The organism is Bacillus sp. EU55, from assembly GCF_038005925.1.
Lineage (GTDB): Bacteria > Bacillota > Bacilli > Bacillales > Bacillaceae > Bacillus > Bacillus velezensis.
On the sequence record NZ_JBBOUE010000001.1, the window covers coordinates 2,459,807 to 2,921,179 of the forward strand.

The 461,373-nt window shown below is 46.8% G+C and carries 447 protein-coding genes, 1 tRNA gene, 1 other RNA gene, 8 pseudogenes, 3 riboswitches and 4 other annotated features (2 of these 464 only partly in view); of the genes and pseudogenes, 85 read left to right on the forward strand and 372 right to left on the reverse strand.

Annotated elements, in window-relative coordinates:
- From NYE50_RS12585 to NYE50_RS12730, 30 genes are all read right to left on the reverse strand, one after another.
- A protein-coding gene (locus tag NYE50_RS12585; RefSeq protein ID WP_003153484.1) for a ubiquinol-cytochrome c reductase iron-sulfur subunit crosses the window boundary here: on the reverse strand, positions 1-37 show its 5' end (the start). 467 nt of this gene lie to the left of the window's left edge; only the first 37 of its 504 coding nucleotides appear in the window; it begins with the start codon at positions 35-37; the stop codon falls past the left edge of the window.
- Positions 38-174: 137 nt separating this feature from the next.
- Positions 175-621 (reverse strand): YpiF family protein, encoded by a 447-nt coding sequence (locus NYE50_RS12590; RefSeq protein WP_003153483.1) that lies wholly within the window; start codon positions 619-621, stop codon positions 175-177.
- Between the two features lie 54 nt (positions 622-675).
- Positions 676-1,215 (reverse strand): ReoY family proteolytic degradation factor, encoded by a 540-nt coding sequence (locus NYE50_RS12595; RefSeq protein ID WP_003153482.1) that lies wholly within the window; start codon positions 1,213-1,215, stop codon positions 676-678.
- A 73-nt stretch (positions 1,216-1,288) separates the two neighbouring features.
- Positions 1,289-2,560 (reverse strand): tetratricopeptide repeat protein, encoded by a 1,272-nt coding sequence (locus tag NYE50_RS12600; RefSeq protein ID WP_014418250.1) that lies wholly within the window; start codon positions 2,558-2,560, stop codon positions 1,289-1,291.
- A 317-nt stretch (positions 2,561-2,877) separates the two neighbouring features.
- Positions 2,878-4,164 (reverse strand): 3-phosphoshikimate 1-carboxyvinyltransferase, encoded by a 1,287-nt coding sequence (gene aroA / locus NYE50_RS12605; RefSeq protein WP_095272869.1) that lies wholly within the window; start codon positions 4,162-4,164, stop codon positions 2,878-2,880.
- Between the two features lie 11 nt (positions 4,165-4,175).
- Entirely contained in the window at positions 4,176-5,291 is a 1,116-nt protein-coding gene (locus NYE50_RS12610) for a prephenate dehydrogenase (RefSeq protein WP_172870081.1), read from the reverse strand.
- A 51-nt stretch (positions 5,292-5,342) separates the two neighbouring features.
- Positions 5,343-6,425, reverse strand: a complete 1,083-nt coding sequence (gene hisC, locus NYE50_RS12615; protein WP_014418253.1) for a histidinol-phosphate transaminase — start codon at positions 6,423-6,425, stop codon at positions 5,343-5,345.
- 11 nt (positions 6,426-6,436) lie between these two features.
- Complete coding sequence (trpA, locus tag NYE50_RS12620; RefSeq protein WP_017418034.1) at positions 6,437-7,234, reverse strand: tryptophan synthase subunit alpha; 798 nt, start codon at positions 7,232-7,234, stop codon at positions 6,437-6,439.
- The gene (gene trpB / locus NYE50_RS12625) at positions 7,227-8,429 is read right to left on the reverse strand and encodes a tryptophan synthase subunit beta (protein WP_172870082.1); all 1,203 of its coding nucleotides are present in this window, start codon (positions 8,427-8,429) and stop codon (positions 7,227-7,229) included. The genes trpA and trpB overlap by 8 nt, the downstream gene beginning before the upstream one ends.
- The gene (locus NYE50_RS12630; RefSeq protein ID WP_172870083.1) at positions 8,410-9,063 is read right to left on the reverse strand and encodes a phosphoribosylanthranilate isomerase; all 654 of its coding nucleotides are present in this window, start codon (positions 9,061-9,063) and stop codon (positions 8,410-8,412) included. Before NYE50_RS12630 ends, trpB begins: the two co-directional genes overlap by 20 nt.
- 4 nt (positions 9,064-9,067) lie before the next feature.
- Positions 9,068-9,820, reverse strand: a complete 753-nt coding sequence (gene trpC / locus NYE50_RS12635) for an indole-3-glycerol phosphate synthase TrpC (RefSeq protein WP_172870084.1) — start codon at positions 9,818-9,820, stop codon at positions 9,068-9,070.
- Entirely contained in the window at positions 9,813-10,829 is a 1,017-nt protein-coding gene (trpD, locus tag NYE50_RS12640) for an anthranilate phosphoribosyltransferase (protein ID WP_172870085.1), read from the reverse strand. The genes trpC and trpD overlap by 8 nt, the downstream gene beginning before the upstream one ends.
- Positions 10,801-12,348, reverse strand: a complete 1,548-nt coding sequence (trpE, locus tag NYE50_RS12645) for an anthranilate synthase component I (protein WP_159354319.1) — start codon at positions 12,346-12,348, stop codon at positions 10,801-10,803. Before trpE ends, trpD begins: the two co-directional genes overlap by 29 nt.
- A 223-nt stretch (positions 12,349-12,571) precedes the next feature.
- Positions 12,572-12,955, reverse strand: coding sequence for a chorismate mutase (aroH, locus tag NYE50_RS12650; RefSeq protein ID WP_003153463.1), 384 nt, complete (start codon positions 12,953-12,955; stop codon positions 12,572-12,574).
- Positions 12,952-14,040, reverse strand: a complete 1,089-nt coding sequence (aroB, locus tag NYE50_RS12655; RefSeq protein WP_014305310.1) for a 3-dehydroquinate synthase — start codon at positions 14,038-14,040, stop codon at positions 12,952-12,954. The genes aroH and aroB overlap by 4 nt, the downstream gene beginning before the upstream one ends.
- Positions 14,040-15,212: a chorismate synthase gene (gene aroC / locus NYE50_RS12660; protein ID WP_003153459.1), complete on the reverse strand. Its 1,173-nt coding sequence runs from the start codon at positions 15,210-15,212 to the stop codon at positions 14,040-14,042. The genes aroB and aroC overlap by 1 nt, the downstream gene beginning before the upstream one ends.
- Positions 15,213-15,283: 71 nt before the next feature.
- On the reverse strand, positions 15,284-16,054 hold the full coding sequence (locus NYE50_RS12665) for a protein-glutamate O-methyltransferase (protein ID WP_021494243.1): 771 nt from the start codon (positions 16,052-16,054) through the stop codon (positions 15,284-15,286).
- A 189-nt stretch (positions 16,055-16,243) separates the two neighbouring features.
- On the reverse strand, positions 16,244-16,690 hold the full coding sequence (ndk, locus tag NYE50_RS12670) for a nucleoside-diphosphate kinase (RefSeq protein WP_007409456.1): 447 nt from the start codon (positions 16,688-16,690) through the stop codon (positions 16,244-16,246).
- A gap of 120 nt (positions 16,691-16,810) precedes the next feature.
- Positions 16,811-17,773 carry a heptaprenyl diphosphate synthase component II gene (gene hepT / locus NYE50_RS12675; protein WP_003153454.1) on the reverse strand — a complete coding sequence of 321 codons (963 nt, stop codon included), beginning with the start codon at positions 17,771-17,773 and terminating at the stop codon, positions 16,811-16,813.
- A 28-nt stretch (positions 17,774-17,801) separates the two neighbouring features.
- Positions 17,802-18,503 carry a demethylmenaquinone methyltransferase gene (gene menG / locus NYE50_RS12680; protein WP_003153453.1) on the reverse strand — a complete coding sequence of 234 codons (702 nt, stop codon included), beginning with the start codon at positions 18,501-18,503 and terminating at the stop codon, positions 17,802-17,804.
- Positions 18,504-18,508: 5 nt separating this feature from the next.
- Positions 18,509-19,264, reverse strand: a complete 756-nt coding sequence (gene hepS / locus NYE50_RS12685) for a heptaprenyl diphosphate synthase component 1 (protein WP_021494244.1) — start codon at positions 19,262-19,264, stop codon at positions 18,509-18,511.
- A gap of 156 nt (positions 19,265-19,420) precedes the next feature.
- The gene (mtrB, locus tag NYE50_RS12690; RefSeq protein WP_003153449.1) at positions 19,421-19,648 is read right to left on the reverse strand and encodes a trp RNA-binding attenuation protein MtrB; all 228 of its coding nucleotides are present in this window, start codon (positions 19,646-19,648) and stop codon (positions 19,421-19,423) included.
- Positions 19,649-19,668: 20 nt separating this feature from the next.
- Positions 19,669-20,241: a GTP cyclohydrolase I FolE gene (folE, locus tag NYE50_RS12695; protein WP_003153448.1), complete on the reverse strand. Its 573-nt coding sequence runs from the start codon at positions 20,239-20,241 to the stop codon at positions 19,669-19,671.
- A gap of 186 nt (positions 20,242-20,427) precedes the next feature.
- Positions 20,428-20,706: a non-specific DNA-binding protein Hbs gene (gene hbs / locus NYE50_RS12700; RefSeq protein ID WP_003153447.1), complete on the reverse strand. Its 279-nt coding sequence runs from the start codon at positions 20,704-20,706 to the stop codon at positions 20,428-20,430.
- A gap of 374 nt (positions 20,707-21,080) precedes the next feature.
- A complete protein-coding gene (gene spoIVA, locus NYE50_RS12705; protein WP_003153438.1) occupies positions 21,081-22,559 on the reverse strand; it encodes a stage IV sporulation protein A in 1,479 nt (492 codons plus the stop codon).
- 185 nt (positions 22,560-22,744) lie between these two features.
- Positions 22,745-23,479 carry a hypothetical protein gene (locus NYE50_RS12710; protein ID WP_003153436.1) on the reverse strand — a complete coding sequence of 245 codons (735 nt, stop codon included), beginning with the start codon at positions 23,477-23,479 and terminating at the stop codon, positions 22,745-22,747.
- A 19-nt stretch (positions 23,480-23,498) separates the two neighbouring features.
- Positions 23,499-23,702 (reverse strand): DUF2768 domain-containing protein, encoded by a 204-nt coding sequence (locus tag NYE50_RS12715; protein WP_003153435.1) that lies wholly within the window; start codon positions 23,700-23,702, stop codon positions 23,499-23,501.
- 318 nt (positions 23,703-24,020) lie between these two features.
- Entirely contained in the window at positions 24,021-25,058 is a 1,038-nt protein-coding gene (locus tag NYE50_RS12720) for an NAD(P)H-dependent glycerol-3-phosphate dehydrogenase (protein ID WP_172870086.1), read from the reverse strand.
- Between the two features lie 17 nt (positions 25,059-25,075).
- On the reverse strand, positions 25,076-26,386 hold the full coding sequence (gene der / locus NYE50_RS12725) for a ribosome biogenesis GTPase Der (RefSeq protein ID WP_003153433.1): 1,311 nt from the start codon (positions 26,384-26,386) through the stop codon (positions 25,076-25,078).
- Between the two features lie 192 nt (positions 26,387-26,578).
- On the reverse strand, positions 26,579-27,181 hold the full coding sequence (locus tag NYE50_RS12730) for a YphA family membrane protein (protein WP_014418265.1): 603 nt from the start codon (positions 27,179-27,181) through the stop codon (positions 26,579-26,581).
- Between the two features lie 76 nt (positions 27,182-27,257).
- Here NYE50_RS12730 and NYE50_RS12735 point away from each other — a divergent pair, with 76 nt between their 5' ends.
- Positions 27,258-27,389, forward strand: coding sequence for a YpzI family protein (locus NYE50_RS12735; protein WP_003153429.1), 132 nt, complete (start codon positions 27,258-27,260; stop codon positions 27,387-27,389).
- 34 nt (positions 27,390-27,423) lie between these two features.
- Here the strand turns inward: NYE50_RS12735 and fni are convergent, their stop codons facing one another.
- The 17 genes from fni to NYE50_RS12820 form a co-directional block, all read right to left on the reverse strand.
- Positions 27,424-28,473, reverse strand: a complete 1,050-nt coding sequence (gene fni, locus NYE50_RS12740; RefSeq protein WP_014418266.1) for a type 2 isopentenyl-diphosphate Delta-isomerase — start codon at positions 28,471-28,473, stop codon at positions 27,424-27,426.
- Positions 28,474-28,487: 14 nt separating this feature from the next.
- Positions 28,488-29,636 (reverse strand): 30S ribosomal protein S1, encoded by a 1,149-nt coding sequence (gene rpsA, locus NYE50_RS12745; RefSeq protein WP_003153426.1) that lies wholly within the window; start codon positions 29,634-29,636, stop codon positions 28,488-28,490.
- Between the two features lie 227 nt (positions 29,637-29,863).
- Entirely contained in the window at positions 29,864-30,538 is a 675-nt protein-coding gene (gene cmk / locus NYE50_RS12750) for a (d)CMP kinase (RefSeq protein ID WP_014418267.1), read from the reverse strand.
- 78 nt (positions 30,539-30,616) lie between these two features.
- On the reverse strand, positions 30,617-30,793 hold the full coding sequence (locus NYE50_RS12755; RefSeq protein WP_014418268.1) for a YpfB family protein: 177 nt from the start codon (positions 30,791-30,793) through the stop codon (positions 30,617-30,619).
- A 46-nt stretch (positions 30,794-30,839) separates the two neighbouring features.
- The gene (locus NYE50_RS12760; protein WP_014418269.1) at positions 30,840-31,496 is read right to left on the reverse strand and encodes a flagellar brake protein; all 657 of its coding nucleotides are present in this window, start codon (positions 31,494-31,496) and stop codon (positions 30,840-30,842) included.
- 87 nt (positions 31,497-31,583) lie between these two features.
- The gene (gene ypeB / locus NYE50_RS12765; RefSeq protein WP_007409448.1) at positions 31,584-32,933 is read right to left on the reverse strand and encodes a germination protein YpeB; all 1,350 of its coding nucleotides are present in this window, start codon (positions 32,931-32,933) and stop codon (positions 31,584-31,586) included.
- A gap of 24 nt (positions 32,934-32,957) precedes the next feature.
- The gene (gene sleB / locus NYE50_RS12770) at positions 32,958-33,827 is read right to left on the reverse strand and encodes a spore cortex-lytic enzyme (protein ID WP_007409447.1); all 870 of its coding nucleotides are present in this window, start codon (positions 33,825-33,827) and stop codon (positions 32,958-32,960) included.
- Between the two features lie 130 nt (positions 33,828-33,957).
- Positions 33,958-34,614: a glutamic-type intramembrane protease PrsW gene (gene prsW / locus NYE50_RS12775; RefSeq protein WP_003153415.1), complete on the reverse strand. Its 657-nt coding sequence runs from the start codon at positions 34,612-34,614 to the stop codon at positions 33,958-33,960.
- A 96-nt stretch (positions 34,615-34,710) separates the two neighbouring features.
- Positions 34,711-35,694: a YpdA family putative bacillithiol disulfide reductase gene (locus NYE50_RS12780; RefSeq protein ID WP_014418270.1), complete on the reverse strand. Its 984-nt coding sequence runs from the start codon at positions 35,692-35,694 to the stop codon at positions 34,711-34,713.
- A gap of 105 nt (positions 35,695-35,799) precedes the next feature.
- Positions 35,800-37,074, reverse strand: coding sequence for an NAD-specific glutamate dehydrogenase (gene gudB / locus NYE50_RS12785; protein WP_003153413.1), 1,275 nt, complete (start codon positions 37,072-37,074; stop codon positions 35,800-35,802).
- A 160-nt stretch (positions 37,075-37,234) separates the two neighbouring features.
- A complete protein-coding gene (locus tag NYE50_RS12790) occupies positions 37,235-37,819 on the reverse strand; it encodes a genetic competence negative regulator (RefSeq protein ID WP_003153412.1) in 585 nt (194 codons plus the stop codon).
- Between the two features lie 151 nt (positions 37,820-37,970).
- Entirely contained in the window at positions 37,971-38,759 is a 789-nt protein-coding gene (locus NYE50_RS12795) for a metallophosphoesterase (RefSeq protein WP_022553024.1), read from the reverse strand.
- A gap of 86 nt (positions 38,760-38,845) precedes the next feature.
- Positions 38,846-39,304, reverse strand: a complete 459-nt coding sequence (locus NYE50_RS12800) for a YpbF family protein (RefSeq protein WP_007409443.1) — start codon at positions 39,302-39,304, stop codon at positions 38,846-38,848.
- Between the two features lie 68 nt (positions 39,305-39,372).
- On the reverse strand, positions 39,373-40,143 hold the full coding sequence (locus NYE50_RS12805) for a LysM peptidoglycan-binding domain-containing protein (protein ID WP_014418272.1): 771 nt from the start codon (positions 40,141-40,143) through the stop codon (positions 39,373-39,375).
- Complete coding sequence (locus tag NYE50_RS12810; protein ID WP_007409441.1) at positions 40,121-40,708, reverse strand: CPBP family intramembrane glutamic endopeptidase; 588 nt, start codon at positions 40,706-40,708, stop codon at positions 40,121-40,123. Before NYE50_RS12810 ends, NYE50_RS12805 begins: the two co-directional genes overlap by 23 nt.
- 14 nt (positions 40,709-40,722) lie before the next feature.
- On the reverse strand, positions 40,723-42,213 hold the full coding sequence (locus NYE50_RS12815) for a RecQ family ATP-dependent DNA helicase (RefSeq protein ID WP_014418273.1): 1,491 nt from the start codon (positions 42,211-42,213) through the stop codon (positions 40,723-40,725).
- Positions 42,206-43,264 carry a helix-turn-helix domain-containing protein gene (locus NYE50_RS12820; RefSeq protein WP_014418274.1) on the reverse strand — a complete coding sequence of 353 codons (1,059 nt, stop codon included), beginning with the start codon at positions 43,262-43,264 and terminating at the stop codon, positions 42,206-42,208. The genes NYE50_RS12815 and NYE50_RS12820 overlap by 8 nt, the downstream gene beginning before the upstream one ends.
- A 268-nt stretch (positions 43,265-43,532) precedes the next feature.
- Between NYE50_RS12820 and NYE50_RS12825 the strand changes: the two genes are divergently transcribed.
- Positions 43,533-43,781: a ferredoxin gene (locus NYE50_RS12825; protein WP_003153403.1), complete on the forward strand. Its 249-nt coding sequence runs from the start codon at positions 43,533-43,535 to the stop codon at positions 43,779-43,781.
- Between the two features lie 135 nt (positions 43,782-43,916).
- On the opposite strand, the gene NYE50_RS12830 is transcribed toward NYE50_RS12825, so the two are convergent.
- Positions 43,917-44,489: an ECF transporter S component gene (locus NYE50_RS12830; RefSeq protein ID WP_003153402.1), complete on the reverse strand. Its 573-nt coding sequence runs from the start codon at positions 44,487-44,489 to the stop codon at positions 43,917-43,919.
- A 147-nt stretch (positions 44,490-44,636) separates the two neighbouring features.
- Positions 44,637-44,771: riboswitch (FMN riboswitch) on the reverse strand.
- Between the two features lie 207 nt (positions 44,772-44,978).
- On the opposite strand from NYE50_RS12830, the gene serA reads away from it, so the two are divergent.
- Positions 44,979-46,556 (forward strand): phosphoglycerate dehydrogenase, encoded by a 1,578-nt coding sequence (serA, locus tag NYE50_RS12835; RefSeq protein WP_003153401.1) that lies wholly within the window; start codon positions 44,979-44,981, stop codon positions 46,554-46,556.
- A gap of 46 nt (positions 46,557-46,602) precedes the next feature.
- Here serA and NYE50_RS12840 read toward each other — a convergent pair whose 3' ends face one another.
- The 14 genes from NYE50_RS12840 to NYE50_RS12905 all read right to left on the reverse strand — a co-directional run bounded on the left by NYE50_RS12840 (position 46,603) and on the right by NYE50_RS12905 (position 59,565).
- The gene (locus NYE50_RS12840) at positions 46,603-47,667 is read right to left on the reverse strand and encodes a sugar dehydratase (protein ID WP_224988122.1); all 1,065 of its coding nucleotides are present in this window, start codon (positions 47,665-47,667) and stop codon (positions 46,603-46,605) included.
- On the reverse strand, positions 47,642-48,226 hold the full coding sequence (gene sigX, locus NYE50_RS12845; protein ID WP_014418276.1) for an RNA polymerase sigma factor SigX: 585 nt from the start codon (positions 48,224-48,226) through the stop codon (positions 47,642-47,644). Before sigX ends, NYE50_RS12840 begins: the two co-directional genes overlap by 26 nt.
- A 190-nt stretch (positions 48,227-48,416) precedes the next feature.
- A complete protein-coding gene (locus NYE50_RS12850; protein WP_224988088.1) occupies positions 48,417-50,198 on the reverse strand; it encodes an ATP-binding protein in 1,782 nt (593 codons plus the stop codon).
- The gene (gene resD / locus NYE50_RS12855) at positions 50,195-50,917 is read right to left on the reverse strand and encodes a DNA-binding response regulator ResD (RefSeq protein WP_003153397.1); all 723 of its coding nucleotides are present in this window, start codon (positions 50,915-50,917) and stop codon (positions 50,195-50,197) included. Before resD ends, NYE50_RS12850 begins: the two co-directional genes overlap by 4 nt.
- An 81-nt stretch (positions 50,918-50,998) precedes the next feature.
- Complete coding sequence (gene ccsB / locus NYE50_RS12860) at positions 50,999-52,174, reverse strand: c-type cytochrome biogenesis protein CcsB (protein WP_224988086.1); 1,176 nt, start codon at positions 52,172-52,174, stop codon at positions 50,999-51,001.
- An 18-nt stretch (positions 52,175-52,192) separates the two neighbouring features.
- Positions 52,193-53,821, reverse strand: coding sequence for a cytochrome c biogenesis protein ResB (resB, locus tag NYE50_RS12865; protein WP_224988084.1), 1,629 nt, complete (start codon positions 53,819-53,821; stop codon positions 52,193-52,195).
- Entirely contained in the window at positions 53,818-54,357 is a 540-nt protein-coding gene (gene resA / locus NYE50_RS12870; RefSeq protein WP_045925489.1) for a thiol-disulfide oxidoreductase ResA, read from the reverse strand. The genes resB and resA overlap by 4 nt, the downstream gene beginning before the upstream one ends.
- Positions 54,358-54,441: 84 nt before the next feature.
- The gene (rluB, locus tag NYE50_RS12875) at positions 54,442-55,176 is read right to left on the reverse strand and encodes a 23S rRNA pseudouridine(2605) synthase RluB (protein WP_016939136.1); all 735 of its coding nucleotides are present in this window, start codon (positions 55,174-55,176) and stop codon (positions 54,442-54,444) included.
- Positions 55,177-55,268: 92 nt separating this feature from the next.
- A complete protein-coding gene (locus NYE50_RS12880) occupies positions 55,269-55,805 on the reverse strand; it encodes a spore maturation protein (protein WP_224988082.1) in 537 nt (178 codons plus the stop codon).
- A gap of 4 nt (positions 55,806-55,809) precedes the next feature.
- On the reverse strand, positions 55,810-56,400 hold the full coding sequence (locus NYE50_RS12885; protein WP_224988080.1) for a nucleoside recognition domain-containing protein: 591 nt from the start codon (positions 56,398-56,400) through the stop codon (positions 55,810-55,812).
- Positions 56,388-57,539 carry a D-alanyl-D-alanine carboxypeptidase family protein gene (locus tag NYE50_RS12890; RefSeq protein ID WP_224988079.1) on the reverse strand — a complete coding sequence of 384 codons (1,152 nt, stop codon included), beginning with the start codon at positions 57,537-57,539 and terminating at the stop codon, positions 56,388-56,390. Before NYE50_RS12890 ends, NYE50_RS12885 begins: the two co-directional genes overlap by 13 nt.
- 112 nt (positions 57,540-57,651) lie before the next feature.
- Positions 57,652-58,137, reverse strand: coding sequence for a DUF3907 family protein (locus tag NYE50_RS12895; protein WP_017418059.1), 486 nt, complete (start codon positions 58,135-58,137; stop codon positions 57,652-57,654).
- 89 nt (positions 58,138-58,226) lie between these two features.
- A complete protein-coding gene (scpB, locus tag NYE50_RS12900; RefSeq protein WP_007409428.1) occupies positions 58,227-58,820 on the reverse strand; it encodes an SMC-Scp complex subunit ScpB in 594 nt (197 codons plus the stop codon).
- Complete coding sequence (locus NYE50_RS12905; protein WP_007409427.1) at positions 58,810-59,565, reverse strand: segregation/condensation protein A; 756 nt, start codon at positions 59,563-59,565, stop codon at positions 58,810-58,812. Before NYE50_RS12905 ends, scpB begins: the two co-directional genes overlap by 11 nt.
- 207 nt (positions 59,566-59,772) lie before the next feature.
- Here NYE50_RS12905 and NYE50_RS12910 point away from each other — a divergent pair, with 207 nt between their 5' ends.
- Positions 59,773-59,862, forward strand: a complete 90-nt coding sequence (locus tag NYE50_RS12910; protein WP_003153376.1) for a YjcZ family sporulation protein — start codon at positions 59,773-59,775, stop codon at positions 59,860-59,862.
- Between the two features lie 87 nt (positions 59,863-59,949).
- Complete coding sequence (locus NYE50_RS12915; RefSeq protein WP_072177659.1) at positions 59,950-60,471, forward strand: DUF309 domain-containing protein; 522 nt, start codon at positions 59,950-59,952, stop codon at positions 60,469-60,471.
- Positions 60,472-60,536: 65 nt separating this feature from the next.
- Here NYE50_RS12915 and ribT read toward each other — a convergent pair whose 3' ends face one another.
- The 10 genes from ribT to NYE50_RS12965 all read right to left on the reverse strand — a co-directional run bounded on the left by ribT (position 60,537) and on the right by NYE50_RS12965 (position 68,994).
- Positions 60,537-60,911 carry a GNAT family N-acetyltransferase RibT gene (gene ribT, locus NYE50_RS12920; protein ID WP_003153373.1) on the reverse strand — a complete coding sequence of 125 codons (375 nt, stop codon included), beginning with the start codon at positions 60,909-60,911 and terminating at the stop codon, positions 60,537-60,539.
- Positions 60,912-61,027: 116 nt separating this feature from the next.
- Positions 61,028-61,492 carry a 6,7-dimethyl-8-ribityllumazine synthase gene (gene ribH, locus NYE50_RS12925; RefSeq protein WP_003153372.1) on the reverse strand — a complete coding sequence of 155 codons (465 nt, stop codon included), beginning with the start codon at positions 61,490-61,492 and terminating at the stop codon, positions 61,028-61,030.
- Positions 61,493-61,524: 32 nt separating this feature from the next.
- Positions 61,525-62,721, reverse strand: a complete 1,197-nt coding sequence (locus NYE50_RS12930; RefSeq protein ID WP_224988077.1) for a bifunctional 3,4-dihydroxy-2-butanone-4-phosphate synthase/GTP cyclohydrolase II — start codon at positions 62,719-62,721, stop codon at positions 61,525-61,527.
- Positions 62,722-62,735: 14 nt separating this feature from the next.
- Positions 62,736-63,383: a riboflavin synthase gene (gene ribE, locus NYE50_RS12935; protein WP_224988075.1), complete on the reverse strand. Its 648-nt coding sequence runs from the start codon at positions 63,381-63,383 to the stop codon at positions 62,736-62,738.
- A 2-nt stretch (positions 63,384-63,385) separates the two neighbouring features.
- Positions 63,386-64,477: a bifunctional diaminohydroxyphosphoribosylaminopyrimidine deaminase/5-amino-6-(5-phosphoribosylamino)uracil reductase RibD gene (gene ribD, locus NYE50_RS12940; protein ID WP_224988073.1), complete on the reverse strand. Its 1,092-nt coding sequence runs from the start codon at positions 64,475-64,477 to the stop codon at positions 63,386-63,388.
- Positions 64,478-64,608: 131 nt separating this feature from the next.
- A riboswitch (FMN riboswitch) is annotated at positions 64,609-64,755 on the reverse strand.
- A 120-nt stretch (positions 64,756-64,875) separates the two neighbouring features.
- Positions 64,876-65,220 (reverse strand): hypothetical protein, encoded by a 345-nt coding sequence (locus tag NYE50_RS12945; RefSeq protein WP_016939146.1) that lies wholly within the window; start codon positions 65,218-65,220, stop codon positions 64,876-64,878.
- A gap of 311 nt (positions 65,221-65,531) precedes the next feature.
- Positions 65,532-67,100, reverse strand: a complete 1,569-nt coding sequence (locus NYE50_RS12950; RefSeq protein ID WP_340762868.1) for an IS1182 family transposase — start codon at positions 67,098-67,100, stop codon at positions 65,532-65,534.
- A 165-nt stretch (positions 67,101-67,265) separates the two neighbouring features.
- Positions 67,266-67,841 carry a signal peptidase I gene (gene lepB, locus NYE50_RS12955; RefSeq protein ID WP_014721447.1) on the reverse strand — a complete coding sequence of 192 codons (576 nt, stop codon included), beginning with the start codon at positions 67,839-67,841 and terminating at the stop codon, positions 67,266-67,268.
- A gap of 80 nt (positions 67,842-67,921) precedes the next feature.
- On the reverse strand, positions 67,922-68,413 hold the full coding sequence (locus NYE50_RS12960) for a CcdC protein domain-containing protein (RefSeq protein ID WP_061862349.1): 492 nt from the start codon (positions 68,411-68,413) through the stop codon (positions 67,922-67,924).
- Positions 68,414-68,562: 149 nt separating this feature from the next.
- The gene (locus tag NYE50_RS12965; protein WP_224988746.1) at positions 68,563-68,994 is read right to left on the reverse strand and encodes a peptidylprolyl isomerase; all 432 of its coding nucleotides are present in this window, start codon (positions 68,992-68,994) and stop codon (positions 68,563-68,565) included.
- Between the two features lie 284 nt (positions 68,995-69,278).
- Here NYE50_RS12965 and NYE50_RS12970 point away from each other — a divergent pair, with 284 nt between their 5' ends.
- On the forward strand, positions 69,279-70,181 hold the full coding sequence (locus tag NYE50_RS12970) for a DUF1002 domain-containing protein (RefSeq protein WP_159354331.1): 903 nt from the start codon (positions 69,279-69,281) through the stop codon (positions 70,179-70,181).
- Positions 70,182-70,225: 44 nt separating this feature from the next.
- On the opposite strand, the gene lysA is transcribed toward NYE50_RS12970, so the two are convergent.
- The 24 genes from lysA to NYE50_RS13090 form a co-directional block, all read right to left on the reverse strand.
- Positions 70,226-71,545, reverse strand: a complete 1,320-nt coding sequence (gene lysA, locus NYE50_RS12975; RefSeq protein ID WP_012117893.1) for a diaminopimelate decarboxylase — start codon at positions 71,543-71,545, stop codon at positions 70,226-70,228.
- Positions 71,546-71,669: 124 nt separating this feature from the next.
- A complete protein-coding gene (locus NYE50_RS12980) occupies positions 71,670-73,151 on the reverse strand; it encodes a spore germination protein (protein ID WP_017418066.1) in 1,482 nt (493 codons plus the stop codon).
- Positions 73,105-73,713 carry a stage V sporulation protein AE gene (locus NYE50_RS12985; protein ID WP_087920769.1) on the reverse strand — a complete coding sequence of 203 codons (609 nt, stop codon included), beginning with the start codon at positions 73,711-73,713 and terminating at the stop codon, positions 73,105-73,107. The genes NYE50_RS12980 and NYE50_RS12985 overlap by 47 nt, the downstream gene beginning before the upstream one ends.
- Positions 73,714-73,716: 3 nt before the next feature.
- Positions 73,717-74,067, reverse strand: coding sequence for a stage V sporulation protein AE (spoVAE, locus tag NYE50_RS12990; RefSeq protein ID WP_007409415.1), 351 nt, complete (start codon positions 74,065-74,067; stop codon positions 73,717-73,719).
- Entirely contained in the window at positions 74,068-75,084 is a 1,017-nt protein-coding gene (spoVAD, locus tag NYE50_RS12995; RefSeq protein WP_159354333.1) for a stage V sporulation protein AD, read from the reverse strand. It abuts the gene before it with no gap.
- Positions 75,085-75,095: 11 nt separating this feature from the next.
- Positions 75,096-75,548 carry a stage V sporulation protein AC gene (spoVAC, locus tag NYE50_RS13000; RefSeq protein WP_007612334.1) on the reverse strand — a complete coding sequence of 151 codons (453 nt, stop codon included), beginning with the start codon at positions 75,546-75,548 and terminating at the stop codon, positions 75,096-75,098.
- A 12-nt stretch (positions 75,549-75,560) separates the two neighbouring features.
- On the reverse strand, positions 75,561-75,986 hold the full coding sequence (locus NYE50_RS13005; protein WP_014418289.1) for a stage V sporulation protein AB: 426 nt from the start codon (positions 75,984-75,986) through the stop codon (positions 75,561-75,563).
- A complete protein-coding gene (locus tag NYE50_RS13010) occupies positions 75,976-76,596 on the reverse strand; it encodes a stage V sporulation protein AA (RefSeq protein WP_003153349.1) in 621 nt (206 codons plus the stop codon). The genes NYE50_RS13005 and NYE50_RS13010 overlap by 11 nt, the downstream gene beginning before the upstream one ends.
- Positions 76,597-76,722: 126 nt before the next feature.
- Positions 76,723-77,490, reverse strand: coding sequence for an RNA polymerase sporulation sigma factor SigF (gene sigF / locus NYE50_RS13015; protein WP_003153348.1), 768 nt, complete (start codon positions 77,488-77,490; stop codon positions 76,723-76,725).
- An 11-nt stretch (positions 77,491-77,501) separates the two neighbouring features.
- Entirely contained in the window at positions 77,502-77,942 is a 441-nt protein-coding gene (gene spoIIAB, locus NYE50_RS13020) for an anti-sigma F factor (RefSeq protein WP_003153347.1), read from the reverse strand.
- Complete coding sequence (spoIIAA, locus tag NYE50_RS13025) at positions 77,939-78,292, reverse strand: anti-sigma F factor antagonist (RefSeq protein ID WP_007409411.1); 354 nt, start codon at positions 78,290-78,292, stop codon at positions 77,939-77,941. Before spoIIAA ends, spoIIAB begins: the two co-directional genes overlap by 4 nt.
- A gap of 95 nt (positions 78,293-78,387) precedes the next feature.
- Complete coding sequence (locus NYE50_RS13030) at positions 78,388-79,557, reverse strand: D-alanyl-D-alanine carboxypeptidase family protein (RefSeq protein WP_029973633.1); 1,170 nt, start codon at positions 79,555-79,557, stop codon at positions 78,388-78,390.
- A 136-nt stretch (positions 79,558-79,693) separates the two neighbouring features.
- Positions 79,694-80,512 carry a purine-nucleoside phosphorylase gene (locus tag NYE50_RS13035; RefSeq protein WP_224988748.1) on the reverse strand — a complete coding sequence of 273 codons (819 nt, stop codon included), beginning with the start codon at positions 80,510-80,512 and terminating at the stop codon, positions 79,694-79,696.
- 11 nt (positions 80,513-80,523) lie between these two features.
- A complete protein-coding gene (gene deoB / locus NYE50_RS13040) occupies positions 80,524-81,708 on the reverse strand; it encodes a phosphopentomutase (RefSeq protein WP_015417748.1) in 1,185 nt (394 codons plus the stop codon).
- A 169-nt stretch (positions 81,709-81,877) separates the two neighbouring features.
- Positions 81,878-82,768 (reverse strand): site-specific tyrosine recombinase XerD, encoded by an 891-nt coding sequence (gene xerD / locus NYE50_RS13045; RefSeq protein ID WP_007612347.1) that lies wholly within the window; start codon positions 82,766-82,768, stop codon positions 81,878-81,880.
- Positions 82,769-82,775: 7 nt separating this feature from the next.
- Positions 82,776-83,003: a YqzK family protein gene (locus tag NYE50_RS13050; protein WP_003153331.1), complete on the reverse strand. Its 228-nt coding sequence runs from the start codon at positions 83,001-83,003 to the stop codon at positions 82,776-82,778.
- Between the two features lie 114 nt (positions 83,004-83,117).
- Entirely contained in the window at positions 83,118-83,567 is a 450-nt protein-coding gene (gene fur, locus NYE50_RS13055) for a ferric iron uptake transcriptional regulator (RefSeq protein ID WP_003153330.1), read from the reverse strand.
- Positions 83,568-83,679: 112 nt separating this feature from the next.
- Positions 83,680-84,324 (reverse strand): stage II sporulation protein M, encoded by a 645-nt coding sequence (gene spoIIM, locus NYE50_RS13060; RefSeq protein WP_007409404.1) that lies wholly within the window; start codon positions 84,322-84,324, stop codon positions 83,680-83,682.
- A 76-nt stretch (positions 84,325-84,400) separates the two neighbouring features.
- On the reverse strand, positions 84,401-84,628 hold the full coding sequence (locus tag NYE50_RS13065; protein ID WP_012117898.1) for a hypothetical protein: 228 nt from the start codon (positions 84,626-84,628) through the stop codon (positions 84,401-84,403).
- Between the two features lie 56 nt (positions 84,629-84,684).
- Positions 84,685-84,975 (reverse strand): hypothetical protein, encoded by a 291-nt coding sequence (locus tag NYE50_RS13070; protein WP_003153325.1) that lies wholly within the window; start codon positions 84,973-84,975, stop codon positions 84,685-84,687.
- 110 nt (positions 84,976-85,085) lie between these two features.
- Entirely contained in the window at positions 85,086-86,399 is a 1,314-nt protein-coding gene (locus NYE50_RS13075) for an NAD-dependent malic enzyme (protein WP_007409402.1), read from the reverse strand.
- Between the two features lie 12 nt (positions 86,400-86,411).
- Positions 86,412-87,818, reverse strand: a complete 1,407-nt coding sequence (gene nhaC / locus NYE50_RS13080) for a Na+/H+ antiporter NhaC (RefSeq protein ID WP_224988750.1) — start codon at positions 87,816-87,818, stop codon at positions 86,412-86,414.
- Between the two features lie 141 nt (positions 87,819-87,959).
- On the reverse strand, positions 87,960-89,387 hold the full coding sequence (gene aspA / locus NYE50_RS13085; RefSeq protein WP_003153322.1) for an aspartate ammonia-lyase: 1,428 nt from the start codon (positions 89,385-89,387) through the stop codon (positions 87,960-87,962).
- Positions 89,388-89,424: 37 nt separating this feature from the next.
- Positions 89,425-90,414: a type I asparaginase gene (locus NYE50_RS13090; RefSeq protein ID WP_003153321.1), complete on the reverse strand. Its 990-nt coding sequence runs from the start codon at positions 90,412-90,414 to the stop codon at positions 89,425-89,427.
- Between the two features lie 176 nt (positions 90,415-90,590).
- On the opposite strand from NYE50_RS13090, the gene NYE50_RS13095 reads away from it, so the two are divergent.
- The gene (locus tag NYE50_RS13095; protein WP_003153320.1) at positions 90,591-90,944 is read left to right on the forward strand and encodes a helix-turn-helix domain-containing protein; all 354 of its coding nucleotides are present in this window, start codon (positions 90,591-90,593) and stop codon (positions 90,942-90,944) included.
- A 12-nt stretch (positions 90,945-90,956) separates the two neighbouring features.
- On the opposite strand, the gene NYE50_RS13100 is transcribed toward NYE50_RS13095, so the two are convergent.
- Together NYE50_RS13100 and NYE50_RS13105 are read right to left on the reverse strand one after the other, a co-directional pair.
- On the reverse strand, positions 90,957-92,120 hold the full coding sequence (locus NYE50_RS13100) for a TIGR00375 family protein (RefSeq protein WP_224988752.1): 1,164 nt from the start codon (positions 92,118-92,120) through the stop codon (positions 90,957-90,959).
- A complete protein-coding gene (locus NYE50_RS13105) occupies positions 92,120-92,674 on the reverse strand; it encodes an NUDIX hydrolase (RefSeq protein ID WP_003153317.1) in 555 nt (184 codons plus the stop codon). Before NYE50_RS13105 ends, NYE50_RS13100 begins: the two co-directional genes overlap by 1 nt.
- 78 nt (positions 92,675-92,752) lie before the next feature.
- Between NYE50_RS13105 and mciZ the strand changes: the two genes are divergently transcribed.
- Positions 92,753-92,875 carry a Z-ring formation inhibitor MciZ gene (mciZ, locus tag NYE50_RS13110; RefSeq protein ID WP_003153315.1) on the forward strand — a complete coding sequence of 41 codons (123 nt, stop codon included), beginning with the start codon at positions 92,753-92,755 and terminating at the stop codon, positions 92,873-92,875.
- A gap of 62 nt (positions 92,876-92,937) precedes the next feature.
- Complete coding sequence (locus NYE50_RS13115; protein WP_110124237.1) at positions 92,938-93,858, forward strand: aldo/keto reductase; 921 nt, start codon at positions 92,938-92,940, stop codon at positions 93,856-93,858.
- Positions 93,859-93,890: 32 nt separating this feature from the next.
- Here NYE50_RS13115 and NYE50_RS13120 read toward each other — a convergent pair whose 3' ends face one another.
- Positions 93,891-94,115, reverse strand: coding sequence for a YqkE family protein (locus NYE50_RS13120; protein WP_007409396.1), 225 nt, complete (start codon positions 94,113-94,115; stop codon positions 93,891-93,893).
- A 122-nt stretch (positions 94,116-94,237) separates the two neighbouring features.
- Here NYE50_RS13120 and NYE50_RS13125 point away from each other — a divergent pair, with 122 nt between their 5' ends.
- Positions 94,238-95,152, forward strand: coding sequence for an alpha/beta hydrolase (locus tag NYE50_RS13125; protein ID WP_017418077.1), 915 nt, complete (start codon positions 94,238-94,240; stop codon positions 95,150-95,152).
- Positions 95,153-95,191: 39 nt separating this feature from the next.
- On the opposite strand, the gene NYE50_RS13130 is transcribed toward NYE50_RS13125, so the two are convergent.
- From NYE50_RS13130 to NYE50_RS13150, 5 genes and pseudogenes are all read right to left on the reverse strand, one after another.
- Positions 95,192-95,431: a DUF2552 family protein gene (locus tag NYE50_RS13130; RefSeq protein ID WP_003153307.1), complete on the reverse strand. Its 240-nt coding sequence runs from the start codon at positions 95,429-95,431 to the stop codon at positions 95,192-95,194.
- Positions 95,406-95,768, reverse strand: a complete 363-nt coding sequence (locus tag NYE50_RS13135) for an iron-sulfur cluster biosynthesis family protein (protein ID WP_174532500.1) — start codon at positions 95,766-95,768, stop codon at positions 95,406-95,408. The genes NYE50_RS13130 and NYE50_RS13135 overlap by 26 nt, the downstream gene beginning before the upstream one ends.
- Positions 95,769-95,842: 74 nt before the next feature.
- Positions 95,843-96,808: pseudogene (locus NYE50_RS13140) on the reverse strand (GNAT family N-acetyltransferase); the annotation flags it as partial.
- Complete coding sequence (locus NYE50_RS13145) at positions 96,805-97,149, reverse strand: antibiotic biosynthesis monooxygenase family protein (protein WP_017418080.1); 345 nt, start codon at positions 97,147-97,149, stop codon at positions 96,805-96,807. The gene NYE50_RS13145 and the pseudogene NYE50_RS13140, both read right to left, overlap by 4 nt.
- 12 nt (positions 97,150-97,161) lie before the next feature.
- The gene (locus NYE50_RS13150; RefSeq protein WP_014418298.1) at positions 97,162-97,632 is read right to left on the reverse strand and encodes a GNAT family N-acetyltransferase; all 471 of its coding nucleotides are present in this window, start codon (positions 97,630-97,632) and stop codon (positions 97,162-97,164) included.
- Between the two features lie 215 nt (positions 97,633-97,847).
- Between NYE50_RS13150 and NYE50_RS13155 the strand changes: the two genes are divergently transcribed.
- The 5 genes from NYE50_RS13155 (at position 97,848) to NYE50_RS13175 (ending at position 101,139) form a co-directional block, all read left to right on the forward strand.
- Complete coding sequence (locus NYE50_RS13155; RefSeq protein ID WP_224988754.1) at positions 97,848-99,074, forward strand: DNA polymerase IV; 1,227 nt, start codon at positions 97,848-97,850, stop codon at positions 99,072-99,074.
- A gap of 15 nt (positions 99,075-99,089) precedes the next feature.
- A complete protein-coding gene (locus tag NYE50_RS13160) occupies positions 99,090-99,434 on the forward strand; it encodes a YolD-like family protein (RefSeq protein ID WP_007409390.1) in 345 nt (114 codons plus the stop codon).
- Between the two features lie 100 nt (positions 99,435-99,534).
- Positions 99,535-99,741: a YqzH family protein gene (locus NYE50_RS13165; protein WP_224988756.1), complete on the forward strand. Its 207-nt coding sequence runs from the start codon at positions 99,535-99,537 to the stop codon at positions 99,739-99,741.
- Between the two features lie 73 nt (positions 99,742-99,814).
- Positions 99,815-100,885 (forward strand): AI-2E family transporter, encoded by a 1,071-nt coding sequence (locus NYE50_RS13170; RefSeq protein WP_129091128.1) that lies wholly within the window; start codon positions 99,815-99,817, stop codon positions 100,883-100,885.
- Between the two features lie 86 nt (positions 100,886-100,971).
- Entirely contained in the window at positions 100,972-101,139 is a 168-nt protein-coding gene (locus tag NYE50_RS13175) for a DUF4083 family protein (RefSeq protein WP_017418083.1), read from the forward strand.
- A gap of 1 nt (position 101,140) precedes the next feature.
- On the opposite strand, the gene NYE50_RS13180 is transcribed toward NYE50_RS13175, so the two are convergent.
- From NYE50_RS13180 to NYE50_RS13200, 5 genes are all read right to left on the reverse strand, one after another.
- A complete protein-coding gene (locus tag NYE50_RS13180; RefSeq protein WP_117364007.1) occupies positions 101,141-101,530 on the reverse strand; it encodes a VOC family protein in 390 nt (129 codons plus the stop codon).
- Between the two features lie 24 nt (positions 101,531-101,554).
- The gene (gene coaA / locus NYE50_RS13185; RefSeq protein ID WP_003153290.1) at positions 101,555-102,514 is read right to left on the reverse strand and encodes a type I pantothenate kinase; all 960 of its coding nucleotides are present in this window, start codon (positions 102,512-102,514) and stop codon (positions 101,555-101,557) included.
- Between the two features lie 75 nt (positions 102,515-102,589).
- Entirely contained in the window at positions 102,590-103,939 is a 1,350-nt protein-coding gene (gene dsdA, locus NYE50_RS13190) for a D-serine ammonia-lyase (RefSeq protein WP_224988758.1), read from the reverse strand.
- 16 nt (positions 103,940-103,955) lie between these two features.
- The gene (locus tag NYE50_RS13195) at positions 103,956-104,732 is read right to left on the reverse strand and encodes an SDR family NAD(P)-dependent oxidoreductase (RefSeq protein ID WP_017418085.1); all 777 of its coding nucleotides are present in this window, start codon (positions 104,730-104,732) and stop codon (positions 103,956-103,958) included.
- Positions 104,733-104,737: 5 nt separating this feature from the next.
- The gene (locus tag NYE50_RS13200; protein WP_224988760.1) at positions 104,738-105,697 is read right to left on the reverse strand and encodes an MBL fold metallo-hydrolase; all 960 of its coding nucleotides are present in this window, start codon (positions 105,695-105,697) and stop codon (positions 104,738-104,740) included.
- Between the two features lie 396 nt (positions 105,698-106,093).
- Between NYE50_RS13200 and proC the strand changes: the two genes are divergently transcribed.
- Positions 106,094-106,933 (forward strand): pyrroline-5-carboxylate reductase, encoded by an 840-nt coding sequence (proC, locus tag NYE50_RS13205; protein ID WP_021494272.1) that lies wholly within the window; start codon positions 106,094-106,096, stop codon positions 106,931-106,933.
- A 36-nt stretch (positions 106,934-106,969) separates the two neighbouring features.
- On the opposite strand, the gene NYE50_RS13210 is transcribed toward proC, so the two are convergent.
- From NYE50_RS13210 to fabD, 15 genes are all read right to left on the reverse strand, one after another.
- Complete coding sequence (locus NYE50_RS13210; protein WP_224988762.1) at positions 106,970-107,716, reverse strand: polyketide synthase; 747 nt, start codon at positions 107,714-107,716, stop codon at positions 106,970-106,972.
- Between the two features lie 59 nt (positions 107,717-107,775).
- The gene (locus NYE50_RS13215; protein ID WP_100261883.1) at positions 107,776-109,023 is read right to left on the reverse strand and encodes a hydroxymethylglutaryl-CoA synthase family protein; all 1,248 of its coding nucleotides are present in this window, start codon (positions 109,021-109,023) and stop codon (positions 107,776-107,778) included.
- 57 nt (positions 109,024-109,080) lie between these two features.
- Positions 109,081-110,235 carry a cytochrome P450 gene (locus tag NYE50_RS13220; RefSeq protein ID WP_003153276.1) on the reverse strand — a complete coding sequence of 385 codons (1,155 nt, stop codon included), beginning with the start codon at positions 110,233-110,235 and terminating at the stop codon, positions 109,081-109,083.
- An 81-nt stretch (positions 110,236-110,316) separates the two neighbouring features.
- The gene (locus NYE50_RS13225) at positions 110,317-116,532 is read right to left on the reverse strand and encodes a beta-ketoacyl synthase N-terminal-like domain-containing protein (RefSeq protein ID WP_340765076.1); all 6,216 of its coding nucleotides are present in this window, start codon (positions 116,530-116,532) and stop codon (positions 110,317-110,319) included.
- A complete protein-coding gene (locus tag NYE50_RS13230; RefSeq protein WP_224988766.1) occupies positions 116,529-122,684 on the reverse strand; it encodes a type I polyketide synthase in 6,156 nt (2,051 codons plus the stop codon). The genes NYE50_RS13225 and NYE50_RS13230 overlap by 4 nt, the downstream gene beginning before the upstream one ends.
- A gap of 22 nt (positions 122,685-122,706) precedes the next feature.
- Positions 122,707-130,425 (reverse strand): type I polyketide synthase, encoded by a 7,719-nt coding sequence (locus NYE50_RS13235; protein WP_224988768.1) that lies wholly within the window; start codon positions 130,423-130,425, stop codon positions 122,707-122,709.
- Positions 130,426-130,429: 4 nt separating this feature from the next.
- Positions 130,430-146,044: an SDR family NAD(P)-dependent oxidoreductase gene (locus NYE50_RS13240; RefSeq protein ID WP_340765081.1), complete on the reverse strand. Its 15,615-nt coding sequence runs from the start codon at positions 146,042-146,044 to the stop codon at positions 130,430-130,432.
- Between the two features lie 51 nt (positions 146,045-146,095).
- The gene (locus NYE50_RS13245; RefSeq protein ID WP_172869337.1) at positions 146,096-151,822 is read right to left on the reverse strand and encodes a type I polyketide synthase; all 5,727 of its coding nucleotides are present in this window, start codon (positions 151,820-151,822) and stop codon (positions 146,096-146,098) included.
- A 39-nt stretch (positions 151,823-151,861) separates the two neighbouring features.
- Positions 151,862-158,158 carry a type I polyketide synthase gene (locus NYE50_RS13250; protein WP_224988936.1) on the reverse strand — a complete coding sequence of 2,099 codons (6,297 nt, stop codon included), beginning with the start codon at positions 158,156-158,158 and terminating at the stop codon, positions 151,862-151,864.
- A gap of 18 nt (positions 158,159-158,176) precedes the next feature.
- Positions 158,177-170,767 (reverse strand): type I polyketide synthase, encoded by a 12,591-nt coding sequence (locus NYE50_RS13255; protein WP_340765086.1) that lies wholly within the window; start codon positions 170,765-170,767, stop codon positions 158,177-158,179.
- 39 nt (positions 170,768-170,806) lie between these two features.
- Positions 170,807-171,544 (reverse strand): SDR family oxidoreductase, encoded by a 738-nt coding sequence (locus tag NYE50_RS13260; protein WP_014418315.1) that lies wholly within the window; start codon positions 171,542-171,544, stop codon positions 170,807-170,809.
- 14 nt (positions 171,545-171,558) lie between these two features.
- Positions 171,559-172,923 (reverse strand): long-chain fatty acid--CoA ligase, encoded by a 1,365-nt coding sequence (locus NYE50_RS13265; protein ID WP_110124247.1) that lies wholly within the window; start codon positions 172,921-172,923, stop codon positions 171,559-171,561.
- Positions 172,920-173,192 carry an acyl carrier protein gene (locus tag NYE50_RS13270; protein ID WP_003153264.1) on the reverse strand — a complete coding sequence of 91 codons (273 nt, stop codon included), beginning with the start codon at positions 173,190-173,192 and terminating at the stop codon, positions 172,920-172,922. The genes NYE50_RS13265 and NYE50_RS13270 overlap by 4 nt, the downstream gene beginning before the upstream one ends.
- Before the next feature lie 24 nt (positions 173,193-173,216).
- Entirely contained in the window at positions 173,217-174,197 is a 981-nt protein-coding gene (locus NYE50_RS13275; protein WP_060562588.1) for an LnmK family bifunctional acyltransferase/decarboxylase, read from the reverse strand.
- A 40-nt stretch (positions 174,198-174,237) separates the two neighbouring features.
- Positions 174,238-176,496, reverse strand: a complete 2,259-nt coding sequence (gene fabD / locus NYE50_RS13280; protein WP_012117930.1) for an ACP S-malonyltransferase — start codon at positions 176,494-176,496, stop codon at positions 174,238-174,240.
- Positions 176,497-177,229: 733 nt separating this feature from the next.
- Here fabD and loaP point away from each other — a divergent pair.
- From loaP to NYE50_RS13305, 4 genes and pseudogenes are all read left to right on the forward strand, one after another.
- The gene (loaP, locus tag NYE50_RS13285) at positions 177,230-177,760 is read left to right on the forward strand and encodes an antiterminator LoaP (protein ID WP_007408401.1); all 531 of its coding nucleotides are present in this window, start codon (positions 177,230-177,232) and stop codon (positions 177,758-177,760) included.
- A 231-nt stretch (positions 177,761-177,991) separates the two neighbouring features.
- A pseudogene (locus tag NYE50_RS13295) lies at positions 177,992-178,204 on the forward strand (hypothetical protein); the annotation flags it as partial.
- 138 nt (positions 178,205-178,342) lie between these two features.
- Entirely contained in the window at positions 178,343-179,359 is a 1,017-nt protein-coding gene (gene namA / locus NYE50_RS13300) for an NADPH dehydrogenase NamA (RefSeq protein ID WP_003153250.1), read from the forward strand.
- A gap of 113 nt (positions 179,360-179,472) precedes the next feature.
- Entirely contained in the window at positions 179,473-180,246 is a 774-nt protein-coding gene (locus NYE50_RS13305) for an alpha/beta fold hydrolase (RefSeq protein ID WP_061862372.1), read from the forward strand.
- A gap of 49 nt (positions 180,247-180,295) precedes the next feature.
- On the opposite strand, the gene rpmG (NYE50_RS13310) is transcribed toward NYE50_RS13305, so the two are convergent.
- Positions 180,296-180,445, reverse strand: a complete 150-nt coding sequence (gene rpmG / locus NYE50_RS13310) for a 50S ribosomal protein L33 (protein ID WP_003153246.1) — start codon at positions 180,443-180,445, stop codon at positions 180,296-180,298.
- A gap of 78 nt (positions 180,446-180,523) precedes the next feature.
- The gene (gene rnz / locus NYE50_RS13315; RefSeq protein ID WP_159354351.1) at positions 180,524-181,450 is read right to left on the reverse strand and encodes a ribonuclease Z; all 927 of its coding nucleotides are present in this window, start codon (positions 181,448-181,450) and stop codon (positions 180,524-180,526) included.
- A 208-nt stretch (positions 181,451-181,658) separates the two neighbouring features.
- On the opposite strand from rnz, the gene zwf reads away from it, so the two are divergent.
- Complete coding sequence (zwf, locus tag NYE50_RS13320; RefSeq protein WP_012117935.1) at positions 181,659-183,128, forward strand: glucose-6-phosphate dehydrogenase; 1,470 nt, start codon at positions 181,659-181,661, stop codon at positions 183,126-183,128.
- A gap of 90 nt (positions 183,129-183,218) precedes the next feature.
- Here the strand turns inward: zwf and gndA are convergent, their stop codons facing one another.
- Together gndA and NYE50_RS13330 are read right to left on the reverse strand one after the other, a co-directional pair.
- Positions 183,219-184,628, reverse strand: a complete 1,410-nt coding sequence (gene gndA / locus NYE50_RS13325) for an NADP-dependent phosphogluconate dehydrogenase (RefSeq protein ID WP_159354352.1) — start codon at positions 184,626-184,628, stop codon at positions 183,219-183,221.
- 108 nt (positions 184,629-184,736) lie between these two features.
- Positions 184,737-185,981 carry a DNA polymerase IV gene (locus NYE50_RS13330; protein WP_029973901.1) on the reverse strand — a complete coding sequence of 415 codons (1,245 nt, stop codon included), beginning with the start codon at positions 185,979-185,981 and terminating at the stop codon, positions 184,737-184,739.
- A gap of 75 nt (positions 185,982-186,056) precedes the next feature.
- On the opposite strand from NYE50_RS13330, the gene NYE50_RS13335 reads away from it, so the two are divergent.
- Both NYE50_RS13335 and NYE50_RS13340 read left to right on the forward strand, forming a co-directional pair.
- Positions 186,057-186,338, forward strand: a complete 282-nt coding sequence (locus NYE50_RS13335; RefSeq protein WP_003153239.1) for a hypothetical protein — start codon at positions 186,057-186,059, stop codon at positions 186,336-186,338.
- Positions 186,339-186,370: 32 nt separating this feature from the next.
- Complete coding sequence (locus tag NYE50_RS13340) at positions 186,371-187,207, forward strand: membrane protein insertase YidC (protein ID WP_020956057.1); 837 nt, start codon at positions 186,371-186,373, stop codon at positions 187,205-187,207.
- Between the two features lie 115 nt (positions 187,208-187,322).
- Here the strand turns inward: NYE50_RS13340 and NYE50_RS13345 are convergent, their stop codons facing one another.
- Genes NYE50_RS13345 through mce form a run of 3 tightly spaced genes read right to left on the reverse strand, consistent with a single transcriptional unit; the run spans position 187,323 to position 190,393 of the window.
- A complete protein-coding gene (locus NYE50_RS13345; protein ID WP_003153237.1) occupies positions 187,323-188,438 on the reverse strand; it encodes a tripeptidase T in 1,116 nt (371 codons plus the stop codon).
- Between the two features lie 16 nt (positions 188,439-188,454).
- Entirely contained in the window at positions 188,455-189,978 is a 1,524-nt protein-coding gene (locus NYE50_RS13350) for an acyl-CoA carboxylase subunit beta (RefSeq protein WP_061862376.1), read from the reverse strand.
- Positions 189,965-190,393, reverse strand: a complete 429-nt coding sequence (gene mce, locus NYE50_RS13355) for a methylmalonyl-CoA epimerase (protein WP_021494289.1) — start codon at positions 190,391-190,393, stop codon at positions 189,965-189,967. The genes NYE50_RS13350 and mce overlap by 14 nt, the downstream gene beginning before the upstream one ends.
- A gap of 93 nt (positions 190,394-190,486) precedes the next feature.
- Between mce and prli42 the strand changes: the two genes are divergently transcribed.
- The gene (prli42, locus tag NYE50_RS13360; RefSeq protein WP_007408390.1) at positions 190,487-190,582 is read left to right on the forward strand and encodes a stressosome-associated protein Prli42; all 96 of its coding nucleotides are present in this window, start codon (positions 190,487-190,489) and stop codon (positions 190,580-190,582) included.
- A 13-nt stretch (positions 190,583-190,595) separates the two neighbouring features.
- On the opposite strand, the gene NYE50_RS13365 is transcribed toward prli42, so the two are convergent.
- The 6 genes from NYE50_RS13365 to brxB form a co-directional block, all read right to left on the reverse strand.
- Complete coding sequence (locus tag NYE50_RS13365; RefSeq protein WP_017418105.1) at positions 190,596-191,126, reverse strand: L,D-transpeptidase; 531 nt, start codon at positions 191,124-191,126, stop codon at positions 190,596-190,598.
- A gap of 69 nt (positions 191,127-191,195) precedes the next feature.
- Complete coding sequence (locus NYE50_RS13370; RefSeq protein ID WP_007408388.1) at positions 191,196-192,149, reverse strand: aromatic acid exporter family protein; 954 nt, start codon at positions 192,147-192,149, stop codon at positions 191,196-191,198.
- Between the two features lie 76 nt (positions 192,150-192,225).
- A complete protein-coding gene (locus tag NYE50_RS13375) occupies positions 192,226-192,948 on the reverse strand; it encodes an amino acid ABC transporter ATP-binding protein (RefSeq protein WP_071181838.1) in 723 nt (240 codons plus the stop codon).
- Entirely contained in the window at positions 192,941-193,600 is a 660-nt protein-coding gene (locus NYE50_RS13380) for an amino acid ABC transporter permease (RefSeq protein WP_003153227.1), read from the reverse strand. The genes NYE50_RS13375 and NYE50_RS13380 overlap by 8 nt, the downstream gene beginning before the upstream one ends.
- 61 nt (positions 193,601-193,661) lie before the next feature.
- The gene (locus NYE50_RS13385; RefSeq protein ID WP_014418331.1) at positions 193,662-194,429 is read right to left on the reverse strand and encodes a transporter substrate-binding domain-containing protein; all 768 of its coding nucleotides are present in this window, start codon (positions 194,427-194,429) and stop codon (positions 193,662-193,664) included.
- 244 nt (positions 194,430-194,673) lie between these two features.
- Positions 194,674-195,111 carry a bacilliredoxin BrxB gene (gene brxB, locus NYE50_RS13390; RefSeq protein ID WP_015417784.1) on the reverse strand — a complete coding sequence of 146 codons (438 nt, stop codon included), beginning with the start codon at positions 195,109-195,111 and terminating at the stop codon, positions 194,674-194,676.
- Between the two features lie 178 nt (positions 195,112-195,289).
- Here brxB and NYE50_RS13395 point away from each other — a divergent pair, with 178 nt between their 5' ends.
- Positions 195,290-196,186: a YegS/Rv2252/BmrU family lipid kinase gene (locus tag NYE50_RS13395; protein ID WP_022552989.1), complete on the forward strand. Its 897-nt coding sequence runs from the start codon at positions 195,290-195,292 to the stop codon at positions 196,184-196,186.
- Between the two features lie 43 nt (positions 196,187-196,229).
- Here NYE50_RS13395 and NYE50_RS13400 read toward each other — a convergent pair whose 3' ends face one another.
- The 8 genes from NYE50_RS13400 to NYE50_RS13435 all read right to left on the reverse strand — a co-directional run bounded on the left by NYE50_RS13400 (position 196,230) and on the right by NYE50_RS13435 (position 206,262).
- Positions 196,230-197,492: a dihydrolipoamide acetyltransferase family protein gene (locus NYE50_RS13400; RefSeq protein WP_029973898.1), complete on the reverse strand. Its 1,263-nt coding sequence runs from the start codon at positions 197,490-197,492 to the stop codon at positions 196,230-196,232.
- A 21-nt stretch (positions 197,493-197,513) separates the two neighbouring features.
- Positions 197,514-198,497 (reverse strand): 3-methyl-2-oxobutanoate dehydrogenase subunit beta, encoded by a 984-nt coding sequence (gene bfmBAB / locus NYE50_RS13405; protein ID WP_014418335.1) that lies wholly within the window; start codon positions 198,495-198,497, stop codon positions 197,514-197,516.
- A gap of 12 nt (positions 198,498-198,509) precedes the next feature.
- Positions 198,510-199,502 carry a thiamine pyrophosphate-dependent dehydrogenase E1 component subunit alpha gene (locus NYE50_RS13410; protein WP_014418336.1) on the reverse strand — a complete coding sequence of 331 codons (993 nt, stop codon included), beginning with the start codon at positions 199,500-199,502 and terminating at the stop codon, positions 198,510-198,512.
- Positions 199,503-199,524: 22 nt separating this feature from the next.
- Positions 199,525-200,946: a dihydrolipoyl dehydrogenase gene (gene lpdA / locus NYE50_RS13415; RefSeq protein WP_224988863.1), complete on the reverse strand. Its 1,422-nt coding sequence runs from the start codon at positions 200,944-200,946 to the stop codon at positions 199,525-199,527.
- On the reverse strand, positions 200,936-202,051 hold the full coding sequence (buk, locus tag NYE50_RS13420) for a butyrate kinase (RefSeq protein WP_094296029.1): 1,116 nt from the start codon (positions 202,049-202,051) through the stop codon (positions 200,936-200,938). Before buk ends, lpdA begins: the two co-directional genes overlap by 11 nt.
- Positions 202,052-202,068: 17 nt before the next feature.
- Positions 202,069-203,163: a branched-chain amino acid dehydrogenase gene (gene bcd, locus NYE50_RS13425; RefSeq protein ID WP_007612452.1), complete on the reverse strand. Its 1,095-nt coding sequence runs from the start codon at positions 203,161-203,163 to the stop codon at positions 202,069-202,071.
- A 13-nt stretch (positions 203,164-203,176) separates the two neighbouring features.
- Positions 203,177-204,070, reverse strand: a complete 894-nt coding sequence (gene yqiS, locus NYE50_RS13430) for a phosphate butyryltransferase (RefSeq protein WP_015417787.1) — start codon at positions 204,068-204,070, stop codon at positions 203,177-203,179.
- Positions 204,071-204,192: 122 nt separating this feature from the next.
- Positions 204,193-206,262, reverse strand: a complete 2,070-nt coding sequence (locus NYE50_RS13435) for a sigma-54 interaction domain-containing protein (protein WP_021494294.1) — start codon at positions 206,260-206,262, stop codon at positions 204,193-204,195.
- Between the two features lie 153 nt (positions 206,263-206,415).
- Between NYE50_RS13435 and NYE50_RS13440 the strand changes: the two genes are divergently transcribed.
- Positions 206,416-206,658: a DUF2627 domain-containing protein gene (locus tag NYE50_RS13440; protein ID WP_014418340.1), complete on the forward strand. Its 243-nt coding sequence runs from the start codon at positions 206,416-206,418 to the stop codon at positions 206,656-206,658.
- 28 nt (positions 206,659-206,686) lie between these two features.
- Here NYE50_RS13440 and prpB read toward each other — a convergent pair whose 3' ends face one another.
- From prpB to ytaF, 10 genes are all read right to left on the reverse strand, one after another.
- Complete coding sequence (prpB, locus tag NYE50_RS13445; protein WP_014418341.1) at positions 206,687-207,592, reverse strand: methylisocitrate lyase; 906 nt, start codon at positions 207,590-207,592, stop codon at positions 206,687-206,689.
- An 18-nt stretch (positions 207,593-207,610) separates the two neighbouring features.
- Positions 207,611-209,038, reverse strand: coding sequence for a bifunctional 2-methylcitrate dehydratase/aconitate hydratase (locus NYE50_RS13450; protein ID WP_172870048.1), 1,428 nt, complete (start codon positions 209,036-209,038; stop codon positions 207,611-207,613).
- Positions 209,039-209,063: 25 nt separating this feature from the next.
- Positions 209,064-210,161 (reverse strand): citrate synthase, encoded by a 1,098-nt coding sequence (gene mmgD / locus NYE50_RS13455; RefSeq protein ID WP_224988865.1) that lies wholly within the window; start codon positions 210,159-210,161, stop codon positions 209,064-209,066.
- 23 nt (positions 210,162-210,184) lie between these two features.
- The gene (locus NYE50_RS13460) at positions 210,185-211,318 is read right to left on the reverse strand and encodes an acyl-CoA dehydrogenase (RefSeq protein WP_224988867.1); all 1,134 of its coding nucleotides are present in this window, start codon (positions 211,316-211,318) and stop codon (positions 210,185-210,187) included.
- A 29-nt stretch (positions 211,319-211,347) separates the two neighbouring features.
- On the reverse strand, positions 211,348-212,199 hold the full coding sequence (locus tag NYE50_RS13465) for a 3-hydroxybutyryl-CoA dehydrogenase (RefSeq protein WP_224988869.1): 852 nt from the start codon (positions 212,197-212,199) through the stop codon (positions 211,348-211,350).
- A gap of 19 nt (positions 212,200-212,218) precedes the next feature.
- Positions 212,219-213,400 (reverse strand): acetyl-CoA C-acetyltransferase, encoded by a 1,182-nt coding sequence (locus tag NYE50_RS13470; protein ID WP_021494296.1) that lies wholly within the window; start codon positions 213,398-213,400, stop codon positions 212,219-212,221.
- Positions 213,401-213,541: 141 nt separating this feature from the next.
- Positions 213,542-214,279 carry a glycerophosphodiester phosphodiesterase gene (locus tag NYE50_RS13475; RefSeq protein WP_159354358.1) on the reverse strand — a complete coding sequence of 246 codons (738 nt, stop codon included), beginning with the start codon at positions 214,277-214,279 and terminating at the stop codon, positions 213,542-213,544.
- Positions 214,280-214,366: 87 nt separating this feature from the next.
- Positions 214,367-214,993, reverse strand: coding sequence for an N-acetylmuramoyl-L-alanine amidase family protein (locus NYE50_RS13480; RefSeq protein ID WP_159354359.1), 627 nt, complete (start codon positions 214,991-214,993; stop codon positions 214,367-214,369).
- Positions 214,994-215,012: 19 nt separating this feature from the next.
- Positions 215,013-215,330, reverse strand: a complete 318-nt coding sequence (locus NYE50_RS13485; RefSeq protein ID WP_014721488.1) for a hypothetical protein — start codon at positions 215,328-215,330, stop codon at positions 215,013-215,015.
- A gap of 308 nt (positions 215,331-215,638) precedes the next feature.
- Entirely contained in the window at positions 215,639-216,262 is a 624-nt protein-coding gene (gene ytaF / locus NYE50_RS13490) for a sporulation membrane protein YtaF (RefSeq protein ID WP_159354360.1), read from the reverse strand.
- A gap of 146 nt (positions 216,263-216,408) precedes the next feature.
- On the opposite strand from ytaF, the gene NYE50_RS13495 reads away from it, so the two are divergent.
- From NYE50_RS13495 to alr, 7 genes and pseudogenes are all read left to right on the forward strand, one after another.
- Complete coding sequence (locus NYE50_RS13495) at positions 216,409-217,041, forward strand: helix-turn-helix domain-containing protein (RefSeq protein ID WP_014418348.1); 633 nt, start codon at positions 216,409-216,411, stop codon at positions 217,039-217,041.
- A 158-nt stretch (positions 217,042-217,199) separates the two neighbouring features.
- Positions 217,200-218,746, forward strand: a pseudogene (locus tag NYE50_RS13500) (IS1182 family transposase); the annotation flags it as partial.
- A gap of 382 nt (positions 218,747-219,128) precedes the next feature.
- Entirely contained in the window at positions 219,129-219,266 is a 138-nt protein-coding gene (locus NYE50_RS13505) for a hypothetical protein (protein WP_014470646.1), read from the forward strand.
- Positions 219,267-219,359: 93 nt separating this feature from the next.
- On the forward strand, positions 219,360-220,478 hold the full coding sequence (locus tag NYE50_RS13510) for an NADH-dependent flavin oxidoreductase (RefSeq protein ID WP_159354361.1): 1,119 nt from the start codon (positions 219,360-219,362) through the stop codon (positions 220,476-220,478).
- 126 nt (positions 220,479-220,604) lie between these two features.
- Positions 220,605-220,817: a spore germination protein gene (locus NYE50_RS13515; protein WP_029973891.1), complete on the forward strand. Its 213-nt coding sequence runs from the start codon at positions 220,605-220,607 to the stop codon at positions 220,815-220,817.
- 125 nt (positions 220,818-220,942) lie between these two features.
- On the forward strand, positions 220,943-221,155 hold the full coding sequence (locus tag NYE50_RS13520) for a spore germination protein (RefSeq protein ID WP_014418351.1): 213 nt from the start codon (positions 220,943-220,945) through the stop codon (positions 221,153-221,155).
- Positions 221,156-221,329: 174 nt separating this feature from the next.
- A complete protein-coding gene (gene alr, locus NYE50_RS13525; RefSeq protein WP_159354362.1) occupies positions 221,330-222,511 on the forward strand; it encodes an alanine racemase in 1,182 nt (393 codons plus the stop codon).
- A gap of 147 nt (positions 222,512-222,658) precedes the next feature.
- Here alr and spo0A read toward each other — a convergent pair whose 3' ends face one another.
- The 26 genes from spo0A to NYE50_RS13655 all read right to left on the reverse strand — a co-directional run bounded on the left by spo0A (position 222,659) and on the right by NYE50_RS13655 (position 245,020).
- Positions 222,659-223,459, reverse strand: a complete 801-nt coding sequence (gene spo0A, locus NYE50_RS13530) for a sporulation transcription factor Spo0A (protein ID WP_003153177.1) — start codon at positions 223,457-223,459, stop codon at positions 222,659-222,661.
- Positions 223,460-223,739: 280 nt separating this feature from the next.
- Entirely contained in the window at positions 223,740-225,020 is a 1,281-nt protein-coding gene (gene spoIVB / locus NYE50_RS13535; protein ID WP_038461527.1) for a SpoIVB peptidase, read from the reverse strand.
- A 163-nt stretch (positions 225,021-225,183) separates the two neighbouring features.
- Complete coding sequence (gene recN / locus NYE50_RS13540) at positions 225,184-226,914, reverse strand: DNA repair protein RecN (RefSeq protein WP_007408359.1); 1,731 nt, start codon at positions 226,912-226,914, stop codon at positions 225,184-225,186.
- Positions 226,915-226,945: 31 nt separating this feature from the next.
- Complete coding sequence (gene ahrC, locus NYE50_RS13545; protein ID WP_003153173.1) at positions 226,946-227,395, reverse strand: transcriptional regulator AhrC/ArgR; 450 nt, start codon at positions 227,393-227,395, stop codon at positions 226,946-226,948.
- 96 nt (positions 227,396-227,491) lie between these two features.
- Positions 227,492-228,337, reverse strand: a complete 846-nt coding sequence (locus NYE50_RS13550; protein ID WP_014418353.1) for a TlyA family RNA methyltransferase — start codon at positions 228,335-228,337, stop codon at positions 227,492-227,494.
- Positions 228,334-230,235, reverse strand: a complete 1,902-nt coding sequence (dxs, locus tag NYE50_RS13555; protein ID WP_159354363.1) for a 1-deoxy-D-xylulose-5-phosphate synthase — start codon at positions 230,233-230,235, stop codon at positions 228,334-228,336. Before dxs ends, NYE50_RS13550 begins: the two co-directional genes overlap by 4 nt.
- A 143-nt stretch (positions 230,236-230,378) precedes the next feature.
- Complete coding sequence (locus tag NYE50_RS13560; protein ID WP_007408353.1) at positions 230,379-231,269, reverse strand: polyprenyl synthetase family protein; 891 nt, start codon at positions 231,267-231,269, stop codon at positions 230,379-230,381.
- Entirely contained in the window at positions 231,259-231,513 is a 255-nt protein-coding gene (locus NYE50_RS13565) for an exodeoxyribonuclease VII small subunit (RefSeq protein ID WP_007408352.1), read from the reverse strand. The genes NYE50_RS13560 and NYE50_RS13565 overlap by 11 nt, the downstream gene beginning before the upstream one ends.
- Positions 231,510-232,856, reverse strand: coding sequence for an exodeoxyribonuclease VII large subunit (xseA, locus tag NYE50_RS13570; RefSeq protein ID WP_159354364.1), 1,347 nt, complete (start codon positions 232,854-232,856; stop codon positions 231,510-231,512). Before xseA ends, NYE50_RS13565 begins: the two co-directional genes overlap by 4 nt.
- Positions 232,857-232,979: 123 nt before the next feature.
- Positions 232,980-233,831: a bifunctional methylenetetrahydrofolate dehydrogenase/methenyltetrahydrofolate cyclohydrolase FolD gene (gene folD / locus NYE50_RS13575; protein WP_159354365.1), complete on the reverse strand. Its 852-nt coding sequence runs from the start codon at positions 233,829-233,831 to the stop codon at positions 232,980-232,982.
- Between the two features lie 11 nt (positions 233,832-233,842).
- Positions 233,843-234,235, reverse strand: a complete 393-nt coding sequence (gene nusB, locus NYE50_RS13580) for a transcription antitermination factor NusB (RefSeq protein WP_022552975.1) — start codon at positions 234,233-234,235, stop codon at positions 233,843-233,845.
- Between the two features lie 264 nt (positions 234,236-234,499).
- Complete coding sequence (locus NYE50_RS13585; RefSeq protein ID WP_003153156.1) at positions 234,500-234,907, reverse strand: Asp23/Gls24 family envelope stress response protein; 408 nt, start codon at positions 234,905-234,907, stop codon at positions 234,500-234,502.
- A 21-nt stretch (positions 234,908-234,928) separates the two neighbouring features.
- Complete coding sequence (accC, locus tag NYE50_RS13590) at positions 234,929-236,281, reverse strand: acetyl-CoA carboxylase biotin carboxylase subunit (protein ID WP_007408348.1); 1,353 nt, start codon at positions 236,279-236,281, stop codon at positions 234,929-234,931.
- Between the two features lie 14 nt (positions 236,282-236,295).
- On the reverse strand, positions 236,296-236,775 hold the full coding sequence (gene accB / locus NYE50_RS13595) for an acetyl-CoA carboxylase biotin carboxyl carrier protein (protein ID WP_007612510.1): 480 nt from the start codon (positions 236,773-236,775) through the stop codon (positions 236,296-236,298).
- Between the two features lie 153 nt (positions 236,776-236,928).
- On the reverse strand, positions 236,929-237,579 hold the full coding sequence (locus tag NYE50_RS13600) for a SpoIIIAH-like family protein (RefSeq protein ID WP_095272363.1): 651 nt from the start codon (positions 237,577-237,579) through the stop codon (positions 236,929-236,931).
- A 3-nt stretch (positions 237,580-237,582) separates the two neighbouring features.
- On the reverse strand, positions 237,583-238,275 hold the full coding sequence (gene spoIIIAG, locus NYE50_RS13605; protein ID WP_159354366.1) for a stage III sporulation protein AG: 693 nt from the start codon (positions 238,273-238,275) through the stop codon (positions 237,583-237,585).
- Positions 238,268-238,888, reverse strand: a complete 621-nt coding sequence (spoIIIAF, locus tag NYE50_RS13610; protein ID WP_003153146.1) for a stage III sporulation protein AF — start codon at positions 238,886-238,888, stop codon at positions 238,268-238,270. The genes spoIIIAG and spoIIIAF overlap by 8 nt, the downstream gene beginning before the upstream one ends.
- Before the next feature lie 16 nt (positions 238,889-238,904).
- Positions 238,905-240,113, reverse strand: coding sequence for a stage III sporulation protein AE (gene spoIIIAE, locus NYE50_RS13615; protein ID WP_159354367.1), 1,209 nt, complete (start codon positions 240,111-240,113; stop codon positions 238,905-238,907).
- Between the two features lie 32 nt (positions 240,114-240,145).
- A complete protein-coding gene (gene spoIIIAD, locus NYE50_RS13620; RefSeq protein WP_071392571.1) occupies positions 240,146-240,535 on the reverse strand; it encodes a stage III sporulation protein AD in 390 nt (129 codons plus the stop codon).
- A gap of 12 nt (positions 240,536-240,547) precedes the next feature.
- Positions 240,548-240,754: a stage III sporulation protein AC gene (gene spoIIIAC, locus NYE50_RS13625; protein ID WP_003153142.1), complete on the reverse strand. Its 207-nt coding sequence runs from the start codon at positions 240,752-240,754 to the stop codon at positions 240,548-240,550.
- Between the two features lie 22 nt (positions 240,755-240,776).
- Complete coding sequence (gene spoIIIAB, locus NYE50_RS13630; RefSeq protein WP_007408343.1) at positions 240,777-241,292, reverse strand: stage III sporulation protein SpoIIIAB; 516 nt, start codon at positions 241,290-241,292, stop codon at positions 240,777-240,779.
- Positions 241,286-242,209 (reverse strand): stage III sporulation protein AA, encoded by a 924-nt coding sequence (gene spoIIIAA / locus NYE50_RS13635; RefSeq protein WP_159354368.1) that lies wholly within the window; start codon positions 242,207-242,209, stop codon positions 241,286-241,288. Before spoIIIAA ends, spoIIIAB begins: the two co-directional genes overlap by 7 nt.
- A 77-nt stretch (positions 242,210-242,286) precedes the next feature.
- The gene (locus NYE50_RS13640) at positions 242,287-242,568 is read right to left on the reverse strand and encodes a YqhV family protein (RefSeq protein ID WP_159354369.1); all 282 of its coding nucleotides are present in this window, start codon (positions 242,566-242,568) and stop codon (positions 242,287-242,289) included.
- A 146-nt stretch (positions 242,569-242,714) separates the two neighbouring features.
- Positions 242,715-243,272 (reverse strand): elongation factor P, encoded by a 558-nt coding sequence (efp, locus tag NYE50_RS13645; protein WP_003153123.1) that lies wholly within the window; start codon positions 243,270-243,272, stop codon positions 242,715-242,717.
- Positions 243,273-243,296: 24 nt separating this feature from the next.
- The gene (locus NYE50_RS13650) at positions 243,297-244,358 is read right to left on the reverse strand and encodes a M24 family metallopeptidase (protein ID WP_159354370.1); all 1,062 of its coding nucleotides are present in this window, start codon (positions 244,356-244,358) and stop codon (positions 243,297-243,299) included.
- Between the two features lie 131 nt (positions 244,359-244,489).
- Positions 244,490-245,020 carry a YqhR family membrane protein gene (locus NYE50_RS13655; protein ID WP_029973882.1) on the reverse strand — a complete coding sequence of 177 codons (531 nt, stop codon included), beginning with the start codon at positions 245,018-245,020 and terminating at the stop codon, positions 244,490-244,492.
- 221 nt (positions 245,021-245,241) lie between these two features.
- Here NYE50_RS13655 and NYE50_RS13660 point away from each other — a divergent pair, with 221 nt between their 5' ends.
- Positions 245,242-246,171: a DUF1385 domain-containing protein gene (locus NYE50_RS13660; RefSeq protein ID WP_224988470.1), complete on the forward strand. Its 930-nt coding sequence runs from the start codon at positions 245,242-245,244 to the stop codon at positions 246,169-246,171.
- Positions 246,172-246,205: 34 nt separating this feature from the next.
- The gene (locus NYE50_RS13665) at positions 246,206-246,601 is read left to right on the forward strand and encodes an SA1362 family protein (protein WP_007408340.1); all 396 of its coding nucleotides are present in this window, start codon (positions 246,206-246,208) and stop codon (positions 246,599-246,601) included.
- Here the strand turns inward: NYE50_RS13665 and NYE50_RS13670 are convergent.
- From NYE50_RS13670 to NYE50_RS13680, 3 genes are all read right to left on the reverse strand, one after another.
- Positions 246,598-247,473, reverse strand: a complete 876-nt coding sequence (locus NYE50_RS13670) for a patatin-like phospholipase family protein (protein ID WP_003153118.1) — start codon at positions 247,471-247,473, stop codon at positions 246,598-246,600. The two genes, NYE50_RS13665 and NYE50_RS13670, sit on opposite strands and share 4 nt — an antisense overlap.
- 114 nt (positions 247,474-247,587) lie before the next feature.
- The gene (gene mntR, locus NYE50_RS13675; protein WP_007408338.1) at positions 247,588-248,016 is read right to left on the reverse strand and encodes a transcriptional regulator MntR; all 429 of its coding nucleotides are present in this window, start codon (positions 248,014-248,016) and stop codon (positions 247,588-247,590) included.
- A 99-nt stretch (positions 248,017-248,115) separates the two neighbouring features.
- Positions 248,116-248,952: a lipoate--protein ligase family protein gene (locus NYE50_RS13680; RefSeq protein WP_003153114.1), complete on the reverse strand. Its 837-nt coding sequence runs from the start codon at positions 248,950-248,952 to the stop codon at positions 248,116-248,118.
- Positions 248,953-249,144: 192 nt separating this feature from the next.
- Between NYE50_RS13680 and NYE50_RS13685 the strand changes: the two genes are divergently transcribed.
- Positions 249,145-249,525, forward strand: coding sequence for a rhodanese-like domain-containing protein (locus NYE50_RS13685; RefSeq protein ID WP_007408335.1), 381 nt, complete (start codon positions 249,145-249,147; stop codon positions 249,523-249,525).
- 51 nt (positions 249,526-249,576) lie between these two features.
- Here the strand turns inward: NYE50_RS13685 and gcvPB are convergent, their stop codons facing one another.
- Genes gcvPB through gcvT form a run of 3 tightly spaced genes read right to left on the reverse strand, consistent with a single transcriptional unit; the run spans position 249,577 to position 253,506 of the window.
- Positions 249,577-251,052, reverse strand: coding sequence for an aminomethyl-transferring glycine dehydrogenase subunit GcvPB (gene gcvPB / locus NYE50_RS13690; protein ID WP_159354371.1), 1,476 nt, complete (start codon positions 251,050-251,052; stop codon positions 249,577-249,579).
- Entirely contained in the window at positions 251,045-252,391 is a 1,347-nt protein-coding gene (gene gcvPA / locus NYE50_RS13695) for an aminomethyl-transferring glycine dehydrogenase subunit GcvPA (protein ID WP_021494307.1), read from the reverse strand. The genes gcvPB and gcvPA overlap by 8 nt, the downstream gene beginning before the upstream one ends.
- Positions 252,392-252,405: 14 nt before the next feature.
- Positions 252,406-253,506: a glycine cleavage system aminomethyltransferase GcvT gene (gene gcvT, locus NYE50_RS13700; protein WP_061890721.1), complete on the reverse strand. Its 1,101-nt coding sequence runs from the start codon at positions 253,504-253,506 to the stop codon at positions 252,406-252,408.
- Positions 253,507-253,684: 178 nt separating this feature from the next.
- Positions 253,685-253,785, reverse strand: a riboswitch (glycine riboswitch).
- Between the two features lie 144 nt (positions 253,786-253,929).
- On the opposite strand from gcvT, the gene NYE50_RS13705 reads away from it, so the two are divergent.
- From NYE50_RS13705 to sinR, 4 genes are all read left to right on the forward strand, one after another.
- Complete coding sequence (locus tag NYE50_RS13705) at positions 253,930-255,600, forward strand: DEAD/DEAH box helicase (RefSeq protein WP_038461530.1); 1,671 nt, start codon at positions 253,930-253,932, stop codon at positions 255,598-255,600.
- A gap of 21 nt (positions 255,601-255,621) precedes the next feature.
- Positions 255,622-256,416, forward strand: coding sequence for a YqhG family protein (locus tag NYE50_RS13710; RefSeq protein ID WP_014418368.1), 795 nt, complete (start codon positions 255,622-255,624; stop codon positions 256,414-256,416).
- A gap of 176 nt (positions 256,417-256,592) precedes the next feature.
- Complete coding sequence (sinI, locus tag NYE50_RS13715) at positions 256,593-256,766, forward strand: anti-repressor SinI (protein ID WP_159354372.1); 174 nt, start codon at positions 256,593-256,595, stop codon at positions 256,764-256,766.
- Between the two features lie 33 nt (positions 256,767-256,799).
- Complete coding sequence (gene sinR, locus NYE50_RS13720) at positions 256,800-257,135, forward strand: transcriptional regulator SinR (RefSeq protein ID WP_003153104.1); 336 nt, start codon at positions 256,800-256,802, stop codon at positions 257,133-257,135.
- A gap of 47 nt (positions 257,136-257,182) precedes the next feature.
- Here the strand turns inward: sinR and tasA are convergent, their stop codons facing one another.
- From tasA to tapA, 3 genes are all read right to left on the reverse strand, one after another.
- Complete coding sequence (gene tasA / locus NYE50_RS13725; protein WP_017418136.1) at positions 257,183-257,968, reverse strand: biofilm matrix protein TasA; 786 nt, start codon at positions 257,966-257,968, stop codon at positions 257,183-257,185.
- A 64-nt stretch (positions 257,969-258,032) separates the two neighbouring features.
- Entirely contained in the window at positions 258,033-258,617 is a 585-nt protein-coding gene (gene sipW / locus NYE50_RS13730) for a signal peptidase I SipW (protein WP_012117977.1), read from the reverse strand.
- Complete coding sequence (tapA, locus tag NYE50_RS13735) at positions 258,589-259,260, reverse strand: amyloid fiber anchoring/assembly protein TapA (protein ID WP_014418371.1); 672 nt, start codon at positions 259,258-259,260, stop codon at positions 258,589-258,591. Before tapA ends, sipW begins: the two co-directional genes overlap by 29 nt.
- Before the next feature lie 258 nt (positions 259,261-259,518).
- Here tapA and NYE50_RS13740 point away from each other — a divergent pair, with 258 nt between their 5' ends.
- A complete protein-coding gene (locus NYE50_RS13740) occupies positions 259,519-259,848 on the forward strand; it encodes a DUF3889 domain-containing protein (RefSeq protein WP_012117979.1) in 330 nt (109 codons plus the stop codon).
- A gap of 40 nt (positions 259,849-259,888) precedes the next feature.
- Here NYE50_RS13740 and NYE50_RS13745 read toward each other — a convergent pair whose 3' ends face one another.
- From NYE50_RS13745 to NYE50_RS13785, 9 genes are all read right to left on the reverse strand, one after another.
- Positions 259,889-260,068: a YqzE family protein gene (locus NYE50_RS13745; protein WP_003153093.1), complete on the reverse strand. Its 180-nt coding sequence runs from the start codon at positions 260,066-260,068 to the stop codon at positions 259,889-259,891.
- A 56-nt stretch (positions 260,069-260,124) separates the two neighbouring features.
- Entirely contained in the window at positions 260,125-260,502 is a 378-nt protein-coding gene (comGG, locus tag NYE50_RS13750; protein ID WP_017418138.1) for a competence type IV pilus minor pilin ComGG, read from the reverse strand.
- Positions 260,503-260,898, reverse strand: coding sequence for a competence type IV pilus minor pilin ComGF (gene comGF / locus NYE50_RS13755; protein ID WP_021494311.1), 396 nt, complete (start codon positions 260,896-260,898; stop codon positions 260,503-260,505).
- A 13-nt stretch (positions 260,899-260,911) separates the two neighbouring features.
- Positions 260,912-261,226, reverse strand: coding sequence for a competence type IV pilus minor pilin ComGE (gene comGE, locus NYE50_RS13760; protein WP_017418140.1), 315 nt, complete (start codon positions 261,224-261,226; stop codon positions 260,912-260,914).
- Positions 261,210-261,647, reverse strand: a complete 438-nt coding sequence (comGD, locus tag NYE50_RS13765) for a competence type IV pilus minor pilin ComGD (protein ID WP_159354373.1) — start codon at positions 261,645-261,647, stop codon at positions 261,210-261,212. Before comGD ends, comGE begins: the two co-directional genes overlap by 17 nt.
- The gene (gene comGC, locus NYE50_RS13770) at positions 261,637-261,945 is read right to left on the reverse strand and encodes a competence type IV pilus major pilin ComGC (protein ID WP_159354374.1); all 309 of its coding nucleotides are present in this window, start codon (positions 261,943-261,945) and stop codon (positions 261,637-261,639) included. The genes comGD and comGC overlap by 11 nt, the downstream gene beginning before the upstream one ends.
- 4 nt (positions 261,946-261,949) lie before the next feature.
- Positions 261,950-262,987, reverse strand: coding sequence for a competence type IV pilus assembly protein ComGB (comGB, locus tag NYE50_RS13775; protein ID WP_053284924.1), 1,038 nt, complete (start codon positions 262,985-262,987; stop codon positions 261,950-261,952).
- Positions 262,974-264,044, reverse strand: coding sequence for a competence type IV pilus ATPase ComGA (comGA, locus tag NYE50_RS13780; protein ID WP_159354375.1), 1,071 nt, complete (start codon positions 264,042-264,044; stop codon positions 262,974-262,976). Before comGA ends, comGB begins: the two co-directional genes overlap by 14 nt.
- A gap of 192 nt (positions 264,045-264,236) precedes the next feature.
- Complete coding sequence (locus tag NYE50_RS13785) at positions 264,237-265,187, reverse strand: magnesium transporter CorA family protein (RefSeq protein ID WP_014418379.1); 951 nt, start codon at positions 265,185-265,187, stop codon at positions 264,237-264,239.
- Positions 265,188-265,332: 145 nt separating this feature from the next.
- Here NYE50_RS13785 and NYE50_RS13790 point away from each other — a divergent pair, with 145 nt between their 5' ends.
- Positions 265,333-266,634: a hemolysin family protein gene (locus NYE50_RS13790; protein ID WP_007408318.1), complete on the forward strand. Its 1,302-nt coding sequence runs from the start codon at positions 265,333-265,335 to the stop codon at positions 266,632-266,634.
- Positions 266,635-266,671: 37 nt separating this feature from the next.
- Here the strand turns inward: NYE50_RS13790 and NYE50_RS13795 are convergent, their stop codons facing one another.
- Complete coding sequence (locus NYE50_RS13795; protein WP_039254482.1) at positions 266,672-267,502, reverse strand: STAS domain-containing protein; 831 nt, start codon at positions 267,500-267,502, stop codon at positions 266,672-266,674.
- A 71-nt stretch (positions 267,503-267,573) separates the two neighbouring features.
- Here NYE50_RS13795 and NYE50_RS13800 point away from each other — a divergent pair.
- A tRNA-Gln gene (locus tag NYE50_RS13800) sits at positions 267,574-267,644 on the forward strand.
- Positions 267,645-267,708: 64 nt separating this feature from the next.
- Here the strand turns inward: NYE50_RS13800 and NYE50_RS13805 are convergent.
- A complete protein-coding gene (locus tag NYE50_RS13805) occupies positions 267,709-268,089 on the reverse strand; it encodes a Spx/MgsR family RNA polymerase-binding regulatory protein (protein WP_003153079.1) in 381 nt (126 codons plus the stop codon).
- A 236-nt stretch (positions 268,090-268,325) separates the two neighbouring features.
- On the opposite strand from NYE50_RS13805, the gene NYE50_RS13810 reads away from it, so the two are divergent.
- Positions 268,326-268,571 (forward strand): DUF2626 domain-containing protein, encoded by a 246-nt coding sequence (locus tag NYE50_RS13810; RefSeq protein WP_003153078.1) that lies wholly within the window; start codon positions 268,326-268,328, stop codon positions 268,569-268,571.
- Between the two features lie 39 nt (positions 268,572-268,610).
- On the opposite strand, the gene NYE50_RS13815 is transcribed toward NYE50_RS13810, so the two are convergent.
- Entirely contained in the window at positions 268,611-269,249 is a 639-nt protein-coding gene (locus NYE50_RS13815; protein WP_003153077.1) for an MBL fold metallo-hydrolase, read from the reverse strand.
- A gap of 154 nt (positions 269,250-269,403) precedes the next feature.
- Here NYE50_RS13815 and NYE50_RS13820 point away from each other — a divergent pair, with 154 nt between their 5' ends.
- Positions 269,404-269,577 carry a DUF2759 domain-containing protein gene (locus NYE50_RS13820; protein ID WP_003153076.1) on the forward strand — a complete coding sequence of 58 codons (174 nt, stop codon included), beginning with the start codon at positions 269,404-269,406 and terminating at the stop codon, positions 269,575-269,577.
- A 32-nt stretch (positions 269,578-269,609) separates the two neighbouring features.
- Here NYE50_RS13820 and NYE50_RS13825 read toward each other — a convergent pair whose 3' ends face one another.
- The 5 genes from NYE50_RS13825 to NYE50_RS13845 all read right to left on the reverse strand — a co-directional run bounded on the left by NYE50_RS13825 (position 269,610) and on the right by NYE50_RS13845 (position 273,456).
- Positions 269,610-269,924: an MTH1187 family thiamine-binding protein gene (locus tag NYE50_RS13825; RefSeq protein WP_061860712.1), complete on the reverse strand. Its 315-nt coding sequence runs from the start codon at positions 269,922-269,924 to the stop codon at positions 269,610-269,612.
- A 5-nt stretch (positions 269,925-269,929) separates the two neighbouring features.
- On the reverse strand, positions 269,930-270,967 hold the full coding sequence (locus NYE50_RS13830; RefSeq protein WP_159354376.1) for a YqgU-like beta propeller domain-containing protein: 1,038 nt from the start codon (positions 270,965-270,967) through the stop codon (positions 269,930-269,932).
- 72 nt (positions 270,968-271,039) lie between these two features.
- The gene (locus tag NYE50_RS13835; protein WP_159354377.1) at positions 271,040-272,167 is read right to left on the reverse strand and encodes a M14 family metallopeptidase; all 1,128 of its coding nucleotides are present in this window, start codon (positions 272,165-272,167) and stop codon (positions 271,040-271,042) included.
- Between the two features lie 82 nt (positions 272,168-272,249).
- On the reverse strand, positions 272,250-273,212 hold the full coding sequence (gene glcK, locus NYE50_RS13840) for a glucose kinase GlcK (protein ID WP_014418385.1): 963 nt from the start codon (positions 273,210-273,212) through the stop codon (positions 272,250-272,252).
- A gap of 34 nt (positions 273,213-273,246) precedes the next feature.
- Positions 273,247-273,456, reverse strand: a complete 210-nt coding sequence (locus tag NYE50_RS13845; RefSeq protein ID WP_007408313.1) for a YqgQ family protein — start codon at positions 273,454-273,456, stop codon at positions 273,247-273,249.
- Positions 273,457-273,653: 197 nt separating this feature from the next.
- On the opposite strand from NYE50_RS13845, the gene nhaC (NYE50_RS13850) reads away from it, so the two are divergent.
- Entirely contained in the window at positions 273,654-275,018 is a 1,365-nt protein-coding gene (gene nhaC / locus NYE50_RS13850; RefSeq protein WP_021494320.1) for a Na+/H+ antiporter NhaC, read from the forward strand.
- A 75-nt stretch (positions 275,019-275,093) separates the two neighbouring features.
- Here nhaC (NYE50_RS13850) and NYE50_RS13855 read toward each other — a convergent pair whose 3' ends face one another.
- From NYE50_RS13855 to rpmG (NYE50_RS13865), 3 genes are all read right to left on the reverse strand, one after another.
- Positions 275,094-275,267, reverse strand: coding sequence for a hypothetical protein (locus NYE50_RS13855; RefSeq protein ID WP_094296041.1), 174 nt, complete (start codon positions 275,265-275,267; stop codon positions 275,094-275,096).
- Between the two features lie 70 nt (positions 275,268-275,337).
- Positions 275,338-275,892 carry a 5-formyltetrahydrofolate cyclo-ligase gene (locus tag NYE50_RS13860; protein ID WP_017418150.1) on the reverse strand — a complete coding sequence of 185 codons (555 nt, stop codon included), beginning with the start codon at positions 275,890-275,892 and terminating at the stop codon, positions 275,338-275,340.
- A 78-nt stretch (positions 275,893-275,970) separates the two neighbouring features.
- Positions 275,971-276,120 (reverse strand): 50S ribosomal protein L33, encoded by a 150-nt coding sequence (gene rpmG, locus NYE50_RS13865; protein ID WP_003153056.1) that lies wholly within the window; start codon positions 276,118-276,120, stop codon positions 275,971-275,973.
- Between the two features lie 346 nt (positions 276,121-276,466).
- On the opposite strand from rpmG (NYE50_RS13865), the gene NYE50_RS13870 reads away from it, so the two are divergent.
- Both NYE50_RS13870 and NYE50_RS13875 read left to right on the forward strand, forming a co-directional pair.
- Positions 276,467-276,820, forward strand: coding sequence for a hypothetical protein (locus NYE50_RS13870; RefSeq protein WP_003153047.1), 354 nt, complete (start codon positions 276,467-276,469; stop codon positions 276,818-276,820).
- Positions 276,817-277,281: an endolytic transglycosylase MltG gene (locus NYE50_RS13875; RefSeq protein WP_022552954.1), complete on the forward strand. Its 465-nt coding sequence runs from the start codon at positions 276,817-276,819 to the stop codon at positions 277,279-277,281. The genes NYE50_RS13870 and NYE50_RS13875 overlap by 4 nt, the downstream gene beginning before the upstream one ends.
- A gap of 99 nt (positions 277,282-277,380) precedes the next feature.
- On the opposite strand, the gene pstB (NYE50_RS13880) is transcribed toward NYE50_RS13875, so the two are convergent.
- The 9 genes from pstB (NYE50_RS13880) to NYE50_RS13920 form a co-directional block, all read right to left on the reverse strand.
- On the reverse strand, positions 277,381-278,163 hold the full coding sequence (gene pstB / locus NYE50_RS13880) for a phosphate ABC transporter ATP-binding protein PstB (protein WP_159354378.1): 783 nt from the start codon (positions 278,161-278,163) through the stop codon (positions 277,381-277,383).
- A gap of 11 nt (positions 278,164-278,174) precedes the next feature.
- Positions 278,175-278,981: a phosphate ABC transporter ATP-binding protein PstB gene (pstB, locus tag NYE50_RS13885; RefSeq protein WP_014418390.1), complete on the reverse strand. Its 807-nt coding sequence runs from the start codon at positions 278,979-278,981 to the stop codon at positions 278,175-278,177.
- 18 nt (positions 278,982-278,999) lie between these two features.
- On the reverse strand, positions 279,000-279,884 hold the full coding sequence (gene pstA / locus NYE50_RS13890; protein WP_007408306.1) for a phosphate ABC transporter permease PstA: 885 nt from the start codon (positions 279,882-279,884) through the stop codon (positions 279,000-279,002).
- Complete coding sequence (gene pstC, locus NYE50_RS13895; RefSeq protein WP_007612605.1) at positions 279,884-280,813, reverse strand: phosphate ABC transporter permease subunit PstC; 930 nt, start codon at positions 280,811-280,813, stop codon at positions 279,884-279,886. The genes pstA and pstC overlap by 1 nt, the downstream gene beginning before the upstream one ends.
- A 48-nt stretch (positions 280,814-280,861) precedes the next feature.
- Positions 280,862-281,764, reverse strand: a complete 903-nt coding sequence (locus tag NYE50_RS13900) for a phosphate ABC transporter substrate-binding protein (RefSeq protein WP_007408304.1) — start codon at positions 281,762-281,764, stop codon at positions 280,862-280,864.
- Between the two features lie 155 nt (positions 281,765-281,919).
- Entirely contained in the window at positions 281,920-284,067 is a 2,148-nt protein-coding gene (locus NYE50_RS13905; RefSeq protein WP_159354379.1) for a peptidoglycan D,D-transpeptidase FtsI family protein, read from the reverse strand.
- A 101-nt stretch (positions 284,068-284,168) separates the two neighbouring features.
- On the reverse strand, positions 284,169-285,458 hold the full coding sequence (locus NYE50_RS13910) for an MFS transporter (RefSeq protein WP_159354380.1): 1,290 nt from the start codon (positions 285,456-285,458) through the stop codon (positions 284,169-284,171).
- Between the two features lie 119 nt (positions 285,459-285,577).
- Positions 285,578-286,183, reverse strand: a complete 606-nt coding sequence (gene sodA, locus NYE50_RS13915; RefSeq protein WP_060964747.1) for a superoxide dismutase SodA — start codon at positions 286,181-286,183, stop codon at positions 285,578-285,580.
- Between the two features lie 164 nt (positions 286,184-286,347).
- Positions 286,348-286,830 (reverse strand): DUF456 domain-containing protein, encoded by a 483-nt coding sequence (locus NYE50_RS13920; RefSeq protein WP_060964746.1) that lies wholly within the window; start codon positions 286,828-286,830, stop codon positions 286,348-286,350.
- Between the two features lie 160 nt (positions 286,831-286,990).
- Between NYE50_RS13920 and NYE50_RS13925 the strand changes: the two genes are divergently transcribed.
- From NYE50_RS13925 to ispG, 3 genes are all read left to right on the forward strand, one after another.
- Complete coding sequence (locus NYE50_RS13925) at positions 286,991-287,752, forward strand: DUF1189 domain-containing protein (protein ID WP_201448497.1); 762 nt, start codon at positions 286,991-286,993, stop codon at positions 287,750-287,752.
- A gap of 91 nt (positions 287,753-287,843) precedes the next feature.
- A complete protein-coding gene (locus NYE50_RS13930; RefSeq protein ID WP_025285006.1) occupies positions 287,844-288,146 on the forward strand; it encodes a LysM peptidoglycan-binding domain-containing protein in 303 nt (100 codons plus the stop codon).
- Between the two features lie 132 nt (positions 288,147-288,278).
- Positions 288,279-289,397, forward strand: a complete 1,119-nt coding sequence (gene ispG, locus NYE50_RS13935; protein ID WP_174994773.1) for a flavodoxin-dependent (E)-4-hydroxy-3-methylbut-2-enyl-diphosphate synthase — start codon at positions 288,279-288,281, stop codon at positions 289,395-289,397.
- 30 nt (positions 289,398-289,427) lie between these two features.
- Here the strand turns inward: ispG and NYE50_RS13940 are convergent, their stop codons facing one another.
- Entirely contained in the window at positions 289,428-289,805 is a 378-nt protein-coding gene (locus tag NYE50_RS13940; RefSeq protein ID WP_101605443.1) for a DUF308 domain-containing protein, read from the reverse strand.
- A gap of 133 nt (positions 289,806-289,938) precedes the next feature.
- Between NYE50_RS13940 and NYE50_RS13945 the strand changes: the two genes are divergently transcribed.
- Entirely contained in the window at positions 289,939-290,520 is a 582-nt protein-coding gene (locus tag NYE50_RS13945) for a 5' nucleotidase, NT5C type (RefSeq protein WP_060964742.1), read from the forward strand.
- A gap of 29 nt (positions 290,521-290,549) precedes the next feature.
- Here NYE50_RS13945 and NYE50_RS13950 read toward each other — a convergent pair whose 3' ends face one another.
- Positions 290,550-290,960 carry a Fur family transcriptional regulator gene (locus NYE50_RS13950; protein WP_003153018.1) on the reverse strand — a complete coding sequence of 137 codons (411 nt, stop codon included), beginning with the start codon at positions 290,958-290,960 and terminating at the stop codon, positions 290,550-290,552.
- 123 nt (positions 290,961-291,083) lie between these two features.
- Positions 291,084-291,965: a YitT family protein gene (locus NYE50_RS13955; protein WP_007408296.1), complete on the reverse strand. Its 882-nt coding sequence runs from the start codon at positions 291,963-291,965 to the stop codon at positions 291,084-291,086.
- 118 nt (positions 291,966-292,083) lie between these two features.
- Here NYE50_RS13955 and NYE50_RS13960 point away from each other — a divergent pair, with 118 nt between their 5' ends.
- Positions 292,084-292,338: a DUF2624 domain-containing protein gene (locus NYE50_RS13960; RefSeq protein WP_014418397.1), complete on the forward strand. Its 255-nt coding sequence runs from the start codon at positions 292,084-292,086 to the stop codon at positions 292,336-292,338.
- A 32-nt stretch (positions 292,339-292,370) separates the two neighbouring features.
- Here the strand turns inward: NYE50_RS13960 and NYE50_RS13965 are convergent, their stop codons facing one another.
- Both NYE50_RS13965 and NYE50_RS13970 read right to left on the reverse strand, forming a co-directional pair.
- On the reverse strand, positions 292,371-293,264 hold the full coding sequence (locus NYE50_RS13965) for a deoxyribonuclease IV (protein ID WP_014418398.1): 894 nt from the start codon (positions 293,262-293,264) through the stop codon (positions 292,371-292,373).
- Positions 293,265-293,274: 10 nt separating this feature from the next.
- Positions 293,275-294,591: a DEAD/DEAH box helicase gene (locus tag NYE50_RS13970; RefSeq protein ID WP_159354381.1), complete on the reverse strand. Its 1,317-nt coding sequence runs from the start codon at positions 294,589-294,591 to the stop codon at positions 293,275-293,277.
- 165 nt (positions 294,592-294,756) lie between these two features.
- Here NYE50_RS13970 and vrrA point away from each other — a divergent pair, with 165 nt between their 5' ends.
- Both vrrA and NYE50_RS13980 read left to right on the forward strand, forming a co-directional pair.
- Entirely contained in the window at positions 294,757-295,452 is a 696-nt protein-coding gene (gene vrrA / locus NYE50_RS13975) for a VrrA/YqfQ family protein (protein WP_029973410.1), read from the forward strand.
- 122 nt (positions 295,453-295,574) lie between these two features.
- Positions 295,575-296,519 carry a 4-hydroxy-3-methylbut-2-enyl diphosphate reductase gene (locus NYE50_RS13980; protein ID WP_029973409.1) on the forward strand — a complete coding sequence of 315 codons (945 nt, stop codon included), beginning with the start codon at positions 295,575-295,577 and terminating at the stop codon, positions 296,517-296,519.
- 20 nt (positions 296,520-296,539) lie between these two features.
- Here NYE50_RS13980 and NYE50_RS13985 read toward each other — a convergent pair whose 3' ends face one another.
- From NYE50_RS13985 to rpsU, 25 genes and pseudogenes are all read right to left on the reverse strand, one after another.
- Positions 296,540-297,661, reverse strand: a complete 1,122-nt coding sequence (locus NYE50_RS13985) for a Nif3-like dinuclear metal center hexameric protein (protein ID WP_029973408.1) — start codon at positions 297,659-297,661, stop codon at positions 296,540-296,542.
- On the reverse strand, positions 297,654-298,367 hold the full coding sequence (locus NYE50_RS13990) for a tRNA (adenine(22)-N(1))-methyltransferase (RefSeq protein WP_215522842.1): 714 nt from the start codon (positions 298,365-298,367) through the stop codon (positions 297,654-297,656). Before NYE50_RS13990 ends, NYE50_RS13985 begins: the two co-directional genes overlap by 8 nt.
- Positions 298,368-298,483: 116 nt before the next feature.
- Positions 298,484-298,846, reverse strand: a complete 363-nt coding sequence (cccA, locus tag NYE50_RS13995; protein WP_224988468.1) for a cytochrome c550 — start codon at positions 298,844-298,846, stop codon at positions 298,484-298,486.
- Between the two features lie 350 nt (positions 298,847-299,196).
- The gene (gene rpoD, locus NYE50_RS14000) at positions 299,197-300,318 is read right to left on the reverse strand and encodes an RNA polymerase sigma factor RpoD (RefSeq protein WP_003152998.1); all 1,122 of its coding nucleotides are present in this window, start codon (positions 300,316-300,318) and stop codon (positions 299,197-299,199) included.
- Positions 300,319-300,510: 192 nt separating this feature from the next.
- Complete coding sequence (gene dnaG, locus NYE50_RS14005) at positions 300,511-302,322, reverse strand: DNA primase (RefSeq protein ID WP_159354382.1); 1,812 nt, start codon at positions 302,320-302,322, stop codon at positions 300,511-300,513.
- Positions 302,323-302,343: 21 nt separating this feature from the next.
- Positions 302,344-302,850 carry a YaiI/YqxD family protein gene (locus NYE50_RS14010; RefSeq protein WP_014418404.1) on the reverse strand — a complete coding sequence of 169 codons (507 nt, stop codon included), beginning with the start codon at positions 302,848-302,850 and terminating at the stop codon, positions 302,344-302,346.
- Positions 302,851-303,105: 255 nt separating this feature from the next.
- Positions 303,106-303,918: a pyruvate, water dikinase regulatory protein gene (locus NYE50_RS14015; RefSeq protein WP_017418169.1), complete on the reverse strand. Its 813-nt coding sequence runs from the start codon at positions 303,916-303,918 to the stop codon at positions 303,106-303,108.
- A 25-nt stretch (positions 303,919-303,943) separates the two neighbouring features.
- The gene (gene ccpN / locus NYE50_RS14020; protein ID WP_003152989.1) at positions 303,944-304,582 is read right to left on the reverse strand and encodes a transcriptional regulator CcpN; all 639 of its coding nucleotides are present in this window, start codon (positions 304,580-304,582) and stop codon (positions 303,944-303,946) included.
- A 100-nt stretch (positions 304,583-304,682) separates the two neighbouring features.
- The gene (gene glyS / locus NYE50_RS14025) at positions 304,683-306,722 is read right to left on the reverse strand and encodes a glycine--tRNA ligase subunit beta (protein ID WP_159354383.1); all 2,040 of its coding nucleotides are present in this window, start codon (positions 306,720-306,722) and stop codon (positions 304,683-304,685) included.
- Positions 306,715-307,602, reverse strand: coding sequence for a glycine--tRNA ligase subunit alpha (glyQ, locus tag NYE50_RS14030; RefSeq protein WP_003152984.1), 888 nt, complete (start codon positions 307,600-307,602; stop codon positions 306,715-306,717). The genes glyS and glyQ overlap by 8 nt, the downstream gene beginning before the upstream one ends.
- Positions 307,603-307,903: 301 nt before the next feature.
- Positions 307,904-308,671 (reverse strand): DNA repair protein RecO, encoded by a 768-nt coding sequence (gene recO / locus NYE50_RS14035; RefSeq protein WP_007408287.1) that lies wholly within the window; start codon positions 308,669-308,671, stop codon positions 307,904-307,906.
- Positions 308,672-308,707: 36 nt separating this feature from the next.
- Complete coding sequence (locus NYE50_RS14040) at positions 308,708-308,851, reverse strand: YqzL family protein (protein ID WP_159354384.1); 144 nt, start codon at positions 308,849-308,851, stop codon at positions 308,708-308,710.
- Between the two features lie 155 nt (positions 308,852-309,006).
- On the reverse strand, positions 309,007-309,912 hold the full coding sequence (era, locus tag NYE50_RS14045) for a GTPase Era (protein WP_007408285.1): 906 nt from the start codon (positions 309,910-309,912) through the stop codon (positions 309,007-309,009).
- Complete coding sequence (locus NYE50_RS14050) at positions 309,893-310,303, reverse strand: cytidine deaminase (RefSeq protein WP_003152976.1); 411 nt, start codon at positions 310,301-310,303, stop codon at positions 309,893-309,895. Before NYE50_RS14050 ends, era begins: the two co-directional genes overlap by 20 nt.
- Positions 310,304-310,426: 123 nt before the next feature.
- Positions 310,427-310,801 carry a diacylglycerol kinase family protein gene (locus tag NYE50_RS14055; RefSeq protein WP_003152974.1) on the reverse strand — a complete coding sequence of 125 codons (375 nt, stop codon included), beginning with the start codon at positions 310,799-310,801 and terminating at the stop codon, positions 310,427-310,429.
- On the reverse strand, positions 310,782-311,255 hold the full coding sequence (gene ybeY, locus NYE50_RS14060; protein WP_224988466.1) for an rRNA maturation RNase YbeY: 474 nt from the start codon (positions 311,253-311,255) through the stop codon (positions 310,782-310,784). The genes NYE50_RS14055 and ybeY overlap by 20 nt, the downstream gene beginning before the upstream one ends.
- Positions 311,256-313,388: an HD family phosphohydrolase gene (locus tag NYE50_RS14065; protein WP_014418406.1), complete on the reverse strand. Its 2,133-nt coding sequence runs from the start codon at positions 313,386-313,388 to the stop codon at positions 311,256-311,258. It lies immediately after the preceding gene.
- Positions 313,389-313,468: 80 nt separating this feature from the next.
- Positions 313,469-314,428, reverse strand: coding sequence for a PhoH family protein (locus NYE50_RS14070; RefSeq protein WP_159354386.1), 960 nt, complete (start codon positions 314,426-314,428; stop codon positions 313,469-313,471).
- Positions 314,392-315,616 (reverse strand): annotated as a pseudogene (gene yqfD, locus NYE50_RS14075) (sporulation protein YqfD). The gene NYE50_RS14070 and the pseudogene yqfD overlap by 37 nt, the downstream one beginning before the upstream one ends.
- Positions 315,617-315,633: 17 nt before the next feature.
- Positions 315,634-315,915, reverse strand: coding sequence for a sporulation protein YqfC (yqfC, locus tag NYE50_RS14080; RefSeq protein ID WP_003152966.1), 282 nt, complete (start codon positions 315,913-315,915; stop codon positions 315,634-315,636).
- 56 nt (positions 315,916-315,971) lie between these two features.
- Entirely contained in the window at positions 315,972-316,406 is a 435-nt protein-coding gene (locus tag NYE50_RS14085; RefSeq protein ID WP_014418408.1) for a hypothetical protein, read from the reverse strand.
- 27 nt (positions 316,407-316,433) lie between these two features.
- On the reverse strand, positions 316,434-317,426 hold the full coding sequence (gene floA, locus NYE50_RS14090) for a flotillin-like protein FloA (RefSeq protein WP_014418409.1): 993 nt from the start codon (positions 317,424-317,426) through the stop codon (positions 316,434-316,436).
- Positions 317,427-317,450: 24 nt separating this feature from the next.
- Positions 317,451-318,767, reverse strand: coding sequence for an NfeD family protein (locus NYE50_RS14095; RefSeq protein ID WP_022552942.1), 1,317 nt, complete (start codon positions 318,765-318,767; stop codon positions 317,451-317,453).
- A gap of 122 nt (positions 318,768-318,889) precedes the next feature.
- On the reverse strand, positions 318,890-319,336 hold the full coding sequence (locus NYE50_RS14100) for a GatB/YqeY domain-containing protein (protein ID WP_007408278.1): 447 nt from the start codon (positions 319,334-319,336) through the stop codon (positions 318,890-318,892).
- Between the two features lie 14 nt (positions 319,337-319,350).
- The gene (gene rpsU / locus NYE50_RS14105) at positions 319,351-319,524 is read right to left on the reverse strand and encodes a 30S ribosomal protein S21 (RefSeq protein ID WP_003152957.1); all 174 of its coding nucleotides are present in this window, start codon (positions 319,522-319,524) and stop codon (positions 319,351-319,353) included.
- A 171-nt stretch (positions 319,525-319,695) separates the two neighbouring features.
- Between rpsU and NYE50_RS14110 the strand changes: the two genes are divergently transcribed.
- On the forward strand, positions 319,696-320,622 hold the full coding sequence (locus NYE50_RS14110; RefSeq protein WP_015240237.1) for a Na/Pi symporter: 927 nt from the start codon (positions 319,696-319,698) through the stop codon (positions 320,620-320,622).
- Between the two features lie 37 nt (positions 320,623-320,659).
- Here NYE50_RS14110 and mtaB read toward each other — a convergent pair whose 3' ends face one another.
- The 12 genes from mtaB to gpr all read right to left on the reverse strand — a co-directional run bounded on the left by mtaB (position 320,660) and on the right by gpr (position 334,579).
- On the reverse strand, positions 320,660-322,015 hold the full coding sequence (gene mtaB, locus NYE50_RS14115) for a tRNA (N(6)-L-threonylcarbamoyladenosine(37)-C(2))-methylthiotransferase MtaB (RefSeq protein ID WP_007408276.1): 1,356 nt from the start codon (positions 322,013-322,015) through the stop codon (positions 320,660-320,662).
- Entirely contained in the window at positions 322,015-322,785 is a 771-nt protein-coding gene (locus NYE50_RS14120; protein WP_007408275.1) for a 16S rRNA (uracil(1498)-N(3))-methyltransferase, read from the reverse strand. Before NYE50_RS14120 ends, mtaB begins: the two co-directional genes overlap by 1 nt.
- A 22-nt stretch (positions 322,786-322,807) precedes the next feature.
- Positions 322,808-323,743: a 50S ribosomal protein L11 methyltransferase gene (gene prmA / locus NYE50_RS14125; protein ID WP_159354388.1), complete on the reverse strand. Its 936-nt coding sequence runs from the start codon at positions 323,741-323,743 to the stop codon at positions 322,808-322,810.
- A gap of 23 nt (positions 323,744-323,766) precedes the next feature.
- A complete protein-coding gene (gene dnaJ, locus NYE50_RS14130) occupies positions 323,767-324,894 on the reverse strand; it encodes a molecular chaperone DnaJ (RefSeq protein ID WP_003152895.1) in 1,128 nt (375 codons plus the stop codon).
- Between the two features lie 185 nt (positions 324,895-325,079).
- Positions 325,080-326,918 (reverse strand): molecular chaperone DnaK, encoded by a 1,839-nt coding sequence (gene dnaK, locus NYE50_RS14135; protein ID WP_007408273.1) that lies wholly within the window; start codon positions 326,916-326,918, stop codon positions 325,080-325,082.
- A gap of 24 nt (positions 326,919-326,942) precedes the next feature.
- Positions 326,943-327,518: a nucleotide exchange factor GrpE gene (grpE, locus tag NYE50_RS14140; RefSeq protein WP_003152892.1), complete on the reverse strand. Its 576-nt coding sequence runs from the start codon at positions 327,516-327,518 to the stop codon at positions 326,943-326,945.
- A gap of 59 nt (positions 327,519-327,577) precedes the next feature.
- The gene (gene hrcA / locus NYE50_RS14145) at positions 327,578-328,609 is read right to left on the reverse strand and encodes a heat-inducible transcriptional repressor HrcA (protein WP_159354389.1); all 1,032 of its coding nucleotides are present in this window, start codon (positions 328,607-328,609) and stop codon (positions 327,578-327,580) included.
- A gap of 80 nt (positions 328,610-328,689) precedes the next feature.
- A complete protein-coding gene (gene hemW, locus NYE50_RS14150) occupies positions 328,690-329,829 on the reverse strand; it encodes a radical SAM family heme chaperone HemW (protein ID WP_159354390.1) in 1,140 nt (379 codons plus the stop codon).
- 59 nt (positions 329,830-329,888) lie between these two features.
- Positions 329,889-331,724 (reverse strand): translation elongation factor 4, encoded by a 1,836-nt coding sequence (lepA, locus tag NYE50_RS14155; RefSeq protein WP_014418416.1) that lies wholly within the window; start codon positions 331,722-331,724, stop codon positions 329,889-329,891.
- A gap of 132 nt (positions 331,725-331,856) precedes the next feature.
- Positions 331,857-332,195, reverse strand: coding sequence for a YqxA family protein (locus NYE50_RS14160; protein ID WP_007408270.1), 339 nt, complete (start codon positions 332,193-332,195; stop codon positions 331,857-331,859).
- Positions 332,196-332,211: 16 nt separating this feature from the next.
- Positions 332,212-333,405, reverse strand: a complete 1,194-nt coding sequence (spoIIP, locus tag NYE50_RS14165; protein WP_159354391.1) for a stage II sporulation protein P — start codon at positions 333,403-333,405, stop codon at positions 332,212-332,214.
- Between the two features lie 67 nt (positions 333,406-333,472).
- Positions 333,473-334,579, reverse strand: coding sequence for a GPR endopeptidase (gene gpr / locus NYE50_RS14170; protein WP_159354392.1), 1,107 nt, complete (start codon positions 334,577-334,579; stop codon positions 333,473-333,475).
- Positions 334,580-334,781: 202 nt separating this feature from the next.
- On the opposite strand from gpr, the gene rpsT reads away from it, so the two are divergent.
- Complete coding sequence (rpsT, locus tag NYE50_RS14175; RefSeq protein WP_003152876.1) at positions 334,782-335,048, forward strand: 30S ribosomal protein S20; 267 nt, start codon at positions 334,782-334,784, stop codon at positions 335,046-335,048.
- Between the two features lie 16 nt (positions 335,049-335,064).
- Here the strand turns inward: rpsT and holA are convergent.
- Positions 335,065-336,106 (reverse strand): annotated as a pseudogene (gene holA / locus NYE50_RS14180) (DNA polymerase III subunit delta).
- A 34-nt stretch (positions 336,107-336,140) separates the two neighbouring features.
- A pseudogene (locus NYE50_RS14185) lies at positions 336,141-336,297 on the reverse strand (hypothetical protein).
- A gap of 40 nt (positions 336,298-336,337) precedes the next feature.
- Between NYE50_RS14185 and NYE50_RS14190 the strand changes: the two are divergent.
- The gene (locus NYE50_RS14190) at positions 336,338-336,472 is read left to right on the forward strand and encodes a YqzM family protein (protein WP_003152870.1); all 135 of its coding nucleotides are present in this window, start codon (positions 336,338-336,340) and stop codon (positions 336,470-336,472) included.
- Positions 336,473-336,490: 18 nt separating this feature from the next.
- Here the strand turns inward: NYE50_RS14190 and NYE50_RS14195 are convergent, their stop codons facing one another.
- The 3 genes from NYE50_RS14195 to NYE50_RS14205 form a co-directional block, all read right to left on the reverse strand.
- Complete coding sequence (locus NYE50_RS14195) at positions 336,491-338,842, reverse strand: DNA internalization-related competence protein ComEC/Rec2 (protein ID WP_159354394.1); 2,352 nt, start codon at positions 338,840-338,842, stop codon at positions 336,491-336,493.
- Entirely contained in the window at positions 338,843-339,412 is a 570-nt protein-coding gene (locus tag NYE50_RS14200; protein WP_003152868.1) for a ComE operon protein 2, read from the reverse strand. It abuts the gene before it with no gap.
- Between the two features lie 66 nt (positions 339,413-339,478).
- A complete protein-coding gene (locus tag NYE50_RS14205) occupies positions 339,479-340,093 on the reverse strand; it encodes a helix-hairpin-helix domain-containing protein (RefSeq protein WP_015240245.1) in 615 nt (204 codons plus the stop codon).
- A gap of 58 nt (positions 340,094-340,151) precedes the next feature.
- On the opposite strand from NYE50_RS14205, the gene comER reads away from it, so the two are divergent.
- Positions 340,152-340,973, forward strand: coding sequence for a late competence protein ComER (comER, locus tag NYE50_RS14210; protein ID WP_159354395.1), 822 nt, complete (start codon positions 340,152-340,154; stop codon positions 340,971-340,973).
- Between the two features lie 68 nt (positions 340,974-341,041).
- Here the strand turns inward: comER and NYE50_RS14215 are convergent, their stop codons facing one another.
- The 8 genes from NYE50_RS14215 to NYE50_RS14250 are packed head-to-tail and all read right to left on the reverse strand — an operon-like array spanning position 341,042 to position 346,047.
- On the reverse strand, positions 341,042-341,779 hold the full coding sequence (locus tag NYE50_RS14215) for a class I SAM-dependent DNA methyltransferase (RefSeq protein WP_015417856.1): 738 nt from the start codon (positions 341,777-341,779) through the stop codon (positions 341,042-341,044).
- Positions 341,776-342,132: a ribosome silencing factor gene (gene rsfS / locus NYE50_RS14220; RefSeq protein ID WP_007408260.1), complete on the reverse strand. Its 357-nt coding sequence runs from the start codon at positions 342,130-342,132 to the stop codon at positions 341,776-341,778. Before rsfS ends, NYE50_RS14215 begins: the two co-directional genes overlap by 4 nt.
- Positions 342,133-342,149: 17 nt before the next feature.
- A complete protein-coding gene (yqeK, locus tag NYE50_RS14225; RefSeq protein ID WP_014418422.1) occupies positions 342,150-342,710 on the reverse strand; it encodes a bis(5'-nucleosyl)-tetraphosphatase (symmetrical) YqeK in 561 nt (186 codons plus the stop codon).
- Positions 342,700-343,269 carry a nicotinate-nucleotide adenylyltransferase gene (locus NYE50_RS14230; RefSeq protein ID WP_017418182.1) on the reverse strand — a complete coding sequence of 190 codons (570 nt, stop codon included), beginning with the start codon at positions 343,267-343,269 and terminating at the stop codon, positions 342,700-342,702. The genes yqeK and NYE50_RS14230 overlap by 11 nt, the downstream gene beginning before the upstream one ends.
- A gap of 10 nt (positions 343,270-343,279) precedes the next feature.
- Positions 343,280-343,570 carry a ribosome assembly RNA-binding protein YhbY gene (gene yhbY, locus NYE50_RS14235; protein WP_003152858.1) on the reverse strand — a complete coding sequence of 97 codons (291 nt, stop codon included), beginning with the start codon at positions 343,568-343,570 and terminating at the stop codon, positions 343,280-343,282.
- Positions 343,564-344,406, reverse strand: a complete 843-nt coding sequence (gene aroE, locus NYE50_RS14240; protein ID WP_003152856.1) for a shikimate dehydrogenase — start codon at positions 344,404-344,406, stop codon at positions 343,564-343,566. Before aroE ends, yhbY begins: the two co-directional genes overlap by 7 nt.
- Positions 344,407-344,425: 19 nt before the next feature.
- Positions 344,426-345,526 carry a ribosome biogenesis GTPase YqeH gene (gene yqeH / locus NYE50_RS14245; RefSeq protein WP_014418423.1) on the reverse strand — a complete coding sequence of 367 codons (1,101 nt, stop codon included), beginning with the start codon at positions 345,524-345,526 and terminating at the stop codon, positions 344,426-344,428.
- 2 nt (positions 345,527-345,528) lie between these two features.
- On the reverse strand, positions 345,529-346,047 hold the full coding sequence (locus tag NYE50_RS14250) for a YqeG family HAD IIIA-type phosphatase (protein ID WP_007408254.1): 519 nt from the start codon (positions 346,045-346,047) through the stop codon (positions 345,529-345,531).
- A 357-nt stretch (positions 346,048-346,404) separates the two neighbouring features.
- Here NYE50_RS14250 and NYE50_RS14255 point away from each other — a divergent pair, with 357 nt between their 5' ends.
- Positions 346,405-346,545: a sporulation histidine kinase inhibitor Sda gene (locus tag NYE50_RS14255; RefSeq protein WP_003152850.1), complete on the forward strand. Its 141-nt coding sequence runs from the start codon at positions 346,405-346,407 to the stop codon at positions 346,543-346,545.
- A gap of 132 nt (positions 346,546-346,677) precedes the next feature.
- Here the strand turns inward: NYE50_RS14255 and NYE50_RS14260 are convergent, their stop codons facing one another.
- The 3 genes from NYE50_RS14260 to NYE50_RS14270 form a co-directional block, all read right to left on the reverse strand.
- Positions 346,678-346,812, reverse strand: coding sequence for a hypothetical protein (locus tag NYE50_RS14260; RefSeq protein ID WP_003152848.1), 135 nt, complete (start codon positions 346,810-346,812; stop codon positions 346,678-346,680).
- A gap of 75 nt (positions 346,813-346,887) precedes the next feature.
- The gene (locus NYE50_RS14265) at positions 346,888-347,619 is read right to left on the reverse strand and encodes an SGNH/GDSL hydrolase family protein (RefSeq protein WP_159354396.1); all 732 of its coding nucleotides are present in this window, start codon (positions 347,617-347,619) and stop codon (positions 346,888-346,890) included.
- A gap of 69 nt (positions 347,620-347,688) precedes the next feature.
- Positions 347,689-348,423: a polysaccharide deacetylase family protein gene (locus NYE50_RS14270; protein ID WP_159354397.1), complete on the reverse strand. Its 735-nt coding sequence runs from the start codon at positions 348,421-348,423 to the stop codon at positions 347,689-347,691.
- Positions 348,424-348,656: 233 nt separating this feature from the next.
- On the opposite strand from NYE50_RS14270, the gene NYE50_RS14275 reads away from it, so the two are divergent.
- Positions 348,657-349,283 (forward strand): TVP38/TMEM64 family protein, encoded by a 627-nt coding sequence (locus tag NYE50_RS14275; RefSeq protein ID WP_053573178.1) that lies wholly within the window; start codon positions 348,657-348,659, stop codon positions 349,281-349,283.
- A 58-nt stretch (positions 349,284-349,341) separates the two neighbouring features.
- On the opposite strand, the gene NYE50_RS14280 is transcribed toward NYE50_RS14275, so the two are convergent.
- Genes NYE50_RS14280 through NYE50_RS14290 form a run of 3 tightly spaced genes read right to left on the reverse strand, consistent with a single transcriptional unit; the run spans position 349,342 to position 350,992 of the window.
- Complete coding sequence (locus tag NYE50_RS14280; protein ID WP_224988465.1) at positions 349,342-349,611, reverse strand: GNAT family N-acetyltransferase; 270 nt, start codon at positions 349,609-349,611, stop codon at positions 349,342-349,344.
- 18 nt (positions 349,612-349,629) lie between these two features.
- Positions 349,630-349,770 (reverse strand): hypothetical protein, encoded by a 141-nt coding sequence (locus NYE50_RS14285; RefSeq protein WP_224988464.1) that lies wholly within the window; start codon positions 349,768-349,770, stop codon positions 349,630-349,632.
- The gene (locus NYE50_RS14290; RefSeq protein WP_159354398.1) at positions 349,736-350,992 is read right to left on the reverse strand and encodes an MFS transporter; all 1,257 of its coding nucleotides are present in this window, start codon (positions 350,990-350,992) and stop codon (positions 349,736-349,738) included. The genes NYE50_RS14285 and NYE50_RS14290 overlap by 35 nt, the downstream gene beginning before the upstream one ends.
- 46 nt (positions 350,993-351,038) lie before the next feature.
- Positions 351,039-351,270 (reverse strand) — a binding site (T-box leader).
- A gap of 177 nt (positions 351,271-351,447) precedes the next feature.
- Between NYE50_RS14290 and sigK the strand changes: the two genes are divergently transcribed.
- From sigK to NYE50_RS14330, 8 genes and pseudogenes are all read left to right on the forward strand, one after another.
- Positions 351,448-352,176: an RNA polymerase sporulation sigma factor SigK gene (gene sigK / locus NYE50_RS14295; protein ID WP_016938880.1), complete on the forward strand. Its 729-nt coding sequence runs from the start codon at positions 351,448-351,450 to the stop codon at positions 352,174-352,176.
- A gap of 474 nt (positions 352,177-352,650) precedes the next feature.
- Positions 352,651-353,493, forward strand: a complete 843-nt coding sequence (locus NYE50_RS14300; protein WP_071181856.1) for a sialate O-acetylesterase — start codon at positions 352,651-352,653, stop codon at positions 353,491-353,493.
- Positions 353,490-354,017 (forward strand): PadR family transcriptional regulator, encoded by a 528-nt coding sequence (locus NYE50_RS14305; protein ID WP_021494341.1) that lies wholly within the window; start codon positions 353,490-353,492, stop codon positions 354,015-354,017. Before NYE50_RS14300 ends, NYE50_RS14305 begins: the two co-directional genes overlap by 4 nt.
- Before the next feature lie 545 nt (positions 354,018-354,562).
- A complete protein-coding gene (locus tag NYE50_RS14310) occupies positions 354,563-356,416 on the forward strand; it encodes a T7SS effector LXG polymorphic toxin (RefSeq protein ID WP_029973397.1) in 1,854 nt (617 codons plus the stop codon).
- 11 nt (positions 356,417-356,427) lie between these two features.
- Positions 356,428-356,883, forward strand: coding sequence for an SMI1/KNR4 family protein (locus NYE50_RS14315; RefSeq protein ID WP_003152829.1), 456 nt, complete (start codon positions 356,428-356,430; stop codon positions 356,881-356,883).
- A 131-nt stretch (positions 356,884-357,014) separates the two neighbouring features.
- Complete coding sequence (locus NYE50_RS14320; RefSeq protein ID WP_003152826.1) at positions 357,015-357,857, forward strand: hypothetical protein; 843 nt, start codon at positions 357,015-357,017, stop codon at positions 357,855-357,857.
- Between the two features lie 100 nt (positions 357,858-357,957).
- A pseudogene (locus NYE50_RS14325) lies at positions 357,958-358,074 on the forward strand (sigma factor-like helix-turn-helix DNA-binding protein); the annotation flags it as partial.
- Positions 358,075-358,307: 233 nt separating this feature from the next.
- The gene (locus NYE50_RS14330) at positions 358,308-359,180 is read left to right on the forward strand and encodes an AraC family transcriptional regulator (RefSeq protein WP_159354399.1); all 873 of its coding nucleotides are present in this window, start codon (positions 358,308-358,310) and stop codon (positions 359,178-359,180) included.
- Between the two features lie 98 nt (positions 359,181-359,278).
- Here the strand turns inward: NYE50_RS14330 and NYE50_RS14335 are convergent, their stop codons facing one another.
- Positions 359,279-360,178, reverse strand: a complete 900-nt coding sequence (locus tag NYE50_RS14335) for a LysR family transcriptional regulator (RefSeq protein ID WP_159354400.1) — start codon at positions 360,176-360,178, stop codon at positions 359,279-359,281.
- 131 nt (positions 360,179-360,309) lie between these two features.
- On the opposite strand from NYE50_RS14335, the gene NYE50_RS14340 reads away from it, so the two are divergent.
- Positions 360,310-361,566: an APC family permease gene (locus NYE50_RS14340; protein WP_224988463.1), complete on the forward strand. Its 1,257-nt coding sequence runs from the start codon at positions 360,310-360,312 to the stop codon at positions 361,564-361,566.
- 310 nt (positions 361,567-361,876) lie between these two features.
- On the opposite strand, the gene NYE50_RS14345 is transcribed toward NYE50_RS14340, so the two are convergent.
- From NYE50_RS14345 to NYE50_RS14375, 8 genes and pseudogenes are all read right to left on the reverse strand, one after another.
- Positions 361,877-362,095, reverse strand: coding sequence for a hypothetical protein (locus NYE50_RS14345; RefSeq protein ID WP_029973392.1), 219 nt, complete (start codon positions 362,093-362,095; stop codon positions 361,877-361,879).
- Between the two features lie 98 nt (positions 362,096-362,193).
- On the reverse strand, positions 362,194-363,570 hold the full coding sequence (tet, locus tag NYE50_RS14350) for a Tet(L)/Tet(K)/Tet(45) family tetracycline efflux MFS transporter (protein ID WP_095061043.1): 1,377 nt from the start codon (positions 363,568-363,570) through the stop codon (positions 362,194-362,196).
- Positions 363,571-363,603: 33 nt separating this feature from the next.
- Entirely contained in the window at positions 363,604-363,666 is a 63-nt protein-coding gene (locus NYE50_RS21995) for a tetracycline resistance efflux system leader peptide (RefSeq protein WP_368073677.1), read from the reverse strand.
- A 113-nt stretch (positions 363,667-363,779) separates the two neighbouring features.
- Positions 363,780-364,301 carry a streptothricin N-acetyltransferase SatA gene (satA, locus tag NYE50_RS14355; RefSeq protein ID WP_095272469.1) on the reverse strand — a complete coding sequence of 174 codons (522 nt, stop codon included), beginning with the start codon at positions 364,299-364,301 and terminating at the stop codon, positions 363,780-363,782.
- A 159-nt stretch (positions 364,302-364,460) separates the two neighbouring features.
- Entirely contained in the window at positions 364,461-364,958 is a 498-nt protein-coding gene (locus tag NYE50_RS14360; protein ID WP_159354402.1) for a DinB family protein, read from the reverse strand.
- A gap of 218 nt (positions 364,959-365,176) precedes the next feature.
- Entirely contained in the window at positions 365,177-365,509 is a 333-nt protein-coding gene (locus NYE50_RS14365) for a DUF2651 family protein (protein WP_159354403.1), read from the reverse strand.
- 106 nt (positions 365,510-365,615) lie between these two features.
- Positions 365,616-366,419, reverse strand: coding sequence for an HAD-IIB family hydrolase (locus tag NYE50_RS14370; RefSeq protein ID WP_159354404.1), 804 nt, complete (start codon positions 366,417-366,419; stop codon positions 365,616-365,618).
- Positions 366,420-366,451: 32 nt separating this feature from the next.
- Positions 366,452-367,263 (reverse strand): annotated as a pseudogene (locus tag NYE50_RS14375) (Cof-type HAD-IIB family hydrolase).
- 236 nt (positions 367,264-367,499) lie between these two features.
- Here NYE50_RS14375 and NYE50_RS14380 point away from each other — a divergent pair.
- Positions 367,500-368,225, forward strand: coding sequence for a MurR/RpiR family transcriptional regulator (locus NYE50_RS14380; RefSeq protein WP_159354405.1), 726 nt, complete (start codon positions 367,500-367,502; stop codon positions 368,223-368,225).
- A gap of 95 nt (positions 368,226-368,320) precedes the next feature.
- Here NYE50_RS14380 and manA read toward each other — a convergent pair whose 3' ends face one another.
- From manA to NYE50_RS14410, 6 genes are all read right to left on the reverse strand, one after another.
- A complete protein-coding gene (gene manA / locus NYE50_RS14385; RefSeq protein ID WP_159354406.1) occupies positions 368,321-369,268 on the reverse strand; it encodes a mannose-6-phosphate isomerase, class I in 948 nt (315 codons plus the stop codon).
- Positions 369,269-369,282: 14 nt separating this feature from the next.
- Entirely contained in the window at positions 369,283-371,241 is a 1,959-nt protein-coding gene (locus NYE50_RS14390) for a fructose-specific PTS transporter subunit EIIC (protein WP_224988461.1), read from the reverse strand.
- A gap of 152 nt (positions 371,242-371,393) precedes the next feature.
- The gene (locus NYE50_RS14395; protein ID WP_119001858.1) at positions 371,394-373,346 is read right to left on the reverse strand and encodes a BglG family transcription antiterminator; all 1,953 of its coding nucleotides are present in this window, start codon (positions 373,344-373,346) and stop codon (positions 371,394-371,396) included.
- Between the two features lie 229 nt (positions 373,347-373,575).
- Positions 373,576-374,493 (reverse strand): MBL fold metallo-hydrolase, encoded by a 918-nt coding sequence (locus NYE50_RS14400; protein WP_014418452.1) that lies wholly within the window; start codon positions 374,491-374,493, stop codon positions 373,576-373,578.
- Positions 374,494-374,539: 46 nt separating this feature from the next.
- The gene (gene ybaK, locus NYE50_RS14405) at positions 374,540-375,022 is read right to left on the reverse strand and encodes a Cys-tRNA(Pro) deacylase (RefSeq protein WP_014418453.1); all 483 of its coding nucleotides are present in this window, start codon (positions 375,020-375,022) and stop codon (positions 374,540-374,542) included.
- A 63-nt stretch (positions 375,023-375,085) separates the two neighbouring features.
- A complete protein-coding gene (locus NYE50_RS14410) occupies positions 375,086-375,970 on the reverse strand; it encodes a LysR family transcriptional regulator (protein ID WP_172870038.1) in 885 nt (294 codons plus the stop codon).
- A gap of 124 nt (positions 375,971-376,094) precedes the next feature.
- On the opposite strand from NYE50_RS14410, the gene NYE50_RS14415 reads away from it, so the two are divergent.
- The gene (locus NYE50_RS14415; protein ID WP_172870037.1) at positions 376,095-377,303 is read left to right on the forward strand and encodes an MFS transporter; all 1,209 of its coding nucleotides are present in this window, start codon (positions 376,095-376,097) and stop codon (positions 377,301-377,303) included.
- Between the two features lie 149 nt (positions 377,304-377,452).
- Here NYE50_RS14415 and NYE50_RS14420 read toward each other — a convergent pair whose 3' ends face one another.
- The 7 genes from NYE50_RS14420 to NYE50_RS14450 form a co-directional block, all read right to left on the reverse strand.
- Positions 377,453-380,614 (reverse strand): bifunctional cytochrome P450/NADPH--P450 reductase, encoded by a 3,162-nt coding sequence (locus NYE50_RS14420; protein ID WP_159354410.1) that lies wholly within the window; start codon positions 380,612-380,614, stop codon positions 377,453-377,455.
- Positions 380,615-380,641: 27 nt separating this feature from the next.
- Complete coding sequence (locus tag NYE50_RS14425; RefSeq protein WP_021494366.1) at positions 380,642-381,208, reverse strand: TetR/AcrR family transcriptional regulator; 567 nt, start codon at positions 381,206-381,208, stop codon at positions 380,642-380,644.
- A gap of 209 nt (positions 381,209-381,417) precedes the next feature.
- The gene (locus tag NYE50_RS14430) at positions 381,418-381,957 is read right to left on the reverse strand and encodes a class I SAM-dependent methyltransferase (RefSeq protein WP_007408228.1); all 540 of its coding nucleotides are present in this window, start codon (positions 381,955-381,957) and stop codon (positions 381,418-381,420) included.
- 172 nt (positions 381,958-382,129) lie between these two features.
- On the reverse strand, positions 382,130-382,285 hold the full coding sequence (locus NYE50_RS14435; protein ID WP_007408227.1) for a hypothetical protein: 156 nt from the start codon (positions 382,283-382,285) through the stop codon (positions 382,130-382,132).
- Positions 382,286-382,457: 172 nt separating this feature from the next.
- Positions 382,458-382,598: a YrzI family small protein gene (locus tag NYE50_RS14440; protein WP_003152787.1), complete on the reverse strand. Its 141-nt coding sequence runs from the start codon at positions 382,596-382,598 to the stop codon at positions 382,458-382,460.
- A 389-nt stretch (positions 382,599-382,987) separates the two neighbouring features.
- A complete protein-coding gene (locus tag NYE50_RS14445) occupies positions 382,988-383,788 on the reverse strand; it encodes a formate/nitrite transporter family protein (protein ID WP_007408225.1) in 801 nt (266 codons plus the stop codon).
- Between the two features lie 267 nt (positions 383,789-384,055).
- Positions 384,056-384,424 carry a DUF2294 domain-containing protein gene (locus NYE50_RS14450; RefSeq protein ID WP_007408224.1) on the reverse strand — a complete coding sequence of 123 codons (369 nt, stop codon included), beginning with the start codon at positions 384,422-384,424 and terminating at the stop codon, positions 384,056-384,058.
- A 306-nt stretch (positions 384,425-384,730) separates the two neighbouring features.
- Between NYE50_RS14450 and fdhF the strand changes: the two genes are divergently transcribed.
- Together fdhF and NYE50_RS14460 are read left to right on the forward strand one after the other, a co-directional pair.
- Positions 384,731-387,673, forward strand: a complete 2,943-nt coding sequence (gene fdhF / locus NYE50_RS14455; RefSeq protein WP_087920802.1) for a formate dehydrogenase subunit alpha — start codon at positions 384,731-384,733, stop codon at positions 387,671-387,673.
- Between the two features lie 17 nt (positions 387,674-387,690).
- Entirely contained in the window at positions 387,691-388,182 is a 492-nt protein-coding gene (locus NYE50_RS14460) for a DUF1641 domain-containing protein (RefSeq protein WP_172870036.1), read from the forward strand.
- Positions 388,183-388,222: 40 nt separating this feature from the next.
- Here the strand turns inward: NYE50_RS14460 and NYE50_RS14465 are convergent, their stop codons facing one another.
- The 5 genes from NYE50_RS14465 to NYE50_RS14485 all read right to left on the reverse strand — a co-directional run bounded on the left by NYE50_RS14465 (position 388,223) and on the right by NYE50_RS14485 (position 392,009).
- Positions 388,223-388,453 (reverse strand): YrhC family protein, encoded by a 231-nt coding sequence (locus NYE50_RS14465; protein ID WP_012118061.1) that lies wholly within the window; start codon positions 388,451-388,453, stop codon positions 388,223-388,225.
- 83 nt (positions 388,454-388,536) lie between these two features.
- Positions 388,537-389,679, reverse strand: a complete 1,143-nt coding sequence (locus tag NYE50_RS14470) for a bifunctional cystathionine gamma-lyase/homocysteine desulfhydrase (RefSeq protein ID WP_021494369.1) — start codon at positions 389,677-389,679, stop codon at positions 388,537-388,539.
- Position 389,680: 1 nt separating this feature from the next.
- Positions 389,681-390,604, reverse strand: coding sequence for an O-acetylserine dependent cystathionine beta-synthase (locus tag NYE50_RS14475; protein WP_061862423.1), 924 nt, complete (start codon positions 390,602-390,604; stop codon positions 389,681-389,683).
- 47 nt (positions 390,605-390,651) lie between these two features.
- Complete coding sequence (gene mtnN / locus NYE50_RS14480; protein WP_172870035.1) at positions 390,652-391,347, reverse strand: 5'-methylthioadenosine/S-adenosylhomocysteine nucleosidase; 696 nt, start codon at positions 391,345-391,347, stop codon at positions 390,652-390,654.
- Positions 391,348-391,367: 20 nt separating this feature from the next.
- A complete protein-coding gene (locus tag NYE50_RS14485) occupies positions 391,368-392,009 on the reverse strand; it encodes a class I SAM-dependent methyltransferase (protein WP_159354412.1) in 642 nt (213 codons plus the stop codon).
- 183 nt (positions 392,010-392,192) lie between these two features.
- Here NYE50_RS14485 and NYE50_RS14490 point away from each other — a divergent pair, with 183 nt between their 5' ends.
- Entirely contained in the window at positions 392,193-392,396 is a 204-nt protein-coding gene (locus NYE50_RS14490; RefSeq protein ID WP_003152771.1) for a YrzA family protein, read from the forward strand.
- Between the two features lie 39 nt (positions 392,397-392,435).
- On the opposite strand, the gene NYE50_RS14495 is transcribed toward NYE50_RS14490, so the two are convergent.
- The 13 genes from NYE50_RS14495 to NYE50_RS14555 form a co-directional block, all read right to left on the reverse strand.
- The gene (locus tag NYE50_RS14495; protein WP_069006945.1) at positions 392,436-393,152 is read right to left on the reverse strand and encodes a YrrS family protein; all 717 of its coding nucleotides are present in this window, start codon (positions 393,150-393,152) and stop codon (positions 392,436-392,438) included.
- A 63-nt stretch (positions 393,153-393,215) separates the two neighbouring features.
- Positions 393,216-394,970 carry a peptidoglycan D,D-transpeptidase FtsI family protein gene (locus tag NYE50_RS14500; protein ID WP_340765381.1) on the reverse strand — a complete coding sequence of 585 codons (1,755 nt, stop codon included), beginning with the start codon at positions 394,968-394,970 and terminating at the stop codon, positions 393,216-393,218.
- A gap of 53 nt (positions 394,971-395,023) precedes the next feature.
- The gene (gene greA / locus NYE50_RS14505; RefSeq protein ID WP_003152766.1) at positions 395,024-395,497 is read right to left on the reverse strand and encodes a transcription elongation factor GreA; all 474 of its coding nucleotides are present in this window, start codon (positions 395,495-395,497) and stop codon (positions 395,024-395,026) included.
- Positions 395,498-395,750: 253 nt separating this feature from the next.
- Positions 395,751-396,386 carry a uridine kinase gene (udk, locus tag NYE50_RS14510; protein WP_003152763.1) on the reverse strand — a complete coding sequence of 212 codons (636 nt, stop codon included), beginning with the start codon at positions 396,384-396,386 and terminating at the stop codon, positions 395,751-395,753.
- Positions 396,387-396,392: 6 nt separating this feature from the next.
- Entirely contained in the window at positions 396,393-397,661 is a 1,269-nt protein-coding gene (locus NYE50_RS14515; RefSeq protein ID WP_017418217.1) for a peptidase U32 family protein, read from the reverse strand.
- 17 nt (positions 397,662-397,678) lie between these two features.
- The gene (locus tag NYE50_RS14520) at positions 397,679-398,608 is read right to left on the reverse strand and encodes a peptidase U32 family protein (RefSeq protein WP_007408214.1); all 930 of its coding nucleotides are present in this window, start codon (positions 398,606-398,608) and stop codon (positions 397,679-397,681) included.
- A 6-nt stretch (positions 398,609-398,614) separates the two neighbouring features.
- Positions 398,615-399,268, reverse strand: coding sequence for an O-methyltransferase (locus NYE50_RS14525; RefSeq protein ID WP_007612793.1), 654 nt, complete (start codon positions 399,266-399,268; stop codon positions 398,615-398,617).
- A 151-nt stretch (positions 399,269-399,419) separates the two neighbouring features.
- Complete coding sequence (mltG, locus tag NYE50_RS14530; RefSeq protein WP_071181865.1) at positions 399,420-400,511, reverse strand: endolytic transglycosylase MltG; 1,092 nt, start codon at positions 400,509-400,511, stop codon at positions 399,420-399,422.
- A 110-nt stretch (positions 400,512-400,621) separates the two neighbouring features.
- The gene (locus tag NYE50_RS14535) at positions 400,622-400,903 is read right to left on the reverse strand and encodes a DUF1292 domain-containing protein (RefSeq protein WP_003152751.1); all 282 of its coding nucleotides are present in this window, start codon (positions 400,901-400,903) and stop codon (positions 400,622-400,624) included.
- A 12-nt stretch (positions 400,904-400,915) separates the two neighbouring features.
- Entirely contained in the window at positions 400,916-401,332 is a 417-nt protein-coding gene (gene ruvX, locus NYE50_RS14540) for a Holliday junction resolvase RuvX (RefSeq protein ID WP_003152750.1), read from the reverse strand.
- Between the two features lie 8 nt (positions 401,333-401,340).
- Entirely contained in the window at positions 401,341-401,607 is a 267-nt protein-coding gene (locus NYE50_RS14545; RefSeq protein WP_003152749.1) for an IreB family regulatory phosphoprotein, read from the reverse strand.
- 84 nt (positions 401,608-401,691) lie between these two features.
- Positions 401,692-404,328: an alanine--tRNA ligase gene (gene alaS / locus NYE50_RS14550; protein WP_085342225.1), complete on the reverse strand. Its 2,637-nt coding sequence runs from the start codon at positions 404,326-404,328 to the stop codon at positions 401,692-401,694.
- Positions 404,329-404,408: 80 nt separating this feature from the next.
- Positions 404,409-404,616: a binding site (T-box leader), on the reverse strand.
- 43 nt (positions 404,617-404,659) lie between these two features.
- Positions 404,660-405,721 (reverse strand): AI-2E family transporter, encoded by a 1,062-nt coding sequence (locus tag NYE50_RS14555; RefSeq protein WP_021494373.1) that lies wholly within the window; start codon positions 405,719-405,721, stop codon positions 404,660-404,662.
- Between the two features lie 220 nt (positions 405,722-405,941).
- On the opposite strand from NYE50_RS14555, the gene NYE50_RS14560 reads away from it, so the two are divergent.
- Genes NYE50_RS14560 through NYE50_RS14575 form a run of 4 tightly spaced genes read left to right on the forward strand, consistent with a single transcriptional unit; the run spans position 405,942 to position 408,900 of the window.
- A complete protein-coding gene (locus NYE50_RS14560; RefSeq protein ID WP_061862425.1) occupies positions 405,942-406,670 on the forward strand; it encodes an amino acid ABC transporter ATP-binding protein in 729 nt (242 codons plus the stop codon).
- Between the two features lie 20 nt (positions 406,671-406,690).
- Positions 406,691-407,518, forward strand: a complete 828-nt coding sequence (locus NYE50_RS14565; RefSeq protein WP_159354418.1) for a transporter substrate-binding domain-containing protein — start codon at positions 406,691-406,693, stop codon at positions 407,516-407,518.
- A 56-nt stretch (positions 407,519-407,574) separates the two neighbouring features.
- The gene (locus NYE50_RS14570; protein ID WP_044801639.1) at positions 407,575-408,225 is read left to right on the forward strand and encodes an amino acid ABC transporter permease; all 651 of its coding nucleotides are present in this window, start codon (positions 407,575-407,577) and stop codon (positions 408,223-408,225) included.
- 18 nt (positions 408,226-408,243) lie between these two features.
- The gene (locus NYE50_RS14575) at positions 408,244-408,900 is read left to right on the forward strand and encodes an amino acid ABC transporter permease (protein WP_015417903.1); all 657 of its coding nucleotides are present in this window, start codon (positions 408,244-408,246) and stop codon (positions 408,898-408,900) included.
- Between the two features lie 35 nt (positions 408,901-408,935).
- On the opposite strand, the gene NYE50_RS14580 is transcribed toward NYE50_RS14575, so the two are convergent.
- From NYE50_RS14580 to cymR, 8 genes are all read right to left on the reverse strand, one after another.
- Complete coding sequence (locus NYE50_RS14580) at positions 408,936-409,067, reverse strand: YrzQ family protein (protein ID WP_003152741.1); 132 nt, start codon at positions 409,065-409,067, stop codon at positions 408,936-408,938.
- Positions 409,068-409,088: 21 nt separating this feature from the next.
- Positions 409,089-409,280 carry a hypothetical protein gene (locus NYE50_RS14585; RefSeq protein ID WP_003152738.1) on the reverse strand — a complete coding sequence of 64 codons (192 nt, stop codon included), beginning with the start codon at positions 409,278-409,280 and terminating at the stop codon, positions 409,089-409,091.
- Between the two features lie 12 nt (positions 409,281-409,292).
- Positions 409,293-409,751, reverse strand: a complete 459-nt coding sequence (locus NYE50_RS14590) for a PRC-barrel domain-containing protein (RefSeq protein ID WP_007408205.1) — start codon at positions 409,749-409,751, stop codon at positions 409,293-409,295.
- A 118-nt stretch (positions 409,752-409,869) separates the two neighbouring features.
- Positions 409,870-412,248 carry an SF1B family DNA helicase RecD2 gene (gene recD2, locus NYE50_RS14595; protein WP_007408204.1) on the reverse strand — a complete coding sequence of 793 codons (2,379 nt, stop codon included), beginning with the start codon at positions 412,246-412,248 and terminating at the stop codon, positions 409,870-409,872.
- An 18-nt stretch (positions 412,249-412,266) separates the two neighbouring features.
- Positions 412,267-412,887 (reverse strand): tetratricopeptide repeat protein, encoded by a 621-nt coding sequence (locus NYE50_RS14600; RefSeq protein WP_088461189.1) that lies wholly within the window; start codon positions 412,885-412,887, stop codon positions 412,267-412,269.
- A gap of 87 nt (positions 412,888-412,974) precedes the next feature.
- Complete coding sequence (mnmA, locus tag NYE50_RS14605; RefSeq protein WP_128496748.1) at positions 412,975-414,090, reverse strand: tRNA 2-thiouridine(34) synthase MnmA; 1,116 nt, start codon at positions 414,088-414,090, stop codon at positions 412,975-412,977.
- A 36-nt stretch (positions 414,091-414,126) separates the two neighbouring features.
- Positions 414,127-415,266: a cysteine desulfurase family protein gene (locus tag NYE50_RS14610; protein WP_007612815.1), complete on the reverse strand. Its 1,140-nt coding sequence runs from the start codon at positions 415,264-415,266 to the stop codon at positions 414,127-414,129.
- A gap of 18 nt (positions 415,267-415,284) precedes the next feature.
- On the reverse strand, positions 415,285-415,701 hold the full coding sequence (gene cymR / locus NYE50_RS14615) for a cysteine metabolism transcriptional regulator CymR (RefSeq protein WP_003152730.1): 417 nt from the start codon (positions 415,699-415,701) through the stop codon (positions 415,285-415,287).
- Positions 415,702-415,895: 194 nt separating this feature from the next.
- Here cymR and NYE50_RS14620 point away from each other — a divergent pair, with 194 nt between their 5' ends.
- Entirely contained in the window at positions 415,896-417,164 is a 1,269-nt protein-coding gene (locus NYE50_RS14620; RefSeq protein WP_003152729.1) for a replication-associated recombination protein A, read from the forward strand.
- Between the two features lie 113 nt (positions 417,165-417,277).
- Here NYE50_RS14620 and NYE50_RS14625 read toward each other — a convergent pair whose 3' ends face one another.
- From NYE50_RS14625 to NYE50_RS14645, 5 genes are all read right to left on the reverse strand, one after another.
- On the reverse strand, positions 417,278-418,042 hold the full coding sequence (locus tag NYE50_RS14625; RefSeq protein ID WP_017418227.1) for a tRNA threonylcarbamoyladenosine dehydratase: 765 nt from the start codon (positions 418,040-418,042) through the stop codon (positions 417,278-417,280).
- Between the two features lie 71 nt (positions 418,043-418,113).
- Positions 418,114-418,305, reverse strand: a non-coding RNA gene (gene ssrS / locus NYE50_RS14630) — 6S RNA.
- A gap of 62 nt (positions 418,306-418,367) precedes the next feature.
- On the reverse strand, positions 418,368-420,146 hold the full coding sequence (gene aspS / locus NYE50_RS14635; RefSeq protein WP_007408199.1) for an aspartate--tRNA ligase: 1,779 nt from the start codon (positions 420,144-420,146) through the stop codon (positions 418,368-418,370).
- Between the two features lie 14 nt (positions 420,147-420,160).
- Positions 420,161-421,435, reverse strand: coding sequence for a histidine--tRNA ligase (hisS, locus tag NYE50_RS14640; protein ID WP_159354420.1), 1,275 nt, complete (start codon positions 421,433-421,435; stop codon positions 420,161-420,163).
- A 63-nt stretch (positions 421,436-421,498) separates the two neighbouring features.
- Positions 421,499-421,731: a binding site (T-box leader), on the reverse strand.
- A gap of 60 nt (positions 421,732-421,791) precedes the next feature.
- Entirely contained in the window at positions 421,792-421,962 is a 171-nt protein-coding gene (locus NYE50_RS14645; protein WP_087920774.1) for a YrzK family protein, read from the reverse strand.
- A gap of 130 nt (positions 421,963-422,092) precedes the next feature.
- On the opposite strand from NYE50_RS14645, the gene NYE50_RS14650 reads away from it, so the two are divergent.
- Positions 422,093-423,655: an SH3 domain-containing protein gene (locus NYE50_RS14650; protein ID WP_014418526.1), complete on the forward strand. Its 1,563-nt coding sequence runs from the start codon at positions 422,093-422,095 to the stop codon at positions 423,653-423,655.
- A 27-nt stretch (positions 423,656-423,682) separates the two neighbouring features.
- Here NYE50_RS14650 and dtd read toward each other — a convergent pair whose 3' ends face one another.
- The 8 genes from dtd to NYE50_RS14690 form a co-directional block, all read right to left on the reverse strand.
- Positions 423,683-424,126, reverse strand: a complete 444-nt coding sequence (dtd, locus tag NYE50_RS14655; RefSeq protein WP_007408194.1) for a D-aminoacyl-tRNA deacylase — start codon at positions 424,124-424,126, stop codon at positions 423,683-423,685.
- A 12-nt stretch (positions 424,127-424,138) separates the two neighbouring features.
- On the reverse strand, positions 424,139-426,343 hold the full coding sequence (relA, locus tag NYE50_RS14660; protein WP_003152716.1) for a GTP diphosphokinase: 2,205 nt from the start codon (positions 426,341-426,343) through the stop codon (positions 424,139-424,141).
- Positions 426,344-426,500: 157 nt separating this feature from the next.
- Positions 426,501-427,013: an adenine phosphoribosyltransferase gene (locus NYE50_RS14665; RefSeq protein ID WP_003152714.1), complete on the reverse strand. Its 513-nt coding sequence runs from the start codon at positions 427,011-427,013 to the stop codon at positions 426,501-426,503.
- 5 nt (positions 427,014-427,018) lie between these two features.
- Complete coding sequence (gene recJ / locus NYE50_RS14670; RefSeq protein WP_159354421.1) at positions 427,019-429,379, reverse strand: single-stranded-DNA-specific exonuclease RecJ; 2,361 nt, start codon at positions 429,377-429,379, stop codon at positions 427,019-427,021.
- A 55-nt stretch (positions 429,380-429,434) separates the two neighbouring features.
- Positions 429,435-429,761: a LapA family protein gene (locus NYE50_RS14675; RefSeq protein WP_159354422.1), complete on the reverse strand. Its 327-nt coding sequence runs from the start codon at positions 429,759-429,761 to the stop codon at positions 429,435-429,437.
- Between the two features lie 63 nt (positions 429,762-429,824).
- A complete protein-coding gene (locus tag NYE50_RS14680; protein WP_156735602.1) occupies positions 429,825-430,322 on the reverse strand; it encodes a cation:proton antiporter regulatory subunit in 498 nt (165 codons plus the stop codon).
- 129 nt (positions 430,323-430,451) lie between these two features.
- Positions 430,452-432,671, reverse strand: a complete 2,220-nt coding sequence (gene secDF, locus NYE50_RS14685) for a protein translocase subunit SecDF (RefSeq protein ID WP_159354423.1) — start codon at positions 432,669-432,671, stop codon at positions 430,452-430,454.
- Positions 432,672-432,702: 31 nt separating this feature from the next.
- Positions 432,703-432,999: a post-transcriptional regulator gene (locus tag NYE50_RS14690; RefSeq protein ID WP_003152702.1), complete on the reverse strand. Its 297-nt coding sequence runs from the start codon at positions 432,997-432,999 to the stop codon at positions 432,703-432,705.
- Between the two features lie 115 nt (positions 433,000-433,114).
- Between NYE50_RS14690 and spoVB the strand changes: the two genes are divergently transcribed.
- Positions 433,115-434,671, forward strand: coding sequence for a stage V sporulation protein B (gene spoVB, locus NYE50_RS14695; protein WP_007408188.1), 1,557 nt, complete (start codon positions 433,115-433,117; stop codon positions 434,669-434,671).
- Between the two features lie 7 nt (positions 434,672-434,678).
- Here the strand turns inward: spoVB and NYE50_RS14700 are convergent, their stop codons facing one another.
- Positions 434,679-435,335, reverse strand: a complete 657-nt coding sequence (locus tag NYE50_RS14700) for a DUF421 domain-containing protein (protein ID WP_003152699.1) — start codon at positions 435,333-435,335, stop codon at positions 434,679-434,681.
- A 166-nt stretch (positions 435,336-435,501) separates the two neighbouring features.
- Between NYE50_RS14700 and NYE50_RS14705 the strand changes: the two genes are divergently transcribed.
- Positions 435,502-435,888, forward strand: coding sequence for a TIGR04086 family membrane protein (locus NYE50_RS14705; protein WP_003152697.1), 387 nt, complete (start codon positions 435,502-435,504; stop codon positions 435,886-435,888).
- Between the two features lie 51 nt (positions 435,889-435,939).
- Here NYE50_RS14705 and yajC read toward each other — a convergent pair whose 3' ends face one another.
- The 13 genes from yajC to nadB form a co-directional block, all read right to left on the reverse strand.
- A complete protein-coding gene (yajC, locus tag NYE50_RS14710; protein WP_007408187.1) occupies positions 435,940-436,200 on the reverse strand; it encodes a preprotein translocase subunit YajC in 261 nt (86 codons plus the stop codon).
- Between the two features lie 30 nt (positions 436,201-436,230).
- Complete coding sequence (gene tgt, locus NYE50_RS14715; RefSeq protein WP_159354424.1) at positions 436,231-437,376, reverse strand: tRNA guanosine(34) transglycosylase Tgt; 1,146 nt, start codon at positions 437,374-437,376, stop codon at positions 436,231-436,233.
- 27 nt (positions 437,377-437,403) lie between these two features.
- Positions 437,404-438,432, reverse strand: coding sequence for a tRNA preQ1(34) S-adenosylmethionine ribosyltransferase-isomerase QueA (gene queA, locus NYE50_RS14720; protein WP_017418236.1), 1,029 nt, complete (start codon positions 438,430-438,432; stop codon positions 437,404-437,406).
- A gap of 25 nt (positions 438,433-438,457) precedes the next feature.
- Complete coding sequence (locus NYE50_RS14725; RefSeq protein ID WP_003152687.1) at positions 438,458-438,658, reverse strand: DUF2905 domain-containing protein; 201 nt, start codon at positions 438,656-438,658, stop codon at positions 438,458-438,460.
- Positions 438,651-439,655, reverse strand: coding sequence for a Holliday junction branch migration DNA helicase RuvB (ruvB, locus tag NYE50_RS14730; RefSeq protein ID WP_007408185.1), 1,005 nt, complete (start codon positions 439,653-439,655; stop codon positions 438,651-438,653). The genes NYE50_RS14725 and ruvB overlap by 8 nt, the downstream gene beginning before the upstream one ends.
- A gap of 10 nt (positions 439,656-439,665) precedes the next feature.
- Positions 439,666-440,271: a Holliday junction branch migration protein RuvA gene (gene ruvA, locus NYE50_RS14735; RefSeq protein WP_003152683.1), complete on the reverse strand. Its 606-nt coding sequence runs from the start codon at positions 440,269-440,271 to the stop codon at positions 439,666-439,668.
- 135 nt (positions 440,272-440,406) lie between these two features.
- Positions 440,407-440,916, reverse strand: a complete 510-nt coding sequence (locus NYE50_RS14740) for an intercompartmental signaling factor BofC (protein ID WP_159354425.1) — start codon at positions 440,914-440,916, stop codon at positions 440,407-440,409.
- A 131-nt stretch (positions 440,917-441,047) separates the two neighbouring features.
- Positions 441,048-441,167, reverse strand: a complete 120-nt coding sequence (locus tag NYE50_RS22000) for a hypothetical protein (RefSeq protein WP_373366015.1) — start codon at positions 441,165-441,167, stop codon at positions 441,048-441,050.
- Between the two features lie 132 nt (positions 441,168-441,299).
- Entirely contained in the window at positions 441,300-441,893 is a 594-nt protein-coding gene (locus NYE50_RS14745; protein WP_014721606.1) for a YhcN/YlaJ family sporulation lipoprotein, read from the reverse strand.
- A gap of 147 nt (positions 441,894-442,040) precedes the next feature.
- Positions 442,041-443,231, reverse strand: a complete 1,191-nt coding sequence (gene safA, locus NYE50_RS14750) for a SafA/ExsA family spore coat assembly protein (RefSeq protein WP_007612852.1) — start codon at positions 443,229-443,231, stop codon at positions 442,041-442,043.
- A 126-nt stretch (positions 443,232-443,357) separates the two neighbouring features.
- Positions 443,358-444,461, reverse strand: a complete 1,104-nt coding sequence (gene nadA, locus NYE50_RS14755; protein WP_014418538.1) for a quinolinate synthase NadA — start codon at positions 444,459-444,461, stop codon at positions 443,358-443,360.
- A gap of 1 nt (position 444,462) precedes the next feature.
- Positions 444,463-445,311 carry a carboxylating nicotinate-nucleotide diphosphorylase gene (gene nadC / locus NYE50_RS14760; protein ID WP_159354426.1) on the reverse strand — a complete coding sequence of 283 codons (849 nt, stop codon included), beginning with the start codon at positions 445,309-445,311 and terminating at the stop codon, positions 444,463-444,465.
- Positions 445,293-446,858 (reverse strand): L-aspartate oxidase, encoded by a 1,566-nt coding sequence (gene nadB / locus NYE50_RS14765; protein WP_159354427.1) that lies wholly within the window; start codon positions 446,856-446,858, stop codon positions 445,293-445,295. The genes nadC and nadB overlap by 19 nt, the downstream gene beginning before the upstream one ends.
- Positions 446,859-446,963: 105 nt before the next feature.
- Between nadB and NYE50_RS14770 the strand changes: the two genes are divergently transcribed.
- Both NYE50_RS14770 and NYE50_RS14775 read left to right on the forward strand, forming a co-directional pair.
- Complete coding sequence (locus tag NYE50_RS14770; protein WP_159354428.1) at positions 446,964-448,115, forward strand: IscS subfamily cysteine desulfurase; 1,152 nt, start codon at positions 446,964-446,966, stop codon at positions 448,113-448,115.
- On the forward strand, positions 448,112-448,654 hold the full coding sequence (locus NYE50_RS14775; protein ID WP_012118101.1) for a transcription repressor NadR: 543 nt from the start codon (positions 448,112-448,114) through the stop codon (positions 448,652-448,654). Before NYE50_RS14770 ends, NYE50_RS14775 begins: the two co-directional genes overlap by 4 nt.
- 25 nt (positions 448,655-448,679) lie before the next feature.
- Here the strand turns inward: NYE50_RS14775 and pheA are convergent, their stop codons facing one another.
- The 17 genes from pheA to NYE50_RS14860 form a co-directional block, all read right to left on the reverse strand.
- The gene (gene pheA / locus NYE50_RS14780) at positions 448,680-449,537 is read right to left on the reverse strand and encodes a prephenate dehydratase (RefSeq protein WP_095061089.1); all 858 of its coding nucleotides are present in this window, start codon (positions 449,535-449,537) and stop codon (positions 448,680-448,682) included.
- A 13-nt stretch (positions 449,538-449,550) separates the two neighbouring features.
- Positions 449,551-449,994, reverse strand: coding sequence for a transcriptional regulator ThrR (thrR, locus tag NYE50_RS14785; protein ID WP_007408173.1), 444 nt, complete (start codon positions 449,992-449,994; stop codon positions 449,551-449,553).
- Positions 449,995-450,047: 53 nt separating this feature from the next.
- Positions 450,048-451,334, reverse strand: coding sequence for a GTPase ObgE (gene obgE, locus NYE50_RS14790; RefSeq protein WP_007408172.1), 1,287 nt, complete (start codon positions 451,332-451,334; stop codon positions 450,048-450,050).
- Between the two features lie 31 nt (positions 451,335-451,365).
- Positions 451,366-451,944: a sporulation initiation phosphotransferase B gene (locus NYE50_RS14795; RefSeq protein WP_159354429.1), complete on the reverse strand. Its 579-nt coding sequence runs from the start codon at positions 451,942-451,944 to the stop codon at positions 451,366-451,368.
- 317 nt (positions 451,945-452,261) lie between these two features.
- The gene (gene rpmA, locus NYE50_RS14800) at positions 452,262-452,546 is read right to left on the reverse strand and encodes a 50S ribosomal protein L27 (protein WP_003152662.1); all 285 of its coding nucleotides are present in this window, start codon (positions 452,544-452,546) and stop codon (positions 452,262-452,264) included.
- A 12-nt stretch (positions 452,547-452,558) separates the two neighbouring features.
- Positions 452,559-452,900, reverse strand: coding sequence for a ribosomal-processing cysteine protease Prp (locus NYE50_RS14805; RefSeq protein ID WP_012118103.1), 342 nt, complete (start codon positions 452,898-452,900; stop codon positions 452,559-452,561).
- 2 nt (positions 452,901-452,902) lie between these two features.
- Complete coding sequence (rplU, locus tag NYE50_RS14810; protein ID WP_003152660.1) at positions 452,903-453,211, reverse strand: 50S ribosomal protein L21; 309 nt, start codon at positions 453,209-453,211, stop codon at positions 452,903-452,905.
- Between the two features lie 13 nt (positions 453,212-453,224).
- Positions 453,225-453,298, reverse strand: a sequence feature (ribosomal protein L21 leader region).
- A 58-nt stretch (positions 453,299-453,356) separates the two neighbouring features.
- Positions 453,357-454,223, reverse strand: a complete 867-nt coding sequence (locus tag NYE50_RS14815; protein WP_224988710.1) for a M50 family metallopeptidase — start codon at positions 454,221-454,223, stop codon at positions 453,357-453,359.
- A complete protein-coding gene (locus tag NYE50_RS14820; RefSeq protein ID WP_017418246.1) occupies positions 454,216-455,019 on the reverse strand; it encodes a M23 family metallopeptidase in 804 nt (267 codons plus the stop codon). The genes NYE50_RS14815 and NYE50_RS14820 overlap by 8 nt, the downstream gene beginning before the upstream one ends.
- Positions 455,020-455,146: 127 nt before the next feature.
- A complete protein-coding gene (gene minD, locus NYE50_RS14825) occupies positions 455,147-455,950 on the reverse strand; it encodes a septum site-determining protein MinD (protein WP_003152655.1) in 804 nt (267 codons plus the stop codon).
- A gap of 2 nt (positions 455,951-455,952) precedes the next feature.
- On the reverse strand, positions 455,953-456,633 hold the full coding sequence (gene minC, locus NYE50_RS14830; RefSeq protein WP_003152653.1) for a septum site-determining protein MinC: 681 nt from the start codon (positions 456,631-456,633) through the stop codon (positions 455,953-455,955).
- A 53-nt stretch (positions 456,634-456,686) separates the two neighbouring features.
- The gene (gene mreD / locus NYE50_RS14835) at positions 456,687-457,205 is read right to left on the reverse strand and encodes a rod shape-determining protein MreD (RefSeq protein ID WP_003152650.1); all 519 of its coding nucleotides are present in this window, start codon (positions 457,203-457,205) and stop codon (positions 456,687-456,689) included.
- Positions 457,202-458,065 carry a rod shape-determining protein MreC gene (mreC, locus tag NYE50_RS14840; RefSeq protein ID WP_007408166.1) on the reverse strand — a complete coding sequence of 288 codons (864 nt, stop codon included), beginning with the start codon at positions 458,063-458,065 and terminating at the stop codon, positions 457,202-457,204. The genes mreD and mreC overlap by 4 nt, the downstream gene beginning before the upstream one ends.
- Before the next feature lie 30 nt (positions 458,066-458,095).
- Entirely contained in the window at positions 458,096-459,109 is a 1,014-nt protein-coding gene (gene mreB, locus NYE50_RS14845) for a cell shape-determining protein MreB (protein ID WP_003152647.1), read from the reverse strand.
- A 91-nt stretch (positions 459,110-459,200) separates the two neighbouring features.
- The gene (gene radC / locus NYE50_RS14850) at positions 459,201-459,896 is read right to left on the reverse strand and encodes a RadC family protein (RefSeq protein ID WP_007408165.1); all 696 of its coding nucleotides are present in this window, start codon (positions 459,894-459,896) and stop codon (positions 459,201-459,203) included.
- Between the two features lie 31 nt (positions 459,897-459,927).
- Complete coding sequence (locus NYE50_RS14855; protein WP_070082167.1) at positions 459,928-460,497, reverse strand: Maf family protein; 570 nt, start codon at positions 460,495-460,497, stop codon at positions 459,928-459,930.
- 143 nt (positions 460,498-460,640) lie between these two features.
- Positions 460,641-461,373, reverse strand: partial view of an SPOR domain-containing protein gene (locus NYE50_RS14860; protein WP_224988709.1) — the 3' portion only. The gene runs 269 nt beyond the window's last position; 733 of the gene's 1,002 nt are visible here — the last part of the coding sequence; its start codon lies beyond the right edge, outside the window; the stop codon is at positions 460,641-460,643.

Sequence of the window (461,373 nt, forward strand, 5' to 3'; positions counted from 1 at the left end):
AAAATTGTCTTCTTGATATATCTTGTTTTCCGCCCATCTCTTCCCCCCCTAAAGATTGACCAAAAATTAACTAAAATAGAAAATAATTCAGAGATTTGACACCCTCATAATATATGAATCTTTCAGCAAGGTCAACAGAGGCAAAACGGGTGTTTTGCGGGATGTATGGAGTTTTTAAGAATTGTTCCACTTCTGTAACAAAACGTTCAAAATTTCTCCGCACTTGTCATCCGCTATTTTTCTCTTTAAAGAGTCTTTCATATGTTCAAACGGAACGGCAGGTATGTATATGACATCAGACCCTATTTCAGAATCCTTCCATTTTTCGTCTGCCGTCAGGAACAAGGCGTGCCGGAAGTTGGTCATCACCTCTTCTTTGAGTTTTTGAAGCAGGGCGATTTGTGATTGGTCTATATCAACATATGTATAAGAGGGGAATAAATATACCCGTCCCTTCAATTGGCGCTCAAGCTCTTCAGAAAGCAATTGGGTGCTTTCCCCCTGTTCAACGGCCTCTTTTAGGCCTCCTGAAGATGTTATGGAAATTAACGGAATGACAGCGGTATCAATGTAATCCGCAGATTGTAAATAGGCATCGGCATCAGCGGCCCTCCATCTCATGTCTCGTTCCTCCTCTTTACGCAACAAGCCTTGCATACTCTGCAAGGCTGTCATTTATGTGAGCTGATTCAATTGGCGGGAAAGCTTTTCAAATGTTTCTTTGTCGTGGCGGTCCAGCGCCTCGTCGATATCTTTAAGCAGCTTTTCCCGCTGGAAAGTGGAAATGGCATGTTCTAATATTTTTTCGGCCATTCCCTGATCCTGTTTATTTTCAAACAGGTCTTTCGGCAGATGCGGATTTGATTCAAGAACAGCGGCATATTCCGGTGAGCTGTAGGCCGAACGGAAATTCAGCTGGATAAATAAATCCTGCTGTTTATTTAACCGGATGTCGTGAAAAGATTTTTCCGCGTCCGTAGTCATGACATTTTCTTTGTAAAACCTAAACGGCACCTCATCAACGCAATGAGTAGACATGATAATGCCTCGCGGGCAAAATTCAGCTTGTTCTACAAAATGGACTTTTTCCATTAATGAATCATGACTCATTAAATAATTTAAAATCCAGACGCACTCCCGGCGTTTAAGCTGATAATGATTTAAAAACCAACGGATAAAATCCTTTTTTTCATTGACAGAAACAGGGGTCTGCATGTAATTCCCTCCTCTATCGATCGTATAATCTGACATCACTTATACATTCAGCAAGCATGGTCCAAAATCCTGCTTATCTTAAAAATTCATCCTCTATCCGTAAGATTGTTTCTTCAAGCTCTTCGTTTGTTCCATCCATTGAAAGCACTTGTTTTAAAAGCGGCAGCGCTTCTTTCTGGAGGCCCTCTTCCAATAAGAAGTGAGCGTATTCATATAAGAAATCCCGATCATCCTGATAATGGAGATACGCAGCTTCGAAGCTTTTTTTCGCTTCAGCGTATTGCTCAAGGCCTGTATAGGCACCCGCCAAATACCAATTGTATTTCGGATCTTCTTCTCCGTAGCCGCGGACTTCCTGAATCAGATCAATAATCTCTTCAAAGCTTTCTTCTTTATGATAGACGGCTAAAAGCGTATGGAGCGCTTCCACGTAACCCGGATCGAGCGCCAGCGCTTCCTGAAGAAGCTTTTTGCCTTCCTCTTCGTTGCCGAGCTTTAACGCCATTTTCGCCGCATAGAGAAAAAGCTCTTTATTGTATTCATCGTAAGTAATACCTTCTTTAGCGGTTTTTAATGCATCTTCATACATGCCTTCTGCCTCGTAGCTTTTTGCAAGCGGCATATAAAGCGATGAATAGGAAGGATCAAGCCCTTTTAAATCAGACAGCTGCTTGATGGCTGTTTTGACCATTCCCGCCTGATAGGCTGTGAACCCGTACCCGAAAATCGTATTCGGTTCTGTATGTTCTGCCGCCGCTTTTTCATACCATGAAATCGCTTCCTCAAATTCGCCCGCCGCGCTCAATGACTCAGCCAGCCTCTGATGAACATTTACGCCGCCGATTTCGTGCCGTTCTTTTGCCGTCTCTTCATAGTACGGAACGGCTTTTGCGTATGACCCCTGAGTGAAGTATAATTCCCCCAGAGCGAAATCAATAACAGGTTCATCTTGTAACATCGCTTTCGCCTGTAACAGCTTTTGCTCACTTACTTCAAATAAGCCCTGCATCTGATACAGATCAGCCATTAAAAGAAGGCTTTCCGCGTAAGACGGGTCTTCCGGAGAAATCGTCTCCAGCACCTCAAGAGCTTTTTCTTCTTCATCAATATCTATTAACAATTCGGCGTAAAAATTCGTCAGCTCAGACTCATCCGGATAAAGGTCATGCAGATCACTGATCAGCGCTAACGCTTTTTCGGCGTTTCCCCATTCATAGTAGAGCTGGGCTGCAATGGCTTTGTCTTCGTCATGAAGCTGCGTTTCAGCTTTTGAAAGCGCTTTGAGTCCCTTTTCGGTTTCACCTGCTTCAACTAATTTTATGGCTTCTTGAATCAATGTATTCAAATCAGACCGGTCCTTTCTTTTCCTATACCTCATCAACCAATGAAAAGGGTTTTTATTCGGGTTATTCTTATCATAATTCAGACAGGGCCTGCCCGCAAATAAGATGCTTCACCCGGCATTATAGTTTATCAGAAAATGGTTAAGAGGAAAACGGCAAAAAAGGGGACGGCATCTTTATACGCAAACAGCGCAATTTGTTCCGGCTGTTTCTGTAACGAAAACGCATTCCCCCTTTCTTTTATTTTTCTGTTTAAGACAAGCTATGTCAAAGCCCAAGATTTTATGACTCATGAAGAAAAAAGCCCGAAGAATCGTCTTCAGGCTTTTTTGGCTAATTGATCTAAATGCTCAAAAAATGACGGATATGAGACATGGATCGCCTCAGTATCACGGATGTCAATCGGCTCTTCTGTCAGGCATGAAGCGATACCGAGCATCATGCCGATGCGGTGGTCGCCGTGGCTTGACACATCGGCTCCGCCCGCAAGCATTTTTTTGCCGTGTATTTTCATGCCGTCTTCAGTCGGTTCAATGTCTGCACCGATTTTCCGGAGCTCTGATACGACGGTGTCGATCCGGTTCGTTTCCTTCACCTTCAGCTCCGCAGCGTCTTTTATGACAGTTGTGCCTTCAGCCTGCGTTGCCAAAAGGGCGATAATCGGGATCTCGTCAATTAAACGGGGAATGATTTCTCCGCCGATTTCTGCCGCTTTCAGATCTGAAGACTCAATAACCAGGTCTCCGTAAGGCTCCGCGCTGTCCGCTTCTGAAGGAATCACTTCAAGTGAAGCCCCCATTTGCTTTAAGACATCAATCATTCCCGTGCGTGTCGGATTCAGGCCGACATTTTTCAGCACAATCCGGCTTCCGGGAACGACAGCGCCTGCGGCGAGGAAAAAGGCCGCTGAAGAAATATCGCCGGGCACGAAAATATCAGCCCCCCGAAGCTTCTGACCGCCCGTTACGGAAGCGCTCGTCTCCGTTTCCGCAAGCTCGGCGCCAAAAGCGTTCAGCATCCGTTCCGTATGGTCTCTTGATTTATGAGGCTCAGTGACGGTCGTCGTCCCTTCAGCCTGCAATCCGGCAAGCAGCACGGCGGATTTGATCTGCGCGCTTGCAACAGGGGAGACGTAATCAATGCCTTTCAATTGTCCGCCTCTTACGGATAAAGGCGTAAATCCTCCGTCCGCTCTTCCGTCAATCGCGGCTCCCATCTGTTTTAAAGGCTCCGTCACCCTCTTCATCGGGCGCTTTGCAATACTTTCGTCGCCCGCTACCGTACTGTGAAATGGGCGTCCGGCTAAAATGCCGAGCATCAGGCGGATGGTCGTGCCGGAATTTCCGACATCAAGAAGGCTGTCAGGCTCACAAAGTGCGTCAATGCCCTTCCCGTATATCGTTACATCACTTCCGTTTTGTTCAATGGAGACACCCATTTTTCTGAAGCAGGCAATGGTGCTCAGACAATCGGCTCCGGGCAAAAAGTTTTTTACCGTTGTCGTTCCTTCCGCAAGCGCTCCGAACATAACAGAACGGTGGGAGATGGATTTATCCCCCGGAATATGAATTTCACCGTTTAAAGACGTCACTTTTTCTCTTTTCAATGTTTTCCACCTCAGTCAGCGTAAAATGTGTCATATTTAGCGCGGGATTGAATGCAGGTTTCCGCCCGCTTCCTGTCATCATCAGTCTGGAAACTGATTCTGAGAATTCCGTTAATATCTTCTCTTGTTTCGATAATGCGGATGTTGGTGATACTGATTTTTTCTTCTGCCAATATCGCCGTAATTTCCGAAATGACCCCCGGATGATCGGGAACATCGACATAAAGGTCATAAAAGGACGGGATCGCTCCTTTTTGACGGAGCGGCAGACCGTCGCGATAATCTTTCGCTTTTTTAAAATATCCGAACAGGCTGTCCGCATCTTCATTTTCTACATAAGATTCGATCGTGTCAATCTCCCGTTTCCATTCTTCGAAGCGGTCAAGCAGTTTATCTTTGTTATGAAGAAGTATGTCCCTCCACATCGCCGGACTGCTTGAGGCGATCCTGGTGATGTCCCGAAAACCGCCGGCTGCGAAACGTTTCAAAAACGGATAATCTTCTTCAGCATGATGAGCCTGATGTACGAGGCTTGCAGCAACGATATGAGGGAAATGGCTGATGACGCTCGTTACGCCGTCATGCTCCTCGGGAGTCATCTCCACAAAGTGGGCGTTTGCCGCTTTCAAGAGTTCCTTCAGATGCGTTACTGACTCTTTAGAAGTTGATTTTCCGGGTGTTAAAATGTAAAACGCATTTTCGAATAAAAATTCTTTCGCGGCAGCGGCCCCGGATTTATGAGATCCCGCCATCGGATGGCCGCCGACAAATTGATAGTGAGCCGGAAGCACTTTGTCGGCGTAGCTGACGACTTTCTGTTTCGTGCTGCCGACATCCGTAATCAGGAGTTCATGGGTGATGTCTGATGCGGCCAGCACATCGAGCATTTTCAGCGTTTGGGCGACAGGCGTGGCGATAATGACAACAGACGCTTGCTGCGCCCCTTCCGTAAATGAGCCGGCCCGCTCGTCAATAATTCCGAGCTTCAGCGCGGCAGTGAGCTGTTCTTCCGAAATATCCACACCGATAATCCGTTTATGCGGATGCTCCTTTTTGATGGCCAATGCGATCGATCCGCCGATCAGCCCGATCCCCGCAAGCAATATAGTATCCTTCATTTCACTCATTTCCTTTTTCAACTATTTTAATAGAGCAAAGAGGTGATGCCTGATCACCTCTTATAATATTGCAGCTAAAATTGTGAGAATTTCCTCATTCTGCTCTTTCGTACCGACCGTAATCCTTAACGCTGTCGGAAATCCGAGCGCCTGTCCTGAGCGGACGATATATCCTTTTTCCAACAGGGCTTGGAACAGTTCATCCGCCGGGCGGTTAAAATCAATGAGCACAAAGTTGGTTTGTGAAGGATAACAAGTTAATCCGTGAGTTTCTGCAAAATCATAATACTGCTTAAGGCCTGCTTTATTTTTCTCGACGCATTCCTGAATAAATGTCTGGTCATCAAGCGCTGCCAGTGCCGAAGCCTGACCGATTCTGCTCGTATTGAACGGCTCTCTCGCCGGTTCAATCTGGCGGATCAGCGCTTCGTCCGCAATGCCGTATCCGACACGCAGCGCGGCAAGTCCGTACGCTTTAGAGAAGGTGCGGAGGATCATGACATTCGCATATTGCTTTAAAAGCGGAATGCTTTCTGGGTAATCTTCCGCCGTAACATACTCGTAGTACGCTTCATCAAGTACAACGAGTATATGCTCGGGAACTCTGTTTAAAAAGGCAATTAGCTCTTGCTCAGAAGTATATGTCCCCGTCGGATTATTGGGGTTGCATACCCATATGACTTTCGTCTTGCCGTCAATTGCTTCCAGCATCCGGTCCAAATCATGAGCGCCGTCACTGCGGAGCGGCACCTCGCGCACCTCAGCGCCTTCAATCACCGCATTGTGTCTGTATTGCGGGAAAGTCGGGGCGGCGGTAATCGTGTTTGCCTGATCATTTAATAAAGAACGGCAGATAATCTGCACAAGCTCATCAGAGCCGTTGCCGAAAATAATAGAAGATTCACTGACCTGCAGATGCTCACTGAGCCGCGTTCTCAAAGCGGCACTGTAACCGTCGGGATACAGCGCAAGCTGCTCAATCTCCTGATGCAGCGCATCTTTAGCGGCCTGTGAACAGCCGAACGGATTTTCGTTAGAAGCGAGTTTTACTACTTTCTCAAGCCCGTATTCCATTTTCACTTCTTCTATTGGTTTGCCCGGCTGATACGGTTTCAGCTGCCGCAGCTGTTCTTTAATCTGCAAATCCAGTCACCTCATTTTACACTGTACAGTCGTCCGAACGTCTTTGCGTATTCTTCAAATTCAAGAAGCGCATCAGCTCTTGTTCCGGGATTCACAAGCTTTGTTTTAAGCTCTTCAACTTTTTTGACAAGCGCGCTGCCGACAACGACACCGTCAGATATTTCATTCATCCTGTCAACCTGTTTGCGGTTTGAAATGCCAAAACCGACCGCCACCGGAACAGAGCTGAATTCTTTCACCTTACGAATGAAAGAGTATACAGACGGATCGAATTCGCTGCGTACGCCCGTCACTCCTAAAGAGGATACACAATACACAAAGCCGCAGGCCTGTTCAGTAATTATTTTCAAACGGTCTTCACTTGTCGGCGCAACCAGTGAGATATAAGCGATGTTCTCCTTTTTGCATGTCATTTGCAAAAGGGCGCTTTCCTCTAATGGAAGGTCGGGTACAAGCAGACCGTCTATGTCGTTTTCCCGCAGTAAAGCGAAAAAGTATTCTTTTTCTAATTGTAACACAGGATTATAATACGTAAAGAGGATAATTGGAATATGAACGCCGTTTTTTTTCATTTTGCCGCCAAGTTCAATTGCTTTTACGATATTCATTCCGTTTTCCAGAGCCCGTTTTGAAGCCCGTTGTATGACGGGTCCGTCCGCGAGCGGATCTGTGTAAGGAACGCCGATTTCAAGGGCAGAAGCGCCTGCATTCTGCAATGATATTGCCAGCTCAACAGAAATGTCAGGAAGCGGATCGCCAGCTGTAATAAAAGGGATAAATAATTTTTCAGAATCTCGCAGATTAAACATGTGTCTCCACCCCGTTTTCCAAAACATTCATCAGCGTATGAACGTCTTTATCTCCTCTTCCCGATAAACTGACGAGAATGATTTTATCTTTATCCATGTCTTTTGCCATTTCAAACGCTTTTGCCAGAGCGTGGGCAGATTCAATAGCCGGAAGAATACCCTCTGTTTCAGAAAGCAGACGTAACGCGGCAATCGCTTCATCGTCTGTCACGCTTTCGTACGTTACACGGCCGCTTTTATGCAGATAGGCGTGCTCAGGGCCGATCCCCGGGTAATCAAGGCCTGCTGAAATGGAGTACGGTTCGATTATCTGCCCGTATTCATCTTGTATTAAATAGGTCATTGAACCGTGAATCACCCCGAGCGTCCCTTTTGCGATCGTTGCCGCATGCAGCGGCGTATCAATTCCTTTTCCGGCCGCCTCGGCGCCGATCAGCTCAGTATCTTCGTCTAAAAAGGCCTGAAAAATGCCCATCGCATTGCTTCCGCCGCCGACACATGCAACAATCTTATCCGGGAGCGTTCCTTCAACCCGGCGGAGCTGTTCTTTCGCTTCCTCGCCGATGATTTTCTGGAATTCGCGAACGATATACGGATACGGGTGCGGACCCACTACAGAACCGATAAGATAGAAATGATCTTCACAATGCTGGACCCAATACCTGATTGCCTCATTCGTCGCATCTTTCAGCGTGCCGTTGCCGCTTGTGACCGGCACCACTTCCGCACCGAGCAGTTTCATCCGGAATACGTTCAGCGACTGGCGCGCAACGTCTTCTTCACCCATAAAAACCGTACACTTAAAACCGAATTTTGCGGCGGCTGTCGCGGCAGCCACACCGTGCTGTCCCGCACCGGTTTCGGCGATGATTTTCGTTTTGCCCATCTTTTTGGCAAGCAGAATCTGGCCTAGCGCGTTGTTAATTTTATGAGAGCCGGTATGGTTTAAATCTTCTCTTTTCAGATAGATTTTCGCCCCTCCCAAATACTCTGACACCCTGTCTGCGAACGTTAATGCGGTCGGTCTTCCGGAGTAATCAAACAATAGCTTTTTATATTCGGCATGAAAAACGGGATCATTCTTTAATTCTGTGAAAGCCGTTTCGATTTCCTCAAGGGGCCGCATCAATGTTTCAGGGACAAATTTGCCGCCGAATTCGCCGTATCTTCCGATTTCATTTGGATATGGATACATAGTGATTCATCCTTTCTTCTAAAAGCCGGATCAGTGTTTGATCCTTTTGTCCGTTTTTTTCAATTCCGCTGGCAAGATCTATACCGCACGGACGCGATCTCAGTAAGCCTGTAATCGTTTCAGGATTAACGCCGCCCGCGATAAAACAGCGCTTGTTTGCATTTTGAGCCTGCTTTCGGTACAAGGGGACACGGGCCCATGAAAACGCGATTCCCGTGCCGCCTCTCATTCCTTTTACTGAAGAATCAATGACATAGCCGTCGACAGCAGGTGCAAATTGAGCCATCTGACGGAGCGTCCCTTCCCCGTGATGGAGCGCTTTCCATATCTCCGAGCGCACAAGCGGACGGAGGCGGCGGGCATCCTCAGGCGATTCATCACCGTGAAGCTGGATGACGTCAAGTGCCAGATCAGAGGCGATTTGCGCGATGTTTTCTATCGTTTCATTTACAAATACTCCGACATGTTTCTTGTCTGTCCGGACCTGCTCTTTCCATTTCCGGACCTCATCCGGCGTTACTCTCCGTTTGCTTGCGGCAAAAATAAATCCCAGATAATCCGCTTCTGAAGCTGCCGCAAGTTCATAATCACGCTTCGATCGTATTCCGCAGTACTTTAACTCAGGCTTTTTCATATCGTCACTCCCCGAACAGTCCGCGGATCGCCTTTTGCTGCGAATCCTCTCTCATTAAGGATTCTCCGGCCAATACAGCCTGCGCCCCGTGCTTGTTGACGAATTGCAGGTCAGCCAAAGAACCGATGCCGCTTTCGCTGACCAGCAGGCAGCCGTCCGGTACAAGCTGCGCTATTTTTTCCGTTTGCGAAACAGAAGTACGGAACGTTTTTAAGTCCCGGTTGTTTATGCCGAGAATGTCCGGCTGAAACACTTGTAAAATCCGTTCAAGCACAGTTTCATCATGGACTTCAACGAGAACGTCCATGCCCTTCTCGCGGGCTTCCAGATAAAGCTCATGAAGCTCTGAAGGTTCCAGCGCTTCCCCGATCAGCAAAATGGCATCGGCGCCGATCCTGAACGATTCCTCCACCTGAATGGAATCAATAATAAAATCTTTTCTCAGCACGGGAAGAGACACGGTTTGTTTAACATCTGTCAGAAATTGATTTCTCCCCTGAAAAAAACGGGTATCCGTGAGAACTGAAAGGGCGTCGGCTTTAGCCGCTTCATAATCCGCCGCAATCGTTTCCGGAACAAAATGCTCTTTAATCAATCCTTTAGACGGCGAAGCTTTTTTCACTTCGGCAATCAGCCCGATAAAACGGTTCGGGTTCAGGAGCGCTTTTTTAAAGGATCTCCGTTCAATTTGACAGGTTTCCGGCAGCACGATGGATTTAATTTCTTCTTTTTTCTGCTGAATGATTTGATCAAGCATACATTTCTTCCTCTTTCTGTTTCAGACGTTCGAGCTGCCTTTTGGCATCTCCGTTTTGAATCGCTTCTAAGGCGGTTTTCATTCCTTCTTTCAGATCGTTTGCAAGACCTGCCGTATAAATGGCCGCGCCCGCATTTAAGGCGGTAATATGCAGAGCGGATGACGGAGCTTTATTTGCAAAAATATTCTGAATGAGGAGCGCGCTTTCTTCCGATGAACTCACTTGAATATCCTTCAATGAACCTTCTGCAAAACCGAATTGTTCAGGTGAAACGGAATATTCCAGACGTTCACCGTTTTTCAGTTCAATGATATCGGTCGGTGCTGAGATGGACAATTCATCTAATCCGTCACGGGCAGAGACAAGCATGACGTGTCTGACATCAAATTGTTCCAAAGCGCTTGCCATCAGGCGCGCTTTATCAAATGAATAGACGCCGATCACCTGCCGCTTCACCTGCAGCGGGTTGCTGAGCGGGCCCAGCAGATTAAATACGGTTCGGAAGCCAAGCTCTTTTCTTGCGGCGGCGACGTGCTTCATTGACGAATGAAACAGCGGCGCAAACAAAAACCCCATTTGTTTCATTTCAATGCTGCGTTTAACGCTTTCTGGAGTGGCTTGAATGGAAACCCCCAGCTTTTCCAGCACATCCGCGCTGCCGCTTTTAGACGAAACGGAGCGATTTCCGTGCTTGGCAACTTTAGCTCCGGCGGCAGAAGCTGTAATCGCCGCTGCCGTGGATATGTTAAACGTAGAAATCCCGTCTCCGCCTGTTCCGCACGTATCAACGACATCCGCCAAGCCACCTGATGTCTGTGCCCGCGCCCGCATCACTTTTACAAATCCGGCAAGCTCCTCCGCCGTTTCACCCCGGTGGGCTAATACCGATAAAATCCCGCCGATCTCAGACTGCGACATGTCCCCGTTCATCATCATCTCCATCAGCTTTTCGGCTTCTCCAATTTTCAGCGTACGGCCATTAACGCACGATTGCAGAAATTTGTTCATCCGTCTTCTCCTCCCCGCCAGAAAAGATGTCTTCTGCGATTTGAATCGTTTTTAAAAGCGCCCCCGCTTTGTTACAGCTTTCTTCATATTCGGCTTCCGGGACGGAATCGGCGACTATTCCCGCGCCCGCCTGCACCGATGCCGTACCGTTTTTGACACTCATGGTGCGGATGGTAATACACGAATCAATCGACCCGTCAAATCCGATATAAGCGATACATCCGCCGTAGGTTTCTCTGGAAGTCGGTTCTAATTCATTTAAAAGCTGCATCGCGCGGATTTTCGGAGCGCCCGTGAGTGTTCCTGCCGGGAATGCTGACATCAGCGCGTCAACGGGATGGACGCCCTGTTTTAAACGGCCGGTTACAACAGAGATGATGTGCATCACATGTGAAAAAGAAACGACCTTTGTGAATTCCGGAACGGCTACGGAACCGTACTCCGCAACTCTGCCGATGTCATTGCGCGCAAGATCGACGAGCATGTAATGTTCAGCTTTTTCTTTTTCGTCATTCATCAGCTCTTTTTTCAGGCGTTCATCTTCTTTTTTTCCGGCGCCCCTTCTTCTCGTTCCGGCAATCGGATGAATTTCCAGGTGCCTGTCATGCACGCGGATCAGACGTTCAGGCGAACTCCCGACAATGTCTCTGTCAGGCAGTTTGATATAGTACATATAGGGTGAAGGATTGATGATGCGGAGCACCCTGTACAGCTCAAATGAATGTCTGGATACCGGAATGTCAAACTTTTGCGAAAGCACCCCTTGAAAAATGTCTCCCGCTTTTATATATTCTTTCAGTTTATTGACGCCGGCCATAAACTCTTCTTTCGTATAATTGGATGTCACATCGGCAAAACTTGGCGTGTCAAACGTTTCTTTAGAAAAAAACGGCTCTTTCATATCTTTCGATTCTGTCAAAATACCGATAAGCTTACGAAGCTCGGCGCAATTTTCTTTAAAAACGGCCCGCTTTTCTTCCTCCGTCTCCCGACCGTTAAGCTCCGCATATTGAATGAAATGCACTTGTTTCGTTTCGTGGTCGTACGCGATGATTTTCCGGCAGACAAACAGCATACATTTTTTGAAATCTGTTACTTTCGCGTGGCTTGGCACGGAAGGCTCAATCAAAGGAATCATGTCATAGCTCAGATAACCGACCGCCCCTCCCGAAAATGGGATATCAAGCTCGGGTGTTTTAATGCGGAAGCTCTCATTCATCCAGTCAAGCACGGCTTTTAATTCTCCGGCTTCAAACAGCGTATGCCCATTTGGATCAGCGGCAGTGAATGTGTTATGACTCTCTTTAATCGTGATAAAAGGATCAAGGCCGATAAAAGAGTATCTCGACCAGCTTGACGACTCATCCTTGCTTTCTAAAAGATACGTAATGTTTCTGTCCAGTTTTTCAACCATCTGAATGGGTGTGATCGTGTCGACCGTAAAAGTCTCTGCGATTGGAATGGTGCGGTGTGTCAGACTGTCCTTTAAAAATAAAGAAACATCCGATTGTAAATTCATGATTCTCCTCCTTACGGTAAGGAGAATGAGATGAAGAGTGAGAGGAGTCTTGCGTATAAGAAATAAACCCAAAAGAAAGGCTTCTTTTGGGCAGAATAAAAACGTGTTTATCTCAGCTCAGCTAAACTCATTCTCTGCTACCCTATTCTAAACTCAACTGTTCAATATCTTACTTACCAGCTCTATACACACTCTTGTGTATTTCTAAGCTTTGTTTATCGTATTACATGTCAGTATTTTTTGTCAATGATAAATCCGGCCTTAACACAACGGCTTTTTCTAAATAGACATGCTTGATTTCATCCTGAGGCGTATCCGTCTGAACCGTCATCAGGACACGGATACACTTTTGCAGAGCGCCGGTAACATCCATTTCCTGCATGCACGTCACCGGGACGTACTGCCACCCGGAAAGGCGGCGGACCGCTTTTGCCGGAAATACGGAATGGATATCAGGCGTGGCGGATAACAGGATCTGTACAACGTCTTCCGGCTTGCATCCATTTTGTTCAATGATTTTTTCAAGCAGCTGCTGTGTTTTTTCTAAAATTTCTTGTTCGGTGTCTTGTTCCACCGTTGTTGCTCCGCGAATGCCGCGTATCATCATGCTGTTTCCTCCATTCGCCATTTATTCAGCAAATTTTCGAGCTCATCTTTTGAAAGCATGCAGTCCCGCGCTTCGCCTAATTCCTTTAACACGATGAACTGTGTCATGCCTCCGCGCGTTTTTTTATCATTCATCATCCGGGCGGAGAGAACCGGCGTTTCAATATCTTGTCTGATGCTTCCCGGGTAGCCGAGCCCAATCAGCCATTGCGTGAGTTCTTTTCTGTTCATCTTGCATCCCGCAACCTGTTCACTCACGTAAAGGGCAAACTGCATGCCGAGGGCGACCGCATCTCCATGTGTAATCCGGCCGTAGCCGTATTCCGCCTCAACGGCATGGCCGAGCGTATGGCCGAAATTCAGAAAAGCTCTTATCCCCTCTTCCTTTTCGTCCTCACGCACGACGGCCGATTTGATTGAAATTCCTTTATAAATCATTTCATTCAGCTCAGCGCTTGTCAGTCCTTGCAACGTGTCAAACGTGAGAAGTTTTTCTAAAAAAGCATGATCGGCGATAAACGCGTGTTTGATCACTTCAGCCATACCCGATCTCAGCTCTTGTTCCGGCAGGGTTTTCAGTAGCTCCGTATCGTAAATCACCGCTTTCGGCTGATAAAACGCGCCGATTAAGTTCTTTCCGAGTTTATGGTTGACGGCCACCTTGCCGCCGACCGCGCTGTCATGGGCAAGCAGTGTCGTCGGCATTTGAATGAAATCAATTCCGCGCATAAAAGTTGCTGCGCAAAAGCCGGCCAAATCACCCGTCACGCCGCCTCCGAAGGCGATCATACATGAGGAGCGGTCCATATGGAAAGCGATCGCTTCCGTTTGAATCCGTTCATACTCTTTCAGAGACTTCGCTTCTTCTCCGCTTGGAACGATCACTTTTTTCACGGGCCATGTTTCGTTTAAAAGCCGGAACATCTCATCACCGTATAGCCGGTCAACTTCAGCATCGATGACGAGAAGGATCTTTGTCAGCGGCCTGTTCAGTGAAGACAAAAGGGCAGCGGCCTGTTTCCTTATGCCTTCACCGATATACACGGGATATGCGGAGGAAGCTGTCCGAACCTCAAGCTCTTTCATCAGAATTCCCTCGATAGTTTTTTCATGTTTTCAACATTTTCTTTAATGCGGTCGATCTGGTCAAGCCCGAATTGTTCGACGACGGCATTTGCGATTTCCCAGGCCACTGCTGCTTCAGCCACTACACTTGCTGCCGGAACCGCGCAGCTGTCTGAACGTTCAATGCTCGCTGTAAACGGTTCTTTCGTTTCAATGTCGACGCTTTTCAGCGGCTTGTACAAAGTAGGGATCGGTTTCATAACGCCGCGGACGACAATCGGCATTCCCGTCGTCATACCGCCTTCTAATCCTCCGAGCCTGTTTGTGGCGCGTGTATAGCCTTTCTCTTCATCCCATACGATTTCATCATGAACTTCACTGCCGTTTTTACCGGCCGCTTCAAAACCGATGCCGAACTCTACGCCTTTAAACGCGTTAATCGACAGAACGGCAGCAGCGAGCTTGCTGTCCAGCTTACGGTCATAGTGGACATAGCTTCCGACACCGACCGGCATACCTTCGACGATCACTTCAACGATTCCGCCGATCGAGTCGCCGTTTGCCTTCGCTTCATCAATGGCTGCCATCATTTGACGGCCAGCTTCTTCATCGTAGCATCTGACCGGTGATTCTTCCGTTACCCGTTTGAGATCCTCAATGGATGTGTAATCGGTTTTCTCTGCTTTTACGCTGCCGATTTGCAGGACATGCCCGGCGACTTTAATGCCAAGCTCCGCTAAAATCTTTTTAGCGACGGCTCCGGCAGCCACGCGAACCGTTGTCTCACGCGCGGAAGATCGTTCTAACACATTTCTCATATCGCGGTGATTATACTTAATAGCACCGTTCAAATCTGCGTGTCCCGGTCTCGGTCTTGAAATCTGGCGTTTCATTTCACTTTCTTCTTCTTCTGTAATCGGTGCGGCGCCCATGATTTTTGTCCAGTGGGTCCAATCTTTATTTTCTACAACGAGCGCGATGGGTGAACCGAGTGTCCGGGCATGCCGCACGCCGCTTGTGATCTTCGCTCTGTCCGTTTCAATCTGCATGCGGCGTCCGCGGCCGTGCCCTTTTTGACGTCTGGCAAGCTCAAAATTAATGTCTTCTTCAGTTATATAAAGCCCCGCAGGCACACCTTCTATAATTGTCGTCAGCTGCGGACCGTGTGATTCTCCGGCTGTTAAGTATCTCATTTCTTTTTTCTCCCTTCATCGCATTAACGCTTTTAAGTAAAACTATAACACAAGTTTTACTTAAATGTCTTCTATCTTTTTTGATAAAAAAATGTATCAGTGCTCTCAAGGCCGAATTTTTCCGGGCTGAAAATTTGTTCTGTACTGCCGACAAACAGAATTCCGTTCTTTTTCAGACTGCCCGCCATTTTCACATACAGCTCTTCTTTTGCTTTTTCAGTAAAATAAATAAAGACGTTGCGGCAGACGATCAGGTCAAAATCCTGTTCATAGCTGTCGGCAAGCAGGTTGTGCCGCTTAAACCGGATGTTTTTCTGAATCTCTTGTTTTACTTGATAGCTGCTGTCAGCCTGCTTGGTGAAATAACGGCTTTTCACGGAAGCCGGCACCTCTTGCAGCGAGCGTTCCTGATAGATGCCCCGCTTGGCTTTGCTTAGCGCCTTTTCATCAATATCTGTCGCCAATATATCAAATCCGGCCAGTCCCGTCTGCTGATTGAGAATCATAGCCAAAGTATAGGGCTCCTCTCCCGTTGAACAGGCCGCACTCCATATTTTTAACGGTTTGTTATGCTTTATTAACGGAAGAATTGAGGTTTCAAGAACTTCCCACCGTTTATAATTTCGGTAAAATTCAGAAACATTGATCGTCATTCTGTCCAATGTTTCGTTTAATAAAAGCTTGTCCTTTTCCAAAGCGGCGGCAAATTCCTGAAAATCTCTGAACCCCTTCTTTTCATAAAGGGACGTCAGCCGCCTTTTCATCTGTGCTTCTTTGTATAAAGATAAATCAACGCCGGTTATTTGTTTCCACTTGGTGATAAAAATGTCGTAAGGCTCCATTGCTTCTCTCCCAATCTCGCTGTCTTTTGTCCTAGTATAGCCTGTTTTCTGTCGAAATTGTACGATTTCAATAAAAAAATCAGCCCGCGGGCTGATTTGTGAGAAACGAAAAGACAGGGCGGCGCAGCCTCTGTCTTTCATAAATGATGTAAACCTTTTCATAATACGAGAAAAAGAAAGGCTGACGGCTTAGTACACCCAGTCGGCCATTAATTTTTGATACGGTACAAGCTCTTCCTGTTTAAAGAAAATGTGAATTTCCCGCTCAGCGCTTTCTAAGGAGTCTGAACCGTGAATGATATTTTTGCCGACAAACATGCCGTAGTCACCGCGGATCGTGCCCGGCAGTGCATCTTTCGGGTTCGTTTTTCCGATCAGCTGTCTTGTGATCTCTACTACATTTTCCCCTTCCCATACCATTGCAAATACGGGTCCTGATGTAATGAATTCCACAAGCTCGCCGAAAAACGGCTTCCCTTTATGTTCAGCATAATGGTTTTCAGCCATCTGTTCTGAAACTTGCATTAGCTTGGCTCCTGCCAATTGTAAGCCCTTACGCTCAAATCTGGATAAAATCTCTCCGATCAGCTGGCGCTGTACGCCGTCCGGTTTTACCATGATAAAAGTTTTTTCCATAAGATTCTCCACCCCATCATTATGTATAGGCTTTCAAGTTGCACACCGAAATCGTAACATCTTTCTGACAATTAATCAATCCAGGGCGGAGAATGTTCACATCTTGTTCGTAAAAGGAATTTAAAATTTCCGTTTGCCGATATATTTGGCGATGGCGGCCAATGATGAGCGCGCCCGTCCTCTCGGCAGTGTATTCAGTTTTTCAAACGCTTTTTTTAAGTACCTGTCACTGACGGCCATTGATTTTTCAATCGCGTCTGTGCGTTTAATATTTTCAATAATGGGGGCGAGCTGCTCCTGTGTTGTTTCACTGTTAATTAATTTCAGCTGATTTTTCAATTCAGGCTGACGGAGCGCGTACAAAACGGGCAGAGTGACATTTCCTTGCAGCAGATCCCCTCCGACCGGTTTTCCCAGTTCCTCTTCCGTTGAAGTGAAATCAAGAATGTCGTCAATAATCTGATAGGACATGCCCACGTAATAACCGAACCAATATAATGCTTTGTGAATCTTCTCATCAGCTCCCGAAGCGATGGCGCCGAGCTGGCAGCTGACGGCAATGAGAAGAGCCGTTTTCCGTTTGATGCGGCGCAAATAGGTTCTGAGGTTTTGCTCCATATTGTATTTATCTCTGATCTGTTCAATTTCTCCGAGGCATACTTCTACGATGGTTTTGGACAGGATCCGGTGGGCTTTCGGCTCATCCAATCTCGTCATCATCTCAAGTGAGCCCGCTAGCATATAATCACCGGTATACATGGCGATGCGGTTGTCCCACTTGGCTTTGATGGTCGGTTTTCCCCTCCGCAGCTCGGCGTCATCAATGACGTCGTCATGCACGAGGGACGCCATATGAATCATTTCCAGCGTCACCGCAACATATTTTATTTTATTAATGTCATAGTCGCCGAACATGCCGGAAAGCAATACGAAAACGGGGCGGATCCTCTTGCCTCCCGCCTGGAGCAGATGGAGCCCGGCTTCACTCAGCAAGGGATAGTCTGACCGCACCGTTTGCTCAAGCTCCCTTTCGATCACATCAATATCGTCATTTAAAAAAGAATAGGCCATTTTAAATTTCATATCATTCACCCAAACATCTGTATATTCATCATTTCCAACCGATATGCGTAGCGGCCACTCCGCCGGTAAACGAATGGTATTTGACATTCGTCAGGCCCGCTTCTTCAAACAGACGCGCAAGTTCTTTCATACCGGGAAATTCTCTTGCCGATTCTTGAAGCCAAGAATATTCTTTATAGCTCTTCGCAAACATTTTTCCGAAGAAAGGCATGATGTATTTAAAATAAAGAAAATATGCCTGTCTGAATCCGAACATTTCCGGCTGGGATGTTTCCAGACATACGACCTGCCCGCCCGGTTTGACGACCCGCCGCATTTCTTTCAGCACGGTCAGATAGTCGGGAACGTTTCGCAGCCCGAAGCCGATGGTGACAAAATCAAAAGAATCATCAGCGAAAGGAAGCTCCATCGCATTTCCGTGCAAAAGCTCAATTTGGCTGTAACCGCCCTCTTTCACTTTTTTCTCACCGATGCTCAGCATATTTTTGCTGAAATCCAGTCCTTTGATTTCGCCGCTTTTTCCGGCCGCTTCTGCGAGGGCAATCGTCCAGTCAGCCGTTCCGCAGCAGACATCAAGCGCTTTTGCGCCTTCTTTTACATTCATGATCTGCATCGTTTTATCGCGCCATTTTTTATGCTGCTGAAAACTGATAACAGAGTTCATTTGGTCATAATTTTTATAGATTTTTTCAAACACGCCGTGTACGCGCTGTTCTTTTGACTCCTGCATGTTGATTACCCTTCTTCCACTTTCTGATGATATGTTTTGTCCCGGCTGATCGCCGTAAGCCGGTTCAGCATTAGGTTTTGGATTGGTGAATTGAGCGGCAGCAGCGTTTCAATGCTTTGCTTTGCCTTTCGGAAGCTATCTTCCATTATGTCAGCCTTTGATTTCCCTGACTTTACAATATTGCCGATGACATCGAGAAATATAGCATTGCCGTTCATCAGCCGCTTATATACAAAAAAATCACTCGCCAGCTCTTTCCAGCGCGGAAGATTAAAGTGGTCTGACACTCTGTGAAACAGGGCCGCTTCCACAATCGCCATGCTTTCGATCAATTGATTCAAGTCATTGACAGACCGATCGTACAGACGGATTTTATGCTCATTGATTTCTTTAATTGCCGTAGCGAGCGTCCGTATCATATAGATATCCTTCATTTCAGATAAAAGCGAATAATACAGTCCGCTGAAATAGTCGCCGGCAAGCACGGTGAGCTGCCGGTTTTTATTTTCGTCTCGCTTTAACGCTCTGGCTGTTGTCACTTCATCGTGGGTATCAAGGGCGCTTTGGACAAGCATCGCAGTTACTATGTAATTTTCTCTGTCATTGTTCTTAATGTCCGCCTCTTCAAACAAAGCGTGAAAAAGAAGAAGCTTATCCTCATCGATTTTAGGCGCAGAAATATGTTTCGCTAAATAAGGATGAGACAGCTTTTGTTTTAATTTCGTATTTAGATTCGCTAAAGTTCCGTAGATGTCTTGCAAAAATATCACCCTTGTCCCCAAATTCACATTTATTCTAATATGTATGAGATTTACTCGTCATTATTATACGCAGGTATCATTATAGCATAAAAAAAAGAAATTGGCTGTATTCTCCCGCCGTTTGCGGGCATTTGGCAAAAGCGGGAAACAGCCGGCTTATTTTTTTTCGCTGTTCATTTCTCCGTAAGCGGTCTGGATGAGGGCGTTGCCTCTCACTTTGATGGCAGAGGTATGCTCAGTAAACTGAGCGATAATTACTTCGCCTTTGTCCAGTTTTTCGGAATGGTGAAATTTCGTATCCGTTCCTCTCGTTAAACCGATGACGTTCACGCCGTCCTCGACCGCTTTAATGACGACAAAATCACTTGAATGCTTTGAATTCATATCTGCACCCTCTATCATTATTAATCCGCACGTTTAATATGTTCTAACACTTCGGAACGCGCCGCTGCGTCATCTTTAAAAATACCTCTTACAGCGGAAGTCACTGTTTTTGCACCCGGCTTTCTTACGCCCCTCATCGTCATGCACATATGCTCAGCTTCGACGACAACCATGACGCCGTGGGGATCTAAGGTCTCTACGATGCTTTCTGCAATCGTTGAAGTGATGCGCTCCTGCAGCTGCGGGCGTTTTGAGACGGCTTCCACCGCCCGCGCCAATTTACTCAGGCCCGTCACTTTGCCGCCGCGCGGAATGTAGGCAATATGCGCTTTTCCGTAAAAAGGAACAAGGTGATGTTCACACATGGAATGAAACGCGATATCTTTTACAAGAACAAGCTCCTCATGGTCTTCTCCGAAAACGGTTTTAAAGTGTTCTTTCGGGTCTTCGTTTAATCCCGAGAATACTTCCGCGTACATTTTTGCCACGCGTTTCGGCGTATCTAAAAGCCCTTCCCGGTCCGGGTCTTCTCCAATCGCCTCTAAAATCTGGCGAACCGCCTGTTCAATCTGTTCTTTATTAACTTCTTTCATTGTCTGTGTCCTCCACCATTGAATACATTTAATTTCGATTCTAGCACATTTGCCGCGCCAAAAGCAAAACGAAAGTCCTGCCCGGTGACCGAGGCTGCTTAAATATGAAAAGCCCCTTTATCAAGGGGCTTTTCTGTGAAGAAACAAAGTGTATGTATCAGATGCATACACGATCTATATTCACAATTATTTTCCTGCAACAGCGTCTTTAAGAGCTTTACCTGGTTTGAAAGCAGGTACCTTGCTTGCAGGGATTTCGATTTCTTCACCTGTTTGCGGGTTACGTCCTTTACGTGCAGAGCGCTCGCGCACCTCAAAGTTACCGAAACCGATCAGTTGGATTTTATCACCGTTTTTAAGTGCATCTAAAATCGTATCAAAAACAGAATCAACTGCTTTTGTAGCGTCTTTTTTAGACAATTCGCTTGCTTCAGCAACCGCATTGATTAGTTCTGTCTTGTTCATGCCTTTCACCTCCTCCCAAAAGGGTATCAAATCAGCAGTTTATTATCATTTCTTCACAGTTCAGCCTGATTCTAAACCTGTCTGATAAAAAATCAAAGCAGGGAAGAACAGACAAGTAAACGGCTTTTCATAAGAAAACAGACACTTTGAGGAATGTTTGTCCAACAAAGTGAAGATTTTCTGTATGTAGAGTAACACATATAAAAAGCCATATCAAGCATTTTAAAGCCTCAATCCCTTGCTCGTCAAGGTTTTCACGTGTTTTACCGAACAAATATTCCTTTTTTTGCTTTTTTCCTCCTAATCCTTGATTGATTTCCAGTATCTAAAAAGAATAAAAAAAGACCCCCCGTTTCAGGAAGAGGTCCTTCAGCTTACAAAATAATGGCGATCAGGCCGCCTGAGCCTTCGTTAATAATTCTCTCCAGTGTTTCTTTCAGTTTATATCTCGCATTTTCCGGCATGAGTGACAGTTTTGCGGAGATTCCTTCTCTTACGATAGAGCTCAATGATCTGCCGAAAATATCGGAGTTCCAGATAGAAAGCGGATCATCTTCAAAGTCCTGCATTAAGTAGCGGACAAGCTCTTCACTTTGTTTTTCCGTCCCGATGATCGGCGCGAATTCACTTTCCACATCCACTTTGATCATATGAATAGACGGAGCGACCGCTTTGAGCCTTACTCCGAACCTTGATCCCTGCCTGATGATTTCCGGTTCATCAAGGCTCATATCGGTTAAGGCCGGGGCGGCAATGCCGTAGCCGGTCTGTTTCACCATTTTCAGCGCATCTGATACCTGATCATATTCTTTTTTCGCGTGGGCGAAGTCCTGCATTAATTCAAGCAGGTGGTCTTTCCCGCGGATTTCAACGCCGACCACTTCTTTTAAAATCTGGTCATATAAATGATCCGGCGCATACAAATCAATTTCTGCGACACCCTGGCCAAGTTCGATTCCGGCCAGACCGGCGCTTTCAATAAACTCAAATTCACTGAAGTGGCCGACAACCCGGTCGACATCACGCAGGCGTTTAATATCTTTTACGGTTTCTTTCACTGATTCCTGGTAGCTCTCTCTGAGCCAGTGATTTTCCTTCAGCACCATGACCCAGCTCGGAAGGTTGACATTGACTTCCAGCACAGGGAACTCGTAAAGCGCTTCTCTGAGGACGCTTAACACATCTGTTTCCCGCATGCTTTCAACACTCATGGCGAGGACGGGAATATCATATTTCGCGCTTAATTCAGCTCTGAGCGCTTCTGTTTCCGGGTGGTACGGTTTTACCGAGTTGATGACCATAATAAACGGTTTGCCGACTTCCTTCAGCTCGTCGATGACTCTTTCTTCCGCTTCCACGTAATCGCCCCGCGCAATATCGCCGATTGAGCCGTCTGTCGTAATGACGACCCCGATTGTGGAGTGTTCCTGGATGACTTTTCTCGTACCGATTTCCGCTGCCTCATGAAAGGGAATCGGTTCTTCGTACCAAGGTGTATTGATCATTCTCGGGCCGTTTTCATCCTCATATCCCTTCGCCCCGGGAACCGTATATCCCACACAATCCACAAGACGGATGTTGACATCAAGTCCTTCTGCGACATGAACGGACATGGCTTGATTCGGGACAAATTTTGGTTCTGTGGTCATTATCGTTTTTCCTGCTGCGCTTTGCGGAAGCTCATCCTGCGCCCGCGCTCGATCGGCCTCATTGCTGATATTCGGGAGCACCACGAGCTCCATAAATTTTTTAATGAATGTAGATTTCCCTGTACGGACAGCGCCAACGACTCCTAAGTATATATCGCCCCCTGTTCGTTCAGCGATATCCTTGAAAATATCGACCTTTTCCAAGTGATCCCCTCCCGGACTTCCTATCCTTATCATTTTTCATTCACCATTCTCCAATCAAATACAGGACACTATATGTGTATGACGTTGTCCTATTTCAATATGACATCTTTAGAAAATTTTCAGGCAGTCTTTTCTATCAAAATCAAAAAAACCTTTCTCCCTATTTGTATGCGCGGGAAAAAGGTTCATTCCTGTTTCGTTTGACTTTCTAAAAAAACGGGTTCCTGTTTTTCATTTACGGTGTATGTGACTGAAAAGGCCGGGACGAAAGGAGTCTCTTTCCATAAAATATCCTGAATTTCCGCGCCCGGTTTGATTTTCTTTTTGTTTTCCTTCAGGCAGCGGGCTAGATCGACGCGATAGTCGGCATAGATTTCTCCGTCAGCGCCGATTAAAAGCGGCAGAGACGTGCCTGAAACCGGACTTTTGACTGAAGGAGAGTCTTTCATGCCGAGCTTTTTTTTATTTAAAGTGAACAGCCCTTTTGAAACGGCGTCCTCATAGGGAGGATATGTATGCTTTTCCTGATACATTTTGACACGCAGCTTCATGTCGCGGATTGCTTCCGCCATTTGGAGATCGACCAGCTTGACGGTCGGCTTATTTTCCACGTCGACAAGCACGTATTGGTACATTCCTCCGCTTTCATAAGCTGAGGCCGGCGGCTCCTCTATGTATCTGGGCGCGAGCCGCTTAAAATCTATCGGATATTTTTGATAGAGCGGTGTTTTCATATCTTTTGTCTGAATCGGCAGAAGTCCGCCGTTCGCCTTTTTAAATTCATCCACTGCCGCTTGCACCTGCTGAAGCTGATGTTTGTAAGAGACTTTATTTTCAGTTTTTTTCGCTTCAGGGTACAGACAGCCGGACAGCAGAAGCACCGCCATTGCCGTTATGACGGCCATTTTTAACTTATGCATTCCGCGCCCCCTTTCGGCTTTATTCATTGACAGGCCCGCTGAAAACAACCATTAACACGATCAATCCCGAGATGACCATGCAGGCATAAGCGAGTGAAGAAACCGCTGCTTTTATCAGTTTGTTTTTCACTTTGTACCTGCTGACATAAATAGAGGCCACCGCAACAAACATTAATCCCATAGCACCAAGCGCAAACCACATTTTCATCAATGCCACACTCACGTTCGTGCCCCCCGTCCCATCATTGTAAGCGTTATATTTCATTTTAATATACAAATGTTGAAAAGATCAACAGGTTTTCCATCTATTGAAAAAACAAAAAAACTGAAGCAAAGAGGGGGACTTTGCTTCAGTCAAGTTGACTATATTCACCTGTACGTCTGAGATACACTCTCTTGGACTTCGATGCTATAGTATGCGTAGATGCGTACGTCTGCATCCTCTTCTGCCTAAATCAGCAAATGTTTTAAGCGATTTCAGCCGGAGAGTTCTGCGTTTTGGACTTTCGTCACTTCAGAATATGCTGACGGCATGTTATTGTCACTTCACCCGGTTTTCGAATGTGTTGACCAAGTCTTCCATCTCATGGGTTTTCACTCTGGCCATTAAGGATTCTACGGCCGTTTCTACCTTCTGCCCGTTAAATAATACTTGGTGAAGCGCCTCTGTGATCGGCATTTTCACTTGGTATTTTTGAGACAGCTGATACGCAGCTTTCGTCGTCCGCACGCCTTCAACAACCATCCCCATCTTATCCAGGACAGCTTCCAGCTTATATCCTTTGCCGAGCAGGTTGCCGGCGCGCCAGTTTCGGGAATGAACGCTTGTACACGTCACGATCAAATCGCCTACGCCGGTCAGGCCGGAAAAGGTGAGCGGATTTCCGCCCATCTTTGTGCCGAGTCTGGCGATTTCAGCAAGACCTCGGGTGATTAAGGCCGCTTTTGCATTATCTCCGTATCCCAATCCGTCTGTAATCCCCGCTGCAAGAGCGATGATATTCTTTAACGCTCCCCCTATTTCAACACCGATCATATCCGGATTGGTATAGACGCGGAAATGCTGGTTCATGAATAAATCCTGAACCGCTTCTGCAGCCTTGATATTTTTTGAAGATGATGTAACAGTCGTCGGGTGTCTTAATCCGACTTCCTCAGCGTGGCTCGGCCCTGAAAGCACGACGATGTCTTTTCTGTACTCCTCAGGCAGCTCCTCTTCCATTAATTCTGAAATACGGAGAAGCGAATCCGGCTCAATTCCCTTGCTGACATGAACAAAAATCGATTGTTTCGGGATGTACGGCAGAGCCTTTTTCAGCACTTCCCGAATGGCTTTTGTCGGAACTGCCACAATGATGAAGTCCGCTCCTTTTAAAGCCTCGTTTAAATCAGCTGTACCGATGATAGAACTTGATAGCTCCACCCCCGGCAGGTAATCTTTGTTTTCATGCAGTTCGTTGATTTGATCGATCAATTCGGCACGGTGTCCCCACATCATAACTCGATGTCCGTTATCAGCCAGCACTAAAGAAAGTGCAGTGCCCCAGCTTCCCGCTCCAAGCATTGCCACTTTTTTCATCTCTGTATCACACCTTTTTATTTTCTTGCTCTTGCAAATATTTTAATTGGCGTACCTTCAAATCCGAAAGCGTCCCGGATTCGGTTTTCTAAAAAGCGTTCATAAGAAAAATGCATCAGTTCCGGATCGTTGACAAAAACAACGAAGCTCGGCGGCTTAACAGCGACTTGAGTCGCATAATAAATTTTCAGACGGGAGCCGTTGTGCGTCGGAGTCGGATTCATGGCGACCGCATCCATGATGACATCATTTAAGACATTTGTCTGCACGCGGAGAGAGTGGTTTTCACTCGCTTTAATAATCGCAGGCATGAGTGTATGAATCCGCTTTGTCGTCAGTGCCGACATAAACAGCACCGGCGCATAATCAAGAAATTGGAAATGTTCCCGAATATTCTGTTCAAATTCTTTCATCGTGCGCTCGTCTTTATCAACGGCATCCCATTTGTTTACGATAATGACGACGGCTTTCCCGGCTTCATGGGCGTATCCGGCGATCCGCTTGTCCTGCTCAAGGATGCCTTCTTCTGCATTCAGCACAACGCCGACGACGTCTGAGCGGTCAATGGCTTTTAACGCCCGAAGCACACTGTATTTTTCTGTTGTTTCATATACTTTACCCTTTTTTCTCATTCCCGCCGTGTCAACGATTACAAATTCCTGCTGATTGTAGGTGAACGCCGTATCCACAGCGTCTCTAGTCGTTCCGGCTACGTTGCTCACGATAACCCGCTCTTCGCCGAGCATCGCATTGACAAGGGATGATTTTCCGACATTCGGGCGGCCGATCAGGCAGAATTGAACGACATCATCACTGTACTTCGTCTCCGGAATGTTTTTAAAATGCTCGGCACAAGCATCGAGCAAATCTCCCAATCCTAAACCGTGTGTGCCCGAAATCGGATACGGTTCTCCAAAGCCGAGCGCATAAAAGTCATAGATGTTCGCTCTCATTTCGGTATTATCTAATTTATTAACGGCTAATACGACCGGTTTTTTTGTCCGGTACAGTATTTTTGCCACTTCTTCATCCGCAGACGTCACACCTTCGCGGCCGTTCACCATAAAGATGATCACATCAGCCTCGTCCATGGCGATTTCAGCCTGCTGGCGGATCTGTGTCAGAAACGGTTCGTCTCCGATATCAATTCCGCCCGTATCAATCAGGTTAAAATCATAATTCAGCCATTCCGCCGAACTGTATATCCGGTCCCGCGTCACTCCGGGGGTATCTTCTACTATTGAAATTCTTTCACCCGCAATCCGGTTAAAGATTGTGGATTTTCCCACATTCGGTCTTCCGACAATGGCTACGACAGGTTTACCCATAGTACCCTTCCTTTCAATCCAGCCGCTTACATTTTCACAAAAAATTGTTCAACCGGTTATTAAAAATCATCTTCGCTATGAAAAGAACCCTTCAAACAGAAGGGCTTAACTCATTTATTATATCAGTTTTCACTGAGATCACAATGTATTCTTCAAAATGTTTCGCATTCATGTAACAGTCTTCGTCTGTTTTCAAGACATTTTTGTCGCTCCTTTGCCCTGCTTTTTGCTTTTTTGGCTGATGCGCGCCGCAAGCTGTTCATATGTAGTCAGTCCGACGAGAAGAATCACTCCCGCCGAACATCCTGAAAGCCATTGATAATCACCGACGGCTGCCGCACCCGCAATATTGCGGATGACCGCAGCATACAATAGTTCCCCCTGGCACATGCCGAGAACAAAAAGACAAAGCCTCTCAGGGAACCGCCCCTCAACGGAAAGCGTAATAACGGTAAGCAGTATAACCGCCGCCCATTCAGGTTTTATGATAAACCAAACAGGGTCATATAATGCAAAAAGAAAAATAAAGCCGTACGCCGCAGACGCCGTCAGATGAATCACAATATTACGGAGCCGTTTATGCATGCCGAGGCTTCCCGCATAAACAAATGCCGCAGTAAAAAACATGACATATGCCGCATTCAGCGTAAAATAAGCCGTAATCTGATGTATGCTTGCCATCATATTAGTCAAAATAAAGACTGATACGTAAAAACGGCTTTTCGTCTTGGCAAAAATAAAAGTCGCAAGTATCCATAAAAACCACATTGACCAGTAATAATAAAACGGTTCCATAATCGCTCCTCCTCTGATCAGTATGGAGCGGGAGCGCATTTTTTAAACCAATTATGCCTGAAAGGAGCGGATAAGGATGGGAAAAGACAGACAGGAGAAAAAACTGAAAGCCTCCCGACGAGTGGAATCTGATCGCGATGATTCGATTCACCATAAAGGAGCGACAAGCCTTGAGCAAAACGGGGAATTCCGAAAAAGAAAATCGTAAAAAACAGAAAAAGGCATGCGGGTCCGCATGCCTTTTAACGTCTGCTGAAACGGGATGTGTCAATTCCCCGTTCAGAAAGCCAGTGATGTGTGTCACCTTTTATGACCAAAGGCGCCTTTTGCAATTGGGCAACCGATTGGCATCCGAGGGCCGTCATAATCATTTTCAGCTCTTGTAAAAGCGCCGTCATCTCGTCAAACAGACCCTCTTCTCCTTTAGAAGTGAGAGCTTTCAGGAAAGTGCCCGCCATTCCCGCGCTGGAAGCGCCGAGGGCAATCGATTTGGCGACATCCAGGGCACTTTGCAGCCCGCCGGATGCGATAATTGATTGATCAGCGGAGAGCGAGTGGATTTCCGCTAAGCTTGCGGCAGTGGAAATTCCCCACGTATTAAAAAATTGAAGCGCCTTCTCTCTGCGCATATTTTCGATCTTAGAGAAATTTGTACCGCCGTATCCGCCGGCATCAACTGCTGCTGCGCCAGCATCAAATAACTGCCGTGCCGATTCCTTGCTCATTCCGAAGCCGACTTCTTTGACAAAAACGGGCACTCCCGTTTCCGCCGCAATCCGCTCAATACGGCCGAGAGCACCAGTAAAGCTTCTGTCACCCTCTGGCATGACGATCTCCTGAATCACATTTAAATGTATCTGGAGGGCATCTGCTTGAATCATATCAACTGCCCTTTTCGCCTGCTCGGCATCCGCCTCGCTGCCTAAATTGGCAAATATCAGCCCGTCCGGATTCTCTTTTCTGACGATCTCGTAAGAATACCGTTCGGAGGGATCTTTTAAAGCTGACATTTGCGAACCGACAGCCAGCGGCATGCCGGCTTTGCGCGCAGCTCTTGCCAGCGATCTGTTAATTTCGTATGTAAGCTGTCCGCCGCCGCCTGTCATCGCATTGATAAAAATCGGCGAACTGCTTGTGAGTCCGCCGATTTTCGTTGATATATCCACTTTTTCCAATGCTAGGTTCGGTAGACTGACATGAACAAACGTAATATCATCAAGCCCCGTTTCCCGGTTTTGGCCGGTAGACAGCGCATGATTTATATGTTCTCTTTTTCGTTCTGCTCGTGTCACGTTTTATCACCAATTTATTTTAATTTATTAAGCTTGTCTCCGATTAAATCGCCAAGCTGGAAGCCGGTGCTCGGCTCTTCTTTCGCCTGGTATTGGCGGAAGTCCTCCTGATCGGCTTTCGGCGCTTCTTCAAGCTCACGCATGCTTAAGGAAATGCGCTCTTCGCTTTCGTTCACGTCAAGCACTTTCACTTTAACAGTCTGTCCTTCTTCAAGCACTTCATGCGGCGTTCCGATATGTTTATTGGAAATTTGCGAAATGTGCACAAGTCCTTCCACGCCCGGAAGAATTTCAACGAAGGCGCCGAAGCTTACAAGGCGCTGCACTTTTCCTTCAAGCACATCTCCCTGTTTTACCTTTTCGCCGATCTGGCTCCAAGGTCCCGGCAGCGTTTCTTTAATAGATAAAGAAATACGCTCGTTATCGCGGTCTACGGACAGTACTTTCACTTTTACGTCCTGACCTTCTTCCACCACGTCAGACGGTTTTTCGACGTGTGAATGAGACAGCTGCGAAATATGAACAAGCCCGTCAATTCCGCCGATGTCGACAAATGCGCCGAAATCAGTCAGACGCTGCACTTTTCCTTCAAGCACGCTTCCAACCTCAAGCGTTTGGAGAAAATCATGCTTTTTGGCTGTCTGTTCTTTTTCCACTACAGCCCGGTGTGACAGAATCACCCGGTTTTTATCACGGTCGAGTTCAACGACGATAAGAGAGAGGGTTTTCCCTTTATAGTCAGTGAAATCCTCGACGAAATGAGCTTCGACAAGTGATGCGGGAATGAAGCCGCGAACGCCGATATCAACGACGAGACCGCCTTTCACCACATCTTTCACTTCAGCTTCAAACACTTCTTTTGTGTCGAATTTTTTTTCAAGGTCTTCCCAAGCGCGGTCAGCATCAACGGCACGTTTAGATAAAATCAAAGCATCGTCTTCCACTTTTGTTACTTTCAGGTCAAGCTCGTCGTCAACTTTTACGACATCCGATGCTTTCTCTACATGAAGACTTGATAATTCACTGATTGGAATGATTCCGGACTGTTTGACATTGACAATTTCGACATCTACATGCTTGTCCTCTACCTTTGTCACAATCCCTTTTACTACATCTCCAACCTCTGGCACTTGAACATCAATTTGATTCATTTCCTCTGTCATTTGAATAACCTCCTTGGTCCAAACCTACACAGCTTAATTAATACGGTTTGAAAGCTGAACATGTGAATGTCCGCTTTTCAGCCGAATATGTATTAAAGAATCATCCAAAAAAGATTTTGAATGATCAATAAAAAGTTTTATTAGTATTAACTTCTAATAAATGGACTGGTTTGTCAAGCAATAACATCTTGTCTTTCGAAAAAAATTATAAAGCGCTCCGCCCGGGCTTAACGTGATTTCTGATCGACGATCTCCAGAATTTTTCCTGCGACTTCGGCAATGCTTAGTGACGTCGTATCGATTTCAATCGCGTCTTCCGCTTTGCGCAGCGGGGAAACTTCCCTCTCTGAATCGAGTTTGTCGCGTCTGGCAATTTCTTCAATGAGCGTCTCGTAATTCACGTCATAGCCTTTTTTCTTATTCTCTTCATATCGGCGCTTCGCTCTTTCCTCTACGGACGCGAGCAGAAAAATTTTCACTTCGGCATCAGGCAGCACGTGAGTACCGATATCACGGCCGTCCATGACGACACCGCCTTTTTCTCCGAGCTGCTGCTGTCTTTTGACCATTTCTTCTCTGACGCCTTTATGCTTGGCGGCGATTGATACTTGGTTGCTGACTTCGTCTTTTCGGATTTCTTCTGTCACATCTTCTCCGTTTACCAGAACGATTTGTCCTTCCGGAGCGGATACAAGCTCAATTTCCGTATGCTTCAGCAGCTCTGTAAGCGCGGCTTCATCGGTTAAATCGGCATTCTGCTTGAGCGCCGTATATGTAATGGCACGATACATCGCTCCTGTATCAATGTACACATATGATTTTTTCTCAGCCACTATTTTAGCAACGGTGCTTTTTCCGGCAGCGGCCGGCCCGTCGATCGCAATTGATAATTTCTTGTCCATAATCTCTCTCCTTGCTCTTTACTCCTCTATGGATTGTATCATGAACTGCCGGAAAAGGGGCGAAAAAATTGAGCTGATTTACCGCTTTACCGTTTCAATCCATTCTTTTTTCTCCATTTTATCAACTCCCTCATATTTCACAGCTTTCGAAATATAAGGTTCAATAGGCTGATAATGAAGCAAAAACTGCACCGCGCCCAAAATGATAAGCTGAATGCAGACCAATTTGATCAGCAGACGTTCAAACGTTTTCATACACGCGCACCTCCATTAGGATTAGTATGGAAAAGTGCGCTGCTGTTTATTCCGACAGACTGTTTCTTCTCTGCTGCAGCTGCGCGCGCATACAATATTGGAGTAAAAGCTGCTGCGAAGCGGGAGCGATTTCTGCAAATTCAAGCGTCATTTTTTGTTTATCCGCCTTTTCATCATAAAAAATCCGCTGGATAACAGCCTCGGCAATAATATCCGCCGTATTTTCCTTGCCGGGAAGAGAAAATGAGACATACAGCTTTTCACCTGGTTCCGCGGAAATATGCTCAGGCATCACAACAGCGATTCCGCCGGCGCTGATATTAGAGGAAACCGTTTGGAAAGCGGTTTTTTTCGCTTCCATTTTGACGGATACATCCAATACTGCGTCTGCACGGACGTATCGGCGTCTTTGAATCCGCTTCATTTCCTCCTGAGGGGGGATGTCCAATCCGATCATCGGGATGGGGTCTTTTTTCTTTCCTTTGATTATGCTTTTAAATTGATACGGCACTTGGCCATTCCCCATAAATTCCGCTGTTATTTCCAATCCTTTATGCAAAAAGACCGTCCGTCCCGAATCCAGATCGACGGGATATGAGATGTGCAGTTCGCCGTTTTCAACGCTTACTGCTTTGCTCCTCGCTTTTTTGGGCTCATTGTTCTCTATGTATTCAATCCAAATATAATCTCCGACAGCTATCATGGGCCTTCACTCTTTCATTATTTATGCTTTTATTAAAGCATGTAACGAAAAAAAGGAAAAGACTTTTAGTCCTTTCCTCCTTTATTTTTATAGGTCTTTATATATAGGTTCTGCACTTTTTAACTTTTCTATTTTTTCCTCTTTTCCGTCGTCCGCATTAATGAACATTTGATACGTGTCTTTCCCGATCGTTCCGAGCATTTCATAGCAAAGCACTTCCTGACCGAGTTCATTCGTGATCAGCGCCTGCCGGGTCTCCCGCACTTCAACATTTTTATTCAGCTTCGCTTTCGCTTCATCAGCTGACAAAGCGGGAGCCGGAATCGTTCTCGTGCGGTGCGCCGCCAGGTAATCACGCGCGGAAAAACCGACGACTTCACCATCATCCAGCGCCACTTTCATTCGGATGGCTTCCGGATAAATGCGGACATTTTTCTCCACGGGGATAAAAGAAAAGACGCCGATGTTATTATATTGCGCGCTTTCATCAATTTCGAGGCCTTTTGTTTCATATCCATTTTTCTTTAAAAACGCGACGGCCCGGTTAGATGCTTCATTGAGGCTGATCTTTTGTTTCTTCACGGCCCGTTTTTGAATCAAATAGACCGGATGTCCGCCTTTTTGGGTAATATCCATATAGATAAAAGACTTGTTGTCGGCGTCTTTCATGCGGATGCTGTATACGTCCCGATTCGTCTTCCTGCCGCTTTTGACCACTTTAATTGAATAATTATGATCAGGCGCAAACCGTTGTGCGATTTTGACCGCTTCTTTTTCCGTAATTTGTTTTCCTTTCAGATGCGTAAAACCTTTTCGTTCTGTATTTGCTCCCGTAAATGTGGGGCTGATGCTGTCTTCAGAAAAAGCGCCTACATTTTTTTCGACTGTTTTAAAGCTGTCGACGATCGTATTATCGCTTTGTTTTTTGTCAGAGGCGAGTGCCATCTCAACATCCATCCACCGTAAATTTTTGCTCATGACGAGATGCTGAACGCTGCGGAGCTGGTTTTGAATGTTCTCCGCCTGTTTGTACAGGCTGTTCAGTGTTGTATATTCTTTCTTATCAAGCGGTTTTTGATCTAAATCCCGGACGGATGTTTTATAGCTGAAATCTCCTATGTTGGATAAAAACTCCTCCGTCTTATTAAAAGGCATGAGAGTCAGCGGCAGCTGGCTCACATTGTTATGTGCTTCAGATGTAATTCTCCATACATCAATGAGCGCCGGAGACAGAGATTTTTTACTGTTCATTGCAAGCGTCGTCCCGATTTTGTCGTGAAGCTGATCAACATGGTACGTCAATTCATGAAAAGCCCTCTGATAATTATTTTCCGCATGCAGAAGGACCGCATCTTTTTCCTGATGCTCTTTATATCCCCAGTATCCGGTTGCGGCGATCGCGACACCGAGAACAGCGATAATGATTCCTCTAATCATGTTAACACCTCATTTTGCGTACTTTTACTCACAGAAAATGTGTTTTCCGATTCTTTTTATCTGCGGACGTCCCCAAATCCATTTGCTTGTCGCCGTATCAGGATTGAAATAATAAATCGCGTTTTCAGAAGGATCCCAGCCGTTGATCGCATCAAGAACCGCTTCTTTTGCCCTTTCATTCGGCTGCATATATATTTGGCCGTCGGCAACGGCGGTAAACGCGAGCGGTTCGAAAATGACGCCGGCCACCGTATTCGGAAATAACGGGCTTTTAATACGGTTTAAAATAACCGCGGCGATGGCAACCTGCCCTTCAAACGGCTCACCGCGCGCTTCCCCGTACACAGCCTGTGCCAAAAGATTGATGTCGTTGTTTGAGAAACCGCCAGGCATATTGGCCGCTGTCGTATTTTGCTTTTGATTTGACTGACCGCCTGTATTGTTTTGCGGCTTTTGAGCAGGCTTATTCGTTCCCGCCGGCTTCTGCGTTCCGGCTCTCGGTTTTGTTTGGTTTTCCAATGGGACGTTGCCATAATGAGTGAACGTATTCCCTTTTTGGATCTGCTCCATTACATATTCACGGTAATATTTTGATTTTGAAATCAGCACCTGTTTGGTTTTCGCGCCGACGAGGCCGTCAACCGGCTTCATGCCGAATTTCTCCTGAAAATTTCTCACGGCCCAGTATGTGGTCCAGCCGTAAACACCATCGATTTTCCCGTTATAAAATCCGTTATATTGAAGACGGGCCTGCAATTCTATAACATCATCACCCGTCGCGCCTCTTTGAATCACTTGATTTGAAAACGCATGAACCGTTTCATGATGATCGAAGAAAGCGGCGGCGAAAGAAAATAGAATGAGACATGCCATAAAGGCTCCTTTGCACTTCATCTCTTCAAGCCTCCTACTGCAAAATTTAAAGTGTACCCGTATTGTCTGTCACGAGGTTATTTTTATGCACGTTTCCTTCTTATCCCCTGTCAAGGCATAAAAAAGAAACCGCACGCGACGCGCGGTTTCTTCACACTTGGATCATATTGACGGAGCGTGCTTTTTTTGCCTTTCGCAGCCCGAACCACCATAAAAACAGCATAAACGGCAGCATATAATATACCCAATGATTGAGGGCGGTAAGAATAAAATCGTAAGAACCGTGCAGACATGAAGGCACGGCCAGCGAAATCACAAGCCATTTGACACGGGCTTTTTTCTGCGAAAAGCGGGCTTTTCCGAGATAAAATCCCATAATCACTCCGATCAGCGCATGGCAGGAGACCGGCAGAAGCGCCCTGATGAAAGCATGCTCAACGCCGTGGCCGAATAGATACAGAATATTTTCAAGCGTGGCAAATCCTAAAGACACACTGGCCCCGTAAACGATTCCGTCATAATGCTCATCAAAATGAGCATGCGGATACACACTGATCATCAGAACGAACCATTTCACCGATTCTTCCAGAAATCCCGAAGACAAAAACGAAACGAAAAAGCTTCCTCCCCCCACATGCTCTTTTTCAAGAACATATTGGATAAACATGGTCGGAAACACAAGGACAACCCCGAGAAAAAAAGACCTCAGCACCATATGTACGGGTTCATTGTCATACTGATCTTTTAAATAAAAATAGCTTAACAGCGCAATGCCGGGAGCAATTCCTGCAGAGATGATTGCAAACATCAGGCAACCTCTTTCCTTTATATTCCTATATCTATGGTACCATGTTGTTCATATTTTTACATCTTTCAATTTTTTTAAAAAAGAGCATATGAATGATCATATGCTCTCTCTACCCAGCCGTTTTGATATTTCGTTTGCGATCAAGCCGCCGTGAAAACGGCCGTTCTCGATAAAAATTTCATTGGCGTTATTTCCAGCCGCAATGACTCCGGCGATAAAAACACCGTCAACATTTGTTTCCATCGTTTCTTCCCGGAAAAACGGCCGGCCTGATTCAGCATCAATCCGCACACCGATTTTTTCGAGGAAACCGTGATCGGGATGGTATCCCGTCATGGCAAATACGAAATCGTTTTTCAGCCGGACCGTCTCATTTCGGCCGGAGCGGAAAATGATTTCATCTTCCGTCACTTCTTCAAGACAAGCGCCGAATTCCATCCGGATTGTGCCGTTTCTGACAAGGGCCTCAAACTCAGGCAGAATCCACGGCTTGATGCTCGGAGAGTACTCATGTCCTCTGTAGAGCACAGTGACGCGCGCACCGGACTTCACCAGTTCCAAAGCCGCGTCAACACTTGAGTTTTTCCCGCCGATCACAGCAACATCTTTATCAAAATAAGGATGGCCTTCTTTAAAGTAATGAAATACCTTAGGAAGCCCTTCACCCGGGATGTTCATATAATTCGGATGATCATAATATCCTGTCGCAATGATACAAAACGGAGTGAGGTAGCGGTCTTTTGATGTTTCTACAAGAAAACGGCCGTCTTCCTGTTTCGTTACGCGCTCCACTGTTTCAAAGGCGTTTACGCGCAGCTCTTTTCTTCTGACGACCTCTCTGTAGTAAGAGAGAGCCTGTATTCGGACCGGTTTTCTGTTTTCCGTAATAAAGGCAACATCGCCGATCTCCAATTTTTCACTTGAACTGAAAAAAGTTTGGTGGGTCGGATAGTTATAAATGCTGTTTACGACATTCCCTTTTTCGATCACAAGCGCGTTCACGCCAATTTGCTTCAGATGTATAGCCGCCGATAATCCGCAAGGACCTCCGCCTATTATAATTGCTTTTTCTTCTGTCATGTCCTTCAACTCCTGCGATTGGCATTTCCATCATAAGTTTCCACTCATATAAAAAATCTCCTATATTATCATAGGAGATTTTTTTTGTTTATGCAAACGATTGGTTTATATCCAGCCTCTGAAACGCGAAGCCTCAGCCATTTTCCGCACACCGACCATGTAAGCCGCAAGCCTCATGTCAATCCGGCGGTTTTGGGACATTTCATAAATATTATTAAACGATTTTATCATCATATTTTCCAGTTTTTCCTCGACTTCTTCTTCACTCCAGTAGAAGCCCTGGTTGTTTTGAACCCATTCGAAATAAGAAACCGTTACACCGCCGGCGCTCGCCAGAACATCGGGAACCAGCAGCGTTCCTTTGTCTGTCAGGATTTTCGTTCCTTCCAGTGTCGTCGGTCCGTTTGCCGCTTCTACAACGATTTTCGCTTTGATGCGGTCAGCATTTTCTTCTGTAATTTGGTTTTCGATCGCCGCCGGGACAAGTATATCACAGTCCAGCTCAAGCAGCTCCTGATTCGTAATGGTGTCATTGAAAAGCTTCGTCACCGTTCCGAAGCTGTCTCTGCGGTCAAGCAGATAATCAATATCAAGACCGTCCGGATCGTAAAGGCCTCCGTACGCGTCAGAAATTCCGACAACTTTCGCGCCGGCGTCATGCATAAACTTGGCCAGGTAGCTGCCCGCATTTCCGAAACCTTGTACAACGACGCGCGCGTTCTGAATATCGAGACCTTTTTTCTTGGCCGCTTCTTTTATGCAGATGGTGACGCCTTTTGCCGTAGCTGATTCCCTGCCGTGGGACCCGCCGAGTACAAGCGGTTTTCCCGTAATAAAGCCGGGTGAGTTAAATTCATCAATTCTTGAATATTCATCCATCATCCAAGCCATAATCTGCGAGTTTGTAAATACGTCAGGTGCCGGGACGTCTTTAGTCGGTCCGACAATCTGACTGATTGCTCTGACATATCCCCTGCTCAGCCTTTCAAGCTCTCTGAATGACATATTTCTCGGATCACAAACAATTCCGCCTTTACCACCGCCATAAGGAAGATCAATAATTCCGCATTTTAAACTCATCCAGATGGAAAGTGCTTTCACCTCTTTTTCAGTTACATTCGGGTGAAAACGAATGCCGCCTTTTGTCGGACCTACGGAATCATTGTGCTGCGCACGATAGCCTGTAAATATTTTCACAGACCCGTCATCCATCCGAACAGGAATTTTAACCGTTAATAATCTGAGCGGCTCTTTCAGCAGTTCATACACTTCTTCTGGATACCCCAATTTTTCCAGAGCTTTATGTATTACGGTTTGGGTTGATTTTAATACATCATGTTTGTCTTCTTCATTATGACCGGTGAATCGATCGGCTGCCATTTGAGTTAACCTCCTAAAATCTTCTGTTTCTCTCATGCTCCCTTTCAGTGACTAGTATACACCTTCAATATCTCCGTGCATAGAAGAAAGACAATGATTTTTCCATTATTTCGCTTAAAAAAAGACGGCCGCTGAAAACAGCTGCCGTTTCAAATCTTTTTTATGAAAAATGTTTCTGGATGGTCTCCACAGCATTGCCGTCCATGATGAGTTTTCCGTACTCATGGAGTCTGTAAATCGTAATCGTCGCCGGGTGTCCGTATTCAGCCAGCACCGCGATGACGCCTTCGGCGGAACGGGAGCCGAGGTCTTCAAGGCTTACATAGTATTGGTTCTCATAGTGGTAGACGGTGCCGCCGGTAATCCCGATTCGGTGAAGGCTTCCGGCAAGCTGAATGATATCTTCAAACGAATGGAACTGATAAATAATATCCGGGCTTTCGTCAAGTTTGACCTGCATCTCGATATAATCATCGTCATATTCGTCATCTTCTGCGTCCGCGTCATGATTTTTCGTTACAATCACAACCATGCCTTGTGCCTGAAGAGAATATACTTCCACCGCGATCGGACCATTCGCTTCAAAGCCGAGCTCTGTATTTGCTTCATTCATCATATCTTTAAATAACTGGTGGACTTTAAACGAGTCCTTCCAGAGGTCTTCTTTTGTCAGTCCACGATCAGTCAAATCGTCGAGGGTTAAAAAGATTTTAATCTTATTATAGTTCAGACGCTCAAGCCGCATAATGTTCCCTCCTGCCTCTTCTTGCACACAAATCATATAACACAGTATATGAATAAATGAGTCATAGGTTCTTAATTTGTTATCAGTTTACACCGTGTACAGCGGGAAGACAAGCAGAATGCCGTTTTTTATCACCGCGGCCGGGTTTGTTTCAGGAAGACGGCTCATCCGGTCCGCACAGCGTAATCATATGCGTCTCCGGTTTCGCCCCGAGCCTCAGCGGAACTTTTGTCGTCCCGTAGCCGTTGCTGATCAGGTAATGCGCTTTTTTTACCGTTCCCGTCCCGCCCAATTCGTACGGCCCGAACCGGCCGAAACGGATTTGGCCGCCATGCGTATGGCCGCTGAACACAGCGTCAATCCCGTCTGACTCCCTCATCTGCTCATGGATGTCCGGGTTATGGCAAAGCAGGAGGTTTACTTTGTCAGCATCCGTATATCTGATTGCAGATTCGTAATCATCCATCATCATCCTGATATCATCCACCCCGCAGATCGTAACGGTTTCCCCTTTATAAGCAAACTGAACCGATTCATTTCTCAGCGGGATCACTTTATATGCCCGTAAAAGAGAGAGCAGTTTTTGCTGGCTGACCTCGTAATCGTTATTTCCCCACACATACATGACAGGCGCAAGAGCCGTCAGACGTTTGATGTTTTCTTCAATTCTGGCGTAAGGAACTCCGCCCTCCGCCAAATCACCGCCGAGCAAAACGGCATCCGGCTTATGAACTGCCGCTTCGCGGAGAAGCTTTTCATCAATTAAACGGCGGTGCACGTCAGATATAAAGAAGATGGTGAGCGGCTTCATCCCCTTCATTTTATCAAGCGTAAATGTATGTGTTTTCAGATGGCTGCCGTTTGCCGTTTTGTACATAACGGCCGCCATAACCGCAGCCGCTCCCGCCAATGAGCCGAGAATTCCCGCTGTAAGCTTCATAAACGCACTCTCCATTCTGTCATTGTCTTATATTAGACGGACAAACAAAAAAAGACGTTTCTATCCTTTCCGGAAAACGCCTCATTTTATTTGCTTTCAAAATAAAGATTGATATCATACCGATGTTTCATCAAGTGAAAAACAGATTCTCTCGCCCTCCATTTTTCAGGCTGGGGCCATAAATCCGTGCTTTTTTGGATAATTTCACATCTCAGTTTATGAAATTCACCCTCAGCTTTTTCTTCCTTTTTTTTAAAATAATAAGAAGTGCAATACGCAAAAGCGGAAGCCATAATCCAGCACAAGTAAACCGTATGGCCTAATATTTCCTGCAGAATCAGCTGCGGAGAGGCTTGGGGGGCATTAAAGCTTTTAAACATCAGCAGTATGCACATCAGGGAAAAACAAACGAGGGACGCCCACTGCCATCTTCGGCATTGTGCGGCATAATTTTCGTATTTTAATTTCCGTTTCACCAGCGCCTGAAGCATTTGTTTCGTCGGTCCGTCAGCAAATCGGTCTAATTGCTTCCATAAAGAATCCATGCGCTTCACACCTTGTCCGTTTTCATTGGTACACTATATGAAAAACACGGTGAAAACATGCATTTATTTTAATCAGACAGCGGAATGTTCAGAACCTGGCCGGTGTACACGTCGTTTCCGTTTAATCCGTTGTAGCTGCGGATTTTTTCTTCGCCCGCCCGGCTTTTATAATATTTCATTGAAATGCGGTAAAGCGTTTCTTTCGGCTGTACAGTATGCTGTACGGTCCGCACTTTTTTCGGGACAGTCCCGGCTTGATCACTCGCGGAAGCCGGAGCCGCTTTTTCACGGACAGCCGGCGGAGACTGCTGTTTTGTCTCCGCGTATTCGGTGTCTGTCGGCTTTACTTGTTTTTCTGAGGGCGTTTCCGTTTTTTCAGGTGTTTTTTCACTTGGTTTTTCTTTCGTTTTTTCAGATGCAGCCGCTTCTTTCTTATCTTTGTCGTCAGACTTTTTTTTCTGTTGTTCTAAAAGAGCGGTTTCTGACGTTTCTTTCTGAGCGCCTTTCGGAATAACGGCAGGCGCGCTTTCACTGTGGTCTATGAAGACATCTTCATAGTCCTTCGGGTCAAATCTGCTGCTGTTCGTCATATAAAGAAGACCGAAAAAGACACCGATTGTTACGATAATGAACAGGACGGTCAGAAAAGTGAACAGCGGCGTTTTTGTTTTGGTTTTTTCCTTTACCTGCTCTTCCTTTTTTTTACGCTCCTCTTTTACAGATTGTCTTGTCGGGAGGCTGTCTTCAAGATATTCAATTTGTTCATCCGCGGCCGCGGCAACCTGCTGCTCGGCACGCAGCTGAGCTTTTCTTCTTTCAACTCTTGACATTTCCGTCATGCAAACCCCTCCTAACATATTGAAAACGGATCTGACAGGCAAATACCGCATCAATAATAAAATGCGCTGTAACCGGAACGAATAAATTGCCGGTCCATTCATAGATAAGCCCCAGCAAAAGACTGATGCCCGCAACCATCATAAACAGAAGCCACTTCGCCAAGTATCTGAAATGAAGCACGGTAAAAATGAAGCTGGCGGCCCATAAGCCGATATGTGTCTGCAGAACACCTCTGAACAAAATCTCTTCGCTGAACGAAATGAGAAGCGTCAAAAACAAAATGTGCAAAACCGGCCTGTTCTTAAAAAGCAATACATTAATGCCGCCGTCATCATATAAATGCGAAGGACACCATTTCATCACCGCAAGATCGGCAAAAATGACAAGGACGGCAAGAGTTACACCGTACCATATGATATTATCGTCACGTATATGCCACAGCTTTAAAAAATCGTGAATGTCGGTGAAAAAGAAAAAGCCAATAACAGCTGAAACCGCCAATATGAGCAATTGGGTGGCATACAGCTGCATCACAATCTCCCGGTCTGAGAGCTGCCGGATCAATTCGCTTTGCCGTCTCAGCTGAACTCACCCGCAGACTCTGAACCGAAAATCCGGCCTAATTCCAGCTTCCAATCTTCAAACCGTTCCATGTTTTTACGTTCTCCTTTTTGCTCGTACGGAGCCAGATCAAGTCCGCAGCTGCTGCAGCATTGTCCGGTTTGACCATCAGGCTCATACGGTTCATCAAAATAAGACAGCAGCGCTTCTCTTATACATTCTTTCCGCTCTAATAACGCCGAAAAACGATTCATTTTACGCAGCTTTTTTTCCACGCGGTATGTCAGTTCTTCCTGCAGCTGCTCTTTTGTGGTTTTTCCTTGCAGATACAGATGGACGGCCGTTCGCGCCTGTGTTTCCTGGACGCCCTTATTGATCAGAACGTCCCGAAGCTTTCGCTCATCACCCGTACCGGCATCCCGTATGACGGCCAGAATGGCTTCCAGGTCATAATCAGACAGGCTTTCTGTCTGAATAATCTGCTGCTGAAGCTCGGTATCGCCGGGCGCCCTCAGCAAAATACTGACACTCGGGCTGCCGTCGCGTCCCGCTCTGCCGATTTCCTGCATAAAGGCCTCGGCCGTTTGGGGAGGATAAAAGTGAATGACAAAGCGGATATCTGACTTATCCACACCCATGCCGAACGCATTGGTGCAGCAGATGCAATCAAGCTGGTTATGGATAAATTGCTGCTGGATCAAGATTCTGTCCCCTGTATCCATTCCGCCGTGATAATAATCCGTCCGCTTTCCCGTTTTTTCATTCAGCTCAGCCGCAAGCTCTTCCGCCCATTTTCTGGTCGGACAATATATGATACCCGGGCCTTCAAGCTTTTCGGCAAGCTCCGTGAGCCTGCTTATTTTCTCGGCATTATCCGCCAAATGTTCTGCCGCCAGGAGAATATTCGGCCGGTTGACTGAATAAAGATGACGCACCGCATGCTCAAGGCCGAGCACATCCGTCACGTCTCTGAGCGTTTCTTTTGTCGCTGTTGCGGTCAGCGCCAATACAGGCGGCTTTCCGAGTGCCTGCCTGAAAGGTCCGAGCTTCGAATAATCAGGCCTGAAATCATGTCCCCATTCTGATATGCAATGAGCCTCATCAATAACAAATAAACTGACCGGGACATTTTTCAAACGGTTCAGCACATAAGGTGAAGAAAGGGCTTCAGGAGACATATAGAGAAATTTATACCGGCTGATGTTGCTGAGGATAAAATGCCGCTCTGCGGAATTCAGCATGCTGTTTAATGCCGCAACCCGCTTTTCCCCTTTCGCTTTCAGCTGCTGCACCTGATCTTCCATTAATGAAAGAAGCGGTGAAATAATCAGCACCAGCCCGTCCATCATGTAACCCGGGAGCTGATAGCATAATGATTTTCCCCCGCCGGTCGGAAGCATGGCGATCGTATCTTTTTTTTGGAGCACGCTAGTCATAATCTCTTCCTGCCCTTTTTTAAAGGAATGCAAACCAAAATACCTGGATAAAGCTTTATGCAGCTCAGTCATGCTGATTCACCGTCTTTGCCAGCGCCAGCCTGATCTGAAAATAGCTGAAGCGCATCTGCATTCCTTCGCGAATCCGTTTAATTTTATTCGTTTGATGCTGTTTTGCAAATGCCGTTATCATACGCTGTTCCTCTTCAGAAAGATACTGTTCTATAAAAAATGCAGGCTGGTGCAATGATATTTCTACGATATGATCTTCGATTGTGGCGGTTTTTAAATTTCTGACCGCGGCGATCCGTTCAATCGGAAACCCTTTTTCCAACAGCTCAAAGGTTTTTCTGGCAGACTGTGTCAGCGCGCTTTCCGCCTGCAGATCGGACAGCAGCTCGCGCAGAGCGGGATATGCACATTGCGGAAGCGATTGAATAACATAATGTACCGCTCCCCAAAACTGGACGGACACATACCATTCATCTTCGTTCAGCTGGAGAGCGAGCTGCTTATTCGTTTTGCCGATTCTGTTGAATGAAGTTAAAGAATAGACAAAAATAAGCGCCTGCCGTTCACTTACGCCTTGCAGAAGCTGAAACAGCGCGTCATGCATTTGGACGGAAAGCTCTTTAGCATCTCTGTTTTTCCGCATGAACCGTTTGACCCATCTCAGCGTCTGCACATCGTTGGTAACCGGGATATATTGACTGCATTGATGCTCTTTGTTTGACAGGACTTGAATGAGCAGGGAAAGCCGCCTCCACAGGGTGCCAGCAGGCGTTTGATAATTCGCGCCGTGGCAGTGCTTCGGCCAAGGCCGCTCGGCAAACGCCCGTTCAAGCTTTTGAACGCCGCGCGCAGTCACTTTCCACGTCCCCTCTTCTTTTCCGGCTGTGATGTATGAGCTCTCGGTGAGTTTATGCAAAGAAGCAGCAATATCGCCGCGTTCACACTGTGAAGCCATGCCGAAATATTTAGCGATCTGAAATAAGCCGGCATCCTGAATGGTTTGAGACGACTTTTTTCCTTTTAATAAATGAAACACAGCACTCGGAGTCCGTTCGCCGTCTATTTTGTCCAGACAGTCGAGAACCACGGTATCAAAGAAGTTTATCGCCAATCTAAACACACCTACATTTCTTCTGTGACAAGTTTCGTTTTTTGGTTCTTTTTATTTTAACAGATTTTCATATAAATTTGACGTTTAAAGTCATCTTTTAGGGGGAAGTGCTAAAGAGAATCCCTTATGTGATAAGCATTCTCAATCATTTTTCTGTTGAAATTTGACACTAACATCATTACAATAAGTAAGAGGAATAGGTGTTATATTTAAAAATATATAAGGTAAACCATTTGTTCCAACACGAACAATCTGGGAGGTTTTATTCATGGCAAAGTACACAATTGTAGATAAAGATACGTGTATTGCATGCGGCGCCTGCGGAGCTGCGGCACCAGACATTTATGATTATGATGATGAAGGCATTGCGTTCGTTACGCTTGACGAAAATAAAGGCGTCGTCGAAGTTCCGGAAGTTCTGGAAGAAGATATGATTGACGCATTTGAAGGATGCCCTACTGATTCAATCAAAGTTGCGGATGAACCGTTCGAAGGCGACCCGCTGAAATACGAATAAAAAAGCCCTCTCCGTGAGAGGAGCTTTTTCGTCCTGAATAAGACTCCGGCTGTTATCGGCCGGAGTCTTATTTTTTGCGATCAGCACAAACAAAAAAGCGTCCGGCTGTTTTCACAGAGCGGACGCTTTCAGTCTTTATTGTGTTTGGATGCTGCGTTTTTGTTCAATCCAAGGTTTCAGCTTCGTAAAGATGAACGTAAAGACGATGGTGATGATAATGCCTTTTACAATGTTAAACGGCAGAATTCCTGCGACAACCGCCGTTTTTAACTGGCTGTTTGACAGTGCCGGTGAATGTAAAAACCAAGTATACGCGGGCAGGATAAGAATATAGTTCAAAATACTCATCAGCACGGTCATCGCCGCGGTTCCGGCCAGAAGGCTCACCGCAAGACCTTTTGCAGAATTGAGCTTTTTAAACATAAACGCCGTCGGCAGAATAAACAGCGTTCCCGCGATAAAATTGGCTGCCTGCCCGACAGGCACGCCGGCCATGCTTCCTTGAATGATATACTGCAGAATATTTTTAATCGCTTCAACCGCAATCCCCGCCGCAGGCCCGTATACCAAAATGGCGATAATTGCAGGAACGTCACTGAAATCAATTTTCAAGTAATCCGGCAGACCCGGAAACGGGAAATTTAACAGCATAAGCACAAAAGCAATACTGCTAAGCATACTGATGACAACTAATTTTTTTACTTTCACAATGCTCTCTCCTTTTCGATCAAATCTCTCGAAAAGAGGAAAGGTTCTTTTGCGCCCCAATAAAAAAACCGCTTTTGTTAAAAAGCGGGAGCTTACTAAGGCTTGGCAAAGAAACGTTTGATATAAGCATCAAAACGTCTGCTGAACCTCCATCTTCTCCCATCCAGACTATACTGTCGGCTCCGGAATCTCACCGGATCCTGCCGCCGAAGCAGCTCGCGGGCTTAGAGCATGATGCTCATCACCGCCGGTAGGGAATTTCACCCTGCCCCGAAGATTGATCTTATGAATTTATTCACATTATATATGATCAAATTGCAATTGTATAGAGAACTGCTCAAATTTAAATAAAATATTGGGGAAGCCCGATTTTCAGCTGATTCTGCGGTGTCCTTTTCTCCTTTACTGCGTCACTACACATTGACACTCTATTGAGAATATGATAAATTATCAGATATTTAGTCAGCTAAACTAGGAGGAAATCTAACAATGTTTCGAGTTTTGGTCTCAGATAAGATGAGCAATGACGGCTTAAAGCCGCTGATGGAATCAGACTTTATAGAAATTGTTCAAAAAAACGTCGCGGATGCAGAAGATGAATTACATACCTTTGATGCCCTGTTAGTCCGCAGTGCCACGAAAGTAACCGAAGAATTGTTTAAAAAAATGACCTCTTTAAAAATCGTCGGCAGAGCCGGTGTCGGGGTAGACAACATCGACATTGATGAGGCCACAAAACATGGGGTTATCGTGATAAACGCGCCGAATGGAAACACCATTTCAACGGCAGAGCATACATTCGCGATGATTTCTTCATTAATGAGACACATTCCGCAAGCCAATATCTCAGTAAAATCAAGAGAATGGAACCGGACGGCTTTTGTCGGGGCGGAGCTCTACGGAAAGACTTTAGGCATTGTCGGTCTGGGCCGGATCGGAAGCGAGATTGCCCAGCGCGCCAGAGCGTTCGGTATGACGGTTCATGTATTCGATCCTTTCTTAACCGAAGAGAGAGCCGGCAAAATCGGCGTAAACAGCCGGACATTCGAAGAAGTGCTTGAAAGCGCGGATATCATTACCGTCCACACGCCTTTAACAAAGGAAACAAAAGGACTGCTTAACAGAGAAACCATTGCCAAAACAAAAAAAGGCGTCCGCCTTATCAACTGCGCAAGAGGCGGCATTATTGATGAAGCTGCGCTTTTGGAAGCGCTGGAAAGCGGCCATGTCGCAGGCGCTGCCCTTGACGTGTTTGAAGTGGAACCGCCAGTTGAATCAAAGCTTCCCGACCATCCGCTGGTGATCGCCACACCTCACTTAGGCGCTTCAACGAAAGAAGCACAGCTGAATGTCGCGGCACAGGTTTCTGAAGAAGTGCTGCAGTTTGCAAAAGGTCTGCCTGTCATGTCAGCGATCAATCTGCCTGCGATGACGAAAGATGAATTCAAAAAAATCCAGCCTTATCACCAAATTGCCGATAAAATCGGAAGTCTCGTGTCACAATGTATGAAGGAACCCGTCAAAGATGTTGCGATTCAATATGAAGGCACCATCGCCAAACTTGAAACATCATTTATTACAAAAAGCCTGCTGTCCGGTTTCTTAAAACCGCGTGTAGACTCAACGGTCAATGAAGTGAACGCCGGCGGTGTAGCAAAAGAACGCGGAATCAGCTTCAGCGAGAAGATTTCCTCCAATGAATCAGGATATGATAACTGCATCAGCGTAAAAGTAACCGGAGACCGGAGCACATTTACGTTAACGGCTACGTATATCCCTCACTTCGGTGAACGAATCGTTGAACTGAACGGCTTTAATATTGACTTAAATCCTGCCGGCCACCTCGTTTATATCCAGCACCAGGATACGACTGGTGTAATCGGACGCGTCGGACGCATCCTCGGCGATAACGATATCAATATCGCTACCATGCAGGTAGGCCGTAAAGAAAAAGGCGGAGAAGCCATTATGATGCTTTCTTTTGATAAACATTTAGATGATAAAGTCGTCAATGAGCTGACTTCAGTTCAGGATATTGTTTCCGTTAAACTGATTGACCTTCCGTAACCAACAAAAAACCCAAAACATTCATATGTTTTGGGTTTTTTTACGTTTAATGGCTTGGAAGCGGATTAGGCGCGGCAGGCACAGCGATAGGTTTTGTCACATCATAATTACCGATTTTCTTTGTATGCGCATGTGTGAACAGCACCTCAGAATAACCGAATTCCTTCGCGGTTAACAGAAGCCCTTCGATCATTAAAATCCCTTCCAGCGAATCTTCAACCTTATGTTTTTCGGACAATTGAATCCGCAGCTGCTCGCCGTCTTCCCTTTCCGATACCGATGCAATCGCACCTGCTTCTATAATGCTCGCGGTCTGTGAGCCTCCGTCTGTTGTCTTCATCCCGTCAATAGCCTGATATACTGAATAATAGGTTTGTTCAGACGGGATGAGATACTCTTGTCCCAGACTGTCGCTGTAAGAAAAATACGCCCGGTTTGTCTGTTTATGTACGGACATCTCAGCGGAAATGCCGTAAGATTTATAAAAATCCTGTCCGGCTCCGTTTTGAACCTTTTTCAATTTAATCCGCTCGTAAGGACTCCATGTCAAAGTCTCTTTCAGCATCTTTTTCAATAAGTCAGCATCGGCAACTGATTCGATAGAAAGCCGTCCGTTTACCTGCACAAGCAAATCCTTCTTATCCGCCGTTACCTGCACACCGTCCAAAAGGTTCGGCACAGAAAGGAAGGATTCGGGCACTTCTAGGTTTTCCGCTTCGGATAAAGCCTCTGATACCGATTCATCCGGCTTCTTTTTTTCAAAACTGACCGGAATGACGGCGGATGTTTCTGAATCGGCAAATGCCAAAGTAATGTAATTGTTTTTGTTTTGGTTTGAGACGACGAACGTCTTCTGATCCGGCGGCTTGACAGAAGCTGACTGACTGGCTTTTTCAGTCTGGCGGCTGTCAGCGGTCAGATCACCGGAAGATTTGTTTGTCATCAGGTGAGGAGATATAATCAGAGCGATGCACAATGCGCAGACGCCGGCTGCGGCGGGGCCGATCCAGCTTCGGGCCGGCTTTTCCCTGTACGGTTTACCCGTTTCAATATTCCGGTAAATGGCCTCGGGTGAACGATAATCTCTAACCGCCGGAAGTTGTCTTAACAACTCCTCTACTCTTTCTTCGTTCCAATATGACTTCATCATCCATTAGCTCCTCCCTCAAAAGCTCCATCTGTTTCCGAAGTATTTTGAGCCCTCTGTGTTGGGTCGTTTTGACTTTGCTTTCCGAGAAGCGGAGAGCGGCGGCTGTTTCCTGAATGGAATATCCCTGAATAAATCTCAAGATAATAACAGCTCTTTGATCAATGGTGCAATGATCAAGCGCGGTATAAATTTCCCGGACGTTTTCATGCTGTACGGCGAGTTCGTCCGGAAGCAAATGCTGATCTCTGACATCTTGTGTATCCCAATCAAACGTACCCATAATACGCTGTCTGATCGTCTGCTGCTTGCGGAACCAGTCAATCGCCACATGGCGTGCGATGGACAACAGCCATGTTTTTTCACTGCTTCTTCCTTCAAATGTATGATAGGAATTCAAGACGCGGATATACACTTCCTGCGCCAAATCTTCAGCCTGCGACTTATCTTTTACCATATAAAATAAAAATTGATATAAATCTTGATGGTATGCATCATATAATATCTGAAAGGTTTCTTCCATGGGAAACCCCTCCGTTCACTTTTTTGTCGTAAAAATGCGTTGAAAAGTTACATTACAACTATATTACAAGAAACTGGAATTTGGAAGGGAATTTATATTAACATATTCTTAAATTTTTTAAAGAAGAAATAAACAAAAACACCCGCATGTTCTGCGGGTGTTTCGTATGGAACAAGATTGTTCGTCAATTTCAGACGCCATCCTGCACTTTTGTCGGAATATAAAATGTAAATGTCGTTCCTTTGTCAATGCTGCTGTGCACCGCAATTGAGCCGCCGTGGGCTTCCACGATATTTTTCACGATGGCAAGTCCGAGTCCGGTTCCTGCCCTGCCCCTTGTTCTCGCCTTGTCCGCTTTATAAAAGCGTTCAAAAATAAAAGGCAGGTCCTCTTCCGGTATTCCCGAGCCGGAATCTTTGATATCGATTTTCAGTCCGTCTTTTACGGTCTGAGCCGCGATATGAACGCTTCCGCCTGACTCCGTGTGGCGCAGCGCATTATCTATAAGGTTGGTAAACACCTGTTCCATTTTATCTTCGTCAAAGACACACTCCGGCTGAGACACCGAGATGTCTTCTGTGAGCGAAACGCCTTTTTCCTTCGCTACCCCGGAAAATTTGCGGGAGATCTTCTCCAGAAATTCATGCAGGTTTACCGTTTCATAGTGCAGGCCCGTATGTCCGGATTCCATTCTGGCCAAATCCAGCAAATCATTGACGAGCCGGCCCATGCGAAGAGATTCATCATAAATGATCTGCGCGATTTCTTTTTTCTCCTCTTCGGTGCTTGCAATGTCGTCCACTATTGCTTCGCTGTATCCCTGCAGCATAGAAATCGGGGTTCTGAGCTCATGACTGACATTGGCAATGAAGTCTTCACGCAATTTATCGAGCCTGCGCTCTTCGGTCATATCACGGAGCACGGCCACGGCGCCGCGGACGTGTGATTCCGCATAAAGAGGCGACATCAATAAAACCCATGACCTTCCTTGAAGCGTCATTTCAATCATTTGCTCTTTTTCCGTGTTCACTGCATTTTGAAATAGCTCTTTTGCTTCAGGGGGAAGGTTGTCTCCTTCTTTAATGTTCATGTTCTGCTCATAATACCATGCCTGCAGAAAACGTTCGGCCGGCGGGTTGGTCACCAAAATGGTGCCGTCGATATTAATGGTAATGACACCGTCTGCCATACTGCTTAAAATATTGGACAGCTGTTCTTTTTCCTGATTCAGCGCGTTAATATGGAAATTGAGCTGCCGTCCCATCTGATTAAAGGCAATAGCCAGTTCCCCGATTTCATCTTGGGTCAGAATCGGAATTTTTGTATCAAACTTTCCTTTCGCCAAGTCTTGGGCGCCTTCCCGCATTTTCCGAAGGGGATATGTCACCCTGCTGGATAAAAAGAACGCGAAAAACGTTGTCAGGACGATGGCAATGCCCGCCGCAAGAAAAATATAGCGGGTTGTATGTTTCGTCGTATCTTTGACGGCAAGCAGCGATTGGGATAAAAAGACCATGCCTTTTTTGCCGTCTTTTTCATACGGCACTCCGACGATCAGCCGTTCGTTATCCGAACCGGCATTGTTGGGCACCGCACGTTTGCTTACTTTTTTGCGGTCTGTCAGCGCCTTGTGCAGATCCCGGTCATGTTTGATCTGCTCTAATGTAATAGAGGATAAATGATTATCGTCATTGGGCGAATACCAGACATGCTTATCATCCTGAATGATCGCGATGCTCGTTAAATTGTCCGCCAGTTCCCACGTGATGGATCTGGCAAGCGGCTGGTCTTCATGATTTTCTATTATGACCGCAATTTTATCGGCAAGCTGCGTTAAATCTTTTTCCGCTTCTTCAACGTGGTAATTTTCTATAAATTCCAGAAGCAGCACCGTTAAAATAAATAAAACAATTAACACGAGTGAAAGAATGGTAAACCAAAGCTTACCTACTACGCTTTTCCAAAACTTCATTCAGCGCCTACCTCAAATTTGTATCCGACTCCCCATACGGTGACGATTTTTTTCGCCGCTCCCGGGGATACTTTATTTAATTTTTCACGGAGCCGTTTGACATGGGTGTCCACCGTTCTGAGGTCTCCGAAAAATTCATACTGCCACACTTCTTTTAAAAGCTTTTCCCTGTCGTACACTTTGTCCGGTGTTTTCGCCAGGAAGTACAGCAGTTCATATTCCTTCGGCGTCAGGCTCACCTCTGTGCCGTCGGCAGTCACCCTGTGAGCATCGTGATCAATAGATAGATGCGAAAAGACGAGCACATTTTTTGTCGGGGTATTGGCTGTCAGATAAGATGTTTGGGAAGCCCTTCTTAAAAGCGCCTTTACCCGAAGCACCACTTCTCTCGGGCTGAAAGGCTTGACGATATAATCGTCCGTACCCGCTTCAAACCCCTGGACGCGGTTGGCTTCTTCCCCTTTTGCCGTCAGCATGATAATCGGCGTCGCTTTTTTTTCTCTGAGCTGCCGGCATACTTCTATTCCGTCCGTTCCCGGCATCATTAAATCCAAAAGCACCAGATCATAATCTGATGCCAGCCCCATTTTAATGGCCTCATCGCCGTTTTCCGCTTCTTCAATCACATAGTTTTCCCGTTCAAGGTACATTCTTAAAAGGCGTCGAATTCTGGCTTCATCATCTACTACTAATATTTTAGTTTCATTTGTTTGATCCATCGTTTTCCCCCTGCTTTCCTTCTGTTACTATCATTTTAACAAACTGTACCGCTGCTTGAGAACTGTATCGGCTTTCGGCATCTATGCGTACGAATGAAGTCCGGCAAGCACGAGATTCACAAAAATTAAGTTAAACATAATAATGGCGAAACCGATGACGGCAAGCCACGCGGACTTTTCGCCATGCCAGCCTCTCGACAGCCGCAAGTGCAAGTACGCTGCGTAAAATAAAAAGGTGATCAGCGCCCATACTTCTTTCGGGTCCCAGCCCCAAAAACGCGTCCATGCAAGCTGCGCCCAGATCATCGCAAACACAAGCGCGCCGAGCGTAAATACCGGAAAGCCGATAGAAACCGCGCGGTAGCCGACTTCATCTACCAAGTCCAGATTCACATTTTTGACGAGCGGACTTAAAAGAGCGCTGATTCTCTTTCTGAATATCAGCCTGAGGGCGCCGTATAAGACGAGACCCGCGCCAAACGACCAGATCACCGTATTGACCTTTCTGCCTGAAAAAATAGCCGGAAGCTCAATAAACGGCTTCATCGCGCCTTCTGTAAGCAGTTCTCCCTCATGCGGGCCGACAAGCGCAGGCATATCATATATCATGACGCTTTTGGCGTCTTTTTTATCCACCCAATTAAATTCGGCTTTGTAGTCCGCCAGCCGGAATGCCGACGTGACGGCGATAAATGCCACGGTCGTCACGAGTATAAACATGATGACTTCAAGCCAGAACGTTTTTTTGCCCGGTCTGGATTGGTCGACATGCTTTAACAGGAAAATGACGCCGGCTACAAAACTGATCGCAAGAATCGCCTGCCCGAGCGCCGCCGTTGTGACGTGAATGTACAGCCAATTGCTCTGCAGTGACGGAATAAGCGGCGTGATGTCTGTCGGAAACATGCTTGCATATGCGATAAGCAAAAGCGCGATAGACAATGTGAACATGCCTAATGAAGGCAGTCTGTAAATAAAGTAAATAATAATAAAAGCGAGAACAAGCATCATGCCGAATGACGTCGTAAATTCAAACATATTGCTGACAGGCGCATGTCCGCTTGCCGACCATCTCGCAATGAAGTAGCCGAGATGACAAAGAAATCCGACAATGGTTAACGTGATTCCGATAGCCGACCAGCGGCCCTTACCGTCCTTTGCGCCTTTTGTTCCCCGGATGGCGCCGCCGAAAACCGGGACGGCAATTAAATAAATCAAAAAGGCAGCATAAAGAAAATTTGCGCTCAGCTCCGCCATGACACCACTCCTTTTTCATTAGGCCTGATTTTTGACCAGTTCTTTTTGATCGGCCGGTTCTTTAATCTCCGTCCCGCTAAGAACATATCCGATATCCTTTTTCAAACCGAACCAGTTTTTGTTCGTATGTCCTGCCACAAGCACTTCGCAGTCACCGGTTTTGATCCAGATCCTTCTGTGCTGCCAGTACATCCCTTGAATGACACCGATCATAAATATCGCGCCCCCGACGGCAAGCACCCATAAGGTTAAATCTTTTCTGACGGTGAGACCTGTAATGTTTTTCGTTTCCACATGGTCGAATTTTAATTTGTACTTGTTATTTGCGGAACCTTCAACAGTCTGCTGAATCGCAACAAAGCTTTTCTCCCCTTTCGGCTTGTCAGGAGCCGTGACTTTAAAGACGAAAGCCGGATTGTTTGGGACCTTTGTTTTCGTGCTCGGTTCTCCGTCCTTATTAAAATAAAAATCAGGAAGATAACTGGCAACCTGCACTTTGTAACCGTTACCAAGATCATAGTCCGTGTCAGGATCAAGAAGATTGATCTTCAGTTTGCCGAATGACCGTTTTGTTTTTTGGTCGATCAGCTGAAATACCATCCGATCGAGCTGGTTTTCTTTATAGTCCACCTGATACACAGAATAGGAGTCAAACCGCAGCGGTTCATTGACGCGGATATCGTTTTCTTTGACTCTTTTAAGCTTTGGCTTTTCACCGAATACGATGTCGCCCTCCCTCTTGTACAAAACCGCATCCGTTGTGAAAGATTTTGCGACTTTGCCGTTTCCGGCTCTGTCAATGGCATCGGCGAATACTTTTTTCTCAGTGTTTTTATTATACGTCTCCATGGTGAATCGGTTGTTTTTTAAGTAATATTGGCCGTCGGTGCCGGGAATCTGGGCGGTTTCGCCTTCACGGACCCAGAGCGTTTCATCGACGTACATACCGGGTACAAATCTCAGCATGGCTCCGATCAGAAAAATGATCAGGCCGATATGATTAACGTAGGGGCCCCACCTTGAAAAACGGCCCTTTTCTGCGAGAATACTTCCCTCTTGTTCCCGCACTCTATAATGCTTTTTTTTCAATCGTGTTCTGATGCCATCAGCCGTATCTCCGCTCAGCTCAGTTTCTGTCCGGCTGTATAGACGCTGCCGTCTTAAAAAGACCGGATTCCGCTGAACGCCTTGATTTTTCAGCGCCCTGTACAACGGAATCACCCGATCCAGGCTGCAGATGACAAGTGATACGCCGATTGATGCGATCAAAAGCATATACCACCATGAGCCGTACAGGTGATGAAAGCCCAGCAGATAATACAATTGGCCGATTGCGCCGTACTGCTGTTCATAGTATGTATCCGGCTGAGCGCCCGGCGGCAGATAAGCTTCCTGCGGAAAAACCGTGCCGAATGCCGACGCCGCCAGAGTAATGACAATCAGCCATATTCCGACTTTAACGGAAGAAAAGAAATTCCATACCTTATCTACAATTGTTTTGTTATATGTTTGCGAACGTCTTGCGCTGCCGTCGTACCGCATATCGGCAAGCGGCGACTTTTGATCATCAAGCGGCTTTCCGCATGACTCGCACAATACCGTCCCGGCTGGATTCACGTGTCCGCATTCACATTTGACCTTTTTCATGAAGACGCCTCCGGCTTAATTAAATTCATATAGTCATGAACCATGCGTTCTGTCATCGTGCCGGTCACCACTTTCACGACTTTTCCGTCGGGATTGATCAAAAATGTCGTCGGGATAGGCGATACGCCGTACGCGTCCAGCACTTGCCGGTCAGTATCAAGCGCAACAGGGAAATTGACGCCGTATGTTTTCATAAAATTATGTACTGCAATTTTTGATTCGCCGACATTTACCGCAATCACCTCGACACCGAGGTCTTTAAAATGCTTGTATTGATTCTCCATATAGGGAAATTCCTGCTTGCACGGCTCGCACCACGTTCCCCAGAAATTCAGAAAAACACCTTTTCCTTTTAACTGACTCAGTTCTATGAGTCTGCCCTCTGTATCTTTCAGCGCGAAATTCGGGGCTTTGGACCCCTCAGATATACGCTCGCCGTTTGAGTAAACAGCATTATAGACCGTATATCCGAGCGCGCAGAGTAAGATGAGAAGGATGCCGGTCCGAATGAATAAACGCCGCCGTTTTTTGTTCATTGTACACTGCTCCCCTCCCCTGCCTGCAAATCCATTCAATTATATCATCTTCGCGTTTTGTAATTTTTGAAGGTTATGTGAAAATTAGAAAGCGTTTTTACCGTGTTCAGCTAAAGCCCGCAGCCTTTTCACCTCATGCGGCGTCAATTCTCTTGCGTCTCCTGTGTGAAGGCCCCTTAAATCTAAAAAGGCGTATTCTTCACGTTTGAGCTTCAGCACGTCATGACCGATCGCCTCAAACATACGGCGGACCTGTCTGTTCCGTCCTTCATGAATTGTCAGCTGAATAATGCTCGTCTGCTTTCTTTTGTCCAGAGAAAGCATTTTCGCTCTGGCCGGCGCTGTCTTGCCTTCTTCAAGCTGAATGCCGCGCTCAAGCTTCCGGAGAAGTTCCTTGGAAGGAATCCCCTTCACTTTGGCGACGTACGTCTTATCAATTTCGTATTTCGGGTGCATGAGTTTGTTGGCAAACTCGCCGTCATTTGTCAGTAATAAAAGACCGCTCGTATCATAATCAAGTCTGCCGATCGGATAAATACGCTGCGGCACTTCTTTGAAAAAGTCGGTTACCACTTTCCGCCCTTTATCGTCATCAGAAGCTGAGATCACTCCTCTCGGTTTATAAAGCAGAAAGTACACGGGTTCTTCCCGCTCCACCTTTAATCCGTTTACTTCAATCTGATCAGAACCGGTCACTTTTACGCCGAGCTCTGTTATTACTTTTCCATTCACCTTTACTTTTCCTTCTTTTATCAGCTCTTCTGCCTTTCTGCGTGATGCCACGCCGGCATGAGCAATAACTTTTTGCAGTCTTTCCATGTCGTTCACCTCAAGTATAATCTTACTTTTTTCCCCTTGAACAAACAAGCTTTTTCAAGGAGCATTATTCTGATATATAAAAAGCGCCTCAATCAGGCGCTTCCAAATAATAACGTAACTATGATGATTGATGCAACCACCCCGATCAGATCAGCAAGAAGACCAACCTTTAAAGCATCCCCCATTTTTTTGATGCCGACTGCACCGAAATACACAGTCAGGACATACAGCGTCGTGTCAGTCGATCCCTGCATGACCGAGGCCAGTCTGCCGATAAATGAATCAGGCCCGTACACGGCGATCAAATCCGTCGTCATGCCGAGCGCCGCCGTACCCGAAATCGGACGGATCAGAGCAAGCGGCACGACCTCTGCGGGAATGCCGAGCGCCGTAAAGAAAGGCTTGCAGAGCCCCATGACAAAATCAAGCGCGCCCGAGGCCCGGAATACGGTTATCGCCACAAGCATCCCGACCAAATACGGAATGATGGAAAACGCAATCTCAATTCCTTCTTTTCCGCCTTCAACGAATGATTCATATGTCGGCACTTTTTTGATTGTGCCGTATATCAATACACCGGCGATAATAATCGGAATCATGGCTAAAGACAGCCAATTCACCATTTCCATTCGCTTACCTCCCTTTTCTTTTGCGGCGGTACCAGAAGTAGCGGTCAATGAAAATCGCGCCGATACCCGAAATTAAAGTCGCTAAGATGGTCGGTCCGACGATATCGGTCGGTGATTTCGCCGAATAAGCCATGCGGACGGCAATGACGGTTGTCGGTATCAATGTAATGCTCGAAGTATTTACCGCCAAAAAGGTAATCATGGAACGGCTGGCCTCAGACTTGCCTCCGTTCAGCTTTTTCATCTGCTCCATGGCTTTAATGCCGAGGGGCGTCGCCGCATTTCCCAATCCGAAAAAGTTTGCCATGAGATTTGATAAGATGTATCCCATTGCCGGATGATCAGGGGGAATATCAGGAAACAGCTTAGAGATAAACGGACGGCACATTTTGCTGAATATATCCAAAAGGCCGGACTGCTCGGCTATTTTCATCAGGCCGAGCCAGAACACGAGGACGCTCATTAATCCGAACGAAATCGTAACCGCTTCTTTCGCTCCTTTAAAAACTGCTTCATTCACATCCTGCAAGGTTCCGTTAAACATCGCAAAGACCAGTCCGATTACCGTCAGACAGACCCAGATTAAATTGACCATGCTGAACCGCCCGCCGCGCTCATAAACAGGCTCGTAAACGTTTCAATGAAATGCTTTTTCGGTTTTTTAAGGTGCTCGTTTTCATAATAGACGGGGACCTTGGCGATCACTTTTCCATCATGCATTACAGTCATTCGGCCGACGACATCAGGAATGAGAGAGGCGTCCTTTTTCCAGGCTTTTTTCGGTTTTATTAAGGTTGTGCGGATTTTTACATCGTCGATTTCATCCTCTTTTAACAAATATTTGACATCCCGGGCAATAAAAGCGCGCTTTCCGTAAAACGTCTTTTTCAGCTTCGGGATGCCGCCTTTTTTAGCGACGACATAGGTTTTATAGTGCTCAAAGACATAATTAAACATATTCATATGATCATCCCAATCATCCGGATCATTTATGGTGACCGCGATGAGATCCGTTCCGTCTTTTGAGGCCGTCGAGACGAGCGTCCGTTTCGCGATTTTTGTGTAACCTGTTTTTCCGCCTGTGCTGTAACGGTAGAGCCCGGTCAGAAGCTTGTTTTTATTTTTCCATACCCGATCCATCGTTTCCGCCTTATACACTTTTGTGCCTGAAACGGTCCGGTATTCCTTGATTTTCATCGCGTATTTAGTCAAAAGCGCCATGTCATACGCCGTTGAATATAAATTTTCATGGTCGTCCAGCCCGTGCGGATTTTGAAATTTTGTATTTTCCATCCCGATTTGCTCGGCTTTTTTGTTCATCATAAATACAAAACCGTCAAGGCTTCCGCCGACATATTCCGCTATTGCCGCAGCGGCGTCATTTCCTGACCTTAGCATAAGCCCGTATACGAGATCTTTCAGCTTTACTTTTTGTCCCGGCTGAAGATAAATGGCTGAACCTTCCGTTTTTACGGCATTCGGGGAAACCGTCACGGTCTCTTCCATTTTCCCTGATTCAATCGCCAGCACCGCCGTCATGATTTTCGTAATGCTTGCAATCCGTCGCTTATGATGTTCATCCTTGGCGAATAACACCCGGCCAGATGCTCCGTCGATTATAATCGCGCTTTTTGCGCTGACATGTATTTGGGCATGTGCCGTATTGCCGTCTGCAATGGAAAAAAGAATAACAAAAGTCAAAAGAAATACGGCAGCTTTTTTGAGAAAGCGCATGAATGCTCACGTCCTTGTTGTGGGTTTGTACAAGTTTATGCGCATGTCCATGACTTATGAATACCAATTGCATCACTTTCACATAAAAAAACTCTCCCAAAAGGAAGAGTTTTTATCTGACTGGTGCCATATTTGAGCCTGATGCTTCATATTGCGCCAATTCTTCCCGCATGCGCAGAAATTCACTGCTGAGCGAAAGCAGAAGGCTCCGCAGCGAATCCGGCACTTGCTGGTAGAATTCAATCGCGCTTTGGCCTGTATAAGCGGCGCGGCTGTTTTCGTACCATGTATCCTTTTTCGGCATGAAAAATTCTTCCACGCACTGATGATACACTTTATACAGCGTTTTTTCCGCTCTCACCTCATGAAACGGCTCCTGCATTAAGAGCCGGCGGCAGGCTTCCTGGGCGCCTTCGCAAAAGACGGTCATCCTCCTCAGCACACTGAGCACGTCGCGGCAGTATGCCTCATCCGCCTCTCCTTGAGCCCGCATCTCCGGCAATGTTGTATGATTTAAATAGCTGCTGACCATCGTGACAACCTCGGCTAAAAATTCACCAGTTTCTTCAGTATGGGCCCTCACAATCGAATTTCCCATTTCCGTCCGTTTCCTTCCTCTCTTTTACTTCGTCATTTGCGTCATTCATCAATGGCCTTTCCCTACTATCGTATGATGAAAAACGATTATTATTTAATATCCTCAAAAGTTTGGTTGAAGTTTTCAAAGAATAAATCGGCTTCCTCCTGGAGAACGTCTTCCTCCGCATTTTCAGGAAGCGGCGGGAGCTCCTCCAATGTTTTTAAGCCGAATTGTTCAAGAAATACCGGTGTCGTGCCGTATAAAATCGCCCGGCCGGGACCGTCGGCGCGGCCCACCTCACACAGCAGCGCTTTTGACACGAGGCTGTGCAGAATCCGCTCAGACTTCACGCCCCGGATGTCTTCAATTTCCGCCCGTGTGATCGGCTGCTTGTACGAAACGATCGCCAGCACTTCCAAAGAAGCCTGTGACAGCCCTTTTGACGGCACTTCGATTAGTTTTTTCAAATAAGGCACGAATTCTTTTTTCGTTCCAAGCATATACGTATCCGCATATTCGGTAAGCTCGATGCCCCTGTCATCTTCCTTGTACTGAGCGGCCACTTCTTCCATGATTCCGGCCAGTTCCGCTTCTTCTATTTCAAGCACCGTCACCAATTGCTTTTTGGTCAGCCCTTCATCACCCGCCGCATACAGCAGGGCTTCCACAATCGCTTTCCAATTCACGATATCAAGCGCCATGAATGGATTCACTCCCCGTAATGTATATATCTGAAAAGTTTTCTTCCTGTTCAATGATAATCTGCTGATTTTTCATCAGTTCCAGGACTGCTAAAAACGTCACGACGAGATGGTCCTTTTGCCGAGAAGGAAAAAGCTCCGTGAAGTTTATTCTTCTCCCCGCCGTTTTTAAGCTTTTTACGATTTCGTTCATTCTGTCTTCAATCGGTATTTCCTGCCTTGTAATGGTCGTTTCTTTCGGCCGCGTGATTTTTTTACGCTGAAGCACCTTTTGAAACGCGCCGATCATGTCATAAACGGTCACCGACAGCTTCTGCTCGGTCTGTTTGATTTCTTTTGCATACTCACTTAAATCACTCGGCGGCTTGGTAAATGACTTTTGTCTTTCTTCTTCCCGCTCTTTTAAATCCTTCGCAGCGGTTTTATACTTTCTATACTCAATCAGTTTTTCAATCAGCTCGTCCCGAGGGTCTTCTTCTTCAAGCATTTCGTCTTCAAACAGCTCTTCTTCTTGTTTCGGAAGCAGCATTCTGCTTTTAATGCTGAGAAGCGTCGCCGCCATGACCAGATATTCACTGGCGACATCAAGTTCAAGCTCTTGCATTGTATGTACATATAATAAATATTGTTCAGTAATGGTTGCCACGGGTATGTCGTATATGTCGATTTCAAGACGGTTAATCAGATGAAGCAGCAGGTCCAATGGGCCTTCAAACGTATCAATTTTCACTTGATATTCTACCATTATCTCACCATTTTCAATATCACTCTCATTGCCGGAAAAACTGGCTACCCTTTAGTATAATCCACCGAAATGCTCTCGTCCAATACTTTTATACACGTCCTCCGTTATTTAGAAAATACTGAAAAAGAAGATATACGCCTATACCTTTAAAGGCGGATGCACATATGATAGCCGTGTAAACTTGAAACAAAGGGAGGCTGATTTCACATGAGCGGAGCTTGTTTCGGCGGAGGTTTTGCATTAATTGTCGTTCTGTTTATTTTGCTCGTTGTCGTAGGAGCATCTTACATCTGCTAGTTCCTCAGGCTTCAGGCACCAAGCCGCTCTTTTTTCCTTTTCATAGCGCTGTGGTACACTGGTTTTAGCATAAAAGGAGGAAGCGGCTTGTATCCTAAAGCTTATATCGGCTTTTTGGCCGAATTTCACGCATCAAGAGATTATTTTGAGTGTCATGAACTGTTAGAGGAATATTGGAAAGAAAACCCGGCTGAAAAGCGGAGCATTCATTGGGTCGGCCTGATTCAGCTTGCCGTCGCTCTGTATCACCAGCGCAGGGGAAATGAAGCCGGGGCGAAACGGCTGATTGCCAACAGCTTACGTATTCTCCGGTCTGAAAAGCAGGCGGTCTGTTCTCTCGGTCTCAGCCATCCGAAGCTGATTGAGCTGATAGAAACGCTGTCAGACGATATAGAAGCGGGCCTGCCTTACAGAAGTGTTATGCTGCCGATTACAGATGAAGCCCTGAAAGAAGCATGTCTTGCCGAATGCCGCCGAAAGGGCTATACATGGGGGCAAGACGGCGTATCAGATACCTTTCTTATTCATAAACACCGCCTGCGGGACAGGACGGATGTCATTAAGGAACGCGAACGGGAATTTGAGAGAAGAAAAAAAAGCAGAGGCTGACGGTCAGCCCTGCTTTTTCTATATCAAAACAGCTCCCGAAACCGTGAAGATTCCGGGAGCATTTGTCAGTTATTATATGAGATATCCTGATCTTTTTGATGTTGACAGCGTTCAAAAAAGCTTTGCGTTAATTCATTCGGAACGAGTGCCTCCGTTTTGAACAGACGTTTTAAGGCGTCCATCATTTGCTTTCCGATTCCTTGATGGCGGTGAGAAGGATTCACGCTGATATGCCGGATTTCAACTTCTGAGTCCTTTTTTTCGACTCCGATCGCTCCGACGATATCTTCATCCTCTTTCCAAAGAAAGAGCTGGCGGCCAGTATCCGTTTCATAGTCCTTTATTGTCTGCTGAAGCTGCTTGAGATCTTTTTCATTCGGCATAAATGACAGAAGACCCATCGCAATCTTTTCAAACGATTTTTTATAACGAATTAACATAAAAACCCCTCTATATCCAAAATGTCCATTCATGTCCTATCAAACGGATACATAAAGGCGATCCGTTTCCTCACATTATATCATTTTCGCCGCTGTTTTAAACGCTTTTCAACAAATTATTCAAATGAACGGTTTAAATTTGCCATTTCAATGGCAGATACTGCGCAATCCGCTCCCTTATTTCCGGCTTTTGTTCCGGCTCGTTCGATGGCCTGCTCAATGGTTTCAGTCGTCACAATGCCGAAGATAACCGGGACGCCCGTCGCCGTTCCCGCCTGGGCAATGCCTTTTGCCGCTTCATTGCAGACATAGTCATAATGCGTTGTCGCTCCTCTGATAACCGTGCCGAGCGTAATGACGGCATCGTATTTTTTCGTTTCCGCCATTTTCTTTGCCGCAAACGGGATTTCAAACGCTCCCGGCACCCAAGCGACGTCAATGTCGTTTGATTCTACACCGTGGCGAAGCAACGTGTCTTCCGCTCCGCTTAACAGCTTGCTCGTAATAAATTCATTAAATCTGCCGACGACGATTCCGATTTTAAGTCCTGTTCCTACTAGGTTTCCTTGTATGATATTCATATGTTATCCATCCTTTTTTGTGAGATTTGTTTTTAGAAATGAAGCAGATGTCCAAGTTTTTTCATTTTGGTCTGTAAATATTGCTTGTTATGCTCACTCGCTTCCATTTGAAGCGGCACCCGTTCTGAAATGCTGAGACCGTATCCTTCGAGGCCGGCGATTTTCCGGGGGTTATTGGTTAAAAGTTTCATATGCTGAACCCCTAAGTCGCGGAGAATCTGGGCGCCGATGCCGTAGTTGCGCAGATCAGGCAGAAAGCCGAGCGCTTCGTTCGCTTCAACCGTGTCATACCCCTCTTCCTGCAATCGATACGCTTTCAGCTTATTGATTAAACCGATTCCTCTTCCTTCCTGACGCAAATACAATAAGACGCCTCGGCCCGCTTCGGCAATTTGCGCAAGCGCGGCATGAAGCTGAGGCCCGCAATCACAGCGGTGGGATGCAAACACATCGCCCGTCAGGCATTCTGAGTGCACTCTGACAAGAACGGGTTCGCTGCTAAACGGGACATCGCCCATAACAAAGGCGAGGTGTTCTTTTCCGTCAACCTCGTTTGTATATCCGTAAACCCGGAACGTGCCGAAGTCAGTCGGCAGCGTAATGTCAACTTCTCGGTTCACAAGTGTCGTAATGTTGTAACGGTATTCTATTAAGTCTTTTATCGTAATCATTTTCAGCCGGTGGCGTTTGGCGATTTCTGATAACTCCGGCACTCTGGCCATTGTGCCGTCTTCATTCATAATTTCACAAATGACGCCCGCTCCTTGAGAGCCGCATGCTTTTGCAAGGTCAACGGCTGCTTCCGTGTGGCCCGCCCGCTTCAGGACGCCTCCTTTTTTTGCGATTAAGGGAAAAATGTGGCCCGGACGCTGAAAATCGTCAGACACAGATTCCTCGTTCAACAGCGCCTGAATCGTAAAAGAACGTTCTTGAGCGCTGATTCCTGTTTTTGTCAGTCTGTGGTCAATGCTGACCGTAAACGCGGTTTCGTGTGAGTCCGTATTATGATCGACCATCGGGTGAAGATCCAGCCGGGCGGCAATATCTTCAGAGAGCGGCGTGCAGATCAGGCCCCTCCCATGGGTCGCCATAAAATTGACCACTTCAGGTGTGGCATGCTCAGCGAGCGCTACGAAATCTCCTTCGTTTTCTCTGTCTTCATCATCGACAACGATGATGACTTCCCCTTTTTTCAGCGCCTCTAACGCCTCTTCTATTGGATGAAACATATTGATCTTCCTTTCTAAAAGCCGTTCTCGCTTAAAAAAGCTTCTGTGATCGTTTGATTGCTTTTCGTTTGTTCTGTTTTGTGCAAAAAGCGGTATAAGTATTTGCCGATCATGTCACACTCAATATTTACGGTCGAACCGACTGTTTTCGTCTGAAAAATCGTTTCTGAGATGGTATGCGGAATAACGGATACCGTCACGCTTTCATCTGATAAACCGAAAATCGTCAGGCTCACGCCGTCTACCGTAATTGAACCTTTCAAGACGAGCGTTTTCGTCAATTCAGGCGAAAGTTTCAGATCGTAATAAACCGTGTTGCTTTTTTTCTCAATCCGGGTAATTTCCGCCGTTCCGTCCACATGCCCGGATACAAAGTGGCCGCCGAAGCGTCCGTTGGCGGACATCGCTCTTTCCAGATTGACTTTGCTGCCTTTTGACAAGCCGTTCAGCGAAGTGGCTTTTACGGTTTCCGGCATGACATCAACCGTAAATTGTTTGTCAGAAAATCCGGTTACGGTCAGGCAGATGCCGTTTACCGCGATGCTGTCGCCAAGTTTCACATCGCTTGTCACTTTTGAAGCGGCGATGGTTAATGCCATGGAAAGGCCTGTCTTTTTGATTGCTTGGATCGTGCCTGTTTCTTCAACGATTCCTGTAAACATCGTCACCATCCTTTCCGTTTAGGTATGGCCGTCAGTTTTACATCCGGCCCGATTTGGGTGATTTGTGTGAATTGTAAATGGGGGACATCTTTCATTGATTGAAAACCTTCACCGGAGATCAAGCTGGGAGCAAGCGTTCCTCCGATTAATTTAGGGGCGAAATAGAAATGAAGCTCCTCGAAACAGCCTTCCTTGACAAAACTTCCGTGTACGGATGCGCCGCCTTCCACATAAACGGACATTATGCCGTTTTCAGCGAGAATGCTGAGCACCTCAGGAATGTGAATGCGGTCTGTTTCAAGCGAAAAGACTTTTATTCCTAGTGCGGTCAGCCGGTCTTTCTTTTGCACGTCAGCGTCTTTGGCCGTAAATATCCATGTCGGCGCGGCGCCGTCAGTGACCACATTTGCCGTTTCCGGAATGGTCAGCTTTGTATCGAGAATGACTCTGACCGGCTGCTTGACCGCATCGGGCAGCCTGCAAGTCAGGCTCGGATTATCGGCTTTGACTGTGCCTGCTCCGACAAGAATGCTTTGATGCGATTTCCTGTATTGCTGGGCATCAGTCCTTGCCGCCTCTGAAGTAATCCATTTGCTGTCACCGGTTTCAGTCGCTGTTTTCCCGTCAAGGCTTGCGGCAGCTTTCAAGGTGACATACGGAAGTCCGGTCCTCATGAAGTGAAGAAACATTTTATTCAGCTCTTCTGCCTGCTGCCTGAGAATTCCGGTTTTCACTTCGATGCCCGCTGCTTCCAGCATTCTGATGCCTTTTCCGGCGACTAGCGGATTTGGATCCGTCATAGCGACAAATACCCTTTTTATCCCCGACTTTATCATCAGTTCGGCGCATGGCGGTGTTTTTCCGTAATGGCTGCAAGGCTCCAGCGTCACATACATATCTGCGTCTTTTGCGTGACTGCCTGCCATATTGATCGCGTGCACTTCCGCATGGGCTTCTCCGTATTGCAAATGGGCGCCCATTCCGACGATCTGGCCGTTTTTGACGACGACAGCACCGACAAGGGGATTGGACTGCGTCTGCCCTTCACCGCGTCTGGCAAGCTCTATTGCCGTATTCATATAATATTCTTCCATCGTTATCCCTCCCTTCTTCCATGCAATTTGGCGTCAAAAAAGCCCCGAATGTTTACACAGTTCGGGGCTTTGCCAGTTTTAATCCATAGGAAATAAGACTATACAGTATGATTATTTTTTGCATAGCTTCTCTCATCCTTCTCCCATCCAGACTTTCACTGTCGGCTTCAGCTTTTCACTGAATCCACCGTATACAAATGCATACGGGTCACGGGCTGTAAAGCGCAAAACGCCTTATTACCGCCGGTCGGGATTTTCACCCAGCCCCGAAGGATACAATCAATATTTTTTTGTCCTTATCCGCTATTATAACATCCTTTGCGGCAGGCGCAATGAATTTGCACCTCATTTTTCAGAAAAAATAAAAAGCGCCCTTTTTCCAAAAAAGGCGCCTTTATTTATTCGTTTACTTTAACAACCTTCAATAAGCCGTCAATCCGGTTTGATTTGCTGAAATACGCTTTAATCTTATCTCCTTTTTTCACGTCGGAGAGATCCTGCTTCAGCTTGTCGCCGTTAAAAATGATTTTTGTGCCGTTTGCTGCCGTGCCGTGGTATTCGGTTCCTTCTATTTTCGTAATTTTATATGTTTTCACTGTATATTCTTCTTTTTCCTGAGACAGGGTTTGTCCGATAGCCGTCGGCACGTCTTTCAGCTCAATATCGTTTATGACCATAAAACCGCCCGCCAATAACAGCAGCAGTACAAGTAAAATGGCTGCTTTTGTTTTAATTCTTCCCATTTTTCTACCTCCAGCCGTATCAATCTATTCATTACTATGTCATATTCCTTTTTTTCATGAATAGAAAACCGTTCTTCCCTGCGTGAGTTATTCATATAACGTTTCGTCAAGGGAAGATGTTTCATGTATCTGTAAAACTTTCTATCTATTAAATAGATATACGAATTTATGTTCTGTTTTTGTGGGTGGGGAGATTAATTTATATAAAAAAAGTGGCTGGGACAAAACTAGCTTCAAATAATGAGAAAGGTGAATTTGGGGGTACTCAAATTCATCTTTCTTTATTTTTATGTATAAATTCTTCTATTACCTTAGAAGTTGGCAGTGAATTTTCTTAAATTCACTGCCATTAATGCGAGACCCATTTCGTTTGCTACCTTCGATTTTCCTCGTACAGAAAATCGAGTGAAACGCAAATTAGCCTTCAAGAATCCAAAAACTGGTTCCACATCGGTTTTACGTTTTCGATAGATGGCACTCGTTTTCTCTTCTGAAAGCTTCGCTCTCACATATTCTTTTTGCTGTTCCCATTTTTTGTTCACCATTAGTTTTCGATTGTTTCCTTCTTTTGCCTTGGTACATGATGAACGGAATGGGCATCCTGAACAGTCTTCGCACTCGTAGACTTTGAAACTCCTTTGGAAACCTGTAGCGTCCGTTCGGACAGAATGATATTGAAATTCTAAACGTTTCTGATTAGGGCACGTATATGTATCGGTTTCTTGATCATATACCCAGTTATCAGGATTAAATGTATTTTGTTTGTACTTTTTCTTTTGTTCCTTCAAAAACATGTTATATGTTATCAGTGCTTCTCGGTTTCTGTTTGAGAGAATATCACTAAAGTTTTGTTCACTACCATAACCTGCATCTGCAACTATATGTTTCGGTAACTCGAAATAATGTTGCTCGATCTCATCTAAAAATGGAATTAACGTACGTGTATCTGTTGGGTTTGGAAATAGACTATAAGCAAGCGCATATTGACCTTCCGTTGCGATTTGTACATTGTAACCAGCTTTCAATTGCCCGTTTTTCATATAATCATCTTTCATTCGCATAAATGTCGCATCTAGATCTGTTTTAGAATAGCTATTACGTGGTCCAAAGATTTTAAGATCCTGTTGGTACTTCCGTTTTCTTAGGATAAAATCAATCAACTGTTTACGCACTTGTTTCGGGTATTTTCGTTCCCTTCGTAAGGCTTTTCGTTCCGTAACGTCTGAAGATGCTTCTATTTGTTTATCATATTCGGTCACTACTTCGTCTACTTTTTGAACCATTTGAGTGAGCTCTCCAAATGATAGCTGTTCATCACTTTCCCGTTCCATTTGGGGTATGATTTCGTTCTCAAGCAACTCATTGTACAACTGGTTTGACTTATCAATTAAACGCTGATGAAATTTCTCAATCGCTTTCTTCCAGACAAACGTAAATTTATTCGCATTCGCTTCAATCTTTGTACCATCGATAAATATCGCTTCTTGATCGATCAGTTTTTCTTCAATCAATTGGCAGCGAAATTGGATGAAACATTGACGGATTAAATCTTTCACTACTGGTTGAACACGAAATCGGTTAATTGTACGGTAGCTTGGTTCATACCCTTGAGCTAACCACATCATACGGATACTGTCTTTTAATAGGGCCTCTATTTTACGCCCTGAAAAGACAGATTGAGTGTAGGCACATAGAATAATTTTAAGCATCATGCGTGGATGATAGGCAGGACAACCTTCATTTCGAAGAAATGGTTCAAACGCTTCTTGAGGGATACTTTCCACTAAATGATGGACATGGTAGGCAATATCATTATTTTGTAACTTTACTTCTAAATCTAAAGGCAAAACGATTTGATTCATGGTATAATCTTTAAACATAAGGACACTTCTTTCTGATTAGATTTTGTATGGTAACTTAATTTTATCAGAAGTTGTCCTTATTTTTTATTGTAAAATAATCAAAAACGGTGAAAGTTTACTCGTCGTAAAATTTCACCGTTTTTTTCGTCTTAGAGGTGGGTTTTGTCCCAGCCCCCGTACGGTTTATTTCGTCTTGCGAATTTCGTTAAACGGGAAGAAGACGAATTTTGATGTGCCCGCTATTTGTTTTTTCGTAAAAAGACCGAGGCCGTTGCGGCTGTCCATAGATTCTCTGCGGTTATCACCCATGACGAAATATTTGTCGTCCGGCACCTTCACCGGGCCGAAGTCTTCCGTCAGCCGGTCATAGCCGTCTTGCTTCGCTTTTTTCTTGTTTGCCGCTAAATACGGTTCGGACACTTTTTTGCCGTTGATATACAGCTGATCGTTTTTCATTTGCACCGTGTCGCCGGGAAGTCCGATAATCCGTTTGACATAGTGTTCATTTTCTCCGTTCAGAACGACGATCTGGCCGCGTTTGAAGTCGCTTATGTATTTGACCGTCATATTGACAAAGATTCTCTCGCGGTCATGCAGCGTCGGATCCATTGATCTTCCATCAACGAGATAAGGGGCAAATAAAAAGTTTCGGATGAGCAGTGCCAGAACGACAGCGATGATAATGGCTTTCGCCCAATCAAGTACGGCGCTTTTTTTAGAAGTTTTTTCTTTTTCTGATTTCAAGTGATTTCCTCCCATTAGCCATGGTCGTTTTTATTTTACCATGAATCCCTGTACAGAGGGCAAATAAGCCCCGCACCCCATCCATTTTTTCCATTTTATAAGCCGGATTTGCTGATTTTACGGTATTTCACGAAGCTTCCGATCCGCCAAATGCACAAATACACAAAAGCAAGTTCCATCGTTAAAACGGCGAATTCCGCCGCGTCAATGTTTTTGAAATATTGGCTGAGCACGATGCGGATCGCAATAATCGCAATAATGACATATTTAAAGTTTTTATTCCGCTTGGAGTAGACAAAGCCGTCTTCCCGGATTTCATAGGCGGTTTGCGACAGCATGATGACACCGAATACCGCGCCTAACAGTCCGGCGATGGCGAGCTCCCAAAGAGCGGGAAAATGAAACGGCTTTCCCGGGACATTCATGAGCTGGCTGATGCTGAATGTAAAAATGACGGCGATAATCAAAAGCGGGAGAATGATGCCGAAGCCGCCGCCTTTAATCGGCCTGTTTCCCTTTTTCACCCTGAACCAAATCATAAGTGCGAGAATGATAATGACAAATAAAACGGTTGCCAATTGAACCAACGTTTCTACCTCTTTTCATTGTTGTAATCGGTCTTTTTCACTATACCAGAATGATCGCTGATGTTCATATATGTATTTTTTCATGATTTACACATGAGAATTTTCATATACATAAAAAAACCCGCCTGAAAAAGGCGGGTTTTACGTCATTATCCTTCTACACGGATTTCTTTCATTTTGTCTCCGTTAGACATGTTTTTCGCATGCTCTAAACCGCTTGTCACTTTTCCGAATACAGTATGAACGCCGTTTAAATGCGGCTGCGGCTCATGTACGATGAAGAATTGGCTTGAACCCGTGTCTTTACCGGCATGCGCCATTGATAAAGAACCGGCTTCGTGCTTATTCGGATTGCCTTCTGTTTCACATTTGATCGTTTTTCCGCTTCCGCCCATGCCTGTCCCAGTCGGATCTCCGCCTTGGCTGACAAAGCCCGGAATCACGCGGTGGAAAATAACGCCGTCATAAAAGCCCGTATTCGCCAGGTTTTCAAAGTTAGCGACTGTATTAGGCGCTTCATTCGGATAAAGTTCAAATTCGATTCTGCTGCCGTTTTCCATTTCGATGTAACCAGTTTTCATTCTCATTCCTACTTCCGTATTGTTTTTTGTCAAAGCCTTCTTCAATATGAATTTCAATTGTAAGCCGGCTTTCTTTTTGATATTCTTTTGAAGGAAGAGGCCTCTGCTCTTCTTTTCGCGGCTATTATACCACACCTTCAGCCGGAAAACGAATCTCCCCGCTTCCGCAGAAAGAAAATGAAACCAGAACAGCTTCACAGCCGTCTATGTATCGGAACTGCTTCACGCAGGCCCTCACAAACCGCTTCAAAACGGCATTTGTGAAAAGAAGGAGGTTAACCGCTTTGAAAAAAATGTGGATTGGATTGCTGGCGGCGGCCGTTGTATTGTGCACAATACCGAAAATCAGCCTGGCCGATGCCGCAGTCGGAGATGTCATCGTCACACTGGGGGCGGATCTGTCAAACGAAAACCGTCAGAAAGTGCTTGACGAATTAAATGTCCCTGATAACGCGACAAAAGTGACGGTCACGAATAAAGAAGAACATGAATATCTGGGAAAATATATATCGAATGCCCAAATCGGCACAAGAGCCATCTCTTCATCATCCATCACGGTGGCAAAGAAAGGGTCCGGGCTTGACGTTAAGACCCATAATATCGATTCCATCACGGATGAAATGTACTTAAACGCCCTGATGACAGCAGGCGTGAAAGATGCAAAAGTATACGTGACGGCGCCGTTTGAGGTATCAGGCACCGCAGCATTAACGGGAATCATCAAGGCATATGAAGTCTCATCAGACAAAGCGATTTCAGAAGATGTAAAACAAGTCGCCAACCAAGAGCTTGTTACGACATCAGATCTCGGGGATAAAATCGGGGATAAAAACGCCTCCGCGCTCATCGCAAACATTAAAGATGATTTCGCGAAAAACGGTGTGCCCGATACAAAAGAAGGAATCGAGAAAAAGGTCGATGATGCGGCTTCAAACCTTAACATTACACTGACTGACGCTCAAAAAGACCAGCTCGTTTCATTGTTTAATAAAATGAAAAATGCCAAGATTGATTGGGGCCAAGTCGGCAGCCAGCTTGACAAGGCAAAAGACAAAATCACGAAGTTCATTCAATCCGATGAAGGCAAAAGCTTTGTTCAAAAAGTCATTGATTTCTTCGCTTCGATTTGGAATGCGATCGTGTCTGTATTTACAGGAGACAGCGGATCAAGTTCTAACAACAGCTGAATGCAAAAAGAGACCGGACGCCATTGTTCCGGTCTCTTTTTTATTTATTGTTTGACCCCCGTCTTAAACGGCAGATCCAGTTTTACAATGTCTTCATAAGTTTCCCTTCTAATGACAAGATGCGCTTCGCCGTCTTCCACAAAAACGACGGCGGGACGCGGAATGCGGTTGTAGTTGTTAGCCATGCTGTATCCGTACGCTCCCGTGCAGAAAACGGCGAGAAGATCGCCTTCTTTCACTTCCGGAAGATCTATATCCCAAATGAGCATATCACCGCTTTCACAGCACTTGCCCGCGATGGATACCGTTTTGTCGTGGTGTTCTCCGATTCTGTTTGCCGATACGGCTTCATATTTCGCCTGATACAGCGCAGGACGGATATTATCGCTCATGCCCCCGTCAACCGCTGCATATTTACGGGTGCCGGGCACTTCTTTTTGCGAACCGATGGTATAAAGCGTCGTTCCGGCGTCTCCGACGAGCGAGCGTCCCGGTTCAATCCAGATCTCCGGAATGTCAAAAGCGTGCAGCGCTGCGTTTTCTTTTACCGCTTCGATAATTTTTTCCACATAAACGGCGGGATGAAGGGGTTCATCCTCCTCTGTGTAGCGGATGCCAAAGCCGCCCCCTAAATTCAGCACTTCAGAGACAAAGCCGAATGATTCTCTCCATTCATTCAGTTTTGCGAAGATTTTTTCTGCGGCCAGCACAAAGCCCGCCGTATCAAAAATTTGCGATCCGATGTGGCAGTGAACGCCGAGAAGGCGGATATGGTCTGACTGTAATACTTGTTCAATCGCCTTTTCTATTTGCCCGTTATGCAGATCAAAACCGAATTTGGAATCTTCCTGTCCCGTTGTAATATAATCATGCGTATGCGCCTCTACCCCCGGAGTGATCCGCAGAAGCACATCCATTGTGCGCCCTGATTTGCGGCACAGTTCCGCGAGTAAGGATATTTCATAAAAATTATCAACGACAATGCAGCCGATTTGATGATCGAGCGCCATTTTCAACTCTTCTTCGCTTTTGTTATTGCCGTGAAAGTGAATCCTGTCAGCCGGAAAACCAGCCGCAACCGCCGTAAACAGCTCTCCGCCGGATACAACGTCCAATGAGAGCCCCTCCTGCTCAGCGAGCTGTATCATCGCAACGGAAGAAAACGCCTTGCTCGCGTACGCGACCTGCGCCTTTAAATCCGCGTCAATGAATGCCTGTTTAAAGCTTTTAGCGCGCTCACGTATTAAAGCCACATCGTAAACATAAAGAGGCGTGCCGTAATGCTCCGCTAAATACAGCGCGTCCACACCTCCGATTTCCAAATGACCTAGTTTGTTTTGTCTGCTTGTGCCATGTAAGAACAATGCTCATTCCCTCTTTCTGATCCGCATATGGGTGAAAAGGACAGCTTCTTTTGAGCTGTCCTTATACAAGTCCCGTATAAGTTAAGACATACAATATCATAATCTTCTGTCGGTTTCAATGCGATTATGAACCGCTTGGCTGTCTTTGACGGTCTTTCGGGTGAACAATGCTCGGTCTGACTTTGGCTCCCGGCACTGTCGTCCGGACGAGCACCTGCCACAGCGCCTTGCCGTTAAACGGTAAAAACGGCCATAAATACGGCGTATGAAACGAGCGGATATTCGCCATTATGATCAGCAGCAATGTAAAACCTATCACAAAGCCTTTCACTTGGAAAATGGCCACGAGCACCATTAAGATGAGGCGTATCATTTTATTGGCGAGGCTGAGCTCATAGCTCGGCGTGGTAAATGATCCGATGGCGGCGATCGATACGTACAGAATCACTTCTGCTGAAAACAGCCCCACCGCTATGGCGATTTGACCGATCAGCACCGCCGCAATCAGACCCATGGCGGTGGATAAAGCGGTCGGCGTATGGATCGCGGCCATCCTGAGAAACTCAATCCCCAAATCGGCCAAAAAGATTTGCAGAATGATCGGGATATGCGTATTTTTATTTAAACCGATAAAATCCAATCTTTCAGGCAGAAGAGACGGTTCAAGAACAAAGAGGAACCAGATCGGAAGCAGAACAGTTGAAGCGATAATACCGAAGAACCTGATCCATCTTAAAAATGTTCCCACTGAAGGCGCCTGCCTGTATTCTTCCGCATGCTGAACATGGTGAAAAATCGTGGTCGGCGTTATGATCACGCTCGGTGACGTATCAACGACGATGATGACGTGCCCTTCTAAAATGTGATTGGCGGCCACATCCGGCCGCTCCGTGTATCTGACCATCGGAAACGGGTTGTAGCCCTGTTTGACGATGAATTCCTCCACCGTTTTATCAGCCATCGTCAATCCGTCAATGTCAATCGCATTCACTTCGTTTTCGACGATGCTGACAAGGTCCGGGTCCGCGATGTCTTCTATATACACAATCGCAAGATCGGTCTTAGAGCGCTCGCCGACTTTCGTAATTTTGACGCGGAGCCTTTCGTCCCTGATTCGTCTTCTGATCAATGCTGTATTAATGACGATATTTTCGATAAAACCGTCTCTTGCCCCGCGGACGACCTTTTCCGTATCCGGTTCTTCAGGTGTGCGTCCGGGGTAACTTCTGACGTCGACGACGAAAGCGAAGCCCGCGCCTTCAACGATAACGGCGACAAGTCCGGAAAGCACTTGATCCGTTGCTTCGTCGAGCGTTTTGACTTTTTGGACCTGCTGATTGACAAGCCTGTTTTCAACAACGTCAATCGCTTCATCCGCATTTTCGTCATAATTATTGACGTCGACGAGCTGTTCCATTAAATGAATGATAAACAAAGTATCGGTTAATCCGTTGACAAAGTAAATCTGGACTTCCCGGTCTAATACTCGAACTTTGCGGACGCCGACATCATAGCTCGTTCCCATACCGACGCGGTCTTTAAAAAATTGTTCATTTTTTCTAGGATCCCGGTACACCTTGATCATGTTTTCCGGTTTTTCCGGCATGGCTTTCGCTCCTTTCTAAAATGAATTCGACCGCCTTCATCGTGATCGGCGAGCCTTTGGATATGTCATCTTTTCTTCCCATCTTACCTATGTCGCCGATGCCCACAATGAGGGGAACGTCCAATTTATCCAGACAATACACCGTATCTCCGTTCATTCTGTGCTCGTCCATTTCTCTCATTCCGGTTTTATCGACGCCAAACTCCGTCACTTCTCCATCACGGTCAATGGAGACATCGACTTTCGTCCATTCAGCCTGATGGGTCTTAGAAGCGACCGCAATCACCCCCAGCACTTCAATGTCCTGATGTGAGGCGACATATTTCAGCGCCGTTTCGCCCGGCCCTTCCCCTTGCAGGCCTGAATCGTCAAACATGACAAACACCGGGTCATTCGGCGCGGCTTTAATCAGCTGAACAAGTTCGGGGCCGCTTCTCGTTGACGGATTGCCTTTTGATTGGGAAATACACCGTCCGCCTGCTTGTTCCGCGGCATATTCAATTGTTTTGGCGGCGTATACGTCCCCGTCTGTCACAAGAATGACCTTCCGTTTCGTCATCAGGCATTATCCTTTCGGTTTAAAAATAACGGCTACAAGAAATGCGAATAAAATCGCTGAAGATATACCGGCGGAAGTAAGTTCAAAAATCCCCATGGCGATCCCGATAAATCCATGCTCGTGAGCTTGATGCATGGCGCCGTGCAATAAGCTGTGACCGAAGCTGACGATGGGAACCGTCGCGCCCGCGCCTGCGAATTCGATAAATTTGTCATATATTCCGAACCCATCCAACAAGGCGCCGATGACGACAAAAGTTGTCATTACATGGGCGGGTGTCAGTTTAAAAATGTCAAGCAGCAGCTGACCGATAATGCATATGATTCCCCCGCAAACAAAAGCCAACAGATATTCCATTTATGATGCACCTCCCGCCCGCTCAAATACCACACCGTGCGCGATGGTCGGAATGGTTTCCTTCTGCTGGATCATTGTCGGACTTAAAAGCGCTCCTGTCGCGACAGCGAGTACCCTGTTTAGAGTCCCTGCTTTTAATTGATTAAAAATATGTGTGTACGTAACAAGCGCGGAGCAGGCGCAGCCGCTTCCTCCCGCAAACACCTGCTGATCCGGCGTATAAATGAGAAGACCGCAGTCATCGTGTTTCGTTCCCACGGGATAGCCTTCTTCTTTGAGCAAATCTTTCACGATCGGCGAGCCGACGCCTGAAAGGTCACCCGTCAAAATCAGATCATAATCATCCGCCGTACGGTTTAAGTCCTGCAGGTGCTGTTTGATTGTGTCGGCAGCGGCGGGCGCCATGGCCGATCCCATATCGAACGGGTCTGTAATTCCGAGGTCGCTTACTTTTCCCACTGTTGCGCTTGTAATCTTGATGTCAGAAGGGTTTTGGCTGATGATGACCGCCCCGCCCCCCGTGACTGTTGAAGTGGCGGTATCCGGTTTTTGCCCGCCATACTCCGTCGGATTGCGGAATTGCCGTTCTGCCGTCGCGTTATGGCTGCTCGTGGCTGCGATCGCCCGGTTCGCAAAACCGCCGTCAATGAGCGCGGATGCGACCGCAATCGTTTCCATTGATGTCGAACAGGCGCCGAACAGACAGAGGAACGGAATTTTCAGATGTCTGGCGACGTAGTTGGCGGTCACATTTTGATTTAAAAGATCCCCCGCGAGCAACAAATCAATATCGCTCTTTTTCAAATTCTGTTTTTGCAAAGCGGAGTTGATGGCATCTTCCATTAACTGACGTTCCGCCATTTCCCAGTTTTTCTGATTGCAATGCATTTCATCGTATGTCTTATCAAACAGCGAACCGAGCGGGCCGTCTTTTTCTTTCGGTCCGGCTGCCGTCCCCGCCGCATTTACAAATAACGGGTTTTCAAATACCCAGGTTTGCTTTCCGGTCAATTTCATTTTTTCTCCTCCTACGAAAACAGTTTTTCACAAGCAAACCGTATCAGGCCTACGATATAGGCTGCCACGACGCCGAATACAATGACGTTTCCCGCCAATTTAAACATGTTTGTCGCTACTCCGAGCACGAGTCCTTCACTTCTGTGTTCCAGAGCCGCGCTTGTCATACTGTTTGCAAAACCCGTCACCGGCACGGCTGAACCCGCTCCGGCAAACTGCCCGAGTCTGTCATAAATGCCGAATCCGGTCAAAAGGGCGGAAATTAAAATAAGAGTGGCGGACGTCGGGTTGCCCGCTGTTTTTTCATTAAAATTAAAAAAGTGGATGTAAAAGTCTTGAAGAGCCTGCCCGATCAGACAGATCAAACCGCCGATCAGAAAGGCTTTGACGCAATTCCAAACATATGGCGGTTTCGGCTGATAGTCTTTCACTTTTGTTTTGTAATTTTCTTTTAAGTTTGTCACGTCGGTTCCTCCTTATGAATGATGGATAAAATACAGCCAATGAAATAAAGAGCCGGCTATTTTGCCGAACACAATGGCCATCAGCAATATGATGATTTTGCTGCCGAAGCCGATCCGTTTGGCAAGAATGGGAAGCACATTCAGCACTTCTGTAAGCGCGGCGGCCAGCATGCCGACAAACATGCCGGCCAAAAGCCCGACCGGAACGGCCAGCCATTCAGATAAAAAAAAATGATTCATATTTAAGGTTTCCCAGCCGCCGAACACAGCTCCTGAAATAACAGCTCCTTCGTAGGCCTGTACAAAGCGCATTGTTTTTGTCAGCTGCATAAGGCGGGGGACGATTCCCATAACGGTTAAAAAAGCCACAAAGCCTGCCCCCACGGTCAGCCCTCCGCCAAGCCCGACAAACATAACGAAAAGAATGCTAACGATCATGCAGATCTTTCATCGTCTCTTCATTTTCGTGCATTGCGACATAATGATCGAGATCAAGCTGATAATTAAACATCTCGACTTCCAGCGGGCTTGGCTCTTCATTCAGGCGTTTTTTGAAGATGTGATTAAAAAAGACGATCATACCGAGACCGAGGCCGATGCTGTATGGAATCTGAAGCAGATACGGATATTCATTCCGTTCGCCCGTTATGATTTCATATAAGGCGATATGAACTTCTCTCATACTGACATCTTCATGAAAATTCATAATGGCAAGACATGAACCGATAAAAAGCAGGAGCCAGACACCGACGAACAAAACGGCTGACAGCTGCTTTTTCTGGTAATGGATTTCCACTATCGTTTCAGCGCCGCCGACGGTCTGTACATCAAGCGCAGGAAAAGCGGTATGAATGGTTTTCAGCACTTTTATAATGTCCAGCACGACGATATTTTTGTCTTTTTTCGTGACCTTATACAGCGGCAGTGCCGACAGTTTTTTTTTCAGCTTTTGCTGTCCCGCGATCTGCGCGGCGTCGCCGACTGTGATGATATCTCCGGTATGAGCCTTCACGCGGTGGCGAAGTCTGAGAAATATTCGTCTTTCCATCTTGCATCACCATCTTTCGGGTGGTTATATATGTAGTATGTGGTTCACTTTTGTTCTCATTCATCAGCGGCAAAAGACCATAAATTACCACCGATGCACAAATAAAAAAAGCCGGCCCGTAAAAGGTCAGCTTTCCGTATGATCCATCTGCACTTTAATCTGCTTTAATATTTTTTTCTCCAGCCTCGATACCTGGACTTGGGAAATCCCGAGCCGTTCGGCTACCTCCGACTGTGTCTGATCTTTATAATATCTCAGATAGACAATGAGTTTTTCCCGTTCTTCCAAATCACTGATCGCTTCCTTGAGGGCGATTTTGTCAAACCACTTCTCTTCTGAATGATCGGCGATCTGATCAAGCAGGGTGATCGGGTCTCCGTCATTTTCATACACGGTCTCATGAATGGATGAAGGCGCCCGCACCGCTTCCTGCGCAAGCACCACATCCTCCGCATCAATTTCTAAATGGTCCGCGATTTCCTGGACGGTCGGCACTCTTCCGTATGTTTTTGACAGTTCATCTTTCGCCCGGCGTATTTTATTGCCGAGCTCTTTTAAAGATCTTGATACTTTGACGGTTCCGTCATCGCGGATGAAGCGCTGGATTTCTCCGATAATCATCGGCACGGCATAAGTTGAAAAACGGACATCATAGGACAAATCGAATTTATCAACGGATTTTAACAATCCGATACAGCCGATCTGAAACAGATCGTCCGGCTCATAGCCTCTGTTTAAAAACCTTTGAACGACGGACCACACAAGACGCATGTTTTTTTCTATGAGGAGGTCTCTTGCCTGCTGGTCGCCCTCTTGGCTCTTTTTGATCAATTCTTTGACTTCATGGTCCTTGAGCTGCGCGTTTTTGCTGTTTTTCTTAACCTCCACATCCATAACAAATCTCCTTAATTACAAAGCGCTTTGCTTTTTGATAGGTGTTTTGTTAAGCGTATCGTCGTTCCCATCTCCGGCGAGGAATCAATCGTGACATCATCCATGAAGTTTTCCATAATGGTAAAGCCCATTCCGGAGCGCTCAAGCTCGGGTTTTGTCGTAAAGAGCGGCTGGCGCGCTTCCTCAAGATCCGTGATCCCGAGGCCTTCGTCACGTATGGTCAGATAGACGACATGATCCTCCAGCGTAACGGAGATGTACACCTTTCCGTCGCAGTTTTCTTCATAGCCGTGGATGATCGCGTTTGTTACCGCTTCTGATACGACGGTCTTGATTTCCGTCAGCTCATCCATCGTCGGGTCGAGCTGTGCGATAAAAGAAGCAACTGTTACGCGCGCAAACGATTCGTTCTGACTGAGGGCTGAAAATTCAAGATGCATCTCGTTTTTCATGATGCCACCCCCAACGTTAAAAGCGCTTTTTGTTCTGATTGTTCGAACCTGATGATTTTAAACAGGCCGGACATGTCAAACAGACGTCTCACCGCGGGCGAAATCGCGCACACGACCATTTCTCCGCCGAGCTGTTTAATTTGTTTATAACGCCCTAAAATCACGCCGAGGCCGGAGCTGTCCATGAAGGTAAGATCTTCAAGGTTCAGCACGATGTGACGGATGCCGTCAGCCTCCAGCGATTCAGTAACCTTTTGTTTTAATGATTCTGCCGTATGATGGTCGAGTTCACCTGTTAATCGAATACAAAGCACGGATTCTTTGACATGAAAGTCAATTCCAAGGCTCATGCTCATTCCTCCTTGATATGATCGGATAATGAGTGTTTCGATTTTCGGGAAAGCAATTCCTTCACTATGACAAAACTAGTGCCCGTTCGCCACGATTATTTAAATTTTGTCCAATCTCCCATCGTGCGCTTCAGAAAAGTGAGAAAACCCGCTTTTTCCATGTCGTCTTTTGCCGTGACCGGGCTTTCAACGAGCACCTTTCCGTCTTTTTTCAGAACGAGGCTGCCGAGCACTTCTCCTTTTTTAACCGGAGCCGTTACATTGCCGTTGATTTTCACTTCTTTTTTTACTTTGTCCATGTTCTCTCCCTTTTTGGCCAGAAGAGAAATCGGCTCAGATGTGGTCAGCTTGATCAGTTTCTTTTTTCCTTTTATCACTTTTACCGTTCCGACGATTTGATCCCGTTTGTACAGCGGGTGTGTTTTGAACTGGCTGAAGGCGTAATCAAGCATTTTGGTCACTTGGGCATTTCTTTCTTTCGGGGTGCTGGCTCCGAAAACGACAGCAATGACCCTCATATTTCCTTTTTTAGCGGTGGCGGTTAAACAATACTTTGCTTCGCCTGTAAAGCCCGTCTTCACGCCGTCTACACCCGGATAAAATTTGATCAGCCGGTTTGTATTGACGAGCCAGAACTTTTTGTCTGTATTTTCTCTTAAATAATCCTCATACGTTCCTGTAAATTGAGTGATTTTATCATACTTTAATAATTCCTTCGCCATTTTTGCCATGTCATAAGCAGAGCTGTAATGGTCTTTTTCGGGCAGTCCCGTCGGGTTTTTGAAGGAGGTATCTTTCAATCCCAATTCTTTTGCTTTTTTGTTCATCCGGCTGACGAAATCCTCTTCTGAACCGGCGATATACTCCGCCATTGCGACAGATGCGTCATTTCCGGAAGCTATCGCAATTCCTTTGAGCATTTCTTTTACCGTCATTTCTTCTCCGGGTTCAAGGAAAATCTGTGATCCGCCCATGGACGCGGCATGTTCACTCGTCCTGACTTTATCGCTCATCTTTATTTTCCCTTTGTCAAGCGCTTCCATGATTAAAAGCATGGTCATGATTTTTGTCATGCTTGCCGGCGCCAGACGCTCCCGGCTGTTCTTGTTATAAAGAATACTTCCCGTATCGCGTTCAATCAGCACGGCGCTTTTGGCTTCATGAGCGAGCTCCGATGTATGTTTTCCGTCCGGCTTTGCAAAAGCGGACGGTGCTGATGCCGTTAATAAAATGCCAATCAACAAAGTGGATATAAGACGTTTCATCTCCAAAGCCCTCCATTTCATAATCCTTTTTATTTTTTCCAAATCCGGTGGTTTTATACGCCTCATCTGGAAAATGTTTCGTGTTGAGGGCACAAAAAAACAGCTGCTTCCGAAGAAACAGCTGACTGATGCTGACTTATTTTTGAGAACGTGCGACTACAGCTTTTACAAGCTTCAAAAAGCCGCCTTTTACTTTTTCCGTCATTTCCATTACTTCTTCATGGGATAACGGCTGGTCAAGAATACCTGCCGCCGCGTTGGAAATGCATGAGATGCCGAGCACGCGCATCCCCGCGTGGTTGGCGACGATGACTTCCGGCACGGTCGACATGCCGACAGCGTCAGAACCCATCGTTCTTAAAAACCGAACCTCAGCAGGCGTTTCGTAAGACGGCCCCGTAACAGCTGTATACACCCCTTTTTGAACAGGAATGCCCAGCTCATCGGCCGTTTTTTCAGCCAAGCCTGACAGCTCTTTGTCATAGGCTTCTGACATGTCCGGGAATCTCGGTCCGAATTCAGCTTCGTTCGGCCCGATTAACGGGTTGGTGCCCATAAAGTTGATGTGGTCTGTAATAATCATCAGATCGCCGGCGCGGAATTCAGTGTTGATACCGCCGGCTGCGTTCGTCACGACAAGGGATTCAACGCCGAGCGCCTTCATCACGCGGACGGGAAATGTCACCTGATCCATTGAGTAGCCTTCATAGTAATGAAAGCGGCCCTGCATCGCGATGACCTGCACACCTTCAAGCGTTCCCATCACAAGCTGGCCGGCATGGCCTTCTACCGTTGAGACCGGAAAATCAGGAATCGTTTCATATGTAAGCTTGACAGCTCCTTCAATTTCATCGGCCAATACGCCGAGCCCTGACCCTAAAATCAGACCGATCTTTGGTGTTTCTTTCACATGTTCTTTAATAAATGCAGCAGCACGTTCGATCTTTTGTTTCAAAAAAAGTCCCCCTACTGTAATCTTGATAAAAAGCTTTTTCCGTATTCCGGCTTTTCCGTTTTGAAATTATCCGCAATGGTTGCGCCGATATCGGCAAATGTATCCGCAAGCGGCAGCTGTTCAGTGTGTTTGTGCTTTTTGCTGTAAACAAGAAGCGGCACATACTCCCGCGTGTGATCCGTGCCGTGATGGACAGGATCATTGCCGTGATCCGCAGTGATGATAAGCAGATCGTCTTCTTTCATTTTCTCAAATACTTCCGGAAGCCTCGCGTCGAATTCCTCGAGCGCTTTTCCGTACCCTTCCGGATCGCGGCGGTGTCCGTACAGCGCGTCAAAATCAACGAGGTTGGCAAAGCTCAGGCCCGTGAACTCTTCACCGAGCGTTTCAATCACTTTGTCCATGCCGTCCATATTAGATACCGTGCGGCGGGAAGATGTAATGCCTTCTCCGTCATAAATATCAGAAATTTTGCCGATGGAAATGACGTCTAATCCGCTGTCTTTCATTCCGTTCATTACCGTGCGTCCGAACGGTTTGAGCGCATAATCATGACGGTTCGGCGTGCGTTTGAAGCTGCCCGGTTCTCCGACGAACGGTCTTGCGATAATCCGGCCGACCATGTACTTCGGATCAAGCGTCAGTTCTCTTGCCGTTTCACAGATGCTGTACAGCTCGTCAAGCGGAACGACATCTTCGTGAGCCGCAATCTGCAGCACGGAATCTGCTGATGTATAAACGATCAGCGCACCCGTTTCCATATGTTCTTTTCCGAGCTCGTCCAGAATCGCCGTGCCTGAAGCCGGCTTATTTCCGATGATTTTCCGTCCTGAACGCCGCTCAAGTTCCTGAAGAAGTTCATCCGGAAATCCTTCCGGGAACACTTTAAACGGTTTTTCAATGTAGAGGCCCATAATCTCCCAGTGCCCCGTCATCGTATCTTTCCCGTTTGACGCCTCCTGCATTTTTCCGTAGTACGCAAGAGGGTGCTCCGTTTTTTCCACGCCCTTAATGTCTCCGATCAGTCCGAGACCGAGCTGCGCCATATGGGGCATATGTAAGCCGTTCATGTGCTCTGCGATGTGTCCGAGCGTATTTGCGCCTATATCATTAAAATCGGCGGCGTCCGGCGCTTCACCGATTCCGACAGAATCCATTACGATCAAAAATACCCGGTTATATTTGTATTCAGACATCATAAAAGCCTCCTTTTCTTCCATTTGTCCATTGTAGCTTACAGAGGTCAGACAACTCAAGTATAAACCGTTTACATTCTCGTTGACAATGCCGATTCAAATAATTAGAACCTTCTCTGTATTCCGCCAATCCGGCAAAAAAAAGCCGCGGCCCCTCTGGCAGCGGCTCCTAAGCGCGCGGATGATACTGTTTGTACACGTCCTTCAGCCTTGTTTTCGTCACATGCGTATAAATTTGCGTCGTGGAAATATCGGCATGTCCGAGCATCTCCTGCACGGCGCGCAGATCCGCCCCGTTTTCGAGCAGGTGCGTTGCAAAGGAGTGCCGGAGCGTGTGCGGTGTCAGCTCTTTTTTAATCCCCGCTTCAAGGGCGATTTTTTTCAGGTTTTTCCAGAATCCCTGACGGCTGATCTGCCTGCCGTGATGATTCAGAAAAAGCGCTTCGGTTACGTTTTTCTTTAATAATTTCCCTCTGGCTTTTTCAATGTACGCTTCTATCGCATGAGAAGCGGCTTCACCAATCGGCACAATCCGCTCTTTCCGCCCTTTTCCGAAGCAGCGGACAAATCCCATCGTCAAATGGACGTCGGATAATTTCAGCTCGATCATCTCGCTGACCCTGATGCCGGTCGCGTACAGCAGTTCAAGCATGGCTTTATCCCTGAGACCGAACGGGCTGTCAAGCTTAGGCGTGTCCAATAACCGCTCAACTTCGTGAAGCGCCAATACTTTCGGAAGCGTCCGCTCTGTTTTTTGTGTTTCAATATGTACCGAAGGATCTTTATCCGCGGCTTTTTCCCTTAACAGAAATTGATGAAAAGACCGGATTGACGCCAAATGCCTGGCAGACGTCTTGCCGGATTTCCCGGAGTCCTTTATATGCTTTAAATATTGAATAATATGAAGACGGGTCACATCATTCCATGAAGTGATCTGAAGGCTTTCAGTTAAGAAGAGAGAATAACTTTTCAGATCACGCTCATAGGACATCATCGTATTTTGGGACAGCCCTCTTTCAACCCTCACGTAATGGATGAAATCCTTAATTTGATCCTTCACTCTCGATCTACTCCCCGTTTTGGTAAAAAAAGATCAATCGGCCGAACCAGCCGTCTTTCTCCTCATGTTCCGTTTTGGCCACTTTGACGGCGGAGCCTTCCGGTTTATCGTACCGATGATAGTTTTCATACTCTGAATTCACCCATATCATAGCATAATAGAACAGCGCGGTAAAACCTGTGAACAGTATAAACACTTTGATCGTATCCGCGGCTGTTTTTAAGAATCTGCCCATCTTTCTATCGACCCTTTCTTTGGCGGCTGTTAGTACACCTTATGCCAATTTCAAAGGCTTTTATACATAAAAACAGCAAAAAACCCTTTCCTGGCAGAAAAGGTTCGTAGGCTTTTACTCTGTTTCATCCCCGCGGCAGCGGTGGCAGATTCCGTGAAAAGTCAATCTATGATCTTTAATTTTAAATTTCCAATCACGTTCAATCACTTCTTCAACGTCTTCAAGCAGATCTTCTTCAATTTCATCGACGGCTCCGCACTCCATGCACACCAAATGGTGATGAAAGTGAGCCGCGCCTTCTTTGCGAAGGTCGTAGCGGGATACGCCGTCCCCGAAGTTAATTTTATCAACGACTTTTAATTCTGTTAATAATTCTAATGTACGGTATACTGTAGCGAGACCAATTTCAGGAGATTTCTCTTTTACGAGGAGGTATACATCTTCTGCGCTTAAATGGTCTTCTTCGTTTTCAAGCAGCACTCTTACCGTTGCTTCCCGCTGTGGCGTAAGCTTGTAGCTTGACGAGTGCAGCTGCTTTTTAATTCGATCAATACGGTTTTCCATGTCTTTCCCTCCTACGCCGCATTCCATGACTCATTATAACAAAATACGCGCAGAGTTCCAACTATAATTATTATAAACTGATAAATAAAAGTATTATTTTGTGATAATTATTCTAAAATATGCGTGATGACAGCTTTTCCATAAACAGCGGAGACACGTACGCCTCGAGCAGCGAAGCGATGACCGAGAAGAAAACGATGAGAATCAGCACGAAGGCGTAGCGTCCGAACCATTGGATCGGCGCGTCATGAAGGCTGCGTTTGACAAACAGCTGCCGGATCAATTTCAGGGAAAAAGCGATGGAGCATGTCCCCATGATAAGGTATGCCGGAATGAGAACGATGTTTTGCGGCAGAACCGAAATAAATGACAGGAAAAACCCGTTCATCCCCATTTGATTCACTAAAAAACCGACCGTGAAGCCGACGACGATTCCTTTTAAGAACACCATAATGAAAATAACCGGAAGACCGATCACGGAAATACCGAGAATCCACATCAGCCCCAAATATTTTACATCATGAAAGACGGCCTGCCAAAACATTTCTGAAGCGCCGGCATGTTTTCCGTCAGACAGCTGTCCGAAAAACTTGCTTAAATAGTAATACAGATCTTCTTTCTGCGTGATGGTCATGCTGTTGACGATGATCGCCCCGAAAATGACCCCCATCAAAAACAAGACAAACACAAATATATAAAGTGACAGATGATCCTTTACATGGCGAAAAAACAGTTCTTTGTACGATTGTTTTCTCATACCGCTTTCCTCCCGCTAATCTATTGACTTGATTTAGTAGATTGTATGAAAGAAAAGAGAAAACATGACAGAGAAATCATAGAAAGGCGCGAGATTCCGGCATAAAAAAAGAACCCCCGTCATCACTCCGGTGATCATAGGGGTTCCTTTTTTTATGCTTTATTCTTTCAAGCCTGTCTTTTTTGGTTTTCGTCACTCTTTCATGGGTGCTGAAAGACGGCGCCGTCCCCCTTGACAGGACTGCGTCACGCATCCCGTTTCTTTTGAGATGCTCCCGCATTTTTTTCGTTTTGCTCTTCGCCATGTGCCAATCGCTCCTTTTTCCCTTTTCTTTATCATAACAAAAAAATCCAGATGTGTTCATGAATACGGCTCATGTTTCGACCGGTAAGCGCGCAGAGACGTTTTGGCAGATGAATAGCTCCCCATTGCGGCGTATCCGTAAAAAAACCCCATAAAAATCCCCGCATACACGTGTTCATGATGACCGAAAACGATAGACACAACATTTCCGGCAGCAAGGGCAATCGTGGGAACGAATATGCCCGGAACCCGGCAGAACACTTTGATCAGCTGTGTAACGCATAAGACGACCGGCACGCCGATCACAGCATCCCAAATATTTGTATGGATCAGCGGAAAATAATCCACATTGCCACCTCTTTTTTCCGTCTTTTGCTATCTGTTAGCCTGCCTAAGAATTCCGCTTCCTATTCATGAAAAAAACAGCACCGGCACATGTCCGGTACTGTAAGAGTTGTTTATTTTCCTGCCGCGGCCCGTTCTACGGCTGCTGATACGGCCTGATGCACGTCCGCATCCAAAGGCTGAGGCACGAGATCGCCGTGTTTTGTGCAAGAGGCGATGGCTTCTGCGGCCGCCACAAGCATTTCATGGTCGATTTTCTTGCTTTTGGCGTTCAGCGCGCCGCGGAAAATCCCCGGGAAGCCGAGAACATTATTGACTGAACGGCCGTCAGCTGCATAAGCGGCTCCGGCTTGTAATGCCTCTTCCGGTTCAATCTCCGGCTTCGGATTAGATAAAGCCAGAATGACGTGTCCTTTTCTGACATCCTCTTTTTTAATGAGACCCGGAACTCCTGTGGTGCTGATCACAATGTCACACGTGTCCATTAATTCTTTGATGCTTCCAAGCGGCTGACCTCCGTACTGAGCGAGGCGGTTCATTGCGTCTTCTGACTTGTCCGTTCCGCAGACCGCTTTGACTCCGTATGCCATAAACATGCGGCAGATGGCGACGCCTGCCGCGCCGAGACCGATCTGACCGACCTTCGCTTCTTTTAAATCAAGACCGGCGCTTTTACAAGCGGAAATGGCGGCGGCGAGCGTGACGACCGCCGTGCCGTGCTGGTCATCGTGCATAACCGGAATGTCCAGTTCTTCTTTCAGGCGGTCTTCAATGTCAAAGCAGTGGGGCGAACCGATATCTTCAAGCAGAATTCCGCTGAACCCCGGAGAAATATGTTTTACCGTGCGAATGATTTCTTCCGGATCAGAGGTATCGAGCAAAATCGGAATTCCGCTGATACCCGCCAGCTGGTCAAAAAGCGCGGCTTTCCCTTCCATTACGGGCATTCCGGCGACAGAGCCGATATTGCCGAGGCCGAGAATCGCCGTGCCGTCGGTGACAATGGCGACAGAATTGCTGATTGTCGTATAGATGGATGCTTTTTCAGGCTCGTTTTCGATCAGTCTGCACACATCGGCGACGCCCGGCGTATAAACACGGCCAAGCTCAGCCAATGTCCGGATCGGCATTTTGCTTTTCATCTGAATTTTGCCGCCTTCATGAGCAGAGAGCACTTCATCTGAGACTGTATGAAGCCGGATGCCTTCACCGAGAGCTTCAATGGCTTGAATGATTTCCTGCAGCTGCTCTTCATTTTCAGCCTGCACCGTAATGTTGCGCATTGTGTAGTTCGGGCCGACTTTAACGGTTTCAACTTCCCCGATATCTCCGCCCATCACTCCGATGGCGGTTGCCACTTTTCCGAGATTTCCGGGAACAGTCGGCGTTTCAATCATTAACGTCCGAATCATATGCTTTGTAATCATGAAATGAACCTCCTAACCCAACTTTTGAGATTGCAAGGATTTTTCTTTCGTGTACCAAATGAATTTCCCCGTGTATCCGTACAATATTGCCAGTCCGATAGATACAAAACTGAGCCACATGAACGGCAGATAAGAAAATGTGGATACGCCGAGAATGCCGGCCATATAGATGCCGTTATCAGACCACGGCACCATCCCTGAAGTAAGCGTGCCGCCCACCTCTGCGTTCCGGGATAAAACTCTTCTGTCAAGTTTCAGTTTATCATAACTGTTCTCCATGATTTTCGGCGTCAGAATCAATGACACGTACATCGCACAGCCGAAAATGTTTCCTAAAAGGGCGACGATCAATGTCGAAAGCGTCACATTTCCCGGTGTGGTCAGCTTTTTCTCAAAAGTTGAGACAATCACTTTTAATACGCCGAGCTTCTCAAGAATTCCTCCAAAACCAAGACCGAACAGGATAACGACTAACGTATCCAGCATACCGGTAATGCCTCCGCGGTTTAACAGGCCGTTTAAAAATTCGACGTCCGTTTTAATAGAAAAACCATTATAAGCAGTCGCGATGGCACTGGCAAAATTCATTCCCTGAAAGACGGAAGCCCAGATTGCGCCAAGCAAAGCACCGATGATAATAACGGGCATAGACGGCTTTTTCAAAATCAGAAGGACAACGACGACAACAGCAGGAATGAGCATCCATATATGAATGTCAAACGTTTTCTGCAGTGAAGATTTTAAAAATTCCACTTTGTCGAGATCAATATTTTTTCCGCCGTATATAAATCCCGTTACGGTAAATAGAATGGCCGTAATAATATAGGACGGAATTGACAGATACATCATCGCTCTGACGTGTGACAGCACATCCACCTTAGAAAGCGTGGAGGCAAGCACCGTACTGTCAGACAGCGGTGAAAGCTTGTCTCCGAAGTAAGCGCCGGACAAAACGGCTCCCGCTACGATCGGAATCGGTATACCCATTCCCTCTCCGATGGCAATCATGGCGATCCCCGCGGTTCCCACGGTTCCCCACGACGTTCCGGTCGCAACGGACATAACGGAACAAATAACCAGTGTAGCAAGCAGGAAAACATGAGGATTAATAAACTCTAAACCATAATAAATTAACGTCGGCACAACGCCGCCGGCAATCCATGTCCCGATGAGCGCACCGACCGAAACAAGAATCAACACCGCTTCAAGACCGTTTGATATCCCGGTGACAATCGAATCCTGCAAGTCTTTATATGAATATCCCAGCCTGACTCCGAGAATAATAGCGAAAAACCAGGATATTAATAGAGCTAGCTGGATCGGCAGGTCTAAAAACACTGTGAACGATAAGACAAGTGCTAAAAACCCGAATAATAAGATAATAATTTCCAATAAATTTGGCAATCTGGCCTCTTTCACAAGAAAATCCCCCTAGAAGAAAAAAGCTAAAACGCTTTCATCAAATGATATAACAAATTATACTATACTGCCTCATCCCTTTGTATGGCAACCGCCTATTCACTAAAAAACGTGAAAAGGCGGCTGTTGTTGCTTTAAAATTTATTTTTCTAATAGATCTTTTCCGGCAATTCCCGGTTTTGTCATTTCATACGGATTCAAAATGATATCCAATTCTTCTTCTGTCAGTACATCATTTTGAAGGCAAAGATCTCTTACAGATTGCCCCGTCATGATTGCTTCACGGGCAATTCGCGCAGCCGCTTCATACCCGAGGTGCGGATTGACCGCTGTAATGACGCCGACGCTTTTTTCCACGTATTGCTTCAGACGTTTTTCGTTGGCTTCAATTCCCGCCAGACAATGATCGGTAAATGAACGGAACCCGTTATTCATGATGCTGATGGATTGAAGCAGGTTAAATACGAGTACCGGCTCCATTACGTTAAGCTCCAGCTGGCCCGCTTCTGAAGCGAGGCAGATCGTATTGTCATTCCCGATGACCTGAAAGGCGATTTGGTTGATCAGCTCTGCCATTACAGGGTTGACTTTCCCAGGCATAATGGATGATCCCGGCTGACGGGCCGGCAGTGAAATTTCCGCAAGTCCCGCGCGCGGACCTGAAGCCATTAAGCGCAGATCGTTGGCGATTTTAGACATGTTCATCATGCATACTTTCAACGCGGCTGAAACTTCCGTATACGCATCAGTGTTTTGTGTGGCGTCAACCAAATGGCCGGCGCCGACAAGCGGCAGTCCGCTGATGTCAGCCAGGTGCTTCACAACCTGTTCTATGTAGCGCGGATCGGCGTTAAGCCCCGTACCTACGGCCGTTGCCCCCATGTTTACTTCATACAGATGCTGGCGGGATTGTTTAATTCGCTTTATGTCACGCTCAAGCACGCGGCTGTATGCTTCAAATTCCTGTCCGAGACGGATCGGCACAGCGTCCTGAAGGTGTGTGCGCCCCATTTTAATGACAGAATCAAATTGTTTCGCTTTATCTTTAAAGACACTGAGCATATGCGCCATCGTATCAAGGAGCTTATCCAAAAGTTTCAAGGTTGAAATATGGATTGCCGTCGGGAACACGTCGTTCGTCGATTGTGACATGTTGACGTGTGTGTTCGGGCTGAGGTGAATGTATTCACCTTTTTTATGCCCCATGATTTCAAGAGCCCTGTTGCCGATTACTTCGTTGGCATTCATGTTCATGGACGTTCCGGCTCCCCCTTGGATCGGATCGACGATAAATTGGTCATGCCATTTTCCCTCAAGAATTTCATCTGCGGCCTGTACAATCGCATTTCCGATTCCTTCATACAGCCGTTTTACATCCATGTTGGCAAGCGCCGCCGCTTTTTTGACGATGGCGAGCGCATTAATCATTTCTTCGTGGATGCGGTATCCGGTAATCGGAAAGTTTTCTTTCGCGCGCAGCGTTTGTATTCCGTAATACACATCAGCTTCAATTTGTTTTTCTCCGAGGAAATCTTTTTCCTGACGATATTCTTTTTGCGCGTTTGTCATGCTAAAACCCTACTTTCTCTTTGTGGTAGTCATGTTTTTACAGTACAACGTCGTCTGCGATCGGTGTCTCCATAATGTTTTTGACTTCAGCCAAGTTGTGAGACTGGCCGAGCGCCCACATTAATTTCGGCACGATGGCTTCCGTGTTCATATTTCTGGAGCGGATAATGAGATCTTGATTGACTCTTCGGCCGACTTCATAGACGCTCATGTCCTCTCCTTCTTCAAGACATTGTGTCGTAATGACGACGACAATGCCGCTTTCAATCATTTCATTGACTTTGGCGAGAATGTCTCTTCCTTCAAACGGCACGCCGCCGCTGCCGTAGCTTTCAATGACGATTCCTTTGTACATGCCCTTTAACGCGTCAAACATTTCCGGTTTCAGCCCCGGGTGGAGCTTGAGCAGGCACACGTCCGTGCAAAGTGAAGTATTGACCGTAAAAGCATCGTCTTTTGGCATGTGCACTTGTTTGTTATATTCAATTCCGTTTTCGGTAATAAACGCGATATACGGATAGTTAATGCTCTCAAATGCATCATAGCTTTTCGTTCTTAATTTAATGGCGCGTGTGCCTTGAATGACTCTGCCGTCAAATACGACGTATACGCCGCCCACCCCTTCACATGCGAAGCGGATCGCGTCCGTGATATTTTTTTTGGCATCGGTTTTTTGAAATGTAATCGGGATTTGCGAACCCGTAATGACGATCGGTTTATCAGCATGCTGAAGCATATAAGACAGTGCCGCTGATGTATAAGCCATTGTGTCTGTTCCGTGCGTAATGACGAACCCGTCATATGCGTCATACTTTTCTTTGACAGCATTTGCGATTTCGGCCCAGTATTCAGGCTGCATATTTGTGCTGTCGATGTTCATTAACGAATGGGTTTCCATCGTGTAATCGTTATCAAGTTTTGATACGTAGGTTAACAATTCGTCTGCTTTCACCCCGGGTGCAAGCCCGTTTTCTCCTTCGACTGAGGCGATTGTTCCTCCGGTTGTTAACAGCAATAATTTTTTCATACCCTGCACCTCTTCATCCAGTTCTCAAGATGTGTTAAGCATTCGCTTTTCGCATACTTTTAATCAAATTATAGACAGACGAATGAAATTAATCAAGTGATTATTATTCAGTTCGCGTACACTTTTACATATCGATATGATATAATTTGCTCAAGTGAAAAGGAGCGGTTTTGAATATGAATTTAGATCGTTTAACTGAACTGAGAAAAAAGAAAAATTGGTCTCTTCAATATACGGCTGACCGTCTCGGCATCGCCAAAAGCACGTACGCCGGGTATGAATCAGGATACCGGCGTCCGTCATTCGAGGCGCTGGGCACGCTTGCCGATCTGTTTGACACGACGTGCGACGATTTACTGGGGCGCACTGAAAAAAAAGCGGAGCCGTTTACCCAGACCATCGAATTAACAAACGCCGCACAAGGCCGCGGCACACTGACCGTTGACGGACAGCCGCTGAATCAGGATGAAATCATCGAATTGATTGCGTTTGTCCGCACGAAAAAGAAGGTGCAGGAGGAGCTCCGCTAAAAACCGGCTTTTTTACGGCTTGATTCGGCCGTACGTCCCTCCGCCCCCGGCCTCAAGGACAAGCTGCCCGGTGCGCGCTTTATGAATGACAGCCGCTATTTTAGGCTGGACGACACGCGCCAATTCCTCTTCTTGCGCCTGATGAAGAATCGCCATCTCCGTCCCGAAGGCCCGTTTCAGTTTTTCTAACGTTTTCGGCCCGACCCCGGGAATGAACTGCAGCGGAATTTGATGAATATACGGCGGCCGCGGCACGCGGCTTTTTTTCGGGCCGCTCAGTTCCTCCAGCCGTTCACTGACCCCTTTTGTCATTGTTTTCCCCCCGCACTCCGGACATGCGGAAGCTCCTTTTTCAACCGGGCTGCCGCAGCGGTCGCAAGCCGTCCGGTAATACTTCCCGAGCTTCGGGTTCAGCCCGTAATTCGCCGTGATTTTTCTTCCGTCCTTCCCTTTTAAAGCCAGCGAAAATTCCGTGAAATTCGCCTCTTTAAGAAGCATTTCATTATATTCTCTGCCGATTTTCCCTAAGGAATGCGCATCAGAATTTGTTAAAAATGTATACGGATCAAGTTCCGTTACCCGCGAAGCCATGTCGGTGTCGCAGCTTAACCCGAGTTCCGCCGCGTCAATGAGCGCCGGGTCGAAAACTTCTGTCAAAGAAGATCTGACCCCTTTTCCGTACAGGCTTTTATGCGGGGTGAACATATGGGCGGGAATAAACAGCCCGCCCAATTCCTTTGTTTTCCTCTGAAGATTCAAACCGGTTTCATAAATGCGCTGGGAACTGAGATGGATATTTTTAAGCCTTTTTGCGAGCCACTCAGAAAACATCTTCATTTCGGCAAGAGACGGCATAAAGACGAGAACGTGAATCGGCCCGCGGCATGTGTGATCATAGATTTCAAGCTCACTGCCCAATAGAAGCGTCGTATTCCGATACCGGATGCCGCCTTCTTTCAGCTCACGGTATCTGCCTTCATCAATTCCGCGCTCGATTTCTTCTATGACTTCCGGGGAATGGCAGTCGATGATGCCCAATAGTTCAATTCCCTTCCCCTCACTGGCTTCTTCTAAAATCCGGTGCAGCGTCAACGTTTTGGCCCCGGTGATTTTGACCGGTTTTCCCGTATGGGTGCGGCCGATATGAATATGCAGATCCGCATAGATGGTTTTCATCATTTTTCCTTCAGCGCTTCTTTCAGCTGGAGATACTGAATCGCGTACGCCGTTTTTGCGTCATACACCCTGCGGGATTCAATCAGCTTCACGGCCTCTTCAAGCGTGACCTGCATGACTTCGACAAATTCATCCTCATCCAGCTCTCGTTTTTCTTCCAGCGGCGAAAGCCCTTCCGCAAGAAAGAGATGCACGATTTCATCAGCAAACCCGGGTGATGTATAAAAAGCGGTGATTTTCGTCAAGGTTTCCGCCGTATATCCCGTTTCTTCCTCGAGCTCTCTTAACGCCGTATGTTCCGGCTCTTCTCCCTTTTCAAGCTTCCCGGCCGGAATTTCAACGATTGTCCGTTCCAGCGGCTTCCTGAACTGGTTCACCAAAATGATTTTTCCTTCCTCGGTCACCGCAAGTACGGCCACCGCTCCCGGATGTTTGACGATTTCCCGCTTGCTTGTTTTTCCGTTCGGGAGCTCTACATCCTCTAAGTAAAGATCTATGACTTTCCCGTCATACAGCTTTTTTTTCGCAAGTGTTTTTTCTTCTAAATGTTTCATCATGTCATCTCCCGTTCTGTCTCTCTATTATGCCTCATATATTTTATCATACATGCATGAGAGGGAGGTGCTTTTCGATTGAAGGTGTACCGGAAGGATAAGAGTATCGTATTGGTCGGAAAGGCGTGGGAAGTGCGGGCTAAACTGAAAGAATACGGACGGACATTCCGCTATGTCGGAGATTGGATCACCGGGCCTTAACAGTTGAAAACTTCGCGCCTTTATATTACGGTCAATAAAAGACTATAAAAAGGAGCGAAACGATGAGAAAACGCACACTGGGACATTCTGATTTAGAAATAAGCGAAATCGGGCTCGGCTGTATGTCGCTGGGTACGGATAAAGCTAAAGCGCTGTCTATTTTGGATGAAGCGATCGAGCTTGGAATCAATTATTTAGATACCGCTGATCTTTATGATTTCGGCAGAAATGAGGAAATTGTCGGGGAGGCCGTCAAAAACCGCAGGCACGACATCATTTTAGCCACGAAAGCCGGAAACCGCTGGAGTGATGATAAAGACGGCTGGCATTGGGACGCTTCCAAAGGATACATAAAAGAAGCGGTCAAAAACAGCCTGCGCCGGCTGAAAACGGACTATATCGACCTTTATCAGCTGCATGGCGGCACGATGGAAGACCATATTGACGAAACGATCGAAGCATTTGAGGACTTAAAACAGGAAGGTGTCATCCGGTATTACGGCATTTCCTCGATTCGTCCGAATGTTATTAAAGAATATGTGAAAAAATCAAATATCACCAGCATTATGATGCAATACAGCCTGCTGGACCGGCGTCCCGAGGAGTGGCTTCCCCTTTTAGAGGAGAACGGAATCAGCGTAGTCGCAAGAGGGCCTGTCGCTAAAGGGCTTCTTACGGAAAAACCGCTTGATCAAGCGGCCGCAAGCGTAAAAGAGAACGGCTATTTAACATATTCTTTTGCAGAACTGGCAGAAACCAAAAAAGCGATCAGCGCTGCCGCACCTGACTTGAGCATGACGGAGCTTTCTCTTCAATACTTGCTGTCACAGCCGGCCGTCGCTTCTGTCATCACCGGAGCCAGCTCACTTGAGCAGCTGAGAGAAAACTGTTCGGCTGCAGAGGCCCGGCGTTTAAGCAGCCAGGAAATCAAAGCCCTGCAATATCATACAAAACGGGACGTATACGAAGCCCATCGTTCTTAAACAATAAAACCGGCACCTTTTCAGATGCCGGTTTATTTATATTTGTGCCAATCGAGACTGCTTTCATTCAGCAGCTCTTCAAAGCTTTTATGTTTTTCTTTTTCTTTTCGTTTTCTGATTTGTTCCGCCTTTTGCTGCGCCTGCTTTTTCTCGTCTTCTTCCTTCAGCTCACTTTTCATTTGCAAAAGCCTGGCCTTCAGATCTTCCTCCAGATCGTCTTTTAAGCTGTGTTTTTCTTTAGGCAGCTGCTTTTTCATCATTACGCCCCCCGTATCTGAATATGGTGAAGCAAGTGTACCACGGAGCGCCGGAGGCCGGCAACGTTCACGGTCCCAAAAAGCCGGAGGAAGGATTTTTCATATTAAAGGAGGGTGCCTGTGTGAAAAAATGGCTGGCGGTGTTCGGTTCGGCTTGCGCAGTCTTTTTGGCTGCCGGATTCGCTTTTACGAATCTGATTATGTTTATGAAGAAAAAGACGGATGAAGATATCATGAAAAAAGAAACGGCGGACGGGTATGATAGATTTGATTCCTTTCAGGCCATGGAAAAAGAAGAGGCCGTCATCCTGTCACGCCACGGGTATGAGATCAAAGGCTTTTACGTCGCCCCGCATCATACGGCAAACACCATGATTATTTGTCACGGCGTTACCGTAAATTCGTTCAATTCATTGAAATACATGGATTTATTTTTAGATTTAGGATGGAATGTGCTCGTATATGACCACCGCGGGCACGGAAAAAGCGGCGGCAGAACGACGAGCTACGGCTATTTTGAAAAAGATGATTTGGAAGAAGCCGTGAATTGGGTGAGACACAAAACCGGAGACGGCGGTCAAATCGGCATCCACGGGGAATCGATGGGGGCGGTGACGGCCTTATTATACGCGGGCGGGCATCAGGATGAAAACGGCGCTGATTTTTATATTGCGGACTGTCCGTTCGCAAGCTTTCGCGATCAGCTCGCCTACAGGCTGAAGCGGGAGTTCCGGCTGCCTCCGTGGCCGCTTCTGCCTTTGGCTGATTTCTTTTTGCGGATGAGAGAAGGATACCGTATCCGTGATGTATCTCCTCTATCGGTTATCAGCCGCATCCGGCAGCCCGTGCTGTTTATTCACAGTAAGGAAGATGATTATATACCTCCCGCTTCTTCCGAATTGCTGCACCGCAGAAAACGCGGCCCTAAGATGCTCTATCTGGCCGAATCGGGCGGGCATGCCATGTCGTACACCAAAAATCCGGAGAGCTACCGCAAAGCCGTTCAAACCTTTTTAGATACCATGACGCAAACGTAAAAAAGCGAAAGAACGTATGCTGGTTCTTTCGCTTTCCCGTCATAAAACGTCGGTAATCCCGTCCATATTTTCTCCGATCCAGTCAATGGCGAGGTCGATTGTCGTAAACTCCTGCGCTTTGAAGGTCATCTCATCCTGAAGCAGCCAGACATCCTTCTGAACGGATTCAGCGCCTCCGATGGACCAGTGCAGCAGACTGTACGGGTGGTTGTTGTTCAGAAAGGATACCCACGTTTTATGCTGTGCCGTCTGTTTAATGGCTTTCAGCTTTTGATTCACTTTCCGTTTCTCCCTGCTTTACTAATATGCTCATTCTCGGGCTCAGCATCTCTGCCGGGCTTTTTAAGACGAGCGTTTTTGCCTTTTCATTGTAATCGATTGTCATTTCCTCGTCAAAAAACACTTTTTGTGAGGTCTGGATGTAAAGCGGAAGTCCGTTTGTTTCAATAGCTTCGCATTGTCCCGTTAATTCGTCCGCCAGCCAGATGGTCGGCACGCCGCTCACCGCGCACCCGCAGCCTTCTGCGTCATAGCGGAGCTGCGCTTTTTTCCCCGGGTTGGCGTCCATCGCCTGCTGAAATGTGTGTTTCGCCGCATCCGTCACATGTATTTGCATAGATGATCCTCCGTTTTTCATTTTCGCCATTGTAGCATACCGAGCCGCTGTATGCATTGTTTCTGCTTTCTTTACAGCAGCCCGCTCTCCCAGACCTTTGCCTCTTGTTCAGCCGCCTTGATCCAGTCATTTTTCCCTTCACTATACTTTGCCATATCGTATGGGTATGTCTCAGCGAGGTGCCGTTTCAGTTCCATGTATTGAGCCGCTTTTTCAGGCTTTGCAGTGAGGTAATCCCGGAACAGCAGATGACGCTTCACGTCCGGATGGCCTGTTTCGTATATGTGAACGTGGTGCGTGCGCTTGCTGCCGCCTTTTTGAAAGAAACGCCGGCCCTCTATCCCGTTTTCCCCTTTCGCCTCATAGCCGAGTGCTTCCAGCTGCGGACTGAATCGGTCGGCATCCAAAATATCTTTGACCTCCGCCAGTATATCGATGACGGGTTTGGCGGCCATCTGCGGGATGGAGGTGCTGCCGATGTGGCTGACAGAATGAAGTGCGGGGCCGAAGATTCGGATCAAGTCCGCCTTCTCTCTTTCAAACATTTCTTTCCATTCCGGCTTGTACGGAACAACTTCCGCTTTCCTCTTCGGATAAAGATGAAAAAACGAGAGGGTCAGCCCTTCCGGCGTCTCAATCTGTCCGGCTTCCGTGAACCCGGTTTTTAAATAGAGAGAGACTGCCGGAACGTTTTGGCTGGCGGTAGCCGCCTCTATTTTTTGGGCGTCCCGGTTCTCGTCTATCACAAATTGAAGAAGCGCCCGTCCGATCCCTTTCCGAAAGCCGGACGGATGCACCGTCAGCCTGCATATGACAAGGTCATATCCCCTTTTTTCATACGAAATGACGCCTGCAAGCTGATCTTTTTCCTTGAAACCGGCAAACGTCTCCCGTGACCGCTGTATATCATCGGGTGTTTCATGCAGGGCGGGAATGCCGAAAAAACCGATCAGCTCGGCTTCTTTTTGATAAGAGCAGCGCTGAACCGCCGCAATTTCCCGCGCGGTCTGTTCTTGTGTATGCTGTAAAAATGTAATCAATCTTCCGCCCCTTTTGACGCAAACATCCGCTGTGACTCCGTCTTCGTAATGCGGACCGCGTACGCTTCATACCAGGCGCTTTTTCCTTTTTGTTTTGCCGCCTGGTGGTCCGTATGATCTTTCCACCTTTTAATCGCCTCCAGGCTGTCCCAGTAGGAAACCGTGATGCCGCAGCCGTTTTCCTCCCGAACGCTTTCCGCGCCTAAAAATCCCGGCTGTCCGCCTGCCAAATTCATCATGCGCTCTGCCGTATGTTCATATTCCTTATCATATTTTCCCTTTATTGATGAAAAAATGACCGCATAATAGGGCGGTTTGGGCGTGTCAGCTAAAAAACCCATATTCATCCCCCTCTACATATATTTCACAAACAGAATCCGGTCTTCTCCCGGACCGTCATAATTCGCAAAAACAGGGATTCCGTTTACGGTTTTGGTTCCTTTTTCAACTTCAAAGCCTAATTTTGTATGATAAGCGATTGATACTTTATTGACAGGCGCCGTCACGCAATTGACTTTTGTGCAGCCCCTTTTCTTCACCGTCTCCATAAATCGGTCGTAGAGCTGTTTTCCAATTTGCATTTTTCTGAAATCCGGATGCACACCGGAAAAATGAATGTAGGCTGTCTCAGGGTCTGTTTGTGACTGAAAACCGATTAAAAAACCGGTCATTCCCTCCGGCCCGTACGTGATAAAGCTTGTGTCCTGAAAATGTTCAAAAAACAAGCGCGGCAGTTTGTCTTTCATCTGCCTGCCGCCCCACCATTCATTCAAAACAGACGTAACCATTTCATAGTCTTCAGAGGTAATTGTTCGAATATCCATTATCGATTGACTCTCCTTTTCGTCCGGCAATATGAATGTCAGCTCTTCTCATTGGAATATAAAAAATTATATGTGGGTTGTTTGCAATTGTAAATGATTTCTTTTCAAGCAAACGAATCAGCATGCCTTCCAGCCGGGGAATGATTTACCAGTATAAACGTGATCATTGTTCGGGTACAATGAAAAACAGAACAAATGTTCCCGGGGGTTTTTTTATGGCTGATATTCTTCTTGTAGATATGCAATCGTTTTATGCGTCTGTGGAAAAAGCGGAAGCGCCTCATCTCAAAAACCGGCCCGTGATTGTCTCGGGAGATCCCGAAAGACGCAGCGGCGTCGTGCTTGCGGCTTGTCCGCTCGCCAAACGATACGGCGTAAAAAATGCCGAACGGCTGTGGGAAGCGCAGGCCAAATGTCCCGACGCCGTTATTGTCCGTCCGCGGATGCAGCGGTATATTGATGTATCCGTCATGATTACCGAACTGTTTGAACGGTATACCGATCTTGTAGAACCCTACTCCATCGATGAGCAGTTTCTCGACGTGACCGGAAGCAGGCGGCTGTTCGGTGATCCTTTTACAATTGCCGAAAGCATTCAGCAAGCGATTATGCGTGAATTCGGAATTTATGCCCGTGTCGGCATCGGGCCGAATAAGGCGCTCGCGAAAATGGCTTGCGACCATTTTGCCAAAAAAAACGCATCCGGCATCCACAGATTGGATATGTCAAATATCAGGCAGGATCTGTGGCCGCTGCCGGTCGGAAAATTATTCGGCATCGGAAAACGGATGGAGCATCATTTAAGACGGATGGGCATCAGCACAATCGGCGGGCTTGCCGGGCACCCAGCCGAACTGCTGAAAAAACGCTGGGGCATTAACGGCGAATTGCTTCAGCGGACAGCCCGCGGCATCGATCCCTCTCCGGTCACCGTCAACACGCACAGCCGGCAAAAAGCGATCGGCCATAACATGACCCTCCCGAGAGACTACAGCCGCTTTGAGGATATCAAAGTCGTGCTGCTGGAGTTAAGCGAAGAAGTGGCCCGCCGCGCCCGTTTCAAACAATACATCGGCCATACGGTTTCGGTCAGCATCAGAGGCGCTGATTTTGAATTCCCTTCAGGTTTTCACAGACAGAGAAAGCTGGTGTCTCCGACTAATTTCGGAATGGATATTTTCAAATCGGCGGTCAAGCTCTTCAAAGAGCATTGGAACGGTGAGCCCGTCCGCAGCGCCGGCGTCTCCCTTTCCCAGCTGGAGCCTTGTGATTATGTTCAGCTGAGCCTGTTCGATGCCCAGGAAAAAAAGATCAGTCTCGGCAAAGTATTGGATGATATTCATGAGCGGTACGGCCCTGCGTCGCTCCTCCATGCCGCTTCACTGACAGAGGCCGGCCAAGCCTTTCACCGGGCTGAAAAAATCGGCGGGCATTACAAATAATTTGAGGTGATATACATGAATCCGAACAAATTAACACCCGGGTATAATGTCATGTGGGAATCAAGCCGGATGATGCTGCCCGAACATCGGGAGCAGCTGCTTGCAAAAAAACGAAAAGAACGGGAATTCCGGCCTCCGGAACTGAGCGAAGAGCAACTGAACGACATGAACCGCATCATTGCGGCGTCAATTGAAGAAGACAGGGCCATTTCGGTCACCTACGCTTCCGCACACGGCCCCCGCCGCTTTTGGGGCTGGGTAAAACAAGTGAGGCATGACGAAAAACGTTTAAAAATCATAAACGATGAAGATGCGTTAACGCTGCCGTTTCATCGTATTCTCTCAGCTGAATTGGAATAAAAATCCTACCCCGGCCTGACAGAAAATATGATAGAAGAGTGGGAGGATCACATGATATTTAGTAGAATAAAGATGAATGACAAGAATAGGAGAATATATGATGGATCAATTTATAGAAAAAATGCTGGGACAAGCCCTCCGCCAGTATAGACGGAATGTGTCGACAGATCCGCTGAGCCCCTATGAAAAACAGAGTTTAAAAAAAGCTTTAGAAGAAAGAAGGAATGAAGAACCCGATGAGGATCTCCATGCCCATGTAGAAGATATTATCTACGATTACGTCACCAATCAGGGGCAGTTTTCCTGACACGGACGTTTATGCACCGGGCGATAAGGGAAACGTCCGAGAGTAAACCCTTAAAGATTGCGTGGTGCAGGATATGCCTGTCGGGCCTTATTTCAGGATCGGCTATGCCGTTCTTCTGTTATTTCTCATCATTTATCTCGGAACATTAATAGACTTTTTGTTCCAGCCTGTTGTGATTACGGTTAAAACCTTGTTTCCGCCTATTGTATTATCGGGCGTCCTTTACTATTTGTGCCGCCCGCTCGTCAAAGTGCTGCATGCGAAATTAAAGCTGCCCGAAGGAATCGCGATTTTAGCGATTTATGCGGGAACAGCCGGCCTTTTTGTCCTCTTCCTTTATACGGCGGGCCCTGCCGTTCAAAAACAGTTTACAGCCTTCACAGATCATATTCCGGAGCTTTCCGCAAAAGCTGAAAATTGGATCGGGCATCTTCAGGACAGCAAATGGTTCTCCCGGCTTCAGCATGGGGATTCCTTTAAAAAATTAGCAGACAAAGCCGCAAATTATTCCGGTTCAATCGCTGATTCTCTCAGCAGCCTGGCCGGTACGGCTGCCAATGCCGCCATCACCGCCGCCATTATTCCGTTTGCGCTGTATTACATGTTAAAAGAAGGACACAAAGCCCCCCGGCGACTGCTGCGGCTTCTTCCGGAAAAACATCAAAAAGAAGGAAAACAAATCCTTCAGGACATGGATGAAGCTCTCAGTTCATACATACAAGGACAGCTGCTCGTCAGTTTTTGTGTCGGCGTTCTCGTCACAATCGGCTATTTTATAATCGGGCTCGATTATCCGCTCGTTCTGGGCGCGTTCGCCATGGTGACAAACCTGATTCCGTTTATCGGGCCTTGGATCGGCACATTTCCGGGAGTCATTGTCGGATTGTTCGATTCACCGACCGAGGCGGTGCTGGTGATTACGGTCGTCGTCATTGTCCAGCAGCTTGAAAGCCAGCTGATTTCCCCGCAAATTATGGGACGGAAGCTGGACATTCACCCGCTGACCATTATTTTTCTTCTGCTTGCCGCCGGCAAATTCTCAGGAATTGCCGGGATGCTGCTGGCCATTCCGGGATATGCGGCCGCAAAAGTGGTCATAAGCCACATGCAGAAACTATTCATTCTCAGAAAAACACAAAGCTAGGACTGATTCATCCCCCATGTCTTCACATCGGTCAAAATACAAAAACGGCGGGCTGAAGAAGCCCGCCGCACACGGAGGTAAAAAAGATGAACATCGGTGATATCATTTTTCAATTGATTTCATTTATTGCAGCCGCGGTTTTCCTGTTTGCCGTGATATACGTATTCAGAAGCTTGAACAAGCGCCGCATACAATTGGACAGAATCGAAAAGAAACTCGACGCGCTGCGCGAAGAAAAAAACGAAAAGTTATAGTTCATTCAGAAGCAGGAGCAACGAGCTCCACTTTTATCCGATCCGGGTCCTCCGTGTATACGGCGTAATGCGCGCTTCCGCCTGCATATGGATGGCGGTCCCTGTAAAGCACGGGGCATCCTCTGGCAATCAGCTTTTCTGTCATCTCGTCAACCTGCTCTCTTGATGCAGCATGAAAAGCCAGATGGTTCAGCCCGACCCGGCATCTGTGGTACTCCGGTGTTAAAAAACGCTCCTCTGTCTGTACAAGCACAACATAAAATCCTGCGTTTTTCCAGCTGATGCCGGAGTCCCAATTTTGAAATTCCCTATAACCGAGCTCACCTAAAAACCATCCCCAAAACCGGGCGGAGGCTTTCAAGTCAGATACATACAACTCAATATGATGTATCATAATATTCGCTTCCTCCTCACATCACACCCGCCTTACCAGCACCTCTTCAACTTTATGGCCATCACCTTTTCTCAAAATCAAATCCGATCTGAATTTTGTCGGCAGGATATTTTCATACAGATTCGGACGGTTGACGCTCTCCCAAATGGAGGCGGCCATGGTATCCGCTTCTGCATCAGACAAATCCTTAAATTTATGAAAATAAGAAGCCGGATCCTGAAAAGCGGTTTCTCTTAAGAGGCGGAAACGCTCCAAATACCACGTGAAAATCCGGCTTTCTTCGGCATCCACATAGATCGAAAAATCAAAGAAATCCGATACAAAAATCCGCGGATCTTCCCTGTCGTCCTCTAATGTCGGCGACTGCAGGACATTGATTCCTTCGATAATAACGATATCCGCACCTTCGACAACCTCGACGGCGCCCTCTTCCCTGTCATACGTAAGATGGGAGTATACGGGCGCCTCCACTCTCTCTTTCCCTGACTTTATATCGTTCAGAAATTCAAGCAGCGCTTTCACGTCGTAGCTTTCCGGGAATCCCTTTCTGGACAGAAGGTTTTTTCTTTTTAATTCCGCCGTCGGATACAAGAAACCGTCGGTTGTCACCAGGCTCACCTTCGGCCTGTCCGGCAGACGGGAAAGAAGCTTTTGCAAAATTCTCGCCGTCGTGCTTTTGCCGACGGCGACGCTGCCCGCGATTCCGATGATAAACGGGATTTTCGCTGAATGCGGATGCTTCAGAAACACATTGACATGCTGATTCCGTCTTGCGGCAGACGTGACATGAAGATGGAGCAGGCGCACAAGCGGAATGTAAATCGTTTCTACTTCTTCCACCGACAGGTAGTCATTCAGCCCTTCTACGGCCTTGGCTTCTTCCTCTGAAACGGCAATGGAAAGATGGCCGCCGAATCCGGCCCACGACTCGCGGCTGTGCTGCGTATACAATGTATGTAAGTTCAATTCTTTACTTTTCACAATTCACACCAATCTCTCTGTATGGCTTTCCGATAAAAAAACAAACGCTTACAAAGATTGTAACGGAAAACCGCTTCACTGTCTGCCCATTTTTTTCACAAATGAGGAACCGATCCGGCTGTACTCTTCCATTTCCTCCTCCGGAACCATGCTTCCGCCGGTGCTCCACACAAGGTGCACGGCATTTTCCATCTCAAGCCCCCGCTCTTTTATATACCGGCTTCCGGCTTCGGTCTGAACGACCTTGACGGCTCCGGCCAGTCCGGCGAGTGCAGAGGGTTCAAGGCTCTTATTCTCGGCCGCCCTTAATTGAAAAAGCAGCGAAAAAAGCGTGCCGTCATCGGCGGTATAACAGCCGCTTAGTATAGGCTCCATCAGAGGGCCGGCCAGTCCGGACGGCCTTCCCACCGCAAGTCCGTCGGCGGCTGTTTGATTATCAAGACCGATATCCTGCACGCTGATTCCGTCATGCAAGCCGGAAAACAGTCCTAACAGCATACACGGTGAATGCGTCGGCTCACCGAAAAAAATATGGACATGCTCGCCATAGATCAGCTTTAGCGCAAGCGCGACGCCGCCCGGGCCTCCTCCGACCCCGCACGGCAAATAAACGAAAAGCGGTTCATCTGCATCAGGCTTTATGTTCATTTGATCGAGCGGCTTTTTCACACGGCTTCCCGCAACGGCATACCCCAAAAACAGATCCCGGGAATGCTCATCATCAATAAAATAACAATAAGGGTCCTGCTTCGCCTGCATGCGCCCCTCTTTGACAGCCAGACTGTAGTCTGCTTCATATTCGATGACGCGAACCCCCTTTTCCCGGAGCAGCTCCTTTTTCCACTGCTTTGCGTCACTGGACATATGAACGGTCACACAAAAGCCGAGCTTTGCGCCGATTATGCCGATACTCAGACCTAAATTGCCCGTAGAGCCGACGGCTATAGAGTATTTTGAGAAAAAAGCGGTAAACCGTTCTTCAGTCAATATGCTGTAATCGTCGTCTGCTGAGAGCATTCCCGCTTTTACCGCGAGGTCTTCGGCATGCTTCAGCACTTCATAAATCCCGCCGCGCGCTTTAATAGAACCGGAAATCGGAAGTTCGTCGTCGCATTTCAAAAGCAGACGCCCGGGGAAAGCCTGAGCGGCGCTGTGTTCCAGATGCTTCTTCATTTCATTGACCAAGACAAGCGGAGATTCAATGAGGCCTCCCTCCGCTTCCGTCTCCGGAAAAGCCGACGCGATATAAGGCGCAAACCGGCGCAGCCTTTCTTCCGCTTCGGCAATCTCCTGTTTCCATTCAGCACCATGCTTTACTGGATCATCGGTTTTATGCGGGTTGATCCAAAATACTTCACGCGCCTCCGCCATTTGCCTGACGAAAGGCTCTGCCATCAATGCCTTGTGTATATCCCGGTCGGACATTCCTTTCTCCCCCTTGTTACTTTTTCTTTAATGCGCGGCCGGCCAGTTTTTCTGTAAACGAAGGGAAAAGCTGATACAGCTTCGTCCCGAGGCTCATCCATCGCGGAAGATTCATTTCCCGTTTATCCGTCAGAATCACGGATGTAATGCGCTCTGCCACATGGTCGGCATCAAGCATCCATCTGCCGACGCTTTTCACATAACCGCCCTCTTTATCTGCAATTGTAAAGAAGTCTGTTTTGATCGGACCGGGATTAACCGTTGTCACAGCTACACCCGTACCGGCCAGCTCAAGCCGCAGCGCATTGGAATACCCTAAAACGGCGTGTTTCGTAGCGGAATAAAGGCTTGATTTCGGCGTCGCCAATTTGCCGGCCTGTGAGGCGATATTGATAATATGGCCGCTTTTCGCATGAAGCATCACAGGAAGACAGGCCTTCGTACAGGCGATTAATCCGAAGACGTTGACTTCAAACATTGCCTTCATATCATCCAAAGATGAATCAGCGGCCGTTTCAAAAATGCCGAAGCCGGCGTTGTTGATTAATACGTCAACATGACCGATCAAACGCCTTACGTTTTCAGCCTCTTCTGCATGCCGGACGTCAAACGGAATGACATCACACTGTCCGCCGCGCGCGGTAATCGTCTTTTTCACTTCCTGCAAGCGGTCCTCCCGCCTCGCGGATAAAAAAACATGAGCTCCTTCTGCCGCGCAGGAATATGCAAGCCGTTCTCCGAGTCCGCCGGATGCTCCGGTGATCCAAATCCGCTTATCCGTTAATCTGCCCATTTCCTTCACCCCTTCACAGCTTTAAACATCAGAGTGTTCCCCGACTGAAAGGATACAGCCTTCCCTTCGGCGGCCAGCACGTCAAGATGGCCGATCGTTTCTGACATCGTTAAAAACATTTCATTTTCATAAACAGCCGGAAACAGCCGCCGGCATACCTGGAAAGCCGTCAGCGTTTCCTCTGACAACATGCGCAGCACATATTCCGACCGGTTTCTCTGTTTTTCAAGCCGCCTGTCAAAAGCAGGCTTTACGTCTGTCAGCAGATCGCCGTGTCCCGGATATAAAAAGGACGGGTTTACGTCATACAGCCGCTTCATTGAGTTCAAGTAGTCGAGCATCGGGGCCGCGCGCACGCCCCCCTTTTCCGGAGCTTCCAGAATCGGATTGGTGGAGCTGTTGGACAAAAGCAGATCGCCGCTGAACATTTCACCGCTTTTTTCATGGTAGAGCGCAATGTGAGAAGCGGCATGACCCGGGATTTCGAGCACCGTCCAGCCGTTAAGCCCGTCAATTTTCCCGCCTTCTCCCACTGTTTTCGTTAACGGACGGTTTGCAGAAAATAAGTATGACAGCTTAACTGTTTTATGTATGTCTTCAGGCGTCAGGGGAACGTCCATTTCAGTCATAAGCGACAGGAAAAAGTCCTCCTGCCGGGCGATATACGACTGATCCTGAGTAATGTACCTGTCATTCAGCGGATGCCCGATCACTTCCGTATCATCGGAAAAAAGGTGGAGCAGACCTGAATGATCTGCGTGATGATGAGTGAGCACCACCTGTTCTATATCCGCCGCAGAAACCCCGTGTTCCTTAAGCTGCAATGAGAGCGATTCAGCCGCTTCCTTTGTATTCGGGCCGCAATCAATAAGGGTTAAGGCTTCATCTTTTACTAAATAAACGATAACGTCGCCGACTGCAAACGGAGTCGGCACACGTATCGGAATGATCTTTCTCGCTGCCATGTTTACGCTCCTTCGTTCTTTTCATTCCTGAATAATCATATTTTAGCGTTTTCTTTTCACTGTGTCATTATTGCCGCATATCGGAAAAAAAGATTGACATCCCGCTCTTGCGCATAGCATAATGAACAACAAACTAGAAAACACGGAACGCGATGACGAGGAACTAGTATATAAACAACGGCAGCAGAGAGCAATGTCCCCGGCTGAAAGACATTGCGGCCCTCTTGTTTACAGAACCTGCCCTCAGAGCGGTTAGGAAAACCTAAACGTATCCCCTCGTTACGGGATTTGAGCTGAGCACGGCTGATTCGTGCTAATGTAAGGTGGTACCGCGAAACCTTTTCGTCCTTTTTGACGGGAAGGTTTTTTTGTGTTTTGAGAAGAAGGAGGATTTATATGAAGAAAATCGGTTTTATCGGGGCCGGATCAATGGCGGAAGCAATGGTGAACGGACTGCTGCAAAGCGGAATGACAGCCCCCGGACATATATATATGACAAACCGGTCAAATGACAGCCGGCTTGAAGAGCTCCAAAAAACGTACGGAGTGAAACCGTGCCGGGATAAAGAAGAATTTTTCAGCAATACCGACATTATCGTTCTTGCCTTTAAACCGAAAGATGCGGCAGAAAGCATTGAGAACATTCGCGAATACGTGAAAGATCAGCTTGTGATTTCTGTCATCGCAGGGCTGACGATTCACACGATTCAGCAATATTTCGGCAGAAAGCTCACCATCATCCGGGCGATGCCGAATACATCCGCGGCCATTCAGCAATCGGCGACCGGTTTTTCCGCAAGCTCCGAGGCGAGTGAAGCTGAAATCCGGACGGCAAAAGAGCTTCTGGAAACAATCGGAGAAGCGACGCGCTTTGAAGAAAAACACCTTGATGCCGTCACAGCCATTGCCGGAAGCGGTCCCGCCTATGTGTACCGGTATGTCGAAGCAATGGAAAAAGCCGCCCTTCAAGCCGGCCTGCCGGAAGAAACGGCAAAAGAGCTGATTTTACAAACCATGGCCGGGGCGACGGAAATGCTCAGAACAAGCAGCAAACGGCCTGAACGCCTGCGCAAGGAAATCACAAGCCCGGGCGGCACGACTGAAGCAGGCCTTCGCGCATTAGACGAGCGCCGCTTTGAAGAAGCCATCATGCACTGCATCGCAGAAACCGCAGCCCGGAGCGCCGAAATTAAAGAACAATTCGCAGGCTCCGTTCTGCAAAAGACGGACCAGTGATAAAGCATGGGGCTTCCCATGCTTTTTTCATTCTGTTTAACTGCCGTATAAGCGGCTGATTCTCTCTTTTACTTCTGGAAGATGGAATGTGGCTTCGTGCATGTTCACCTCTTCCTCAACCGCTTTTGTCAGCTCTCTTTTGATCCGTGCGGTCACATTGGTTTTCAGCGCAACCAGTGAGGCTCTCGGTTTATCCGCCAGCAGCCGGGCTAATTCGCGGCCTCTTTGAAGGGCGTCTTTTTTCGGCAGCACTTCAAACGGAACTCCCCGTTTTTCCAGAGCGGCGCCGCTGAAATTCGCGGCTGTAAACAGCAGTTCTTCCCCGAGGACAATTCCCAGTTTTTCAGGCACAATATACGTCGCGCCCATTCCCGGTGTAAATCCGTACTTCATATAATTACAAGAATAAAAACTCTCCCTGCTTAAAATCACGAAATCCGAGCTCAGACCGATCGTAAAGCCGGCTCCGATCGCATGCCCCTGCATGACGGAAATCACGGGAATCCTGCAATCCAATAAAAGACTGTGAAGCTTTAAATCTGTAAATTGGAGCTTTCCGCTCTGAATGGTCAAAAGCCCCTCCTGCGTTCCTCCCGTGCAGAAATAATTTCCGTAACCCGTCAGAAGGACGGTTTTATAGGACGGATGGGCATTGATGTCTTGGAATACCCGGTGCAGCTCTCTGACAAACTCTTCTGACAGCCCGTTTTTCCCGGCCGTATCCTGCATTGTGACCTGCACAATGCCCGGTTCTGTTTCCTGTACATCAATCATTGGGTTCATGTTTATTCTCCGTTTCTTTAAAAATACTCAAGCCTTTCCGGCTCTGAGTGTTTCTGATACTAGGTCGTCCATTCATACTTTCTGTGAAACTCTTTTATTTCAGTCAGCACCAATCGTGTTTTTCCTTGATGCGCATTCGGGATGTCTGCTGCGGGCGCGGCATTTCTTGTGCCGAATTTTACGATGCCGCTGTCTTGGAGCAGCCGGTCGTAATCAGCCATCGATAAACGGACGCGTTCATCCAAATGCCGGCTGATCTGAAATTGATTCTGCCGCGTCCGGCTTTGCGGCATAACGACACCGCTGTAAAATTCAGAGCAGCAGCCCGAACCGTATGAAAAACAGCCGACGCGTTTCGGCGTTTCAAAAGAGCCGTTATCAATCGTGCTGGCAAGAGATAAAAATACGGTGGCCCCCATGATGTTGCCGACGCGCTGGCAGTATTGAATCCCAGGCAGCACGCGTTGCTGAAAATCCGCTTCAATGTCTTGCGGCTTAGCCTTTTCCAATTTTCTCATCATCGTCCGATGCGCTCCTTTTACCATTCCGCCAAACGGAGTATGAAAAGAAAGGTATTGAAATGTATTCTTATAATCCGCCTCGCTCACACGCTTTCGGTATTCCTGAAATGATTTTTCACAGCAGTCCAAATAAGACATGAGCGACAGATCAGCATCCCCCGCTTCACTATCCGGAATCGGGCGGCAGGTATCCATGACTTCATACCCGTAATACCCGCTTGCGCCTTGATCAAGCAAAAAGACATGAGGGGTGCTGCTGACTAAAAGCGCCACAGCTCCCGCCCCCGCACTCGGTTCGGCATAGGACCATTCCTCCGTCAACGCGTCACCGCCTTCAGCCACTAAAAAGCGGGAAATATCCGTTCCGATGATGAGCGCTTTCGCTCCCGGCGATGTTTGCGATAAGATGAAATTCACGCCCATTTGAAACCCGGCCGTTAAAGAATAGCAAGCCTGTTTCACCTCAAATAACCGGCAATTCCGCTTCAGCTGCAAATAATCATGGACGTATGTACTGATGGATTTGCCAAAATCAATCCCGGATTCCGTACAGGTGATGACCATTTCAATCTGATTCCGTTCCTCTTCTGACAGAGAGTCGATAATCGGTTTTGCGGCATTTACGGCGAACGTAATCGGATCTTCAAACGGAAGCGCCACCACTTTTTCTTTCATCAGCAGGTTCTCAAACCTTTTTTTATCCAAGTTCCGATGTTCCGCAAGCTCCATGACGTCTACATACGCGGTTCCGCCAAACACGTTCATTGCTTCGATTCCTACATTCATTTCTCCAAGCCCCCAGAGTAAAGAGGCTTCCTGCGGAAGCCTCTTTTATTTTTTCGTTCAAAACTCAACAAGCAGCCTGTCAACGCCGTGAAATACAGGGCTCGGAACCAGATTCGGCTCTTGATCCTCAGTAAAACGCCATGCGGGCATCTGTTCAAAAAAGTGGGAAAGCGCGATTTTCGCTTCAAGCCGGGCCAGCGGCGCTCCTAAACAATAATGGCTGCCCTGACCGAATGACAGATGCTGATTCGGCTTTCGTCCCAAGTCAATCTGATCGGCATTTTCAAACTTCTTTTCATCTCTGTTCGCCGATCCAATCCACGCATACACTTTTTCTCCGGCCGGAATCGTTTTTCCGCCAATCTCGCTCTCAACCGCAGTGTAGCGGGTTACCCGCTGAATGGAAGGTCTGAGGCGGATGACTTCCTCAATAAAGTCAGGAAGGAGCGCCTTATTTTCAAGCAGCCGGGGCAGAATGTGCGGGAACTCCTTGAGACTGAGAAATGAATTTCCGATCACATTTTCCGTCGTTACGTGCCCCGCGACGATCAACAAGCCGCAAAAACCGATTAATTGCTTGTCTGACAGCGGCTCTCCGTCTAAATCAGCTGAAATTAAATGGCTGATTAAATCATTTTGCGGCTGTTTTCTCCGCTGTAAAATAAACTGCATGAAGTATCCGATCATCTGCTTTTGCACTTCATTCATTTTCTTTTCATCTTTTACATTCTGGCTTTGGTCGACCCAGCTTTTAAAGATATCCCTGTCTTTCGGAGGGAATCCTAGAAGCTCTGCGATCACGATAATCGGAAGCGGAAATGCGTAATCTTCAATAATGTCCATCCTGCCTTTTGAACGGACGGCCTGAAGCAGGTCATCAGCGATAGCGGCTATACGCGGTGCAAGAGACTCAACCGATTTCGGCATGAACGGCTGATTGACCAATTTTCTGAAGACGGTGTGTTCAGGCGGGTCCATTTTCAAAAGGCTGTCTTTGTTAATATGCCGGATCATTTTTTCCTGCTTGTCCGCACTTAAGTATTTATGATCGGAAGAAAAATGACTGTAGTCAGAAATCACCCGCTTCACTTCATCATAGGTGAAGATTTCCCAGCAATCTTCCTTTTCATTGTAATGAACGGGAGAGGTTTCTCTCATCGTTTGGTACCACTTGTACGGCTGCTGCTGTCTGATTTTTGTTAAACTGGTCATTTTCATTCCTCCAAGATGTGATCAAGATTTGAAATGACCCGCCGAAGCTTACGAGTAAACCCGGCGGGCGGATATATGAATTTACGGTCTTGTTTTGGCGGGCTGCTTCAGCATCTCACCATGCACGTTCAGTATCTTTTCCTGCAGCTGCAGGAAGCTGTGTTCTGTCATTCCGTCTGCCGAATATAAAACGCCGCAAAATTCAGAAATCGTTTCGGCTGCGCTGTCTTCACCCAATAACGTCATATGGTTGGATACCGCCACATCCATGATGGCGATGTTTGTCATATGCTCTTCCCACTGGCTCCAATAGTTGACGAAATCAGCGGATAAAATATCAGCCCTGATCGTAAAATACGGATCAAGCTCACCCAAGAAAATACCGTTTTTATTTCGGAAATAATAGCATGTCACCCCGTTCGGATCTGGAAGCGGCAGGAGTTCGTAATCAGTGATTTCGTAAGCGTCCTGAACATTTATATTCTGCCTGATCAGATTTTTCACCAACGCGTCCGTCTTCGTTAACCCCCGCTGTTTGGCTTTTGCGATTAATTGCTCTAAAAATATGTCTTCATGAAGATCGGCATCTAGTTCATCACGATGAATCAAGGTTTCAGAAATGCGTTCCGGATGTTGATAGATTGGTGCAAATAAAGCCATGTTCACCGTCTGCAGCATCATATTTTTATCAAATAATTCATCAGGAATGTTGATTTCCCGCGCACCCGCCGAGTCAAAAGAGTCAAGCATGACGATTGACTCAACGATTTCTCCAGCCAGCTGCAATTGCCGGGTGACTTCATAAGCGAGCATGCCCCCTAATGAATAGCCGCCTACATCGTAAGGACCCCGGTGCTGCACGGTACGTATGAGCTTAACGTAATATTCGGCCATGTTTTTAATGCCGCGGATCGGTTCCCGGTCTGTCATCCACCCTCTTGCCTGAATTCCGTAAAGAGGACGCCCGGTCCGTTCGGCAACAGGCTGGTACAGCTCCACTGCCCCTAACGCGGAATGAAACCAGAAAATCGGTCTTCCCTTTCCACCCGGGTTAAGACAGATCAGTTCGGGCGGTTCTTGATCATCTGTCTCTTCTGATATATCGTTTTGTTTCGTATGTTCCTCATGTACTTCCTCGGTGTCTTTTTCGACAGAACCGGTCAGATACCCGGCTAATGTTGCGATTGTCGGATATTCATAGACCAGATTTGCCGTAATAGACGCTTGATAGGTTTTATTAATGGACTGAACCCATTCCACACCGATAATAGAATCCAGCCCCATCTCAATGAATGCTTCATGCTCATCAATATCTTCCGGCTTCAGAAACAGGATGTCCGCAAGGCTTTCTTTGAGCTCTTTGCGCAAAGTGCCGTCAGAGATGCCGGCAAGGGGCGTTTCTGCTTCCGGGATTTGCGGACGTACCGCTGTTTCCTCCGCTTCAGCATACTCGGGTTTCTTTATTTGCCCCGCTATATATTCCGCAAGCTCCTTAAGCGTCGGGTGTTCATACACCTTATTGGCAGTAACCTCAGTGTGGTGCGTTTTATTTACTGTTTGTATCCATTCAACCCCGATAATGGAGTCAAGCCCCATGTCGATGAAAGGCTCATCAGCATCAATATCTTCTGGTGACAAAAATAAAATATCTGCCAGGCTTATCCTCAATTCTTCAAGCAATGTTCTATTGTCTTCGAAAGCGGCTTTTTCTGGATGCCGGACAGAAAAAGTACAATCCAAAGGCTGTAACACGATCGGTTTTTGCAATGTCTCCGGTTCAAATGCTGTCATTTCGATCTCAGTTAAAGGAGTCAGAGAAATCAGCCCTTCATGTTCAGGCTGCGGCGAAGACGGGAGAACGGTTTGCGTTTCAGACTTTTTCATGGCTTGGCCTGGTAAAGAACTGTTTACATCAGCCGCCCAATACCTTTCTTTTAAAAATGGATAGGCAGGCAGCGGCGTTTTATAATATTTCCCTCCGTCAAAAAGCCGTGTAAAAGGAAGATCATACCCTCTGCAAAAAAGGTCAGCGATATGTGCCAGGCTTTCTCTGTACTGTGCTGGCGAAGCCGCTGAGCGGCACTGTTCAATGCATTCCATTCCGAATGTTTTCATTCCGGCTTCTTCTGCCGGCTTCTGATCCTTCAAATTGGACACAAACACACCCGGAAGCTCTCTTTTTACAAGCCACTCCGATAATACCCGCTTCAGTTCGTCCGCACTGCTTACGATACAGGCAAACCGGTGATGTAAATGCTTTCTGCCGAGCAGGAGCGTATAACTTATATTTCCCAGATCGCTGTCTTTGTTCTTGCTGAGTGAATCCAGCAGGCGTTCTGCCTGAATTTCCAGCTGACGCTCCGTCCGCGCAGATAAAGGAATGAGGCAGGCCGGTTTTGCCGGTGACCGGCGCACGGTTTGCGGCGCCTCTTCAATCACAAGATGGGCATTTGTTCCGCTGAATCCGAATGAACTGATGGCGGCTCTGCGCGGTGCATCCGGGTTCCGTTCCCACGGTATCAGCTTTTCATTCACAAAAAACGGGCTGTCCTCAAATTGAATATGCTGATTGGCTTGGTGAAAATGCAGGGAAGCCGGAATCTGCCGATGCTTCAGCGACAGCAGGATTTTAAACAGTCCGGCCATCCCCGCGGCCGCAGCGGCATGTCCGAGATTGGTTTTCACAGAGCCGATGGCGCAATATCCTTTTTTATCCGTATAGCGGCGGAAAGCGCGCGTTAAGGCGCCGAATTCGATCGGGTCGCCCAGTGCAGTGCCCGTTCCGTGAGCTTCCACCATTTGAATGGTTTCCGGATCAATGTGAAAAGTGTCATAGACATGCCGTTCCAATCGTTCTTGAGATAGCGCGCTTGGAGCGGTGATTCCGTTTGTAGCGCCGTCCTGATTCATTGCAGAGCCTTTTATGACGCCGTACACATGATCTCCGTCACTAACGGCGTCGCTAAGACGTTTCAGCACCACCGCTCCCACGCCTTCACCCGGCACGAACCCGTCCGCGCTTTGATCAAACGTATGGCAGCGTCCGGTCGGTGACAGCATATTCGCCTTATTTGACGACTGATAAAAAGCGGGAGTGGATTGAATGAAAACCCCGCCCGCCACCGCCATTTCCGTTTCTTTCGTCCAAAGCCCCTGACATGCCAAATGAATGGCTGTCAGCGAACTGGAACATGCTGTATCAACAGTGATCGCCGGACCTTGTAAATTAAGGTGATAAGCGATCCTTGCCGGAGTGACGGAATTATGATTGCCCCAAAACGCCTGCGCGGGCCCCTGCTGTTTAAAAATGGCCTGGTAATCTCCGCCGCAGGAGCCGGCATACACGCCGCATTCCCGGCCTCTTACCGAGTCTCCCGCATATCCCGCATCTTCAAGCGCTTTCCATGATTCTTCCAAAAACAGCCGCTGCTGCGGGTCCATATAGGTCGCTTCACGTCCCGATATATGAAAGAAAACGGGGTCAAAACATTCAATGTCCTCTATAAAACTGCCATACTGGCATTGGCTGTCAGAGACATCCCATCTGTCTGCTTTTTTAATCAGATCCCGTCCGGCGGCTAAGTGTTCCCAAAACTCATGGACATTCTCCGATTCAGCAAACCGCCCGCTCATCCCGATAATCGCGATCGGTTCTTTTTCAGGTAACACAGCTGCTGATTTTACTGTATCGGCCGGATCCTTTTGTTCGGGGCGGTACGTCATTTGATACGGCTCAGAAACGCTGATGACGATTTTCCCGATATTTCCGCGGTCATCCAGACAGTGATACGCTTCTTTTATGTCTTCAAAGGAAAAGATTTTTGAGATGACAGGCTGAATGACTCCCTCTTCCGCCAGCCGCTGCAGTTCCAATTGATAGTCCTTGACCTGATCCGGATTTTGAAGGGACAGCTTCCGCAAATCCACGCTGTGAAACGATTGATTGTTATGAAGGACGGACAAGTCGACTGATTTAGCGGATTTCAGCGCAGTCATGGCAATTTCGATATATCTTCCGCCCGGCGCCAGGCAATTCATTCCTTTTTGCATGGCATCACCGGCCAGGGTATTAATGACAACATCCACCCCACGGCCGCCGGTCATTCGCATGATTTCCGTTTCAAAATCTTCTTCTAAATAGCAAATGGTATTGCGGACCCCGAGCGAATGCAAATACTCAATTTTTTTCTGTGATCCGGCCGTGGCATATATTTCCGCGCCGATATGCCGGGCCATTTGCACCGCGATCAGCCCCGTTCCTCCCGTCGCGGTCTGAATTAATATTTTTTCGCCTTTTTTAAGTCCGGCTTTCCGGAAGGCGTCTATCATGGTCACCGCCACGGTGGGAAGAGCGCACGCTTCTTCAAAGGTCAGCCGGGCCGGTTTATGATAGACTTGATGTTCTTTACATGTGATGAGATTCGCCTGAGATCCAAATTCCTCTCCCATGCCGACAATCACTTCATCACCTGGAATGACGGATGTTACATGCCTCCCTGTCTTGATCACGACGCCGCTTGCTTCAAATCCCGGAGTGAACGGATAAGGCGGCATCGTCGGATACAGCCCTCTGACACAAAGCAAGTCTCCGAAGTTTAAAGAAAAGGCGCGGATGGCTATTTGAACTTCGTCATCTTTTGTCTCGGGCACTTCACTGCGGGCAATCGTCAGATCTTCAATGCCGCCCGGACGGTCAATCACAACCCGGAACATTCCCGAGTCATCGGACTTTGCAAAAGAAGGCGGCATACGTTCTTGTTTCGGTTTCTGATAACCGGTTTCCTTTCTTTCCGTCTGCAGAGGTTTTTCAGCAGGCCGTTCTTCCTGAAGCGCCGGGCGGATTTTCGCTCTTTCGGTCTCCAGAGATGAGGCTATGATGGTTTCGTATTCTGCCGAGATATAACCGGTCAGCAGTTTCACATGATAGTAATCAAATAAAATCGTTGTCTGCAGTGTAAGATTCAAACGCTTATTAATCTCGTTAATCACATTGACGGCCAGAATGGAATCAATGCCGTATTCAGAGAAATTCAGTTCTTCCTGAATATCCTCTTCTTTCATTTTTAATACATCGGCAATACTTGTTTTGATGACTGAGCGGACATGGGAAGCGACCGATTCCCCATCAGCCTTAACAGCTTGGTGCTCCTCTGGCGCGCGGCTGCGGGAAACAGGCTGCGCGGGCTTTCGGAAAACTTCGGTCGGGGCGGCGTATGGCTTTCTGCCGTCTCTGATCCCTTGCATCCGGACGAGTCCGTCACTCTCAGCTGCGATAATCTGTTGACCTAAATCATGAGCCTTTTCAGCAGGGAAACAAACAGCTCTGTATCCTTCCGAATGCAGCACATGCTCCCACGATTTTGGATATAAGCCGGGACTTCCCGGAATCCGAAGCTCAGCATCCTCATAGGACCACCACCCGTCAAGCATCCCGAAGGTTAAATGGGTAAAAACAGAACGATCGCTGATTTCGTTTATCAGAATCATCCCGTTGTATTTCAGGAGCGCTTTCAGACGGCGAAGTGTCAAACCGATATTTTTTGTGGCGTGAAGCACATTGGCGGCGATGACAATATCGTAAACACCCGTTTTGATATTTTGTGATTCGCAAGGCTCCTCCGCATTAAACAAGGCTGTTGTCAAATACGGCACATCAGGTCCGTATTCCTGTTCAGCATGCATTAAAAAAGCTTTAGAAACGTCCGTATAACAATATTCCGCAATCTGTTTTGCGAATGGTTTCAGTTTTGTAAACAGCATGGCGCTCGTTCCGCCCGTCCCGGCCCCTACTTCTATCAGCCTGATGCGGGCATCGGGGTGTTCTGTAAGATAAGCTTTCAAGTAAGCGGCCGCGGAATCTGCTAACACTTCATTAAAATAATCCGCGACAGGATTATGCTTATAAACACCTTCAACGAGCCGCATTGATGAATCGGGAAATACGATATCCGTAGCCGGACGTTCCCCTTTTAAAATGGAAGGCATCGCTTTTATCGTCGCCTCAGCCAATTCAGCTTGCGCAAGCTCCCCATTGGGAAGCAGGCGTTTATGGGCATTCCACTCATTCCAGACTGTGCGGCTGTCCGGACGCTGATCCGTGAGGAGGGTGATCGTGTATCCGTCATACGCGATATATCCGTTTTCTTTTAATAGATTCAGGCTTTCTTCCAGCCATCTGCCGTATGTGCCGATCACGCCGGCGCTCCGCATGGATGCTGCAGGTGTAGTGACAGGCTCGCTGAAAAAACCGATTGACTGTAATTGGTAAAAGAGCAGTTTGCAAAGAAGGCTGTTCATATGCGCAACTCCATTTCTCGTTTTAAAGTCTCAAGCCGTTCATTCCCATCCGGATTTTGCCGCTTGACGCTTTCCATAAATGAAGGCTTCGGGCCGGATACAACCGATATTGCATCTTGATCCGTCAGCGCGGCTAAGCCGTGCGGAGCAGCTTTAATGAATGCCGCTTGGCTGAACGGTTCTGATAGTAAGACTTCCAGCGCCTCCATTGCTTCATCGGGTTCAATAGAACCGATCCCTGACGCCTCCATCCGTTTTCTGTAAGACGGGTCTGATACAACGCCCAGACTGCCCCAATATCCCCAATTCATGACTTTCACTTCACAATCAAGCAAGGAAGCGATATGGCGGGCAAAGGCGTCTTGAAATGTACACCCTGCCGCATAGTTGCTTTGCCCGGCATTTTTTGTGAAAGAATTAACGGATGAGAAAAACAGCACAAAATCAAGCGGTTCTCCCTTAAAAGCTTCGATCATTCGGACGCTCGTATTCACCTTAGCTGAATAAGCGTTTCTGAAAGAAGCTTCATCCATATTCGCCATACTTTTGTCGGCAAGCGTTATCGCGGAATGGATGACTCCCGTTATATTGCCGTATTGCTCTCTTACGGAACGGACGGCCGCTTTAAGCGCTGCGGCATCTTGAGCATCAGCCTGTATATAATGCGGCGCGGGGCCTGATTGCGCCAGCCTGTCTATTTTGCTCTGAATCTCCTGATCCTTCGGCCGCCTGCCGATCCATATCATTCGTGCCTTGTAACGGGTGATCATGTATTTGCTCCATGCTTCTCCGATGCCGCCCGCTCCGCCGATGACAGCATAAACGCCGCCTTCTCTGTACGACATACGCGGAGCGGAACTTGTCAGCACTCGGACTGTTTTTTGCTTGTGCCAAGCTCCGTTACGGTACGCAGCAGCATTTCCGTCCGGATCTGGAGGAAGGCGCCAGATGTTTTTCATCTCAGACGAATCACTGCCTTCTTCTGTATCAATCAGCCTGATGTCCCAGTTCGGATATTCTTTTGCCAATGAACCGATCAAACCGTGTACACCTGCATGCTCAGGCTGCGGCAGATCACCCGGATACACGGACTGTGTCTGCCGGGTGACCGCCGTAAAGCTGATGTTTCGGTTTCCATACCCGAGTGACAGCAGCGCTTTGATGAAACGGAAACATTGAATCACCCCATTCTCCTGCTCATCAAGCATTTCCTGACTGACGGATGCGGGTGCGAAACGATCCGGCGCAATCCATAAGAAATGGCGGATATCCTGATACCCGGCTGTCAATTCACGTAATGTTTGCTCGCTTGAATGATCCGGCGTCTCCGCCAGATGGGCGCGGGGCCACATTTTTGCCGCAGCCTTTATGGTATGTCCCGGCTTTCCGATGATCAGCAATTGTTCCTGATCAACCGCTCGACTTTCTTCCAGAGAAAAGAAAGTTTTGTCCCAAACAGGGGCAAGCATCGCTGTCTGAACTTCCTGCCGCTTGCTTTCGGTTTGGTTTGTCTGCCGGACAGCCCGGCAGGAGAAGCCTGTCAATCTCATACAAACAGCGCCGTTTTCATCACATAAATCAATATCCAGCGTCAGCGCTCCGTTATCTGACCGATCGCTCTGTTTGCGGACAAGCGCCCACATCGTTTTCTGAGTCGGCTGAAATATTTCTGCCTGCCTCAGGGAAAACGGCAGCATCGGAGTGTCTCCGGCAGTATCTGAACCGGCACCCAGTGACGCCTGAAACGCGGCATCTAGAAGACTCGGGTGGATGACAAACTGATCGGCGGTACTGTCTGCCGTTTCTGGCAGCGACAGCCGGGCTGCAGCGCCCCTCTCTCCGATCATCAGCTGATCAATTCCTTGATGGCTCGGCCCGTATATCATACCCGCATGCCGGAAAGCCTGATAAACCTCATCAGACGTCATAACCGATTGGCTGCACCCGGACAGCCAGCCCTCTAAGTGAACTGACGGAACCGCTGCTATCTCTCCTGATACCGCGGTGCCTTTACTGTATATAATCCGTTCTCCCCCGGGTTCTTCCGATAGGCTGTAAATCGTAAATTCAATGTCTTCATTTTCCTTAAGGATAAGGCTGATATGGACTTCTACATCCGTCCCCTTATGAACAACAGGCCTCATCCATATGAGATCTTTCAAATACAGTCCTTTACGTCCGTCCGGCACAGCGTATGCGGCACGCTCAACGGCCGCCCTGGCCATTTCGATCACGGCGGCTCCCGGGAGCACCTTATCCCCATTGACTGTGTGGTCAGTGAAAAAGAATTCCCGTCCGGTAAAAACAGAAGTGAATTTCAGCTCCCACAGATCGGATGTGTTTTCATGAAGCAGCGGATGGATCACCGTTTTGCCGTCATCCCGTTTTGAAACCGCCTCGGCTTCATCTTGAATCCAGCATCTGACCTTTGCAAACGGATAGGCGGGAAGACTGATTCTCCGGGGTTTTTGTCCCGAATATAACAAGTTCCAGTCCACATCGATTCCCTGCACCCACATGTTCAGCAAATGACCGTACTTTCTCTTTTTCAGCCATTTGCCCATGGCTTCCTGCAAATCTTCATCAGATTCAAACACAGCCACTGTCTCATGATTTCGCTTCGCCCGCCCCCTGTAAAGATGCGGTGCGTTTTCATTTTCCAAGTACGATCTGAGCTTGTCCTCCAGCTCCTTAAGGGAGTCCGCAATGAAAGCCAGCCGCTCATCCATCGCTTCCCGCCCCGCTTGTAAAGTGTATGCGACATCAAATAAGTCCGGCTTATCCGTATGCTTCTTTTGAAGAAAAGCAAGAAGGCGCTCCGCATATTCTGTCAGACGCTCCCCATTTTTCGCAGACAGCAGAATGACAGCCGGCTCTTGGCTGCTGATTGCTTGTTTTACAGGAGCCTCATATTCTTCAATAATGATATGCGCGTTAGAACCGCCCGCACCAAAGCTGCTGATCCCCGCCCTGAGCGGCTGTTCTTCTCCGTCTGCTGCAATCAGTTTCCAATCTGTTAATTCCCGGCAGACGGAAAACGGCCCTTCGTCAAATTGGATATTCGGATTTAAAACATCCGCATGCAAAGATGGGGCGATTTGTTTGTGCTTCATCTGCAGCAGCACTTTTGTGACAGCGGCGATGCCTGCTGCCGATTCCCCATGTCCGATATTTGATTTGACAGACCCGATGAGACATGTTTCAGGAACATCACCGAATGCATCGGTTAAAGCCCGGATTTCAATCGGATCGCCTAATTTCGTCCCTGTCCCATGCGCTTCCACATAGCTGATCTGGCCCGGAGATACCCCCGCTTCCTGTAAAGCTTGAGAAATGACTTCGCTTTGCGCCTTGGGGTTCGGTACGGTGTAACCGCTCGCTCTCCCGCCGTGATTAATGGCAGCTCCTTTAATGACGCCGTAAATCCGATCTCCGTCTTGTACGGCGTCTTCTAAACGTTTAAGAAGCAGCACCCCGACCCCTTCTGCCGGAATATAGCCGTCACCCCCGGCGCCGAAACTCCCGCAGTGTCCTTTAGATGAGATGAACTGCCCCTGGCTCAGCATGAAGTACTTGTTAGGATGAACGGTGAGATTCACTCCGCCGGCAAGCGCCGCGCGAATCCGATGATCCCGCAGATCCCGGCACGCCATGTACAATGAAGTCAGCGAACCCGAACACATCGTATCGACCGAAATGCTCGGCCCTTGAAAATCGCAAAAATAGGAGACACGGTTAGCAATGGATGAAATCCCGCCGGGGAGCCCGATATGCCGTCCTTTCACTCCCGCTTCAGCCGCGAATAACGGGTATTCCTGATACATGACTCCGGCATACACACCTACCTGACGGCCCAGTTCAGGTGATGTCCTCGTATATCCCGCATCCTCCATGGCCATCCACGCATGCATCAAAAACAGCCGTTCCTGAGGATCAAGGTGTTCCGCTTCACGAGGGGAAATCTTAAAGAACTCAGGATCAAAATCGGCGATCCCGTCAATAAATCCGCCCCATTTGCTGTAGATCGCTCCCGGCGCCGTCCGGTCCTCGGAAAAGTAATGTTCCCATTTCCAGCGATCTTTCGGAATTTCGGTAATACAATCCTTTCCTTGTTTGAGATTATCCCAAAACGCATGGATATCATCGGCCTGCGGATACTTGCCGGAAACCCCGACAATGGCAATATCCAGCGGGTTTCCTTTCGTTTTCTGACGGCTTTGATTCCCGGACGGGGCAAAAGACGCATTTTCAAGCCGATTTGGCTGAAGCACTTCTTTCACAGACGCGTTTTTCAATTCCGCCAGCTGTTCCCCGGTATGACTGAGGACTGCGACATCAAATGAGAGAAACCCGTCTTTTTTATGTTTGATTGTATTCACCACATAGACGGTATCAGACATGACAGGTCCGTAAAGCGTCAGCCTCTCAATCATGAGCGGGACGTGAATCCGCTTTTTCAGCTGCAATTCTTCTTCACCGAGCGACATATAACATGAATTCAATATAAGCGGGTCAAATGCAAAGTGATGCAGATCGCCTTTTTCTTTTTTTCCTGATAAGTCCAGCTGCAATAAAAAGGAGCTCTCACTCATTTTGTATCCCGCCGTTACCGTTTTCAGCATCGGGCCTATCGTGAAGTCGGCAACCGAATCGTACAGACGGGAAATGACATCCGGTGCTACCTTTTGTGCATGCGCCTTCATTTGTTCAACGTCATATGATTTTTTTACGGGTGCCTCTATACCTCTGCTTATTTCTCCTTCGGCACACGTCTTCCGGCTTTCTTTACCGGAGACAGTGCAGCTTGCGGTAAAGCGTTCGGCACTCTTTTCTGCCGCAAATGAAATGTCAACATGTGCGGCCTCTCCCGGCTCCAGCGTGACGGGCCCGCCCGTAAAACGGATATCTTTCAGCCCGGCGGGATACGTGCCGGAATGAGACGTTCCGGATGCTTCAAGCACCAGACACGGATACACTACACCCATCAGTGCCGGTTTGCCGAAAACCAGATGATCCTGAAGGAATGCTTCATGTTCATAGAAAGTAAATGTCTGACTGCCTGATTGCGTTTCAGAGACCGGTGCTGCATCCGCGACAAGGCCGGATGATTCATCTGTTCCTTTTGTTTTTATGTCTTCAAGCAGTTCGGATATGCTGCTGCACTCAAATAAAAGAGTCGGATTCAGCCGCAGATCAAACGCCTCTTCGATGTCTTTAATAATGGCCAGAAGCTGTGACGATTCAAGACCTAATTCAAAAAACACGGTGTGCGCATCATTTCTTGTGACAGGACGGCCTACGTATGTTGAGAAAATGCGGTATAAGGTTTCCTCCATCTGCTGAACGCCTGGTATCAGCTGCCGGTCTGTCCGCACCTTTTTGGCTGTCAGGCCGAGCAGTGAAGCAATATGCGCACCGCTGAGGTTGTAAAAGTCAATATCCATTTTCACCATTTCAGAAGGCGTGCCGGACTTTTTCGAAATCACCGCGTAACAGCGCTCCGTAACGGTCTCAGCGGCAATAAACGAATCATAATAAATCGGTAAAAACAAACCGGCGCCTGCAGCTGTCTGCAATACGCCGGAGGCCATGGCGGCACCGTCCATCAGCGCGGGATGAAAGAGAGCGCCGGGGAGATTTTCCTGGCATGAATCAGACTGCCGAATATCAAGGAAACATTCCTCTTCATTTGCATAGATCTCTCCCTCCGGCTTCATCAGCCCGTCATGCGACAGTCCGCGGCTTCTCGCGTCTTCGTAAACCGTATGCAAAGAGACTGATGGAAGTGCGGCTTGTTGTTTTTTCTCCCCTGCGTCAAGGCGCCTATCTGATGAGAAGACTCCTTCATGCACCTCCGCTGATAAGAAAACCGTCCCGGAATCCGCCCCGCAAATCGCGGCTGTCCAGAACTCCTTTTCTTTACTGAATATGACACTCACATCAAGCCGCTCTGACCGTTTCACTGATAAAGGATGATAAATGGTCACCCGTTTCAGACAGATGGAACGGAATGAAAGATCAAGGCTTTGCTTTGCCAGCTGATACAGCATATCAATATAGGCCAGACCGGGCATGACAGATTCTCCGTGAACAAGATGGTTTTTCATAATGGGATGTTCTGCCGTCAGGCGCAGATTCACTGTTTTTTTCATGGTTAGTCCCCTTTTAAAAACGTCACGTTGTCACCTGCCAAAACGAGTCTGCAGGTGCAGTGCTTGTCTCTGCTTTTTTCTCATATTTCTTTAAAAAATCCGCAATGTCTGTTTTTTCATTATTTATTTTTTCCGTTTCACTCTCCGTGCTGTTCCAGCCGCCCAAAAGCGGGTAGTGTTTTTTTCTGAATTCCGGCGGCTGAGGCGCCCGGTGATGTTCCCGCTGCCTTTCACCTCTGTATTCTTCAACGAGGATATGAGCATTTGTCCCGCCGTCAGGAAATGAACTCTGAGCTGCGACGCGGGGTTTCTTCTCTGAATGCCAATCAACGGGTTCACGATTAAAATGAATACGCGACGCTTCAAAGTCATAATGTTCAAATGGCTCAAGCGCTGATAAGAAAGGCGGAATCAGCTTATGATAGACGCTCAGCACACATCGGATGAAGCCCGCAAGACCTGAAGACAGAAGCAAATGTCCTACATTCGGTTTCACCGATCCGATCCGGCAGGGCAGAAGCGCTTTCCGGTTCAGCTGATAGACATCTGAGAGCGCCTTGATTTCCACCGAATCAACGATTGGGGAACCGCCTCCGTTCACTTCTATATATCCAATGTCTTCGGGCGACTTTTCCGCCATGTCAAGCGCAGTTTGAATGGCGTCTCTCTGCGCTCTTATATTCGGTGAACCGGGACCGAGCGTCCGGCCGTCATTGTTTACCGAGACGGCTTTTATGACGCCGTAAATACGGTCTCCGTCCCGCACCGCATCGCTCAATCGTTTGATAAAAACCGCCCCCGCTCCTTCTCCGAGCACTTCTCCCGCTGATTCACGGTCAAATATATGAAACACGCCGTTCTCATTTAAAATATGGCGCGCTCCGAATAACCGGTGCGCGGACGGAGATAAGAGCAGACTCACCGAACCGACTAAGGCCGCGTCAATTCTTCCGGCCAAAAGGGCGTCTTTTGCAAAGGACAGCCCGATCAGCCCTGAGGAACATGCTGTATCCACGACAAGGCTCGGTCCTGTGACATTCAAAAATCGTGAAATGTTGGCCGCCAAATAGTTTTGTCCCGCCCCCAAAATCGGGTTAGGCGCCTGCAGGATATGTTCCATACCGGCTGAAGGCTGCGCCCTGCCGCCGATGTACACGCCGACTTTCCGGCCCGATAAATCCTTTTGGCCGTACCCGGCATCATAAACGGAATGAACCGCTTCTTCTAATATGATCCGCGCCTGCGGGTCCATAATTGCCGCGTCTTTTTCAGAGATGCCGAAAAAGCCCGCATCAAACATGTCGATATCATCAATCCACCCCGCATAATCCTTTGCATGTGCTGTTGCATGCCAGCGCGTTGCGGGGACAGGCCGGATGGCGGTGTTTCCTTTCATCAGCAGCTCCCAAAAAGCATCCGTTCCGCCCGCCCCCGGAAAACGGCAGGACATGCCGACGACGGCAATATCGTCTTCGGTATCCGCTTTCGGCTTCATGGATGTTCTCTCTTCAGCAGCGGCGGTTAAATCAAGCTGTACGTCCCTGTCTTGAACGAAACCATTTTCTTTTGTCACAAAATCGGCTTCATGATGCGCTGCGAAATAGTCAACCATTTCTGTAATCGTTTGATATTGAAGCATTAAGGACGGTGTTAACTTTATGCTGATCCGTTTTTGCAGTGATTGAACCAATTCCGCAAAGAGTATTGAGTCAATCCCGTATTCATCAAACGGCATATCATCTTTTATCTGCTCATCCGTCATTTTCAGTTCTTCACTAAAGACGGTGCGCACCCATTGACGAATCGTATCCTTCACCTTTTGGTCACCTGCAGTGCTTTTTTTCACGGGAGCTTCAGATTTCTTCACCCTTAGAAGATCACCAAAATCAGCCTCACTGTCTTCTGGAACACAAGGAATTCCGCAGCTTTGTCCGTTTAAAATGATGTAATCTAAAAACTTCAGTCCGTCTTCGGCAGACAGCCTGGAAAGTCCTGATTTTTGATAAGCAGGTGTTTCCGGCAGGCCTTCAGCCATGCCGGTTTCTTTCCAGACGGGCCATTGAACGGCTTTAACAAACACGTTTCCTTTACCTGCTTGATGATTTGCAAAAGAGTCCATGAATGAATTAGCCATCGCGTAGTCACTTTGCCCCGCAGCAAGCGAAGGGATCAGACCCGAAACGGATGAGAACAAAATAAAAAACGACAGCGGCTCATTCTGAACGGCTTCATAGAGACCGCGAAGCCCTGTTACTTTCGGCGCGCAAACGCTTTCGATTTCAGTTTCGGTTTTGTTATAAAAAGCGGGGTGTTCTCCCATTGCACCCGCGCAATGAAAAACGCCGGTAATCGGTCCCATCGTGCCGCGGATGCTGTCCGTCATGTTCCGGAGCCCCTTTTGATCCGTAAGAGAAACGCTGTAATAACGGATCTCCGCGCCCCGCTCGGCTAACCTCTGCATCCGCTCGGCTTTTTCCGGGAGAATGCCGTTCTTTTTCATGTCTGCCCACTCTGAGGAATCGGGAAGCGGCTCCCGCCCCATGATGACCAGTTTCCTGCATCCGCGTGAAACGGCATGCTCCGCCGCAATTGCGCCGATCCCGCGCGATCCGCCCGTTATTAACAGCACATCATCAGACGAATAGGAAAGCTCAGGCGCCGCCGAAACATTCATACCCTGCTTCAGAAACGGCACATAACGGCGATTCAGCCTGTAGCAGCATTCACTGCCGCTTTTGGCCCGCGGCTGTAAAAATTCAGTCTCAATCTGTCTGCTTAATTCTTCTGTATGCTCAATCGCACAATCGCTATCTATCGTAAAAGAATGAATGTTGGCATACTCAGCGCCCAGCATCCGGTACAGCCCCGCCGTTTTCGCCCCTTGCATCAGAGGTTTACTTTCCTTGAAAGGCTGGAGGCGGTGTGTCACTTGGCTGAACACAGCGCCGCTATGACGGAATGATTCAAGAGCCTGCTGTAAAAAGGCAAGCTTTCCGTGTTCTATCTCTTCCTTCCGTTCATATTCCGCATCATATGCGGTTATGTCGACGACCCCGAGTATCTGTTTGTTTTGAAGAGACTCCCGCACTCTGCCGTAAAGGTTTCGCCCCGATGCGGCGGCGTAATAATCGGCGCCGTCTTTTGCCTGATGGATGAAACAGATCGTTTCAATATGGCCGTTTCCTTTAAAAAGAGCATCGGCCAATCGGCTCGTCTTATCAGTTGCAAGTATCATTACTGTTCCTGATAATGCTTCAGATTCCGCCGGATCTTGCTGCTTCCAGTCTTTTTGAAGAATGATCTTTTGGTTTTCCGCCGGTTCGTCTGTCTGTTTCCGGATATCCGCAGGCACAGGCACCCAATACCGCTCCTTCGCGAACGGATATACAGGAAGGCTGACCCGTTTCGGCTTCTCTCCTTCGTATAACAGGCTCCAGTCAACGGCGGCTCCTTTTGCCCACTCAGTGAGCAATCTGGAATATTGCTTGTTTTTCAGCAGCTCGGCCATTCCACTTGATGAAATATCATCTTGAGCACGTCCGCGGAAACATCCTTCAATTTCTGTTTTCCGTTCAAGCACATCCTTCAGTTTCGCTTGCAGACCGCAAACGGAAGTAACGATAAATGCCAGCCGTTCAGGCATCGCTTCTCTGCCAGATTGAAGCGTGTAGGCCAGGTCTTTAAGGTTGACTTCTTTTTCCCGTAAAAAGCGGTCATACCGTTTTACATATTCTAATAGGCGTTCTTCATTTTTTGCCGAAAGCAGAAACAGAACCGGTTCGTCTTCCCGTATACTCACTGATTTCTTTTCAGCCTGCGGCGGCAGATATTCTTCTATGACAAAATGGGCATTGCTCCCGCTGGCGCCAAAAGAACTTAAACCCGCTCTTCTCGGCTGGTCAGAATGTGACGGCCGTTCCCATTCTTCCAGCCGGTCCGCCACATAAAACGGCGTGTCCGGAAACGGAATATGGGGATTCAGCGTGTCCGCGTGCAATGACGGAAAGATTTCTCCATGCTTCAGCTGCAAAAGCACCTTTGTTAATCCGGCGACCCCGGCGGCTCCTTCTAAATGGCCGATATTTGATTTGGCAGAGCCGATGGCGCAAAACCGCTTCTTGTTTGTCCATTTGCGGAAAGCGCGGCTCAGCCCTTCAATTTCAATCGGATCACCCAAAGACGTGCCTGTTCCATGGGCTTCAATATAGCTCAATGTCTCCGGATCAACGCCGGCACTCTGAAAAGAATCTGTAATGACTTCCGCCTGTGATGCCGGATCAGGCACTGTCAAACCGGATGTTTTTCCGACATGGTTTAAAGCGGAGCCTTTTATGACGCCATATATCGGACAGCCCATCTTTTCCGCTTCTTGAACGGTTGTCAGTAACACCGCGCCGACGCCTTCTCCCGGCACATAACCGTCACCGCCGGCGGCGAAGCTTTTGCAGACGCCTTCTGAAGACAGAAATCCGGCATTCGCCAAAAACGCGTATTTATGCGGGTGTGTGACCGCATTCACACCGCCGGCAATGGCGAATTCGCACTCCCCCCTTTTAATGCTTTCACATGCCAAATGTATGGATGTGAGCGAAGAAGAGCACATCGTATCAACAGCCATTGACGGCCCTGTAAAGTTCAGGCAGTGAGACACGATATTCGGAACAGAGGCAGGCGTCACGCCCATAGACAGCGGTGTGCCCCGCTGTGTGATTTCAGCCCCGAACAGCTCATAATGGCTCCAAAACACACCTGCGAATACCCCGACGCGTTTTCTCTTTTGTGAAGATGGCCCGCGCGCCGTTCTGTCCTGATAAAAACCGGCATCTTCACAAGCTTCCCAAGCCGTCTCTAAAAACAGCCGCGCCTGCGGGTCCATCATTTCAGCCTGGCGCGGAGTCAGATTGAAAAACAGCGGGTCAAAGCTGTCTATGCGATCTAAAAATCCTCCGTAACGGTAGAACTGATCTGCTTCATATGAGAAAGAATAACCTTTCCATCTGTCTTTCGGCATTGTTGTGATGCAGTCTTTCCCTGAGCGCAGATTTTGGTAAAATTCATCGATGCTTCCCGCCTGCGGGTATCTTCCCGCCAATCCGATTACGGCAATATCGTGCTCTTCTGTATGTCTCTCTTGTTTTCGGCTTCTTCTCTTGACAGCTGCGTTGGATAATGAAGATCCGTTCTTGTCTCCCTTTGGACCCAATCGGCCCATGCTTTCAGTTACAGCCGGCTCTTTCCCGTATAAAATAACGGATTGCAGCTTGCCGAGTCGCAGCATATATTCAAGTGAAGCCATCCCTTCCCCGGCCGGTAGCGGGCTGGTGCCTGTTGCATCATTCATGATCTCTTTCATCAAGCTGTCAACCTGCATGCCGCCATCTTCCCAAAGCGGCCAGTTGATCGTCATAGAAGCCCCGGTCCGTTCGCCTTTTTCCGCTTTGCAATCGCGATATTTCATATATTCATCCATAAAAGCGTTCGCTGCGGCATAATCTGTCTGGCCCGCATTTCCGGCCAACGCCGAGAATGAGGAAAATACGGCGAAAAATTCAAGCGGTTCATGCCGTGAAGCTTCGTCCGCATGAATCAGGCCGCTGATTTTCGGCAGGAACACCTGCTTCAAGTCAGAACTGTCTTTTTGGATGATAAATTGATCTTTTAAAACACCGGCGCAATGAAAAATACCCGTCAGCCGGCCGAAGGTTTCTGTAATCTGAGCAAATGCCCGCTCTGTTTCGACTTTGCTGCCGATGTCCGCTTGAACGTAAAGAACTTCTGCTCCCAATGCTTTCAGTCTGCTGATCTTCTCAGACTGTTGCGGCGAACGGCCGATGAGTGCGAGCTTCACCTTTTCTTTTTCTGCAAGGTGACGGGCAAGCAGAAATCCAAGACCGCCGAGGCCTCCTGTAATGACATATACGCCGTTTTGTTTCCAAGGAGACTGTGTCTGCCCGTCCAGTTTCTCAATACGTTTGAACAATCTGATCTGCCGCATATTGTCTTTATACCGAATGTCTGTGCAGCCTGCATAAGAGCAGTCTGCTTCTGTTCTAATGATTGCGGCCGTCTCACTTGGCAATCTCTCATTCTTGTCACAGAAGGTGATCACCTGAGTGCGAAGAGCCGGATTTTCCAGATGTGCCGTTTTCAGCATAGCCCCGAGAGCGGAAGACAATGCCGCTCCATTCTCAACGGCGCATACAAGCTGAATCAATGTATGTTCTTTCGGATGGTCTGTCAGTTCCCGTTTGAGCATACGAAATATACGCTCGGCATCTGCTCCAAACTGCTCATCTGCAGCCTCATGCTCCCTTTTCAGTTCTATCACTTCCGCTTCCGGGCAATGTATGCCGAGTTCACCGGTGAGACGGGGTTCTGCATCGGCAGCGATAATGAGATGACGGGTGTGTTTTTGCCCGTTCTGCACCGCCGTTTCCAGCGGATGATCTTTCCAGGCGGGTTCAAAAAACAGAACCTCATCAGCGATGTCAGCATCTGATGTATGCCGTTCTTCGGCCGAATCTTTCAGCACACAGCCCGCTTCATTGATAAGGTAATCCGCAAGGCGGCGGACAGATGAATATTCAAAAAGCAGTGTCGGATAAAACTGCTGCTGAAAAGTCTGCTCTAATATCTTTACAAGCTTCAGCAAATGCGCCGAGTCAAGCCCCATATCATAAAAGCCTTTCCGCACATCAATATCCTGTGCCGGACGATTGATCAGCCTGGCGATTTCCGACTTTATGTAAGTCACCATGTTTTGTTCCGGCGTTTGCTGTTCAGACACGTCTTCTGCGGCCACAGGACTTTCGGGCTCTCCACGGCCGCTTCTGTTCTGCTGAGGCGGCTTCTCTTTGTCTATCAGATGGGTAATCATATTCGCTTGTCTGACCCTTTTTACTGTCAGTTTCTCACATTCGGCCAATACGTTCCCTGCCCTGTCGTAAATCGTGAAGTCGGCCGAATAAACATCAGGTTCGCTGTCTGATACGCCGCTTTCAGTGCGGCTGTTTTTCATAGAATAAGTGTAAATCGTTTTCGGAAACGGCTGATACATGCAAAAACGATTGATCATAAAAGGAATATAAGGTGTGTCATTTTGCTTTTGGGCCGACAATGCAAAGGAAGAGCCGGCAAGGGTGGACGCATCTAAAAAAGCCGGATGCGCCTTAAATTTCTCCCGGAATCCTTCAGCCAAATCACTCAGAGTGAGCTCCATTAATTCTTCTTTATCCTGAAGCTGATAAACGGCCCCTTCATTTTTCATAAACTCGCCATGCTCAATATGGCTTCTTCTTGCAATTCCGTAAATGTCATGCATGTCCCATTTTCGGCTTGCGTTTTTCATGAACGCTTCAATATTCAGTTCTTTTGCCCGGGGTGTGTCTTCTTGCAAATAAAGCTGGCATTCCATATTCTCATCCCGGTTTCCGCCAAGCGGTGTGCCGTTTTTTGCTTTTTCGCTAGTGATCTCAACTTTCCAGCTGTCACATGCCGGCGTAAAGGTGACATACAGGTGTTTATCAAACTCTTCAGATGTTACAACAGGCTGCTTAAAAATGATCTGTCTTAATTCTATAGGCCTTTCACCGAGATACCCGGCGGCGAGCCGATACAGCATATCTATTAAAGTCACGCCCGGGAGGACGCGGATTTGATGAACGCGATGATCCCGGACGATATAATTCGTATGGCTGATTTTCTGCAGGAACGTTTTGACTTGATCGGTGGCAACTGCCAATCTATCACACCTCGCTTATTTCAAACATTGCTTCTGTGCCCGCCTCATTTTCTTCCGCTTCGGACAACTGTGCTTTTTCAGGCCAATACCGCTGTTTCCGGTATACTGTCTGGCCGCCTTTCGGTTCCATGGCCGCTTTTCGCTCTTTCGGAATTCCTTCGTTGCTGACAATGATATGGGCGTTATTCCCGCCCAAACCGAACGCGCTGACCCCGGCCCTGAGTATCTCTTTTTTTCCGTTCCACCGCTTCAGCTCAAGCACAGGATAAAGCGGAGAATCATTAAATTGAAAGCGGGGGTTCGGTTTATGGCAATGCAAAGTCGGCGGCAGTTCTTCATTGGCAATCGCCAGCAAAACTTTGATGATTCCCGCCGCGCCCGCCGCACTCAGCAAGTGGCCGATATTGCTTTTGACGCTTCCTACACCGCAAAATTGTTTTTCATCGGAATAAGCAGACAAGACATTGGTTAATCCTTTTAATTCAATCGGGTCGCCGATCAATGTACCGGTTCCGTGCGTCTCTACGTATGTCATGGTGTCCGGCTCGATTTCCGCTGATTGAACCGCCTGCTCAATCAAGTCCTGCTGCGCCCGGGGATTCGGCGTCGTCACGCCCATTGTGCTGCCGTCGTTATTAATCGCAGAGCCGTCAATAACGCCGTATATTTTATCTTCGTCTTCTATCGCTTTTTCGAGCGGCTTCAGCATCAGCACACCGCAGCCCTCTCCGATTCCTGTTCCGTCCGCATCGGCATCGAAAGATTTTGAACGGCCGTTTGGCGATAAGATTCTCGCCGCGCTCATTGTGAGAAAAGGTTTTTCATCAAGCAAAATGTCAACCCCGCCCGCAAAGGCCGCTTCCGCTTCTCCATTTTGAATAGCCTGCACGGCCAAATGAATTGCCGTTAGCGAACTGGAGCAGGCCGTATCTACGACCAGGTTGGGCCCTGTAAAGTTATAAATGTGCGCCATGTGTGCGGTAATAAAATTTTGTCCCGCGCCAATAATCGCGTCTTTTTGCAAATATTGAAATTTCTGATGAAACGCACCTGCCCTTGCACCGGCAAAAACGCCGATACGGCGGCCCCAGAGATCCTCTTTTTGATAACCGGCATCGGCCAAAGCTTCCGCGCTCACTTCGAGCCACTGCCTTTGCAGCGGGTCTATCATCGGTGCCAGCGTTTCTGAAATATTAAAATACTCCGGGTCAAATTGGTCAATATCGTGTATAAAACCGCCCCATTTACTGATGCTTTTTCCTTCTTGATATTCACCCGGCTGATAGTGTTCCCCGGTGTCCCATCTGTCCGGCGGAACTTCAGTGACGGCATCCGTTCCGCTGCGGAGATTCTTCCAAAATTCTTTTATATCCCCCGCTTTCGGAAAATGGCAGGCCATGCCGATGATCGCAACCTTTCCCCGTTTCCCGGGCTTATCTGCCGTTTTTTTGCTCCGTTTCGGCGTCTTCTGCAAAGGGACCTTCTCCGCGGGAACCGCTGCATCTGCCGAAAAAGCTTCCGGACAATGTGCGGCTAAATAATCCGCGAGCTGTTCAATGGTAGGATGCTCCAGAAGGACAGTCGGATCAATTGAAACGGATGGCAGTTTTTGATCGATCTTTGTCAGCACTTGCGCCAGAAAGATAGAATCCATTCCGTATTCCTGAAAAGGCACATCGATATCCATATGCGTTTCATCGATACTCAGCTCTTTTGCCAAAAGCGACCTCAGCCAAGATTGAATATCAGTCCGGTTATGTCCCCGCTTTTTTGTTTCAGGAGGTTTGGAAGCTGCTTTCATTCCTTTATGGGCGGCTGGCTTGGCGTTTTCCAGCGCTTTGATGTCCCAATCATGTTTCACTTGTGCCGGCAGCACGACAGCTCCGGGTCTTTCTCTTAAAATGTAATCAAGCATCTTGAGACCTTCTGCGTCAGAGTGCCGCAGCAATCCCGTTTGCTCATAAATCCCGCTTTTTGTATCCCTGCTCATGCCCGTCTCATCCCATGCCGGCCATTGTATGCTGATGATGCCGCTCTCATTGTTTTCTGCAAAATAGTCCATGTAAGAATTCGCCATCGCATAATCGCTCTGTCCCGCCGCAAGAATCGGGACGGCTGCCGAGACAGATGAAAACAGGACGAAAAATGCCGGCGCACCATCCTTTACACTCTCATACAGACTGTGAAGGCCGTCTGCTTTCGGGGCGAGCACCCGCGCGATACTGTCTTTGGATTTGCGGAGAAAAGCAGGGTTTTCACGGTCTGCAATTCCCGCGCAATGCAGAATGCCTCCGACAGGTCCGAGCGTTGAGGTTACCTCTTTTATAAGCCGTCCGACGGCCTGCTTATCCGTCAGATCAACTGCTGAGACGCACACTTTTACGCCTTGTGATTCCAGCTGCCGGATAAGCTGTATTTTTTCCGAAACGACAGGGTCTGTTTGCTCAAGATCCCACTCGGTTTTCGGCGGCAGCTCCTTTCTGCCTGTCAAAAGCAGTTTCTTCACACCGTACACTGAAACGAAATGCTTGGCGCATAAAGCGCCGAGACCGCGCGTTCCTCCGGTTATCATCAGGACGGCGTCTTTTGGAAACACAGTCCGGTCTGTTTGCACGGCTTCAGGTTCAATCTGATCAGTCTGCCGAAGAACATAGCTGAAGCGCATGCCGTCCCTATAGCAAACAGCAGACTCCGTTAAGTCTGATTCAATTTCTTGTTTAATAAAAGCGGCTGTCTGCTCCAGCGGCTCTTCAGGATCAATATCGGCGTGACAGGTGAGAATATGGCTGTATTCATGCCGCAGCATGCGATAAAGCCCCGCTTTTTCAATACCATGCATAGCGGCCGCCTTATTTTTGAAGGATTCAAGCCCTTTTGTAAGATAAAGCATTTTCATGTTTTCTTGTCCGCGGCCGTATTCAATCAGCTGCTGCAGCGATGCCACCCAGCTGATGTCCTGCCGCTTTTGTCGAGAGCCGCAGCCAGTGAAGTCAATAAACCCGGAATAGACGGCCGTATTCGCATCCTGTAAGAAAGAGATGAGCTGATTTTCCTGCACAATGTCAGCATCATTCAGCTGTTTTTTCACCTCGGCGGCAAGGTCTTTTGTATCCTCGGAGACGATGAGCGCTATTTTGCTGTTGAACGGCTCGGATGAAGACACTGCCTCGCACGGTTCCCATGTTTTTTGCAATACTACTGTTTTTTGATTCGAAAGCGGCAGCTGCTCCCGTTTCGGCACCCAATAGCGGTCTGCTCTGAACGGATAGGAGGGCAGGCTGATGCGGCGCGGCTTACTGTCCGTATACAGCTGCTCCCAATCTGTGTCAAATCCGTTTGCCCAGAGCCGCAGCACTTTCTTGTATTTCTTTTTCTCAAGCCAGGCGCTGACGAGGTCAGCGGCGTCTTCATCGTCTGAGAACATGGAAATCGTGTTATTCTCGCGTTTTTTACGGCCGCTGATGATATCTTCGCTGTTTTTTCCCAACAGAAACGCGTTCAGTTTTTCAGTCAGTTCCTCTGCGGAGCCTGCAATGATTCCCAGCCTCGCTTCCATCGCATCCCGTCCGGTCTGCAGTGTGTATGCGGCATCTGCAAGATCGATATGGCGGAATGATCCGTTTTGGATAAAATCGCGAAGGAGACGCGCTCTTTCTTTCAGCCGCTCTTCATTTTTAGCTGACAAAACAAAAAGAGATGACGCTTTCTCACGGGTTTCCTGCTGTTCCGTCTCACTTCTGCCCATGTATTCTTCAATAACGATATGCGCATTGACGCCTCCGAAACCGAATGAGCTTACACCCGCCCGGCGGGGCAGGACCCGGCCGTTTTCATCACGCAGCGCTTCCCACTCCTTTGTTTCTGTCACAATGTAAAACGGGCTGTCCTTCAATTTGATATGGGGATTGATGTTCTCGCAATGCAGACTTTTGGCGAGCGTCCGATGTTTCAGCTGCATCAATACTTTGATAACGCCCGCAATACCTGCCGCGAGCTCCAAATGTCCGATATTTGTCTTCACTGAGCCTATCCCGCAATATCCGCCCGGAGCCCCGTCTGTTTGGAAAGCTTTTTTCAATGCATTGATCTCAATCGGATCTCCGAGTGCCGTTCCTGTTCCGTGCGCTTCTATATAAGTGATGGTTGACGGGTGAATACCGGCTTTTTGATAAGCGCTTTTCAGCACATCCGTCTGAGCCTGCGGATTCGGCGCGGTAAGCGACGCTGAGCGTCCGCCGTGATTTTCCGCTGTACCGCGGATGAGGCCGTAGATGTGATCCCTGTCATGCTCTGCCTCTGAAAGCTTTTTCAAGACAATCATGCCGGCACCTTCTCCTCTGACATAACCGTCAGCCTGATCGGAAAATGTTTTGCAGCGCCCGTCTTCACTGAGCATGCCTGCTTTTTGAAAACCGATATGCCCTTCAGGCGTGACGATCGTGTTGACGCCCCCTGCGACCGCCATATCACAATCTCCCGTTTCAATGGCTTTTACCGCGCGGTGAATGGCGACTAAAGAGCTTGAACAAGCGGTTTCTACCGGCTCGCTCGGCCCGTGGATATCAAGAAAATAACTCATCCGGTTCGGCCCGACGGACGGCACGATTCCGGTCATCGTATACCCCTCGACAGGAAGACCCGCCTTATTGATTAAGGTTTGATATCCGCTTCCCAATGTGCCGGTGAAAATGCCGGTTTTTGTTCCGGCAATCCGTTTTGCTGAGTACCCCGCATCTTCAATGGCTTTCCACACATACATCATTAATAGACGCTGCTGAGGATCCATCATTTCAGCTTCTTTCGGAGATATCCCGAAAAACAGCGGGTCAAACCCGGCGATTCCATCTATAAAACCGCCCCATTTTATTGACGTTTTATTTGCATCCGCTGCCGGATCGCCGTAATATTCGCGCCAATCCCAGCGATCTCGTGGAATTTCTGTAATGCAATGCTCCCCTTTTTGTAAACGAGTCCAGAATTCATCTATGTCTTTCGCCTGCGGAAAAATACCGCTGATTCCGATAATGGCTATCGGTTCGGTTTTTTCTTCTGATTTTCCTTTTACGGATACAGGCGTTTCCCGCTTGACATGAACGGCCGCCGGAGCTTCAGCTTTTCTTATTCCGGCTTTTGGAGCGGTTTTTAAACTCTCTCTTTCTAAGCCGCTGAATGCTTCTTTCCATTCAGATATCAAATAGCCGCTCAGTTTGCGCAATGTCGGAAATTCAAAGAAGATAGTCGGGCTGAGCTCAAGCTGATAAGACCGATTTAATAGATTTGTAAATTCAGTGAAAATGATCGAATCAAATCCGTATTCCGTCAGTTCGCTGTCAGCCTCAATATCTTTCATGCTTACCTTTAAAAGATCTGATACATGCCGCTTTAGTTTCTCTTGCACCTGATCTTTCAGATCTCTTGCATCTGCCACTGCCGGAGCTTTTCCGGCGGCGCTTTGTTCTTCGCCCAGATCGAAAATATGGCTGCGAATCCGTTTTTCGTCGCCCTCTGCCACCATGACCTGGTGTTCTCCGGAGGCAAAAGCGGCGTAAAGCGCTTGGATGCCTGAGGCCGATCGCATGGCTTTCATTCCGGTCTGTTCGTACATCAGCCGTTCGGTCTCTTTGTCCACGCGCATACCGCCTTCTTCCCAAAGCGGCCAGTTGACAGACAGGGTCTTCCCGCTCCGCTCGTTGTCCCGCACGAGATGGTTCCGGCGGGCTGCATAAACATCCATAAATGCGTTGGCTGCCGCATAACCGGCCTGCCCCGGATTTCCCATGCCTCCCGCCAAGGAAGAAAACAGAATGAAAAAGTCCAGCCGCACATCTTTCGCTGCTTCATCAAGATTGATAAGCCCTTTCACTTTCGGCGCCATGACGGTCTTCCGTTCGTTTTCTGTCTGGTTCAAAATGTAATTGTCAGCGATCACGCCGGCGCCGTGAATAATCCCGTCGAGTGTTCCGTGCTCCTCCTGTATGCCGCGGACGAGGGCGGTGACCGCCGCCCTGTCTGTCACGTCAACCGGTTTATACAGTACACGGGCACCCGTCGCTGCCAAGCGCCGTAAGCGGGCGGAGCGGTCTTCATCAAGCGCTTCCGTCCTCCCCGTTAAAACGAGGACGGCGTTTTTGACGCGGGAGGCTATTTCTTCAGCGAAAATCAGTCCGATGCCGCCCGCTCCCCCGGTGAGGAGGTAAACCCCTTCGTCTTTCCACGGAACGGCGCCGCTTTGAGGGGCCGGCAGATGACGCCAGTTTCTGACGAGACGTTTGCCGTCTTCATAACGGATTTCCGCTTGTTCAGGATGCGCCCGGTTTTCTTTCAGCTTGGCAAGAAGCGATGATGCTGACTCGTCCGGATCGGCTTGGATGACTTGGCCGTACAGCTTCGGATGTTCAAGGTGAGCCGTTTTCAGGAAAGCGGCCAGCCCCGCCAATACATTGTCTTCCCCCCTGTCGGGGACAAGAAGCTGGATCAGCGTTTTTCCCTTCTGTTTTTCTCTGATAAGACGCGTGACGATCGCTGACAGCTCCGCCGCGCAGGCGTCATAACGGTCTTCAATCGGTCCTTCGCCGTCAGCCGCACATACGGCGCCGCTTATGTCCTCAGCATTCATTCCGCCATACAGCGTCACGTATCTGAAAGACGCTTCTTGTCCGCCTCCCTCACCCGGCGGTGATTCCTGCCACTTTGGCTGAAGCAAGAGCGGTTTTTCCTCCGTGTCCTCTTCCAGAAAACGGGCGGTGAGTCCCGTCAATCGGACACATACCGCGCCGTTTTCGTCACACAGCTCAATATGATAGGCGCCTTCCGCTGAGGAAAGCACCGCCCACATCGTCTCCCGGCACGCAGAAAACACCTGCATATCCTGCAGGGCAAACGGCAGAAACGGCCGTCCGGACGCGGAACCGTCTGAGAGCACAAGACCGATAGAAGCCTGAAGGGCGGCGTCCAGCATGCTTGGATGCAGGATGAACGGCTCCTTTTCTTCGCGGGCGGACGGCGGAAGAGTGAGCTTCGCGAGCACTTCTCCGTTTCCGGCATAGACGGCGTCAAGCGCCTGATGCGACGGTCCGTAGGTGATGCCGAGGCTGTCGAACGCTTCATAACACTCAGCCTTTGACATACGCCGGCCGCCGCAGCGCGCCTGAATCGCTTCCACATCGAGTACAGGAGCACGCTCCGTCTCTTCGAGCACGGCCTTTCCCTGGAAAAAGACAAGCGGCTCTTCCCCTTCGGCATACGCTTCAAAGGCGATGTCTCCGTTTTCTTCCGGCTGAAGTCTTACATGAAGCGTCACTCCTTCAGAAAGCGCCGTCACCGGCCGGAGCCAAACAATCTGTTTGAGCCGGACACCCGTTTTCCCGCCGGGCAAGTCTTCAGCGGCAAATGTAACGGCGGCCCGGGCCATTTCTAAAGCAGCTGCGCCCGGAAGCACCGGTTTTCCATTGACGATATGATCGGCAAAAAACGGTTCATGCCCTGAAAAAACAGAAGTAAAACGCTGGGCGGTAAAGGTCGATGTATTCGCATGGAGCAGCGGGTGGAGCTTTTCACGTTCAGCTGAATTCCGGCTTTCAAGCTCTCTCTGAAGACGATCGGACGCCCAATACGTCTGTCTGGCAAACGGGTAGCCCGGCAAATTGCCGATTCGCGGCAAAGGTCCGCCATAAAGCAAGTCCCCTTCGATTTCATAACCTTGACAATAAAAATCTGCCAGCACGCATAACAGCTCCTGATATTTTCTATGGTCAGAATATGAGGCGCTGCACTTGCCGAGCACTTCTATTATGTGCTCCTGAATATGCTGACGCCCTGCAAAGTGCTGCGGTACTTTTCCCGAAAACACATAAGGATGATGTTCATTAAGCTTTGCCTGCTTCCATACATACACTGCGTCATCAGCATCTTGCACTACGATGGCGGCGCGATGGTTAAAGTGATGCCGTCCTTTTAACAACGTATAGCTGAGCTGGGCCAGATCATTTTCTTTCAGTCCGCCATTTTCCGCCCAAGTGATCATATCTTCGATTTTTTCCTGAAGGGCCTCCTCTGTTTTTGCAGACAAAGTAAGTAAATATGCAGGGGCATCACGATGAGGTGAAGCATTGCGCTTATAGCTTTCCATAACGATATGGGCATTTGTTCCGCTCATCCCGAATGCGCTGACTGCCCCCATTCGGTTTTTACCCGGCAGAGAAGGCCACGCTTTACCCGTTTTATTCACATAAAAAGGACTCTTCTCCCAGTTGATATAGCGGTTTTCCCCGCTGCAATGCAGACTGGCGGGAATCATTTCACGGGAGAACGCCTGTAAAAGACTGATCAAACTGACAATGCCTGACGCGGCAAACGTGTGGCCGATATTGGTTTTAATTGATGTGAGCGCGCAAAATGCTTCTTCGTTTGTATAGGCAGAAAATGCGTCATAAAGCGCGTTAATTTCCACCGGATCACCGAGTTTTGTACCTGTGCCGTGTGTGACGATATATTCGATATCTTCAGGGTTGATACGCCCCCGGTCATAAACGGAAGTAAGCAGCCGGGTCTGCGCAACGCCGCTCGGAGCGGTAATTCCGTTTGTTTTCCCATCATAATTGATGCCGCTCGCCCGAATCACCCCGTAAATCGGATCACCATCTTTTTCCGCCTCTCTCAGCGGCTTCAGAACAACCGCCGCGGCCGCTTCCCCCGGTACCATGCCGTCAGCCCTTTTATCAAACGCGAAGCATTTCCCGTTTTCCGACAGCATTCCGGCTTTATCTATCGTTTCAAAAAAGTCCGGGGTATTCATGATATTCACCCCGGCCGCAACAGCTGTTGTGCACTCTTTATTCTGCAGGCTTAATACCGCCTGATGGACAGAAACGAGCCCCGAAGAACATGCTGTATTTATCGCCATCACAGGACCGGATAAATTCAAGTGATAAGCCAGCCGCGCCGCCAAAATACCGTTATGATGAGACGTGACATTGCCTTTGTCCCGTGTTAAAAGGTGATAATCTCCTTCTTCCGCCCCCACAAACATACCGATCGTCTGCTGCCTGATATGACTGGCGCCGTAGCCGGCGTCCTCAAGGGCCCTCCACGCTTCCTGAAGAAGCAGCCGCTGTTTCGGATCCATCGTTTCAGCTTCCCTCGGCGATATTTCAAAAAATAAAGGGTCGAATTCGTCCGCCCCCGGTACAGCGCCGAGTTTCCATTTTGAACTTGTGAAGCCTTTTTTTGCGACCGGTGCGACAACGTCCTCTTCCTGAAACAGAATGTCCCACAGCTCGTCCGCCGTGCGCGCCTGAGGAAATCGGCCGCTCATGCCGATAATGGCAATGGAATCAGCTGCCTGACTGCCCTCGGTTCCGGCATTCAGCTTATTTCTTCCCCACTGCTTCTTTCGCTTTTCCGTTCCTCCCTTTTCAAAGACAGATTGATCTGCGGATTCAGGTTTCTTTTCTTCATAGACATGCTCCATGACGGACTTGTGTTCCGTCAGAAAATAGCGGACGACCTTCTCCAGTGTGGAATGTCCGAAAAACAGGGCCGGTGTCACTTCAATTCCGTAGTGAGCGGACAAAGAAGAGGCGAATTCCGCCAAACTGATAGAATCAAAGCCGAAATCAGCCAGATTGTCAGCGTCCGTCAGTCTGTTCTTGTCTATTTTCAAAAGCCCCGCCGCCAGTTCTTTCACATCCCAGGTTACGCATTCTTCCAGCGTGAAGCCTTTCATTTCACTCCGCCTTCCTGAAAACGGGACGTTCCTGTTTACAGAACCCGAAATCGGCCGTTCGCCTTGATCTATCTGCAGGAAGCGTTTGGCCCTCGACGGAAAACCGGCCAGGACGAGATACTGGCTGGACGGCTGGACTAACAATGTTTCAAAAGCTTCGAGTCCTTCCTCTGTGTATAAATAACGCTGTCCGCTTGATTTTAAATACATATCGGTGCTTTCCGCCGTGCCGACATGCATCCCCCCTTCTTTCCAAAGCGGCCAATTGATTGCAAGTGACTTGCCGCTTCTGAGTCCGAGGCTCACAAGTTTATCCCGATGACGGACAAAAGCCATTTGGAAGCGGTTCCCCGTCGCGTAGTCACAAGAACCGAAGTCTCCTAAAATCGCTGAAGAAGAAGAGAAACAACAGAAGAAGTCAAGCGGCTCCCGTGACAGAACCTGATCTAACACCGCAGTGCCGTCCGCTTTTGGCGATAAGACTTGCTGAAAGGTTTGCAGATCTTTCTCCAGAATGCTTTCAGTGCCTTGAAGACCTGCAGCGTGAATGACACCGTGAATCGGCCCGCATCCTTTCTCTTTCGCTTCTTGCAAACCTTTCTCCATCTGAGCTTGATCTGCGGCATCCGCCTGCACGTAAAACACCTTGGCGCCCGATTCTTCCAATCTCTTTATCTTGTTCAGCACCGGGCCGCCTGCCGCTGATCTCCCCGTCAAAATGAGCGTAACCGGTCCTTTTTCAGCAAAATATCCGGCAAATAACAAGCCTAAACCCCCGCATCCGCCGGTAATCAAGTACGTTTTCCCGCTTTTTATCACACGCTTCTCAACAGGGGCAATATCCGTCTGCTTCATTTCCATGACGTGACGGATTTCCCCACTGTACATGACACTGCGGAACGACTCGCTGTGAAGTTCTTCACATACGTTATGGATCAGTTTTTCTAACGGTCCTTTTTGTCCAAAATAAACCGCGGCCGTATCCGTCTCCGGCAAGATCAGTTTCAGCGACCGTTCCAGCCCGATCCATGACTCGGCGTAACTGATATCGGTATCAATCCCGCACTGAGCGGAAAGAAGGATTCGCCTCGGTTTAGAACGCAAAGAAGCAGCTGCGCGGATCACATGATACAGAATAGAATAGTCTTTCACGACCTTTTCATCTTCAAGCGGCCATCCATATAAAACGGCATCCGCTTTGCCTGCAGCCGTTTCAATATGCCGAAACGTTTCTTGATATGCTTGTCCGTCAGTGATTTTAATTTGATAATGCGTGTTTGAAAGCTTTTGAGTTTTCTCACCCTGTGAAATAAAAAACACGCCGGCTCCCGGATAAAGGGATTGTAAAGACCGATAAGCATGCATTCTGGCAGCTTCTTCCGTAAGAAAACAGATGACCGTTTTCAGCTCTTCATGAATGGATTTCTTCAGAGGCTGCTGCGTCCACATTTCTTCAAATATCATCATCTCGGATTGTTCCTCTTGCCCGTGATCCTGCTGAGACGGGTGTCTCATTCTTATCCCTTTGATTTCTGCGCAGACAGTGCCGGTTTCGTCACAAAATTGAATGTCACAGCCGGTTTGATTCTTTTTATTAATATACATCCACATGCCGGATGAGCACGGACGCATGACGCGCAGTTCTTCAACCGCTTCAGGCACGATATGGACTGACGGCTCCGTTTTTGCCAGGACATGAAAAGCTGCGTCCAGAAATTCCGGCGGCAGATGATATCCCGGATTACGACCGCTTTCATCTGTGAGAGCAAGCTTCGCCCAAACCGCATTTTCTCCCGCATAAAGCTTTTCAACGGTGCGGAACTCCTTACTGATCGTTACACCTGATGTGCCTGGTGTTTCATAATCAAATGACAGCGGGCGGCAGTCTTTTTGTAAGGAGGCAATATCCAGCACGCGGGATGGCTGTATGTTCCCTTGTCCGATGATTCCATAATGATGCAGCTTCTCTTCGTCACTGTATATTTCATAATGGATGCCTTCCTCGTCTTCAGACAGAAGGGAGAGATTGACGCCCGCACCGTGATGTCCGCCGGTAATCGGGTCAGTCCATGCCGCCGTTCGGATCCATATCTCTTTTTCTTCAGAGCTGTCCGCCGCATGATGATAAGCCGCAAGCGCCATTTCTAAATAAACGGCTGCCGACAGAACCCGCTCCCCTCTCACATCGTGGAAAACGTGTTCCCGGCCTGTAAAAGAAGTATGATAGCTTTGCTCCGCCAAGGTTGACGTATTTTCATGCAGAAAAGGATGCACATATTCAGTTGTTCCTGTTTTTGGTTCTTCCCGCTTCATCCAGTAGCTTTCTTTTGCAAATGGATAAGACGGCAGACTGATACGATGCGGCAGCGCACCTTTATATAAAGATGCCCAATCGACGGGCGTCCCGTGAACCCAGGCATTCAAAAGACTGTCAAATTGACGTTTTTCCGTCCAATCACTGACTGTGCCTGCCGTCTTTGTGACAGCACTATCACCCCGGCCTGTAAACACCCCGCTTACGGAACCAGCATGATTCAGAAAAGCAGTCAGCTTCTGTTCCAATTCAGAAACAGAGCCCACTGTCATCGCCAGCCGTTCTTCCATCGGGACCCTGCCGACTTGAAGGGTAAATGCCGCGTCAAGCAGGTTCGCATCTGTAATTGTTCCGTTTCCGGCGGCATCCGACAGCAACAGAGCCCGCTCGCGCAAGCGGTCTTTATCTTTTGCCGATAAAACAAAAAGTGCCGGACGGCCGGTGTCTGCCGAAGTCATTTCAGCCGGTTCATACTCTTCTATCAGCAGGTGGGCATTTGCACCGCCCGCTCCGAAAGAAGATGTACCCGCGAGTCTCGGATATTCCCGTGTTACTCCTTCAGATTCTATGACTGGCCGTCTCCATTCCGCCGTTTCCTGCTGCACGATAAAAGGAGAAGTTTCAAAATCAATTTCCGGGTTCAGCTGCTCAGAATGCAGCGATGGCACCAGATATCCGTGTTTCATCTGAAGAAGAATTTTGGTGACCGCAGCAATGCCCGCCGCACTTTCCAGGTGTCCGATATTGGATTTAACAGAACCGATGGAACAAAATTGGTTTGCATCCGTGTAGCGTCGGAAAGCCTTGGTTAACCCTGCGATTTCAATCGGATCTCCCAAGGAAGTGCCGGTGCCGTGGGCTTCCAGATAGCTGATTGCTCTCGGATCAATCCCTGCCCGCTCCATCGCCTCTGCGATCACTTCTCCTTGTGCATTCGGATTCGGAACGGTGAACCCGTTCGTTTTGCCGCCGGCGTTCAGAGCGCTTCCTTTAATGACACCGTATATATGATCATGATCTTCAACAGCCTTCTTCAACGACTTTAACACGATACAGCCGACGCCCTCTCCGTCAACAAACCCGTCAGCCTTATCACCGAACGCTTTGCACGCGTTTGACGGTGACAGCATTCTCATAGAAGAAAGTCCGATATAATGAACCGGATCTGTAATCAGGTTTACGCCGCCGGCAATTGCGCATTCAGATGCACCTGTTCTGATGCTTTCTGCGGCGAGATGAATAGCGGTTAAGGATGAGGAGCATGCGGTATCGACCGCGATGCTCGGACCGTGAAAATCAAACACATAGGATACGCGGTTCGGGATAAAGTGGTAGTGGGCCCCTGTCGGATAGTTGCCGTTCATGACACCCGCAAAGACACCAACCTTTTTACCGGCGCATAGTGAATCAGGGGTATATCCGGCATCCTCAAGGGCCGCATAAGCGGTTTCCAGAAACAGTCTCTCCTGCGGGTCCATGCGCTCCGCTTCTTTCGGGGAGATTTTAAAAAACAGCGGATCAAATTTATCAATATCTGTTAAAAAGCCGCCCCACTTTGTATACATCCGGCCTTCCTTACCTTTTGTCTCATCATAGTAGTCCCGCCAATCCCAGCGGTCTTTCGGAATTTCGGTGATTCCGTGTTCACCGGTCTTTAACCGTTCCCAGAACTCATTAACATTTTCAGCTCCGGGATACCGTCCGGCAAGACCGACAATGGCCACTTCAAGGTGTTTTGACGGCGGTTCGGAAGCGGGCGGCGCTTTTTCAGAAAAAGATGCCGCTTGGCGCTTCGCCAATCCGGCGCTTTTTTTGCGGCTTTGCTTTTTCTGTAATGTGTGCGGCGCCTTTTCGGCTTCTTTATTTGTCTTGAAAATCCCAGCCTTATCATCCTGTCTTGAGCTGACGAGATATTCCGCTAATCCGCCGATTGTCGGATACTCGAAGAACAAAGTGCTGCTGATATCAGGTATGTCTTCCCGCACGCGGTTAGTCAGCTGTACGATTAAGATGGAATCGATTCCGTATTCTTCAAGGGGCGTATGGGCTTGAACGTCCTCAATCGGCATCTTTAAGATGGCGCTGACGATCTGTTTCAGATACTCTGTGCTTTTTTCAAGCAAAGAGCCGGATGATACCGCTTCAATATGACGGACTTCTTCAGAAAATCGCGCATGCAGTTCGCGCTCCTTCGTTTCAGCCAAGTATGCGGCAAGCTCTTCTATCGTCCGGTATTCAAAAAACAGCGTGCTGCTGATATCAGGGACGAGATCCCGCAGCTCATTCGTCAGCTGAACGATCAGAATAGAGTCAATGCCGTATTCATCCAGAGGAGCCAGCGGATTTATCTCTTCTGCCGGCATTTTTAATACGTTTGCCGCAGCCTTTATCAGAAAAGCCGCTGTCTTTTCCGAAAGCCCCTCTCCCGCTTGTTTGATGGGGAGCTGACGATCAGAGGATGTTTGCGGTACGTTTGATTGGCGCTTTTGCGCGGTGTAAGCTTCCCTGCTCTGCCTGATGACTCCGTTGCTTTTCGCCGTGATAATCTGCTGGGTGTGCAGACGTTCGTTTTCAGCCGGAAATTGAATGGAATGAAAACCTTCAGCCATTAAAACGGATTTCCATGTTTCCGGATAAAGGCCGGGGCACCCCGGAATCCGCAGCGCCTCGTCTTCGTACAGCCACCAGCCCTCTAATAAGCCGAATGTAACATGTGTAAACGGCGTATGCCCGCCCAGTTCATTAACAAGCAGCAAACCCTCCTTTTTCAATACGGCTTTTGCCGTCCGTAATGTTTTCCGGATATTTTTGGTGGCATGCAGCACGTTTGCGGCGATAGCGATATCGTAGGTTCTCAGATGGAATCCCTGGCCCGCCGCAGGCTGCTCCACATTAAACAGCTGATACGTCAAATACGGATTGTCCGCGCCGTATTCCTTTTCGGCATGCATTAAAAAAGCTTTTGACAAGTCGGTATAACAGTATTCCTGAATATGGTTTTGATAGGGGCGGAGCTTTTTAAAGAGTGTGCTGCTCGTTCCGCCGGTGCCCGCTCCGATCTCCAGCAGACGGATGTTTGCCTCAGGATTGTTTTTAATTACATTTTCCACATAAATACACGCTTCATTTGCCAGCACATCGTTGTAATAATCAGCGAGAATGTTATGCTTATAGATTCCTTCAACAAGCTCCATTGAAGAATCGGGAAACATCACGTCCGTGGCTTTTATTTTGCCTGTTAAAATGTCAGGCAAAGCTTGAATGACGGTATCCGCCAGCAGAGCCTGCGCTTTCATATCCGGATCTTTCAGCCATTCGTTTTTCTTCTTATGCCACTCTTCCCAAACCGCGGCCGTTTCACCGCTTTTAAAATCGCTGTCTAAAAGACGGATACTTTCTTCCAGCCAGCGCTCATATAAAGGCAGACAGGAAGCCGCCGGCGCTTCGCCGGTCAGACCCATTGAACGCAGCGTCACCCGCAATACTTGCAGCAAAAGCCGATTCAATTCTTTCATTTGATTGCTTATTTCTGTTCTTAAGGATAACTGTGTACGGTCTTTTTGTTTGTCTCCCTTACCCAAAACCTTATCCTCCTAAGAAAATTAAATTTGCTCCGTCATTTTGACAGGCAATCAGATAGTCACAAATTCATGAGGGTTCATTCCCTCGATCGGAATCGGCTTGGTCAGCTTCATCAGCCCCATGCGGGAGATCGGCTGCGTCAGCAGAGTTTCCAGCGCCTGCATCCCTTCCGCCCGGCTGATCAGCCCGAGACCGATTGCACTCAGTCTGTCAAACTCTTCAGAAATGTGATTGTCAGCCCGCTCCCAATAACCCCAGTTCATCACTTTGACCGGACATGACAGCCGTCCGGAAAGCTCATGGGCAAATGCGTCTTTAAATGCGCACCCCGCCGCATAATGACTTTGATTCGGATTCTTAATATATGAAATAACCGAAGAGAAAAAGAGAATAAAGTCCAAAGACTCTTTCGCAAATACTTCGGCAATGTTGACGGAAATATCCACTTTCGCCGCAAGACCGGCGTGAAACTGTGATTCTTCCATATCTTTTACGCTTTCATTCGCAAATACCATCGCTGAATGAACGACGCCGCTGATGGTGCCGTATGTGTTTTTAATCTGTTCATAGGCGCGCTGAAGCGATGGAAGATCAGAAGCATCTGCGGCTATATATTCGGGAGCCGGGCCTGATGGCCGGTACCGGTCTATTTTTTGGCGTATCCGGCTGTCCAGCGGCCGCCTCCCGATCCAGACGACTCGGGCTTTATACGTCGTCACTATATAATCTGTCCAAACCTCGCCGATGCCTCCCGCACCGCCGATGATGACATATACGCCTCCATAGCGGTAAGGAACACTTTCAGACGGCCCGCTTTGGACCGGAAGCAATTGAGGCCTGTACCATTCCTGATGTCTGCGCACCCATGCTTTACCCGTACGGTCGCGGGGCAGGCTGAATATGTCTTCTGCGGGGAAATCCCCCCCGTCTTCAAGATCGGCCAGACGGATGTGCCAGCTCGGATGCTCTTTAGCGAGAGACCCGACGAAACCGTGCACACTGGAATGAGCGGGACGCACCTCATCATATTGGGTGATAGGCTGTGCTTGGTGCGTAATCACCGTCATCCCGAGCTGCTCTTTTCCATATCCGAGACCGATAAGAGCTTTGGCCGCTCTGAAAATTTGCAGCACCCCGCTTTTTTGATCATGGCTGTCAGAATCAGCCGGCTGAGGGGCAAACCAGATCATATGCTGAATCTCACCGAGACGGCGGAGCCGATCAGATATCACTTCAACGGAAGCACTTTGGCCGATATCAAATCGCACAGCTTTAGGAAACAATCGTAAAACCGCGTCCGCCTGCCCGTCTGTACCGCCTATGATGACAGCTTTTGCTTCAGAAATGGGGAAGCCGGTTTGGTTGTCTATCGGTTCCGCGTCCCATACCTGCATCAGTTTGACGGCTCCGGTAAGGTTACCCGGCAGATCGTATTGCTTATTATCGGTTACGACCGGCGCACTTTCGGCCATCCGGGCAGAAAATCCTTTTATCCTTACACACACATTGCCGCGTTCATCACATATATCAATGTCCATTCTTCGCACGGCCGGTGTTTCATGCGTCACAAACACGGCCGCCCACATGTTTGGACTGCACGGATGAAAAACGGTCAGTTCATGTAATTCAAAAGGCATTAACGGCTGCTCCGGATAACCCGCTTGATCTTCATTCATAACGCCGATGGCCGCCTGAAAAGCGGAATCAATCAGACTCGGATGGAGCACAAACTGTTCGGCTTCATCAGAAACGGAAGCAGGGAGCACCAATTTAGCCAAGGCTTCTTTTTCCCCGCAATAAATGTGATCAATTCCTTGATGTGAAGGTCCGTATACAATTTCCGCCTTTGCAAACGCCGCATAGCAGTCTTCTTTTGACAGCACTTTTTTGCGGCAGCGCGCTTTCAGCTGTTCAATATGCAAAAACGGCGCCTCAGACAGCGGCTCAATCACAGCACTGCCTTCACAATAAATGTCTGAATCATTTTCATTGCTGTACACTTGAAATGAAACATTGCCGTTATCCTCCAAGGAAAGCCCTGTCGTCATACCCAGCGGCTCTTTTTTATGAACGGCCTGGCGTATCCAGCTGATATACCGCAGCGAAATGCCGGTTTTAGCCGTGTATTCAGCGGCTAACGGCGCGGCAGCCAGTTCAGCCGCGGCTCTCGCCATTTCAAGATAAGCCGCCCCGGGGAGAACACGCTTGTTTCGGACGATATGATCGGCTAAGAAGAATTCATCTCCGTTCAGTATCGTACTGAATTTTTGTTCTAACAAATCTGATGTATTGCGGTGAAGCAGCGGGTGAAGCCTGCTTTCTGTATTTACGGAAGTGACGGGATGATCGGTCTCCGGTATCCAATATCGTTCCTTTGCAAACGGATACGTCGGCAGACTCATCCTGCGCGGTTTCTCCTCCCGATACAGCCGCGTCCAGTCTACCTCAAATCCTTTTGACCACAGCTCCGCAAGTTTTTTGTAAGTGCCGCTGTCCATCCATTTTCGGATCAGCTCCTCCGTATCCTGATCATCGTTCAGGAAACCCCTGATTTCCGTTCCGCTATCAGACCGCCCTTGAAAGCTGCCGTCAATCTGCCGTTTTCGTTCTGTAAATTCAGTTAATTTCCTGATCAGGTCCGCTTGATCGTTCACTAAAAAAACAAGCCGTTCTTCCATTGCCAGCCGTCCCGTTTGCAGCGTATACGCCAGTGACCGCAGGGAAAAAGATTCATCAGGCTGCTTATCTAAGCCGGACTGGCCGAAAAGACCGGAAAGAATATCCTTATGTTTCTCATCGTTTGTAAGACATTCTGCTAAAGTCCGGACGGAAGTATGCTGTATGAGATCAGTCATGTCTATTGCCAGCCCGTATTGATCCGTCATCAGCTCAGAAAACTGTGTCAGCTGCATGACATCCAAGCCGAATTCCTTCCAATCCTGTTCATCATCTACCGAGCCGGACTCTACATGCAGAACATCCGCTAGAACACTGCGCAACGCATTTTCCAGCTGATTTTGCATTGTAACTCTTTTGTCATGAAGCGGCCCGCTTCCTTTAAGCGCTTTATCTTTGAGAAACATCAGCAGCCGGGCAGCGTATTCTTTCAGCCGCTCCGGATTTTTCGCTGATAGAGGCACGATATACGGTCTCTCTTGATTCTCCGTAATGCCGGGGTTTTTGGGCCTGTACTCTTCTAAAATGAGATGAACGTTTGAACCCGTCGCCCCGAATGAACTGATGCCTGCGCGTCTCGGACAGGAATGTTCACGGCCGTTCTCTGTATACACCGGCTTTTTCCATGACTCGGTTTTTTGCTGCACGTAAAATGGCGAGTCCTCTAAACGGAGATACGGATTAATCGTCTCTGAGTGCAAAGAAGGGACAAGCGTTTTGTGAAACAGCTGCAAAACCGTTTTATGAAGCCCGCTGATCCCGGCGGCTGATTCCGCATGTCCGATATTCGATTTAACGGAACCGATCGCACAAAATTGCCGATCCTCCGTAAACGTGCGGTAAGCTTTAACAAGACCTTGTATTTCAATCGGATCTCCTAAAGAAGTTCCGGTTCCGTGCGCTTCCACATAAGAAATCGTCCGGGGATCGATCCCAGTCTTTTCAAGGCATTCAGCTATCATATCCCCCTGCGCCACGGGGCTCGGCACGGTAATCCCGCTGACGGTTCCCACGTGATTGACGGCGCTGCCTTTTATCACCGCATAAATATGATCCTTATCTTCTTCGGCTTTGTGGAGCGGCTTCAGCAGCACGGCCCCGATGCCGTCAGCTGAGACATAGCCTGTGCCGCCTTCGCCGAACGTGCGGCACAGCCCGTCACTCGAATGCATATCCATTAAGCCGTATGTGATATATTTTGTCGGGTGCAATGATAAATTGACGCCTCCGGCAAGAGCTGCTTCACATTCACCGCGTCTCAGACTTTCCGCCGCCATATGGACGGCCGTCAAAGATGACGAACACACCGTGTCAACCGCCATGCTCGGCCCGTGAAAATTGCAAAAATATGAAACCCGGTTTGCGATCGGCGCATAGTTCAAGGGATAAGGAAAGACCAGCCCTTTGGCCGCAGCTTCAGCGCCGGCGAGAGAATAATCCATATGCATCACCCCGGCAAACACACCGACGTTCATTCTCTTATTCGGCCCTTTCGGCTGAACGATTGTTTCCGGGGTGTAGCCCGCATCCTCAATCGTTTCCCAGCATGTTTCCAAAAACAATCGTTCTTGCGGATCTTTAGCTTCTGCCTCCCGCGGAGAAATCCGGAAAAATTTCGCATCAAAACAATCCGGATCGTCTATAAAACCGCCCCATTTGGAAATCGGCTTGCCGGACGGCGATCGCAAATGCTCATATTTCCTCGTATCCCAGCGGGAACGAGGCACTTCCGTTACGCTGTTTTCTCCATTTTTTAAATTTGTCCAAAATTCACGAAGATTTTTGGCGCCGGGGTACCGTCCCGCCATCCCGACGATCGCAATATCTCCATTCTGCGTTCCGGCTGATGCCGACTTTTTCACGCGGATTTGGGTCGTCCTCTTTTTTTCCCGGGGCAAAGGCTCAGCACTTGAATGTCCGCTTTGAGCATGGCCGAAACCGGCTCCGTAATGTTCGCACAAATACCCCGCCAATTCCGTGATTGTCGTGTATTCAAATAACAGCGTCGGCAGAAGCTGCGTTCCGATTTTTCGTTCAATTTCCTTCACCATGTCCAACAGCCCCGGAGAATCCAGCCCCATTTCATAGTAGCCGATATTCGGGTCAATCTCTTTCACAGGTTTGTTCAATCGGGCGGCAAGCAATTCTTTTAAATAAAGGATGCACTGTTCAGTAAGGCCGGCGGAAGCCTCCGCACGGCGGGGCTCAGAAGGCGCCGGTTCCGCTTGCGGAGCCGGGACGGCATTCCGCCCGTCAGGTTCTTTCTTTTGCCGTTTCTGATTGATCAGTTCCGGGTCCCTCACCAGTTTATTGGCGAAGTTTTTCAGTTCGCCGACTTTTCTGCCTTCCTCATTGAAAAACTCCATTGTCACGTAAACGAGATCTTTCTTACGGGTGACGGATTCTTTTTTTATCTTGGTGATACATGTTGTCTGCAGCAATTCGGCGCAATAAAACGATTCATAAAACAGCGGCAGAAATAATTGCCCCTCCTCCCTCGTCAAAGGAGCGAGATATACATTGGAGCCGATGCTGCTCGCATCTATCAATGCGGGATGAAACATCGCCTCTTCTGCATGTTCCAGCTGATCCTTTTGCACCGACAGATCAATATAAATCTCTTTTTCAGTTTGGTAGACGCTTCCGCAGCCTTTCATCATTCCTGAATGAACCAGTTCTTGATCCCTGCATTCCGCGTAAATGTCCTCAAGCGGTATTTCTGCCGCCGTTTGTTTTACGGCATCCATCCGGACGCTCTCTTGGAAGCCGGCGGGCTTGACGGAATGCATTTGCGCCGCGGCATATACCTTTGTCTCTGCTGCTTCGTCACCTTGTTTTTGCCCTTTCACCTCCACCTTCCACTGCTCTTCGCCGTTCTCTGTACAGTCAACGGAAAGCAGGATTGATTCTCCCTGTTCAGGAGCTAAAGGGTGAAAAATCGATAAGTGCCTGAGTTCAAGGCCGGCATGAAAAAAACCGTTTTCTCTGAAAGTCTGATAGATCAGGTCAATATAAGCCAGACCCGGCAGCAGTTCCTTTCCATAGGCTTTATGATGTTTCAGAACGGGATGCTGATTGTTAATAAGAAGCTGCTCTTGCATATGAACTTCCTCCATATCGACGTTCAATTTTCAGCGCAATCAGTAAGTCTTCATTTGTTTCCAAAACGTATTCGGGCGGGACTTATGTGCTTTTTCATGCAGGCTTTCGGCTTTGTCCGGACGAATGGGCCGGCGTTTTAATTCCTGTCTCGGCAAAGGCTTTCTGACCGGGGTATACGCCTCTTGCTCCCAGGCTTCCACTATGACATGGGCATTCGTCCCTCCGTCAGCGAAGCTGCTGACGGCGGCAATCCGCGGTGAATCCGTCCATTCACGCAGCGCGTGCGAAAAATAAAACGGCGAGGCGGACAGATCGTAATGCGTCATCGGCTCTTTGCCGGAAAGGAAAGGCACACGTTTTCGGCGCGAGAGCATAAGCACTGTTTTAATGAAACCGGCAATCCCTTCAGCACATAACGGGTGTCCGATATTCGGCTTCATCGACCCCAATTCGCAAGGCGCGCTGTTTTGCATACGGTATACCGCTTCAATCGCCCTCAGCTCCAAAAGATCCGTTACTTCAGAGCCAGAACCGTTTGCTTCAATGTAGCTGATATCCTCCGCTTTTCTGCCGCTTTTGGCAAGCGCCTTGGCCATCACTTCTTTCTGCGCCTGTATATTCGGTGTGGCAGGCCCCGCGGTTCTGCCGTCATTGTTTACGGAAATGCCTTTAATGACCGCATGAATCCGGTCCCCGTCTTTTACAGCCTGGGCCGCTGTTTTTAAATACACCATTCCGACGCCTTCTCCCAATACGATGCCGCCGGTGCGGCGGTCAAAAATATGAAACGCAGGCTCTTCACTTAACAAATTGCGGAGTTCGAACATCCGGTGGGTTTGACCGGATTCCAGCAGACTGACTCCCCCGACCACCGCTGAGTCGATTTCACCGCAAGAAAGCGCCTGTATCGCCATATTCATACCGACAAGCGCTGAAGAACAGGCCGTATCCAAAACAAGACTCGGCCCCTTCAAATCAAAGAACTGAGAAAGATTGGCCGCTAAGTAATTCGGGCCGGCGGCGACTATCGGATTTTTTGCATGCTTCAGACGGTTTTCGTCAGGCATACTGCCCCCGCGTCCTCCTAAATAGACACCGGCTGACCTGCCTTTCATTTCTTGTAAAGAGTAACCGCTGTCTCTGAACAGATGAAGCGCCTCTTCTAATAAAAGAAAGGACTGGATATCCATTGCCTTGATGTCTTCTTCGGGAATAAGGAAAAACTCCGGGTCAAAATGCGTTACATTTTTTAAAAGGCCCGCATAATCCGCCTTCTCCGTTTTCCAGCGCTCTTTCGGCACCCTTTGAATGGCTGACGTTCCTTCAGACAGCAGCTTCCAATAAGCTTCAATTGATTCAGCTCCCGGAAAACGGCAGGACATTCCGACAACAGCGATATCTTGCGCCGCTGCACCGCCAGAAGGCTGAATGACAGCGGCTGCCGTTTGTTTGGGAACGTCCGGGATTACAGGCTGAACCGGTTTTGAAACGGCAGCTTTGATTTCCGGATATGCTGTTTCAAGCCATCCGGCCAGCGCAGCAACCGTAGGGTATTCATACAGCACCGCCGGGTCAAGGTCAGCTTTGATCCTCTTTCCGATCGCTCTGGACACTTGGGCAAGCATGATGGAATCGGCTCCGTAATCTTGAAACGGTGTATCAGATTCAAATCTTGACGGCTCCAGTCTTAATTCCCGGCAGCAAATGCCCGTCAGCCACTCCTCAACGCTTTCTGTATCGGCCTGTTCCTGCTTCTTTGTTTCGGTAAGGCCGGATGAAAGCAGCAGACGGCCAGGCTCCCATTTTTCCGGGTGAATGACGGCCGGCATAATAACAGATCCGCAATCGCCTGCCATGATGGCATCAAACAGGCTCAGCCCTTCTCTGTCAGCGATGCTCTTTAAACCGCTTTTCAGATAGGCCCGGCTTTTTGATTCGCCCATACCCGTTTCTTTCCAGCTCGGCCATTGGATGCTCAGCACCGGAAAACCTTTTGCGGCCGCAAAATAATCCATATAGGCGTTAGCCATGGCATAATCGCTTTGTCCCGCTCCTAATTCCGGCATCACGCCGGACACTGAAGAAAACAGCGCAAAAAACCGGAGAGGCTCCTTGTGCAGCGCTTGATACAAAAGGTCCAGTCCGTCTGTTTTAGGCTCAACCACGGGCATCATCTGTTCTCTTGTTTTGCGGATAAAGGCCGGATGATCGAGATCTACGGCTCCCGCTGCGTGTAACACGCCTCCTATCGGCCCCATTTGATCTTTCACCCGGCTGACGGCCTGCTCATATTCAGGGCCGGAAGATACAGACAGCACTTCCGTTCGGACACCTTTTTGTTCGAGCTCTCTGATTCTTCTCACTTTATCGGAAAACGGGGAATTCCGTTTGACATGATCATCCCACTCCGCTTTCGGAGGCATTGTTTCTTTTCCGGTAAGCACGAGTTTCGTGACTCCGTATCGTTCGGCAAAATGCCGGGCGAATAAATATCCGAGTCCCCGGGTCCCTCCGGTGATCCAGAGCACATGGTCTTTCGGAAATGAAAATTCTTTTTCAGCTAAGCTGTTTGTTTCCTTTAACCGCGCGTGATAGCGCACACCGTTTCGGTAACACACTTCGATGTCTTCAGAATCGCGAAAAAACTCCTCTGCGATCTGGTTTGCCAGCTCAGGATCTTCGGCAGTCTGTTCTGCATCCATATGCCGCGAGCGAATATTCTTATACTCACTTTGGAGCATCCGATACAATCCGGCCTTTTTTGCACCTGAGAGATTTATCGTTTCATTTGCAAAAGGTTCAAGCCCTTTTGTCACACAAAGCAGCTGAAGCTTTCGGCCGCGGTTTCTGTTGTCAATGAGAGACTGCAGATGATGAATCCAGCCGTCATCATGATTGATTTCCGTTCCGCATCCGGTCACATCAATCAGACCGCCAAACCGGCCCGCGTCCCCGGATATTTCCGGTGATGCAGCGTCAATGATTTCAGACTCGGGGAAATAACGGGACAGCTCAACGGCCAAATTTCCTGTCTGGTGATCGGCGGCTATTCCGATGACGCCCCGCACTTCCTTAACCGGAACACTGCTGCTTTCTGCCCAGCTTTTCTGTAAAAAGCGGGTTTCACGAAATGTTTCAGAATGTGTTTCAGCACCGCCAACATTGTCAGGCGCTGCATCGTCCGGCCAATACCGATCCTTTATAAATGGATAACCGGGAAGGCTGATGCGGTGCGGCAGGCTGCCGTTATAAAGCTCTGACCAATCAATCTTCAGCCCTTTTACCCAAAGTTCCAGAAGCTTCGTGAATTTTTTTCTTTTCATCCATTTACGGACGGCTTCCTGCATATCTTCATCCTTAAAAACGGCTAGAATGTCTTTATACTGTTTGCTTTTCCCCCTGAAGCAGCCGTCTGTCCCGCCGTCAATAAAACGCTGCAGTTTTTCCGCTAACTGCTCTGTCGACGTCACGATAAATGCCGCACGTTCTTCCATCGCTTCTCTTCCGGTTTGAAGGGTGTAAGCCGCATCCCGGAGGCTGCGGTCTGTGACGTCATTTTTTCTGATCGCTTGAAGAAGCTGCTGCGCCCGCTGCTTCAGGCTGGCCTCCTGTTTGGCGGATAATAAAATGACTGCGGGATCTTCATCTGTGAATGGCTCAGAAATCTCCCTATCAGGTTCAATATATTCTTCTATCAATATGTGGGCATTTGCCCCGCCCGCGCCAAAAGAAGAGATTCCCGCGATTCTCGAAATCTCCTTTTGCGCTCCGTTTTCCTCAATGACCGGCCGCTTCCAGTCTGCCAATTCACGCTGCACCACAAACGGCGTCCGGTCAAATGCAATATTCGGATTCAATTTTCGGCAATGTAATGAGGGGGCAAGCTTTCGTTTTTGAAACTGGAGCAGCAGTTTCGTTACACCGGCAATGCCTGCCGCCGCTTCCAAATGCCCGATATTGGATTTAACTGAGCTGATGGCGCAAAAGCCTTTATCTGACGTTTTCGTTTGAAATGCGCGGGTCAAACCGTCAATTTCGATCGGATCTCCGAGTTCAGTGCCCGTGCCGTGGGCTTCGATACAGCTGATCATCCGCGGATGTATTCCTGATTTTTCAAGCGCGCCGGAAATCACGTCAGCCTGGGCGCTCGGACTCGGCACTGTATACCCGTTTGTTCTGCCGCCGTGATTGATATGAGTGCCGCGAATCACCCCGTAAATACGGTCCTTATCAGCTATCGCTTTTGACAGCGGCTTTAACAGCACGGCCCCGACGCCTTCCCCGGGAACAAATCCGTCCCCGCCTTCACCGAAACTTTTACACGTTCCGTCTTTTGAAAGCATTCGATAGGCGCTGAGCTCCGCATAAGCCGAAGGATGCGTATACACATTCACACCGCCGGCAATCGCCATGTCGCATTCGCCGCGAAGGATGTTTTCACACGCTTCATGAATTGCAGTCAGCGAAGACGAGCACATCGTGTCGACCGGCATGCTCGGCCCTTTCAGATTAAGAAAATAGGAAACTCTGTTGGCCGCTGAACTGAACGACGTTTTCGGCTGCAGGGTGCCGCCGTTTTTCCAGTACATTCCGTACCCGTTTTTCGTAATGCCCGCAAAAACGCCGACCCGGCCGTTATACAGATTCTCAAGCTGTTCCTTCGTATAACCGGCATCCTCCATCACCTGCCAGCACATTTCAATAAAGAGACGCTCCTGCGGGTCCATATTCAAAGCATCACGGGGTGAAATTTGAAAAAACAGCGGATCAAAGAAAGCGGCATCTTTCAGAAACCCGCCCCGCTTACTGTAACTTTTCCCTTCTTTCACGGCCGCTTCGGGATCAGGGTTGTAGTACTTGTCCTTTTCCCAGCGCTCTTCGGGAATTTCCGTCACACAGTCTTTTCCGGCTGCTAAGTTATCCCAGTACGCTTCAAGTGTTTCAGCTTGCGGATAACGTCCGCTGACTCCGATAATCGCAATCCTTTCTTTTGTCTGGTTCTCATTGGAAAAAGAAGGCCGTTTCTTTCGCTTGATAAACGACGGAAGCACCGGAAAATCTTCATTTGCCAAAACCTGTTCTGATACGCCTGAACGGTGCTCATCATCATTTGTCCATTTTCGGCATTCTTTTGGATAATCCGTGACAAAGTGAGCTGCCAGGGAGCCCAGTGTCTTATATTCGTAAAAAACCGTTTTGGAAAGGTCACCGAAAAGCAGAGACAATTCGCGGTTCAATTTCGTCACAGTGACTGAGTCGATTCCGTAGGTTTCCAGCGGCTCTTCAGTATCTATGTTGGAAACAGCAATTTTTGTAGTCAGGGCAAAAAGCGTTTTGAGCTGAAGAAGCGTTTGTTCATACAAACGTTCACTGCGGTGTTCGGCATTGATTTTTCCGGAAGCGCCCGTCTTGATGACAGGCTGCAGCTTCAACCCCGACAGGGAAGCCCATATTTTTCCTTCTCCGTCACATAAATCAATATAAAAGCTCCCCGCCTTCTCTTGTATCTCGGCCCATACCTTGTCAGGACAAGATTCATAAAACAAAAGCTCGTCCAATGAAACCGGGGCGAGCGTTTTATATTCTTTGCCGCCAAGCAGCGCGCATGCCTTTGTCACACTTTGCATCACACAGGGAGGGAGGCCGAATCGGGCGGATTCTTTTTGGTTTGTCAATGGGATTGATATATCTGCCAGCATCCGTCCTGCTGAGGCGTAAATACGCTCAATTCCTTTCATGTGCTCACTGTATTGAACGGTATCGTTCTGAGTGATGGCTACAATTTGCTGCTGATCCATCAGGAAGCCGCTGTTTTCCTTCAAGCGGCTGATATCCAGCATGCCGGGCGCAGCATCAACTGGCTGAATCGTCCCTTGGCTGTACACATCATGATAACTGTAATCGGAAGAAAATGGATTATAAATCTCAAACCTTTTGGCTTCACCCTTTTCGGGTATCAGCCTGATTTCGATATGGAACGGCTCAGCCTCAGTCAGAATGGGCTTTGACCACACGATATGTGTCAGCCGGACAGCCTCAGTCTCCTTTACTGTCAAAACAGCCGCAGCTCTCGCCATTTCCAAAAGAAGTTCTCCGGGCATAAGCTTTTTACGCTGTAAAGAAACATCAGCGAGAAAAAATTCCCGGCCGCTGAAAGCTGCCGAGAATCCCAGTCCCGTTTCATCGGAAATATGCTGCTGAGCAAGCGGATGAAGGGAATCCGCTTGGCGAAGTCCCATCCGCATATCATAATCGCGCAAAATGCCGATCGCATCCTGTTTTGTCATTTTTTTATTTTTGACGTCAGAAAAAACCCGGTGCAGAAACTCTTTCATATGGTTTCCTCCATTACGCTAATCCCTGTAAAAACCGATCGTTCTTTTTACAGCGGCTTCTATGCTTATTTCGTTTCTCTCCAATTCATCAAGCAGGCGCTCATAAGTCTCAAACGGGGGCATATCAGTCTCGTAAGTCTCCCGGTGCCTTATATGCTGCGCTCTGTGCGGTATCCAGCAATGTGTTTTCGCAAAAGGATAGACGGGCAGGCTGACTTTTTTTGGCCTTTCGTCCGGATATAATTTATTCCAGTCGACATGTAAACCTTGCACCCATAATTTTGCAAGCATTGCATACTTTCCTGCTTCCATCCATTGATCTACGGTCCCGCTCATTTCTGCGTTGTCCGTCATCTCTGTAAACAGCTGTTTCATCGCTTTGTTCCGGCCTGTAAAGAAATTCTGCCCCGTCTCCTTGCCGCTGAGGAAATCATTCAGCGCGTTCGTAAGCTCTTCTTTTGTTTCAGCAATGACGGCAAGGCGCTCTTCCATTTCATCCCGGCCAAGCTGAAGCGTATAAGCGATACCCGCAAGAGCTCCGTCAGCTGAATGTGACTTTTCCAAATATCTGCGCAGCTGTTCCGCACGTTCCTTCAGCTGTTCCGCCGTCTTTGCCGAGAGAATGAATAAGGACGGCTGAAGTTCACCGGCCGTCCATTGTTTCTCTTCAACAGGAGAAACATATTCTTCGAGCACGACATGAGCATTGACACCGCCAAATCCGAACGAGCTGACACCCGCTCTCCGCGGCAGTTCATTTCCGCTATCATCAGTCGCCGCTTTCCACGGCTGAGTGTCGCGGACGAAATAAAACGGGCTGCCGTCGAGGCTGATATACGGATTAACGGTTTCACAATGCAGACTTTTAATGAGCGTTTTGTGCTGCATCTGCAAAATAATTTTTAAAAGCCCGGCCATGCCGGCGGCAAGCTCTGTGTGGCCGATATTCGTTTTGACGGAACCGAGGCCGCAATGAGGCTGATCGGGCGCCGTTACTCCGGCTTTCTGATAAAGCGCTGCAAAAGCCGCTTTGAGTCCGTTGATTTCTATCGGATCTCCGAGCGCCGTTCCCGTGCCGTGAGCTTCAATATAACTCACTGTACGGGGGTCGATGTTCGCTTGCTGATACGCTTTTATCATGACTTCTGTCTGTGCTTTCGGATTCGGCGATGTAAGGGAAGCCGCCCGTCCGCCATGATTTTCCGCCGTTCCGCGAATAACGGCATAAATACGGTCGCCGTCACGTTCCGCAGCGGATAATGTTTTCAAAACAATCATGCCGGCACCTTCAGCTCTGACATACCCGTCCGCTTGATCGGAAAATGTTTTGCAGCGCCCGTCTTCACTGAGCATTCCCGCTTTATTAAAGCTGATATGCATATCCGGCGACACAATGGCATTGACGCCTCCTGCAATCGCGATGCCGCAGTCTCCGGCCTGAATTGCCCTGACCGCACGGTGAACAGCGACCAATGAGCTTGAACAGGCGGTTTCAATCGGTTCGCTCGGCCCATGTATATTCAGAAAATAGCTCATGCGGTTCGGACCGATTGACGGAACCGTTCCGGCGGCGGAAGAACCCTCAATCTCTATATGGAACTTTGAAGCTTCCTGGGCGTAACCGCTGTTTGTCGTGCCTGCAAAAATGCCTGTATTTGTACCTGACAGGCTTTTGGCAGAGCAGCCGGCATCTTCAATCGCTTTCCATACATGCATCATTAAAAGTCTTTGCTGAGGATCCATCATTTCGGCTTCATGCGGAGAAATACCGAAAAATAAAGGATCAAATTGAGCGGTTTCATCAATGAAGCCGCCCCACTTTACATTGCTCGCATTTTTATCTTTCTGCGGATCTCCGTAATACTGTCTCCAGTCCCAGCGCTCCGGCGGTATTTCAGAAATGCAGTCCTTTTCTCCGGCTAAATTCTCCCAAAACATTTCCGGATTTTCAGCCATTGGAAATGCACAGCTGATTCCGATTATCGCCACGGGCTCAGGTGCAGCTGCGGTTTTTGTTTTAGGAAGGCGGGACGGAATCGAGAATGGCTCCGTCTTCATTTTTTTACGCACAACCGGTTTCTCCGTTTCTGTTTCTGCCTGTGGGCCGAATGTATCCGGATGTTCCGTCAGCAAGTATTGGGCAAAACTAAAGACTGTCGGGTATTCAAAAAACACGGCCGGTGTCAGTTCAAGCCCATACGTTTTATTTAGTTCATTTGCAAACTGCGTGAATGAAACCGAATCAAAGCCATAATCTCTCATCTCTGATTCAGCATCTATCTCGTCTTCTTTCACCTTCAGAATGCCTGATATCATATGTTTGAGTTCTGCTTGTACTTTATTCGGCAGATGGACGGGCGTCTTCGTTGAAACATGAATGCTACGGGACGGTTCCGGCGTTTCAGGCATCAGGTTTTTTCGAATCCGTTTTTCGTCGCCTTCTGCCACCATGACCTGGTGTTCTCCGGAGGCAAAAGCGGCGTAAAGCGCTTGGATGCCTGACGCCGATCGCATGGCTTTCATTCCGGTCTGTTCGTACATCAGCCGTTCGGTCTCTTTGTCCACGCGCATACCTCCTTCTTCCCAAAGCGGCCAGTTGACGGAGAGGGTCTTCCCGCTCCGCTCGTTGTCCCGCACGAGACGGTTCCGGCGGGCTGCATAAACATCCATAAATGCGTTGGCTGCCGCATAACCGGCCTGCCCCGGATTTCCCATGCCTCCCGCCAAGGAAGAAAACAGAATGAAAAAGTCCAGCCGCACATCTTTCGCTGCTTCATCAAGATTGATAAGCCCTTTCACCTTCGGCGCCATGACGGTCTTCCGTTCGTTTTCTGTCTGGTTCAGAATGTAATTGTCGGCGATCACGCCGGCGCCGTGAATGATCCCGTCGAGTGTTCTGTGCTCCTCCTGTATGCCGCGGACGAGGGCGGTGACCGCCGCCCTGTCTGTCACGTCTACCGGTTGATACAATACGCGGGCGCCTGATGCTTCCAAGCGCCGTAAGCGGGCGGAGCGGTCTTCATCAAGCGCTTCCGCCCTCCCCGTTAATACGAGGACGGCGTTTTTGACGCGGGAGGCTATTTCTTCAGCGAAAATCAGGCCGATGCCGCCCGCTCCCCCGGTGAGGAGGTAAACCCCTTCGTCTTTCCACGGAACGGCGCCGCTTTGAGGCGGCAGATGACGCCAGTTTCTGACGAGACGTTTGCCGTCTTCATAACGGATTTCCGCTTGTTCAGGATGGGCCCGGTTTTCTTTCAGCTTGGCAAGAAGCGATGATGCTGACTCGTCCGGATCGGCTTGGATGACTTGGCCGTACAGCTTCGGATGTTCAAGGTGAGCCGTTTTCAGAAAAGCGGCCAGCCCCGCCAATACATTGTCTTCCCCCCTGTCGGGGACAAGAAGCTGGATCAGCGTTTTTCCCTTCTGTTTTTCTCTGATAAGACGCGTGACGATCGCTGACAGCTCCGCCGCGCAGGCGTCATAACGGTCTTCAATCGGTCCTTCGCCGTCAGCCGCACATACGGCGCCGCTTATGTCCTCAGCATTCATTCCGCCATACAGCGTCACGTATCTGAAAGACGCTTCTTGTCCGCCTCCCTCACCCGGCGGTGATTCCTGCCACTTTGGCTGAAGCAAGAGCGGTTTTTCCTCCGTGTCCTCTTCCAGAAAACGGGCGGTGAGTCCCGTCAATCGGACACATACCGCGCCGTTTTCGTCACACAGCTCAATATGATAGGCGCCTTCCGCTGAGGAAAGCACCGCCCACATCGTCTCCCGGCACGCAGAAAACACCTGCATATCCTGCAGGGCAAACGGCAGAAACGGCCGTCCGGACGCGGAACCGTCTGAGAGCACAAGACCGATAGAAGCCTGAAGGGCGGCGTCCAGCATGCTTGGATGCAGGATGAACGGCTCCTTTTCTTCGCGGGCGGACGGCGGAAGAGTGAGCTTCGCGAGCACTTCTCCGTTTCCGGCATAGACGGCGTCAAGCGCCTGATGCGACGGTCCGTAGGTGATGCCGAGGCTGTCGAACGCTTCATAACACTCAGCCTTTGACATGCGCCGGCCGCCGCAGCGCGCCTGAACCGCTTCCACATCGAGAACAGGAGCACGCTCCGTCTCTTCGAACACGGCCTTTCCCTGGAAAAAGACAAGCGGCTCTTCCCCTTCGGCATACGCTTCAAAAGCGATGTCTCCGTTTTCTTCCGGCTGAAGCTTTACATGAAGCGTCACTCCTTCAGAAAGCGCCGTCACCGGCCGGAGCCAAACAATCTGTTTGAGCCGGACACCCGTTTTCCCGCCGGGCAAGTCTTCAGCGGCAAGTGTAACGGCGGCCCGGGCCATTTCTAAAGCAGCTGCGCCCGGAAGCACCGGTTTTCCATTGACGATATGATCGGCAAAAAACGGTTCATGCCCTGAAAAAACAGAAGTAAAACGCTGGGCGGTAAAGGTCGATGTATTCGCGTGGAGCAGCGGGTGAAGTCTGGCTGCTTTCTCACTTTCCGCTGAGCCTGTTTTGTCAAGTGACACATCAGCTTTTGTCACCCAATATCGGTCTTTGGCAAAAGGGTAGGCCGGGAGACTGATACGGCCCGGGTTGCGCTGATAAAGAGCTGACCAATCGACGTCAAGTCCTTTAACCCAAAGGTCAAGCAGCTTTCCGTATTTCCCTTTTTTCAGCCAGGCATTTATGGTAAGCGCCATATCTTCATCAGAAGTGAGCGAAGCCGCCAATGAATGATGTTTGGCTGTCCTGCCCCGCCAGATATGAGCATGGTCGATATTATGATCGTTTGAGAAACTCATAAGCTTCATTTTCAGTTCTTCTATCGACTCGGCCGTAAATGCAAGCCGCTCAGCCATCGGTTCTCTTCCCGCCTGAAGCGTGTAAGCGATCTTGGCCAAATCCCCGTCAGAACGTTTTTTTCTTATGAGATCATCCAGAAGCTGGCGGGCGCGCTCTGTCAATTGCTGCTCATTTCGCGCTGATAAAATAATAACAGCCGGTTTTTGCGGAGAAACAGCTGCGGTTTCCATTGGTTTCAGGCTGTCAGACGGCACATATTCCTGAATGATGACATGCGCGTTTGAACCTCCTGCTCCAAACGAGGAAATGCCGGCAATTCTCGGATATTCCTTCATTTCACCCGTGATATTCAAGACAGGTCGTTTCCATTCCGTTTCTTTTTGCTGTACGAAAAACGGAGTGTGCTCAAACTCAATATTCGGATTCAATTCCGCCGCATGCAATGAAGGGGCAATCCTCTTATGTTTCAATTGCAAAAGCAGTTTGGTGATCCCCGCAATCCCGGCAGCGCTTTCTAAATGTCCGATATTTGATTTAATGGAACCGATGGAACAAAACTGCCGGTCTTCTGTTGTCAGGCGAAAAGCTTTCGTTAACCCGTCGATTTCAATCGGATCACCGAGCGCAGTGCCCGTTCCGTGGGCTTCCAAGTAACTGACCGTTCTCGGGTGAATGTCTGTCCGTTTCAACGTCTCTGCGATCAGATCAAACTGCGCTTTCGGATTCGGCACCATGTAAGCGTTTGTCCTGCCTGCTGCGTTCAGCATGCTTCCTTTGATAACGCCGTAAATATGATCGCCGTCTTTCTCCGCTTGAGCAAGCGGCTTTAACACAATCGCCCCTACTCCTTCACCGTCAACAAAACCGTCCGCACTGTCTCCGAAAGATTTGCATTTATCACCGGGAGACAGCATTGAAAAAGCGGACAGCCGCTCATAGTGGGCCGGATCAACGATAAGATTGACTCCGCCGGCAATCGCTGTTTCACTCATTCCGCTCCGCAGGCTTTCTGCGGCGAGATGGACAGCTGTTAAAGAAGAAGAGCATGCTGTATCCACAGCCATACTCGGCCCTTGGAAGTTGAACAAAAACGATACTCTGTTTGCGATAGACCAGTCGCTGGGGACTGTCGGGTAATTGCTGTTCATCACACCGACAAAGACTCCGATTTTCCGGCTGTCACAAAGCGCGGCCGGGGTGTACCCCGCATCTTCAATGCTTGAATAAGCAGTCTGCAGAAACAACCTTTCCTGCGGATCCATCCTTTCAGCTTCCGCGGGAGATATACGGAAAAACAGCGGATCAAATGTATCAATGTCATCGAGAAAACCGCCCCATTTTGAATAAATGGACCCCCATTTTCCGCGTTCCTCGTTATAAAACGTTTTCCAGTCCCAGCGATCTTTCGGCACTTCAGTAATAGAATGCCTGCCGGCTTTTACATTTTCCCACAGCTCATCAACGTGATCGGCGCCCGGATACCGGCCTGACAGACCGATGACAGCGATATCCTGGATATAGGGATCTCCGTTCGTCCTGCTGCCTTCCTCGTTTTGAGGAATCTTGTTTTGTTTTTCATTCAGGTTATCTGTGTGATCAGACAGCTGCTCCTCACGCACACCCATCGCTTTCATAAATGCTCCCCGCTGAGAAAGAAGCAGGTAATCCGCGATTTCTTCTATCGTCTGATATTCAAAAAAGAGGGTGCTGGTCATTTGGTCAAACACGTTACGAAAGGCATTTGTGAGCCTGACGACCAGAATAGAATCCAAACCGTATGCGGTTAAGGAAACCGACGGATCCATTCTCCCGCTCGGAATCTTCAGCGTTTTTCCTATTAATTCCGTCAGATATGTGATGCCCCGTTCTCTTACGTTTGGAATCGGCGCGACGCTTTCTGCGGGAGCCTGCACCCGTCCGGTGTTTTCGGGATGAGCCCGTCCATTCCCGAATTGCCGCTCGAGCGCTTCTTTACGGGAAGACAGAAAGTAATCAGCAAGCTCATCAATGGTTTGATATTCAAAAAACAAAGTGCTGCTGACAGAACCGAAGACGTCTTTTAACGCGTTGGTCAGTCTGACGACCAGTATGGAATCCAATCCGTATGCGGTTAAAGGTTCATGGGATAAAAGACGATGCGCCGGCACTTTAAGCGCTTCACCGATTACCTTCTTCATCAGTTCAACGCTTTTTTCTCTCAGGCTGAAATGCAAAGTATCATCCGAAAGACCATCTGCGTCATACGGACTGCGCTCCGGCTTCTCTTCTGACGCCTGCGGGAGGGCAAGCCTGACCGTTCCGTCACTTTCAGCCGCTATAATCTGCTGGCCTAAGTCGTGTGCGGCTTCAGCTGGAAACAGAGGATGGACGAACCCTTCAAGCGAAAGCGCTTCCGCCCAGCCGGCCGGCTCAACCCCCGGACAGCCCGGAATCCGTAAATCATGATCCTCATACAGCCACCAGCCTTCAAGAAGGCCGAACGTCACATGGTTGAATATGGTGCGGCTGTTGATCTCATTTATAAACAGCTGGCCGTTTTTTTGCAGCATTGCTTTCGCATGGCGCAGCGCAGAGCGGATATTTTTTGTCGCATGAAGCACATTGGTCGCGATCACTGCGTCATACGTGCCGATGTCCGGCGCTTCTGTTGATACCGGCTGCTCAGCGTTGAATATTTTATAAGTGACATAAGGATATTCCGGACCGAATATGTCTTCCGCATGTAAAAGAAATGCTTTAGAAATATCCGTGAAACAATATTCGGCAATATGCGCTTCATACGGTTTCAATTTTCTCATGACCGCGGCGCTCGTCCCGCCCGTTCCGGCTCCGATTTCTAAGATGCGGATTTTCGCCTGCGGGTCTTTTTCCAGACGTTCCCGCAGAACTGCAATCAATGTGTCAGCAAGCTTGTCATTGAAAAAATCAGAAATGATATTATTGCGGTAAATGCCTTCCACAAGACGGAAGGAGGAGTCAGGGAACATCACTTCCGTTGCCGGAAGCTTACCGGTTAAAATGTCTGGAAGCACACGCAATGTCTCTTCTGCCAATCTGACATGCGCCCTCATGTCTTTCTGGCGCAGCCAAGTCTCTTTTTTCCGCTCCCATTCCTCCCACACCTGCCCTAAATCCGTTTTTTCCGGAGCAAGCGCTAATGTATTCAGGAGGACAAAGCTCTCTTTCAGCCATCTGCTGTATTGTTCCGTTATGCCGGCAGCCGATTGAAATAACGGCAAAGCCTGATCAAGCCCGGCTCCCATCTCATAAAGGGTTGATACAAGCATTTTTTCAATAAGGGACTCCATCTCTCTCATGCAGCTCATGACACTTGATGCTTTTAACCGCTCAGCTTCGTCATTCTGCGTGATGTTAACCGCTAATTGTCCGAGTGCGGAAGGAATCTTTTCCGGATAAACCGTTACTTGTTCTTTCAAATCGTCCTTCATAAAAAGCGGATCTGTCGTTTTAATCAGCGCCAGCTGGTCATGAGGTCCGGAAAGCAGGGTTTCCAGCGTTTTCATCGCTTCGGGCGCCTCAATAGAAGCGATTCCGTCCCGCTCCATCCGTTTCCGGTATTGTTCTGAAGCGACAACGCCGACACTTCCCCAAAAGCCCCAATTGACAACTTTTACGGCATACGGCGCTTTTTGTGAGATCCGCTTAGCAAAAGCGTCTTTAAACGTGCACCCGGCGGCATAATTGCTCTGTCCCGGCGCTTTTTGAAACGACATCATCGAAGAGAAAAACAGCAAGAAATCCAGGGGCTCCCCTTCAGCTACCCGGGCAATCTGCAAGCTCACATCAGTTTTTGCAGAAAGTGAAGCGCGGAACTGATCCTCTTCCATATTGGCAAAACTTCGGTCTGATAACACGATGGCGGAATGAATGATTCCGCGGACCTTTCCATTTTCCTTCACAATGGTGTCATACGCCCGTTTGAGAGAGTCATAATCCGCGGCATCCGCGCTGAAATATTGCGGTGCGGGACCTAAAGCTGCAAGTCTTTTCAGCTTTCTTTCAATCTGTGTATCTTTTTTCCGTCTCCCGATCCAGACAATTTTCGCCTGATAGGTCTGAATCATATATTCAGTCCATACTTCTCCTATTCCGCCTGCTCCGCCGATAATCACATAAACCCCGCCGTGCCGGTATAATGAAGGCTCATCTGCATGAGGCCGGCAGACGGCCAATTGCTGTCGGTGCCACTGACCTGCGCGAAAGACCCACGGATTTCCCTCGGGGTCCGCCGGTAAAGAGAAGACATGGGGAAGATGCCGGTCTCCCCTTTGAGATTCCAAATCAAGAAGCCGGATGCTCCAATTGGTGTATTCTTTTGCGAGCGACCCCGCTAATCCGTGTATGCTTGCATGACTCGGATTGACCTCATCATGTTCATGAATCGGCTGTGCTTGAAACGTGCAGATTGTCAATGATAGTTGTTCCGTGTCAAAATTCAGAAACAGAAGCGCTTTTATCAGCCGGAAAAGCTGCATGACCCCGTGCTCCTGTCCCTCGGCCGTATCCGCATCATAAACGGATGGAATGGGATGATCCGGCGCCGCCCATATCATGTGTTGAAAAGAACCTTGCGCTTTCAATGTTTCAGCCATTTGTTCCGCGCTGTCCAAAGAAGTGATGTCCGGAAAACGGACATCGGAATACATCTCTTTCAAAGCCTGCTGAACATCCGGCCCGGCCCCGATGACGATTATTTTTTCTTCACGCATGAAAGACATGTCGGTTTCCGGAATGGTGACGGTGTTCCAAACCGGTGTCATAAGCAATTCCGTTTCACGGCTTTTCTTCGGCGTGACGCCGGCTTTTTGGTTAAACCCGGCGCTTTCCTGCACCTCTTTTATGATAAAATCTTTCACTGCCGCCAACAGCACGCCGCGCTCATCACAAATATGCAGATCAAATTGGTGAACGGAGGCCGCTTTTACCTCCGCATGCACAAATACGGTTTTCGCTAACGGTTCAAGCAGCTGTATTTCTCCGAAGGAAAACGGTACGATAAGCGCAGGCTCTTTTTGAAATTGCAGCACATGCGCCATTGCAGTTTGAACAGCGCCATCCATTAAGGACGGATGTAGGATGTACTGTTTAAAATCGGCTTCCAAGTGTGACGGGAGCGTTAATTTGGCCAGTGCTTTCCTTTCTGTATAAGAGAATTCGCGGATGACCTGAAAACTGTCCTTTTGCACGATTCCCGCCTCAGAGAACGAGTGATAGATGTCTTTCGGCTCCGTTCTCTGCGCAAATGGCGCCGGGAGCTGAAAAGCCGGGGCCTCAAAAGACGCTCCTTTTTCTTTACAAATCACTTCTCCTTGCGAAAAGAGGATGCCGTCCGCTCCTTTTTCTTTAATGACATAGCTTATACGCTCTTTTTCCGCTTCAAACTCTATCATGACGGATCTTAGGTCTGTACCTGTCACAATCGGCTCCATGTACCACACACTTTGAAGAGAGACGACCGGGCGTTCTCCCCACAATCCCGCGCCGTATGCCGCCATTTCCAGATGACAGACTCCGGGAAGCACATATTTTTCGTTCACTAAATGATCTTTAAAGAAATATTCATCCTTGGAAAATATCTTTTGAAACATCCCTTTCCGGGCGGATGAAATATTCTCATCAAGCAGAGGATGCAGCGCTTCACGCCTTTTGGTATTTTGGGGCTTTTTTGTATACCGCTTTTTTTGATCGGTCAGCCAGGACGTTTCCTTTAAAAACGGGTACGTAGGAAGCGGAACTTTCTGATACGGCGTTTCCGGCTTTTTGCAACCTTGAAGACCTTTCACCCACAGCGCGGCAAATTTCTCAGGATCTGAAACGGATTGGCCTGAAACGTCCGGCCGCCCGGGTGACGCTTTTCCGAAGTAAATATGCCTTTCGTCTCTGTGACCGCTTACAAATCCGTCCAATCGCTGTTTCAGCTCAGAAAGGGATGATGCAATGACAGCAAGCCGGAAGGAGAAAGGCTCTCTGCCTGACAATAGGGTGGCAGCGATATTTTCCAGAGTGTATCCGCCGGCAGAAGACGGGTTTTCCAATCGGGTAAGAAAAGAGCTTAATTTCCCGGCATATTCTTTCAGCTGCTGTTCGGAATGTGCGCTTAATACGACAGCATGCGGTTTTTGCTCAGTATTCTTGTCCGCTTGCCGTTTTGGCTGATAAGCACCTACGATCAGATGGGCATTAGAGCCTCCTGCGCCGAATGAACTGATTGCGGCGATTCTCGGTTTATCTCCTTCAGCCGGCCACGGCCGGTTGTTTCGGACGACATAAAATGGCGAATCAGAAAAAGAAATCTTGCGGTTCAGTTCCGCGGAGTGCAGACTGGCGGGAAGCGTTTCATGTTTCATGCTTAAAAGCACCTTGATTAAACCGGCGATCCCTGCAGCCGCTTCCAAATGTCCGATATTGGATTTCACCGAGCCGATTCCGCAGTCATTTTTCTCATCGGTCTGTTTATCAAATGCCATAGACAGGCCGCGTATCTCAATCGGATCGCCGAGTGCCGTGCCGGTTCCGTGAGCTTCAATATAGCTGATATCCGCCGGACTTACCGCGGCTCTGTTTAGAGCGGATAAAATCAGGTCCCGGTGCGCTTCCGGATTCGGCACCGTATACCCGGTCGTTTTGCCGCCGTGATTAGTGGCGGACCCCTTAATGACACCGTAGATGTGGTCTTTGTCCGCAATCGCTTTTTTCAATGGTTTTAATAAAACGGCTCCCGCGCCTTCGCCGGGCACGTAACCGTCTCCGCCTTCACCGAAACTGCGGCATTTTCCTTCAGAAGACAGAAAATGCGATTGGCTTAAAAACATGTATTTTTGCGGATGTAAGCTGAGGTTGACGCCTCCGGCCAGCGCCATTTCACAGTCGCCTGACATAATGGCCTGACAAGCCTGATGGACGGCGACAAGCGATGAAGAACACGCCGTATCAACAGCGATGCTCGGGCCATGGAGATCAAGGAAATAAGAAACCCGGTTCGGAATGCCCCAATATAAGGAGCCGGGGCCTTTGTACTGATCTTTGAGGAAACCTTCTTCGTGTGCAATTAATGAATATTCATTCCAGGTCACTCCGGCGAATACACCGATTTGATCCGTCGGCCTCGCCGCCGGGTTCCCGTAACCGGCATCCTCCATCGCTTCCCAGCAGCACGTGACATACAATTTCTGCTGAGGGTCCATTAAATCAGCTTCCCACGGGGAAACAGAAAAAAACAGCGGGTCAAATTGATCCGGATGATCAATAAAACCCCCCCATTTACTGTATGACGCGTATTCTGCCGTTTTCTCTTCCGAGTAATAAGAGCTGTCCCATCTATCCTCTGGGATTTCGGAGACACAATCTTTATTTTCTATTAAATTGTTCCAAAAATCATGCTGGTTTTCTGCTTTCGGAAACATCCCGCTCATTCCGATAACCGCAATATCAGAGCTCCCGTCCGTTCCCGGTTCAGGCACCTTTTCAGCCGCCTGTACAGGAAGCAATTCTTCTTCCTGCCGGCTTCCCGTATCAGGCTCCGTTTCTTTGAATTCAAGAACGCTTTCGGGATTTCGTTTCTGCGCACTTAAAAACTCACTCAATTTCTCAATGTTCGGATATTCAAACAGCAGCGTTTCAGAAAGGCCGGTAAATTCTTTATGCAATATAGTCATGATTTCTTCACTGATGAGAGACGTCACGCCAAGAGTAAAAAAAGCGGTTTTATCTTCTGCTTCGGTCACCTCGGCACCCAGCTTTTGCGCTATTACCGTTCTTAAAAATTCGTTAATACATTTCATGAGGATACCATCCCTTGTACAAAAGAATTTTTCTGTGCTTTAACAAGTTAATCCGCCGTCTATCGCAATTGTCTGTCCGGTCATAAAGGACGATTCAGGAGAAAGCAGGAAACGAACGAGTCCGGTCATATCGTCTGTTTCGCCTAAACGTCCCATCGGCGTCCTTCTGATAATCTGCGATTTTTGTTTTTCCGGCATATTTTTCGTCATATCGGTGTCCACAAAACCGGGCGCAAGTGAATTGACACGGATTCCTTTAGACCCGAGCTCCCTGGCCAGGCTTCGCGTCAAGCCGTCAAGAGCCGCTTTGGATGCGCTGTAGACTGAAGTGCCTTTAAATCCTCTTGAGCCGATAATGGAGCTTATGTTAACGATTGATCCGGAATTTTGTTTCAGCATGACCCGGGAAACGTTTCGGGTCAGCTTGATGACTGAACCGATATTCAGATTGAGGATGCGGTCAATGTCTTCATCATTGGTCAGGGGCAGAAGCTGATCAAGGTTCAAACCGGCGTTATTGACCAAGCCGTCTATTCTGGAAAACTTGCGGTATACTTGAAGAACAAACTGTTTCATGGCGGCGGCATCCGCCGCATCCGCCGCTTCCCAATAAAAGCGGCCGCGGTACTTTTCACTCTCTCTCAATGTGTTAATAAAATCAGATTCACTGCGGCTGAAAGCGGCTACTTTGTAATCCTCATCCAAAAGCGTCTGTACAATCGCTTTTCCGAGCCCCCGGCTTCCTCCGCTGACGACCGCTACTTTTCCGTTATTCATATTTGCCTCCTGTTTTACACGTTTCTTATTTTTTTAAATCGATCATTAGACAGTTTCCGATCTGTAACAGAGATGATCTGCGGTATCTGATATGGCTGCAGCTTCTGTCTGCAATGAGCTACGGCCCGCTTTCTGAAAGATTTGATATCTTCCTCTTTTTCAAGCACGGCCTCTGCCGCGACAATCTCGCCCGTAATCGGATTTTTTCTGCCCGTTATGAGAACATCCCGGACATTCGGTATCTCCAGAAAGACGCTTTCCACCTCTGCCGGAAACACTTTCTCTCCGCCCACATTAATGATTTCACTCTTTCTTCCGAGAATTCTTATATATTCGCCGTCTGTTTCCACCTGGTCACCGGTGTCGTACCAGCCGTCCTCATCGAAGGGTGACGGTGCGTTTAAATAGCCGAGCATCGCTGACTCAGAACGAACCCAAAGCGTGCCTCCGGTAATTTTGGTCTCTGTTCCGGCACCGCCCACTTTCATCCAAGTGGATTGGCTGTCTTTTGATTTCGTTGAGAATATACCCAGTTCAGTTAATCCGTATGTTTGTTTCAGCCGTACATCCGGAAACAGCCGGTGGATGCCGCGCAGCGTTGATTGGGGCATCGGTTCTGTGCCGTAAGTGATCAGCCGGAGTGAAGAGAGGTTATAGCCGGCATCCGCCTTGGACATCAGCAGCATGTTTAAAAAGGTCGGGGTGGCGGGGAGCACTTGGACAGCATGTTTGTCGACCGCCTGATAAACGGACTCCGGCGTTCTGCTGTCTGATGTGACGATCGTCCCCCCGTTAAACAGAATCGCAAACAGCGTATTAATGCCGCCTATATGATCCAATTTCAGAAAAATAAGCGTACGCAGCGGTTTTCTCTTCGCCGTTTTATATTTTTCAAGCAGCCGGCCGGCGCTTAACACGGATGCTTTGCTTTTGCCGGAGGTTCCCGATGTGAAAATAATAATGCCTGACTCCCCTTTCTCGCGCAGGTCATCAAGCAGAGGGTGAGAGGCGCTTTCAGAACCTTCACGAAGCGTCCAGCTGTCATTTTCATTTATTTCAATGATTTGATTCACTTTCGCGTCTTCAAACATATCGAGATGCTTTTCCCTTGATTCATTGCTGAGAGGGACAACGATATTTCGGTTTAACAAAAGCGCCATCAGCAAAAAAATGGCGTTCGGGGAATAATCCCCGATAAGCGCCACACATTCTCCTTCACGTATTCCGTTTTGTTCAAGTTCTTTCTGAAAAAAGCTGATTCGTGTCAGCAAATCATCATACGTAAAAGTCTGCCCCTTAAAAATGAGAAACTCACTGTCCTGCGTTTCCCTAAGCTTATCAGTCACCCAGCTGATATCTCCCCTGCTTTCTGTTTTCATGATTGAGCACTGTCCATATATTTTTGATAAATATCACAAATGCTGCCGACGGTTGTAATGCTGGAAATCGTTTCTCCTTGGGAAAAAGGATCTACTCCGGTTTCCATCTCCATCTGTGCGACTAATTGAGCGATATCCAGTGATGAGAAGCCCAGATCCTCTATGACTCTCACATCATCTCCCGCTTCGACGGCCCGATATGACTGCTGTTCTTGAATATCCTGAATGATTTGAGCGATGATCTGCTTCATTTCCTTGGTTTGTTCCATTTGCTTTCAGCTCCATTCTTTATTTTATAAACTTCTGATGACCCGTTTATAATCCGGAATATGATCTTGTGAAGAGGTCGGCACCGCCAGCAGCTTGTCCACCTTGGAAATGGCCAGCAATGTATGATTTCTTTTCATATAGACTTCAATCTGATAGCTGATTTTCGCCACTGAGCTCATACCGAGGGACTCACCGTGAAAGTCGGGATCGCATTCTTCAATGTGTCCCGTCATATAAATATCAAGCTCTTCATCTGCAAAACAATTTCCGTAATAATACGTCTCTCTTTCAAGCAAAAATAAATGCCGCGCGATTGAAACCGGAAAACCCGGCTTCGACCGGCGCGTCATCCATTCAAATTCCGCCGCATCCATTATCTTGCTGAATTTCGCAAACACCATGGCATGCCCGGGCGCAGCATCCTGATCAACAGGAACCCGATATGAAACGGGGTCTGCTGTTTTGAGATTGCCCGGCTTCATACCGAAGGCGTCCGTTCTGATTTTCTTTGACCGCATCAGGGCGTAAGGCGGCTTGACTAGCTTAGAAAGTTCCGCAATGCATTCAGCCTTAGGCGCTGAGACTTTGCGCGTCGAACCTTCTGTTTGTGTGACGTCGACGACAATTAAACTATTGGCTTTCATAGAAGGAAACCGTCCCCGGTCCCACTCGCTTTTATCAGAGCTGACCGCTCCTTTCGGCCCGAACAAATAATCAGATTCTAATATGGTTTCTCCAAACCGGGAGATATCGACTCCGACGGAAACCTCGTCCCATAATCGGTACTGATCAAGAGGCTGATCTGAAGGAACTTTGAGATGTGTCATAAAATAAGCCGGATACAAAATCAGCCCTTGGTGATCGGCCATCTGATCAGGCCGGAATCCCGTTCCGTCCGTTAAATGGTGACTGTGTGCGTTGCCGAATAACAGCAGCAGCGCGTACTCATTCAAATTCCCTAACCCGACATGGCTCATCGTTAATTCATGATTTTCAATCAGCATGGTCTGTCCTCCGCAGAAAAAATGTAATGGCTAGTCATACTCAGCCTGTAATCGATACCAGCCTTTGCGCAAGAAGGCCGGCTGTTTCTTCCATGAGCTGTTTGCCGATCAGATCGACATGCCTGTTTCTCCAATTTTCAAGCGGGGTTCCTTTCACCCATTGATTAAACGCGCCGAGCGCAGGACCGCAATGAATTTGGTAATCTATTTTACTTTCGCTTTTTCCTTCCAGAGCGAGCCTTGTCGTATGAGAAAAATACCATTTAAATACCATCGCCATTTTGTGTTTCGGATTCTGTTCGGCTTTGGCGATCTGCTCAGGAGATTTATCACGTTTCAACTGCTCATACACTTCTTCAAAACTGCGCTGGAAATACTTTTCTTCAATTAATGTTTTCGTTTTTTCATCTATTTCATCTAAAGAATTGTATTGTCTGTACAAGTCAAAGAGTTTATTGGCTCTTGCCGGGAAAAACAGGCCTTTTTTCAGCACCTGCACCCTTGCTCCCGCTTCAAACATATCTCCCGCGGGAGCGTATGACGTATCCTGCACGTTCGCTTCCTGAAGCAGATCTTTCACTGAATCACTTGTCCCGGCTTCGACCGTGCATTGATTAATAGAACCGGTTCCGATAAATTCGGCGCCGAGCAGAAACGCGGCAGCAGCCGCTTCCGGAGTGCCGATGCCGCCCGCTGCGCCGATTCTTACTTTTTTCGCATAACCGTGCTTCTCCATCATGCGGTCTCTGAGTCTGATCATGGCAGGCATTAATGTATACGGAATCCCTTGGTCGGTATGCCCTCCTGAATCCGCTTCAACGCAAATGTCATCAGCCATCGGAATTTCTTTTGCAAGCGCCGCTTCCCCGGCTGTCAGCCGATTGTCAGACACAAGTCTTTCCAGCACATGAGCCGGAGCCGGATTCAGAAAGGCCTCAGCGACTTCAGGCCGGGATACTTTCGCGATGATTTTGTTTTGAACTGACACCGACCCGTCATGATTCCTGCTTAATCCCTTTGCCCTGTATATAACAAGAGCGGGGGTTATGCCCATAAATGCCGATGCTTCAATAAGATGAATGCCGTTTTTCAAATATAAATCTATCATTCTGACTTCCTTGTCAGGTGACATCATATGATGAAGAAGATTCATTCCGAATGTTTCCCCTTGCCGCAGTGCAGACCGGATGGTTCCGATGGCCTGTCCGATCCGTTCGATACTCAATCCGCCCGTTCCGAAAAAGCCCAGCATTCCCGCTTTTGCCGCTTTAATGACCATCTGTTCCGAAGCAATTCCCCTGTACATGGAGCCCGTCATGTAAGCATATTGGATGTTATAATCTTTTTTAAAATCTTCGTTCCCTAATCTCATTCCCGCCGTTTTTTGCGGATCAGCTGCCGATGCTTTAACATCAGCAGTATCAGACTCTTCTTTCGGCATAGGTAATGGGACGGCATCTTTTTTAATCTGACGCGTCAGTTTTGTCAGCACTTCCCCGGGCCCGACTTCTGCAATTTCATTATTTTCAAGTCCCATCAGACGGCGTATCGTGTCCGTCCACTTTACCTGATTGGTCATTTGCAAAGTCAGATTTGTTTTGATTTCATCATTCTTATAAGGTGCGGCATGAAGATTTGAGATCACCGGAAAACGAAGAGGCAAAAACGCCGTTTCTTCTAAATAATCCGCGAACTCTTTTTCAGCATCTTTCATATAGCGGGAATGGAAGGCGCCGCTCACATTTAAAGGAAGGTACATTCTCACGCCGGCTTTTTCAAAGACGGGGCCCGCTTTTTCAATGTCTTGTTTCGTTCCGGCGATCACAATTTGCGAAGGTGAATTGTGGTTAGCGATATCAATGCCGGTCAGATGATAATCGGATAGAACCTCTTTTACTTGTTCAGCGGTAAACCCCAAAACCGCCGCCATGCCTCCGGGAGCTGCCTTGCTCATGAGCTCCCCTCTTTTTTTCACAAGCTGCAAACCGGTCTCAAAATCAAAGCAGCCGGCCGCAAATAACGCATTATATTCTCCTAAACTGTGCCCTGCGGCGTAATCAGGCTCTCTGCCGGACTCTTTCATTTTCTTTAAATAACTGAGTGCACTCACCGTATATAACGCCGGCTGGGTAAATTGCGTTTTCCCCAGCTGGTGATTCGGATCCTCCAGACACAATTCTTCTATAGAGTAGCCTAATATGTCATCAGCCTGACGTGTGAGATCTTGAAATTCATCAAACAGTCCGGCTCCCATTCCTTTAAATTGAGAACCCTGCCCCGGGAACACAAACGTAAGCATCTTATCCTCATCCTTTCCGCATCGCCAATTTTGTATATCACATGTGGATCTCCATACAAAAACGTCTCTTATTTCATATATTGACTGGTGTAAACACCGGCATAAAAATAAAAACACAAACGCGTTTGCGATTCAGCACAGGTTTAAAAATCGCAAACGCATTGTGTTTTCCTTTTCTAACATAATTTATATAAAGACATCTTGCTTGTTTACTGAATGTTTCGCATGACAAGCTGCAGTGCCAATATGCCCGAAAACAGCCATGACGGCACACTTCTCCCTTATCATGTATATGTAGATATATACACTACAATCATTTTTATAATCCCTATTTCCTCTTCAACGTGCCGAAACAGCGATTGAAATTTAATAGGTGCTTTACATCAATTTAATAAATTTAACAAATAGTTGCTATTTAAAGAGAATAATATCAATTTATAGATAATAATGTCAAGGCTTTATTTCGTTATTTTCTGACATTTATTCCACAGTTTTATGTTAGGTGGACAGTCGGCATAATTGTTTCGGGATAAATGTCAGATAATTCCCTGAACCCTTTTCATGTCAAAGAAAATTCCTCGCTTCTCTGTCAATTGGGTCTATACTTATTTTTCATTTTCATATATTATGTAAAAAAAAGATGAATTAGAAAAATTTTTAATCATTTTAAATACTATCCATTAAATACTTTCTTTGTATAATAATTTCTTATTATTCTAAGGAGGACCCAGTCATGAAATGGTACGCACTTTTTGTAGAGTCCGGAAAAGAAGAAACAGTTCAAAAATTTCTGCGTCTGCAGTTTGATGAGCAGGCTCTCTACTCAATCATACCCAAGAAAAAAGTCACAGAACGAAAAGCCGGAATCAAATACGAGGCACTCAAAAAGATGTTTCCGGGATATGTGCTGTTTAAAACGAAGATGACAGAGCGGACATTTCATAAAATCAAAGAACTCCCCATTTCATGCAGAATCGTGAATAACGGCGCATATTATTCCAAAGAGCGTAAAACCTATTTCACGACAATTAAGGATGAAGAAATCCTCCCTATCATCAGGCTGATCGGAGAAGGAGACACTGTAGATTATTCAAAAGTCTATATTGAAAATTCAAAAGTAACCGTTGCCTCAGGGCCTCTTAAAGGAATGGAAGGCATTATTAAAAAGATCGATAAAAGAAAAAGACGCGCCAAAATCTGCCTGTCTTTTATGGGACTGGACAAAATGGTCAACGTCGGAATTGAAGTGCTCTCCAAACCCTAGCATTTCAAAAAAAGCATCAACAGCATGTGCCGTTGATGCTCTTTTTATATACAAACGAAAGCCCGACACCGAAATAACCCCGCTCACCACCGTCACGGTCAAACTTTTTGTTTTCAAGGCGATCACGATGGTCGGGATAAGCACGATCAAACCCGGCCAATTGATCAAAAGCGTTTGCTGTAAGAATGCAGACCGGCACATAAGAAAGCCACTTTAATACAGGTTGCGCCCATGACGCTACTGAATATTCACTTGCAGCTGAAAAATATGAGCCCCGACGATTTCAGAACCGCTCAAAAAAACGGAATATTCGGTGCCTTCGGAGCGGTGATCTTCATCAGCAGTATTTTCATCCTGACAAACTGGTTCAAAGGAGGCCACGCAGTCATCGGTGCGTTTCTCATCTATATTTGCTATATGATCGGCTGTAAATGCCTGTTATGAAGATACGGCACCGATGTGTATAAAAAAATGCACTTCCAGAACAATAATAACAATGCACTCAGTCGTGAGCAGTTTATATGACTGAATGATCATGAATTGTTATAATCAATGTCTAAAACATTCCGGGAGGCGAAATAAATGGCCAGAAAATTATTCACACCATGGACCGTTAAAGATGTAACGATCAAAAACCGTATTGTTATGGCACCGATGTGCATGTATTCCTCACATGAGAAGGACGGAAAACTGCAGCCTTTTCATATGGCGCACTACATATCGCGTGCTATCGGACAGGTCGGCCTGATTATCGTGGAAGCGACAGCCGTTAATCCGCAGGGGCGAATTTCCGATCAGGATTTGGGCATTTGGAGCGATGATCATATCGAAGGTTTTGCCAAACTGACGGAACAAGTGAAAGCACAAGGATCTAAAATCGGCATTCAGCTTGCGCACGCCGGACGTAAAGCTGAGCTTGAGGGAGACATTTACGCTCCGTCAGCCATTCCGTTTGATGAGCAGTCCAAAACACCGGCTGAAATGACGACAGAACAAATTAAAGAAACCATTCAGGAATTCAAACAGGCAGCGGCGCGCGCGAAAGAAGCGGGCTTTGACATTATTGAACTTCATGCGGCACACGGCTACTTAATGCACGAATTTTTGTCCCCTCTGTCCAATCACCGTACAGACGAATACGGAGGCTCACATGAAAATCGCTACCGCTTCTTAGGCGAGACCATTGAAGCCGTCAAGGAAGTCTGGGACGGCCCGTTATTTGTCCGTATTTCTGCATCGGATTATACAGACAAAGGGCTGGACATTGCGGATCATATCGGTTTTGCGAAGTGGATGAAAGAACAGGGAGTCGACCTCATTGATTGCAGCTCAGGCGCACTCGTTCAAGCTGATATTAACGTCTTCCCAGGCTACCAAGTGAGCTTTGCGGAGAAAATCCGTGAACAGGCCGAAATCGCAACAGGCGCCGTCGGTTTGATAACGACGGGAACAATGGCGGAAGAAATTCTGCAAAACAACCGCGCTGACCTTATTTTTGTCGCAAGAGAACTTCTGCGCGATCCGCATTTTGCAAGGAGTGCAGCGAAGCAGCTGAATACTGAAATACCGTCACCGGTTCAATACGACAGAGCATGGTGATGAAGTGACAGCCGGAGTTTTTCGATCCGGCTGTCTCTTTTTTTATTTTTTGAGAAACGATTGCCGAAGCTTCTCCGTCTTCCCTATAGAACCAATTAGAGGGGATGACTCCAATGAAAGCAGCATGGATGGAAAGGACATATCTGATTGACGGGTGTCCGTTTTATACGAAACACCGTAAAGGCGCCGGCGAAGTGACGATCGTCTTTGAAGCCGGCTACGGCACTTCTTCTGAAACATGGACATCATTACTCGCTGACATAGATGAAGAATTTGGGGTTTTCACATATGACAGAGCCGGAATCGGCAAAAGCGGACAAAGCCGAAACAAGAGAACGGCGGACCACATGGTACAGGAATTAAACGCTCTTCTTCTGAAGGCCGGCGTCGAGCCTCCTTATCTTGTCGTCTCGCATTCATACGGCGCGATTATCAGCAGACTTTGGGCGAGCCGGAACCGCCGGGATATTCTCGGGATGGTGATGCTTGATCCGGTTTCTGAGGATCAGGAGACGAAAGTGCTTCCGCTTCTTCCCGAAGAAATGAAAGCCGCCTATTTGAAACAGTTCATATTGGAAGGATCACACGCGGAATTTTTGACGAGCCTTCGTCAGATCAAGCATCAGCAGATTCATTTCGGCGATATGCCCCTGTTGATTTTATCATCGGGAGAGCGGGATGAGCACTTAAAGCACGCTCATGAACAATGGGTGAAACTGCACAGAAGCATGCTTGATGTCTCTTATCAAAGCGGATGGATTCAGGCCAAAAACAGTTCTCATGCCATTCACCACGATGAACCGCACATCGTCCACCTTGCCATTTATGATGTTTGGTGCGCGGTGCGCCAGCAAATGAATGCTCCTGCCTATCAGGCGGTAAACTGATTAAACAAAAGCCATTGTGCAGCGGCACAATGGCTTTTGTTATCGTGATCTATTTTGTCTCACGATGCAACGTATACTTTTTCAACCGGGGTGAATACTTTTTCATTTCTAACCGGTCCGGATTCGTCCGTTTGTTCTTCGTCGTAATATAATTTCTGTCCCCTGTCTCTGTACAGGCCAATGTAACATTCACACGCATCATTTTCACCCCTTATACAAATCGTAATTATTTCGTTTTATTATATCTCATCAGAAAAAAATGTCAAGCGTCCATTTTTTAAGACCGCTCCACAGTGACCTCCATGAAGTCAAATGCGATCTTACTGTTTTCAAATACCGCTTTCGCCTCATGTTCGAGACGCTCTATCGGCGATTCACCCTGATACCTTGCGCTGATATGAGTTAAAATCAGCTGTTTGGCGCCTGCTTTTTTTGCCGTTTGCGCAGCCTGTTCTGTCGTTGCGTGATAATAATTATGTGCGAGCTTTGCATCTTCCTTGGCAAACGTCGCTTCATGAACAAGCACATCCGCATTGCGCGCCAGCTCCGTTACCCGCTCTGATGCCCTCGTATCCCCGGAAAAAGCGACGATTCTCCCTTTTTTCGGAGGTTCCAAAAAATCCCTCCCGTTGATGATTCTGCCATCGTCAAGTGTGACCGTTTCGCCTTTTTTGATTTTCTGATAGACGGGTCCGGGCGGGATATTCAATTCTTTCAATCTGCCGGCCTGCAATGCGCCGGGAATATCCTTTTCCTGAACCCGGTAGCCGAACGCTTCCACGCCGTGAATGACGGATACTGCGGTAACAATGAATTGCTCATCTTCAAAAACCGTCCCCTCTTCGATTTCATGTACGGTAAGAGGATACGTCAAATGAGTCGCCGTCACGTGCAGGCTTGTTTCGATAAAGGCTTTAATGCCTTTTGGCCCGTAAATCGTCAGCTCTTCTTCACCACCCTGAAATGAACGGCTCCCCAACAGACCCGGAAGACCGTAAACATGGTCGCCGTGAAGGTGGGTGATGAAAATCTTCTCAATTTTCCTCGGTTTGATTGTTGTATGTAATATCTGATGCTGAGTGGCTTCTCCGCAATCAAACAGCCATACGGAACGCCTTTCTTCAAGAAGCTTCAGCGCGACGGACGTTACGTTTCTCGTCTTTGCCGGCATGCCGGCCCCCGTCCCTAAAAATAATAATTCCACAATGCTTCCTCCTAGATCTTTGTACTACTAAGGATACAGGATCAGGCTGAAAATGTGAATTCACCCGGGCCTTCTCCGGCCTGATTAATTTTTTTCCGCAAACCGCAAAAAACAGGCTGAAATGTTTGCTTTCAACGAATTTTAGATTTAAAATGAAGGAAATATGCGGGGTTTTAAACCATGCTTCAGATAAAGTGAGGTACTCTAAGTGAAAACAAACGACAAACCAAAAGCAGTAATTGTAATATTTGGTGCCACAGGGGATTTGGCAAAACGAAAACTTTACCCATCCATTCACCGTTTATATAAAAATGGTCAAATTGGTGAAGAGTTTGCAGTTGTAGGTGTTGGAAGAAGACCTTGGTCAAACGAGGACCTCCGGGAAACCGTTAAAACGTCTGTTTCTTCTGCCGGGCAAAAAGACATAGACGATTTCACATCTCATTTTTATTACCATCCGTTTGATGTAACGAATCCGGGTTCCTATCAGGAGCTGAATGTCCTGCTTGATCAGCTTGAACATACATATGAAATCCCGAACAACAGAATGTTTTACTTGGCGATGGCTCCTGAGTTTTTCGGCACTATCGCAAAATCACTTAAAAACGAAGGTGTCACAGCGACAAATGGCTGGTCCCGTCTCGTCATTGAAAAACCGTTCGGCCATGACCTGCCGAGTGCGAAAGAGCTTAACAAAGAAATACGCGAAGCTTTCACGGAAGATCAAATTTACCGGATCGACCATTACTTAGGCAAACAAATGGTTCAAAATATCGAAGTCATCCGGTTTGCGAATGCGCTGTTTGAGCCGCTGTGGAATAACCGCTACATCTCAAACATCCAGATTACGTCAAGTGAGGATCTCGGCGTTGAGGATCGCGCGAGATATTATGAAAAATCAGGCGCACTCCGTGATATGGTTCAAAACCATATTTTACAAATGGTCGCTCTCTTGGCGATGGAACCGCCGATTAAACTGAACACGGAAGAAATCCGCAGCGAAAAAGTGAAGGTGCTGAGAGCTCTCCGCCCTGTCGCTCCAAACGAAGTGAGTGACTTCTTCGTCCGCGGACAATACCAAGCGGGAACGATTGACGGAAACGCTGTACCAAGCTATACAGATGAACAAAATGTAGCACCGGATTCCAATACGGAAACATTCGTGTCCGGAAAGCTGTTAATCGATAACTTCCGCTGGGCCGGCGTTCCGTTTTATATCCGCACAGGGAAACGGATGAAAGAAAAATCAACGAAAATCGTCGTTCAATTTAAAGACATTCCGATGAACCTTTATTACGGCAATGAAACGAATGTAAATCCGAACCTGCTTGTCATCCATATTCAGCCGGATGAAGGCATCACACTATACCTGAACGCTAAAAAATTAGGCGGAGCCGCTCATGCTCAGCCGATTAAGCTGGATTACTGCAGCAACTGCAGTGATGAAATGAACACACCGGAAGCCTATGAAAAATTAATCCATGACTGTCTGCTCGGTGATGCGACAAACTTTGCCCATTGGGACGAAGTGGCGCTTTCCTGGAATTTCGTCGATGCGATTTCCGAAACGTGGGCAGCCGACAAAACCCTTTCTCCGAATTATGAAGCCGGGTCAATGGGACCGAAAGCTTCGGACGATCTTCTTGAAAAAGACGGTCTCCACTGGTGGAATATATAAGAAAACATCAAAAACCGCGGCGCCGTTCATGGACGGCCCGCGGTTTTTAATATCAGAAAAGCCCCCGCAATAACTGCGGGGGCTTCTTCATTACTTCATCCATTCAGTATGGAAAATGCCTTCTTTATCTGTGCGTTCATACGTATGCGCGCCGAAGTAATCACGCTGCGCTTGAATCAAGTTTGCAGGAAGCACTGCCGTACGGTAGCTGTCGTAATACGCAAGTGCGCTTGAGAACGAAGGTACCGGCACGCCTTGGGCTACGGCAAGTGAAATCACTTGGCGAAGGGCGCCTTGGTAGCTTTCTGCAATGTTTTTGAAGTAGCTGTCTAACAGCAGGTTGTCAAGCTCCGGTTCACGGTCATACGCGTCTTTGATCTTTTGCAGGAACGCCGCGCGGATGATACAGCCGCCGCGGAAAATCATCGCGATTTCACCGTATTTCAGATCCCAGTTATATTCTTCAGACGCGGCTTTCATTTGGGCGAAGCCTTGTGCGTAAGAACAGATTTTACTCATGAAGAGCGCTTTTCTGACCGCTTCAATCAGCTCTTCTTTATTTTCAGTGACCGGCTTAACGTCTGGTCCGGACAGAAGGCCGCTTGCTTTCACACGTTCTTCTTTCATTGCGGAAATGAAACGCGCAAAAACAGATTCAGTGATAATCGGAAGCGGCACGCCTAAGTCAAGAGAACTTTGGCTTGTCCATTTACCCGTTCCTTTTTGGCCTGCTTTATCAAGGATAACGTCAACAAGCGGTTTGCCCGTTTCTTCATCTTTTTTAGTGAAAATGTCAGCCGTGATTTCGATCAGGTAGCTGTCAAGCTCTCCTTTGTTCCACTCAGCGAATACTTCGTGAAGCTCTTCGGCAGACAGTCCGAGCACCTGTTTCAGAATGAAATATGACTCAGAGATCAGCTGCATGTCACCGTATTCGATACCGTTGTGCACCATTTTTACATAGTGCCCCGCTCCGTCCGGGCCGATGTATGTCGTACAAGCTTCTCCGTCCACTTTAGCAGAAATGGCTTCTAGAATCGGTTTCACGAGTTCGTGCGCTTCCTTTTGGCCGCCCGGCATAATAGAAGGCCCTTTCAGCGCTCCCTCTTCACCGCCTGATACACCCGTTCCGATAAAGTGAATGCCGCTTTCGGCAAGCTCTTTGTTCCGGCGCTGCGTATCTTTATAGTATGTATTTCCGCCGTCAATCAAAATATCGTCTTTTTCCAGATGAGGAAGAAGAGATTGAATCGTCGCATCCGTTGCAGTTCCCGCTTTAACCATTAATAAAATTTTACGGGGTGTTTCAAGAGACTGGACAAACTCCTCAATGCTGTATGTACCGACAACATTTTTGCCTTTTGCCTCTTCTAAAAACTCTTCCGTTTTGCTGCTTGATCTGTTGTATACAGACACAGAAAATCCCCGGCTTTCGATGTTAAGAGCCAGATTTTTACCCATTACCGCAAGACCGATAACTCCGATTTGTTGTTTTGACATATTCTAACGTCCCTTCTTCAAACGTTTAACCATTTTAAAATTTAAATTAAAATAAAATGATATTTATACTAAAGAAATTATCATACATAACCCCTTTTTTCAAGTTATTCACCTTTTCTTTTCATCCTGAAAAAAGTCTCTGTTAAAGCTCGTTCCCCTTGTTTTGCTTTCTTCTTTTTTTATAACGGCGCCTTTTCTGATCAGGTTTTGGCCGTACTTTTCATTCAGCTCGTTCATCATCTGAAAAATCGGCTCATCCTTTGCGTCCTCCTTGAATGAAAACAGATCAAGCTGTTTATACGCCTGCTGTTTTTCAACCAGTTCCGTCCCGGTGATGCCGAGAAGCCTTACCGGATTTTGGTTCCAGTGCTTGTCAAACAGTTCCATCGCCGCTTCCATGATGTCTTTTTTCTGATCAGCCGGATTGCTGAGGGTCATGCTTCTTGTGACCGTTTTCCAATCCGCATACCGAATCATGATGAACAGCCGGCAGGCCATGACCTCCTTACGCTGGAGCCGTTCGCTCACAGACAGCGCGAGCCGGTCAAACACGCCCGTTAATTCATCCCAGTCAGCCGAATCATGCGACAGGGTGGATGAGTTGCCGACGCTTTTAAATTCATAAATCCGCTCGGGATTGACTTCTGCAGGATGGATGCCGTTCGCTTTATCCTTCAGCCTCGGGCCGTTTATGCCGAGAAGCGTTTTCAGCGCATGTTCATCTCCTTTGGCCAAATCACCGATCGTTTTGATGCCGAGCGTTTTTATTTTTTCCGCAGTTTTCGTTCCTATACCGTGCATCTCTTCTATCGGAAGAGGCCATAAGACGTCCGGCAGCTCTCTTTTTCTTAAAATGGTGATGCCGAGCGGTTTTTTCATGTCAGACGCCATTTTGGCGAGAAATTTATTAGGGGCGATGCCGATGCTTGACGGAAGCAAAAGCTCTTTTTGCAGTCTCGCCTGAATGTCTTCGGCTGTCTCATACGCCCTGTGTCTGTGCGGTGTGTCCGTAATATCCATGTATCCTTCATCAATAGAAACAGGCTCGACTAAATCCGTATACTCCCTCAGAATGCTGAACATTTCTTTTGACGAACTCCGGTAGCGGTCAAAATTCGGAGGCACGACGATGAGTTCCGGACAGAGGCGTTTTGCCCGCCACACCGGCATGGTGGTCTTTACGCCCCGCGCTCTCGCTTCGTAGCTGCAGGTGACGATGATTCCTTTCCGTTCCTTCACGTTTCCGGCAACGGCGATAGGTTTTCCTCTTAAAGACGGATCATACGCCATTTCTACGGAGGCATAAAAACTATTCATATCGATATGAAATATAATTCTCCCTTTTCCGGCCACTCCCGGCGCCTCCTTTCCTTTCATAGACAACCTTATATATATGTAGTAAAATAAGAGCTGAATGGATGTGATAAAATGATTCTTGAGTCAATGAATGACTTTTTATTTTTAGTCGATTTTTTCACAATTATTCTTCCCGCTCTGACCGCGATCGGCATCGCTTTTCTTTTGCGTGAGCGCCGCGCAGGCGAGCATTGGAGAACGAAACGAATAGATGAACATCAAGCAGTCGTTCAGCTGAACCGAACAGACTTTCTTATTATTATATATCATCGCATTACAACTTGGATACGTAAAGTCATCCGCATGAATTCACCGGCGAATGATGATGAAGATGTCAGCTTCCTCCTTTTATAACGGCAAGTGAAGATAAAAAGGAGGAGACATAATTGTCTAAAACATATCAAAAATGGATCGCATTCGGATTATTTTTTATCGTACTGTGCACAGGCCGCTCGGCTTTTGCGGCGACATCTCAGACTCAGACGGGAGGCCTCGGGAATATCGGTTTTTTCCACGATTACCTGATCGAGCCGTTTTCGGCACTTTTAAAAGGTGTGGCGGGCCTGTTCCACGGTGAGTACGGACTGTCGATTATTCTGGTGACGATTATCGTCCGGATCGTTGTATTGCCTTTGTTTGTGAACCAATTTAAGAAACAGCGGGTGTTCCAGGAAAAAATGGCTGTGATCAAACCGCAGGTCGACAGCATTCAGGCTAAAATGAAACAAACGAAAGATGCGGAAAAACAAAAAGAACTGCAAATGGAAATGATGAAGCTTTACCGTGAGCACAATCTGAATCCGATGGCAATGGGATGTCTTCCGATGCTGGTGCAATTCCCGATTTTGATTGGTTTTTATTACGCCATCCGCTCAACGCCGGAAATCGCTTCACACTCATTTCTGTGGTTCAGCTTAGGGCATTCTGATATTCTTGTATCACTGTGCGCGGGAGCCATGTATTTCTTACAGGCTTATATTTCCCAAAAATTAAACGAGAAATATTCACCGGCTGCTCAAAATCCGGCCGCGATGCAGTCAGCAAAAATCATGGTCTTTATTTTCCCTGTCATGATGACCATTTTTTCACTTAACGTACCGGCTGCGCTGCCGCTTTACTGGTTTACAAGCGGACTGTTTTTGACAGTGCAGAATGTACTTTTACAGCAGACGCATCATAAAAAGAAACAAGCTGCGGCTCAGGCGGAGCCCGCCAAATCATAATACTGAAACCCTGCCGGAAACCTATCCGGCAGGGTTTTTTTCTTGTATCTGCAAGGCTTTAAGCCAATTATTATGAAGAATGAAAAAAGCACCCAATCAACTGGGTGCTTCGTTTTTAGTTGGCCGCTGTTTCGATAATGGCAACGACCATTTCCGCCGTTTTGACGAGCTCTTCAATCGGCATTTTTTCATTTTTCGTATGGATTTGTTCATAGCCTACTGACAGGTTGACTGTCGGAATGCCGTGGCCGGCAATGACGTTTGCGTCACTTCCGCCGCCGCTTGTCTGAAGTTCGCTCGGCCGGCCGATTTTTGCCGCCGCTTTTTTCGCGACTTCCACAACCTGATCGCCGTCCTGATATTTGAAACCCGGGTACATGACCGCGATGTCCACTTCCGCGCGGCCTCCCATCTCAGCTGCAGCAGATTCGAAAGCTTCTTTCATTTTCTGCACTTGCGCTTCCATTTTTTCAGGCACTAATGAACGCGCTTCAGCCAGAATATCAACCTGGTCGCAGACGATATTGGTTTGCGTGCCGCCTTCGAAACGTCCGATATTAGCCGTTGTTTCTTTATCAATACGGCCGAGCGGCATTTTAGAGATTGCTTTTGACGCGATTGTAATCGCGGAGATGCCTTTTTCCGGTTCTACCCCCGCATGAGCCGTTTTCCCGAAAATGGTTGCTCTCACTTTCGCTTGTGTCGGCGCGGCTACAATAATGTTGCCGACTTTTCCGTCTGAATCAAGCGCAAAACCGTATTTCGCAGTAATGTCTGAACGATCCATTGCTTTTGCCCCGACTAATCCCGATTCTTCTCCGGCCGTGATAATGAATTCAATGGTGCCGTGCTCGATGTTTTGTTCTTTCAGCACTTTAATGGCTTCAAACATTGCGGCAAGACCCGTCTTATCATCAGCGCCGAGAATCGTCGTGCCGTCGGATTTTACATAGCCGTCTTCCACAATCGGCTTAACGCCTTTGCCCGGGACAACCGTGTCCATATGCGATGTGAAATAAATCGTATCCGCATCTTTTGTGCCCTTTAACGTACAGATTAAGTTGCCGGCTCCATGCCCCGTCACTTCTTTTGTATCATCTTCTTTTACGCTCAATCCTAAATCAGTGAATTTTTGTTTGAGCACCTTGCTGATTTCCGCTTCATGTTTTGTCTCTGAATCAATTTGAACGAGTTCAAGAAATTCTTCAAGCAGACGTTTTTCGTTTACCATTTTCAGTTCCCTCCGTTTAAAGCGGTATATTACCGTGCTTTTTTTTCGGTCTTTCCTCTTCCTTATGCGCAAGCATGTCAAATGCCTGAATCAATTTTTTCCTCGAGTCTTCCGGCCGGATGATATCATCCACCATTCCGCAGGCCGCTGCTTTATACGGACCGGCGTTTTCCTTTTCGTATATGGCTTTTTTTTCGCGCTTCGTTTTCTCCGGGTCGTCAGAAGCCTGTATGTCTCTGCTGTATAAAATCGACGCCGCGCCTTCCGCTCCCATCACGGCGATTTCCGCATTGGGCCAGGCGAATACAAGATCTGCCCCGAGCCCTTTCGAATTCATGGCGACATAGGCGCCTCCGTAAGCTTTTCTGATGATGAGCGTCACTTTCGGCACCGTCGCTTCGGCAAAAGCATACAGCAATTTTGCTCCGTGACGGATGATTCCCGCATGTTCCTGCTGAAAGCCCGGGAGAAATCCCGGAACATCAGCGATTGTCAATAACGGAATATGAAACGCGTCGCAAAAACGGATGAATCTCGACGCTTTGTCAGCGGCATCAATCGTGAGGCTCCCCGCCAAGTGTTTCGGCTGGTTTGCGACAACACCGACTGTACGCCGTCCGAGTTTCAGAAAACCGACAACAATGTTTTTGGCAAAATACGGCTGAATGTCAAAAAACGTTCCGTCATCCGCCAGCTCTTTTATTACCTGTAACACATCGTAAGGTTTCGAACTGTCCGCGGGAACGAGGGTATTTAATAACGGTCTGGCGTCTTCCTTTTTAACGGGCAATGCCGTCTGTCCGCCGTGCGGGAGATAAGAAAGCAGGGTTTTCACAGCGGAAAGAGCCTCTTTTTCCGTTCGTGCGGAATAGTGGGCATTTCCGCTTATCACATTATGTATTCCCGCACCGCCTAAACTTTCCGCGTCAATCTGTTCACCCGTAACCTGTTCAATGACTTTCGGGCCTGTAATAAACATGTGCGACGTATGTTCCGCCATAATCACAAAATCCGTCAATGCGGGTGAATAAACAGCACCGCCGGCACACGGCCCAAGGATGACAGAAATTTGCGGAATCACTCCCGAGTAAAGGACGTTGCGCCTAAAGATATGACCGTATCCATTTAATGATACCACACCCTCTTGAATTCTCGCACCACCTGAGTCGTTCAGCCCGATGATCGGGGTTTTGTTTTTCGCCGCCAGATCCATCACCGCCGCGATTTTTTCCGCATGTGTCTCGCCGAGCGTCCCGCCGAGTACGGTAAAGTCATGGGCAAACAAATACACGGGCCGTCCGTCAATTGTGCCGTATCCGGTAACGACTCCGTCTCCCGGAGCATTCCGGCACCCGGGCATGCGGCTTTTGGCAAACGGCTGCAGCTCTGAAAAACTGTCTTCGTCCAATAAATAGTCAATTCTTTCTCTTGCCGTCAGCTTGCCTTTTTTGTGCTGTTTTTCATTTTTTTCCGCTCCGCCGCCGTTTGTTAAAAAGGAACGTCTTTCGTTTAAGTGTCTGATATGATCACTCATGCTCATCTTGAGTTTCTCCTTTTTCTATTGTTTCACAAAGCTCAATCAGGACCCCGTTCGCCTCTTTTGGAGAGAGAAATGCGATCTTCTTCCCGCCCGCGCCGTTTTGCGGTTCATGATGGATCAAAGTCATGCGGCATGATTCAAGCTCCTTGATCGTTTCCTTCATATCGGCGCAGCGGAATGCCAAATGATGCAGTCCTTCGCCTCTTTTCTGTAAAAAAGAGCTGACAGGAGACGCGTCCGACAGCGGCTCAATCAGCTCAAGCTTTGTGCCTCCCGCTTCTAAAAAAGCAACTCTCACATTTTGGCCGCTTACCAGCTCGTCTCCCATATACGTAAGCCCGAGCATCCGTTCGTAAAATCCTCTCGCGGCATCAATAGAGCTGACGGCAATGCCGACATGATCAAGTTTTTTCATAGCGCGGCCACCTGCTTTCCGCCATAGGATATGGCTTGTTCATACAAGCAAAACACGTTAAAATGATAGACAGTAATCTTAAGGAGTGAAACAATGTCTCAAAAATTTATGAAAAGCGCCGTCATCGTCATTTTGGGCGTATTTATACTTTCAACCCTCCTCTCAGGCATTATGATGTATTTGCGGTAAAAAAGCAGGCGCCTCATTGCAAGGGGGTTTCCTGCTTTTTTATGAGGGCTTTCCGCTCTATTGCAATGTCCTCGAATGAGCGGTTTTCTTTTGTAATCAATACTTTCGTTCCGGGAGGGATAATCCGGAAAATACGGATGACATCCCGGTTTTTCATACGGATGCAGCCGTTTGATACAAACCCCCCGATCAGCTCTTCTCTGTTTGTTCCGTGAATGCCGTATATCCTGCCGTCGGTGCCTTTCGCGTCAAAACCGATCCAGCGGACGCCGAGCGGGTTTTCCGGCGCGCCTCCCTTTACATTTTTCTTCCGGTAATACGGATTGACGGCTTTGACCGTTATCGTAAATTCTCCTTCAGGCGTCAAATCATCCGTTTTTCCCGTCGCCACCTGATAAATGCCTTCTATTCGGTTATCCTTCACAACAGCAAGCGCATTTGTGGCTTTATTGACGATAATATAAGGGTCACCCGGCAAAGGGTTTGCGCCAAGCGGCCAAAGCGGAGACAGCAGCAGGGCGGCTGACAATAAAAAAAATCGCATGGGCTCCCCTCCTTTTTTCATTAGAATGACCAATGAAAGGAGGACTCATGCGATTGATCCATATGTTTTTTACAGCTTTATGCCTTTGAAATAACTTTTAATCACGAGATATTGTTCCATCTCACCGAGGAGGTGGAACAAAGCCGCCCGCGCTTCAAACTCCTCGCGCGTTGCCGGGAGCGGCATTTCTTCAAATTCCGTTCTCATTTCTGCAAGTCTTTTTAAAAATTTATGAGCGGTATTGCCGGGATGAATGGCTTCCCTTAATTCATGGATGAAATGGGCGATTATTTTGCCCTGCTCCACCGTTATTGAAATAGAGGTAATCTTCGGCAGCAGCCGTTCAATGATTTCAAATTGTTTCTGTCTCATCTTAAAATAATGATAGTAAAGATTTTCATGGCGCAAAATATGATTCTGCACGTCCCGATAGGCGAGGTTTTTCGCCTCTTGAATCATCTGATGCGTCTCCGGTATTTCCTTCCCCGACCAATCTTGCTCACCAGTTAACAAATACCGTTCGATTTCGGCGAAGATGACGGAAAAGTTGTCCTCGATTTTTTTCCGGTACGCCGCGAGTTTTCTGTCGAGGCTCGGCATATACAGATTCATTAACAGCGCGACGCCGATACCTACGGTGATCAGCTGGAACTCATTCCAGATAAACGCCATCGTAATGCCGCCGGACATATATAAATGAAGAATGATTACTGAGCTGGTGACGATCCCTTCATTTATTTTTAAAACGACTGTAGTCGGAATGAACAGCACCAGCAATATTCCGATCGCAAACGGATAATAGCCGATCAGCCCGAAAAAGACATATGAAAAGACGATCGCCAATAAACAGGCGGCAAATCGGGCCCACGAGGCCTGAAGCGACCGCTTTTGCGTAATCTGGATGCACAATATGGTGATGATTCCTGCGGATGCGAAGTTTTGCAGATGCAACAGCTGGGCTAAATAAATGGCCAGCGCCGTTCCAAGTGCGGTCTTTAGTGTGCGGTAACCGATTTTAAACATTGCTTGCTCCATTCTGTTTGTTTCTTTCTCAAAAAAAAGAAGAAGAGCATTCTTCTTCTTTTCTTCCAGTTATATTTTATAATATTTTTTCTAAAAAGTCCTGTGCTCTTTTTGACTTCGGAGAAAGAAAAAATTCTTCCGGCTGCCCGTCTTCCACGATCGTCCCTTCATCCATAAATAATACGCGGTCTGCGACTTCTTTGGCAAATCCCATTTCGTGCGTTACGATCACCATTGTCATGCCCGTCTGCGCGAGTTCTTTCATCACCTCAAGAACTTCTTTGACCATTTCCGGGTCAAGAGCCGAGGTCGGTTCATCAAACAGCATGATGTCAGGATTCATGGCAAGCGCCCGCGCGATGGCGACCCGCTGCTTCTGTCCGCCTGACAAACGGTTCGGATAGTCGTTCCGTTTGTCAAGCAGTCCGACTTTTTCAAGGAGAGCGCACGCCTTTTCCTCTGCCTCCTTTTTAGACTCTTTCTTCACGCTGACCGGCGCGTATGTGATATTTTCAAGCACCGTTTTATGAGGAAACAAATGAAAATGCTGAAATACCATGCCGATATTTTCCCGCACTTTCAGTTTATTCGTTTTAGCTGCGGTAATTTCATTTTCTTTTATGGCAATCGTTCCGCCGCTCGGGGTTTCCAGCAGATTTAAGCAGCGCAGAAACGTTGATTTGCCGGAACCTGAAGGGCCGATGACAGCGACGACTTCCCCTTCTTCGATCCGTGTTGAAATGTTTTTCAGTACTTCATGTTTCCCGAATGATTTTGACAGGTTGTCGACCTTAATCATTGGCTTTCAGCTTCCTTTCTACACCTTTTCCGATGAATGCTAAGATCAAAACGAGCACGTAATAGATTAAGCCCGCCACAATAAGAGGTTCTAAATAGTTGTATGTTGCGGCGCCGGACTGGTAGGCCCGTCTCATAATGTCGCCGAGACCGATAACTGTGACGATCGCCGATTCTTTTGTTAAAGTGATTAATTCGTTAATAATAGCCGGAGAAATGTTTTTAAACGCCTGCGGCAGCAGCAGATCTTTCATCATTTTTCCGTATGGCACGCCGAGAGCGACGGCAGCCTCTTTTTGTCCTTTGTCAATTGCGTTGATTCCCGCTCTGATAATTTCAGAGACGTAAGCGGCTGAATTGAGCGATAATGCGGTGACTGCCGCCCAAAATTGATCGATCTGAAAGCCGAGGAGCTGCGGCATACCGAAATAGATGATCATCAGCTGCAGCACGAGCGGCGTGCCGCGGAATATCGAAGTATAAAAATCCGCAATCCATTTCAGCGGACTGATCGTGCTGATTTTAAATAAGCTGAGCACGATTCCTAATACAAGACCGATGACCGCTGAAACGAGCACAATTTTCAATGTGACCGCAAGGCCTTCCAATATAAAAGGAATTTGGGGGATTGTCGCTGAGAAATCCAAATTCATACGTGTGATCTCCTTTGTCTTTATTCAAGATAAAAAGCTCAACGAAAAGTTGAGCTTTCTTTTATTTCTCGTTGGTGAACCATTTTTTCTTCAGTTTTTCGATTTCTCCGTTTTTCTCCATTTCTTTCAGCGCTTTGTTAAACTTCGCTGTCAGATCACTGTCTTTGCGGAACGCAATCGCGGAGCCCGATTCGTCTGATTTCGCATCTGCTGACGCAAAGCCCTGCAGATCTTGATTTGAATTGAAATAGCCTTGTGCTACGATGTCTTCGATAATCGCGGCATCAAAACGCCCGGATTTGATCTCTTCGGTTAAATCTGAGATCCGGTTGCGGTCTTCGAGCTGAAAACCGTATTTCGAAGCGAGCTTCTTGCCTTTTTCCTCTTGAATGGAGCCGAGCTGCACACCGACGGTTTTGCCTTTCAGATCATTCAGGGATTTAATGCTGCTTCCCTTTTTCGTAACAATCATATTGTTAGCAGTATAATAAATATCAGAAAAATCAACTTGCTTTTTCCGTTCCGGCGTAGGTGTCATTCCAGATAAAATCATATCTACCTGCTTGGACTTCAAGGCTGTAATCAGGCTGTTGAAGTCCATGTCCTGCACCTCAACGTCATAGCCGGTCTTTTTGCCCAGAGCTTTCGCCAGATCAACGTCAAACCCGGTGATCTGATCGCCGTCTTTATATTCAAATGGTTTATAGTCAGCCGATGTACCCATAATCAGCTTGTTCTTTCCGCCCTCTGATCCTGAATTGCCTGATCCGCAGGCGGACAGCGCAAAGGTGATACATGCGGCAGCTAATACCAACAGCCATTTCTTCATGATTCATTTCCCCCATATCTACTGATCTCTTAAATTTGAATATTTATTCGTTAACTTGTATTTTAAACACTTTTTAATTGTGATGCAATACTATTTTTGAAAAATATATTTTCCTTTCTGTGTTTATTATAGTCATTGTTTTTCAGATTAGTGACAGCTGAACGCCGATGTATAAATATTTATATTTATACAGATTCCATAAAAAAAACCCCGCAAGCGCTCGGCTCCGGGGTTTTTCTTTCACTTATACTTCTTCACAATATTCTTCAAATGCTTCCTGCAGTTTTGTGACGACGGCCATCGGCTCATGGCCTTCAATTTCATGGCGTTCCACCATTTTCATGATTTTCCCGTCTTTTAAAATGGCAAATGACGGAGAGGACGGCGGATAGCCTTCAAAGTATTCTCTCGCTTTGGCTGTCGCTTCTTTATCCTGTCCGGCAAATACCGTCACAAGCTGATCCGGGCGTTTATCGTAATGTACGGAATGGTACGCGGCAGGCCGTGCAATACCGCCTGCGCATCCGCACACAGAGTTGACCATGACGAGTGTGGTTCCTTTTTTCGAAAGCGCATCGTCCACTTCCTCAGCGGTTTTCAGCTCTGTATACCCGGCGGCCGTGATTTCCTGGCGGGCTTGACGCACGACATCATTCATAAATAAATTAAAATCCATATTCAACTGGGACCTCTCCTTTTTGATCATCTCTTCTTATGATAGCAAGGAACCTCCCTATCGGCAAATGACACCGCTCATATCCAATTGTTTTTTGTCCCTTTTATGTTCCCGATGTAAGTTTATGACCCTTTAAAAACGGGAAACTTGTTAAGGAGATTGTCTGAAATAAAGGAGCAGTCATATGAGCCAACGGAAAGCAGTTTTAATTTATAACGGAAACGCCGGTCAAAAACAGATTGATAAAACGCTCGGCACGGTCGTCCCCATTTTGGCCCAGTCAGCTGATGAACTTTTGATTAAACCGACCAAACATCAGGATGATGCCCGTCAGTATTGTGAAAATCTCGACAGTTCAGTTGACCATTTATATATTTTAGGCGGAGACGGCACTGTGCATCAATGCATCAACAGCATCAGCAAGCTTGATCACAGACCCGCTGTCGGCATTTTGCCGGGAGGAACGTGCAACGATTTCTCCCGGGCGCTCGGCATCCCGCAAAACCTTCAAAAGGCCGCTGAAGCGCTCGCGGCCGGACATAAACAGATGATTGACGTCTGTAAAACGGATGACGGCTATTTTCTGAACTTCTGGGGCATCGGACTGATTACCGAAGCATCAAGCCATATTAATGAAACTGAAAAAGCATGGCTTGGTAAAATCAGCTACTTCACGAGCGCCTTGCGGACGATGACAAGCGCGAACCCGTTTCCTGTCAAATTGACGATTGACGGAGAGGTGAAAGAAGACGAAGCCGTAATGGTGCTTGTCATGAACGGGCATTATATCGGGACAAACAGAGTTCCCCTGCCTGATGCCAGCCTCCGGGACGGCTTAGCCGATGTGTTAATCTGCCGCAACACAAGCCTTGCCGCGTTGCGGGAGCTGATGACGATGGAGCAGGGTTCGTTTGATGATTTCAAAGGGGAGCTGTCCTATATTCAGGCCTCCAGGATTGAAATCGAAACCGGACGTGAAATGGACGCGGATACAGATGGCGAGGTATACGGAACAACACCTTGTACGATCGAAGTGAAAAAACATCATCTCACTATGCTTGTTCCCGAGGATTCACAATGAAAATAAAAAAACTCCTTTTGCCGCCCGGGCAAAAGGAGTTTTTTTAATAGACTGACGTATGTTCATCAATGTTTTCTAAGATCTCTTTGACGCGTCCTAGGAATCGGCCGCACACGAGCCCGTCGAGCACTCTGTGATCTAAAGACAGGCAAAGATTAACCATATCACGAACGGCGATCATCCCGTTATTCATGACAACCGGGCGTTTGACGATAGATTCTACCTGAAGAATCGCCGCCTGCGGATGGTTGATAATGCCCATAGATTGAACTGAGCCGAAAGATCCCGTGTTATTGACGGTAAATGTGCCGCCCTGCATATCTTCCGCGGTAAGTTTTCCGTTTCTCACTTTTTTCGCAAGGTCCGTTATTTCTCTGGCTATGCCTTTAATCGTTTTTTCATCAGCATGCTTAATAACCGGAACAAACAGCGAATCTTCCGTGGCAACGGCAATGGAGATGTTGATGTCTTTCTTTTGGACGATTTTGTCTCCCGCCCACATGCTGTTCATCTGCGGGAACTCTTTGAGAGCCTGCGCCGCCGCTTTTACAAAGAAAGCGAAAAACGTTAAATTGAAGCCTTCTTTTTGTTTAAATGAGTCTTTAATGCTGTTTCTGTACGCCGTCATGTTCGTGACGTCGACTTCCATCATCGTCCAGGCATGCGGAATTTCTGTTTTGCTTTTATGCATATTGGCGGCGATGGCTTTTCTGACGCCTGTAACCGGAATTTCAATATCACCGGCTGACAGAGCGGGTGCCGGTGCTTGTTTTTGCTGTTGTTTCGGCGCTTGTTGCGTTGTTTGAACAGCAGCCGGCGCCGGTGCTTCCGATTTCTGCTTCATTCCCGAATCAATGATCTTTTGAATGTCTTTTCGCGTAATTCTGCCGCCTGCACCCGTTCCTTCAACTTCTTCAAGCTGAATGCCGTGTTCTCCCGCTAATCTGAGCACGGCCGGCGAATAACGCGCTTTATTTGACTGATCTTTACCTTGACGGTTTGCATCGGTGTCTGAAGGGGTATTCTGCTCTTCTTCCCGCTTCGGCGCCTCTTCGGTTTCCGTTTCTTCTGTTTCAATTTTGCAGATGATCTCGCCGACTGCAAGAGTCTGGCCTTCTTCTCCTACAAGTTCTGTAATCGTACCGGTAAAAGAAGACGGCACCTCCGCATTCACTTTATCTGTCATGACCTCCGCGATGGGGTCATATTTATTCACTTGATCACCAGGGGATACCAGCCACTTGCTGATCGTCCCTTCCGTCACGCTCTCTCCGAGCTGAGGCATAGCCATTTGTTCAATCGCCATGTCAAAAACCTCCTTACGTCTTTAAAACTCCGCTAATTCTCTCATCGCGGCTTCTGCTTTGTCAGGATTCATCATGAAATATTTTTCCATTGTCGGCGCATAAGGCATTGCCGGAACGTCAGGACCTGCAAGCCGCTTGATCGGCGCGTCTAAATCAAATAAGCAGTTTTCAGAAATAATGGCGGCGACCTCGCTCATAATACCGCCTTCTTTCGTATCTTCCGTGATCAGCAATACTTTTCCCGTTTTAGAAGCAGCTTCAATGATGGCTTCTTTATCTAACGGATAAACCGTACGCAAGTCTAATACGTGCGTGGAAATTCCGTCTTTTTCAAGACGCTCGGCAGCCTGCAGAGCAAAATGGACGCATAATCCGTACGTAATGACAGTAATGTCGCTGCCTTCGCGTTTTACATCCGCCTTTCCGATCGGAAGGACGTAATCATCCGCAGGGACTTCGCCTTTAATCAGGCGGTACGCCCTCTTATGTTCGAAAAACAGCACCGGATCTTCGTCACGGACTGCAGCTTTCAACAGCCCTTTTGCGTCATAAGGAGTTGAAGGCATGACAATTTTAAGGCCCGGCTGGTTGGCAAAAATGGCCTCCACAGATTGGGAATGATACAACGCGCCGTGCACGCCGCCGCCGTAAGGCGCTCTGATGACCATCGGACAGCTCCAATCATTGTTTGAACGGTAGCGTATTTTTGCCGCTTCTGAAATGATTTGGTTGACCGCAGGCAGAATGAAATCGGCAAACTGCATCTCGGCAATCGGGCGCATGCCGTACATCGCGGCGCCGATCCCGACACCGGCAATCGCTGATTCAGCAAGCGGCGTATCCATCACCCGCTCTTCTCCGAACTGTTCATAGAGACCCGCCGTTGCTTTAAACACGCCGCCTTTTCTCCCGACGTCTTCCCCGAGAACAAACACGCGCGGATCTCTTTCCATTTCTTCTTTCATTGCTGCATTAATACTGTCAATATAAGACATTACAGACATAAGTATTCCTCCCTACTTCGCATAAACGTGATCAAGCGTTGATTCAGGAGATGCGTATGGCGCTTTCTCCGCTTCGTCTGTCGCTTCGTTTACGATAGCCATGATGTCATCCAGCATGGTCTTTTCTTCTTCTTCACCTAGAAGCCCGGCTTCTTGCAAGTATGCTTTGTATAAAAGAAGCGGATCTTGTTTCTTCGCTTCTTCTACTTCTTCGCGTTCTCTGTAGCTGCTGTCATCGTCATCACTGGAATGCGGCGTCAAACGGTAGGAAACCGTTTCTATTAATGTAGGGCCTTCGCCTTTAGACGCCCGTTCGCGCGCTTCTTTTACGGCCCGGTAAACTTCCAGCAGGTCGTTTCCGTCAACAGTGACTCCCGGCATGCCGTAGCCTGCCGCCCGGTCGGATATTTTCTCGCACGCCACCTGTTTGTCATACGGGACAGAAATGGCATACTTATTGTTTTCACACATGAAAATGACCGGCAGTTTATACACGGCGGCAAAGTTTGCCCCTTCGTGAAAATCCCCCTGGTTGGAAGATCCTTCTCCAAAGGTAACAAAAGAGACGATATCCTTTTTATCCATGCGTCCCGCAAGCGCGATTCCGACTGCATGAGGAACCTGCGTCGTAACAGGGGATGAGCCCGTTACGATTCTGTTTTCCTTTTGCCCGAAGTGGCCCGGCATCTGCCTTCCGCCTGAGTTCGGGTCAGCCGCTTTCGCAAAACCCGACATCATCAAATCCTTTGCAGTCATACCGAATGCAAGCACAACCCCTATATCTCTGTAGTAAGGAAGTACATAGTCGGTATCACGGTTTAAGGCATAGGCCGCGCCTACTTGTGCCGCTTCCTGTCCTTGACATGAAACAACGAACGGAATTTTGCCCGAGCGGTTTAAGAGCCACATTCTTTCGTCGATTTTTCTGGCTAACAGCATGGTTCTATACATTTCAACGGCTTCTTCGTCAGAGAGCCCTAATGCTTGATGGCGGTTTGTAGTCATTCAAACCCCTCCTTCTTTCCTTTTAAAAATGAATCGCGTTTCCGTCTGCGGCTAACGCAGCTTCTCCAATCGCTTCTGACAGCGACGGATGCGGATGTATGGACTGGCCGATTTCCCAAGGCGTCGCATCGAGCACCTTGGCAAGCCCCGCTTCAGAGATCATATCGGTGACGTGCGGGCCGATCATATGAACACCGAGAATATCATCTGTATTCCGATCGGCGACGATTTTGACAAAGCCGTCGCTTTCTCCGTATACAAGAGCCTTTCCGATCGCCATGAACGGAAACTTCCCGATTTTCAGTTCATGCCCTTTTCGAAGAGCTTCCTCTTCTGTCAGACCGACGCTCGCCGCTTCCGGATTTGAATAAATACATTTCGGCACAAGAGCGGCATCAAGCGGAGCCGGATTAAGACCCGCCATATGCTCAACGGCAATGATGCCCTCGCGGGAGGCCACATGCGCAAGCTGCAGCCCGCCGACAACATCACCGATCGCATAAATGTGCGATTCCTTCGTCTGCCCGGCTTCGTTCACGATGATAGAACCGTTTTCCGCTTCAATGTCCGTGTTTTCAAGGCCGATCCCTTCAATGTTCGGCTGGCGGCCGATGGAAATAAGCATTTGTTCCGCGTGATACGTTTCTTTTTTTCCATTCTTTTCAGAGGCAATTGAAACGCCGTCCGCTTTTTCCAATGTATCCGGAAGCACTTTCGCACCCGTTATGATCTTAATTCCTTTTTTCGTTAACAGTTTTTCCATCTCGCTTGAAATATCACGGTCTTCCGTCGGCAAAATGCGGTCCGCATATTCAATCACAGTGATATTGACGCCGAAATCGTTCAGCATGGATGCCCATTCAATTCCGATGACACCGCCGCCGACGATCATCATGGATTGGGGCAGACGTTCAAGCTCTAACGCTTCATCTGATGTCAGAATATATGTACCGTCTGCTTCTAAACCCGGCAGCATTTTCGGCCTTGAACCGGTTGCGATAATCAATTGTTTCGGTATCAGCATGTCGTTTTCTTCACCATTTGCGTATTCGACGGAAACTGTACCGGGAAGAGGTGAGAAGATGGAAGGGCCGAGCATACGTCCGTACCCGTTGAATACATCAATCTTCCCCTTTTTCATCAAGTGGGCGACACCGCCGGCCAGCCGGTCAACGATTCCCTGCTTTCGTTTTTGCACGCTGTCAAAGCGGAGGGAGACACCTTCCGTTTCAATGCCGAATGCTGCCGCTTCCTTTGCGGTTCGGTACACTTCCGCGCTTCTTAACAGCGCTTTACTCGGAATACATCCTTTATGCAGGCATGTTCCGCCGAGCTTTTCTTTTTCTACAACGGCCGTTTTTAAGCCGAGCTGGGCCGCTCTGATGGCGGCTACATAACCGCCTGTGCCGCCGCCCAGAATGACCACATCATACTCAGTCGCCATTTGTTTTCACTCCTTCGCCGATCTGATATTGCTTTGACTTCTCCTCACCGGCTAAAACCCGAAGCGCGCCTTGCGCGAGAGATTGCAGTTCATTTTCTCCCGGGTACACCAGTACATCCGAAATCCAATCTATGTACGATCTGATAGCGGATACGAAACTTTTCCCGTACGCCAATCCGCCCGTCAGGACGATAATGTCTACTTTTCCTTTTAAAACGGCGCTTGCCGCCCCGATTTCTTTTGCTACTTGATAAGCCATGGCGTCATAAATGAGACGCGCGTTTTCATCTCCGGCCTGAATGCGTTTTTCCACCTTCACCGCGTCCGTTGTCCCCAGGTAGCCGGAGAGTCCGCCCGTGCCGACAAGTTTTTTCATCATATCGGCTTTTGAATACTTGCCGGAAAAACACATCTCTACCAAATCACCCGCCGGAACGGTTCCCGCGCGCTCCGGGCTGAAGGGTCCTTCTCCGTGAAGCCCGTTGTTGACATCCGTCACCCGTCCGCAATCATGGACACCGACTGTGGTGCCGCCGCCCATATGAGTGACGATCATCTTCATCTGTTCATACCGTTTGCCGAGGGACGCCGCCGCCTGACGGGCAACAGCTTTTTGGTTCAAAGCATGGAAAATGCTTTTCCGCTTGATTTCAGGCATTCCTGATACTTTAGCGAGCGGAGTCATCTCATCCACCACGACCGGATCGACGATATACGCGGGGATATTTAATCCGTCAGCTATTTCCCTGGCAATAATTCCGCCCAGATTAGAAGCATGCTGGCCGTTGTAGCCGTTTTTCAAATCAGTGATCATGGCGTCATTCACTTCATATGTGCCGCCCTCAATCGGTCTGAGCAGGCCGCCTCTGGCACAAACGGCATCGAACTTTGAAATGTTGATGCCCTGTTCGTGTAAAGACTCAAGAATGCTTATTTTTCGAAATTCGTATTGGTCGATAATGCTGTTAAATGTTTTCAGCTCTTCTTCGGGATGCCGCAGCGTCTTTTCAAAGATACAGCGTTCATTGTGAAAGACACCGATTTTCGTTGATGTTGAGCCTGGATTCAGAATGAGAATGCGTTTTTCCTTTTCGAACATTTTCATACCTCCAGATCAAATTCCTATCGTCTGCTTAATATACTTTGGCCGTTTTGCAGAAACTGGCTTCTTGAACGGCGCATGCGCTCAATTCGTTCCTCAGCCAGACGGTCAGCCGCTAAGTATGTCGGAATGCCGTCACGCGCGGAAATATCGAGCACCCGCTCAATGTTTGCATAGATGCCTTCAACCTTTTTCAAAGCCCGCTCAGCATTGTAGCCGTAAAGCTCATCGGCCACATTGATGACGCCGCCTGCATTGATGACATAATCCGGAGCGTATACGATTCCCATTTCATGAATGGTATCGCCGTGACGTGTTTCTTTCAGCTGGTTATTGGCCGCTCCCGCAATGACTTTCGCCTTCAGCTGTTTAATCGTGTCATCGTTAATGACGGCGCCGAGAGCACATGGGGCATAAATATCGCACGCCTGTGAGTAAATGTCGTCGGGATCAACTGCGCGGGCGCCGAAGTCCTCAACAGCACGTTTAACAGATTCTTTATTGATATCCGTTACGATTAAAGAAGCGCCTTCTTCGTGAAGGTGGCGGCATAGATTGTAAGCCACATTTCCCACGCCTTGCACGGCAATTGTTTTACCTTCCAGTGAATCAGTGCCAAACGCCGCTTTCGCTGCGGCTTTCATCCCTTTATAGACGCCGTACGCCGTAACCGGGGACGGATTTCCTGATGAACCGAATGCCGGAGAAATTCCGGTTACATAGTCTGTTTCATCATGAATGATGTCCATATCTTCCACGGTGGTGCCGACGTCTTCCGCCGTAATATACCTTCCGTTTAAGCCTTGGATGTACCGGCCGAACGCGCGGAACATTTCTTCATTTTTATCTTTGCGCGGGTCTCCGATAATAACGGTTTTCCCGCCGCCTAAGTTTAAACCGGCAGCCGCATTTTTATAAGTCATGCCTTTTGCGAGTCTTAGTGCATCTTCAATCGCCGCTTCTTCACTGTCATATGTCCACATTCTTGTTCCGCCGAGTGCAGGGCCGAGCGTCGTATCATGAATCGCGATGATCGCTTTTAATCCGGATTGTTCATCTTGGCAGAATACCAATTGTTCGTAATCATAAGTCTCCATATATTTAAAAATTTCCATAGGTTCGTTCCTCCTACTGTTCTTGTGATGCGCAAATCGCAAGCGCAATTGAATACAGTTTATTTTCTGCGGTATCCGCTCTGCTCGTTAATGCGATCGGCGCTTTTGCACCGGCGATGACGGCAGCAACATTTGCTTTCGCAAAATAAATCATTGACTTATAAAGCATATTTCCGGCCTCGATTGAAGGAACCAAGAGAATATCCGCCTGGCCCGCTACGCTTCCGGAAATCCCTTTTTGCAGCGCAGCCGCTTGGGATACGGCATTATCCAAAGCAAGCGGTCCGTCCGCAATGCAGCCGGTAATCTGTCCTCTGTTGCACATCTGGACGATCGCAGCCGCGTTCAGCGTCGCCTCCATTTTCGGATTAACCGTTTCAATAGCGGCAAGGACTGCGGCTTTCGGCATAGGGTTCCCTACTGAATGTGCGACATGAACCGCATTTTGCAGAATATGCCCGAGCTCTTCAAGAGACGGGGCAATGTTCAGCGCTGAATCAGTCACATACATCAGCCGGTCATAGTCCGGCACCTCAAAAACGGCTACATGTGATAACACCCTTTTTGAACGAAGCCCTTCATGGCGGTTTAAAACCGATTTCAGAAGAGTTGAGCTCGGGAGATTCCCTTTCATTAAAACGTCCGCCTCTTGTTCACGCACTGCGCGCACTGCTTTTGCCGCAGATTCTTCGGGTGAATCGGCGTGGATGATTTCAGCATTGAACTTCGGCTCATTTGCCAGAAGCTCTTTCAGCTTTCCGCTGTCACCCGTCAGTAAAAATCGTGCCGACAAGTGTTCTGCCGCCATTTTGACGGCCTGGATCACTTCTTTATCTGCTGCGTGGGCCACTGCAATGGTTTTTGCGTTTTTTGCCGCGGCTTTTTCAACTAGGTCTCTCAGCTTCATTTTGTACCACCTTCCTTGTGCGAATCCGCTTTTAACAATGCAAGTTCCGTGCCAAATATGCGGGAGGGTTTATTCCGGCTTTTTTCAAGAAAACATGCAGCTGTTTGCGCTTTCTCTGCAATTTATTGCATGCCGTCATTTGCAAGGCCGTACTTGTCCATTTTGTAGTACAGATTCCGAATGCTGACACCAAGCGCTTTTGCCGTTTTGGTTCGGTTGAATTTATGCTTTTCAAGCGTTTTTTGAATGACGTGCGCTTCAAATTTTTCAACAGCCTGAGACAGCTTTTCCCCTTCCACATCCGGAAAATCACTTTGGGTGCCGTTTTTTTCATTCAGCTCTGATTCAAAAACAGGCAGATGCTGCTGTTCGATCCGTTCCATGTGCGGCTCTAAAAATATCATTGCCCGTCCGAGAACATTTTCAAGCTCCCGGACGTTTCCCGGCCAGCTGTAGGCTGATAAAGCACGCAGCGCGTTCGGCGCGAGCCCCTTTACATTGCGGCCGTAATCCTGATTGATTTTTTCAATGAGCCGAATGCTCAGCGCTTCAATATCTTCTTTGCGCTGCCGAAGCGGCGGGATTGAGATCGGATAGCGGTTAATCCGGTAATACAGGTCTTCACGGAACGCGCCTTCGGCCATGGCCTTTTCGATGTTGACGTTTGTCGCTGCGATAATTCTGACATTGACAGAAATCGCTTTAGCGCCGCCGACCCTGATAATTTCTTTTTCCTGCAGAACTCTGAGCAGCTTTGCCTGGGTGCTTTGGGTCAGCTCTCCGATTTCATCTAAGAAAATGCTGCCGTTATTCGCTTCCTCAAAAAGTCCTTTTTTGCCCCCGCGCCTCGCGCCCGTAAACGCGCCTTCCTCATAGCCGAAAAGCTCGGATTCTAGCAGGGATTCAGAAAGGGCCGCACAATTGACCCGGATGAATTTATTGTATTTTCGGTCGCTTTCATTATGGATGGCGTGGGCGAAAAGTTCTTTTCCTGTGCCGGATTCTCCCCGCAGCAGAATCGTCGCCGGCGTTTTCGCCCCGAGCTTCGCCTGTTCAAGGGCGACCAGCATTTGTTCACTCGTGCCGATAATGTCATCAAACGTGTATTTCGCTTCAAGCGTGCGGATGATCTGGCGCGCCCGATTCAGCTCAGCAGTCAGCGTTTTAATTTCTGACACATCGTGAATGACGCCGACGCTGCCTTTTAAAATACCGTCCACAATAACGGGGGCAACATTTACGATGACATCCTTTTTATTGGGGCCGACCTTCATCCTCACACCCCGCACGGGCCGCCTTGTCCCCAATACTTTCAGGTGCATGCTCTCCCCTTCTGAGATATCGGTGGAAGCGGGTTTTCCGATGACTTCGCTTTCTGACAGCCCGGTCATTTTTGTATACGCTTTGTTGATTAACATTCCGATGCCGTTTTCATCAACGACGGAAATGGCCTCGTCTGAGGATTGAATAATCGCTTCAAGCATGGTGCGGATTTGTTTTAAGTTTGTGACCTCTTCCGCCAGTTCAACTGCGTCGGTGATGTCTTTAAACACGCATAACGCGCCGAGAAGTTTTCCGCCTTCATCAATGATCGGCAGTCTTGTCGTGACAATCTGCAGGTGCTTTCCGAGAAGCTGCTTCTGGTTATATTCCGGCTCTCTCGTTTCCAGAATCCGCGGCAGCTTTGTGTTCGGCACTACGTCTTTAATTTGGCGGCCGATGACATCCTCCCGTTTTTGGCCGACCATTTTTTCTGCCATCTGATTAAATAAAATGATCGTTTCGTTGACGTCTATAAAAATCATGCCGTCGTGCGTTGAATTAAAAATCCGGTCATGCTTATACGTCTGCGACTTGAGCATTTGGATAAGCTGCTGTTTTTCCTCCATCAGCTGAAACACCATGTACGCCAATTTTCCCGGCATGACGATGGTTTGTTCTTTTTTCTCATGGAGCAGCTCATCCATGACCGCTTTATCGCCTGTTGTATGGATGATAATATCTATATCTTCGGTTATGTAAGGTTTCCAATCTGATGAGGTTGCAATTCCATATTTCCGGGCTTCTTGCAGCCCTTGCGCCTCCGGATCTTGATCAACCACCGCAATAATCCGGATCAGCTTTGTTTTCATCAAAATCTGTAGGAGCGCCGTGCCTCCTTTACCAGCACCTATAATCAGCACCTTCTGCATCCCGATACCCCTTTATATGAAAAAATTTGCACACCTGTATTTTCCGTTGCAATAATTTGCACAACCCCTATGTTACCACGTTTTGATCTCTTGACAAAATATTTTTTCGATTGGACAATAAAGGAAAACATATCGTAAAGGGGTTTTCTGAATATGAGCCGGCTTGTTGCGCTTTTGATTCTGGTCCTCCCCGGCGCTGTCGCGGCGCTCGGCATTAAGCTGATGAGAGATGCATTATTCGGACATGTGTTTTCCCCGTTTCCGTCCCTTTTTCTTCAGGGGGCGGCCGGATTGGCGTTTTTTTTGTTCGGCCTTTATGTTCTGGCCGGGTTTATTTTGTACAGAGATCGGAAACGCAATCAAGTCAGCCCGCGGTTCAGGAAAAAAAAGCTGTAAAAAAAGCCCTTGCAAAAAAAGGGCTTTTTCAGTCGTCCGGCAGTATCGTTTTGGCAATGGATTGATCCAGTTCTTCATAGTCATCGTAAGCGATCGTTTCATATAATTCTTTTCTCGTCTGCATATCTGAAAGCCCCTCTTTTTGCGAGCCTTCTTCTTTCAGAAGGCGGAAAATACGCTCAAAAGCCTTGGCCGCCGTTCTGAGTGACGTGACCGGGTAAATGACCATCTGACAGCCCATATCGGAAAATTCATCAGCACTGTAATACGGCGTTTTTCCGAATTCAGTCATGTTTGCGAGAATCGGCACACTGATTTGTTTGGAAAACGCTCTGAATTCACTTTCGGATTGGAGCGCTTCCGGAAAAACAGCGTCAGCACCCGCTTTTATATAAGCGGACGCCCTTGTTAATGCCCCCTCCAGCCCTTCCTGCTGTCTGGCGTCTGTTCTCGCAACAACAAGAAGGGTCGGCGCGGCCTGCTTGATCGCTTGGATTTTTTGCGCCATTTCTTCAATCGGCACGAGCTGCTTCCCATTCAGATGTCCGCATTTTTTCGGCAGGCGCTGATCCTCCATCTGGACGGCGGCCGCGCGCGCTTCATACATTTCTTTCGCCGTCCGGGCGGCATTCAGCACTCCTCCGAAACCCGTGTCAATATCGACAAGGACGGGCAGATCAGACGAGCGGACCAGATCTTTAACCCGTTCAGCCATTTCCGCCGACGTGATGATCCCTAAATCGGGCAGCCCTCTGCTCGCCGTGTAAGCCGCGCCTGATAAATAAAGAGCCGAAAACCCCGTTTTCTTGGCGATAAGAGCGGCCATCGCATCGTGAGCGCCGGGGATCTGCAATAGATCCGGCGCTGCCATCAGCGTACGGAACCGCTCTGCAAGCTCCTCTTGAGACGACTGCTTGCTGACGATCCACGTCATGTTTGTCACCCTCCTATTTTATACGAGAAATAAGTCCATAAATTCACTAACGCTGAGCTTCTGCATTCGGCCGCTATGTTCGCAGGCCTCTTCGATTTTTCGCTGCTGCTTCAATGAAAAATGAGTACTGATGTTTGCTGAAAACTTGGCAAGAATCTTCGGAACGGCTTCTTTTCTGCGGAACCGGTGTCCGAGCGGGTATTCACATTCAATCCGTCCCGTAGCCGTGCCGTCTGTAAAATGCACCTGTACGGCATTTGATATGGATCGCTTATTCGGGTCTAAGTAATCTTTTGAGTACGCTTTGTGTTCCGTCACCTCCATTTTGCTCCGCAATGTATCAATTCGCGGGTCAGACGCCGTTTCCTCTTCATAATGATCCGCCGTGATATCTCCGAAAAGCAGCCCGATTGCCGTAATATACTGGAGGCAGTGATCCCGGTCAGCCGGATTGTGAAGCGGCCCTTTTTTATCGATAATCCGGATTGCCGACTCATGGGTCATAATCGTGATCCTATCAATGTCTTCAATGCGGTCTTTCACCTCCGGATGAAGCCGGACCGCGCATTCCGCCGCTGTCTGGGCGTGAAATTCAGCCGGGTAGGATACTTTAAATAAAACATTCTCCATCACATAGGACCCAAGCGGGCGGGCAAGCTTCATTTCCTGCCGGTTAAACAGTACGTCTTGAAATCCCCACCCAGATGCGGTCAGAGCCGTCGGGTACCCCATTTCACCTTTTTGCGCCATAAGGGCCAAATATACGCCTCTGCTCGTCGCGTCTCCGGCCGCCCATGATTTGCGTGATCCGGTGTTCGGCGCATGACGATACGTTCTGAGGCTTGAATTATCAATCCAAGCGTGAGATACGGCGTTATTGATTTCCTCTCTTGAGCCGCCCAGCATTTGTGCGCAAACAGCCGCAGTCGCCACTTTCACAAACAGCACATGGTCAAGCCCCACTCTGTTTAAGCTGTTTTCCAAAGCGAGAATTCCTTGAATTTCGTGCGCTTTGATCATTGCGCAAAGCACATCGCGCACGGTAAGCGGTTCTTTCCCTTCTGAAATCCGCACTCTGGATATATAATCCGCACAAGCCAATATGCCTCCGAGATTGTCAGACGGATGACCCCATTCCGCAGCAAGCCACGTATCATTATAATCGAGCCACCTGTTGATACAGCCGATATTAAAAGCAGCCGTGACCGGGTCTAAAACAAAAGGCGTGCCCGGGACTCTGCTGCCGTTGGGCACGGAGGTTCCCGGGACAATCGGGCCGAGCAGCTTTGTACATTCGGGATAGCTGAGCGCCAAAATTCCGCAGCCTATCGTATCAAGAAGCACATGTCCTGCCGTAGCGAAAGCTTCTGAACTGTCAATCTCCTGATGAAGCACGTAGTCAGAAATCTCTTCGATTACAGCGTCCATTCGGCGGGGTTCTGTCATGTTTTCATCTTCCTTTCTCATCTGTTTACAGGCGCGCTCCGGTATAGCGGACACGCGGGCGGAAAAGCCGGTTTCGGCTGTGCTGTTCAATGACGTGGGCACACAGGCCGACCGTGCGTGCGCTGAAGAATATAGGCGTGTACAGCGGTATTGGGATGCCGAGCATGTAATAGACCGGCGCTGCGTAGTAATCTAAATTCGGATAAAGGCCTTTTTTCTCCCTCATGACGGTTTCGCCGGCTTCACACATATTATAAAGACGAAAATCACCTGAAAGATCAGACAGCTTTTTTAACGCTTCTTTCATCATAAGCGCCCTCGGGTCCATTTTTTTCATGTAGACACGGTGGCCGAAGCCCATGATTTTTTCTTTGTTTGCGAGTTTTTGAGTTAATAATTGTGTAAACCCGTCTGTATCCTTCGCTTCCTCAAGCATGTACATAACCGCTTCGTTCGCGCCGCCGTGAAGATTTCCCTTAAGCGAGGCGACGGCTCCGGTCAGAGCGCCGTAAATATCCGATTGCGTCGAAGCGATGACACGGGCCGTAAACGTTGAGTTCGGCAATTCATGCTCACTGTATAAAAGAAGCGACCGGTCGAAGATTTCTTCTTCCAAAGATGACGGCGTTTTTCCGGTAATCATATATAAAAAGTTTGCGCTGTATGATAAGGTTCCGACCGGCGCCAAAGGCTCCAGCCCGTTGATGACTCGATAGCTGTTGACCGTCAGATTCGGCATTTTGCCTATCAGTCCGCGTACACGGTGCTGATTTACGGAAGATGAACGGTCATTGATGTCCTTGTCAAAGCCTCCAAGCGCGGACAAACCCGTCCTCAGTCCGTCCATCGGGTGAGTATGTTCGGGCAGCAGACGGCATATGTGCAAGATTTCCTCGGGAAGGTGTCCGCCGCGCCGAACGTCTTCTTCAAGCGTTGCCTTCTCTTTCGCATCAGGAAGTCTGTCTTCCAATAAGAGATGAACAATGTCCATATAGCCGGCCGTTTTAGAAAGCTCAATCAGATCGTGGCCTTTGATTAAAATACTGCCCTGCTGTGTATCCAGGAAAGAAATCCCCGTTTCCACCGCAATGACGCCATCTAAACCGGGAGAATAAGATTCCATGGTTTCGCTCCTTTGCGCACTTTTTATTGAAGAAGATACTTAGAAATAATCAGCCTTTGAATCTCATTGGTTCCTTCATAGATTTGCGTGACTTTCGCATCCCGAAATAAACGCTCCGCGGGATATTCTTTCATATAGCCGTAGCCGCCGTGAATCTGCACAGCCTCCACCGCCGCTTTCATCGCCGCATCGGACGCGAATTGCTTCGCCATAGATGCTTCTTTTCCGCACGGAAGCCCTCGCTGATACAGATCAGCAGCATGATAGACCAATAATTTGGCAGCTTCCGCATTCGTCGCCATGTCAGATAATTTAAATGAAACGGCCTGATTCGAAGCGATGGGTCTGCCGAACTGGCTGCGGGTTTTGGCGTACTCCACCGAGCAGCCGAGCGCCGCTTCGATAATCCCGAGCGCCTGAGCCGCTATGCCGATCCGTCCGACGTCAAGGTTTTTCATGGCGATTGAAAAGCCCTCGCCCTCTTCGCCGAGCCGGTTTTCAATCGGAATTTCCGCTTGGTCAAACTGCAATTCGACAGTATTGGAACCTAACAATCCGAGCTTTTTTTCTTTTTTTCCGACAGAAAAACCGGGTGTGTTTTTTTCAACGATAAACGCGGAAATCCCCTTTCTCCCCTTACCCGGATCGGTTATGGCGAATGTCAGATACAGATCTGCCGCTCCGCCGTTTGTAATAAAGATTTTTGAACCGTTCAGAATATATGAACCGCCTTTTCGCACGGCCGTTGTTTTCAGGCTTCCCGCATCAGATCCGGATTGAGGCTCAGTAAGCGCAAACGCCCCAATATATTCGCCCGCTGCCAGCTTCGGAATATACGTTTGTTTTTGGGCTTCTGTCCCGAAATGCAAAATCGGGATTGTCCCTACCGATGTGTGGACGGATAAAATGACGCCGACGGCCGCGCTGACTTTTGATATTTCATGAATCGCTAAAATGTAAGATGTTGTATCAGCACCCGCCCCGTCGTAAGCTTCCGGGACGGGAATGCCCATCAATCCCGCTTCGCCCATTTTTTTAATCAGCCGCTCCGGAAATTCATCTGTTGATTCCATGAGCTCAACCATCGGCGCGATTTCCTTGCGGGCAAAATCACGCACCATTTTTCTCATCATGATGTGCTCTTCTGTAAAATGCATGGCTGCCGTCTCCCCTCATGATCTTTACGTCATCTGCCGTACTCATAAAAACCGCGCCCGCTTTTTTTGCCGAGCCAGCCGGCGCTGACATATTTTCTGAGCAGAGGGCATGGGCGGTATTTCGAATCTCCGAGCCCCGCATAGAGAACCTCCATAATGGAAAGGCACGTATCCAGCCCGATGAAGTCAGCTAATGTTAAAGGACCCATCGGATGCCGCATGCCGAGCTTCATCACCTCATCAATCGCTTCCTTTGAAGCTGCTCCTTCGTAAAGGCAATAAACGGCTTCGTTAATCATCGGCATTAATATGCGATTAGATATAAAGCCCGGGAAGTCATTGACTTCGACAGGGGTTTTATTCATCCGGACGGCAAGCTTCTTTACTGTTTCCGCTGTTTCTTCCGATGTGGCGAGTCCTCTGATGACTTCGACAAGCTCCATGACAGGAACCGGATTCATAAAATGCATGCCGATTACTTTTTCAGGCCTTTTTGTGGCCGCGGCAAGCTCCGTAATGGGAAGAGAAGACGTATTGCTTGCCAATACGGCATGCGGGGGACAGATTTTATCAAGTGTGTCAAACAATTCCGCTTTTGCTTTTTTGTTTTCGGCAATGGCTTCAATTACAAAATCAGCATCTCCCGCTTCTGTGAGCTCTGCCGGAGAAATACGGCTGAAAACGGCATCTGTCTCCTGCTGTGACTTCCGTCCTTTTGCCTGCTCTTTCTCCAGGTTTGCCTTTATGCGGTGAAGACCTTTTGTTACCGTTTCCGGCTCCCAATCGTATAACTTGACGGCAAACCCGGCTTCTGCAGCCGTCTGAGCGATGCCTGCTCCCATCTGAGCGGCACCTGCGACCATGATTGTTTTCATCTTCATCCGGCGCTCCCTCCTTTGATCAGTACACCTCCAGCAGGACGGCATCTCCTTGAGCCGCTCCGCTGCATATAGCCGCTATGCCTAAACCTCCTCCGCGACGCTTTAATTCGTATATTAAACTCATGATGATTCTCGCTCCGCTTGCGCCGATCGGGTGGCCGAACGCGATTGCCCCTCCGTTTACATTCACTTTCTCCCGGCTGAACCCGGCTATTTTTTCACTCACGAGCACGACGGACGCAAATGCTTCATTTACTTCAAACAAATCAATATCGTCAACGGACAGTCCGGTTTTTGTCAAGAGCCGGCTGATGGCCTCTCCCGGGGCGCTTGCCAGCTCGGACGCTTCCAGTCCGACTGACGCAAAGCCAAGTATCGCTGCGAGCGGCCTGACATGCTGCTTTGCGGCTTTTTCCTCTGACATCAGCACAAATGCTCCGGCCCCGTCATTTACACCGGGAGCGTTTCCGGCTGTAACCGTTCCGTCGGCTGTAAAAATTGGCTTGAGCGCTGCAAGCTGCTCAAGGCTCGTATCAGGACGCAGCCCCTCATCCGCTTCAACAGTATGCTGTTTGCCCTTTTTGCCGGTCCAGGTGACGGGAACGATTTCTTCACGCAATTTGCCCGCTTCAGCCGCCCCTGCCGCACGTTTCTGGCTCAAAAGAGCGTAATGATCCTGTTCATCCCGGGAAATGCCGTACTTTTTGGCCGCAGTGCTTCCGTGGACAGCCATATGCACCTGGTCGAACGCACAGGTCAGCCCGTCATGAACCATTAAATCCTGAAACACCCCGTCCCCCATCCTCACACCCCAGCGGCCGGCCGGAATGGCGTACGGAATGTTGCTCATGCTTTCCATTCCGCCTGCAATCAGCACGTCCGCATCTTTGGCCCGGATCATTTGATCACAGATGGTAACGGCCCTGAGCCCTGATGCACAGACCTTATTAATGGTTTCAGCCGGAACGGACCATGGAAGCCCGGCATATCTTGCAGCCTGCCGTGCCGGAATCTGCCCGGCACCCGCCTGGACGACCATTCCCATCACCGCTCCTTCCGCTTCGCTTTCACTGATAGCGGCGCGCTTGATTGCTTCTTTTATGGCAATGCCGCCAAGCTCGGCTGCCTTTACCTCTTTTAATGCGCCGCCGAATTTTCCGAACGGCGTTCTTGCCGCACTGACGATAACCGTTTTTCCCACAATTTTGCCTCACTTTCAATAAGATAAAAGATAACGCTTACACAAAACGCCCTGTTACAATATATGAACCGGCTGACCGAGTTATGATTGCACCGCCTTTTTCCCGCCCATAAAAAAAAGAAGACTGTCTGAACAGTCTTCTCAGCTGCGGCATTCTTCTTTTATAGAAACAGCCAGTTTTGGATAATCGGTAAAAATCGCGTCTGCTCCCGCTTTCATCAGCTGCTTCATATCCTCAGGACGATTGACGGTGAACGGACGGAGCGCCGCTTGGTGTTTTGCAAGATGTTTGATCACTTCAGCGCTCACCGCCGGCGTACCGAGCTTCGGATGATAACCCGAAGCGGGAATGGCTGCAAGATACCGTTCAAGCCGGTACAGCACATCCATTGTCAGCACCGCCCGTTCAATTTCAGGCGCCAGGGCGTGGCAAACCGCGAGACTCTCATGATTAAATGAAGAAAAAATAACGCGCTTTTCCAGTCCGTAATATCTGACTTTTTTAATCACTTCTTCTTCCATTCCTTCGTAACGGAATACACTGTTTTTCAGCTCAATGTTTATCAGAAAATCAGTACGTTCCGCAAAACGCAGCACATCTGACAAAAGCGGAATTCTGACACCTTTAAAAGCATCTTTCCATTTTCCGGCGGCATCGGCGGTTCTGATTTTGTCATACGCCGTATCTTTCACAAATCCTTTCAAAGACGTCGTGCGGTCGAGGGTTTCATCGTGAATGACCACGATGCGGCCGTCTTTTGTCATCTGTACATCAAGTTCAATTCCGTCAGCCCCGTCCTCAATCGCTTTTTTGAACGCGGGCATCGTATTTTCCGGGCAGTCGCCCGACGCCCCCCGGTGGGCAAAAATATTTGTCATATGTGTCACCTCAGGTGTTTGTCATCGGTTTTCTCTATTATAATCGTTATGCACATAAGGAGGGCGCTATTTACACATATTTTATAATTACCGGCCGCTGTAATAGGTTTCGATTCCGTTTACAACGGCGTCCGCGGCGTGCTCTTGTCCGTTATCGCTTTTCAGCTTGTCCGCATCTTGAGGATTTGTGATAAAACCTAATTCAGCCAGCACACTCGGCATCTTTGAATATGTAATGACATAAAAAGTAGCTTCTTTTACGCCTCTGTCCTTCATCCCTAAAGACGTGACAAGCTGCTGCTGGATGTCGGAAGCAAGCCTTTCGCTGTCTGCGCCTTCATATGTCGAATTAAAATACGTTTCCGTGCCCGATGCAGTTGAGACGGCTGAATTCGTATGGAGGCTGACGAATAAATCGGATTGGCTGGCGCTTGCTTTCGCCACCCGCTCGTCCAAACGTAAAAAAGTATCGTCAGTCCTTGAAGCTACAGGTTTTGCGCCTTCTGTCTCCAATTTGGCGATCACCTTGTTTGACACCGCTAAATTGATGTTTTTCTCAAGCAGTCCATTTCCGCCGGCCCCGCTGTCTTCTCCGCCATGTCCGGCATCGATATAAATGGTTTTCCCTTGCAAAGGTTCAGCTGCATAAGCAGACGGCGCAAGCAGAAGCAGAGCGGCACCGAAGGCAGCAGCGCTTTTTGTCAGTAAACCCACGTTTTTTTCCTCCCCGTTTTCACATATCTGTTTCTTTTTTCAGTTCCTCAAGCCGTAATTGTCCGTTGCTCTCTTTTTTATAGGTGATTTGCACCGCCGTATGTTCAGGCAGAGACTGACATTCAAACCGCTTGGCGAAAGGCACCTTCACCTCTTGCCTTTCTCCGTCAATTTCGACCGCGATTGTATCGTTTCCGGCCGCTTTTATAAATGTTCCTTCCTGTGTAAATGACGGCGCCGCATCAGCCTCCGCGGTATACTCGCAGCCTGATAACAGCCATGCGGTGAAGATCAGAAGTATGACAGACTTCACACAGATCACCTCACGTTTTCTCATTCGGCTTTATCTTTGAACAGAATGGCCGATTTGTAAAGGGAGCCTTCATTCCTCCAGCGCTTTTCCATATTTGGAATGAAGGCTATCTGACCTGCTGTTTACCTGAACTTAGAAAGAAAACAAGCTGATCAGTCTATGAAAAAGGTTCTGTCTGAAGGCCGAATATGCAGAATTTAACGGAAACGGACGACTTTCTGTTCATTTTGAAAAAATATCAGATCGGCAAAAAAAGAGAGCCGCGTCATGCGCTCTCCCGAATAGAAACATTCATATTTATTTTGAGCTTTTCATAAAATGAACGGGACAACTTAAAAGAGCAGCGTATTGGCGGCAATGATGAGAATAATCACTCCGCTCAGCACCGTGCTGAACTGTCCGACGTGAAAAGAACCGATGCGCAATGATGCGGCTTTTTTTCCAAGCGAGCAGCCGATCCATATGGTCAAAAAGCTTCCGACCGCCGCAGTGATGGAAATGGCAGCGGGAGAAAGTCCGATCAACCCCGCGCTTAATCCGTTGGTCAGCGCATTTGCGGATACGGCCACCCCGAGAACCATGGATTCCAATATACCGATTTCTCCCGAACCGTCGGCATCCGCTGCCTCCGGATTTTGCAGCAGACCGGCAAAACGGCCTTTTTTTCCTGACGCGCCAACACGCGCTGTTTTTCTCGGCACAGCCAGCAGAATGATGCGGATACCGATGACAGATAAAATAAACGCCGCCAGCAATACAGGAAGAAAGCCCGGTAAAACGGCTGAAATCCATTTGCCGAAATAAATTCCGATATAACTGAATACAAAACAGATAAAAGCGATCATCATATTCGACGCATGCGATATTTTGATTTTTCTGATGCCGTATGACATCCCCACTCCTAAATTATCAATGCTCGAGGACACTGCCAAACCTAAAATCATTAACCAAGCCATGTTCGTTTCTCTCCATTCTTTGATGTCTTTTCAACATGTTGTGCCGTTGAATCTACACTATCCTATTCAGCCGCACAGAAAAGGTACCTTTTCTGCAAAAATTATTGATTAATGATCATCATTCCGGCGGAAACGAGGTGACACCCTTGACAGAAAATAAAAATAAGACACTGGGGCCCCTTTTAAAATCACTGCTTGATAAGCACTCGCTCTCCATGAGAAAACTCGGCGCCTTAACAAATATTGATACGGCCACCATCTCCCGGATTATAAACGGCAAGCAGAAGGCCAATTTAAAGCATCTTCAGGAATTTTCAAAACATCTCCGCACTCCGCTGGAGGAATTGCTTGAGGCGTCAGGCATAGACATCGGCCATGAAAAAGAAGCTGCGCCGCAAGACCCGATGCACGCGATTCAGGATATGCTGAATATGGCCGAGATGTTTGATCAGCCTTTTTCCCGGGAGCAAATTGAGCGCGAACTGACCAGATATGAACAATATGCCAAAACCCAGCAGGGCCATCGCCTGATTTGCGATGAGTTTCAAAAGAAAATGGACAATGAAGAAAGCGTCGGCCCTTTTATTGATCATTTGAAAAACATGCATCACCAGTATATGGATGAATCAACACCGGCTGAAGACCGCGCGATTCTCGGGAGCGCGCTGCTGTATTATATTTTAGCGACCGACGTCATTCCGGATTACATGTTTCCGATCGGCTACCTGGATGACGCCATCGCTGTTCAAATCGCTTTGAACCGGCTGAAAAAAAAGTAAAGGGGCTGGGACAAAACCCACCTCTAAGACGAAAAAAACGGTGAAATTTTACGACGAGTAAACTTTCACCGTTTTTGATTATTTTACAATAAAAAATAAGGACAACTTCTGATAAAATTAAGTTACCATACAAAATCTAATCAGAAAGAAGTGTCCTTATGTTTAAAGATTATACCATGAATCAAATCGTTTTGCCTTTAGATTTAGAAGTAAAGTTACAAAATAATGATATTGCCTACCATGTCCATCATTTAGTGGAAAGTATCCCTCAAGAAGCGTTTGAACCATTTCTTCGAAATGAAGGTTGTCCTGCCTATCATCCACGCATGATGCTTAAAATTATTCTATGTGCCTACACTCAATCTGTCTTTTCAGGGCGTAAAATAGAGGCCCTATTAAAAGACAGTATCCGTATGATGTGGTTAGCTCAAGGGTATGAACCAAGCTACCGTACAATTAACCGATTTCGTGTTCAACCAGTAGTGAAAGATTTAATCCGTCAATGTTTCATCCAATTTCGCTGCCAATTGATTGAAGAAAAACTGATCGATCAAGAAGCGATATTTATCGATGGTACAAAGATTGAAGCGAATGCGAATAAATTTACGTTTGTCTGGAAGAAAGCGATTGAGAAATTTCATCAGCGTTTAATTGATAAGTCAAACCAGTTGTACAATGAGTTGCTTGAGAACGAAATCATACCCCAAATGGAACGGGAAAGTGATGAACAGCTATCATTTGGAGAGCTCACTCAAATGGTTCAAAAAGTAGACGAAGTAGTGACCGAATATGATAAACAAATAGAAGCATCTTCAGACGTTACGGAACGAAAAGCCTTACGAAGGGAACGAAAATACCCGAAACAAGTGCGTAAACAGTTGATTGATTTTATCCTAAGAAAACGGAAGTACCAACAGGATCTTAAAATCTTTGGACCACGTAATAGCTATTCTAAAACAGATCTAGATGCGACATTTATGCGAATGAAAGATGATTATATGAAAAACGGGCAATTGAAAGCTGGTTACAATGTACAAATCGCAACGGAAGGTCAATATGCGCTTGCTTATAGTCTATTTCCAAACCCAACAGATACACGTACGTTAATTCCATTTTTAGATGAGATCGAGCAACATTATTTCGAGTTACCGAAACATATAGTTGCAGATGCAGGTTATGGTAGTGAACAAAACTTTAGTGATATTCTCTCAAACAGAAACCGAGAAGCACTGATAACATATAACAAAAGAAAAAGTACAAACAAAATACATTTAATCCTGATAACTGGGTATATGATCAAGAAACCGATACATATACGTGCCCTAATCAGAAACGTTTAGAATTTCAATATCATTCTGTCCGAACGGACGCTACAGGTTTCCAAAGGAGTTTCAAAGTCTACGAGTGCGAAGACTGTTCAGGATGCCCATTCCGTTCATCATGTACCAAGGCAAAAGAAGGAAACAATCGAAAACTAATGGTGAACAAAAAATGGGAACAGCAAAAAGAATATGTGAGAGCGAAGCTTTCAGAAGAGAAAACGAGTGCCATCTATCGAAAACGTAAAACCGATGTGGAACCAGTTTTTGGATTCTTGAAGGCTAATTTGCGTTTCACTCGATTTTCTGTACGAGGAAAATCGAAGGTAGCAAACGAAATGGGTCTCGCATTAATGGCAGTGAATTTAAGAAAATTCACTGCCAACTTCTAAGGTAATAGAAGAATTTATACATAAAAATAAAGAAAGATGAATTTGAGTACCCCCAAATTCACCTTTCTCATTATTTGAAGCTAGTTTTGTCCCAGCCACCTTTTTGTGTTGAAAAATATGAAACACCGCATTACGGTTTTGTCAAAACAGAGACAGCTGTCATATGATACATCAACCTAACAAAAAGGAGGGTGTCTTCTATGGACAGCAACACAGTTGTGGCAGTGTGCGCTCTGTTAAGTGTTGTGATTCAGATCGGAACGATATTCGCCGCAGGAAAGTGGAAAAAAGAATAAATAAAAACAAATTGACGGTTTTTTCGCACAAGCGTATGCTTATAAATAACCTTGTAAAAGATAAGAAAGAAGATATGCATATGAAAAAAATCATTCTCCTCTTCGCCGCCGCTGTCATATTCAGCTCGATCGGCCATCAAATTTCAGGAGGATATAAAGATCCTGAAAAGGAACGGAGAAAACCGTTTCATTCGTTTAAATGGTTCAGCCGGTCATAACCTCAGGAAGAAGAACAAGCAAAATAATTGCACACAATTAAAACATAAGCTAGAATACGGACGAGTTAAACTCCTAAGGAAGAAGGCGAAATGATGAAGCAAACTTATAAACCGCTGTTTGAACCTTTTACGTTCGAAAGCGGCGTCACCATACCAAAACGTATTTCAGTCGCACCCATGACACACTATTCATCAAATGATGACGGAACGATTTCCGACCGTGAATTAAGCTACATTACTCCCCGTTCAAAAGAAATGGGCATGGTCATTACGGCATGTGCAAACGTAACGCCAGACGGCAAAGCGTTTCCAGGCCAGCCCGGCATCTATGATGATTCTCACATTCCCGGCTTGAAAAAACTCGCTCAGGCGATCCAGTCTCAAGGAGCGAAAGCCGTTGTGCAGATTCACCACGGAGGATTGGAATGCCCTCCTGAACTCGTGCCAAACAACGACGTCGTCAGTCCGAGCGGCTCAGAAGAAGACGGCAGACAAACGTCCCGGGCTCTCACCGACCAAGAAATTGAGCACATCGTGAAAGCATTCGGCGAAGCGACACGCAGAGCGATTGAAGCCGGCTTTGACGGTGTTGAAATTCACGGGGCAAACGGGTACCTGATTCACCAATTTTATTCACCGAAAACAAACCGGCGCACAGACCGCTGGGGCGGAAGCGATGAAAAGCGCCTTGCGTTCCCGCTTGCAGTCGTTAACGCTGTCAAACAGGCAATTGATACACACGCTGAAAATCCATTCGTTCTCGGCTACCGCCTGTCACCGGAAGAGCCGGAAACACCGGGGCTTACAATGAAAGAAACATTCATTCTCGCCGACGCGCTTGCGGAAGAGAACTTGGATTATCTGCATATTTCACTGATGGATGTCAATTCCAAAGCCCGCCGCGGGGCGGATACTTCACGGACCCGGATGGATTTATTAAACGAACGCGTCGGCCATAAAGTGCCGCTGATGGCCGTCGGTTCCATCTATACCGCGGACGAAGCGCTTGCCGTATTAGAAAGCGGAATTCCGCTGGTGGCTCTGGGACGTGTCATTTTGATTAACCCCGAATGGGCGGTGCTGGTCAAAGAAGGCCGCGAACAGGAAATCGAAAAAGCCATTCAAGCATCTGAAATTGAGAAATACCGGCTTCCTGAACCGTTATGGGAAATGATTCAGAATACAGGCGGCTGGGTGCCATTTGAAAAGTAGACTAAAAAAACTGCCGGATGTCCGGCAGTTTTTTTGATTCACAAGTTTTTACCGCTTTGTTTACTCCTATTTCTAACACACAGCGTACATATAGTAAATAGATTAATAGAAAGGAGACCGTATATGATGGCTGGTTTTCCTATTACGATTAACAGTCTTTCCGGAAACGGGGTTGTCAATGTCGGCGGTGCGTTTTCGATAAGTCCTTTAACCGTATCAAAAACCGTCTACGGCTCAGGAGGGGGAAATACAGGGTTGGTCCTGCAAATGAATCAATCCAGTACATCTCAATCTTCAAGCTCTCAATACTCTGATCAAAATGTAACGAAAACACTATGACATCCCCATTTCCCTCCCTTTCCGGCTGGCAGCAGCCGGATTCTTTTTGCCGTTTTGTTTAATCTTCTTCCATATCACAGCGTACATATAGTTAGTAGACTGTGAGAGAAAGGAGAAAAAATAGAATGAGCGGTTGCCCGATTACGATAAACAACGTATCAGGAAACGGAGTTGTCAATGTTGGCGGCGCCATATCCATCAGTCCGCTGACTGCATCAAAAACCGTTTTCGGTGCCGGAGGGGGAAATATCGGCATTGTCATTCAAAACAATGCTGTGAGCCACACCAAAATGTTTGAACATCAATTTTCAGATCAGAATATTGTAAAGTCAATTTAAGGGCTGACAAGCAGCCCTTTCAGCATAAATAAAGCAGGCTCACTGATTTCCCGAAAGCTAGATTTTTAAACATCAGCGATCACCTTCCCTTGTTTTGAATGATTTCAGTTCAAGATGAATAGAATGCAGATTGAAAGCGAGTACTGAATCTCATTAAGGAAAGAAGGAATCGTGATGAAAAAACTTTGCCGGGAAGTTTGGATTGAAGTTGACCTTGATGCGATAAAAAAGAACGTACGGGCGATTCGCCGCCATATTCCGAATACGTCTAAAATTATGGCCGTCGTAAAAGCGAACGCTTATGGCCACGGGTCTGTGGAAGTAGCGCGGCAGGCACTGGAAAGCGGGGCGAGCGAGCTCGCTGTCGCCAGCGTCGAAGAGGGAATTGTGTTACGGAGAGCGGGAATTACGGCACCTATTCTTGTGCTCGGCTTCACAGCTCTCAGCTGTGTGAAAAAATCTGCCGTTTGGAACATAACATTATCAGCGTTTCAGGTCAGCTGGATCAAAAAAGCGAATCGGATATTGGAAAAAGAAGCAGATTCGAAACGGCTGTCCATTCATATCAATGTGGATACCGGAATGGGCAGGCTAGGTGTGCGTACGGAAGAAGAACTTTTAGCAGTGGTGAAAGCGCTCAAGTCGAGTACATACCTGTCATGGGATGGCATCTTTACACATTTTTCAACAGCGGATGAACCGGACACTGAGCTGACGATGCTGCAGCATGAAAAGTTTATCAGCTTTCTCCGCTTTTTAAAAAATCAGGACATTACGCTGCCTACCGTGCATATGTGCAACACAGCCGCCGCTATCGCATTCCCGGAATTCAGCGCCGACATGATCCGTTTAGGCATTGGGTTATATGGTTTATATCCGTCCGCCTCGATAAAGGAACTGAACCTCGTGGATCTCACACCCGCGCTAAGTTTAAAGGCGCGTATCGCTTATGTGAAAGCTATGGTGACAGATCCCCGGACCGTCAGTTATGGCGCCACATATATCGCCGAACCGGGTGAAATCATCGCGACGATTCCGATCGGCTATGCTGACGGTTACTCCCGCGCCCTGTCCAACCGCGGGTTTATTCTGCACCGCGGCAGACGGGTGCCGGTGGCGGGGAGAGTGACAATGGATATGATCATGGTCAGTTTAGGTGAGAATGAGGGCAAACAAGGAGAAGAAGTCGTCATCTACGGTAAACAACAAGGTGCCGAGATTTCCGTTGATGAAATTGCCGAAATGCTCGGTACGATCAGCTACGAAGTCCTATCTGTGTTAAGCCGCCGCGTCCCCAGCTTTTATTTCAGAGACGGCAAAATCATTAAAATATCAGCTCCGGTATTATATGTGTAGACGGCATAAACCCCGCATTTATGTATAGAACAAGTACCGGCGTGGGTGGTTCCCATTGTTTTCGTCAGCAAAATTTCAAAACGCCTTCTCTTCCGCGTTCATGCACGGAAAAGAAGGCGCGAAAAAGACATTTAGCCAAAAGCTTTGTTACGAAGCTTTATGCTCCAATCTCAGCTTGTCAGCAACCATCGCGATGAATTCTGAATTGGTTGGTTTTGCTTTTGTCATGCTTACCGTATATCCGAACAGTGAAGAAATGGAATCAATATTTCCCCTGCTCCATGCGACTTCAATGGCGTGGCGGATGGCCCGTTCTACACGGCTTGCGGTCGTGTTGAATTTTTTGGCGATGTCGGGATAAAGGACTTTTGTGATGCTGCCGAGGAGTTCAATATCGTTATACACCATGGAAATGGCTTCCCGCAAATAAAGATAGCCTTTGATATGGGCAGGCACACCGATCTCATGGATAATGCTTGTAATGCTGGCATCGAGATTTTTCCGCTTCGGCTCCGGCTGGCTGCGGATAATGCTGCTTTGCGCGGACGGCGCACGGTGTGTGACACTGCTGACATTTCCGCTTACCTGGCGGATATGGCCGACAAGGTTTTCCATATCAAACGGCTTCAGGATGAAATAGGACGCGCCTAAATCGACGGCTTTTTTCGTAACGTCTTCCTGACCGAATGCCGTCAGCATGATGACGTTCGGCTGCTTCTCGAGCTCTGATTCCCGCAGACGCTCCAAAACCGCAAGTCCGTCCAGATGCGGCATAATAATGTCTAAAACGAGCACATCGGGATTCTTATCTTTAAACAAAGAAAGACATTCCTGTCCGTTATAAGCAACGCCGATCACTTCCATATCATCCTGTCCCTCTATATATTCACTCAACAGGCTTACAAGCTCTCGATTATCATCAGCAACACAAACTTTAATTTTCTCCACGTTTCTTCCTCCCCCAATGTATTAACAGGACGCAACCCATTTGACTGCTACATGTTACATTCGACAAAACCACTACTTCCCCTTTTAAAAAATCCATATTTACCAATAATAGTGGTATATCTTTGTTTTTCTAGCATTTTCTAGGTTTTTCGACTAAAAATTGAGTTTGACAAATCAGGAAACGTGAATTTGTCGAAAAATCTTCATGTCTTATTTTACATGAATCCAGGAAAGAAGTGAAGAACGCATCACATAAAAAAACTGCCGGATCATCCGGCAGTCAGCTTGCTTTGTCTTTCCCGTAAACATCAACACCCGCTTCAGGCAGCATCCATTCGATATGAACGCCGTAGCCGCTTGTCGGATCATTGACAAATACGTGGGTTACGGCTCCGACGACCTTTCCGTTCTGGATGATCGGGCTTCCGCTCATCCCCTGAACGATTCCGCCGGTTCTTTTCAGCAGTTTCGGATCTGTCACTTTCAACACCATTCCCTTTGTCGCCGGGAATTTTTGCGGCGTGGTGCTGACGATTTCAATATCAAATTTCTCTACTTTATCGTTTTCAATAACCGTCAGCATTTGCGCAGGTCCTTTTTTCACTTCATTTGACAAAGCAATCGGAAGCGCTTTGTCGGAAATGTTGTTTTTAATCGGCTGATGCAATGTCCCGAAAATGCCGAACGGGCTGTTGCGGTTAATATCGCCGATCGTTTTCCGTTCTGACGAAAACCTTGCCAGTTTTTCGCCGGGATTGCCGCCTTTTCCTTTTTCAATCGATGTTACAGTTGAACGGACGATTTCTCCGTCTTCTACAACAATCGGTTTTTTTGTATCCATATCAGAGATGACGTGGCCCAATGCGCCGTATTTTTTTGTTTTCGGTTCAAAAAATGTCATGGTGCCGATGCCGGCTGCCGAATCGCGGATATAAAGGCCGATTCGATATTTCCCCTCGGCTTCGTCCTTTGTCGGAATCAGCTTTGTTTTGATTTTTTGCTTATCGCGTTTCACCAATAAATCCAAAGATTCACCGGTTTTGCCCGCTTTTTGAATAAACGGGGCGATATCGCTCATTTTTTCAATTTTATGTCCGTTCATTTTAATAATGATGTCGCCAGATTCAATTCCCGCTTGTTCTCCCGGAGACTTTTTCCCATCCTTTGTCATCACCTGGTGAAAGCCGACGACCAAAACACCGACTGAATGCAGTTTTACACCGATGGACTGTCCGCCCGGAATGACCTTCAATTCTGGAAGGACACGCACTTTCGTTTTTTTAATGGGAAACCCGGCAAGATCATATACTACTTCTGACCGGCCTTGTGTTTGCCCTGTTATGTTTGCATGGCCGTGCTCTTCTTTCAGCGTAAAGGCTTCTGATAATTCGCCCTTTTCAGCGCTTATTGATGCATTGACCGGAACGGCTTGTGTCTGGTTTTCAAAGACGCTCATTTCTGACGGTATCAGTAAATATTCTTTAAACGGCTTAAAAAAGCCTACACTTAGTAAAGAAACAAGGAGAATTACACCTATTGCTTTCCTCATGTTATCGTGCATTCATTCCTTCACTCTCCTCGCTCCTATCCCACACCACTTTCTTTTTCTGCTACATCTATACTTTTGCCTTCCTGCGCTTGATTTATAACCGGCATACGAAGAAAAACATTGGATACACTGTTAGAGAAATGGAACAAAAAAATAAGCTGCCTGTATCAGCAGCTTATCCTGTCGTTTTTACCTGTCCGGCCTGTTTTAAAAGCTCTTGTGCATGCCGTTTTGTCAGATCGGTCACTTCAACGCCCGCAATCATGCGGCCGATTTCCGCTACCTTGTCCTGTTTGGAAAGCGGCGTGACATGCGTTGTCGTCCGGCCGTCTTTGAATTCTTTTGCGATCAGAAGGTGCGTATCCGCCATGGCGGCAACCTGCGGCAGGTGTGTAATGCAGAGCACCTGTGAACCGGTCGATACTTTATGGATTTTTTCCGCGATGGCTTGGGCAACCCGCCCGCTTACACCGGTGTCCACTTCGTCAAAGATGATGGAGGTGACATCCTGCTGGGAAGAAAAAATACTCTTCATCGCCAGCATCACCCGTGAAAGCTCGCCTCCGGACGCGACCTTTGACAGCGGTTTTAAAGGCTCACCGGTGTTTGTTGAAATTAAAAACTTCACAAGGTCAATCCCCTTTTGGGTAAGCTGCACGGGCTGCCCGTTGACAACCGGTGCTTCACTTGCTGACGGATCGGTTTTCACGAGAAATTCCGTATCAAACGTTGATTTGCCCATATACAGACTTTTTAATTCCTGATGAATCGCTTCCGCCAGTTTCTTAGCCCAAGCTTTTCTGATTTTTGATAAATTGGCGGCTTCTACGGCCACATCTTTGCCGACCGACTCCAATTCCTTCTTCAGCGCTTCAAGGTGGCTGTCGCGGTTCTCGATTTGATCGATTTCCTCTTCTATTTTGGAGCCGTATTCCAAAATGTCTTCTACCGTCGCTCCGTATTTGCGCTTCAGCTGTTTGATCTCATTTAAACGGGTTTCAATAAAATTCAGCCGTTCCGGGTCATATTCCAGATCATCTAACAGATTGCGCATCTGAAAGGTGGCATCCTCCAGCAGATAATAGGAACTTGACACACTTTCTGACAGCTTTTGCAGCGGTTCATTGATATCCGAAATATCTTCAAGCTGGGCAGAGGCCATTCCGACCCAGTCAAGCCCCCCCTGCTCGCTGCGAAGCGCATTATAGGCGTTTTGCAATGATTCATAAATTTTTTCAAAGTTGGATATCTGCTTCCGCTCTTCCTGAAGAAGCTCGTCTTCATTCAATTCAAGCTTCGCCGACTCGATTTCTTCAAGCTGAAATTGAATCAGGTCTAACCGATGCGCCATTTCCTGCTCGCTTTCTGACAGCTTCTTCACTTTTTTGAGCAGCTTCATATAACGCTCATAGCCTTCATGGTAAGCCTGAAGCGCGGATTCGGCCTCAGCGCCCGCAAACCTGTCCAACAGCTCTAAGTGTTTATCGTCCTCCATTAACAGCTGGTTATCATGCTGTCCGTGAATATCTAATAAAAGTCTGCCGATCTCCCTTAAAGCCGCAATCGTCACTAATTTTCCGTTGACACGGCAGACGCTTTTTCCTCCGGCATTAATGTCCCTTCTCATGACAATCATGTCGTCAGATGCGTCTATTCCCTGCTCACGGCATACTTCAAACACGGGATGACCGCTGTCCAAAAGAAACAGTCCTTCAAGCTCGGCCTTTGTTTCACCGTAACGGACAAATTCAGACGAGCCGCGGCCGCCGACTAATAGGGAAACGGCGTCTATAATAATTGACTTGCCGGCCCCTGTTTCTCCCGTCAGGACGGTGAGCCCCCGCTCAAACGAAATCGTCAGTTCCTCTATAATGGCAAAGTTTTTTATTGATAGTTCAGCTAACAAACAGCATTCCACCTTTTATCTGATAATTACGCTACAGCAGCTCCAAAAGACGGCTTTGTACGCCTTCCGTATCTTCAGGCGTCCTGCAGATGATTAAGATTGTGTCATCCCCGCAGATCGTGCCCATGATTTCTTCCCATTCGAGATTATCCATCAGAGCGCCGATTGCCTGAGCATTCCCCGGCATCGTTTTTAATACGATCATATGGCTTGCTGAGTCAATTTTTACGAACGCATCCATTAATGAACGCTTCAGTTTTGACAGCGGATTGAACCGCTGATCCGCCGGCAGGCTGTATTTGTAGGAGCCGTTGTTCGTCGGCACCTTTACGAGATGCAGCTCTTTAATGTCTCTGGAGACAGTCGCCTGAGTTACCTTATATCCTTCTTCTCTCAGCATGTCAACTAAGTCATCCTGTGTTTCAATCTCATGGCTTGTAATAAGCTCTCTGATTTTTATATGCCTTTGGCCTTTTGTCATGTAAGCACCTCTGTTTTCAAGCTGTTCTTGTCATTATGTTAACCGCTTCTTGATAAAAAGTACATGATGGCAGAAAAAAGGAATAATAGCCCCCTATTATTCCGGTACATCTGTCTTTTTGGCTTTTAATGTTTCATGTGCTTCGCGGACGGTACGGAGAATGTCTTCTTCCGGCAGTTCAGCGCCGTTTCCGTCTTCTCCGCCCCATTCCAAATGAAGCAGAAACTCAATATTGCCGTCTCCCCCTGTAATCGGTGAGAAGGACAGTCCTTTCACTGTATATCCTTCACAAGCGGCAAATTGATTCATGCGGCGGAGAACGTCAGTATGAACGCCTGGATCTCTGACAATGCCTTTTTTTCCGACGGATTCCCGTCCGGCTTCAAATTGCGGCTTCACCAGTGCGATACAATCGCTCCCCGGTACAAGCAGCGTTTTTAAAACCGGCAGAATGAGGCGGAGTGAGATGAAAGAAACATCGATTGTCGCAAATTCCGGCAAACCCTCTGTGAAATCGGAAGGCTCGGAATAGCGGAAATTCGTCCGTTCCATGACGACGACCCTCTCGTCCTGTCTGAGCTTCCAAGCAAGCTGATTATAGCCGACATCCACTGCGTAGGACCGCTCGGCTCCGTTTTGGAGGGCGCAATCCGTGAATCCCCCTGTAGACGAGCCGATGTCAATCATCGTTTTGCCTTTTACCGAGACGGGAAACACTTCCAGGGCTTTTTCAAGCTTTAATCCGCCTCTGCTGACGTATTTAAGAGGGTTTCCTTTTACCGTTAACGGAAGATCCCGGGCGATTTTTTCACCCGGTTTGTCCAATCGGTTTTCATTTGAGTAAACGATGCCCGCCATAATGGCGCGTTTCGCTTTTTCCCGCGTTTCCGCAAGTCCTTTTTCTACAAGAAGTACATCTAATCGTTCTTTTTTTGCTGTCATGATCCAATTCCTTTATGTGTCTTCGGCGGCATCAGCAGTTTGATCCGGTTCATAACCTCAGCCTTCGTGAGACCGATTTCTTCAAGCAGGGCGGTTACGCTGCCGTGTTCAATAAACCGGTCTGGGATGCCCATTCTGTCAATCGGTGTATGATACATGCCGAGGTCATGAGCGAATTCAAGAATCGTGCTGCCGAATCCGCCTTCAAGCACGGCTTCTTCTATCGTTAAAATCGGCAGACCTTCATTAAGAATGGCCTTCATCATTTGTTTATCAATCGGTTTTATGAACCGCGCATTCACGACACGCACGGACAGGCCTTCTTTATGCAGTTCTTCAGCCGCTTCCAGCGCCATTTCAATGGTCGTACCGAATGTTAAAATGACCGCGTCTTTTCCGGGACGGAGCACTTCCCATGTTCCGATCGGAATGGTTTTCAGCTCTTTATCCATCTTTACGCCGAGCCCGTTTCCGCGCGGGAAGCGCATCGCGATCGGACCTTCCTCATAATTAAGGGCTGTATTGACCATATGGCGGCCTTCATTTTCATCCTTCGGCATCATTAAAACGAGGTTTGGTATATGCCGCAAAAAGGCGATGTCAAAGACGCCTTGATGTGTCTCCCCGTCAGCGCCGACCAAACCGGCGCGGTCAATGCCGATAAATACATTCGCGTTTTGACGGCAGATGTCATGGACGACCTGATCGTACGCCCGCTGCAAAAAGGTCGAATAAATCGCAAGAAACGGCTTCATGCCTTGGAGCGCCATTCCAGCCGCCATCGTCGCCGCATGCTGTTCTGCGATTCCGACATCAAACATGCGTTCAGGGAATTCTTTCGCAAACCCTTCCAGTTTGGAGCCGACCGGCATGGCCGGTGTAATCGCGACAATTCTGTCATCCTCGCGCGCCAGCTCCTGCACGGTGCCGCTGACAAGTCCGCTCCATGAAGGCGCCGCGGCTTTCGGCTTGACGAAATCACCCGTATTGATTTTATACGGACCCGTTCCGTGCCATGTGCCGATTGTGTCGGTCTCAGCCGGTTTATAGCCTTTGCCCTTTTTCGTGATGACATGTAACAGGACAGGGCCTTTCGTTTTTTTGGCGTATTGCAGGTTTTCAAACAGTTCGTGGTAGGAATGACCGTCAACCGGGCCTAAATACGTAAAGCCCAGCTCTTCAAAAAACATGCCTGACACAAGCATATATTTCAAACTGTCTTTTATCCGTTCCGCTGTGGCGGCCAATTTTCCGCCGACGGCCGGGATGCGCTTAAATAAATATTCAAGCTCGTCTTTTACCCATTGATATTTGCCGGCAGTCCGAAGCCGTCCCAGCATAGAATGAATCGCCCCGACATTCGGCGCAATACTCATCTCATTATCATTCAGGATGACGATCATGTCTTTTTTCTCATCACCGATATGGTTCAGCGCTTCAAGCGCCATTCCTCCGGTTAAAGCGCCGTCTCCGATAATCGGGATGATATATTCCTTCGATCCTTTAATATCACGGGCCGCAGCCATTCCCATCGCGCCTGAGAGCGAGGTTGAGCTGTGGCCTGTTTCCCATACGTCATGTTCGCTTTCGCTGCGTTTCGGGAAACCGCAAAGCCCTTTATATTGGCGCAAGGTTTCAAACTCCTTACCGCGTCCGGTTAACAGTTTATGAACATAGGACTGATGTCCGACATCCCATAAAAATTTATCTTTCGGACTGTCAAATTCTTTGTGAAGCGCAATTGTCAGCTCGACAACCCCGAGGTTCGGCCCGATATGGCCGCCAGAGGCAGACAGCGATGTGATGAGGAAATTGCGGATCTCCTCACTCAGCTCTTCCAGCTCTTCAATTGACATCTTTTTAAGAAATGACGGGTCCTGTATTGATAAAAGATCCAAAGCGGATCAACTCACTTTCAGCATGAATTTCTGCAAATTAAACAGTGTCTTTTTGAAAAAAGAAAAAGACTCCCTTTGTATTTTCATCGAAACTGCTTACATTTTACCATAGGAGCGGCAGCCCCTTCAAATCAGGACCGTTTTTAATGATCTCTCGCCGCGATTAAATCACAGAGGTCATGCAGCAATTCTTTCTGAAGGGAAAGGCCGCTGATGATCTGTTTCGCCTCGCTGATATGATACGCAAGCTTTTCTTTCGCGCCTTCAAGCGTTAAAAGCGACGGATACGTTGATTTTTCGTTCGAGGTGTCTGAGCCGACCGGTTTGCCGATCCTCTCCTCATGCCCTTCAATATCAAGGATGTCGTCTCTGATTTGAAATCCGATGCCGATATGGCTGCTGAACAAACGGAGCTTTTCGACTTCATCCTCCGGCGCATCTGCCAAAATGGCGCCCGCCGTCACGGAAAAACCGAGGAGCTTGGCCGTTTTCCGCTCGTGGATGGATTCCAGCTCCTCAAGCGTTATCCGCTTTTGTTCCGCTTCCATGTCGGCAGCCTGCCCGCCGACCATTCCTTCCGTTCCTGCCGCGCTGATCAGCTCATCGACGAGACGGAGCCGTTTTTCTGCTGAAACCGCCTCAGACACGTGGGATGTGATCAATTTAAAGCTTTCTGTCAGAAGCCCGTCTCCGGCCAATACGGCTGCCGCTTCTCCGAAGACTTTATGGTTTGTGGGCTTTCCCCGGCGCAGATCATCATCGTCCATGCAAGGCAGATCATCATGTATTAAAGAATACGTATGAATCATTTCGACAGCGCATCCGACCGGAATCCCATCTTTTTCATCTTTTCCGTAAGCATTCAGAACGGCTAAGACGACGAGGGGGCGCAGCCTCTTTCCGCCCGCTTCCAAAGAATACAGCATAGATTTTTTGAGGGTTTCCGGCATCGCAAGCCGTTCTGTATACAAAGAAAGCTGCTGTTCAATCAGTTGTTTGCGCGATGCTAAAAATGCGTCCAGTTTATTTGTCACCTTCGTCTTCCTCCTGAACGCTGAAAGGTGCAAGTTCTCCGTTATCTTTTAAAATAAAGTCCATTTGCTTTTCGACATGCTGAAGCTTTTCATGGCACATTTTTGAAAGGGCCATCCCTTCCTGAAAATAATTAATCGCCTGCTCCAGCGGCACGTCTCCTTCTTCAAGCTTTGCCACAATGCCTTCAAGGCCTTTCATCGCCTCTTCAAATGTCAGCTCTTCACTTTTTTTGGTTTCTGTCATTTTCGTTCGCCTCTCTTTTGCAATACTTCACACGTCAGAACGCCGTCTGTCATCTTTACTTCAAGCGTATCATTTTGTTCCACTTGATCAACGCTTTTGATCAGCTCTTTGTCTTTATAGGCCAGACTGTATCCTCTCTCCATCACCTGAAGGGGACTTAATGCATTCAGTTTACCAAGAACCGTCTGAAACTGCGAATGAAGCTGCTTCAGCTGGACATTCATGCTTCGGGCGAGCTGATTTGAGCGCTCCTCGTACCGTTTTTTCGCCTGTTTCAGCTGGGTTTCAGGGTGGAGCGCCGTTAATCTGTACGTATTCCGCTCCAGCTGCCTTTGTTTCCTGTCCGTAAGCCCTGTGAGCTGTGATTGGAACTGCTGATACAAAAGGTCAAACTGCTGTTCTTTTTGGGTATACAATCGTTTCGGAAAACGGAACGCGTAGGATGACTGGAGCGATTGGACCCGTTCTTTTTTCTTGCTGATATGCTGCTGCATCGCTCTTGTCAGGCGGACTTCCGCCGTTTTTGTCCGTTCCATTAAGTCCGTCGTGTGGGGAACGGCGATTTCTGCCGCTCCTGTCGGCGTTGCCGCCCGGATATCCGCGATGAAATCACTGATTGTAAAATCTGTTTCATGTCCGACGGCTGATATAATCGGAATGGCGGAAGCAAAAATCGCCCGGGCCACGATTTCTTCGTTAAATGCCCACAATTCTTCGATCGAGCCCCCTCCCCTTCCGACGATCAGGACGTCACACATTTTTTGTGCATTGGCTTCTTCAATGCGCTTCACAATCGATCTGCTGGCATTTTCACCTTGAACGAGCACGGGAAGCACAATGACTTTCACAAGGGGGTATCTTCTTTTGAGTGTGGTAATGACGTCTCTGACGGCTGCTCCCGTCGGTGACGTGACGACCCCGATCGTAGCCGGAAAAGCGGGGATGGCCTGCTTATGCCGGTCATCAAACAACCCTTCGCCGGCAAGTTTTTTCTTTAATTCTTCATATGCTAAGTAGAGCGCCCCCACACCGTCCGGCTGCATTTCTTTCGCGTACAGCTGATAGCTTCCGCTCGGTTCATAGACGGAGATACCGCCTCTTACGATGACCTTCATTCCGTCCTCGGGCTTAAACGCAAGCCTCGAACTTTGCCTCTGAAACATGACGGCCTGCATGCGGGCATGCTCATCTTTTAATGTAAAATAAATGTGGCCTCTCGTATGGATTTTAACATTGGAGAGCTCACCCTTAATCCAAATGTCCTCAAGATGAGGGTCCACATCGAATTTTCGTTTAATGTATTTGGTCAGCGCGGAAACCGTGACATATGCCGCTTCACTCACATCCTGCACTCCTTTCATAAAGGCTTTTTGCCCTAAACTAAGAAAACCCGCTCTGGCTGAAAGGAGCCTTAAGAAGCGGGTATCGTGCTCATTGTCACACTTTCTGTGACTGTCTCCGGTTATCTATGATAACGTACGTCTGGCAGATTTAACAGTATTATGCGCAAGCATTGTGATGGTCATCGGACCTACTCCGCCCGGCACCGGCGTAATGAAAGATGCTTTTTCTTTCGCTTCATCAAACTGAACGTCTCCGCAGAGTTTTCCGCTTTCGAGACGGTTGACGCCGACATCAATGACAATGGCGCCCTCTTTGATTTGATCGGCTTTGATGAAGTTCACTTTACCGACCGCTACCACAAGAATATCTGCTTTTTTCGTATGCTCAGACATATTTTTCGTGCGGGAATGGCAATATGTGACGGTCGCGTTTTCGTTCAGCAGCAGCTGGCCGACCGGTTTACCGACAATATTGCTTCGTCCGACTACAACAACTTCTTTGCCGGAAAGATCTACGTTCGTCTTTTTCAGTAACTCGACAATTCCGTGCGGCGTGCATGGAAGAAATGTATCTTCGCCAAGCAGCATTTTCCCGACGTTGAGAGGGTGGAAACCGTCAACATCCTTATCAGGGGAGATCCGCTCGATTACGGCTTTTTCAGAAATATGATCCGGGAGCGGCAGCTGGACGAGAATGCCGTGGAATTCCGGATTTTGATTATACTGATCAATCACTGTTAAAAGCTCCGCCTCGGTTAAGCTTGAGTCAAAGCGGTCAAGCTTAAATTTCATTCCCATTGTTTCAGCGGCTTTTTTCTTGCCTGTCACATATGAAACAGAAGCGGGATCGTCTCCGATTAAAATGACCGCCAAGCCAGGCACTACGCCTTGTGCTTTCAGCTCTTCTACTTCTTTTGCCAATTGTTCGCGTTTTTCTTTAGCCGTTTCTTTTCCGTCGATGATTGTTGCAGTCATTTTCTTTCCTCCTATGATTCGATATCAGTTTTAATGTTAGAAAGAACCCCGTTTACGAATTTTGCAGCTTTATCGTCGCCGAACCGTTTTGCCAGCTCGATTGCTTCGTTTAATGACACGTTAGCAGGAATGTCGTCAGAATAAACCATTTCATACACCGCCAGACGCAGGATCGCGCGGTCTACGTTTGCAATCCGGTCAAGCTTCCAATTGACGAGATGGCCGGAAATCATTTCATCAAGCTGAACCTTATGTTCGATCACTCCGTACACCAGCTGTTCAAAGAAGGCATCTGTTTTTTCACCATCAAGCGCGTGCTCAATGGCATCGTTCGGTGCAATATCGCTGACATCAATCTGAAAAAGTGCCTGCAAAGCTTTTTCTCTAGCTGTTCTTCTTTTCATTTTCTTTCTCCTTCAGATCCGCTTTATCCGCTTGTCGTTAAGCTTAAAGAGATCATAACATATTTTTTTCTCAATCGCATGTCGAAATTTAGGTTTTTTCACCCTAATGCCGAATATTTTCACAAACCGTATTAATTTCATTCGGATTTCACAGCATGAAGAAACTCGGCTGCCGTTTGTAAGCCGGCTTTCTTCATGCCTGAAATGACGGGAAACGTATAAAAAACCAAAGGGCTGCCCATCCCCTTGGTTTTTATACGCTCATTACATTTCTTCGTCGATTTCGACTTCTTGGGCTTTCGTGTCAAATTGAATGCCGACGATATGAATATTGATTTCATTAATGGTCAGAGACGTCATGTTTAATAAGGTTTGGCGGATATTCTCCTGAACGCTTGCCGCCACTTTCGGGATCGAGATCCCGAATTGAACGACGCAATAGACGTCGATGGTAATCCCGTCATCGGCTAAATCGACCTTTACGCCTTTGCCGTGATTGATTTTGCCGAAGCGTTCTACGACGCCCGTGGCGAAATTGCCGCGCATTTCAGCAACTCCTTCAACTTCGGAAGCGGCGATGCCGGCAATGACTTCAATGACCTCAGGAGCAATTTCAACCTTGCCTAAATGAGCCTCATCATGATCCATTTTAAGCACACTGTTGTCTTCCATTCAATTCACCTCCCGCAAAAATTATGAGCCCATTACATCATATGTTTCTAAAAACTTTGTATTAAACTCTCCGCTGACAAATGTTTCGTGTTCAAGCAGTTTCAAATGGAACGGAATCGTCGTTTCAATACCTTCAATCACGAATTCGCTCAGCGCGCGTTTCATCCGTGCGACTGCCTCATCACGCGTTGTTCCGTATGTGATGACTTTAGCAATCATACTGTCATAGTACGGCGGGATCGAATAGCCGGGATATGCGGCTGAATCCACGCGTACGCCAAGTCCGCCCGGCGGCAGGTACATGTTAATTTTACCGGGTGAAGGCATGAAGTTTTTCGCAGGATTTTCAGCGTTGATGCGGCATTCAATCGCCCAGCCGTTAAATTCAACGTCTTCCTGTCTGAGCGAGAGCTCCTGTCCGGATGCCACTTTGATCTGTTCTTTGATCAGATCCGTTCCCGTCACCATTTCTGTGACAGGGTGCTCTACTTGAATACGCGTGTTCATTTCCATGAAGTAGTAGCGCTGTTCTCTGTAGTCATAGATGAATTCTACTGTGCCGGCTCCCGTGTAACCGACGGCCTTCGCTGCTTTTACCGCTGCTTCACCCATCTGCTCCCTGATTTCAGAATCAAGCGCAGGTGACGGTGACTCTTCAAGAAGTTTTTGCAGACGTCTTTGGATAGAACAGTCACGCTCTCCGAGATGGATCGTGTTTCCGTAATTATCCGCAAGCACCTGAATTTCAACATGGCGGAAATCTTCTATGTACTTCTCGATGTACACACCCGGATTTCCGAATGCCGTAGCGGCTTCCTGCTGGGTAATCTCAATGCCTTTGATCAGTTCTTCTTCTGTGCGTGCGACCCGGATGCCTTTTCCGCCTCCGCCCGCAGTGGCTTTTATAATGACAGGATACCCAATTTCTCCTGCAAGCGAAACCGCTTCTTCCGTATTTTTTATGATTCCTTTTGAACCGGGCACAATCGGCACGCCCGCCAGCTGCATCGTGTCGCGCGCGATATCTTTTGTTCCCATTTTTGAAATGGCGTCAGCCGTAGGGCCGACAAACGTTACGTTTAATTCCTCGCACAGCTCGGCAAAGTCGGCGTTTTCAGCTAAAAACCCGTATCCCGGATGAATCGCATCCGTGCCGGTCAGCTTTGCGACGCTGACGATGTTCGTTACATTTAAATAGCTTTCTTTTGATGTTTTCGGCCCGATACAAAAAGCCTCATCGGCCATTTGGACATGCAGGGCGTCTTTATCTGCCTCAGAATAAACGGCTACAGTTTCAATGCCCAGCTCTTTGCAGGCACGGATGATTCTGACGGCGATTTCTCCTCGGTTGGCGATCAATAGCTTTTTAATCATAATAGCAGGTCTCCTTACTCAGCTTTTACAAGAAATAGAGGTTGTCCGTATTCGACCAGCTGGCCGTTTTCAACTAACACTTCAACGATTTCTCCTTTTACTTCGGCTTCAATCTCGTTAAAGAGTTTCATTGCTTCTACGATACAAACAACTGTATTTTCGCTCACTTTTGAACCTTGGTTTACGTAAGGGCCGGCTTCCGGCGATGAAGAAGCATAAAACGTTCCGACCATCGGAGACGTAATTTTGTGCAGGTTTTCGTCTTGTTTCGGCGCTTCCTGAGCAGGAGCGGCTTCACGCGCTTCCGGTTTTGCAGCCTGCGGAGCAGGTGCGTAAGCGGCGGGAACGGCTTGGGCTTGTCCCGTTACATTCACTGCCGGCGCTTCATTTTTTTTCAGTTTGAGGCTTACGCCTTCAATTTCGTAAACAAATTCGTCGATGGAAGATTCATCGATTCTTTTTATCAGTTCATGAATTTCGTTGATTTTTAACATCAGTTTCCACTCCTATGTATAAAAAATAGAAATTTATGGGTTGCTACTAAAAGTACATACTATGTTTATCTTACAGGAGCGCTTGTGTAAATTCAACACTGATCTAAAATGACATCAGAAAAGCCCGCAGCGGGTGCGGGCGGTTCAGGTCTCTTACTTTGTCGGTTCAAACGTAATGGCGACGTCTTTCATCGTCTTGATTTCTTTTTTTACCAGGTCAATGATAGCGGAAGCTTTTGCGTTTGAATGTTTGTCAGACATGACGGTAATGTTGATTTTGTCTCCTTCAGCATCCACGAGCGCATCTTTGTAGCCTTGTGTTTTAATCAGCGTTTCCAGCTGTTTTTCCGTCCCTTCAGCATTGCTCAGCGCCGTCATTTTATCGTAGGCTTCGCTTTTTTCCTTTGCGGTCGCATCATCGCTTGAAACAATGCTGTTTAACTGTTCCCTTTCTTTGCTTCTCGCGTCTTCAAGTTCCATACGGTATGCGGTAAATAAGTTTTCATCAGCTGTTTCTGTGGCGACCGATCCGTCTTTGTCCGATGCTTCGGCTGATGTTTCTTTATCCTCTTTTGTGCCTTTAGAATCTTTCGTTCCTTTTGTGCCGTCTTCTTTTTCCGTGCCGCTTCCGCTCTTATCTTTCGTTTCAGGAGCCGGCGTTTTTTCAGTGGCGACTTCTCCGCTGCTTTTTTCGCTTTTCATCTGCACGGCATTTTTGCTTTCCGGCGACATAATATAATAAACACTTAATACCACGACGAGACTGAGCATTGTTAAAAGCCAAACCGTTTGTTTTTTCAGCATGATTTATGAATCCTCCTTGATTTTTTTAGGGGCAACCGCTACACGGTAGCTCGGAACATCAAGCACCCTTGTGACGGCATCAATGATGGTTTTTTTTATTTGAACGTTGTCCACTCCCTGAGCGACAACGAGTACACCGCGGATATCGGGCTTTTTCGTCTGGACGACGACCGGGGTTTCCTGGTCCCCGTTTCGAATCATGACAATTTGTTCTTCAGAGGTTTGATCGGTTACGCTTCTTTTGCCGCCTTCTTTATCGGTTTCTTCAGTGGTGGTGTCTTTTTTCGTTTTATTTTTCTCAAACACTTTCAAAGATGTTGCGTCTATGTTTACGACAATTGAGACATCCTCCACGCCGATAATCGTTTCAAGGATTTCTTTCAGCTGGTTTTCATAGTCTCTTTCGTAATCATCGATCGTGGTTTTTGCGCTGCCGTCTTTCGATGCCTTAAAAACGGGTGCGCTTTTTTGCCCGCTTTTGTCTTCCGTTCGGCCGGACATGACGGTCTGAGCCGTTTGGTCCTTCCCGGTTTTCTCCGGTGAAGAGAACAGCTGGCTGACCAGCATAAAAGATACCCCGAGCACAAACACGAACAGAAAGTAATGATATTTTGTCAGTTTTGGTTTTTCTCCGTCTTTCGCCTGTCCGATCATCAGCTGTTTTTTGAGTATGGTCCATAGTCCGTTTTTATTCATGGCCGTTTTTCTCCCCGCCTTCCATATAAACCGTAATTTTCTCACTGCCGATTTCCCATATATCCGCAAGTTTTTCTTTGATGTCTGCGGCCTCTTTTTTGTCGGCTGCGCCTTCCGGTTCGTATTTGCGGTCTGTGCGGATGTCGATCGGTGCGACGGTTTGCACGGTTTTTTCAGAAGATGGGGCCATATACACGCTGATCGTTTTTACATCTTCTTCTGAACGAACCTGTTCTTCCGCTGTAAGGCGGATGTCGTCTATTTTGTATTCGTCATGACTGAACATCTCCTCCGCTTTCTTTTTTAGTTGGACAGCCATTTCTTCTAAAACATATGCGCGGTTTGATGCTTGTATTTCTTTTTTTTCTGATTTGATTTGATTTTTTATATCAGCGGATTGAGATTGCTCTTGTTTTGTCAAATAATCGAAGATGATTTCCGGGTCTGTTTTGAAAAGTTTGAATATCGGGTTGAGCATGACAATGATTAACAGCAGGCTGACAACCATCTTTGCGTATTTTTGCATACTGGAGCTGGGCAGCAGCATGTCGATGACGATGGCGAATAAGATAAATAAAATAATGCTTGTCAGCCATTCTGTTAAAAAGCTCATATCCAATGGGCCTCCTTTATTTCATCATCATGGTGAGGTTGCCTGCTGTAATAATGACTGTGATGCTGAGGAAAAACATGAGAGAGACGATGGCGAGCGCCGCGAAAATATACAGTACGCTTCTGCTGATGACACCGAGGCACGTAATGACGGGTCCGCCTCCGAGCGGCTGCAGAATAGCGGCCGCGAGCTTATAAATAAAAGCGAGCGAGAGCACTTTGATCGCCGGAAACGCGGAGATGCAGATCAAAATTCCGACTCCGAGGATTCCCACGGTGTTTTTTAATAGGAGCGAGGCGCTGATGACCGTATCCGTCGCATCCGTAAACATCCGGCCGAGCACGGGAATAAAATTGCCTGTTATAAATTTTGCAGTCCTGAGCGTAATCCCGTCCGTCACGGCAGCCGAAGCCCCCTGTACGGAGATGACGCCGAGAAACACAGTGAGGAATACGGCAAGCGCGCCGATCGCGATATTTCTGAGCAGATTGGCAAGCTGCGTGACTTTATATTGATCCGTCATCGTGCTGACGATGCTTAAAATCGCTGACAGGAAGACAAGCGGCATGACGATGTTTTGAATGAGAAGGCCGCTCGTATTCATCAGAAATAAAATAACGGGGTGAAAAAAAGCAGCAGAAACGGCTCCCCCGGAAGACGCCAAAAGCGCAAGTAAAAGCGGGATAAGCGCGAGAATGAAGCTTGTCATCGTCTGGATCGCTTCACTGGCATAATTGACAGCAACATGAAAGCTGTTTAAAGCGAGAATAATCAGCACCATGTAGACGATCGCATAAGCCACTTTGCTGACGGTGCTCTGCTGGAACGCATTTTGCAGGAGCTGCAGAATGACACAAAAAATGGTGAGAAGAATCAAAGTTCCCAGAAGCTTTCCGTTTGCGAGCACTTCATGAAACAAGTATGAAAATAAAGCCTTCAGCCATGCCTCCGGTGAGAACGTTTTTTCTCCGTTAATAAAGTCGATGATGCTTCCCTTTTGGCTTTCAGGCAGAAGACCGCCGTATTCTGTCATGATGTCGTCCCAAAACTTTCCGATGCCTTCTGTTTTCAGCGCTTCGGCCTGCTTTTTCGCCACTTCATCAGCGGATTCTTGGTGAACTGCGGTTTCCTGCGACGCACCGTCTGTTCCGGCAGCTTGTACACATTCAATCTGAAAAAATAAGAGGATGAACAAAAAAGCTCCCGCCCACCGAAAGCGCTTCATTTTTTGTGCCCCCCTTTCCATTTTATTTATGATCAAGAAGGAATAAGTCCGAGAATCGTTTCAATAATGACGGTGAGTATCGGCACGGCCATTACCAGTATCAAAATTTTTCCGGCCAGCTCTATTTTCGAAGCAATCGCTCCCTGGCCCGCATCCTTTGTAAGCTGCGCTCCGAATTCAGCGATGTAGGCGATGCCGATAATTTTTAAAATGGTTTCCACATAGACCATATTGACATTTGCATTGACGGCTATTTTTTCTATCATTCTGATAATGTCGTAAATCTGGTCGATGAGATAAAGAAAGATCACGCAGCCGCTGAAGACGACAATCATAAACGCGAAAGTCGGTTTCTGTTCTTTTACGATCAGGGAGAGAAATGTGGCGATCAGGCCTAAACCTACAATTTGAACAATCTCAATCTGTAAGCCCCCCTATCCTTGGAATAGAAACACAGCTTTGATCTTTTTGAACAGGTCATCGACAATCGTCGCCACCATAAATAAAATATAGATAAAGCCAAGCAGCGTCACCCACTGGGCGTATTCTTTTTTTCCCATTTGGTCAAGTATGGTGTGCAGAAACGCAACCACGATACCGACTCCGGCGATTTGAAAAATGACATTTACGTCGACTCCCATTTTATGTTTGCTCCCCTCATGTTTACATCAATAGAAGAATGAGTAACAGTCCGGCTAAAAATCCTAAGCTTTTCACCATTTTTTCATTTTTCGCCTGCGCCCGTCCGGCATCCGCTTCCGCCGCTTCCAAATGTGTAAGCGCAAGCTTGATATGTTTCTGCTGAGAAACACGGTCATGGAGCCCGAGCGTCTCTCCGAATTGCTTCAGCACATCATATTCGCTTTTTTTCATCGCCATGGAAGACCAGTTATGTTTCAAGCTCTGTTCCCAAGCCGTTTTGGCGGAATCGCTTCCCTGCTCAAGCCTTCTGCTGAAAGCTTGAAACAATAACGATACAGGTTTGGAAAGCTGTGCGGCAATTTGTCCCGAGGCGGTATGCAGCGGTGTATGCCCGAACATGATTTCCGCTTCTAGCGATTGGAGCGCCGCGCGCAGCTGACGGATCTGCCTCGGCCTTTCAATATACATTTTGGCGATCTCAAATCCGGTCCAAGTCGTCGCTGTCAGAATGAACACGGCACCCAAAAGCTTCAGCATGTCATCACGCTTTCAGCATGCGGAACAGGTTCCCCGTCCTTTCCGTACATCCTGCTGATCGTTCCCGGACCGCGGCGCCTTGACAGTTCAACATACCGGTCAAACACGTTTTCCTCCCAAAGCATTTTCAGCGACGGCCTCTTTACCAAGTCTTTCATATTCCACCCGTGCGCAGATACGATAACAGATACGCCCGCATGGAGCGCCTCCAGCAGCGCTTGTGAGTCTTCCATTCTCCCGATTTCATCCACAATTATGACATCAGGACTCATAGAGCGGATCATCATCATCAGCCCTTCCGCCTTCGGACAGGCATCAAGGACATCGATTCTGCGGCCGAAACTGTGCTGGGGAATGCCCCGCAGGCAGCCGGCAATTTCCGACCGTTCATCTACGATACCTGTTTTTTTTGCAGGAATGCGTTTTGATCCAGTGCTGGAAAGCCGGGCCAAATCACGAAGCAAGGTCGTTTTCCCCGTTTGCGGAGGACCGATGATCAGCGTGTTCAGCCAGTTTTCTTTCCATAAAAAAGGAATGAGCGGTTCTGCGATCCCCAGCTTCTCCCGGGCGATTCGGATATTAAAAGAAGTAATATCCCGGAGTCCTTTGACGGCTCCGTTTTCGACGATGACTTTTCCGGCCAGTCCCACACGGTGGCCTCCTCTGATTGTGATGTATCCTTTTTTCAGCTCTTCTTCCAGCGTGTACATACTGTAATTGCTGAGCCGGCTGAGGATCAGCTGTGCGTCGCCGGCCGTGCACACATATGACAAATACAAAGGTTGTCCTTTTTGGATCAGTTCAACCGGCCTGTCGACGCGGATTCTGATTTCTTCTGTATCCCGCCTCGCTTCTTCGGGCACGGCGGAGATGGCATCTCTCAATAATTCAGGGAGAACCTCTGTAATCTCATTCAATAGAGTCTCCTCCTTTTTTACCGATTGGCTTCTTTAAAATGTATGATCCGGGACAGACTTTATGACACCCCGGCCCTCTATTTATACACACCGGCCAAAATCAGCACCACTCCCGCAAAAATCAATATTAATTTTGCATATGAGAGCTGTCCGGCAATCTGATAAATGCCGATCGTCATTGTGATGATAAAGATCAGCGGGCCGACGATTGCCAAAATACTATTCACCACAACTGCCTTTCTGATGTCGTTTGTCAAAAGCATGATAATAGCGGCCGATAATTCAATGAGCGAGGACAAAACTCGTAAACCGGCCATCGTTAAAACAGTAGAATTGATTGAACCAAACAAAAATTTCATTGCAATCCTCCAACTTCAAGCATTTTGTTACACTATATGCTCTAGCTGACGGAAGTAGTCTCACTATTTTCATATAGAAGAAAGATTTGATGCAGAACGCAAAAAAAGCCTGCCCCGTAAAAGGAGCAGACTCCGAATTTCTTTAACTACGCTCTTGACACGTAAGAACCGTCTGATGTATTTACAACTAGCGTATCGCCTTCGTTCACGAAGAACGGTACGTTTACGACAAGACCTGTTTCCGTTTTGGCAGGTTTTGTGCCGCCTGACGCCGTGTCGCCTTTAATTCCCGGCTCTGTTTCAACAACTTTCAGTTCAACTGTGTTCGGCAGTTCAATACCGAGCGTTTCAGACTGATACATCATGATGTGCACAGACATATTTTCCAGAAGGTATTTTAATTCTTCTTCGATTTGGTTTTCATTCAATTCAAGCTGTTCATATGAGCTTGTATCCATGAACACGTGCTGATCGCCGTTGGCATAAAGATACTGCATCGTTTTTGTTTCGATTTGCGCTTTCGCGACTTTTTCACCTGCACGGAATGTTTTCTCCTGAATAGCGCCCGTGCGCAGGTTACGCAATTTAGAACGGACAAATGCCGCTCCTTTTCCCGGCTTTACGTGCTGGAAGTCAACGACGCGCCAAATGCCGCCGTCTACTTCAATCGTTAGTCCTGTACGAAAATCGTTAACTGAAATCATGTTTGATGTCCTCCTATATTCCGATCACAAAATAATTAATTCTTTAGGGGAATGCGTAATTGTCCGGTTGCCGTCCTCAGTGATGATGATATCATCTTCGATTCTTGCGCCCCCAACATCCGGTATGTATATGCCCGGCTCGACCGTTACCGCCATGCCCGGCTCAAGAACGGCCGATGACCTGAAAGACAGCCCCGGTGATTCATGGACTTCCATTCCGAACCCGTGTCCTGTCGAATGGCCGAAATACTGTCCGTAGCCTTTTGCGGTGATGTGATCCCTCGTCAGGGCGTCCGCTTCTTTTCCCGTCATGCCGGGTTTAATATGCAGAACGCCAAGCGCTTGGGCATCGTATACGACCTGATAAATCTCTTTCAGTTTATCACTTGGCTCTCCGACCGCGACGGTGCGTGTGATATCAGAACAATAGCCTTTATAATAAGCGCCGAAATCGAGCGTGACCAAGTCTCCCTTTTCAATCAATTTGTCGCTTGCCACTCCGTGGGGAAGGCTGGATCTGACTCCCGAGGCGACGATCATATCAAAGGAAGAGCCGTCCGCTCCTTGACGTCTCATATAAAATTCAAGCTCGTTTGCAACTGAAATCTCTGAGATGCCCGGTTTGATAAACGTCAGAATATGTTCAAACGCATCATCCGCAATCTTCGCAGCTTCCTCTAATATCTTAATCTCTTCACTTGACTTAATCAAGCGCAACTTTTCAACGGAATCCGCGACGGGAACCATCTCCGCTTCCTGCAGCACCGCTTGATAGGATGCATATGTTCCGTACGTCATGCTGTTTTGCTCGAAGCCGAGTTTTTTAATGCCGTACTCAAGAATCGTATCCGCAGCCGTTTGGATTAAGCTTCCGCCGTGCTCGATAATGTCAAAACCCTTCACTTGCGTCTTCGCCTGCTCGGTGTAACGGAAATCCGTGATAAATGCCGCACGTTCTTTCGATATGACCGCAAGGCCTGACGAACCCGTAAATCCCGTCATATACTGCAGATTGGCGGAGCTTGTCACCAACATTCCGTCTATACCCAGCTGACCGAAAAGATTTCGCAATTTCTCAAGTTTCATTCCCTTTCTCCTCCTCGCCGATTCTTGACTGCCGCCTGATACCGCGGGAGAATCCCCGCCCGGTTTTCAGCATAAAAAATGTTCACTTCTCGTGAACATTTTACCATACCGGACAGGGATTATACACTTATTCACTTGTTGCCGAGCGCCCTTGCAAGCTTGTCTGACGTAAGTTCATTGTAGTTGAAGGAAATTGAGTAGCCGACAAACAAACCGTACAGAATGTAAAGGCAAAGCGTCGTCACGATTGTATCTGATTTCAATTCAGTGATGGATTTCACATCTTCGAAAATCGGATTGAATAAGAAAAAAACCGCACACCATAAAATGACGCCGTACACCATCCCCGGCCACATCGTTTTAAAACGCTTCAGGCAGACGAAATAAATAAACGCCCCGGCAATTGAAATGAATCCGATGACAACGATGCTGACCATCGTGCCGAGCCATTGTTTTTTCCATTCTCCGATCATAAACGGCTGAAGAATCATGTTGGGGCTGATCTCTGAAAAATGAAAGACATACCCGAGATAGCCGATCAAACTCCAAAATACACCGCCGGCAAATCCGATACCGCAAATTCTGCCGGTAAATGAAACAGGCTGCTGATCATCATCCTGCTTCTTTTTTTCTTCCTGTTCTGAATGTTTTTCGCTTGTCATCATGGCACCTCCAGTCATAGACTGCCCCAAAATTTAAAAGTCATAAAAAGCTGCGCCATATTTTCATTCAATGAGTAAAATCTAAAGAAACGGGGTATACTGCATGTAGAAAAAGCATTGATTTCCCAACTGTCTAACTAGAGGTTTACCGCGGTTTCCTGTACAATAGAGTGAAAGGAAATGGTTAGTAAATCCTAAGAAAACAGGCAGGTTGATAAACAATGTGCGGGCAGGCTGTTGTTGAAGGGGTCATGTTCGGCGGCAGAAAAAATTATGTTACCGCCATCCGCAGGAATGACGGAAGCATTGATTTTTTCAAGCTTCCGAGAGTGCCGAACGCCAAGCTTTCGGCTTTAAAAAAGATTCCTTTTTTGAGGGGAATCGTCGCCATCATTGAGGCGAGCGCCAACGGCACAAAGCATTTAAACTTTTCCAGCGAACGTTACGGGCTTGATCCTCAAGATGACGCCAAGCTGGAGCAGGAAGATAAGAAGGGTTCGGGCTTATCGATGTTTTTCAGCCTGGCGGTGATCGGCGTTCTGTCGTTTTTGTTCAGCAAATTCGTTTTTACGCTCGTCCCGGTCTTCTTAGCGGAGCTTGTAAGGCCCGTATTTTCCTCAGACGCCGCGCAGATCGGAATCGAAAGTCTGTTTAAGCTTATTCTGCTTCTCGGCTACATTTATTTTTTATCAATGACGCCGTTAATTAAAAGAGTGTTTCAATATCATGGAGCCGAACATAAGGTCATAAACTGTTATGAACAGAATTTGCCAATTACAATAGAAAATGTTCAGAAACAGTCACGGCTTCATTACCGTTGCGGTTCAAGCTTTATTTTATTTACGATCATTGTCGGCATGTTCGTCTATTTACTCGTTCCGACAGATCCGCTTTGGGTGCGGATTTTAGACAGGATTGCGCTTATACCGGTCGTTCTCGGCATCTCCTTTGAAGTGCTCCAGCTGACGAACAGAGTGCGGAATATCCCCGTTTTGAAAGTGCTCGGTTATCCCGGCCTGTGGCTGCAGCTTTTAACGACAAAGGAACCGGCGGATGACCAGGTCGAGGTTGCCATAGAAAGCTTTAACGAGCTTCTCAGACTGGAAGACATTTCAGAACAGAGCGAAAAGCCGTCTCACAACGTAATCTGAACCGTTACCGTTATTATTTTGGAGGTGGGCAGTTATGAATCATCGTGTACAACCTTTTTTTGCTGTATTGATAGCGCTTGGCGCATTCGGTTTCATTTATGCGGCGGTAACCAACCCCGGGCAGATGATTTCAAGAGCGATCACCGTTATTATCGCAGGCATCATTATTTATTTTATCGTGAGGACGGTCCTGAACCGCCGCACCGGCCGTGACGGAACCGCTTTCAGAAAAGCGGCCAGACAATCGCGGCTCCGAATGAAGGAGCAAAAAGCGAAGCACCGCGCCGGACACAGAGGCCGGGTCAGCCATTTGCGGAGCGTGCCGAGCAGCAGCAGACCGAAGCCGATGATTCTTAAGAAAAAAAGCCAGACCCAGCTTACCGTCATAGAAGGCAAAAAGAATAAAAAGAAAAACAGAGCGCTTTTTTAATAGCTCCATTGCTTCAAAAATTGCTCTGTTCTGCTTTTTCCTAGCTCAATGAGAGCTAGTTTTTTTTGCGGTGTGAGATGAAACTCCGTCGCCATCACATGTTCCACCGGAATAAAAATAATATTCTGTTCGTACTTTGTCGCGATATGCCTGGCATCATGAGCGTCTTTCATCGTTTCAAACAAAGCCCCGAACAGCTCAAAAGCGTTGCGGATTGATTTTTTCGGGCGCTCTTTTTCGTTGGGCGAAAGTGAAATTCCGATGACCGGCCGTTTGCGTTCTTTTGAATACAGCCAAATCGGGAAATTGCTTAACACGCCGCCGTCAACGACCGTCGAGGTGCCTTTTTCGGTCTTCAGTTTTATCGGTTCAAAAAAATAAGGAATGCTGCAGCTCATTCTGACGGCTCTGGCAACCGGGAACATCTCCGGATTTAATCCGTAGCGGGGAAGATCGTCAGGAAGCACGATCATCGTTCCGTTCGTCAGATCTGAAGCGATGAGACGGAGCGAGCCTTTTTTCAAATCGCCGAACGCGATGATGCCCTTCGCTTTTAATTTATCCGCAATCCATTTTTCCAGCATATCGCCTCTGTATAGTCCGAGGCGCCAATATATCGACACCCACTGCAGGATTTTCAGCGGGAGGAATGAGTATCTCTGATCAAGCAATTGCCTTCCGTCCACCTCATCTATGATGGAATGAACCTCTCTGCTCGTATAGCCCGCAGCGATAAATGCGGCAATAATTGCGCCGGCGCTTGTTCCGGCGAGCCTTTCAAAGCGAAAGCCCTTTTCTTCCAGCGCTTCATAAGCGCCGGCAAGCGCCACCCCTTTTATCCCCCCGCCCGAAAATACGCCGTCAATCTGCATAGCGCGCCCTCTCCCTTCCATCTCAAGGTGTATTATTATTTTAAGAAACGGCTGGGCGAAATAGACCAAAGAATGAAGACATTAAAAAAAGGGCGCCCCATTTCGGGCTGCCCTTTATTCACCGGGATTTTCGGTTTTTTTCTGTACGGATTTCAATTCTTTTTTCCGGCTTTCGTCATCTTCGAAATACTGAACGAGGTCGCCGATACGGTCAATGCTGTTCCAGCTCAGATGATGTTCGATTCCTTCAACATCATTGTAAATCTTCTCTTCATCAACACCAATGATTCTTAAAAACTGCTCAAGCAATTCGTGTCTGTATACGAGCCGTTTGCCGATCTTTTTGCCTTTTGACGTCAATACGAGCCCGCGATATTTTTCATAAATCAAATACTCGTCTTTATCTAGTTTTTGAACCATTTTCGTTACAGAGGAGGGGTGGACTGCCAAAGCTTCCGCGATATCAGAAACCCGTGCATATCCTTTTTCTTCTATCAGCATATAAATCTGTTCAATATAATCTTCCATACTTGGTGTTGTCATAAGTAACCCTCCCAAAAAGCACCTTAACTTTATAAACCATTACAAGTTTACACTAACGGTCATGAAAAAACAAGGATGCTTCCGGTCTGTCAAGCCTTATCAGCGCTTATAATTCCATTCATCAGACGCGTATTTCGTCTCAGCCAGCTCATTGACAAATGCAAGCTCTTCAGACGTGAGTGTGTAAGGCTCAAGATGAATGTTCAGCCCTTCCTCAAAACCGGCTTTAAAAGCGATTCTGGCCTCATCCATCGTTACCCGTTTCGGCGCTAAGGCGTTGATGGCTACCGCTTTGTTTTTGAAATTCCGCTGCATGCGCTCACGGACTCTGTCGCTCGGATATAAAAACAGATCAAACAGCTTATCTTCATCAATGTCAAGCAGGATGGAACCGTGCTGAAGAATGACGCCTTTTTGGCGTGTCTGTGCGCTTCCGGCAACTTTCCGTCCTTCGACGACCAGTTCATACCACGAAGGCGCATCAAAGCAGACGGACGAGCGCGGATTTTTCAAGCTTTCTTTTTCTTTCTCCGTTCGGGGAATCGCAAAGCAGGCATCAAGTCCAAGGTTTCTGAATCCCTGCAGAATACCTTCTGAAATCACCCGGTACGCCTCTGTCACCGTGGCCGGCATTTCCGGGTGATCCTCTGAAACGATTACGCTGTATGTCAATTCTTTATCATGCAGAACACCCCGTCCGCCTGTCGGTCTTCTGACAAACCCGAGGCCGTGTTTATGTACTGCGTCAAAGTTAATTTCCTTCTTAATATTTTGAAAATACCCGACAGACAAAGTTGCCGGATTCCAGCCGTAAAAACGGATCACCGGAGGAATTTTTTTTTGGCTGTGCCAATATAAAAGCGCTTCATCCAGCGCCATGTTAAATGCCGGGCTTTCATTCCCTGAGTCAATAAACCGCCATGTTTCTTTTTCCATACACTGAACCCTTCTTTATCGTTTTAATAAAATCAGTTTAACAAACTGCCTTGAAAATGAAAAATATTTCGTTTCATTAAGGATGACAATCGCTTCATGCTTTACTATAATAGTATTTGTCCCAAAACGTCCGGTAAGCCTTGTTTTCAGGAAGCAGGGTTTTATTTTATAAGCTAAAGGAGTAGAATCGCATTGTCTAATATGATTGCTTTAATTATTGTTGCGGCGTTTATCGTTTATATGATCGTGTCGTATTTTTACCAGCAGCGTTTAATGAAAACACTTACGGAAGAGGAATTCCGCGCGGGCTACAGAAAAGCGCAGCTGATTGACGTCCGTGAACCGAATGAATTTGAAGGCGGCCATATTCTCGGCGCGCGCAACATTCCGCTGTCACAGCTGAAACAGCGCAAAAGTGAAATCCGTCCTGATAAACCCGTTTATCTGTACTGCCAAAACAATGTCCGCAGCGGACGCGCGGCACAGACGCTCCGCAAACACGGCTGTAAAGACATTTACAACCTGAAAGGCGGATTTAAAAAATGGGGCGGAAAAATTAAAGCAAAAAACTAATCATAAAAAAGAGCTGTCCGTTTTATACGGAAGCTCTTTTTTTATACCTTGTCAGCGGCTGACGTCAGGTGTACGTTCGTACTTTAAAACCGGCTTTCTTGCCGCCTTGGTTTCATCCATTCTTTTGACAACTGTTGTATGCGGCGCCTCCTGAACGATTTCAGGCGATTCCTCCGCTTCCCGCGCAATTTGAATCATGGCATCTATAAACGCATCAAGCGTTTCCTTTGATTCCGTTTCCGTCGGTTCGATCATGATGCTTTCTTCAACATTGAGAGGAAAATACACAGTCGGCGGATGATAGCCGAAATCCAAAAGCCGTTTGGCAATATCAAGCGTTCGTACGCCAAGCTTTTTCTGCCTTCTACCCGATAACACAAATTCATGCTTGCAATGACGGTCATACGGGAGATCATAATAAGGCGCGAGTCTTCTCATCATATAATTTGCATTTAAAACCGCGTTTTCGGTCACAGCTTTTAAGCCGTCAGGCCCCATGGAACGGATATACGTGTAGGCTCTGACATTAATGCCGAAGTTGCCGTAATAAGGTTTTACGCGCCCGATCGACTGCGGCCGGTCATAGTCAAACGTCAAACGCCCCTCTTTTTTCGTGAGAACGGGTTTCGGCAGATACGGAATGAATTCTTTTTTTACGCCGACCGGCCCTGAGCCAGGTCCTCCCCCGCCGTGCGGCCCGGTAAATGTTTTATGCAGATTAAGGTGAACGACGTCAAATCCCATATCTCCCGGTCTTGCTTTACTTAAAACGGCATTTAAATTCGCTCCGTCATAATAAAGCTTTCCGCCGGCCTGATGGACGATTTCAGCCATTTCCGTAATGTTTTCCTCAAATAACCCGAGGGTGTTCGGATTCGTCAGCATCAGCGCCGCTGTTTCTTCATTTACCGCTCTTTTCAAATCTTCAATGTCAACCAGCCCGTGCTCATTTGACTTGACGGTAATCGTTTCAAAACCGGCGACCGTGGCGGATGCCGGATTCGTGCCGTGGGCTGAATCAGGGACAATCACCTTCGTCCGTCCGAAGTCTCCCCGCGCTTCGTGATAGGCGCGGATCATCATCAGACCGGTCCATTCGCCGTGAGCGCCCGCCGCAGGCTGCAGCGTTACCTCGTCCATGCCCGTAATCTCCTCCAAGTGTTCGCTTAAATCGTATAAAAGCTCAAGCGCCCCCTGAACAGTATCCTCGTCCTGAAGCGGATGAATAGCGGAAAAACCTGCGAACCGGGCAATTTTTTCATTTAATTTCGGATTGTATTTCATCGTACAGGAGCCGAGCGGATAAAAGCCTGAATCAACTCCGTGGTTTCTCCTAGAAAGAGCGGTATAATGCCGCATAATATCGAGCTCTGATACTTCCGGCAGCTTTGCGTCTTCATCGCGGATATAGTCACCGGGAAGAAGACTTTCAAGCTCTGTTTCCGGCACATCAAGCTCCGGAAGGCTGTAACCGATACGCCCTTCGCGGGACATTTCAAAAATAAGCGCCTGATCTTGATTATTCATGTTGATCCCCCAATCCCGCAATAAGCGAATCGATCTCTTCTTTTGTTCTCAGCTCTGTGACGGCAATGAGCATATGCTGATTCAGTTCCGGATACGCAAGGCCTAAGTCATATCCGCCGATTATGCCGTCTTGCAGGAGCCGCCGGTTTGCTTCCTTGACGGGAAGATTCAGCCTGACGGCAAATTCATTAAATATCGGGCCGTCAAATGCTACGTGCAAGCCGGCTTTTTCCGCTTGGCGTCTCGCGTAATCAGCTTTCAATATATTTTGGCGGGCCATGTCTTTGACGCCGTTTTTTCCGAGCGCCGTCATCGCGACTGAAGCCGCTAAAGCATTCAGCGCCTGATTTGAACAAATGTTAGACGTGGCTTTGTCTCTTCTGATATGCTGCTCGCGCGCCTGAAGAGTGAGAACAAAGCCTCTTCGCCCATTTTCATCTTCCGTTTGGCCGACAAGCCGGCCCGGCACCTTTCTCATCAGTTTTTTCGTTACTGCAAAATAGCCGCAATGCGGGCCGCCGAACGCCGCAGGTATGCCGAAAGGCTGCGCGTCCCCGACGACGATATCAGCTCCGTATGCCCCGGGCGGTGTCAAAATACCGAGCGCGAGCGGGTTTGAAGAAACAATCAGCTGGCTGTTTCCTTTATGTGCGAGCGGCTCAATGTCCTTTAACGGCTCGATTTGTCCGAAGAAGTTCGGATACTGGACGATCACGGCGGCCGTTTCATCACAAACGGCATGTTCCAATGCTTCAAGATCTGTGACGCCGTTTTTCGCGGGAACCTCTACAACCTCAATATATTGGCCCTTTGCGTATGTTTTCAAAACATCCCGTGATTCCGGATGAACGGCTGCGGAAATGACGATTTTTTTCTTTTTCGTATGGCCCGACGCAAGCATCGCCGCTTCCGCCAGCGCCGTTCCCCCGTCGTACATAGAGGAGTTTGCGATATCCATTCCCGTTAATTCACAGATCATCGTTTGAAATTCAAAAATCGCCTGCAGCTCTCCTTGTGAGATTTCAGGCTGATAAGGCGTATACGCCGTGTAAAACTCTGATCGGGATATCACATGATCGACGATAACCGGCTGGTAGTGATCGTACACTCCTGCACCCAGAAAAGATGCATATGTAACAGCGTCTTTATTTTTCGCCGCAAGCTTTGTCAGCTCTCTCGTCAGCTCAGTTTCTGACTTTGCTTGTTTAATGCGGTAGTCTTTTTGAAACCGTACATTTTCCGGAATATCGGCAAACAGTTCATCAATTGTTTCTGCGCCGATGGCTTTCAGCATTTCTTTTTTATCCTGTTCTGTCGCGGGCAAATATCGATGCTTCATATGACTCTCCTTTTTCAGCTCTGTTTTGGACGTTTATAAAACGGTGTGCGGACAATCTTCGCTTTTACCGTTTTTTTACGGATTTCCACTTCTACTTCCGTTCCGACTTCACTGAATTCCGTTTTGATTAAGGCAAGGCCGATATTTTTCTTTAAAGTCGGAGATTGCGTGCCTGTCGTGACTTCACCGATCGGAACACCGTCTTTTTTCACGGCGTACCCGTGTCTCGGAATCCCTTTTTCAATCATCTCAAGTCCGACCAGCTTTCGCGGGGCTCCTTTTTCTTTCTGTTCGCGCAATACAGACTTCCCGAAAAAATCGGAATCTTTCTTGTGTTTCACGGCAAATCCGATTCCGGCTTCAATCGGTGTAATATCTTTCGTCAATTCCTGACCGTATAAAGCAAGCTTCGCTTCAAATCTCAGCGTATCACGGGCGCCGAGGCCGCACGGAACGAGACCTTCATACTCTCCCGCTGCAAGTATCTCCTTAAATAGATGAACTGCATCTTCATTGCGGCAATATAACTCAAACCCGTCTTCACCGGTATAGCCTGTTCTTGAAAGCAGGACTTGTCGTCCGGCAACGTCCGCCCCATCAATAAACGTAAACGGCTTTAAGGAGGACAAATCACATTCAGTCAGCTTCGCAAGAACCGACTGAGCATTCGGCCCCTGAACGGCAAGCAGTGAAATCCCGTCAGACTGATTCGTCAGCGTGACATCGCCTTCTGCATGTTCCGTCAGCCAAGCGATGTCTTTTTCAATATTGGACGCGTTAATCACGAGCAGATAGCAGCTCTCGCTTTTCTGATAGATCAGCAAGTCATCCACCGTACCGCCGTCAGGATAACACATGGCGGTATAGAGCGCGTTTCCCGGCTTTAAATCGGCAACGTCATTTGTCATCATTTTTTGCAGAAAAGACAGGGCGTCTTTACCGGATACTTCAACTTCCCCCATATGAGACACATCAAACAGGCCCGCTTTTGTGCGGACGGCTTCATGCTCCTCTTTAATAGAAGAAAATTGAACCGGCAGCTCCCATCCTCCAAAATCAATTGTTTTTCCGCCGTATTCTTTATACACGTCATAAAGCGGTGTTCGTTTCAGCATCATCTTCCCCCTTCAGTCATTGGCGCATTGTAAAAACATATAAAAAAGGACAGAGAAACACCTCATGAAAATGAAGGTTTCTCTGTCCCGGCACCTGAAAGTTTACTTTATGAACATATCATAAAGACGTCCCCTTTGGTGGCCTGCTTCTTCTAAGTGCAGACACTCTCCAGAGTTGCGTCGAGCAAGAGTTCTTTTGCCTGAGAGATTCACTCCGCAGTTTGCTCCTTCGGCGCCCGGACGCCCATCTTTCGTCCGAGTCTCTCCCCTTGCTGTCATTCGCTCATATTTACCAATTTTATGGACATACTAAAGCAATATCTTTTAGTGAAATCATTACTTATATCCTACCACCCTCACTTACGTCCGGCAACAAAAATTATGATAAATCAGTTTTTTAAAAGAAAGGCGGTTTTGTTACATATGACAGCAGAGATCATATTTGATGCAAACTGGCCGGGAGAGTTTTCTGAGCGGCTGAAAACGGACGGTCCCTGGTCAAATTGGGAGATGTACAAACTGTCGGCTGAAGTCCAGCAGACCCTTGCCATTCCTGAATTTGAAGGATTGAGGGCTCCTTTATACCTGCCCGATTTCACTCCGCTTCCCCATCAGCTTGAAGTCGCGCAGAAAGTCGTTGAAAAAATGAACGGCAAGGCGATTTTAGCTGATGAAGTGGGGCTCGGAAAAACGGTGGAAGCGGGCCTGATTTTAAAAGAATACATGATTCGCGGGCTGGCCAAAAAAATCCTGATTCTTGTGCCGGCATCACTCGTTTCCCAGTGGGTCAAAGAGCTTCAGGAGAAGTTTTTGATACCCGCTGTTGAACAGAAGAAAAGCTATGTGTGGGAACAGTGCGATATCGTCGTTTCTTCTATTGATACGGCCAAACGCTCGCCTCACAAGGACATTGTGCTTTCTATTCCGTATGATCTCGTCATTATTGACGAGGCGCACAAGCTCAAAAACAGCAAAACGAAAAATTATGAATTTGCGAGAAGTCTTGTGAAGAAATACTGCCTGCTTCTGACGGCGACGCCGATTCAAAACCGGATCGAAGAAATCTTCAATTTAGTGTCACTGTTAAAGCCCGGCCATTTAGGAAATGAAAGCGGATTTCAAGAAACCTTCAATCAGAAGGACGGGATTGACGCTCATGAGCATTTGAAAGAGCTCGTCAATAAGGTGATGATCCGCAACACGCGGAGCGACACCGGCCTTACATGGACGAAGCGCCACGTGAAAACAGTACCGATCACCTTTTCACCGACGGAACAGGCGCTTTACGATGACATCGCCGCACTGAAAAACGGCACGGAAAAGCCCGCAAGCGCATTTTCCATTATGACGCTGCAAAGAGAGTGCTGTTCAAGCAGGGAAGCCGTGTATATGACGCTCAAAAAAATGCTTGACCAAAAAGACAAACATGCGCCCGCATTCGATGACCAGACGATCGCTAATTTAATGGACCGCATCAATCAAGTCACGCAAAACTCAAAAGCAATTCAAGTTGTTGACTTGATCCAAAAGATTAATGATAAAGTCATTATTTTTACTGAATACAGGGCGACACAGATTTACCTGCAATGGTTCCTTCAGCAGAACGGCATAAGCTCCGTTCCGTTCAGAGGCGGATTTAAACGCGGAAAAAAAGACTGGATGAAGGATCTCTTCCGCGGCAAAGTGCAGGTGCTGATCGCTACAGAAGCCGGAGGCGAAGGGATCAACCTGCAATTCTGCAACCATATAATCAATTATGACCTGCCGTGGAACCCGATGCGGCTTGAACAAAGAATCGGAAGGATTCACAGACTCGGTCAGGAAAGAGATGTCCATATCTACAATATGGCGACAAAACATACGGTGGAAGAGCATATCTTAAAACTTCTGTATGACAAAATTCATTTATTTGAAAATGTCGTCGGAGAATTAGATGACATTTTAACAAAAATCAAAGTGAGCAATTTTGAAGACCATTTGCATGATATTTTATGCCATTCGCTGACAGAGGAAGAAATGAGAATCAAAATGGACAATCTCACCTCTTTTCTGTCGTACGGTACGGACAAGCCCGCCAGAAAAAAAGGATCTTAATCTAAAAGGAGGAAGCGCGACATGAGACAGCAGGAGGTTCACGAATTTTTACTGCGCTTTTTTGAAGCGAACCACTGTCCGATTACAGAACACGGGCCGGGTTTTATGACGGTTCAGTTGACGGTCGAGATGGACAAACAAATTATGAACCGCCCGTTTTATTGGCATTGGCGTGAAAAAACGGGCGGCGAACCGAACCCGATGAAGATCACGTTCATCACTGATAAAGAAACGGCTCCGGAGGATATGGACGGCGAATTTATTTACTTTGGAGCCCCGCGCCTCTTTCAAATCTTTCAAGCAGTTAAACAAAATGGGAGATTTACAAGAATATATGAGAAAATTGTATCAGCCGGAGCCAGAGTGCCGCTTCAGCCCTGGCTGGGATTAAATGTAGTGATTTCATACCAATCCGACATGAAAAAAGACAGACTTTTGTCTTTAGGCCTGCATCTTGTTTCTGGAACAATTATAGAAGGGTTTCAGCAGAAGCTTGCACCGCTTCCGCTGACCTCGCAAATATCAGACTATTGCTTTACCATATCGCCGATGATTAAGCCGGAAAGCGGGATTAAAAGGATGGAGCATTACTTAAAAGACGCTGCCGCCAAAGAGCCGTCAGACTGGGCTGACAGCGCGATCGCCAGATGGAAAAAGGACCTCAGGCTGCTCGATCAGTTTTATGAGCAGACAGAGGAAAAACCTGAGGAATACCATTTGGAAAAACAAGCGCTGAAAGCCTTATATCAGCCGAAAATTCACATTCAGATTGAAAACGGCGGTTTATTTTTCCTGCAAAGTAATTTTTCTGGATAAGCGTTATCCATTCGACACCTTTCCCGTTTTTTCTGGAAATTCTATATTATAATAAAAGTATATAGAAAAAATTTCTGGCGTTTCGCATGCGATGAATCACTTCCAGACATGTAAAGATAAGGTCATGGCCGGATTGGCTGAAATACATAAACAAGTATTTTAGGAGGAGAAAATGCATGAAAAATGCAAAAACAGGATTTTCACAATTAGATAAGGAATGGGTTGAGCTGATATTAGAAGCCCAAAAAGCAAATATCAGCCTAGAAGAAATACGCAAATACCTGCTTTCGAATAAAAAGTCTTCTCAACATATCCAGGCAGCCAGAAGTCATACCGTAAATCCTTTCTGAATGTGCTATAATATCACAAGGAAGGTGATGACATTGATTGGCCAGCGTATTAAACAATACCGAAAAGAAAAAGGCTACTCACTATCAGAACTAGCTGAAAAAGCTGGGGTAGCGAAGTCTTATTTAAGCTCAATAGAACGAAATTTACAGACGAACCCCTCCATTCAATTTCTCGAAAAAGTCTCCGCTGTTCTGGACGTCTCGGTTCATACTTTACTTGATGAAAAACATGAAACCGAATACGATGGTCAATTAGATAGTGAATGGGAGAAATTAGTTCGCGATGCAATGACATCCGGGGTATCAAAAAAACAATTTCGTGAATTTTTAGATTATCAAAAATGGAGAAAAGCGCAAAAAGAGGAGTAGTGCCGCCATATGTGCACAACTCCTCTTTTAACTGTCCGACTTTCGGATTAGTTTTTATCCTCACTGTGAGCCTTTTCATTTTCCTTGACGTAACCGTCTTTATCCGTATGATCTTTCGTAATGGTCAAGCCGTTCCATTGCGTTGCTTCAAAAGAGAATTGAAGAGAAATCGCATTGCCTTGGAACTTGTTTTGCACACTTAATCCGTCCGCAGTTTTTGCGGTGTCATTTTTAAATTGGATTTCCATTCTCACCTGGTCATAATCAGCAGGCGTTTTCGGAACTCCGTCGTACTCAGGAGCTGTTTTGCCGTTAATGGTTGCTACATTGACTTTTCCGCTCCCACTCAGGAATTTCGGATCAATGTGCTTGCTGATCGCTTCGGCAGCTGCTTTATCCTGTTTTGTTGACATTAAGTATAAGTCTTTCAGGCTGGCCGCCTTCAAAATGATATTTTTAGGATAGCCGTTGCCCCCTTCTTTACCGACTGTCAGAACCGTAATTTCAAACTGGCTGAGGAAATCCTCCGCAGATTCATTTCCTTTCTTTGCTCCTTTAAAGTCAGTAAAATTCAAAGCCATCAGCACTTCTTTAATGGCAAGTGAACCGTTGTTTCTGAATTCGAAATCTTTCGTCAATTTATCGCCTGGTTTTAAGTTTGACAAATTGACATTGGCTGATTGTTCTTTAGCCGATAAATCAAGTGTTCCTGACGCAAATGTAGCGTCCGTCGACTTCACATCATTAAATGCGGCCCATGTGCCTCCTCCTACTAATGCTAAACCGAGTGCGGCTGAGGCAACGCCCAAGCTTAATTTCTTTTTCATACCCATGTTTGTACTCTCCCCTTACTTTTTATTTTTGTTATCAAATCCTGTCGCCAGGTTGCAACCGTATTCATGTGGAGATGGTTCCCTTTTTCGCATGTTCTTCCAGCGCTTTCGTTTTCCGCTCAATATCGCGGAGGGCGCTGACAATGACTGTTATTGAGTAAATCAAAAGCATGACGCCGGGAACGATTAACAGAATCGCCGTTCCGATCGGCTGGCTGGCCAAATGTATGACATATCCGGCATACGGAAGCTGATATCCCGTATACTGGGCCGCCACTTTTTCAGCTTGAACGGGTGCGGCATCCGGGGCGGCATTATGGTCCCCTTTTGTCTCAAACAGCAGGTTCCCGTCCTTTTTTGTGATCCCGATTATTCTGTGTGTGACGGCTGTTCCGTCATCTTGCGTAAAGGTGATCACATCCCCTTTTTTTAAGTCATTTACGTCAGAAATTTTCTTTACCGCTATGAGCGAACCCGTCTTAAATTCCGGGTCCATTGAACCCGACAGCACGGATTTCAGCGTATAGCCGAAAATGGCCGGCTCACCCCCGGAAGCCCGGGTCGAAATCACCGTTAACGTCAGCACAATAATCAAGCTGAAGATGACGGCATACAAAATATTACTGATCAGTTTCAGCGTTTTTTTCATGTTCTTCCCCGCTTTCTTTTACCGGCTCAGCCGGCTCTTTCTCCGTTTTCTTTAGATCGGAAACGGTCGCCTGTTCCCGGCATTTGACGAGTTTCATCGGTTTTGACCACTCAAATTTTTCTTCGTCGGCCGGGTACCCTTCAGGCTTGTAAACCTTGAATGCGTATATGCCCGGCTGCAAAGACCGCTTTGACTCAATTTTATAAATCGTTTTGCTTTTTTTATCAGTAATAAGCCCTTTATCCACAACATTGCCGTTTCGTAAAGGCTGCTGCTGAGAAGCGATTTTATGGAGCTCCCATTTCCAGTCAGAAACAGTCCGCTCTTTTCCCTTATTCTCCAGCTCGGCATAGAGCTGAAGCGGCGCACACACAGTGCCTGACGTATCAGTTTGATTTGTTATATGTAAATCACTTTGATCCCAGCGTTCGTCATAACGGCAATCGTCATCCGTATATTGAAAATCTCCGCACGTTTGAACCGGGAGACTGAAGCTTTTCACATCATTGAAGGAGGAACTTGTATCACCTGTGAACTGAGCACATATCATCACGGACAGGCAAAAAATGAACGAAAGCCGTAAAAATAGCATCATCCGCCATCTCACCTTGCCCTTTTTTTCCATTCGCAACAATCGGAACATGCCTTCCCCCCTGTAAAACTGTTAATAAATATGACAACCGTTCTCTTTAAAGAACTGTATGAACAAAGTATAATCAAGGATTATCGTCTTGAAAAATGTCAAATTCGGTCAAATTGTTCGTTTTTAAGAATGGCATCTTTCAAAAACATCGTTTTGCTTCAAATTACACACCTTTTTGGAATTTTTTCTAATAAAACGTGAGAAAATAACGAGGTGCCTAGCACAAAATGGAAAGTATATACAGCGAAAGGACGAAGAATGATGATCAAACAAAGTCTGATTTGCCTTTCTCTTCTTGTTTTCGGGGTTTCAGGAACAGCTCAGGCGGAAACGGTGCCTTATTATGCTGTTCACCATAAATCAAAATGGGAAAAGTTAGCAGAAAAAGAAGCTAAAAAAAGATATCCGCTCGCCCAAACGTTATTTATTCAAAAGGTGTGGGATCGGAAAAGAACGGACGAAGCAGTCAAGCAATACCACTTGACATTGCGGGATGGCGCAAAAGAATTTGGTGTGTTTGTTACGATTTCTTTTAATCCCTACAGCCAAAAAGTAAATAAAATTGCCGTCATTGAGGAATACCAATAAGGCCCTCCTGTATCAGGAGGACCTTTCGTGTGATTCAACTTTATTTTTTCCGTTGCATCCACAGCTTAAAACTGTACGGCAATATTCCGAACCAGTGCTGAGAAGCCGGCACTTTCTTTTCTTTCCGCACTTCTTTTCGCTCTCTCCGTTCCTGTTTCGGCGTATCGAAATATTTAACGAATTGCTCAGTCATATATTTTACATAATCATTTGTTTTCACGGCTCTCACCTCATAGTGCTGTCTTTACTATGAAGTGTTGTCCCGCCGCCTCTTTTTTATACTTCCGTCCATTGAATCAGCTGTTTCTTCTTCTGATCGAACAAAAGGTGAGCCTCCCGTCTCGTGCCTGTCGTGGTTTCCGCCTGAATTGTAACCTGAACCGTTTCCCTTCGGTCACTCCCGGTGATGTGAAAAGAAACGGTGCCGTACGGAAAACGCTGTGTACCAGTTTGGCCCTTTTGTCCCTGTGTCATATGGCGGCTTGACAGCAGCGCGCCGTTTTGGAGCAGGTTCTCTCCGATCCAGTACTCCCCGGCCTCTTTTGCAAATGTTTTTCGGGTGATGAAATCAGATGAAGTATAGCTGATGACAAGTAAAACTGCGGCAGAAACAAACAGAACCGCGGGATATATAAAACCGTCAGATTTGTACATTTAATCACCTTTAAAAGAGCTGTAAACCGGAATGACCGCCTGATACTTTTTACCTGTAACGCTTGAGATCTCTAATAAGAGCAGGCCGTTTTTCACATCAGCCGTTAATGATGCCGCGTTTTGCAGGATCGGCACGTGGCCTTTTCCGTTTACTCTTTTCCTTATCATCTTATGATAAATTTCAAAACGCACTTCTTCGCCTCCTGTTTTCCGGCATGCTAACGCCCGTCCGCCGTCCGCCGGCTTCACAGTCTCAGCCTGTTTACATTCGTTCATGATCTGCTGAACGGCAATTTGATGCTCCCGGCTGTCTAATCCGCCGTTATCGGTCCGGTTTGATAAGAACAGATGTAAAATCGGGCCCAGGGTGCCTGATAGGAAAAGACAGACTGCCAAGGAGAACAAAACATTAAGAAGCGTAAAGCCAGTCTGTTTTGAGAATGCTGAGGCACATTTCTTTTTCGCCGGGGTCAGCCGCACACACTTTGTAATACTCACCATCCTCCTTCCACTTCACACCGGGAGACGGCGGCTTTTTTCCGGTCATCATATAAGTGCTGATATGTTTCTGAAGAAGCTGGTACGCTTCCTGGCGATCTTCTATTTTCAGGCCATCTGTCAGCATGCCCGTCCAGACTGGAATGATAGACGTCATAAGGAACAGCCAAATGGCCATTGCTGATAGCGTTTCAATAGTAGAGAACCCCTTATTTCCGTTTAGCATGGACATTTCCGCTCCCTAAGTAAACTGTTATCTCATAGGTGAACCCGGCGCTCTTCAATTGAATCTTTCCTCCCGAATTCGGATGGCCTTTTTCGTTAAATTCAAGGCTCTCCGGTAAAGTCACAAGTGTAATATGAAGCGAATCAAAAGAACGCTCGACAATCCTTCCGCCTGACTGCAGTTTGTATTTATGCTCTTTTGGAAGAAAAGTGATTTTTGTTCTATTATGTTCTGCGATAGCCGTTTCCTGAGCAAGCTGAATATCTTTTTGGAGCTGTTCTGTTTTTTGCCGCACGACAAGGTGGGTGCAGACCGGCGGAACCGTCGTGAACAAAACCGTCAGCAGGACGGACGCCAGGCTTAACACAATCAGGCTTTCAAGAAGGGTAAACCCATTTTCTGTCCGCCTGTTATTGTTCAACTGTAACTTCTCCGCCACTAATTAAGATCTGTTTACCATTCGGGCAGGCTGTATTCTTTTTGATATACCCCTCTGATTGTAAATCGTTCATATCCGGCATTTTACCTTCATGGTCGATTTCGTACGCCGTCACTTGGGCTTTCACCATATTCTGCAGTCCTTCACAGCCTTTACGCTGAATGCTTTGATTATGTTTTGTAACGTTAGGAATGGTGATTAAAAGCAGAATGGAAACGATAAATAAAACAATCAGCATTTCAATTAAAGTAAATCCACCTTGATTTTTCAGACGAAGCACTCCCTTACATTTGGTTCATCATCTGGTACATCGGCATCAGCATTGACATGTAGACAATTAAAATCATACCGGCCACAACACCGTAAATGACAGGCTGGAGAATGCCGGTATACTTCGCCGCGTTTTGTTCAAGACGCTCCATCATAAACTGGCTGTACGTATAAAGTTCGCGGTGAAGCCGGCCGTTTGCCTGTCCGTGGCTGACTGCAGCCGCAAGGTCTTTTTCATAGCACGGATGCCCGGAAAGAGCGGATTCTATGGTTTCTCCGGCTTTCAGACGTGTAATGAGCATCTCTGCTTCTTCACGATAAAAAGGCAGAAAAGATTGTTCTTTAAAAGCTGTTAAGCTGTCATAGATAGAAAGGCCGGATTTCAGAAGACTGCTGAGCTGTAAAGAGAAAAAGTAGCTGTTAAAAAGAACGGCCGCTTTTCCTAATAGGGGGATTTTCACAACAATCAGCATTTTATCTTGCGGGGATTTTTTCTTACATAAGAACCAAACGTACAAAAACAAGCAGAAAGCGGCGGACAGCGCCAGTGCGCAGGCTTCATGAAAATGCCGAAAAAACGCAAAGATCAAAGCAGTCGCACCGGATGTATTCATATTCATTGATTGATAAATCCCAGAAAACTGCGGAATGATTAAACTTTGCAGGATATAAAACATGACACAGACGGAAGATATTAAAAACATCGGATACCGGAGCATTTTTTTGATTTGATTCGTCTGCATGAGCTTTCTCTGTAACAAGTCGCCGCTTTGTTTCATCGCCCCCGGCAATTCCCCGTGTTTCTCAGCGAAATAGCAGATAGAGACGGCTTCTTTGTGAAAAGACAGTGCCTCAAGCACTTGGTAAAACGCATCACCTTCCCTCAGCCGGCGGATTCCGTCCGTCAGCTCTGCAAGCTGACGTTTATGCAGCTGGAGTTTCAGCAGTCTTAGCCCTTCAATCAGACTGTATCCTTTTTCCGTCATTTCACCGAGCCTTTTCAAAAAAGCCGCTTGATCCTTCAACGGCCAGGTTCGTTTAATCCGCTTCATGATACACCCACCGATCGTAATTGTCGGTCGTGACATAGCCGAGCGCGATTCCTTTTCTGATCAGCCTGCGGAGCGTCTGATATTGAAAATTGGCGTGCTCTCCCTTTGCTTCCTGAAAGCATTGGGTGAGGTTTTTCCCGTAGAGCAGTTCATAAATGCCCGCACGGCGTGTCTGCCTGTACATCCGGCAGTACACGGAACAGTTTTCCTCTTTGCAGAACGGACATGTTAAATCAACCAGACGCTGAGCGGCAATGGCAATGACGGTTTGTTCAATTTCTGTCATGTTCACGCCGAACTCCAGCAGCCTGTATATGGCGCCCTTAGCATCTCTTGTATGCAGGCTTGAAAGAACGAGGTGTCCCGTCATTGCCGCGCGGACTGCGATTTCAGCCGTCTCGGCATCCCTGATTTCCCCTAAGATGATCATATCGGGATCATGTCTTAAAATCGCTTTTAAACCGGCGGAATATGTGACTCCGGCTTTTTCATTCACCTGAACTTGCAGCACATCCTCATCTCTTGTTTCTACGGGGTCTTCAAGCGTGACAATCCGCCGGTTGAAATGCCGTTTTGCATAGTTGACAAGCGAGTAAAGAGTGGTCGTTTTTCCAGATCCGGTCGGGCCGGTAAACAGAAGCAGGCCGTGCGAATGCTTCAGAAAGGACAATAATGCGGCGCCTGCCCCCCGAAATAAGGACAGTTTATCCAGAGGGGGAATCTGCTGCTTAGGCAAAAGCCTGATAACAAGACTTTCATCATTCATTGTCGGCAAGGTTGACATTCTCAAATGAACGGTTTCTGTCGGAAGCGGCAGAGACAATGACCCGTTTTGCGGCTTTCGTCTTTCTCCTATATCCATGGCCGATAAAAACTTGAAATGAGAAATAAGCCTTACACATTCCTCTTTTTTTAAGACTCTTTTTTTCACAAGAGCATGGCCGATGCGAAAATGAATGAAAGCATCCCTTTCTCTCGGCACAATGTGTATATCTGAAGCCCTTGCCGTATAGGCCTCGTTTATGATGTTCCTGCTGTATGATTCAATATTTTTCACAAGACTTCCCTCCTTCCGCACGTATTGTAAATCAGATACACAAAAGCCGGCAAAGGAGAGATTATGCGTTTTACACTGTGTAAAACGCAAAAAAATAAAAAACAAGCCCCCTGACATTGATTTACCGAATGAAATCCGGAACCATTCGGCCATTTTCAGCCATCAAAAAAAGCAGGCGAATGCCTGCTCTTCTTAGCGTTTCTTTTCTTTCCGCAAATATTTTTTTTGATGCTCCCTCAAAATGTCCCCTGTCCAGCCTTTGTGCCGCAGATAAATATAAATCAGCAGGGTTGATACAATAATGAGCACGATGGAACAGATATACGCATATTTCCAATGAAGCTCCGGCATGTTATCAAAGTTCATCCCCCAGAGAGCTCCAAGCGCCGTCATCGGTGTAAAGAGTGTTGTAAAGATCGTCAAGGCTTTCACAATTTCATTTCCTCTTTGGGAGGTAATGACTTCCTCGGCGTGCAGCAGATTGCTCAATTCCTGATCAAACTCATTGATATATGTAATTCCTCTTTCCATCTTTTGATGAGCTCTGAGGTAATCTTTCTGCCTGTCATTTTTCGGAAGAAAAGCTTCTTTTAAAGCCATTTCTACTTTTTTAGCCCCCAGTGTAAGACCTTTCCAAATGAACAGCTCATGGCGCAGTTTATGCACATTTTCCAAGATTCCTTTGCTGTTGTCATCATGAATCTGCCATTTCAGCGTCCGCTGCTTGACTTCAAATTCATCCAGTCCGATCAGATAGGAATTCATCAGCTCTCCGAGTAAAACGAAAAAGCCTTCAATCGGATTTTCACAGGTTTGAATCTGCTGTGTGGCATGCTTTTCTTTTACACCGCGCAGCAGCGAAAAATCAAAATTAATTGTAAAAAAGAAGTCTCTCGTAATATAAAAGTGAAATACGGTATGGTTTTTTTCATCATCTAATCCTTGATGATAGATTAAAGAACCGAAAACCGCTTCATTATTCTGATCATTTGTATCTGAGCGCAGAAAGTTTATATGATTTTCATGTTCAAACCACTTTTCGCATTGCGGCCAGTGATTGTGATGGATCATTTTTTTCGCTTCTGTTTTTTCATGCGGACCGAGCTGGTACCACAGCCAGTCCGCACCCGAATGTACCTTCATCTCTTGTCATCCTCCAGTATCGCTTTCTTGTTTTATTACCGTAAATGAAGCAGGCTAAACCAGGTTCGATGTTTGAGCAGCCTTCTACAGTGGTATTATTCCGAAAAAAGGGAGGTGCAAGCCTTCCTTCGCGGAAGGCGTTACATTGTATATCATCAAACTATCTGCCATCGTACTATTTATTTTATTAACGGCGTGTTTTGTCGCCATAGAGTTTTCAATCGTTAAAGCAAGGCGCTCCCGCATTAATCAGCTCATTGAGGAAAATGTAAAAGGAGCAAAAGCAGCCAAGCATGTCATTACACACCTTGATGAATATTTATCGGCCTGCCAATTGGGTATCACCGTCACCGCTTTGGGAATCGGCTGGCTGGGTGAACCGACAGTCAAAGCAATGCTTCAGCCGTTATTTTTAAAGACCGGAGTTCACGAAGCGGTTGCCCAAGTCCTGTCATTGATCATCGCCTTTCTGCTGGTTACATATGTGAATGTCGTCATCGGCGAACTCGCCCCGAAAAGTTTTGCTATCCAAAAAGCCGAGCGGATTACACTTTTGTCTGCCAGACCGATGATTTTGTTTTATAAGTTAATGTTTCCGTTCATCTGGCTGCTCAATCATTCCGCCCGCCTGATTACAGCAATGTTCGGCTTGAAGCCTGCTTCCGAACATGAAATGGCTTATACGGAAGAGGAATTGCGGGTGCTCCTTGCCGAAAGCTATCGAAGCGGCATGATTAAAAAAAGCGAGCTGCATTACGTAAATAACATTTTTACATTTGATAAGCGCACTGCCAAAGAAATTATGGTGCCCCGGAATGAAATGGTGAGCCTGCCGTTAGACAGCGGATCGGGACATATGCTCCGGGACATTATCAAAACAAATAAATATACCCGGTATCCCGTAGTAAAAGGAGATAAAGATCATGTAGTCGGCATCATCAATATAAAAGAAGTTTTATTCAGATTCCTGTCAGAAGGAGCGGCGTTTACAAAACACGAACTCAGCCCTTACATCCAGCCGGCGATCCACGTGATTGAGACGATTCCGATTTATCAATTATTCGTTAAAATGCAGCGGGAACACGCCCATATGGCCATTCTCATTGATGAGTACGGCGGAACCGCGGGATTAGTAACGGCGGAAGATATCATTGAAGAGATCGTCGGCGAAATCCGCGACGAATTTGATACGGACGAAACACCTTCCGTTCAAAAGCTTGGGAAGAACCGCTATCTCCTGAACGCCAAATTGCTGATCAGTGACGTCAATGATGTACTCGGAACAGAGATTACGGCTGATCAAGTCGATACACTGGGGGGCTGGTTTCTTACTCAGCATATTGACGCGAAGCCCGGGAGCACCATTGATTTTGAAGGCTACACATTTACGGTAAAAGAAATCGACAGCCATCATATCATTACGATTGAAGCTGAAAAAGCTGAATAGCTGAGGGAGACATCCCTCCCGGCCATTCAGCTTTTTATCATCTTAATGATTCTTTTACGATAAATCCGTTTTTTGCCAGCGCTTTCGCCAGACTCTGCTCCGTTTTCACTTGAGAAAAATCGATGCCGAGCTTCACGACGGTCTGCGCGATTTCCGGCCTGATGCCTGAGATTGTCGTTTCTATGCCAAGAAGTTTTGTGCTGTCAATCACTTTAAAAATCTGATAAGCGACCATCGTATCCACAATCGGCACACCTGATATATCTAAAAATAAATAAGAAAGACGGAGTGAAGAACATTGGTCAAGCACCGATTCCAAAATCATTTTTGCCCGGTAGGTGTCAATTTCGCCGACGAGCGGCAAAATTCCAATACCGTCGGCAATCGGCATAATCGGCGCGCTTAGTTCGTTAATCATTTCTTTTTGGGCGTTTAATTGTGTAACCGTCACTTTATAATATTCCTCTGTAAATACTTCAATCATATGGTCAATTGCTTTGTTCAGCTTCTCTCCCCAATGGAATACCGCATTCGCCCCAGGCTTCTCAGACATTGTTTCACAGCACGTCTGTATGCGGTTCCAGACCAATCTCCGGAATTCTTTAAAGCTCGTGACGCTTTCATAGACCGGTATTTCATGGACGGCCCGGTCCCTTGCGAACTGAAGCGCCCATTTCGTCAGCTCCTCTTCCCCGCCGTCTTTTTCCGATAAAATGCCGGCAACGATTTCAATTAACAGACGGTGCTGCATTTCCGCTTTCTGATCATCTGTAGGCCGCCCCGATTTTGGTATGAGCAGCCACTGGCGTGTGATTTCACCTGATTCTTCAATTAAGGTTCGAGATAATGCTTCACTCAAATGTTTCACGGGTCTCCTCCATTCAAATTCCTTTGTATGTATAAATCGGCGCCGGACGCACATACTGTAATTACATCCGATGGGCTATAGCCAAGCGGTAAGGCAATGGACTTTGACTCCGTGATCGTTGGTTCGAATCCAGCTAGCCCAGTCCCGCAACCGCAAAAAACGAAGATTAGCTGATAAATTTTGATCAGCGGATCTTCGTTTTTCTCTTATGATACAGATTGATGTACCGTTTTTTTCTTCGTCAGCTTCATCAGTTCTCCCGGATTGTATCCGATAACGAGTTTATTGCGATCGATCAGAATCGGACGCCGCAGCAGTTTCGGCTTCTCAGTCAAAAGCTTCAGCACTTCATTTACAGTCATTTCTTCAATGTTCAGGTTGAGATTTTTAAATGTTTGACTTCTCGTCGCCAATATTTCATCAATTCCTTCAGTCGTTAATGATAAGATCTGCTTCAATTCATCAATTGTCGGTGTCTCCCTGAATAGATGGCGCTCTTGAAAGTCAACATTGTGGGCTTTTAACCAATGTTTCGTTTTTCGGCATGATGTGCAGCTCGGGTATGAATAAAAAATAAGTTCTTTCATTTTTAAAAATTCCTCCCTCGGATAATCCGTCTCTTTGTTAACATAAGTACCCTGAACTTTTTTTCATTAAACATATTTCAAAAAGATTTTTCGGATCTTTTTCAGAGAGCGGCATAAGATATAAAACACAGGGAAAGACATAAATTCCACAATAAATATAATCATGAAAATGTTTACATTTTGAGTGCCGATCTATTATAATAAACTTCAGATAGACTCTCGGGAGGGGATAAGGAATGAATCGCATGTTCCGGGTGTTAGGATTTTGGACGGGGATATTTGCAGTCATGTTTTTTTTAGGGGGCATGAAAGACGCTTCACTTTTGTTTTTTGGACAGACGATCTTTTTCGTATTTCTTTCTTATTTGAATCTGACTGAGCGGATGTATATTTATATTTTCGGAGCTTACTTAACCGTATTTTTCGCCGGATTTACATATTACTCTATTTTTATTATGACACCGGGCGGCGGAACCCACTGACAGAAAAAGACAGACCGATTATGGTCTGTCTTTTTTCATTTACAGTGAAAAACCATTGATAAACGGGTTTCGCTCCTGCTCTGTCTGAATATCCGTTTCCGGCCCGTGCCCGCTTAACACAAGTGTATGTCCGGGAAGCGTGAGCAGTTTTTGATGAATGGAATCAAGCAATACGTCCTGACTTCCGCCGTGTAAATCAGTTCGGCCGATGCCTCCCTGAAAGAGCACATCACCTGAAATCACCAGATCCGCGTCCTTCACATAATAAGAAACGCTTCCCGGTGAATGTCCCGGCGTAAACAATGTCTCCAAATGGAAAGGCCCGATGTCCAATATGCCGTCGCCTTCAATCAGCCGTTCGGCGGGCCGTGCCGTTACGGCGATGCCCCGCAATATGCCCGATCCGTTTAAGGAAGAGTCCTCCAGCCACTTTTCTTCATTTTTGTGAAGATATACGGGAACATCCCATCTGTCTCTTACTTCGTCAAGCGCGCCGATATGGTCAAAATGGGCGTGCGTTAGTAAGATGGCCAGCGGCTTCAGATTGTTTTCTTTTATGTAATTGTTGATTTTGTCCGCTTCTCCGCCCGGATCAAAAATAAGACAAGACTGATCCTCACTGACAAGAAAATACGCGTTTGCCTGAATCGGACCGGCCGGCATTCGTCTCCATTTCACTTTCATCACCTCTTTATGTATATGCCCATATTATGAAGGTTTTCTGCGGAAGATTCAATGAATGCGGCCGGGAAAACGCTATCGACAAACAAAATGAAAACGGTTAAAATGAAATGGAAAGATTTTCAGGTTCCAATGACAAAGGAGGAGCATGATGTTACTTGTTGTAATCTTCGGCCTTGTCGCATTATTAGCTGTATTAGGAGTCCTGCGGGCTGTCAGACAGAGAAATATCCTGGGATTTTTGTTAGCCGCCGCCACGCTGGGCGTGTTTGGCTGGTTTACCGTAATGACCGTTGTAACCAGCGGCTATCCGACTGCACATTAAAAGCCTGTATCCAATGGATACAGGCTTATTTTTTATTGCTGCAAATGTTTATTGACACTTTTGATTTTGCTCTCCAGCGTCGTTTCTTTATCACGTCTGTCATCAATGCGGATATTTGTCGCCACTCTGTGCAGCCCTTTTTGGAACGGGGCTTCGTGAATGTCCTGAATGACTGCGAATAAGTCGCTCAGCTCACCTTCAATCAAAGTGTTCATCGGCGTGAGCTGAAATTTGATTTTGCCGGCAGCTTTGTAACCCTCCAGAATGTTTTGCACATCCGCTACATACTCACTGACGCTCGGTGTTTTTGTTCCGATCGGAATGATTGTCACATCTGCAATTGCCATTTGGTTCAAACTCCTTTTTCATTTGTTATGATTGGTTCTGTCATGCCTGTTTTCAGTGAAATCAGACGGTCATACGTAAAGCCGTATAAAGCGTATTCCCCGTTCGGAGAGATCTGAATCGGCTCCATTTCCGTGTTTTTGAGCACCGTCCGCTCCCGTTCGTCTCCTAAGTCAAAGCTGATCAGATTGTAAGAGCGGCCTTCAGGCTTGAATATGTAAAACCGCTTGTGTGTCTGATCGTAATCATACTCCATCGGCGCAAAGCTCTCATACTTTTCTTGGAGAGGAAAGCGGTGCGTCACGGATGCCGGCTTTTGGAAAAGGAACTCGCCGTCTCCGTCCGATTGATCCGTTTGTCTGACGGCAATCGTCATGCCTGGGCGGGAATCGGCCCAGATGACGTGATGAAGCACTCTTTTTTCTTTTTTTGTCTGCAAGTCATAAGAATATAAAGGACCCTCTTCCTCCGTTTTTCCTTGCTTGATATATTGGAATTCATCAGTGGAGGTCCAATGGACAAAAGGGGCCTGAACGGGACTCTTTTTTAAAATGCCGTTGTTCATATCGGCCGTATAGGCTGTGAAGTCCCATGTTTCAGTAAAAACGGTAATTATCATTTGATACGGGTCATACGGATTCCAAGCCGTCTCCAGCTCATAAGAGTTAAAGGCTTTGTGATAAAGTCTTTTCCCCTGCTTGTTCATAAGCACAAGCTCAGTCTGACCGCTGCTTGTCACCTGTACGAGAATCAGCTGTTTTTTCCGGCTGATCTTTACATTGACAATATTGCCCTTTGTTTCATATAGCCGTTCGGATTTTCCGCTGAAAAGATCATATTTCATCAGCTGATGATGTGCTGTATACAGAATCGTTCTGTTATCCAGCCATCCTTCCGTTTTCTCCGCTTCCTTTTTACTGAGCGGAACGATTTTCTGTTCTGCCGATTTTGCCGAAACGCCTGTGTCTTGCTGCTGATGAGATGGTTCACAGGCCGCTAAACACAGAACGAATGCGGACAGCAGAACACAAACCAAGTATCTCACCAGCCTTCCCTCCATTCTTTTCTATTGTCCCATATTTGTTTATGTAAACAAATGAGAAATTTCACAGATGTCTCAAAAAACAAGCGACCTCCACAAAATACCTTCCGTCGCTTGATAAATATCAGCAAACTGATGAAAAGGCAAAGGGTTTTTTCCCTTTCCGAGCTCAATGGTATAGCCCTCTTTTCCATACTGCTGTATAAACCAATCCCTAAAACCCGCATGGCTGTCAATGGTTTTAACGCCTTGATAGCGGTTTCCGCTTATCGCTTCAAACTCCCGAATCATCCGGGATGATTGCTCCGGTTCACATCCTTCGTATCCCCAATAAATCTCTTCTCCCTGCGTATGAAGCGCGATCAGCCTGTCAGGCGGCTGCTCCGTTATCAGCCGGTGCATCGCCTGCGCCTCCGGTTCAGTGAGCGGCGCCGTCCCTGGAAAATCACGGTATGAAGGGGCCTTCGGTTTGCGCCTCTGTTCAATATCCCAATTGGATGGGAAATTTTTATTTAAATCCACACCGTTTATATTCGCCTTCCATTCGCGGAAATCCGGGCGGTGCTCATTTAATTGATTAAGAAATTCATTTTTTTCTGATAAATCTTCACATCCGTAAAGTACGAGATCAACACCGTCGGGATTTACGAGCGGAACGAATGACAATGATGTCAGGCTGAATATATCAAGCGCAGAGTGCCCGAAAACGGTTTTATTTTCGCATAATGCCGCGCAATATTCTTTACACCATTTAAGCGCGACCGAGGTGGTGATCCATTCATTGGCATGAAATGAGGCATTTACATGGACTTTTCTTTCAGCCGTATCCGCACCTATTTTCAGCTCATAAAGCGGCTTTCCCAATACGGAACTGCCGATTTTACGGCACGTGACAAACGGAAAGACATCCGTTATTTTCTCAATTTCTTCATAAACCGATTGGGACCCGTACACCTTTTCTTCCTTCACCCATTGATCAGCGGAAAGAATCCTTTCACAGTGCCGGATGTATCGCGAAAGCCCGCTCAGCGTCTCAAGCGGCGGACTCTCTGACTGCCCGCACACAGCAAAGCCGGGACAAAATAATTCATCGTTTTCCGCCGTTTTATCAGCGGCTTTCAACAGTTTTTCATCAATTGAAAGCACCTTTGCGATATCTTTCATATGCTGTTTCAATTCAGGTTTGACACGAATTCCCGCCATGTTCATCCCCCTTTTTTAAAAACTATATGACAGGGGAGATAAAAAAAGAAAGCCGCCCGCGATATGGGCAGGCAGACTTTCTTCAGCAGTTTTGATGTTTGAGCCATTCATTTTTGGCAATCCACGCCCCGCCGATGACTCCGGCGTCATTTCCAAGTGCCGCAATCGAAATATCGGCCGCTTCCGCAGAACGCGGGAACGCGGTGATTTTGAAGGTCTCTTCCACTTTTGACCGCAGGATTTCACCCGCTTTAGACACGCCTCCGCCGAGCACGATTTTCGTCGGGTTCATGGCGCTTGCCAGGTTTCCGAGCACGAGGCCTAAATGTTTTGCGACATAATCGACGACTTCAAGCGCTGTCTTATCCTGCTGTTTAGCCGCTTCGAACACGTCACGTGCCGTCAGATCATCCACTTGTAAGAGCGAAGAGTCGGAAACCGCCGCAAGCTTTTCTTTCGCGATGCGGACGATGCCTGTTGCGGACGCAATCGTTTCGATGCAGCCGGATTTTCCGCAGTTGCACGGAGCTCCTCCTTCCGGAATACTGCAAATATGACCGATTTCTCCGCCGGCCCCGTTTTTACCGTGAACGATTTCTCCGTTGACGATGATGCCTCCGCCGACTCCGGTTCCGAGCGTCACTAAAATGACATCTTTGGCCCCGTCACCTGCACCCTTCCACATTTCTCCGAGCGCCGCGATATTGGCATCGTTTTCAATGACGGCCGGAATACCCGTTTCCGCCTCGAGATGGTCTTTCAGCGGATAGTTTTTCCACCCCATATTTGTCGTCTCATAGACCATTCCCGTCGCCATTTCCACGGGTCCGGGCGCTCCCATTCCGATCCATTTTACGATCCGTTTCGGCTTGTTCAGTTCTTCCAGCTTCTGGTCAAGCGCTTTGGCGATAGTGACCGTAATTGTATTTCCTGATTTATCGGTCGGAACTTCCCATTTATGCTGAATTTCACCGTACATGTTGATAAAGGCCAGCTTGATGGTTGTTCCGCCAAGATCAATCCCCGCAAACCATGTATCTTCCATAATAATCTCCTTTTCTTATTAAAATCCTGCTGTGTTATCTGCCTTTGATCCGCTCCGATTCTCTCTGAAGAACTCCGGCGGCTTTTTGCCATAATTCTCTTTCAATCACGTTTGACAAGTACATTTCCTTTAATTCATCTTTCATAAAGTCAATTTCGGCTTGTCTGTCACCGAAATAAACGATATGTCCGAATGACTTAAACAGCTGCTGCACGTCATAAAATGAATTCATCTTCTTCACCATTTCTATTCTTCTTAGTATAAGCGTATTTCATCACTGATCCGGGCGTCAAGCAAAAAACGATTGGAGGAAATATCCTTGTATTATTTTCATAAATTGTATATTCAAAATTGTAAAAAAACACTCATTTATGCGTTTTTCTGTTACAATACTTTCGTGCCCAAAAGCACAAAAGGATTAAAGTTTGATGGGGTGTTGTTTTGAAACAAGAAAAAAGGCTGACGTTCATCTCAGCCATCAGTTTATTTGTCTTGATGTTAGCAGTCATTATTTCCTGCCTGTTTTTCTTTCATACAGAGCCGCATATGCCGCTGTTCTTTTGCGTCATTATTCTGTCTCTGGCAGGTTTGTGGCTCGGTTTCTCGTGGGACAGTCTTGAAAAAGGAATTGTCAGCGGATTGAAAAACGGTGTGCAGCCGATTATCGTGCTGGCTTTGATCGGTGTGCTGATCGGCGCCTGGATGTACAGCGGCGCCATTCCCACCGTCACCGTTTACGCTTTGTCAATTATACAGCCGAGTCAGCTGCTTTTGACCGCATTATTTTCCTGCATGATTATCAGCACGCTTGTCGGCTCAAGTCTGACAACTGTCAGTACAATCGGCGTCGCGCTGTTAGGGGTAGCAAGCGCGGCGGGAGTTCCGCTCGAATGGACGGCGGGAGCAGTCATTTGCGGGGCTTGTTTCGGTGATAAAATGTCACCGATGTCCGACACGACGAATTTTGCCGCCGGAATCGGCGAAATTCCGATTTTTAAGCATATTCGCCATATGATGGGCACTACCGTTCCGGCACTGCTGATCACGATTGTTCTTTTTTATATTCTCGGTTCATCGGTTTCAATAAATGCCGCTTCAACGCAAAATATTGAGGCGGTCATTTCCGGAATAAAAGAGGCCGTTCACGTTACGCCTTGGTCGCTTCTTTCACCTCTGTTGGTGATCATTTTAGCTGTGAGACGGGTTTCCGTGATTCCGGTGCTTACCGCCGGTATTATTTCCGCAGGGCTTCTGACTGCTGTTTTTATTCCTGACAGCAGCATTCAAGGATTTATATCCGCCCTGCAAAGCGGGACGGCGTTTAAAACCGGCGACCAGGCTGTGGCCAGCATTATCAACAGAGGCGGGCTCCAATCGATGATGGGATCAGTCTCTCTGATCATGATCGCCTTTGCGCTCGGCGGCCTGATGGAAAAAACGGGCCTGATCGCGGCGCTGCTTCAAGGATTGATAAAAGGCGTGCATACGAAAGGACGTCTTGTCATGGCGACCGTCTTCTCAAGTATAGGCGTAAACCTTGCGACAGGTGAGCAGTATTTGTCGATCTTAATTCCGGGCCAATCTTATAAACCTTTATATGACAAGCTCAGCATTAAGCGGATTCACCTTGCGCGGTCGCTTGAGGACGGCGGAACATTGATCAACCCGCTGATTCCCTGGGGAGTAAGCGGCGCTTTTATGGCAAGCGCATTAGGGGTTTCCGTCATCGACTACCTGCCGTTTACCTTTTTCCTGTACATTTCTCCTATGATCTCAATTCTGCTCGGTTTCCTGAAAAAAAGCTGACAATACGAGAAAACCTGCCGTTTTTTACCGGCAGGTTTTCTTATGCAAAAAATCCCGCTGAAAAACGGGATTTGTTTAAAATGCCTGCTGAATGAATTTGTTTCTGATAAACGGTATTTTTAAAAAGAAATGAATGAATGACCGTCTGATCCCCGGCTGGCTGAGCACGCTGTTCATCAGACGGTAGCGGTTTTGGTAAACGGCTAAAACAGATACGGCGCATAATGAGTAGATCAACATTTTTTTCATCTTATCCCTCCTGCCCCTATCGTTTGTCAAACAGCGAGAATTATTCCGGTGCAAGAAGTTTTTTATGCGATTAAGCGATGGTTTCAGATTCAGTCACGATCATATCGACCGGAATATCGTGGGGCATGCGGGGAATGCGGTCTGTCAGCTGGCAGTCAAAGAGAAGCGACACGGTACGGCCTTTATAACCGGAGAGGTACCGATCATAATATCCTCCGCCGTATCCGATTCTGAAGCCTTCCCGGTCAAAAGCCACGCCGGGCACAATCACAAGGTCAATGTCTTTTTGGGCGGCTTTTTCCGTCAGGCTCTCGATCGGTTCACTGAGGCCCGCATATACGGTTTCCAGCTGATCATACGCAGAAAATGTACGGAACTCCATCGCTCCCGTCTGCGGAAAGCATTTTGGGATACAGACTTGTTTTTTCTCTTTCCAGGCCTGTTCAATAATCGGCCGTGTCGGAATTTCCAGGCGTGTCGAGATGGTAACGGCGATCACGCGGGCCTGTTTCCATTCTTTTAAAGAAAACAGCGTTTCACGCATGCTGCGGCATTTTTTCTCCCATTCACTTTCTGTCATGTCAGAAAGCTTTGCTTTTATATCGGTTCTGATTTGTGCTTTCACGTTTGTCAAACCTCCCTGAAAGACAAAAAAGCCAGAACTTTATTGAAAGCTCCAGCTTTTTCCGCTGTTTTAAACAGCTTATTTTGTTTCACGGTGTAACGTAGATTTTTTATCACGTGGGCAATATTTTTTAAATTCAACGCGGTCCGGATTGTTGCGTTTGTTCTTTTTAGAAATATAGTTACGCTCACCACATTCAGTGCAAGCCAAAGTAATATTAACGCGCATTATTTTCCCTCCAAACTAAATATCATTTACTTATTCAGACTTATATATAATACCACTATAATGGACGGAATGCTAGAGTGATTTACATGAAATGTTGTTTAAGTGCAGAAAACATCAGTTTACGCTTCTGATCCTCTGAATGAGCCTGCGTCAGATGAAGGGAAAATATGACGAAACAGGACAAAAAAGGACTTTCTGATACGAAATCTATAGAGAAATAACCGTTTGCTCCCCGAATAAAAAAGATTTCCCGACAAAATTCCGTTTTTTTCTCTATTTCCTTTAGAATGGCGGCGTTTTATGGTATAAAAAAGAAGGGCAAATTAATAATAGAAGGTGATGAAACGTGGAAATTGCTATTATTGCGTTGTTTATCGTCAGTATAGCGCTTATTGCATTCTCATATTCTCAAAGAGATCCGATGAAAGACGTGGAACAGGAGCTTGAAACGCTTCAGCTTTCCGCCATGCAGGAAATTTACAAGTTGAAAAAGAAAATGACGGTGCTTGAAGAAGAATTGCTGGAAACCAACCTCGTGATCCGCAAAGCCAAAAGCAGCGGCATTAACCAAAAAATCGCCAAACAAATCATTTCAAAATATAACAACGGAATGTCTGCGGAAGCCATCGCAAAAGCGGAGCACGTGTCTGTCGAGGACGTCAATACCATTATTAAAGATAATGAGAAGGTGCTCGTATGACAAAACGGGGCATTCAGGCTTTTGCAGCAGGCATGATTTTAGCGACGGCCGTTCTCGCCGCTGTCTTCTATTTGACTGACCATGACCAGGCAGCCGCCGTTAAAACCGAAAAAACAGCATTGACAGAAAAAGAAGTAAACAGCTACCTCGACGATCAGCAAAAAGTCTCCGTCAACCGGGATGACTATCAAAAACTTCTTGATTCTAAAGAAAAATCGTTAAACAACGACCAAAACACAGACGACAAAAAGAAAAAAGTAACATACAAACTGACGATTAAAAACGGAATGAGCACTGCTGATGTGTCATCCATTCTTGAAAAAGAAGGGATTATTCCTTCAGCGAAGGACTTTAATGATTACGTCATTGACGCAGGCTACCATAAAGAAATCCGCGCCGGCCATTTCAAAGTCGACTCAGATATGAGCTTTAAAAAAATCGTCAAAACATTAACCCGCTAAAAAAGCTTGCAGGCATCATCCATTCAGATGGATACGGCCGGCAGGCTTTTTTAATAAGCAATATAAAACGGACCCGGTCAATGGCCGGGCCCGTTTTTTTCATCCGAATTTTCCGGTGATATAATCATGTGTTTTTTGATGATCCGGCTGAGAAAATATTTTGTCCGTATCCCCCCACTCTACCAGTTCGCCCATATAGAAAAACGCGGTTTGATCAGAGACCCTCGCAGCCTGCTGCATGTTGTGCGTCACAATGACGATTGTATACTTTTCTTTCAATGTCAAAATCAGCTCTTCTATTTTCCGTGTGGATACGGGGTCGAGAGCGGACGTCGGTTCATCCATCAGAAGGACGTCCGGTTTGGTGGCGAGCGCCCTTGCGATGCACAGCCGCTGCTGCTGACCGCCTGACAGTGAAAGCGCCTGCTGGTGAAGGCGATCTTTCACTTCATCCCAGAGCGCAGCTGCCTTTAAAGATTCCTCGGCGATTTCAAGCAGTTTCTTTTTATTTTTTTCGCCGTGAATTCTCGGACCGTACACGACATTCTCAAATATTGGCTGCGGAAACGGATTGCCTTTTTGAAACACCATACCGATTTGTTTTCTTAATTCTGCCGCATCCGTCTTTTCTTTCAGCAGATTGCGCCCGTTATAGATCATGTCACCTGTCACTTTGACATTCGGAGCCATTTGCAACATTAAGTTTAATGTTTTAATAAAAGTGGATTTCCCGCAGCCGGACGGACCGATGATCGCAGTTACCTTCCGCTCCTCAAAACCGATCGTAATGTCTTTTAAAGCCTGATGGGCTCCGTACCATACGTTCATGCCGTGAATATCAAATAAATTCTGTGTGTGCACCGCTTCCTTCACAAGGCTCACAGTCCTTCCCCCTATCCGAACTTTCCGTTAATGTAGTCATCTGTCTTTTGCGCTTTAGGACTCGTAAAAATTTGTTCTGTCTGCCCGTATTCCACCACTTCCCCGTTTAAAAAGAAAGCCGTTCGGTCAGACACCCTCAGCGCCTGCTGCATGTTATGCGTAACGATAATAATCGAATAATCTTTTTTCAGTTCTGTCAAAAGCGTCTCGATTCTGGCATTTGAAATAGGGTCCAGAGCTGAAGCCGGTTCATCTAAAAGAAGCACGGCAGGTTTCATCGCAAGCGTACGGGCGATGCAAAGGCGCTGCTGCTGGCCGCCTGATAACGAAAGAGCCGATGAATGAAGCCGGTCTTTGACTTCATCCCAAAGCGCAGCCTTCGTTAAGCTTTCCTCGACCGCATCATCCAAAACGGCTTTCCTGCGTTCCCCCGCATACTTCAGCGCATGTGTGATGTTATTGTAAATGGATTTCGGGAACGGATTCGGTTTTTGAAACACCATACCGATCTCCCGTCTGAGAGACACGACATTAATCGCTTCTCCCAAAATATTCAGCCCTTCATAAAGGATCTCTCCCTCGCTTCTTGCCGAAGGAATGGCATCGTTCATTCTGTTAATCTGTCTCAAAAATGTTGATTTCCCGCAGCCGGACGGACCGATCAGAGCCGTCACCGCATGTTTTTCAATATCCATGTTTACATCTTTAACCGCTTGTTTGTCACCGTAATAAATTGATAAATGCTTCACTTCCAAAATTGAAGACTCCGGCGAACGCTTTGTCTGTTCCGCATGTTCCCTGATGATGTGATCAATCATGTTTTCGCCTCTTTCCGATTAGTTTGCCGTAAGCTTTTTATAAATGACAGATCCGAGCCATCTTGCACAAAGGTTAAACAAGAGCACCGAAATCACCAGCACCGCCGAGCCGCCGTTTGCAATCGCTTCGGCGTCAGGGATGATTCCCTGCGTATTGACACTCCATATATGAACCGCCAGCGTCTCAGCCGGCCTGAAAATGTTGAAAGGAGATGATTCAGAAAACGGGTTCAAATCCGTAAAATTCAGCCGCGGCGTTGTCAGTCCCGCTGTAAATAACAATGCGGCCGCTTCTCCGAATACTCTTCCTGATGCGAGAATGGCTCCGGTTAAAATCGAAGGAATCGCACTCGGAATCAGCACCGTTTTGACGGTATGCCATCTCGATACACCTAAAGCGAGAGAAGCTTCTTTCAGCTCCTTAGGAACTGCAGTGAGCGCGCCTTCTGTCACCCGGACCATAACGGGAAGGTTAAAGACGGTTAATGCGAGCGCGCCTCCGATAATCGTGTAGCCCCATCCGGTCAGGTTGACAAACATCAGCATGCCGAACATCCCGATGACAATGGACGGAAGCGAAGACAGCACCTCAATACACGTTCTGATAAAATCAGTGATTTTATTTTGGGGCGCATATTCAGCCATAAAAACGCCGCCCCCCACACCAAGCGGTATCGTGATCAGCATGGTGATAAACAGAATGTAAAAGGAGTTAAAAAGCTGATCCCGTATTCCGCCGCCTGACGCAATGGCGCTCGATTTTGACGTAAGAAAATGCAAGGAGATTTCAGAGACGCCGTGAATAAGAATGTACAAAAACAATCCTGCCAAAATCGCCGCGATTACAGCGGCGCATAACCCGAATACACCGGTGGCCAATTTATCCGTTATTTTCCGGTTCATTACACTTTCCTCCTAGATGACAAGTAGCGTATGAGCAATATAAACAGAAACGACATGATGAGAAGAACGAGCCCCATAGACCATAACGTATTATTTTCAATACTGCCGTATGTGGTATGGCCCATGTTTAACGTAATAATCGTCGTTAATGTTCCCGCCGTATCAAGCAGGCTTTCCGGCAGAAGCTTTGTATTTCCGATAACCATCTGTACGGCGAGTGCTTCTCCGAACGCTCTTGCCATCCCGAGCACGACAGCGGTCAGCAATGTCGGAAACGCCGCCGGGATAAGCACCTTTCTGATTGTCTGCCACCTCGTCGCACCAAGCGCATATGAACCGTCGCGAAGGTGTTTCGGAAGTGACGCAAGCGCATCAGCGGAAATCGATGTAACAGTCGGCAGAATCATTACCGAGAGTACGATCGTCCCCGCCAGAAGGCTGTGACCCGTTCCGCTTGATTTAAAAGAGCCGATAAACGGAACCAATACTGTAAGACCTATGAATCCATAAACGACGGACGGAATGCCGACAAGCAGCTCAATTACCGGCTGCAGCACCTTTTTTCCCCAAGTCGGCGCAATTTCCGTCATAAACACGGCACCCGCAATACCGAGGGGCGCTGCGATCAGAGCAGACAGAACGGTGACCGCAAATGATCCGAAAATAAAAGGCAGCGCGCCGAACTCAGGTTTTGCCTGGGTTGGATTCCAATTCAGACTTGTTAAGAACTCAATCGGGCTTACACCATTTACAAAAAAAGATTGCAGCCCCTTTATGCCGAGAAAAATTGTGATCGCCGCTGATGCCGCAATGATAATCGCGGCACACACAGACACAATCACCCTTCCGCGGACTTCATCCAATTGCCTGTTTTGTTTTGAGCTTATTAAGCGTTCGCTTACAGACTCTTTTTCTCTGTGATTTATCATTTGTTTACACTCCTATAAAGAAGAAGAGGCGGGGAGCCCGCCCTCCCCTCAGCTTTGCTTGCCGTTTGCGTCACGTGTGACTTTCATATCAGAGATCGGAATGTAGCCTTGATCTTTTACGATACTTTTCTGTACTTCATCGCTGTTCATATAGTCAAGAAACGTTTTTGTAAGGCCTGACGCTTCACCTTTCGTATAAGAGTGCTCGTAAGCCCAAATCGGATACTCGCCTGTGACGACGTTTTTCTCTTCCGGTTTGATGCCTCCGATCGATAAAGGCGTTACTTTGTCATCGTTTATATAAGAGAATGCCAGATAACCGATTGCTCCCGGCGTTTCCGCAATGATTTTTTTGACTGTATTGGAGGAATCCTCTGTAATGCCCTCAGCAGGATCTGCTCCGTCAAGCGCGTATTTGACGAACGTAGCGCGTGTTCCTGATGAATCAGGACGGTTCACGAGTGTAATTTTTTGATCTTTACCGCCAAGCTCTTTCCAGTTTTTAATTTTTCCTGTAAAGACGTCTGTCAGCTGTTTTTTGGTTATATCCTTTACGCCCGCACCGGGGTTGACCGCAGCCGCCATCGCCACTACCGCTACTCGGTGGTCTTTTAGGGCTTTTGCATCAATGCCTTCTTTTTCTTCAGCAAAGACATCTGAGTTGCCGATTTGCACTGCCCCTTCAGACACTTGCGAAAGACCTGTTCCTGAACCTCCCGCTTGCACCTGCACATCAGCATCCGGATGCTTTTCCATAAACTTTTCCGCCGCTGCCAGTACTAACGGCTGCATGGCTGATGAACCAGAAATGGTTAAAGAACCTGATGCTTTTTTATCCTCACTTGCAGATTGACTGTCTGTCTTGCCGCTTTCCTTTGCATTTCCGCATGCTGCAGCAACAATCATAACAGCAGCCATCAGAAGCATAAGCATCCATTTGTTTTTTTTCATTTCCTGAATTCCCCCTGCATTTAATGTGTAATTTGTCCTACAGGTCTAGAGTAAAGGGTTCTTGTAAAATGCGTATAAATCAAGTGTTAAGGTTTTGTAAATCCGGATGTTTTTTTGTATAAAAAAAACGCTCACAGATTGTGAGCGTTTTTCTATTAGTTGTTTGTATTGCCGTTTTCAGCGTCTTCCTGAATTTTATCTTCGTTTTTCTGCTTCGTATTATTATCTTCTTGTTTCTTTTTCAGCTCAAAGTATTTGTCCAGAGCTGCTTCCCCAATGTCATTAGTTATTGAATACCTGTCATTATAATTTTCATAAGCCCATGGAACCACTACTGAAATAGCAACTTCAGGATGATCTGCGGGAGCATAAGCCACCAAAGTTGTGTTATAAGTAGAAGCACCAGTTCTTGATTTTATAGGTCCATCATAGAAAGCTTGTGCTGTTCCAGTTTTACCGGCAGGGTGATAACTTTTATTAGCAAAATTTGCTCTCGCAGTCCCTTGAGCTCCATTCATAACAAGTTTAAAGCCTTGTTGAACACGTTCAATTTCACTTTCCGTCATATCAAGACGGTTCATCACTTCCGGATTAACAGATTCAACGACGGCTCCGATACCTTTTTTTGAAGGTTTTCTTACTTCTTTCACGACTTGGGGCTTCATACGATAGCCGCCATTAGCAATGGTCGATACATACTGAGCCATTTGAAGCGGAGTGTATGTGTCATATTGGCCGATCGCAAAATCAAGCAAGAAACCTGACTGTCTTTTAGTTCCCACATATCCTGTAGCTTCGTTAGGCAGATCAATTCCTGTTTTTACCCCTAAACCGAATTCACTGAAGTAATAACGAAATTTATCAAATGCGCTGTAATCAAGCGGAAGTGGATGTCCTGATATATATTTACCCTTACCAATTGCAATCGCAGTTTTGAACATATAAACGTTAGATGAACGCTCAAGTGCAGTTAAATCATTTATCGGCCCCATTACACTTACCGATTTTTTAGGAGGAGAGTCTTTAATATTTAAAACTTCATCCGTAAATATATTTCCGATTTTTATAGCACCTGTTTGATAACCTGTTAACAATGTTGCCCCTTTTACAGCTGAGCCCATGTTATAAGAGGAAGTCATTGTTCCTAGTGCATAATCATCAATTTTATATTTGCCGTCTACTTGTTTAATCTGTTTACCCGCCATTGTAAGCACTTCTCCATTACGTGGATCCATCATTACGACAAATGCTCTGTCAAGCAACTGTGTACTCGGTCTTGCCTTTGCAGCCCTTAAATTTTTCTCAATAATTTTTTCAACGTCTTTTTGCAATTCGGTATCTATAGTGAGCACTAAATCATCCCCGGCTTTACCTTTTGAAACCGTTTCTGTATCTGTTACGTTTCCAGAGGAATCTGTCACATTTCTCACTTTCTCTTTTTGGCCCTGCAGCAGATTTTCATATTGATACTCTAAATAACTTTTTCCTACTCTGTCATTCCTGCTGTAGCCAAGTGACAAATAATGCTCAAGAAGATTTGAAGGGAGTCCTTCGTTGGAGCTCGAGACACTGCCGAGAACTGATTTTAACAACCCTTTATTTGGATAAGACCGTTCCCAGTCAGACGTCACGTCAACCCCCGGCAGCTCATCTAAATGTTCGCTGACGACGGCCATTTCTTTTGCTGAAACCCCTTCATTTTTGATGTATTGAGGCGTCAGTGAGTAGCCTGAATCCATCTGCCTTTTGATCGCAAGGATCTGCATATCTTTTGAAGTGAGTTCATTCAGCTGTTTGTCCGTAATGCGTTTCAGCTGGAGCTGGTATAAATCATCATCAGACAATTTTTTGTCTTCATCTTTTTGCTTTTCTTTGGCCGTAATCAGTTTTTTCGCTTCATCAGGCCTCGTTAACATCCAATAGTCTTTTTTATCCCGTTCAGTCACCTTTTTGGTGCTTACTTTAATCATACCCGACAGTTTTTTTGCGATTTTTAAACGCTGTGCCTGGGTGGTTGAGGCTGAACGTGTATATGTAATCGCATTTAATGCTTTATTCGTTACGATGGGATTAAGGTTCCGGTCGTATATTTTCCCTCTCGGAACAGCCGTGCTGACATCAGACTCTTCTTGCTTATTGGCGGCGTTTTTATAGTCATCACCCTGAACGATCTGCTTGATGCCAAGCTCGACGATAATCCACGTGAAAATAAGAAACGCGGCCAAAAACAAAAAATTAAGCCGGATCGGCAATGATTTTTTCTTTTCTTTGCTTACTGCTATTTTCTTTTTATTTCTCCTCATGACATCACCTTTTCTTATTTACAGAAAGAAATGACACCTTTTGTTCAGGTGCCATTTTTCATTCTAAAGGTTTTTTCGATAATTTTCTACAGATAACCCTTTTATCTTTCTCCTTTTATAAAATTCGGTTCACCCGCCTGTTTTTGTCGGTCCTCTTCCACTGTTTCATCAGAAGTTTCCGTATCCAGTTTAACGTCTTTAATAAAGTAATAAATCAGCGGATGACCAGCTCCGAGCAGCACGAGCGCCGCCGGTATTCCCACTTTTTCCTTCAGCAATGTAACGATCAAAAGGAAGCACAGGATGGAAACGATCCGGCCTGCATTTAAAAACAATTCCCTGAGCACGATGTACTCAATTCTGGCCTTTCTTGCAAGCCGCGCCCGGCCTATTACATCATATGTAAGCGAGACATACGGCACGAGCAGAACAGGATAGCCGATCGCAATAAACACTCCGTATATAAGAAGCGTCGTAAAGCTCATATGAAAAATAATGAGAAACAGGGCGCCGTACAAGATCAATCCGCCGATAAGAATCGCCTTTTTACGCGATCTTTTTTTGATGAGCCTTGATGCAAAATAGTAAGCAAAAAAAGAAACAGCGGAATTGACGAGACCGAATGTCCCGAGCGCCAGCTCACTGTTTGTCGCAATGAACACAAATACGCTGATTAAAAAAACAAAAATCCCTTCTCTCAATCCTTGAAAAAAGTGCGCGTTTGTAATCCGGCGCCAATTCAGATTCGTGTGACGCTCATCATAAACTTTTTTCAGCATAAACCGGCCTTTCGACTCTCTCCGCTTGAGAAAAAAGCTCATGACCACGGCAAGGGCAAATAAGCCGAGCGACAGGCTGAAAATGACTGTATAACCCGTATTGTTTTGAAGTCTTGAGATGACAAACCCGGCCACAATCGGGCCGATCATCCCTGCCGACGAAGATAAAATGCCTAAAAAGCCGTTGAAAAAATCTCTCGTTTCAGGTTCCGTAATTTCGAAAGTCAGCACGTTAAAAGCCAGCCAGTAAAAACCGTATCCCACTCCGAGCACGGCACCGATCAAAATGAGGCGGGAAGCCGCATTTTCCCCGGCAAGGAGCACACTTAAATAAAAAGCCGCCAAAAAGATAACACCGAACCTGAGAATAAACACCCTGTCAATTTTTTTAGCCAGCCGACCCGCCAGAAGAAAGGTAATCGGCTGCATCGTCACGACCGATAAATTGTATATGGCCAAATCAATGAATTTTCCTGACTGTTTCCATAAGTACACATTGACAAAAGTATTTGACAGCGCGATGCCTAATGAGTAAAGGCCGCCAATCGTCAATAACAGCAGCAGACCTTTATTTACTTCGATGTCGCCGATAATTTTTTTTATTTTGCTCATCATTGACTCCCCTTTACTACACATTAGTCTGTCTCACTCAAACTGAGATATGTAAAAAGGAATCAAAGTCAATAAAAAAACAAGGCCTCCCTCGGGAGACCTTGTTTGATCAGAACTATTTATTTTGCTTCGCTGTAAAGGCGGGCAACTTCATCCCAATTTACAACATTCCAGAAAGCTGAAATGTAATCAGGACGGCGGTTTTGGTAGTTCAGGTAGTAAGCATGCTCCCAAACATCAAGACCGAGGACAGGCGTTTTACCCTCTGAAAGCGGTGAATCTTGGTTTGGCGTGCTTGTAATTTCAAGTTTGCCGTTGTTTACAACAAGCCAAGCCCAGCCGGAACCGAAACGGCCGGCAGCCGCTGCAGCGAATTTTTCTTTAAATTGATCGAAGCTTCCGAACGTGCTTTTGATCTCTTCAGCAAGCTCACCAGTCGGTTCGCCTCCGCCGTTTGGAGATAAAAGAGTCCAGAATAAAGAGTGGTTTGCATGTCCGCCGCCATTGTTGCGGACAGCTGTGCGGATATCCTCCGGCACTGCGTTTAAATCAGCGACAAGCTCTTCTACAGATTTCTCTGCAAGAGCTGATCCTTCGATCGCTTTGTTCAGGTTTGTAACGTATGTGTTATGGTGCTTCGTGTGGTGAATCGTCATCGTTTCCTTATCGATATGCGGTTCTAAAGCATCATAAGCGTAAGGCAATTCTGGAAGTTTGTAAGCCATAATTTTTTCCTCCTTTAAATATATGTACTGAAATGCCGCTTTTAGCGAACTTTTCTAATCTCAATGTAACAAAAGAAAGCAAGGTAATCAATGAAAAAGCTCACAATCCGGCGATTCCAGCAGACATATTACACTTTATCCGTTCACGGCCGAAATTAAACCTTCTAAAGCACCGTCCATAAGAAGTATCCAATCATAAAGAGCTGAATGACTCCTTTGGCCGCGACGCTTGTTAAAAAGCCGATTAACGAGCCCAGTCCCACTTTTGCCGCAGACTTGATATCCTTTTGATGAACAAATACCTCAGCGCAGACAGCACCGATAAACGGACCTAATATAATGCCTGCCACGGGAATAACAAAGGGCCCGATCAATAATCCGATCGTGCTTCCCCAGATCGCCGCCCTGCTTCCTCCGTACCTTTTGATGCCAAGTAAGTTTGACACATAGTCAGCTGCGAATAAAACGGCCGCAAATACCGCCTCAATGAGCCAGAAGAGGTAAGAATAAGGACTGAAGGAAAACAGAAATCCGTAGAGGAGAAAACCGGCCACGATAAATATAACGCTTGGGATCACCGGATACACAAGACCGATGAAAGCAATGACGAAGACCGCAATAATAATCAGCCAATACAAAACACTCATAACTTAAACAACCTCCTTTGTTTTACGGAGCATTACCGCTTCCGCTTTTTCTTAATATGTATGATTCCTTACCGCCGCTTTAAATACTCTCACTTGTGTTCATCTCCTGTGAACGATACAATAAGCAACATATACCAGTTTAGGCTAGGAAGTGAAGATATTGAACATATTTACGGCTTTATCGAAAAGTACATACTCTCCGGCAGATATTGCAAAAACACGGTTTCAGGGGATAGGAAAAGCGATCCTTTATGTATTTTTGCTGTCTGTCCTTTTTACGCTGCCGAGCGCTTATTACCTTTGCTCCGGCACCGTAAACTCAATGAACGGTTTCAAAACCGTGTTAGAAAAAGATTTCCCTGATTTCAAAATTTCAAACGGTGAATTGCAGACGAAAGCTTCCGCCTCTAAGGAAACGGAAGCGAACGGGTTTGTTATCGTGTTTGATCCCACTGATGCGTACGGCGCTAAACAAATAGCGGCGAAACAAAACGCGATCGGCATTTTGAAGAATAAAATGGTGCTTGCAGTAGACGGACAGGCGACAGAAATGAATTATTCATTAATGCCTGCTGATATCACTAAAAGTGAAATCATATCAGCTTTAAACCAAAATAAAACGATGATCGTCGCCGTCCTTTCCGTTTTGCTGTTCATTATGACGGCGGCCGGCAAATTCATTGAAGTCTCATTTCTCGCCGTCATCGGCCTGATTATAAAAAATGCGCAAAGAAAGACATTGAATTATCAGCAGCTCTGGAAGCTTTCGGCTTATTCCATTACGCTCTCCACCATATTCTTTACGATTATGCGTGCGCTTGTTATTACGGTGCCGAGTGAATTTTTAGTGAATTGGTTTGTAAACTTTATCATCCTTTTCCTCGTCTTAAAAGAGATACCGCCAAGAAAAACAGCTGTGTAACAAAGACTGCCCCCGGCGGTCTTCTTTTTTGTCATGAACAAAATGGGACAAGCATACAATGAAGTAAAAATGTATGCGGGAGGCGGTTGGAATGAAGCGGCTTACTTTTGTATTCGGCAGTTTATTTGTGATATTCATTATCTTTTACGATCTTAAAATCGGCACGATCCCTTCTCAAGACCTTCCAGCATACGCAGCGGCGGCACAGCCAGCAAAACAGGAAGCTTCATACAGAACGGTTACGGTCAAAAAAGGCGATACGGTGATGTCGATAGTCGGCGCACATAAAGCGCCTGATGATATTGCACAAGATTTTGAAGCGCTGAATCCGAATGTAAAAGCAAACGCCATTCGAGCAGGCACCGCTTATAAATTCCCCGTCTACCGCAATTAAACGTTAATTTCTTGTCAGTTCGGCAAATACACTGTTACAATATAACATGTAAATAGAAGTTGCCTGACATGTAAAAGGCTCAGCCTGCAAAAGCGGTAACTACAATTAAGGAGCGATTGACAAGTGAGTGAAATCACACATCGTACAAAAACGCGTCCCGTCAAAGTGGGACCTTTAACAATAGGCGGAAATAACGAAGTCGTTATTCAGAGTATGACGACGACCAAGACACACGACGTAGAAGCAACAGTTGCGGAAATCAACCGTTTAGCCGAAGCCGGCTGCCAAATTGTCCGGGTGGCATGTCCGGACGAACGCGCCGCTAACGCGATTGCCGACATCAAAAAACAAATTTCCATCCCTCTCGTTGTCGATATTCATTTTGACTACAAGCTTGCATTAAAAGCAATTGAGGGCGGCGCCGACAAAATCAGAATCAACCCGGGTAACATCGGCCGGCGCGAAAAAGTGGAAGCCGTCGTAAAAGCGGCGAAAGAAAAAGGTATTCCGATCCGGATCGGTGTAAACGCGGGTTCTTTGGAAAAACGCATTTTAGAAAAATACGGCTATCCGACTGCTGACGGAATGGTTGAGAGTGCGCTTCATCATATCAAAATCCTGGAAGACCTTGACTTTCATGACATCATCGTCAGCATGAAAGCGTCTGACGTCAATCTCGCCATAGAAGCATACGAAAAAGCGTCAAAAGCATTTGATTATCCGCTCCACCTCGGAATTACAGAATCGGGCACGCTGTTTGCCGGAACGGTAAAAAGCGCGGCCGGACTCGGAGCGATTTTAAGCAAAGGAATCGGAAACACGCTCCGGATCTCTCTGAGCGCCGACCCGGTTGAAGAAGTAAAAGTAGCCAGAGAACTGCTGAAATCATTCGGTCTCGCTTCAAACGCGGCTACGCTTATTTCATGCCCGACATGCGGACGGATCGAAATTGATCTTATCAGCATAGCAAATGAAGTCGAAGAATACATTTCTAAAGTCAAAGCGCCGATTAAAGTAGCCGTTCTCGGGTGCGCCGTTAACGGACCGGGCGAAGCAAGAGAAGCCGATATCGGTATTGCCGGCGCCCGCGGCGAAGGACTTCTTTTCCGCAAAGGCCAAATCGTCCGCAAAGTCCCTGAAGAAACAATGGTCGAAGAGCTGAAAAAAGAAATCGACAAACTGGCAGAAGAACACTACGCAAAGCTTGAAGCAGAAAAAGCAAAAGCAGAACAAGACACACAAAAAGCTTGACGGATAATCCGCCAAGCTTTTTTTTGCGTGTTAGAAAAACGGTGTAATGAAGATGCCCAGCACAAGGGAAACAATACCGATTCCCATCGCCCAGCCGCCTAGAGCGCCCGCTCCTCTTCTTCTGGCGATATAGCCGACGATAATGCCGCATGCCCCTAATAAAACTGGGAGCACGAACAGGGAGATGATAGAAATAGCCAATGCTGCATACCCTATACCCCGGCCTTCGCTTACTCCGTCCCGGTTATCATCGCGGTCTGCTGCTCGGTCAGAAGCACGATAAGGCTCTGAAATTTCGGCCGCTGTCTCTTCTGAATAAACATCACGCGTGATATCCGTTCCTTCCGATCCATGATCCACATAGTAGTCGTTGTCTTTTCGATTTTCGTAATCGTATGCCACCTTCAATTCCCCCTTTTTCTTTTATGAAAGGAGCTTTTTTAGTTTCCGCGTTTTTTACGGAATCATGTTTGCTAAACTTTGCTGGTATTGTCAATTGTTTATGTTACACTTGAAGGGATGAAAATATAGGAGTGTGGACATGTTACGGTTAGGTATAGATATTGACGGCACGGTTACGGCACAGGATACATTTGTCCCTTATTTAAACCGCTCATTTCATCTTTCCATTACCTTGGATGATATGACTGATTATGATCTGACCAAGCTTTTGAACATTACAGCTGAGGAGTTTTGGGAATGGATGAATGTTCATGAAGCAGCCATATATAAAGAAGCAAAGCTCGCGGAATTTGCGAAGCAGGCGCTGGACGGACTGAAAGAAGAGCATCGCCTCATCTACATTACGGCAAGACGCAGCCACTTAGAAGATGTCACGCTGGACTGGTTTGCAAACCGGGACGTTCATTACGATCACATTGAGCTTGTCGGGAGTCATCACAAAGTGGAGGCCGTCAAAAAACACGGCATTGACCTGTTTTTCGAAGATCACCACGGCAACGCGACAATGATCGCAAAAGAAGCGGGCATTCCGGTTATCCTTTTTGATTCCCCTTATAACCAGCTCCCCACCGATTCCAATATTATCAGGGTGCAGAATTGGCTTGAAGCCGTCGCCTGGATCAATAAAAACAAACACAGTCTTCAGCATGTCAGAAGCTGAAAAAACCTCCTGCTTATACAGGAGGTTTTTTATCGGCACGCCGGACAGGTGCCGTAAATTTCAAACTTATGGCCGCTGATTTCATACCCTTCCAAATCATCGTGCAGCTTATCCATCGGACAGGACTCAATTTCCTTCGTTTTCCCGCAGGTTAAACAGATAAAATGGTGATGATGATGGGTATAAGAGCATGTAAAACGGAACAGTTTTTCTCCGGAAAGCTCCGTCGTTTCCAAAATGCCGAGTTCTTCATATAACGAAAGATTTCTGTATATGGTATCAAAGCTCAGACCCGGATAGTCGTCATTTAATGCGGCAAGCACGTTTTTGGCGGTCAGATATTTATCAGAATCAGCAAAAAGCTGCAGCATGTCTTCTCGCTTACTCGTATATTTATACCCTTTTTCTTTCAGCAGGTTCAACGCTTCTTGTACGTTCATGAGGACCTCCCCTTTACAACACGGTATCGCTCCAAAAAGAAAATGGCAGCTGTCTGAACAGCAGGCCATTTTCTTATGATGTATCAAATTATACCTATAAAATGATGAAAAGTAAATGAAAGCCTAGTGAATCGCGGTTTTGAACTTACCGCCCCTCGTTTCATGGGTATTCATGATCGTAATAAAGGCGTTTTTATCAATTTCAAACACAATGGATTTCAATTTAGTCACTTCAAGCCTTGTCACGACCGCGTAAATGACTTCTTTGGTTTCATCCGTATATCCGCCTTTTCCCTGAAGCTTGGTGGTTCCCCGTCCAAGCCGGTGCAATATAGCATCTGAGATCTCAGCATATTGCTCTGCAACAATAATGACCGCTTTTGTTTCATCAAGCCCCTGGATGACGGCGTCAATCGTTTTCATGGCAATATAATAGGTCATGAAAGAATACATTGCCTGCTCCGGACCGAACACAAAACCGGCCCAAATGAAAATAAACACATTGATGAGCATAACGAATTCCCCGACTGAAAAGGGCAGCTTTTTCGTGAGAAGGATACCGAGGATTTCAGTACCGTCCATCGAGCCTCCGTTTCGGATGACAAGGCCTACCCCGAAACCGAGCAAAAGCCCCCCGAATACCGTCGCCAAAATAGGCTGGGTCGTAATGGCCTCCACATGGTGCAATGAGGATTCAATCAGCGCTAAACCGACGATTCCGATAACAGTAGAGATGAGAAATGTTTTTCCGATATATTTATATCCGAAAATCATAAATGGAATGTTGAGTAACACAACGAATAAGGCAAAATTGAGGAGGGGATTGGACATAAAGAGGTGGTCTAAAATTAATGAAACACCGATAATGCCTCCGTCGATAAAATTATTAGGGACCAGAAACAATTCAATACTTACGGCGGCTGAACCCGCCCCGATCAGAATCATAATGACCCTGAAGATAAAGTGTAAAAATGATTCTCTTTTATGCTGTTTATTTGGGGTCATAAAATCTCCTTTCCTATAATAACTATTTTAAACAGTAAGCAACTTTATTTTACCATTAAAAGCTGTAACATTTTAATGATCTGCTCAATACATTATGTCTAAAGAGGTGAAAGTATCGATGATTTTAATACAAAGAATTATTTTGCAGCGGCTCAATCAAGTCACTGCGGACGATCTGCTGAAGTATTCCAAGCAATACGGAATCAGCATTACGAGGAGTCAAGCGGCTGAGGTAGCGGCTCTGATGCACGGAAAAAACATCAATATTTTTGATGATCAGGAGCGGCTGCGCCTGCTGAAAAAAGTGGAAACGATAACCTCAAAAGAAACGGCGCGGAAAGTTGACGAACTTTTCAATCAATTCTCAGGGTAAGAAAGGAGGGACACCCGCCCCTCCTTTCTTTCTTATTGAGCTGATATTTTTTCAAGAAGCTCCTTATCAAACTGCTTTTCTTTCAGCATTTCGATTTCAAAACGGTACGGCGGCTTCTTATTTTTCTTGTCTTCGCCTACATACGGTGTTTCGAGGATTTTCGGAATATCGGCAAGCTGCTCGTGATGAACGATGTACTGCAGAGCGTCAAAACCGATCTCTCCGAACCCGATATTTTCATGGCGGTCTTTCCGGGCGCCTTTGATATTTTTACTGTCGTTAACATGAAGGACTTTTATTCGATCGATGCCGACGATTTTATCAAACTCGTTAAGAACACCGTCAAAATCATTAGCGACATCATACCCGGCGTCATGGGTGTGGCAAGTGTCAAAGCAGACGGATAGATGTTCATTATGCGTGACTCCCGCAATGATCTCGGCCAGCTCTTCAAAGCTTCTCCCGCATTCTGATCCTTTGCCCGCCATTGTTTCCAGCGCAATCTGCACGTTTTGACCGGGAACAATCACTTCGTTTAAACCTTCAATGATTTTTTTGATGCCCGTCTCAGCCCCGGCTCCGACATGCGCTCCTGGATGAAGCACGATCTGTTTCGCGCCGATCGCTGCCGTTCTTTCAATTTCAGAACGCAGAAAATCAACGCCCAGCTCAAACGTTGCCGGATTTGTCGTATTTCCGATGTTAATGATGTACGGCGCATGCACGACAATCTCGTCGATGCCGTTTTCCTTCATATGGGCGCGGCCCGCTTCAATATTCAAGTCTTCAATTTTTTTGCGGCGCGTGTTTTGGGGAGCGCCCGTATAGATCATAAATGTATTCGCCCCGTACGAAACAGCTTCCTTGCTTGCGGCAAGGAGCATATGTTTTCCGCTCATTGAGACGTGTGAACCTATTTTCAGCAACCCGATTCCCCTACTTTCCTTTGTTAGATTTGTTTCTTCTCTGCTTTCTTTTTATCTTTTCCATTTCGTAGCCCATTTTCTTTTTATAGCCCGGCTTCACTTTTTTCGGTTTTTTGACGAGGCGCTTCGCCATTTGGTCGGCCTCATTCTCCGATTTTTTGCGTTTTTTGCGGCGGTGGCGGTCATCGCCTTTCTTCCATTCGCCGTTTACAAGCTCCGCATAGTCAAACACAATACCCATCTTTTCGAGTCTTACGAGCGCATCTTCGTCAGAAAGCTCATAAATGGTCAGTGCTTGGCCTGATGAACCGGCGCGTGCGGTTCTTCCGACACGGTGAACATAAAAATCCAGATCGTCCGGAAGCTCATAGTTGATGACGTGGCTTACGCCTTTAATGTCAATTCCTCTTGCCGCAAGGTCTGTCGCAATGACATAAGTGAATTCCAGATCATTAATCTGCTTCATTACCTTCTTACGCTCACGCGGCGTTAATCCCCCGTGCAGAAGACCGATCCTCATACCCTTTTCAGTCAGGTATTTCGCAATATGGTCAGCCGTGTTTTTCGTATTTGCAAACACAATGCCCAGATAAGGGTTCAGATGAGACATCATATCAAAAAGCAGTTTGTCTTTATCACGCTGTTTAGAAGGAACCAAAACATGTTCAATCTTTTCGGCTGTGATTCTTTTCGGCTCAACATGCGCGTACTTCGGATTTTCCATATACTTTTTCAAAAACGGCTTCAGCTTTTCCGGAATCGTAGCTGAGAACACTAGCATCTGAAGTTCTTCCGGCATACGCGATCCGATGTAATCAACGTCTTCTAAAAAGCCCATGTCAAGCATCAGATCAGCTTCGTCAATGACGAGAGACTGCGCTTTATAGACGTTCAATGCCTGCGCCTTAATCAGATCCGCGATCCGGCCCGGCGTTCCGACGACGAGATGAGGCTGTGTTTTCAGCTTATCAATTGATTTTTGCTTGTCCGTCCCGCCGATGAAGCATTTTGTCCGGATCGGCTCATCTTCCGCACCCTGTGTGATTTTGAGCGCTTCCTGATGAATCTGATTGGCAAGCTCTCTCGTCGGCGCCGTGATAACAGCCTGTACCGTATCAGAACCCGGATCAATCCGATTCAAAATTGGAAATAAATAGGCGTGGGTTTTCCCCGTCCCCGTCTGGGACTGCCCGATCACGCTTTCGTTTTTCAGTACGGCAGGTATCAGACGCTTTTGAATATCTGTCGGTTCATAAAAACCAAGGCGGTGAACTGCATCTATAATAAACGGTTTTAAGTTGTATCCATCAAATTTAGTTTCTTTCATTTTTCCCAGCTCCTTAAAGCGGCACATTCTGTGTCCATCATCACATTATAACCGATTTTACTTAAAAACACCATGTCTCGGGGGAATCCTGTTTTCGAGACAGAAAAGCAAATGCCCCCTCCGATGCATATTGTAATAGCAGAGAGACAGAAAGGAGGTACAAGTATGTTTCCACAGCAGCCGATGAGAAATATGGCGCAGCAGGGCCGGCCGTTTATGAATCCGCGTATGATGATGGGAGGAAGACCGTCATTGCCGGGCCGGCAGCTGATGCAGCAGGGCCGGCAGCTTTTCCCTCAGCAGCAGATTGCCGGAGCGGGCCTGAGAAACGCAGGCACGGGCGGCGGAGGGGGCTTAAAAGGGATGCTTTCCCGTTTTTTACCCGGTTCAGGAGGAGGAAGCGCTGCCGCGTCGGCACCGGCGGCGGCCAGCGGAGGAGCAGGTGCAGGATTGCAGGGAATACAGAACCTGGCAAGTCCGGCATCCCTGTCGAGCATGCTCGGCAACGTTCAGAAGGTGCTCGGCGTGGCGCAGCAGGTTACGCCGATGATCCAGCAGTACGGTCCTTTAGTACGGAGTCTGCCCGCCATGATGAAGCTTTACAGCCAATTAAGCAGCAGTGATGACGAGAATGAATCTGACGAGACGAAAAAAACAGACGAACAGGACAAAAAGGATGAAGCTGAAAAAACAGATGAAACAGAAGATGAAAACAAATCAGACGCCTCATCCAAAACATCAAAGAAGACGTCTGAAAAAGCATCCGCTTCAAAAGAAAAAGACGCCGCACAGGCAGACTCAGCGGAACAGCCGCGTCCAAAAAGAACATCGGGCAGATCAAAGCCGAAATTATATATTTAACATTCTTTGATATCTCACGAAAGATTAGCTATAATGAGATCAGAAGAATGCAAGATTTGAGCCGTTTAACTACGGCTTTTTATATTGCCTCTACACTCACTTTTGATAGGAGGACATCTACATTGAACGTTATCAAAATATCGCCGCGCGGCTACTGTTACGGCGTTGTTGATGCCATGGTCATAGCTAAAAACGCGTCACTCGATAAAACACTGCCAAGACCTATATATATACTCGGAATGATTGTTCATAATAAGCATGTCACAGATGCGTTTGAGGAAGACGGCATTTACACGCTTGACGGCACAAACCGTCTGGAGATTTTAAAGCAGGTGGAAAAAGGAACCGTTATTTTCACGGCTCACGGGGTATCTCCGGAAGTAAGAAAAGTCGCTGAGGAAAAAGGGCTCGTTACGATTGACGCCACATGCCCGGACGTCACGAAAACACATGACTTAATCCGGAAAGTAAAAGCTGAAGGCTATCACGTCATATACATCGGCAAAAAAGGCCACCCCGAGCCTGAAGGAGCCGTCGGCGTCGCTCCTGAAATCGTTCATCTCGTTGAAACAGAGGAAGACGTGAGAAATCTCGATATTCAGGCTGAGAAATTAATCGTTACAAACCAAACGACAATGTCCCAGTGGGACGTCCACGATATTATGGAATCAGTCAAAGAAAAGTACCCGTACGTGGAATACCATCAGGAAATCTGCCTGGCCACACAGGTTCGTCAAGAAGCTGTATCAGAGCAGGCAAAAAAAGCGGACTTAACCATTGTTGTCGGTGATCCGAAAAGCAATAACTCCAACAGACTGGCGCAAGTGTCAGAAGAAATCGCCGGAACAAAAGCCTACCGAATCGGAGACATCAGTGAACTGAAGCTCGAATGGCTGAAAGACGTCAATACCGTCGCCATTACTGCAGGCGCATCAACACCGACACCGATTACAAAGGAAGTCATCCGCTTTTTAGAGCAGTTTGACCACAACGATGAATCGACATGGCAGCTTGAACACAGTGTGCCGCTTAAAAAAATCCTTCCGAAAGTAAAAATAAAAAACTGAGGCCCGGGGCCTCAGTTTTTTTATAAGAAGGTAAATGGGTTTGTATCTGTTTCGGAAGCGAAAATGCGCACGTCATAGTTTTTCTCTCCGGCCATTGCCGTAAGCTTCTCAGCCGTGCCTTTTCTCATGATCTTTTCAGCATAATGCCCAGGGTCCACAACGTTTAATCCCATCATCATCGCATCATGCGCTACATGGAAATAAAGATCGCCCGTCACGTAAACATCTGCACCCTTCCGCTTTGCCTGATAAATATATTTATTTCCGTCACCGCCAAGAACCGCGACTTTTTTCACCTTGCTGTTTCGCTCTCCGACCATCCGTACTCCGTTAACGTCAAACTTTTCTTTCACAAACAGCGCAAACTCTTCAAGCGTCATGTCTTGCTGAAGTTTTCCGATGCGGCCGAGCCCTTTTTCAAGCGGAGACTGCTCCACCGGATAAATATCATATGCCACTTCTTCATACGGATGGCTTTTTTTCAGCGCTTTTACGACGGTTCTCTCCATACTTGCCGGAAAAACGGTCTCAAGTCTCACTTCATGGACGAGCTCCAGTTCTCCCGTCTGTCCGATAAACGGTTCTGCCCCGTCCAGCGGCTTAAAGCTGCCGATTCCCTCAGAGGAGAACGCGCAATGGCTGTAATTGCCGATATGTCCCGCTCCGGCGTTGCCGAGTGCGGTTCTTACAGCTTCTTCATAGTCTTTCGGAACATATACGGCAAGCTTTTTCAGCGGGTCCGAGTATGTCGGGACGAGCACCTCTGTGTCTATCAGGCCGAGAGCTTCGGCAAGCAGGTCATTAACACCGCCGTCCGCTACATCAAGATTCGTATGAGCCGCATATACGGCAATATCATGCTTTATACATTTCTCAATCAGTCTTCCGCCAGGCTGATCAGTGGTGATCTGTTTAAGCGGCCGAAAAATCGGCGGATGGTGGGCGATAATTAAGTCAACTTTTTTCTCAATGGCTTCATCTACCGTTTGTTCCAGAACATCCAGTGTCACCATGACATTTTTCACCGGCTTATTCAATGTACCGATCTGCAGGCCGATTTTGTCTCCTTCCACCGCAAAAGCCTTCGGTGAAAATTGTTCAAACAGCTGGATGATTTCCTGTCCGTTCACATGTTTAGGCATGTCCGATTACCTCCTTCAGCAGAGAGATCCGCTCTTTCAATTCAGCTAATTTTTCATGATTTTCATCCTTTGCGCTGCGGCTGATCTGTTCATAAATTTGTTCAGTATGCTTAAGTTCCTGGCTCCATTTCCGAAGAAACACTTCATTCCTCTCTTTTAATAAAAACGGACCCGCAAGCATTCCGGCAGCCATCGGCACGTCCCGATAAGGCGTATCACGGTCGCCAGTTTCCGCAACGAGGATTTCATAACACTTTCCGTCTTCTTCGAGAATCACTTCATCAAGCAGTTCATAGCCTTCCTGATACAGCCACTCTCTTATATGAACGGCATGAATATTCGGCTGCAGAATCAGCCGTTCACGCCCCGTCAATTTCGTTTTTCCCGACTCCAAAATATGAGCGATCAGTGCTCCGCCCATGCCCGCGATTGTAATGGCGCCGGCTTCTCCTTTTTCAAGGACGCTCAGCCCGTCACCTTTCCTTACGGAGATAAGAGTGCTTAAGTCCAGTTTTTCCACCTGCTGTTTGGCGGATAGATACGGCCCGTCTGTAATTTCACCGGCGATTGCCCGGCTTGCCAAATGATTCAAAACGGCATAGCAAGGAAGATACGCGTGGTCCGACCCGATATCAGCAACCAGGGCACCCGGAGGGATATATTCCGCCACAGACTGCAATCTTTTAGATAGCTTCATTTCATTCACAATATCACAACTTTTCTCAGGTTCTTTTTCCTTTACTATCATATAAAAAAACCGCCCGGAATCCAAGCGGCGGATAGAGTTTTTCATATGTCTTTTATATAGGGACCGGTAAAGCTTTATTTAATCTCAGAAACCCATTTTGCCATGTCATCCAGCTTTTCGGCCGGCACAAGGCCCGCGGGCATCCCGTTGCCGCCTTTTTCAATTTTTGTTTTAATCTCAGCGACATCTTTTCTTTTGCCGACGCCTTTTAAGTTCGGCCCTGACACACCTTCATAGTTTTCCCCGTGACAGGTGATGCAGTTCGCTTTATAAATCTCTTCAGGTGAAGCGTTTGCAGTTTCCTTCTCGGCATTTTTGCTTTCACCGCCGCTTGCGATCTGATGCGCATCTCCGTTGCCTTTTACAGCTAAAAAGAAAGTCAGCCCTATTCCCAGCACTGCAATGAGCAAAAAAGGAATCAGCGGATTCCACTTCATATCTCCATCCCCCTTTTTCATTCTCCCCCTATGTAAACACTTCTAATTCTAACTTATTTTTACAAAAAGTAAATGGTCTTGCTCAGCAATTTCATTGATTTCACAATTTATACAAAAAGCAAAAATAACTGTTTTGTTTATCACAAAATTATCTTTATTCTATTGTATAATGAATTGTATACGCTTACAATAAAGAATATAAATAAACTTATCTCATTTTCCCCCTTTCAGGACATGCCGCATTTTTTCCGAACTCATTTGCAAAACATATGCTTATCCAGTAAAATAAAGGTATATTATCCATATATCTTATACATAAAAAAGAACGGATCAAAAAGACCCGTTCCATTCTATTCGAGAAAATCCTTCAGACGTTTGCTTCTGCTTGGATGTCTCAATTTGCGAAGCGCTTTTGCTTCAATTTGGCGAATACGCTCTCTCGTTACTCCAAACACTTTGCCGACTTCTTCCAAAGTTCTTGTGCGTCCGTCATCCAGACCGAAACGGAGACGCAGCACGTTTTCTTCACGATCTGTCAACGTATCCAGCACATCTTCCAGCTGTTCTTTTAAAAGCTCATATGCCGCATGATCCGACGGAGATGTCGCTTCCTGGTCTTCGATGAAGTCACCGAGATGTGAGTCGTCTTCTTCACCGATCGGCGTTTCTAAAGAAACAGGCTCTTGAGCAATTTTTAATATTTCACGGACTTTTTCAGGCGTAAGATCCATGTCTTCAGCAATCTCTTCCGGTGTCGGCTCTCTGCCAAGATCCTGAAGAAGCTGACGCTGCACCCGGATTAATTTGTTGATGGTTTCCACCATGTGAACCGGGATACGGATTGTTCTCGCCTGGTCAGCGATGGCGCGTGTAATCGCCTGTCTGATCCACCAAGTCGCATACGTACTGAATTTATATCCTTTACGGTAGTCAAACTTCTCGACGGCTTTCATGAGACCCATGTTTCCTTCTTGGATCAAGTCTAAGAAAAGCATGCCGCGGCCGACATACCGTTTAGCAATGCTGACAACTAAACGAAGGTTTGCTTCAGCCAGTCTGCGTTTAGATTCCTCGTCACCCTCTTCAATTTTTTGAGCGTAGGTGATTTCTTCTTTAGCAGAAAGAAGGTTTACCCGTCCGATTTCCTTAAGGTACATGCGGACTGGATCATTGATCTTTACGCCAGGCGGTACGCTGAGGTCATTAAGGTCAAATTCTTCTTCGGCTTTGGCAAGCTGTTGAATATTAGGATCTTCCGTTTCTTCATTTTCACTAATTAATTCAACACCTTGTTCTCCTAAAAATTCATAATACTCATCCATTTGGTCTGATTCAATTTCAAAGCTGGACATGCGTTCAGCAATTTCTTCATATGTTAAAACGCCACGTTTTTTTCCAGTTTCAGTAAGCTGCTCTTTTACCTGGTCTAATGTAAGTTCTGTTTCTGTTTCGTGGGTTTGTTTATCAGCCATTATGGATCCCTCCTTCCAAAGCTTGCAACGAATTCTAAAAGCGGTATGTTTCTTATCCGACCCGGAAGCCTTCTCTCTTTTTCAGCATGCAGGGCTGCGGATAATAAATGACAATTCATGATGAGGTTAAGCGATCTATTTGCTCCTCCGCAAGGAATCATTGCCAATCAGAACGCAAGCCTCTTTTTGGTGTTACTTTAATGATCGGTTCAATGCAACAATTTCTTGAGCCAGAGACGCAGCTTTCACGAAGTCTTTCTGCCTCTCCGCATCCGCTCTTTCTGCTTCTTTTTCCTTTATCATTGACCATTTTCGGTGATCCAACACTTTTTTTACGTAATCGGATAACTCGGCCTCTGAGAGCTCCTCGTTTACTTGGAGCATCCCTATATCTGAAAGCAGCTGGCTGATTTCCTCATCCTGCATTCTCGCCATAAGATGCTGCGGCGTCATGTCAGCACCCTCTTCATAAACAGCGTACAGGTATGCTGCCAGCGCACGATGTCCGTCAATGTTAAATTCAAAGCCGACACGCTCAATCACTTTCTTTATGACGTTTCGGTCTCTCAGCATATGAGCGAGCAGAAGTCTTTCCGCGTTCTCATAGGCGGGACGGAGACGGCGCCGTTTCGCTTTTGTCGTCACCCGGGCCCGTCTTGTCTGCGGTTCGGCGTTTTTGTCGCCGGGGGCGTTTTGTCTGGCGTAGATGGAAAGCTGTTCCGTCAAAGATTCTACCGAAAGAGAAAATTCCGAGGCGAGCCGCTTCACATACATTTCCTGCTCAAGCGACCCGGAAAGAGCGCTGATTTCTTTCAGCACTTCTTTCATGTAAGCGAGCCGGTCTCCTTCGTCAGATAAGTTTTTCCCTTTGCGGAAATATTGCATTTTAAAAGCCATGACCGTAACGCTTGCATCAATGATATCGGTCCGGAATTTTTCTCCGCCCCGGGTTCTGATATAATCATCAGGATCAAGCCCGTCAGGCAGCATGCTTACTCTTACCTTACAATCGGCTTTCTGGAGCAGGCCGGCCGCTTTCAGCGTAGCTTCGTACCCGGCTTTATCCGAATCGTAACAGAGAATGACCTCCTGAACATTTCTCCTGAGGATTTTCACATGTTCTTCGGTGAGCGACGTCCCCATTGTGGCGATACTTTCTTTTACGCCTGAGCTGACGGCGGATATGACGTCAGCGAAGCCTTCAAACAGAACGGCTCTCTCCTCTTTCCTGATCGGCAGGCGCGCCTTATGAAAGTTATACAGCAGCTTAGATTTATGAAACAGCGGCGTTTCCGGGCTGTTCATATATTTCGGCTGCTGGCTTCCGAGCGCCCTTCCTGAAAAAGCCGCCACGGCTCCGTGGTGATCATGAATGGGAAACATAATTCTGTTTCTGAAACGGTCAAAATACCCGCTGCCGTCTTCCCTTCTGATCAGCAGACCCGCTTTTTCCATCAGTTCTTCCTCAAAACCGCGCTTTTTCAAGAATTTCGTCATGAAATCCCAGGAATCCAGCGCGTAGCCGATTTCAAACTCATCTATGAGCTCTTTCGTAAAACCCCTTGATAAAAGGTAATCTAACGCTTCCTGGCCTTCCTTTGTATTTATTAGCAAATGATGGTAAAATTTCTTCAGAAGCTCGTGGGCTTCCGCCATCTTCTGCTCTCCGGAAGATTCCGGCCTGGATGCAGAGTGAATCGTTATATCATCAGGGAAATCAATCTGATATTTATCCGCAAGGTGAGAAACAGCTTCCGTAAATGAATAGCCTTCCATCTGCCGTAAGAAAGAGAAAACGTTCCCGCCCGCACCGCATCCGAAGCAATGAAAGATCTGCTTATCGCTGGAGACGGAAAACGAGGGCGTGTTTTCCCCGTGAAACGGACAGAGCCCAAAGTAGTTGCGGCCTTGCTTTTTCAATTGGACATAATCACCTATGACTTCAACAATGTCTGCTGACTGCTGCACCTGATTAACTACTTCATCTGGTATGCGGTTTCCCATCTTATAACACTCCGTCGTACATTATTCGATGTTTTGATTTGAAATCCCTTCATCATTCGACAGGATTTTTTTAAGCAGGGTAACAAATCGATTCCGATCTTCTTTATTTAATTTTTTAGGTCCTTTGGAATGAATGCCGCTTCTTCTCATTTTGCCTGACATATGACGGCTCATCAGAGCGAAGTCAATCGTGTCTTCAGTATAAGAACGGCCCCTTTCCGATAAGACGGCAATATTTCTGTTCAGCAAAAGAGAGGCTAAACCGATATCCTGCGTGACTACGACGTCTCCCGATCTCACATGGTTTGCGATATATAAATCCGCCGCTTCTTTATGAGGATCAACGTATACCCAGTTCTCGTCTTTGCTTCTGGAAAGCTGGTAGTGTTCAAATGATGCGACGAAAATAACCCGAACGCTGAATTGCGATGCAATGAGCATTATTTCCTCTTTTACGGGGCATGCGTCTGCATCGACAAAAATCGTCTTTTCTTTTTCATTTAGAAGACTAATTCTCCATCCCTCCATCAATCTCCTGCATAAAAACAAGCGAAATCGCATATGCTCCATGACTGCGGATCTATTTTGAGCTTTGTCGAAAAATTTCCGGGAGTTATTCTTGACATCTTACCCATAATAGTTTATTCGTATCACACGAAGCTTAAACCTAAAAATAAACATTTTATCACAATTTTTTATTATAATACAAACTTCGCGAAGATGCCATCCTTTTTGTTTATTCCCTATTTGCATACCCAAAAACCCAGGATAAAGCGTCCTGAGTTATCGGCCCTTTGTTTTGAGATGATGAATGATGTTCGCTGTTTCCTCGACCGCTTTATTCGAAACGTCAACGACTTGGCAGCCGATCCGGTCCACGATTTTCTCAAAATACTCCAGCTCTTCTTTAATTCTGTTGATATTGGCGTAAATGGCTTTGTCATTTAAGCCGAGAGATTTTAACCGTTCTTTTCGTATATGGTTCAGTTTATCAGGGCTGATCTTTAAGCCGATGCATTTTTTCGGATCAACGCTGAACAGTTCTTCCGGCGGATCGACCTCAGGAACGATCGGCACATTGGCCACTTTCAGACGCTTATGGGCAAGATATTGTGATAATGGGGTTTTAGACGTTCTGGATACTCCGAGCAGGATGATATCGGCTTTTAAAATGCCTCTTGGATCTCTGCCATCGTCATATTTGACGGCAAACTCGATCGCCTCGACCTTTTTGAAATAATCTTCATCAAGCTGGCGGACGCGGCCCGGTTCATATTTGGCGGTCAGACCGTAAGCCGATTCCATTTTATCGATGAGCGGACCGATAATATCGTAATACAGCACATTCGCTTTTTCCGCTTGTTCAACCAGGTATTTGCGTATTTCAGGAACAACGAGCGTAAAACAAATAATGCCGCCGTCCGCTTTGGCGAGAGACACGACTTCATTAATGGTGCCGATATCTTCCACATAAGGTATTCTTCTGATATGCGTATCATCAGCTGAGCCGTTAAACTGGCTGAGCGAGGCTTTTACAACGAGTTCGGCGGTTTCTCCGACTGAGTCTGATACTACATAAATGATGCGATTGTCCATGTTATCCCCCCGTTAGTTTTCAAGCTTATATGATTTCATTTTCTGATAAACTGACAAGTATCTTAGTCATATTCGTTTTGGTAAACCGGCCGATGACCTCAAAGCCTTTATCCGTATCTTTAATAACGGGCAGGGCATCGATCTGTTTTTCAATTAAATACTTGGCGATGTCCATCACATAATCGTCACGCCGGCAGACGGCGATATTCGGCATTCTTGTCATGATAATATGAACCGGTATTGAGGCAAGTTCCTGCTGGCCGATGCTCGCCCGCAGCAAATCTTTGCGTGACAGCACACCGACTAAGACAGCATCACGATCTACGACAAATAACGTGCCGACATCTTCTAAAAACATGGTGCAGATGGCATCGTATACCGAGACATTTTCATTGATGACAACAGGGATCGATTGAAAATCTTTCACTTGCAGCTTTTTCAGTTTATCCGCAAGCAGCTGATTTCCCGTTTTCCCCGTATAAAAATAACCGACCCGCGGACGGGCCTCTAAGAAGCCTGACATGGTGAGTATGGCCAAGTCCGGCCGCAGCGTGGCCCTCGTTAAATTGAGCTGTTCTGCGATATGCTCGCCGGTAATCGGGCCGTTTTCCTTTACAATCTGTAAAATTTGTTCTTGCCGTTTATTTAATTCGATCGTACTCACCACCTTTATGGAAGGGTTTCTTTATCTATGTTTTCATTCTGTGATGTTTATGTAAAAGGGGAAAAGACGATTGCCGATCACACAGCAACCGTCTTTTTCTTTATTTTACAATAAGATGATTCATATTAGCAAAAGACTTGATCACATCTGCAAGAGCGGTCATTTGCGCTAAACGGTTGGTTTTTAATGCTTCATCGTCCGCATTTACCATCGTGTGATTAAAGTAGTCTTCAATCGGCTCCTTTAATCCGCTGAGCACATCAAGCGCCTGTTCATAGTTTTTGGAGGCAAAGCTTTCCGCGACACTGTCTTTTGTTTTTTGATAAGCGTCAAACAGCTTTTCCTCCTGTTCATTTTCAAACAGATCCGGCTTGATATCCCGGCTCTCGCCTTTTTTGCTGATAGAGATAACCCGGCCGAGTGATTCAGCCGTTTCTTTAAAGCCGGGTGTGCCGAGGTGCTTCTCAAGCACTCTTGCCTTATGAACGGCTGCATACGGCTCAAGCTCTGTGCTGTCCAGAACGGCTTCAATAACGTCATGACGGATGTCTTCAGCGTTTAAGACGTATTTCAGACGCTGTGTAAAGAAATCGAGGAGCTCATTTTCTTTTTCCGTTTCTGTCAATGACAGCAGCTCTTTAAACGAAATGCCCCAATTGCGGTCGATCAGAATGGAAACGATGCCGCTTGCCTGACGGCGCAATCCGTACGGATCCTGAGAACCTGTCGGAATTACGTCAATGCTGAAGAAGGAAGCAATCGTATCCAGTTTATCAGCTAACGCCACGACCGCGCCGGTAAAGGTTGAAGGCACTTCTCCCCCGGCCGCTCTCGGCATATAGTGCTCATTGACAGCGGCAGCGACGGCATCATCTTCACCGAGCATGCGCGCATATTTTTCTCCCATTACGCCTTGAAGCTCAGGGAACTCATAGATCATATGTGTAACCAGGTCAAATTTAGAAATCTCTGCGGCGCGCTTCACAAGTTTTTGCGTCTGTTCATCCGCTTTCAGGCGGACGGCAAGTTTGCCCGCAATGGCGGCCACTCTTCTTACTTTATCTCCAAGGGAGCCGAGCTCTTCATGGAAAACGATATTTTCCAGTTTCTTCACGTTTTCATCAATGTTCAGCTTTTGGTCTTCTTTGTAGAAGAACGCAGCATCTGAAAGCCTTGCTCTCAGCACTTTCTCGTTTCCGCGGGCAACATTTTCAATTGCATGGCTGTTCCCGTTTCTTACCGTAATAAAATGAGGCAGCAGATTCCCGTTTTCATCTTTTACCGGGAAGTAGCGCTGATGCTCTTTCATTGTTGTCACAAGCACTTCTTCAGGGATAGAAAGAAACTCGGATTCAAAAGATCCGTAAAGCGCCGTCGGGTATTCCACCAGATGGTTGACTTCGTTCAGCAGGTCCTCATCGATCGGAATGTTCCATTTCTTCTCGGCCGCAAGCGCATCCAGCTGGCTTTGGATCATTTGTTTGCGTTCTTTCGGGTCAGCAATGACGCTTTGTTCTTTCAGCAGCTTTTCGTATGATGACGGCGCATCAACAGATACTTCTTGGCCGAGAAAGCGGTGTCCCTGCGTGTTCCGGCCCGTCTCGACATTTGTGATTTCAAACGGAATGACGTCTTTTCCAAAGAGGGCGGCAATCCATTTGATCGGACGGATATAGCGCAGATCCTGCGTGCCCCAGCGCATGTTTTTCGGAAAATGCATTCCGGCAATCAAATTTTCCAGCTGCGGTAAAAGTGTCTTCGTCTCTTGTCCCGCCTGGAATTTTTGAACGAAGACATATTCCGTGCCGTTTACATCTTTTATATACAGGTCATCCACTCCGGCGCCTTGGCCTTTTGAAAATCCGATAGCGGCTTTTGTCCAGTTTCCGTCAGCATCCAGAGCGATTTTTTTCGCAGGGCCTTTTGCTTCTTCCTGAATATCAGCCTGTTTTTCTGCTACGTCTTTTATATATACTGCCAGACGTCTCGGCGTATTAAAAAGTTTCACTTCGCCGTGGGCTATATTTTTTTCAGCCAGCCAGCCGGTCAGCTTTTCACCGAGCTGCACCATGCTGTCATGTAAAAACCGCGCCGGCATTTCCTCGAGTCCGATCTCTAAAAGCAAGTCTTGTTTACTCATGGGAAGAGCCCTCCTCTTTAAGCATTGGGAACCCTAATTTTTCCCGTTCTTCATAATACGTTTTTGCCACTTTTCTCGCTAAGTTGCGGACACGGCCGATATAACCCGTCCGCTCTGTCACCGAAATCGCGCCTTTTGCATCGAGCAGATTAAATGTGTGAGAGCATTTCAGCACATAATCATAGGCCGGATGCACGAGCCCGTTATCCATTTGTCTGATCGCTTCTTTTTCATAGGTGCTGAACAAATGGAAAAGCATATCCACGTCAGATGTTTCAAAAGTATAAACGGAATGCTCATATTCAGCCATCATAAATAAATCTTTCACAGTAAATCCTGACGTCCATTCAAGATCAAAGACGTTTTCTTTGTCCTGAATATATGACGCGAGACGTTCAATACCATACGTGATCTCAACGGATACCGGTTTACATTCAATTCCGCCCACCTGCTGGAAGTATGTAAACTGAGTAATTTCCATCCCGTCAAGCCATACTTCCCAGCCGAGACCTGCACAGCCTAAAGACGGGTTTTCCCAGTTGTCTTCTACGAAACGGATATCATGTTCAAGCGGGTCAATGCCGAGCGCACGCAATGAATCAAGGTAAAGCTCTTGAATGTTATCAGGCGACGGCTTGATAATGACTTGGAATTGGTGATGCTGATAGAGCCTGTTCGGGTTTTCACCGTACCGTCCGTCCGCAGGCCGTCTGGACGGCTCAACGTAAGCCACTCTCCACGGTTCCGGCCCGATGCTTCGTAAAAATGTATACGGGCTCATTGTGCCTGCGCCTTTCTCCACATCATACGACTGCATGAGCACACAGCCTTCATTCGACCAGTGCTTCTGCAAGGTTAAAATCATATCTTGAATGTTCATTTCAAGCACCTCCACTTTCTCCATTCTTTTACAAGTGCGGCGGCAACCAAAAAACTCCCGTCTCTATGCTTGCCGGCCGCAAACATAGGGACGAGAGTTCTCCCGCGGTTCCACCCTAGTTGCTGAGGATGTGAATCACTCAGCCTCTTTTTAAAGGGTTGCTCGAGAATGCCTTTCGTTGCGCGCTCATCCTTAGCTTACACTGCCCTAAGGTCGCTTGTATGAGTTGGACGCAAGTACTTCTTTCTGTCACTGCAACATATTTTATAATAAATGATCATATAAAAAGATGGGCAGAATGTCAACTTTTGTTTTCATCCAAAAGGTTCTTCATGCTTTCCATCTGATCTAAAAACCGTTTTGACTTTAAATAAAGTCCTGAATATTCCTCGTAATACAGATCAATGACCCGTTTAATTTCGTTTTTGGTTTCCTGTTTTAACGAGACGCTGCCGAGCCTTCCGATATCAAAGTAATAAAAAAGCCTTAGCAGCCTTGCCGTTTGCGGCGAAATCGGAACTCTGTACGGATCCTTTTCAAAGCAGCGGTGGCAGATAAACCCGTTATCTCTTATCGAAAAATGAAACGTCCCTTCCCCGCTTTTGCAGTGGACACAATGATTCAGCTCCGGATACAGCCCCATGACGCCGAGCATTTTCATCTGCACGATGAAGGTGATCACGTCCGGGTCAGTCCCGTCATTCAGCCTCTTAAAGGATTCGAGAATCAATTCGAATAAATAGGGGTTCGGTTTCTTCTCTTCCGTTCCTTTGTCAGTGAGTTCAGCGATAAAAGCGGCATACGCCGTCAAAAATAAATCTTCTCTGATCGTTCTCATGCTGAGAATCATTTCACCCTGCTGGAGCGTGCCGAGTCCAGATGTTCTTTGCATTAAAAATGACCCGTACAAAAACGGCTGGCTGACTGCTGACAGCCGGCTGGCTGACTTCCTGGCGCCCCTTGCCATGACGCCGATTTTGCCGTGTTCCCTCGTCAGCAATGTCACGATTTTATTCGTCTCCCCGTAGTCATTCGTCCGGAGCACGATTCCTTCACATTTAGTCAGCATTTCCGCACCTTCCAACAATGGGAGGGGCCAAGAGGTTTACAAAATTGGAAAATCAATTCGGGCTAGCTCATCTTCCGGTTCTTCGGGTGTTTCCAGGTTCTCTTTTTCCAGTTCTTTAAAAAGAAGGTACGTATCAACACTTCCTGTTTGAGAAAATACGTTCCAGGTAAAATTCAACACAAAAAACCCACCTTTCGTCATTAAACTAGCTTGCAAATCCAAATTCTTACCTTTATCTTGACCTGATGTCCTCCTTTTCATGTTAAACAAATTTTGCTAACGAATCCCTGCTTCTGTGAGGTAATCTCACACCTCAGGCATGCGCCTTAGATGAATTAATATTCATCCTCTTTGAAGCCGAAATCACGCAACTGAGACATTTTATTCCGCCAGTCCTTCTGCACCTTCACCCATAATTCCAGGTAAACGCGTGAGCCCAAAAGAGCTTCAATATCAGCCCGCGCTCTTTTGCCGACTTCTTTCAGAAGCGCTCCTTTTTTGCCGATGACGATGCCTTTTTGAGAATCACGCTCGACCACAATGGTGGCGGCGACATGGACGGAGCCGTTTTCCTGCCCTTTAATGGACTCGATGGCGACAGCGATGCTGTGCGGCACTTCTTCCCTTGTCAGATGGAGCACCTTTTCCCTGATCAGTTCAGAAATAATGAACCGCTCGGGATGGTCAGTCACCTGATCGCTCGGATAGAACTGAGGTCCTTCCGGTAAATACGCTTCAATCTGCGCGAGAAGGGTTTCGACGTTGTTCCCTTCCAAAGCTGAGATCGGCACGATTTCTTTAAACGGATAGCGCGTACGGTACTCATCAATTAAAAGAAGCAGCTGGTCAGGGTGGATCTTATCAATTTTGTTTACGATCAGAAAGACCGGCGTGGACGTCTGTCCGAGCTTTTCAATGATAAACTCGTCGCCTTTTCCGTACCCTTCTTCGGCGTTAATCATAAATAACACCAAGTCAACTTCTTTCAGCGTATTCTGCGCCACTTTCATCATAAAGTCGCCAAGCTTGTGCTTTGGTTTGTGAATGCCCGGTGTATCAATAAAAATGGTCTGCGACGTGCCGGTTGTCAGCACCCCTTGGACTTTATTTCTTGTCGTCTGGGGTTTGTCGCTCATGATGGCGATCTTTTGACCGATGACCCTGTTTAAAAAGGTAGACTTCCCTACATTCGGCCTTCCGATGATAGATACAAATCCTGATTTAAAGCTTTCGTTCGTCATGTAAATCCTCCGATGAAAATGCGCCCGGCAATAATTCTTCCGCAGTCATTTCTTTTATTTGTCCTTGTAAGTTGGTCAGAATAACAAGCATATCCTTTGAGCACAGCTCGGAAATTACTTGTCTGCAGGCTCCGCACGGCGAAACCGGTCCCGGAGTATCCGCAGCCACGGCGAGCATCGCAAATTCCGTATCCCCCTCGGAAACAGCTTTGAATATCGCCGTGCGTTCAGCACAGTTGCACATGCTGTATGCCGCATTTTCAATGTTGCAGCCTCTGTACACTTTTCCGTCTTTGGTAAGAAGAGCGGCTCCCACTCTGAAATTTGAATACGGCACATACGCTGTGTCCCGCGCTTTTAATGCTTCTGCAATCAATTCTTGTCTGTTCATGTGTACTTAATTCCTCTCTTACCTTTATCCTGTATGATACCGCTGTCACTTTTATTTTACATAATTATGATTGGTTTTTCACGCCCATTTTTGGCAATGTAAAATAATTGTAAGAATCTTCTGCTAACATATCTTCGGCAAGAAGATGAGTAAACCAATGATACACGATATCACGGCAAAGACGCAAACGGCTCCGGCGGCCGCGTCCTTTGCCGCTTTTGCGAGCGGGTGATACTGATCGGTAACTAAATCCACAACATGCTCTATCGCCGTATTTAAAAGCTCCAAAGCAAGCATCCCTCCGATCAGCACCAAAACAACGGCCCATTCGGCTGTGCTCAGCCCGGTGAGAAAACCGCAAACGATAACGGCGCAGGCCGCGGTAATATGAAATTGAAAATTCCGCTCTGACCGCGCCGTTTTCCAGATTCCCCTCCATGCATGGACAAAGCTCTTCAGGAACCTGCTCCACTCGTTTTTATGATCTCGTGAGTCCATACTCATCCAGCAAATCCTTTTGCTTTGAAAACATTTCTTCCTCTTCTTCTTTTGTCATGTGATCATAGCCAAGCAAATGCAAAAAGCCGTGCACGGCCAGAAAACCGAGCTCTCTCATAAACGAATGGCCGTACTCTTCCGCCTGCTCTTCCGTTCTGTCTGCGCTGATGATAATATCTCCTAAAACAGGCGGCATGTCGGCGCCTACGATTTCAACCTCGTCTTCGCCTTCTTCTTCAAGCGCAAACGAAATGACGTCAGTCGGAGTGTCTTTTTCCCGGTAGTCTCTGTTGATTTCTCTGATTTCTTCATTTGTCACAATCGTGACCGATACTTCAGCCTGATCCTGAACGCCTTCTTTTTCCGCCGCGAATTGGAGCAGCTTCTCCACTTCTAGGAGCGCATCAGCTGAGACGCTGTTCGTTTCATCAACAATATCTATGAGTAAACCCATTTATTTCACCTTCTTCGTAGCCTCCGGATATTCAATCCGGGAGTGGAAAATTCCTTTTAAAGTCGCACATAGTGTTTTTGCGATCGTATCCAGTTCTCGGAACGTGAGATCACATTCTGAGAATTGTCCGTCCTGAAGCTTATCGGATATAATTCCCCGCACCAGTTTTTCGATCCGCTCGGGATTGGGATTATGCATGGAACGGACGGCGGCTTCAACGCTGTCGGCCACTGAGATAATAGCCGCTTCTTTCGATTGCGGCTTCGGCCCCGGGTAGCGGAACTCTTTCTCTGTAATCTGGTCGCCCTTTTCTTTCGCTTTATAATAAAAGAATTTCAAAAGGGACGTTCCGTGATGCTGCTCCGCGATATCCACAAGCTCTTTCGGAAACTTATAGCTTCTGAGCATATTCGCACCGTCTGTCGTATGTGCGATAATGATATTTTTGCTGAGCTGCGGAGACAGCTTGTCATGCGGATTATCCATATTCATCTGATTTTCAATAAAATATTGCGGACGTTTCGTTTTGCCGAGATCGTGATAATACGCTCCGACCCGTGCTAAAAGACCGTTTGCCCCTACGGCTTCACAAGCCGCTTCCGACAGATTTGCCACCATGACGCTGTGATGATATGTACCGGGTGTTTCCGTTAAAATCTTTCGAAGCAGGGGATGATTCGGATTAGACAGTTCAATCAGCCTCATCGTTGAAAGAATGCCGAATCCCGTCTCAAAAAACGGCATCAGACCGATAATCAGAACGGATGAAGCAAGTCCCGAGACGGCCCCCATCAGCATCAGCGTTCCGATTTCAACCGGTGACAGCGCCGTATTTTGTATTAATAAAAGCGACAGCACGATAATCATATTAATAAATGAGACGAACAGTCCCGCCTGCAATATTTTTGATCTCGCATTATGTTTTCCCAGAAACAGAATGCCTGAAATGCTGCTGATTAAATAGTAAATGCCGATGACGTAATTAAATGTTCCCGTCACACCCTGATTAAACATCATACTGCCGCAGATCGCCAGAATGATGCTTCCTAAAATGGCGAGCCTTTCATTGAGCAGCAGCCTGATTAAAATCGCGCCGGCAGCGATCGGCACAAGATAGCCGATATTGGTGTATTCAATCTTCTGAAAGAGACTGACGACTTCCATAATGACGAGAATAAGCGTTGTAATGATAGAAAACAGCAAAAGAGATTTATTTTTCAGCTTAAGCTCCTGCTGCTGTTTCTCAAAATAGTAGACAAGCGTGGCAATAAACAGCCCGATCATCAGAAGGAGACCGCTGATCGGTTTTAACAGGTTGGAATTATTCAAAAGCCCCGTCAGTTCGAGCTTCCTGTATACTTCCCGGTCGATCAGATCATTCTCTTCCACGAGAACCTGTCCTTGTTTGATCTGTACCGGCTGGACGCTGTCTGACGCTTCCTGGCGTTTTTCATCGGTCGCTTTCGGATCAAAAACGTAATTCGGGATGACCGCGTATTTTCCGATTTCAGTCGCAGCCGCTAAATATTTTGACGGCACAGAAGCGCTTTTCAGCTCTTTTGCGACCTTATCCTTCGCTTCGGCAAGCTTTTCAGAAGGAATTTCACTGCTCATCACCGTATTCACCGCGGTAATGACGGAATCCCTCACAAATGAGAAATCTTCATTGTTTGCATGGAGAAGCGATTTAATGGCATCTTCCGAGACGGATTCATTGACATCCTGTGTCAGCTTGTTTTTCACCGATTTTACCAGTGATTTTTCCGAAGGTGACTTTTTGTCTTTTTCCGCATCTTTTTTCACTTCGCCGATGCTGTCAAAAATGGAAGTGATCAGGTCAAGCCGGTTGTCGGTATAGCCTTTTTTCAGAGTGTATTGATCTTCCACCGCATCTTCGGCCGCCTGTTTTTTCGATTCCGTCGCCTGCTGATCTTCCACTGTGGCGGGCGCGTAAATCGTCTTATCACTGACTGCAAACAAATCCAAATTAAGTGATTCAGGTTTTACATGAATAAAGAGCAAACCAAACATGATCGCTGAAAGCAGCAGGTACAGCAGCACATGGGCTGAGCGGGCATGTCTGAAACTGCGGAACCGTTCCCGGGCGCTTTTGCCCTTTCCCTTCTTTTTCAAAACAAGAACCTCCTCCCTGAAACATCAGGAACACATCATATAAAAATGACCCGATAACGGGGGATCGGGTCATTTTTGCATTACTTTTGCTTATCATAAGCTTCAATAATTTTTGCAACAAGCGGATGCCTGACCACATCTGTCTGGTCAAGTTCTATCACGGAGATGCCATTTACGTCCTTCAGCATGTCCTTCGCTACTGCAAGTCCCGATGTGACGCCTTTCGGCAGGTCAATTTGGCTTACGTCGCCCGTAATGATCATTTTAGAGCCAAAACCCAATCTCGTCAAAAACATTTTCATTTGAGCGGGAGTGGTATTCTGGGCTTCATCAAGAATCACATACGCGTCGTCAAGCGTCCGCCCTCTCATATAGGCAAGCGGGGCGATTTCGATAACCCCTCTCTCCATAAGACGCTCCGTATGGTCGCTTCCGAGCACATCATGGAGCGCGTCATACAGCGGGCGCAGATAAGGATCTACTTTTTGCTTTAAATCTCCGGGCAGAAAACCGAGGCTCTCGCCGGCTTCCACAGCGGGTCTTGTTAAAATGATTTTTTTAATGTGGCCGTTTTTTAAAGCATGCACCGCTTTTACGACCGCCAAATAAGTTTTGCCGGTTCCCGCCGGCCCGATGCCGAACACCATGTCGTTTTTCTTCATCGCCGCCACATATTCTCTTTGGCCGATGGTTTTGACACGGATCGGTTTGCCTTTTGCCGTTTTCGTTATTTCCTCTTCATACATGCTTTCAAAATAGTCCAGTTCATCTTTTTTTGCCATTTTTACGGCATACAGCACATCACGTTCCGAAATCTCGATCCCCTTGCGAATCAAAGTAAGGAGCGAGCCCAATAATCTGTCAGCGATCTCAAATGTTTCATCATTCCCGGAAACGTAAATGGTTTCACCGCGTGTGATGAGGCTAATGCCCAGATCCTTCTCCATTAAATGTAAAAAGGCATCTTGGCTGCCGAACAAAGAAAGTGCTTCGTCCGGGCTTTTCAGTTTGTGATTAATCGCAAGTAAATGTTCTGCCATTCTTTAGTCTCCCTGAACAATAGGTGTGGTTTGAACGATATCTTCTATAACTTGGTAGAGAATAATCAACTTTACTTTACCATTCTCAACGGATTGGTGCAAAACTTTTTCACTTTCCACCTCTCCGCTGCCGTTTAATCGCTTTTCTACATCTTGTCTTCCCATTTTGATACCGGCCTGAACCGCTTCGCCTTTCGTATAAGTCCGCACGGATGTTTCACTTTCTCTTGTCTGTTCTTGAACGTAAGAAACCGGAAGCTTCATCCCCAGAAATTGAAACGGATGCTTTTCTTCCTCTGTTTTCGGATGTTTCAGCGGCTTCTCATTAAATTCAAAGCCCCAAAAAGGCACGCCCCATGATCCGAAAGACAGCTTGTGCTTCGTCCTTACTTTACCCGTATATAGCGTAAATGATGTTTCAAGAGGCACGGTTACTTCTGACTTGTACCATGTTTCTCCGTAAATTTCCGCTTTTGAGGCGACTTTCCGGTCTTCATTTCCGATCAGTCCTGAGACGAGGAGCTGTCCTTTGTCAACATGATCGTTCACAAAAGCCATCGGCTGCCCCTTTTGCACGAACATCCTTTTGATGACCGACTTCTTTTTGGCAACGATATGACGGGGGCTCACGTACTTTTCTTTTGTCGGTTCGTTTTTTTCGACCACTTTCATATGAAGGGCTGTCCCGTTCAATTCCACACCGACCCACGTAATATTATCGATACCGTTTGTTAATGATTTTTGAATTTTCTCCGGCGTCATCATTAAAAATTGCAAACGGCCTTTTTTCACACCGATTTCTTCAAGGTGCTTTACCATCTGATGCTCGGTTTCGGGCTTGGCCCCTTTAATATCAATTTCCCAAATCATGTTGGACAAAAGAAACAATATAACAAAAAATATCACAAATCCCGCAGTGAAGCCCAGGTTTAATTTTGATTTGAGAAGCAGAAAGGGAAGACCCTTTCTTTTTGTAAAGCTTGCTTTGCATTCATGTTTTCTGATGACTCTTCTGAAAGCATGTACATCCTGAAGCTGAATCATCAGCAGGACACAGTCTTGCTTTTTTTTCACCGCAAAGATGGCGATTCCGTTTCTCGTGCATTCATTCAGCAGCCGTTCAATCCCTTTTCCTTTGACTTCTACTTGGACTTTACCCGAAAAAAATGACAGCCATTTGTTTTTCACATTATTTCCCCCCGGCTTTATGAATCGACATATCGTACGTGATCTATCGTGCCTTCCAAAAGAATTTCCTCAGGAAGGATTGCCTTAATGACCAAGTTTTTTCCTGATATGATACATTGCCCCTGCTTGAGCATCAGCCTGACTTCTTCTTCGCTGAACAGCAGGAGGCCTCTGTGATTCTCTATGTAGATATGAAGTCTGCCGACCATCGTAATACGAGGCAGATCCATCATAACGTCCGGGGGAATTTCCAATGCTCTTGTCAGCCATGCCTTTACACGATTCTTTCTTTGCCCCATAAAAAAAGAACCCCCTTTCATCTCATATGTATGATTTGAAAAGGGGTTCTAACACTTTATTTTTTACCGATGTTCCGCATGGTCCGGTGCGGTTTTTTTGCACGGGGCGGACCCAAAACCTCACTGAATATAATGCCTTGGACCGCAGTTTCTTTATTTATTTTGAGGGCTGATTTCTTCAGAGACGCGTTTCGTGCGCGTGCGGATGTCAGCTTATGTTCAAGCCCGTTAAACATCTGCTCCGTCTCCGCTAGGCGCTTTTCAGCTTCCCTTCTTTTTTGCTCAAAAGGGTTCTCTTTTGAAACGGCAGGCAATTCTTCCGCTTCCGGCTTATGCTCTTTCTGCGGCTGTTTTTGATCCTGCTTTTTTGCCTGATTTCCGGGACGTGTACCCGGCGGACGTTTTTCATCTTTGTTTTTCTTGCCGAATATTGCCGATATAATGCCGATGACGGCGGCAATGACGAGCGGATTTGTCAGAATCTCGTGCATATAGCGGCTCCCTCCTTAATAGAGAGGTTATTGTTGGTCTTCATCTTGCTGGTCATTCGTCAGCTTGCCGATAGAATCCCTCATGTCCGTATCCGCGTCGATATTTTTTATGTTCATATAGTCCATGACGCCGATGTTTCCTTCACGCAACGCTTCTGCCATCGCAAGCGGCACTTCGGCTTCTGCTTCCACGACTTTTGCACGCATTTCTTCTACGCGAGCGCGCATTTCCTGCTCTTGGGCGACCGCCATGGCGCGGCGCTCTTCGGCTTTGGCCTGCGCAATGTTTTTGTCTGCTTCTGCCTGATCCGTCTGAAGAATCGCTCCGATGTTTTTGCCGATATCAACGTCGGCGATGTCAATCGAAAGAATTTCAAATGCGGTGCCTGAATCCAGCCCTTTGCCAAGTACGGTCTGCGAAATCATATCAGGATTTTCAAGCACTTTTTTATGATTGTGTGAAGAACCGATTGTCGAGACAATCCCTTCTCCGACACGGGCGACAACCGTCTCTTCTCCCGCTCCTCCGACAAGGCGCTCAATATTGGCTCTTACCGTGATTCTGGCTTTTGCTTTTACTTCAATTCCGTCCATGGCGACACCCGCGATAAACGGTGTTTCAATGACCTTCGGATTGACGCTCATCTGTACGGCTTCCAATACGTCACGCCCAGCCAGGTCAATGGCTGCGCAGCGTTCAAATGTCAGTTCAATATTGGCGCGCTGTGCCGCAATCAGGGCATTGACCACCCTGTCGACATTACCTCCGGCCAGATAATGGCTTTCGAGCTGATTTGTTGTTGCGGATAGGCCGGCTTTATGCGCTTTAATTAACGGATTGACAACGCGGCTTGGTATGACGCGCCGCAGCCTCATCCCGACCAAAGTGAAAATGCTGATTCTGACTCCTGCCGCAAGCGCCGAAATCCATAGCATCACCGGTACAAAGGTGAAGAATATGGCTAACACAATAATGGCAGCAGCAACTAATGCTAAAATCGCCAAACTTGACAGTTCCATCTAATTCCTCCTCAAGGTTATCATCTATATTTCTCTCACGACAATGCGTGAGCCTTCCGCTTTCACTACTTTCACCTGTCTGTCTTTTTCAGTGAATGATCCTTCCGAGACGACATCCAGACGTTCATCATCAATAATGACGGTGCCTGACGGTCTGAGGGCTGTAGCGGTAACGCCGACTTTTCCCAACAGCTCCGTCCGGTTCTGATTTGAAACATAACCGCTCTCCGTGCTTGTTGAATCAGTTAATATTAATTTTTTAAAGAATTTCATTCGTTTCCCCAACACCCTTGTTAATATGATAAAGGCTGTAATAGATACAGCAAAGGCGATCAAGAGAGAAACCGCCATTACAGTAAAGCTGCCCGCAGCGAGAAAGAGGCTCGCGATGACGCCTGCAATACCGATAAGACCGATTATGCCTCCGGGCAGAAATATCTCTAAAAGGATAAAAACCAAGCCCGCGCAAAATAAGAATACGCTGTCATAGCCGGCGAATCCGGCAGCGATATGCCCGGTAAAAAACAGCAGCATGGCCGTCAGTCCGACAGCACCCGGTATCCCGAGGCCCGGCGAGAACAATTCAATGGTCAAACCAAGCAAAGCAAGCGTTAATAAGACGGGGACAACAAACGGATTTGTCAGCCATCTGCCCAGTTTGCCGACGAAACCTTCTTTTGCATGGTGAACATCCGCTTTGTCAAAACCGAGCTTTGTATATAAAGCATCAAGGTCTGAAACCGTGCCCTCCGAATATCCGACTTCCTTGGCTTTTTCAGCTGTCAGTGTCAGCAGTTTTCCCTTTGGGGCGCCCGCTTCCTTTGCGTTGATGGCGGGGTCAGCCATGGCCAGCGCATATTTCGGATTTCGGTTGTTTTTAACCGCTGCGTCCTCCATTTCTGCATGCCACAGTGATTGAGCCTTTTTGTCTGCCGCGTTTCCTTTTCCGTCGATGATGGCTGCGGCACCCATTTTTCCGCCCGGCGCCATATAGATTTCATCTGCCTGAAGCGCTATATACGCTCCGGCAGAAAGCGCCCGTTTATTAACGTAAGCGGTAACAGGCACATCCGCGCGGCCGATGATATCCGCAATATCCAAGGCTGATTGAACGGCGCCTCCCGGTGTATTGATGTCAAGAATAATGTGTGACGCGCCGGACTCCTTCGCTTCTTTGAAAGAACGCGATAAAAAAGAGGCGAGCCCCTGTTCGACATTTTTCTCAACCGGGATGACATAAACCGATGGATGATCAGCTTTCGCGTTCAATTGAACCCCTAATAAAGATAATACAAATAAGCCCAATAGAGCAACAGCAATTCCGGTTTTTTTTCGGAACAAGGCAAATATACCCTCCTTCCCGTTTCGTTCTTCTTTATATACGTAACAAATGTACTTTAGTTTCATTTTTTTATGTATAAAAAAAGACATCTCTCTAGGAAAGATGTCTTTTTTCTTGTCAATTAAGATAATTGACTGCTGACAAGTCTGTTAATTACGCTGCCGTCAGCTTTACCTTTTACTTTAGGCATAATAGCACTCATCACTTTGCCCATGTCCGCTTTGGAGCTCGCACCGACTTCAGCGATGGTTTCATTTACGATTGTCTGCAGCTCTTCTTCAGAAAGCTGCTTCGGTAAATAAACTTCTAAAATGTCCAGCTCTTTTTGAACTTTATCTACTAAATCTAAACGATTAGCGTTTGAAAATTCATGGAGGGAGTCTTTACGTTGCTTAAGTTCACGAGATAGGACAGTAAGTTCCTCATCCTCGGTCAAACTGTCTTTCTTAAGCTTAATTGCTTCGTTTTGAAGTGAAGCTTTCACCATTCGAACGACAGTCAGTTTGTCTTTCTCACGGCTTTTCATATACAGCTTCATATCTTGGTTAAGTCGCTCAAGAAGACTCATAAATCCACCCTCTTTTAGAATTTGCGTTTTCTAGCAGCTTCTGACTTTTTCTTGCGCTTTACGCTAGGTTTTTCATAAAATTCGCGCTTTCTTGCTTCTTGCAAAGTACCTGTCTTTGATACACTGCGTTTGAAGCGACGAAGAGCATCTTCAAGCGATTCGTTTTTTCTAACGACCGTTTTTGACATTCTCTTTCCCTCCCTCCGAATACACCAATCGACTACCTTTAAAAAGATACATATATAAACATGTACTTTGACATTATAATATAAGCCATCAGTCAGGTCAACTAAGCGAGCTCACTTTTCCGTCATGAATAAGGCTGCTTGTCTATATAATGATGGAAAGGGGTGTTTCATTTGATGATACTGATTCTCTTTACCGCACTTATCCTGATTTTTTTACTCGGAATGAGCCTGCTCAGGCAGGGGCTGATCGCATTAACGTATTCAAAAATTGAGAAGAGCCTGCTCTTATTTACCGACCACCCTTTGAAAGCTTTTCTCATAAGCATCGTATTCACTGGTTTTCTTCAGAGCAGCTCAGCCTTCATGGTCATTGTCATCGGCTTTGTCAGCGCAGGCGCTTTATCTTTTAAACGGACCATTCCGATGATTCTCGGCACGAATGTCGGCTCCACGTTTACGACGGAGTTTTTAGCCATAAAGATGGATGTGCTCATTTGGGTGCTTTTTATCGGAGGCCTTGTGTTTATCCTCCTCCGTAAATATCCGTTCAGGCAGATCGGCATAAGCTTCCTCGGTCTCGGCATCATCTTTTTTTGCATCACATGCTTCAGCCGGCTCGCCGTTCCGCTGACAGAAATGAAGGCTGGGGCGGAGGTTTTGCGACATGTGAATGATTCGAGCTGGTCCGCTCTTTTTATCGGCATGATATTGACGGCAATCATTCATTCAAGCTCCGTCTGCATCGGCATTTTGATGAGTTTTATGAACGAAGGGGTGATCGGCATTGAACAAGCGGTCAGCGTCGTTCTGGGATCTAATATCGGGACATGCGTCACGGCCGTCATGGCTGCTGTTTCAGGCGGGTATGCCGCCAGACAGACCGCCGGTGCTCACGTTGTGTTTAATATTCTCGGCGTGCTGCTCGTATTTCCCTTCCTGTCCGCATCAGCAGGTTTTACGGAGCGCCTGTCTGATGATCCCGCGCAGATGATTGCGCATTTCAGCCTGTTATTTAACGTAGTCACCGCCTTATTGTTTCTGCCGTTCACACATTTGTTTTACCGGCTGATTGACAGGCTGATTCCTCCGAAACCGTAAAAAAACCGATGCGGGAAGGCACCGGTTTTTTTATCAGTTATGAAGACATGCGCATGTTTCGGGTCATTTCATCCTCAACGACGCGGACGAATTGTCCTTCGTTATACGGATAGCCCGCTTTTTGAATTTTGACTTTGACAAGTTTGCCGATTACATCTTCCGTGCCTTTGAAGACGACTTTCATGTAATTGTCCGTATAGCCGACGAACATGCCCTCCTCATCAGACTCTTTAAACGCCTCTTCCGGAATGATTTCCAGAACCTCTCCTTCATAATCGGAGGCGTATTCTTTTGCAAGCTGGTCAGACAGCGCGATCAGCTTATGCACCCGTTCGTTTTTCACATTCTCGTCAACCTGGTCTTCCATTCTGGCCGCAGGTGTTCCGGTGCGTTTGCTGTAAGGGAATACGTGAAGCTCTGAAAACTTATGTTCTTTAATGAACCGGTATGTTTCCATAAATTCTTCTTCCGTTTCTCCCGGGAAACCGACGATGACATCAGATGTGACGGCAAGACCCGGCAGCGCTTCTTTCAGCTTATTTAAACGGTCTGCGAAAAATTCCATCGTATATTTGCGTCTCATCCGTTTCAGAACGGTGTTTGATCCTGACTGAATCGGGATATGAAGGTGACGGACGATTTTATCAGACGCATCCAGCACTTCAATCACTTCATCAGTGATTTGGCTTGCTTCAATAGATGAAATTCTGATCCGCTTCAGTCCTTCTACACGTGTATCAAGCTCGCGGAGAAGCTTGGCGAAATTATAATCTTTCATATCTTCGCCGTAGCCGCCCGTATGAATCCCCGTCAGGACGATTTCTTTATAGCCGGCATCCACCAGCTGCTGCGCCTGTTTAATGACTTCTTCCGGATCGCGGGAACGAAGCAGGCCGCGCGCCCAAGGGATAATGCAGAACGTACAGAAGTTGTTGCAGCCCTCTTGGATTTTTAACGACGCTCTTGTGCGGTCAGTAAAAGCGGGAACATCCAGCTCTTCAAACACGCGTGCTTTCATAATATTGCCGACGCCGTTGATCGGCTGACGCTCTTCCCTGTACTGCTCAATGTAACCGAGCATTTTTTCACGATCCTGCGTGCCGACGACGATGTCAACACCCGGGATGGCCATAATTTCCGCCGGAGAGGTTTGCGCATAGCACCCTGTTACGCAGATGACGCCGTCAGGATTTTGGCGGATCGCCCGTCTGATGACTTGACGGCTTTTTTTATCTCCCGTGTTTGTTACCGTACATGTATTAATGACATATACATCTGCTGTCTGTTCGAATTCTTTTCGTTCATAACCCGCATCTTTAAACAGCTGCCAGATTGCTTCTGTTTCATAATGGTTGACCTTGCAGCCAAGGGTATGAAAAGCAACAGTTGCCATTACTGATCACCTCTTAATAACTCTGTATGATAGGAAACTGCGCTTAACGCGTAAAGAGGCGCAGTTTCAGTCCGTAAAATTCTCGGTCCGAGGCCGCATAAGACGGCGCCTTTTTCTGAAAGCTGATGAACTTCAGACTCAGTCAGACCGCCTTCAGGGCCGAATACGATTAAAAGAGACGAACCTTGCGGAAGGCTTTTGAGCTCCGCAGCGAAAGCGCCCGTTTCTCCCTGCTTTGATGACTCCTCGTATGCAACGACACATTTATCGACATTCTCCGCCATTTCAAGCAGCTGCCGGAACGTATGAACGGTTTTCACTTCGGGAATTTCATTGCGGTACGATTGCTCCGCCGCTTCCTTCGCGATTTTCGCCCATCTCTCCCGCTTTTTCTTTGCCTTTTTGTCGTCTAGCTTAACGACGGATCTGGCGCCCTGAAAAGGGATGAACATACTTGCCCCCAGCTCGGTCCCTTTTTGGATAATCCATTCAAGCTTATCGCCTTTCGGGAGGCCGCTGGCGATCCTGATCTTCAAAGGCAGTTCACGGTTTTCACCCGTCCATTCAGCAATGCTGCATGATATATGATCTTTAGAAACCTCTTTAAGCAGGCATAACGCTTCATGGCCGTCTTTCGAACAGCAGATAATCCGGTCTCCCGCACTCATTCTCATGACGTTCGCTATATGGTGGACGTCTTCCCCCGTGATTTGAAAATCAGGAGTTTCGTCCATCTCCTGCTTCGTGAGCTCGATAAAATATCGTTGCATACGCTGTGACACCTACTAACTGTTATTTTTTCGCGATGATGCTGACCCAATCTTCCATAGACAGAATTTCTATGATGGTAAAGCCGGCTTTTTCCAACGCTTCTTTTACTTCCTGTTTTTTCTGGCCGATAATGCCTGAAGTAATAAAATGGCCTCCGTCTTTGAGCAGGTCGTACGCCTGTGATGTAAAGCGGAGAATCACTTCCGCCAAAATATTTGCGACAATGACATCATGTTCGCCCGTGATGCCGTCTAACAAATTGTTCTGCTTCACTTCGGCCGTATCACTCACTTTGTTCAATTTCACATTCAGACGCGCGCTTTCAACAGCGACCGGATCAAGGTCATACGCATGAACCGATTCGGCCTCAAGCATGGCGGCCGCGATGCTTAAAATTCCTGAACCGGTGCCGACATCAATGATACGGTCGCCTTTTTGAACGATACGCTCAAGCGCCTGAATGCACAGAACCGTTGTCGGATGCGTTCCCGTACCGAATGCCATACCCGGATCCATTTCGATAATCAGTTCATCTGTATGAACAGGTGTGTACGTTTCCCAAGTGGGAACAATCGTGAACTTTTCAGAAATTTTCACAGGATGATAATACTTTTTCCAAGCTGTCGCCCATTCTTCTTCATTAACTTCAGAAATGGTGATTGTGTTTCTGCCCAAATCAATGTCGTACAAAAGCAGATTATTAATCGTCTCTTTTATGCCGTCCACCGTTTCGCCGAGGAAACTGTTGATCGGCAGATACGCTTTGACAATGACACCCTCATCGGGGTAATCATTGGGGTCGAGCTGGTAGATTTCCCCGTAAACATTCTCACGCTCTTTCATTAAATCAAACGGATCTTCGATGACAACCCCGCTCGCACCAGCTTCATGCAAAATATTTGAGATGGGTTCAACCGCTTCATGTGTTGTGTGAATGCTGATTTCGGACCATTTCAAAACTACCAACTCCTATCCAATCATTACTCGCCTTTAAATGCGCGTTTTACTTTGTCAAAGAAACTCATTTCTTGTTCATCCGGCAGGTTTCCGCTGACTTCAGCGAACTCGCGGATGATGTCTTTTTGTTTGTCTGTCAGATTCGTCGGTGTGACGACGCGGACGACAATGTGCTGGTCGCCTTGTCCGTAGCCCCGGACGTTCTGAACGCCTTTGCCTCTTAATCTGAATTTCGTGCCTGTTTGTGTGCCGGCAGGTATTTTCAATTTCACTTTTCCGTGAAGCGTCGGCACTTCCACTTCGTCTCCGAGTGCCGCTTGGGCAAACGTTAACGGCATTTCGCAATAAATATCGTCTCCGTCGCGCTCAAAGAACTCGTGGGCGCGCACATGGAATACGACAAACAGATCTCCCGCCGGCCCTCCGTTTACGCCCGGTTCACCTTGGCCCGGAACGCGCAGCTGCTGTCCGTCATCCACACCGGCAGGAATCGTGACATTGATTTTTTTCCGTTTTTTCACTTTGCCCGTGCCGCCGCAGTCAGAACACTTGTTTTTGATGATTTTTCCTGTTCCTTCACAGTGGTGGCAGACTCTTCGGTTAACCACTTTGCCAAACGGCGTGTTCTGTTCGACGTTCAGCTGGCCTGAACCTCCGCAGTGCGAGCACGTATCCGGCTTTGTTCCCGGCTTCGCGCCAGACCCTTTACATGTTTCGCAATTCTCTTCGCGCGGAATTTCAATGATCGTTTCTTTTCCGAAAGCCGCGTCTTCAAATGACAGGGTCATTGTATACTGCAGATCCGCGCCTTGCCGCGGCGCATTCGGGTCACGGCGTCTCGTGCCGCCTCCGAAGATGCTTGAGAAGATGTCATCGAAACCGAAGCCGCCGAAGTCTCCGCCGCCTCCGAAACCGCCGCCGAATCCCTGGTTAGGGTCTGTATGGCCGAATTGGTCATATTGAGCGCGTTTTTGGTCGTCTGAGAGCGCTTCGTACGCTTCTTTTACCTCTTTGAATTTTTCATCTGCTCCGGATTCTTTATTGATATCAGGATGATATTTTTTTGAAAGCTTCCGATAGGCTTTTTTGATTTCATCCTTTGAAGCGCTCTTACTTACCCCAAGCACTTCATAGTAATCACGCTTACTCATCTCGCTTCACTCTCCCGAATTTCTCACATAAATTAGATTGTATCATTTTGAATTATGTTTTTTCAATTCCTTTTATCCCGGGCAAGAAAAAAAGTCAAAGCCAAGAGATGCCTGACTTTGACTTTCTGTCTGTTGAATCAGAATATGCTGTGTGTTCTTCCGCCTATAGCCATGCGGGAAAGAACTTATTTTTTCGTTTCGTCGTCTTTTACTTCTTCGTATTCCGCATCGACAACGTTGTCGTCCGCTTTTTTGCCTTCAGCGTTTGCTCCGCCTTCAGCCTGCTGCGCTTTTGCAGCTTCTTCATAAAGCTTCATAGAAAGCTCTTGAACGATTGTTTGAAGCTCATCTTTTTTCGCTTTGATGTCTTCAATTTCGTTTTTCTCGATAGCGGCTTTCAGCGCGTCTTTCGCGTCGTTTGCTTTTTTCACTTGCTCTTCGTCCACTTTGCCTTCCAGATCTTTTAATGTTTTTTCCGTTTGGAACACAAGCTGGTCAGCTTCGTTGCGGACTTCGATTTCTTCTTTTCTCTTCGCATCAGCGTCAGCGTTTTCTTCCGCTTCTTTTACCATGCGTTCGATCTCATCATCAGAAAGACCTGAAGAAGATTTGATAGTAATGTTTTGTTCTTTTCCTGTGCCTAAATCTTTCGCTCTTACGTTTACGATACCGTTTTTGTCAATATCGAAAGAAACTTCGATTTGCGGTACGCCGCGCGGTGCCGGCGGGATATCAGTAAGCTGGAAGCGGCCGAGCGTTTTGTTATCGGCAGACATCGGACGCTCACCTTGAAGCACGTGAATGTCAACAGCCGTTTGGTTGTCAGCAGCGGTTGAGAATACTTGAGACTTGCTTGTCGGAATTGTCGTGTTGCGGTCGATCAGTTTCGTGAACACGCCGCCCATTGTTTCAATACCGAGAGAAAGCGGTGTAACGTCAAGAAGAACAACGTCTTTTACGTCTCCCGTGATGACGCCGCCTTGAATCGCTGCACCCAGCGCTACAACTTCATCAGGGTTTACGCCTTTATGCGCTTCTTTACCCGTTTCTTTTTTGATTGCTTCCTGTACGGCAGGAATACGTGTTGATCCGCCGACAAGGATAACTTTGTCGATTTCGCTTGCAGAAAGATCCGCATCTTGAAGAGCCTGACGGACAGGAGCCATTGTGCGCTCAACAAGGTGAGCGGAAAGCTCTTCGAATTTAGCGCGGGTCAGGGTCAGCTCAAGGTGAAGCGGACCTGCTTCTCCCGCCGTGATAAACGGTAAAGAAATTTGTGTGGATGATACGCCGGAAAGATCTTTTTTCGCTTTCTCAGCCGCATCTTTCAAACGCTGAAGCGCCATTTTGTCTTTTGAAAGATCAATGCCGTTTTCTTTTTTGAATTCTGCTACGAGATGATCGATGATGACTTGGTCAAAGTCGTCCCCGCCAAGACGGTTGTCACCGGCAGTTGAACGGACTTCAAACACGCCGTCGCCAAGTTCAAGAACAGATACGTCAAACGTACCGCCGCCAAGGTCGTAAACAAGAATTGTTTGGTCTTCGTCCGTTTTATCAAGTCCGTATGCAAGCGCTGCTGCAGTCGGCTCGTTGATAATACGCTCTACTTCAAGACCGGCGATTTTACCGGCATCTTTTGTCGCTTGGCGCTCTGCATCGTTGAAGTATGCAGGAACCGTGATAACGGCTTTTGAAACTGTTTCGCCGAGGTAGCTTTCAGCATATGCTTTCAGATGCTGAAGGATAATAGCTGACACTTCTTGAGGCGTGTAGTCTTTTCCTTCGATTTCCACTTTATAGTCAGTACCCATATGGCGTTTAACAGACATGATTGTGTTAGGATTTGTGATGGATTGGCGTTTCGCCACTTCCCCTACTTGGCGCTCGCCGTTTTTAAATGCAACGACTGACGGAGTCGTACGGTTTCCTTCAGCGTTGGCGATGACTGTAGGCTCTCCGCCTTCAAGCACTGCCACACATGAGTTTGTCGTACCCAAGTCAATTCCGATTACTTTACTCACTTTGAATTACCTCCTGCTATGTAGTTATTGATTCACTTTTACCATTGAAGGACGGATGACGCGATCCTTCAGTTTGTAGCCTTTTTGCAGTTCTTCGATAACAATATTGCTGCCGAAGTTTTCATCTTCCACCTGCATGACGGCTTGGTGAAGGTTCGGATCAAATTCCTGACCGACAGCTTCGATGGCTTCAACGCCTTCTTTTTCAAGTGCGTCCATCAGCTGGCGGCGGACCATTTCCATACCTTGCAGCAAGCTTTTTGTCTGCTCGCTTTCAGCTTCTACCTGTAACGCCCGTTCAAAGTTGTCGAGAGCCGGAAGGATTTCCGTTACGACGTTTTGAGAACGGTATTTCTGAGCAGCTTCCATTTCAAGGCGGCTGCGTCGTTTATAGTTTTCAAAGTCTGCTTGAACACGCAAAAGTTTGTTTTCTTTTTCATCAAGCAAACCCTGCAATTCATCAATTTGGTGCTGAAGGGCTTCTTCCTGACCTGCCGTTTCTTCATGCTGCTCTTGTGAAGCGGCTTGTTCTGCCTGTTCTGTCACTTCTTCTTGTTCTGCTGCTTCAACCTGTTCTGCGGTTTGTTTTTCTTCTGACATTGTGTTCACCTCCCTCAAATGCTGTAAAAAGATGACTGAAAATGATTGCCAAAATTCCCTTATTCATCATACAAACTTGTGAATGCTTTTGACAAGTCCGAAGTCACGTGCTGCAGCAGGCTGACGACTCTTGAATAATTCATGCGCGTCGGCCCGATAATGGCGATTGATCCGATCTGTTTCGTATCAACTGTATAGGTGGCCGTGATTAAGCTGCAGTTTTCCATTTCTTCGTAGTCGTTTTCTTTCCCGATTTTGATTGAAATCCCGGCTTTTGATGACTGAAACAGCTTCAGAACATCCTGCTCTTTTTCAATTAAAGATAAGAGCGAGCGGACCCTTTCAATATCATGGAACTCCGGCTGATTCAGCATGTTGATCTTTCCGCCGAAAAATAATTTCTCAACGTGGGCCGCCGGATGGAATGTGGAGCGGAGCGATTCAAGTATGCTGTCATAGTTGGCGATATGCTGCCTTAAATAGGTGACAACCTCTTTGAAAATGCGCTCATTCAGTTCGTCCATCGGCACGCCCGCTAATCGATCGTTTAATATATTGACCAGTTTTTCAATATCGCCCAAATCCACTTTAGCCGGGAAATTGATGGTGCGGTTTTCGACATGCCCCGTGTTCGTGACGAGGATGGCGACCGCCTTATCCGGCTGGATCGGAACGATTTGAATCTGTTTAAGATAGTTCTCGCTCAGCGTCGGCCCGAGGACAATCGATGTGTAGTTTGTCAGGTCGGACAGGATTTGCGCTGATTTTTGGACTGTTTTTTCCAGCTCGAAGATTTTTTCTTTAAATATCGAGTGAATTAAATCCAGATCGGTTTTTGTCAGCTTGACGGGTGACAGCAAATGATCGACATAATACCTGTACCCTTTTTCCGACGGAATCCGTCCTGAGGATGAATGGGTTTTTTCAATAAAGCCCAATTCCTCCAAGTCAGCCATCTCGTTTCTGATCGTTGCAGAGCTGAATGTAATCTCGTCTTTTTTTGAAAGAGTTCTTGAACCTACAGGCTGCGCTGATTGTATAAAATCATTAATAATCACTTGCAGGATCAACAGCTGACGATTTGTTAACATCATCATCACCCCTGTTAGCACTCAAGGTCAGCGAGTGCTAATTCTATATCAAAAGTAACAAACCAAAAGAAAAATGTCAATTATAACTCACCCAAAAAAGCGCCAAAAACCTCATTTCCTAATAATTTGCCCTCATGCGTTAATGCAACCGATTCTTCCGTGTCACAGATCAGGCCTTTTTCGGTTAAATCTTTGAGAACATCGGGAAACAGTTCGTCGACCGAGCGTCCGAATTTATCGAGAAAAGCTTGCTTTTGTACGCCGGACATTTTTCTGAGACCGAGGAACATTTCTTCTTCAATCTGCTCCTCACGTGTCACCTCGTGCGTGTCACGGTAAGGCAGCCCCTTTTCTTCGATGAGCTGCATGTAATGTTTCACAGGCCCGGCGTTGACGGTGCGCGTGCCGCTGATATATCCGTGAGCGCCAGCGCCAAAACCGAAATACTCTTCATTGCTCCAATACGTCAGATTATGCTGCGATTCGTATCCGGGCTTTGCAAAGTTACTGATCTCGTATTGACGGATGCCCGCTTCCCTCATCTGCCTCATGACCGTTTCATACATCTCGGCCTCTTGTTCTTGCGCCGGGAGATGCAGGCGGCCTTTTTGCATTAAATTATAAAACACCGTTTTCGGCTCTACGATCAGCGAGTAAACGGAATAGTGCTCCGCATCAAGAGACAAAGCCGTTTTGACGGAATTGTCAAGATCGGACAGCGTCTGACCCGGCAGGCCGAACATCAAATCGAGACTGATGTTGTCGAAGCCGAGAGCCCTCGCACGTTCAAAGGAAGTGAATACGTCCTTTTGTTTATGCACTCTGCCGATTTTTTGTAAAAGCTCATCCTCAAAGGTTTGAACACCGAAGCTCAGCCGGTTGACACCGGCATTTTTCATGATTTTTAATTTTTCCGGGGACAAATCATCCGGATTCGCTTCCGCGGCAAATTCTATGAGTCCGTCAGAAGGCTTCAGCACGCGGTGAATGGAATCCATCATTTTTTCCAGCTGGACGGGTGAGAGCGATGTCGGCGTGCCTCCCCCGATAAAAATCGTACGGAGATCAGGGCGTCCTGTCCGTTCTATTGTATTTATCATTTCCTTTTCGAGTGAGTTTAAGTACTCATCGACAGGCTGGCTCTGAATAAAATATTTATTGAAATCGCAATAGTGGCAGATATGCTCACAAAACGGGATATGAATATAAGCTGATTTCATTTTGAAACACCTTCTTCTTTACAGAAAGAAGCCGCAGTGCGGGACTGCGGCGGCTTCCGTTATTTTTTCGGGCTGTCATCCATTTTAAGAACGGCCATAAACGCTTCCTGCGGCACTTCTACTGAGCCGACCTGCTTCATCCGGCGTTTTCCTTCTTTTTGTTTTTCAAGAAGCTTCCGTTTCCGCGAGATGTCTCCTCCGTAACATTTTGCAAGGACGTTTTTCCGCATGGCCTTAATGGTTGAGCGGGCCACGATTTTCTGTCCGATCGCTGCTTGAATCGGTACTTCAAAGTGCTGGCGCGGAATAAGCTCTTTCAGTTTTTCCACAATTACTTTTCCGCGTTCGTACGCGTAATCGCGATGCACGATAAATGAAAGGGCGTCGATTTTTTCTCCGTTCAGCATAATGTCCATCTTGACGAGTTTAGACGGTTTGTAGCCGATCAGTTCGTAATCAAAGGACGCGTAGCCTTTTGTGCTTGATTTCAGCTGATCAAAAAATTCATATACGATTTCCGCTAATGGCATGTCATAGACAATGCTGACACGATTTGCGTCTAAATATTGCATGTCGATAAAATTGCCGCGTTTTCCTTGGCAAAGCTCCATCACCGCACCGACATAATCGTTCGGCACCATCATTGTCGCTTTTACATACGGCTCCTCGATTCTTTCGATCTTTTGTGGGTCAGGCATGTTGGACGGATTGTCAACAACAACCTTTTCGCCGTCTGTCATATACACATCATAGATAACACTCGGTGCCGTTGTGATCAGGTCGATTTTAAACTCACGCTCAATCCGCTCCTGAATGATTTCCATGTGAAGCATACCTAAAAATCCGCAGCGGAAACCGAATCCGAGCGCTTGGGATGTCTCTGCTTCATATTGAAGCGATGAGTCATTCAGTTCAAGCTTCTCAAGAGCTTCCCTTAAATCATTGTATTTGGCCGTATCGATCGGATACAAACCGCAATACACCATCGGGTTCAGCTTGCGATACCCAGGCAATGCTTCGGCAGCCTGATTGGCCGCGCTTGTTATCGTGTCACCGACGCGTGTGTCACCGACATTTTTGATCGCAGCAGTTAAAAAGCCGACATCGCCGACGGTCAGTTCATCTGTCGGAGTTGCTTTCGGCGTGAACACACCGACTTCTGTCACTTCAAACTCTTTTCCGGTTGCCATCATTTTAATTTTCTGGCCCGGTTTGACCGTTCCTTCTACGACTCTGATATACGCGACGACTCCTCGGTACGCGTCATAAAGCGAGTCAAAGATGAGCGCTTTCAGCGGAGCTTCCGGATCTCCCGCAGGAGCCGGCACTTTTTCTACGATCTGCTCTAAAATGTCTTCGATGCCGATGCCCGCTTTCGCTGAAGCGAGGACAGCGTCTGAAGCGTCAAGGCCGATAACGTCCTCAACCTCTTGACGCACACGTTCTGGCTCTGCGCTCGGAAGATCGATTTTATTAATGACAGGAAGAATCTCAAGATCATTATCAAGCGCCAGATAGACGTTCGCCAATGTCTGCGCTTCTATTCCCTGAGCCGCATCAACAACGAGAATCGCGCCTTCGCAGGCAGCCAGGCTTCGCGATACTTCATATGTAAAGTCGACGTGTCCGGGCGTGTCGATGAGATGGAATATATATTCTTCTCCGTCTTTTGCTTTGTATTTCAGCTGAACGGAATTTAATTTGATGGTAATTCCCCGTTCGCGTTCAAGGTCCATTGAATCAAGCAATTGTTCTTTCATTTCCCGCTGGGTGATCGCCGATGTTTTTTCTAAAATCCGATCCGCCAAGGTCGATTTGCCGTGGTCTATGTGGGCGATGATGGAGAAATTCCGGATTCTTGACTGCCTCTCTAAACGCTTTTCTTTATCTGTCACAATCTATCACTCCTACTATTAAACGCAAAATACACTAGCTTAGATTATATCAATAGGATTGTAAACATTCAATTAAAACAAGAAAGAGAAAAGCTTCCTTTAAGGAATCATCCGCTTTTCTCTTCATCAATGCTAACGGTTCAGTTTCGAAACCCACTCATACATCGCCTGCGCCGAGTCCGTCACGGTATTTGAAAGGGTTTCTCCGGCTTTTGAAAACAGGTTGAAGGTTTCCGCCTGTTCCAGCTGTTTTTGTTTTTCTTCCAGATCTTTCGCCGTAACGGTTTGTCCCAAAATGGAAGCTTCTTTTTCCTGTCCTTCTCCGCCGCCGAGCGTGAATGCTCCTTTTAAGGAGGGATCTTTGTATCCTTTCATATCAAGCATTCCGCTGTTTGCCTGCTGCATGCCGAACAAAACGCCGAAAAACATGACAATGGCGATCAGCAGGCATTTGCCGGTAAAACGGATCATTTGAATCACCTGATTTCTATTGTTTTTTCTTCTCTCCTGATTGCGAGCTGACCTTTTCTGCATCCCAGTACAGTTCGCTGAACACATCGGCCACGGCATCTGATGCGCGCCTCAGTTCTTCAAGATTGTTATCCACGCCCCCGAATTCCAGCAGAAGTGACCGGTCGTTTAAATCTTGGTTGTATACTCCATTATCTCCCGGAGAGCCTTTTGATAAAACACCGACGCTTAAGCCGGGGTATTTTTTCTCCATCAGCTTATGAAGTTCACTTGCGAGTTTATAGTTTTCTTCAAAATTAGCGCTTTTTTTGCCGACGACGATGGCGACTCTGGCATAGCTTTTTCCTTTAATATCGGCTGTCGTATTTTTCTTGCGGCGGGAATCCCGGTGAATGTCTATGGTATATTGCAGGTTTTTATTTTTGACGAGCGCGCTTTTTACGACCGGCCTTGATTCGTCGTAGCTTCGCGCATAATTTAAGCCGTCTTTGTTCAGGCGGGCCTGAATGTCGGTTTTATCTACGGTCGCTCCTACACCTTGCGCTTCAAGCGCTTTTCCGAACATATCTCCGACAAGCGTGACATTGGCCTTCGAATGGCGGGCGTTATCCGGATTTGTTTCCCCCTTTAACAGAGGAAGATAGGATTCGGTATTATGAGTGTGGTAAATAAAGACGACTTTTTTGCTGCCTGTTGAATGTTTCGGCGGCGCCGTTTCCTCTTTTTTCGTTTTGTTTTCGATTTCTGCCAGATTCACTTCTTTTTCTTTTTCCATCACCTTTGACGGCGGCGGAGATTCAGCCGGCATATTCGTATAATCCGTCCCCTGCCCCGCCAGAAGGATCTCCGTATCGTATTGGGCAAATCCCGGCAGCTCACGTCCCAAGAAACTCCGCGGGTCTTCCATATTAATGCTTGTCGCCAGTTTTAAGGAAAGCCGGGACAGCTGAAAAGAGTCTTTTTCAGGAAGCTCTGAGGCGAAATAATGATTTTCCATGCCGAGGAGGTGTGCAAACGCGTCACCCGGAAGTTCTCCGGCAATTCCGTGAAGAGAATCCGAAGAAAGCCTCAGTTCAGGGCGAAGCGATGTGAGCACACCCGATAATACGAAAATAACGATAAGGCTTGTCATAAACAAAAACATGCCCTTGAGCGCATTTCCACCGTTTACTGCAACGACAATTTGACGGTTTCTGCGTTTTTTTCTCATGATTTGAATCCCTCCAGCGCTTGTCTAGTAATTACTCTATGAACAAGCTAGAGGAGGTAGAACCATTTTAATGATTATAAGAACCTTTGTTATCTTGTGACACTTTTTCATGAAGGGCGGTGTTTAACCCGTTTGCAAGCACATTCGCCATATCATCAATAAAGGTGTCAATCTCCTTCGGCGTGACCATCAGATTATGGCCGAGCGGAGAAAGCACTTCGTGAATCAGCTGGCGTTTTTCGTTTTCGTCCAGCGTGCCGACAATACCGAGAAAGGATTGGCGTTCTTTTTCTCCGGGAAGGTCTTCGTCTGTCAGCACCTTCTTTTTGCCGAAGTTCATTCCGGCGGGCACCAGAGATCTTGACGGGCTGTCATCTTTCATCTCTCTGCCGAAATGTTTTAAAATATAATCCACCGTATCGCTTGCGATCGTAACCGCATCAACGACAGTCGGTACCCCGATTGCGATGACGGGGATGCTGAGCGTCTCCTTGCTTAATTCTTTTCTCTTATTGCCGACGCCTGATCCCGGGTGAATGCCCGTATCAGAAAATTGGATGGTCGTGTTCACCCTTTCAACGGCTCTTGCCGCAAGAGCGTCTACCGCGATCACAAAATCCGGCTTTGATTCTTTGATCACACCTTGAATAATATCGCTCGTTTCAATTCCCGTTAATCCCATCACACCGGGAGCAAGCGCGCTGACCGGCCTGTACCCTTCCTGCACATTTTCCGGCTGAAGCCTGAACAAATGCCTTGTCACGAGAAGGTTTTCGGTCACGAGAGGGCCGAGCGCATCCGGCGTCACATTCCAGTTGCCCAGACCGACGATCAAACAGCTTGCATCCTTTGGAATCTTTAATGCCGACAGATAGGCGGAAAATTCCTCGGCAAACACTTCCGTTACTTTTTCCTGCATCTCAGAGTCGTGTTCCCGAACCCCTTGAGCCTCGATCGTGACATAGCGTCCCTGCTTTTTCCCCGATAGCTCGGCGCCTTCTTTGGTTATATCGACGGTTCTGACTTTAATGCCGCCCTTGTCGCGTTCTTTTTCAATAAACCCGTTTATTTCTTTTTTCTGACCGGCTTGTCCGTCTTTTACCGCCTGTTTCGTTTCTACCGCTAAATCCGTCCGTATCAGAAATTGATTGACATCCAGTTCGTTGTTTTTCACAGGGAAGACCTCCTTCAATCATCGTGGTACATAGTGTGGCCATTTACAAAACGAATCATGCGAATTTACCCATCAACGAAAAATACTTTACATTTATATTGCAATCTAAAGTTCTGTTTGATAGAATACAATTTGTTCTATTGTGAAGAAGATTTAACCTTAAGACACTGTGCTACAGGTTGTATCTTAGGAGGTGAAACACATGCCAAACATTAAATCAGCGATTAAACGTACAAAAACAAACAACGAACGCCGCGCTCATAACGCGACAATCAAATCTGCTATGCGTACTGCAATCAAACAAGTTGAAGCTTCTGTTGCTAACAACGAAGCGGATAAAGCGAAAACTGCTCTTTCTGAAGCAGCGAAACGCATTGATAAAGCAGTGAAAACAGGTCTTGTACACAAAAATGCCGCAGCTCGATACAAATCTAGACTTGCGAAACAAGTGAACGGACTTTCTGCATAATACAAAAACGATCCCTTTAACGGGGATCGTTTTTTTCATTCAGTCCGGAGAAGCTCAAGGAGAAAGAGCTCCAGCAAGAGCTGCTTGTCCTTTTTCCCCGTTTTCATTTCATAATCCATCACTGCGAGTCTTTCTATAATACGCCGCAGCTCTTCTTCAGAAAAAAGCCTCGCCTGATCCATCGCCAGCTTTACCCGGAAGGGGTGCACCTTTAAGTTGGAAGCGATTTGCTTTTGGCCGTATCCTTGTCCCGCAAAATACTTTGTCTGCATAATCAGACGGAATTGGTTGGCGATCAGCGCCATAATTTTGATCGGTTCTTCGTTTTGTTTTAAAAGATCATAAAATATTTGAAGACTTTCCGTCCGTTTTCGGTTCACGATTTTGTTGATCAGCTCAAAAATATTCTGCTCCAAACTTCTTGCGACGAGCTCACGGACATCTTCAAGTGTGATCTCATGTCTGTCACCGGTGTAGGCGGAGAGTTTTTGTATTTCCTGATATATGGAAGACAGATGGCCGTTTGCAAGCAGAACCAAATGCTCGGCAGCTTCTGTATCGATCATTTTATTTTCGGATTTCGCCAGATTAATCGTAAAATCAGTCGTCTCCTTTGCATTCAGCTCCTTAGCTTCAATCATAAGGGCTTTTTGCTTCAGCGCTTTCGTCAGCTTTTTCCGTTCGTCCAGCTTCTCGTACGGAGCCACAATCAAAAAGACCGTATAAGGCGCAGGCTCCTTCAGATAAGTCTCCAGAGCGGCTGTATTATGCTCTATTTTTTCTTTCTTTTTTTCCCCTGTTAAAAAAGACGGATTTTTTACGATGACCAGCCGCTTCTCTCCCATAAACGGAAACGTTTCAGCATCGGTTACGGCCTGGTCAAGCGGATCTTCTTCAAGATCAAAAACAGACAGGTTAAAATCCTTTGTCTCCTCATCAACGACAGCTTGTCTGATCCGGCTGACAGTTTCTTGGAGCAGATACGTTTCTTTTCCGTATAAACAATAAACGGAGCGGACATCCCCTTTTTTCAGGGCTTTCCAAACATCAAATACCATGATCGTATGACTTCCTCTCTTTCTTGATCCCCTTCTATCCTAAATTGAGTTCGGCAATTAGTAAAGAGGAAGCTTTAAGGACAGCTTCCTCATTTATAATAAACGCCTGCTTCACAAGCTCCCGGGTCTGCTTGTAAAAAGGCGATAATCACAAGAACAGAAAACGTTACCATCACTTCTAGATTTTTCAAAACAATTCCAGTATACTTAGGGAAGTCAGGAGGGATGAAATTGAATGATTTTGAAAAAAACGTTCAAAGCAAACGAAATGATGCTGTTGACTCAGCTGTCGGTTTTGTCGTGTCCTTCGGATTTTTCGCCTTTTTGTTCGTGATGGCAACAGCCATCCATCTTATCGGCTCTTAGCCGCATTCCGGGCTGCTGTCAATCGGCAGTCTTTTTTACTTCTTGCGCCCTGGTTTCTTCTATATCATATGGAGGGAAGACGGAAAACGTTCCGGCGCCTTTTTTAAATCTGTATTGAATCGTTCCGCTGATATCGGTGCGAAGCACATTGACAGAGTACGCCTTCAAACGATCCAGCACTTCTTCATGCGGATGATGGTATCGATTCTCTTTTCCTGCTGAAATCAGCGCTGCTTCCGGCTGAAGCTGCTTCAAAAAGGCTTCACTCGTTGAGCTTTTGCTGCCGTGATGACCCGCCTTCAATATATCAGCCTTCAGATTCGGATACGTTTTCAGCACTTCTGTTTCGCCGTCCGATTCTAAATCTCCCGTCAAAAGCCAGCTCACTCCGCCTAAAACCGTCCAAAGCACCAGTGACGAATCATTTTTACTCCTTCCGTCAGACGACTCCGGAGACAGCACCTGAAACTGAATATCCCCGGCTGTAATGGTGTCGCCCCGCTTTGCTTCGGCAACGGGAATGTTGTTTTCTTTCGCCATATTTAATATGTTCTGATCTTTCGGTTCTTTTACGAATCCTACGGGGACAATTAACCGTTTGACTCTATGATTTTTGATTAACACTCCGGCTTCCCCGATGTGATCTTGATCCGCATGGGTTAAAATCAGTGCATCCAGCTTTTTCACCCCTTTTCCGTTTAAAAATGGAATCAAAACCTTCTCGCCGATAGAATACGGGTGACGTTTTTCTTTCCATGATTCTCCGGGATAAGCAATCACTCCCCCTGTATCAACCATTACGGTCCCTTTGCGGTGCGGCGCACTTATAAACAGTGAGTCTCCCTGCCCGATATCAAGCATATCCGCTTCTCCCCATGGACAGAAATACGGACGGCATATTAAATAAGCCAAAACCGCGCAGAAAAATAGAGCCGATTTCCTGAGTTTTAAAAAACCTCCCTTTTCCAAAGCCGCAAAAAGCGTAAAAACGGAAACCGCAAGCAGCAGAAGGGAAAGAAAGTCAGGCTTTGACACAATCATAGTAAATAAATCAACGGATGCCGCATATGTAATGAAATCATGCACAGGCTTCATCACAAGGTCAAACATACCAAACAAACATTCTCCCATCTGCCTTGAGAGTAAAAGAAGAAGGAAACCGATGACAGAAACCGGAATGACAAATAACGTATAAAAAGGCACCATCACCATATTCATCGGAAAACTGACAAGTGAAATCTGCTGAAAATGATAGAGGAGAAACGGAAGTGAGCTGAGCTCCGCAATGAATGAAGCCATCGCAAGCCCGGCAAGTCTGCTTTTCCCTGCTTTCTTTAAAATGGAGGATGACAGAATTAAAGAGGCGCTTACCGCAAAGGAAAGCTGGAAGCCCGCCTGCCAAAGGAAGTAAGGATTAAACAGCAGGAGCAGCAGATAAGACAGGGACAATGCAGCAGAGGAATGAATGCCGCGTTTAACAAGAGTTCCGGCGATATAAAATCCCAGCATGAGGGATGCGCGCAATACGGATGGGGCGGCACCGCTCAGCAGCGTATACACCGGCAAAAACAGCAGCAGCAAAATTCCCGCTTTTTCTCTTGTCAGCCCGATTCTGATCAGAGCATAAAATAATCCCGCCGTAATAAGACCGACATGCATTCCGGAAATCGCCATTAAATGAACGACTCCCAAATTTTGATACGCACTCAGTATATCGTCCTCTATAGAAAATCTTTCACCTAAGGTCAGCGCTTCAACAATTCCGGCGGAAGATTCAGGCACGTGATTCCGAATGATCGAAATCAAATTTTTTCTGATGTTCAGCAGTTTAAACAGCGGCTGTTTGGATTTTTCACACTGCTGAATGGAAGTCACGGAAAATAACCAGTGAATCTGCTGAGAGTAAAGATATTCCTTATAATCAAAACCTCCGGGAACCGTCGCATGTGCAGGCTGTTCCAGAGAGCCTGTAAACGTGCAGCGCATCCCCGGTTCAAGCTGTTCAATGAGTCTCTTTTCCTCAAGAGACCGGATTTTGTACGAAGCCGCCCATTTTTCCTTGTCATGTGTACGGATAACGGCTGACATTTTCGCTCCGTCAACCTTCGGAATATTAGTGATGACGGCCTGTTCAGTATAACTGCCGGCCTGATAGCGCGTTACATTCGCAGCGTCACAAACCGTATAAAGAAAGAAATAAAGACAAAAAGAAACGAGGCAGACGATAACCGGAGCATACTGCTTTGTTTTTACAATAATAAAGAGAAGATACAGAAGAAAAAGGAGCAGAACCCAGAAGACATGAGCGGCGGCAATTCCCGCAGTTGCAGAAACCGCCGCCAGAGGCAGAAGAAGGTATTTATATTTCATTTATACGTAACTGGTAAACAGCTCATTGGCCTGTTCATGAATTTTTTTCAGTTCATCTGCCTTAACCCCCGCATCAGATAATTGCTGAATCAGACCTGCTACAAAAGACAATTTTTCGCGGTTTTTCAGATCGATGATCATCTCATCAAGTTCAACCTGCTCCACCTTGACTCCGGCTTGGCTGAACAGCTCTTTTGCATAAGGCTGTGTTTTGTAATCTTCGGCATAATAAACCGTTTTGATGCCTGCCTGGATAATTGATTTACAGCATTGAATACAAGGATAATGCGTCACATAAATTTCGGCGCCCTCCGTCGGAACACCGAACTTAGAACATTGCAGAATCGCATTCATCTCTGCATGTATGGTCCTCTGGCAATGATTATCTATTAAAAGGCATCCTTCATCAGCGCAATGGACGCCTCCGGCAATTGAGCCGTTGTATCCGCCGGCGATCATCCGCTTGTCTCTGACTACGGTTGCCCCGACTGACAGTCTCGGACATGTGCTTCTCAGCGCCAGCAAATGGCTTTGCGCCATAAAATATTGATTCCATGAGATTCGTTCCACAAGTGTTCCCTCCAAAAAGTCTTGTTGCTTTTCTAAGTTTACATAGATTTAAGCAAAACCGTCAATTCACTTTACCGTAATGGAAGTTTTTATCCGCTCAAATGACTTTTCTCCAAAGCCTGATACATTCATCAAATCTTCAGCAGTCTGAAACCGTCCGTTTTCTTCTCGGTAGGCGATAATCGCTTCCGCTTTTTTCTGCCCCACCCCGGAAATCGCCTGAAGTTCGTCCAGAGATGCCGTATTGATATTGACAGCTGCATTCTCCTTTTCACCCGCCGCTGTTTTCGGGCGATTCTCCTCTTCGCCTTCACTCGGAATATAAACAATCGTCCCGTCCTGCAGCTGCTCTGCTAAATTAACATTCAATTCATCCGCCTTTTTCTTCAGGCCGCCGGCTTTTTCAATGGCTTGCGTCACCCTGTCTCCCGCTTTCATTTCATACACGCCGGGATTTCGGACCGCACCTTTCACATCAATCATAATCTTATCGTCTGCGGTGTCTTTTTTGTCCGCGACGGATGCTGAGGCTGTTTGGCCGAGCACGGACTGCTGTTTGACCGGCTCTTCCTTTTCAGAACGAAACAGCCAAATACAGATAAAAACCGCCCCTGCCGCAAGACAAGCGCCCAGAATTTTCAGGTTCCGCCGCAGCCGCTCCGTCATCATCGCTTTCGTCATATTGCATTGCCTCCCCGCATAAGGTTTAGAGGATTAAGGGAAAAAGGAGGGGAATTCATTGAAAATAGGCTTTATCGGCACCGGAAACATGGGAACGATCCTGATTGAATCGTTTATCGAATCAAACGCTGCCGATCCCTCACATATCACCATCACAAACAGAACAATCGAAAAAGCATTAAAACTAAAAGAACGTTTCAGCGGCATCCATGTCACCGAGGATCAGGAAAAGCTCGTACAGGAAAATGAAATAATATTCATTTGTGTAAAACCGCTGGATATATATCCTTTGCTAAAGAAACTCACACCGCATTTACGGAAAGATCACATTTTAATCTCCATTACCAGTCCCGTTCAGACGGATCAGATTGAACATACGGTTCCGTGTCAGACGGCCCGCGTCATTCCGAGCATTACGAACCGCGCCTTGGCCGGCGTCTCGCTTGTTACGTTCGGCAAAAGCTGCAGCGAGTCTGCAAAAGCGGATATTGAAACGCTGTTCACTCATATCTCAAAACCTGTAGAAATCAGCAGCGGCATTACAAGAGCGGCGTCAGACATTGTCAGCTGCGGGCCCGCTTTTATGAGTTATCTCGTTCAGCGCTTTATTGACGCGGCAGTGGAAGAAACGGACATCACCAAAGAAGAAGCAGTGATTATGTCGACGGAAATGCTTGTCGGTCTCGGAAAGCTTCTGGAAACAGGGCATTACACGCTTCCCGCCTTGCAGGAAAAAGTATGCGTAAAAGGCGGCGTCACCGGGGAAGGACTGAAGGCTCTCGAAAGCGGTGTTCAGGATATGTTCAACCGTGTCTTTCAGCGTACACATGACAAATACGATGAAGATATATCGTTAGTGAAGAAGCAATTTCACGTGTAACTGAGTATGCCATAAAGTGCTTTATCGCGTCAATCGCAAAAAATGCATTTTAAAAACCATCGTTCCGTTTAAACGATGGTTTTTGGTTTGCCTGCCGTGAAGAAAAGACGTTCAGACTCTGTTGAAGGAGGCCGGTCTGTAAAATCAGCCGTCACCTTCTTCAGTTCAAATCCGGTCTCTGCAAGCATTTGTTCATATTCTTCAATGTAAAATGTTTTTTGCTCATGCGTCTCGTCATAGCGGTCATAAGATTGTCCGTTCCATACGAAAAAGGACATATCATGGATGACAGAAAGCTCTTCATCGCCGGCAAAGCTTTGCCAGATATAGCTGATCTGCTCATCCTGATCCGCATGGGTGCTGTCCGGAAAAAGCTCCGTCATTTTAAATGGGGAATGGACGTCAAACAGAAGCAGGCCGCCCTCCTTCAAAACTTGAAAAACACTTTTGAAGGTGCTTAAGACATCATTTTTCGTTTTTAAGTAATTTAGGGAATCACAGCAGATGACTACAGCATCAAACTGTTCTTCAAAACCGGAAAGCTCTCTCATATCCTGCTGGAGAAAAAGAATCGGCTTTCCCGTTTTTTTCTGCTGGGCACAGCTCAGCATATCTTCACTCAAATCAATCCCCGTGACTTCGCAGCCTTTTTCAGCAAGCCTGATGGATATTTCTCCGGTTCCGCAGGCAAGATCAAGCACCCTTCCCTTTTCCGGAAGAGACGCTTCGATCCAGCCCGCCCATTCATCATACGGCGCATGTGACATTAACTCGTCATATACGCCGGCGAAGCCTTGGTAAATCATGAGTTCAAGCCGAGCTCAAGCTCTGCGAGCGGCGCGTCGCCCCATAGCTTTTCAAGATTGTAGTAGCTTCTTTCATCTTTATGGAAAACGTGGACAATGACGTCGCCGAGATCAACTAAAATCCAGCGGGCCTCATCAAACCCTTCCATCTTTTTGACATCAATGCCGTTTTCTTCTGCCTGATCTTTAATTTCACGCGCAATTGCCTGAACCTGCTTATCAGAATTCCCGTGGCAGATTAAAAAGTAATCCGCTATAAGTGAGATTCCTTCCATGTCCAGCGCTAAAATATCTTCTGCACGTTTATCGTCGCATGCTTTTGCCGCGATTTTTAATACGGAAGCTTGATTCATTCTTCAAATTCCTCCTGTCAATTTTGAGACACCAGCCAGTTATAGGTTGCAAACGTCTCCGGAAAGACCGGCTGGTTTTTTTTCATCAGAAATATCATTGTATTTTTCATTGCTTGTATGAGCGCTTCGTTCAGATCCGTTTCCGCCAGACGGCGCACCTCTTCCACTCCGGGAAAATGGCGGCCGGGTTCAATGTAATCCGCAACGTAAATGACTTTGTCTAAAAGGGTCATTCCGGGACGCCCTGACGTGTGATAGCGGATTGCATCCAAGATCTCAGGATCAGTGATCCCCGCTTCTTTCTCAGCCAGATACGCTCCCACAGGGGCATGCCACAGCTCGGCATTGTAATCCAAGAGCTCAGCCGGCATTTTTTCCCGCACGATGATCTGCTTCATTTCTTCTTTCGGCCGGAATTTCGCATAATCATGAAAAATAGCAGCCATTTCCGCTTTTTTCGGATCTGCTCCGAACCGGCCTGCGAGAATAACCGCCGTATCTGTCACGCCGATTGTGTGGATGTAGCGATGCTCGGTCAGCTGTTCTTTGACGCAGGCAAGTGCTTCCTCACGATTCATATAAATCATTCTCCTCTATATACTGCCTCACTTTATCCGGCATTAAGTATTGCGTCGGCTTTTTTGCTTTGAGACGTTCTCTCAGCATCGTTGACGAAACGTCAAATTCCGGAACGTCGGCAAAAAGCAGCGGGTACGGGGTCTCAATATGATACCCCGGGCGCCGCACTCCGATAAATTGAATGAGCGTGAGCAGTTCGTCCAGTTTGTACCATTTCGGCAGATATTCAATCATATCCGCCCCGATAATAAAGAAAAGCTTGTCGTTCGGGTGCCGCTCCTTCAGCAAACGGACGGTATCATAGGTATAAGAAGGGCCTTTCCGGTCCATTTCCGCAAGCTCAAGCTTAAAGCCGGAATTAGAGCTGATGGCAAGCTTCAGCATCTCCACCCGGTGCCGGCTGTCTGTAAAGTCTCCATTCTGCTTATGCGGAGGGATTTTATTTGGCATAAACCAAATCTCATCGAGCTCCGCCTGATGAAGGACTTCATTAGCCATCAGAAGATGTCCGTTGTGCGGAGGGTCAAATGTGCCTCCGAATATTCCGATTTTCTTCATGTCAACCACCTTACGGAAGCTCGATTTGTTTATTTTCCTTTGATTCCTTATACAATACGATCGTATTTCCGATCGTCTGCACCAATTGTGAGCGGCTGCCTTTCACAAGGGCTTCTGCGACATCATTTTTATCGTCTTCGCAGTTTTGAAGCACGCTGACTTTAATCAGCTCTCTTGCTTCTAAAGCCTCGGCAATCTGTTTCACCATGTTTTCGTTGACTCCGCCTTTTCCCACTTGAAAAATAGGCGTTAAGTGATGCGCTTTTGAACGCAAAAACCGTTTTTGTTTTCCTGTTAACATTGTGTTCCTCCTAGTTTCCCTTCAACAATCGCTCTCATTAAGCCGCTGTCAGGCTCTTGTTCCGTCCACAGCTTGAAAGACAGTGCGGCCTGTTCCACAAACATGCCGACACCGTCAAGGGTTGTTAAACCTCTTTTTTCAGCTTCTTTTAAGAACGCCGTTTGAATCGGGTTGTATACGATATCACAAACGATGGCGCCCGTTTTGGCCCGTTCCAATGAGAGCGGCACGGCATCCGTTTTCGGATACATGCCGACAGATGTTGTATGAATAATGACGTCATATTGTTCAAGCTGATTTTCAGCTTCTTTTAAAGTAAGGGCGCGTTTCTGCTGAAAAGAGGGAGCAGCCGCAATCAGACTTTCTGCTTTTTCCGGCGTGCGGTTGCAAACGTCAAATTGTTTCGGCTCTCTGCGGACGATCGTCGTAAAAATCGCTCTTGCCGCTCCTCCCGCCCCAATCATGAGGATGGAGAGCTCTGATATCGGTTTGTCCAATACTTTGACTAAGGATTTATAAAACCCATCTCCGTCAGTATTATACCCGATGAGCCTGTCTCCCTCTCTTTTGACGGTATTTACGGCCCCAAGTACTTTCGCGCTTTCATGTATTTCATCCAGATGCTCCATGATCGCGACTTTATGCGGGACTGTGACGTTCACTCCGCAGATGCCAAGCGCCTTGATTCCGTTAACGGCGTCCTTGAGATGATGAGGTTCCACCTGAAACGCAAAATACTGCCCGTTGATGTTTTTATCTTGCAAAGCCGCGTTATGAATATCGGGTGACATTGAATGCCCGATCGGATTTCCGATTACTCCGTACAATTGTTTCATGCTCCCTCTCCCCTTCTCTCTATATTAATGAACGGCGGACAAATACGTGTACGCCTTTCGGAGCGTATGCCGTTATTTTTTTATCTGCTTGCTGCACCGTGACCCAGCCGAGACCGGAAAAAACGATATCCGTCTTTCCTTCTTTAATCGTAAACGTGTGGGGCGTAAGCTCCGGAAATTCATCCAAATGATCTTTTCCGGGCGGGGTAAGCAGTTCTCCCGCATGCTTTTCGTATAAGGCATCAGCATTTTCAAGCTTTGTTCTGTGAATCATCAATTCATTCGGCATATAGCAGACAAACGCCGTTTTATCGCCTGATACATAGTCAAACCGGGCAAGCCCGCCGAAATAAAGCGTTTGTTTTTCATTCAGCTGAAAAGTGCGCGGCTTCAGTTCTTTTTTCGGTGTCAGCACCTTTAAGTCACGCTTGTCCACGTAATGCGCCATCTGGTGATGGTTAATGATTCCCGGCGTATCATAAAGCGCAGATCCGTCATCGAGCGGGATTTCAATCGCGTCAAGCGTCGTGCCCGGAAATTGAGAGGTGGTAATAATATTCTCTTCCCCTGAGACCTCTTTAATAATCCGGTTGATAAATGTGGATTTGCCGACATTGGTACAGCCCACCACATACACATCGCGGCCTTCGCGGTAATGTTCAATGGCGTCAATGACTTCTTTCATCCCTTGTCCGCGGGAAGCGCTGATTAAAAAGACATCAAGGGGTTTTAAGCCGTATTCTTTCGCTTCGCGTTTCATCCATTGAACGAGGCGTTCCCGTTTTACGGATTTCGGCAGGATATCGGCCTTATTACCGACAAGAATGATCGGATTACCGCCGACAAAGCGGTTCAGCCCGTTTATCCAGCTTCCGTTAAAATCAAAAATATCAACGACTTTGACAATAAGAGAGTCAGTATCGCCGATTGTGTGCAAGATATTTAAAAAGTCATCATCCGTCAATGAAACATCTTGAATTTCATTGTAATTTTTCAGTCTGAAACAGCGCTGGCAGATGACATTCTCTTTCGTGAGCGATGCCTTTGGCGCGTATCCGAGACCTTGTTTATCCTCGGTCTGGATCGCTACTCCGCAGCCGATGCAAACAACCTTTTCCATTTCTAATCCTCCCACTGAATATGGCCTTTACGTTTCAAAGAACTCAATATTCTCCGTTCAATCCGGCGGTTAAAGCGCGTCATGACTCCGTCAGAGGAAGCGACAGGCACGACGAGGATCGTATGATACCCGTTTCTGTTTCCGCCGAGAACATCAGTAAGCAGCTGATCGCCGATGACCACACAGTCTTCTTTTTTCAGATCCATGCTGCTGACGGCTCTTTTAAAGGCGCGTCCCATCGGTTTTCTTGCCTTATAAATAAACGGTATGCCAAGCGGCTCCGAGAATAATTTCACTCTTCGTTCATTATTATTGGAGACGATCGTGACTTTAATGCCGTGCTCCTTCATTTCTTCAAACCACTCGATCAATCGAGGTGTCGCACTCGGTCTGTCCCACTCCACAAGCGTGTTGTCAAGGTCTGTAATAATCCCTTTCACATTGCGTTCTTTGAGCTTTTCCGGTGTGATATGAAATATATTTTTCACAAATTCGTCAGGTAAAAAAAACTTTTTTAACAAAACCCGCACCCTTCCTTTTCTTTCTATCATCTATATGTCGAAACCTGTCAGATTTAAAAACAAAGTCGGACTCAGTAAAAAAATTTCGACAAAAATTGGGTTTCTTCACCAGTTGTGGATAAAATTACACACATTATCCACTCTTATTACATCCGGATTTATCCAGATTATAAACAAGATACTAACAAGTTATCCACTTACGAGTGTGGATAACAGAACGATTGTTCTTATTTGTATTTCATGGTAGATTAAAGATAACCTCACCATGATTGAAACGCAACCTTCCATCATATGCTTGCGTCTGATGATTGATTACAATTGTAAGGAGGTGCCACTCCCATTAATTGGGTCCCCGGCATGAGAAAGCTTTCTGATGAATTACTAATAGAATCTTATTTCAAAGCCAATGAAATGAATTTGAGCCGTGAATTTATCGAGTTAATTGAAAACGAAATCAAAAGAAGATCGCTCGGACACATTATTTCCGTTTCTTCTTAAACAGAAAAAAATTCCCCGGGCGAATTTCCTTTTTTTACTCAGATGACTGATATTATATCACTTCGGTTATGCGCATTACTACCACTTTCAACAAAAAACACCCCTAAAATAGAGGTGTTAAGAGGACGGCTGCTATATATTGAACCAATACAGACCGCCCAGGACGAGAATGACGACGAGCAGCACAACAAAAAATGCGTACCAGTACCCCGCATTCACCCGAGGAGGCGGGCATACAGGATATTGCGGAGGGAAACCGCGGTTCATAGCAATCGCCTCCAAAAAGATGTTTTTTCTACAGCCTATGAAGCAGAAGCAAAACGGTTTAGGCAGCTGACGGCGTCAGCGTTCCAAAACCCGCCCATTTTTTATGCCTTCAATTAAGATTCTGGCGCCTTTTGGCGTCATATGATTTCCGGAGGGATCTATCAGTCCGGATTGAATCAGCGCCCGGTCTGTATCTTTGCCGCCGTCCGCGCGTATAAAGTGTTTCCAGTTATCCACCAGCGGCACTTTCAACTCAGCTGCAACCTGCCTCGTAACGCCGTTATAGGAATTATGCCATTTTCTCGCGCCGCCTTTTTCTTTAAAGGCTGAGGCTTTATATCTCGAATAGTAATAGAGATGATGCGTTCCGTTTCCTTCTATAACCGGGATGCACGTCATTAAAATCGGCTTTATGCCGTGATTTCTGCTTTCGTTTATGAAATAAGTCAGGTTTTCTTTAAACCGTTTCTTTGATACTCGCGGCTGATCGCCCGTCAAAATGCCCGCATCATTTGTTCCGAACATGATAAATAAATATTGGGGCTTACGCTCCAGCACGTCGCTTTGAAAGCGCAGGCGCGCATCCTCAGTCGTCTGGCCGCCTATTCCCGCATTTATAACCGTAAGACGGCCGCGTTCCGCTGTTTTTAACATGTTTACCCACTGCTGCGCCTTCGGATAATCACGATAATCCCAGTTGGAACCGCGCGTATTGCTGTCGCCGAACGCGACAACACTTTTCTCTTCGCCCGCAGCGCATCCTGATAACAGACAGGTTATCGTAATAAAAAGAACAGCAAACTTCATTTTCTCTCCCTCCAAACCTTACCTCCTATGGTACACATCTCTTTGGCGGCTTTCAACGCGGCGCTCTCTTTACTGGATATGAAAAGGACCGGAATCCTGTCCGATCAAATCCGAAACCTTAACAAACGTGTAGCCCTGCTTTTTCAGCTGGGGAATGATTTCTTTCAAAGCCTCAACCGTCTGGTGCCGGTTTCCTCCGCCGTCATGCAGAAGAACGATATCTCCATCTCTGGCATGTGAAACAACGTGCCTGACAATTTTTCCTTTTCCGGGCCTTTTCCAGTCCCTCGGATCTTGGTTCCATGACCACATGATGATATGATAGCCCTCTTTTAAGATGCTTTTGAAAGCCGTCTGATTCAACGACCCTCCCGGCGGGCGGAATAACTTGTCCCCTTCCGGCTGCAGCGATCTGATATGATGCGCGGAGCTGTGAAGCTCTTGTAAAATGTCTTTGCGTTTTAAACGGTGAAAATAAACATGGTTCATCGTATGGTTGCCGATTTCATGTCCTTCTTCAACGATGCGTTTTGCCGTTATGGGGTATTTGTCTATACGGCTCCCGATACAAAAAAAGGTTGCTTTAACATTGTGCTGTTTCAGCACGTCTAACACAGCCTCCGTATAGACAGGATGGGGGCCGTCATCGAAGGTTAAAGATAGCTTCTTTTTTTCAGACCTTATATCCCAGTACACGTTTCCCGTCTTCTCCATGTCACTTCTTTTTAAAGATTTCGCATCGGCGGACACGGCAGTGAGACTCGTGAGGACGCATATCATGATGATCAGATGAAAGCATCTCAACGTTTACACCTCCAGTAAACACTACTGTTAACGTGTCCCCTTTTATAAAAAATCATTCTCTGCATCAAATGATGTACATCACCGCTTCCCGCTTGTTTTTGTCCAAATCCGGGTGCAGCCGTTTCTCATCAAACGGCAAATGCTGATAAACAAGTACGCTTATCGGACAGCTTATTTTAATAGAAGGAGATAGATTTGTGCTGTATACTAATTGAAAAGAGGTGAACGTACAGATGATAAAAAAGGGATTCAGTCTTGCCGTCATCATTGCTGTCGTGATGATCGGCTTTATGCAAAAAGACGTCTGGCTCAGCATGATTCGCGCGGGCGGCATGTACGCCGTGCTTATGAGTATCCTTCTGGTCGCAGCTGACGTATTTTTTCCGATCGTTCCATTCGCCATTATCGCAGCCTTAAACGGAGCGGTTTTTGGGATTGTAAACGGAGTGTGGATTACATTGTCAGGCGCGATGCTCGGAACGATGGCATTGTTTTTTCTCGTCCGGTACGGATTCAGAGACTGGGCCAGAAAAAAGCTGCTGGCTTACCCAGCCGCGGCTCAATATGAAGATTCATTTCATCAGCACGCGTTTACGGCGGTGCTTTTCGGGCGGCTGATTCCGATTATACCGTCGCTTGCCATGAATACCGTCTGCGGGCTGAGTAACATACGATGGCCGATCTTTTTTTCTGCGTCGGTGCTCGGCAAAATTCCGAACATTGTGATCGTAACCGTCGCAGGCGCTTCATTTACAAGCAACAAACTGCTGTCTTTCGGGATTTACGGAATGTATATGCTCGTCTTAATGGCGGTCATTTATAAGAAGTTTCCCGGTCTTTTAAAAACAACGAGAAAATGAAACGCGTACCGCCCCCTATTGCGGCGGTACGGCTCCTCTCATTCTGAGAACTTTTCCGTTACATCCTGAACCGATCACTTCCATGTTTTTCTTTCTGCAAAAATGACAGAGCCGCTTCATTGCCCGGCGAAACTCTCAGGTGATATTCCGAAACACCGTTCGCTCTGAAAAACTGATTCGCGTATTGATGCAGTTTTGTTCCGCACCCTCTTCCCCTCTGCTGCTCAGTCATATAGTAAAGGTGCACATAACCGATTTTTTGGCTGCGGTAAAATTTGATGGAAGCTTCAAGCTGTCCGATCGGCTGCCCGTTATGAAGAAGCAGCATAAAATTGTCGGGTGAGCATTAGATTTGGGATGACAGCCATCTGAGATATTCATCCTTATTAAAATGATCCGCCGTGCCAAAACTGACGAAAAACGAATCCTCACGAAATGAAACGGCCGTCTCTTTATGTTTGTTTACATTGATCCGCTTGAAATACATCGGGAGTCCTCCTTTTTGAGGCCGCAAATAAGAACGAGCATAAAACGGCTGCCAACGCCAGCATAACAGCAGCCCCTGCGATGACGATGCCGCGGACGGAAGAACTGACAGCCGCCGCTCCGAAAACCGCCGTTACCACTATAATGAAGACGGCTTCGACTAATGAATAAAAGCTCCCCACTCTCCCCATGATGTCCACCGGAACATTCTTTTGATAAAACGTCAGAAAGCCTGTATTGGCAAACGCCAGAAAAAAAGCGAGAAGGAAAAATCCGAAAGCAGCTGTCCAAAAAACGTCAGAAAACACATAAATTATATATCCAACCGCTGTGAATAAAGAGCCCATTCCCATCAATAAAGAAGCCGGCATTTTTTTATTAAAGAACACATTGACAAGCGCCCCCGCAATAACCCCTGCCCCTGAGACACTGACGAGAAAACCGTAATCGGCATCAGTCAGCTGAAGAACCTCTTTTGCAAAAGCGGCTTCAAGCGAATCAAGCGCGGATGGCATAACGGTCATGACCAGACTGAATAAAAAATAAATGATCATGACGTTTCGCGCCGTTCGGCTGAAGCGATAGACGAGCTTCCAATCTTCTTTGCACACTGCCAAAGAAAGCTTCTGTCTGGGAGAATGTACGTGAGGCTCATTTTCAAGGCTCGGCAGCATCATCGTGATGAAACCGGACAGCACTAAAGCCCCCGCATTCACCCAAATTGCAAAAATCGGCGTGCCGGCGATAAAAAGCAGCCCGGCCGCAGCCGGCCCGAGGAGAAAAGCCCCTGATTCCGACAAAGCCCTTAGTGAATTGAATCGTTTTCTCCTTTCAGCCGGAATAAGCATCGTCACATACGCCATGGAACACGGACGAAACATCGCATTGGCCATTTGAATCAAAAACACGATACAATAAATGGAAAATAAAGACCGTACAGTAAACATCAGCGGCAGAACGGCAATGAATGCAGCCCGGATGAAATCAAGCGACATCATCATATTCCGTTTGTTACACCGGTCGATGATGCTGCCCGCCCACCCATTTGTCATCAAAACAGCCGCAGGCCTGATTAAATAAAGGATGGAAACCGCAAAAGCAGACCCCGTTTCTTTTAAGACAATAAGATTAAGAGACAAAAAATAAATCCATTCACCAATATTTGCTATCCCGATTCCGGTTAACAGAAGCATCGGGTACAGCCAAGACTTCAGGTTTTTCATCTTATCCCTCCCTTAGAAATAAAAAACGCCCTCAAGACAATAAAGTCTTGAGGACGGGAAACAGCCCGCTATGCCACCTCAATTCGGTTTGGTGCCGGCCTAAGCCGGGTACAAAGCTTACTCGGTAACAGGAGTATCCGCCGCATCATCCTTGTTTTTCATGATTCCGATGCGAAGCTAAGAGGTTTGTTTCAACACATCCATTCATACTCCTTCACAGCTCCCGGAGCTCTCTGTCATGAATGATATCTGTCTACTTGTCTCTTCAGCGCTTTTCGTTATATTCTTTTCACCCTTACTTTTTTTAACAATATACAGGCTCAATCAGAAAAAATCAAGAGGCTGTAAGAAATAAAACCTGCCTTTGATTAATTTCCCTGTACAGACACAAACAGCCTGACTGCCACATACAGTTACATATAGGCTTTTGCCTACATAACTTTGTGGAGGTGAGGATGGTGACAGGTGTTTTTGCAGCGCTCGGGTTTATTGTGAAAGAACTCGTGTTTTTAGTATCATACGTGAAAAATAATGCCTTTCCACAACCGCTCTCAAATAGTGAGGAGAAAAAATACTTAGACCTTATGGCCGAAGGCGATGAACACGCCCGCAATATGCTGATCGAACATAATCTCCGTTTAGTCGCCCATATTGTAAAAAAATTCGAAAACACGGGAGAAGACGCAGAAGATCTGATCTCCATCGGTACAATCGGGCTGATCAAAGGAATTGAAAGCTACTCAGCCGGAAAAGGCACGAAGCTTGCCACATATGCCGCACGATGTATTGAGAATGAGATTTTAATGCATCTGCGCGCATTGAAAAAAACGAAAAAAGACGTCTCCCTTCATGACCCGATCGGCCAGGATAAAGAAGGGAATGAAATAAGCCTGATTGATGTTCTCAAGTCGGAAAGCGAAGATGTGATCGACACCATTCAGCTCAACATGGAACTTGAAAAGGTCAAAAAATATATCGATATTTTAGACGACCGCGAAAAAGAAGTCATCGTCGGCCGCTTCGGCCTTGATTTAAAAAAAGAAAAAACGCAGCGCGAGATCGCAAAGGAGCTCGGCATTTCAAGGAGTTATGTGTCGCGGATTGAAAAACGCGCATTGATGAAGATGTTTCATGAGTTTTACCGGGCGGAGAAGGAGAAGCGGAAGAAGTCGAAGGGAAAGTGAGCGAAAAGCCGGATCTGACATCCCGGCTTTTTCTGCATTTTAGGACATCGCTCTTCAAGTATAACTTCAGGATTTAAAAATAAAACATAACAAATGAATAGAATTGGTACAATCGTTAACCTTTTTAATAATTTTTTATTGATATTTAACCCCTTCAACACAGCCCTCCCTTTTTACCAATCCATTTCATTTGGGCTACACCCCCATCATTGAATGTATTTCCTATGAAAAATGATTTTGAACCTCGTAGGAATCCTTACATAACAGGGTTTTTGTTGTTTTTTCATTGTTTATCAAGACCTAAAGCAAAAGAACTTGCTATTTCTCAAATACATCCACCAAATGTTCAATGTTAGTTTGTTCTTCATACATACTAATAATAAAAATAAAACCTAGTTGAAACTTTACAAGACAACCTGAATTGACTATAGTCTAATTAGACTAAAATATTGATGTAAAGAAGTGAAAAATTAGATGATAAAGTCTTTTTTAATGTTGGGGCAGTCGAATATGGCGGGCCGTGGATTTTTGAATGAAGCAGACCCTATCTATAATGAAAAAATAAAAATGCTGCGCAATGGACAGTGGCAGATGATGACAGAGCCGATTAATTACGACCGTCCGGTTTCCGGCGTTGGCCTGGCGGCATCTTTTGCAGATGCATGGTCGAAAGCTCATCCCGATGAAGAAATTGGCTTGATCCCGTGTGCGGAAGGCGGCAGTTCATTGAATGACTGGCATCCGGAAGGCATCCTTTTTCAGCATGCTTTGTCCGAAGCCCGCTTCGCCCTCCGATCCAGTCAAATTTGCGGAATCCTTTGGCACCAAGGTGAGAGTGACAGTTATCGTTCGCTGCATGAAACTTATTACGAGAAATTAACTCTTATCATCGAGACGCTAAGAAACGAGTTGAAACTTGATGAGGTACCGTTGATTATTGGAGGGCTTGGTGACTTTCTTGGGAAGACTGGTTTTGGACAGCACGCGACTGAATTTCGACAGGTTAATGAACAATTGCTGCGTTTTGCTAATGAACAACAGAATTGTTATTTTGTTACTGCGGCAGGTTTGACTGCGAATCCTGATGGCATTCATTTAGACGCAGTTTCACAACGTAAATTCGGTTACCGCTATTTCGAGGCTTTTTCGAAAAAGCACCATATCCTGAAACCCATTTCGGGAGAGGAGCAATCACTGAAAGTGCATGGTGACTATTCTAAAACAGAACAGATTTACCTTCATAGTATGGATTTGGCTTCGGGTAAAATCACGTACGCGGAATTTGAGGCGCGGATGGCGAAGGTGATGAAACCATGATTCCCTTACTTATCCTTGGCTTGCTCATCCAAAACCCCGGAGCTCACGGCTATGAACTTCTGGCTTTAATGGAAAAACGTCATTACAAATACATTGTTAACTTCACGAAAGGTTCATTTTATTACAATCTGCAGCAACTTGAAGAAAAGTGTTTGATTGAACAGATTCAGCAGAAACCCTCAACCAGCGGGCGTGAAATCCGTAACTTTAAAGTCACAGATTCGGGAAGGGCAGAATTCGAAAAATTAATGATCAAATACGGCACCAAATCGGAATATGTGAACCTGCCATTTTATGGGGCGTTACTCTTTGCCGATGAATTCGACAAAAATAAATTACTGGATCTGATCCAATCACAAATCGATCAGACTAAAACTCGAATCGAGCTTCTTGATGAATACCTGTCCATCACTCAAGAAATTCCCGGCACAATCAATTACTTTCGCCGCATGAATGAAAATTCCCGTTCACATCACTTGGTTAATTTAGAGTGGTTCGAAAAATTGAAAGCAGAAATAGAGTGAACTATTGCATAATAAAAAAATGCAATGTTACATATATCAGAATATTAGTTACCTACATATAAAACCTGTGTCGCAGATATCTAGTAACACCATTGATACAGGTTTTATACTCCTTCTTTAATTAAACTAGTATAGGGTTGTCAACACTTGCCCCAAACAAGAGCAAGTGAATCTGCTGCGTGTTCTTCTTTTTCAATCCGTATGAATAACCGCTTTTTTTACACCTATTCAGTATTCAAGTAAGGCAACTGATTTTTCTCCTTCGTCCGCTAAACTGCTGCTTGCTCTGTTGTTTTAGCTTTATCTGAATCTGTTTTATCTGTAGAAGCAGAATCAGACCCACATGCAGCCAAAGTAAAGCTTAGAGATAATGCACCAATGCCTAACCATTTCTTCCATTTTTCATCAACTGAATTAATCCTATTTTAAGATTTTGTTAAAGTTCAAATCTCCTAAAGAAAGTATCTTTAACAAAAGGAAGAAGCTTCTTACATGTAATATAATGTGGTAAAATTTAGATAAGATTAAGTGGGAAGGAGACAGATATGAAAGTATTTGAAGCATCCTCGTTAATCTCAGCAGCGGAAAAGCGAGCAAAAGAATATGATCAGATTAGAGAACAATTTATCAATCTCAGGAAAGCTTTTCAGGGGATGGCTGACTTAGACGACAGTGAGTTTTCAGGCAAAGGCGCCGACAATATCAAAGCCTTTTTTCAAGACCACGCAGGCGTTACAGACAGCTGGCTTAATCTGATCGATATGAAGATTGCTTTTCTTAACAGTATCTCAGGAAAAGTAACTGATGCGGGATTAGCCGATTCGTTTGTGGAAGAGTCCTTTTTAGAACATGAGCTGATTCATGCGAAGAATAAATCAAAAGCCATCATGCAGGAGCAGCGCAATGAAATGAAAGGTATCCTTGATGAAATCAGCGATATCATTCATCTTGATGTTTTCTCTACAGAAGATGTCGATCAAAAGCTGGATTCAGCAGACAAAAAACGGGATAAGACCATACATAAACTCGGAAAGCTTGATCACGATCTAACGAAAGAATACGCAGAAACAGAAGCGAACGAACAGTTCATCCAGGCCGACTTTCAACAGCTCCAAAATGCCACGGGTAAGGGAAAAAATGCAACACCACTTCACTATAACGCCAAGGCGTACAGAGAAAGTGACATACATAAGAAAAAAGGCGAGATTGCAAGACATTCAGATGCTTATTTGACGATTAAAAAGGAAGAAGCGAAAGAGCGGGAAATCAAGGATCTGAAGAAAAAGCTCGCTGACGGTGTGACCGATCCGGATGAATACTTGGAAATTGCGAAGAAGATCGGTTACGAGAATCTTGAACCTTCCCAGCAACAATATGTGATTCAGCTTGAACAAGCACAACAGCTCGAAGAAGTTGGTGAAACCACATGGGAAGTCCTGAAAGGAGTTGGAGTCGGTCTCTACGATGTCGCTAAGGATACTGTGACTGGCGTTAAAGATTTAGCTGTCGGGACTTGGGAGTTTTCCCAGCTCTCCGAAGAACAAAAATTAGCCAAAACAATTTCAGCTGTATTGAAGACACCTTCCTATGCAAAAATCATATGGACAAACATAGCGGATTCATGGAATGATAAAATGGTTAACGGAGATGCTTACTCACGATCTCATTATGTTACCTATGTGGTCGGGAGCCTTGTTGGACTTAAAGGCGTTGGCTCTGCTGTGAAAGTAACAAGCAAACTTGGTAAAGCCGGTGCTGCCAAAGTAGATAAAGTGATTGAAGCTGGAGAAAAAGCAGCTACTAGACATGTAAACAAAGGGATTACCGTAGGGAAAAACTACATAAATTCTTTATCTAGAAATAAAGATGATCTAGCACTTGTAGGTATAGCACAAGATATTGAGAATACCCATAATGTAAAGAATACGTCTATATTAAAAAAAGCAATACAATCCAAACATGATCAATTTGTTAAAGCTGCACCATACACGTACGAAAACAGTGCGGGCAAAACAACGACCATTAACTTAAGAATGGGTCATTTGAAAAATGATGTCCATCCAGTAACAAAAGTTCCCTATGATAAAGACGGATTTCCAATATTCGAATCAAAACATACACTCACACTTGATAAAGCCGACTTTAAAAAAAGTAGAGACCAGCATTTTGACAAATTAAATAAACAATTATATAAGCAGATTGAAGAAGATCCATCATTGATTAAGAAGCTTGATTTGAACGAAGATGATTTACTTGATCTTCAAGATGGAATAACACCAGAGAAATACACATGGCACCACCATCAAACTCCTGGAAAAATGGAGCTAGTAGATCGAGTCATTCATGCTAAAACTGGTCACACTGGCGGATATAAAATTTGGGGGAAAGATGAGAAATAGGAGGTTAATCAATGCAAAGTATTAAATGGAGAAAACGAAGCACTTTTAAAGAGGCGACAAACAGTCAGATCGAAGAGGTAGAAGAAAAATTAAAAATCAAGTTCCCGACAGATTACAGAGAGTTCATTAAAGACCATAATGGATGCTCTCCTATAGATAAAAAGGTTGTCTCATTCCAAAATTCTCGAGAATCAATAAACAATTTACTGAGTATAGGAGATCCAACTCGACCAATTGATCTCCTTAGTACACTTGATAATGTTAAAGATCGGTTAGTTGATAAGATCATACCTTTTGCTACAGATGCAGGGGGAAACCTCTTTTGTTTTGATTATAGATTGTCTTCTCAAGAACCCGTAATTGTTTTTTGGGATCATGAGATCGCTAATGAAGATAAGGGAAGTTCCATTAGCTATGTTTGTGATTCATTTACAGACTTAATGGACAAGCTTGAAGAACAACATTAAGTTTTTTGACTATAGTTCTGAAATTTCCGAACATAACTCTGAGTGTCCTTGGCATTCAAGGTTCTAAAAATAGCAGAGGAATATTGAATAATGTTTGATAATTCATCTTTAGAACAGAAGGAGTTTAACTATTGATTGATCTTACAAATACCGGTCTAAGTATTATTGCATCATTGTTAACCATCATAACAATAATTATAGGGTTTGCCGCTACCAAAGAAACTCCTACTAAAATAATTCAACGAGGCAATAACAACTCTGTGCATATTGGAAAAAAGAAAATCAATATAATAAACATTTTCATGCCTAGTCAAAATCAAATAGATAAAGTCACCAATGCAAAAAGGGAGCCCGGCTCAGATAACTATTTTATGATTGTTCTTTTTTATATAGCTATCATTATCTTTGGTGCATTTTATACTAGTTACTATTATTGGTTTGTTGCAATTCTGTTGGCTGTCTTTATAATCCGGTTTATTAAGTTTATTCGTTTTTCAATTGCCATAAAGCTTACATCAAACTTATATGACAAAAGTAAATTCTTCATCAATTTTATCCAGCAAATAATTTTATGTTGCATTCTTCTAAGTCTGCTGTTTTTTTCAGCACCACAGGAATTACAAATAGTTGCTGATCATATAAAAGTAAATTTTGAAGGAGGCACCTCCTTTAAAATTTGGCTTATAGACTTATTTAAATACACATTCAGTATATGGAATACTACTACTTTTTATTTTTTCATTTTTAGAAGCGCAGGGATGTTGATTCTTACTCTTTTTGTATTCTATTCAACAGGCAAGAATGCATTACCAATTTATAAACACAATTCTTTCAACAGAAGAAAAGTGTTGTTTAATGAACTTTCTTCTTATATTTTTGTTATTATTCTTATTTTTTTCTCACTCTACCCATGGATATTCATAGACCTAAAAAACAGCTTAGAACCTTTATGGAATGAATGGGCACGCAAATAAAAAATGTCAAATTTATTAATGTTAAGGCCCCTATAGAGGGTCTTCTCTTATTTTAATAAAGTTTTAAGTTGCTCTTTCAGTCTATAAATACCATCTCGATAAGCTCGGCATTTCAAGGAGTTATGTGTCGCGGATTGAAAAACGCGCATTGATGAAAATGTTCCATGAGTTTTACCGAGCGGAGAAAGAGAAGCGGAAGAAGTCGAAGGGGAAATGAGCGAAAAGCCGGATCTGACATTCCGGCTTTTTTTATTTTCTTTTCAATATAAAGCAATGATAACTTCTTTCATCTTATGAAACCCAAGCAGTTATTAGGCGTTTTCTTTATCTGTACAAATACAGGTGAATAACTTAATTTATTACATATAAGTTATCCTGCAAAACTGTGCACGAAATGTCGGGTAGATACATTTCGCTCCTGTTATTCTTTTGTTAAAGGAGGTCAAATAAATGGATTCGCTTAAAAGGATGAACAGCGCATTAACGTATATCGAAGAAAACCTCACGAACGATATTGATTTCAAAGAAGCAGCAAGGCTTGCTTTCTGCTCTGAATATCATTTTAAAAGGATGTTTTCCTTCCTTACAGGTATTTCATTATCGGAATATATTCGCCGCAGACGTCTTACTCTTGCAGCTTTTGAACTTAAAGACAGCCGCGTAAAGGTGATTGATCTTGCAATAAAATACGGTTATCACTCACCAGATTCTTTTGCACGAGCATTTCAAAATCTGCATGGCATAAGACCATCAGAAGCTAGACATAATGGCCATTCACTTAAAGCTTATCCGCGAATGACCTTCCAGTTATCAATCAAAGGAGGAAATGAAATGAACTATCGCATTGAAGAAAAAGAGGCATTTCGCATCGTCGGCATTAAAAAAAGAGTCCCTATTTTGTTTAAAGGCGTGAATCCTGACATTGCATCGATGTGGGAAAGTTTAGATGAAGCAGCAATCAATCAACTAAAAGAGCTTTCTAATGTAGCGCCTGTAGGACTCATTAGTGCATCCACGAACTTTTCTGAAGGCCGGACAGAGGAAAACGGAGAGCTTGATCACTATATTGGCGCAGCCACAACGAAATATTGCCCAAATCACCTATCACAGCTTGAAGTCCCTGCCTCAACATGGGCTGTATTCGAAGCAGCCGGATCATTTCCGGATGCACTGCAGGAAGTATGGGGGCGGATTTATTCCGAATGGTTTCCATCGTCACATTATGAACAAATTGAAGGCCCAGAAATCCTGTGGAACGAGCATAAAGATGTAACATCGCCATCTTTTAAAAGTGAAATTTGGATCCCCATTTCAAAAAAGTAATATATCTTACAATGAAATTAGAGGAATTGAAGGTTTTAAGGGAGGGGTCTCATCCCCTCCTCTTTTTGCACCGACTCGAAAACTTTAATGAGCATCGACTATAAAGTCTGAGTTCTTTTCCATAATTCCGCATGTTTTTTTACGATATTTATAAATTCAGCCATCGCTAAGGAATGCCATCTTTTTTTATGATAAGCCATCTGCGTTAAAATACGTGTTTCATTCAAAATCAATCCACTTAATTTGTTTTCTTTCAACTCTTTTTGTACAGTGATCAACGGTAATAACGAAATTCCTAATCTGCACATCACACACTGCTTAATTGCCTCTACACTCCAGAATTCAAAGGTATTCTCCGAAACCGGTCCTTGGTGTTTCATATACTCTTCAAAGTAAGTACGGTAGCTGCACCCATGTTCTGTATATAAAATCACTTCATCAGGTGAAAAATAAAAATCATCAAATGGAGTATTTTGCAACCTATGCTTTTTAGGGAATATCAAGATCATTGGTTCAGTTATCAATTTTTCTATATATAAATCAGCTTCCTCTTGTTCGTACTCCAAAAGAAACGCTAAATCCACCTTCCCATTTCGGAGATCATTTTTTAATTCCCAGCATGTCGATGATTTTAATGTTATTTTCACTTTAGGAAAGAGCTTTTTGAATTCGTGAATAATTGGAGGTAAACGGTAAACCGTTAAAGATTCCGGAGCACCAATAACGAGAGTCCCCATCGGTTCATCGTTGGATTGTATTTGTTTTACTTTTTCAGATATCCTGATCATTTCGTTTGCATAAGGAAACAAAAGTTCCCCCGCTTCAGTTAACAGCATTTTCTTCCCAAAACGATTAAATAACGGTTTTCCTATTTCTTGCTCAATATCTTTAATATGTGAAGTTATGGTCGATTGGGCATAACCCAAATATTCAGCTGCCTTTGTAAATCCTCCCTTTTCCACAATTGTTATAAATGTTTTTAAGTGCCGTATTTCCATCATGTCTCCCCCCTTTGAACATCACTAATTCCGATGGAACAGTTCATATATATCTATTTTACCGATGAAAGGAAACAAATTACAATTGGAATATGATCGTAAAACACGTTTAGGAAAGGATGGAATGGAAAGTGAGAGAAAGAAAACTCGGCCCCGTACTTTTAAGCGGATTAATTGTTGGTCCTATTTTAGGATCGGGAATTATATTGCTTCCACCAATCATTTATGGTAAGACTGGAGATTATGCCATATTAGCATGGTTTATGATGATGATCATTAGTTTTCTATTTGCTTCATTGTTTGGAAAATTGAGTGTTTTATTTCCGAATGAATCTGGTGTTGCGCATACAGTCGATCTTGCATTTGGACAACATATAAAACAATTAACTTCTGTATTTTTTATTATTGCGGGCAGTGTGGGGCCAGTTGCCGTTCTCATGACAGCCAGTCAATATCTAAAGGCTTTGTTCAAAAGTAATGGTTGGCCGCTAGAGACATATGGAATCATTCTGATGATGATTTGTTTATTCGTTCTATTATTGAATATCTCTTCTGTAGGAAAAGTGTCATTTATGTTCTCCACAATTGCCACAGCAATATTGTTAAGTGGCGGAATTAGTTCAATTTCCTTTATGAGGGATAAAGCTTTTATTAAAACACCATTTCATCTTGATGATTTTGGTTATAGTATTCTATTACTTTTTTGGGCTCTGGTTGGTTGGGAAATTATAGGTAATTATAGTTTGGATGTCAAAAACAGAAAAAGAACGATTCCCCAAGCAATAGTAATAAGCTCAGTGGTCATCACAACGGTTTGTATTGTTGTAGCTGCTTCTTATCAATGGATTGATTTACATCACACACACACATTAACGATTATTTTAATTCCATTGCTTGGAACGTTTGCTTCACCGACAATGGCTTTCATCACAACAATATTATGTATGAGCACATATTTATTGGTTACTGGCGGAGTATCACGTCTAATAGCCTCAGAGAATAAAAAAACAACCTTGATTTCTTTCCGCTCCAAAACAAACATACCAATTGGAGCCATAGGCATATTAACATTAATTCATACAATCGTTTTTATTCTTTTATTTATAAACTTCATTAATGTTGAACAAATTGTCGGCATAGCAAATGCTTTCTTTATTAGTAATGCGATTTGCGGTATTTTGTCTGCATATAAACTGCTACCTGGTAAGTTTTCAAAGAGTTTATCATTAATGCTTATTATCAGCTTTTTGATTATCCTTTCTTTCTCATCAATATGGATTTTATTAATGATTGCCCTTATAACTGCTTTTTATTTGATCCGACACTTTATTTGGATGCGTCAGTTAAAGAAATCCGCTACTAATTCTCAAGACAAATTACGATTTTAAGAAGTCATGAAATTTCTCACCCATACTTGGATATATAAACAAGAACGGGAGATTTTACAGTTCGTATAGGACATAGTTATTCTTTTACAATGATTACTTGCGGGACACCTTCCGCTCATTTACGCATTTTAAAGCCGGTCTAAAATTCCGGCTTCTTTGCATTCCGCTAATCCCTTAATAATCGGTGCAGGCAATGCCTACTGGCGCCATATCTATCAGAGCCGCCAAAAATCCATTTTTAATGATTCCATATTATTTATCATTTATTAACAATCTAATCTTTCATCATGGTCATTTTCAAACAGAATGATTAACTTTCTCTCCGGCCTATTTTAATATCCTCATACACTTTCTCAAAAGTCTCGATTGGCAGTGAAAACTTGGTTGTTTTCTCGTTACGATAATTGATCACGATCTTAATTTGATTATTATTTTGTTCAAACTCAATAAGTGCATTCTCCCATTTATCTCTGATTGAAATGATACCATTTCCATTTTTCTTTTCCTTTTTCTTATAAATGTAATTCACTTTAACTCCCCTTTCATTGATCGACAAAAGGTTTCGGAATAAGGAAGCTCCTCAAAAAAAGGATCAAAACTTTTATCAAGTTTGATCCTTTTCCCTTTTTAGTCATTTCTTTGCGAACGTTTATAGACATTCATGGTTACCAGCCAGCTCATAACAACGATTCCTGCAAAAAGAATGAGCATATTACTGTACAAATAAGCGGAATGATCAGCGTTAACAGGCAGCAGCCTTTGATTCAGCAAGCGGACCGATAATAAACCGCCTGCAATCGAAATACCCGTTCCCTCTGATAAAAAGCTTGTAAAATTAAGCAGACTCATTCCGGCGCCTGCTTCCTTTTGTTTCAAACTGCCAGACACAATTGTAGATATAACCGTTTTTGTGAAGGAGAGCCCCCCAAAAACAAAAACGATGATAACGGTCATGAGCCATGGTGTCGCATCTATAAAAAAGGCAGCGATTAAAAAGCTGGAAGACATCAATGCAATCCCAATGGTCAGCACATATAAAGAACCTTTCCGATCAACAAGCCATCCTCCAATGTAACCGAAGATGATGACGCTCATCGTCCCGGGGAACATAACCCCGCTTCCAATTGCCGCAGTACTTAAATGGTGAACATCTTTCATCATATAAGGAACCATAGACACAAATCCTGCAGCAGTGCCGAATATCAGGCCTCCGCAAAGGGCGCCCATCATAAACAAGACATTTTTCCCCAGTGCAGGGTCAACAAAGGGATCTTGAGTTTTCCTAATATGTTTCACAAATATCAGGAAAGCCAGAATACTGATGATCAGAAAAGATAGTCTATATGACGTTGTAAACAGCAGAAAAAATACGATGCCTGCAGACATTAATATAATCCCCGCGATATCAAAGCGCCCGCTGATTCTTTCTTCCTTTTCCAGCAGTTTCATCAGGAATGGAACGGTGATAACTGTTGCTGTCGGAATAAGCAGCAAATATGACCAGTGAATATAATGAGCGATCATTCCGCCAATAGCTGGTCCGGCGCCTTCCCCCATTGCCACCAGCGACCCGATCAGACCAAATGCTTTACCCCTGTTTTCTTTCGGAATATAGCGTACTACTGCAACCATCACAAGAGCCGGGAATGCGGCTGCACCAGCCCCTTGAATAAATCGGGCCAGAATGAGTACAGGAAAGAAAGAGTGTCCGACAAATCCAATGATCGACCCGAAGCCATTTACCATAATTCCAAATAGAAGCAGCTTTTTAATGCCCAGCTGATCTGATAACTTCCCATACAGAGCAGTTCCGATGGAAAAGGTTAACATAAAGGCCGTGTTCACCCAGTTTGCACTCGCTGGCAGTTTATGAAAATCGTTGGCGATATCAGGTAATGAGACGTTCAAAACCATTTCATTTAATACGCTGAAAAATGACAGAACACAAAGCCAAATGAACACTTGGTTGTGCCGTAAAGCTGACTGTGAATAAGACGTATTCACAACTTTCCCTCCATTAATGAGGGCAGACGCAGTTTATAGGGCCGTTGATACGCTTCCCTCTTTTAATTGGACCCTGTTCATTTTTTTGCACTTCATACATAACTCCCCCTGCATTGATTGATATACCTTATTATAAATCCTCAAGCCGATGTTTTGAATACTTTGCGACACACACCCGCTAACTGACGAAACATCAAATACTGTTATATTTAAAATTTACAGTACCAAAAAACCGCAATTTCATTTGCTGTTGAAAAATTGGAATAAAGCATTGTATCGACAGCTCCTATGACAAAGTTATTTTTGGCATAAAAATGACAAGCTGAAACATTAATATCTTGTGTTTCAAGCATAAGACCGCATAAATGATTCTCCTTTGCCCACTCAACCGCTTTATGTAATAAAGCCGTCCCGACACCATTTTTTCTATAATCTTTTGCAACGGCAATGTCTTCAATCAGTGCGTATCCATTCCAATTAGAACGAAGCTTACTCCGGCCGACACAGTCGTTCTCTGCGTAATAAAAAAAGACAGCTTTATCCTCTTCTTCAATATAATTGACATCAATGTCTTCATCGTCATATTTTTTGACATAAGGTTCAGCAAATTTCTCCTCTGTATATGTCCAAACATTGTCCTTAAATGAAGGGATGATTCTCCCTGAAACAACGAAAGGTTCGTTTGGTTTATTGAAGTCTTTCATATTGAATCGCGTCATTTTAGTTATCATCAAATTACCTTTCTGCATTTATTGACCTTAATTTACATCTTTTGAACTGTTATTCGGCGGCATGTCATGGATACCGGTTTAATCACTCTAAGACTAAAACAAAAAAGATACCAACATCGATCGGTATCAACTATTCATTCGAGCCCTTACAACAACATCCTATTTCGGAGCTTCCAAACCGAATGTTGTCCATTCCTCTTTTGCCGGACCATAAATACCCGGAACAGGTAAACCTGCTTGTCTCATAAGGACAGTCATTTGTCCTCGATGATGGTTTTGATGTTGAATTAAAAACATCAAAAGTGAACCATTCGGCAATTGCTGACCAATAAAGTTGACACATTCTTGAAGTGTATCGTCAGTCCATTGCGTTTTTAACGCCTGTACAAATGCATTACTGGCTTGATGATAACTCTCAGCAATAAACCGCGCCGAGGCAGGAACAGGATAATCTTCAGCCGGAGCGTGAAATGTTAAATCTGTGTTTGAGGTAATGATGTGAATGGCCGCGACAGTATGCCATGCAATACGGCCTAAAGTCCAATGTTGTGAAGTGACTTGTTTAAGTGATTCATCAGTCAGATGATTCAGCAGTTTCTGTGTCGCATCGGCTTCGAACTCCCAAGATTTCAAAAAATGGTCTAAGGTTTGAAACATAAAAAATCCTCCTTATCCTTTTTTGTTTTTCTATGTATCTACAGTTCAATTATAGTGCTCCGTTTAGTTAAAAAAGAACAAAACGATAGACAGACATTTTTAACAGAAAGCCCGATCTGACAACAACAGACAAAATATAAGAACATAACGGATAACTCTATACTTCTTTTTCTTCAATCGACAAAAAAAGGATAGCTGTTCAAACAGGATTCTTCTGTCTAATATTTTCGCTTTGCAAAAGTCCATATCGTCTTAGTGATTGAACCGGAGACAAAACAGCTCCTCGTCATCATAGCCACCCAAATGAAAAATGTCGGTTCGGCACCTATTACAATAAACATGAATATCAAGGACAAAATGAAGACAATAACAACCATCATCCATACTTTTTTAAAGATGAAATATCCTAAAATCCCTAACAGAAAAGAAACTGCCGGAAGAAAAATGAGAATGATATACGCGGGACTCAACAGCGGGCAAATACAAACACCTCCCAATTTCAAAACGAGGCAGTTCCTGCTTTTTGTCTGATATGAAGTGATTTTTTTCATCTTGATATTACACCGTTTTATTCACTTTTAACATATTTCAGAAAAATCAGGAGTGAATTAGCTTTTTCTTTCCCTAGTAAGGTCCTGCCGCATTGGCTTTAGCCCATCATTGTTTTTGCAGCGCTAATATTCTCATAATCGTGTGCATGACGCTGCTTTCCTCATTTGATTTGTTGACAAAGTGCGCTGCATCTTTTATTTCGTCAATGGCATTCTTAACCGCAAAGCTGTAGGATGCCGCTTCCATCAATTCTTTGTCATTGCGGCCGTCTCCGAACGCCATTGTTTCATCAGCCGAAACCCCTAATAATCGCTGCAGTTCTTGTACTGTTGTTCCTTTATGTATTCCGATATTTGATATGTCCATCCAGGTATCCTCTGATGCTACGATATATAATTGGTGAAAAAATTCATGCAGCTTTTCTCTCGTTTCCGGACAGTTGGCGTCGGGGTCATGAACCGTAATCTTGATAAAATCGTCCTTTATCTCAGTAAAATCAGTTATTTTCGTTACATGTGCATAAGAGGCATTTACATATTTCATCTCACTTTCAGACAGATTTTCTTTTACGATCGCGCCATTTTTTGTGCATGCGATAATGCTATGCCCGCAGCTGATTTTTTCTAAAGCGCCTATAATTGACAGTCCCGCTTCATTGCTGATCAAAGATTCATATACGAATGTGCCGTTCTTTTTTATACGTGTGGCACTGTCTCCTAAAATCCAAAAATCTTTCGCGTCTTCTCCGAATAAAGCTTCGACCCTTTCACACTGCTTCCCGGTGCAGAGGGCGAAAGCGACATGCTGTTCCTCCATTACTCGTTTTGTCTTTTCAAATAACGTTCTGTCAAAATCGCCTTGATTATTTAAAAATGTGCCGTCTAAATCCGTAATCACTAATTTAATCATCGTTCAGCACCTCCGCAGTTAAAATGTCTTTTTCAGACAAAGGTTTTTTCACATTTGAGGATGGAATCAATCGCATTTAAGACCCCTTCTTCATTGTTTGATTGCGTGATATGCGCGGCAGCCTGTTTAATGCTTTCCTGCGCACTATCCATGGCGATCCCGTATTTCACGGCGGACACCATCTCCAGATCATTGCCGCTGTCTCCGAAGGCCGCGCATTCTTCATCATTTATCCCCCATTGTTTCTGGAGAAGCTTAATCCCGCTTGCTTTATGAAGCCCCGGTATGATCAGATCTATGTCACCGTGCCCGCTTGATACAGGCGTGACGAAAGACCCGATGGTGTTTTTCAAATGGCTCAGAAGTACGGAACAATGTTCGGCGGGAAAGCTGATGGAAAATTTAAAAATGTGATCATCGATGTTTTCAAAATGCGGCACCCTTTTTAACACATAATAATACTTACTGGCATGCAGATATTCATCTTCACTGGCATTTTCATGAATATACGCGCTTTTTTTTCCGCAGACAATGACGTTTTTCACCTCATACTGCTCTAAAGCACGGATCACTGCTTTTACAGTGTCTTCAGACATGTTACCCGCGAATAATTTTCTCCGGCATTCACGACGAAAGCGCCATTCTCGGCAACGAAAGCGATTTCACTTTCGATCTCCGGAAAAATGGATGTAAGCTGCGCATATTGGTTTCCGCTTGCTGCGGCAAATTTAATTCCCCGCGCTTTTAATTCACGATACTGATTCATAAAACGCTCTTTGTTATATGCCATTTCATCATTCAAAAACGTTCCGTCCATATCAACCGCTATCAGTTTGATACTCATATTGTCCTCCTTTTTTCGGCCGCTTTTGTCAGAGACCCTTGAAGAGATCATGCATAAAGCGTATGAACGAATTATATCCGCAGTTGTTTCGCGCCGTAAATCATTGGCTGACGTCTTGTTTTGAATGACACAAAAAGTGATTTGTCACATCAATATAACACTATGTTTCTTTTAAAAATGATATGTTACGATTAGATGTACATTCACCATTCTCATAAAAAGGAGAATCCCCCTGCATGTTCACACACGAAATGATTGCTTCATTTAACGAGCTTGAAACTTCTTTATACAACTACATCTCCCAAAACAGCGAGAAAGTCATCTATATGCGAATCCGTGAATTGGCAAATGAAACCCATGTATCGACGGCTTCTATTTTACGTTTCTGCAAAAAAATAAACTGTGAAGGGTTTTCGGAGTTTAAGGTGAAGCTGAAAATGTATACGGAGGCAAATAAAAAAACGATTTTAAAGAGTCCCCATCATTCCGTTGCCGAGTTTTTTGAAAGAACAGTAAGCGGAGGCATGGAAGAAAAGCTGAAGGAAGCAGCAGCCCTTGCGGCCGATGCAGAAAGCGTCATTTTTATCGGAGTGGGAAGTTCAGGAATTCTCGCCGAATACGGAGCCAGATATTTTTCGTGCTTAGGAAAACTTTCAATGTATATTAAAGATCCTTACTTTCCGGCCCATTCCCATTTCCGTCATAACAGCATCACGATCGCATTATCGGTTTCAGGTGAAGGAGATTCTACGGTGACTCATCTGAATCAGCTGAAACAAGAAGGCAGCCGGGTCATCAGTATTACAAATCATAAACATTCAACCATTGCCAAAATGTCCGATGTGAATATTTCATATTACGTGACGGAAGAATGGGTTGAAAATGCGAATGTCACCACCCAAATCCCCGCTATGTACATACTTGAATCGATGGCTCGGGAGATATACAAATTGAGAGAATAAATTCAGGAACGAAAACACTGATACGCTGGAAATTTCGGTATTTTTGCAAAAGTGATGAGAAACCCTTCTCTGATGCAAGAGAAGGGTTTTGAGGATCACAGATGAGACACAATACAATTGGCATGGCCTGCCAGTTTATATTCTCCCAAACCGGAAGGCAGGAGAATATGATCTCCTTTTCTAAAGGGATATTCATGCCCGCCTGCAATCATTATTCCGTCTCCTTCGATCACGCTGACAAGAAGGAAGGGATGATGCTGGAATAGATTTGCTTCACCTTTTACAACCCACTTTTCGACTGAAAAATAGGGACATTCTATTAAAACAGCTGCCAGCAGATCATCTGTTTGTTTAAAGTGAACGGTCGGCCGTTCACGGACAGATGGAACGTCTATCACTTCTATACTTTTTTCCAAATGGAGCTCGCGCATCCTGCCGTCCGCATCTTTTCTTCCGTAATCATACAATCTGTAAGTCGTATCTGAATTTTGCTGCGTCTCTAAAATAAGTGTGCTCTTTCCAATCGCGTGAACAGTGCCGCTTGGAACAAAGAAGAAATCTCCCGGCTTTACCTTTACTCTATTCAGGAGCCCGTCCCATTCTCCGCGCTCAATCATGGATATCAGTTCTTCTTTTGTAGTTGCGTTGTGGCCGAAAATGATCTCCGCATCTTTTGCACAATCAATGATATACCAGCATTCGGTTTTTCCAAGTTCCCCGTTTTCATGCATTTTGGCAAAGTCATCATTCGGATGCACCTGAACGGACAGGTCTTGATCCGCGTCCAAAATTTTTGTAAGAAGAGGAAAACGGACTCCTTCAAGGTTTCCGAATAAATCTCTGTGATGCTCCCACAATTCACCGAGCGTACATCCTTTATACATGCCGTTTCGAACTGTGCTCTGTCCATTTTGATGAGCGGCGAAGGCCCAGCACTCCCCTGTCCGCTCGGACGGAATATTATAGTGAAAATCACGCAGGGCGGCGCCTCCCCAAATTCTTTCTTTGAAAACCGGATTGAAAAATATCGGTTCAGTAGACATGATCATCCCCCGCTTTATTCGATTTCTTCCAGAAGCTCATACGCCTCTTCTTTTGTCTGAACGGAGAGCAGCCTTTCCCGATAGCTGTCATCCATCAGTTTTCGGGATAACATCTGCAATATTTTCAGATGCTGATTTCCGCCGCTTTCCTTCGGTACGGCAATCATAAAAATCAGTTTTGCATCAGAACCATCAAGGCTGTTCCAGTCAACACCCGAACGTCTTATTCCGAATGCGACACCCGGCGTTTTGACGGCTTCAGACTTTCCGTGCGGAATGGCGATATTCATACCTATCGCCGTGGTTCCCTGCTGTTCCCGGCTCAAAATGGCCTGCTTAAATCCGCTGTCAGACAGCAGCATACCTTGACGGGACATTTTCTCGATCATTTCATCGATAATGTCATCCCTCGTTTCGCCGGATAAATGCGGTTCAATCAAGTCCGTACTGATAATGTCAGTCAGTTTTTTGATTTCGGTCATCCCGGCTTTTCGGCTGTCAGCCTGAGATGGTTCCTTTGTTTCTTTTGCCGCTGCAGCTTCATTTGGTGCGGCAGACGGCAGCACCTCGCCGGGCGCGGGGGATTTCGCCAAATCTTTTTTCAATACATTAACCAACAGAGCGGTGACAAGAGAGCCTGCTGTTACAGCGATAAAAAACATCAATACATGATCTACTGCTCCAAGTACAGCAACGATGGGGCCGCCGTGTGCCACTCTGTCCCCCACATGGCCGATCATTGCTATCACCGAGCCGGTCATAGAACCCGCCATAATACTCGGGATCACTCGAAGGGGGTCTTGGGCCGCAAATGGAATGGCTCCTTCCGTGATACCGAAAAGGCCCATCGTAAATGATGCTTTTCCCATTTCTCTTTCTGCGGCGGCGAATTTTCTTTTTCCTAAAAACGTCGCAATCCCAAGCCCTATCGGCGGTATACAAATGGAAACGGCAATCGGGCCCATAATTTCATAATTTCCTTCTCCGATCATTGCCGATCCGAAAAGAAAGGCCACCTTGTTTACGGGTCCTCCCATATCAAAGGAGATCATCGCTCCTAAAATCAATGCCAGGAGAATTGAGCTCGAACCTTTCATTCCCGCAAGCCAAACCGTTAATGATGCGAAAATATGAGCGACGGGGGCGCCGATCAGAAATACAAACGCCAAACTGACGATCAGTGAGGCAAACACCGGAATAATAATGATCGGCATAATCGGCTGTATTGCTTTAGGAACTTTACATTTTTTGATTCCAAGCGCCGCATATCCCGCCAAAAATCCCGCAATGATTCCTCCAAGAAATCCTGCGCCGCTTGCACTGTCGTAAAAGCTGCCGGATGCCGCAATATATCCGCCGATCATTCCGGGGACAAGACCCGGCTTATCAGCGATGCTGAACGCGATGTACCCGGCTAAAATCGGGATCATGAATGAAAAAGAAGCACTGCCGATCTGTTCAATCGTTTTCCAAAAAGACTCGTCCGGAATGACTAAGCCCTTTGGTGTTTTTTCTCCTCCAAGCGTCAATGCAACCGCTATCAATAATCCGCCGACGACAATGAAAGGAACCATAAAAGAAACGCCGTTCATTAAATGACGGTAAATCGGGTTTTGTTTTTTGCCCTGCTGACTTGCGGATTCAGCTTTTGAAGCAGATTGATAGACCGGCACTTCACCGCTAAGCGCTTTTTGAATTAATTCTTCCGGTTTGCGGATGCCTTCCTGAACCCCGACGGCCAGCAGCTTTTTTCCCGCGAATCGGTCTTTGTTCACCGAACGGTCCGCCGCGATAATGATTGCGTCCGCTTCCCGGATTTCCTCTTCGGTCAGCCTATTTTCCACCCCGATTCCGCCCTGGGTTTCCACTTTGATCTCAACGCCTAATCTGCCGGCTGCTTTTTGTAAATTTTCAGCAGCCATATACGTATGGGCAATGCCGTTCGGACATGATGTAATCGCTAACAGTTTCATATAAATCCTCCTTTGCAGTCTGAATTTCAAGATCTTGTCTCAACTTTATACTGAAATCAGCCTGTGATAAGCGCGTTTTTTTACCATAAGTTCCGGAAATAACGGCATTTTTCCCTATAAACAGAAAAAAAGCAGGGAGCCATTCCCTGCTTTTAATAGTTTAAATACGATAAAAACGTCATTACATTTTTTTCTTCCGTCAGTTTTTGAATAAATGCCGGCTGCTCACTAAGATAGGAAAGCTCACTGAATAATTGCTTTACCTTGTTTTGATCTTCGTGTTTAACGGCAAGCATAAAAACGAGCGACACCTTTTCTGTCCCCCATTCAATCGGCTCTTTTAAGGTGGCGATTGCAATGGCTGATTGTTTGATATATTTAGAGTTCGCGTGAGGGATGGCAATACCCGCCCCGATATTTGTCGCCGACATTTTTTCTCTCATCACTGCATGAATGCCATACTCTTTTTCTACATAGCCTTTTTCATACAAAGCCTGCGCCAGCTTTTCAATGACCTGATAACGGTGCTCTGTCTCTTGCTGTAAAAAAACGAGAAACGGAGTCGTGTCGTTCAGCATTTTAAACGTTTTTTGCTCCCGGCGGTGCGATGTATCAAGCTGTTGCATAAATGCGCTGAGCTTCTTTTCATCAGCAGACTCCAAAAGCGGTGATACGACAATATGAGGGATCGTTACATTTCCAAGCCCTATCGTAGAAATGACGAAATCTATATCTTTATGCTTTTTGATATACTCTGTCAGCTCCGCTTTTGCGATACAGTCTTTTACCGTAATGTGATGAAATTTGCGTTCAATTTTAGTCCGCAGCAATTGTGACATGCCAATGCCCATATGGCAGACGATGATCGTCCTTTTAGGGTTATGCCTGTTTCGGCGCAGCCGTTCGATCGCTGCCTGAAAATGCAGCGTCAAATAGGCCGCCTCTTCTTCAGGAATATAAAGATCAAATGTTTGATTGATGTCTTCTAAAACGTCAATGATAAGATGAAACAAATAAGGGTACATTTTCTTGATGTCGTGAAGCATGGGGTTTGAAACAGAGAGATCATAGCTCAGCCGCTTCAACACCGGATCGAGATGAATGTTCAATCCGTTGATCAGTTCCCGGTCTTTATAAAAATCCAGCATTTGCAGTTCTGAAACACGATTGATCAAATGCCTGACGACTTTGGAAAGCTCAGAATCTTCAAGATCAAGCTTCTTTTCTTGCTGCGATGGATAGCGGACTTTCCCGCCTATTATATGTAAAGTTAAATAGACGGCTTCTTCCTCAGGAAACCGGATGGCAAATACCGGCTCAAGCCGTTTTAAACAAGCCAGTGTCCATTCATATTCTTTCTTCTTTTTTACCGCGTCCAGCTGTCTTGCAGAAATGGCGACCGGCTGTTTCATTTTGATACGGCGGATAGTCAGCAATGTATGCAGCAGCAAACTTTCAAATGTTTCATCCGTAAAATAGATAGAATGGTTTTTTTGTAATAACTTGATTTCTTTTCTCACAAAGTCCGCTTCATAACTTAAAAACTTACTTTTTATAAATTGGCTTGTAAATTCCGCATTATCAATCAAATCTGAAATTCGCGCCAATGCTTTTCTTTTGTTTTTTTCGTCCCCTTCAATCTTTAAGCCGAGCCGCTGTTTAGAAACCAGTATGAGATCAAATCGCTTCAGCCACTCTTCAACCGCACTTACATCCTTTTTAATCGAAGCTCTGTTTACAAAATGCTGTGCGGCAATTTCTTTTGCGGAAACGGGCTTTGAATTCATTAATAAATCATAAGCGATGTGAAGTATTCTTTCTTCATCGGTCTTGTGCCTGCATGTAAAGTGCTCATTATAAATGTGCCGGCTTAACCGTGACCTTTCCTGTTCAGATATATGTAAATAGACGCCTAATCCCGGTTTGCGGATCAGCTGAGCTTGAGCATGTTCATTCAGGAAATCTTCAATCGTTTTCAAATCATTCCTGATCGTTTTTTCAGAACAGCGGACCCTGTCTGCGAAATCTTGCACAACTAAGTAGTCATCAGGTTCAGATAACAACAGATACAAAATCTTTTTCTGCCTTGAATTCATGTATTTCATCTGTTTTTCTATCCTTCCTGTCCGTTTCTGCTGGAGCAATTGTGATAGGTTAAATATACTGCACATACGAAACCGTTTTCATTTTATAATGAAACAAAAGAGTAAAAAGTTTTGTTTTTTACCGCAGATTCCGGAAAAATCATGTTTTATACTAAAGCTGTTCACCTTTGGTTGACAACAAAACACCAACCGTTTTTAAACGATTGGTGTCGGCAGCGAAAACCTGCTGTTACAGCCAAAATGTTTCGCCAAGCGCTAATGCTTTCAGGTTTTCAGGAGGTAATGCAAGCCGATCCCACTCGCCATGCAGTCTGCTTAATGCTTCCGGGCCTGTATCATCAGCAAGCCGGAATGCCCCGTAATGCATGGGAATGAAGCTGTCAGCCTTCAGCTCCAAAAACGCTTTCACGGCGTCTTCCGGATTGATATGTGACACTTGCATAAACCATTCCGGTTCGTATGCTCCGATCGGCATCAGAGCCGCCTTAATACGAAACCTCTCTCCGATTTCTTTAAAGCCTTCAAAATAGCCTGTATCTCCTGCAAAATAGATGGACTCGCCGTTTTCGCTTTCTATGACCCAGCCTCCCCAATGAGAGGTATCGGTATCCCAAAGCGTTCTCCGTGTCCAGTGCTGGGCCGGAACAAATGATATATTCACCCCCCGCATCTCAAAACGATCCCACCAATTCATTTCATGGACCTTTTTGCGGCCTTTTTTGTTGAACAGCTTTTTCAGTCCCGCAGGCACGTAAAAATCCGGGTTTCCTCTCAGTTTTTTTATGCTCGGAAAATCAAGATGGTCATAATGCCCGTGTGAAATGAGCACGGCATCAATGTCGGGCAGTTCGCTCAATTCATATCCCGGCTCTGTCAGCCGTTTTTGAAAACCCATCCGCCGCGCCCATACAGGGTCGGTCATTATGTTAAGCCCCTGTATTTGGATCAGAAATGAAGAATGGCCGATCCATGTTATGGCGGTTTCCGTCCGATTGACGGCAACATCACGGACATCCCTAGTGACCGCTTTCGGAATGTTCTCGCTTAAGTCTTTACTTTTCTCTCTTCGTTCTTTCATCCATTTCAACATGTCCCTGAATCCATGTTCATTCTTCACGCCATTCAAGTTTTCATATCTTTTTTTCATTATCATTCTCCCTTGACACGTGTATTCCATTAGATTCATCGGACATTTATACAATGTCTGTAAATACCGCCCCGCTTGCTTCGGCTAAATCTTGAGGCGCTGCTTTCAGCTGCATTCCGATTTTCCCCGCACTGACAATCATAAACTCCAGTGTTTCAGCGGATCTATCAATAAAAGTCGGAAACCTTTTTTTCATGCCGATCGGAGAGCAGCCGCCGCGCATATAGCCGGTTACTCCCAAAAGGTCCTTCATGGCAATCATTTCTATTTTCTTCTCACCTGCCGCCTTCGCAGCCTTTTTCAGATTCAGTTCTTTTGCAACGGGAACGGCAAAGACGTAATAACGATCTGTTCCTGCAGATGCCACTAAGGTTTTATAAACATATTCGGCAGCGTATCCGATTTTTTGTGAAACGGAAAGACCGTCTGCGGGCTGTCCCCCTTCTGTTTTGTAACCTAATAGCTCATAGGGAATGTTTTGCTGCTCAATGATACGGACAGCATTTGTTTTCACTGTTTTTTTCGCCATGGTTTTCCTCCGTTTTCTGTATTTCTGCTTTATTTTCAACTTCGATTTTAATAAAATGACCGCTCAGTTGCGTGCTTTGTAATACTCAAGTGCAAACTGTTTAAAACGCTCAGCAGCGGGAGAGAGAGCATGGCTTTTCAGCTGGGCTAACGCTATGGTGCGTTCGCATTGGTAATCTGCAACCGGAAGAAAAACGACCGGAAAGTATGAATGCTCCGCGGTTTTCGGCAGCACTGCAGCCCCCAGACCCGCGGCGGTCAGCCCTAATATGGTTGACACTTCCTCTCCTTCAAATGCGAGATGCGGGTGTATATTCAAATCCCGGCACATCAGATCAAACATATACCTCAGTCCGTATCCCGGTTTAAAACCCACAAAATCCTCGTCCTGCATCTCTTTCATTTGAATGCTTTTATTTCCTGCAAGCGGGTGGTTCTCAGGAAGCACCGCATAAAGAGGCTCTTTCTCCAGCACTGTCCATTGTAAAAGCTCGCTGGGAAGCGGCGGGGAGCTAAGACAGATATCCGCCTCTCCCGTTTCCACCATTTTGCGAAGCGTTTCATTTGCGCCTTGATAAAGCCGGAAGGTCACGTTTGGGTATAGCTTTTTAAATTCGGCAATCAGCTGAGGCATTAAACGCAGCCCGAGCGTATGAAGAAAAGATACAGATATTTCGCCGTGTTCCAGGCTCATATTCTTTTTCACTTGTTCAACGCCTTCATTTAAAGCTCTTCTCGCTTGTTTTGCTTTTATTAAGAACTGCTCTCCGTGTCTTGTCAGCCGGACGGCTTTTGTCTCTCTGTAAAATAACGGCGCGCCTAATTCTTCTTCGAGCCTGATAATCGATCGGCTTAATGCCGGCTGAGAAATCATTCTTTCTTTTGCCGCATTTGTGAAATGCTGATGAGCTGCCGCCGCAATGAAGTTGTCAATTTGATGAAGCTCCATTTTCTCCTTCTCCCCTTTCTTCATAACCTACACGCATTAATTCTATAGTTATTATAAATTAGACACATTGAAATGAAAAGCGTACGATACATATATAACCAACAGTGAGAAAAGAGGGACATTCATGACGTTTATTCAGCCTCATACAAAGGCTTACAGAAAGGCCAGCTTGGCTCTGTTTATCAGCGGCTTTGTGACCTTCGCCACGCTTTACACGACACAGCCGCTTATGCCTTTGTTTTCGGAAGAGTTTCACATTTCCGCTGCGGCTTCCAGCTTAACTTTATCCATCTCAACAGCCGTTTTGGCATTTTCATTATTAGCCGCCGCTTCGTTGTCTGACGGATTCGGCAGAAAAAAATTAATGGTGCTGTCGTTAACATCTACATCTGTTTTAGGTCTATTAACAGCGTTCAGTCCGGCTTTTCCGGCGCTTTTGGCGATGAGGGCGCTGCTCGGTATTTTCCTGGCAGGCGTTCCGGCTGTCGCTATGACATATGTAGGCGAGGAGTTTGATCCGCAGGGCCTCGGGAAAATGATGGGCTTGTATATCAGCGGCACAAGCATCGGGGGAATGAGCGGCAGGCTGTTAACGGGGCTTCTGACCGATGTATTCGGCTGGCGGCCGGCGCTTGCCATCATCGGCATTCTTTCTATTGTATTAAGCTATTTGTTTTGGCGTTTTCTTCCGGCTCCGCGCCATTCATCTCAGCGGCATGCGGGCGTAAAAGCGGCATGTAAGGAATACGGAGCGGTCCTGCGCCGCAAACGGCTGCTTTTGTTAATATCTCTGGGATTTATATTAATGGGGAGTTTTGTGACATTATATAATTATATCGGCTTTCATTTAATGGCGGCTCCTTATCATTTGTCGCAGACTGTGATCGGTTTTATTTTTATTGTCTATCTCGCGGGAACGTTCAGCTCTGTCTATATGGGGAAAAAAGCAGATCTTTTCGGAAGCGCAAAAATGATTAAGATTGCGATTTTTGTTATGCTTGCCGGCGCAGCGGTGACACTTTTGCCCCAGCTTGCGCTTAAAATTGCGGGGATTGCCGTCTTTACCTTCGGCTTTTTCGGCGCGCATTCGATCGCAAGCGCCTGGGTCGGCCGCGCAGCCGGTGATCATCGCGCGCAAGCCTCTTCATTATATCTGCTTGCATACTATATCGGTTCAAGCGTGGCAGGGTCTTGCGGCGGTTTCTTTTGGACGCATTTTCATTGGATCGGTATCATTTCATTTATTTCGGTTTTGCTATTAGTGTCTTATCCGGTTTTATTTCTGGCGGAATTCAGAAAAAAGGGACATAGCCGCCTGCATGTAAATCAATAAAAACATTAAAGATTTGTGTCTTTTGTCCGATACTAAAGTTAAGGCCGGCACGATACTCCCTATAACTATTCCTTTTGATTCAGTAGATTTCAAATATCGTGCCGGCTTTCTTCAATTAAAAAACATTCTTCGGTTGTCTCACTCTTCTGTTACATACCTGCCCAAACATCTTTCGCATATCTTCCTTCCGCCTGCAGCTGTTCAAGCCAATTCAAGGAAACTTTTGAATCAGTGTTATGCACCTTTTCATACGCCTGAAGCAGTACATTTTCTACGGCCGGAGCCATTTTGCTTCCGTCGCCGCATATATAGAGATGGCCGCCTTGGTCAAGAAGCGCAATAATCTGCGCAGCCTCGCGAAGCAGGACATCCTGTACGTAAACTTTACAGTCCTGATCTAATCTGGAATACGCCCGATGCACGGTGACAAGGCCGTTTTTCTCCGCATGGTCGAATTCATCTTTGTACAGATCGTCTTCTTCAGGATGCCGGCAGCCGAAGTATAAATGAGCCTCGCCCAGGCTGTTACCGGACATTTTTTCGGCAGCCCGCGCCTGGATAAATCCCCTGAACGGCGCAATTCCTGTGCCTGCTCCGACCATAATGAGAGGCGTTTTCGGATTTTCAGGCAATGCGAAACCCGACTGCGGCGAGCGGATGAAACAGACGGCAGGATCGCCATTCTGTAATCCGGCTAAATAGTTCGAAGCCACGCCCCGGTATTCCCCACGGCCGCTCCATGCCGGAGCCGTCACAACGCCGACCGTGATACTGAGCTCCCCGCTGGCTGCCTTCGGTGAGCTTGAGATTGAATAATAGCGCGCCTTTAAGGATGGCAGAAGTTCTAAAAAGCGCTCAAACGGCAGTTCACATGCAGGATAATCTTCCAACAGGTCCAGCATGGTCATTCGTTTTTTCAGCACGTTTTCTTTATATGCCGCATCATCAGAATAAAGATGCTCCAATTCTTTTTGGTGCGGCGGGCACACGGTATGTGCGGCAAGTTCGCGAAGCTGGGCTCTCGTTGCCGGCTCCTGCAGCTCTACATAGGACGCCAAAAGCTCCGGCGCATTAACCGGCCGGTCCATCGGCAGATGAGGCAGCTGCCGGCCCTTGATCTTAAAGTGCTGGTTCGGATCAAGACCGAATCGGCGAATGACACGGCTGATCAGTTCCCCGCTGTTTTGCGGAAGCACCCCGAGATGATCTCCTTCCTGATACGTTTCTGTTTCGGGGAGACGCAGCTCAATATGCCGGACTGAGCGCTTGCTGCTTTCGGTATGAAGCTCTTTGTTCGTGATGACCTCCGCCTCAAATGCTTTGTACGTTTTGGCAATCGGCGTCTCGGCTGCTTCACTCACGTATTCGATTGATAACTGTGATTTGTTTGTCTGTTTTGGAGCGGCCTCTATATGAAAAGCCTTCATGATGTCCTTCCAGAATGAGTCTTCCCAGGCTTCCTGACTGTACTCAAAATCATCGGCATTGTCGCCCTCCCCGATAGAGGTCAGCCGTTTTGCCCCTTTTTCTTCAAGCACTTTGTCTATCAGGCGGGGGATCCTCTGGTAAGTGGCGGCCCAGTTGCGGTCTCCGCAGCCGAAGACGGCGTAAGAAACACCCTTTAATTCCTGATCTTCAAGGGTTTCCATCCATTTCACAAAACCCGCCGCATTATCAGGCGGCGCCCCGTTATAAGAAGCCGTAACAATAACGACCGCGCCTTTTACAGGCAGTTTCCCGGCATAATCATCGAGCGGTCCGGTTTCAGTTGAAAATCCTTTGCTTCTTCCGATATCAGCCAGCTCTTCCGCGATTCCTTCCGCAGTTCCTAAATTTGATCCGTAAAGAATGAGAAGCGGCGTTCCGTGGGACGGGATTTCTTTCATTTCTTCTTTGTGACCGCTGCCTTCAGCTTTATGGTTTTGTGCGGACTGCTGATTGGACACGTCCTTGTTTTTCACACGGATTTTAAAATCACCGGGCTTAATGGTTAGAGCTTCTTTAATCGTAAGCTCATAATCAGTATGATCAATCAGTTCAAAGTGTTTCAGGACAAGGCCGAGCACCATTGTCGCTTCCTGCAGGGCAAACTGCATCCCGATGCATGCTCGCTGTCCGTTTCCGAACGGCTTATACGCATCTGCCGGAATGGCCGCGGGATCACTGAACCTTTCCGGGCGGAATGACTCGGCATCTTCTCCCCACGCACTTTTATCCCGGTGCAGCTGCGGAGTCAGAATCGTCACCGGCTGTCCCTTCTCAATCGGATACTTCCCGCCCAGAACCGTATCTTCCTTCGCGTACAAAGAAAATGCCGGGGCAGTCGGATACAGCCGCAAAGTCTCGTTTAGCACCATGCGGATATATGTCAGCTGCTGAATCTGCTTATATTCAGGTGTCTCTCCCGTCAGCACCCGCTCGGCTTCCTGAACGGCTTTTTTCAATTTATCTTTATTTTTCAGCAGGCAGTATATCGCAAAAGAAAGCAGCCCGCTTGTGGTTTCATGCCCAGCGATCAAAAAGGTGATGATTTGATAACGGATATTTTCATCATCCAGCCTTTCCCCCGTTACAGGGTCTTTCGCTTCAAGCATCAATGCTAAAAGGTCAGACAGATTCTCATCCGGATTTTCCCTCCGCTCAGCGATGATCCGGTCTACAAGCGAATTCATCTCTTCAATATCCTGCTGGAACTGATGTCTCGTTTTGATCATCAGCTTGTCCTGCAGGCTGTGTCTCTGCGATTGGCGCATTGCCTCCTGCAGCGCACGAAGCATACTTGTGATAAAAGGATGCTGTGTGTCGCGGTAAAAGCTGTTAAAGCGGTAATGAAATCCGCACAGGCCGATTGTATCCAGCGTCAGGCGCGTCATATCTTCGGCAACGTCAATTTCTTCATTCGGATTTAATCTGCTCCATTTCTGCACGAGCTGCATGGCAATATCCAGCATCATTGAATGATAGCCTTTCATCGCCTTCTGGCTGAAGCTCGGCAATAAAATCCGATGCGCTTTCTGCCAGTTCTTTTCGTGAGTCCAGCTCGTAAATAGTCCGTCACCGCCAAACTCACGGACTTTCAGCAGGGCTTTGCTGAGATTTTTGTCAAATCGCTTTTCATCACAGACTTCTGCCGCGAGCTCGCGGCCTGATACGAAGACCCCGACAGAGCTCGGAAATTCAAAACGAAAGATCGGGCCGTATTCTTCGGCAATTTTCCAAAGCGATTGTGACAGTTTTTCTTTTTCCAAGTGAGGGAGATTTTTCAGAGGCCCGTATGTTTTCGGCTGCGGTATAGCGCTTAGCTGTTTCATATCGATCTTCCTTCCTTCGGCGTATAATTAATGAGTTCTGATGGCATCCCAAGAACATTGTTCCAATTCTTTCAGAAACGGTTTTGTTATTTCGACGCTTCCCGTCCGGACAAGCTGATAGAGTTTTAGATATGCCCCGAGCAGCAGCGCCATCAGCACATTGGACGGCAGATTGCGGAGCACGCCTTCAGACTTGCCGCGCTGAAAAAAGACGTCAAGCATCTGTGTTATTTCATCAAGAAGCTTACGGCTCGTTTCATTCAGAAAGTAGGCGTCCTTATTCGTTTCAAGAAAAAACAATGCATACTCACTTTCCTTCGTAAAATCAATCAGACAATAAAACAGGTGATGAAACCCTTCTCTTACAGATATATCCTGAAAGTCCGTTTTGACTTTTTTCATAAAACGCTGCGCACTTTCCTGATACAGTACGTTCACAAGTGTCTCTTTACTGTCAAAGTAACGGTAAATTGTGCCGGTTCCGACATCGGCCTGAGCGGCAATCATCGGAATCGTCGTTGCGTCAAATCCTCTATCTGTAAACAAAGTAAGCGACGCTTTCATAATGAGTTCAACCTTGTTTGAAGCTGTCATTTCATCCCCCTTTCTAAATGCGGAATGAATATTCATTCCGTTTGTTCAAAATATTTAAAATGTACGGTCATCTGATTATCATTGTATAAGAAAAAAACTTTTTTTAATATAAAATATATGTGAAATAACCAAAAATAAGGAAATATGCCCAATTTCACAAAAAGAGCTGCAGTGACTTAAGCAGCTCTTTTTATTTCCCAAGAAATATTCTATTTAATGGCAGTAATAAAATGGAATGAATCTCTGCTGACAACTGAAATGTCTCTGAAATGCTGATCATAGAGCACCTCAATCACATCCTTCTCACTCATCCGCGAAGGCTTCAAAACCATATAGAAACACCCGTCAATTTGAAGAACGCGGTACACTTCTTTACATGCTGTCCGGTAATCGCTGACTGTTTCCGCAGTATGTAAAGAGAAGACTTTATGAAAGCTGCGGTCGCGGAACGGTATGCTTTCCGGCCTTCCCTGCTGAATGTTTCCGAGCCCGGCTTTTATAACCGAACGGTTTGCGCGCTGTGTTTTCCGTATTTTACGTTTCGATGTTTCTATGCTTTTAAGACTGCCCTTTTCAAGCTGTCCGATGATTTGTTTAAACATTGAGCCGTTTCCGGTCCCGATTTCCAAAATGCGGTCGTATTCCTGTATGTCCATCAAGATTTGCTGAATGACTGACTCTGCCGGTTCTGATGCAGCAAAGTATTTCGCGCGCATTCGTTTTAATGCTGAAGATGTATGTTGCAACATTGTATAACACCCGCTTTTCCATTCCTGTGATTTATTATTCAGAAATAATATTACCTCGTATTAGTATGAGGTACTAACTAGACGCACTTCTCTTCATGAACGTTTCGATTTATTTGAAATTTATATTTGTTTTCATAAAAAAAAGACGGAAAACGTAGGTTTTCCGCCTGCTCTAGTACCAATAATACGGTGCTATATATCTTGTCTGCCGGGAAAGCGCCGCCATTCTCTGCCGGCGGTACGGGTTGCCGTAGCCGTGTTTAAATGAATGGGGCATTGACGCATACCCGTGCCCGATGGATGGAATTCTGTTCTGACCGCCCTGCATGCTATCACCCGCTAACCAATTTTTCTTTCTTTACCATGGTATGCAGGCCGTCTGCGACGTGACAGCAACATCCTCGCTAAACCTGGTCCTTCTCCATTGTGTAATGATTCAGCAGTTCAATTCTGAACATGATGATCTCCTCCTTCTCCTCCGTTTTGGCCCTTCGTGCCCGTTAGTTCATATAAAAATGTTTCAGCTGGCGTTCTTTCGCTTCATTATAAAACTCTTCGACCTGCTGTTCTCGTTCATACTCTTCCGCACTTTTAAAACGCTTTGAAATGGTCAGTGTTAAAAAGAAAAGATTAATGGTCATTATCGCTCACCCCCTTTCAATATCCGCACAAGCGAAAATAACCCGCAGCAAAGTTCATATGCGCTGCGGGCAGACTAAATCCGCAGACAAAAGAAGACGGTGCTTCTTTCCCTGCGGGGAGCTGCGAATGTCCTGATACTCCGAAATTAACGTGCTTGACGGGCAGAGGTTAAGGAAGGACACGAACTCTTCCACAGGCTGAATCGGTTCAATTGTAGATTTTGATTGCCGTTTAACGTCGTCATGTGATTCAACCTCCCTTTGCTTTTTTCTTACTTTGTAAGTATATCCATCAGCTTCCATTTTGTAAACATTTTTTTCAAGATTTGGACGGAAAATGTGCTGGCATTCCGCTTCAATTGTCCTTGTTTTCCGGCATCTTTCTTACCTCAGGAAACTCTTTTCATCCCTTGCTTTTTCTGATCTTTTTTTGAATATGCAATAAAATAAATAAGGCCGACAAACACTGCCCCGCCGATGACATTCCCGATAAAGGCCGGAATGAGATTGCCAATCAGATCACCCCACGAAAAAGAACCTGCAAAAATCGCAGCCGGGATGATAAACATATTGGCTACAACGTGCTGAAAACCAATTGCGACAAATGCCATAATCGGAAACCATATACCCGCGATTTTTCCGGCTCCGTCTTCTGCGCCGAAAGAAAGCCAGACGGCCAAACAGACAAGCCAGTTACAGCCGATCGCCGAAACAATGACTTTTCCAAACGGCATATCCAATTTGCCTTGTGCGACCGCAATCGTTTTTTCCAAGTAAGGTCCTGTTTCGGTTAATCCGACAACATGTCCGAAAAAGTAAGCGACAAACAGTGCGCCGACAAGATTCATCAACGTCACGATCACCCAATTTTTCACTAATGCACCGGCGGATATTCTTCTGGAAAACAGCGCCATGGATACCGACATCATATTTCCCGTAATCAGCTCCGCGCCGGCAAGAACGACGAGAACCAATCCGATGGGAAACACGGACGCCCCGATTAAACTCGACAGGCTTCCCCATTCTTTCGGAAGGTCGCCGATGACACGGATATCAAGCAAATAACCGAGTGCGATAAACGCTCCTCCCAAAAATCCTAATACAATCAGTGCTGAAAGCGGTGAATGCACCTTTTTTACCCCTGATTCGACCGCAAGCTCCGCTATTTCGTCCGGTTTACGAAAAGCCATAATAACCCCTCCATTTAACAATTCAGCCCGCAGTTTCCAAAGACGCCTAACAAAAAAGGCAGCATTCAACTAACCCGTCTGAAAAAACGAGGGTTTGAATGCTGCCTAACTTGTATGCATACCCATACACCAATATCAAGCAGAATGAAAATATGCGGTATAGAATATGTACAGATCATGCACACATTCCATAAAAAATCGTCCTTAGGCCACTGCCGGCAGTTCATATCATATCAAATGTGACAATTTCGTGTCAATTGAATATTGTCAGCTTTTGATTTCTTCTTTATGCTCTTCAATTGAGCGGTCAAAGACAAACACCGATACAGCAATATTTTCCTCTATTTTTATATCTGAAAACAGATGCACCAGCTTTGCTCCGATGAGCTCTTCCATTCCGTCAGGCGTTTGTTTTGAATACAGTTCCTGAATTAAGCTGGTCCGCGCCGCATGAACCATTTCTCTTCCTTCAGGCGTGCGTGCGATAAACTGCTCACTCGCGCTTAGATTGCCGTAAAGTGTAGATACCGCCATGTTATCCACAAAAACGGTGTGAATTCGTTCAGGCCCCTTTCCAAATAATTCTTTGCGCAATTTCCGGATAATATCGTTAAATTCATGAATTTTTTTAGACATATTGTCCCCTCCGATTTTAGCCTATGAAAGACATTCCCGGTTCCCCTTTGTGACATTTCACCTGGTTAAAGTTTTCCTTTCGTATTGTATTATAATAAATATCACCTTATAATAAAAGCAGTGAAGATGGATTTGTAATAGGAAACGTGTTACGAGTCTATCGTTTTATACAAATAGGATTGGTCTGTTAGTAAGACTTGCTAGTGAACTATTCCGCCATGCGTATTTATACCGTTCTCCGGACAGGAGGCCGGTATCTATGTGCATGGCTTTTTTTCGAGTTTAAAAGATGGAGGGGAATTGGAAGTGACAGACGTTCAGTCTATCCGTGTCAAAATTGACGGCACGGAGTATGAAGCACCAGAGGGGTCTAAGATTTTAGATATTTTAAACCAAAACGGAATTGAGATTCCGCAAATATGCCATGTACCGGAAGTGGATCCGATTCAAACATGTGACACCTGTATTGTTGAAGTAAACGGGAAATTGCAGCGCTCTTGTTCCACGGCTGCAGAAAACGGGATGTCCATCTCGCTTACGTCGGGAAGGGTAAAAGAGGCTCAGACAGAGGCCATGGATCGCCTGCTCGAGAATCACCTGCTTTACTGTACGGTATGCGATAACAACAACGGCAACTGCACACTGCATAATACAGCGGAAATGATGGGAATTGAGCATCAGAAATATCCGTATACGCCGAAAGATGATTCAAAGTGCGCGGTTGATATGTCTCACCCGTTTTACCGCTATGATCCAAACCAATGTATCGCCTGCGGCCAATGTGTGGAAGTGTGTCAAAATCTTCAGGTGAATGAGACCCTTTCAATTGATTGGGAGCGCGACCGCCCGCGGGTCATTTGGGATGAAGGCGTCGCCATTAATGAATCTTCCTGCGTCAGCTGCGGCCAGTGTGTCACTGTCTGCCCTTGTAACGCACTGATGGAAAAATCAATGCTCGGCCAAGCCGGATTTATGACAGGAATAAAAGAAGATGTCATGGAACCGATGATTGATTTAGTAAAAAATGTTGAACCCGACTATACAAGCATCTTCGCCGTGTCTGAAGTGGAAGCGGCTATGCGCGATAAACGGACGAAAAAAACAAAAACAGTCTGCACGTTCTGCGGCGTCGGATGCTCTTTTGAAGTATGGACAAAAGGACGTGACATCCTTAAAATTCAGCCTGTTTCCGATGCTCCGGTTAACGCGATTTCCACATGTGTGAAAGGGAAATTCGGCTGGGACTTCGTGAATTCGGAAGAACGGATTACAAAACCGCTTATCCGGAAAAACGGCGCATTTGTTGAATCGTCATGGGAAGAAGCTCTTGATCTTGTCGCTTCAAGACTCGGTTCGATCAAGGCCGAACACGGAAATGGTTCTGTCGGTTTTATTTCTTCTTCTAAAATTACGAATGAAGACAACTACGTCATCCAAAAATTAGCACGCCAAGTATTTGAAACCAACAACGTGGATAACTGCTCACGCTACTGCCAGTCACCGGCAACGGACGGCTTATTCCGCACCGTCGGTATGGGCGGTGACGCCGGCACAATTAAAGATATCGCAAAAGCGGGCCTCGTGCTCATCGTCGGCGCCAATCCGGCGGAAGGACATCCGGTTCTGGCCACACGCGTGAAACGCGCCCATAAACTGCACGGCCAAAAACTGATTGTTGCCGATCTGCGCAGAAATGAAATGGCTGAACGGTCCGACCTCTTTATCAGCCCGAAACAAGGGACTGACCAGGTCTGGCTCATGGCAGTAACGAAATATATGATTGACCAGGGCTGGCACGATCAAGCGTTTATTGATGAAAATGTCAACTACTTTGATGATTATAAAGAAACGCTGGAAAAATACACATTGGAATATGCGGAGCGCATCACCGGACTTTCTCAGGATACGATCATCCGCATTGCCGAAATGATTCGTGATGCAGACGGCACTTGTGTTCTTTGGGGCATGGGCGTTACTCAAAATACAGGCGGCTCTGATACATCAGCGGCGATTTCCAACCTGCTGCTTGCCACAGGAAACTACCGCCGTCCGGGCGCCGGAGCCTATCCGCTGCGGGGACATAACAACGTTCAAGGCGCTTGCGATATGGGAACTCTTCCAGGCTGGCTTCCGGGGTATCAGCATATTACCGATGATGCGGCACGCGCTAAATTCGAAAAAGCTTACGGTGTTGAAATTGACGGCAAGCCGGGTCTTGATAATATCGAAATGCTCCATGCGATTGAAGAAGGAAACATGAAAGCCATGTATCTCGTCGGTGAAGATATGGCGCTCGTTGATTCAAACGCCAACCATGTTCATGACATTTTATCCAGCCTTGATTTCTTTGTTGTGCAGGATATTTTCCTTTCAAGAACGGCGCAATACGCGGATGTCATCCTGCCTGCGGTTCCATCTCTTGAAAAAGACGGAACATTTACAAACACAGAGCGGCGTGTGCAAAGATTGTATCAGGCGCTTCCGACACTCGGCGATGCAAAACCCGACTGGTGGATTATTCAGGAAGTCGCCAATCGTTTAGGCGCTGATTGGAATTACACGCATCCTAGCGACATTTTCTCAGAAATGGCGAGCCTTTCTCCGCTGTTCGGAAAAGCAAGCTACGACGTTCTTAGCGGCTGGAACAGCTTCTTGTGGGGAAGTTTTACGGGAGAAAGCACTCCGCTTCTTTATGAAGACGGCTTTAACTTCCCGGACAAAAAAGCCCGTTTTGCGCTGAGCGATTGGGTGGAGCCTGCCGTATTCCCTGAAGAATATGACCTGCATATTAACAACGGACGGATGCTTGAACATTTCCACGAAGGAAACATGACAAACAAGTCAAAAGGCATTCAGTCTAAAGTTCCGGATGTATTTGTTGAAGTATCGCCGGAGCTCGCGGCTGAACGCGGAATTTGCGACGGAACAATGATCCGGCTCGTCTCTCCTTTTGGAGCGGTTAAATTGAACGCGCTTGTGACAGACCGTGTCCGCGCAAATGAGCTTTATCTGCCGATGAACTCTACAGATAAAGATTCTGCGATTAATTTCCTGACCGGGCCTGCGTATGATTCACGGACACATACACCTGCCTATAAGCAGACAAAAGTCCGCATGGAAGTGCTCGGTTCCTGTGATACTCCGCCGCTTCCGAAAACGAATCCGCGGAACAAAAAACGTCATCCGCAAAACGGTGTGGAAGCTCAGCGAAAATGGAACCGTCCGGGCTATGTGCACTTAACTGATTAAGGAAAGGAGGAAACATTATGGCAAGCCCAATTACTGAAATTCAAAAAGAAACGAAAACAGAGGAACAGCTGAAAGCTGAAAAACTGGAAGAGCTGAAGACGCTTCTCGCAGAAAATGAAGAAGCCGTCGCGAAAACGATGTCCATCATGGCAGAGCTGAATGGCTTGGGCATTTTTGATGCCGCCGGCTATATGCTCCAGGCAAAAGAGGAGATTGCCAAAATCGCACTCGGACAGATTTCCCGGGAACCTGTCACCAATCTCCTGAATACGATGATGGCCGCGGGAGGCGCGCTGTCAAAAGCTGATCCCGAATTTATGGGCAGACTTTTAGAAAGCGCCATGGCCGGGACGGATCAGGCGCAAAGATTTTTAAAAGAGGACAGGAAAGTCAGTATGTTTGAACTGATGAAAGCCGTCGGTGATCCTGATATTAACCGCGCGCTCGGCTTCGGGCTGCAGTTTTTAAAAGGAATGGGAAAAGAATTACGCGAAAACCCGTCTGAATAAGAAACGAAAAAGCCATTGTCAAAAGACAATGGCTTTTTTTTTATTCATCGGCCTCTTCCAGCCTCTTTTTATAAATAAGTGAACGGTCAACGCAGAAATAAGCGCCCGCTAAAAATACACAATCCGTTACAAACATCAGCATTTTCTGGCCCGCAGTCAGCCCTTGTCCGGGAAGAACCGCGCCGATATAAATGAAGGTGCTGACTGCAAGCAGAATAAATGCGTAATGCTTAAAATCTTCTATTAATGATTTCAGTCTTTTCTTCTCCATATAAGGTCACCTGCCAGTTTTATAGTCTACCAACATTATAATACAAGCTGACAGCCGACAGAGAATGTAAATCTATCCATTCTTTATAAAAGTGAATCAAGCGCCTGTTTCACATCCGCCGTTAAATCCTCAGTATCCTCAATACCGACTGAGATCCGCACGAGCCCGTCGGTAATGCCAAGCGCAAGCCGGCGGTCGCGCGGGATCGAAGCGTGCGTCATTCTGGACGGCACGGAGATTAAGCTTTCAACCGCTCCTAAACTTTCCGCGATCGTAAACAGGTTCAATTTTTCTAAAAACGCGTCGACGCGTTCGCTGCTGCCGACATCAAAGGAAATCATTCCGCCGAAACCGGAGCTTTGCGCTTTTGTCAGCTCATGGCCCGGATGTTTCGCTGATCCCGGATAGTAGAGCGTCTGAACGGCATCATGCGCTTCAAGCAGCCCGGCGATTTTTCCGGCGCTGTGATTGATGGCATCCATTCTGAGCCCCAGCGTTTTAATCCCTCTCATCAAAAGCCATGAATCCTGCGGTCCTAAAACGCCGCCCGTTGAGTTTTGCACGTAATGAAGCTTTTCGCCCAGTTCTTTATCAGCCGTGACGACTAAGCCGCCGACGACATCGCTGTGGCCGCCGAGATATTTCGTCGCGCTGTGAAGCACGAGATCCGCGCCGAAGCTGAGCGGCTGCTGGAAATACGGCGTGTAAAACGTATTATCGACGATAAGCAATACGCCCGCTTCTTTTGCGATGTCAGACATCAGTTTGAGGTCAGTCACTTTCAATAGCGGATTTGTCGGTGTTTCGATATAAATGGCTTTCGTATTCGGGCGAATGGCCTTTTTGACTTTTTCTTCATTGCTCGTATCAACAAAGTCCGCTTCAATGCCGAAGCGGTTCAGCACACCTGTCATCACCCGGTAAGTGCCGCCGTATACATCATCCGTCAAAATAACATGATCGCCGCTGTCAAACAGCATCATGACGGCAGTAATCGCAGCCATGCCTGAGCCGAACGCATATCCCGCCGCGCCGCCTTCAAGCTCCGCAATTAAGCTTTCAAGCGCCGTCCGCGTCGGATTGGCCGTTCTTGAATATTCATAACCCGTGTGCTCGCCCGCTTTCGGCTGCCGGTACGTGCTTACTTGATAAATCGGTACGGAAACCGCTCCTGTTTTTTCATCTCCCGTAATTCCTCCGTGCACCATCAGCGTTTTTTTCTTCATCTTACTGACCTCCTTGAAAAATGTTTTTGCTTATATATCGATCGCTGCCGTCAGGGAAAATGGTGACGATATTTGATCCGGCGGGCGCTTTTTTCGCTTCTTCAAGCGCTGCATAAAGAGCCGCCCCTGAAGAGCTTCCTATTAAGAGGCCTTCTTTCTCGGCCGCTTCTCTGACAAGCGAAAACGCCGTATCGTCTTCCACCGTGTAAATGGCGTCAAAATGGTTCTCGTCCATATAATCCGGGATAAACTCCATGCCGATGCCTTCCGTTTTATGGGCATGCGGCTCTCCTCCGTTCAGGATCGAGCCTTCCGGTTCAACGATCACCGTTTTGACGGCAGGATTTTTCTCCTTTAAATAAGCTGCCGTACCGGCAAAGGTGCCGCCGGAACCCGCTCCTGCGACAAAAGCGTGGATATCCCCGCCGAGTGCGTTCCATATTTCGGGTCCGATCGTTTTGTAGTAAGTCAATGGATTTACTCGGTTTTTAAATTGCAGAACGGCATAAGAATTATTAATCTCTCTCTCCAGTTCAAGCGCTTTTCGGATGGCTCCCTGCATGCCTTCTTCTCTCGGCGTATGCACGATGTCCGCTCCGAGAGCTTTCATAATTTGCTGCTTTTCTCTGCTGAAATGCTCCGGGACGCAAAAAACGGCGCGAAGCTGATGCTTTCTGGCGCACAGAGCGAGTCCGATCCCGGTGTTTCCGGCAGTCGCCTCAATGATAACGCCGCCCGGTTTCACCTTTCCCGTGCGAAGCGCATCTTCAATGAGCATCCCGCCCAGCCTGTCTTTAATGCTTCCGCCCGGATTCATCATCTCAAGCTTAGCATAAACCGCTGTTCCCTCCGGTATATCAAAATGATTGAGACGGAGCAGCGGTGTATTTCCGATCAGTTCTGTAATATCTGTTATCACGTTCAATATGTGTCCTCCTCCTGGAAAAGCGGAGGAGAACGAGAATCCCCCGCTTAGTGAATTCGTTTGATGACATTCAGGACAAGCTCAGTTGAATGAACGGCAGCCTGTTCTAAAAATTTACCAAATGAAACGTCAGATTCTTTTCCGGCAATATCAGATAAAGCTCTGATGACAACAAAAGGCGTTTTGAACTGGTGGCACACCTGTGCGACAGCCGCAGCTTCCATTTCAACCGCGTACAAATCCGCAAATTTGGCGCGTACGTCTTCAACCCGCTTCGGATCATTCATAAAAGAATCTCCCGTAGCGATTGTGCCCTTGGCGACTTGAATGCCGTTCAGTTCAGAAACCGCTTCCTCAGTAATGCTGATCAGCTTTTCATCAGCTTTGTATGCTGCCGGAAGACCCGGCACCTGTCCGTATTCATAGTCAAACGCCGTCACATCCACGTCATGATGGCGGACATCTGTTGAGATGACGACGTCGCCTACATTCAATGTATGATGAAAACCGCCCGCTGAGCCTGTGTTAATCACATAATCAGGTTTGAAACGGTCAAGCAGGAGCGTCGTGCTGATCGCCGCGTTGACTTTTCCGATACCTGATTTCAGCAAGATGACTTCGACGCCTTCATAGCTGCCAGTTGTAAACTCACAGTGAGCGATCATCTCTTGTTTTGCGTCTTTCAGTTTGCTTCTTAAAATCGTAACTTCCTCTTCCATTGCTCCGATGACTGCCAGTTTCATTTATACACAATCCCTTCGATTTACCGTTTAGTCGCCTCCATTATCCAGACAAAGTCATTTTGCTGCGTAAACCGCGCGGCAAATCCCTCTTCTGAAAAGATGTTTTTCATTGTCCCGAGTGTCGGATAATGTTCCGTCTTTAAATCGTCCGCTAATTGATGATAGCCGTTTCGGATTGCTTTTTTAATGGCTTCATCATAAGCTTCATGATCTTTAAAGACTGTATCGGCAAACACTATTTTATCATGCTTCTGAAGGATTGCGCCATACTGCTTTACAGCCGTTCGCTTTTCTTCATCGGTTAAATGATGAAAGGCGTACGAGCTGACGATAGTATCTATTTGAAAAGGCGGAGCGGGAAACTCCAGAAAATCTCCGTCACTGAACACGGCTTTGTCAGAAAGCTTGTCAGCCGCCAGTTTTCTCATTGACGGAGACGGTTCTACACCAAACACCTTTTTGTTCGCAGCGGCTAATTTCGCCGTTAAATTCCCCGTTCCCGGTCCGAACTCTAAAACGTTTGAACCTGAAAGTGCGACAATGCTGTCAAGAATGTTGTCATATCCTTTAAAAACAGCGGCATATTGTTTGTCAGCCCCGTGCACTGTGGCGTCATAAGTCGCTGCCCAATCTTCAAATAAAGGAATAAATTCACGGCCCATATTTTTCACTCTCCATATTTTATAATTCCTATGAGTATAGTATGGATTAATCGTGGAACAGTTCCTATCCTATCACAAAAAAGAATGGAAGGGTACTAAAATACTTTGGGATTATTGCGCAATTACGGCAGAAAGGCTTATACTTTCATTGACTCAGAAGAAAAATCAGGAGGATCTGTACTGATGAATTTTCAATTGGATTTAATCAAAGATAAAGTAGAATTTTTCGAAGCGGCATCTTTGCAGGAGCTTGAAAAGAAAATAAACGTTCAGATTGAAAACAACCAGGCGATTATGCTTCGCGTCCGTTCCGTATCCCATCAGGTGACGGCCGTTGACGGCAGAATCCTTTACAGCGCGTCGGTGCATTTTTCAGCTGACGTATGACAGAAAAAAGCAGCTGAATAATCAGCTGCTTTTTTGCGGTTATTTTAAGGTTTCTACTTTTGTCGGCTTCCAGCCTTTTTTGTCTTTCCAAGTGATGGTGACCTGATACTTTTTGCCGTTCGTTTTGTCTAAAACTTTACCCTTCGCATCTTGCGGGCTTCCATTGTTTCCGAGCCACAGCACTGTCATATGATCTTTTGACACGCCTGTTGCGTAAGAGATGGCGTCAAGCATTTCGGACCAGTCTTCAGAGCTTGAGTCATACGTCGCCGTATGTTCTCCCGTCTGCTTTGTGCCGACCGCTTTCCATTTCGGGTTAACAATTGTTTTCTCGACATCGCTTGATGAGCCGCCCTCTGTTATTTTTGCGCCTTTAAAAGGATCGCTTGAATCCGAGTCTTTTTTGCTGCTGTCATCACTTTTCGATGAATCATCGTCTTTTTTGCTGTCAGAGTCTGAAGATGAATCAGATGTGTCCTTATCCTGTTTATCTTTTTTGTCATCGTCTGATGCCGTATCTTTTTTGCTGTCTTTTATGTCTTCATCCGATGTCTGCTTCGTCTTGCCTGATGCAGGTGTTTCCTGCTTCTGGCTCGTGTCCGCTTTTTCGCTCACGTCGCCCGACGGACTGTTGATGAAGAGGCTGACGGCAACGACGACAATAAGAATAGATACGATAGCAATTAAAATGTTAAGCACCATATTTGCTTTTCTGCGCTTATCACGGTTTTCAAAACGAGATTGTTTATTGCTCAATCATTCTGCACTCCTTTATCCCTCTTGCTCAGCATATATTTTAACATGGGCTGAGCGGTTGTTCTATGTCTGATTTATTTCATTTTCATGTACCTTTTTAACAATATCATAAAACACTGTATTTGTCAGAGCCTTATCCCCCGGCGTGTCCATGTGCAGCACCACGAGAGCGTATTTCGGCTTGTCCGCGGGAAAGTATCCCGCAAACCATTTGTGGTAAAGCGTCTGTTTTTCTTTTGTGAACATTCCCGTCTGGGCTGTTCCCGATTTGCCTGCTATCTCATACGGCAGATCCTGAAACCTTCGGCCGGTTCCTTTCGGTGAGGTGACGACTTCTCTGAGAATTTTTTGAAGCTGCTGCGCCGTATATTTGTCGATGTTTTCCCCTTTTAACGGCTTATCTTTGAATGACGCCATCGTCGTTTTGTTTTTGTATTCAATTTTGTCCGCGATTTTGACTTGTTTTTTTTCACCGCCGCGCGCGATCGCCGCCATCATATTGGCGACTTCAAGAGGCGTGACTTTCACGTTTTTTTGCCCGATCGCCGTCTGTGCGACGGCTTTTTTTACGGTTTTGTCTTTGTCATCTCCCCAAATGACCCCGCTTTTTTCATTATACAGCTGCCTGAATCCGTCTTCCCGGTACAGCTTGCCTTCCCAGCCCGCCCGCTGTGTGAGACCGAGTTTTTCCGCCATGTTTTCAATAGCGGAGTCATCTTTTTTGACCAATTTTTCCGCAAGACTTGTAAACGTATAATTGCAGCTTTGGGCAAAGCTTTCTCCAAAACTGAGCGTGCCTTTGTCGTCACCCGGCTCTCCGTACAGGTTGAGACTGCAGTTAAAGGATGTGCCCGGCTTCACTTCATTTTGTTCAATTGCGGCTGCGGCGACCACCGTTTTAAACACAGATCCCGGATAAATCGGCGTCAGCATGTAATTTTGCAGTGTCTGCTGCTTTGACATGTCGGCGTCAGGCTTTGATACCATTCCGAGCACACTGCTTTTTTCAATGTCTAAAAGGACGGCTCCCCCCTTTTTTAACCCGCGGTCTTTCAATACATCTTCCATTGCTTTTTGAATATTGCGGTCGATGGAGGTTTTGACTTGCAGCGGATAAAACGCGTTTGCTTCTGCCGTATATTTGACGTCCATTCCGAATAAAGGGTTTCCCCTTCCGTCGACATGATACAAAAGTTTTGTGTCCTGATCCGCCAGCAAAAACTCATCAAACGTCCGTTCCATCCCGCTTGTCCCGATTTTTGCCGTGATCGGCAGTTCCTTACGGCCGGGATATTTCTTTTTCAAAAGCTCCGGGTCCTGATTTGTCGCGCCCAACAGATGAGCGGCTATGTTTGTTTCTTTGCTGTCTTTCATATATACGCCGTAAATGCCCGGATATTTCAAAGAATTGATATTTGACACGGATTGTTTCGTCAGATGTTTTATTTTTCTGCTGTTTAGGATCACCGGTTTTTTCGCTTCCGTGAGAAGCTGCCTGAGCTCATCCTGTTTCATCCCGAGAATGGCGGATACCCGGTCAATCGGCCAATCCTGCGTCACGAGAAAGGGAAACAGTATGACGGCAGGCTGCTTTTTTCCGGTCAGTTCTTTGCCGTTCCGATCAAGAAAAGAGCCGCGTCCGTCTGAAATAAGGACTTCTTCCGTCCGCTGCTTGACGCTTTCCTGAATCAGATTAATATTGGATTTTGAAAAAGATTCTGTAAAAAACAGCTGAATTTCAGCCAGCCTCGCAAGGAGAAAGAAAAACACGAGCAGAAAACAAATCACGGCCGTTTTCAGCCTTTTTGATACGATCATAAAAAAACACCTCATCCACATTTTGGACGAGGTGTTTCATTGTTAAACGGATCTTATGAAATTTTCACAATTTTCACGAGCATTTCTCCGCCCGGCGTCTGAACTGTCACTTCTTCGTCCACTTTTCTGCCGAGCAGGCTTTTGGCGATTGGCGAGTCGTTTGAAATTTTCCCTTCAAACGGATCAGCTTCAGCGCTTCCGACAATCGTGTAAGATTCTTCTTCACCGTCCGGCAATTCGATGAATGATACGGTTTTTCCCAAACCGACTACATTTGAACCGCCGTCGTCCTCGATGATTTTCGCATTGCGGATCATGTTTTCAAGCGTCGTGATGCGCCCTTCCACAAATGCCTGTTCTTCTTTTGCAGAATCATACTCAGAGTTCTCTGACAGATCTCCGAAGCTTCTTGCGATTTTAATGCGTTCTACTACTTCTTTACGTTTAACCGTTTTCAATTGCTCTAATTCTTGTTCAAGTTTTTGTTTTCCTTCGTGAGTCATCGGAAAAACTTTTTCTTGTGCCATGTTCCTTCACTCCTTGGTGGTTGTCCCTCAACAATAACGTGTGATTATGTATGAGAGCATAAACGAAAAAATCAAGAATGAGAACACAGGGCAGTCCTCGTTCTTCTCTCCCATATAGGTACTGTTTATCTTAAACTGAATGTGTGTTTTCTGCAAATGTTTCGGTTTATAAACAGGGAAAGAAGGGAACTGTCTCATTCCCTTCCAGCCTATACATAATATGGTCTGAGTTATTTATGTCTATGCTATGGTATTACAAAATTGCATTTTGTTCAAGGATCGTTTGAATCTTCGTGACCATCAGATCGATTGCGACGTGGTTTTGCCCGCCTTCCGGAATAATGATGTCCGCGTAGCGTTTCGTCGGTTCAACAAACTGATTGTGCATCGGTCTGACGACGGACACATACTGCTCAATGACAGAATCGATTGAACGGCCTCTTTCGTTAATATCTCTCATAATCCGTCTGATGATACGGAGATCCGCGTCCGTGTCGACATAAAGTTTCATATCCATGAGGTCGCGAAGCCTTTTATCTTCGAGAACGAGAATGCCTTCCAGAATTATGACATCCTTCGGCTCAACCGGAATGGTTTCCTCAGAACGCGTATGCAGTTTATAATCATAAATCGGCTTTTCTATCGGCCGGTAATTCAAAAGCTCTTGAATATGCTCGATTAAATAGTCATTATCAAATGCGAGCGGGTGATCATAGTTTGTGTTCAGCCTTTCTTCAAACGGAAGATGGCTTTGGTCTTTATAATAAAGGTCTTGCTGGATCATTAAAATCGAGTGTCCTTTAAACTGTTCATAGATGGAACGGGTGACGCTTGTTTTTCCTGATCCGGAACCTCCTGCGATGCCTATAACTACAGGACTCTTACCCATTGGTGATTACTTCCCCTTTCTCATCATGTTGCTCGGATAAATCTTTTTGTCTACTTTAAATGTAACGATTTGCAGGGGATGGCGGGCAGCATCAAGCTCGTTTCCGTCTTCGTCCCAAATAGTGCCGATTGTGAATGTGAAATTGTCGATTTCAGGACCGAAAAATTCCACTTCGTCACCTTGTTTAAAGAAATTGCGCTGCTGGAGCGTCACCATTTGAGTGTCCTCGTTATACGCGAGCACGAGACCGGCAAAATCAAATGTTGTTTTCTTTCCGTGTTCACCGAACATCTGCTCTTCATACCCAGGCGTGCCTTCAAAGAAAGCAGGCGCGGTATCCCGGTTTGCACATTTGTCCAGCTCATCCAGCCATTCTTTTTGAATGACAAAGTTTTCAGGATCAGCGCAGTATGCGTCGATGACTTTGCGATACACGCTGACAACCGTCGCAACGTAATGAATTGATTTCATCCGGCCTTCAATTTTCAGGCTGTCGATGCCCATCTCGATCATTTGCGGAATGGATTCAATCAATTTTAAATCTTTCGGGCTCATCGCAAACGGAGCGTCTTCTTCATCATAGAGCGCGACCGCGTTTGCACCGTCTGTCTGATACAGGTCATAATCCCAGCGGCAGGACTGACAGCAGCCGCCGCGGTTGGAATCCCGGGCCGTCATGTGATTGCTCAGCACGCATCGGCCTGAATAAGCGATACACATGGCGCCGTGGATAAAGGTTTCAATTTCAATATCCACCTTTTCCTTCATTTCTTTAATTTCCAGTCCGCTCGTTTCACGGGCAAGCACCACGCGGTCAAGCCCTTCTTCTTTCCAGAACTGCACCGCTTTCCAGTTGGAAAGGGACTGCTGTGTGCTGAGGTGAATTTCTACATCCGGGGCCACTCTCCGGCATGTTTCAATAATCAGCGGATCAGCGACGATAATTCCGGCAACTTTTGCGTCTCCCAACGCTTTTAAGTATTCTTCCAGACCGTCCATATTTTCATTATGGGCGAAAATGTTTGTTGTCACATATATTTTTGCCCCGTATTTTTTGGCAAATTCTACGCCCTCTGCGATTTCTTCTATTGAGAAGTTATCCGCATTTGAGCGGAGTCCGTATTCCTGTCCTCCGATAAAAACCGCGTCCGCTCCGTAATGAACGGCAATTTTTAATTTTTCAAGGTTTCCTGCCGGAGCAAGGAGTTCAGGTTTTTTCGTAATGACGCGCTTTCCGTTTACGACTTTGGAAATGGTTTGATTTACGGCTGTCATCCGTTGCACCCTCCTTTTTAATAGACCGTTTCTTTAAAGAAGAATCCTGTGTCGATGCTTCTGTTCACAGGCTGAATGCTTTCAATCCGCTCTATCCAGCTCTCTTTTTTCTCTTCGTATGTCTCTCGGCTTTCGAAGCACAAATCGATTGCTTCTCTGTACATGCGGGTCACTTCAGTTAAGTATTCAGGAGACTTCAAAACTCCGTCGATTTTGAAAGAATCGATGCCGGCATCCATCAGGTCCTCTAATTCATCAATCATGCACACATCGTTCGGGCTCATGATGTGCGTGCCGTTTTCATCTTCAAAAATCGGGTATTTATTGCCCCGTTCCTTGTCATGCAGAAACATCCCCGCTTCTTTTTTCTTCTGTTCGATGTCCATGACTTTTCCCTGGTATTCGAAGTAATGGCCCACTAAAGAACGCTTCGATTGGAACATGCACGTCATTCCGTGGATTTGAATTTCAATTTCGACTTCGGCGTTTTCTTTTATGTCAATGATGCTGTCCATATTTAATTCCTTAGCCAGCACTGCCCGCCGTGCGCCTTTGCGTCCCCAGTAATTGCAGGAATAGTAGTTGGTTCCCGTTGTTTCCGTGCTCCAGTGCAGTTTAAGCTCGGGAGCCGCTTCACGCGCCGCCATTAAAACGGCCGGATCACCGAAAACAGCCGCATCAACGCCGGCCTCCTGCAAAAAGGCAAGATAGCCGTTCAGCTCGTCCACTTTTTCGTTGTGAAAAATAGCATTCACGGCGGCGTACACTTTCGCGCCTTCCTGATGAGCTGTCTTTACGGCTTCTTTTATATCTTCTCTTGAAAATTCACCGGCCAGTCTCAGGCCGTATCTCTGTTCTCCGACTAACAGGGCCGTTGCGCCCGCTTGAATGAGCGGAAGAATATCCTGTACAGAAGTCGGAGTCACCAAAAGTTCAGGTTTTTTCATGATCCTTCACCTCTTCTTTTTACTGATGGCGATGCCGTCTCCGACCGGCAGTATGACCGTTTGATAGTCAGGCCGGTCCATCAGCCATTGGTTATATTGATCAATTTTTTCAACAAGCTTCCGTCTTCTTTTCGGCTCAATGTCCGAGTGATTTTGTGCCACCAGTCCTTTAAACAGAACATTGTCCGTAAAAATGACTCCATCCGGCGCAAGCATCGGTTCATAGAGCTCAAAAAAGTTCGTGTACTGGCCTTTGGCCGCGTCGATAAAAATGGCATCATAAGGAGCCGTGACACGGACAGACTCAGAAAGTTCCAGCGCATCCCCGTGCATTACGTGAATCCGGTTTTCCATTTCAAAGTCTTTTATATTGTTCACAGCTTCTTCATAGCGTTTGTCGTCCCGTTCAATCGTGTAAATATTCGCATCCGGAAGCTCAAGCGCCATCCGTATGGCGGAATATCCGATTGCCGCGCCGATTTCCAAAATGTTTTTCGCCTGTTGAATCGACAGCATTTGAAGCAGCACTTCAATGCCCGCTTCTTCCATAATCGGAACATGGTGCTCTTTTGCATAGGCTTCAAGCTTTTTCACTTTATCAGGCCGAGGCTTCAGCATCGCATTTATATACTCGTTTATTTGTTCATACCGATCATTCACGGCAAACAGCCTCCGTTCTAAAAAGGAGTGCCCCTGACGAATCCGCGGGGACACTCTCTTAAGACACTTCTTTATCCATAAGTAAACAACCCGATATATTTTATCATAAAACCTTTCAGAATGGAATAAAAGGAGAGCTTTTGCCCTCCTTTTATTCGCTGTCTTTTTTGGAAATATACTTTTCCTTCGCTTTATTATGGTCTTTTAATGTTTTGGTGAAAACAACCTCGCCGTTTGATTTTGCAAGGAAATAGAGATAATCCGTTTTATCAGGGCGGAGAGCCGCTTCCCATGATGAATCACCGGCATTTGCAATCGGTCCCGGCGGCAGCCCCTTATGTTTATACGTATTAAACGGAGAATCAATTTTCAGGTCTTTGTAGTAGACCCGGCTTTTATGCTTACCGGCCGCATATAATACCGTCGGGTCAGTCTGCAGCGGCATTTTTTCTTCGAGCCTGTTGTAAAAAACGCTGGCGATTTTGTGACGGTCGGCTTTGGCGGTGGCTTCTTCTTCAATAAGTGATGCCATTGTCAGCGCGTTATGGACGGAAAGTTTCTTTTTTTTCAGTTCAGATTTATACGTTTCGATACGGGTGTTTGTTTCCTGAACCATTGCCGTCAAAATCGTGTCAAGCGATGCATCCGGATCATTAAACGGATATGTGGCCGGATACAGATAGCCTTCGAGCGGATGCTTGAGCTTCTTGTTTGAAAGCGCGTCCGTTATCGTATCAGGAAACTGTTTTTTCAGTTTGCCGATGAATGTTTTGTCATCCAGTTTCGCCATGATCTCTTCTTTTGAATATGATGTTTCTTTTGCGATCGCATCCGCAATCTGCGTAAGTTGTTTTCCTTCAGGAACGGAGATCTGAAAGGCATATCCCGTTGATCCCGCGGTCAGTTTTTTGATAATCGCATCCGCATCCATTCCTTTATTCAGGTGGTAAAATCCCGCCTGAAACCCGGAAGCGCCTTTATACTTCACATACAGCTGAAATGCTTTTTTGCTTTTGATGACATGCTGATCCTCAAGAATTTCAGCGATTGCCGAAACGGAAGAACCGCTCGGAATATTAATATTGACTGCCGTTTTGCTGCCTTTGTCAATCGGGGACAGCAGAGATTTTCCATAGAAAAAAGCACCGCCAATGATGATAAGCAGAGCGATCACGGAGGACAGTATTATCGTCGTTTTTTTGTTTTTACGCGGAAATGAATTTTTAGTCTGATTGATATTCATACAAGTATTTTCCTCCCAACAGCTCTTATACTACATGATTCATGTGCATTCGGCAATTTATTACAAAAAAAAGCCGAAGCGCATATGCGCTCCGGCTTTTTCCGTTCATTTTATTCTTCGTCTTCTTCCGCTAAAAACGTGTTCAGCGTTTCTTCGATCATTTCCCACTCTTCATCGGTTTCAATCGGCATCAGTTCGCCGTCTTCACCGTTTTCGTTCGGTTCGAAGCTTGAAGCGTGAATTTCGATTTCATCATCGTCTTGAGCATCAATCGGATAATAAAGTACGTAAGATTTGTTGAATGTGTCGTTTTCAAATGTGAACAGCACTTCGCAAAGCTGTTCGTTTCCTTGATCATCGACAATTGTAATGTGTTTTTCGCCGTGTTCCATTTCTTTCACCTCTTAGTTTAAACTGTCCAGATATCCTTGAAGGATCATGACAGCCGCCATTTTATCAATGACTTTTTTTCGTTTTTGCCTGCTGACGTCAGCCGCGATCAGCATTTTTTCAGCCGCCATCGTCGTCAGACGCTCGTCCCACAGCACAACAGGGACATTGTACGCTGTTTCAAGCAGTTTCGCAAATGTTTGGCTGGCTTCGCCTCTTGGACCGATCGTCCCGTTCATGTTTTTCGGAAAACCGAGCACGATCTTCTCTACATTATAGTCTTTCATCAGCTCGGATAAACGGTCCAGACCGTAATCTCCTTCAGCCTCGTTTATTTTTATCGTCTCAATGCCTTGAGCGGTCCAGCCCATTTCATCGCTTAAAGCTACGCCGAGTGTTTTCGTTCCAAGATCAAGTCCCAATATTCTCATGAATGTATTTACGCCTCTTTATGCTGTTCTAGATAGGATTTTACCAATTCCTCGATTAATTCGTCACGTTCCAGTTTGCGAATTAAGTTCCGGGCGTCGCGATGCCTAGGAATGTATGCAGGATCTCCAGACAGCAAGTATCCGACAATCTGGTTGATAGGATTGTACCCCTTTTCCTGAAGCGCATCATATACCGTAATCAGCACTTCTTCGACGTTTGTTTCAGCAGAATCATCGGAGAAATTAAATTTCATCGTTTTATCAAACGAGCTCACCGTTTTGCACCTCTTTCCCAAATTCGCAGGCAAAGTTCAGCCTGAGGTCCTCATCTTATCATCATTCTACACTACTTGAAAGGATTATAAAACGGATTTTATCCAATCTTCCGCAGATGCGAGCGCCTCTTCCAATTTTTCAGGCTGCTTTCCGCCGGCCTGCGCCATGTCCGGACGGCCTCCGCCTCCGCCTCCGCAGACTTCAGCCGCTTGTTTGACCATTTTGCCGGCATGAAGGCCTTTTTCGATCAGGTCTTTCGTCACGCCTGCTGAAAGGTTGACTTTCTCATTTTGCACGGCGCCGAGAATGATGACCGCAGAACCGAGCTTCGCTTTCAGATCATCCACCATAGTGCGAAGGTGGTTCATGTCTTTCGCATTTACTTTTTCAGCCAGCACTTTTACGCCGCCGATGTCTTTTACTTTAGACAGAATGGCTCCGGCTTCCACATTGCCGAGTTTGCTGAGCAATGATTCATTTTCTCTTTGCGCTTCCTTCAGCTCCGCTTGAAGAGACTGAATTCGCTTCGGTACGTCTTTTACGTTTGATTTCAGCTCGTCCGCAGCGTGCTGCAGAAGGCTGAGCTGGCTGTTCATTTCCTGATAAGCGCCTTTTCCTGTTACGGCTTCAATTCTTCGTGTCCCTGCGCCGATCCCTGATTCGGATACGATTTTAAACAGGCCGATTTCAGCCGTATTCGTGACATGGCATCCGCCGCAAAGCTCAAGGCTGTAATCTCCGACTTGTACGACGCGGACGATATCGCCGTATTTCTCGCCGAACAGGGCCATCGCGCCCATTTCTTTCGCTTCATTGATCGGTTTCAAATCAATCACTACCGGAATGCTCTCCCAGATTTTTTCGTTGACGATTCCTTCAATGCGTTCAAGTTCTTCTTTCGTCACTTGACCGAAATGAGAGAAGTCAAAACGCAGACGGTTTTCGGTAACGAGTGAACCCGCTTGGTTGACATGTGTGCCGAGAACGTCTTTCAGCGCCTGGTGCAGAAGGTGGGTAGCCGTATGGTTTTTCACCACGCCGCTTCTCATTTGATCTTCAACTTCAGCCGTCACGCTTGCGCCTTTTTGAATCGTGCCGCTATCCACCGTGCCTTCGTGTACATGCTGACCGTTCGGAGCTTTTTTCACGTCTTTAATGGTTACGACAGCCTGCTCGCTTCTCAGCACTCCTCTGTCACCGATCTGTCCGCCGCTTTCAGCATAGAAAGGCGTTTTGTCAAGAAGGATTTGGACGGTATCCCCTTCATGAGCCTCACTGATTAATTGCCCGTCATGAAGAAGCTCGATCACCTTCGCTTCAGCTTTTACGGCACTGTAGCCGACAAATGTGCTTTCTGCGGTAATGTCGCGCAACGCGCCGCCCTGAACCTGCATGCTTCCTACATCTTGGCGCGCATTTCTCGCCCGTTCACGCTGTTTTTCCATTTCGGCTTCAAAGCCTTTATGGTCAACCGTCATTTGCTCATCTTCCGCGTATTCCTCCGTCAATTCAACCGGGAATCCGTACGTATCGTACAGTTTGAATACGTCTTTTCCGGAGATGATGCCGCTGCCTTTTTCCTTCTCTTTCTTTATCACGTCGGATAAAATGGCCAGACCTTCGTTTAATGTTTCGTGGAAGCGCTCTTCCTCCGTTTTGATGACTTTGGCGATAAACTCTTGCTTTTCTTTCACCTCCGGATAGAAAGCGTCCATAATTCCTGCAACAGTCGGTACTAGCTCGTACATAAACGGACGGCTGATACCGATGGTTTTCGCGTATCGCACTGCCCGGCGCAAGAGGCGTCTCAGTACATACCCGCGCCCTTCGTTCGAAGGAAGCGCCCCGTCGCTTACCGCAAATGCGACCGTTCTGATATGATCGGCGATCACTTTAAAGGCCGTATCCTTCACTGCGTCCTTTCCGTAAGCATCTCCGGAAATGCGCTCTGTTGCTTCAATAATCGGCATAAACAAATCAGTGTCAAAGTTTGTCGGGACATCCTGAATCACGGAGACCATCCGTTCAAGCCCCATGCCCGTATCAATGTTTTTCTTCGGAAGCGGTGTGTACGTGCCGTCCGGGTTGTGGTTGAACTCTGAGAATACCAGGTTCCATACTTCAAGATAGCGATCATTTTCGCCGCCCGGATACAATTCAGAATCTGACGGGTCATTGCCGTATTTCTCGCCGCGGTCATAGAAAATTTCCGTATTCGGTCCGCTCGGGCCTTCGCCGATATCCCAGAAGTTCCCTTCCAGACGGATGATTCTTTCTTCCGGAACGCCGATTTTTTCCGCCCATAGCGTATAAGCTTCTTCATCCTCAGGGTGAACCGTTACAGACAGCAGCTCCGGATCAAAGCCGATCCACTTTTCGCTCGTTAAAAACTCCCATGCCCACGTGATGGCTTCTTCTTTAAAATAATCACCGATGGAAAAGTTTCCGAGCATCTCAAAGAACGTGTGGTGGCGCGCCGTTTTCCCCACATTTTCAATATCATTTGTGCGGATTGATTTTTGCGCGTTTACAATTCTCGGATTCTCCGGCACAACGCGGCCGTCAAAGTATTTTTTCAGCGTCGCAACGCCGCTGTTGATCCATAATAAAGACGGATCTTCATGCGGAACCAATGAGGCGCTCGGTTCAACGGCATGGCCTTTTTCTTTAAAGAAATCTAAAAACATTTGACGCACTTCAGCAGAAGTTAAGTGTTTCATCTATATTCCTCCTTATCACTACCCGAAATTCTCTTTTGCGACAGCAAAAAAGCTCTCTCCCTATGCAAACCATGCGTTCACACAGGGACGAGAGCTGTCTCGCGGTACCACCCTGATTACAGGCCGAAAAAGGCCTGTCACCTTTCATCCCGTAACGCAGGACTGCGGCAGCCTTTAACTGCACTCAGGATTAGCTTCCGCCGATCTTCTGCTGAAGCTCCTTTCAGCGTATCGGAGCTTCTCTCTTAAACAGGGCTTCGGCGTACTCATATCCGTCACTCGAGATTCGTATGTATTCTACTCGAAATTATAGACAAGCAGAACCCGAATGTCAATGTTCCGTCCTGATCCGCAAAAAGTGTATGGCCGTCACTTTTAAAACGGCTGCCGCCGGAACAGCGAGAATCATGCCGGGAATGCCCGCGAGCTCTCCTCCGGCAAGGAGCGCCAGCATGATCACGACGGGGTGCATTCTGAGACTGCGCCCGACAATAAGCGGGCTCAAAATGTTTCCTTCTATAAATTGCAGAATAAAAATCGTGACGATTACGATGATCACAGCTTTAGCAGAAATCGCCAGCGAAAGGAGCAGCGCCGGTACAGCGCCGATAAACGGACCGAAATACGGGATGACATTCGTAATCCCGATGGCAAGGCCCAAAATCAGCGGGTAAGGAAGCCCGAACAGCCAAAATGAAACGCCGGCTATTAGCCCGAGCAAAAAACAAACGAGAAGCTGACCGCGGATGTAATCACCGAGAGAGTCGTCCACATCCCGCAGAAATTCACTCCCCCTTTTTCTCCAGGACTTCGGCGTCAAATACCAGACTGTCTTTTTCATGACGTCTATATCCTTCACCATATAGAACACGAGAAAAGGAATCGTCGCCGCGATCAGGATATAATCAAGCACGAAACGGATGCTTCTGATCGTGCTTTCAATCGTGCCGGCAAGAAACGTTTCTGTCTGCTGAATCATTTTGTCCATCCGATGGTGCATGCCGTCAGGCCAATGATCCGTGTGATTATGCAGATGCGTCAGCATGCTGTTGTAGTTTTTGGCAAGACCGGGAATGCTCTCAGACAGATCCTGCAGCTGTTCAATTAAAACAGGAACCCCTTTATAAACCCCCCAGCCGATTCCGCCGAAAAACAGGCAATAAATCAGAAGCAGGCTTAAAGTTCTAGGCATCCCTTTTCTATGAAGCCATTCAGTAATCGGAAGTAAAAGATAAGCAATAAATACTGCGATGAATATAGGAATAAAGAGAGATTTTATAACAAGCCAAATGGGAGACCATAACATATCGAGCATGCAAAAGACATACACTGTTAACAAAACGAGCAGACATACAGCCGTCCACATTAAGAGCTGCAGCGGTTTTTGAAGCATGACGTTTCACCTCTTGCTTTATCTTTTGACAGAAAGCCGGAATTATTCCCGTTTCATAAACTCCGCCTTATGACGCAGACCTCTTGACGGAAATAATTATCAGAAATTACGAAATAATCTAAATAATGTTCATAAAAATCTGTATAACCATCGTAATGTGTTAAAGGATTTCAAAAACTGTCCAGTCAATATGACTCTTGTTTTTTTAAGGAGGATGGCCATGATTTCATTTCAGGATGTAAATAAGCACTACGGACATTTCCACGTGCTGAAAAACATTAATCTGCACATTAAAAAAGGGGAAGTCGTCGTTATCATCGGACCTTCAGGATCGGGAAAAAGCACGCTTCTCCGCTGCATTAATCAGCTGGAAACAGTTGATGGAGGCGCCTTAACGGTAAACGGCGTCTCCATCCAAGACAAGAAAACGGATATAAATAAAGTCCGCCGCAATATCGGCATGGTGTTCCAGCATTTTCATCTGTACCCGCACAAAACCGTTCTGCAAAACATTATGCTCGCACCGATCAAAGTGCTTAAGCAATCAAAAGAAGAAGCAAAAGAAACGGCCTTATACTATTTGAAAAAAGTCGGTATACCGGAAAAAGCGGACGCTTATCCTTCACAGCTTTCCGGCGGCCAGCAGCAGCGTGTCGCCATCGCCAGGGGGCTTGCGATGAAGCCCGAAATTATGCTGTTTGATGAACCCACATCCGCGCTTGATCCGGAAATGATCGGGGAAGTGCTGGATGTCATGAAAACACTCGCAAAGGAAGGCATGACCATGGCAGTCGTCACACATGAAATGGGATTCGCAAAAGAAGTGGCGGACCGCATCGTGTTTATCGACGGCGGAGCCATCTTAGAAGAAGCTGCACCGGCTGAATTTTACGAAAGCCCCCGTGAAGAGAGGGCGCGTTTATTCTTAAGCCGTATTTTAAATCACTGAAAAGAAACGGAGGAGCGCTTATGTCACGCGTAACAAAATGGTTGTCATTCGGATTGATATCACTGCTGGCCGTCTTTATGCTGGCAGCCTGCGGAGGGAAAGATACGTCCGGAGATTCAAAAGGAACGGGAAAAGACACGTTAGCCTCTATTAAAGACAGAGACAAAATCATCTTCGGCGTCAAAACCGACACGAGGTTATTCGGACTGAAAAACCCAAGCTCCGGTGATATTGAAGGCTTCGATATTGATATCTCAAAACAGCTCGCAAAAGATATTCTGGGGGATGAGAAGAAAGCGGAATTTAAAGAAGTAACGTCAAAAACGAGAATTCCGATGCTGCAAAACGGCGATATCGACGCCATCACCGCCACGATGACGATAACGGATGAGCGGAAAAAAGAAGTTGATTTCTCAGATGTTTATTTTGAAGCCGGGCAATCCCTGCTCGTCAAAAAAGGAAGCAGCATCAAAAGCATCGAAGACCTGGGAAAAGGCTCAAAAGTATTGGCGGTAAAAGGCTCTACTTCCTCACAAAACATCAGAGAAAAAGCGCCTGACGCCTCAGTGCTGGAATTTGAAAATTACGCCGAAGCGTTCACTGCGCTTAAAGCGGGACAGGGAGATGCGCTCACAACCGATAATGCGATTTTATACGGCATGGCAGATGAAAATAAACAATATCAGCTGACAGGCGAAACCTTCACCGATGAACCTTACGGAATCGCCGTCAAAAAAGGCCAATCCGGACTCATCAAGGAAATCAACGCCTCTTTGAAAAAAATGAAAGCCGACGGCAGGTACGAAAAAACCTATAAAAAATGGATTAAAGAAGAACCGGCAAAATAGAAAGGACCGCGGGATGAGCAGGCATGCTCATCCCCGTTTTATAAGGAGTGACATAGATGAACTTTTCAATTTTAACGGAAAACTTCGATATGTATATGGACGGTTTCCTGCACACATTGCTTGCGAGCTTCATCGCGCTGGCAGGCAGCTTTGCGCTGGGCGTTCTGATCGCAGTCATGAGAATCACGGCTTTCAAACCCCTTCAATGGATCGGCACTGCGTATGTGGAATTTATCCGGAACATCCCGCTTCTCCTCATCACATTCGTTTTTTATTTCGGACTTCCGAACGCCGGGCTGAGATTGGACGGCTTTCAGGCGGGAACGATTGCGCTGACGATTTACACGTCGGCCTTTATCGCAGAAGCCATCAGAGCCGGAATTCAGACTGTCTCCAAAGGGCAGATGGAAGCAGCCAGATCGTCAGGCTTCACCTACAGTCAGGCGATGAGATACGTCATTCTTCCTCAGGCCGTAAAAATCGTGATTCCGCCGCTCGGAAACCAATTTCTCAATCTTGTCAAAAACTCATCAATACTCGGAGTGGTGGCGGGACTCGATTTGATGTATCAGGCGGATCTCGTTTCCTCAAGCACTCTTGTCGTGTTTGATGTCTATATTTTCGTCGCGCTTTTTTATTTGATATTAACGATCCCGCTCAGCATCGGGGTTCACTATTTGGAAAGACGTCTCGGAAAGAGTTATTAGAAAAGGAGAGTGAAAAACATGGATTTTAGCGGCGCCTATACACCTGACCATCTGCTGTTTTTATGGGACGGCTTTTTGGTCACACTTTATGTTGCGCTGATCTCCATTGTCCTGAGTTTTATTTTCGGGCTTGCCGCCGGCACTTTGCGCTATGCGAAAATTCCTATCGTCTCGGGCATTATAGCGGCCATTGTGGAAACCATCCGCAACCTGCCGCTGTTATTAATCATTTTCTTTACGTTTTTTGCCCTTCCGGAAATCGGGATCAAACTGGAAATTACCGCGGCCGCCATCACGGCGCTGACGATTTTTGAATCGGCCATGCTGTCAGAAATCATCAGAAGCGGTTTGCAATCCGTTGACAAAGGACAGATTGAAGCGGCGCGTTCTTCAGGACTGACGTACACGCAGACTCTTTTTCTCGTCGTCATGCCGCAGGCGCTCAGGCGTATGGTTCCTCCGATTGTGAGCCAGTTTATTTCTTTATTAAAGGATACGTCACTTGCGGTCGTCATCGCTCTGCCCGAACTGATTCATAACGCGCAGATTTTAAACGGACAAAGCGCTGACGGAGGGTATTTTTTCCCGATCTTTCTGCTGGCGGCCCTGATGTATTTCGCGGTCAATTACAGCCTGTCTCTCGCAGCCAGACGGCTGGAAGCCAGACAAACGTAAAAAGGATACTTCCGGAGAAGTATCCTTTTTTCTGCTTAAAACATTTTCATGACTCGTCTTCTCATCCGTTTCATACCTTTTTTATTCAGCATATCGGACTGAGAAGCCATACGATACATAACGGCTCCAGCTCCTAAAGCCAACAGAGAGGTCATTGTTCTGCCCATCGCGCGTATCTCCTTTCAACTTTAAAAATTGATACTGCGTTCGTCTTCAGAAAACAAATCATCAAGACTGCTTAACGTGCCGTCTTCCTCTACTTGATGTGTCGCAATTTTGCCTTTGGCCACCGTCAGCTCAATGAAGCAGCCCCAGCAATAGTATTGGTTTACGCCGATCTTGCCGATATCTTTGCTTTTGCAGTTCGGACATACAAGCACAGACTACACCTCTTATCCGTTCAGGACGATGCCTTCTTTCCCCGCTTCAATAAGCGTATCGGCGGCGCGGCGCACTTGGCGTCTGCCAGCCAGATCTGAAAAGAAGCCGTCCGAGAGTTCATATGCTACGATTATGCCCCTGTCCAAACAAAAGTATACATCTTCCAGCAAACCGAACATTTCACCATCAGGCGATTTCACCGGCTGCATCTTAATCTGTTCAAAAGTGAAACAGCTCTTCGGCAAAGGCTGCAAATGAGCATGACCGGCAGCTACGGCTTCTTGATCCATCTCTTTTATATCACTTGCCTCTAAAAAAAGATGGCGGTTGTGAAACAGGCGTTTCTGCTCCAGCACGAAACCGAGAAACCGGCCGTCCAGAGAGAAACATACATCCGATATCATCCCGAGACTGCGCCCGGTGTTTTCGTCATATACTGTTCGTCCTTCAGCTGCATGGCATGTTCTCAAAGTGTGATCAACCACCTTTTGTTGAACACGTATAGGTTTTGCCAAGAAGCCGGGCAGCATACTTTGAAATGACTTCCACAGGCGAAAACCCGGCGCATGTTTATGCTCCGGGTTTTATTTACGCTTTTTCTTCCATAAAGTCAAACGGCGTGATGCCTTCCATTCCGATGTTCGCATCATATACACTGAACGGCAGCTCTTTTTGCAGGGCGGCCAGTTCTGCATCCATCTCTTCAGTCTGCTCTGTGAGCCTGTTTTTAAGCGACGTCTGTCTGACGGTGGCATCATTGTTTTTGACGCCCCATTCAAGCGCTTCTTCTTCTCCGCAAAGAATCAGAAATTTTTTCGCCCTTGTTATGGCGGTATAAAGCAGATTTCTCCTGAGCATTCGATAGTAGCCTTTGACGACAGGCAGGACGACAATCGGGAATTCGCTTCCCTGCGACTTATGAATGGAACAGCAGTAAGCGTGGGTAAACTGGCTGAAATCCTTTTTCGTAAAGGTGATTTCGTTGCCGTCAAACGAGACGACGACCATGTCTTCTTTTTCCGTATTTTCTTTGGCATAAAAAATGGACACGATTTCGCCGATATCGCCATTAAACACATTGTTTTCCGGCTGGTTGACAAGCTGTAATATTTTATCGCCCGTCCTGTAGACGACATCACCGAATTTCAGCTCCCGCCTTTTTTCTTTCGGCGGATTCATGATGTCTTGAAGAAGCATATTCAGCTCGTTAATTCCCGCTTTTCCCCTGTACATCGGGGCAAGCACTTGAATATCCCTGGAGGTATACCCCTTTTTTAACGCGTTCGAGACGACCTGATCCACGACTTCTTTAATCTGTGAAGAATTACAGCGGATAAATGAGCGGTCCTTTGTCGGCGCGGTCAGCCCCTTTGGAAGCAGTCCTTTTTTCATATCATGCGCAAGTTCCACAATGGATGATCCTTCAGCCTGACGGTAAATATCTGTCAGACGCACGGTCGGCAGCACCTCAGAAGCCAAAAGGTCTCTGAGCACCTGCCCCGGTCCTACTGAAGGAAGCTGGTCTTCATCACCGACGACAATGAGCTGAATGTGCTTAGGAAGCGCCTTAAACAAATGGCTGGCGAGCCAGATATCGAGCATACTCGCTTCATCTATAATGATCAGTTTCCCTTCAATCGGCTGATCTTCATTATAGGTAAAGCCTTCAGCGCCATTCCAGCCGAGCAGCCTGTGAATCGTAACAGCCGGCAGCCCCGTAGATTCGCTCATCCGTTTTGCGGCTCTTCCCGTCGGCGCGGCAAGCAGCACCGGAAACGCCTCGTCTTTTTTATAATCACCGGGGTCAAGCGATACTCCGTGCAGTTCACTGTATAATTCCACGATTCCTTTAATAACGGTCGTTTTCCCCGTCCCGGGTCCTCCGGTCAGTAAAAGCATCGGTGAAGACAGCGCTTTTTGAATGGCATCCTTTTGGCTTGGTGCGTATTGAACATTCATCCGTTCTTCCAGTTCACCGAGTGCAAGCAGAAATTCCGATTCAGGAAATTGATCGGCATACTCCGTCTGAGCCGCAATGTCGAGCACGCGTTTTGCGACATTTTGTTCGGCGTAAAACAAGGACGGAAAATAGCAGCGCTCTCCTTCAATGACGATATCCTTACTCTCCCCGAGGGCGATGATGCCGTCAGCCGCATCCATCTCCGTAACGCGGCCGCCTTCAGCTGACTGATTCAGGAGCGTTTGCGTATTGATAATCAGCTGCTTTGTCTCTATGTACGTATGGCCTTCTGAAAGACAGGTCGATTCAATCGTATATAAGATTGCCGCTTTGATCCGCTCCGGGTGGTTTCCTGACAGACCCATTTTTCCGCCCAGCTCGTCAGCTTTCACAAAGCCGATGCCTTCAACGTCTTTTACAAGCTGATAAGGATTTTCCTGAATTTTCTCCAGGGTTTCCGTTTCGTAGGCCTGATATATTTTCATTGATAGCTGGGGCCCGAAACCATATTGGTTCAGAGAGATCATAATCTGCTCAAGCCCCTGATGCCGCTGCAGCTCTCCGGCAAGTTTATCCGCTTTCTTTTTCGACATTTTCGGCACATCGTAAAGCACCGACGCATCCGTCAGAATTTTATTGAGCGCGCCGTCTCCGAGTTTTTTGACGATTTCTTCCGCCGTTTTTTTTCCGATTCCTTCAAACAGATCACTTGATAAATAGTGAATGATCCCTTCTTTTGTGGTCGGAATTTCTTTTTTAAAGTGTTCAGCCTGAAATTGCAGGCCGAACTTAGGATGCGTGGCGGTTTTTCCGTAAAATGTGTAGGTCTCATCTTCTTGCAGCAGAGGGAAGTAGCCCGTTACGGATACGACCTTGTCTTCGATCGCCTCAGACGTTTCTGCAACCTTGACTTTCAGCACTGTATACAGGTTGGTGTCATTATGATAAATGACCGTATGAATGACGCCTTTTACATACGGCTGTTCTTCGATGTTCAGCTGATCCACGAGCCTTCCCTCCTTTTGTTATGACTGGGTGATAAGCTGTTTCGCATGAAGCGCAAGCATATGATCAGGCTGTATGCCGATTGCGCCTTCGAGCATCTCAAGCGCCTTTTCACGATTTTCTTTGTACGCGTAAGCGACCCCGGCATTATAAAATGCGTCCGCGTGGCTTGGGTCCTGCTCGATCACCGTCTCAAACTGCGCCAGAGCTTCATCCAGCATTTCTTCATTTGCGAGACACATTCCGAACTGGAAGCGTGCTTCCGTATCATTTTCGTTTAATTCAACGGCACGCTGCAAATACGGCAGTGCAAGCTTCGGCCGCTCTAATTTAACGAGAACGGTCCCCAGCATATAAAACAAATCTCCGTTTTCCATTCCGGAGCGAAGCGCTTTTTCAAACATATCCTTCGCTTCGGAAAACGATTCTTTCATCACATATACGTTTCCCGCACCGTAATAAGCGGCTGCCGCCGAATTGTCCAATTCGAGCGCTCTGTTATAGAATGCAAGCGCCCGTTCGAGTTCGTTCACAGAAGAAAGCAGATTTGCGAAGTTGATATACGGCACCGGATCTTGGCCGTTTTCCTCAATCGCTTTCGTAAAAGCCTCTGCCGCTTTTTCAAAATCGCCCTCCTGCATGGCGTCAATCCCGATTTTATTATAATCCATTTTTAACTTCCTTTCGCTAAAAAACCCCAACATGCGAGTTGAGGTTTTTTACATGTGTTATACGTACCACAATTTTGTTCCGTCTTTATAAACGTCATCTATCGTTCCGCCGCCGAGGCACTCTTCTCCGTCATAAAAAACGACGGCTTGTCCCGGTGTGACGGCGCGTACCTGCCCGTCAAAAATGACTTCCGCTTCATCATCACCCGTCATTTTCACCGTTACTTTGTGATCTTCCTGACGGTAGCGGAATTTCGCCGTGCATGTCATTTCGCCGCCGTCCATCAGACCTGGACGCGTCCAGCTGACATTTGTCGCCGTGATCTTATCGGAATACAGAAGCGGATTATGGAATCCTTGATCAACATACAGAATGTTTTTTTCAAGATCTTTACCGACGGCGAACCACGGCTCGCCGCTTCCGCCGATTCCAAGACCGTGGCGCTGTCCGATTGTATAATACATCAGACCGTCATGACGCCCTTTTACTTCTCCCTCCATTGTCATCATATCGCCCGGCTGAGCGGGGAGATATTGGCTGAGAAACGTTTTGAAGTTGCGTTCGCCGATAAAGCAGATTCCCGTGCTGTCTTTTTTCGCAGCTGTCGCAAGTTCCGCTTCTTTGGCGATTTCCCGCACGCGGCTTTTTTGCAGATCACCGATCGGGAACATGACTTTGCTGAGCTGTTCCTGATTGAGCTGATTCAGAAAATAAGTCTGGTCCTTGTTTTCATCCAGACCGCGGAGCATGCGCACTGTACCTGCGCTTCTGTCTACACGGGCGTAATGGCCCGTCGCAAGATAATCCGCGCCGAGTGACAGAGCATGATCCAAGAAAGCCTTAAACTTAATTTCTTTATTGCACATGACATCCGGATTGGGGGTTCTTCCGGCTTTATATTCATCAAGGAAATATTGAAATACCTTTTCCCAATATTGCTTCTCAAAATTGACGGCATAATACGGAATTCCGATCTGGTTGCAGACCCGGATGACGTCTTCATAATCTTCCGTCGCCGTGCAAAAACCGTTTTCGTCCGTATCATCCCAGTTTTTCATAAAGATTCCGATTACATCGTAGCCCTGCTCCTTCAGCAGAAGGGCCGCCACGGAAGAGTCCACGCCGCCGGACATGCCGACTACGACTCTTGTATCCTCCGGCCGTTTTTCCATTTGCATTCACTCCATTAAAAACGTAAGTCCGCCGTTTTAAGCAAGCCGTTTAACGACGGCGGCAAGCTTTTCGGCGGCTGTTTCGATTTGTTCCGCCGTATTGCCGAGGCCGAAGCTGAGGCGGATTGACGAAGTCAGCCTGCCGCTCTCACTTCCGAACATGGCCGTAAGCACATGGGACGGAAGAACGGATCCTGCCGTACAAGCAGATCCGCTGGAAACGGCAATGCCTTCCATGTCAAGATTGACCAGCAGCGCTTCCACCGGCACACCGGGAAAGTAAAGGTTTAAAATATGAGGCAGGCATTTCTCGGCATCTCCGTTCACCTCCGCTGTAACGCCGGATTTTTCCAGCGTGCTCATGATGATGTTCTTAAACTCCTTATACTTCGCTGTTTTCTCTTCCCTCTCACGGTTTGAAAGGACGACCGCTTCTTTTAAGCCTGCGATGCCCGGTACATTTTCCGTCCCCGCGCGGCGCTTTCGTTCCTGCTCTCCCCCGAGAAGAATCGGTGACAGCTTCACCTCTTGATTTACATATAAAAAGCCTGTCCCTTTAGGCCCGTTAAGCTTGTGGCCGGAAACAGACAGCATGTCAATTCTGCTTTTTTTCACGTCAATCGGCATATAACCGAATGCCTGGACGGCATCTGTGTGAAAATAGGCCTGATGCCCGCTTAACAGCTCTCCGATTTCGTCAATCGGCTGAATGGTTCCAACTTCGTTATTGCCATACATGACGGTAACAAGGATTGTATCATCACGGAGCGCTTCTTTCACCTGATTTGCACTGATCCGTCCTGAAGGGCCGGGGATGAGGTATGTCACCTCAAAGCCGTCTTCTTCCAGCTTTTCGCAGGCGTGCAATACAGCATGATGCTCAACAGCGGTCGTAATGATATGCTTTCCTTCATTCTTCCGGGCGGCAGCCGTTCCGAAAATCGCTAAATTATCAGCCTCCGTGCCGCCGCTTGTGAAAATAATTTCCTGTTCTTTCGCACTGATTTCGCGCGCGATGTCCGCTCTCGCTTCATCGACCCATTTCCGGGATTCTCTCCCGAATGAATGAATGCTTGACGGGTTGCCGAAACTGCCGAAGAAATGGGGCTTCATTTCTTCGAGCACACGCTCATCCATCGGGGAAGTCGCGGCATGATCTAAATAAATCCGTTCCATTGTCTGTACACCTCTGGTTTAAATATAGAACATATAAGCTTCCTGCTCGCCGTCCGTGTAGCTCGCAAGGTCTTCTAACGTCGTGCTGTCCAGCACGTCTTTTACAGCGTCGCGGATGCGTATCCATAACTCCCGCTTGGCAGGCTCTTCATCCTCAAGCACTTCTACCGGGCTGATCGGCCCTTCCAGCACTCTGATAATGTCTCCGGCCGTTATCTCTTCAGGCTGGCCCCCGAGCACGTAACCCCCGTAAGCGCCTCTGATGCTTTTTACGAGTCCCGCGTTTCTGAGCGGTGATACAAGCTGTTCCAAGTAATGCTCAGAAAGGCTGTTTGTTTGGGCGATGCTTTTGAGCGACGTCGGACCGTCTCCGTGCTTTTTCGCCAATTCAATCATAATGGTGAGCCCGTATCTTCCCTTTGTCGATATTTTCAATATGAACACCCCAGTCAATTCTAATTGTTAATTTATACAAGTAAATGGATATGAATAATCTGTTTAGTATCTTATAGACCAACTGTTATTATAACATAACTTATCCTAATTTTCATTGAAACACGGGGCCCGCCGCAATTCGCTTTTCTAATCGTCCGTTTTCCGTTACCCTGTATATGTAAGGAGAGATGTTCATGAAACCATTGGCGTATCGGATGCGGCCTGCCAATATCGAAGACATTATCGGCCAGGAACATTTGGTCAAAGAAGATAAAATCATCGGCAGAATGGTGCGTGCAAAGCACTTATCATCCATGATCCTGTACGGACCGCCGGGCATCGGAAAAACGTCCATCGCCACAGCGATCGCAGGATCGACAAGCATCGCATTCAGGAAATTGAATGCCGTCATTCATAATAAAAAAGACATGGAGATTGTCGTACAGGAAGCGAAAATGTCAGGCCAGGTCATTTTAATCCTTGACGAAGTGCACAGGCTTGATAAGGGAAAGCAGGATTTTCTGCTGCCCTATTTAGAAAACGGCATGATTATTTTAATCGGCGCGACGACCGCCAACCCTTATCATGCCATTAACCCGGCCATCAGAAGCCGGACCCAGATATTTGAGCTCGAACCGTTAACACCCGATCTGATCAAGCAGGCATTGAAAAGAGCGCTCACAGATGAACACCGGGGACTCGGTTCCTACAGCGTTTCGGTGGACGACGACGCGATGGATCATTTCGCACAAGGGTGCGGAGGAGACGTCCGCTCCGCTTTGAACGCACTGGAGCTTGCCGTGCTCTCCACAAAGGAATCAAGCGACGGCACGATCCGGATTACACGGGAAACGGCGGAAGAATGTCTGCAGAAAAAAAGCTATACCCATGATAAAAACGGCGATGCACATTATGACGTCTTATCCGCCTTCCAAAAATCAATCCGAGGCTCGGACGCAAACGCCGCCCTTCATTATCTGGCCCGTCTGATAGAAGCCGGAGACCTTGAAAGCATATCAAGAAGGCTTCTCGTGATCGCCTATGAAGATATCGGCCTCGCAAGCCCGCAGGCAGGCCCCCGGGTGCTGAGCGCGATTCAGACCGCAGAACGGATCGGCTTTCCGGAAGCGAGAATTCCGCTGGCCAATGCGGTAATCGAATTATGCCTCTCGCCAAAATCAAACTCCGCCATCTCAGCCGTTGATGAGGCGCTCAAAGACATCAGGACGGGTAAAATCGGCGATGTGCCGAAACATTTAAAAGACGCCCACTATAAAGGGGCCCAAGAGCTCGGACGCGGGATCGGCTATCAATATCCTCACGATTTCGAGAACGGATGGGTCGAACAGCAATATTTGCCTGATCCGTTAAAAAACAAGCAATACTATAAACCGAAACAAACGGGGAAATTTGAAGCCGCCATAAAGCAAGTGTATGAAAAACTGATGAAGCAGAAAAAATAACCGGACAAGGACACCTATGTGTTCTTGTCTTTTTTGATACCGGCCAAAATCTTTCGTGTAAACGGCGGATTCAAATAAAAAACAGCCTTTCCTGAAGAAGGCTGTTTTTCTTTTTATTTATCTTTAACCCGTTTAATGTCGATCTCCTTTAAGAGCTCCATGACAACATGTCCGCCCATAATCAGACCGGCCACTGACGGAACCCAGGCGTTGGAAGACGGCGGCATTTGCGCTTTGCGGATTTTCGCTTCATCATTCCCGACTTCTTTTCTGACGTCTTCACGGATGACGATCGGGCTTTCATCAGAAAAAATGACCTGTACGCCTTTTTTAATGCCCTCTTTGCGAAGCCTTGTGCGGACGACTTTGGCAATCGGATCGGTATGGGTTTTTGAAATATCAGCAATCTGAAAGCGTGTCGGGTCTGTTTTATTCGCCGCTCCCATGCTTGAAATCAGCGGAACATTCCGTTTCAGACATTCTTTCATCAGATGAATTTTATAATGAATCGTATCCGACGCGTCAATGACGTAATCGAGCGGATGCTCAAAGAACTGCTCATACGTCTCTTCCGTATAAAACATTTTTAAGGCGACGACGTCACAATCCGGATTAATATCCGCGATCCGCTCTTTCATCAAGTCTGTTTTCGGCTGTCCCACCGTCGACAAGAGCGCATGCAGCTGGCGGTTTACGTTTGTAATGTCAACATCATCTTTATCGACAAGCACGATCCGCCCCACTCCGGACCTCGCCAATGCTTCAGCTGCGAATGAACCGACTCCGCCGACGCCGAGAACGGCCACCGTGCTGTTTTTTAACGTGTCCAGCCCTTCTTTTCCAATCGCTAGCTCATTTCTGGAAAACTGATGTAACAAGAACCTCACTCCACATTCTGGTTTTATAAACTCGGCTTGTCAAAAAGCCGCTGGTTTTAGCGCACAAAAAATAAAGTCCCAATTGTGCCGTTGCAGCTTTCCTTCGTTTTGAACCCGCTCTCAGCAGGTGGGTGCCCTTTTTTAAATCTTGTAAGTCCTCTTAACGAATGAAAAGAGGCATGTACGCCATTTAAAAATGCGGGCTCCCAAATCAAAAAAATGTTCGGTCAAAACTAGGTGTACAACTAACACATCAGGACTTTATTTAACTTGTCAAAATCATATCACAGCAGATTTTGATTTTCAAGAAACAAACTGCTGATCTTTACTGTTTCACTTTTCTTTTGACAGAAAGGTGAAGTTCTTCAAGCTGGGCGTCGCTCACTTCGCCGGGCGCTTCCGTAAGAAGGCAGCTTGCGCTTGCCGTTTTCGGGAAAGCGATCGTATCTCTTAAGTTTGTGCGGCCTGCAAGAAGCATAACCAAACGGTCTAAGCCGAGCGCGATTCCGCCGTGCGGAGGGGCGCCGTATTCAAAGGCTTCAAGAAGGTATCCGAACTCCTCCTCCGCTTCTTCTTTTGTAAAGCCGAGAAGCCCGAACATTTTTTCCTGAACGTCTTTTTCAAAAATACGGATTGAGCCTCCGCCGAGTTCATAGCCGTTTAAGACAAGGTCGTAAGCCTGCGCTTTCATATCTTCAGGCGCCGTTTCAATCAGGTCAAGATCTTCACGGACAGGCATTGTAAACGGGTGGTGAGCCGCATAGAATCGGCCTTCCTCCTCGTCATGCTCCAGTAACGGCCAGTCCACAACCCACAGGAAGTTGAAGAGGCTTTCGTCAATCAGGCCGCGTTCTTTGCCGAGCTTTAAGCGAAGCGCGCCGAGGGATTGAGCCACAACCTCAAACTTATCAGCCCCGAACAGGAGCAGATCGCCTTCAGAAGCATCAAGCGCTTCAGCCAGTTTTGCCTGCTTCTCTTCATCAAAGAATTTCGCAATCGGGCCTTTTACGCCGTCAGCTTCAACTTTCACCCAAGCGAGGCCTTTCGCGCCGTAATTTCCGGCAAATACGCCGAGCGCATCGATATCTTTTCTGGAATAGTCGCCGGCAGCGCCTTTGACATTGATCGCTTTTACAACGCCGCCGTTTGCCACGGCTGATGAGAACACCTTAAATTCAGTATCTTTCACTATGTCTGACACGTCCGTCAGCAGCATGCCGAAGCGGGTATCTGGCTTGTCGGAACCGTAGCTGTTCATCGCTTCTTCATATGTCATTCTCGGAAGCGGAAGCGGTACTTCAACACCTTTTGTTTCAAGCATGACTTTCGCCATCATCTCTTCCGCCAGAGCCATGATGTCCTCTTGACTCATAAAGGACATTTCGATATCAATCTGCGTAAATTCCGGCTGGCGGTCGGCACGCAAGTCTTCATCGCGGAAGCAGCGGGCCACTTGATAATACCGTTCAAAGCCCGACACCATCAGAAGCTGTTTAAAAATCTGCGGCGATTGCGGAAGGGCGTAAAATTCTCCTTCATGCACCCGGCTCGGCACCAAGTAATCACGGGCGCCTTCGGGAGAGCTTTTTGTTAAAATCGGTGTTTCAATATCAAGAAATCCGTTTTCATCCAAGAAATGGCGGATGGATTTTGTGACTTGATGGCGCATTTGCAATGTTTGAAACATCGCCGGGCGGCGCAAATCCAAATAACGGTGTTTTAACCGGACGTCTTCAGAAACGTCAGCCGCCTGGTCACTGATCGGAAACGGAGGCGTTTTCGCCGTGCTGAGCACCGTCACCGCTTCAGCTTTGATTTCAATTTTACCGGTTTTCAGGTTGGGATTCACCGTGCCTTCTTCACGGGCAGAAACCGTGCCTTCGATATCAAGCACATATTCGTTTCTGATTGCTTCCGCTGCGGCAAGGGCTTCCTTCGATACGTCAGGGTTGAACACGACTTGCACAATACCCGAGCGGTCGCGCAAATCAATGAAAATCAAGCCGCCGAGATCGCGCCGTTTCTGCACCCACCCTTTCAGTTTGACGGTTTCGCCAATCGCTTTTTCAGTTATCTCGCCACAATAATATGTTCTTCCAAACATAGCGTTCCTCTCCTTCACTGCTTTTGATCTGCCTTTAACACTTGTATCAGCTCGTCTAACACCACTTCACGCTGCTCTCCTGTTTCCGCATCTTTTACATTGATTTTATTTTGGGCAAGTTCATCTTCCCCTAAAATCGCAATAAAACGTGCGCCGAGACGGTCAGCCGTTTTGAATTGGCCCTTCATCTTTTTATTTTCATAATCGATTTCACTTGAGATGCCCGCTTCTCTCAGTTTGTACACGAGGGAAACGGAATAATCCTTCGCTTTTTCTCCGAGCGTCACGATGTAGCAGTCAATCCCCTGATTGACGGGAAGCTCTGTTTTCTCAGCGTCAATGGCTGCCAGCAGACGTTCGATGCTCATCGCAAATCCGATACCCGGCGCTTCAGGTCCGCCGATCTGTTCAACAAGCCCGTCATAGCGGCCCCCGCCGGCAAGGGTTGTAATCGCTCCGAATCCTTCGGCATTGCTCATAATTTCAAAAGCGGTATGGTTATAATAATCAAGCCCTCTGACAAGATTCGGATCTATTTCGAACGGGATGCCGAGATCGTTTAAGTATTGTTTTACTTTCTCAAAATAAGCGGCTGATTCTTCATTTAAGTAATCAAGAATGGACGGAGCCGTTTTCATCAGTTCATGCTCTCTGTCTTTCTTGCAGTCAAGAATTCTGAGCGGGTTTGTGTGCAGACGCGACTGGCAGTCTGAGCAAAATTCTCCGATGCGCGGTTCAAAATGTTTGACGAGCGCTTCCCGGTAGGATTTGCGGCTCTCCTGGTCACCAAGGCTGTTCAGCACAAGCTTGACATGTTTCAAACCGGCTTTACGGTAAATACTCATCGCAAGCGCAATGACTTCTGCATCCACGGCCGGATCTTTGGAGCCGATCGCTTCAATTCCGAATTGATAGAATTGACGGAAACGCCCCGTCTGCGGACGTTCGTAACGGAACATCGGTCCGACATAATAAAGCTTCGTCGGATGCACCGGGTTCGCAAATAATTTATTTTCATTGAACGCGCGGACTGCGGCGGCCGTTCCTTCCGGCCGAAGCGTCAGGCTTCTCCCTTTACGGTCTTCAAACGTGTACATTTCTTTCTGCACGATATCTGTAGACTCACCGACGCCTCTTGCGAACAATTCCGTATGTTCGAAGATCGGCGTGCGGATTTCTTTATATTGATAAGTGCGGCACGTCTCCCTCATAATTTGTTCGACGAACTGCCATCTGTCTGATTCACCCGGCAGTATGTCCTGTGTGCCTCTTGGAATGTGATATGCCATGTTACAGGCCTCCTTAATGTCTTTCTTCAAATAAAAAAACTCCCGCTCCTACTATACATGTATAGTAGGGACGAGAGTTATACCCGTGGTGCCACCCTAGTTGGAATGCCGAAGCATCCCCGCTCTGACCTTTAACGCAGGTTCACGTCCGCTGCCTAATGACTTGCAAAAGCGTTCAGCAGGGAACCTCCGGAGTGTTGTTTCGAGAAAGATGCAGTGCGGATCCGCTTTCAGCCCGGGGCGGTTCCTCTCTTCTCCATGCATTCTGACCTACTCTTCTCCATTATCGGTTCAAAATCGTTATCATGACTTATGTACATCAATTTCTATTATAATAATGGGATTGCACTCCCCTGTCAAGTTTTATTCCGTCTGTTTTTCCTTGCGACCGCTTCTTTCGATAAGAGACCGAACTCCGTCGCCGTCTCTTCAAGAAAACCCGTCTTTTCTCTATCGCTCTGATCACTGAAGTGCAGATTTCCTTCCGCATCGTGCAGCGCGCGTCCCATTTTTGGTTGATATTTCATGATTTGCACACCTTTTCGCTGTATTTATGACTAGTATAAACAAACCATTTTATTTTTATTTAACATTCAGCAAGGAAAATACGATATTATACAAGAATGTATTTTAGTTAGTTCAGAAAGGAGGACAGCCATGAAGAAGAGAACTCTTGCTCTTATTTTATGCGGCGTCATCATCACAGCGCTTCTTCCGTCATTCCACACCGCAATCGCCGCAGAGGGAGAAGCGGTCATCGCGACAGACAAGATCAATGTCAGAGGCGGTCCCGGCCTGAGCTATGGAATTAAGGCTGAAGTAAAAAAAGGGGAAAGATACCCGATCGCTAAAGAAGAGGGAGACTGGGTGCAGCTTCAGCTGAGCCCCGGTAAAACCGGATGGGTCGTTTCCTGGCTGATATCAAAAACAGCCGGGGGAGCAGACAATTCATCCGCAACTAGCGGAACGGTCACTTCCACCGATCCTGACCTCCGCATCAGAAAAGGCCCGGGGACATCATATGAAGTCATCGGCAAACTTCCGCAAGGCGCACATGCATCCGTGCTGGACAAGAACAGCGGATGGGTGAACATTTCTTATCAAGGCACAACCGGATGGGTTTCTTCCGAATACGTCACCGCGGACAGCGGCGGATCGGATACGAAAGCAACTTCGGCCCGAAGCGGGTCAAAAAACGGGACGGTCGGCGTTTCTTCATTGAATGTCAGAAGTGCAGCATCACATGATTCAGCGATTATGACTAAATTATCACGCGGAACAAAGGTTTCCATTTTAAGTGAAGACCACGGCTGGCTGAAAATTGAAGCAAACGGGCAAAAAGGCTGGGCAGCAAGCCACTACATCATAAAGGATTCTGACTCATCGGGCAGCGCATCCGGCTCGGGAGACGGTTCTGCGGGCTCAGGCTCCTCGAAAAAAGCGTATATTGTGTACGGCGGCACCAACTTAAGGAGCTCGGCCTCGACTTCCGCTTCTATCGTAAAAAGAGCAGATAAAGGCGCAGCCTACCCGATTGTCGGCTCAAGCGGCAAATGGTATGAAGTCCGGCTTGAAAACGGACAAACCGCATATGTGGCAAACTGGGTCGTACAAACGTCAAAAAGCGGGGAGGAAACAGGAGAAGCACCTTCTCCCGACACGTCGGGCGGCAGCGGCTCACTTAAAAACAAAACGATCGTCGTTGATCCCGGACACGGAGGAAAAGACAGCGGAACGATCGGCTACTCCGGAAAGTTTGAAAAAAACGTAACGATTAAAACCGCTAAGCTGCTGGCCCAAAAATTGCGGGCATCCGGTGCAAACGTGTATATCACCAGACAGGATGATACTTTTATCAGCCTGCAGGCCAGGGTTTCAACCTCTCATTACCGGAATGCGGATGCCTTTATCAGCATTCACTATGACAGCTATGCCGATACGTCAACGCGGGGAAGCACGGCTTATTATTACAGTCCGTCTAAGGATCGCCAGCTTGCCTCAGACGTCCATTCTGAAGTACTGAAGCGTTCCCCTATCCCGGATCGCGGCGTTCTGTTTGGCGATTATTACGTCCTGAGGGAAAATAAACGGCCTGCCATGCTGTATGAGCTCGGCTATCTCAGTCAACCGCAAGAAGAAACAATCATACATAGCGGCTCTTATCAGGAAAAAGTGACAGACGGAATTGAAAGCGGATTGGAACATTATTTTCAATCATAAAAAAAGCTGCCGAACGGCAGCTTTTTTTTATTGTTTAGAATCCATAATCAATGTAATCGGCCCGGAATTCGTCAGCTGAACATCCATCATGGCTCCGAATATTCCGGTTTCCACTTTGACTCCTTTTTCCCGAAGGAGTTCGTTCCACTTTTCATAAAGGAGCACAGCCTGATCCGGTTTAGCCGCATTCATAAAATTCGGGCGTCTCCCTTTCTTCGTTTCGCCGTAAAGCGTAAACTGGGAAACGGATAAAATCTCCCCGCCCGTATCCAAAAGCGATAAATTCATCTTGCCGCTTTCATCATCAAAAATCCGAAGATTCACGATTTTATCCGCCAAGTAAGCGGCATCTTCTTCTGTATCTTCATGAGTGATGCCGACAAGCGCCATAATGCCGGGTCCGATCCGGCCGGCGACAGCGCCGTCAACCGTCACACTTGCTTCTGTTACACGCTGAACAACTAATTTCATAGCAAGCTCCTTTTAGTTCATTACCCGCCGGACTGAATAGATGTCTCTGATCTGCTTAATCCGCTCGACCACTTTGTGCAGATGATTGATGTTTTGGATAAAAATCGCCATATGAATCGTAGCGACTTTATTGCGGTCGGATTTGCCGGAGACAGAGGAGATGTTGGTTTTCGTCTCATTTACGGCTTGGAGCACCTCATTTAAAAGCCCGAGACGGTCATACCCCAAAATCTCAATCTCAACGTTATATTCTTTGCGTCTTTGAACCTGTGATTCATGCTCCCATTCAACGGGGATCAGACGTTCCTGCGCTTCATTCGTTTTGACGTTCGGACAGTCATCCCGGTGAACGGATACACCGCGCCCTTTTGTAATAAAACCGACGATATGGTCGCCCGGCACCGGGTTGCAGCATTTCGACAAGCGGACGAGAAGGTTGTCAATGCCTTTTACGCGCACACCCGCTTCCCGTTTTCTCCCTTGCGGATAATGTTTCGGCTCGGAAGTGACTTCCTGAACGATTTTTTCCTGCTCTTCCTGGTCACGCAGCTTCCGTTCTTTTTCGGTGAGCCTGTTGGCCACCTGAAGAGCGGTAATGCCGTTATACCCGACCGCCGCGTACATATCCTCTTCATTTGAGAAATTGAACTTGTCGGCAACTTTTTGAAGATTTTCGAGTGTTAAAACATCTTTCACTTCAAAATCAAGATTTTTAATTTCTTTCTCGACAAGCTCACGGCCTTTTTCGACGTTTTCTTCACGGCGCTGTTTCTTAAAGAATTGGCGGATTTTGTGTTTCGCCTGGGACGTCTGCGCCAGTTTGACCCAGTCTTGACTCGGACCGTATGAATGCTTGGACGTCAGAATCTCGACGATGTCGCCCGTCCGGAGCTTATGGTCAAGCGTCACCATTTTTCCGTTCACTTTCGCCCCGATTGTTTTGTTGCCGATCTCCGAGTGTATCCTGTAGGAAAAATCAATCGGCACAGAGCCTGACGGCAGTTCAATGACATCGCCTTTTGGCGTAAATACGTATACCATGTCAGAAAACAGATCGATTTTCAGCGATTCCATAAATTCTTCCGCATCGGTAGACTCGTTTTGGAATTCCAGAATTTCACGGAACCAGGACAGTTTTTTCTCAAATGTCGCTTCTTCGTTTGCAGCCTTGCCTTCTTTATATGCCCAGTGTGCGGCCACCCCGTATTCAGCAATCTCATGCATCTCAAACGTTCTGATCTGCACTTCCAGCGGATCGCCTTTAGGCCCGATTACGGTCGTATGCAGAGACTGATACATATTCGGCTTAGGCATCGCAATATAATCTTTGAATCTGCCCGGCATCGGCTTCCAGCACGTATGAATAATGCCGAGTACGGCGTAGCAGTCTTTAATGCTTCCGACAAGAATACGGACGGCGAGCAGATCATATATTTCATTGAACTGTTTATTTTGCAGCGCCATCTTGCGGTAAATGCTGTAGATGTGCTTCGGGCGTCCTGAAAAGTCCGCTTTGATATTCACTTCTTCGACCCGTTTTTTCACTTCATTGACAACCTCTTCGACATAAAGTTCGCGTTCCGCGCGCTTTTTCTTCATGAGGTTGACGATTCTGTAATACTGCTGAGGATTCAAATAACGGAGAGCGGTGTCTTCAAGCTCCCATTTGATTTTCGAAATCCCGAGCCGATGGGCCAGCGGAGCGAAAATCTCCAGCGTCTCATTTGAAATTCTCCGCTGCTTTTCCTGCGGAAGATGCTTTAACGTCCGCATATTGTGAAGGCGATCCGCCAGCTTGATCAATATGACTCTGATATCTTGAGCCATAGCGACAAACATTTTTCGATGGTTTTCCGCCTGCTGCTCCTCTTGAGATTTATACTTAATTTTACCGAGCTTCGTCACGCCGTCGACAAGCATCGCCACTTCTTCAGAAAATGCTTCCTTCAGGTCGTCGAGGGTGACATCCGTGTCCTCTACCACGTCATGCAGAAATCCGCCCGCAATTGTGGAAGGGTCCATTTCCAGATCGACGAGGATCCCCGCCACCTGAATCGGATGAATGATGTACGGCTCACCTGATTTGCGGTACTGTTCGCGATGCGCGTTTTGCGCATACAGGTAAGCTTTCTCAACAAACGCAATCTGCTCCTCCGGCAGATAAGTGCGCGCTTTATCTATTACTTGCTCGGCAGTCAATACTTGTTCGTTCGCCATGGAATCACCTTTTTTAAATGTAAACTGTATTAGTTTATTATCAAGAAAAAAACGAGAGATGTAAAGGGCAGAAGTTCAAAACACCTAAAGAATCTGTCAGGATGATGAAATAATAGGAAAAAAGCACCCTGACACGAGTGCTTTTTTCCATATGCGGTTAATATTTCATTAATGTTAAAATATCGTAATCGTCAAGCTTGTCTCTGCCGTCAAGGTAAGAAAGCTCGATTAAGAACGCAATACCGGCTACGACGCCGCCCAGTTCTTCGACCAGCTTAATTGTTGCTTCGATCGTGCCGCCTGTTGCAAGCAAGTCATCAGTAATCAGCACGCGCTGTCCCGGCAGAATTGCATCTTTATGAATCGTCAGTACGTCTTTTCCGTACTCCAAACCGTAATCGACTTTAATGACCTCACGCGGAAGTTTTCCTTCTTTCCGAACCGGCGCAAAGCCCACTCCGAGAGCGTATGCAACCGGACAGCCGATAATAAAGCCGCGCGCTTCAGGCCCGACAACTAAATCAATTTCTTTTTCTTTTGCATATTCAACAATTTGGTCAGTGGCGTAACGGTATACGTCGCCTTTGTCCATCAATGTCGTAATATCTTTAAATTGTACGCCTTCTTTCGGGTAATCGGGCACAATTGTTACGTATTTTTTAAGATCCATCTGTTCTATGTCCTCCTCGTACTTTCATAAGCTTCTGAACCTTGGTTCATCAGCTTATTCAGCCATTCCTTCAGCTCATGGGCTGCGGAATAATTGAGCTTCTGGTCTAATTCCATCAGCTGCTGTTTTACCTGATAGGTTTGCGAATCTGCCAGGTCGCGTTTTTTCGCGCCGCTCACGACAGACAGCACACCATCTTCTATTTTAACAAAACCGAGATCAAAAAACACCTTTGTCATGAAATTGATTGTGTCAATTGACCATCCTCTATGTCTCGCAAGCTCTGAACCATGCTTGCCGAAGTCAAAAGCGCCCCTTTTCAAGAGAAATGCGTAAAACCACTTGAAATCATTCCGCGATGGAAATGAGGACAGGAAATGTTCTTCATGATTGATAAAAACAAAATAAATCCGTTCCGGCTTCTTTCCGTCAAGCAAATGCTGCAGGCGATCCGCTGACGGCGGCACATCCAGAAAAACGGCATATTTTCCGTCAAGCTGGAGAGCTTCCGCCTCGAATTCCGATGTGATCCCGGCCAGCTCGCCCGACAGCTCTTTTGCATGGAGCTTCTGAGCGGTTTTTTCGTTAAAGCTGATGAGCACCCGTTTTTCCTTCGGCAGCGCGGTGACCGTGTCTTCCCACGTCCGCTTGCCCCTGATATCAAAAAGCTGCCATTCCGGCACCGCAGCGTCTTTAATCATCAGCTGGGGCTTCTTTCTGTTGTTCCATTCATTAATGGACATCTCGCCGACAATGGAAATCGTTGATCCGGGAACAACTCCGGCTTCCAGCTCTCCTTTGTTAAAGCCGACGCAGTCAAGGACGGCGGAATCACTTTTCACCGTCATTTTTACGTGGTTTTTATTCGCTCCGATCAGGCGCACATCATCAAGCACGGCATTTTTCACCATCACATGCGGTTTAGGGTTAAGCATGCCGAACGGCGACAGCATATTCAATTCTGTAATGCTTTCAACGGTTATGTCTTCTACGCCGCAGACAAGATCAACCTCCTGAACGGGAATAAAATCCTCTTCCGTCAGGGTTTCTTCAGCCATTTGATTCAGCCTGTCCCTTAATTCCGCCACATCTTCAGCCTTCAGCGTCATTCCGGCCGCCATCGGATGCCCGCCAAAATGAGGAAGAATGTCTCTGCACTGTGAAAGGCTCGTAAAAAGGTTGAAGCCCCTGATGCTTCGCGCCGACCCTTTAGCGATTCCCTGCTCCTCATCTATCCCAAGCACAACAGCGGGCCGGTAAAAACGTTCAGCCAGCTTCGATGCGACAATACCGACGACGCCCGGATTCCAGCCGGCTTTTGCCACTACAATGGCAGACGGGTTTCCGCCTTGCTGCTGAACCATTTCAACAGCCTCTTCGGTCATGGTTTTCACCATTTTCTGCCGCTCTTTATTCAGCCGGTCAATATCCGAAGCCAGTTCCTCCGCTTCAAACTGATCTTCGGTCATCAGCAGGTGAACGGCGGGATCGGCCTGTTCTATTCTTCCGACGGCATTGAGCCTCGGTGCGACCTGAAATCCGATCGTTTCCTCATCAGCTTGTCCGATATCTCCGCCGGAAAGCTTAATCAGAGCTTTGAGGCCCGGCCGATTTGTCGTCCGAAGCCTTTCAATTCCGAGTGACGCAATTAATCTGTTTTCATCATGAAGAGGCACCAGATCTGCAACCGTACCGATTGCCGCCAAGTCCAGCATAGCTTCCGGCAAAGAACCCGTAAGCGCGTGGGCAAGCTTAAACGCCACACCGACGCCGGCCAATTCTTTAAACGGATAGCCGCATCCCGGCTGCTTCGGGTGGATGATCGCAAATACGTCAGGAAGCTCGGGTCCCGGCTCATGGTGGTCGGTAATAATGACGTCTAAGCCCAGCTCTTTTGCGACTTCAGCTTCATGGACGGCGGCGATTCCCGTATCCACTGTAATGATCAGCGAAAATCCCCGCTCTTTTATGGAGCGGAAAGCTTGTTCATTCGGGCCGTAGCCTTCTGTAAAACGGTCGGGAATATAAAAGTCAACGTCCGCCGACAGCTGTCTGAGTGCCGTCAGCATCACTGACGTGCTTGTAACGCCGTCCGCATCGTAATCTCCGTAAATCATAATCGGTTCCCCTTGAGAAACCGCCAGTTTTATCCGATCAACTGCTTCCCGCATTCCCTTTAATTCATACGGGTCATAAAAGTCTGCATCCTTTGTATGTAAAAACAGCCTTGCGCTTTCGGCAGTATCAAAACCTCTTTTTACAAGCAGTGATGCCACAAGAGGTGTTATGTCCAATTGTTCTGTGAGTGATTTGACTTTTTCCTGATCCGGCTGCTGGATTTCCCAGCGCATTTTTGACGCTAACATAAATTCACCCCTCAACCACCCTATTATACTAGAGCAGACTGAGGGGTTTCAAATGTTATTCTGATCCTTTTTTCTCTTCAAGCATTTCTTCCGGCGGCGCGGCTGTTTTTTTGTCGTCCGAATCAGCCGTCAATTCACCTGCGGATCTGTTTTCTTTCCGCAGCATTTTAATTTCGCGCTTCAGTTTCATCACTTGAAAGATACCGGCTGAAAACACGATCAGCGCTCCCATTAACACAGAGCCTAAAATGACTAAAATCAGCGGCCATTCAGCGGTTCCGAACAGATAATCAACCTCAACCGCACGCACGTTAATGACAGCAAAGATGGCGACAATCAGAGTAAATAGTAAAGCGAATATAATAGTCCATTGTTTATTCATGCGTCTGCCCCCAATTATTGATTCTTATCTTTTCCCCCATTTTCCCGGGAGTAAACCCCGGTCTCAGGAAATGCGGGCCGTTAATTGCTCGCGGACCAGCTTTTTCAGTCCGCTTCTTTCTCCCGATATGACGAGGGTGTCCCCTTCTTCAATTATGGTATCAATACCGGGGCTCAGCTGTTTTTGCCGGTTTTTCTTCACGATCGCAATAATCTGGACGTTGTAATGTTTCTTGGTCTCCAAATCTCCGATTGTACGGCTGACAGCCGGTGCATGAGATTCGGCTTTAAACCACTCAATGACGAGGTCATCAAGCGCGACTTCCACAGATTCCAGCGCTTTCGGCTTATACGTCATCCCGCCTAAAATAGCGGAAATCTGCCTTGCCTCTTCGTCGTTAAATTCAACGGATGCCAAGCATTCGTCATGATCATTCTCATCGAAGTAATAGAGCTCTTTTCTGCCGTCATCATGAAGAATAATACTGATTTTATCGTGATTTTTCGTAATGACTTCTACTTTCTGGCCGATGCCCGGAAGCTCCGACTCACGAACGTTCATAAGAACCCTCCTACATGTTTTTACAATGATGATTGATTATGTAAGCGTATGTCATTATAGCAAATGCAGGTTTTAAGTTCAATGCGGCCTAAAAAACAGGCTGCCTTCCGGAAGACAGCCTGTTTCCTTTTACTCTTCGATTGATTTTTTCCCTTTAAATTCTTTTCCTTTCCATACAAGCCACAGCTGCGCGGCGATGTAAAGAGAGGAATAAACGCCCGTCAATAAACCGACCAATAAGGCGACGGAGAAGTTTGTAATTGACGATGAGCCCAAAATGAGCAGCACGACGACAACAATCACAACGGTCAAGACCGTATTGATCGAACGTGTAAAGGTTTGCTGCAAGCTCAGATTCACGATATGTTCCAGATCGGCAAATGACTTCGGCTTGCGTTTTTTCATCTGCTCGCGTATCCGGTCAAATGTAACGATCGTATCATTTATCGAGTAACCGATTATGGTGAGAATAGCGGCGATAAAGGTTACGTCAACCTCCAGCCTTGTAATGCTGAAAAACGCGACGATAAAGAAAGCGTCATACAGCAGGGATACAATCGCGGCGATTGCCATTCTGTACTCGAAACGGATTGACACGTAAATAATGATGCCGATTGATGCAATTGCCACGGCATATAAAGCATTACGGGCCAGTTCTTTTCCGACTGTCGGCGATACCGTGCTGACGTTCGGTTCAGATCCGTATTTGTCCTTAAAGTACGTTTTGATTTCAGCGATCTTTTCTTTAGATGGCTCTCCGACAAACCGGGCCGCGGCAACATGGTTCTCTTTACCCGAGAGCACGATGTTTTCCGGATCCATGCCGAGAGAGTCAAAGTCTTTTTCAACCTGCTGCGCCGTCAATGCATGATTGCTCTGCACGTCAATCCGCGCACCGCTTGCAAAATCGATTCCCAGGTTGAGCTTAAAGACCAGCAAGATGATAATTCCCGCAATGGTTACAGCGCTTGAGAAAATAAAGAAATATTTTCGCTTGCTCGTGAAATCCCATTTTTGGAATGCCGTATGCGGTTCAGTATTTTCATCCGTTTTTTGAATGTCCATAATATGTTTTTTCTTGACGCCGAACCAGCCTTTTTTCCGGTCAAGCCATCTGCTTTCCACGAGAAGGGAGAGCAGGAATCTTGAAAGGAAGACAGCTGTAATAAAGCTTGTCAGAATTGACAGAATCAGCATCGTCGCAAACCCTTTTACAGAGCTTGTCCCGAAAATAAAGAGCACGACCGCTGCGATGATCGTTGTGATGTTCGCATCGAAAATCGTCGCGAATGACCTTCTGTTCCCTGAACGGAAAGCTGAGCGTACGGATTTGCCGAGTTTCAGTTCTTCTTTTATCCGTTCATAGGTGATGATGTTGGCGTCAACCGCCATCCCGACACCCAAAATGAGCGCCGCAATACCCGGAAGCGTCAGCACCGCCTGCATCCAGTCAAACACTTGAAGCGTAATATACACGTATACAGAAAGCGTAATTACCGCTATGAGTCCAGGCAGTCTGTAATAAAGCAGCATAAATAAGAAAACAATTGCAATACCGATGATGCCGGCCTCTACCGTATCATGCAAAGCCTGCTGTCCGAATTGCGCCCCTACTGAAGTAGAGTATTTTTCGGTCAGTTTCACAGGCAGCGCACCCGCGTTTAAAATATTGGCCAAGTCCTTCGCTTTTTGAACGGTGAACTGACCTTCAATCGTGACATCCTTCGTGTTTAATTCCTGGCTCACATTCGGAGCGGATACATATTTCGGATGTTTTTTGCCGACTTCTTTTTTAAATGAATCGCCCTTTTGGTAATCAAGCCAGATCACAAGCTGATTATTAGGGGCCATTTTCTTGACTTTTTTCGTCACTTCTCCGAACTTATCCGCATCCTTCAGCTTAACGCTGACAATCGGTTCGTTCGTCGTCGGATCAAAGGTTTGCTTCGCGCCGTTTTCCACGAGATCAGAGCCGTTTAACAGCTCTTTATCATTCGTATCCCTGAACGAGAGCTGCGCTTCCGTTGACAGAATTTCGCGCGCCCTGTTCTGATTCGTGACGCCCGCCAGCTGAACGCGTATGCGGTTATTTCCTTCAATCTGAATGTTCGGCTCGCTTACGCCGAGAACGTTAGCCCGGCGGTTCAGCGCCTGCACCGTGCTGACGAGCACGTCTTTTGTGATTTTATCGCCTTTTTTGACGGGCTGCACATCGTACAGAACTTCAAACCCGCCGCGTAAATCCAATCCTAACGTAATATTATTGGCAGCCGGTTTTGTAAAATAACCCAGCCCTGTGCCGATCAATAATACGATCAGGAAAAACGCAATCAAGCGTCCTTTTTTCATTATGTATTTCCTCCTTAAACCTATGCCATCATTATCTCAGCAGTTCATCCAAAGCTTCCTGACCCTCATCGCTTTCCAGCCAATTAGACGACTTAAAAGCTTCAACGGTTGCATAGTTCATAAAATCGCCAATTTTAACTGATAAAATATTACCTGCCAATTCATGCAGCGGCAGTTCCTTTTTCTGTTTCCACTTTTTATGTATTAAGTATGACCATAAACTCTCGTGCTCAACATCATCGTATCCGAGGATTTTGAACTCTTCAAGTTTACTGTACAAGAAAGGCCGCAAATGATCTTTGTACATTTCGGCGGGATGTTTCTCCACTGGGCGCTCGCTCCTTTTTCCATTTTTCTCGAAGACTTGTCATGCTCGGACGACATCGGCGCATATCTTTATTGTATATGATTCCAGGTAGTTTGAGAAGGCAGGGGTTTATAAAATGGCAAAACAGACTTTTTTAAGGGGCACTCTTATTCTCATTGCAGCCGGGATGATTACGAGAATGCTCGGCTTTGTCAACCGGGTGGTTATCGCCCGGTTTATCGGTGAAGAAGGGGTCGGTTTATACATGATGGCTGCCCCGACATTTTTCTTGGCCACCACTTTGACTCAATTCGGCCTCCCCGTTGCCATCAGCAAACTTGTCGCTGAAGCAAGCGCGCGGGGGGACCGGCAGAAAATGAAACACATTTTAGTGATGTCGCTTACCGTCACTGGGATATTAAGTCTCATCTTCACGCCGCTGTTTTTATGCTTTGCGCCGATTATGTCCGAAACGATGCTGACGGATCAGCGTACGGTTTACCCGCTGCTGGCGATTACGCCCGTCGTGCCGATTATCGCGATCTCCAGCGTGCTGCGCGGTTACTTTCAGGGCAGGCAGAATATGAACCCGCTGGCGTTTTCCCAAGTACTTGAGCAGATCGTGCGGATTTCACTTGTCGCGGTCTGCACGACGGTGTTTCTGCCGTACGGGATTGAATATGCCGCAGCCGGAGCCATGATTTCGTCTGTCATCGGGGAGCTTGCCTCTCTTATTTATTTATTCATTTGTTTTAAAGCAAATAAAACAATCAGAATCAGAAAACAATTTTTCAAGTCGATCGCAAATGGAAAAGAAACATTCCGCCAGCTGATGAGCGTGTCGCTCCCGACAACCGGAAGCCGCTTCATCGGAAATTTATCTTGGTTTTTTGAACCTATTGTCGTCGCACAAAGCCTTGCGATTGCAGGAGTGGCCACCGCTGCCGCCACCAGCCAGTACGGGGAGCTGACCGGATTTGCCATGACGGTCTTGACGCTGCCCAGCTTTATAACCTATTCTCTGTCAACGGCACTTGTTCCTGCGATCAGTGAAGGAATGGAGCAAAAAAAGCTGCAAGTTGTCGAATACCGTCTGGAACAGGCGATGCGGCTGTGTCTTTTAAGCGGAGGCATTTCGGTGGTTATTTTATTCTCTTTCGCTGATGAACTGATGTCCGTCATGTACGGATCAACGAATGCGGCGGTATTTGTTAAAGTGATGGCGCCGTTTTTTCTGCTTTACTATTTTCAGGGGCCCCTTCAGGCGGTGCTGCAGGCTCTCAATTTAGCCGGGGCCGCCATGATGAACAGTTTTATCGGCGCCGCTGTCAAAACTGGCCTGATTTTTGTTTTGGCGACCAGGCCTTCATTGGGCATCATGGGCGCCGCACTTGCGATTGTAACGGGGATGGTCCTTGTCACCCTGCTGCATGCGGCCACCGTAAGCAAGGTGCTTCCGATCAGCATTAAAATAAAAGAATACGCGCTCTGTTTTGCCGTCATATTCATTTGCGGTTATGTCAGCCGCATCATCAAGCACGCCGTTCATTTTTCAGGGTCAGAGGCTGTTAATCTCACAGGCTGGATTGCAATGACCGCGATTTTGTATATAGCGCTTCTTCTGTTATTCAGGCTGATTAAAAGGGAAGAGCTGATCCGGATTCCGGTCATCGGCAAGTTCGTGACGCGGTGAAACCGATTCATGGCTCCCCTTTTTCATCTTTAAGATCAATAAAAAAAGCGCCGTCCGTAAACGTGCAGAATGATATAACCGAAAGATCGCGATATCCTCTTTTTGCTAAATTTTTTTCGAGCCAGTGTTTATCTTTCCCGATTCTGTCCAGATGCTCGTTCTGAATGACCCCGTCAACGATAAGCGATGTTTCCATCTGCTTATCCTTATTGTTTTTCTTTTTGACGATCGACAGTTTGCCTGAAGACTCCAGAATGGCGTATGACACGTCAGAGATTCTATCGATGTTATTCTCCCTCAGCTGCATAAGAAGATCGTCAAAATTGTAGCGCTGCGATCTCATCGCCCGTTCATCAATTTTTCCCTGTTTGATAATAATGGTGGGTTTTCCGTCAAGCAGCTGCCGTATTTTTTGGCTTTTGAGCGAAATAAAAGCAAGGCTTACTTGAATAATCATTAAAACGACAATCGGCACAATTGTATGCAAAAGCTTATCTTTTACATTTTCAATTGCCAATACGGCAATCTCGGCAATCATAATGGAGACGACAAGGTCTAAAATGCTCAGTTCTCCGATTTCCCGTTTTCCCATCAGTCTGAAAATCACCAGAATGATAAAATAAAGCACAATCGTACGAAACGTAATAATGAAAATATCTTCCATATCGCACCTCCAACGGTCATAGCATTTGCCATCGGCTCTGAATTATGTAAGAAACGGGCTGAACATCATGCATTTACGTCTAATTCGAACATTCAGAGAATACATTTAGAAAAAGACAGGCTCCGGCTTGTCATATATCAGGCCGCAGAGCGGAGAGGAGATAAAAATGGAAGAAACGAAACAAGTGGGAAGAGGCGTCTTGTACGGCTTAGTGGCTATCTTTGCGGTGATGCTTCTTACGAGTTTGGCGATTTCGCTTTTACTGACGGTTACCTCAATGGAAGAGTCATCTTTCAGCTGGCTGATCACCGCGCTTTCCTTTCTTTCTTTATTTGCGGGCGGTTTTATATCGGGCGGCAAAGCGAAAGAAAAAGGCTGGATGATCGGAGCGTTAACCGCCGTCTGTTTTTCATTAATCATCTTGCTGTTTCAATATTTAGGGTTCGGAAAAACGTTTACATCCGGTCAGCTTTTGTTTCATCTCGGCTTTTTGGGAGTCAGTATGCTGGGCGGCATTTTCGGAGTGAATTTGAAAGGAAGCAGATCAGCGTAATAAAAAAAGAGCGGATTCTCCGCTCTTTTTTTGTATGTATGAGCTTCGCTGTTATTCAGCGGAAGCTTCTCTGATTGCGCGGCGGTCAAATGTTAAACGGGTGTTATCACCTGTTTTAATGACGACCTTGCTTTCATCAATTGAATCAACAGTGCCGTGCAATCCTCCGATTGTCACCACTGTATCCCCTTTTTTCAGCTCTTCCTGCATCTGGCGTACGGCCTTCTGCTGCTTTTGCTGCGGACGGATGAGCAGGAAATAAAGCACTGCAAACATTAAAATAATAGGAACGATTGTACCTAAAGTACCCATCTGTTTCCCTCCCTTCAAGAATGGTTTTATTTAGAAGCTTTTCGCATTTGGCTTATTATAGCCGTAACGCTCAAAGAACTCTTCTCGGAAATCACCAAGACGATCCTCCCGGATGGCTTGTCTGACCTGCTCCATTAAGTGTAACAGAAAATGAAGGTTATGGTAAGTTGTTAATCGAATTCCAAACGTTTCATTACAGCGGATCAAATGTCTGATGTAAGCGCGGGAGTAATTTTTGCATGTATGGCAGTTGCACTCTTCATCAATCGGACGGAAATCACGCTCATATTTGGCGTTTTTCATATTCAGACGCCCTTCATTCGTAAACACCGTGCCGTTTCGGGCAATCCGGGTCGGCAGTACGCAGTCAAACATATCCACGCCGCGAATGGCGCCGTCAATTAAGGCATCCGGTGAACCCACACCCATTAAATATCTCGGCTTGTCCTTCGGTAAAAGCGGAGTTGTAAACTCAAGCACTCGGTTCATGACGTGCTTCGGCTCGCCGACAGATAACCCGCCTATGGCATAACCCGGAAAATCAAGCGAAACCAAGTCTTTTGCACTTTGTGTCCGCAGGTCTTCGTATTCTCCGCCCTGTACGATTCCGAACAGCCCCTGCTCATCTGAGCGCCCGTGCGCCTCCAGGCAGCGTTCCGCCCAGCGGCTGGTCCGTTCCACAGAGCGTTTCATGTAATCATACTCTGCCGGATACGGCGGACACTCATCAAACGCCATCATGATATCAGAGCCGAGGGCGTTTTGAATTTCCATCGCTTTTTCCGGAGATAAAAACAGCTTGTCTCCGTTTAAGTGATTGCGGAAATGAACGCCTTCTTCTTCTATATTACGAAACTTGCTCAATGAAAAGACCTGAAAACCGCCGGAATCCGTTAAAATCGCGCGGTCCCAGTTCATAAACTTATGAAGCCCGCCCGCTTCTTTTACAATGTCATGTCCCGGGCGGAGCCATAAATGGTACGTATTGCTTAAAATAATGCCCGCATCCATAGATTTCAGCTCGTCCGGAGACATCGTCTTTACCGTAGCAAGCGTGCCGACCGGCATAAATACAGGCGTTTCAAAGGAGCCGTGGGGCGTATGGACTCTGCCCAGGCGCGCTCCCGTTTGTTTGCATTCCTTTATAAATTCATAACGTATCGGTTGTTCAGCCACTTTGTATGAGGCCTCCTGTCATTCAAATTAGATAATCAGCATGGCGTCGCCAAAGCTGAAGAAACGATATTCCTCTTCTACCGCATGACGGTAGGCGGAAAGAACATGCTCTCTGCCGGCAAGCGCAGAAACGAGCATGATAAGGGAAGATTTCGGCAGATGAAAATTGGTGATCATGCCGTCAATCGCTTTAAATTCATATCCCGGATAAATGAAGATGGACGTCCAGCCGCTTGAAGCGGTAAATACGCCGTCATGCTCGCCTGCAATGGTTTCCAGGGTGCGCGTGGATGTCGTCCCGACCGACACAATGCGCCCTCCCGCCTTTCTGACCTCGTTTAAAGAGGCGGCGGTTTCTTCCGTCATTTCATAAAATTCCGCGTGCATGTTATGCTCTTCCACATCATCCGCACTGACCGGGCGGAATGTGCCGAGTCCCACATGAAGTGTGATAAATTCAATCCGCACACCCTTTTGCTTCAGCTCATCCAGAATCTCTTCCGTAAAATGAAGTCCGGCCGTCGGAGCTGCGGCAGATCCGATTTCTTTTGAAAAGACGGTCTGATACCGTTCTTTATCATCAAGCTGCTCTTTAATATAAGGAGGCAGCGGCATTTCACCGAGTGATTCAAGCACTTCATAAAAAATCCCGTCATACCGGAATTTTATTTTTCTGCCTCCGTGATCAAGCTCCTCCGTGCAGACCGCTGTCAGCCGGCCGTCGCCGAATGTCAGGACCGTTCCTTTTTTTACGCGTTTCGCCGGTTTTACGAGCGTTTCCCATGTATCATTTTCTTCCTGTTTTAATAACAGAAGCTCCACTTTCGCCCCCGTATCTTCTTTTGTGCCGAATAATCTTGCAGGCAGCACACGGGTATTGTTCAAGACGAGGCAATCCCCTTCATTAAAAAAGCTTACAATCTCTTTAAATGAACTGTCCGTCAGCCCGCCCGTCTGTTTGTCGAGCACCATAAGCCGCGATGCGTCACGCTCTTTAAGCGGCACTTGGGCAATGAGGCGTTCAGGCAGTTCAAAATCAAATAAATCGACTTTCATCATTTCACCTTTATTCTGTCTATTGTTATTTCATTCTGCCGAAAAAATTAAGCAGAATGGATAGTATCACACTGATCACAATACAAGTGACAACGGGAAAGAAAAATGTAACATTTCCCTTCTTAACGAAAATATCTCCGGGCAGCCTTCCGACAAAGTGCCAGACTGCGCCGGCAATAAGCAAAACGGCACCGAGAACCATGAGAACCTTCGGAAAGTCAGTCACGGGCGGGCGCCTCCAATCGAAAATGTTCATACACAGCCGGAGTCACGACCCGTCCCCTCGGCGTCCTCTGGAGAAATCCGATCTGCAGCAGATACGGTTCGTACACATCCTCTATTGTATGCGGTTCTTCGCCGATTGTCGCGGAAATCGTATCAAGGCCGACAGGACCGCCGCTGAATTTTTCGATCATGCCCATCAGCAGCTTATGGTCGATATGGTCAAGGCCGAGCGCATCGACTTGAAGACGTTCGAGCGCGTCGTGAGCGATTTCTTCCGTGATGCGGCTGTCGCCGAGCACCTGGGCAAAATCCCTCACCCTTCTGAGAAGCCGGTTTGCAACCCGCGGCGTTCCCCTTGACCGTCTGGCGATTTCCAGAGCCGGAGCTTTTTCGATATCCACTTCAAAAACGTCAGCCGTTCTTGACACGATATCTGTCAGCTCTTCCTGCGTATAGTATTCAAGGCGCGACAGCACCCCGAACCGGTCTCTGAGCGGTGCGGTCAATAATCCGACCCTTGTCGTCGCTCCTACAAGCGTAAAAGGGGGAAGGTCGAGACGGACGGAGCGGGCGGACGGGCCTTTTCCAATGACGATATCAAGGCAGAAATCCTCCATCGCCGGGTACAGCACTTCCTCAATTGAGCGGTTCAGCCTGTGAATTTCGTCTATAAACAGCACATCCCCTGGTTCGAGCGCCGTCAAAATGGCTGCCAAATCTCCCGGTCTTTCGATGGCGGGACCTGACGTCGTCCGCATCTCCACACCCATCTCATTGGCCACGATAGACGCAAGCGTTGTTTTCCCGAGACCCGGAGGCCCGTATAAAAGAACGTGGTCCAGCGTTTCCTGCCTCATTTTCGCCGCATCGATAAACACGCGCAGATTTTCTTTCACCTTCTTTTGGCCGATATACTGGGCGAGATTCTGCGGCCTGAGGCTTTGCTCGATTATTGATTCATGGCTGTCTGCTTCACTTGAAACGAGCCGTTCATCCATGAACATCACCTTACTTTAATAATTTTTGCAATGCTTTTTTCACATATTGATCTGTTGAAAGCGCCGTTTCCTCTTTTAAGTGAGGAAGCACTTTTTTAATTTCTTTTTCGGCGTAGCCGAGAACCCGGAGCGCTTCAAGCGCCTCGTCAAGCGCCGTTTCAGCCTCTTGTTTTTCAATGCGCGCTTCATGATTGAACAGGTTGTCAATCATTTCAGGCACGACGTCGGCCAGTTTGCCTTTCAAATCAAGAATAATCTGCCGCGCCGTTTTTTTGCCCACACCCGGAAATTTCACCAAAAAGGCTTCATCTTCCTGTTCGATCGCTTCGATGACGGCTCCGGGGTCACCGGAACCGAGGATGGCGAGCGCCCCTTTCGGCCCGATGCCGGTGACGTTCAGCAGCTTTGTGAAAAGCGCTTTTTCTTCCCGGGTTGAAAAACCGTACAAAGAAAAGGCGTCTTCTTTTATATGATGATACGTAAAAATGGTCTCTTGATTGCTTACCTTATAAATAAACGGGTTCGGAGTGAAGACCTGATAGCCGATTCCGCCGTTTTCAATCACGATGTATTGGGGAGATACATAATCAATCGTCCCCTTCACGAATTCAATCACACCTATTCACCTCTTTGACTGCTTATCATTGTAACACAAAAACAGCCAAAGTCTTATAGAAAAGTTAACGTATGTTCGCTTTGACACCTTCCGTTCAGAAAAAAAAAGACATGTGTCACATGTCTTGCGTCAAAGTCAGCCGCTGTAAGTCTTAATATGATCGATCACGCTCTCAAACTCCGCTTTTGTCCTGTACGGTATGCCGTGTTCCAAGTGCTTTTGCAATCGGCTTTCCAGCCTTTCTATATCAATCTGGAAGAAAGATTGAATCGGCTCGGCCAGCGATCCGGGACGGCCGTGAAAAGTGGAGATGACGCCTCCGTCCGTGACGCCGATATAACCGTTAACCTTACTGAGCGGAGAAATGTCATCAACATGCTTACGGAAAAGGACGAAGCCTTTTTTCTGCTCAACGAGCGTCCAGCCCGCATATGCGGCCCAAAAATCCTCCATCGCCAAAACGGTTTCATCCGTATGTTCGATGCCGACATCACCGTCCAGATAGACCTTTTCCAGCTGGACGTGCACCCGAAGCGGCCCGTAATGCTTAACCTCCGCCCCGTATGCGCCTTTTCCTCCGCAAATCAGGACTGCAGCCGATAAGATAAGCATAAACAATAGACGAGCACCGCAAATTCGTTTCACCAATAACACCTCTTTATTCAATCAAACTCTTGATGCTAGTTTGACCAAAGATGCCGGTGCTTAACCGTTTTCTTTCATTTGTCTGTTTCAGCCGAAAAAAAGCAGCCTCTATATGAGGGCTGCCCCGATGATTATGCCCGGCCGGCTGAAATCAGTTTCATTTGTCCGGGCGTCAGTTTGAGCCGGTATCCCCTTACGGTCAGATACATAGTTTTTTCTCCGCGGCTTTTGTCATGCTCCGTTTTTTTCATTCCGGCCCCTCCGTTACGTTTTATTACTTTTATATTAACACCGCAACATAAAGAGCGTTTTAAGAATATGTAAAGAAATGATGAAGCTTTATCCATAAAAATACTGCCGGATGAAATCATCCGGCAGTCCGTTTAACGGCTGTTTCTGTTCATGTCTTGCAGCTTTGTAAAAGTAGCGTTGTCGGTAAACACTTGAATTGTACGGCCGTCCGCGAATTTTTTGGCCGCATGTTTGACATGTTTATCATCATTTTTCGTAAAAGGATGATTTGTTCTGACGGCAATGACGACTCTCGTGTCAGTCACGATGACCTGACTATCCTGTACGCCCTTTACTTTTTTCACGCGGTTTGCAACTTTTGCCGCCAACCTGATGTTTTCGGCGTTGTCATACCCATTATAAGACATTGCTGCCGGCGGCGTATTGACATTTCGGCCGTTATATGTGCCGTCCGTCGTTAACGGAACCCCGTCATTAGGGGCGTACTGGTCGGACACATTTGTCGTATTATGACGGCCGTTTCGGTTTTCCATCATTTCAGAAACGGGTCCTTGATGGTCCATTCCGTACTGGCCTCTGCCATTACCATTATCATTCGAATAATATCCGACCGGACGTGTTGACTGATTGTAGCGTCCGTCATTCATGGCATTATTTGCTCCGCATGCCGTTAAGCTTGCCGTCACGGCTAAAACGCCCGCGATCGTCATCAGTTTTTTACCCAATGGAAAACCCCCCCGTGGATTCATCGCTGTTTGTGCGTTTTCCGCTCATGTTTAGGATGTGCGTCAGGCGGCGGGTTTAAGCTTGTCAGTTATGTCCATTCCTCAGTTGGACATAAAAAAAGGAACGACATACATCGTCCCGAAACATTAATCTTCTTCTTCCTCCGGCCGTCCGAATACTTGATTTGGACTCGGCTGATTCGGCGCGACATTGGGATTTGCTCCGCCGTAAGGCATAAAATGTCCTGCGTTTGCACCCATATTCGGATACGGCTGCACAGGCATATTTGCGTGATGGTGATGTGAACCGTGGTGGTGATGATGGTGATGATGTGAATCATGGCAGCCGCAATCATCATCCTTATATTTTCCATCATGATGAGGGGCGTGTGCGTAATGTGACGAATATCCGCCGTAATACGGCATTTGACCGTAAGGAGCACCACCGAAACCAGATGCAGAACCATCATAATGCTCTGCATTTTCATGGGCCTGATTTTCATATTCACCGTAACCCGCATGCGGCCCAAATCCCGGATGATGGAATCCGTACGGTAACGGCATCGGCATGACCGGAAAGCCTCCGAAACCTCCTCCAAAACCGCCGAAACCTCCGCCTACCGGGAAGCACGGATGGCATAATCCAGAACCCGGCAGCATCGGTGTCACCGGAACCGGACAAGGACAAGGCATGCACGGCATCGGGTAATGCATAAAAGGCGGTTCAACGGCCGGCATATTCGGAAACGGGACATTCGGAATGTTTGGCATGTTCGGCAGATGATAAGCGGCGTTTTCTTCTTCCATCTTTCCGGCTTCAGGCGCCTTTGGCATATTCGGGTAATTCGCGTTTTCCATGTTGATCATTTCCTCCTGTTGTGGAATGTTATTGTCATGCTCTTTTTCTTTCGGCTCGACAAAATGTGTCACCGGTTCCTCCGGCTTAGGAGGCGACCACGGCTGAAACAGCTGATTGGACGGGTAATATTGGTTCATATCAGCTTCCGGCAGCACATTTTCATGCTTTTCAGGGATTGGCGGCACATAAGGAATCGACGGCTTTGGTTCTTCCGGTATGGTGTCTTCAATGTCCACAACTGATTTCGGTTTTTCTTTGGCATATGGATGCTCATGCTTATGCGCAGACGTTCCGAAGCCGGCCTTAGGTTCTTTTCTGACCGGAACGGCTTCTGAAGGCACCTTTATCTTCATTCCAGGCATAATTAAGTCTGGATTGCTAAGCTGATGATTCAGTTTTTTTAACTCTTCAAGATCAACTCCGTATTTTTCAGCTATTTTCCAGAGCGAATCGCCTTTTTGAACGATATGAATTTTCAACGTTTTCCCCTCCTATGCACAAAACGTGAACGGTACATTTGTCATTACAATACGTTTCTTCACACTATATGCCGATGGACTGGGCATGATGATAAAAAATTTGGGAAGGAGGGGAAATTTTTATAACTACGTATGACTCAGCATTCTGTTCAAAGCACGAAGCGCTTCTGTCCGAACCGCTTCCGGAACTTTAATGACACCCTTCAGCTCGCCTTTTTCAAGCTGCTCAAGCGACCACAATAAATGCGGCAGATCGATTCTGTTCATTGTCAGACACGGACACATATCGGGATTCAATGATTCAATCTGTTTATCCGGATGCGATTGAATGAGGCGCTGAACAAGATTCATTTCCGTTCCGATCGCCCACTTGCTTCCCGGTTCAGCCTGTTCAATCGTATCAATAATGTATTTGGTAGACCCGCTGTCGTCACTGAGCGAGACCACTTCCCTCGAACATTCCGGATGAACGATAATGCGGATGCCGGAATCCCGCTGCCGCAGCTGAGAAATATTTTCCGCTGTGAACTTTTCGTGTACGGAGCAATGCCCTTTCCAAAGGATGACTTTAATGTTTTCCGGATGGTCAGTAAGCAATCGGTTCTGCCCCGGGTCCCATACAGCCATTTCTGTCAGCGGAATGCCGAGATCATAGGCTGTATTTCTGCCTAAATGCTGATCCGGCAAAAATAAAATTCTCTCTTTTTGTTTAAAAGCCCATTTCAGCACACTCCGGGCATTCGAAGAGGTGACGGTCGCTCCTCCGTGCCGTCCGACGAATGCTTTAATTTCCGCCGTCGAGTTAACATATGTTAACGGAATGATGGTGTTACCGTACAGTTCTTGAAGCTCTTGCCATGCTTTGTCCGTCTGCTGAATATCTGCCATATCAGCCATCGAGCATCCGGCGCGCATATCGGGCAAAATGACGGTTTGGTTATCATCAGTCAGCATATCAGCGGTTTCCGCCATAAAATGCACGCCGCAAAACACAATATATTCCGCCTCTTTATTTTTTTCTGCCACTTGAGCAAGCTGCAGGGAGTCACCTGCCGTATCGGCGAATTGTATCACTTCGTCTTTTTGATAGTGATGCCCCGGAATGAACAGGCGCTTTCCGAAATCCCGTTTAATGGCGGCGACCCGCTTCTCCATTTCTCCGGTGCTCATGTCTTTATAATGGCTCGGCATCATTTCGGCTGATGCAGTTAACACGTCAAAAATAGACATCTTAAAAATCCCCCTGTTCCGCAGCCTCAACATCCATGCTGATGTCGGCGCTTTTTACTGAATGAGTCAGAAATCCGAGTGAAATATATTGGACGCCCGTTCCTTTATAAGCGGGCAATATGTCGAGCGTTATGCCTCCGGATGCTTCCGTTTTGATATGGCCCGGTGTCATGCCTGCAAAACGCCGGACGGACTCAGGCGGACAGTTATCAAACATAATAACGTCTGCGCCCGCTTCTATTGCCTCGAGCAGCTGCTGTTCGGATTCGATTTCGACTTCCACCGCAAGCATCTGCCCCGCCGTTTTTCTTGCCCGCTCCACGGCCGCCTTTATCGATCCGCAGGCGGCAATATGATTATCTTTTATCATGATGCCGTCATATAAGCCAAAGCGATGATTAAAGCCGCCTCCGACCCGAACGGCGTATTTTTCCAGCATTCTGAGCCCGGGTGTCGTTTTTCTCGTATCACAAAGCTTGATGGACGGATCATCAAGATTCCTTTTGGCCTCATCCGTCATTGTCGCAATGCCTGACATTCTTTGTATGAGATTCAGAATGACCCGCTCCCCCGTAAGAAGAGCCGCCGCCTGGCCTTCCATTTCAGCGAGCACGTCTCCTTTTTTCATCCGTTCTCCGTCTTTTTTCAGGGAGCGGACGCGGATATCATCGTGTAAAAGCTTCCATCCTTCACGGATAACGGCTTCTCCGGCAAACACGCCGTCTGTTTTTGCGATGATTCGCGCTTTACATTGCTGATCAGAAAAAATCGCTTGTGACGTCGCATCACCCGTTCCGATATCTTCCTGAAAAAAATGAGTCAGCATTTGTTTCAGCTGCAGAATGTCCATAGTTCCCCAATCCTTTCGTTTTTTCTGATAACTGTTCCAGATGTTGAATGAATGATTTGTTTTCCGTGCCACTCTTTCTCCGTCCCGGGAAAATCAGCGCGAAAATGAGCGCCTCTGCTTTCTTCCCGAATAAGGGCTGAGGTCACAACAAGTTGCGCTGTCTTCCATAGGCAGGATAGCTCGGCTTGTTTTATTGTGATATCCTTCACATTCATGTGACGCACAGATACGTTGCTAAGCCAGGATGCCAGCGCCTGCATGTTTTCTTTTTCCCTGACGATGCCCGCTCCGGTTGTCATTTTGGCTTGGAGCACATGAAGCGTTGTGTCCGGCACTTGTAAGATGACATCAGATTTCTTCGGGGTTTTTTTATATCTTCCGTTTAACGGTGTTTGAATGATATGTTCAGCACATCGTTGCCCGCTTGCCAGCGCTTCCAGCAGTGAGTTGCTCGCAAGGCGGTTCGCCCCGTGCAAGCCTGTGCAGGCGGTCTCGCCTATGGCGTACAAATCAGGCACGGACGTTTTCCCCCATGTATCGGCTTTTACTCCGCCCATTAAAAAATGCATTCCGGGTGCTACGGGAATTCCGCTTTCAAGATCAACACCGGCTGTTTGACAAATTTCTGTTATGGTCGGAAAACGTTTCTTAAAATCGGCTATTCGGCTGCAATTTATAAAAACAGGATTTTCTTTCATCATTTCTTCATAAATCGCCCGTGAAACCACATCCCGGGGCGCCAAATCTTCTAGTGCGTGTCTGCCAGCCATGATCCTGCGCCCGAAGCGATCCGCTAAATATCCGCCTTCTCCTCTCACTGCTTCAGAAATCAGACCGTACACAGTCCCGTTTTTCACAAGGAGGGTCGGGTGGAACTGGGTGAACTCCATATCCGTGATCTCAGCTCCAGCGCGGAAGGCAAGAGCGATGCCGTCTCCCGTTATGGCGGAATCATTTGTGTGATATTGGTACAGACTGCCGCAGCCGCCTGATGCAAGCACTACACAATCCGCTCTTCTGTAAGAAACAGTGCCTGAAGCATCCTTTACGGCAACCCCTGCGCATCGTCCGTGTTCAATCAGCAGATCAACAACCGTCTCGTGTTCAATAATCCGTATGCCGTCCCTCAGCTGCTGAACCAGAAACTCAACCAACATCCGTCCGGTCGCATCTCCCCCGGCGTGCAGAATCCTCCTTTTGGAATGAGCGCCTTCCCTGCCGAGACAAAACGTTCCGTCCGACTTCGTATCAAAAGGGAAATGGCCTTCTATCAGCCTGTTTATCATGCTCTGTCCGCTTTTCAGCAAATGCCGCACGGCTGTCACGTCATTGTGTCCGCATCCCGCATACAGTGTATCGTTCACATGGGATTCTAAAGAGTCATCTTTTGCGTATGAAACAGCAATCCCGCCTTGAGCATAATGCGAATTGCTGTTCGTTACGTTTCTCTTTGTGATGACGGTTACTTGGTATGATGGAGGAAATGAGGAAGCACAGGCAAGGGCCGCCGTCCCGGAACCAATGACGATAATTGTTTTTTCAGACATACATCATCCTCCTGTTATATTTACACATGTCTTGACACCTATATTTACACAACGATAAAATAAACTCAAGCTTTTTTTAACATAAACGGATAGGAGACGGGCTGTATGATTTATCTTGATTACGCGGCGGGAGCGCCTTTAAGCAAAGAAGCCGCAAAAGTCTTTCAGCATCTCAGCACAGAGGTATACGGCAATGCAAGCAGCCTTCATGACGCCGGAGGAAGAGCGGCGGACGTGCTGGAATATTGCAGACATTCTGCAGGAAAATTGATCGGCGGAGCGGCAGACGGCATTTACTTTACAAGCGGCGGAACGGAAGCGAACATCCTGGCCGTCCAATCATTGCTGCACGGTCTGCCCGATCACAAAAAACATTTTATTACGACCGCAATGGAACACCATTCGATCCATAATGCTGCGGCGTTTTTAGCTGATCGGGGAATTGATATCACCATCATATATCCCGACGAAAACGGCCTTATAACCGAGGACATACTGGCGGCTCATATCCGTCCTGACACGGGGCTCGTTTCCATACAGCACGCCAATTCAGAAACCGGCCTCATCCAGCCTGTGAATCGTCTGGCCGCTTTTCTTCACCAGAGAAACATTTTGCTGCATTGCGATTGTGTTCAAAGTTTCGGCAAACTGCCGATTGATGCGGATCAGGCGGGAATCGACGCCCTTTCCGTCTCCGGTCATAAAGTATACGGCCCGAAAGGCACCGGGGCTGTTTACATTCGGCCCGGTGTCAGCTGGAACCCGGTTTATCCGCATACCGTGCATGAAAACGGGTTCAGGCCCGGTACGGTGAATGTGCCGGCCATCGGCGCTTTTACCGCTGCTGCGGAGTATGCAGTGAAACATATGGAGGAACACCGTGAGCATGCTGACAGGCTGAGGAATTATTTGTATGACCAAATTCGGCGTCAAGGCCTCCCCATTTCATTTTCAGAGGAAGAAACCGGCGGTGAATGCCTGCCCCACATTGTCGGGTGTTTTTTTCACTCCTTTGAAGGACAATATATTATGTTAGAATGTAATCGTAACGATATTTGCATCTCAACCGGTAGCGCATGTTCCGCCGGCAGCCACGGCCCTTCTTCAGCTATGAAGGCGCTGAGAAAAACCGAACGGGAAGCGCGGCAGTTTTTCCGGATCTCATTCGGAAACGAAACAACATGTGAACAGCTCGATATGCTGATACATACATTTACGGCGCTGTGGGAGCAAAAGAAAGGAGAATCAGCAATTTGACAGAAGGAACGAAGCTTACTGGGGAGAAAAGACGCGACATGCTGCTTCATTGGCTGAAAGAAGCCGGCTCGCCATTAACAGGAGGCGAATTGGCCAAAAAAGCAAATGTCTCAAGACAGGTGATCGTGCAGGACATATCGCTCTTGAAAGCAAAAAACGAGCCGATTATCGCGACGAGCCAAGGCTACTTATACATCAGCATGAATGCCGGCGGCGAAAAAAATGCCGAACGGATTGTCGCCTGTCTGCACGGACCGGAGCGGACGGAAGAAGAGCTTGCACTCATTGTCGATGAAGGCGTCACCATAAAGGACGTCATAATTGAACACCCCGTATACGGCGATTTAACCGCCGCCATAAGAGTCAGTACACGGAAAGAAGTCAAACAATTCATGGATCACATTAACTCGACAAATGCCGCTTACCTTTCACAGCTGACCGGAGGCGTGCACCTCCATACGTTAAGCGCCCCGACAAAAGAGCGGATTGACCAAGCCTGCCAAGCGCTGGACGACGCGGGTATTTTAATAAAAGATTAAAAAAAAGCCCCCTGAAGGGCTTTTTTTATATCGAATAGGATTGATATGTTCCCAGAAGCTTGACCCGGCAGCCGAGGGCTTCCATCTCTTGAACGGCACCGGGAATGAGAACCTGATCCATCGCCTGTTCAATATCAATAATAAAGAAATAGTTGCCGAGACCCGTTTTTGTCGGGCGCGATTCGATCTTTGATAAATTCAGGTTTCTCCATGAAAAAGCGGACAGCACCCTGTGCAGCGCACCTGATTGGTCATCTTGGGGAAGCGTTACCATCATCGTCGTTTTCGGCCGTGAAGACAGTTTCGCATTCACTTCGAATGAGACGTCTTTTTCAGGCGAAAGAATGACAAATCTCGTGTGGTTGTCCTGATAATCCTGAATATCTCGCTTCACGATGCTCAATCCGTATGTAGCGGCGGCCATTTCATTTGCAATCACGCCGATCGGAAGGTCCGAATGCTCACTGACATACTTGGCAGCCGCACCTGTTGACTTCGAATACTCATATGGAACGGACGAAAAATGCCGGTGAAGAAATTTGTGGCATTGCGCAATCGCATGAGAATGAGAATAAATTTTCTCAAGCTTTTTCCACTCATTTTCTCTCGAAGGGTGAACGAGCAGATGCTGGTGAATCGGCAGCGTCATTTCCCCCACGATCGTAAGAGGCTGCTCATGAATCAAGTAGTCAATCGTTAAGTTAACCGAGCCCTCCAGCGCGTTTTCCAAAGGAACAAATGCAAGATCAACTTCTCCCGCAACCGCCGCATCCATGCATGCCGGTATTGTTTGATAAGGTGCTTGTGTCACGCTGTTTTGAAAGCAGGAACTGACTGCTAGATGTGTAAATGTGGCTTCTGGCCCTAAATAACCGACTTTCATGTCTCTTCTCTCCTTACGCGCCTGACCCTAAGATCTCAACTTTTTCTATAAAATCAAATTTTCTCAGTTTATTCATTAACGTATGAATGTTTTCTTCCATTGCGGACGTACTGATTGAGAGCGTGACATTCGCCCTGCCCTGAAGCGGAATCGTCTGGTGAATGGAAAGCACGTTGCTTCCTGAGTCAGCCACCGCCTGCAAAAGCTGGGATAACGCGCCTGACCGATCCTCCAAATGAAAGAAAAGTGTGATTATTTGTTCCTTAACCATCGTGTAAAAAGGGAAAACCGCATCTCGGTATTTGTAAAAAGCGCTTCTGCTTAAATCAACTTTCTGCACGGCATCTGCAACCGATTCAGCCTTTTTTCTGTCGAGCAGCTTTTTGACTTCAAGGGTTTTCCGCATCGCATCAGGCAGAACGTCTTCACGCACTAAATAAAATGTCTCTTCTTTCACCTGCACCCCTCCCTTTTACATCAGAGAGCCTGCATTGCAAGCTCTCCGTTTTTTTAATCAATAAATTCAAATTCAAATTCCAGAAGCCGGATGATATCGCCGTCTTTAGCACCGCGTTCTCTGAGCGCTTCATCAACGCCCATACCGCGCATCTGTCTTGCAAAACGCTTGACGGATTCGTCACGGGAGAAGTCAGTCATTTTAAAGAGGCGTTCCAGACTGTCACCTGAAAGCACAAACGCACCGTCCGGATCACGGGTAATGTTAAATGGAATTTCTTCGTCTTCCATCGTGTACATCACGCGGTTTTCCGCCAGTTCTTCTTCATCATACAGCGGGAATTCAGGCGTTGTTTCCAGCTGATTGGCGACTTCAAACAGAAGATCGCGGAGCCCTTCTCTCGTCACCGCGCTGATCGGGAAGACAGGATGGTCATCCTGAAGCTTTTCTTTAAACGCCTTAAGATTTTCAGCTGCTTCTGGCATGTCCATTTTATTCGCAACGATAATTTGCGGACGCTCTGTCAGCCGCAGATTATATTCACTGAGCTCCTGATTAATGGTCACATAATCCTCATACGGATCACGGCCTTCCATCGCTGACATGTCAATGACATGAACGATGACGCGCGTCCGTTCGATATGGCGGAGAAATTGGTGACCTAAGCCGACTCCTTCGTGCGCTCCTTCAATCAGGCCGGGCAGATCCGCCATGACGAAGCTTCTTCCGTCATCCGTTTCCACCATGCCCAGATTCGGAACAAGCGTTGTAAAATGATAATCGGCGATTTTCGGCTTTGCCGATGAAACGACAGACAGAAGCGTAGATTTTCCGACGCTCGGGAAGCCGACGAGACCTACGTCTGCAAGCACCTTCAGTTCAAGCACGATATAGCGCTCTTTTCCGGGCTCTCCGTGCTCTGACAGCTGCGGTGCCGGGTTGGCCGGTGTCGCAAAGCGGGTATTCCCGCGTCCGCCCCGTCCGCCTTTTGCGATGACGGCGCGCTGTCCGTGTTCAGTCAGATCGGCAATAACCTGTTTTGTATCGTCATCCGTTACGACTGTGCCGGGCGGAACTTTAACAACCATATCGTCCGCGTTTCTGCCGTGCTGGTTTTTAGACATGCCGTGCTCGCCGCGTATCGCTTTGAAATGGCGCTGGTACCGGAAGTCCATAAGCGTGCGCAATCCTTCATCAACCTCAAAGACGACGTCGCCTCCATTACCGCCGTCACCTCCGGCAGGCCCGCCTTTCGGCACATATTTTTCACGGCGGAACGCAACCATTCCGTTACCGCCGTCGCCGCCTTTTACATATACTTTCACCTGATCTACAAACATAATATCCTCCGTTCTAAACCGTAAAAAACCGCTAGTTCATTCCAATTTCGGCCACACATTCATGGCAGGTCAGCTCAAATTGCATGACATCAAAGTCCTCATACCGGGATTTGCGAAATTCATCAAACACATCTGCATTTGCAATCGTTCCATGAAAATCGAGATATACAATAAGCTGTCTGTCAGGGTGATCCGTCTGCAGCGATACGGTCAGATGATTTTCACTTTCATTGTTTACCGCCAGACCGAACAGATGAAACAGTTTTCTCATCAGGTTCGACAGCTTTTGATCATATGCCGATAAATCTTTAATTTCTCCGAGCACTTCGTATTCGAGCCTCATATAACGGGACTTCCAATTAAATGTAAGAAAGTCAAACGCCAAGTGCGGGGTTTTCAGGTTTGAGAGCTTTGATTCGTGCTTTGCATCTATGACCATTTCGTCAATAATTTCAACGACCCTGTCATACTTCTGCAAACTTAAGTTTCCTTTTATCAGCTGCAGCTTATTCATCCAATCATGACGGAAATGGCCCATTAATTGGATCAGCTCATTGATCAGAGCCGCATCGCTTACAGGTTCTTCTTGTTTCTTCGATACATCCTTCATTTTCGCACTCCCAATCGTTTAATTTCTTTTTAGGAGTCTTGATAAGTGTGTACTATGAATTATAACAGAGAAGGCTTTGTTAAAAAAACACTTGTTTTTCCTGGTTCATCATGTTCCTTTTTCGGATCGCATACTATGCGGATGCCAGGCAGAAACATTTTTGGTATCACTGCTTGGGGAACATATCCAGTGGGTATGGGAAGCTGATGTCCTCATTCAAGGCGGGGTTCACTCACGCATCCTCTGCTTTTCATTCTTGATGTTACTCCGCTTACTGCAAAAAAAACTCCAGTCAACGACCGGAGTTTTTTGTGTCATTATTGAGCTACAGGATATACGCTCACTTTTTTGCGGTCACGGCCGAAACGTTCGAATTTAACAGTTCCGTCGATTTTAGCAAAAAGAGTGTCATCTCCTCCGCGGCCCACGTTTTCACCTGGGTAGATTTTCGTTCCGCGTTGACGGTAAAGGATAGATCCGCCTGTTACGAATTGACCGTCTGCACGTTTAGCGCCTAAACGTTTAGATTCAGAGTCACGTCCGTTCTTTGTAGAACCTACACCTTTTTTAGAAGCGAAAAACTGAAGATCTAATCTAAGCATGTAACTCACCTCCTATATTTGGTTTGCAGTCAACCGTAAGTGTTCACTGTAATCCCGCTCGATCGTTTCAAGAGAAACAATCATGCCTTCAATCAGCAGCTGCGCTTTTTGCAAAGCTTCCTGATCAGCGGCTTCAGGGAATTCAAAGTAGAAATAACCCCCGTCCTCGCCTATATCAAGAATCGGTTCGAGAGGAGCCAGCGCGATAACCGCATTGACCGCTCCGAAAACGACAGCCGTGACCCCGGCGCATACGAGATCTCGTCCATGTTCAGCAAAATCAGCATGTCCCGTCATTTCAAAGGACAAAATGCCCCCGTCATTCCGGGATCTTCGAATTGTTGCCTCAATCATGCTTACGCGTTGATTTTTTCGATTGTCAATTTAGTATAAGGCTGACGATGACCTTGTTTTTTATGAACATTTTTCTTTGGCTTGTAACGGAAAACAGTGATTTTTTTCGCACGGCCTTGTTTTTCAACTTTAGCTGTAACTGTCGCGCCTGCAACTGTTGGGTTGCCGACTTTCACGCTGTCTCCGCCAACAAACAATACGTCTTCAAACGTCACTGTTTCACCTGCTTCAGCAGCAAGTTTTTCGATGTAAACAGTTTGACCTTCTTCAACTTTGATTTGTTTTCCGCCTGTTTTAATGATTGCGTACATTCTCTGCACCTCCTATTAGACTAAGACTCGCCAGCAACAGGGGGCTTTAAAGCTCTTATCACCTGTCCCGAGCGGTTGTAGCATTGGTGCTACATCCATAACATTAAAAAATATATCAGAACCAAAAGGATATGTCAATCTATTTCTAGTAAGGCAGCAGCAGGTCTTCCATAGAGGAATCTGTCCGTTTATCGGCAAAATACGCATGAAGCACTTCATTTTCATCGAGCTGGCTGAGCTTTTCGCCGGCTTTTTCAACGATAATGGGGTGCTTGCATCCCCGTTTGAATTCGGCCATGACATGCTTTACTTTGACATCGGCCGCGACCGTCAAAGGATGCAGCATGGCGACATCGCGGTTTTTGCCGTAGTATCTCTCCAAAAGAAACCTCAGCTGAATATAATGCCGCTTCCGGTATTCATCCCATAAAGAGGCGGCGAGAAAGACGAACAGAACCCATGCGCTGACCTGAAGGGGGACGGCCAGCACAATCCAGCAGCAGAGCAAAAGCGCGGAAACGGCCGATGTCTGCAGGCTGAGGAGATGCGCTTTTTGAAAAGCCATTTGTTTAGAGAAGTATAAAAACACGAACTTTCCGCCGTCAAGCGGCCAGATCGGCAAAAGATTGATGAAAAGAATAGAGAGATTATAAAAGGTAAACATCTCAAATGTCTGCTCACTTGCAAAGCCTGACATGAAAAAGAGCCAGGCTGCCGCCTGAAGCCACACATGCTGAAGCGGGCCCGCCAGGATGACCGCAAATTCCTCTTTAAGCGGCCGGTTTCCGTGCTCCTCCACCTCAACCGTCCCGCCGAAAGGGAGCAGAAAGATTCGTTTTATGCGCCACGAAAAAAACACAGCCAGAGCAGCATGCCCCAGCTCATGAACGGATACGACCAGCAAAAGACACAGCAGCGCTTTGATGTGCCCCGTCATAAGACCAAGCCCCATGATAATCCAAAGAAAAGGATGGACATGAACTTTGAAAAGGAGGCTGAGCCATTTATTCATCAAAAGTGATCACCTGGATCGGATCTATGAATTTATCGCCATCCTGGATCGCGAAATAGTACTGGCCTTTACTTTTATCGTTAAGCTTGATCGAACCGATCTTTTTCCCTTTATCGACAAAGTCGTACAATGAAACGTTAACATCTTTTAGCCGGCCGTAAATGCTGCTTGTATTGTCGGCGTGCTGCACCTTCACCGTCAGCCCTGTTTTTTTATCTTTGCTCACTTCCATAATGTAGCCTTCTTTTACGCTGTCAATGGCTTCGCTGGCGGTTTCGACGACGACGCCCTCTCCGTTATTTTGAAAGTCCTGCTGGATTTTCCCCGCGGCAGGAACGGCCATATCCTGACTGACCGCCACCTGACCGTCCTTCTTTTTCGTTCCCGGCGTAAGAAAAGCGAGCGGGTTTCCGAAGGAAGATACGAACCAATTGCTTACGGCAGCAAACTGAAATTCCTTTTGAAAGGTTTGTGCGATCGCCGGTTTGATCTGACTCAACGGCTGTTTGTCAGTTTTATAGGCAATAGCGGAGATCAGTACGAGACAGGCGGCCAGCAGGCATTTTAAAATAATAGAATGAGCGCTGATCAATGGATGCCGTCCGTTAAATTCGGGCGGGTGTTCCGTTTGATATTCGTAGTCCGGTAGAAGCTTGTGCTTTTCCTGCTCCTTGACCGTCTGCCACGCGGGAAAATCCTGAGTTCGGGCGTTTTGAACGAAAGTCCGTTTTGATTCAGGCCGCTGTTTTCTTCTTTTGGCCAGTCTTTTTCTAATTTCATCAGCTCTGTGACTCATCGCCATCATCCTTTGCAATCGTTGGGTTTGTACATCCTATGTCTTGTCCATTGCAAATATGCGCTCTTGAAAAACAAAAAAGACCTGATAAGCTGGGCTTCATCAGATCTTTGTATTCTGGTATATATTATGAACGCACGCCGAAAAATGACTTGATTTTCGCCATCATCCCTTTTTGCTGCTCTTCAAGCACCTGCAAAGGAACGGATTCTCCTAAAATGCGCCGGGCGATATTGCGGTACGCAATGCTGGCGCGGTTTTTGGAATTCATGGCAATCGGTTCGCCGATATTTGAAGCCCTGATCACTTCATCATCGTCAGCAACGATTCCGAGGAGATCAATAGACAGATGATGAACAACTTCATCCACATCCATCGTGTCACCGTTTTTCACCAGGTGATTTCTGATGCGGTTCACGATAAGGCGCGGCGGTTCAATATCTTCCTGCTCCAAAAGTCCGATAATGCGGTCAGCGTCCCGCACCGCTGATATTTCCGGCGTCGTCACAACAATCGCCTTATCAGCTCCGGAGACGGCATTTTTATAGCCTTGTTCAATTCCGGCCGGACAATCAATAATGACATAATCAAATTCCTGCTTAAGCTCCTGCACAAGCGATTTGATCTGCTCAGGGACAACAGCCGTCTTGTCGCTTGTCTGGGCAGCCGGCATTAAATGAAGCAGATCATCAAAACGTTTGTCTTTGACAAGCGCTTGATGCGTCTTGCATCTGCCTTCAATTACATCTACTAAGTCGTAAATAATTCTGTTTTCAAGACCCATTACGACATCAAGGTTGCGCAGTCCGATATCTGTGTCTACCAAACAGACGCGCTTCCCTAAAATGGCTAAGGCGGTACCGAGGTTTGCAGATGTTGTTGTTTTACCTACTCCGCCTTTTCCCGAAGTTATTACGATAGCCTCACCCAATTTCACATTCCTCCCTCAAGCCTTGTTAGATCAGGTCTTAAATGAGCCAATTGCTGAAGGCGTTCAATGACCATATTTCCGTCAGTATCTAAATAAGCACATTCCATGTCGTTCCCTTTTTGAATGTGGTCTGGGGAGCGATTTAACACGTGATTGATCCTCAATTGTGTCGGCATCATTTCGGATGCGGCGATCACAGCCCGGTTATTTCCGTTATAACCCGCGTGGGCAATCCCTTTTAATGAACCGAGAACAAATATATTTCCTCCGGCTCTGATCGTACCGCCGGGATTCACATCTCCGATTAAAAGCAAATCTCCCGTCACGTGAAGCACCTGGCCCGAACGGACGATTTTGGAAACAGAAACAATTTCCTGCTCCTCTTTCATCCGCTGCGCTTCTTCTTTGGCGATGACTTCACTGTCAATTGAATGCACGACTAAATCTTTCTTTGACGCGATCAGATCAGTCAGCTGCTCTGCCTGTTCCTGATACAGATACCGATGCCCGAGTTTAATATGAACACTGATTTTTTGGCCTTTGCCATCAGTATATTGTTCAATCGACAGCATGTTTTGAAGACCATCGAGAAGCTCATCAAAAGAACACGCATCATCCAGATGCAATGTTAAGCCGTTTTTTGTTCCTTTTATTGTTACATATTGCTGCTTTTTGGTCTTCATCAATGTTCACCTCAACAACATACTCTTTTCGTCAAAAAAAGATAAAATCCTTTTTACTCATCTCTTAATTCTTTCTTCAGACTTATATAAAACAGCCTGAAGGGCAGGACTAATATAACGGCCCCCGCAATATTCAGCAAAGCGGTCGGCAAGAACCGCTGAATGACAAAATCGTTAAACGTCATTGTGCCGCTGCGGATTAACGTCTGAATGCCGTAGACGTAAAATTCAAGCACACATACGCTCAGCACCGCGACCAGAATGACCATCAGGGCGTTTGTCTGCAGCACTTTAAACGCTTTGGCCGCCAGATAGCATAAACCGGCAAAACCAAACATATAAACGCCTAAAACACCCGTATAATTGATGTCATAAAGAAATCCGAAAATGAAACCGTAGATCACCGCATGCTTTTGGTTGATATAAGCGGACATAAAAATCAGCGCAAGCAAAAGAAAATGCGGAACGACCTGCTGCTCGACGGAAACGAAAGGAAAACGCACCAGATCGGTATAGATGCTTTCCGCACAAAAGACCAAAATCATAATCAAAGGGAGAAGGAAACGTTTCACGATCCTTCCTCCCCTGTTGCTACGCTTCGGTTCACGACGATGACATGGTCAAGATCGTACAGGTCGGCAGCCGGTTTCACGTAAGCGATTTTCGTCAGGCCGTAAGCATCTGATTCTACATCGGTCACTTCCCCGACCGTAAGCCCTTGAGGAAATACGCCGCCCGTTCCGGATGTCTCCACGAGGTCGCCTTTTTTCACTTCACGTTTTTCATCCGGCTCAAGGATAGTCATTTTCAGGGTCTGTTTCTTTTTATCGTACCCTTCAATTAAACCGTAGCCTTTGCTTCCCTTTTTGCCGGAGATTTTGGTGGCCACTCTGTTATTGCGGTCAACATCGCTCAGCAGCTGAACGGCGGATGTGAAACTGTTGAGTCCGCTGCTTTTGATCTTCCCGACCAGCGCACCCTTTTCGTTCGTGACAGCCATGTCTTTGGCCACTTTCTGCTTCGTTCCCTTATTGATCATGATCTGCTTGTACCATTGATCAGGGTTTCTGGCGATAACAGTCGCTAAAATCGGATCATAGTCGGAAATTGATTTGACATGCCCGAGTTCATCACGCAGCTTCTTGTTTTCATCTTTGAGTTCTTGGAGCTTCGCTTCATATTGTGTCTGTCCGTCCAGCTTTTGTCTTAAGCGTTCGTTTTCCTTGTACGTGTTTTTCAGGTCTTTTATGTCCCCGAAGAACCCTGCAAAATATTCGGCAGGCGTGTGAAAAATGTTTTGAAATACTCCCGTCGTATCACCGATCAGCTTTTCAGGCCAGGTGGTATTACGGCCGTTCTTCAGCGAGAATCCAATCATAGCCACCAATATGATAATACACAGAAGTAATAGCATTAACCGTTTGTTCGGCATCGTGATACACCTCTTCTATTTAACTCCTGATTATCTTGTTTTTCCTTTGAAAAGATGGATGTGCTCCAGTGCTTTTCCAGTGCCGATCGCAACACAATCCAGCGGATCTTCAGCGATAAGAACAGGCATTTTCGTTTCGTCGCTGATGACTTTGTCGAGATTGCGGAGCAGGGCGCCTCCCCCTGTTAATACAATACCTCTGTCCATAATGTCAGCGGCCAGCTCAGGCGGTGTTTTTTCAAGCGTGCTCTTCACCGCATCAACGATTGAGAGAACTGTATCACGCAGTGCATTTGCAATTTCCGTTCCCGTGATTTCGATCGTTTTCGGCAGACCAGTCAGAAGATCGCGGCCGCGGATTTCCATTGACGCATTTTCTTCACCGGTTTCTGCTGAACCGATTTCCATTTTAATGGCTTCCGCCGTACGGTCACCGATCATCAGATTATATGTTTTTCTGATATAGCTGATGATTGAGTCGTCCATTTCGTCACCGGCTACGCGGATTGACTGAGACGTGACAATGCCGCCTAAAGAAATGATCGCCACTTCAGTTGTTCCGCCGCCGATATCAACGACCATGCTGCCCGTCGGCTCCCATACAGGAAGATTCGCGCCGATTGCGGCCGCAAACGGTTCTTCAATCGGATAAGCGTCACGTGCGCCCGCTTGTCTTGTCGCGTCGATGACCGCCCGTTCTTCAACGGCCGTAATACCTGACGGCACACACACCATAACGTACGGCTTTCTCGCAAACAATCCTTTATTTTTCACAGCCTGATTAATGTAGTATTTCATCATTGTCGCAGTTGTTTCATAGTCAGCGATAACGCCGTCTTTCATCGGACGGAGCGCAACCACATTGCCCGGAGTTCTTCCGATCATGTTTTTCGCATCGTTACCGACCGCAACGATTGACTTCGTATCCGTTTGCAGAGCAACGACAGACGGCTCTCTCACTACGATTCCTTTACCTTTAACAAACACAAGCGTATTCGCGGTTCCCAAATCTATACCAAGGTCTCTTGTACCAATTCCGAACATATGTATGTATCTTCCTTTCTTAAAGCAAAAATACCCTAAAGGGAAAAACTCATAAAATCTATTATATCTTAAATCAACGAAAAAAAAAGTGTTACAAATATCCTTTTTCCTTTAAACTCACAAATTTTTTATCACCAATGACCAAATGATCCAGCAGCTCGATGCCGATTAAATTTCCGCACTCAAAAAGCCGCCTGGTTACCTCTATATCTTCCCTGCTCGGTGTAGGATCTCCTGAAGGATGATTATGAACGCAAATGAAGGACGCGGCGGATCGTTTGAAAGCTTCTTTAAACACCTCCCGCGGGTGGACAATAGATGAATTCAGACTTCCGATAAAAACGGTGCGTTTATGAATGACTTGATTTTTGGTATTTAAATATAAACAGACAAAATGCTCTTGGGATAAAAAGCGCATATCCTCCATCACATACTTCGCCCCGTCTTCCGGAGAGCGGATGACGCAATGCTCCCCGGCGGATGTCTTATGAATGCGGCTCCCCAGCTCAATTGCGGCAAGAATCTGAACGGCTTTCACCGTGCCGATTCCCGGAATGCTGGAAAGCTCCTGGGCAGAGGCGCCTTTTAACAGGCGCAGCCCGTCAAACGTCCGCAGCAGCCGGTGAGCGAGGTTCATGACGGACTCATGTTTCGTTCCCGTCCGCAGCAGGATGGCGAGCAATTCATTGTTAGAGAGATGTTCGGCTCCGAAGTGCAGAAGCCGCTCTCTCGGTTTTTCTTTTTCGGGGAAATCTCTTAATTTTAACGGCAGATCACGGATGATCAACCCCTCCTTGTTCCCCTTCCCGGTTTGAACATCAAGCTTTTATATTAAATTCTTTCAAGGCTCTCATTGTTTTAGCGACAGGAAGCCCGACGACAGAATAAAAATCACCGTCTATTTTTTTCACTAAAAGCGCGCCTTTTCCTTGGATGCCGTATGCACCTGCTTTATCCATCGGTTCTTTTGTTTCAATGTAGAGCTGTATGTCGTCTTCACTGAGCGGCCAAAACGTCACTTCCGTCGTGTCACAGAATGTTTCTTTCCGGTCATGCGTCTGAATGCTGACCGCCGTAATGACTTGATGGCTTCGGCCGGAAAGCCTTCGCAGCATCTGTGCCGCTTCTTCCCTGTCACGCGGTTTGCCGAGGCACTCGCCGTCTATGCACACCATCGTGTCAGCCCCGATAACGACTGCATCGGGATTTTCGGCCAATACAGCACCGGCTTTTTGCTCGGCCAAACATTGGACGTTTTCTTCCGGCGAAAGGTTTCGATTTAATTTTTCTTCTGTGCGGCTCGCAATAATGCTGTAAGGAATCTGAAGAAGATTAAGGAGTTCTTTTCTTCGCGGAGATTGTGATGCGAGTATTAAGCGTTTTGTCATGGTTGTCATCCTTTCAGGGTTTGCTTAAGAAAAAAAGATACTTGTCTATCCTACCAAATCAAACGGGCAACCACAATTTCAGAAAAATAACTTTTTGATGACAAAATAAAAAATCCCGCCGGATGACGGGAATTGAGAGATTATTATTTCACAACGCTTAGAAGCTTTTTTTGGGCTTTCCAGCCGGATTCGGAACCGGACGTTTCCAGTTCTTTCAGCGCTTGAAGCACGGCCTCTTTCTGCTTTTTGTCAGCGGCGTCTGCGCCGTCTGCGGCTTTCGCTGCTTCAGCCACATCCGCTTTTGAAATGTCTTTGCCCGTAATCGCTTTGGCCGAGAGCTCAGATGCTTGTTTAAAAGAGCCTTCCAACCCTGAATCGACCGCAAAGCTGAGCTCTTTTCCGCCCCAAGCCTCAAAATCATGGTCTATCAGCGTCTGGCCCAATTGCTGTGATAAGCTTTTTTCCGCTGCAAGACCGGCGATCACGTATGTGTACCCGTCTTCTTTTGCCAGAGAGACAGCCGAGTATCCTTTTTCAGTCAGCTGGTCAACAAGCGTTTGCGCTCCTTTTTCTGATGAAAATTTTCCGGCCTGCACCGCAAATGTTTTATAGTTTCCGTCTGACTGTTCCGCGTTTCCTGTGCCATTTGTTTCTGATTTGTCTTTTGAAACGTCTCCCGCTTTCACCGTCTGTCCTTGTGAACCTTTGTCAGCGGATGCGGGGGCGGAGGCTTCTTTACTTCCCGACATATTTAAGGCGACAAGGCCGAGGCCGGTGCCTAAAACAGCCGCAACAGCAATTGTCGTGACCGCTTTTTTTACTGGAGAAGACGGCTGCTTCTTTTTCGGAAAATGAGGACCCGTGTTTTTCTTCTGG

What these genes read in the sequence shown, in the direction of transcription:
- NYE50_RS13255 (WP_340765086.1), bottom strand. Translation starts at nt 170,767, where the DNA reads ATGAAATGTATTAACGAATTTTTAAGAACGGTAATAGCGCAAAAGCTG.
- NYE50_RS13640 (WP_159354369.1), bottom strand. Translation starts at nt 242,568, where the DNA reads ATGAAATTTTTGTTTGGTTCAATCAATTCTACTGTTTTAACGATGGCC.
- recO (WP_007408287.1), bottom strand. Translation starts at nt 308,671, where the DNA reads ATGCTGACTAAATGTGAAGGAATCGTGCTCCGGACGAATGACTACGGG.
- NYE50_RS14310 (WP_029973397.1), top strand. Translation starts at nt 354,563, where the DNA reads ATGAAAGTATTTGAAGCATCCTCGTTAATCTCAGCAGCGGAAAAGCGA.
- NYE50_RS13375 (WP_071181838.1), bottom strand. Translation starts at nt 192,948, where the DNA reads ATGATTAAGGTCGACAACCTGTCAAAATCATTCGGGAAACATGAAGTA.
- NYE50_RS12945 (WP_016939146.1), bottom strand. Translation starts at nt 65,220, where the DNA reads ATGGGAAGAATTAAAACAAAAGCAGCCATTTTACTTGTACTGCTGCTG.
- sigK (WP_016938880.1), top strand. Translation starts at nt 351,448, where the DNA reads ATGGTGACAGGTGTTTTTGCAGCGCTCGGGTTTATTGTGAAAGAACTC.
- yqeH (WP_014418423.1), bottom strand. Translation starts at nt 345,526, where the DNA reads ATGGAAAAGGTTGTTTGCATCGGCTGCGGAGTAGCGATCCAGACCGAG.
- fur (WP_003153330.1), bottom strand. Translation starts at nt 83,567, where the DNA reads ATGGAAAACCGTATTGATCGAATTAAAAAGCAGCTGCACTCGTCAAGC.
- rpsT (WP_003152876.1), top strand. Translation starts at nt 334,782, where the DNA reads ATGCCAAACATTAAATCAGCGATTAAACGTACAAAAACAAACAACGAA.
- nadA (WP_014418538.1), bottom strand. Translation starts at nt 444,461, where the DNA reads ATGTCTATTTTTGACGTGTTAACTGCATCAGCCGAAATGATGCCGAGC.
- NYE50_RS12815 (WP_014418273.1), bottom strand. Translation starts at nt 42,213, where the DNA reads ATGACTGAGCTGCATAAAGCTTTATCCAGGTATTTTGGTTTGCATTCC.
- NYE50_RS13945 (WP_060964742.1), top strand. Translation starts at nt 289,939, where the DNA reads ATGTTACGGTTAGGTATAGATATTGACGGCACGGTTACGGCACAGGAT.
- relA (WP_003152716.1), bottom strand. Translation starts at nt 426,343, where the DNA reads ATGGCGAACGAACAAGTATTGACTGCCGAGCAAGTAATAGATAAAGCG.
- rplU (WP_003152660.1), bottom strand. Translation starts at nt 453,211, where the DNA reads ATGTACGCAATCATTAAAACAGGCGGAAAACAAATCAAAGTTGAAGAA.
- NYE50_RS14485 (WP_159354412.1), bottom strand. Translation starts at nt 392,009, where the DNA reads ATGGGCCGTGAATTTATTCCTTTATTTGAAGATTGGGCAGCGACTTAT.
- NYE50_RS13805 (WP_003153079.1), bottom strand. Translation starts at nt 268,089, where the DNA reads ATGAAAGAACTTATTTTTTATTCATACCCGAGCTGCACATCATGCCGA.
- NYE50_RS13105 (WP_003153317.1), bottom strand. Translation starts at nt 92,674, where the DNA reads ATGAAACATTTAGAAGAAAAAACACTTGCGAAAAAAAAGCTGTATGAC.
- aspS (WP_007408199.1), bottom strand. Translation starts at nt 420,146, where the DNA reads ATGTTTGGAAGAACATATTATTGTGGCGAGATAACTGAAAAAGCGATT.
- NYE50_RS14815 (WP_224988710.1), bottom strand. Translation starts at nt 454,223, where the DNA reads ATGAATAAATGGCTCAGCCTCCTTTTCAAAGTTCATGTCCATCCTTTT.
- NYE50_RS14400 (WP_014418452.1), bottom strand. Translation starts at nt 374,493, where the DNA reads ATGAAAAAAAGATATGAAAACTTGAATGGCGTGAAGAATGAACATGGA.
- vrrA (WP_029973410.1), top strand. Translation starts at nt 294,757, where the DNA reads ATGTTTCCACAGCAGCCGATGAGAAATATGGCGCAGCAGGGCCGGCCG.
- NYE50_RS13100 (WP_224988752.1), bottom strand. Translation starts at nt 92,120, where the DNA reads ATGAAAACCATCTATGCGGATCTGCATATTCATATCGGCCGCACCCAT.
- pheA (WP_095061089.1), bottom strand. Translation starts at nt 449,537, where the DNA reads ATGAAAGTCGGTTATTTAGGGCCAGAAGCCACATTTACACATCTAGCA.
- NYE50_RS13050 (WP_003153331.1), bottom strand. Translation starts at nt 83,003, where the DNA reads ATGGGCAGATTCTTAAAAACAGCCGCGGATACGATCAAAGTGTTTATA.
- ndk (WP_007409456.1), bottom strand. Translation starts at nt 16,690, where the DNA reads ATGGAAAAAACTTTTATCATGGTAAAACCGGACGGCGTACAGCGCCAG.
- rpsU (WP_003152957.1), bottom strand. Translation starts at nt 319,524, where the DNA reads ATGTCAAAAACGGTCGTTAGAAAAAACGAATCGCTTGAAGATGCTCTT.
- NYE50_RS13825 (WP_061860712.1), bottom strand. Translation starts at nt 269,924, where the DNA reads ATGGCAATTGCAGATGTGACAATCATTCCGATCGGAACAAAAACACCG.
- recJ (WP_159354421.1), bottom strand. Translation starts at nt 429,379, where the DNA reads ATGTTAGCGTCAAAAATGCGCTGGGAAATCCAGCAGCCGGATCAGGAA.
- ruvB (WP_007408185.1), bottom strand. Translation starts at nt 439,655, where the DNA reads ATGGATGAACGGCTCGTTTCAAGTGAAGCAGACAGCCATGAATCAATA.
- NYE50_RS14575 (WP_015417903.1), top strand. Translation starts at nt 408,244, where the DNA reads ATGGATTTTAGCGGCGCCTATACACCTGACCATCTGCTGTTTTTATGG.
- NYE50_RS14620 (WP_003152729.1), top strand. Translation starts at nt 415,896, where the DNA reads ATGAAACCATTGGCGTATCGGATGCGGCCTGCCAATATCGAAGACATT.
- trpD (WP_172870085.1), bottom strand. Translation starts at nt 10,829, where the DNA reads ATGAACAAATTTCTGCAATCGTGCGTTAATGGCCGTACGCTGAAAATT.
- NYE50_RS14565 (WP_159354418.1), top strand. Translation starts at nt 406,691, where the DNA reads ATGTCACGCGTAACAAAATGGTTGTCATTCGGATTGATATCACTGCTG.
- NYE50_RS13810 (WP_003153078.1), top strand. Translation starts at nt 268,326, where the DNA reads ATGAATCGCATGTTCCGGGTGTTAGGATTTTGGACGGGGATATTTGCA.
- mtaB (WP_007408276.1), bottom strand. Translation starts at nt 322,015, where the DNA reads ATGGCAACTGTTGCTTTTCATACCCTTGGCTGCAAGGTCAACCATTAT.
- NYE50_RS14070 (WP_159354386.1), bottom strand. Translation starts at nt 314,428, where the DNA reads ATGGCAGAACATTTACTTGCGATTAATCACAAACTGAAAAGCCCGGAC.
- NYE50_RS14440 (WP_003152787.1), bottom strand. Translation starts at nt 382,598, where the DNA reads ATGACCATTAATCTTTTCTTTTTAACACTGACCATTTCAAAGCGTTTT.
- NYE50_RS13010 (WP_003153349.1), bottom strand. Translation starts at nt 76,596, where the DNA reads ATGGAAAGACGAATATTTCTCAGACTTCGCCACCGCGTGAAGGCTCAT.
- NYE50_RS13465 (WP_224988869.1), bottom strand. Translation starts at nt 212,199, where the DNA reads ATGAAGATGAAAACAATCATGGTCGCAGGTGCCGCTCAGATGGGAGCA.
- spoIVB (WP_038461527.1), bottom strand. Translation starts at nt 225,020, where the DNA reads ATGCACGATAACATGAGGAAAGCAATAGGTGTAATTCTCCTTGTTTCT.
- obgE (WP_007408172.1), bottom strand. Translation starts at nt 451,334, where the DNA reads ATGTTTGTAGATCAGGTGAAAGTATATGTAAAAGGCGGCGACGGCGGT.
- gcvPB (WP_159354371.1), bottom strand. Translation starts at nt 251,052, where the DNA reads ATGAATAATCAAGATCAGGCGCTTATTTTTGAAATGTCCCGCGAAGGG.
- NYE50_RS14470 (WP_021494369.1), bottom strand. Translation starts at nt 389,679, where the DNA reads ATGAAGAAAAAAACGCTGATGGTGCACGGAGGAATTACGGGAGATGAA.
- NYE50_RS14290 (WP_159354398.1), bottom strand. Translation starts at nt 350,992, where the DNA reads ATGAAAAACCTGAAGTCTTGGCTGTACCCGATGCTTCTGTTAACCGGA.
- NYE50_RS13335 (WP_003153239.1), top strand. Translation starts at nt 186,057, where the DNA reads ATGATTCTTGAGTCAATGAATGACTTTTTATTTTTAGTCGATTTTTTC.
- mtrB (WP_003153449.1), bottom strand. Translation starts at nt 19,648, where the DNA reads ATGAATTCAAAGCATTCAAGTGATTTTGTCGTCATTAAAGCGGTCGAG.
- cmk (WP_014418267.1), bottom strand. Translation starts at nt 30,538, where the DNA reads ATGGACAAGAAATTATCAATTGCGATCGACGGGCCGGCCGCTGCCGGA.
- ytaF (WP_159354360.1), bottom strand. Translation starts at nt 216,262, where the DNA reads ATGGCTTGGTTAATGATTTTAGGTTTGGCAGTGTCCTCGAGCATTGAT.
- NYE50_RS13265 (WP_110124247.1), bottom strand. Translation starts at nt 172,923, where the DNA reads ATGAAAACAGAAAGCAGGGGAGATATCAGCTGGGTGACTGATAAGCTT.
- NYE50_RS13275 (WP_060562588.1), bottom strand. Translation starts at nt 174,197, where the DNA reads ATGCTGATTGAAAATCATGAATTAACGATGAGCCATGTCGGGTTAGGG.
- hisS (WP_159354420.1), bottom strand. Translation starts at nt 421,435, where the DNA reads ATGGCATATCACATTCCAAGAGGCACACAGGACATACTGCCGGGTGAA.
- bfmBAB (WP_014418335.1), bottom strand. Translation starts at nt 198,497, where the DNA reads ATGTCTGTAATGTCTTATATTGACAGTATTAATGCAGCAATGAAAGAA.
- NYE50_RS12590 (WP_003153483.1), bottom strand. Translation starts at nt 621, where the DNA reads ATGAGATGGAGGGCCGCTGATGCCGATGCCTATTTACAATCTGCGGAT.
- spoIIP (WP_159354391.1), bottom strand. Translation starts at nt 333,405, where the DNA reads ATGAGAAAAAAACGCAGAAACCGTCAAATTGTCGTTGCAGTAAACGGT.
- NYE50_RS14015 (WP_017418169.1), bottom strand. Translation starts at nt 303,918, where the DNA reads ATGGACAATCGCATCATTTATGTAGTATCAGACTCAGTCGGAGAAACC.
- NYE50_RS14360 (WP_159354402.1), bottom strand. Translation starts at nt 364,958, where the DNA reads ATGTTTCAAACCTTAGACCATTTTTTGAAATCTTGGGAGTTCGAAGCC.
- NYE50_RS13910 (WP_159354380.1), bottom strand. Translation starts at nt 285,458, where the DNA reads ATGAGCAAAATAAAAAAAATTATCGGCGACATCGAAGTAAATAAAGGT.
- scpB (WP_007409428.1), bottom strand. Translation starts at nt 58,820, where the DNA reads ATGGCGCTTGATATCGTGAATTGGAAAGCGATTGTGGAAGCCCTGCTG.
- NYE50_RS14425 (WP_021494366.1), bottom strand. Translation starts at nt 381,208, where the DNA reads ATGACAGCTTCAAACAAGGTTGAACTCATTATGAAAGCGTCGCTTACT.
- resB (WP_224988084.1), bottom strand. Translation starts at nt 53,821, where the DNA reads ATGAAAAAGGTCAAATGTGAATGCGGACACGTGAATCCAGCCGGGACG.
- NYE50_RS14055 (WP_003152974.1), bottom strand. Translation starts at nt 310,801, where the DNA reads ATGGACTCACGAGATCATAAAAACGAGTGGAGCAGGTTCCTGAAGAGC.
- fabD (WP_012117930.1), bottom strand. Translation starts at nt 176,496, where the DNA reads ATGCTTACGTTTGTGTTCCCGGGGCAGGGTTCTCAATTTAAAGGAATG.
- lpdA (WP_224988863.1), bottom strand. Translation starts at nt 200,946, where the DNA reads ATGGCGACTGAGTATGATGTGGTCATTCTGGGCGGCGGCACAGGCGGT.
- NYE50_RS13705 (WP_038461530.1), top strand. Translation starts at nt 253,930, where the DNA reads ATGACAGCAGAGATCATATTTGATGCAAACTGGCCGGGAGAGTTTTCT.
- NYE50_RS13250 (WP_224988936.1), bottom strand. Translation starts at nt 158,158, where the DNA reads ATGAAAGAGTTTCTGCACCGGGTTTTTTCTGACGTCAAAAATAAAAAA.
- rsfS (WP_007408260.1), bottom strand. Translation starts at nt 342,132, where the DNA reads ATGAATCAAGCTTCCGTATTAAAAATCGCGGCAAAAGCATGCGACGAT.
- NYE50_RS12890 (WP_224988079.1), bottom strand. Translation starts at nt 57,539, where the DNA reads ATGCGCTTTCTCAAAAAAGCTGCCGTATTTCTTTTGACTTTTGTTATT.
- rpmA (WP_003152662.1), bottom strand. Translation starts at nt 452,546, where the DNA reads ATGCTTAGATTAGATCTTCAGTTTTTCGCTTCTAAAAAAGGTGTAGGT.
- NYE50_RS13740 (WP_012117979.1), top strand. Translation starts at nt 259,519, where the DNA reads ATGATGATCAAACAAAGTCTGATTTGCCTTTCTCTTCTTGTTTTCGGG.
- NYE50_RS14855 (WP_070082167.1), bottom strand. Translation starts at nt 460,497, where the DNA reads ATGACAAAACGCTTAATACTCGCATCACAATCTCCGCGAAGAAAAGAA.
- NYE50_RS13230 (WP_224988766.1), bottom strand. Translation starts at nt 122,684, where the DNA reads ATGAAAAAAACAGTGAATCTGCGCCTGACGGCAGAACATCCCATTATG.
- NYE50_RS14335 (WP_159354400.1), bottom strand. Translation starts at nt 360,178, where the DNA reads ATGGAAATACGGCACTTAAAAACATTTATAACAATTGTGGAAAAGGGA.
- mreC (WP_007408166.1), bottom strand. Translation starts at nt 458,065, where the DNA reads ATGCCGAACAAACGGTTAATGCTATTACTTCTGTGTATTATCATATTG.
- NYE50_RS13160 (WP_007409390.1), top strand. Translation starts at nt 99,090, where the DNA reads ATGAATCCGAACAAATTAACACCCGGGTATAATGTCATGTGGGAATCA.
- der (WP_003153433.1), bottom strand. Translation starts at nt 26,386, where the DNA reads ATGGGTAAACCTGTCGTAGCCATTGTCGGAAGACCGAATGTGGGAAAA.
- ahrC (WP_003153173.1), bottom strand. Translation starts at nt 227,395, where the DNA reads ATGACAAAAGGCCAAAGGCATATAAAAATCAGAGAGCTTATTACAAGC.
- floA (WP_014418409.1), bottom strand. Translation starts at nt 317,426, where the DNA reads ATGGAACTGTCAAGTTTGGCGATTTTAGCATTAGTTGCTGCTGCCATT.
- nadB (WP_159354427.1), bottom strand. Translation starts at nt 446,858, where the DNA reads ATGTCTGAAAAAACAATTATCGTCATTGGTTCCGGGACGGCGGCCCTT.
- NYE50_RS14820 (WP_017418246.1), bottom strand. Translation starts at nt 455,019, where the DNA reads ATGAGTCACAGAGCTGATGAAATTAGAAAAAGACTGGCCAAAAGAAGA.
- NYE50_RS13650 (WP_159354370.1), bottom strand. Translation starts at nt 244,358, where the DNA reads ATGAAACTTGAGAAATTGCGAAATCTTTTCGGTCAGCTGGGTATAGAC.
- NYE50_RS13520 (WP_014418351.1), top strand. Translation starts at nt 220,943, where the DNA reads ATGAGCGGTTGCCCGATTACGATAAACAACGTATCAGGAAACGGAGTT.
- spoIIAB (WP_003153347.1), bottom strand. Translation starts at nt 77,942, where the DNA reads ATGAAAAACGAGATGCATCTTGAATTTTCAGCCCTCAGTCAGAACGAA.
- NYE50_RS14450 (WP_007408224.1), bottom strand. Translation starts at nt 384,424, where the DNA reads ATGTCTAAAAAAATTCATGAATTTAACGATATTATCCGGAAATTGCGC.
- nadC (WP_159354426.1), bottom strand. Translation starts at nt 445,311, where the DNA reads ATGGACATTCTGCAGCTGAAACAAATGCTGACTCATTTTTTTCAGGAA.
- NYE50_RS13450 (WP_172870048.1), bottom strand. Translation starts at nt 209,038, where the DNA reads ATGACAGAACCCCGCCGAATGGACGCTGTAATCGAAGAGATTTCTGAC.
- NYE50_RS13365 (WP_017418105.1), bottom strand. Translation starts at nt 191,126, where the DNA reads ATGCGATTTTTTTTATTGTCAGCCGCCCTGCTGCTGTCTCCGCTTTGG.
- sinI (WP_159354372.1), top strand. Translation starts at nt 256,593, where the DNA reads ATGAAAAATGCAAAAACAGGATTTTCACAATTAGATAAGGAATGGGTT.
- mmgD (WP_224988865.1), bottom strand. Translation starts at nt 210,161, where the DNA reads ATGGAATCTTATTCTCCCGGTTTAGATGGCGTCATTGCGGTGGAAACG.
- NYE50_RS14650 (WP_014418526.1), top strand. Translation starts at nt 422,093, where the DNA reads ATGAAGAAGAGAACTCTTGCTCTTATTTTATGCGGCGTCATCATCACA.
- NYE50_RS14580 (WP_003152741.1), bottom strand. Translation starts at nt 409,067, where the DNA reads ATGGGCAGAACAATGACCTCTCTGTTGGCTTTAGGAGCTGGAGCCGTT.
- tasA (WP_017418136.1), bottom strand. Translation starts at nt 257,968, where the DNA reads ATGGGTATGAAAAAGAAATTAAGCTTGGGCGTTGCCTCAGCCGCACTC.
- NYE50_RS12610 (WP_172870081.1), bottom strand. Translation starts at nt 5,291, where the DNA reads ATGAGTGAAATGAAGGATACTATATTGCTTGCGGGGATCGGGCTGATC.
- comGB (WP_053284924.1), bottom strand. Translation starts at nt 262,987, where the DNA reads ATGAAGCGGATTAAACGAACCTGGCCGTTGAAGGATCAAGCGGCTTTT.
- accC (WP_007408348.1), bottom strand. Translation starts at nt 236,281, where the DNA reads ATGATTAAAAAGCTATTGATCGCCAACCGAGGAGAAATCGCCGTCAGA.
- glcK (WP_014418385.1), bottom strand. Translation starts at nt 273,212, where the DNA reads ATGGAAGATACATGGTTTGCGGGGATTGATCTTGGCGGAACAACCATC.
- NYE50_RS14435 (WP_007408227.1), bottom strand. Translation starts at nt 382,285, where the DNA reads ATGCAGGGCGGTCAGAACAGAATTCCATCCATCGGGCACGGGTATGCG.
- NYE50_RS13670 (WP_003153118.1), bottom strand. Translation starts at nt 247,473, where the DNA reads ATGCAGATTGACGGCGTATTTTCGGGCGGGGGGATAAAAGGGGTGGCG.
- sigF (WP_003153348.1), bottom strand. Translation starts at nt 77,490, where the DNA reads ATGGATGTGGAGGTTAAGAAAAACAGCAAAAACGCGCAGCTCAAGGAC.
- NYE50_RS14465 (WP_012118061.1), bottom strand. Translation starts at nt 388,453, where the DNA reads ATGGAGAAGAAAAGACTGAAATCATTAATAGAAGATTTTAAGCATTAC.
- NYE50_RS12980 (WP_017418066.1), bottom strand. Translation starts at nt 73,151, where the DNA reads ATGCCGGAAAAACCGGAAAACATGATCAAGGTGTACCGGGATCCTAGA.
- NYE50_RS13900 (WP_007408304.1), bottom strand. Translation starts at nt 281,764, where the DNA reads ATGAAAAAAAACAAATGGATGCTTATGCTTCTGATGGCTGCTGTTATG.
- bcd (WP_007612452.1), bottom strand. Translation starts at nt 203,163, where the DNA reads ATGGAAATTTTTAAATATATGGAGACTTATGATTACGAACAATTGGTA.
- NYE50_RS13350 (WP_061862376.1), bottom strand. Translation starts at nt 189,978, where the DNA reads ATGAGCATGAGTGATCATATCAGACACTTAAACGAAAGACGTTCCTTT.
- NYE50_RS13655 (WP_029973882.1), bottom strand. Translation starts at nt 245,020, where the DNA reads ATGACAAGCGAAAAACATTCAGAACAGGAAGAAAAAAAGAAGCAGGAT.
- rpmG (WP_003153246.1), bottom strand. Translation starts at nt 180,445, where the DNA reads ATGCGTGTGAATGTTACATTGGCCTGTACAGAGACAGGGGACAGAAAT.
- spoIIIAE (WP_159354367.1), bottom strand. Translation starts at nt 240,113, where the DNA reads ATGAAGCGCTTTCGGTGGGCGGGAGCTTTTTTGTTCATCCTCTTATTT.
- gcvT (WP_061890721.1), bottom strand. Translation starts at nt 253,506, where the DNA reads ATGCTGAAACGAACACCGCTTTATGACGTGTATAAAGAATACGGCGGA.
- satA (WP_095272469.1), bottom strand. Translation starts at nt 364,301, where the DNA reads ATGATAACTAAAATGACGCGATTCAATATGAAAGACTTCAATAAACCA.
- dnaJ (WP_003152895.1), bottom strand. Translation starts at nt 324,894, where the DNA reads ATGAGTAAGCGTGATTACTATGAAGTGCTTGGGGTAAGTAAGAGCGCT.
- NYE50_RS13955 (WP_007408296.1), bottom strand. Translation starts at nt 291,965, where the DNA reads ATGACCCCAAATAAACAGCATAAAAGAGAATCATTTTTACACTTTATC.
- yqfC (WP_003152966.1), bottom strand. Translation starts at nt 315,915, where the DNA reads ATGGGGCAAAGAAAGAATCGTGTAAAGGCATGGCTGACAAGAGCATTG.
- NYE50_RS12630 (WP_172870083.1), bottom strand. Translation starts at nt 9,063, where the DNA reads ATGAAAAAGCCTGAGTTAAAGTACTGCGGAATACGATCGAAGCGTGAT.
- ybaK (WP_014418453.1), bottom strand. Translation starts at nt 375,022, where the DNA reads ATGGCGAAAAAAACAGTGAAAACAAATGCTGTCCGTATCATTGAGCAG.
- sodA (WP_060964747.1), bottom strand. Translation starts at nt 286,183, where the DNA reads ATGGCTTACAAACTTCCAGAATTGCCTTACGCTTATGATGCTTTAGAA.
- NYE50_RS13400 (WP_029973898.1), bottom strand. Translation starts at nt 197,492, where the DNA reads ATGGCGATTGAACAAATGGCTATGCCTCAGCTCGGAGAGAGCGTGACG.
- NYE50_RS13385 (WP_014418331.1), bottom strand. Translation starts at nt 194,429, where the DNA reads ATGAAGAAATGGCTGTTGGTATTAGCTGCCGCATGTATCACCTTTGCG.
- NYE50_RS13585 (WP_003153156.1), bottom strand. Translation starts at nt 234,907, where the DNA reads ATGGAAGACAACAGTGTGCTTAAAATGGATCATGATGAGGCTCATTTA.
- NYE50_RS13200 (WP_224988760.1), bottom strand. Translation starts at nt 105,697, where the DNA reads ATGGCAGCGAGAAAGATCATTCCGATACGTGTGCCGACTCCGTTTGCA.
- cccA (WP_224988468.1), bottom strand. Translation starts at nt 298,846, where the DNA reads ATGAAGTGGAATCCGCTGATTCCTTTTTTGCTCATTGCAGTGCTGGGA.
- NYE50_RS13505 (WP_014470646.1), top strand. Translation starts at nt 219,129, where the DNA reads ATGAAAAAAATCATTCTCCTCTTCGCCGCCGCTGTCATATTCAGCTCG.
- NYE50_RS13475 (WP_159354358.1), bottom strand. Translation starts at nt 214,279, where the DNA reads ATGACAAATATTTTTGCCCACCGGGGGGCGTCGGGCGACTGCCCGGAA.
- pstB (WP_014418390.1), bottom strand. Translation starts at nt 278,981, where the DNA reads ATGATTGATCACATCATCAGGGAACATGCGGAACAGACAAAGCGTTCG.
- sleB (WP_007409447.1), bottom strand. Translation starts at nt 33,827, where the DNA reads ATGAAGTGCAAAGGAGCCTTTATGGCATGTCTCATTCTATTTTCTTTC.
- prli42 (WP_007408390.1), top strand. Translation starts at nt 190,487, where the DNA reads ATGTCTCAAAAATTTATGAAAAGCGCCGTCATCGTCATTTTGGGCGTA.
- mreB (WP_003152647.1), bottom strand. Translation starts at nt 459,109, where the DNA reads ATGTTCGGAATTGGTACAAGAGACCTTGGTATAGATTTGGGAACCGCG.
- NYE50_RS13460 (WP_224988867.1), bottom strand. Translation starts at nt 211,318, where the DNA reads ATGCATTTTACAGAAGAGCACATCATGATGAGAAAAATGGTGCGTGAT.
- ruvX (WP_003152750.1), bottom strand. Translation starts at nt 401,332, where the DNA reads ATGAGAATATTGGGACTTGATCTTGGAACGAAAACACTCGGCGTAGCT.
- ribH (WP_003153372.1), bottom strand. Translation starts at nt 61,492, where the DNA reads ATGAATATCATACAAGGAAACCTAGTAGGAACAGGACTTAAAATCGGA.
- NYE50_RS14390 (WP_224988461.1), bottom strand. Translation starts at nt 371,241, where the DNA reads ATGAAACTGTTAGCGATTACATCATGTCCGAACGGCATTGCCCATACG.
- pstA (WP_007408306.1), bottom strand. Translation starts at nt 279,884, where the DNA reads ATGAACCGGAAAATAACGGATAAATTGGCCACCGGTGTATTCGGGTTA.
- NYE50_RS12905 (WP_007409427.1), bottom strand. Translation starts at nt 59,565, where the DNA reads ATGGTAGAATATCAAGTGAAAATTGATACGTTTGAAGGCCCATTGGAC.
- NYE50_RS13115 (WP_110124237.1), top strand. Translation starts at nt 92,938, where the DNA reads ATGAGAAAACGCACACTGGGACATTCTGATTTAGAAATAAGCGAAATC.
- NYE50_RS14445 (WP_007408225.1), bottom strand. Translation starts at nt 383,788, where the DNA reads ATGGCTTTTCGTAAACCGGACGAAATAGCGGAGCTTGCGGTCGAATCA.
- NYE50_RS14215 (WP_015417856.1), bottom strand. Translation starts at nt 341,779, where the DNA reads ATGATTTACCAAGGCTTCGCCGGCGTATATGACGAGTTAATGTCACAT.
- NYE50_RS13095 (WP_003153320.1), top strand. Translation starts at nt 90,591, where the DNA reads ATGAATTTAGATCGTTTAACTGAACTGAGAAAAAAGAAAAATTGGTCT.
- NYE50_RS13410 (WP_014418336.1), bottom strand. Translation starts at nt 199,502, where the DNA reads ATGACTACAAACCGCCATCAAGCATTAGGGCTCTCTGACGAAGAAGCC.
- NYE50_RS13065 (WP_012117898.1), bottom strand. Translation starts at nt 84,628, where the DNA reads ATGGCGAAGAGCAAAACGAAAAAAATGCGGGAGCATCTCAAAAGAAAC.
- NYE50_RS14420 (WP_159354410.1), bottom strand. Translation starts at nt 380,614, where the DNA reads ATGAAACAGCTAAGCGCTATACCGCAGCCGAAAACATACGGGCCTCTG.
- NYE50_RS13835 (WP_159354377.1), bottom strand. Translation starts at nt 272,167, where the DNA reads ATGGCGGGAATTCGTGTCAAACCTGAATTGAAACAGCATATGAAAGAT.
- mtnN (WP_172870035.1), bottom strand. Translation starts at nt 391,347, where the DNA reads ATGAAACTGGCAGTCATCGGAGCAATGGAAGAGGAAGTTACGATTTTA.
- NYE50_RS14300 (WP_071181856.1), top strand. Translation starts at nt 352,651, where the DNA reads ATGATAAAGTCTTTTTTAATGTTGGGGCAGTCGAATATGGCGGGCCGT.
- NYE50_RS12730 (WP_014418265.1), bottom strand. Translation starts at nt 27,181, where the DNA reads ATGGAACCGTTTTATTATTACTGGTCAATGTGGTTTTTATGGATACTT.
- NYE50_RS12800 (WP_007409443.1), bottom strand. Translation starts at nt 39,304, where the DNA reads ATGGATTCTTTATGGAAGCAATTAGACCGATTTGCTGACGGACCGACG.
- spoIIAA (WP_007409411.1), bottom strand. Translation starts at nt 78,292, where the DNA reads ATGAGCCTTGGAATTGACTTTCATGTCAAAGAATCCGTGCTTTGTATT.
- NYE50_RS13665 (WP_007408340.1), top strand. Translation starts at nt 246,206, where the DNA reads ATGAATCATCGTGTACAACCTTTTTTTGCTGTATTGATAGCGCTTGGC.
- NYE50_RS13155 (WP_224988754.1), top strand. Translation starts at nt 97,848, where the DNA reads ATGGCTGATATTCTTCTTGTAGATATGCAATCGTTTTATGCGTCTGTG.
- accB (WP_007612510.1), bottom strand. Translation starts at nt 236,775, where the DNA reads ATGTTAAAAATCAACGAAATTCATGAACTGATAAAAAGAATCGATGAA.
- gndA (WP_159354352.1), bottom strand. Translation starts at nt 184,628, where the DNA reads ATGTCAAAACAACAAATCGGAGTTATCGGTCTTGCGGTAATGGGTAAA.
- lepB (WP_014721447.1), bottom strand. Translation starts at nt 67,841, where the DNA reads ATGGGAGGAAATCACTTGAAATCAGAAAAAGAAAAAACTTCTAAAAAA.
- NYE50_RS13170 (WP_129091128.1), top strand. Translation starts at nt 99,815, where the DNA reads ATGCCTGTCGGGCCTTATTTCAGGATCGGCTATGCCGTTCTTCTGTTA.
- aspA (WP_003153322.1), bottom strand. Translation starts at nt 89,387, where the DNA reads ATGACAAACGCGCAAAAAGAATATCGTCAGGAAAAAGATTTCCTCGGA.
- NYE50_RS14315 (WP_003152829.1), top strand. Translation starts at nt 356,428, where the DNA reads ATGCAAAGTATTAAATGGAGAAAACGAAGCACTTTTAAAGAGGCGACA.
- ribE (WP_224988075.1), bottom strand. Translation starts at nt 63,383, where the DNA reads ATGTTTACAGGAATCGTTGAAGAAACAGGCACGATCCAAGCAATCAAA.
- NYE50_RS14555 (WP_021494373.1), bottom strand. Translation starts at nt 405,721, where the DNA reads ATGCTTCAAAAACCGCTGCAGCTCTTAATGTGGACGGCTGTATGTCTG.
- yhbY (WP_003152858.1), bottom strand. Translation starts at nt 343,570, where the DNA reads ATGTTAACAGGAAAACAAAAACGGTTTTTGCGTTCAAAAGCGCATCAC.
- rpmG (WP_003153056.1), bottom strand. Translation starts at nt 276,120, where the DNA reads ATGCGCGTTAATATTACTTTGGCTTGCACTGAATGTGGTGAGCGTAAC.
- NYE50_RS13660 (WP_224988470.1), top strand. Translation starts at nt 245,242, where the DNA reads ATGTGCGGGCAGGCTGTTGTTGAAGGGGTCATGTTCGGCGGCAGAAAA.
- NYE50_RS13150 (WP_014418298.1), bottom strand. Translation starts at nt 97,632, where the DNA reads ATGGATATTCGAACAATTACCTCTGAAGACTATGAAATGGTTACGTCT.
- buk (WP_094296029.1), bottom strand. Translation starts at nt 202,051, where the DNA reads ATGAAAATGTTCGAAAAGGAAAAACGCATTCTCATTCTGAATCCAGGC.
- NYE50_RS14050 (WP_003152976.1), bottom strand. Translation starts at nt 310,303, where the DNA reads ATGAACAGACAAGAATTGATTGCAGAAGCATTAAAAGCGCGGGACACA.
- namA (WP_003153250.1), top strand. Translation starts at nt 178,343, where the DNA reads ATGGCCAGAAAATTATTCACACCATGGACCGTTAAAGATGTAACGATC.
- ypeB (WP_007409448.1), bottom strand. Translation starts at nt 32,933, where the DNA reads ATGATTAGAGGAATCATTATCGCTGTTCTCGGTGTCGCGATCGCCGCA.
- pstC (WP_007612605.1), bottom strand. Translation starts at nt 280,813, where the DNA reads ATGATAAATCACAGAGAAAAAGAGTCTGTAAGCGAACGCTTAATAAGC.
- NYE50_RS14665 (WP_003152714.1), bottom strand. Translation starts at nt 427,013, where the DNA reads ATGGATCTTAAAAAATACGTAACAATTGTGCCCGATTACCCGAAAGAA.
- NYE50_RS13550 (WP_014418353.1), bottom strand. Translation starts at nt 228,337, where the DNA reads ATGACAGCAAAAAAAGAACGATTAGATGTACTTCTTGTAGAAAAAGGA.
- NYE50_RS13270 (WP_003153264.1), bottom strand. Translation starts at nt 173,192, where the DNA reads ATGGAACAAACCAAGGAAATGAAGCAGATCATCGCTCAAATCATTCAG.
- NYE50_RS14460 (WP_172870036.1), top strand. Translation starts at nt 387,691, where the DNA reads ATGGCAAGCCCAATTACTGAAATTCAAAAAGAAACGAAAACAGAGGAA.
- efp (WP_003153123.1), bottom strand. Translation starts at nt 243,272, where the DNA reads ATGATTTCAGTTAACGATTTTCGTACAGGACTAACGATTGAAGTAGAC.
- NYE50_RS22000 (WP_373366015.1), bottom strand. Translation starts at nt 441,167, where the DNA reads ATGAAAAAAACGGAGCATGACAAAAGCCGCGGAGAAAAAACTATGTAT.
- NYE50_RS12965 (WP_224988746.1), bottom strand. Translation starts at nt 68,994, where the DNA reads ATGAAAACTGGTTACATCGAAATGGAAAACGGCAGCAGAATCGAATTT.
- NYE50_RS13220 (WP_003153276.1), bottom strand. Translation starts at nt 110,235, where the DNA reads ATGACCAGTTTAACAAAAATCAGACAGCAGCAGCCGTACAAGTGGTAC.
- NYE50_RS12795 (WP_022553024.1), bottom strand. Translation starts at nt 38,759, where the DNA reads ATGAAGCTTACAGCGGGAATTCTCGGCTCATTGGCGGGAGCGGCTGCG.
- hepT (WP_003153454.1), bottom strand. Translation starts at nt 17,773, where the DNA reads ATGAAATTTAAAATGGCCTATTCTTTTTTAAATGACGATATTGATGTG.
- NYE50_RS14535 (WP_003152751.1), bottom strand. Translation starts at nt 400,903, where the DNA reads ATGGAACACGGCGAAAAACACATTACAATTGTCGATGATCAAGGAAAC.
- aroE (WP_003152856.1), bottom strand. Translation starts at nt 344,406, where the DNA reads ATGAAACAATTGTACGGAGTAATCGGAAATCCGATCGGGCATTCAATG.
- NYE50_RS13195 (WP_017418085.1), bottom strand. Translation starts at nt 104,732, where the DNA reads ATGGGCAGATTAACGGATAAGCGGATTTGGATCACCGGAGCATCCGGC.
- NYE50_RS14500 (WP_340765381.1), bottom strand. Translation starts at nt 394,970, where the DNA reads ATGATCGTATCAAAAAGGCTGAAAACGGCCGTGATTTGTTTTCTGCTC.
- NYE50_RS13905 (WP_159354379.1), bottom strand. Translation starts at nt 284,067, where the DNA reads ATGAGGAGAAATAAAAAGAAAATAGCAGTAAGCAAAGAAAAGAAAAAA.
- NYE50_RS14285 (WP_224988464.1), bottom strand. Translation starts at nt 349,770, where the DNA reads ATGTATTTCAAGCGGATCAATGTAAACAAACATAAAGAGACGGCCGTT.
- NYE50_RS13875 (WP_022552954.1), top strand. Translation starts at nt 276,817, where the DNA reads ATGACAAAACGGGGCATTCAGGCTTTTGCAGCAGGCATGATTTTAGCG.
- resD (WP_003153397.1), bottom strand. Translation starts at nt 50,917, where the DNA reads ATGGATCAAACAAATGAAACTAAAATATTAGTAGTAGATGATGAAGCC.
- NYE50_RS14600 (WP_088461189.1), bottom strand. Translation starts at nt 412,887, where the DNA reads ATGCAGGAGGGCGATTTTGAAAAAGCGGCAGAGGCTTTTACGAAAGCG.
- greA (WP_003152766.1), bottom strand. Translation starts at nt 395,497, where the DNA reads ATGGCACAAGAAAAAGTTTTTCCGATGACTCACGAAGGAAAACAAAAA.
- dtd (WP_007408194.1), bottom strand. Translation starts at nt 424,126, where the DNA reads ATGAAATTAGTTGTTCAGCGTGTAACAGAAGCAAGTGTGACGGTTGAC.
- udk (WP_003152763.1), bottom strand. Translation starts at nt 396,386, where the DNA reads ATGGGTAAGAGTCCTGTAGTTATAGGCATCGCAGGAGGTTCCGGATCA.
- NYE50_RS12595 (WP_003153482.1), bottom strand. Translation starts at nt 1,215, where the DNA reads ATGCAGACCCCTGTTTCTGTCAATGAAAAAAAGGATTTTATCCGTTGG.
- NYE50_RS14430 (WP_007408228.1), bottom strand. Translation starts at nt 381,957, where the DNA reads ATGTTGCAACATACATCTTCAGCATTAAAACGAATGCGCGCGAAATAC.
- NYE50_RS13005 (WP_014418289.1), bottom strand. Translation starts at nt 75,986, where the DNA reads ATGATCGTTAGCATTCTTTTCGTTATGTTTGTCGGGCTTGGCGGAGGG.
- NYE50_RS14230 (WP_017418182.1), bottom strand. Translation starts at nt 343,269, where the DNA reads ATGAAGAAAATCGGAATATTCGGAGGCACATTTGACCCTCCGCACAAC.
- spoIIIAG (WP_159354366.1), bottom strand. Translation starts at nt 238,275, where the DNA reads ATGAATAAAAACGGACTATGGACCATACTCAAAAAACAGCTGATGATC.
- mntR (WP_007408338.1), bottom strand. Translation starts at nt 248,016, where the DNA reads ATGACAACACCAAGTATGGAAGATTATATTGAACAGATTTATATGCTG.
- NYE50_RS13970 (WP_159354381.1), bottom strand. Translation starts at nt 294,591, where the DNA reads ATGAAAGAAACTAAATTTGATGGATACAACTTAAAACCGTTTATTATA.
- NYE50_RS13090 (WP_003153321.1), bottom strand. Translation starts at nt 90,414, where the DNA reads ATGAAAAAATTATTGCTGTTAACAACCGGAGGAACAATCGCCTCAGTC.
- NYE50_RS13960 (WP_014418397.1), top strand. Translation starts at nt 292,084, where the DNA reads ATGATTTTAATACAAAGAATTATTTTGCAGCGGCTCAATCAAGTCACT.
- sigX (WP_014418276.1), bottom strand. Translation starts at nt 48,226, where the DNA reads ATGGAAGAAACCTTTCAGATATTATATGATGCATACCATCAAGATTTA.
- NYE50_RS12850 (WP_224988088.1), bottom strand. Translation starts at nt 50,198, where the DNA reads ATGAAGTTTTGGAAAAGCGTAGTAGGTAAGCTTTGGTTTACCATTCTT.
- NYE50_RS14520 (WP_007408214.1), bottom strand. Translation starts at nt 398,608, where the DNA reads ATGAAAAAACCTGAACTTTTGGTGACTCCGACTTCTGTACAGGATATT.
- menG (WP_003153453.1), bottom strand. Translation starts at nt 18,503, where the DNA reads ATGCAGGAGTCAAAAGAACAGCGCGTACACGGCGTGTTTGAAAAAATC.
- spoIIIAB (WP_007408343.1), bottom strand. Translation starts at nt 241,292, where the DNA reads ATGCTGAAGCTTTTGGGTGCCGTGTTCATTCTGACAGCGACGACTTGG.
- mnmA (WP_128496748.1), bottom strand. Translation starts at nt 414,090, where the DNA reads ATGGAAAAACGGCCGGAGGATACAAGAGTCGTAGTCGGCATGTCCGGC.
- folD (WP_159354365.1), bottom strand. Translation starts at nt 233,831, where the DNA reads ATGACTGCAACAATCATCGACGGAAAAGAAACGGCTAAAGAAAAACGC.
- spoIIM (WP_007409404.1), bottom strand. Translation starts at nt 84,324, where the DNA reads ATGAGAAAACAATCGTACAAAGAACTGTTTTTTCGCCATGTAAAGGAT.
- comGE (WP_017418140.1), bottom strand. Translation starts at nt 261,226, where the DNA reads ATGCTAAACGGAAATAAGGGGTTCTCTACTATTGAAACGCTATCAGCA.
- NYE50_RS13440 (WP_014418340.1), top strand. Translation starts at nt 206,416, where the DNA reads ATGAGCCGGCTTGTTGCGCTTTTGATTCTGGTCCTCCCCGGCGCTGTC.
- tapA (WP_014418371.1), bottom strand. Translation starts at nt 259,260, where the DNA reads ATGTTCCGATTGTTGCGAATGGAAAAAAAGGGCAAGGTGAGATGGCGG.
- dnaG (WP_159354382.1), bottom strand. Translation starts at nt 302,322, where the DNA reads ATGGGAAACCGCATACCAGATGAAGTAGTTAATCAGGTGCAGCAGTCA.
- spoIIIAC (WP_003153142.1), bottom strand. Translation starts at nt 240,754, where the DNA reads ATGGGAGTCGACGTAAATGTCATTTTTCAAATCGCCGGAGTCGGTATC.
- NYE50_RS12950 (WP_340762868.1), bottom strand. Translation starts at nt 67,100, where the DNA reads ATGTTTAAAGATTATACCATGAATCAAATCGTTTTGCCTTTAGATTTA.
- prsW (WP_003153415.1), bottom strand. Translation starts at nt 34,614, where the DNA reads ATGTTTGCAATCATCTCTGCAGGAATTGCTCCCGGCATTGCGCTGTTA.
- NYE50_RS14120 (WP_007408275.1), bottom strand. Translation starts at nt 322,785, where the DNA reads ATGCAACGATATTTTATCGAGCTCACGAAGCAGGAGATGGACGAAACT.
- NYE50_RS12895 (WP_017418059.1), bottom strand. Translation starts at nt 58,137, where the DNA reads ATGGGAAATTCGATTGTGAGGGCCCATACTGAAGAAACTGGTGAATTT.
- hrcA (WP_159354389.1), bottom strand. Translation starts at nt 328,609, where the DNA reads ATGTTAACAAATCGTCAGCTGTTGATCCTGCAAGTGATTATTAATGAT.
- NYE50_RS13985 (WP_029973408.1), bottom strand. Translation starts at nt 297,661, where the DNA reads ATGCCTAAACATGTGAACGGACAGGAAATCATCCAGCTGTTTGAACAA.
- NYE50_RS13225 (WP_340765076.1), bottom strand. Translation starts at nt 116,532, where the DNA reads ATGAACAGCCTTCTTTGCAAACTGCTCTTTTACCAATTACAGTCAATC.
- NYE50_RS13210 (WP_224988762.1), bottom strand. Translation starts at nt 107,716, where the DNA reads ATGAACCCAATGATTGATGTACAGGAAACAGAACCGGGCATTGTGCAG.
- spoVAD (WP_159354333.1), bottom strand. Translation starts at nt 75,084, where the DNA reads ATGAAATTGACCGGAAAGCAAACCTGGGTATTTGAAAACCCGTTATTT.
- NYE50_RS13845 (WP_007408313.1), bottom strand. Translation starts at nt 273,456, where the DNA reads ATGGTGAAGAAGATGAATTCATTTTATGACGTGCAGCAGCTGTTTAAG.
- NYE50_RS13305 (WP_061862372.1), top strand. Translation starts at nt 179,473, where the DNA reads ATGAAAGCAGCATGGATGGAAAGGACATATCTGATTGACGGGTGTCCG.
- NYE50_RS13710 (WP_014418368.1), top strand. Translation starts at nt 255,622, where the DNA reads ATGAGACAGCAGGAGGTTCACGAATTTTTACTGCGCTTTTTTGAAGCG.
- NYE50_RS13785 (WP_014418379.1), bottom strand. Translation starts at nt 265,187, where the DNA reads ATGAAGGTACATTCGGGTGCGGACTGGCTGTGGTACCAGCTCGGTCCG.
- serA (WP_003153401.1), top strand. Translation starts at nt 44,979, where the DNA reads ATGTTTCGAGTTTTGGTCTCAGATAAGATGAGCAATGACGGCTTAAAG.
- glyS (WP_159354383.1), bottom strand. Translation starts at nt 306,722, where the DNA reads ATGAGTAAACAAGACTTGCTTTTAGAGATCGGACTCGAGGAAATGCCG.
- trpE (WP_159354319.1), bottom strand. Translation starts at nt 12,348, where the DNA reads ATGAATTTACAATCGGATGTTTCTTTATTTTTAAAGGACAGTCTGACA.
- NYE50_RS13855 (WP_094296041.1), bottom strand. Translation starts at nt 275,267, where the DNA reads ATGAAAAAAATGTTGATCTACTCATTATGCGCCGTATCTGTTTTAGCC.
- NYE50_RS12910 (WP_003153376.1), top strand. Translation starts at nt 59,773, where the DNA reads ATGAGCGGAGCTTGTTTCGGCGGAGGTTTTGCATTAATTGTCGTTCTG.
- mltG (WP_071181865.1), bottom strand. Translation starts at nt 400,511, where the DNA reads ATGAATATCAATCAGACTAAAAATTCATTTCCGCGTAAAAACAAAAAA.
- spoVAE (WP_007409415.1), bottom strand. Translation starts at nt 74,067, where the DNA reads ATGGAATATCTGTTGGCTTTTGTTTGCGGGGGAATCATATGCATTATC.
- NYE50_RS14560 (WP_061862425.1), top strand. Translation starts at nt 405,942, where the DNA reads ATGATTTCATTTCAGGATGTAAATAAGCACTACGGACATTTCCACGTG.
- spoIIIAF (WP_003153146.1), bottom strand. Translation starts at nt 238,888, where the DNA reads ATGAGCTTTTTAACAGAATGGCTGACAAGCATTATTTTATTTATCTTA.
- NYE50_RS13165 (WP_224988756.1), top strand. Translation starts at nt 99,535, where the DNA reads ATGGATCAATTTATAGAAAAAATGCTGGGACAAGCCCTCCGCCAGTAT.
- trpC (WP_172870084.1), bottom strand. Translation starts at nt 9,820, where the DNA reads ATGCTTGATCAAATCATTCAGCAGAAAAAAGAAGAAATTAAATCCATC.
- aroB (WP_014305310.1), bottom strand. Translation starts at nt 14,040, where the DNA reads ATGAAAGAGCTTGAGGTTCGGACAGCTTCCTCCGCATATCCCGTGTAT.
- NYE50_RS13600 (WP_095272363.1), bottom strand. Translation starts at nt 237,579, where the DNA reads ATGCTGAAAAAACAAACGGTTTGGCTTTTAACAATGCTCAGTCTCGTC.
- aroH (WP_003153463.1), bottom strand. Translation starts at nt 12,955, where the DNA reads ATGATGATACGCGGCATTCGCGGAGCAACAACGGTGGAACAAGACACC.
- grpE (WP_003152892.1), bottom strand. Translation starts at nt 327,518, where the DNA reads ATGTCAGAAGAAAAACAAACCGCAGAACAGGTTGAAGCAGCAGAACAA.
- NYE50_RS13930 (WP_025285006.1), top strand. Translation starts at nt 287,844, where the DNA reads ATGAAGCGGCTTACTTTTGTATTCGGCAGTTTATTTGTGATATTCATT.
- NYE50_RS14280 (WP_224988465.1), bottom strand. Translation starts at nt 349,611, where the DNA reads ATGCTGCTTCTTCATAACGGGCAGCCGATCGGACAGCTTGAAGCTTCC.
- sipW (WP_012117977.1), bottom strand. Translation starts at nt 258,617, where the DNA reads ATGAAAAAAACGCTGAAACTGATCAGTAATATTTTGTATGCCGTCATC.
- NYE50_RS14410 (WP_172870038.1), bottom strand. Translation starts at nt 375,970, where the DNA reads ATGGAGCTTCATCAAATTGACAACTTCATTGCGGCGGCAGCTCATCAG.
- manA (WP_159354406.1), bottom strand. Translation starts at nt 369,268, where the DNA reads ATGTCTACTGAACCGATATTTTTCAATCCGGTTTTCAAAGAAAGAATT.
- folE (WP_003153448.1), bottom strand. Translation starts at nt 20,241, where the DNA reads ATGAAAGAAGTTAATAAAGAACAGATTGAACAGGCGGTTCGCCAGATT.
- NYE50_RS12790 (WP_003153412.1), bottom strand. Translation starts at nt 37,819, where the DNA reads ATGCGGCTTGAGCGTCTGAACTATAATAAGATTAAAATCTTTTTAACC.
- NYE50_RS13245 (WP_172869337.1), bottom strand. Translation starts at nt 151,822, where the DNA reads ATGCAAGAGCAGCTTCTTATTAACAATCAGCATCCCGTTCTGAAACAT.
- NYE50_RS13030 (WP_029973633.1), bottom strand. Translation starts at nt 79,557, where the DNA reads ATGAAACGTCTTATATCCACTTTGTTGATTGGCATTTTATTAACGGCA.
- NYE50_RS14645 (WP_087920774.1), bottom strand. Translation starts at nt 421,962, where the DNA reads ATGAAATATCAACCAAAAATGGGACGCGCGCTGCACGATGCGGAAGGA.
- NYE50_RS14380 (WP_159354405.1), top strand. Translation starts at nt 367,500, where the DNA reads ATGTTCACACACGAAATGATTGCTTCATTTAACGAGCTTGAAACTTCT.
- gcvPA (WP_021494307.1), bottom strand. Translation starts at nt 252,391, where the DNA reads ATGAAGCATCGATATTTGCCCGCGACAGAACAGGATAAAAAAGAAATG.
- ribT (WP_003153373.1), bottom strand. Translation starts at nt 60,911, where the DNA reads ATGTTAATTCGTTATAAAAAATCGTTTGAAAAGATTGCGATGGGTCTT.
- NYE50_RS13380 (WP_003153227.1), bottom strand. Translation starts at nt 193,600, where the DNA reads ATGAATTTGGATTTCTCAGCGACAATCCCCCAAATTCCTTTTATATTG.
- NYE50_RS12880 (WP_224988082.1), bottom strand. Translation starts at nt 55,805, where the DNA reads ATGGAAATGGTGAATTGGCTGTCTTTAGCCATGATTCCGATTATTATC.
- NYE50_RS12805 (WP_014418272.1), bottom strand. Translation starts at nt 40,143, where the DNA reads ATGACGGAAATGTCAAGAGTTGAAAGAAGAAAAGCTCAGCTGCGTGCC.
- NYE50_RS12720 (WP_172870086.1), bottom strand. Translation starts at nt 25,058, where the DNA reads ATGAAAAAAGTGGCAATGCTTGGAGCGGGAAGCTGGGGCACTGCACTT.
- NYE50_RS13135 (WP_174532500.1), bottom strand. Translation starts at nt 95,768, where the DNA reads ATGCAAATACATGTGACGGATGCGGCGAAACACACATTTCAGCAGGCG.
- NYE50_RS12735 (WP_003153429.1), top strand. Translation starts at nt 27,258, where the DNA reads ATGGGAAAAGACAGACAGGAGAAAAAACTGAAAGCCTCCCGACGAGTG.
- NYE50_RS13680 (WP_003153114.1), bottom strand. Translation starts at nt 248,952, where the DNA reads ATGGAAAAAGAAACATGGCGGTTTATTGACTCAGGGAATGAAAGCCCG.
- yqeK (WP_014418422.1), bottom strand. Translation starts at nt 342,710, where the DNA reads ATGAATCGTGAGGAAGCACTTGCCTGCGTCAAAGAACAGCTGACCGAG.
- NYE50_RS12780 (WP_014418270.1), bottom strand. Translation starts at nt 35,694, where the DNA reads ATGACAGAAGAAAAAGCAATTATAATAGGCGGAGGTCCTTGCGGATTA.
- NYE50_RS13510 (WP_159354361.1), top strand. Translation starts at nt 219,360, where the DNA reads ATGAAGCAAACTTATAAACCGCTGTTTGAACCTTTTACGTTCGAAAGC.
- NYE50_RS13395 (WP_022552989.1), top strand. Translation starts at nt 195,290, where the DNA reads ATGAGCCAACGGAAAGCAGTTTTAATTTATAACGGAAACGCCGGTCAA.
- NYE50_RS13370 (WP_007408388.1), bottom strand. Translation starts at nt 192,149, where the DNA reads ATGTTTAAAATCGGTTACCGCACACTAAAGACCGCACTTGGAACGGCG.
- resA (WP_045925489.1), bottom strand. Translation starts at nt 54,357, where the DNA reads ATGAACAAAAAACGGCGGCGTTTATTCATTCGGACCGGCATCCTTCTC.
- NYE50_RS14330 (WP_159354399.1), top strand. Translation starts at nt 358,308, where the DNA reads ATGGATTCGCTTAAAAGGATGAACAGCGCATTAACGTATATCGAAGAA.
- yqiS (WP_015417787.1), bottom strand. Translation starts at nt 204,070, where the DNA reads ATGAAGCTGAGAGACCTAGTTGAAAAAGCCGCGGCAAAAAACGCAAAA.
- NYE50_RS14700 (WP_003152699.1), bottom strand. Translation starts at nt 435,335, where the DNA reads ATGGAAGATATTTTCATTATTACGTTTCGTACGATTGTGCTTTATTTT.
- hbs (WP_003153447.1), bottom strand. Translation starts at nt 20,706, where the DNA reads ATGAACAAGACAGAACTAATCAATGCGGTTGCTGAAGCAAGCGAATTG.
- NYE50_RS12665 (WP_021494243.1), bottom strand. Translation starts at nt 16,054, where the DNA reads ATGGAGCCTTACGACATTTTTATCACCAAGTGGAAACAAATAACCGGC.
- dsdA (WP_224988758.1), bottom strand. Translation starts at nt 103,939, where the DNA reads ATGTCCGACCGGGATATACACAAGGCATTGATGGCAGAGCCTTTCGTC.
- alaS (WP_085342225.1), bottom strand. Translation starts at nt 404,328, where the DNA reads ATGAAACACTTAACTTCTGCTGAAGTGCGTCAAATGTTTTTAGATTTC.
- comGG (WP_017418138.1), bottom strand. Translation starts at nt 260,502, where the DNA reads ATGTACAAATCTGACGGTTTTATATATCCCGCGGTTCTGTTTGTTTCT.
- ybeY (WP_224988466.1), bottom strand. Translation starts at nt 311,255, where the DNA reads ATGGGTTTACTCATAGATATTGTTGATGAAACGAACAGCGTCTCAGCT.
- ccsB (WP_224988086.1), bottom strand. Translation starts at nt 52,174, where the DNA reads ATGGCGGAGCTGAGCGCAAATTTTCTTTATGCTGCCTTTTTGATTTAT.
- trpB (WP_172870082.1), bottom strand. Translation starts at nt 8,429, where the DNA reads ATGTATCCATATCCAAATGAAATCGGAAGATACGGCGAATTCGGCGGC.
- secDF (WP_159354423.1), bottom strand. Translation starts at nt 432,671, where the DNA reads ATGAAAAAAGGACGCTTGATTGCGTTTTTCCTGATCGTATTATTGATC.
- NYE50_RS12760 (WP_014418269.1), bottom strand. Translation starts at nt 31,496, where the DNA reads ATGATAGCTGTCGGAGATTATATTTGGATTGAATACATAGAGAACAAT.
- aroC (WP_003153459.1), bottom strand. Translation starts at nt 15,212, where the DNA reads ATGAGATACTTAACAGCCGGAGAATCACACGGTCCGCAGCTGACGACA.
- NYE50_RS12930 (WP_224988077.1), bottom strand. Translation starts at nt 62,721, where the DNA reads ATGTTTCATCCAATAGAAGAGGCGTTAGAGGCGCTGAAAAAAGGGGAA.
- NYE50_RS14675 (WP_159354422.1), bottom strand. Translation starts at nt 429,761, where the DNA reads ATGAATAAACAATGGACTATTATATTCGCTTTACTATTTACTCTGATT.
- ribD (WP_224988073.1), bottom strand. Translation starts at nt 64,477, where the DNA reads ATGGAAGAATATTATATGAATACGGCAATAGAGCTTGCCAGACGCGGT.
- nusB (WP_022552975.1), bottom strand. Translation starts at nt 234,235, where the DNA reads ATGAAAAGAAGAACAGCTAGAGAAAAAGCTTTGCAGGCACTTTTTCAG.
- NYE50_RS14205 (WP_015240245.1), bottom strand. Translation starts at nt 340,093, where the DNA reads ATGACGAAAGCGATGATGACGGAGCGGCTGCGGCGGAACCTGAAAATT.
- era (WP_007408285.1), bottom strand. Translation starts at nt 309,912, where the DNA reads ATGACGAACGAAAGCTTTAAATCAGGATTTGTATCTATCATCGGAAGG.
- NYE50_RS13145 (WP_017418080.1), bottom strand. Translation starts at nt 97,149, where the DNA reads ATGGGTTTTTTAGCTGACACGCCCAAACCGCCCTATTATGCGGTCATT.
- NYE50_RS14610 (WP_007612815.1), bottom strand. Translation starts at nt 415,266, where the DNA reads ATGGAACGGATTTATTTAGATCATGCCGCGACTTCCCCGATGGATGAG.
- prpB (WP_014418341.1), bottom strand. Translation starts at nt 207,592, where the DNA reads ATGACGTGGATCGTCAGCAAGCAGTCGTCTCAAGAGGAGCTTGCAGAG.
- hemW (WP_159354390.1), bottom strand. Translation starts at nt 329,829, where the DNA reads ATGAAATCAGCTTATATTCATATCCCGTTTTGTGAGCATATCTGCCAC.
- NYE50_RS14265 (WP_159354396.1), bottom strand. Translation starts at nt 347,619, where the DNA reads ATGAAGTTTGCTGTTCTTTTTATTACGATAACCTGTCTGTTATCAGGA.
- NYE50_RS13485 (WP_014721488.1), bottom strand. Translation starts at nt 215,330, where the DNA reads ATGAGAAAACGTGAGGTGATCTGTGTGAAGTCTGTCATACTTCTGATC.
- gudB (WP_003153413.1), bottom strand. Translation starts at nt 37,074, where the DNA reads ATGGCAGCCGATCGATTCACCGGTCATAATGAAGAAGACAAACATGAT.
- alr (WP_159354362.1), top strand. Translation starts at nt 221,330, where the DNA reads ATGAAAAAACTTTGCCGGGAAGTTTGGATTGAAGTTGACCTTGATGCG.
- NYE50_RS14805 (WP_012118103.1), bottom strand. Translation starts at nt 452,900, where the DNA reads ATGATTGAGGCAACAATTCGAAGATCCCGGAATGACGGGGGCATTTTG.
- NYE50_RS14490 (WP_003152771.1), top strand. Translation starts at nt 392,193, where the DNA reads ATGAATTTTCAATTGGATTTAATCAAAGATAAAGTAGAATTTTTCGAA.
- NYE50_RS13820 (WP_003153076.1), top strand. Translation starts at nt 269,404, where the DNA reads ATGTTACTTGTTGTAATCTTCGGCCTTGTCGCATTATTAGCTGTATTA.
- NYE50_RS14515 (WP_017418217.1), bottom strand. Translation starts at nt 397,661, where the DNA reads ATGACAGCCGTAAATCAAACCATTTCCAAAGTCGTAAACGGAAAGCGC.
- NYE50_RS14195 (WP_159354394.1), bottom strand. Translation starts at nt 338,842, where the DNA reads ATGAAATATAAATACCTTCTTCTGCCTCTGGCGGCGGTTTCTGCAACT.
- rpsA (WP_003153426.1), bottom strand. Translation starts at nt 29,636, where the DNA reads ATGACAGAGGAAATGAATCAAATTGATGTTCAAGTGCCAGAGGTTGGA.
- NYE50_RS12755 (WP_014418268.1), bottom strand. Translation starts at nt 30,793, where the DNA reads ATGAAAACGTTTGAACGTCTGCTGATCAAATTGGTCTGCATTCAGCTT.
- NYE50_RS14795 (WP_159354429.1), bottom strand. Translation starts at nt 451,944, where the DNA reads ATGAAGGATGTATCGAAGAAACAAGAAGAACCTGTAAGCGATGCGGCT.
- NYE50_RS14100 (WP_007408278.1), bottom strand. Translation starts at nt 319,336, where the DNA reads ATGAGTCTTCTTGAGCGACTTAACCAAGATATGAAGCTGTATATGAAA.
- deoB (WP_015417748.1), bottom strand. Translation starts at nt 81,708, where the DNA reads ATGTCTGAATACAAATATAACCGGGTATTTTTGATCGTAATGGATTCT.
- NYE50_RS12885 (WP_224988080.1), bottom strand. Translation starts at nt 56,400, where the DNA reads ATGGTCAATTTAATCTGGGTCTGTCTGACGGTAATCGGACTGGTCTTT.
- NYE50_RS14770 (WP_159354428.1), top strand. Translation starts at nt 446,964, where the DNA reads ATGATTTATCTTGATTACGCGGCGGGAGCGCCTTTAAGCAAAGAAGCC.
- NYE50_RS12825 (WP_003153403.1), top strand. Translation starts at nt 43,533, where the DNA reads ATGGCAAAGTACACAATTGTAGATAAAGATACGTGTATTGCATGCGGC.
- trpA (WP_017418034.1), bottom strand. Translation starts at nt 7,234, where the DNA reads ATGTTTAATCTGCGAGATTCTGAAAAATTATTTATCCCTTTTATTACA.
- NYE50_RS13565 (WP_007408352.1), bottom strand. Translation starts at nt 231,513, where the DNA reads ATGACAGAAACCAAAAAAAGTGAAGAGCTGACATTTGAAGAGGCGATG.
- NYE50_RS14365 (WP_159354403.1), bottom strand. Translation starts at nt 365,509, where the DNA reads ATGAAAAAAATCACTTCATATCAGACAAAAAGCAGGAACTGCCTCGTT.
- minC (WP_003152653.1), bottom strand. Translation starts at nt 456,633, where the DNA reads ATGAAGACCAAAAAGCAGCAATATGTAACAATAAAAGGAACAAAAAAC.
- mce (WP_021494289.1), bottom strand. Translation starts at nt 190,393, where the DNA reads ATGAAAAAACTTGATCATGTCGGCATTGCCGTCAGCTCTATTGATGCC.
- NYE50_RS14275 (WP_053573178.1), top strand. Translation starts at nt 348,657, where the DNA reads ATGATAAAAAAGGGATTCAGTCTTGCCGTCATCATTGCTGTCGTGATG.
- loaP (WP_007408401.1), top strand. Translation starts at nt 177,230, where the DNA reads ATGAAATGGTACGCACTTTTTGTAGAGTCCGGAAAAGAAGAAACAGTT.
- NYE50_RS14010 (WP_014418404.1), bottom strand. Translation starts at nt 302,850, where the DNA reads ATGGAGGGATGGAGAATTAGTCTTCTAAATGAAAAAGAAAAGACGATT.
- rluB (WP_016939136.1), bottom strand. Translation starts at nt 55,176, where the DNA reads ATGGAAAGACTGCAAAAAGTTATTGCTCATGCCGGCGTGGCATCACGC.
- NYE50_RS14370 (WP_159354404.1), bottom strand. Translation starts at nt 366,419, where the DNA reads ATGATTAAATTAGTGATTACGGATTTAGACGGCACATTTTTAAATAAT.
- NYE50_RS14085 (WP_014418408.1), bottom strand. Translation starts at nt 316,406, where the DNA reads ATGCACGAGATTCTGACAAATCCGCTCGTCATTGCCGCCGTCATCGGC.
- NYE50_RS14415 (WP_172870037.1), top strand. Translation starts at nt 376,095, where the DNA reads ATGACGTTTATTCAGCCTCATACAAAGGCTTACAGAAAGGCCAGCTTG.
- NYE50_RS13920 (WP_060964746.1), bottom strand. Translation starts at nt 286,830, where the DNA reads ATGAGTGTTTTGTATTGGCTGATTATTATTGCGGTCTTCGTCATTGCT.
- NYE50_RS14260 (WP_003152848.1), bottom strand. Translation starts at nt 346,812, where the DNA reads ATGAACCGCGGTTTCCCTCCGCAATATCCTGTATGCCCGCCTCCTCGG.
- NYE50_RS13175 (WP_017418083.1), top strand. Translation starts at nt 100,972, where the DNA reads ATGAACATCGGTGATATCATTTTTCAATTGATTTCATTTATTGCAGCC.
- NYE50_RS14705 (WP_003152697.1), top strand. Translation starts at nt 435,502, where the DNA reads ATGGAAGAAACGAAACAAGTGGGAAGAGGCGTCTTGTACGGCTTAGTG.
- yajC (WP_007408187.1), bottom strand. Translation starts at nt 436,200, where the DNA reads ATGGGTACTTTAGGTACAATCGTTCCTATTATTTTAATGTTTGCAGTG.
- NYE50_RS13515 (WP_029973891.1), top strand. Translation starts at nt 220,605, where the DNA reads ATGGCTGGTTTTCCTATTACGATTAACAGTCTTTCCGGAAACGGGGTT.
- NYE50_RS14255 (WP_003152850.1), top strand. Translation starts at nt 346,405, where the DNA reads ATGAGAAAGCTTTCTGATGAATTACTAATAGAATCTTATTTCAAAGCC.
- NYE50_RS14570 (WP_044801639.1), top strand. Translation starts at nt 407,575, where the DNA reads ATGAACTTTTCAATTTTAACGGAAAACTTCGATATGTATATGGACGGT.
- NYE50_RS13260 (WP_014418315.1), bottom strand. Translation starts at nt 171,544, where the DNA reads ATGAATAACGGAAAAGTAGCGGTCGTCAGCGGAGGAAGCCGGGGGCTC.
- NYE50_RS13345 (WP_003153237.1), bottom strand. Translation starts at nt 188,438, where the DNA reads ATGGTAAACGAAAAACGTCTGCTTGAAGAATTTCTTGAACTCGTTCAA.
- NYE50_RS13120 (WP_007409396.1), bottom strand. Translation starts at nt 94,115, where the DNA reads ATGAAAAAGCAGCTGCCTAAAGAAAAACACAGCTTAAAAGACGATCTG.
- proC (WP_021494272.1), top strand. Translation starts at nt 106,094, where the DNA reads ATGAAGAAAATCGGTTTTATCGGGGCCGGATCAATGGCGGAAGCAATG.
- NYE50_RS14305 (WP_021494341.1), top strand. Translation starts at nt 353,490, where the DNA reads ATGATTCCCTTACTTATCCTTGGCTTGCTCATCCAAAACCCCGGAGCT.
- rpoD (WP_003152998.1), bottom strand. Translation starts at nt 300,318, where the DNA reads ATGGCTGATAAACAAACCCACGAAACAGAAACAGAACTTACATTAGAC.
- NYE50_RS14680 (WP_156735602.1), bottom strand. Translation starts at nt 430,322, where the DNA reads ATGAACGTTCGTGAGTCGGAGCTTCCGGGCATCGGCCAGAAAGTAGAA.
- NYE50_RS12710 (WP_003153436.1), bottom strand. Translation starts at nt 23,479, where the DNA reads ATGCATAAGTTAAAAATGGCCGTCATAACGGCAATGGCGGTGCTTCTG.
- spoVB (WP_007408188.1), top strand. Translation starts at nt 433,115, where the DNA reads ATGGCAAAACAGACTTTTTTAAGGGGCACTCTTATTCTCATTGCAGCC.
- glyQ (WP_003152984.1), bottom strand. Translation starts at nt 307,602, where the DNA reads ATGAACATTCAAGATATGATTTTAACCTTGCAGAAGCACTGGTCGAAT.
- NYE50_RS13435 (WP_021494294.1), bottom strand. Translation starts at nt 206,262, where the DNA reads ATGCAGAAGGTGCTGATTATAGGTGCTGGTAAAGGAGGCACGGCGCTC.
- NYE50_RS13215 (WP_100261883.1), bottom strand. Translation starts at nt 109,023, where the DNA reads ATGAATGTAGGAATCGAAGCAATGAACGTGTTTGGCGGAACCGCGTAT.
- NYE50_RS14160 (WP_007408270.1), bottom strand. Translation starts at nt 332,195, where the DNA reads ATGATCCGTTTTACCGGCAAATGCCTGCTGATCGCCATTGTCATGTTT.
- NYE50_RS14395 (WP_119001858.1), bottom strand. Translation starts at nt 373,346, where the DNA reads ATGAAATACATGAATTCAAGGCAGAAAAAGATTTTGTATCTGTTGTTA.
- queA (WP_017418236.1), bottom strand. Translation starts at nt 438,432, where the DNA reads ATGAAAGTCGATTTATTTGATTTTGAACTGCCTGAACGCCTCATTGCC.
- NYE50_RS13950 (WP_003153018.1), bottom strand. Translation starts at nt 290,960, where the DNA reads ATGAACGTACAAGAAGCGTTGAACCTGCTGAAAGAAAAAGGGTATAAA.
- NYE50_RS13075 (WP_007409402.1), bottom strand. Translation starts at nt 86,399, where the DNA reads ATGATTACAAAGCATATGATTCGGACGTTAATGATTGAAACGCCGACT.